The 453,558-nt window shown below is 44.5% G+C and carries 391 protein-coding genes, 1 tRNA gene, 1 other RNA gene and 2 pseudogenes (1 of these 395 cut by a window edge); 201 read left to right on the top strand and 194 right to left on the bottom strand.

The genetic code is table 11. The annotated features are described in order from the left end of the window. Positions 1-44 precede the first annotated feature (44 nt). The gene (locus tag RJ41_RS08105) at positions 45-1,637 is read right to left on the bottom strand and encodes an ABC-F family ATPase (protein WP_039219113.1); all 1,593 of its coding nucleotides are present in this window, start codon (positions 1,635-1,637) and stop codon (positions 45-47) included. Positions 1,638-2,293: 656 nt separating this feature from the next. On the opposite strand from RJ41_RS08105, the gene RJ41_RS08100 reads away from it, so the two are divergent. The 5 genes from RJ41_RS08100 (at position 2,294) to RJ41_RS08080 (ending at position 9,182) form a co-directional block, all read left to right on the top strand. Beyond that, entirely contained in the window at positions 2,294-2,674 is a 381-nt protein-coding gene (locus RJ41_RS08100) for a PA2779 family protein (protein ID WP_039219111.1), read from the top strand. Positions 2,675-2,678: 4 nt separating this feature from the next. Further along, positions 2,679-3,608, top strand: a complete 930-nt coding sequence (locus RJ41_RS08095) for a PA2778 family cysteine peptidase (protein ID WP_039219109.1) — start codon at positions 2,679-2,681, stop codon at positions 3,606-3,608. 79 nt (positions 3,609-3,687) lie between these two features. Next, positions 3,688-4,098, top strand: coding sequence for a hypothetical protein (locus RJ41_RS08090; RefSeq protein WP_039219107.1), 411 nt, complete (start codon positions 3,688-3,690; stop codon positions 4,096-4,098). 193 nt (positions 4,099-4,291) lie between these two features. Continuing rightward, the gene (locus RJ41_RS08085) at positions 4,292-7,720 is read left to right on the top strand and encodes a M36 family metallopeptidase (RefSeq protein ID WP_039219105.1); all 3,429 of its coding nucleotides are present in this window, start codon (positions 4,292-4,294) and stop codon (positions 7,718-7,720) included. Between the two features lie 331 nt (positions 7,721-8,051). Next, complete coding sequence (locus RJ41_RS08080; protein WP_052235428.1) at positions 8,052-9,182, top strand: mechanosensitive ion channel family protein; 1,131 nt, start codon at positions 8,052-8,054, stop codon at positions 9,180-9,182. Positions 9,183-9,304: 122 nt separating this feature from the next. On the opposite strand, the gene RJ41_RS08075 is transcribed toward RJ41_RS08080, so the two are convergent. Both RJ41_RS08075 and RJ41_RS08070 read right to left on the bottom strand, forming a co-directional pair. After that, the gene (locus tag RJ41_RS08075) at positions 9,305-9,883 is read right to left on the bottom strand and encodes an outer membrane beta-barrel protein (RefSeq protein ID WP_039219103.1); all 579 of its coding nucleotides are present in this window, start codon (positions 9,881-9,883) and stop codon (positions 9,305-9,307) included. 159 nt (positions 9,884-10,042) lie between these two features. Next, positions 10,043-11,230, bottom strand: a complete 1,188-nt coding sequence (locus tag RJ41_RS08070) for an MFS transporter (RefSeq protein ID WP_039219101.1) — start codon at positions 11,228-11,230, stop codon at positions 10,043-10,045. A 616-nt stretch (positions 11,231-11,846) separates the two neighbouring features. On the opposite strand from RJ41_RS08070, the gene RJ41_RS08065 reads away from it, so the two are divergent. The 7 genes from RJ41_RS08065 to RJ41_RS08035 all read left to right on the top strand — a co-directional run bounded on the left by RJ41_RS08065 (position 11,847) and on the right by RJ41_RS08035 (position 19,010). Next, positions 11,847-12,185 carry a hypothetical protein gene (locus tag RJ41_RS08065; protein WP_039219099.1) on the top strand — a complete coding sequence of 113 codons (339 nt, stop codon included), beginning with the start codon at positions 11,847-11,849 and terminating at the stop codon, positions 12,183-12,185. Continuing rightward, complete coding sequence (locus tag RJ41_RS08060) at positions 12,178-13,161, top strand: hypothetical protein (RefSeq protein WP_052235427.1); 984 nt, start codon at positions 12,178-12,180, stop codon at positions 13,159-13,161. Before RJ41_RS08065 ends, RJ41_RS08060 begins: the two co-directional genes overlap by 8 nt. Then, the gene (locus RJ41_RS19045) at positions 13,158-13,328 is read left to right on the top strand and encodes a hypothetical protein (protein WP_156964767.1); all 171 of its coding nucleotides are present in this window, start codon (positions 13,158-13,160) and stop codon (positions 13,326-13,328) included. The genes RJ41_RS08060 and RJ41_RS19045 overlap by 4 nt, the downstream gene beginning before the upstream one ends. Before the next feature lie 287 nt (positions 13,329-13,615). Beyond that, complete coding sequence (locus tag RJ41_RS08055) at positions 13,616-14,536, top strand: hypothetical protein (protein ID WP_039219097.1); 921 nt, start codon at positions 13,616-13,618, stop codon at positions 14,534-14,536. A 331-nt stretch (positions 14,537-14,867) separates the two neighbouring features. Continuing rightward, positions 14,868-15,644 (top strand): hypothetical protein, encoded by a 777-nt coding sequence (locus tag RJ41_RS18695; RefSeq protein WP_156964766.1) that lies wholly within the window; start codon positions 14,868-14,870, stop codon positions 15,642-15,644. Positions 15,645-15,914: 270 nt separating this feature from the next. After that, positions 15,915-17,201: a tyrosine-type recombinase/integrase gene (locus tag RJ41_RS08045; protein WP_039219095.1), complete on the top strand. Its 1,287-nt coding sequence runs from the start codon at positions 15,915-15,917 to the stop codon at positions 17,199-17,201. 252 nt (positions 17,202-17,453) lie between these two features. Then, complete coding sequence (locus RJ41_RS08035; RefSeq protein WP_039219092.1) at positions 17,454-19,010, top strand: hypothetical protein; 1,557 nt, start codon at positions 17,454-17,456, stop codon at positions 19,008-19,010. Between the two features lie 20 nt (positions 19,011-19,030). On the opposite strand, the gene RJ41_RS18690 is transcribed toward RJ41_RS08035, so the two are convergent. From RJ41_RS18690 to RJ41_RS07995, 8 genes are all read right to left on the bottom strand, one after another. Further along, positions 19,031-19,876: a DUF6998 domain-containing protein gene (locus tag RJ41_RS18690; protein WP_052235425.1), complete on the bottom strand. Its 846-nt coding sequence runs from the start codon at positions 19,874-19,876 to the stop codon at positions 19,031-19,033. Positions 19,877-19,887: 11 nt separating this feature from the next. Next, positions 19,888-20,559, bottom strand: a complete 672-nt coding sequence (locus tag RJ41_RS08025) for a DUF6998 domain-containing protein (protein ID WP_039219090.1) — start codon at positions 20,557-20,559, stop codon at positions 19,888-19,890. Between the two features lie 77 nt (positions 20,560-20,636). Beyond that, entirely contained in the window at positions 20,637-21,359 is a 723-nt protein-coding gene (locus RJ41_RS08020) for a hypothetical protein (RefSeq protein ID WP_039219075.1), read from the bottom strand. Positions 21,360-21,376: 17 nt separating this feature from the next. Continuing rightward, positions 21,377-22,306, bottom strand: a complete 930-nt coding sequence (locus tag RJ41_RS08015; RefSeq protein ID WP_039219073.1) for a hypothetical protein — start codon at positions 22,304-22,306, stop codon at positions 21,377-21,379. A gap of 228 nt (positions 22,307-22,534) precedes the next feature. After that, positions 22,535-23,167 carry a retron system putative HNH endonuclease gene (locus RJ41_RS08010; protein WP_039219069.1) on the bottom strand — a complete coding sequence of 211 codons (633 nt, stop codon included), beginning with the start codon at positions 23,165-23,167 and terminating at the stop codon, positions 22,535-22,537. A gap of 2 nt (positions 23,168-23,169) precedes the next feature. Further along, positions 23,170-24,528: an AAA family ATPase gene (locus RJ41_RS08005; RefSeq protein ID WP_167334066.1), complete on the bottom strand. Its 1,359-nt coding sequence runs from the start codon at positions 24,526-24,528 to the stop codon at positions 23,170-23,172. A gap of 207 nt (positions 24,529-24,735) precedes the next feature. Then, positions 24,736-25,758 (bottom strand): hypothetical protein, encoded by a 1,023-nt coding sequence (locus RJ41_RS08000; RefSeq protein WP_039219067.1) that lies wholly within the window; start codon positions 25,756-25,758, stop codon positions 24,736-24,738. Positions 25,759-25,828: 70 nt separating this feature from the next. Further along, positions 25,829-26,233 (bottom strand): hypothetical protein, encoded by a 405-nt coding sequence (locus tag RJ41_RS07995; protein ID WP_039219065.1) that lies wholly within the window; start codon positions 26,231-26,233, stop codon positions 25,829-25,831. A 200-nt stretch (positions 26,234-26,433) separates the two neighbouring features. Here RJ41_RS07995 and RJ41_RS07990 point away from each other — a divergent pair, with 200 nt between their 5' ends. The 5 genes from RJ41_RS07990 to RJ41_RS07970 all read left to right on the top strand — a co-directional run bounded on the left by RJ41_RS07990 (position 26,434) and on the right by RJ41_RS07970 (position 31,694). Continuing rightward, positions 26,434-27,177: a hypothetical protein gene (locus tag RJ41_RS07990; protein WP_039219063.1), complete on the top strand. Its 744-nt coding sequence runs from the start codon at positions 26,434-26,436 to the stop codon at positions 27,175-27,177. Beyond that, a complete protein-coding gene (locus tag RJ41_RS07985; protein ID WP_039219060.1) occupies positions 27,167-28,120 on the top strand; it encodes a hypothetical protein in 954 nt (317 codons plus the stop codon). The genes RJ41_RS07990 and RJ41_RS07985 overlap by 11 nt, the downstream gene beginning before the upstream one ends. 159 nt (positions 28,121-28,279) lie before the next feature. Continuing rightward, on the top strand, positions 28,280-29,182 hold the full coding sequence (locus tag RJ41_RS07980) for a tyrosine-type recombinase/integrase (protein WP_039219059.1): 903 nt from the start codon (positions 28,280-28,282) through the stop codon (positions 29,180-29,182). Positions 29,183-29,190: 8 nt separating this feature from the next. Next, complete coding sequence (locus tag RJ41_RS07975) at positions 29,191-31,215, top strand: AAA family ATPase (protein WP_039219210.1); 2,025 nt, start codon at positions 29,191-29,193, stop codon at positions 31,213-31,215. Positions 31,216-31,232: 17 nt separating this feature from the next. Continuing rightward, positions 31,233-31,694: a DUF6641 family protein gene (locus RJ41_RS07970; RefSeq protein ID WP_039219058.1), complete on the top strand. Its 462-nt coding sequence runs from the start codon at positions 31,233-31,235 to the stop codon at positions 31,692-31,694. Between the two features lie 68 nt (positions 31,695-31,762). Here the strand turns inward: RJ41_RS07970 and RJ41_RS07965 are convergent, their stop codons facing one another. Then, complete coding sequence (locus tag RJ41_RS07965; protein ID WP_039219057.1) at positions 31,763-32,212, bottom strand: hypothetical protein; 450 nt, start codon at positions 32,210-32,212, stop codon at positions 31,763-31,765. 98 nt (positions 32,213-32,310) lie between these two features. Here RJ41_RS07965 and RJ41_RS07960 point away from each other — a divergent pair, with 98 nt between their 5' ends. Both RJ41_RS07960 and RJ41_RS07955 read left to right on the top strand, forming a co-directional pair. Next, positions 32,311-32,721 (top strand): DUF2787 family protein, encoded by a 411-nt coding sequence (locus RJ41_RS07960; RefSeq protein ID WP_039219055.1) that lies wholly within the window; start codon positions 32,311-32,313, stop codon positions 32,719-32,721. Positions 32,722-32,786: 65 nt separating this feature from the next. Beyond that, positions 32,787-33,059: an RNase H1/viroplasmin domain-containing protein gene (locus tag RJ41_RS07955; RefSeq protein ID WP_039219053.1), complete on the top strand. Its 273-nt coding sequence runs from the start codon at positions 32,787-32,789 to the stop codon at positions 33,057-33,059. On the opposite strand, the gene RJ41_RS07950 is transcribed toward RJ41_RS07955, so the two are convergent. From RJ41_RS07950 to RJ41_RS07895, 12 genes are all read right to left on the bottom strand, one after another. Continuing rightward, positions 33,056-33,805: an NYN domain-containing protein gene (locus tag RJ41_RS07950; RefSeq protein ID WP_039219050.1), complete on the bottom strand. Its 750-nt coding sequence runs from the start codon at positions 33,803-33,805 to the stop codon at positions 33,056-33,058. The genes RJ41_RS07955 and RJ41_RS07950 overlap by 4 nt on opposite strands. 12 nt (positions 33,806-33,817) lie before the next feature. Beyond that, positions 33,818-34,576, bottom strand: coding sequence for a DUF2034 domain-containing protein (locus RJ41_RS07945; protein WP_039219046.1), 759 nt, complete (start codon positions 34,574-34,576; stop codon positions 33,818-33,820). A gap of 261 nt (positions 34,577-34,837) precedes the next feature. Further along, complete coding sequence (locus tag RJ41_RS07940) at positions 34,838-35,905, bottom strand: DNA cytosine methyltransferase (protein ID WP_084081788.1); 1,068 nt, start codon at positions 35,903-35,905, stop codon at positions 34,838-34,840. Next, positions 35,895-40,001: an AAA domain-containing protein gene (locus RJ41_RS07935; protein WP_039219043.1), complete on the bottom strand. Its 4,107-nt coding sequence runs from the start codon at positions 39,999-40,001 to the stop codon at positions 35,895-35,897. Before RJ41_RS07935 ends, RJ41_RS07940 begins: the two co-directional genes overlap by 11 nt. A gap of 224 nt (positions 40,002-40,225) precedes the next feature. After that, positions 40,226-40,312: transfer RNA gene (locus RJ41_RS07930), tRNA-Leu, on the bottom strand. Between the two features lie 355 nt (positions 40,313-40,667). After that, positions 40,668-41,765, bottom strand: a complete 1,098-nt coding sequence (locus RJ41_RS07925; RefSeq protein ID WP_240485760.1) for a HupE/UreJ family protein — start codon at positions 41,763-41,765, stop codon at positions 40,668-40,670. A gap of 28 nt (positions 41,766-41,793) precedes the next feature. Then, a complete protein-coding gene (locus tag RJ41_RS07920) occupies positions 41,794-42,864 on the bottom strand; it encodes a hypothetical protein (protein ID WP_039219041.1) in 1,071 nt (356 codons plus the stop codon). Between the two features lie 83 nt (positions 42,865-42,947). After that, positions 42,948-43,526, bottom strand: a complete 579-nt coding sequence (locus RJ41_RS07915; RefSeq protein ID WP_039219038.1) for an Ig-like domain-containing protein — start codon at positions 43,524-43,526, stop codon at positions 42,948-42,950. Between the two features lie 11 nt (positions 43,527-43,537). Beyond that, complete coding sequence (locus RJ41_RS07910) at positions 43,538-45,130, bottom strand: DUF4331 domain-containing protein (RefSeq protein ID WP_039219036.1); 1,593 nt, start codon at positions 45,128-45,130, stop codon at positions 43,538-43,540. A 207-nt stretch (positions 45,131-45,337) separates the two neighbouring features. Continuing rightward, complete coding sequence (locus RJ41_RS07905; protein ID WP_039219033.1) at positions 45,338-46,072, bottom strand: anti-sigma factor; 735 nt, start codon at positions 46,070-46,072, stop codon at positions 45,338-45,340. Then, the gene (locus RJ41_RS07900) at positions 46,069-46,602 is read right to left on the bottom strand and encodes an RNA polymerase sigma factor (RefSeq protein WP_039219032.1); all 534 of its coding nucleotides are present in this window, start codon (positions 46,600-46,602) and stop codon (positions 46,069-46,071) included. Before RJ41_RS07900 ends, RJ41_RS07905 begins: the two co-directional genes overlap by 4 nt. Before the next feature lie 166 nt (positions 46,603-46,768). Further along, entirely contained in the window at positions 46,769-48,844 is a 2,076-nt protein-coding gene (locus RJ41_RS07895) for a TonB-dependent receptor (RefSeq protein WP_039219031.1), read from the bottom strand. Between the two features lie 175 nt (positions 48,845-49,019). Between RJ41_RS07895 and RJ41_RS07890 the strand changes: the two genes are divergently transcribed. Continuing rightward, on the top strand, positions 49,020-49,604 hold the full coding sequence (locus RJ41_RS07890; RefSeq protein WP_084081786.1) for an RDD family protein: 585 nt from the start codon (positions 49,020-49,022) through the stop codon (positions 49,602-49,604). Between the two features lie 94 nt (positions 49,605-49,698). Here the strand turns inward: RJ41_RS07890 and lptG are convergent, their stop codons facing one another. Both lptG and lptF read right to left on the bottom strand, forming a co-directional pair. After that, a complete protein-coding gene (gene lptG, locus RJ41_RS07885; protein ID WP_039219029.1) occupies positions 49,699-50,760 on the bottom strand; it encodes an LPS export ABC transporter permease LptG in 1,062 nt (353 codons plus the stop codon). Further along, entirely contained in the window at positions 50,761-51,861 is a 1,101-nt protein-coding gene (gene lptF, locus RJ41_RS07880) for an LPS export ABC transporter permease LptF (protein ID WP_039219027.1), read from the bottom strand. 263 nt (positions 51,862-52,124) lie between these two features. Between lptF and pepA the strand changes: the two genes are divergently transcribed. From pepA to RJ41_RS07865, 3 genes are read left to right on the top strand one after another with little or no spacing between them, the layout of a single operon-like run. Next, positions 52,125-53,630, top strand: coding sequence for a leucyl aminopeptidase (gene pepA / locus RJ41_RS07875; RefSeq protein WP_039219202.1), 1,506 nt, complete (start codon positions 52,125-52,127; stop codon positions 53,628-53,630). Between the two features lie 6 nt (positions 53,631-53,636). Further along, a complete protein-coding gene (locus tag RJ41_RS07870) occupies positions 53,637-54,059 on the top strand; it encodes a DNA polymerase III subunit chi (protein ID WP_039219026.1) in 423 nt (140 codons plus the stop codon). 35 nt (positions 54,060-54,094) lie between these two features. Beyond that, complete coding sequence (locus RJ41_RS07865; RefSeq protein ID WP_039219025.1) at positions 54,095-56,869, top strand: valine--tRNA ligase; 2,775 nt, start codon at positions 54,095-54,097, stop codon at positions 56,867-56,869. Positions 56,870-57,043: 174 nt separating this feature from the next. On the opposite strand, the gene RJ41_RS07860 is transcribed toward RJ41_RS07865, so the two are convergent. Both RJ41_RS07860 and RJ41_RS07855 read right to left on the bottom strand, forming a co-directional pair. Next, a complete protein-coding gene (locus tag RJ41_RS07860; protein WP_039219024.1) occupies positions 57,044-59,713 on the bottom strand; it encodes a hybrid sensor histidine kinase/response regulator in 2,670 nt (889 codons plus the stop codon). Positions 59,714-59,761: 48 nt separating this feature from the next. After that, positions 59,762-61,045 (bottom strand): ABC transporter substrate-binding protein, encoded by a 1,284-nt coding sequence (locus tag RJ41_RS07855; RefSeq protein WP_039219021.1) that lies wholly within the window; start codon positions 61,043-61,045, stop codon positions 59,762-59,764. A 187-nt stretch (positions 61,046-61,232) separates the two neighbouring features. On the opposite strand from RJ41_RS07855, the gene RJ41_RS07850 reads away from it, so the two are divergent. Together RJ41_RS07850 and RJ41_RS07845 are read left to right on the top strand one after the other, a co-directional pair. Beyond that, positions 61,233-62,081 (top strand): SPFH domain-containing protein, encoded by an 849-nt coding sequence (locus RJ41_RS07850; RefSeq protein WP_039219019.1) that lies wholly within the window; start codon positions 61,233-61,235, stop codon positions 62,079-62,081. A gap of 61 nt (positions 62,082-62,142) precedes the next feature. After that, positions 62,143-62,352 (top strand): type II toxin-antitoxin system antitoxin, encoded by a 210-nt coding sequence (locus RJ41_RS07845; RefSeq protein WP_039219018.1) that lies wholly within the window; start codon positions 62,143-62,145, stop codon positions 62,350-62,352. A 75-nt stretch (positions 62,353-62,427) separates the two neighbouring features. On the opposite strand, the gene RJ41_RS07840 is transcribed toward RJ41_RS07845, so the two are convergent. The 4 genes from RJ41_RS07840 to RJ41_RS07825 all read right to left on the bottom strand — a co-directional run bounded on the left by RJ41_RS07840 (position 62,428) and on the right by RJ41_RS07825 (position 66,135). Beyond that, the gene (locus RJ41_RS07840; protein ID WP_039219016.1) at positions 62,428-63,882 is read right to left on the bottom strand and encodes a sensor domain-containing diguanylate cyclase; all 1,455 of its coding nucleotides are present in this window, start codon (positions 63,880-63,882) and stop codon (positions 62,428-62,430) included. Positions 63,883-64,050: 168 nt separating this feature from the next. Next, on the bottom strand, positions 64,051-64,866 hold the full coding sequence (locus tag RJ41_RS07835; protein WP_039219011.1) for a choice-of-anchor H family protein: 816 nt from the start codon (positions 64,864-64,866) through the stop codon (positions 64,051-64,053). A gap of 112 nt (positions 64,867-64,978) precedes the next feature. Beyond that, positions 64,979-65,377 (bottom strand): ribonuclease E inhibitor RraB, encoded by a 399-nt coding sequence (rraB, locus tag RJ41_RS07830; protein ID WP_039219009.1) that lies wholly within the window; start codon positions 65,375-65,377, stop codon positions 64,979-64,981. A gap of 32 nt (positions 65,378-65,409) precedes the next feature. Next, complete coding sequence (locus RJ41_RS07825; RefSeq protein WP_039219006.1) at positions 65,410-66,135, bottom strand: 1-acylglycerol-3-phosphate O-acyltransferase; 726 nt, start codon at positions 66,133-66,135, stop codon at positions 65,410-65,412. 203 nt (positions 66,136-66,338) lie between these two features. On the opposite strand from RJ41_RS07825, the gene RJ41_RS07820 reads away from it, so the two are divergent. Further along, positions 66,339-67,478, top strand: a complete 1,140-nt coding sequence (locus tag RJ41_RS07820; protein ID WP_039219004.1) for an HD-GYP domain-containing protein — start codon at positions 66,339-66,341, stop codon at positions 67,476-67,478. Positions 67,479-67,577: 99 nt separating this feature from the next. Here the strand turns inward: RJ41_RS07820 and glnG are convergent, their stop codons facing one another. The 4 genes from glnG to glnA form a co-directional block, all read right to left on the bottom strand. Then, the gene (glnG, locus tag RJ41_RS07815; RefSeq protein WP_039219002.1) at positions 67,578-68,987 is read right to left on the bottom strand and encodes a nitrogen regulation protein NR(I); all 1,410 of its coding nucleotides are present in this window, start codon (positions 68,985-68,987) and stop codon (positions 67,578-67,580) included. Then, complete coding sequence (gene glnL / locus RJ41_RS07810; protein WP_039219001.1) at positions 68,977-70,062, bottom strand: nitrogen regulation protein NR(II); 1,086 nt, start codon at positions 70,060-70,062, stop codon at positions 68,977-68,979. The genes glnG and glnL overlap by 11 nt, the downstream gene beginning before the upstream one ends. Before the next feature lie 130 nt (positions 70,063-70,192). Next, the gene (locus RJ41_RS07805) at positions 70,193-70,819 is read right to left on the bottom strand and encodes a hypothetical protein (protein ID WP_039219000.1); all 627 of its coding nucleotides are present in this window, start codon (positions 70,817-70,819) and stop codon (positions 70,193-70,195) included. Positions 70,820-71,058: 239 nt separating this feature from the next. Then, entirely contained in the window at positions 71,059-72,468 is a 1,410-nt protein-coding gene (gene glnA / locus RJ41_RS07800) for a glutamate--ammonia ligase (protein WP_039218996.1), read from the bottom strand. A 457-nt stretch (positions 72,469-72,925) separates the two neighbouring features. Here glnA and typA point away from each other — a divergent pair, with 457 nt between their 5' ends. From typA to RJ41_RS07785, 3 genes are all read left to right on the top strand, one after another. Then, positions 72,926-74,758, top strand: a complete 1,833-nt coding sequence (gene typA / locus RJ41_RS07795; protein WP_039218995.1) for a translational GTPase TypA — start codon at positions 72,926-72,928, stop codon at positions 74,756-74,758. Between the two features lie 361 nt (positions 74,759-75,119). Further along, on the top strand, positions 75,120-75,497 hold the full coding sequence (locus tag RJ41_RS07790) for a response regulator (RefSeq protein WP_039218993.1): 378 nt from the start codon (positions 75,120-75,122) through the stop codon (positions 75,495-75,497). 262 nt (positions 75,498-75,759) lie between these two features. Further along, a complete protein-coding gene (locus RJ41_RS07785) occupies positions 75,760-76,935 on the top strand; it encodes a MalY/PatB family protein (protein WP_039218990.1) in 1,176 nt (391 codons plus the stop codon). Positions 76,936-76,983: 48 nt separating this feature from the next. On the opposite strand, the gene RJ41_RS07780 is transcribed toward RJ41_RS07785, so the two are convergent. Beyond that, the gene (locus RJ41_RS07780) at positions 76,984-78,180 is read right to left on the bottom strand and encodes an Nramp family divalent metal transporter (RefSeq protein WP_039218988.1); all 1,197 of its coding nucleotides are present in this window, start codon (positions 78,178-78,180) and stop codon (positions 76,984-76,986) included. A 253-nt stretch (positions 78,181-78,433) separates the two neighbouring features. Between RJ41_RS07780 and RJ41_RS07775 the strand changes: the two genes are divergently transcribed. After that, the gene (locus tag RJ41_RS07775; RefSeq protein ID WP_039219201.1) at positions 78,434-79,135 is read left to right on the top strand and encodes a UPF0149 family protein; all 702 of its coding nucleotides are present in this window, start codon (positions 78,434-78,436) and stop codon (positions 79,133-79,135) included. A gap of 61 nt (positions 79,136-79,196) precedes the next feature. Here RJ41_RS07775 and RJ41_RS07770 read toward each other — a convergent pair whose 3' ends face one another. From RJ41_RS07770 to RJ41_RS07760, 3 genes are all read right to left on the bottom strand, one after another. Next, on the bottom strand, positions 79,197-79,388 hold the full coding sequence (locus tag RJ41_RS07770; protein WP_039219200.1) for a hypothetical protein: 192 nt from the start codon (positions 79,386-79,388) through the stop codon (positions 79,197-79,199). 197 nt (positions 79,389-79,585) lie between these two features. Further along, positions 79,586-80,014: a CopD family protein gene (locus RJ41_RS07765; RefSeq protein ID WP_014950581.1), complete on the bottom strand. Its 429-nt coding sequence runs from the start codon at positions 80,012-80,014 to the stop codon at positions 79,586-79,588. A gap of 1 nt (position 80,015) precedes the next feature. Beyond that, positions 80,016-81,692 carry a chloride channel protein gene (locus RJ41_RS07760; protein WP_039218982.1) on the bottom strand — a complete coding sequence of 559 codons (1,677 nt, stop codon included), beginning with the start codon at positions 81,690-81,692 and terminating at the stop codon, positions 80,016-80,018. 106 nt (positions 81,693-81,798) lie between these two features. Here RJ41_RS07760 and RJ41_RS07755 point away from each other — a divergent pair, with 106 nt between their 5' ends. Next, complete coding sequence (locus RJ41_RS07755; protein WP_039219198.1) at positions 81,799-82,506, top strand: DUF6776 family protein; 708 nt, start codon at positions 81,799-81,801, stop codon at positions 82,504-82,506. Between the two features lie 58 nt (positions 82,507-82,564). On the opposite strand, the gene RJ41_RS07750 is transcribed toward RJ41_RS07755, so the two are convergent. Together RJ41_RS07750 and azu are read right to left on the bottom strand one after the other, a co-directional pair. Continuing rightward, entirely contained in the window at positions 82,565-83,800 is a 1,236-nt protein-coding gene (locus tag RJ41_RS07750; RefSeq protein WP_039218981.1) for a putative manganese transporter, read from the bottom strand. A gap of 76 nt (positions 83,801-83,876) precedes the next feature. Continuing rightward, complete coding sequence (azu, locus tag RJ41_RS07745; RefSeq protein WP_039218979.1) at positions 83,877-84,326, bottom strand: azurin; 450 nt, start codon at positions 84,324-84,326, stop codon at positions 83,877-83,879. A 190-nt stretch (positions 84,327-84,516) separates the two neighbouring features. On the opposite strand from azu, the gene RJ41_RS07740 reads away from it, so the two are divergent. From RJ41_RS07740 to minE, 5 genes are all read left to right on the top strand, one after another. Next, positions 84,517-84,855, top strand: coding sequence for a hypothetical protein (locus tag RJ41_RS07740; RefSeq protein ID WP_039218977.1), 339 nt, complete (start codon positions 84,517-84,519; stop codon positions 84,853-84,855). A 149-nt stretch (positions 84,856-85,004) separates the two neighbouring features. Beyond that, positions 85,005-86,378 carry a class II fumarate hydratase gene (locus RJ41_RS07735; RefSeq protein WP_039218972.1) on the top strand — a complete coding sequence of 458 codons (1,374 nt, stop codon included), beginning with the start codon at positions 85,005-85,007 and terminating at the stop codon, positions 86,376-86,378. Between the two features lie 352 nt (positions 86,379-86,730). Further along, positions 86,731-87,513, top strand: a complete 783-nt coding sequence (gene minC, locus RJ41_RS07730) for a septum site-determining protein MinC (protein ID WP_039218971.1) — start codon at positions 86,731-86,733, stop codon at positions 87,511-87,513. Positions 87,514-87,543: 30 nt separating this feature from the next. Beyond that, positions 87,544-88,353, top strand: coding sequence for a septum site-determining protein MinD (minD, locus tag RJ41_RS07725; RefSeq protein ID WP_039218970.1), 810 nt, complete (start codon positions 87,544-87,546; stop codon positions 88,351-88,353). Beyond that, positions 88,353-88,613: a cell division topological specificity factor MinE gene (gene minE, locus RJ41_RS07720; protein WP_014950572.1), complete on the top strand. Its 261-nt coding sequence runs from the start codon at positions 88,353-88,355 to the stop codon at positions 88,611-88,613. The genes minD and minE overlap by 1 nt, the downstream gene beginning before the upstream one ends. 48 nt (positions 88,614-88,661) lie before the next feature. Here minE and RJ41_RS07715 read toward each other — a convergent pair whose 3' ends face one another. Next, positions 88,662-89,495, bottom strand: coding sequence for a polyphosphate kinase 2 family protein (locus tag RJ41_RS07715; protein ID WP_039218967.1), 834 nt, complete (start codon positions 89,493-89,495; stop codon positions 88,662-88,664). A gap of 247 nt (positions 89,496-89,742) precedes the next feature. On the opposite strand from RJ41_RS07715, the gene erpA reads away from it, so the two are divergent. Beyond that, positions 89,743-90,087, top strand: a complete 345-nt coding sequence (gene erpA / locus RJ41_RS07710) for an iron-sulfur cluster insertion protein ErpA (RefSeq protein ID WP_014950570.1) — start codon at positions 89,743-89,745, stop codon at positions 90,085-90,087. A gap of 191 nt (positions 90,088-90,278) precedes the next feature. Next, the gene (locus RJ41_RS07705) at positions 90,279-90,851 is read left to right on the top strand and encodes a glutathione S-transferase family protein (RefSeq protein ID WP_039218964.1); all 573 of its coding nucleotides are present in this window, start codon (positions 90,279-90,281) and stop codon (positions 90,849-90,851) included. A 61-nt stretch (positions 90,852-90,912) separates the two neighbouring features. Here RJ41_RS07705 and RJ41_RS07700 read toward each other — a convergent pair whose 3' ends face one another. Then, positions 90,913-91,905, bottom strand: a complete 993-nt coding sequence (locus RJ41_RS07700) for a D-2-hydroxyacid dehydrogenase (RefSeq protein ID WP_039218962.1) — start codon at positions 91,903-91,905, stop codon at positions 90,913-90,915. Positions 91,906-92,060: 155 nt separating this feature from the next. Here RJ41_RS07700 and RJ41_RS07695 point away from each other — a divergent pair, with 155 nt between their 5' ends. Both RJ41_RS07695 and RJ41_RS07690 read left to right on the top strand, forming a co-directional pair. Then, positions 92,061-93,872 (top strand): trans-sulfuration enzyme family protein, encoded by a 1,812-nt coding sequence (locus tag RJ41_RS07695; protein WP_039219195.1) that lies wholly within the window; start codon positions 92,061-92,063, stop codon positions 93,870-93,872. Positions 93,873-94,072: 200 nt separating this feature from the next. Further along, positions 94,073-94,519 carry an SRPBCC family protein gene (locus tag RJ41_RS07690; RefSeq protein WP_014950566.1) on the top strand — a complete coding sequence of 149 codons (447 nt, stop codon included), beginning with the start codon at positions 94,073-94,075 and terminating at the stop codon, positions 94,517-94,519. A gap of 100 nt (positions 94,520-94,619) precedes the next feature. On the opposite strand, the gene RJ41_RS07685 is transcribed toward RJ41_RS07690, so the two are convergent. After that, on the bottom strand, positions 94,620-95,741 hold the full coding sequence (locus RJ41_RS07685; RefSeq protein WP_039218960.1) for an alkene reductase: 1,122 nt from the start codon (positions 95,739-95,741) through the stop codon (positions 94,620-94,622). Positions 95,742-95,952: 211 nt separating this feature from the next. Then, positions 95,953-97,272 (bottom strand): carbohydrate porin, encoded by a 1,320-nt coding sequence (locus RJ41_RS07680; protein ID WP_039218958.1) that lies wholly within the window; start codon positions 97,270-97,272, stop codon positions 95,953-95,955. 499 nt (positions 97,273-97,771) lie between these two features. Between RJ41_RS07680 and fucP the strand changes: the two genes are divergently transcribed. Together fucP and nhaD are read left to right on the top strand one after the other, a co-directional pair. Further along, positions 97,772-99,109, top strand: coding sequence for an L-fucose:H+ symporter permease (fucP, locus tag RJ41_RS07675; RefSeq protein WP_039218956.1), 1,338 nt, complete (start codon positions 97,772-97,774; stop codon positions 99,107-99,109). 247 nt (positions 99,110-99,356) lie between these two features. Next, positions 99,357-100,610 carry a sodium:proton antiporter NhaD gene (nhaD, locus tag RJ41_RS07670; RefSeq protein WP_039218954.1) on the top strand — a complete coding sequence of 418 codons (1,254 nt, stop codon included), beginning with the start codon at positions 99,357-99,359 and terminating at the stop codon, positions 100,608-100,610. Positions 100,611-100,673: 63 nt separating this feature from the next. Here nhaD and RJ41_RS07665 read toward each other — a convergent pair whose 3' ends face one another. Together RJ41_RS07665 and RJ41_RS07660 are read right to left on the bottom strand one after the other, a co-directional pair. Then, on the bottom strand, positions 100,674-101,876 hold the full coding sequence (locus tag RJ41_RS07665) for an anhydro-N-acetylmuramic acid kinase (protein WP_039218951.1): 1,203 nt from the start codon (positions 101,874-101,876) through the stop codon (positions 100,674-100,676). Positions 101,877-101,886: 10 nt separating this feature from the next. After that, a complete protein-coding gene (locus RJ41_RS07660) occupies positions 101,887-103,212 on the bottom strand; it encodes an OapA family protein (RefSeq protein WP_039218948.1) in 1,326 nt (441 codons plus the stop codon). 316 nt (positions 103,213-103,528) lie between these two features. On the opposite strand from RJ41_RS07660, the gene tyrS reads away from it, so the two are divergent. The 4 genes from tyrS to RJ41_RS07640 all read left to right on the top strand — a co-directional run bounded on the left by tyrS (position 103,529) and on the right by RJ41_RS07640 (position 107,072). After that, positions 103,529-104,728, top strand: a complete 1,200-nt coding sequence (gene tyrS / locus RJ41_RS07655) for a tyrosine--tRNA ligase (RefSeq protein WP_014950559.1) — start codon at positions 103,529-103,531, stop codon at positions 104,726-104,728. A gap of 373 nt (positions 104,729-105,101) precedes the next feature. After that, a complete protein-coding gene (locus tag RJ41_RS07650) occupies positions 105,102-105,809 on the top strand; it encodes a hypothetical protein (RefSeq protein ID WP_039218945.1) in 708 nt (235 codons plus the stop codon). 70 nt (positions 105,810-105,879) lie between these two features. Further along, positions 105,880-106,407 (top strand): RNA polymerase sigma factor, encoded by a 528-nt coding sequence (locus RJ41_RS07645; RefSeq protein WP_039219193.1) that lies wholly within the window; start codon positions 105,880-105,882, stop codon positions 106,405-106,407. Beyond that, positions 106,404-107,072, top strand: coding sequence for a hypothetical protein (locus RJ41_RS07640; RefSeq protein ID WP_240485756.1), 669 nt, complete (start codon positions 106,404-106,406; stop codon positions 107,070-107,072). The genes RJ41_RS07645 and RJ41_RS07640 overlap by 4 nt, the downstream gene beginning before the upstream one ends. A gap of 15 nt (positions 107,073-107,087) precedes the next feature. Here the strand turns inward: RJ41_RS07640 and RJ41_RS07635 are convergent, their stop codons facing one another. The 12 genes from RJ41_RS07635 to gltB all read right to left on the bottom strand — a co-directional run bounded on the left by RJ41_RS07635 (position 107,088) and on the right by gltB (position 120,672). Next, a complete protein-coding gene (locus RJ41_RS07635) occupies positions 107,088-107,441 on the bottom strand; it encodes a DUF1428 domain-containing protein (protein ID WP_039218942.1) in 354 nt (117 codons plus the stop codon). A 97-nt stretch (positions 107,442-107,538) separates the two neighbouring features. Continuing rightward, positions 107,539-108,897 (bottom strand): FAD-dependent oxidoreductase, encoded by a 1,359-nt coding sequence (locus RJ41_RS07630; protein ID WP_039218938.1) that lies wholly within the window; start codon positions 108,895-108,897, stop codon positions 107,539-107,541. 30 nt (positions 108,898-108,927) lie between these two features. After that, entirely contained in the window at positions 108,928-109,533 is a 606-nt protein-coding gene (locus RJ41_RS07625; RefSeq protein WP_039218936.1) for a GNAT family N-acetyltransferase, read from the bottom strand. Continuing rightward, entirely contained in the window at positions 109,530-109,931 is a 402-nt protein-coding gene (locus RJ41_RS07620) for a DUF2721 domain-containing protein (protein ID WP_039218934.1), read from the bottom strand. Before RJ41_RS07620 ends, RJ41_RS07625 begins: the two co-directional genes overlap by 4 nt. Positions 109,932-110,052: 121 nt before the next feature. Further along, on the bottom strand, positions 110,053-110,457 hold the full coding sequence (locus RJ41_RS07615; protein ID WP_039218931.1) for a rhodanese-like domain-containing protein: 405 nt from the start codon (positions 110,455-110,457) through the stop codon (positions 110,053-110,055). Between the two features lie 59 nt (positions 110,458-110,516). Continuing rightward, positions 110,517-111,413 (bottom strand): cobalamin-binding protein, encoded by an 897-nt coding sequence (locus RJ41_RS07610; RefSeq protein WP_039219190.1) that lies wholly within the window; start codon positions 111,411-111,413, stop codon positions 110,517-110,519. A gap of 14 nt (positions 111,414-111,427) precedes the next feature. Beyond that, positions 111,428-112,375, bottom strand: coding sequence for a cobalamin biosynthesis protein CobD/CbiB (locus RJ41_RS07605; RefSeq protein ID WP_039218927.1), 948 nt, complete (start codon positions 112,373-112,375; stop codon positions 111,428-111,430). Between the two features lies 1 nt (position 112,376). Further along, a complete protein-coding gene (locus RJ41_RS07600) occupies positions 112,377-113,078 on the bottom strand; it encodes a 5'-methylthioadenosine/adenosylhomocysteine nucleosidase (protein ID WP_039218924.1) in 702 nt (233 codons plus the stop codon). Positions 113,079-113,242: 164 nt separating this feature from the next. Then, positions 113,243-113,830, bottom strand: a complete 588-nt coding sequence (locus RJ41_RS07595) for a DUF2726 domain-containing protein (protein ID WP_039218922.1) — start codon at positions 113,828-113,830, stop codon at positions 113,243-113,245. A gap of 209 nt (positions 113,831-114,039) precedes the next feature. Then, positions 114,040-114,462 (bottom strand): hypothetical protein, encoded by a 423-nt coding sequence (locus RJ41_RS07590; RefSeq protein WP_039218919.1) that lies wholly within the window; start codon positions 114,460-114,462, stop codon positions 114,040-114,042. A 314-nt stretch (positions 114,463-114,776) separates the two neighbouring features. Further along, positions 114,777-116,192, bottom strand: a complete 1,416-nt coding sequence (locus tag RJ41_RS07585; protein ID WP_039218917.1) for an FAD-dependent oxidoreductase — start codon at positions 116,190-116,192, stop codon at positions 114,777-114,779. Positions 116,193-116,205: 13 nt separating this feature from the next. Next, positions 116,206-120,672: a glutamate synthase large subunit gene (gene gltB / locus RJ41_RS07580; RefSeq protein WP_039218914.1), complete on the bottom strand. Its 4,467-nt coding sequence runs from the start codon at positions 120,670-120,672 to the stop codon at positions 116,206-116,208. 662 nt (positions 120,673-121,334) lie between these two features. Here gltB and RJ41_RS07575 point away from each other — a divergent pair. The 5 genes from RJ41_RS07575 to RJ41_RS07555 all read left to right on the top strand — a co-directional run bounded on the left by RJ41_RS07575 (position 121,335) and on the right by RJ41_RS07555 (position 128,855). After that, a complete protein-coding gene (locus tag RJ41_RS07575; protein WP_039218911.1) occupies positions 121,335-122,270 on the top strand; it encodes an N-acetylmuramoyl-L-alanine amidase in 936 nt (311 codons plus the stop codon). 99 nt (positions 122,271-122,369) lie between these two features. Beyond that, positions 122,370-124,724: an aerobic respiration two-component sensor histidine kinase ArcB gene (gene arcB / locus RJ41_RS07570; RefSeq protein WP_039218908.1), complete on the top strand. Its 2,355-nt coding sequence runs from the start codon at positions 122,370-122,372 to the stop codon at positions 124,722-124,724. Positions 124,725-124,914: 190 nt separating this feature from the next. After that, on the top strand, positions 124,915-125,469 hold the full coding sequence (locus tag RJ41_RS07565) for a PH domain-containing protein (protein WP_039218905.1): 555 nt from the start codon (positions 124,915-124,917) through the stop codon (positions 125,467-125,469). After that, entirely contained in the window at positions 125,469-127,175 is a 1,707-nt protein-coding gene (locus RJ41_RS07560) for a PH domain-containing protein (protein ID WP_039218902.1), read from the top strand. Before RJ41_RS07565 ends, RJ41_RS07560 begins: the two co-directional genes overlap by 1 nt. A 102-nt stretch (positions 127,176-127,277) precedes the next feature. Next, entirely contained in the window at positions 127,278-128,855 is a 1,578-nt protein-coding gene (locus RJ41_RS07555; RefSeq protein WP_039218901.1) for a sodium:solute symporter family transporter, read from the top strand. Positions 128,856-128,865: 10 nt separating this feature from the next. On the opposite strand, the gene RJ41_RS07550 is transcribed toward RJ41_RS07555, so the two are convergent. From RJ41_RS07550 to RJ41_RS07525, 6 genes are all read right to left on the bottom strand, one after another. Beyond that, positions 128,866-130,122 (bottom strand): response regulator, encoded by a 1,257-nt coding sequence (locus RJ41_RS07550; protein ID WP_039218898.1) that lies wholly within the window; start codon positions 130,120-130,122, stop codon positions 128,866-128,868. Between the two features lie 121 nt (positions 130,123-130,243). Next, positions 130,244-131,425 (bottom strand): 2-methylaconitate cis-trans isomerase PrpF, encoded by a 1,182-nt coding sequence (gene prpF / locus RJ41_RS07545; protein WP_039218897.1) that lies wholly within the window; start codon positions 131,423-131,425, stop codon positions 130,244-130,246. Between the two features lie 546 nt (positions 131,426-131,971). Continuing rightward, positions 131,972-134,563 (bottom strand): Fe/S-dependent 2-methylisocitrate dehydratase AcnD, encoded by a 2,592-nt coding sequence (gene acnD / locus RJ41_RS07540; RefSeq protein ID WP_039218895.1) that lies wholly within the window; start codon positions 134,561-134,563, stop codon positions 131,972-131,974. Positions 134,564-134,581: 18 nt separating this feature from the next. Continuing rightward, on the bottom strand, positions 134,582-135,706 hold the full coding sequence (gene prpC, locus RJ41_RS07535) for a bifunctional 2-methylcitrate synthase/citrate synthase (protein WP_039218893.1): 1,125 nt from the start codon (positions 135,704-135,706) through the stop codon (positions 134,582-134,584). 233 nt (positions 135,707-135,939) lie between these two features. Beyond that, entirely contained in the window at positions 135,940-136,815 is an 876-nt protein-coding gene (prpB, locus tag RJ41_RS07530) for a methylisocitrate lyase (RefSeq protein WP_039218892.1), read from the bottom strand. A 65-nt stretch (positions 136,816-136,880) separates the two neighbouring features. Continuing rightward, entirely contained in the window at positions 136,881-137,543 is a 663-nt protein-coding gene (locus RJ41_RS07525; protein ID WP_039218890.1) for a GntR family transcriptional regulator, read from the bottom strand. Positions 137,544-138,339: 796 nt separating this feature from the next. Between RJ41_RS07525 and RJ41_RS07520 the strand changes: the two genes are divergently transcribed. The 3 genes from RJ41_RS07520 to RJ41_RS07510 all read left to right on the top strand — a co-directional run bounded on the left by RJ41_RS07520 (position 138,340) and on the right by RJ41_RS07510 (position 141,387). Next, complete coding sequence (locus RJ41_RS07520) at positions 138,340-140,604, top strand: TonB-dependent receptor (RefSeq protein WP_039218887.1); 2,265 nt, start codon at positions 138,340-138,342, stop codon at positions 140,602-140,604. A gap of 126 nt (positions 140,605-140,730) precedes the next feature. Next, the gene (locus RJ41_RS07515; protein ID WP_039218886.1) at positions 140,731-141,003 is read left to right on the top strand and encodes a hypothetical protein; all 273 of its coding nucleotides are present in this window, start codon (positions 140,731-140,733) and stop codon (positions 141,001-141,003) included. 51 nt (positions 141,004-141,054) lie between these two features. Continuing rightward, positions 141,055-141,387 carry a hypothetical protein gene (locus tag RJ41_RS07510; RefSeq protein WP_039218884.1) on the top strand — a complete coding sequence of 111 codons (333 nt, stop codon included), beginning with the start codon at positions 141,055-141,057 and terminating at the stop codon, positions 141,385-141,387. A gap of 7 nt (positions 141,388-141,394) precedes the next feature. Here RJ41_RS07510 and RJ41_RS07505 read toward each other — a convergent pair whose 3' ends face one another. The 10 genes from RJ41_RS07505 to RJ41_RS07460 all read right to left on the bottom strand — a co-directional run bounded on the left by RJ41_RS07505 (position 141,395) and on the right by RJ41_RS07460 (position 150,673). Beyond that, positions 141,395-142,015 carry a response regulator transcription factor gene (locus RJ41_RS07505; protein WP_039218881.1) on the bottom strand — a complete coding sequence of 207 codons (621 nt, stop codon included), beginning with the start codon at positions 142,013-142,015 and terminating at the stop codon, positions 141,395-141,397. Next, entirely contained in the window at positions 142,012-143,202 is a 1,191-nt protein-coding gene (locus RJ41_RS07500; RefSeq protein ID WP_039218878.1) for a sensor histidine kinase, read from the bottom strand. Before RJ41_RS07500 ends, RJ41_RS07505 begins: the two co-directional genes overlap by 4 nt. A gap of 16 nt (positions 143,203-143,218) precedes the next feature. Further along, positions 143,219-143,548 carry a DMT family transporter gene (locus tag RJ41_RS07495; RefSeq protein ID WP_039218875.1) on the bottom strand — a complete coding sequence of 110 codons (330 nt, stop codon included), beginning with the start codon at positions 143,546-143,548 and terminating at the stop codon, positions 143,219-143,221. A gap of 28 nt (positions 143,549-143,576) precedes the next feature. Beyond that, entirely contained in the window at positions 143,577-144,173 is a 597-nt protein-coding gene (locus tag RJ41_RS07490) for a DUF7010 family protein (protein WP_039218873.1), read from the bottom strand. Between the two features lie 131 nt (positions 144,174-144,304). Beyond that, the gene (locus RJ41_RS07485; RefSeq protein WP_039218870.1) at positions 144,305-145,660 is read right to left on the bottom strand and encodes an MFS transporter; all 1,356 of its coding nucleotides are present in this window, start codon (positions 145,658-145,660) and stop codon (positions 144,305-144,307) included. Positions 145,661-145,700: 40 nt separating this feature from the next. Beyond that, the gene (locus tag RJ41_RS07480; RefSeq protein WP_052235433.1) at positions 145,701-146,276 is read right to left on the bottom strand and encodes a BON domain-containing protein; all 576 of its coding nucleotides are present in this window, start codon (positions 146,274-146,276) and stop codon (positions 145,701-145,703) included. 23 nt (positions 146,277-146,299) lie between these two features. After that, on the bottom strand, positions 146,300-146,896 hold the full coding sequence (locus RJ41_RS07475) for a phosphoheptose isomerase (protein ID WP_039218864.1): 597 nt from the start codon (positions 146,894-146,896) through the stop codon (positions 146,300-146,302). A 167-nt stretch (positions 146,897-147,063) separates the two neighbouring features. Beyond that, positions 147,064-148,152 carry a glycosyltransferase family 4 protein gene (locus RJ41_RS07470; protein WP_039218861.1) on the bottom strand — a complete coding sequence of 363 codons (1,089 nt, stop codon included), beginning with the start codon at positions 148,150-148,152 and terminating at the stop codon, positions 147,064-147,066. A gap of 159 nt (positions 148,153-148,311) precedes the next feature. Next, entirely contained in the window at positions 148,312-148,653 is a 342-nt protein-coding gene (locus tag RJ41_RS07465; protein ID WP_039218858.1) for a YraN family protein, read from the bottom strand. A 4-nt stretch (positions 148,654-148,657) separates the two neighbouring features. Beyond that, the gene (locus RJ41_RS07460) at positions 148,658-150,673 is read right to left on the bottom strand and encodes a penicillin-binding protein activator (protein ID WP_039218856.1); all 2,016 of its coding nucleotides are present in this window, start codon (positions 150,671-150,673) and stop codon (positions 148,658-148,660) included. Between the two features lie 141 nt (positions 150,674-150,814). Here RJ41_RS07460 and rsmI point away from each other — a divergent pair, with 141 nt between their 5' ends. Beyond that, entirely contained in the window at positions 150,815-151,651 is an 837-nt protein-coding gene (rsmI, locus tag RJ41_RS07455) for a 16S rRNA (cytidine(1402)-2'-O)-methyltransferase (RefSeq protein WP_039218852.1), read from the top strand. Between the two features lie 100 nt (positions 151,652-151,751). Next, the gene (locus RJ41_RS07450; protein ID WP_039218849.1) at positions 151,752-152,015 is read left to right on the top strand and encodes a hypothetical protein; all 264 of its coding nucleotides are present in this window, start codon (positions 151,752-151,754) and stop codon (positions 152,013-152,015) included. Between the two features lie 98 nt (positions 152,016-152,113). Here RJ41_RS07450 and RJ41_RS19240 read toward each other — a convergent pair whose 3' ends face one another. The 3 genes from RJ41_RS19240 to RJ41_RS07435 all read right to left on the bottom strand — a co-directional run bounded on the left by RJ41_RS19240 (position 152,114) and on the right by RJ41_RS07435 (position 156,232). Continuing rightward, positions 152,114-153,469: a CsgG/HfaB family protein gene (locus RJ41_RS19240; RefSeq protein ID WP_205622707.1), complete on the bottom strand. Its 1,356-nt coding sequence runs from the start codon at positions 153,467-153,469 to the stop codon at positions 152,114-152,116. A gap of 253 nt (positions 153,470-153,722) precedes the next feature. Then, positions 153,723-154,853 (bottom strand): carboxynorspermidine decarboxylase, encoded by a 1,131-nt coding sequence (gene nspC / locus RJ41_RS07440; RefSeq protein ID WP_039219186.1) that lies wholly within the window; start codon positions 154,851-154,853, stop codon positions 153,723-153,725. Positions 154,854-155,029: 176 nt separating this feature from the next. Next, on the bottom strand, positions 155,030-156,232 hold the full coding sequence (locus RJ41_RS07435; RefSeq protein ID WP_014999349.1) for a saccharopine dehydrogenase family protein: 1,203 nt from the start codon (positions 156,230-156,232) through the stop codon (positions 155,030-155,032). A gap of 81 nt (positions 156,233-156,313) precedes the next feature. On the opposite strand from RJ41_RS07435, the gene RJ41_RS19475 reads away from it, so the two are divergent. Further along, a complete protein-coding gene (locus RJ41_RS19475; RefSeq protein WP_276203228.1) occupies positions 156,314-156,442 on the top strand; it encodes a hypothetical protein in 129 nt (42 codons plus the stop codon). Positions 156,443-156,532: 90 nt separating this feature from the next. On the opposite strand, the gene RJ41_RS07425 is transcribed toward RJ41_RS19475, so the two are convergent. Together RJ41_RS07425 and RJ41_RS07420 are read right to left on the bottom strand one after the other, a co-directional pair. Then, on the bottom strand, positions 156,533-156,943 hold the full coding sequence (locus tag RJ41_RS07425; protein ID WP_039218844.1) for a hypothetical protein: 411 nt from the start codon (positions 156,941-156,943) through the stop codon (positions 156,533-156,535). Positions 156,944-157,148: 205 nt separating this feature from the next. Beyond that, positions 157,149-158,186, bottom strand: coding sequence for an AraC family transcriptional regulator (locus tag RJ41_RS07420; protein WP_240485754.1), 1,038 nt, complete (start codon positions 158,184-158,186; stop codon positions 157,149-157,151). 366 nt (positions 158,187-158,552) lie between these two features. On the opposite strand from RJ41_RS07420, the gene RJ41_RS07415 reads away from it, so the two are divergent. Together RJ41_RS07415 and RJ41_RS07410 are read left to right on the top strand one after the other, a co-directional pair. Next, positions 158,553-158,981 (top strand): SRPBCC family protein, encoded by a 429-nt coding sequence (locus tag RJ41_RS07415; protein ID WP_039218838.1) that lies wholly within the window; start codon positions 158,553-158,555, stop codon positions 158,979-158,981. After that, entirely contained in the window at positions 158,968-159,780 is an 813-nt protein-coding gene (locus RJ41_RS07410) for a sterol desaturase family protein (protein ID WP_039218836.1), read from the top strand. Before RJ41_RS07415 ends, RJ41_RS07410 begins: the two co-directional genes overlap by 14 nt. On the opposite strand, the gene RJ41_RS07405 is transcribed toward RJ41_RS07410, so the two are convergent. After that, complete coding sequence (locus RJ41_RS07405; protein ID WP_039218831.1) at positions 159,762-160,715, bottom strand: 1-aminocyclopropane-1-carboxylate deaminase/D-cysteine desulfhydrase; 954 nt, start codon at positions 160,713-160,715, stop codon at positions 159,762-159,764. The two genes, RJ41_RS07410 and RJ41_RS07405, sit on opposite strands and share 19 nt — an antisense overlap. 107 nt (positions 160,716-160,822) lie before the next feature. On the opposite strand from RJ41_RS07405, the gene RJ41_RS07400 reads away from it, so the two are divergent. From RJ41_RS07400 to RJ41_RS07390, 3 genes are all read left to right on the top strand, one after another. Next, positions 160,823-161,479 carry a chalcone isomerase family protein gene (locus RJ41_RS07400; protein WP_039218830.1) on the top strand — a complete coding sequence of 219 codons (657 nt, stop codon included), beginning with the start codon at positions 160,823-160,825 and terminating at the stop codon, positions 161,477-161,479. Positions 161,480-161,539: 60 nt separating this feature from the next. Next, positions 161,540-162,100, top strand: coding sequence for a DUF3833 domain-containing protein (locus tag RJ41_RS07395; protein WP_039218828.1), 561 nt, complete (start codon positions 161,540-161,542; stop codon positions 162,098-162,100). Between the two features lie 213 nt (positions 162,101-162,313). Next, positions 162,314-162,952: an RpiB/LacA/LacB family sugar-phosphate isomerase gene (locus RJ41_RS07390; RefSeq protein ID WP_039218827.1), complete on the top strand. Its 639-nt coding sequence runs from the start codon at positions 162,314-162,316 to the stop codon at positions 162,950-162,952. A gap of 104 nt (positions 162,953-163,056) precedes the next feature. Here RJ41_RS07390 and RJ41_RS07385 read toward each other — a convergent pair whose 3' ends face one another. From RJ41_RS07385 to aceK, 3 genes are all read right to left on the bottom strand, one after another. After that, complete coding sequence (locus tag RJ41_RS07385; RefSeq protein WP_039218825.1) at positions 163,057-164,451, bottom strand: HAMP domain-containing sensor histidine kinase; 1,395 nt, start codon at positions 164,449-164,451, stop codon at positions 163,057-163,059. Continuing rightward, entirely contained in the window at positions 164,448-165,128 is a 681-nt protein-coding gene (locus tag RJ41_RS07380; RefSeq protein WP_039218823.1) for a response regulator transcription factor, read from the bottom strand. Before RJ41_RS07380 ends, RJ41_RS07385 begins: the two co-directional genes overlap by 4 nt. Positions 165,129-165,410: 282 nt before the next feature. After that, positions 165,411-167,141 carry a bifunctional isocitrate dehydrogenase kinase/phosphatase gene (aceK, locus tag RJ41_RS07375; RefSeq protein WP_039218819.1) on the bottom strand — a complete coding sequence of 577 codons (1,731 nt, stop codon included), beginning with the start codon at positions 167,139-167,141 and terminating at the stop codon, positions 165,411-165,413. A 179-nt stretch (positions 167,142-167,320) separates the two neighbouring features. Between aceK and RJ41_RS07370 the strand changes: the two genes are divergently transcribed. Beyond that, positions 167,321-167,719 carry a response regulator gene (locus RJ41_RS07370; RefSeq protein WP_039218816.1) on the top strand — a complete coding sequence of 133 codons (399 nt, stop codon included), beginning with the start codon at positions 167,321-167,323 and terminating at the stop codon, positions 167,717-167,719. Positions 167,720-167,805: 86 nt separating this feature from the next. Here RJ41_RS07370 and arsB read toward each other — a convergent pair whose 3' ends face one another. From arsB to RJ41_RS07340, 6 genes are all read right to left on the bottom strand, one after another. Next, a complete protein-coding gene (arsB, locus tag RJ41_RS07365; RefSeq protein ID WP_039218814.1) occupies positions 167,806-168,834 on the bottom strand; it encodes an ACR3 family arsenite efflux transporter in 1,029 nt (342 codons plus the stop codon). Positions 168,835-168,845: 11 nt separating this feature from the next. Beyond that, the gene (arsH, locus tag RJ41_RS07360) at positions 168,846-169,613 is read right to left on the bottom strand and encodes an arsenical resistance protein ArsH (protein ID WP_039218811.1); all 768 of its coding nucleotides are present in this window, start codon (positions 169,611-169,613) and stop codon (positions 168,846-168,848) included. Beyond that, positions 169,613-170,080, bottom strand: coding sequence for an arsenate reductase ArsC (locus RJ41_RS07355; RefSeq protein WP_039218808.1), 468 nt, complete (start codon positions 170,078-170,080; stop codon positions 169,613-169,615). The genes arsH and RJ41_RS07355 overlap by 1 nt, the downstream gene beginning before the upstream one ends. 130 nt (positions 170,081-170,210) lie before the next feature. Next, positions 170,211-170,564: a metalloregulator ArsR/SmtB family transcription factor gene (locus RJ41_RS07350; RefSeq protein WP_156964770.1), complete on the bottom strand. Its 354-nt coding sequence runs from the start codon at positions 170,562-170,564 to the stop codon at positions 170,211-170,213. Positions 170,565-170,697: 133 nt separating this feature from the next. Next, positions 170,698-171,315, bottom strand: coding sequence for a protein-tyrosine phosphatase family protein (locus RJ41_RS07345; RefSeq protein ID WP_039218806.1), 618 nt, complete (start codon positions 171,313-171,315; stop codon positions 170,698-170,700). Between the two features lie 193 nt (positions 171,316-171,508). Beyond that, positions 171,509-172,261 carry a hypothetical protein gene (locus tag RJ41_RS07340; protein WP_039218803.1) on the bottom strand — a complete coding sequence of 251 codons (753 nt, stop codon included), beginning with the start codon at positions 172,259-172,261 and terminating at the stop codon, positions 171,509-171,511. Positions 172,262-172,434: 173 nt separating this feature from the next. On the opposite strand from RJ41_RS07340, the gene RJ41_RS07335 reads away from it, so the two are divergent. Further along, positions 172,435-173,748, top strand: coding sequence for a sensor histidine kinase (locus RJ41_RS07335; RefSeq protein ID WP_039218800.1), 1,314 nt, complete (start codon positions 172,435-172,437; stop codon positions 173,746-173,748). Next, on the top strand, positions 173,745-174,389 hold the full coding sequence (locus RJ41_RS07330) for a response regulator (RefSeq protein WP_039218798.1): 645 nt from the start codon (positions 173,745-173,747) through the stop codon (positions 174,387-174,389). Before RJ41_RS07335 ends, RJ41_RS07330 begins: the two co-directional genes overlap by 4 nt. 54 nt (positions 174,390-174,443) lie before the next feature. Here the strand turns inward: RJ41_RS07330 and RJ41_RS07325 are convergent, their stop codons facing one another. Then, positions 174,444-175,601, bottom strand: a complete 1,158-nt coding sequence (locus tag RJ41_RS07325; protein ID WP_039218795.1) for an S-(hydroxymethyl)glutathione dehydrogenase/class III alcohol dehydrogenase — start codon at positions 175,599-175,601, stop codon at positions 174,444-174,446. A 189-nt stretch (positions 175,602-175,790) separates the two neighbouring features. On the opposite strand from RJ41_RS07325, the gene RJ41_RS07320 reads away from it, so the two are divergent. The 5 genes from RJ41_RS07320 (at position 175,791) to ung (ending at position 182,633) form a co-directional block, all read left to right on the top strand. Then, positions 175,791-176,669 carry a LysR substrate-binding domain-containing protein gene (locus RJ41_RS07320; RefSeq protein WP_039218791.1) on the top strand — a complete coding sequence of 293 codons (879 nt, stop codon included), beginning with the start codon at positions 175,791-175,793 and terminating at the stop codon, positions 176,667-176,669. Positions 176,670-176,962: 293 nt separating this feature from the next. After that, positions 176,963-179,428 carry a bifunctional aspartate kinase/homoserine dehydrogenase I gene (thrA, locus tag RJ41_RS07315; RefSeq protein WP_039218788.1) on the top strand — a complete coding sequence of 822 codons (2,466 nt, stop codon included), beginning with the start codon at positions 176,963-176,965 and terminating at the stop codon, positions 179,426-179,428. 170 nt (positions 179,429-179,598) lie between these two features. After that, a complete protein-coding gene (thrB, locus tag RJ41_RS07310) occupies positions 179,599-180,543 on the top strand; it encodes a homoserine kinase (RefSeq protein ID WP_039218785.1) in 945 nt (314 codons plus the stop codon). Between the two features lie 135 nt (positions 180,544-180,678). After that, entirely contained in the window at positions 180,679-181,962 is a 1,284-nt protein-coding gene (thrC, locus tag RJ41_RS07305) for a threonine synthase (RefSeq protein ID WP_039218782.1), read from the top strand. Beyond that, the gene (gene ung, locus RJ41_RS07300; RefSeq protein ID WP_039218780.1) at positions 181,962-182,633 is read left to right on the top strand and encodes a uracil-DNA glycosylase; all 672 of its coding nucleotides are present in this window, start codon (positions 181,962-181,964) and stop codon (positions 182,631-182,633) included. Before thrC ends, ung begins: the two co-directional genes overlap by 1 nt. Before the next feature lie 75 nt (positions 182,634-182,708). Here ung and RJ41_RS18865 read toward each other — a convergent pair whose 3' ends face one another. From RJ41_RS18865 to RJ41_RS19470, 4 genes are all read right to left on the bottom strand, one after another. Then, a complete protein-coding gene (locus tag RJ41_RS18865; RefSeq protein ID WP_012519516.1) occupies positions 182,709-182,885 on the bottom strand; it encodes a DUF3545 family protein in 177 nt (58 codons plus the stop codon). Between the two features lie 361 nt (positions 182,886-183,246). Continuing rightward, entirely contained in the window at positions 183,247-184,896 is a 1,650-nt protein-coding gene (gene pgi, locus RJ41_RS07295) for a glucose-6-phosphate isomerase (protein ID WP_039218778.1), read from the bottom strand. Between the two features lie 14 nt (positions 184,897-184,910). Beyond that, a complete protein-coding gene (gene tal / locus RJ41_RS07290) occupies positions 184,911-185,870 on the bottom strand; it encodes a transaldolase (protein WP_039218775.1) in 960 nt (319 codons plus the stop codon). A gap of 245 nt (positions 185,871-186,115) precedes the next feature. Continuing rightward, positions 186,116-186,247, bottom strand: a complete 132-nt coding sequence (locus tag RJ41_RS19470; RefSeq protein ID WP_276203227.1) for a hypothetical protein — start codon at positions 186,245-186,247, stop codon at positions 186,116-186,118. A 262-nt stretch (positions 186,248-186,509) separates the two neighbouring features. Between RJ41_RS19470 and yaaA the strand changes: the two genes are divergently transcribed. After that, a complete protein-coding gene (gene yaaA, locus RJ41_RS07280; RefSeq protein ID WP_039218774.1) occupies positions 186,510-187,286 on the top strand; it encodes a peroxide stress protein YaaA in 777 nt (258 codons plus the stop codon). 130 nt (positions 187,287-187,416) lie between these two features. Here yaaA and RJ41_RS07275 read toward each other — a convergent pair whose 3' ends face one another. From RJ41_RS07275 to RJ41_RS07240, 8 genes are read right to left on the bottom strand one after another with little or no spacing between them, the layout of a single operon-like run. Then, positions 187,417-189,003, bottom strand: a complete 1,587-nt coding sequence (locus RJ41_RS07275) for a class I adenylate-forming enzyme family protein (RefSeq protein ID WP_039218770.1) — start codon at positions 189,001-189,003, stop codon at positions 187,417-187,419. Positions 189,004-189,019: 16 nt separating this feature from the next. Then, positions 189,020-189,892 (bottom strand): SDR family oxidoreductase, encoded by an 873-nt coding sequence (locus RJ41_RS07270; RefSeq protein WP_039218768.1) that lies wholly within the window; start codon positions 189,890-189,892, stop codon positions 189,020-189,022. Continuing rightward, positions 189,893-191,713, bottom strand: a complete 1,821-nt coding sequence (locus tag RJ41_RS07265; RefSeq protein WP_052235422.1) for an acyclic terpene utilization AtuA family protein — start codon at positions 191,711-191,713, stop codon at positions 189,893-189,895. Further along, complete coding sequence (locus tag RJ41_RS07260) at positions 191,700-193,718, bottom strand: acetyl/propionyl/methylcrotonyl-CoA carboxylase subunit alpha (RefSeq protein ID WP_039219182.1); 2,019 nt, start codon at positions 193,716-193,718, stop codon at positions 191,700-191,702. The genes RJ41_RS07265 and RJ41_RS07260 overlap by 14 nt, the downstream gene beginning before the upstream one ends. A gap of 7 nt (positions 193,719-193,725) precedes the next feature. Continuing rightward, on the bottom strand, positions 193,726-194,535 hold the full coding sequence (locus tag RJ41_RS07255) for an enoyl-CoA hydratase/isomerase family protein (RefSeq protein ID WP_039218763.1): 810 nt from the start codon (positions 194,533-194,535) through the stop codon (positions 193,726-193,728). A 29-nt stretch (positions 194,536-194,564) separates the two neighbouring features. Then, positions 194,565-196,178, bottom strand: a complete 1,614-nt coding sequence (locus RJ41_RS07250; protein ID WP_039218761.1) for an acyl-CoA carboxylase subunit beta — start codon at positions 196,176-196,178, stop codon at positions 194,565-194,567. A gap of 3 nt (positions 196,179-196,181) precedes the next feature. After that, the gene (locus tag RJ41_RS07245) at positions 196,182-197,171 is read right to left on the bottom strand and encodes an NAD(P)H-dependent flavin oxidoreductase (RefSeq protein WP_039219180.1); all 990 of its coding nucleotides are present in this window, start codon (positions 197,169-197,171) and stop codon (positions 196,182-196,184) included. Positions 197,172-197,186: 15 nt separating this feature from the next. After that, a complete protein-coding gene (locus RJ41_RS07240; RefSeq protein WP_039218759.1) occupies positions 197,187-198,341 on the bottom strand; it encodes an acyl-CoA dehydrogenase family protein in 1,155 nt (384 codons plus the stop codon). Positions 198,342-198,480: 139 nt separating this feature from the next. On the opposite strand from RJ41_RS07240, the gene RJ41_RS07235 reads away from it, so the two are divergent. Continuing rightward, a complete protein-coding gene (locus tag RJ41_RS07235) occupies positions 198,481-199,461 on the top strand; it encodes a GlxA family transcriptional regulator (protein ID WP_039219177.1) in 981 nt (326 codons plus the stop codon). 116 nt (positions 199,462-199,577) lie between these two features. Then, complete coding sequence (locus RJ41_RS07230) at positions 199,578-199,931, top strand: RNA recognition motif domain-containing protein (protein ID WP_039218757.1); 354 nt, start codon at positions 199,578-199,580, stop codon at positions 199,929-199,931. Positions 199,932-199,991: 60 nt separating this feature from the next. Here the strand turns inward: RJ41_RS07230 and RJ41_RS07225 are convergent, their stop codons facing one another. Next, entirely contained in the window at positions 199,992-201,251 is a 1,260-nt protein-coding gene (locus tag RJ41_RS07225; protein WP_039218756.1) for an MFS transporter, read from the bottom strand. A 663-nt stretch (positions 201,252-201,914) separates the two neighbouring features. Here RJ41_RS07225 and RJ41_RS07220 point away from each other — a divergent pair. The 3 genes from RJ41_RS07220 to RJ41_RS07210 are packed head-to-tail and all read left to right on the top strand — an operon-like array spanning position 201,915 to position 203,456. After that, positions 201,915-202,406 (top strand): helix-turn-helix domain-containing protein, encoded by a 492-nt coding sequence (locus RJ41_RS07220; RefSeq protein WP_080589203.1) that lies wholly within the window; start codon positions 201,915-201,917, stop codon positions 202,404-202,406. Beyond that, complete coding sequence (locus RJ41_RS07215) at positions 202,403-203,125, top strand: AzlC family ABC transporter permease (RefSeq protein WP_039218755.1); 723 nt, start codon at positions 202,403-202,405, stop codon at positions 203,123-203,125. The genes RJ41_RS07220 and RJ41_RS07215 overlap by 4 nt, the downstream gene beginning before the upstream one ends. Continuing rightward, positions 203,115-203,456, top strand: a complete 342-nt coding sequence (locus tag RJ41_RS07210) for an AzlD domain-containing protein (protein WP_014950476.1) — start codon at positions 203,115-203,117, stop codon at positions 203,454-203,456. Before RJ41_RS07215 ends, RJ41_RS07210 begins: the two co-directional genes overlap by 11 nt. A gap of 28 nt (positions 203,457-203,484) precedes the next feature. On the opposite strand, the gene msrA is transcribed toward RJ41_RS07210, so the two are convergent. Continuing rightward, complete coding sequence (msrA, locus tag RJ41_RS07205) at positions 203,485-204,096, bottom strand: peptide-methionine (S)-S-oxide reductase MsrA (protein ID WP_014950475.1); 612 nt, start codon at positions 204,094-204,096, stop codon at positions 203,485-203,487. A 430-nt stretch (positions 204,097-204,526) separates the two neighbouring features. On the opposite strand from msrA, the gene RJ41_RS07200 reads away from it, so the two are divergent. Next, the gene (locus RJ41_RS07200; RefSeq protein ID WP_039218753.1) at positions 204,527-204,961 is read left to right on the top strand and encodes an OsmC family protein; all 435 of its coding nucleotides are present in this window, start codon (positions 204,527-204,529) and stop codon (positions 204,959-204,961) included. A 154-nt stretch (positions 204,962-205,115) separates the two neighbouring features. On the opposite strand, the gene sodC is transcribed toward RJ41_RS07200, so the two are convergent. Then, positions 205,116-205,661: a superoxide dismutase family protein gene (sodC, locus tag RJ41_RS07195; protein ID WP_039218751.1), complete on the bottom strand. Its 546-nt coding sequence runs from the start codon at positions 205,659-205,661 to the stop codon at positions 205,116-205,118. 419 nt (positions 205,662-206,080) lie between these two features. Here sodC and RJ41_RS07190 point away from each other — a divergent pair, with 419 nt between their 5' ends. The 3 genes from RJ41_RS07190 to RJ41_RS07180 all read left to right on the top strand — a co-directional run bounded on the left by RJ41_RS07190 (position 206,081) and on the right by RJ41_RS07180 (position 209,339). Beyond that, a complete protein-coding gene (locus RJ41_RS07190; protein WP_039218749.1) occupies positions 206,081-206,722 on the top strand; it encodes a glutathione S-transferase family protein in 642 nt (213 codons plus the stop codon). A gap of 235 nt (positions 206,723-206,957) precedes the next feature. Further along, positions 206,958-208,802 (top strand): DUF885 domain-containing protein, encoded by a 1,845-nt coding sequence (locus RJ41_RS07185; RefSeq protein ID WP_039218747.1) that lies wholly within the window; start codon positions 206,958-206,960, stop codon positions 208,800-208,802. A gap of 201 nt (positions 208,803-209,003) precedes the next feature. After that, positions 209,004-209,339, top strand: a complete 336-nt coding sequence (locus RJ41_RS07180; RefSeq protein ID WP_039218745.1) for a VOC family protein — start codon at positions 209,004-209,006, stop codon at positions 209,337-209,339. Here RJ41_RS07180 and RJ41_RS07175 read toward each other — a convergent pair. From RJ41_RS07175 to RJ41_RS07155, 5 genes are all read right to left on the bottom strand, one after another. Then, positions 209,336-211,426 carry an NADPH-dependent 2,4-dienoyl-CoA reductase gene (locus tag RJ41_RS07175; protein WP_039218744.1) on the bottom strand — a complete coding sequence of 697 codons (2,091 nt, stop codon included), beginning with the start codon at positions 211,424-211,426 and terminating at the stop codon, positions 209,336-209,338. The genes RJ41_RS07180 and RJ41_RS07175 overlap by 4 nt on opposite strands. Positions 211,427-211,757: 331 nt before the next feature. Further along, positions 211,758-212,231 carry a DUF4426 domain-containing protein gene (locus RJ41_RS07170; RefSeq protein ID WP_039218741.1) on the bottom strand — a complete coding sequence of 158 codons (474 nt, stop codon included), beginning with the start codon at positions 212,229-212,231 and terminating at the stop codon, positions 211,758-211,760. A gap of 96 nt (positions 212,232-212,327) precedes the next feature. After that, positions 212,328-212,864, bottom strand: coding sequence for a YggT family protein (locus RJ41_RS07165; protein ID WP_014950467.1), 537 nt, complete (start codon positions 212,862-212,864; stop codon positions 212,328-212,330). Between the two features lie 20 nt (positions 212,865-212,884). Beyond that, on the bottom strand, positions 212,885-213,706 hold the full coding sequence (gene proC / locus RJ41_RS07160; RefSeq protein WP_014950466.1) for a pyrroline-5-carboxylate reductase: 822 nt from the start codon (positions 213,704-213,706) through the stop codon (positions 212,885-212,887). A 70-nt stretch (positions 213,707-213,776) separates the two neighbouring features. Then, positions 213,777-214,463, bottom strand: coding sequence for a YggS family pyridoxal phosphate-dependent enzyme (locus RJ41_RS07155; protein ID WP_039218736.1), 687 nt, complete (start codon positions 214,461-214,463; stop codon positions 213,777-213,779). Positions 214,464-214,490: 27 nt separating this feature from the next. Between RJ41_RS07155 and RJ41_RS07150 the strand changes: the two genes are divergently transcribed. The 3 genes from RJ41_RS07150 to RJ41_RS07140 all read left to right on the top strand — a co-directional run bounded on the left by RJ41_RS07150 (position 214,491) and on the right by RJ41_RS07140 (position 217,113). Further along, the gene (locus RJ41_RS07150) at positions 214,491-215,534 is read left to right on the top strand and encodes a type IV pilus twitching motility protein PilT (RefSeq protein ID WP_039218733.1); all 1,044 of its coding nucleotides are present in this window, start codon (positions 214,491-214,493) and stop codon (positions 215,532-215,534) included. An 8-nt stretch (positions 215,535-215,542) separates the two neighbouring features. Further along, positions 215,543-216,655 carry a PilT/PilU family type 4a pilus ATPase gene (locus RJ41_RS07145; RefSeq protein WP_014977241.1) on the top strand — a complete coding sequence of 371 codons (1,113 nt, stop codon included), beginning with the start codon at positions 215,543-215,545 and terminating at the stop codon, positions 216,653-216,655. A gap of 140 nt (positions 216,656-216,795) precedes the next feature. After that, positions 216,796-217,113, top strand: a complete 318-nt coding sequence (locus RJ41_RS07140) for a putative signal transducing protein (RefSeq protein WP_039218730.1) — start codon at positions 216,796-216,798, stop codon at positions 217,111-217,113. Between the two features lie 46 nt (positions 217,114-217,159). On the opposite strand, the gene ruvX is transcribed toward RJ41_RS07140, so the two are convergent. From ruvX to RJ41_RS07120, 4 genes are all read right to left on the bottom strand, one after another. Continuing rightward, on the bottom strand, positions 217,160-217,591 hold the full coding sequence (gene ruvX, locus RJ41_RS07135; protein ID WP_014980071.1) for a Holliday junction resolvase RuvX: 432 nt from the start codon (positions 217,589-217,591) through the stop codon (positions 217,160-217,162). After that, complete coding sequence (locus RJ41_RS07130; protein WP_014950460.1) at positions 217,584-218,150, bottom strand: YqgE/AlgH family protein; 567 nt, start codon at positions 218,148-218,150, stop codon at positions 217,584-217,586. The genes ruvX and RJ41_RS07130 overlap by 8 nt, the downstream gene beginning before the upstream one ends. A 128-nt stretch (positions 218,151-218,278) precedes the next feature. Beyond that, positions 218,279-219,232 (bottom strand): glutathione synthase, encoded by a 954-nt coding sequence (gene gshB / locus RJ41_RS07125; protein WP_039218725.1) that lies wholly within the window; start codon positions 219,230-219,232, stop codon positions 218,279-218,281. A gap of 138 nt (positions 219,233-219,370) precedes the next feature. Continuing rightward, the gene (locus RJ41_RS07120) at positions 219,371-220,099 is read right to left on the bottom strand and encodes a 16S rRNA (uracil(1498)-N(3))-methyltransferase (RefSeq protein WP_039218722.1); all 729 of its coding nucleotides are present in this window, start codon (positions 220,097-220,099) and stop codon (positions 219,371-219,373) included. 783 nt (positions 220,100-220,882) lie between these two features. On the opposite strand from RJ41_RS07120, the gene RJ41_RS07115 reads away from it, so the two are divergent. Next, positions 220,883-221,725: a mechanosensitive ion channel family protein gene (locus tag RJ41_RS07115; protein ID WP_039218720.1), complete on the top strand. Its 843-nt coding sequence runs from the start codon at positions 220,883-220,885 to the stop codon at positions 221,723-221,725. Between the two features lie 110 nt (positions 221,726-221,835). On the opposite strand, the gene RJ41_RS07110 is transcribed toward RJ41_RS07115, so the two are convergent. Next, on the bottom strand, positions 221,836-222,633 hold the full coding sequence (locus RJ41_RS07110; protein WP_039218718.1) for a M48 family metallopeptidase: 798 nt from the start codon (positions 222,631-222,633) through the stop codon (positions 221,836-221,838). A gap of 401 nt (positions 222,634-223,034) precedes the next feature. On the opposite strand from RJ41_RS07110, the gene RJ41_RS07105 reads away from it, so the two are divergent. The 4 genes from RJ41_RS07105 (at position 223,035) to prsR (ending at position 230,093) form a co-directional block, all read left to right on the top strand. After that, positions 223,035-224,837, top strand: a complete 1,803-nt coding sequence (locus RJ41_RS07105) for a choice-of-anchor I family protein (protein WP_039218715.1) — start codon at positions 223,035-223,037, stop codon at positions 224,835-224,837. A gap of 407 nt (positions 224,838-225,244) precedes the next feature. Further along, a complete protein-coding gene (locus tag RJ41_RS07100) occupies positions 225,245-226,369 on the top strand; it encodes a beta-ketoacyl-ACP synthase III (RefSeq protein WP_039218712.1) in 1,125 nt (374 codons plus the stop codon). 214 nt (positions 226,370-226,583) lie between these two features. Next, positions 226,584-228,656, top strand: coding sequence for an XrtA/PEP-CTERM system histidine kinase PrsK (prsK, locus tag RJ41_RS07095; protein ID WP_039218709.1), 2,073 nt, complete (start codon positions 226,584-226,586; stop codon positions 228,654-228,656). Positions 228,657-228,731: 75 nt separating this feature from the next. Further along, complete coding sequence (gene prsR / locus RJ41_RS07090) at positions 228,732-230,093, top strand: PEP-CTERM-box response regulator transcription factor (RefSeq protein ID WP_039218707.1); 1,362 nt, start codon at positions 228,732-228,734, stop codon at positions 230,091-230,093. A gap of 121 nt (positions 230,094-230,214) precedes the next feature. Here the strand turns inward: prsR and RJ41_RS07085 are convergent, their stop codons facing one another. The 4 genes from RJ41_RS07085 to RJ41_RS07070 all read right to left on the bottom strand — a co-directional run bounded on the left by RJ41_RS07085 (position 230,215) and on the right by RJ41_RS07070 (position 233,790). Then, entirely contained in the window at positions 230,215-230,532 is a 318-nt protein-coding gene (locus RJ41_RS07085; RefSeq protein WP_039218703.1) for a GFA family protein, read from the bottom strand. A gap of 18 nt (positions 230,533-230,550) precedes the next feature. Then, positions 230,551-232,659 carry a GGDEF domain-containing protein gene (locus RJ41_RS07080; protein WP_240485753.1) on the bottom strand — a complete coding sequence of 703 codons (2,109 nt, stop codon included), beginning with the start codon at positions 232,657-232,659 and terminating at the stop codon, positions 230,551-230,553. A 152-nt stretch (positions 232,660-232,811) separates the two neighbouring features. Continuing rightward, positions 232,812-233,135: a hypothetical protein gene (locus RJ41_RS07075; RefSeq protein ID WP_039218695.1), complete on the bottom strand. Its 324-nt coding sequence runs from the start codon at positions 233,133-233,135 to the stop codon at positions 232,812-232,814. Next, positions 233,095-233,790, bottom strand: coding sequence for an AAA family ATPase (locus tag RJ41_RS07070; RefSeq protein WP_039218692.1), 696 nt, complete (start codon positions 233,788-233,790; stop codon positions 233,095-233,097). The genes RJ41_RS07075 and RJ41_RS07070 overlap by 41 nt, the downstream gene beginning before the upstream one ends. 225 nt (positions 233,791-234,015) lie before the next feature. Here RJ41_RS07070 and RJ41_RS07065 point away from each other — a divergent pair, with 225 nt between their 5' ends. From RJ41_RS07065 to RJ41_RS07040, 6 genes are all read left to right on the top strand, one after another. Next, positions 234,016-234,756, top strand: coding sequence for a glutathione peroxidase (locus RJ41_RS07065; protein ID WP_039218689.1), 741 nt, complete (start codon positions 234,016-234,018; stop codon positions 234,754-234,756). Between the two features lie 84 nt (positions 234,757-234,840). Then, a complete protein-coding gene (locus tag RJ41_RS07060) occupies positions 234,841-235,929 on the top strand; it encodes an alpha/beta hydrolase (protein WP_205622706.1) in 1,089 nt (362 codons plus the stop codon). A 111-nt stretch (positions 235,930-236,040) separates the two neighbouring features. Next, a complete protein-coding gene (locus tag RJ41_RS07055) occupies positions 236,041-236,589 on the top strand; it encodes a hypothetical protein (RefSeq protein ID WP_240485752.1) in 549 nt (182 codons plus the stop codon). A 192-nt stretch (positions 236,590-236,781) separates the two neighbouring features. Then, the gene (locus RJ41_RS07050) at positions 236,782-238,176 is read left to right on the top strand and encodes a TolC family protein (protein ID WP_039218688.1); all 1,395 of its coding nucleotides are present in this window, start codon (positions 236,782-236,784) and stop codon (positions 238,174-238,176) included. A gap of 5 nt (positions 238,177-238,181) precedes the next feature. Next, positions 238,182-239,897 carry an efflux RND transporter periplasmic adaptor subunit gene (locus RJ41_RS07045; protein WP_039218687.1) on the top strand — a complete coding sequence of 572 codons (1,716 nt, stop codon included), beginning with the start codon at positions 238,182-238,184 and terminating at the stop codon, positions 239,895-239,897. Next, a complete protein-coding gene (locus RJ41_RS07040; RefSeq protein WP_039218686.1) occupies positions 239,890-243,153 on the top strand; it encodes an efflux RND transporter permease subunit in 3,264 nt (1,087 codons plus the stop codon). The genes RJ41_RS07045 and RJ41_RS07040 overlap by 8 nt, the downstream gene beginning before the upstream one ends. 84 nt (positions 243,154-243,237) lie before the next feature. Here RJ41_RS07040 and RJ41_RS07035 read toward each other — a convergent pair whose 3' ends face one another. After that, positions 243,238-244,488 carry a dipeptidase gene (locus tag RJ41_RS07035; RefSeq protein ID WP_039218684.1) on the bottom strand — a complete coding sequence of 417 codons (1,251 nt, stop codon included), beginning with the start codon at positions 244,486-244,488 and terminating at the stop codon, positions 243,238-243,240. A gap of 393 nt (positions 244,489-244,881) precedes the next feature. Between RJ41_RS07035 and RJ41_RS07030 the strand changes: the two genes are divergently transcribed. From RJ41_RS07030 to RJ41_RS06875, 32 genes are all read left to right on the top strand, one after another. Further along, positions 244,882-245,652, top strand: a complete 771-nt coding sequence (locus RJ41_RS07030) for a SapC family protein (RefSeq protein WP_039218682.1) — start codon at positions 244,882-244,884, stop codon at positions 245,650-245,652. Positions 245,653-245,809: 157 nt separating this feature from the next. Further along, complete coding sequence (locus RJ41_RS07025; protein ID WP_039218680.1) at positions 245,810-246,634, top strand: putative porin; 825 nt, start codon at positions 245,810-245,812, stop codon at positions 246,632-246,634. A 424-nt stretch (positions 246,635-247,058) separates the two neighbouring features. Then, the gene (gene mraZ / locus RJ41_RS07020; protein ID WP_039218679.1) at positions 247,059-247,517 is read left to right on the top strand and encodes a division/cell wall cluster transcriptional repressor MraZ; all 459 of its coding nucleotides are present in this window, start codon (positions 247,059-247,061) and stop codon (positions 247,515-247,517) included. Continuing rightward, positions 247,514-248,455, top strand: coding sequence for a 16S rRNA (cytosine(1402)-N(4))-methyltransferase RsmH (rsmH, locus tag RJ41_RS07015; RefSeq protein WP_039218677.1), 942 nt, complete (start codon positions 247,514-247,516; stop codon positions 248,453-248,455). The genes mraZ and rsmH overlap by 4 nt, the downstream gene beginning before the upstream one ends. Further along, entirely contained in the window at positions 248,452-248,787 is a 336-nt protein-coding gene (gene ftsL, locus RJ41_RS07010) for a cell division protein FtsL (RefSeq protein ID WP_014999277.1), read from the top strand. The genes rsmH and ftsL overlap by 4 nt, the downstream gene beginning before the upstream one ends. Next, the gene (locus RJ41_RS07005) at positions 248,784-250,559 is read left to right on the top strand and encodes a penicillin-binding transpeptidase domain-containing protein (protein WP_039218675.1); all 1,776 of its coding nucleotides are present in this window, start codon (positions 248,784-248,786) and stop codon (positions 250,557-250,559) included. The genes ftsL and RJ41_RS07005 overlap by 4 nt, the downstream gene beginning before the upstream one ends. Further along, positions 250,549-252,114 (top strand): UDP-N-acetylmuramoyl-L-alanyl-D-glutamate--2,6-diaminopimelate ligase, encoded by a 1,566-nt coding sequence (locus tag RJ41_RS07000; RefSeq protein ID WP_039218673.1) that lies wholly within the window; start codon positions 250,549-250,551, stop codon positions 252,112-252,114. Before RJ41_RS07005 ends, RJ41_RS07000 begins: the two co-directional genes overlap by 11 nt. Further along, entirely contained in the window at positions 252,111-253,520 is a 1,410-nt protein-coding gene (locus RJ41_RS06995) for a UDP-N-acetylmuramoyl-tripeptide--D-alanyl-D-alanine ligase (RefSeq protein WP_039218671.1), read from the top strand. Before RJ41_RS07000 ends, RJ41_RS06995 begins: the two co-directional genes overlap by 4 nt. Then, positions 253,514-254,596: a phospho-N-acetylmuramoyl-pentapeptide-transferase gene (gene mraY, locus RJ41_RS06990; RefSeq protein WP_014950432.1), complete on the top strand. Its 1,083-nt coding sequence runs from the start codon at positions 253,514-253,516 to the stop codon at positions 254,594-254,596. The genes RJ41_RS06995 and mraY overlap by 7 nt, the downstream gene beginning before the upstream one ends. A gap of 21 nt (positions 254,597-254,617) precedes the next feature. Then, the gene (murD, locus tag RJ41_RS06985; protein ID WP_039218665.1) at positions 254,618-256,138 is read left to right on the top strand and encodes a UDP-N-acetylmuramoyl-L-alanine--D-glutamate ligase; all 1,521 of its coding nucleotides are present in this window, start codon (positions 254,618-254,620) and stop codon (positions 256,136-256,138) included. Further along, positions 256,135-257,559 (top strand): cell division protein FtsW, encoded by a 1,425-nt coding sequence (gene ftsW, locus RJ41_RS06980; protein WP_039218663.1) that lies wholly within the window; start codon positions 256,135-256,137, stop codon positions 257,557-257,559. The genes murD and ftsW overlap by 4 nt, the downstream gene beginning before the upstream one ends. Continuing rightward, positions 257,552-258,670: an undecaprenyldiphospho-muramoylpentapeptide beta-N-acetylglucosaminyltransferase gene (gene murG, locus RJ41_RS06975; RefSeq protein WP_039218661.1), complete on the top strand. Its 1,119-nt coding sequence runs from the start codon at positions 257,552-257,554 to the stop codon at positions 258,668-258,670. The genes ftsW and murG overlap by 8 nt, the downstream gene beginning before the upstream one ends. Then, complete coding sequence (murC, locus tag RJ41_RS06970; RefSeq protein ID WP_039218659.1) at positions 258,670-260,115, top strand: UDP-N-acetylmuramate--L-alanine ligase; 1,446 nt, start codon at positions 258,670-258,672, stop codon at positions 260,113-260,115. The genes murG and murC overlap by 1 nt, the downstream gene beginning before the upstream one ends. 1 nt (position 260,116) lies before the next feature. Then, positions 260,117-261,100: a D-alanine--D-alanine ligase gene (locus RJ41_RS06965; RefSeq protein ID WP_039218657.1), complete on the top strand. Its 984-nt coding sequence runs from the start codon at positions 260,117-260,119 to the stop codon at positions 261,098-261,100. Between the two features lie 2 nt (positions 261,101-261,102). Beyond that, positions 261,103-261,873, top strand: coding sequence for a cell division protein FtsQ/DivIB (locus RJ41_RS06960; RefSeq protein ID WP_014977223.1), 771 nt, complete (start codon positions 261,103-261,105; stop codon positions 261,871-261,873). 7 nt (positions 261,874-261,880) lie between these two features. Then, positions 261,881-263,110 carry a cell division protein FtsA gene (ftsA, locus tag RJ41_RS06955; RefSeq protein ID WP_014980043.1) on the top strand — a complete coding sequence of 410 codons (1,230 nt, stop codon included), beginning with the start codon at positions 261,881-261,883 and terminating at the stop codon, positions 263,108-263,110. Between the two features lie 109 nt (positions 263,111-263,219). Continuing rightward, positions 263,220-264,386, top strand: a complete 1,167-nt coding sequence (gene ftsZ / locus RJ41_RS06950) for a cell division protein FtsZ (RefSeq protein ID WP_039218654.1) — start codon at positions 263,220-263,222, stop codon at positions 264,384-264,386. 213 nt (positions 264,387-264,599) lie between these two features. Continuing rightward, positions 264,600-265,511: a UDP-3-O-acyl-N-acetylglucosamine deacetylase gene (gene lpxC, locus RJ41_RS06945; RefSeq protein ID WP_014950423.1), complete on the top strand. Its 912-nt coding sequence runs from the start codon at positions 264,600-264,602 to the stop codon at positions 265,509-265,511. Between the two features lie 208 nt (positions 265,512-265,719). Then, entirely contained in the window at positions 265,720-266,598 is an 879-nt protein-coding gene (locus tag RJ41_RS06940; protein WP_039218651.1) for a M23 family metallopeptidase, read from the top strand. 181 nt (positions 266,599-266,779) lie between these two features. Continuing rightward, positions 266,780-269,488, top strand: a complete 2,709-nt coding sequence (secA, locus tag RJ41_RS06935; protein WP_039218648.1) for a preprotein translocase subunit SecA — start codon at positions 266,780-266,782, stop codon at positions 269,486-269,488. After that, a complete protein-coding gene (mutT, locus tag RJ41_RS06930; protein ID WP_039218646.1) occupies positions 269,488-269,868 on the top strand; it encodes an 8-oxo-dGTP diphosphatase MutT in 381 nt (126 codons plus the stop codon). The genes secA and mutT overlap by 1 nt, the downstream gene beginning before the upstream one ends. 375 nt (positions 269,869-270,243) lie before the next feature. Beyond that, a complete protein-coding gene (locus RJ41_RS06925; RefSeq protein WP_039218641.1) occupies positions 270,244-272,151 on the top strand; it encodes a methyl-accepting chemotaxis protein in 1,908 nt (635 codons plus the stop codon). 29 nt (positions 272,152-272,180) lie between these two features. Further along, positions 272,181-273,728, top strand: a complete 1,548-nt coding sequence (locus RJ41_RS06920) for a chemotaxis protein CheW (protein WP_039218638.1) — start codon at positions 272,181-272,183, stop codon at positions 273,726-273,728. Positions 273,729-273,769: 41 nt separating this feature from the next. Next, on the top strand, positions 273,770-274,807 hold the full coding sequence (gene cheB / locus RJ41_RS06915) for a chemotaxis-specific protein-glutamate methyltransferase CheB (RefSeq protein ID WP_039218634.1): 1,038 nt from the start codon (positions 273,770-273,772) through the stop codon (positions 274,805-274,807). Between the two features lie 14 nt (positions 274,808-274,821). Further along, on the top strand, positions 274,822-275,457 hold the full coding sequence (locus tag RJ41_RS06910; protein WP_039218631.1) for a HEAT repeat domain-containing protein: 636 nt from the start codon (positions 274,822-274,824) through the stop codon (positions 275,455-275,457). Continuing rightward, positions 275,457-276,311: a CheR family methyltransferase gene (locus RJ41_RS06905; protein WP_039218629.1), complete on the top strand. Its 855-nt coding sequence runs from the start codon at positions 275,457-275,459 to the stop codon at positions 276,309-276,311. The genes RJ41_RS06910 and RJ41_RS06905 overlap by 1 nt, the downstream gene beginning before the upstream one ends. Before the next feature lies 1 nt (position 276,312). Further along, positions 276,313-276,681, top strand: a complete 369-nt coding sequence (locus RJ41_RS06900; RefSeq protein ID WP_039218627.1) for a response regulator — start codon at positions 276,313-276,315, stop codon at positions 276,679-276,681. After that, positions 276,681-279,224: a chemotaxis protein CheA gene (locus RJ41_RS06895; protein WP_039218623.1), complete on the top strand. Its 2,544-nt coding sequence runs from the start codon at positions 276,681-276,683 to the stop codon at positions 279,222-279,224. Before RJ41_RS06900 ends, RJ41_RS06895 begins: the two co-directional genes overlap by 1 nt. After that, positions 279,215-279,472, top strand: coding sequence for a hypothetical protein (locus tag RJ41_RS06890; RefSeq protein ID WP_039218621.1), 258 nt, complete (start codon positions 279,215-279,217; stop codon positions 279,470-279,472). The genes RJ41_RS06895 and RJ41_RS06890 overlap by 10 nt, the downstream gene beginning before the upstream one ends. Continuing rightward, the gene (locus RJ41_RS06885; protein ID WP_039218618.1) at positions 279,469-280,224 is read left to right on the top strand and encodes a ParA family protein; all 756 of its coding nucleotides are present in this window, start codon (positions 279,469-279,471) and stop codon (positions 280,222-280,224) included. The genes RJ41_RS06890 and RJ41_RS06885 overlap by 4 nt, the downstream gene beginning before the upstream one ends. Continuing rightward, positions 280,221-280,589, top strand: a complete 369-nt coding sequence (locus RJ41_RS06880; protein ID WP_014950410.1) for a response regulator — start codon at positions 280,221-280,223, stop codon at positions 280,587-280,589. The genes RJ41_RS06885 and RJ41_RS06880 overlap by 4 nt, the downstream gene beginning before the upstream one ends. A 9-nt stretch (positions 280,590-280,598) precedes the next feature. Beyond that, positions 280,599-281,888 (top strand): methyl-accepting chemotaxis protein, encoded by a 1,290-nt coding sequence (locus RJ41_RS06875; protein WP_039218614.1) that lies wholly within the window; start codon positions 280,599-280,601, stop codon positions 281,886-281,888. Positions 281,889-282,106: 218 nt separating this feature from the next. On the opposite strand, the gene RJ41_RS06870 is transcribed toward RJ41_RS06875, so the two are convergent. The 9 genes from RJ41_RS06870 to RJ41_RS06830 form a co-directional block, all read right to left on the bottom strand. Further along, positions 282,107-282,979, bottom strand: coding sequence for an aspartoacylase (locus RJ41_RS06870; protein WP_039218611.1), 873 nt, complete (start codon positions 282,977-282,979; stop codon positions 282,107-282,109). Positions 282,980-283,019: 40 nt separating this feature from the next. Continuing rightward, on the bottom strand, positions 283,020-283,247 hold the full coding sequence (gene yacG / locus RJ41_RS06865; RefSeq protein WP_014950407.1) for a DNA gyrase inhibitor YacG: 228 nt from the start codon (positions 283,245-283,247) through the stop codon (positions 283,020-283,022). A gap of 87 nt (positions 283,248-283,334) precedes the next feature. Then, complete coding sequence (gene zapD / locus RJ41_RS06860; protein ID WP_039218605.1) at positions 283,335-284,087, bottom strand: cell division protein ZapD; 753 nt, start codon at positions 284,085-284,087, stop codon at positions 283,335-283,337. Positions 284,088-284,413: 326 nt separating this feature from the next. After that, positions 284,414-285,031, bottom strand: a complete 618-nt coding sequence (gene coaE / locus RJ41_RS06855; protein ID WP_039218602.1) for a dephospho-CoA kinase — start codon at positions 285,029-285,031, stop codon at positions 284,414-284,416. An 18-nt stretch (positions 285,032-285,049) separates the two neighbouring features. Next, positions 285,050-285,967 carry a prepilin peptidase gene (locus RJ41_RS06850; protein WP_039218600.1) on the bottom strand — a complete coding sequence of 306 codons (918 nt, stop codon included), beginning with the start codon at positions 285,965-285,967 and terminating at the stop codon, positions 285,050-285,052. A gap of 137 nt (positions 285,968-286,104) precedes the next feature. Next, positions 286,105-287,313, bottom strand: coding sequence for a type II secretion system F family protein (locus RJ41_RS06845; protein ID WP_039218597.1), 1,209 nt, complete (start codon positions 287,311-287,313; stop codon positions 286,105-286,107). Between the two features lie 77 nt (positions 287,314-287,390). After that, a complete protein-coding gene (locus RJ41_RS06840; RefSeq protein WP_039218595.1) occupies positions 287,391-287,822 on the bottom strand; it encodes a pilin in 432 nt (143 codons plus the stop codon). Between the two features lie 402 nt (positions 287,823-288,224). Next, positions 288,225-289,079, bottom strand: coding sequence for a carboxylating nicotinate-nucleotide diphosphorylase (gene nadC, locus RJ41_RS06835; protein WP_039218593.1), 855 nt, complete (start codon positions 289,077-289,079; stop codon positions 288,225-288,227). 32 nt (positions 289,080-289,111) lie between these two features. After that, positions 289,112-289,630 (bottom strand): retropepsin-like aspartic protease family protein, encoded by a 519-nt coding sequence (locus RJ41_RS06830; protein ID WP_014950400.1) that lies wholly within the window; start codon positions 289,628-289,630, stop codon positions 289,112-289,114. Positions 289,631-289,813: 183 nt separating this feature from the next. Between RJ41_RS06830 and ampD the strand changes: the two genes are divergently transcribed. The 7 genes from ampD (at position 289,814) to RJ41_RS06795 (ending at position 299,215) form a co-directional block, all read left to right on the top strand. Beyond that, complete coding sequence (gene ampD, locus RJ41_RS06825; RefSeq protein WP_039218589.1) at positions 289,814-290,347, top strand: 1,6-anhydro-N-acetylmuramyl-L-alanine amidase AmpD; 534 nt, start codon at positions 289,814-289,816, stop codon at positions 290,345-290,347. 47 nt (positions 290,348-290,394) lie between these two features. Next, entirely contained in the window at positions 290,395-291,297 is a 903-nt protein-coding gene (gene ampE, locus RJ41_RS06820) for a beta-lactamase regulator AmpE (protein WP_039218586.1), read from the top strand. Between the two features lie 365 nt (positions 291,298-291,662). Next, the gene (gene pdhR / locus RJ41_RS06815) at positions 291,663-292,409 is read left to right on the top strand and encodes a pyruvate dehydrogenase complex transcriptional repressor PdhR (RefSeq protein WP_014950397.1); all 747 of its coding nucleotides are present in this window, start codon (positions 291,663-291,665) and stop codon (positions 292,407-292,409) included. 211 nt (positions 292,410-292,620) lie between these two features. After that, the gene (gene aceE / locus RJ41_RS06810) at positions 292,621-295,296 is read left to right on the top strand and encodes a pyruvate dehydrogenase (acetyl-transferring), homodimeric type (protein ID WP_039218582.1); all 2,676 of its coding nucleotides are present in this window, start codon (positions 292,621-292,623) and stop codon (positions 295,294-295,296) included. Positions 295,297-295,317: 21 nt separating this feature from the next. Further along, positions 295,318-297,342 (top strand): pyruvate dehydrogenase complex dihydrolipoyllysine-residue acetyltransferase, encoded by a 2,025-nt coding sequence (aceF, locus tag RJ41_RS06805; protein ID WP_039218580.1) that lies wholly within the window; start codon positions 295,318-295,320, stop codon positions 297,340-297,342. Positions 297,343-297,474: 132 nt separating this feature from the next. After that, positions 297,475-298,896 carry a dihydrolipoyl dehydrogenase gene (gene lpdA, locus RJ41_RS06800; RefSeq protein ID WP_039218578.1) on the top strand — a complete coding sequence of 474 codons (1,422 nt, stop codon included), beginning with the start codon at positions 297,475-297,477 and terminating at the stop codon, positions 298,894-298,896. A 73-nt stretch (positions 298,897-298,969) separates the two neighbouring features. Then, positions 298,970-299,215 carry a hypothetical protein gene (locus RJ41_RS06795; RefSeq protein ID WP_240485751.1) on the top strand — a complete coding sequence of 82 codons (246 nt, stop codon included), beginning with the start codon at positions 298,970-298,972 and terminating at the stop codon, positions 299,213-299,215. Between the two features lie 7 nt (positions 299,216-299,222). Here RJ41_RS06795 and RJ41_RS06790 read toward each other — a convergent pair whose 3' ends face one another. Then, on the bottom strand, positions 299,223-300,293 hold the full coding sequence (locus RJ41_RS06790; protein WP_039218573.1) for a LysR family transcriptional regulator: 1,071 nt from the start codon (positions 300,291-300,293) through the stop codon (positions 299,223-299,225). 384 nt (positions 300,294-300,677) lie between these two features. On the opposite strand from RJ41_RS06790, the gene RJ41_RS06785 reads away from it, so the two are divergent. The 7 genes from RJ41_RS06785 to RJ41_RS06755 all read left to right on the top strand — a co-directional run bounded on the left by RJ41_RS06785 (position 300,678) and on the right by RJ41_RS06755 (position 309,178). Beyond that, positions 300,678-301,955 (top strand): efflux RND transporter periplasmic adaptor subunit, encoded by a 1,278-nt coding sequence (locus RJ41_RS06785; protein ID WP_039218571.1) that lies wholly within the window; start codon positions 300,678-300,680, stop codon positions 301,953-301,955. Then, positions 301,955-305,077: an efflux RND transporter permease subunit gene (locus RJ41_RS06780; protein WP_039218569.1), complete on the top strand. Its 3,123-nt coding sequence runs from the start codon at positions 301,955-301,957 to the stop codon at positions 305,075-305,077. Before RJ41_RS06785 ends, RJ41_RS06780 begins: the two co-directional genes overlap by 1 nt. Positions 305,078-305,240: 163 nt before the next feature. Continuing rightward, positions 305,241-305,951, top strand: a complete 711-nt coding sequence (locus RJ41_RS06775; protein WP_039218567.1) for an SIMPL domain-containing protein — start codon at positions 305,241-305,243, stop codon at positions 305,949-305,951. A gap of 179 nt (positions 305,952-306,130) precedes the next feature. Then, positions 306,131-306,421 (top strand): DUF1289 domain-containing protein, encoded by a 291-nt coding sequence (locus RJ41_RS06770; protein ID WP_039219173.1) that lies wholly within the window; start codon positions 306,131-306,133, stop codon positions 306,419-306,421. A 21-nt stretch (positions 306,422-306,442) separates the two neighbouring features. Further along, complete coding sequence (locus RJ41_RS06765; protein ID WP_039218566.1) at positions 306,443-307,267, top strand: HDOD domain-containing protein; 825 nt, start codon at positions 306,443-306,445, stop codon at positions 307,265-307,267. Between the two features lie 135 nt (positions 307,268-307,402). Then, complete coding sequence (locus tag RJ41_RS06760; RefSeq protein ID WP_039218564.1) at positions 307,403-308,206, top strand: DUF481 domain-containing protein; 804 nt, start codon at positions 307,403-307,405, stop codon at positions 308,204-308,206. A 213-nt stretch (positions 308,207-308,419) separates the two neighbouring features. Next, positions 308,420-309,178: a DUF481 domain-containing protein gene (locus RJ41_RS06755; RefSeq protein ID WP_039218562.1), complete on the top strand. Its 759-nt coding sequence runs from the start codon at positions 308,420-308,422 to the stop codon at positions 309,176-309,178. Between the two features lie 118 nt (positions 309,179-309,296). On the opposite strand, the gene serA is transcribed toward RJ41_RS06755, so the two are convergent. The 7 genes from serA to ssrS all read right to left on the bottom strand — a co-directional run bounded on the left by serA (position 309,297) and on the right by ssrS (position 316,058). Then, positions 309,297-310,526, bottom strand: coding sequence for a phosphoglycerate dehydrogenase (serA, locus tag RJ41_RS06750; RefSeq protein ID WP_039219172.1), 1,230 nt, complete (start codon positions 310,524-310,526; stop codon positions 309,297-309,299). A 344-nt stretch (positions 310,527-310,870) separates the two neighbouring features. Then, positions 310,871-311,527: a ribose-5-phosphate isomerase RpiA gene (gene rpiA / locus RJ41_RS06745; protein ID WP_039218561.1), complete on the bottom strand. Its 657-nt coding sequence runs from the start codon at positions 311,525-311,527 to the stop codon at positions 310,871-310,873. A 90-nt stretch (positions 311,528-311,617) separates the two neighbouring features. Then, positions 311,618-312,265 carry a 5-formyltetrahydrofolate cyclo-ligase gene (locus RJ41_RS06740; protein ID WP_240485750.1) on the bottom strand — a complete coding sequence of 216 codons (648 nt, stop codon included), beginning with the start codon at positions 312,263-312,265 and terminating at the stop codon, positions 311,618-311,620. 33 nt (positions 312,266-312,298) lie between these two features. After that, positions 312,299-313,927: an ATP-binding protein gene (locus RJ41_RS06735; RefSeq protein ID WP_039218559.1), complete on the bottom strand. Its 1,629-nt coding sequence runs from the start codon at positions 313,925-313,927 to the stop codon at positions 312,299-312,301. A 66-nt stretch (positions 313,928-313,993) separates the two neighbouring features. Then, positions 313,994-314,935 (bottom strand): nucleoside hydrolase, encoded by a 942-nt coding sequence (locus RJ41_RS06730; protein ID WP_014980008.1) that lies wholly within the window; start codon positions 314,933-314,935, stop codon positions 313,994-313,996. A gap of 22 nt (positions 314,936-314,957) precedes the next feature. Next, positions 314,958-315,854 (bottom strand): ribokinase, encoded by an 897-nt coding sequence (locus RJ41_RS06725; protein ID WP_039218556.1) that lies wholly within the window; start codon positions 315,852-315,854, stop codon positions 314,958-314,960. 21 nt (positions 315,855-315,875) lie between these two features. Next, positions 315,876-316,058, bottom strand: a non-coding RNA gene (gene ssrS, locus RJ41_RS18860) — 6S RNA. 595 nt (positions 316,059-316,653) lie between these two features. Between ssrS and RJ41_RS06715 the strand changes: the two genes are divergently transcribed. The 8 genes from RJ41_RS06715 to RJ41_RS06680 all read left to right on the top strand — a co-directional run bounded on the left by RJ41_RS06715 (position 316,654) and on the right by RJ41_RS06680 (position 326,618). Further along, complete coding sequence (locus RJ41_RS06715) at positions 316,654-317,220, top strand: UPF0149 family protein (RefSeq protein WP_039218554.1); 567 nt, start codon at positions 316,654-316,656, stop codon at positions 317,218-317,220. Positions 317,221-317,292: 72 nt separating this feature from the next. Beyond that, positions 317,293-318,612 (top strand): Xaa-Pro aminopeptidase, encoded by a 1,320-nt coding sequence (gene pepP, locus RJ41_RS06710; RefSeq protein WP_039218551.1) that lies wholly within the window; start codon positions 317,293-317,295, stop codon positions 318,610-318,612. A gap of 192 nt (positions 318,613-318,804) precedes the next feature. Beyond that, positions 318,805-320,223: an FAD-dependent monooxygenase gene (locus tag RJ41_RS06705; RefSeq protein WP_039218548.1), complete on the top strand. Its 1,419-nt coding sequence runs from the start codon at positions 318,805-318,807 to the stop codon at positions 320,221-320,223. Continuing rightward, positions 320,210-321,382, top strand: a complete 1,173-nt coding sequence (locus tag RJ41_RS06700) for an FAD-dependent monooxygenase (protein WP_039218544.1) — start codon at positions 320,210-320,212, stop codon at positions 321,380-321,382. The genes RJ41_RS06705 and RJ41_RS06700 overlap by 14 nt, the downstream gene beginning before the upstream one ends. A 351-nt stretch (positions 321,383-321,733) precedes the next feature. Next, positions 321,734-323,278, top strand: a complete 1,545-nt coding sequence (locus RJ41_RS06695) for a M28 family metallopeptidase (RefSeq protein WP_039218541.1) — start codon at positions 321,734-321,736, stop codon at positions 323,276-323,278. A gap of 47 nt (positions 323,279-323,325) precedes the next feature. Next, on the top strand, positions 323,326-324,201 hold the full coding sequence (locus RJ41_RS06690; RefSeq protein ID WP_039218538.1) for an EamA family transporter: 876 nt from the start codon (positions 323,326-323,328) through the stop codon (positions 324,199-324,201). A gap of 110 nt (positions 324,202-324,311) precedes the next feature. After that, positions 324,312-325,601 carry a M24 family metallopeptidase gene (locus RJ41_RS06685; protein WP_039218535.1) on the top strand — a complete coding sequence of 430 codons (1,290 nt, stop codon included), beginning with the start codon at positions 324,312-324,314 and terminating at the stop codon, positions 325,599-325,601. An 84-nt stretch (positions 325,602-325,685) separates the two neighbouring features. After that, positions 325,686-326,618, top strand: coding sequence for a DHH family phosphoesterase (locus RJ41_RS06680; protein ID WP_039218533.1), 933 nt, complete (start codon positions 325,686-325,688; stop codon positions 326,616-326,618). A gap of 50 nt (positions 326,619-326,668) precedes the next feature. Here the strand turns inward: RJ41_RS06680 and RJ41_RS06675 are convergent, their stop codons facing one another. Then, positions 326,669-327,517: a LysR family transcriptional regulator gene (locus RJ41_RS06675; RefSeq protein WP_039218530.1), complete on the bottom strand. Its 849-nt coding sequence runs from the start codon at positions 327,515-327,517 to the stop codon at positions 326,669-326,671. Between the two features lie 426 nt (positions 327,518-327,943). Here RJ41_RS06675 and RJ41_RS06670 point away from each other — a divergent pair, with 426 nt between their 5' ends. The 7 genes from RJ41_RS06670 (at position 327,944) to RJ41_RS06640 (ending at position 338,244) form a co-directional block, all read left to right on the top strand. Continuing rightward, positions 327,944-328,858, top strand: a complete 915-nt coding sequence (locus RJ41_RS06670) for a glucosamine kinase nucleotide-binding domain-containing protein (protein WP_039218528.1) — start codon at positions 327,944-327,946, stop codon at positions 328,856-328,858. A 130-nt stretch (positions 328,859-328,988) separates the two neighbouring features. Further along, positions 328,989-330,128 (top strand): N-acetylglucosamine-6-phosphate deacetylase, encoded by a 1,140-nt coding sequence (gene nagA, locus RJ41_RS06665; protein ID WP_240485749.1) that lies wholly within the window; start codon positions 328,989-328,991, stop codon positions 330,126-330,128. A 366-nt stretch (positions 330,129-330,494) separates the two neighbouring features. Further along, on the top strand, positions 330,495-331,574 hold the full coding sequence (gene gcvT, locus RJ41_RS06660; RefSeq protein ID WP_039218525.1) for a glycine cleavage system aminomethyltransferase GcvT: 1,080 nt from the start codon (positions 330,495-330,497) through the stop codon (positions 331,572-331,574). A 26-nt stretch (positions 331,575-331,600) separates the two neighbouring features. Then, positions 331,601-331,990, top strand: a complete 390-nt coding sequence (gene gcvH / locus RJ41_RS06655; protein ID WP_014950360.1) for a glycine cleavage system protein GcvH — start codon at positions 331,601-331,603, stop codon at positions 331,988-331,990. 121 nt (positions 331,991-332,111) lie between these two features. Next, positions 332,112-335,009, top strand: coding sequence for an aminomethyl-transferring glycine dehydrogenase (gene gcvP, locus RJ41_RS06650; protein ID WP_039219168.1), 2,898 nt, complete (start codon positions 332,112-332,114; stop codon positions 335,007-335,009). A gap of 436 nt (positions 335,010-335,445) precedes the next feature. Beyond that, a complete protein-coding gene (locus tag RJ41_RS06645) occupies positions 335,446-337,767 on the top strand; it encodes a molybdopterin cofactor-binding domain-containing protein (protein ID WP_039218521.1) in 2,322 nt (773 codons plus the stop codon). A 3-nt stretch (positions 337,768-337,770) separates the two neighbouring features. Then, complete coding sequence (locus RJ41_RS06640; RefSeq protein WP_039218518.1) at positions 337,771-338,244, top strand: (2Fe-2S)-binding protein; 474 nt, start codon at positions 337,771-337,773, stop codon at positions 338,242-338,244. Positions 338,245-338,496: 252 nt separating this feature from the next. Here the strand turns inward: RJ41_RS06640 and RJ41_RS06635 are convergent, their stop codons facing one another. Continuing rightward, a complete protein-coding gene (locus RJ41_RS06635; protein WP_039218515.1) occupies positions 338,497-340,014 on the bottom strand; it encodes a serine hydrolase in 1,518 nt (505 codons plus the stop codon). A gap of 437 nt (positions 340,015-340,451) precedes the next feature. On the opposite strand from RJ41_RS06635, the gene RJ41_RS06630 reads away from it, so the two are divergent. After that, positions 340,452-343,052 carry an EAL domain-containing protein gene (locus RJ41_RS06630; protein WP_052235420.1) on the top strand — a complete coding sequence of 867 codons (2,601 nt, stop codon included), beginning with the start codon at positions 340,452-340,454 and terminating at the stop codon, positions 343,050-343,052. 110 nt (positions 343,053-343,162) lie between these two features. Here the strand turns inward: RJ41_RS06630 and RJ41_RS06625 are convergent, their stop codons facing one another. The 4 genes from RJ41_RS06625 to RJ41_RS06615 form a co-directional block, all read right to left on the bottom strand. Next, positions 343,163-344,359 (bottom strand): alpha/beta hydrolase-fold protein, encoded by a 1,197-nt coding sequence (locus tag RJ41_RS06625; protein WP_039218512.1) that lies wholly within the window; start codon positions 344,357-344,359, stop codon positions 343,163-343,165. 756 nt (positions 344,360-345,115) lie between these two features. Then, positions 345,116-345,250 carry a hypothetical protein gene (locus RJ41_RS19465; protein WP_276203222.1) on the bottom strand — a complete coding sequence of 45 codons (135 nt, stop codon included), beginning with the start codon at positions 345,248-345,250 and terminating at the stop codon, positions 345,116-345,118. A 385-nt stretch (positions 345,251-345,635) separates the two neighbouring features. Beyond that, positions 345,636-345,773, bottom strand: a complete 138-nt coding sequence (locus tag RJ41_RS19040; protein ID WP_156964765.1) for a hypothetical protein — start codon at positions 345,771-345,773, stop codon at positions 345,636-345,638. Between the two features lie 136 nt (positions 345,774-345,909). Next, positions 345,910-346,788 (bottom strand): hypothetical protein, encoded by an 879-nt coding sequence (locus tag RJ41_RS06615; protein ID WP_039218506.1) that lies wholly within the window; start codon positions 346,786-346,788, stop codon positions 345,910-345,912. Positions 346,789-347,360: 572 nt separating this feature from the next. Here RJ41_RS06615 and RJ41_RS06610 point away from each other — a divergent pair. Together RJ41_RS06610 and RJ41_RS06605 are read left to right on the top strand one after the other, a co-directional pair. After that, positions 347,361-348,551 (top strand): PQQ-dependent sugar dehydrogenase, encoded by a 1,191-nt coding sequence (locus tag RJ41_RS06610; protein WP_039218504.1) that lies wholly within the window; start codon positions 347,361-347,363, stop codon positions 348,549-348,551. Positions 348,552-348,681: 130 nt separating this feature from the next. Further along, positions 348,682-349,131 carry a DUF3010 family protein gene (locus RJ41_RS06605; RefSeq protein WP_039218501.1) on the top strand — a complete coding sequence of 150 codons (450 nt, stop codon included), beginning with the start codon at positions 348,682-348,684 and terminating at the stop codon, positions 349,129-349,131. Positions 349,132-349,255: 124 nt separating this feature from the next. Here the strand turns inward: RJ41_RS06605 and RJ41_RS06600 are convergent, their stop codons facing one another. The 4 genes from RJ41_RS06600 to RJ41_RS06585 all read right to left on the bottom strand — a co-directional run bounded on the left by RJ41_RS06600 (position 349,256) and on the right by RJ41_RS06585 (position 354,295). Further along, positions 349,256-349,846: a hypothetical protein gene (locus tag RJ41_RS06600; RefSeq protein ID WP_039218499.1), complete on the bottom strand. Its 591-nt coding sequence runs from the start codon at positions 349,844-349,846 to the stop codon at positions 349,256-349,258. A 180-nt stretch (positions 349,847-350,026) separates the two neighbouring features. After that, positions 350,027-353,191: a tetratricopeptide repeat-containing hybrid sensor histidine kinase/response regulator gene (locus RJ41_RS06595; protein ID WP_052235419.1), complete on the bottom strand. Its 3,165-nt coding sequence runs from the start codon at positions 353,189-353,191 to the stop codon at positions 350,027-350,029. Positions 353,192-353,251: 60 nt separating this feature from the next. Beyond that, positions 353,252-353,455, bottom strand: a complete 204-nt coding sequence (locus RJ41_RS06590; RefSeq protein WP_039218494.1) for a hypothetical protein — start codon at positions 353,453-353,455, stop codon at positions 353,252-353,254. Between the two features lie 12 nt (positions 353,456-353,467). Then, the gene (locus RJ41_RS06585; RefSeq protein WP_039218491.1) at positions 353,468-354,295 is read right to left on the bottom strand and encodes an SAM-dependent methyltransferase; all 828 of its coding nucleotides are present in this window, start codon (positions 354,293-354,295) and stop codon (positions 353,468-353,470) included. A 176-nt stretch (positions 354,296-354,471) separates the two neighbouring features. On the opposite strand from RJ41_RS06585, the gene RJ41_RS06580 reads away from it, so the two are divergent. Continuing rightward, positions 354,472-354,912 carry an SRPBCC family protein gene (locus RJ41_RS06580; RefSeq protein WP_039218488.1) on the top strand — a complete coding sequence of 147 codons (441 nt, stop codon included), beginning with the start codon at positions 354,472-354,474 and terminating at the stop codon, positions 354,910-354,912. Positions 354,913-355,084: 172 nt separating this feature from the next. Here the strand turns inward: RJ41_RS06580 and RJ41_RS06575 are convergent, their stop codons facing one another. Then, entirely contained in the window at positions 355,085-357,079 is a 1,995-nt protein-coding gene (locus tag RJ41_RS06575) for a RecQ family ATP-dependent DNA helicase (protein WP_039218486.1), read from the bottom strand. 146 nt (positions 357,080-357,225) lie between these two features. Continuing rightward, positions 357,226-357,822 (bottom strand): hypothetical protein, encoded by a 597-nt coding sequence (locus tag RJ41_RS06570; protein WP_039218483.1) that lies wholly within the window; start codon positions 357,820-357,822, stop codon positions 357,226-357,228. A 173-nt stretch (positions 357,823-357,995) separates the two neighbouring features. Here RJ41_RS06570 and RJ41_RS06565 point away from each other — a divergent pair, with 173 nt between their 5' ends. Both RJ41_RS06565 and nei read left to right on the top strand, forming a co-directional pair. After that, on the top strand, positions 357,996-359,117 hold the full coding sequence (locus tag RJ41_RS06565) for a zinc-binding dehydrogenase (RefSeq protein WP_039218481.1): 1,122 nt from the start codon (positions 357,996-357,998) through the stop codon (positions 359,115-359,117). A 198-nt stretch (positions 359,118-359,315) separates the two neighbouring features. Next, positions 359,316-360,137 carry an endonuclease VIII gene (nei, locus tag RJ41_RS06560; protein WP_039218478.1) on the top strand — a complete coding sequence of 274 codons (822 nt, stop codon included), beginning with the start codon at positions 359,316-359,318 and terminating at the stop codon, positions 360,135-360,137. 124 nt (positions 360,138-360,261) lie between these two features. Here nei and RJ41_RS06555 read toward each other — a convergent pair whose 3' ends face one another. From RJ41_RS06555 to RJ41_RS06545, 3 genes are all read right to left on the bottom strand, one after another. Beyond that, entirely contained in the window at positions 360,262-361,434 is a 1,173-nt protein-coding gene (locus RJ41_RS06555; RefSeq protein ID WP_039218476.1) for a sugar efflux transporter, read from the bottom strand. 190 nt (positions 361,435-361,624) lie between these two features. Next, positions 361,625-362,299, bottom strand: a complete 675-nt coding sequence (locus RJ41_RS06550) for a nitroreductase family protein (protein ID WP_039218472.1) — start codon at positions 362,297-362,299, stop codon at positions 361,625-361,627. A 195-nt stretch (positions 362,300-362,494) separates the two neighbouring features. Beyond that, positions 362,495-362,863, bottom strand: a complete 369-nt coding sequence (locus tag RJ41_RS06545) for a hypothetical protein (RefSeq protein ID WP_039218469.1) — start codon at positions 362,861-362,863, stop codon at positions 362,495-362,497. Positions 362,864-363,194: 331 nt separating this feature from the next. On the opposite strand from RJ41_RS06545, the gene RJ41_RS06540 reads away from it, so the two are divergent. Beyond that, on the top strand, positions 363,195-363,653 hold the full coding sequence (locus RJ41_RS06540; RefSeq protein ID WP_039218467.1) for a retropepsin-like aspartic protease family protein: 459 nt from the start codon (positions 363,195-363,197) through the stop codon (positions 363,651-363,653). A 91-nt stretch (positions 363,654-363,744) separates the two neighbouring features. Here RJ41_RS06540 and RJ41_RS06535 read toward each other — a convergent pair whose 3' ends face one another. The 3 genes from RJ41_RS06535 to RJ41_RS06525 form a co-directional block, all read right to left on the bottom strand. Then, complete coding sequence (locus tag RJ41_RS06535) at positions 363,745-364,155, bottom strand: hypothetical protein (protein ID WP_039218464.1); 411 nt, start codon at positions 364,153-364,155, stop codon at positions 363,745-363,747. Positions 364,156-364,422: 267 nt separating this feature from the next. Then, entirely contained in the window at positions 364,423-364,731 is a 309-nt protein-coding gene (locus tag RJ41_RS06530) for a hypothetical protein (RefSeq protein ID WP_039218461.1), read from the bottom strand. Next, positions 364,731-365,279, bottom strand: coding sequence for a YaeQ family protein (locus RJ41_RS06525; RefSeq protein WP_039218456.1), 549 nt, complete (start codon positions 365,277-365,279; stop codon positions 364,731-364,733). The genes RJ41_RS06530 and RJ41_RS06525 overlap by 1 nt, the downstream gene beginning before the upstream one ends. A 255-nt stretch (positions 365,280-365,534) precedes the next feature. Here RJ41_RS06525 and RJ41_RS06520 point away from each other — a divergent pair, with 255 nt between their 5' ends. Then, positions 365,535-366,176: a peroxiredoxin-like family protein gene (locus RJ41_RS06520; RefSeq protein WP_039218454.1), complete on the top strand. Its 642-nt coding sequence runs from the start codon at positions 365,535-365,537 to the stop codon at positions 366,174-366,176. 193 nt (positions 366,177-366,369) lie between these two features. Here RJ41_RS06520 and RJ41_RS06515 read toward each other — a convergent pair whose 3' ends face one another. After that, positions 366,370-367,278 (bottom strand): hypothetical protein, encoded by a 909-nt coding sequence (locus tag RJ41_RS06515; protein WP_039218449.1) that lies wholly within the window; start codon positions 367,276-367,278, stop codon positions 366,370-366,372. 305 nt (positions 367,279-367,583) lie between these two features. On the opposite strand from RJ41_RS06515, the gene add reads away from it, so the two are divergent. Both add and RJ41_RS06505 read left to right on the top strand, forming a co-directional pair. After that, positions 367,584-368,579, top strand: a complete 996-nt coding sequence (gene add, locus RJ41_RS06510; RefSeq protein ID WP_014977168.1) for an adenosine deaminase — start codon at positions 367,584-367,586, stop codon at positions 368,577-368,579. A gap of 141 nt (positions 368,580-368,720) precedes the next feature. Beyond that, on the top strand, positions 368,721-370,151 hold the full coding sequence (locus RJ41_RS06505; RefSeq protein WP_039218446.1) for a glycoside hydrolase family 28 protein: 1,431 nt from the start codon (positions 368,721-368,723) through the stop codon (positions 370,149-370,151). An 85-nt stretch (positions 370,152-370,236) separates the two neighbouring features. On the opposite strand, the gene RJ41_RS06500 is transcribed toward RJ41_RS06505, so the two are convergent. From RJ41_RS06500 to RJ41_RS06485, 4 genes are all read right to left on the bottom strand, one after another. Beyond that, complete coding sequence (locus RJ41_RS06500; protein WP_039218443.1) at positions 370,237-370,806, bottom strand: class GN sortase; 570 nt, start codon at positions 370,804-370,806, stop codon at positions 370,237-370,239. Positions 370,807-370,857: 51 nt separating this feature from the next. Continuing rightward, positions 370,858-373,032: a marine proteobacterial sortase target protein gene (locus RJ41_RS06495; protein ID WP_156964764.1), complete on the bottom strand. Its 2,175-nt coding sequence runs from the start codon at positions 373,030-373,032 to the stop codon at positions 370,858-370,860. A gap of 104 nt (positions 373,033-373,136) precedes the next feature. Beyond that, the gene (locus tag RJ41_RS06490) at positions 373,137-374,297 is read right to left on the bottom strand and encodes an MFS transporter (RefSeq protein ID WP_039218440.1); all 1,161 of its coding nucleotides are present in this window, start codon (positions 374,295-374,297) and stop codon (positions 373,137-373,139) included. A 162-nt stretch (positions 374,298-374,459) separates the two neighbouring features. Continuing rightward, on the bottom strand, positions 374,460-375,413 hold the full coding sequence (locus tag RJ41_RS06485) for a YihY/virulence factor BrkB family protein (protein ID WP_039218438.1): 954 nt from the start codon (positions 375,411-375,413) through the stop codon (positions 374,460-374,462). A 397-nt stretch (positions 375,414-375,810) separates the two neighbouring features. On the opposite strand from RJ41_RS06485, the gene RJ41_RS06480 reads away from it, so the two are divergent. From RJ41_RS06480 to RJ41_RS06460, 5 genes are all read left to right on the top strand, one after another. Beyond that, positions 375,811-376,365, top strand: coding sequence for a type 1 glutamine amidotransferase domain-containing protein (locus RJ41_RS06480; RefSeq protein ID WP_039218437.1), 555 nt, complete (start codon positions 375,811-375,813; stop codon positions 376,363-376,365). A gap of 14 nt (positions 376,366-376,379) precedes the next feature. Further along, positions 376,380-377,072, top strand: a complete 693-nt coding sequence (locus RJ41_RS06475) for an SDR family oxidoreductase (RefSeq protein ID WP_039218434.1) — start codon at positions 376,380-376,382, stop codon at positions 377,070-377,072. A gap of 272 nt (positions 377,073-377,344) precedes the next feature. Then, positions 377,345-378,232, top strand: coding sequence for an SDR family NAD(P)-dependent oxidoreductase (locus tag RJ41_RS06470; protein ID WP_039218431.1), 888 nt, complete (start codon positions 377,345-377,347; stop codon positions 378,230-378,232). A 167-nt stretch (positions 378,233-378,399) separates the two neighbouring features. After that, positions 378,400-381,654: a VPS10 domain-containing protein gene (locus RJ41_RS06465; protein ID WP_039218428.1), complete on the top strand. Its 3,255-nt coding sequence runs from the start codon at positions 378,400-378,402 to the stop codon at positions 381,652-381,654. A gap of 251 nt (positions 381,655-381,905) precedes the next feature. Beyond that, complete coding sequence (locus RJ41_RS06460) at positions 381,906-383,861, top strand: TonB-dependent receptor (protein WP_240485747.1); 1,956 nt, start codon at positions 381,906-381,908, stop codon at positions 383,859-383,861. On the opposite strand, the gene RJ41_RS06455 is transcribed toward RJ41_RS06460, so the two are convergent. The 3 genes from RJ41_RS06455 to RJ41_RS19335 all read right to left on the bottom strand — a co-directional run bounded on the left by RJ41_RS06455 (position 383,856) and on the right by RJ41_RS19335 (position 385,569). Continuing rightward, positions 383,856-384,413 carry a PepSY domain-containing protein gene (locus tag RJ41_RS06455; protein WP_039218424.1) on the bottom strand — a complete coding sequence of 186 codons (558 nt, stop codon included), beginning with the start codon at positions 384,411-384,413 and terminating at the stop codon, positions 383,856-383,858. The two genes, RJ41_RS06460 and RJ41_RS06455, sit on opposite strands and share 6 nt — an antisense overlap. A 113-nt stretch (positions 384,414-384,526) precedes the next feature. Further along, the gene (locus tag RJ41_RS19340; RefSeq protein ID WP_240485746.1) at positions 384,527-385,018 is read right to left on the bottom strand and encodes a hypothetical protein; all 492 of its coding nucleotides are present in this window, start codon (positions 385,016-385,018) and stop codon (positions 384,527-384,529) included. Further along, on the bottom strand, positions 385,018-385,569 hold the full coding sequence (locus RJ41_RS19335) for a hypothetical protein (protein WP_240485745.1): 552 nt from the start codon (positions 385,567-385,569) through the stop codon (positions 385,018-385,020). Before RJ41_RS19335 ends, RJ41_RS19340 begins: the two co-directional genes overlap by 1 nt. Here RJ41_RS19335 and RJ41_RS19330 point away from each other — a divergent pair. The 6 genes from RJ41_RS19330 (at position 385,568) to gloA (ending at position 389,455) form a co-directional block, all read left to right on the top strand. After that, a complete protein-coding gene (locus tag RJ41_RS19330) occupies positions 385,568-386,065 on the top strand; it encodes a radical SAM protein (protein ID WP_240485744.1) in 498 nt (165 codons plus the stop codon). The genes RJ41_RS19335 and RJ41_RS19330 overlap by 2 nt on opposite strands. 33 nt (positions 386,066-386,098) lie before the next feature. Further along, on the top strand, positions 386,099-386,926 hold the full coding sequence (locus RJ41_RS19325) for a hypothetical protein (RefSeq protein WP_240485743.1): 828 nt from the start codon (positions 386,099-386,101) through the stop codon (positions 386,924-386,926). Positions 386,927-386,936: 10 nt separating this feature from the next. Next, positions 386,937-387,179 carry a hypothetical protein gene (locus tag RJ41_RS19320; protein WP_240485742.1) on the top strand — a complete coding sequence of 81 codons (243 nt, stop codon included), beginning with the start codon at positions 386,937-386,939 and terminating at the stop codon, positions 387,177-387,179. 12 nt (positions 387,180-387,191) lie between these two features. Then, positions 387,192-387,839 carry a DUF547 domain-containing protein gene (locus RJ41_RS06440; RefSeq protein WP_240485741.1) on the top strand — a complete coding sequence of 216 codons (648 nt, stop codon included), beginning with the start codon at positions 387,192-387,194 and terminating at the stop codon, positions 387,837-387,839. A gap of 247 nt (positions 387,840-388,086) precedes the next feature. Further along, a complete protein-coding gene (locus RJ41_RS06435; RefSeq protein ID WP_039218421.1) occupies positions 388,087-388,737 on the top strand; it encodes a YehS family protein in 651 nt (216 codons plus the stop codon). Positions 388,738-388,906: 169 nt separating this feature from the next. Next, positions 388,907-389,455, top strand: a complete 549-nt coding sequence (gene gloA / locus RJ41_RS06430) for a lactoylglutathione lyase (protein ID WP_014950300.1) — start codon at positions 388,907-388,909, stop codon at positions 389,453-389,455. 170 nt (positions 389,456-389,625) lie between these two features. Here gloA and RJ41_RS06425 read toward each other — a convergent pair whose 3' ends face one another. The 7 genes from RJ41_RS06425 to RJ41_RS06395 form a co-directional block, all read right to left on the bottom strand. Next, positions 389,626-393,135 carry a DUF748 domain-containing protein gene (locus tag RJ41_RS06425; protein ID WP_039218417.1) on the bottom strand — a complete coding sequence of 1,170 codons (3,510 nt, stop codon included), beginning with the start codon at positions 393,133-393,135 and terminating at the stop codon, positions 389,626-389,628. 133 nt (positions 393,136-393,268) lie between these two features. Then, positions 393,269-393,859: a DUF2780 domain-containing protein gene (locus RJ41_RS06420; protein WP_039218415.1), complete on the bottom strand. Its 591-nt coding sequence runs from the start codon at positions 393,857-393,859 to the stop codon at positions 393,269-393,271. 306 nt (positions 393,860-394,165) lie between these two features. Continuing rightward, positions 394,166-395,407, bottom strand: a complete 1,242-nt coding sequence (locus RJ41_RS06415; RefSeq protein ID WP_039218413.1) for a M56 family metallopeptidase — start codon at positions 395,405-395,407, stop codon at positions 394,166-394,168. Then, complete coding sequence (locus tag RJ41_RS06410) at positions 395,400-395,792, bottom strand: BlaI/MecI/CopY family transcriptional regulator (protein ID WP_039218410.1); 393 nt, start codon at positions 395,790-395,792, stop codon at positions 395,400-395,402. The genes RJ41_RS06415 and RJ41_RS06410 overlap by 8 nt, the downstream gene beginning before the upstream one ends. A 251-nt stretch (positions 395,793-396,043) precedes the next feature. Further along, positions 396,044-398,029 carry a class I adenylate cyclase gene (locus tag RJ41_RS06405; RefSeq protein WP_039218406.1) on the bottom strand — a complete coding sequence of 662 codons (1,986 nt, stop codon included), beginning with the start codon at positions 398,027-398,029 and terminating at the stop codon, positions 396,044-396,046. Between the two features lie 180 nt (positions 398,030-398,209). Then, positions 398,210-399,577, bottom strand: a complete 1,368-nt coding sequence (locus RJ41_RS06400) for a HAMP domain-containing sensor histidine kinase (RefSeq protein ID WP_039218405.1) — start codon at positions 399,575-399,577, stop codon at positions 398,210-398,212. Between the two features lie 12 nt (positions 399,578-399,589). Continuing rightward, the gene (locus RJ41_RS06395; RefSeq protein WP_039218403.1) at positions 399,590-400,303 is read right to left on the bottom strand and encodes a response regulator transcription factor; all 714 of its coding nucleotides are present in this window, start codon (positions 400,301-400,303) and stop codon (positions 399,590-399,592) included. Between the two features lie 166 nt (positions 400,304-400,469). Between RJ41_RS06395 and RJ41_RS06390 the strand changes: the two genes are divergently transcribed. Continuing rightward, complete coding sequence (locus RJ41_RS06390; protein ID WP_039218401.1) at positions 400,470-400,919, top strand: Spy/CpxP family protein refolding chaperone; 450 nt, start codon at positions 400,470-400,472, stop codon at positions 400,917-400,919. A gap of 105 nt (positions 400,920-401,024) precedes the next feature. On the opposite strand, the gene RJ41_RS06385 is transcribed toward RJ41_RS06390, so the two are convergent. Beyond that, positions 401,025-401,498 carry a DUF4136 domain-containing protein gene (locus RJ41_RS06385; protein WP_240485740.1) on the bottom strand — a complete coding sequence of 158 codons (474 nt, stop codon included), beginning with the start codon at positions 401,496-401,498 and terminating at the stop codon, positions 401,025-401,027. A gap of 474 nt (positions 401,499-401,972) precedes the next feature. Here RJ41_RS06385 and RJ41_RS06380 point away from each other — a divergent pair, with 474 nt between their 5' ends. Both RJ41_RS06380 and RJ41_RS06375 read left to right on the top strand, forming a co-directional pair. Continuing rightward, the gene (locus RJ41_RS06380; protein WP_039218400.1) at positions 401,973-403,034 is read left to right on the top strand and encodes an L-dopachrome tautomerase-related protein; all 1,062 of its coding nucleotides are present in this window, start codon (positions 401,973-401,975) and stop codon (positions 403,032-403,034) included. Positions 403,035-403,068: 34 nt separating this feature from the next. Further along, positions 403,069-403,614: a DsrE family protein gene (locus RJ41_RS06375; protein ID WP_240485739.1), complete on the top strand. Its 546-nt coding sequence runs from the start codon at positions 403,069-403,071 to the stop codon at positions 403,612-403,614. A gap of 589 nt (positions 403,615-404,203) precedes the next feature. On the opposite strand, the gene RJ41_RS06370 is transcribed toward RJ41_RS06375, so the two are convergent. The 3 genes from RJ41_RS06370 to RJ41_RS06360 form a co-directional block, all read right to left on the bottom strand. Then, positions 404,204-404,680, bottom strand: coding sequence for an invasion associated locus B family protein (locus tag RJ41_RS06370; RefSeq protein ID WP_052235418.1), 477 nt, complete (start codon positions 404,678-404,680; stop codon positions 404,204-404,206). 35 nt (positions 404,681-404,715) lie between these two features. Beyond that, a complete protein-coding gene (locus RJ41_RS06365) occupies positions 404,716-406,002 on the bottom strand; it encodes a hypothetical protein (protein WP_039218396.1) in 1,287 nt (428 codons plus the stop codon). A gap of 299 nt (positions 406,003-406,301) precedes the next feature. Next, positions 406,302-407,978: an acyl-CoA dehydrogenase family protein gene (locus RJ41_RS06360; protein WP_039218394.1), complete on the bottom strand. Its 1,677-nt coding sequence runs from the start codon at positions 407,976-407,978 to the stop codon at positions 406,302-406,304. A 228-nt stretch (positions 407,979-408,206) separates the two neighbouring features. On the opposite strand from RJ41_RS06360, the gene RJ41_RS06355 reads away from it, so the two are divergent. From RJ41_RS06355 to RJ41_RS06345, 3 genes are all read left to right on the top strand, one after another. Then, the gene (locus tag RJ41_RS06355) at positions 408,207-409,007 is read left to right on the top strand and encodes a PaaX family transcriptional regulator (protein WP_039218391.1); all 801 of its coding nucleotides are present in this window, start codon (positions 408,207-408,209) and stop codon (positions 409,005-409,007) included. 48 nt (positions 409,008-409,055) lie between these two features. Further along, positions 409,056-410,168: a hypothetical protein gene (locus tag RJ41_RS06350; RefSeq protein WP_039219156.1), complete on the top strand. Its 1,113-nt coding sequence runs from the start codon at positions 409,056-409,058 to the stop codon at positions 410,166-410,168. A 319-nt stretch (positions 410,169-410,487) separates the two neighbouring features. Further along, a complete protein-coding gene (locus RJ41_RS06345) occupies positions 410,488-410,955 on the top strand; it encodes a hypothetical protein (RefSeq protein ID WP_014950289.1) in 468 nt (155 codons plus the stop codon). Positions 410,956-411,159: 204 nt separating this feature from the next. Here the strand turns inward: RJ41_RS06345 and RJ41_RS06340 are convergent, their stop codons facing one another. Together RJ41_RS06340 and RJ41_RS06335 are read right to left on the bottom strand one after the other, a co-directional pair. Further along, on the bottom strand, positions 411,160-412,503 hold the full coding sequence (locus tag RJ41_RS06340; protein ID WP_039218389.1) for a M24 family metallopeptidase: 1,344 nt from the start codon (positions 412,501-412,503) through the stop codon (positions 411,160-411,162). 132 nt (positions 412,504-412,635) lie between these two features. Then, positions 412,636-413,016, bottom strand: a complete 381-nt coding sequence (locus tag RJ41_RS06335; RefSeq protein ID WP_039218386.1) for a VOC family protein — start codon at positions 413,014-413,016, stop codon at positions 412,636-412,638. Positions 413,017-413,121: 105 nt separating this feature from the next. Here RJ41_RS06335 and soxR point away from each other — a divergent pair, with 105 nt between their 5' ends. Continuing rightward, positions 413,122-413,598, top strand: coding sequence for a redox-sensitive transcriptional activator SoxR (gene soxR, locus RJ41_RS06330; protein ID WP_039218383.1), 477 nt, complete (start codon positions 413,122-413,124; stop codon positions 413,596-413,598). A gap of 6 nt (positions 413,599-413,604) precedes the next feature. Then, complete coding sequence (gene rlmF, locus RJ41_RS06325) at positions 413,605-414,594, top strand: 23S rRNA (adenine(1618)-N(6))-methyltransferase RlmF (RefSeq protein ID WP_039218380.1); 990 nt, start codon at positions 413,605-413,607, stop codon at positions 414,592-414,594. A 117-nt stretch (positions 414,595-414,711) separates the two neighbouring features. Here the strand turns inward: rlmF and RJ41_RS06320 are convergent, their stop codons facing one another. The 5 genes from RJ41_RS06320 to RJ41_RS06300 all read right to left on the bottom strand — a co-directional run bounded on the left by RJ41_RS06320 (position 414,712) and on the right by RJ41_RS06300 (position 421,605). After that, positions 414,712-415,434 (bottom strand): TorF family putative porin, encoded by a 723-nt coding sequence (locus RJ41_RS06320; RefSeq protein WP_052235417.1) that lies wholly within the window; start codon positions 415,432-415,434, stop codon positions 414,712-414,714. A 138-nt stretch (positions 415,435-415,572) separates the two neighbouring features. After that, complete coding sequence (locus RJ41_RS06315; RefSeq protein WP_039218377.1) at positions 415,573-416,790, bottom strand: choline transporter; 1,218 nt, start codon at positions 416,788-416,790, stop codon at positions 415,573-415,575. 170 nt (positions 416,791-416,960) lie between these two features. Beyond that, complete coding sequence (gene betA, locus RJ41_RS06310) at positions 416,961-418,610, bottom strand: choline dehydrogenase (protein ID WP_039218375.1); 1,650 nt, start codon at positions 418,608-418,610, stop codon at positions 416,961-416,963. An 18-nt stretch (positions 418,611-418,628) separates the two neighbouring features. Next, positions 418,629-420,095: a betaine-aldehyde dehydrogenase gene (betB, locus tag RJ41_RS06305; protein ID WP_039218373.1), complete on the bottom strand. Its 1,467-nt coding sequence runs from the start codon at positions 420,093-420,095 to the stop codon at positions 418,629-418,631. Between the two features lie 646 nt (positions 420,096-420,741). Further along, the gene (locus tag RJ41_RS06300) at positions 420,742-421,605 is read right to left on the bottom strand and encodes an META domain-containing protein (RefSeq protein ID WP_039218370.1); all 864 of its coding nucleotides are present in this window, start codon (positions 421,603-421,605) and stop codon (positions 420,742-420,744) included. Positions 421,606-421,777: 172 nt separating this feature from the next. Here RJ41_RS06300 and RJ41_RS06295 point away from each other — a divergent pair, with 172 nt between their 5' ends. Then, positions 421,778-422,293, top strand: coding sequence for an Mpo1 family 2-hydroxy fatty acid dioxygenase (locus tag RJ41_RS06295; RefSeq protein ID WP_039218367.1), 516 nt, complete (start codon positions 421,778-421,780; stop codon positions 422,291-422,293). 58 nt (positions 422,294-422,351) lie between these two features. On the opposite strand, the gene RJ41_RS06290 is transcribed toward RJ41_RS06295, so the two are convergent. From RJ41_RS06290 to RJ41_RS06280, 3 genes are all read right to left on the bottom strand, one after another. Further along, positions 422,352-423,008 (bottom strand): crotonase/enoyl-CoA hydratase family protein, encoded by a 657-nt coding sequence (locus RJ41_RS06290; RefSeq protein WP_039218364.1) that lies wholly within the window; start codon positions 423,006-423,008, stop codon positions 422,352-422,354. 106 nt (positions 423,009-423,114) lie between these two features. Further along, complete coding sequence (locus RJ41_RS06285) at positions 423,115-423,321, bottom strand: hypothetical protein (protein ID WP_014977119.1); 207 nt, start codon at positions 423,319-423,321, stop codon at positions 423,115-423,117. A gap of 1 nt (position 423,322) precedes the next feature. Then, complete coding sequence (locus RJ41_RS06280) at positions 423,323-423,688, bottom strand: hypothetical protein (RefSeq protein ID WP_039218360.1); 366 nt, start codon at positions 423,686-423,688, stop codon at positions 423,323-423,325. A 199-nt stretch (positions 423,689-423,887) separates the two neighbouring features. Between RJ41_RS06280 and RJ41_RS06275 the strand changes: the two genes are divergently transcribed. From RJ41_RS06275 to RJ41_RS06240, 9 genes and pseudogenes are all read left to right on the top strand, one after another. Next, complete coding sequence (locus RJ41_RS06275; protein ID WP_039218357.1) at positions 423,888-425,918, top strand: aminotransferase class I/II-fold pyridoxal phosphate-dependent enzyme; 2,031 nt, start codon at positions 423,888-423,890, stop codon at positions 425,916-425,918. 57 nt (positions 425,919-425,975) lie between these two features. Beyond that, positions 425,976-427,214, top strand: a complete 1,239-nt coding sequence (locus RJ41_RS06270) for a hypothetical protein (RefSeq protein WP_039218355.1) — start codon at positions 425,976-425,978, stop codon at positions 427,212-427,214. A gap of 17 nt (positions 427,215-427,231) precedes the next feature. After that, on the top strand, positions 427,232-428,110 hold the full coding sequence (locus RJ41_RS06265) for a transglutaminase-like domain-containing protein (RefSeq protein WP_084081792.1): 879 nt from the start codon (positions 427,232-427,234) through the stop codon (positions 428,108-428,110). A gap of 95 nt (positions 428,111-428,205) precedes the next feature. Next, positions 428,206-428,988 (top strand): TrmH family RNA methyltransferase, encoded by a 783-nt coding sequence (locus tag RJ41_RS06260; protein ID WP_039218352.1) that lies wholly within the window; start codon positions 428,206-428,208, stop codon positions 428,986-428,988. 38 nt (positions 428,989-429,026) lie between these two features. Beyond that, a complete protein-coding gene (ylqF, locus tag RJ41_RS06255; protein ID WP_039218349.1) occupies positions 429,027-430,031 on the top strand; it encodes a ribosome biogenesis GTPase YlqF in 1,005 nt (334 codons plus the stop codon). 92 nt (positions 430,032-430,123) lie between these two features. Then, positions 430,124-430,333 (top strand): annotated as a pseudogene (locus RJ41_RS19580) (glycoside hydrolase family 97 protein); the annotation flags it as partial. A gap of 26 nt (positions 430,334-430,359) precedes the next feature. Further along, a pseudogene (locus RJ41_RS06250) lies at positions 430,360-430,782 on the top strand (glycoside hydrolase family 97 C-terminal domain-containing protein); the annotation flags it as partial. A 13-nt stretch (positions 430,783-430,795) separates the two neighbouring features. Beyond that, positions 430,796-431,290: a WbuC family cupin fold metalloprotein gene (locus RJ41_RS06245; protein WP_039218343.1), complete on the top strand. Its 495-nt coding sequence runs from the start codon at positions 430,796-430,798 to the stop codon at positions 431,288-431,290. Positions 431,291-431,672: 382 nt separating this feature from the next. Next, on the top strand, positions 431,673-431,894 hold the full coding sequence (locus RJ41_RS06240) for a helix-turn-helix domain-containing protein (protein ID WP_014950268.1): 222 nt from the start codon (positions 431,673-431,675) through the stop codon (positions 431,892-431,894). A 218-nt stretch (positions 431,895-432,112) separates the two neighbouring features. Here the strand turns inward: RJ41_RS06240 and RJ41_RS06235 are convergent, their stop codons facing one another. Further along, positions 432,113-433,396 carry a pectin acetylesterase-family hydrolase gene (locus RJ41_RS06235; protein ID WP_039218336.1) on the bottom strand — a complete coding sequence of 428 codons (1,284 nt, stop codon included), beginning with the start codon at positions 433,394-433,396 and terminating at the stop codon, positions 432,113-432,115. A gap of 328 nt (positions 433,397-433,724) precedes the next feature. Here RJ41_RS06235 and upp point away from each other — a divergent pair, with 328 nt between their 5' ends. Both upp and RJ41_RS06225 read left to right on the top strand, forming a co-directional pair. Next, positions 433,725-434,354: a uracil phosphoribosyltransferase gene (gene upp, locus RJ41_RS06230; protein ID WP_014950265.1), complete on the top strand. Its 630-nt coding sequence runs from the start codon at positions 433,725-433,727 to the stop codon at positions 434,352-434,354. A 183-nt stretch (positions 434,355-434,537) separates the two neighbouring features. Beyond that, positions 434,538-435,563, top strand: coding sequence for a LacI family DNA-binding transcriptional regulator (locus tag RJ41_RS06225; RefSeq protein ID WP_039218333.1), 1,026 nt, complete (start codon positions 434,538-434,540; stop codon positions 435,561-435,563). A gap of 15 nt (positions 435,564-435,578) precedes the next feature. Here the strand turns inward: RJ41_RS06225 and RJ41_RS06220 are convergent, their stop codons facing one another. The 4 genes from RJ41_RS06220 to RJ41_RS06205 form a co-directional block, all read right to left on the bottom strand. Beyond that, complete coding sequence (locus tag RJ41_RS06220) at positions 435,579-437,081, bottom strand: tryptophan halogenase family protein (protein WP_039218331.1); 1,503 nt, start codon at positions 437,079-437,081, stop codon at positions 435,579-435,581. A 151-nt stretch (positions 437,082-437,232) separates the two neighbouring features. Further along, positions 437,233-440,136, bottom strand: coding sequence for a TonB-dependent receptor (locus RJ41_RS06215; RefSeq protein WP_039218329.1), 2,904 nt, complete (start codon positions 440,134-440,136; stop codon positions 437,233-437,235). A gap of 364 nt (positions 440,137-440,500) precedes the next feature. Then, entirely contained in the window at positions 440,501-441,079 is a 579-nt protein-coding gene (locus RJ41_RS06210; RefSeq protein WP_039218326.1) for a thymidine kinase, read from the bottom strand. A gap of 5 nt (positions 441,080-441,084) precedes the next feature. Beyond that, positions 441,085-443,103 (bottom strand): putative bifunctional diguanylate cyclase/phosphodiesterase, encoded by a 2,019-nt coding sequence (locus RJ41_RS06205; RefSeq protein WP_039218324.1) that lies wholly within the window; start codon positions 443,101-443,103, stop codon positions 441,085-441,087. Between the two features lie 658 nt (positions 443,104-443,761). Between RJ41_RS06205 and RJ41_RS06200 the strand changes: the two genes are divergently transcribed. Further along, positions 443,762-446,272, top strand: a complete 2,511-nt coding sequence (locus RJ41_RS06200) for a TonB-dependent receptor (RefSeq protein WP_039218321.1) — start codon at positions 443,762-443,764, stop codon at positions 446,270-446,272. A gap of 177 nt (positions 446,273-446,449) precedes the next feature. Here RJ41_RS06200 and RJ41_RS06195 read toward each other — a convergent pair whose 3' ends face one another. Both RJ41_RS06195 and RJ41_RS06190 read right to left on the bottom strand, forming a co-directional pair. After that, positions 446,450-447,064 (bottom strand): hypothetical protein, encoded by a 615-nt coding sequence (locus tag RJ41_RS06195; protein ID WP_240485738.1) that lies wholly within the window; start codon positions 447,062-447,064, stop codon positions 446,450-446,452. A 138-nt stretch (positions 447,065-447,202) separates the two neighbouring features. Then, positions 447,203-449,452 (bottom strand): acyl-CoA dehydrogenase, encoded by a 2,250-nt coding sequence (locus RJ41_RS06190; protein ID WP_039218318.1) that lies wholly within the window; start codon positions 449,450-449,452, stop codon positions 447,203-447,205. 309 nt (positions 449,453-449,761) lie between these two features. Here RJ41_RS06190 and RJ41_RS06185 point away from each other — a divergent pair, with 309 nt between their 5' ends. From RJ41_RS06185 to RJ41_RS06170, 4 genes are all read left to right on the top strand, one after another. After that, positions 449,762-450,316 carry an outer membrane protein gene (locus RJ41_RS06185; RefSeq protein ID WP_039218315.1) on the top strand — a complete coding sequence of 185 codons (555 nt, stop codon included), beginning with the start codon at positions 449,762-449,764 and terminating at the stop codon, positions 450,314-450,316. 194 nt (positions 450,317-450,510) lie between these two features. After that, on the top strand, positions 450,511-450,768 hold the full coding sequence (locus tag RJ41_RS06180) for a DUF3081 family protein (RefSeq protein ID WP_039218312.1): 258 nt from the start codon (positions 450,511-450,513) through the stop codon (positions 450,766-450,768). 217 nt (positions 450,769-450,985) lie between these two features. Beyond that, positions 450,986-451,921 (top strand): LpxL/LpxP family Kdo(2)-lipid IV(A) lauroyl/palmitoleoyl acyltransferase, encoded by a 936-nt coding sequence (lpxL, locus tag RJ41_RS06175; RefSeq protein ID WP_039218309.1) that lies wholly within the window; start codon positions 450,986-450,988, stop codon positions 451,919-451,921. 290 nt (positions 451,922-452,211) lie between these two features. Then, positions 452,212-452,829 carry a TcpQ domain-containing protein gene (locus RJ41_RS06170; RefSeq protein ID WP_039218307.1) on the top strand — a complete coding sequence of 206 codons (618 nt, stop codon included), beginning with the start codon at positions 452,212-452,214 and terminating at the stop codon, positions 452,827-452,829. 13 nt (positions 452,830-452,842) lie between these two features. Here RJ41_RS06170 and glnE read toward each other — a convergent pair whose 3' ends face one another. After that, positions 452,843-453,558 carry the 3' portion of a bifunctional [glutamate--ammonia ligase]-adenylyl-L-tyrosine phosphorylase/[glutamate--ammonia-ligase] adenylyltransferase gene (gene glnE, locus RJ41_RS06165; RefSeq protein ID WP_039218304.1) on the bottom strand. Its footprint extends 2,197 nt past the window's final position, so only the last 716 of its 2,913 coding nucleotides appear in the window; its start codon lies beyond the right edge, outside the window; the stop codon is at positions 452,843-452,845.

Raw genomic sequence — 453,558 nt, 5'->3', positions numbered from 1 at the left:
CTTAACTGACTGGCATTAGCGTTGAACGCCCCTTTTGATATTACTTAAGCGTTTTCTTTATGCGCCAAAAACTCTTCGTAGTTTCCATCGAAGTGATTCAGTTTCTTGTCTTTAATTTCGATGATTTGCGTCGCCAGTGATGAAACAAATTCACGGTCGTGACTTACAAAAATAACTGTGCCATCAAATTTGTATAGCGCATTGTTCAAGGCTTCAATTGACTCCATGTCCATGTGGTTAGTTGGTTCATCCATTACCAATACGTTGATGTCTTGAAGCATTAGCTTTCCGAACAACAAACGGTTTTTCTCACCACCAGAACATACCTGCACGCGCTTGTTGAAATCGTCAGATGTAAATAGCAAGCGTCCTAACATACCTTTAATTTGCAGGTCATCGTGTTTAGGGCTGCGCCATTGGCTCATCCACTCAAACATAGTGATATCTTCGGAAAAGTATTTGGCGTTGTCCTGCGGAATGTAGCCAATCGCCGCATTTTCAGCCCATTTATAGCTACCTGCGGTAGGTTCAATATCATTAACCAAGCACTTCAAAAGCGTGGTTTTGCCAGCCCCGTTCTCACCAATAATCGCCAAGCGCTGACCTGCTTCTAGTAGCAAGTTAGCGTTGTCGAATAGCGGAAGATCTGGGTAGCTATGGCCTAAATCTTCAAGCGTAATAGCAAGGCGGTGAAGTTTCTTGTGCTGCTTAAATACAATATAGGGCTTACGACGGCTAGACGCTTTTACCTCAGCCAATTCAATTTTCTCAAGACGGCGGGCACGCGAGGTGGCTTGTTTCGCTTTCGATGCGTTGGCAGAGAATCGCGCTACAAAGCTCTGTAGCTCTTCAATTTCCGCTGACTTCTTAGCATTTTCTGCATGAAGCTGTTCTTGAACTAGCATGGCTGCTTGAATGTAGTCGTCGTAGTTACCCGGATAAACGCGCAGCTCACCGTAGTCGATATCGGCCATGTGCGTGCATACAGAATTTAGGAAGTGTCTGTCGTGCGAAATAATAAGCATGGTCGACTTACGCTTGTTAAGCTCTTCAGCAAGCCAACTGATGGTGTAGATATCCAAGTTGTTCGTTGGTTCGTCTAGAAGCAGAATGTCTGGCTCGGCAAATAACGCCTGCGCCAAAAGCACACGTACTTTTTTACCAGGTGCGACTTCTTTCATAAGACCAAAGTGATAGTCTTCGTCAATGCCGGCAGACGTTAGAATTTCACCAGCGCGTGCTTCTGCTGTGTAGCCATCCATCTCGGCGAATTGGGTTTCCAAGTCCGCCACGCGCATGCCATCTTCTTCGCTCATTTCAGTCTTGCTGTAAATAGCGTCGCGCTCTTGTTTCACTTCCCATAGTTCACGGTCACCCATGATAACGGTATCGACTACGCTAAACTCTTCAAACGCAAACTGATCCTGACTCAAGATACCTAGCTTTGTGCCTGGCGCCATAGAAACGTTGCCCGACGATGGTGTAAGTTTACCGCTTAGAATTTTCATAAAGGTAGACTTGCCACAACCGTTTGCGCCAATCAGGCCGTATCGGTTGCCGTTGCCGAACTTGGCGGAAATATTTTCAAATAATGGCTTAGAGCCAAACTGCATTGTGATGTTTGCGGTGGTAATCAAAACAGGTATCCAGGGGTAAAACAATAAGAAGAGATAGTAGTGAAAGCAGTTGTCACTTCACTAATATATAAAAGCGCGCGCACTATAAGGAATTGAGGGCTACATGTCGAGGGAATTTTGAACAGTTTTTGCGCTGATGTGCTTTTCACCCAAACGCTAAAGAAAGTAATAACCCCGATAATGTATTTTATAGCTTGTTTTTATCAGAAATTGCACCTGAAACTTAACTCCTTATAATATGAGGCGTGAAATAGGCGTTTCGAATCAACTGCTCATTCCACAGAGTGCCCTTTACTGTTTGTTGCTCTTTTTACATTAGCGGCAAGCAAATAATTCCAGCATAAAGAAAATATTACATAAAAGTCAGCGCGCGGTGATGCATCAATGCAGTATTAACGACTAAAGCTTTATTCACCACTTTTCGCATCAAGGTCACTTAAATCGTTATTTTAAAGAGAAAAAAATGAAACCTTGTCTATTATAAAGAAAGGTTTTTTTAGTTGGTCTTAATCTTGCTGTGCTTATCTACTGAAAATAAACTGCAGAACGCAAATGCGTCTGCTGAATCAGTGCGAAGTTTTATTTCACTCTAGTTTAACGTGAGTTAGGTAACGCAAAAGAAGAATAAAACTGGGCATTTTAAAGAGGGAAACATCATGAAATTTTTGAAAAAAATTGCGATTGGTTGCTTTTCGGCAACGATTTTAATGTCTGGCAGCGTGCATGCAGAAGCAATTAGCTCAGATTCCGTAATGCAAACTCAAGCTGCTCACTACAATAAGCAGCAGCTAATTGACATGGTTAATCGTGCCGACGTGCAGAGTAAATTGGTAAGCTTAGGTGTAGATAGCAACCAAGCTATCGCCAGAATCAACGGCATGACCGACAGCGAAATTGCCCAATTAAATGATGAAATTAATCAAGCGCCAGCGGGTGGCGTTGTGGGCGCAGTGCTTACCGTACTTGCTATTATCGCAATTTTGGACCTAATTGGTGTAACTGACGTTTACCCATTTATTCGTCCAGTGAACAGCTAATTGGATGATCAATTCAGTTAAAAAGGCCTGCGCGTTAGCAGGCCTTTCGCTTCTATTTTTGCTTTCAGGCTGTCAGTCCACACCTCAAGCTGACAAGCTTAGGCAAGAGGGACTTGCCTCTTTACCTGAATCTCACACTATTCAATCTGTTCCGTTTTTCCCCCAAGAGCAGTTTTATTGCGGGCCTACCACACTATCTGAAGTGTTTGGTTACTATGGTGAAAGCACCACTCCAAATGACATTGCGCCTAAGTTATTTATTCCCAACAAAGAAGGGAGTTTACAACTAGAAATGGTGAGCGCTACCCGACAATTTGGTTTTTTGCCATACTCTGACCGAGGGACTTTATCGTCAATTATGTCGTTAGTTAAAGACGATATCCCAGTGATTGTTTTTCAAAATTTGTCCATCCAGTTATTACCCCAATGGCACTACGCTGTTGTTATTGGTTTCGATAGTGATAAGGGGACGGTTACTTTACATACCGGCCTTACGCCTAATCACGAAATGTCGCTTGAGCTTTTTGAAAGAACGTGGGGAAGAGGAAATTACTGGTATTTGGCACCAGTTCCTCCTAATGTAACCTCGCCTGAGATGACACCGTTCACTTATGTAAGTGCGGCTTACGACATGCTTAAAGTGGGAGATAAAGGGCGTTCATTGGCGTTTTTGGAAACCGCGTCGCATACATGGCCAACGTACTGGTTAAGTTACTTCTTGATTGCCAATTATTACTTAGAGCGAAACGACATCCAAGCAGTGGATTGGTTTAAGAAAGGCTATGAAGTGGGGCAGAACCAACATGTTTATGTTCACAACTACGTATTAGCTTTGCGCGAAAACAACATGCCCGAGAAGGCAAATACAATTCTAAAACAGGGGCTTGAACGCTTTCCCGATAACGAAGCGCTTTTAAAATTAGCTGAAAAATAAACCTAAACTTTAAGAGTATTCGCATTTACGAAAACTTATCGTCTACTATTAACTTAGGAAGTAACTGTGAAAGTAGGCTATGCCAAAAATACTGAGTTCATCAACAATTTCGTACGAAAACGGAGTAGTCACCTCTCGACTCTATGGCGCGTTTAATGAAAAAAGTGCGGAAGACTACAGCGATCGTCTCTTTAAACTAGTCATAGGACTGAATCAACGACCCTTTTCCCTTCTGGCAGATATTAGCCAAGTTGAAGGTGCAACTCCTGAGGCCTTCGACATACTCAAGCGTATTATAAAACGGCTCCCCGATATGGGATTAATCGCGAAAGCTTATGTTTATAAAGGGCCTGTTATACGCGGAATAATGTTTCAGAGGATCCCCGAGCTCAAAAGTATGGATTATCTTTTTTTCACGGATATTGACGAAGCTTCTTCGTGGTTGTCTCGCGAATATGAACGCAAACTATCTCTGCTCTCTGATTCTTAATTAGCCTGTAATAAGTTAATAGCGCAATTAACTATCTCATTTCCCACATCTGGTTGGTGCAGTTAACTCTAGTGGTTAACCCCTATGGTGGATGGGCGTTTTTTGCTCGATCCTAATTTGGTTAACGCTATCCAGTCGTTGCTCAGTATTAACGCTGAACGCATTGATAGCTCCAAATTTTAAGGATTGAATAATGAAAAAAAGAACCCTTATATATGCTGCGGTAGCAGCGGCTCTACCTTTCGTAGCAAGCGCCTCCAAAGTACACGCACCCTTAGATACTTCATCGCACCGCATTGCTGAAATAAATCTGACTGACAATGTTGTTAACCCGCCAGCAAACAGCTTGTTTCAAATGGCGTTAGACCAACTGCAAACCACATTCCCATCATCTACATTACGAACAGCTAATGGCCATTTAGACAGTGTTTTTGGTATTGCCATTGATGTTTCAGGCACGTCGCCTGAACAGATGGGGTATGACTTTATTAGTCGACATTCAGCCCTTTTAGGTGGACTGAGTGACGGGGATTTTGTTTTTAACCCTCACCGTAGTAAAGCAGCATTGGGTGGTCATTTAGTGAGGTTTGACCAAGTCATTGATGGTGTAAAAATCAGAGATAGAGGTGTCGGCCTCTTAATAGATGAGTCTCAGGTAGTGAGAGCGCTGTTCGCCGATACCGCTATAAATACGCCTATTGCTAACTCTCAAGTTCTTTCTGCTAATAGCGCGATCAGCGTGGCAACCGCCGATTTAGCGTCTTACAAGCGAGCATTACCAATAGAAGCTCTTGATGTACTGAACCCTGCGTTTTCTCAAATAGAAAAAAGTCTTGGCATTTTTGCCAAGCCACTACCACAGAAAGTGGTTGTACAAGATGACAATAAACTGAAACTCGCATGGAAGTTCTTCTATTACTCTTCAAATCCTTTTGGTGTGTTTGAGTATGTAATAGATGCCCAGTCGGGAGACATTCTGGCGCGTAATGATCGGGTCAAAACCATTCTTCCTTCAGGTGAAAATGAAGTTACGCAAACGGGGCAGGTTGGCTTAGTTCAGCAGACTGCGGATTATTTCCCAACATTTCCACCCATTACGCCATCGATGCAAAGCGAATGTTTGATAGAGGACGATGCAGGTGGCTACACCGGCAAACCGAAAGGGATGGAACGCATTAACCTACGTAAGTTTGACGATTCTAACTTAGTGACGGGTGTTGAAGGTTTGCTTACAGGTAAGCACGCGCTTATTGAAAGCGCGATGCTGACAAAAGGGCCTTTTCCACAAGCGGTAACGGGCACGTATCACTTCAGTGAGGATGCTGCCATAGAGGCAAGACCTGTCGAAGATGACCATGTAACACCCTCTACGGCACATCACATTGACGGCATCAGCCAGTTTATTTACATCACCACATTGCTCGAATATTTAGATTACCTCCATAAGGACGGCGATGATGTGCATAGTCGTGGCGTGGGCGATGGCTCGTTTCCAAATAGTTACCCTAATGAAGCGGTACCGTTAACTGGTGTGGTACATATTCCGAATGTGCTCGACCCACCAGATAACCCAGCAGATCCTGAGTTTATGGCTAAGCTCTTGGGTTTGGACAACGCATTCGCAGTGCCGTTATCACAGGAAATTGCAGGTGAAGAGGTAGTGGTTAACCCGACAGCTTACGGCCATGGTTACTTATTCAACAACCTAGCAATGGATTTCTCGGTTCCCATTCATGAAGGCACCCATGCGACAATTACCCCTATCGCAGGCTTTGAAGGCGAGCCAGAAGGTGGTGCGCTTAACGAAGGGCAAGCCGACCTATGGGCATACACGGTAGGCGAAACACCTGATTTAGGTACTTACCCCGTTAATTCGTGCGATTTACGAAAATTCTTAAGAGAGCAGGGGGTTAATCCCGACTCATTTGAGTTTATTCGTTCTGCACAGAGCCAAATTCGTTATTCACAGTTAGGCACAAGAGACAACGCATTTGAAGTGCATCGTGATGGAGAAATTTACGCGGGTGCAATGTGGGACTTAAGAGAGCTCATGGTGGCGCTGCAGCCTAGACAAGACTTTGTTCGCCCCGATCCAGTTACCGGCGATCCTACCCAAGAAACTAGCTTGGGCAAAGAAACGTGGGAACGTATCTTCCTAGGCTCAATGTACGTGCTAGGAATATCTGCGCCAGACACCTTTGTGCGCGCACGGGATGCAGTGTTAATTGCAGATGCCGCCTTATATCCTACCGATCCTTTAGATTTAACTTCACCGGGTCGTCATCATGCATTAATAGAGCGTGTTTTTGCTGCCAGAGAGCTAGGTGCAAACGCGAAAGCACCGTTAGGCGGTCGGCAGACTATATCAACGGCAGTGAGCGAGTTTACGGCTACCCAGGCTAAGCCATCGACACCAGACGCTATAGACGCGCATATCATTTCTGATGACGCGATTGAAATTACGTGGGAAACCGTACCTGACGCTTTTGCTTATCAATTGCTAAAACGCAAAAAAGGGTCGAGTGCGCGTTTGTTTACGGGTGTACCAACCCGAGAATACTTTGACGGCGACCTCACATTCTCTGGCTTCACCCATGTTGAATTTATTGTGGGCGATAATCGCTACATAGACAAAGGGCAAGGTTTAGGGCGTGGTGCAGGTCAAGGCATAGACTCGTTTGACTATGAATACGTAGTGCGTGCAATCAGCCTTAACCCTAATCAGCAAGTTGGTTTTTCTAATATGTCAGGGATTGCTTCAACCGGCTTAAACACGGTGGATGTGAGTGACCAAGTTGACTACAAAGTGGGTAATGTAAACTACAATAACGGCATCTTTGCCTTTGATATTGCGTTGATAAATACTGGCGACGAGAGAATTTACGGTCCAGTTGATTTCGATATTACTCATATTAGCAATGGCAGTATTACCGTATTGAATGCAGATAATGGTGGCACTGGTAAAAACGGCGACATAGCAAGGTTCCGTTTCGATCAATCGCTAGATGTAGACAGAACATCTGCACTGCGTTATCTAAAGTTTGATAACCCTAATGGAAAACTCTTTACGTTCCAAGCGCGGATCAGCGGCTACGAAGCTGGCGCTTCGTCAACCGGTAGAGGAGAAACGCCTACCTTTGATACGTCTGAGCCAAAAGAACAGTCTGTGGTTTACCATAATATTGAGGAGCACTCGGGTGTTGTCTTAATTGGCGCAGCGGATGAAGCGTTGGTTGATGGCGTTGACTATGTTGATATCCCGTTTACAGCGCTGCCAAGTGCATCAAGTGTAGTTGCAACGCTGAGCGCTGATGTTGAGGTAGTAGCGGTGCCAGATCTTGACTTTGAACTGCTAGATGCCGAAGGCAATATTATGGCGAGCTCCGGCAACTTGGGCTCTAATGAGCAAGTTGGCGGTGGCATTGTCCCCGGAGAAACCTATCGGGTTCGCGTGAATGGTTGGGCTAACGGCCCGACGTCATACCGGGTTGTTATTGAGCAGTTTGTAAGTGATATTAACGACGCAAACGTTGATCAAAATGGTAATGCGACAACGGGAACAGTAACGTTTGAGTTTAATCCCGTAACAGGGAAAGTAATGCCTTTGAACTTACTTAATTAGTCGCCCGTGAAAACACGAAGAATCTAGGCTAACTAGAAGAAAGGTCACCTACCAACAACTGCCTTTCTATAGGCCTATAAAACAAACCAAAGCCCCATGTTGTGAAAATTGCATGGGGTTTTTTATTAAACTCGCCCTCCGGGAAGGTCTGGCAAGCTTCCTAGCTTCGTTCATTCCCACGCTTCGCTAGGAAACTTGCCTGCGCCTTCTGAGTGGGCAATTATCTATGCGGATTGGTATAACTGGTGCACCTTTTGCCTCTTCTTTCACGTACTAAGGTGTAGCTAAAAATAAAAAGTGCCTACTCATATATGCAGGAGCCCCGTCAGCCGTGGACAGCACTCAACTTCTTGAAAACCAGCAGGCAATAGCAATAGCCGGATTAGTAGGCGTTGTTATTGTGCTCTTCATTGTTAAACGACTTATTTTGGTGCGTTTGAAAGCTAAAGCGCGTTCAGAAAACAGCAGTATGTCTGATATCTATCGCGTGCTTGTGTTGTCGTTAAATGCCCCACTTAATTTGCTTATCTGGGTTATTTTCCTGCTGTTGGTTAAAAGTATTGTTTCAGTATTTCAGATAGAAGATGAAGGGGCGATTAAAGCGCTAACCATTGTTATAGAAGCTGGCCTCATCATTACTTTATTTCTCTTCTTCGAGCGTTTTGTCACTTACTCGTTGAGTCGTTATCGCGACCAGTCAACCATAGTTAAAAATACCAGCGCAATTGCCGGTGGAGCAGTTAGAGCGCTTTTCGCTGTATTAGCGATTTTGATTATATTAAGCACCATGGGGGTGTCGGTAACACCCATTGTTGCATCGTTAGGCATTACTTCGCTCGCAGTAGCACTAGCGCTACAGCCAACGCTTGAAAACTTCTTCTCGGGTATTCAGTTGGTAATGGATAAGCCCATTCGTATAGGCGACTTCATAGAGCTGGACTCGGGAGAACAAGGTTTTGTAGAGAAAATAGGATGGCGCTCCACGTGGGTTAGAATGCTACCTAACAACATCGTGATCATGCCTAACAGCAAACTTTCTAATTCCAAACTCATTAACTACTACTATCCCGAGCGAGAACTATCGGTGCCCGTAGAAGTTGGCGTGCACTATAACTCTGATTTAGAACACGTTGAAGAGGTCTGTTTGGACGTGGCCAATACTATTTTAAAAGAGCACGAGTACGGTGTTAAAACCTATCAACCCTTCGTCATTTTTCACACCTTTGATAATTCCAGCATTAACTTGACCATAATGCTGAGAACCAGAGAGTATTTTAATCGTTTTTTCATAAAAAGTGCGTTTATAAAAATGCTGAAAAAGCGGTTTGATGAAGAGGGGATCGTAATACCGTTCCCAATTACTGCGCTCAATGTGGCGCAAGAAGGCGCGGCAAGTGTGTTGTCGTCAGCGCAGTGCACGAAAGACAACAAAGCTGAACAAAAAGGAATAGCGTCAACGTAGCGCTTTGTGAATTGCAAACTCGCCCCGTGTCATTTATCGGTAAGGGGTAATAATCGCTGGGCATTAAAGCCACGTTCAAAAACGTGGCTTTAATGCGGTCATGCTTTCTTACTGCTAGGGTATTAGAAAGTGTAGCGCGCTGATATACCTAGTAGGTCTACATCATCAGCGATGACATAAGTAGCGCCGAATGAAAACTGTGGCGTAAAGAAGTAGTCTGCGCCAATTTCAAAGGCAGTATCATCTTCTTCGATATCGATGTAGCGAATAACACCGCGAAGCTCAAATTGTTCTGAAAGCATTGAACGAATACCGGCAGTAATGCCATAGCCGTTGTCGTCAGCCTCTGCAGAAGCGAAGCCTGCATCTACATCAATATCTACATATTCGTAGGTTAACTCACTAAAGAAATCAGTTGTTGCTGTTAAACCATAGCGGTATCCAACACCTGCTGAAATGTAGTCTAGTTCACCGTCAACGCCATATTCGTCTTCACTTAGCTGGCCATAGCGCCCTGTTAGGTACACATTTTCGTTAAGCGATTTAAAACCTTGAATCTGAAAACCTGTTGGCTCGAAGTCGCCTGCGTCTTCGATATCTGCTTGTACATATCCAGCTTTGATAAAGTCATAAGAAGGCGAAGCTGCGAAAGCATTTAAAGAAAGTGCGCCAAAGATACTGGCGAGAATCGTACGTTTCATTATTTCTAATATCCTTTTAACAACAATCACTTCCAACCACTTTGGAAGTTCCACCATTATGGGGATAGTTTTTAAAAATCAAATGGGAAAGGTGTTGGAGGTTGCGAAAAGAATATCATTTGGTCAATTAATGGTGACTAAATACTGCAGCATGCGTAACTAGTGCTTTTTAAACGTCACACAAATAATGATGCTCGCCAAACTCAGTATGCAAGTCGATAAGCTAAAGGCAACGGTAGGTTCTAACGTAAGTAGTGTTACCGCGTAAGCACCTATTGCCGCCCCTGTTAAATGGAAAAAACCAGTGAGGGCAGCTAAAAATCCCGCAGATGTTTTAGAGAAACCAAGCATAATTGTCACGCTGCAGGGCATGGCGATACCGATAAAAAAGAACATCGTGTAGCAATAAGCAAGGATAATGAGTAAATCATTGGCGAAACCACAGAAAACGGTTAATCCAAAAAGTACGGAGAGCAGGGCAATAAGCAAACTTGATCGCTTGAACTTTTGCAGAGGTGACAAAGACGCCAAACGAATATTAAGTAAGCTCCCAACAACAAATGACAAGGTGGCTATGAGAGAGTATAGGGAGAACAGCGTTTTTGTAAGCCCAAACTGCTGCATAATCATTGATGGCGCGCTAGTTATAAAACAAAAGACCATGCCATATAAAAGTCCGCTTGCCATGCCGGTAGAGACAATTTTCGTTATTGTGCTTTTAATAAGAGCTAACGTATCGCTTAAAACATTCTCTGTGGCTGGCAGCATGTATTGAGCTAGTTTATGAGAAACGGAAAAAAGCAAAATTAAAGCTAAAAGGCCCAACACTAAAACGAAATAAAAAATAGCGGAAATACCGAAGTACTCTCCAATTAACGTACCGACTAAAGGCGCGATTGCTGGCGCGATAGCAAAGGCAATGTTGATGAGGGAAAGTGAAGTGTTTAGCTGTTTTTCGTTAAAGATTTGACGCGATAAGCCTCGCGATACCGACACACCAACCCCACCTCCTAGGCCTTGAACGATTCTGCCTATTAGAAAAGTCGCTTGATCGCTTGCGAGCGCCACCATAAGCGTACCTGCAATAAATACCAATATTCCAAAGAACAAGAATGTTTGCTTATTTACATAGTCACACGCTATGCCCGACGCTAACTGTGAAAATGAGAACGCGACTAAAAACACCGCTACGCTTTGTTCGATTACGCTCACCGGACTGCCGTACACAATCGCTAAATCAAAAAAGAAGGGGCTATAAATGCTGGTAGAAACCTGACCTAGAATGGACAAAATAGCAAAGGTAACCGTTAGCGAGTAAAACGCATGGCGCGACATGGTGTGCTTCATCTAATAAGAAACCGCTAAATGGCTAGAGTAATAATAGCCAAAGACTACAGGTGAGGTATTACACTTTTAATAAAGGTGCTTTTTAGTTTGGGATGGTGTTATCAACAGAGTGAGATCAATGATGATCCCCCGTTTATGGGGTAGAGCCGTTTAATGTTGGTACCAGTGGGCGGACTTGAACCGCCACGCTATCGCTAGCAACGGATTTTGAAAAGTTAGCGCATAAAATAGTTATTTTAATTCAGATGGTTAAATTGTTTTATAAGCGCTTTGCAAATTCTTTGCAAGTCGACATTTCTAATCTAATAAGTAAAACAAATCAATCCATATACCTGCTTGTTTAATACCTGCATATTTGCATATAAATCTATTAATTTTTTGAGCAATTTAATTAGCTAATTGTAGGCTTACTACCTAAAGCACGTTAGCTCGAAGTAAATAGTTTTATTGGTTAGAAAATTCTTGTTTATATTACCAGTGTCAAATGCCTTGAGTGTTTTGATTGAATTTATGTGAGTGTAGGTATATTCGATATTTTAATTTGCGGTCAAATATTGTACAGTTTTGCCAGTCATAACTAAAATCAAGCTAGGATTGCGAGGAAATCACTTTAGGGATGAAAACTTTCAAACTCCCCTTTTTTCTACTTTTAATGGTATCCATGTTACTGCCTGGTTGCGCAGTGACGTACGTTGATGAAAATGGTCATAAAAACATAATTGGTTTCGTCAACGTTAAAACTGAATCTATTGAAGAACGAACTTTGTTTGCAGATGAGACTGTAGATGTCTCAGCTTTAGGGTTAATGTTTTTCAATTCATCGGAACAATCGTTTGTAGCATTTGGCTATGGGCGTGAAACAAATACATATCTTAAAAACAATGTATTGCTATTAAACGAGCTAGACTTGAAAAAGAAACAATGCCTTACCGACGAGAGAATGGAAGATGAATAAAATATTAAGGATTACAGTAGTTTGTTTTGCATTTATTAGTGGATGCTCAACTGTTGATAAAGCTGTTTTTGTAACCAAAACCTCAATAAGTGTTCTTGATGTAGACTCCACACCGTCAGAAGTATCATTTGCATACGATCGCACTGAAGGTTTTATTGGTCCAAACTATCAGAATGGAAGTGTTCCTTCTGTTGTGGGCTCATTCCGCTCGAGCGGTGAGATTTTCAATCCAAAAATTAAACAGGTCTATGCTACAGGAGAGGCCGCTAACTTGGTTGTTGACGGTAATGCCCAAAGATATCAAGAAGGTGACCAAGACAAACTCAAAACGAATAGTAAAGAAGACAAAAAAACTCTTTTTTTCGGTACGAGCACAAGCCTAGGTTTTAAAATTGGAGTGGAAAGTACAAACCCAACATTCTTACTTGGTTATCGAAGAAAGGAGGCTTCTTACATCCCATTGAGAAAGAATTCTGACGGTGAAGATATTTATTCATCAGTATTAGCTAGCATTGACACATCAATATCTAATTCCAGAGATGGAGCCAAATTTACGAATGGACAATATTTTGCCACAGGAGTAGCGGCCAAGAAATTGGCTTCTGATGATATTGTACAGGAAGCGTTTAGAGAAAGAGCTAAATCGGCACTGGAGCAATATGACGATGGTAATAGACGACAGTCAAGTTCGTTATCTAATCTAACGTCTTGTGCGTTAAGAATGACTAATGCAGCTAACTGGAAAAGTATTGTTGACTCAGCGTCTACGGCAGAACTATTTGTAGATGCAAGTGAGGTAGAGGATAAGTTAAATAACTATACTAGCACCAAAAACGCAGAAAACTTACTTGCCCTTATTGCAGTGTATTTAGATGAACTAAAAGTTGGAAAAAAACCTAATTCTAGCGAACACTCCTTACTAATGGAAAAACACAGTCAACATGCTTGTAAATTAGCAAATGAGGAGATGTCATGAGTGACAAAATATACACTGAAGAGGTGCCTTGCGAACGTTGTAAAGAGCGAACTGAAGAAATTAACTCAGGTGGTCGTTATATTGTCTTAAGCTGTAAGGAAAAACAGGGTGAACTAGGTATCTGCCAATTAAAGTATGAGCGAATAAAAAAGTCTAGAAATTCATGATGTTAGCTTCTTTATGTTGCTTTTTTGATTCAATTTGTCATGACTAGAAAAGTATGGTTTGAGAGGCAACTAATCTTATATGCTCGTTATCTTTTTTAGCCGGGCTTTGGTGAGTCAAAAATATACTTCCCGTCGAGCCTAAGGAAATGACAAAACAATTGAAAACATGAATCAATGAGAAGTCTTTGAAGGAAAATCTTTTATCTATAAATAATACCCTTAAAAAAAACAAGTTCGCCATTGACGTTGAACATGGTGACACAGATAGCTAAGGAAGGTTTCGAAAAATGCCCATTCAAACAAAATTTACTGCATTAACCGTCCCGACATTTTCTATTTTGTTACTGGTTTTTACATTTGTTACGCTATTAATTTGGTCAATATTTTCTGCATCTGACGTAGTATATGCTAGAACTGCATTAGCTGGAATATCAAAGTCAGTGGCAGAAAATTTTGAACATAGGGAAAAATTCAATGCCACTGAAAGGGAGTTTTTCGAAGCATTAAATAGACTAAATTTGCCAAGAAGTACTTCCGAAGATGCGGAACTTTGTAACTGGCCTTCAGTTGATATTGGCGAAATAGTATCTGTTGAGCCTGAGTGCATAGGGACACGAGAAGACCGAGAAAAGTTCGTAATAGCAGCGATAAATAGGCGAAACCAGCGTGATGCAACACTTTTCAGCGTTTACAATACTTTTAATTTATCTTGCTCGCTTGCTCTGCAGTATTTAACAAGCGAAGAGCGTCTGCCTTGTGAAAGCCTCACACACGGTTACCTTGAGCTTTCAGATAGAAATGCAGAGCAGGGGAAACAAAACTCAGAGACATATTTCTATGAGATATTGAGACTTGCCGTAGAAAAAGATGTCAGAGAAAAAAACAATTATTTTTTACCAATAGCGTTTGGCTTTTTTGGCGCTTGCATATTCGCACTATGGGAAATACTTAGTAAATATCAGCAAGATAATGGCGGCATTGTAAAAATAACTACAGCAGATGCTATTCAATATTGGTTACGTTCTTGCCTGGGGGCTATCTCTGGTTTAATTATCGGTTATGTTTCAGTCCCTATTTCACCAGATGTAACTGCCAGCCCTTTATTTCTGTCACTTGTAGCTGGTTTTTCAGTTGATGCGGTTATATCCATATTGAAGAGAATATCTTCTACTCTCACATACGAGAACAGCATAGAACCAAAGAAATAGGAGATCACCAATGAAATTTAAACTTTTAACTTTCATTGTAGTTGTTGGAACGTTGACAGCTTCTAATAGGTCATTAGCTACTCAGTTCCCTGAAAGAGTGGAATACAATGATTTAGTTTTTCAATGTGGCGATAACTACGACAAATTGCTCCTTGAAAATAGTCTGAAATATTACGATGTTGTGATAACAGCAAAGGACACTGGCAAGCCGTGGCCTACTTTAAGTGGCTACTTGAATCTTATCGGGTCGCAAAAGGAGGCTGGAATATCGTTGTTCGCAAAATGCATAGAACCAATATTACTGGGACAAACTCCTGATTCTTTGGTCATCATGAGACTGCGTAATGGAGAACCCATCTTAGCGCAAGACTTTTCAACTGGAACATTAATTGTCGATCCTGGTGCAGAAATTAAGTCGCGGAGTATGAGCAATAGCCTGGCAGAAGGTAAACCCGGGTCAATAGGTGCGAACGGAGCGAACGGGCAAATGGGCAAACCTGGAGAAAACGGTGGTAATGGTACAAACGGAGCTCCAGGCTTAAATGGGGCTGATGCAAATGCAATTAGGCTCGAAATCGGCTCTCTCAGCGGAAATTTGAAAATGTTTAATAACGGTGGGAGCGGAAGTGACGGTGGTAAAGGCGGTAAAGGCGGCAATGGAGGAAACGGAGGAAACGGTCATAGTGGCGTTTCTGGACTTTTTGATTGTAAGAGTGGCCCGGGAAATGGAGGAAATGGAGGAAATGGAGGGAATGGTGGGGATGGTGGCGATGGTGGCGATGGTGGCGATGGTGGCAACGTAACTATTGTCATCGATAGTTTAAATGAATCCTCAAGTATTGAAGTCTTTGCATTAGGTGGGAATGGCGGTCGAGGAGGCGACGCTGGACGTGCTGGGACACCTGGAAGAGGCGGTCCGAGGGGGGGCGCGCCAGGTCTATGTTCAGGAGGGGGGCGAGTTGCTGGTCAAAACGGCTCGCCAGGAAATCCAGGTATTGACGGCTCTTTAGGTAATTCAGGTAGAGCAGGTACTATAACATTAATAATAAACGGCGAAGAAATAATAAAAACCGGACACCTAAGGTTCCCTGAACTAGAAAATGAATAATTTATATTAAACCAAGCGATTTTATGCGACTTGACGGGAATATTTAAGTGGTTGTATCTATAATCAGCATAGGTGTTTGCCCCGAACTTGCACGTTTTTCTGTATAAAACTGGTGAGCGAGTGTTCTTATTTATAATAAAGTCAACGAATAGGTTTAGTTAATGTGTGTTAACGTGACTTAAATTATTCCTTTAAAAACAGGTAGATATTTGCTGTCAGCCGTTTATACTCCTCGTAAGCGCAATATTTTTCTTTGCAAGCAAGGCGTGCATGGCTACTCAAATTGATAGACACAATATCGACGATTCTCTTTACGTCTTCCTTCAAGACAACAGTAAGAAGTGGTATGCACGCTTCCAGTTATTCGGTAAGTGGCACTGCAAATCAACTAAACAAACCGACAAAGATGAAGCCATCGCTGCAGCCAGACTGCTGCGTATGGAATGGAAGATAAAGGCGGAAACAGGGACTTTAACCAAAAGTAAACGTTTCCGAGATGTTGCCAATAAGGCCATAACAAGTATGGAGCATGAACTGGCTCATGGCGGTGGTAAAGTTAGCTATAAAGACTATGTTGGCGCATTGAACAAGTACCATATCCCTTTCTTTGATAGAACCTTCATTACCTCTATCGATCAGCAAAAAATTAAAGAGTTTGAGATTTGGCGGATTAAAAAGGCCGGTAAAGTACTGAACAAGTCCACCATCTTGAACCATAACGCAGCGTTACAAATGGTCTTCAAAGAGGCTATTGAAAACCAATGGATGCTTCCAGTACAAGTTCCCGTTCTAACAGCCAAAGGAGAGCAGGGCTCAAGAAGAGCTGCATTTACTGAAGATGAATATGACAAAGTAATCGAAACTTTAGAATCTATGCGTGACAACAGTCGCAAGGATAAAACACGCCAGATCCGACAGCTACTATTAGATTATTCTGACGTTGCGATTAATACTGGTATTCGCCCTGGCACTGAGATGGAAGAGCTTACTTGGGGCGATATCTTAATGACTCGTCAAAATCACCAAGTGATATTTAAAATTAAGATTCGGAAAGGGAAGACGACCAAGCATACCGGGACACGAACAGTGGTATGTAAAGATGAGATTGTTTATCCCCTGATGGAGCTGAGAGACAGATTCCCTAATAGAAAACCTGCTGACAAGCTATTTCGATTGGCTGACGGAACTGAAACCAAAGAGCTAGGCAGAACATTTAGTGCAGCTTTGGATGAATGTAATCTCAAAAATAGTCCTGATGGCCCCAGAACGCTTTATTCCCTGAGACATACCTATATTACTTGGCAATTACTTAGCCGCCATCTTCGTATGGACGTTTTGGCAAGGCAGTGTGGTACAAGTACGGCAATGATTGAACAGCATTACAGCCATGTCGTTCCGAGTATGTTCGAAGAAGAGTTGTCAGGTGTTACTTTTGAAAATAGCGAAGAAAAACCAAAAAGTAAGCGTGCCTTAGCTAGAGAAAAGCGAACCAAAAAAGTTCTAGAACAACGCTTTAAAGAATGGGAACTCGAGTACAAAAAGCGCGGTTGTATTTAATGTCGCCAACTTTCAGGTAGTGACATTTTTCGGCTTTAGATATTTTTAATGCGACAGCAATACTGCTGCTTAATTTAAACTTTAAGGAAATGATATGTCTAAAGCTAAATCTGGTAATTCACGCCCCGCATCGACTCATCCTGGCCCTGGTGGAAACTGGCCATCTCAGAATCAAGGTAAGTCTTCTGGTAAAAATCGGGGAAATGCTAAAGGATAAGGAGAATCCCCGCCTTTTGGCGGGGATAATTAAATATGGATGCAGGCAAAGACATTAATTTCCCCACCCTCGGAGAAATCGTTAATGAGATATTTTCGGCATTTGGGGTATTTCCACAAAAAAACGACAAGGGCCACAGAATTGTTAATGAAAAGCAAAAGAAGACTTTTCAAAAGACTCTGCAGCGCTTAGCAAAAGAAGAGTCTTACATACAAGAAAGATTAGATGAACTTATTCAACTCTTAGCCGATATTGTCAATGAGGCGTGTGGGAGAAATCATATAGGAGCAGTTACGTTTCAGGTCGTACATGACTTCCTTGATGAGTACCGAGCTAGCACGACTTTTTTCACGACCTTTTTAAATAAAAAAGCGAATATCGAATGGTTGGCATTTTATCGGGTTCTTCCTTCATTACTCTCATCCTTGTTTTGTCATGCTGGCAGATTTAGGCTCTATCCATTGTCAGTCTGGCTGCCAGAACCTTCGGTATTTTTGCCAACTTATAACGCTGGAACCAAAAATACCGCATTGTCGAAAGTTTGGAACTGGATATATAAAGATATAAAAATATCTCAGCGTAGCTTTCATTGCTTAACGAAGAATAATTTTGAAGCTCCATATGCTCAAAATTTGGAAAATGTGCAAGGGTGGTGCTCGGGCCGCTCATTGCCATCCTTACATGCATTGTTCTCGAATTTAGACACTTCATTGAATCAACATGACTGGTTTAGTCTACCAGCCGATGGTATGCGTGCCTTAGGATACAAAACTGCATTATTGCTAGCCCGAATTTCTACATATACATTCAATGTTCTTGAAAAAAATTATGGGCAATCGAAAGTACAAGAACTTTCAGAATTTGCGAGGCAGCAAGTCATTGTTTCCGCGGCTATTGGAAAGTCTTCGTATGACCTTACTTGTCAGTGGCTTGACAGAGAAAGTGTTAAGTCAGCTGAGGCACAATTATATTATTCCTCTGATTTTCTTTTTTTCCTTTACGGTAAGAAAGATAAAATTCTAAACGATGTAAATCCTAATCTCCGTGGCCATTGGGAAAAATGCTGTTTAGAAATCGGCCTAAATTGGAATCGACTGATTACTGCACATAATTTGCGTGAGCAGGCTGCTGCGTTTGATAAACGAAAGCCCGATAACTATGAAAGAATGCATAAGTTGGGAGTATCCTTGAGAAAGGATAGTGACAGTACACTAGAGTCAATTGAAGACTACAGAAAACAGTTGCATAGTTTTGATTTAGAACCGCATTTACAATGGTTAGCTAATTGGTGTGAAGCTGTATATTACTACCGCAAGGGGGACGATGAATCAGCCTTTACCTTCTATAAAAAGGCTTTTGACAACTCAAAGTATAAGATCGGCGGTGATCACTATGGTTTGGTTAATCAATATGTCGAATCGGCAGCAAAGTGCCGCAGATGGAAAGAGTTTACAAAGGGGATCGCCTGGGCTCAGTATCTAGGGATAAAAATTCGTTGGCATAGGGGCCACGATAATCCTGAGTCACCTGAAGCACTAAAATTTACATATGAAACTTTGGGGATGGATAAAATGCGCTATTACCAGTTGTAGATTTTTTGGCTTCAGTTCAGTTATCGGGCAATTTGATTTTTGTGACTTTCTAATTTTCTCGCGCTGCCAATATCCAGTTCGAACTTCATTTTTTCTGGATAATGGCGGGCTGAGTCTAGGGCAAGCTCCATTGGACCATGATAGACGGTATTTAGTTTACCGGCTTTGTATTGAATAATCATTAGCTCGTCAGCTAGTCCTGCTGTAGAAGCTGAGATTGCAACGAACCCACTGGTCTGAGCCGTTGCCTTTACGCTGATCGTTTTACCCTGTTTTGATATCACGTCAAAACCGTGTTGATTAGCCCTGGAAGCTAATGAACCTTCAACTTGCAGTGCACAATAAAATTCTCCGAGTCGACCTATTAAGTGACGAACTTCAGTAGCTTTAACTCCAAATTCTTCAATCTCTAGCTTTATGAGATCGTTATATTGATCATACAGGTCCTTAATTTTATCAATACTAATCGCATTAAGTTGTTCATTAATATGAAATTTAGAGTCGTTTGAAGTGACACTAGCGTTTTCCGGTTCGTATATATCCTTAATCCAGTTATGGCGCATTGAGGCATCATCTTTAGACGTAATAAGTTTATAGATTCTTGAACTGAAATCAGGATGACTTTTTATGTGATGAAGCTTGTACCAATTCGGATATTGTTCGAGCAAGTCGCACGCTTTTTTCCATGTGCTTACCTTTACAAGGGAGTTGCTAGGGGGCGGCAAATCATCGCTTTCAGAAAGTAACTCTGTTAAGGCTGCTGAATTTGTTTGTATGTGATATTTCCTTAAACCATCACTGCCTCTAGTTCCTATAAGAGATAATGTTTCACCTTCGCCACCAAGTTTCAGAATAACTTCTTCCATTAGCTTATTGCTCAGCTATTAATTGTTTTGATAATTAGGCTACCAAGTTGCCTGGTATTCATTGGATTTCCGGCACTGTTAAGGATACTAATATTGAGCTGCTTCGCTAGTTCGCGCAATACCGGTTTGGCGGGAACTACCTGTTCGTTATCCTTTAGAACTTCAATCGTACCGTTTTCCAATTCTCTGACTGTGTACGGTGAGACTTGAACAGAGCTTAATACACTGATGTTGCTCTTTGGTTTTTCTGGGCTAATAAGTTTTGACAGTGAAATTGCCACCTTTCCGCTAGTACCGCTCATCTGACGCATTAAGTTTTCAGCGACTTTTATATCTTCATTAAGAAGAGTCTCAATCTGCATTTCGTCAGTGTTTATTCTTAAAATGATAATGCGGTCAACTGAGCTTAGTGTATTAGGGTTGAAAGCTATATGTCCGGTAGAGCCCATCATAGCTGTCGTTTTGACTGAGATTCTCTCGCCGTTCGCACTTACGACATCATAGCCTTGCTGATTTACTTCTGTTGCCATTTGACCGTTGGTTATAAGGGCAGCATATAGCTCGCCGATTCGACCTATAAGGTGACGAAGTTCAGTCGGTGGTACACCCCACGTTAACTCCCTTTCGAACCAAGACATGGCCTCCCCAAGGGATTGAATTATTTGCATTTGAGTTAAGGCCATAGCACTTCCTTATGAATTGGATAGCGGCCCGCCAACTTAAACTCGGGAGAGTGTTGATAGGGCCATCATTACTTTTGTTATTCTACAAATCCAGATAGAAGAGGGTACATCCGGTCTTTAAATTGAAGCATATAGCTATCCTTTACACCTCTCGATCCGCTGGGGTGGGGTAAACATACTACATGAGTGGAATCATTGTTCCCTGATACGAAATCTTGGAAGAAAATTTTAAACCGAGTGCCAGGTGGTGTGCCTTGTATAACCTCTGGGTAGCCATTTGCTTTACCAACAATGGCCTCAAATTGCGGTTTAACCTGATCGTTATTTAAGGCGGCAATAAGCTCTCTTCCCAGTAATAGTATTAATTTAGGTTTGAAATACTCGATGTGAAAGAGGAAGTTATTTACCTGATGTTCTGAGATCAGCCGTTGAGACAACTTCATGCCATTACCAGAGTCGGTGGTATTGTGCCCTTGAGTATCCATCCAGTTTGTTTGCACAATTTTCTTATCTAAAGGTTGGCCCAAGCCATTAGAGTCGAGAGGACAACCCCACATCTCGAACCATTTCTTTATCATCCTTTGATACTTCCATGACAAGGCTCTATCACCATAACGGGGGGCTTGATTTGAAAATGTACAGGTAGCGTACTCGTCAAAAAACAGGCCATTTCCTTCGCTAGCTTTCTCTATTTCTTGTTCTTCTTTTGTATGGCCCCACTCATATCCGCATAACATAATACCTCTATGAGTATTAAAGCCTGGAAATTCAGAATGTGCGATGTTAGGTTTTTTATCCATGTTTTAAAATCCTTTTCTTAAATTATAAACTCATAATTATGATTAATTAAATCAATTGGTTGTGATTCTAAATTAATATAGTGAGCATCTTTTAATTGGGCAAGGCGAGCATGTTTCAATGGGACACGCATATGTTCGGATATAACCCTTCCTCTAAGGTACAAGTATACATTGCTGCCAAGCCCAATAGCCTCTGAGTCACACCGTTCCTCTTTTTTACAAAACAACAATGCATCGGCAAACACCGGAATTTCCCAATCACGAGGAAGTTGCTGTTCAATTGATGAGATTGAACTATCACATACATAGTCATTGGAAATCGATACGATCATAGATACGCCTGTATCTAAAGCAATATTCTTTAGCCAGTCGCCCAAAGGCTCATTGAGTATATGCTGAGGAAGATCATTGGTATTGACCCCAGCAAGCAATATTACCTGTATATCAGGATATAACGACTTTGCTTCACGTATTTTGCGTTCCAAATATGCGGGCTCAAAGCTGGCTATGCTGGAGCAGTAAATTGGACTACTAAGCTTGAGTTCTTTAAATACTTCATCTAGCCTTGCCCATTCGAAGTCATTGAGTTTTGCGCTTTTTACCTGCAACGGATTAAAACCAGATTCTCTAGCCAATATTTCACACCAGAAGTCCCTAATGTAATGCGGAAAACCTATGACCAATAAGTCTTTGCCAGCTTTATAGCCCGATATTGCAAGAGCTCTTGCAATCGCATCCCCGTATATATCGGATTCAGAGATAGTGCAGATTAAATCGCCAGGGAATAGGCCGTGAATAGCCGAATCTACTAACCTCGAGCCTGTTATCTTCTGCTGACGTTCCGGGTTAACTATAAAGTCCCAGTAATCACACATTTGATGCAGACACGTAATCGTGTCGATTACGCTTGAAATGTGGACCTTAGGCCCAGTAAAAACTTTCTTCATCTAATTAAACCTCCACAGTAAAGTACTTAGGAGATTTCTTTTATAGATTATACAAGTTCGAAAATGAGAGTTTTCTTACTATGCTTTTGAATATAAAGCTTTTTTTCTGGTCAGTGATGTGAACAGCTATTCACGTTACTAATTTACTTAAATTTTTACTTTGCGGTGTTTACCTGTTCGAGGAGGTTGATTTACCAAATATTCTATATAAGGACTATATTACAGCCGTCACCTTATTTTATTCTCAAGGTAATAGATTAAATAGCCGTAATAAGGTGTGAAGCTGTGTTTATCGTTTCGTTTTTTTAGGTTTTGAATCAATGTTTGAATAGTACTTTTTTTACGGGTTCCTGAGTTTTTGTTTAGGAGTTGATTAACCACTTTTTTTGCAGATTGCCTATTTTTTACAAGGCGAGTTTCATTAAGGTTTAAAACAACATTTAGTTGTTTGTCAAAATCAACTTCAAGAGATTTTATCTGGCCCTGACCATCATAAGAAAGCCTAGTTAAAATAGAGTGACGTGGGTTGCTTGGGTTATATTTTAAATCAGAATCTGCCTTTCTTTTGTCACATATATAAAAACTCGGATTTTGTCCTTCATTTCCTTGGCAGCAGGCAAGCATATTAGAGTAGTCCAACTCCAAATTAGCGTTATTGGTTTGCGATGCCCAATGTTCTATTCTCATCGTATCAATTTTAATCGCCCCCATACAATATGCGCATAACTGGCCTTGTTCATCCAGTAAAGATTCTTTAATTTCTGTTTTTACATCGGCGGGAAGGTTGCTATAGGAAGCATTTGGATCATACTTGTATGTTGTTAATGAATTAGGTTGGGGACTTTTCTTGATTTCATACATCCTTAATCATCCCACTTAGAAAGATCTATAGATATAGTCGCTTCTATTAGCTCTGGAATATCACCGTTTAACTCTAACTTTAATGCTTCAATTTTTTTCTCTGCAGTCTCGTAGTTTTTTTCTTCTATAAGATTCTGTATTTCTTTGAGTTTTGTTTCGACGTGTTCATTTCGAGAAAGGCTCGTCTTTTGTAATGACTGAGACATTATTTCATCCAAAATATCATTACTGGAAAGACCGTATGCTTGTTTAGGGCTCTCTAAGAAGTAATCATTTCCTTGCTTTCTAATTAAACTTATATTTTCTGGTGGTACTCCACCGATCACTTGAGGGCTGTGGGTTGTAACGATGAATTGTATGTTTGGAAATGCGTTCCTTAAGCTGCTGACAACATTTAATTGCCATTGAGGATGTAAATGCATATCGACTTCGTCAATCAGAACAACTCCCTCAGTCTCTAAAATGGCCTCACTTTCTAACTGAGGATTCAATCTTATACACCGGTAAGCAATGTCCGAGACCAAGCCGATCATGTTTCTAACACCGTCACTTAGACTAGATACGGAAATATCACCTTGTTCATGGTGTGTTGCGACTATATCACCTTCAGTTGCACTGTAACGTATGTTCGTCCATCCACTGGGTTGTAGTACTGAATTTACTGCGTTCTCAAGTGCCTTTAGTAACCTGCCTCTAACAGTATTTCCTGAAATTACGGAGTTTGCATTGAAACCTGAGCGTTCAATGATACTAAGCCTTCTTTCAATATCAGCTAGAGTTTCGTCTTTCAACCATTTGGCGAAGGCAGTATAACTCGATTCAGGATCCATACAATTTCTGTACCCTTCAAGTCGACTAGAACTACTTAGTGATTCAACTTTTTTAGAGGAAAGAGATTTTTGTTTCCAAAGCCTACCAGTGCCGTAAAAACCAAAAACAGGCAAAGGGACATGCGAATTGTTTTGAACTTCGTTTTGTAATGCTTTACCTATATCTTTTAACTCTTTTACTTGAGTTGTTCTGCTTTTAAGAGATGTTCTCCTTCGCAGCCAGTGACTAGGAAATTCATACCTTGAAGAGCCGAAACACTCGCACTCAACTTCAACGGGGAATTGTAGCTCCATGGAATAAGTATCATCGTTTCTGAATCTCTTTAGGTGAATTTCACTGTCGTTAATTCCTCTGTCCACTGCCGTTCCTATAGCTGTGAAAAACTGTCCATATGCAATTGATATCGCATCTAAAAGTGAGGTTTTTCCGTGTCCGTTGAGGCCAATTAATACGTTGATATCTTCTTGAAACTCTCCATCGAATGAAGCGAATGCTCTGAAGTTCTTTAACTTTAATTTTTTTATCTTCATTTTGACCATTAACCTTTGATCATTGCAGTACTCAGAAAGACATCATCGAACTTGAAAATTGTTACGACTTTTAGAGATTAACATTAAGTGAAATAAACTTCAGCCTAGGAATGATAGGTTCCTTGTTCTAGCGCGATATACCCTAAAGTACATAAGTTACTCTAGGTGAGTGGGTCACGTTAATACAGATTAACGTTACTACTTTTACTAACTCTGGAAGTCGCGAATTCGCGACTTCACATTATCATGATCAGTGATAAACCTTTGAGGCTCTGTCAGAAGTAGCTTAAGGTGGTTCATTCTTTCCTGATAAGTATTCTCAAGTACGGACTTGAAACTTGCTCCGCGATCTAATCGGTATTTTTCCATTTTCTTTTTAAGTATTCGATGGTCAGAACCGTCGAGCAACGTTAAAGCTTTTCCGATACCAAACTGTTCTATAAGTGTATATACACGGTTTGGCATATTTACCAGAATGTTTGGATCGTAAAATATTAGGCCTTGAAAAGAGTATTTTTGCTTATCCATCTCAGCAACTTTGAACATTGACTTTGCCCCTCTAACCCTAGGCTTTTGTTGCTTTTCTATCCTGGTGTATTTTGTAAAACCGAGATATTGACCACCCTGTTCCTTCGCCTTGTCATACGCACTGATTGGACATCCAGTTTTATCACCATATCGATAGCCAGTTCTCGAATCATGCTCAAAAAATGGATAGTAGGAGGGAGAGTAGGCATAGTCAGTTATCACATGTCTAAATGGAACATTCGGGAGATCAAGCGCGTAATCAACTCGCGTTACATTGCCACTGAGCATCGAAAGTTGATAGCTGCAATGGCCTAGAAGATCCTGAATAAGCTGCAAGATCGTCGCAGCATTTCTGAGGCTGACTCTATTCGGATTAAAGAATATTTTTACTGGATTTTGAAGTTCATTCAATCCAAATAAGAATATACTCAGCGTAGAGCCATCAGAAAAGTTAGCATCCAATCTGCGCTTATACTTTTGCTGCCCAGCATCTTTACCATCTAAATGTTTTAACTTGAACCGGTAGTCTGCCGTCCTATACTTTTGCAAACTGTAAAACTTCCTTGCTTGCTCTTTTGATAATGGGATAGTTACAGAGATCATATCTATAGATAAAATCGCGTGTATCTCAGGTTTTTTAAATGCTTTAGACAATATAAACGAACTAGTTTCTATTATTTTATCATTAAAATTTTGATTCATAATAATCTCACTATTAAATTAGTACAGCGTTAATAATGAAATTATTATTAGTTGTTTTTTAATTGTGTTTTTATAGGTTTTTCAATGTTTTTTTATAATGATCCTTGTCAAATAATGTGATCTTTATCCCTCTTTTTTCCTTGTGTTTTTCTGGGTTGTTAGGTTTATCTTTTTTGTACTCTATTATATTATTTTTGTCCAAGGAGGTTAAAGACTCAGAAATTGCATTTGTACTAATTTTTTTTCTATTAGAAAATGTGGATACTTTATTAGCCAACACTTCTAAATTCGAATAAAAGTATTTTCCGCCTCTTCGTCTTGATTTTCCTCTTGTAGCTAAGTAAATGCCTACTTCCACATCGAGCTTTTTCAGTTTGAACACTGAATCATCTTTATTGTTACTAAAGTGCACTATGCATCTAAGCATTAGGCCTCTGCGCGTATTATGAAAATATAAACCTTTTGTCTTTGCCATGAACAATTTCCCTCCTATTTACTAGGAAAGTACCTAAAGCGATCGGGATATTCAACAGTTTATTCACGAATCATGTTCGTGATCCGCGAACGTTCGTGATTTGAGAATCTAGAAATAGAAAGGTTCGCAAAATGCGAAGCTCAAATAATTAATATTCAATTGCGCTATTATTAATAGCGTTGGAATTGTTTTGAGTGCCTATGTCTGATTTTGATTTTTTTAAAGATGAAAGTCCCATTAAAAATAATATGGTTATGGATTCGTCCCGTTTTTTTGAATGTAAAGAACAAATTAAGGAGTTGTCACCATTTGGAAGCAGGTCATGCCTGTATGAGATTTTTATATGTAAAGGCTACGAAATTGAAAGTTATAAAACTATGGTAGCTTTTTTAAAAGAATTGCATCCGAGTTGTTGGAGTGCTTATAACAAATCTTTAGAGTCGGCAAGAACTGAAGTTTTACTTTGGGGTGATTCCGGCATAGGTAAGTTGGATGATAAAACAGCTTCCTTATTAAAAAGTATTAGGCACGATACAACAATATTTAATCGACTTGATAAAATGATGAAAATTAATGGAGGGGAGTGGAGTTTTTATAATGTTTATCAAGCAATGTGCAAGGTATGTAACATAAGCGAAGCTAAAGAAAAGCAAAAGGCTTTAAGGAAAAAGAAAGAGGGGTTGAACAAAAAGGAAAGGGCGATTAAATATTTTGAAGCGTTATCTCCAGAAGATAAGCGAGAAGTTTTTAGGATTCTTATAAGAGATAAAACTCAACAAGAAATTTCAATTGGCCTTGATAAGTTAATTAGAACCAGAGCGAGAATGGTTGCGATAATGAATATTTGTCATGACGCTTTAGAACAGCATTATCAATATATTTTGGATCCAACTATCTGTAATGAAGATGTTTTTCGATTTTTTGGATATATAGATGACATATGATGAAATTTTTGAATATGAACGGGAAAAGTTAAAAACTCTCTGTGATGTGGATAGTGTTCCCGCTAAGTATATGAATTTGGATGGCGACGCGAAAAGAGCGAGATTTAGAGCTATCGATAAAGGAGCGGTTGAGGAACGAAAGACGCTTTATCTATCAGTTGCCTTTGGCTGGTATGCAGAGTTGGGCTTTGGTAGCAGCAAAGAGTTGTTTAATTCAGACTTGATAACCAGCAAGTGTACGGCAGAGTGTTACAAACAGGTAAACAGAGCAAAAGTAGAGCTTATTGTACACAATGGCAATTTTGAGGAAGTTGGCAAAATGCCATCGTCTCATTTAGATGCTTTCTTAAGAATATCTAGTGATAGCCGTACGGATGAAGAATACAGGGTAAGGGTTAAGGCCGTATATGATGACCTGTATATTAAAAAGGTAGAAGGAGATGACCTTACTGCTATTCGCATACTGGACTACATTCGTGAAAAGTATGAAGGTAACTCTCAAAAAGAGGCCAGAAAAAAGCGAACAATTGAGAGCAGTGCGTCAACCGCGCCAAAAGATGAGGATTTTAGTGATTTTAACTTCGATGAAGATGATGCGGGCTCTAAGTCTAATTCCGATGACAATGCAGAAAATGAATCTTCATGCAGCCATCAGCAATTGCCATCGTCAGGTACTTTAGTAAAGTTTCCATCAAATTCTAGTGATGATTTAACAGAAGAAGAAATGGACCTCTACTTGCGCAGTCTTGCAGAATGGTTGAATGATGAAGGAAAAATTTCACTTACCAGAAATTTGATTGCGGAAATTTTGGAAAGTAAGAAGCGATCACTAAGGTTTCTATTGCGTAATTACAAATCTAACGTTGGTGTTAGCCAATATAAAAAGTGTTTAAAAAGGGCGATGAAACCCAAGGTACGGAGGAGAGTAGGATCAGTATCATAAAAAACCTTTTTGCAGTCGCGAATTCGCGACTGCAATTATGTATATTAAGTCGGTACAAAACAGCCGTTTTCCTGCCTTAAATCCTCTGTTAGCTTGTAAATAGCTTATCCAAGCAAATCCCTAATTTTCATCAAAATCATATAAATTCGGAGCAATTCAATGGATGCAGCATGTCCTTACACGCTGTATATGGGGCGTCTTGCGCCTAATAGTCAGCGTTCCATTGCCTCACAGCTTAACAGTATTGCAGCCATGCTTGACTGGCCTGAACATGAACGGCAAGAAAGGTTTCATCATATTGACTATCAACAGGCCAGCCATATCAAGGCGATGCTGTTAACAAAAGGCTGGTCAGCTCGCTCAATTAACCGTGCGATGACAGCCATTCGCAATATCGTCAAAGTGGCGGTAATGACGGGTATTGCACCAGAAGCACAGGTAATACAACTGCAAGCTATCACAAAGGTTAAACACGGCAGCCACAAAGGCACACCGTTAACCGCTCAGCAGGTCAATAAACTACTAAAACATCTGAATGCTGATAAGTCCGCTACCGGCAAACGTAACGCGGCGATAGTGACTATTTTACTTGGTTCAGGATTGCGACGAAGTGAATTGGTGGCACTTAGATACAGTGACTTTTCAGTGGAGGCGAACACCTTACACATCGAAAAAGGCAAAGGGAATAAGAGCAGAACGGTGTACCTACCAGAATGGACAGCAATAGGTTTGCTGGATTGGCTTAAGGCTCGCGGGGATGGTGATGGCTATCTTTTTGTGCGTATTGTGCGTGGAGGTCATATTCAGCATGACAGCAAATTATCGTCGAGCTTTATCTATTCGCTAATCCGTAAATCACTTGCCGCCATTGGTGTAGAAGGTGTGTCACCTCATGATTTGCGCCGGACATTTATTACACGGTTACTGGAGCAGAATGTAGACTTAAATACCGTTCGCCAGATGGCAGGTCATGCCGATATTGCCACCACTATTATGTATGACAAGCGCGACCAACAAGTGATGCAAAAGGCGGCTTCTCAACTCAGCTATAAGCAGAAGTGAGGCATGGTATGTTGAAACGGCAATTAAACAATCCTCACCTGTTGCACTATCTGTCCTGTCAGTGGACTAAGCGGCTATTAAGTTATGCGGTGGGTATTGATGACGATTTTATCAATCCAGAGGTCTTAACCTATTTACGAGGACAACCAACGTCCAAATCGGTGTCGAAACATACTAAAAAGGCACTCGTTGCCTTGTTAAGCATTGACGACCGGCATCCAAAAATAACCAAGGTATTTTTAGATAACTGCACCTTTATCCGTAAGTTGCTCAACTTGCCGAGAGGTGCAGACAAACTGATTCAGTTTGCATTGCTGTGTCAGGCAAACCCGTGGTTTCAAAGTGTGGTGAACATGCTGGATATCCAAGACAGCTATACCGGATTAAACAGTATTTTGTTGGATATGACTGGCCTCAAGGTATCGGATTTCAATGCTATTGCTGAAAGTTTAATGCAGTTTGGTTTGCTGAATGACAAAGACTTCGGTGTTATCGATGGCAGTGAGTTACCGCAACCAATGTTGCTTAACCTGCTTACAAACAAATTGCATTCAAGAGAGCAGCTAATCGAACCATTATTGCAACCCAGTGAAAAGGCGCAGTTTGCACTCGGTAACTTTCCTCAGGTGAATACCGCACTACTAGGTGATTACCTGTCATCGGCAATGAGGAAAGCACAGGTCGGCACCAGCGTCTTGCTTCATGGTATATCAGGCTCTGGTAAAACCGAGCTGGCACGAAGCTTAGCCAAGTATTGTAACTGTACGCTCTATGAGGTCCGCTCGACAGGCATGGTAAAGCAAAATCCTGATGAAGCATTGGAATCACGCTATCCCTGTAAAGACAGGCTACGGCATTTATCGTTACTCAATGCCTTACTCAGCGCACCGAGTAATGCGGTGCTATTGATTGATGAATGTGAACATCTCTTTGAGTTAGCTGATAATCACTACAGCAAGGAGTACTTGCAGCGGTTTATCGAGCAAAATGCCATACCGTGTATCTGGATCACTAACCATGTGCAGTGCTTGGAGCCAAGTTTCATTCGCCGGTTTAAGTTGGTTGCTGAGGTGCCATCACCTAGGCCAGAAGATATTCAGCATGTATGCAAACGTCATTTCAAAGGCCTGGGTCTTTCAGAGCGTTTTAAGCGCAATATAACGCGTATCGACAATGTTTCACCGGCACTGATAGCGAATGCGACACATGTCGCGAAAACACTGAATATAGCGCGTACAGACGCTGAGAATACGATACATGACGTTATTGAAAGTACACTACACGCATCAGGATTGTGGGACAGCAAAGCTCAGTATCAAGGCGAGTTAGACTTTGATGCGTCACTGCTGAACTTAAAACAACCCGCAAGTTATCTGGATGAAGTCAGTTTCGCACTAAAACACAACAAACCTGCTCGCGTATTGTTATCAGGACCACCCGGCACCGGTAAGACCGCCTTTGCGCATTACCTCACCGAAACCAATCAGCGCGACCTTATTCGTGTGAAGTGTTCCGATGTACTCAGCAAATGGGTAGGCGAAAGCGAACAAAACGTAGCAGAACTCTTTCACCGCGCACACGTTGAAGAAAAGGTCATTTTGCTTGATGAGGTCGATAGCCTATTGGTCAGCCGAGAGACATTAACAGCACACCATGAACTGCAACTGGTTAACGAATTTCTGACGCAAATTGAGTGTTTTACGCAACCACTTTTTGCTGCCACCAACTTTGATAGCCGGTTAGACAAAGCAGTACTTAGGCGCTTCGATTTTAAGCTTGAATGCAATTACCTGAAACCGGAACAAGTCTGTGCCTTATACCGGCAGGTACTTGGTATCAAACGGTTAAGCCTAGCAGAGCAACAACGCTTATCCACACTCAAACAATTAACTCCAGGTGACTTCGCCATACTGGCAAGGCGCAAACAATTTAGGCCTAAACAGAACCACCGACTCTCTGCTATCACGCTGTTGGCAGAGGAAAACCAACGTAAACAACCACAAACCCCAATGGGCTTTATCCGCCCTCACTAACCTAAAAGGTAAACATTATGACTACATCTGTATTGAGTACGCTCAAGGTCATCGCTCGTCCTAAAATTGAGCCTAAACCTCCGGTCATCGGTAAACGCATGAAGCTCATTGAAAAGCTGGAACAGCAACAAGAGCTGGCTACCTGCATGATAGAAAAGCGTCCGTTTGAGGCGTACCGCGAAAAGATGGTGAAAGACCCTGTTACCGGCGAGCGCAAAAAACAACGCCGCCAAGTTACCGTTAGGCCGTGGTATTACGACAGCGACGGTCATTACTACCTCGAAATAAAGGTCAACAACAAATCCATTGAATTACAAAAGGATAAACATGCCATCGATGTTGGTGATAAAGCCAAGCTTCCTGAGCTCATCGACACCATCATCAAAGCTACCGAGAAAGGTGAGCTGGATACTTTTTTACTGGCACCACCGACAGCAAAGAAAGCTCCAACTAAACCAGATGCGAGCAAAAAGGCATAAGTAAACCAGGTCTGTGGCGTGACCTTATCCATGCCCCACAGACCTGCCGTTAGTAACCTGTAAGTACCTCAACCAGCGAGATGCAAAGCAACTTTATTCGTTTCTTCTATCGCCGCTAGGTTAACGTCGATATCAATGTTTTGATTGTTGATGTCAGCCAGCATCTTGTTTTGCCAATAGTGCAATACCTCATCCACAGACTTGGGCTCTTCGCAATGGTGCACAATGAGTGTTGAGCCTAGGCAACTACCGCTACCGACATAGGCCCAGACAAAACGCTCCTGCTTGGTTTCTCTAATGCAATAGAGTTTATCAATCAGGTGAGTTGAGCCTTCGGCTGCGCGGGTGTGGAGGAGGAAAATATCGCTAATGCCATCCTCAAGGTCTGGAAATTGAAAAACCAGTTCCATGTGTTCGGCATCATCCGCGCATTCTTGCCGGAATAGTGCAGACAGAAACTGCGTAAAGCGGCTATCAAGTGGCGTAGTGATATTTGAGAAGCTTAGTTGAAGTGACATACGAGAGTTCCTTATATGTGTATGTCATTAAATTAGTATTTTCAGCAGGATAAGTACTTACAGGTCTTTTCTCACAATCCATTAAAAAGACCAATATCATGAACATTCAATATAAAGAACTGGCACTGCCGGTATCCAAACGATTCAGCAATGCCATTGCCGAATTGTTAACTCAACACCAAATAACTGGCGATAGTATTACCATCAACTTTCGTGATCCGAACTACTCAGCTGAAAGCGGTGGATTTCATCCCGTCGAAATGCGACTAGAGAAGTACGGCGATACTTGGCAATTCTGCTATATCACCGACTTTACCTACGTAGGCATTGGTCCATTTGCAGAATTAGCAAAAGACCTCGATTTTGATTTTCAGGCTGGTGTATTTCAAAACCTGCATGGCCTGTTTCCAATAGAGGTTGCACTGGATATTTACCAGATATGGGAGGGGAACTTTCTGCACTACTGGCAAGCGTTAAACGTTTTTACCATTCAAATTTCCAGCGACTGAACCTGCCAATTCAAAAACTGTAAAGCGTAATTAAGAATTCACGCTACTACTTACAGGAGATTAATATGGCCAGAGACATGTTGTCCACTTCCCAACCAAAGGTACATTCTAAACGACGATACTACGTTGTTTTTGAAGGAACGAAACCTGGGGTTTACTACGAATGGGAAGATGTAGAGGCGCAAACTAAAAAATACTCTTGCCCTCTATTTTGCCGATACCGTACTGAAATTGAAGCACGGGAAGCGCTTGATGATTATCAACGGCGGCAATCAAAAACAAAAACAAAGCGGCGATCTAAAGCCGTAGACGAGCTACCGCCTTGGGATCTTGATTAAGCCGTCGCAATCTTGGGGCGATACAGGAATGTTTGTGTCGTTCCCTTACTTTTCTGTTTTGTTATTTCGAATATTGAGGATAAGCCTTCAACAACACCGGTAAATTTCGGTGAACCATAAGTTCTTGGATCAAAGTCCGGTTTAGCCCGCTTCAAAAAATTACCAGCGGAACTAGCGTTAACCCAACCATCATCATTTTGGTACAGCTCCCATGCTTTTAATAGGGCAGGGATAAGTTCTTCTGCACCATTGCTCAAGGCTGAACTTTCGGCTTTTTGAGTACTACTGTTAGATACCGGCTCTGCGCCTAAGTTTTCAGTGAAGATGAAATCATCACAGGCATTTCGAAACGATACCGGTGTTTTCTTTTCTCCCACACCAAACACAAACTTTTCCGACTCTCTTAACCGTGAGGCCAGTTTGGTAAAATCACTATCACTGGAAACCAGCGCAAAGGCATCAATACGGTCGGAATACAGTAAATCCATAGCATCAATAATCATTGATGCATCGGTGGAGTTCTTTCCGGTGGTATATGCAAATTGTTGAATAGGCTGGATTGCCAGTTCATTAAGCGGCTTCTTCCAGTTCTTTAAGGTGTCGGCAGACCAATCACCGTAAGCCCGTTTTATGAGTACATGGCCGTGTGCTGATATCTCATCCAAAATGGGCGATAGCTTGGCTAACTGCGCATTATCCGCATCAATCAGTACGGCCACTTTTTTATGAACATCCAGGTCTTTCATCTCTATCCTTATTTATTCGGTGTAACGGCATTTCGGGAAGTTGGAACACCCCAAGAACCTATTACCTGCATTAGGGCCGCGTTTCGCCGTTCTTTCTACTAACTCACCAGAACATTTTGGGCATACCTTGGGTTTTTCAATAGTCACCTGAGGTGAAACCTGCACATCGTTTACCAAAGCTAATAGTTTTGGACCATCAAGCAACTCGATAGGCTTTCCTGCCGCAAAGTCGATAGCCTGTTGGGTAAAGGTGCCAGAACTGATGATAATAAAATAGTTGGCCTGATGCGCAGTCAGCACACCAAACATTTCCCGTACCACATTTACGCCAACCTTTTGCGTTTTCCACTGTTTGCATTGCACCAAGGTAAGCTGACCATCTTTTCGAAGCTCTAAATCGATGCCACCGTCGGCACCATAACCGCCCTCAGTTACACGGTAACCCTGCCTGCGATAGGCTTCGGCCACCAACTCTTCAAAGTTACGCCAGTGCAAATCACGCACGGTTTGAATATTACGTTGGGTATCCAGTTGTTTGGCCTTACGTCGAGCATTCAAAAACGCAAAGGGGGCGGCAAGCAATATCACACCAGCGAGATAAGGGGCGGGGTTCACAAAGGCTTTAAACACCATAGCGGTGATTTGGTTATCGGTTTGAATGGTTGGCAACACATGCGCCATCATCACATAGACCGTGGCGGATACCAGTACCGATACCCACCATGGTAATTCTACCAGCAGGTCGATAAAGGTGGTTTTGTTTCTTGGCATTCACAAACATCCTTGTGTTAACTACCTAAAGTGTACTCTCTTGCTATAAAGAGTAGGGTATATATCTCTATCGTGTAGTATTAAGCTAAAGCATCCCACTGCAACGAAAAATAAAGCGTGTTTAACTAAGCCAGGAGGCGATATTTGTCATGCTTCATTAGTCTTTTGGTTTTAGCTCAAGTACTAAGTTTCAGCTTATAGCGTAGTGAATCCCGATATTATCTGACCTTGATTATCTTTTTCGTGTTAATCGACTCGCAGTTAGAGTGAATCAAGAACATGCTTAATTGAAAGGGCTAGGGCTTCTGACATTTTGGGCGGTACTGAATTACCTATTTGGGTATATTGGGAAATTGAGGTTCCTGTAAGTATAAAATCTTCAGGGAATGTTTGTGCCAGCTTACATTCATTAACCGTCATTCTTCTCAATCTACTTGGTGCCTCGCCGACATATGGTGTTCCTCCACTTTTGAGGCGATTGAAATACTTGCTAACAAAGCATCCCTCCGCCATGAAAAGGTTTGCTTCATCTATTATGGGAGTTCGATTTCCCCCCATAGAAGCAGCCAAAGTTGGAAAAAAATATGATGGGTTTACGGGTCTGCCTGAACCATTAAAAAGCATGCCTGAGAATGGACTATTTCGAAGAACTGGTTTTTTAGCAAATATAATTTTGGCCGAGCAGGTTATGGGATTTTTGTTTGTGCCAGCCTGTCCTAGTTTAGAAAGAATTTTATTTGCTGGTTCGGCTTTATTCTTGAAATTGTATAAACTTTCCTCAAAAGCAAGCCTTGCATCGTAAGCATTAGCAATTCTTTCTTTATTGAAACCAACAATAAATAATCTCTCACGTAATTGAGCAACCCCAAATTCTCTGACCTTTAAGACTTCGCAGAATAGCTCATACCCTGAATTATGGGCTCTATTTTTTAATTCTTGGAATACGTTTGACCAACGCTTATTCCTAGCGAGAGCCTTTACATTCTCGAAAACAAATACCTTGGGACGGATAACATTGAGAATGTTCATAAATTCGAATGAGAGTTTGCTTCTAGAGTCATCAGGATCCATTTTTCCGCCGACCGAGAATCCTTGGCATGGAGGGCCGCCAATAAATAAATCTAATCCATCGAGAGCTTCGAGTTTCTTCTGAATACTACTGAGAGGACCCAACTCAATATCACTGATATTTTTTTTAAAGGTTTCGCATGCGTCGATATTTTTATCATTAGCTAGAATATGCTCAAATCCTGCCTTGTGAAACCCATAATCAAGACCTCCTGCACCCGAAAAAACAGACGCCAATGAGTAATTGGTATTAGCCATCATTTCTACTCGTATATATTTCTACTGATATAGAGTCAACTTTCAATGTTTCTACCAAAGTGGAGCAATGAGTTCTCAAACTCTTCCATAATGAAGCAGATCTATAATTTTCAATATCAGCTGGAATATGATTAATTAAACTTTTAGAACAGACTACAATCAAACGCTCTTTTGAACGAGAGAATGCTACGTTTGATCGGTTAAGATTTAAAATGAATTCTGCATTAGATGTTATTGATGAAGGGTCGCTCTCAGTTCCTGAGTAAATAATTGTACTCTCTTCATTTCCCTGCAGTCGCTCCACAGTATCAATTAGAGAGATACATTTTTCATCTACCAGTTCTTCAGACAAAAGCGTTCGCTGCGCTCTGTGCGGAGTGATGATGGCAATACTTTTGGGCTTGTGAGTATCTATCGCACTGACGAGTTTATGAATCAACTTTGCTTCAAATTCATTAGATAGCCTTGATTCATTCTCTTCATGAACAACAAGGAATACTCCGACATTATCTTTCCATACAGTTGAAAAATCATTGTCGAAATTAAATGAACCAGACGTAGTATACTCTTTTCGACCGGTTAAGGTTATGTCATCTTGTTTGTATACCGTTTGGATTAACTCTCGAATCGGATCCGGTAATCTCCAGGTTTTATTCAGTCTGGCAATTGATATTTGGTTTTCTTGAACTGTATCAAAAGTCTCTAATTGCACGATGGCATCATAAGCACTCATATGTGGTTGGTATAGTTCGATGGGAGGTCTTTCTTCTTCTGCCCAATTGTGAGATAAAATTGGTGACAATTGTCTATTGTCGCCAGCAAGTGTCATTCTTCCGTCTTTGGCAACTAAGGAGGCTAAGGCTAGGAATGACGGAAATACCAACATTGATGCCTCGTCAATTATCAAAATATCGGCTGCAACACCGTTACGACTATTAAAGCTTGGTTTGTTATTCAGATCTTTTGCCCATTTCAGAACAGTACTAGTTGTACTCCCAATTATCAGTGGGCATTGAGTCAACATCTCATTCATTCTTTTGACGACGCTAGTAGCTTTTATCTTTTGTATGTTCTCGGACTCGTCAAGTAAAAGGTTATCTTCGTCATTTTTGGAAACGATTTTTCTAATAAAGGGAATATTGAAGGTAACACCCACCTCATCGCATGCAGAGGAAAAAGGCTTAATAATTTTCTCAATTCTACGAAGGAGAGTGTCGACAGCCGTATGAGTATTTGCTGCCACTATTACTAAACTATTTTCATTCGAACAATTTAGAATTTTTAAAAGCGTTTCTACTGCAGTTGTTTGAGTTTTTCCTGTGCCAGGAGGGCCTTGCAATTGGAAAATTTTAGTATTTAAGCTTTTGAATAGAGCCTCTTTTTGGTCATCAGATAACGAAAAACTGTTACCGTTGCCATCGTCAAACTTCATCGCATTTATTATTGAATAACTTCGTTGGCGTAATGCTTCCGATAGCTCATTCACTTTTGGTATATTCGGTTCTGTAGGGTCAAGCCACTCTAAAACATCCACATTTCCAGTACCGTTTCTAAGATCTTCAAGCCTGCCATCGACCCTAGAAAAAACAAAATCTGAAACGCTCTCATCTAAGGTTACCAGAACTGAGTTTTCAAAAACTGGAGCACAACCAAGAATATAGTTAGAGCCTCTGTTACTCCTGAGTTCTTCGAGAGATACCCGCCCAGATTCCCAACAGATGTCATTGATAACTACAGTAGTACCAAATTTTAGTAACATGTTAAAAGTTTGACTGCCTGATTCGGGCAGCTTTGTTACCCTTCCAAATCCACTTAGCGTAGATCTTTTCGATAGTTCTTTTAAAGTTAGCCCATATCTTTCGCATACAATCTCTGCGTTAACTGTATCCCCTGATCTAGAGAAGTTTTGCAGAACGAGAGTTTTACCTCTTGCCACTCTATTTTCAATATTATCTAATTGACTTGTTAGCCAATCATTAACTTTTACATGATGCTCTAAGCGAAGAAAATCTAAGGACGCTCTAGCGATATCATTAACGTTTAAACTGAAATCTGGCAAGTTCTCAACGTGAAGGACTGGTTTATCTATATCTGGGTTTTTGAATTTGACCTTTTCTTCCAACCATCTTAAGCAATGAGCCCGAGCTTTTAAAAATTCATCCATAACAAGTGGTCTAGCTGACTTTTTAAAGCGTTCAATATCTTGTTTGGCATTACCTTGCAGCTTTGTAAGATCTATATCAGAAAATTTTCTCCAAAGCGCATACCAATAAGGGACCGGGATACCATCATTAAAACGACTTCTTATTTCGAATTTATTTTTTAATGAATTAGTATTTTGTTTCAACTTTAGATTTTCAATTTCTTTTGCACTAAGCCATTCATTTTGTTCTGAAAGAAATAAATCCGTTTTAAAATCAAACAGACCTTGTGTAAATGTTTGGTCAAGAGGTTCTGGTTTGTTCCTGACGTTCCTAACCCAATGAAATCTGTCACCATACCAATTAAGAGAGGAGGCCACTGAGCGTCCATTTGAAGTCCATCCTAACGCAAATCTAGACTTTATTTCGTCCTGTACTGATGAGAATATTAATTGTTCAAGGCTTGCTCTGCATCCCATCAATTCTTGGAAATTGGATAAGGTTTTGCTACCAGCTCGCGTACAAGCATCAATCAAGTCAGACATTTCCTGCCTGGACCAAACATAAAAATGAACAGGAGCATATTCGTCATCAACAATACTTGCTATGGCATTAACGACTTTTCCAAAAAATTCAGCGAGCATACTTTGCTCTCTACCAGAATCTTGACCAAAATCTCCACTCCATGGCGAATGTTGATAAACAATGACATCAATACCGTTCAAGGGAGAAGCCTCTTTTGTATCAGGGTTTATCTCATGAACTTTGGGGTCTGGTTTTATTTTGCCATCGATAGTTTCAAAGAAGCCTGTGTGCAAATTGTTTTCAGAGTTAGTAACGTGTGCAGCGATACCAATTAATCTGTTTTCGGTATAATCAAATTCTACAGTCGTGTAAACACGTACTAATCTTTGTCCTTCGATTATATGAATAGGAAGTTGGCTTGTTTGGGAACCGCAATTTGGTAGTTGAACGACTTTAGGACTCGGCTCGAGTTGGTTCGGAAGTGTAGAGCATCGTGTTATTGCTTTGACAATAAGGTGTTCAGCATTAATATTAAAATCGGGATCTGATTGTACTTTTAACAGTAAGTTATGATCTATATTCGCAACATCATCTATAGTTTCTAAGCCATTTTTTCTTAGTACTCTAACGTTATTAGTACTGATTCCTAAAAGCTCTATTCGTCTCTCGCGTGCACTTTCTGTTAAGCAGTGAGTATTGAAAACACATTGATCACATTTTGAATTTAGTTGATATGGTAATTCTGAAAGTGAGGAATTAAGAATACGGTCTAATTCGCCACCTTTGATGGTCAAATAATGTAAATCCTGAAGTTCAATCTTTAGATCAAAGCCCTCTAAACTGAAGATATCCTGTAAGGTATTGTCATCTTCATTGATTCGCCCGACAACTGCTTCAAAATTAATTTTATTGATATTAAGTATTTTCTTAATAACATCAAGTTCTGTAGAAAATAACTGATAGTAAATTGCTAGTTGAAGTCTTTGATATGTTTTATCTTTTCGGCTGGCTTTAAGTTCTACGATTCTGAGAGTTGGAATACTATTTGTCCAATCTATTAAGATAAAATCGATCCTACCCTTGACTTCAAAATCTCCCAATTGCCCATAAATTTCTACTTCTCTAAAAAAGCTTTTCTTATCTTTCTCTATTGACTTTAGGCTGTTCAAGAATGTTGACCATTCTATAGGCGCCGAATTCCCTTCACAAACATTTACAAATTTATGATCTCGAACGAGAGCTCTTTCCCATTTAACCTCATTCTGCTCGCCTACATGTTGTAATACTGGATCAAGTGATTTAACAAGTTGGTCATAAAAAGGAATGTTTCTAGCCGCTTTTCTTCCATTGTGCGCCAATTTAAACCTGCGTTGGCAGCTACTGAACCTAATGAATTCACCGATTTCGGTTGCTGTGGTGAAGTTACTATCCATAGACCTTATTCCTTATTAAACAACTTATTATCATTAGGATAATATTCGTCACTATGCGTGCATTCAATGATTTTTTGATTGAAGGAATGGTAGACCGCAATAATATGGGCAAACTAAGATAATTAAAATTTACTTCAGATGCCAAGGAGTGAAAGTATTGTATTTGCAATACAAAAAAACCGACTCAAAGGTCGGTTTAATTCGCTAAATATTCTTGCAAAGAATGGTACCAGAGGCCGGACTTGAACCGGCACAGTATTGCTACCGGCGGATTTTGAATCCGCTGCGTCTACCAATTTCGCCACTCTGGCATCAAATTTTGATGTTTGCAAAGTATAGAAACTTTGCAAATCTTTGCAAGCGCCATCTGAAAATAAAAATTTTACTTAACAGTTGGTTAGCTTTATTTCGCACAACGCGCAGTGTATTTTGAATCCGTCATGTCTACCAATTCCATCACACTGGCATTGTGTATCGTTATCAACGTGGTGTTGATGCATGGCATTATAGCGATGCGGCGCGCCTATACAACTACTTTTTATGCTTTTTATGGCTAAGTGCTGAAAGATTGTCCAAAGGCGCGCGCCGTTTGTATCATTTCTTATTCGTTGTCACTCTATATAAGCTTACTCTGATTTTATCAATTAATAACTAGACGTGCCGCTGCTACCACCTCTGCAACGTCCAGTTAATCGCTATAACCGCAATAATTGAAGATGCGATTGGCATAATGGCTTTCGAATATAACCTTAAGTTTCTAAGTAAGATGAGTAAGGGTAATAGCAGTGCAACTATGGCAAGTTGTCCTATTTCTACGCCTAAATTAAATGCAAGCACGTTCATCACCAAACTGCCTGACTGGGCATTTAGGTCGCCAAACACGCTTGCGAATCCCATGCCGTGAAGTAGGCCGAATCCAAAAGTAACAAATCCCAAGCGCATGATGACGGGGTACACGTTGTTTAGTGCAGTAATGACCACAGAAATTGCAATGCCTAGCTCAACAATACGACTATTAAGCGTTATAAAATCAAGAGCTGCTAGGGTCAACGTAATTGAGTGCGCTAAAGTAAAGGTGCTTACCAAAATCACCGTGCTTTTTACAATCCGTTTAACACTTCTTTCTTTTACCCAACGTTTACTTTTTCTAAGTAAGTTAACGGTCAGCAATGTGGCGACTAAAAACAGTATGTGATCTAACCCAATAAAAATGTGCCAAATACCCTGATAAACCATTTCGCAAAACTGCGACCCCCAGTGAATATTTTTAGGGGATACAGATATAAAAGTTAGCTCACTATCAAGTACATGCACACTTGTTTGTTCATTAAGGGTGATGGAAGTAAGCAGTTTATGTGTAGGAAAATCGCTCACTAACCCTGTGTAACGTACAGACACTTCGTTTAATAAAGCGCAATTCACAGAAAGTGGATATACCAATAATGACTCCGCAGATATGTCACGTATGGACGGTGGTGCAACACTAACGGTACATCGTGTTTCGCTACCGCGAATTATCAGGTGATTTTGGATATAACTGTTCGCAAGATTATGGTTTTTTCTAACTTCACCCCATGTCAAATTGCCGTCATTATTGGTATCGAGTCTAGCAGCTTGCCCTATGTCTTTGGGTTTTAGCAAAAGCTCGCCTGAAAGTGTCTCACCAGAATCATTTTTAAGGGTTAAATAACCGTTGCTTAGCTCGTGAGAGAGGGTTGGAAAACTGAAAGACGCTATTATGAAAAATACAATAAATTTTATCATTGTTCGTTCGCTGAAATAGTTGGAAGACCTAAGCATTGGTTGATTCACCATTAGCTTTGCGGGCTCGCTCTAGAAGCTTTCTGTCACTTAACGCTTGGGCGTATTGCCAATTAATCTCAGCAAATTTGAGGGCCAGCGGGGAATTTTGTTCTATATCTAAAAAGTACATGGCAACTTGTGCCGCGTGCGAGCTATCCTCCCGCCACACTCGAATTTCCATATTTTTTGACAGTTGAGATTGCACCGTTGAAGACGTGATACCTTGTGCACGTTCTGCGATAGCCCATTTCAAAAGCAAGCCGTCATCTGCTTTTTTGATATCGGGGACGTTGCGGGCGAGCGTGGTGGTAACAGCCTCATAATTTTTTAATTGAAAATTAGCGTTTGACCATACTAACAACGCACTTATCGGAAGTTTTTCAAACTCTGTTTGTGATAGATACTCAAGCGCTGCTTCAGGGTAGCCAAGCTGCAGTGACATATCCGCAAGTACTTCGTAAAACCACTGGAGCTCAGAAGGCCGAGCATTACTGGTATAAGTTTCAAAGGCCTTGAGTTTTTGAAGCAACTTCACCTGAGGGTTCCGGGAAAACTCTGCGTTTACCATGCAAGTAAAGGCAATCAGAAAGCTCGTTTTCCCTACCAGTCTCTCGCAGTTTTCCTTTGCGTTTTTAACGTCGCCTTGTTGCTTGGCGATGTCAGCCATAAGTAAGTAAGCGGCCGGCGAGTGAAAGTGGGCGATTTGTTTTAAATGTTGCTTGGCTTCTTCGAACCTATGAGTGCCTTGTAATAAGCGAGCTTCTAAGATTACTAGGCGTTCTTGTTGCCCAGTATTTAACGATGTGAAGTTTGCTCGCATAGAGTTGGCGAAGCGAGCCACCCGCTCTCTTTCGTTTCCTTTTGCAGAAATATAGCGGCTTGATGACAGCACTTTTTCTGCTTCATTCAAGCTTGTTATTGATAACTGTTGAGGCTCCCAGCTTGCTATGACAGTATCGATATCAGGGATTCGTTGTTGAGCGTATATTGCAAAAGTCGAAAGGGTTAGTGATGTACTCGCAAAAATGAACTTCAGAGCAGAGTACTTTATAAACTTCATTGCTACTTCCTTAAAAAAAGCCGTCCTTGGCTTTACGGTTGACACTGGTTATGTGCTAACAAACTCCTGTTATTTGATGCGTGTTATTGGCCTATCAATAAGTCATCAAAAGTAGAGTCGTCAGCATCTTGAGTGAACTTGCGTCCATTTATTGGTAACGGCTCATCCGTTGGCGCTTGATTGAAAGCGTCGCGGGTATAGCTAGAAAACGATACCTGCTGCGCCTCAATAGTAACGCTAATGGTGGCCGTAACTTCTGGGTTAACACCGTCAGTAACGGTAAATGTGAAGCTATCGCTTCCTGTTACTTGGGCGTTTGGCGTGTAAGTAAAGGTGCCGTCAGCATTAACTTCAGCACTACCTAAGCTACCGTTTTCGCCAAGACCAAAAGTTAGCGCGTCGCCATCTTCATCGGTTGCTGTCAAAGTGCCATCAATCGTAATATCCGCTTGCGTTGTAAGCATTTGGTCAACGGCAACCGGCGCAGCATTTTCTTCTGGGGCTTGATAGTCGTTATCGTCGTCACTATCGAAACAACCTGAAAGTGCTAACACCAACCCTGAAGCAATCCACATACGGTGCTGTTGACGTTTCACTGACGTTTGCTTTTTAGGCGCAGTGGTATCACTGCGCTTATTTAATAACCTCATCTTCATAGACATGATGGGTCTCCTTATTCAGAGCCAGCAAGTGGTGTTTTTAGGTATGGAAACGACGTATCAATCATACTTGCATCTACGGGCGCGCCATCAGTAAATGGAACATTACCTACGCTCGCGTCCTCTGGCGCACAAAGGCCAAGGTCGGTATCTTCACCTGCTACTGGAATGGGGTAACACAAACGGCCCATTACTACGCGAAGGGCTATATCAACCACGTCATCACCAGGACGGCGTCCGTTCGGAAAGCCCGCTAAGTCATCGCCTGCCACACCAAAAGCTGACTGCGATTCTGCAGGTGTTGCTGGGATCCCAGTATTTAGGCGCAGCATTTCAGACGCTGTAACCGTTGCTTGCTGGTTAACGCCTGGGAAACCAGTAAGGAAGGCTGTCACCAAGTCCACGCGCGGGAAGTTAGTAGGTGCAAGGGTCTCAATATCCGTACCCAGTGTAGTATTCACAGCATCTTTGAACAGAATGTTTAGTAGCTCTGGCAACGATGGGTGAGTAACATAATCAGCAAACTGGCCATCTGCACTTGGATGAGAGCTAGAGAATTTGTCTTTATCGCCAATACCAATAACAAGCTCGTTGACTAGCGGGCTACCTAAACGAGACACTTGTGTCATTGCACCACCGTTGGTTTCAGGTTTCGCAAAAGTAGCATCTGGATTTAGGATACGGGCTTGCGGCAAACTTGCCGTGGTCCAGCTACCAATTACGCCATTGCCTTCACCCGTAACACACGCCTTGGGTACTTCGATAGATAATGCTGTCACGTTTTTATCGGCTAAGTCGTCATTCATGGCACTTTGCGTAATGCCGCCAGGGAAACCCTCGCCATCCCCTGCACCCGGTGCGCTGTCGCCTTCAACAGGTACATAGTTTACTAGGTCAAATGTTTTGCCTAGGTTAACAACGAAGGGGTCTTTTCGCTGGCCAACAAACACTTTGGCCATATCATCGCAGCCAGGGATGCTGAATGAGTAAATGAAGCTTTCAGCATAGCGCGCGTATTCAGTTTCACTGGTAAAAGTCTTGTTGCCGATGTAATCAAGGGGCTTTTTGAACATGTCACCCATTGCCGGGGTAAGCGCGGTGCGCGTGCCCGTTTGCATGTCGCCGCTTACCATAGTAAGGCTGTACATTTCAGAGAAGTTCGCTGCGCTTGAATCGTCTGCACTAATTCCGCCTACATTTTTAAGCGGCACTTTTACCATTTTTTGTTCGCCTTCTGGGCCAATTGGCAGAGCAATGCCTTCGTTATCAGCAGCGAGCATATTGTTAAACTTAAAAACAAAGCTTAAGTCTTCAATCGCGTCGCCGTCGCTATCGATATGGATGGCATAGTGCGCGTTCGGATCCATCGCAAAATAATTAGGGCCACCGTACGCATCCTGCAATGGGATGTAGTTTGCGATGAAAGTCACATAGTCTTCACGGCCTTCTTCATAGCTGTTAAAAGCGTAAAAGTCAGTGCTATCTAAGGCTGGGTGACGAGTGATATTAGGTGCCTCACGGTGGCTTGATGCGATTGCACCAGCTGTGACGGCGGCGCATGTCAGCGCAACGGCTACAGATAAAGTTTTGCGTTTGAATTGGAGCATGTTGGGTCTCTCTGTTTTTTATGAGTTCAAGAGACCAAACGACTGAGGTTTCACCTTGGATGCAAAAATGTTTAAAAAATTAGAATAAAGTTTTTATTAAAAGTAAAAGCGCACTGTCTGAAAGGATATTTTTAAAAAAGCGATAAGTATAAATCACAAAAAGGCCACGTAATGTGGCCTTTTGACTAAGTGCATAAGTGATTGAATTTATACGGAAACAATCGGTGCTATATAGAGTACCTCCGTTGGAGCCCCTGTAACTGAGCCACCAGGCGCTTCTAAGCTCACTGCTAACGCCGCGATGCTTTGATCTAGCAAAATATCTGGGGTCGCCCGCGTATCGCCATTGGCTTCAGGCATTAGACCAAGAGAGATCGGCGCCTCACCGTTTGCCGGCACCATCCAAAGCTCGTAATCCTTATCGGCCAAAGCCACGAAAGCATCGGTTACCTTTACATTCATGGTTGTGTCAGAAACTTCTATCACCCACAACGGCGTATTGTCAGCGTTGTTTACTACGGCAATATGAGAAACCTCAGGTGTAGGAACGGGTTGCATTACGAAAAGCAATACGGCCAATACCATTGCAGCTGCGGTGGATATGAACGATAAGTTCTTCCAGCGTTTCTGCTTCTCTTTCTCAAAGTCGATAACCTCGCTAGGCTTGCTGGAAGGTTTTGTATCGCTAGCTACATTTGCGTTGTTAGCGGCTTTATGTCCGAGTTTTACTTGGATGCTTTCCCACACGTCATCTGGTGGCGCCACAGGCGGAAGCGTCTCCGCAAAGCCGGTTAGATATTGTTCCCATTGGGCCGTTGCGTCGCTCACCGCTTGGTATTGCATCATCAATTTTTGATAGCGCGTTCGCGCTTTGCCACGTAGCGTTCCAACTACATATTCTGCAGCAAGGGCGTTAAGACGCTCTTCTTTTAAATAGTTCATAGTGATAGACACCTCTGCAAGCTTTGCAAGCCTCGTCTTATCCAGCTCTTAATGGTTCCCAGTGGTGATGCTAAGTGAGTAACCACCTCTTGATGTGACATGCCGTTAACGTAAGCTAAGTGAATAGCTTGCCGCTGAGGGCCGTCTAATTCATCCAAGCACGAGGCTAGTTTAGCTTGCTCTGCACCCAGTTTAACATTTTGTGAGCTCTCTACTCCCGATGGTGCATCATCGTTTAGTTCAACTTCGTTTCTTACATTGTGGTAGCGAATTAAATCCAGCGCTCGATAGCGTGCAATGCTTACCATCCAAGTCAACACCGTGCCTTTACCGCGCTGATAATTGCCTGCGTTATGCCATATTTTAATGTAAGCATCTTGTGTGGCTTCATCAGCAAGTTCCGGCCGCTTTAGTAGCTTTAAAGCAACGGCATAAAGCTGTGGGCTGGTAATTTTATAAAGCTCTGCGAAGGCTTTCTTGTCACCGTCTGCTGTTTTACACAACAAAGGGAACAAAGTTTCATGTTCCATCATTGCTCCTACCTTTTATTGTTATGGCGTCATTTTTATACTAAGACGTACTATCAAAAATGCTGCATCTAAGTATTTAAACTAGCACGCTTTTTAAACATTTACATAAAATATAGAGGCCCCAAAAGGGCCGGCGCCGCTATTACTATCAAAAGTTTCTGCGCGGTTAATATTTCAAGGAAACAGTCAGGCGGATGTTTCTTGGCTCAACCGGGTGATAATGCAAATCCTCAACCCCTTCCTCTGACTCACCAAGAAGTCTAGATGCGTAAAAGTAATCTATATCGTGATCGTCACTGTCTAAGGCGTTGAGCATTTCTAATGTTATGTCCCATGTTGGCTGGCGATAGGCAACTTGAGCATTCACTAAAAATGTTGACGGCGGTGAAATTTCATCGAAGCTTTCTACGGTGCGAGAACTTAAGTAGCGGCCTCGTAGGGTATAGCTGAACCCCAGTTGGTTACTTCTTTGATAGTAGGTTAGTCCTGCACTCACCACACCTGGCACGGTGCCATCAATGTGACGGCCTTCGCCTTCAACGCTGTCGCTAAATCGTGCCTTGGTCCACGCAGCTTCAATGTCTGTTGTTAGGTGATGGCTTATCCAGTAGTAGGCACTCACTTCAATGCCGTGTCGCTCGGAGGGACGACTAGCTTCAGTAAAGCCTGCATCACCAACATATACCAGCTCGCTATCAAGTTCTAAGCGCCACAGGGCAGCAGATAGGTTATAGGTTTTATTATCGGTATAGTTAACGCCCGCTTCATAGCCAAGGCTCTTTACCAATAATGGAGCTGCTTCGGTAGCATCACCACTTACCGGGTCTATATTAATGGTGGCTCCCCGTGCATCGTTGGAATGAAAGCCCTGCCCAACGTTGGCAAATGCGGTAAGTTGGTCTGATACACTGTACTTCAAGCCTGCTTTAAGGGTAAATAAATCGTCACTTTCGCTTCCTGAATTAGCACCAAGATTGCTGGTAACGTCTACATCTAAGTAATCGTATCTACCTCCTAATGAAAGGCTCAATGCGTCACTTAGCACAATGTTTGACTGGGCAAAAAGTGCATAGCTGTTACTGTCTATTTCGTCTTCTCGGATAGTGCCAAAGCGGGTTAAGTTTTGGGTGCGATACAACCCCACATTATCGATATCGTCGAAACGCCACTGGCCACCTAGGGTAATACTGCTCCCGTTTGTTATTGCCAAGGGCAGGGTAGTGAATATCTCGCCACCGTATATTTTTCTGTCGTCAGCTTGTTCGAACTGATCGCCACGCTCAGGATTATCAAGGAAATAGGTAAAATTAGAGAACAAACTAAGTTCGGTATCTATGACATAAAGCGAAGCATTCCATGTATCACTGGTGTAGTTTGCAGATAAACTATACCGAGAGGATTCACCGCCAACTTGGGTATCGATAGAGCCAAGGCGGTCTATTAAACCGCTTTTAATAGCGCGTTCTGGAACTTGATCAGCGCCATTCCAGCTGTTGTCGTAAGCCATTCCCGTTACAGTAAGTTGGCCGTCTAGCAAGGGCGTAATGTAACGGATATGTGTGTTCTTCTTTTTTACGTCTTCGTCTACTTCAGTCCACGGGCCGTCATAAGTCTGATATTCTAAGGCGGTAACGACACGGCTTTCTCCTGCCTCAAAATGATTTAGTGCAACAGCGCGCTTGAATCCATATTCACCTAGGCCTAGGAACAATTGGTTCTGTTCAAGGGAGTCTCGCAAGTTGAAGAACGCACCACCAGCACTCGAAAAATCGCCAATGTTGGCGTAATAAGTACCTTTAAAATAGCTAAGGTTGTCGATAAATTCGGGGATAATAAAGTTTAAGTCGCTGTAGCCTTGGCCATGTCCGTGGCTTCGCATGTTCACCGGCATACCGTCTACACTCACCGTAAAATCCGTGCCATGGTCGAGGTTAAAACCGCGCAGGAAGTACTGGTTGGCTTTTCCCGAACCACTGTGTTGGGTCACCATCATGCCCGGGATAAATTCAAGTATTTCACCGGCGCGCAACATTGGGCGTTCAATCAAGGTGTCACCAGACACCCATCCCTGCGAGGCAGAGATAAACTCTCCGTCTTTTACCGATGAGTCACCACGTACTCGAATATGCTCAATATCACCTTCGGGGTCGTCTAACGCCATTGCAGCGCCCATACCGAGCGAAAACGAGCTAGCGATAAGTGTTGTTACCAGAATTTTTGCTGTCACCGTATTTACGTCCATTATCCGTTTGTAATACCAATAACGATTAATAATGGTTAATGGATGCAAAAAGGTGGAAATCATTTTTCTTTGCTTATTGCACTATTAAATGCCGTTAACTAAGGCTTATGTTGTTTAAGCGATGTGGCGCTTATGTCAAAATAAACGCTGTTGTTAATGAAACGAAGAGATACCCGTGGCGAGACACGACAAAAAAGCCAAGAAGAAGTCCTCATCATCTAATCACTTAAAGGCGAAGGATGATAAAAACGCGCCTAACTCAGAATCAGACAGTTCATCACTTGAGCGAGCTGGATTTGTTAGACGTTTATTGGCAATGATTTACGATACGCTAGTGGCTACTGCTGTAGGCATGTGTGCGGCCATGGTGATGATAGTAACCCTGGTGGTTATGTTAAAAAACGGTACGCTCGATTTACAGGGTTATGCGGAGCCTGCTGATCTTATTCAGGCTTCTTTTGGTTATAAACTGCTTATTCAAACGTGGGTGGGTTTGTGGATAGCTGGGTTCTTCTTGTGGTTTTGGCGCAGGGGCGGGCAAACGCTTGGTATGCGAGCTTGGCGTTTACGTATTTATAGCACGGTTGAAGAGCCTATGACATGGCCGCGCTTGTTCATTCGCCTGATAGCATCGTTGGGTGGTCTAGGCACCTTACTTGTATTGTTTGATTTTAAAAATAAACAATCACTGCAAGACCGACTGGCAAAGACCGAAGTGTTGAAGTTGACCAAAGAAGCGAACGACCACAAGAGCTGGTAAAAACCTTGTAGGGCACTAAAAAAGCATAAAAAAGAGGCTGCAAGATGCCTCTTTTTTATGCTTTGACTTAACTAGCCGAGCGTAGATAGTTTTATCAGCGTTTAAGCATTACACCTGCGACAGCTGCGAAAAGTAGACTTGGTAGTAAAGCCCCTAAGAACGGAGGCAGCTGATAGACTAAACTCACTGGGCCAAATACTTCATTAAGAATAAAGAAGCCGAAGCCTGTCAGTACGCCCATGATCACGCGTGCGCCCATTGTAACGCTACGCAGCGGGCCAAAGATGAACGACAATGCCATTAACAGCATTACGCCTACCGAAATAGGTTGGAATACCTTGCGCCACAAGGCGAGTTGATAACGAGAAGGGTCTTGGTCGTTATTTTCTAGGTAGTTCACGTAATCCAGCAGCCCAGTAATAGATAAAGCCTCTGGCTTAACCGCAACAATGCCTAATTTGTCGGGTGTCAGTGTTGAATTCCAACGCATGCGGTTATTTTCATCTACCGTAACATTCGTTTCAGTAAACTTGGTTACTTCAACGTCGCTTAGCCACCAACCGTCGCCGTCGAAGGCCCCATTTTTAGCGTGAGTAATGCTCTCTAGCGACAAGTCAGGGTTAAAGCTAAATATGCTCACATCTTTGAGAGAGTCTTGGCTTAACACCTGACCTATGCTTACAAATCGGTCGCCATCTTTTGCCCACACCAGCTTATCGGAAGAAAATAAACTACCGCCTGAAATAGCTTCAGTTCTTATCTGTTTTGCCTTGGTTTCACTGTACGGGGTTACCCACTCGCCAACGGCCATTACCAATAAAATCATTACAAGGGTCGATTTCATGGCTGAGTTTATGATGTTCCAGCGGCTCATACCGGCGGCCTGCATTACTACCAGTTCGCTGTTACTCGCCAGTACGCCCATACCAATAAGGCCGCCTAACAATGTTGCCATAGGGAAGAACTGCTCTAAGTCGCGAGGCAAGCTTAGCAATACGTAGATAAAAGCGACCAGCATGTCATAGTCGCCTTCGCCAATTTTTCGCAGCTGTTCTACAAATTTAATGAGCGCGCTTAAGCCAATAAGTACGCTAAGCGTAACGGTAATTGTGCCTAACAGCGTACGGGCGATATATAAATCGAGGATCTTAAACATCTACTTTTTCCCCAATACCCAGGCGCGCAGCTCAGTGCCAGTTTTTCTGTCTCGCACAATTAGCATGACACCGATAATCAGCATGATGGTATGTACCCACCACAAGCCAAGCTGAGGTGGCATTTTGCCGTCTTCAAGCACTCGTCTACTTGCTAGTAGCAATAAGAAGTATCCCAAGTAAAGCAGGATGGCAGGGAACATTTTACCAAAGCGCCCCTGACGCGGGTCTACCGCGCTCAGCGGAACCGCAATCAGCACTAAAAATGGTATGGAAAGCGGTATGGCAATACGCCACTGAAGCTCGGCTCTGGCCTCAATACTGTCGTCTTCCCACAGTTCGTCAGTAGGCAGTACGCTTACCTTACGACGAGTTTCGTCGGCAGGTTTATCGGCAATCTGAATTTGGTATTCGTCAAATTCTACTTTGCGGAAAGCCTTTTCAGATTGCTTTCCTTCGTACTGTACCCCTTCTTTTAACACCAAGTTTCTAGTGCCGTCTGGGTTATTAGCGACTTCGCCGGTTTGTGCATACACAACGCGCACCTCGCCTTCGCTATCATCTGTTTGATTTTGCGATAAAAACACTCGTTGTAGTTTATCTTTATTGTCTACATCGTGAACAAAAATAACCGCTTTTTCGTTACCCGTTTGCTGGAATCTACCCGGCATTAGCGCCGAGATTCCGGCTTCGTTGCGGGCTTTTTCGCGTAGCTGATATTCGTTTTCAGCCGCTAATGGCGCGAAATAAAGGGTAATTGCGCCTGTGACTATCATGATAAGTACTGATAAAAACAGCATTACTCTAGTGACGTACCATTCACTAATACCGCAGGCACGCATTACGGTCATTTCACTGTCTACATACAGCCTGCCGTGTGCCAGCATAATACCCAGATAAGCACTGATGGGCAGCACCAATGAAGAGAGGATAGGGGCATATAAACCTAGGAAGCCAAGCACTAGCCCAGCGGGGATATCACCGTCTGACGCATCGCCCAACACGCGCACAAATCGCAAGGTGACAAAAATTGCCATTAGGATAAAGAAAATCGCTAACTGAGATTTCAGCGTTTCCTTAAGTAAATAGCGGAATATCAGCATCTCAGCCCTTCCGGAAAATTAGGAATTTTAGTGAAAGAAAGCACAATTTTGTTTAAACTTACCGTTTTTACAAGTTTTGCCTGCAATCATAAACCGTTTGCATGGTGTTTTGACGCAAATTTAACCTATATTCAATAGGTCTTTAAGCGTGAATTGCAGCGAACTAAAAAGTTATGCTGCGTATTAAAACATAAAGCAGCGCGAAACGTTACGTGATTTTAGTCATCGTGCAAACCATAAACGACGAAAAGCGAGGTGATATCGTGGAGTTTAGTGTAAAAAGTGGCAGTCCTGAAAAACAACGCAGCGCATGTATTGTTGTGGGTGTCTTCGAGCCGCGCCGCCTAACGGCAGTGGCTGAACAGCTAGACGAAATCAGTGAAGGTTATATCAGCAACTTGTTACGCCGTGGCGACCTTGAAGGTAAAGCGGGCCAAATGTTGTTGCTACACAACGTGCCAAATGTACTAAGCGAGCGCGTGCTTTTAGTCGGTTGTGGTAAAGAGCGCGAATTAGACGAGCGTCAGTACAAAAACATTATTGCCAAAACCATTCAAACATTGAATGAAACAGGCTCGATGGAAGCGGTATGTTTCCTTACCGAACTTCACGTTAAAGGTCGCGATACCTACTGGAAAGTACGTCAGGCAGTAGAAGCAACTGAAGACACGCTTTACACCTTTATGCAGCTTAAAACCAAGAAAGGCGAACCACGTCGCCCACTGCGTAAAATTGTATTTAACGTACCTACACGCCGTGAATTAACGGTTGGCGAACGTGCAGTTGAGCATGGTTTAGCCGTAGCCCGTGGTGCGAAAGTAACCAAAGACGTCGCTAACATGCCGCCAAACATCTGTAACCCAGCGTACCTGTGGCAGCAGGCGCAAGAATTGGCGAGTCAGTATGACAGCGTAACTGCTGAAGTGGTAGATGAAACCCAAATGGCAGAGCTGGGCATGCAGTCTTATCTTGCCGTTGGCCGTGGCTCTGCAAATGAAAGCATGATGAGCATTATGCATCACCGCGGTGGCCCTGCTGATCAAGCGCCAATTGTGCTTGTAGGTAAAGGTCTTACCTTCGATTCAGGTGGTATTTCAATTAAGCCTGGCGAAGCCATGGATGAAATGAAGTACGACATGGGTGGTGCTGCAGGCGTACTGGGTACTATGCACACTATCGCGGCGCTGAATCTGCCAATTAACGTTATTGGCGTATTGGCAGGCTGTGAAAACATGCCAGATGGCAAGGCGTACCGTCCGGGTGACATACTAACGACTATGTCGGGTCAAACCGTTGAAGTACTAAATACTGATGCCGAAGGCCGTTTGGTATTGTGCGATGCGTTAACCTATGTAGAGCGCTTCGACCCAGAGCTAGTGATTGACGTAGCCACGCTAACTGGCGCAGCGATTATCGCACTTGGTCACCATGCAACAGCGGTAATGAGCACGCACAACCCGCTTGCTCACGAACTACTTAATGCATCAGAGCAAAGTTCTGATCGCGCATGGCGTTTACCGCTATGGGACGATTATCAAGAGCAGCTTGAAAGCCCATTTGCCGACATGACAAACCTTGGTGGTCGCCCAGCAGGGTCAATTACCGCAGGTTGTTTCTTGTCGCGCTTCACTAAGAAGTACAACTGGGCTCACCTTGATATTGCCGGTACGGCATGGCGCAGTGGTAAGAACAAAGGCGCAACAGGCCGTCCAGTGCCTATGCTGTCTCAGTTCCTAATGAACCGCGCTGATATCAAGTTAGAGGACTAATCATTCATGCCACAAGTGATATTTTATCAACTTACCAGCAGTGATAACGGCGTGGCAGGCCGCGCCAGCGAAGTTATTGCCTCAGCGTTTGCTAACAAGCAAAAAATTAGCGTGCTGTGCGATACACAGGCGCAGGCTGAAGAAGTTGATGAATTGTTGTGGCAGCTGCCGGCTGACCGCTTTGTTCCCCATAACCTTTATGGTGAAGGGCCGCAATCGGGAACGCCGGTGGAAATTTGTTGGCGGCCAGAGCAGGTAGCCAGACGACAAATGGTGGTGAATGTGGGGTCCGGTATGGTGCCCTCACCCAACCTGCATCGTCAAATCATCGATTTTGTACCCGTGGACGAGAACGCCAAACAGGCCGCGCGGGTAAGATACAAAAACTATCAGCAAGCTGGATGCAACATGCAGTTTAAATCTGCATAAGTCATTCGCGTTTAGCTTCAATTTGAGAGTGTGTAATGGATAAAACCTTCGAACCGCAGTCCATCGAGCAGCAATGCTACAAGTCATGGGAAGAGGCGGGTTTATTTAAAGCTTCAGGTAGCGGCGACCCTTATTGTATTTTGCTCCCGCCACCAAACGTTACCGGTAGCCTTCACATGGGCCATGGTTTCCAACAAACCATTATGGACGCCTTAACCCGTTATCACCGCATGAAGGGCGACAATACGCTATGGCAAGTGGGTACTGACCACGCCGGTATTGCTACACAAATGGTGGTAGAACGCCAACTTAACGCTGAAGGCAAGACGCGCCACGATTTAGGTCGCGAAGACTTCATCAAAAAAGTGTGGGAATGGAAAGAGCACAGTGGCGGTACGATCACCGGTCAAATGCGCCGTTTAGGTACGTCACCTGACTGGTCTCGCGAAGTGTTCACCATGGACGAAGACCTGTCTAAAGCCGTAACTGAAGTGTTCGTTAAGCTACACGAAGAAGGCCTTATTTACCGCGGTAAGCGTTTGGTTAACTGGGATCCAGTGCTTCACACTGCAGTATCTGATCTTGAAGTACTGAACGAAGAAGAAGACGGCCACATGTGGCACATGCGCTACCCACTTGCAGATGGTAGCGGTGAACTAGTAGTTGCGACAACGCGCCCAGAAACCATGCTTGGTGACACTGCCGTTGCGGTACACCCAGATGACGAGCGTTATCAAGGCTTTATCGGCAAAGAAATTAAGCTACCGATTACTGGCCGTTTAATTCCGGTTATCGCCGATGACTATGTAGACCAAGAATTCGGTACAGGCTGCGTTAAAATTACCCCTGCTCACGACTTCAACGACTACGATATGGGTAAGCGTCATAACTTGCCTATGATCAACATTCTTACCGACGATGCGAAAATTAATGATGATGCTCCAGAAGCGTATCGCGGTTTAGATCGCTTCGATGCCCGTAAGCAAATTGTTGCTGACCTAGAAGCCCAAGGTTCTTTGGTTAAAATTGAGCCGCACAAGCTTAAAGTGCCGCGCGGCGACAGAACGGGGGCGGTAATTGAACCATACCTAACTGACCAGTGGTATGTAGCCGTTGAGTCTCTTGCTAAACCTGCAATTGAAGCGGTTGAAAGCGGCGAAATTCGCTTTGTGCCAGAGAACTGGAACAAGACTTACTATCAGTGGATGCACAACATTCAAGACTGGTGTATTTCGCGTCAGCTGTGGTGGGGACACCGCATTCCAGCGTGGTACGACGAAAACGGCAAGGTTTTTGTTGGTCGCACTGAAGAAGAAGTGCGCGAGAAGCACGGTCTTGGCAGTGACGTAACCCTTTCACAAGACGATGATGTACTAGATACCTGGTTCTCAAGCGCACTATGGCCGTTCGCGACTATGGGCTGGCCAGAAGAAACGCCAGATCTAGAAACCTTTGTACCGTCTTCAGTGCTAGTAACCGGCTTTGACATCATCTTTTTCTGGGTTGCCAGAATGATCATGATGACCAAGAAGTTCACGGGCAAAATTCCGTTTAAAGACATCTACATTACTGGTCTTATCCGCGATGAGAACGGCGATAAAATGTCAAAGTCGAAGGGCAATGTGCTTGACCCCATCGATTTGATTGACGGTATTGATATTGAGTCGCTAGTCACTAAACGCACTGCTGGCATGATGCAGCCTCAGCTCGCTGAGAAGATTGCTAAGCGCACTCGCAAGCAATTCCCTGATGGTATTCAGGCCTACGGTACAGACGCACTGCGCTTTACTTTTGCAGCTATGGCGTCAACCAGCCGTGATATCAACTTTGATATGGCCCGTGTTGAAGGCTATCGCAACTTCTGCAACAAGATTTGGAACGCATCGCGTTTCGTATTGATGAACGCAGAAGAGCACGATACAGGTCGTGACGGTGGCGAAATGGTGCTTAGCATGGCGGATCGCTGGATTTGGGCTAAGTTCCAACAAACGCTAGTTGAGTTTGAAAAAGCGCTTGAAGACTACCGTTTCGACATTGCTGCGCAAACCGTTTACGAGTTCACTTGGAACCAGTTCTGTGACTGGTATCTAGAGCTAACTAAGCCAGTGCTTAACAATGACGCCAGCACCGAAGCTGAAAAGCGCGGTACGCGTCATACGCTTATTAACGTACTTGAAAGCCTGCTTCGCTTATTGCACCCGTTAATGCCATTTATCACCGACACTATCTGGCAGCGCGTTGTGCCTCTGAGTGCACTTAAAGTGGAAGAGGGCGCAAGCATTATGGTTCAGGCATTCCCTGAAGTTGATGAAGCGAAACAAGACGACAAAGTACTTGCTGATATCGAGTGGGTGAAGAAGTTTATCGTGGGTATTCGTAATATCCGTGGTGAAATGGATATCTCGCCAAACAAACCGCTTAATGCGCTACTTAAAAACGTTAGCGACGAAGACGCACGTCGTCTTGATGCGGCTAAGGCATTCCTCGATAAGCTTTCTAAGCTTGAAACCGTTACTGTATTGAAAGACGGTGAAGAAGCGCCAGCCAGCGCAACAGCGCTTGTGGGTGAGATGGAAATTCTTATCCCAATGGCAGGGCTTATCGACAAAGACGCAGAGCTTGCTCGTATTACTAAAGCCATGGAGAAAATCGAGAAAGACGTATCTCGTACTCGTGGCAAGTTGGGTAACGAGAAGTTCGTAAGTAATGCGCCAGAAGCGGTAATTGAAAAAGAACGCGCTAAGTTGGAAGAGGGTGAAAAAGCCCTAGCCAAACTTAAAGAGCAGTTCGAGACCATTAAAGCGCTGTAAAGCTTAATGTAATTGCCCATTGATTGCCCGTACAAGGAGCAGTTAAGCGAGCGAATAGTAAAAGGGTTACCAATAGGTAACCCTTTTTTGTTGGCAGTTTAAATAAACGATAACAGCTTGCTCGGCTATCGCATATCCAAAAACTATGCGATCTAGAATACAGGTCGGTTATTATTACTTGCCTAAATATTCTCTGAGCATACTTATCAGCGACTTTTGCTTAATAGGTTTGGTCAAATAATCATTCATACCAGCGTCTATCGCGCTTTGTTTATCTTCTTTCATGGCATTGGCTGATAGTCCAATGATTGGCACGCCGGTAAAGCCTTTCTCGCGAAGTTGTTTGGTAGCTTCATATCCGTCCATCACCGGCATTTGCACGTCCATTAAAATTAAATCGTACTGAGGGGCGTTTTCTACTTTTTGTACTGCTTGCTTACCATCTTCAGCAATATCAAACGTAAGTCCTAGGTTTGTTAGAATTTCACCGGTAACGAGTTGGTTTATATTATTATCCTCTACGAGCAATATGTGCCCTTCAAGATTCGAGCTCTCGGGTTCCTCTTTATATTCTTGGCTTTGATAATTAGCATCTTTTGCGATTATTTGGTGTACAAAACGTTCAAATTGGGCGGGTGTGAAAGGGTGCATAATTAAGGGGCCTTTCCACAGCGAGTCATATTTAGACTGCAGGGCACTGCCAGCGCTCTCCATCACTAAGCCTACTGACTTTCCGCTTTCTAAAAGGCTGTTCAGCCAGCTAATATTTTTCCTAAACAAGCTAAATTCATGAACATCGACAACAATATGGTCGGGGAGAGTAGTAGCATCTTTAGCATCTTCAATTGACATACTTGATGCTGTCGACAGCTGAATTTGAGTGCAATAGGCTTCTGGGAGTAACGGCGATTCAGTTACGTAAAGGCTATTAGTAGGCAACTGTGGGGAGTTTTGTAACACCCCTGGCTGATTCTTAAATGCTTTAAGAGGAAGCTCAACCTCGAATCTACTGCCTTTCCCCATAGTAGAGGTTGCATGAATGCGTCCATCCATAAGCTCAGTAAGCTGGCTGACAATGGCAAGGCCTAATCCAGTACCGCCGTATTTGCGGTTAGTTGAGCCATCAGCCTGTGTAAAAGGCTTAAATATTTTATCGAGCTGCGCTGGGCTCATGCCTATACCTGAGTCGGTAATTCGCATAATGAGGTTTAGTAGGTTACCTTTTTCATTCAAGTTACCGTCAAACTCTATATCTATACGCCCTTGTTCGGTAAATTTCACGGCGTTGTTGCCAATGTTCATAATAATTTGAGCAATGCGCAACGGATCGCCTATAACCTGAGGTGGTATGCTAGGGTTAACTGTAAAATGAACAGATAGATTTTTTTCTTTTGCGCGTAGCGCTATTACCGCGATGAGGTTGTCAAATAGCGAGTGCAGTGAAAAGCTAACCTCTTCTATCTTCAATTCGCCTGCTTCAATCTTTGAAAAGTCCAGAATGTCGTTAATTACGCTCAGTAATATTTGCCCAGAGTACGAAGCTTTATCAAGATAGCCTCGTACTGTTGGTGATATTTCTTGCTGTTGGGCTAGTTCTATCAGGCCAATGATACCATTCATGGGGGTACGAATTTCATGGCTCATATTCGCTAAAAACATGCTTTTAGATGCGGTAGCCTGCTCGGCTTTTACTTTAGATTCGGTGATGACCTTGTTTAAGTTTTCCAGCTGAGAGTTCATCGATCTCGCTTCGTTTAATAGCTTTTCCGTTTCTCGGTTTTTATCACTGAATACAAGAGCGGCTCTGGCTAGCTTTCCTATTTCGTCTTTGCGACTACTGCCCGGAATATTGGAGATTTGCACGCCTTCCGCGAGCTTGTTGAAAACTTCGGTAATAGAGCGGATTGGGCCAAGGATACGAAATGTTGAAAACAGTGCAGCGGCTAAAGCAAGCAAAATCGCAAATAGAGAAAAGAGCTCACCATTACGCTGTGTTTTCTCTGCTATTTGGTAAGTACGCTGTGTAACAACCTCTGAGTGAGTACTAACTTTTTTTGCTAATTCGCCGCTTAAATAGAGAAACTCATTAGCAGAGCCTGCCATCACTACATTAACCAGAAAAAGATTGCCTTGTGTTATTTGAGTCAGTTTAAAAAAGTCGTTTTTTATTCTGCCTATAATTCGCTCCACGCGCTGCTGCAGTCCAGCATTGGCAGAGAAGGATATGTGCATTAAAGCGTCAACAGAGTCATTGAATGTCTTGATGAATCTCATATCAGGCTTCATCAAGTATTTTAACATTGCATTTTCTGTTTGAATTAGAATGATCTTTGCATCTTCTACAGAAGTCGCTGAAACCTCTCCTTTCGCTAGTGCCTTATCGAGTTCACTTTCAAGCAAGGTAATATCAGACATAGTCCCTTGATCGACGAGATTGTCTCTTTCTGAGCGCGCTTCAACAACCTGAGAGAAGTTCTCTTGATAAGCGTTTAGGTGCTCTCTCATTCTACTGAGAATTTGATTGCTGTCGTCTTTTTGATTGGAATGCTCGTTAACCTCTGCAAGTTTATCGAGCTTGCTGTTAATGGTAACCATCAGGCGGCTAAAACGGGTTATAGCCGACTTACTTGCATTTTCTTTGAAGATTAAAACATTACGCTGAAGGTCGACAACGTCCCGTTCAAGCTCTTTTACAATGCCTACATCAATGACGGCTTTAGCCGCGGATGCCACGCCTTTATTTAAAACCTCTTGGTTTTTTCGCGCTACGAAGCCTTGAGCAAGTATTAGTGCAACTAAGGCAAGTAATACTGTTATAAGCTGTACTCGGATTGACGATAACATATGAGCTCGGGGAACCTTATTCCATTTAAGAAGCGGTATTACACTGCGTCATGCAGTGATAAATTCGTACCATTTTTGTAAGCTATATTCATAGCTTGGCATAACCGTATTCCAAACTGCAACATTACTGAATCGTTCTTCGTAACTGCCACCAGTTCGTTGTGCGCCTTTTTGTACACTCACTTTGCCATCAGTGCCTTTTAGTGGTTCAGAAGCAACTTTGCCCTTATACCAGTAGTCCCACTCAGCCTGCGATAAATATTCTGCAGAACGTTGGGGGTTCGAAATGTAATACCCCTGCCTTGCTATGAATGCACCCGGCCAACCCGACAGCCACCAGTTCATATATTCATAGGCTACATCTTTCACTCTGCCTTGGGTAGCAGAAGAAAGGCACATTACCCCGTGCCACCCTCGGTATCCCTCTTTTGGAGCCGCGAAAGTGACGGGAATATTTTGACCATTCAGTGCGGAGACCGCGGGTGAGAACATGCTTTCAACTGCGACACGACCACTTTTCATAAATTCAACGGATTCAGGAACCGATGTCCAAAAACCGCTAAAGTGACTCAACTGATTTAACTCTATAAGCAGGTTAAACAAGTCGTCTAGCTCGTATTCGGTGATAGCACCAATATCTTTGAAAGTGATAAAACCTTTCGCCTGCGCGGCTAATGCTAAATCGAATAATCCGATGGTAGGGTCATTTACGATGCCGACTTTTCCAGAAAAGTGACGATCTAGCAGCCAGCCCCAACTTTCTTCTTGCCCCTGCAGTTCAGTCGGGAGCTTTGACCTGTCATAACCAAATGAATCCACGTTATGTACGTAAGGCAAAAAGCTGATGGCATCGGTGTGCTTTTCACCTAAAGAGGCGTCTTCTTGCACATTAATAATCTTGTGCGGCGCGTCGCCGGCGCCCATACGCGCATTTTCAGTAAGCTTACCGGTTTTGCTTAAGTCGTTTATTTCTTCCCAATAGCGAAGGCGCTTTTTTTGTATCGGTTGAATAGCCTTTGCGCGCCACAGAACATTAATACTATTTGACCATTGCTCGTATAAGTCGAACGACTGAGGGTTCATAGATGCCTTTTGCAGCACAGTGGCACTGCCGCCAGGTTCAAACGCTATGTTAATACCTAAGTCTTCGATAGCGCGCTGTCGGATAGCTTCCTGTAATGTTACGTGAGTACCCATAACACGCAGCGTGGGCTTTGTTTTACCGATAGCGAAGGGAGTAATGCCTGCAGTCAACCCTAATGCTAGCCCGCCTTTGAGTAAGGTGCGACGTGCCGCAGAAGAATTATTGGTCTTACAAGGCTTAGTAGGCATTATGAAAGTCCGTATAAGAAGTATCCTAAATAACATTCTGGCATCTATTTTATAGACTTACCAAGGAATGTTTAAAAATAGCTTAATACAGCAGTGGGTTTGACATATCTGGTAACACTTCATTGGTGGCAAAATATGACTTTGCTTCTATTGTTAAGATATCAAAATGATATCAAAGGTGATCGATATGCAAGAAAAGAAGGGTTTCTCAGTCAACGGATATTTGATGATCTGTGTTTTATTAGTTGCCCAGGCTGCGGCTTTTTTCTATGCCGTTGGGGGAAGCCCCGAAGGCGGAATTATTTTAAGTCTTCTGGTTGGTGCACTCTGGATGGGGTATTTTATGGTGCAGCCGAATCAAGCCAAGGTGATGACTTTTTTTGGTAGCTATGTTGGTACCGTGTCCAATGTAGGTTTGCGCTGGACCATTCCATTGTTTCGCCGAACCAATATCTCACTTCGCATAAGAAACTTCGAAAGCGCCAAAATTAAAGTGAATGACAACCAAGGGAACCCTATTGAAATTGCGTCAATTGTGGTGTGGAAAGTCACGGATACTGCAGAAGCCGTATTTGACGTAGACGATTATGAAAGCTTTGTTCGCATTCAGAGTGAATCTGCTATTCGTAATATGGCAAGTAGTTTTCCTTATGACCCTCGCGATGATGAGCAAGCTGAAGTGGCCCTTCGCAGCCACCCGATAGAGATCTCAGAACGGTTACAAGAAGAAATTCAGGCGCGTTTAGCGAAAGCAGGGATCACTATATTAGAGTCTCGTATTAGCCATCTTGCCTATGCGCAGGAAATCGCAAGCGCGATGTTACAACGCCAACAAGCCTCAGCTATTGTCGCAGCACGCAAACAGATTGTGGATGGCGCAGTAGGAACGGTTGAAATGGCGCTTCAACGACTAAATGAAAAAGGTGTCGTAGAGTTAGATGAAGAGCGCAAAGCGACCATGATCAGCAATCTCCTCGTTGTACTGTGCGGTGATAAGTCAACGCAGCCTGTTATTAATACAGGTACAATTTACTAATAAAGTTTAGTTTCTAATTATGGTGTCGTAGCAACTTAAAGCGGCACATAAGGTTTTTATTTTGGCAAAGAAAAAAGCGTATCCTCTCCGGATAAATGAAAATGTACTTGCCGCTATGGAAAGGTGGGCCGCTGATGATTTACGTAGTGTTAATGCACAAATTGAGTATGTATTAAGACAAGCGCTTGTTAAGCAAGGTAGAGTCAAGCTTGTAGAAAAGGTGGTGGTGGAAGTTGAAGAAATACAACCGTCGAAGAATGATGGTTTATAAGGGCCATTAAGGGATCGTTGGGTTTAGCGGCGCGAGAATGTTTAGAGTAAGCGGTAGGCGCTTTTTTAATGTCGATTAAAGCACTTTTCTTGATTTATCGTCTAAAGGCTTTGGCGCTGATATTGGTGAAATATTCTCACCTTCTTGAATGCACTCCACTGTATTTCTTCCACTATTTTTTGCTTTGTAGAGCGCTTTATCGGCATAGGTGAGAAGTTGTTTGGGGCTTTTGTGCTGGAGTTCATTTGTTTGCACTGCACCAATGCTCACCGTGATTTTATGGCTTTTTAGAAGCGGCTGGGTCTCGTGTAATTTGCTGACTTTTTGTCTAAGTCTATCCAGTATTTGGTGGGGCGAAACTTGGCTTAGAAGCACAATGCAAAAAGCAAATTCTTCTCCTCCAATCCTGCCTATTGCGTCTTCGGAGCGAAAAAAACTCTGCATTGTTTGCGCTACGATGGTTAATACTTCATCACCAAACCCATGCCCTAAGTTATCGTTTATTGATTTAAAGTGATCAACATCAGCAATACCTACCAGTACTTCATAGCTGTTGCGCTTGGCAAACATTAACGACTTAGAGAAAGCATCCATAAAGGCACGCCTGTTGGGAATATTTGTTAGGGCATCAAAATATGCCAGCTTTTCTAATTTGAGATTAGCGTCGCGTAGTTCACTTGTGCGTTCATGCACTAAACTTTCTAAATCGTGTTTTATTCGTTTCAACTCTGAGTTTCTTTTATCAAGCTGTTCAGACTGAAACTTCATCTCGCTTACATTGCGCTGAACAGCAGCAAAGTGTGTAACTTCACCAAAATCGTTAGTCAGCGGGAATATGTTCATTTGCACCCAGAACGGTGTGCCTGTTTTTGTATAGTTCAACAGTGTTTCCGTACACGGATGTTGTTCGATAAGGGCTTGGCGAATGCGATCAGTGGACGCTTTGTCTGTTAAAGTTCCTTGAAAAATTCTGGGCGTTTCGCCTATTAATTCTTCTAAGGAATACTCAGTATGTTTACAGAGAGCTTCATTAGCGTAAATGATCTTGGGAGAGAGTGGGGCGTTGATGTTTTTCGCTTCTGTCACCAAGATCATGTCTTGTGAATTTTGCACAATGTCTTTATAGGAAAAGTCGTTTATTTTTGTGGTAATGTTCGTAAAGTAAACGACGACAAAGGGAGGTGTAATTCCGTTTCCGCTATGTTTCTCTGGGTAGGCATTTACATTAAACCAAGCGGTCTTTTCTATTGTTTTGTCGATAATGCCTAATATTTGATTATCTACAGGTTTGCCCGTAGATAGCACTCGTACTACGGGTAATTCATCGTAGGAAAGCCGTCGGTTTTGCCTATCAATGAATTCCCACGCCTCTACATCCATGCTTTTGTCTTTTAGTTCTTCAAGGCTTAAACTAAGCATCGACGCAGCAGCAGGGTTGGCATACTCCACAGCGCCAGAAGCATTGTGAATAACCACGCCAATTTGCGTGTTTTCTAATAGATTAAACAAGTTAACATTGTTGAAACTCATTGCACTACACCACTTGAAAGCGTCAGTTTGTACGGTTTTTCTATGTACATTGGCGAATCAACGTCAATTAGAGAGAGGGGTTAACTTATATATTAGACTTTAGTTTAAGAAATAGCCAAAAGCTGTGTTTCAAACAGCTTTTGGCGAGAGCGAACTTAGAAGGGAAAATTAATGGCGAGAGGGTTTGTTTAACCGTCTTTTGAGTACAATCCCCCCTAGAAAAAACAATGAAAGTACTGACCAGGCTCCGCCGTGTTCTTCTACTATCACAACCGAATCTTCTACAATATATTCGTTGTTTTCACTCTCAAGAGCGAGGTAGGCCAATGCACTGTCGTCATAGGCATCGGTAAATGCCACCAATACTTCAGTATCTGCATCGTAAAGTTCCAACAAGATGTCGTATTCGCTAGGTGGAAAGCCAGATATTAACGAACTTTCGATGGTGAAGGTATCGGTTGAATCTTCTGAATAAATATAAAACTCAGACGACACGTGGATGGCTTCGTAAATACCGTCTTTACCTAAATACAATACCGCGTATACCGGTGCCCGAGTAAAAATAGTGTCGGCATCAAATTCAATCGAAAACGCAGAGTGGTAACCATCGTAATCAATATCTTGTTCGAGCGTTACCCAGCTTTCATAGATCCAGAACTCATTAACGCTGCTTACTACAATGTCGCTGGATGATTTGTTTACACCCAAATGTTGCTGATGCTTATCGGTTTTACTAAGTGTATTTTGTTGTGTGCCAGTGTCATCGGTAGATTGCTTAACCACACTGTTATTAGACAGAACGTCTGTTGTTTTAGGCAAAAGTGATTCAGCGGCTACAAAGGGGTGGTCGTAGCGGAATTCGGTAGAGATAACCTGTTTATCTTCTGATTTACTGTCAGGACTTGCATGTGCAGGTGATACAAGCGCAAGCTGTAATGTGGCGATAGCAGAGTATGCAGTAAGTGTTAATACTAAGTTTTTCATCTGTCCATCCTTTTCCAATCGATAATGACAGGGTCATTGTTAATCAAAAAAGATGAACAAAAGCTGAAGAGTAACTTAATGGCTCCTCAGCTTGTGAAATAGGCGGTTAGGTTTAGTCGTCGAAGAAATGGTCCTCTTCTTCGTATTCACCTTCCTCGCGCGGTTCAAAGTACGTACCCCATCCATCGTAGGTCACGTCGTGCTTGTCGGCAATTTTTAGCAAAGTGTCTGAATCAGCATTAAGCTTTTCAATATTAAGCTTTCTTTCTACCACGGCGTCGAAGCAAAAAATGGTCTCGCCATCATCTAGCATGAGCTCTTCAGCATCTGTCACTTCAAAACCGGCTTTGAACGCATCAACGGCTGCCTTTTCTAACACGTCGAAGTCGGTGCTGGCGAAGTGGTGCTCAATGGTGTAGTCGGCATCGGCTTGACTGCCATCTTCTAGAAGGGCATCAATAGTTTCTTGGTTAAACTCGTACCACTCTTCTCTTTCATCGAACTGGGTCATAATAAACACTCGTTAGCAATTTAGGCGCAAGTTTACCTGCTTTTTTCCAGTTCATCGACCTGTGTATTAAGCGCATCAAACTTTTGTTTCATTTCATCGTTAAAGTGCGCCATCCACTCTTTGATCGAACGCTCTTCCGTTAGCGGTTCAGGCGAAGAAATATCAATAAGCACAATCCCGTTGTCCCAACGATTCCACTTTACTTTATTGTGTAGGTTACTGGCCGTTACCATAACAATCGGCTCATTGGTGGTTTTGGCTAACCGAAATGCGCCTTGCTTAAAAGGCAGTATACCTCTTCCGTAACTTCTGGTGCCTTCAGGAAATAGCCAAACAGATGTTCTCTTCTTAGCGATACGGTTGGCGGCAATATCCAAGGTATTGCGCGCTTTTCCTGAATTTTTTCTATCGATCATGATGTTCCCAGACAGCCAATAAATTTGGCCGAAGATAGGGATCCACTTCAAACTTTTTTTGCCAATAGTGACCACGCCGGGAAGGGCAGCTTTACAAATTGTAATTACATCAAAGCTGTTTTGATGATTAGCGATAAAAACATAGGGCTCGTTCGTTTTTACAGCGGGGTCTCTTTGTATAACAATTTTGAGGCCCACTATTTTAGCCATAAGCGAATACAAACTACCGGCGGCATGCACGTTATCTTTATGAAAAGGGCGCACAATACAAATGATCAGCAAAATAATGTTGATTAATAAAAAGGCGATAAACAGTGCCGGTATGCGAAATAAAGCGATCAAAACAACTCCTAGATACAATTGACGCGCGCAGTATAGATGAAGTTTCAGCGTACACTTGTCCGATGAGTTTTTACAGCATTAAGGCTTACAAGGTACATCACTCGTAAAAGTTCCTCTTTTATCACCTTTAGTATGAGGAAATTTTGCCGATACCGAATTACAATAAGCAATAGTTTAATTGAACCTGACTCGGTAACCAGTACATGCAGACATTTACTCCAGATGACCTAGAAGAGGATATTCTTGCTGACCTTATGGAGGAAATAAATGAACTCTACGAATCAAGCGAGCAAACCTTGATTGAGCTAGAGCTTCGCCCTGAAGATAACGAACTGCAGCGTGCTCTGTTTCGCTCAATCCACACCATTAAAGGCGACTTGGGCTTGGTTAATTTCTCTCCCATGATCCCGCTCTTGCAGCATGTCGAAGACTTGCTCGATTACTTGCGCAAGGGACAGGTAGCGTATACCAGTACTATGAGCGACTTGGTGCTGCTTACTATGGACAGGGTTAAAGCCTTTGTTGAGGCTGTGATGGCTGACGGTAAAGCTGAGTATGACGATAACCTCCATAATCAACTGGTATTGGCAATTGGTCGTGTAACACCAGAAAATACAGCGGAACACGAGAAGCGCCTTACTGAAGCGGTTTTACTGTTAAATCCGGCGTTAGATATTGTTGCCGATGATGATGACCCGCAAAGTGTTCAGATAAAACCACCTACATTAGCAGCAACGGGTATACCAAAAGACATTAGCAGTGAAAAGAAACAAGATATTTTGTTTTTTCGTGACCTAATGCAAACCATTGAACGTCGCTCTAATTATTGGGGGGGAAGGGGCGATCGTATTGCTAAGTTAGCTATGTATATCAACGACGTTGCGGAAAAGCCGATTGACGAAGACCAACTGGCGGTAGCCAGTTATGTTCATGATTTCGGCATGGCGTTTATGCCATTAAAGTTATTGCACAAAGGCGATGAATTAAGTGACATCGAGTTCAACCTAATGCGCTCGCATGTTTACAAAAGTGCGCGTCTTTTAGAGCACCTAGACCAATGGGATATGGCCCGTAAAATAGTGATGCAGCATCACGAGCGCACCGATGGAACCGGTTATCCGCTAGGCATAAAAGAAGACGATATCTGTGAAGGCGCTAAGCTGCTTGCTATTGTTGATACCTACGACGCAATGACGCACCCAAGGGCGCACAATGAAGATAATGTGCTTTCTAAAAAAGAAGCGGTAATTGAGATCAATCGTAGTGCCAAAGGGCAGTTTAGTATGAAATGGGTGCGACTGTTTAATCAGGCTATGACAGCGCTTTTAACTAAAGGGCAGTAATTAATCACTGGAGCTATCACATCATGGCTGCGGGCTTGGAATTACAGGTGGCTATGAGATAGCAGAAGGTTCCCTCTGCTATCTGAAAAGCGTTAAGGTCTAGTTAACCCCTAACTCTTTAAGCTTACGGGTAAGCGTATTTCGCCCCCAACCTAAACGCTTAGCCGCATCTTGCTTGTGACCATGCGTGTGTTGAAGTGCACGCTCAAGCATAACACGCTCGAAAGTCAGCATAGCGTCGTTAAGGATATTATGATGGCCATCCCGAAGCTGTTTGTCGGTCCAGCTAGCGAGTAAATCTGGCCAATCACCCGATTCGGCACTAGGTTTTTCAATACTGCTATCACCATGAATTTCCGGTGGCAGATCGCTGGGTAAGACCTCTTGCCCACTTGCCATTACGGTTAACCATCTGCATACGTTTTCAAGCTGCCTAACGTTACCAGGCCAGGGTAGTTGAGACATTACGCGCTCAGCTTCTTTAGAAATGCTTTTAGCTTCTACATCAAGCTCTTTGGCAGCTCGGCGAAGGAAGTGGCGCGTTAACAGCGGAATATCTTCGCGGCGTTCGTTCAGCGATGGAAGGTGTACACGAATAACATTTAAACGATGAAATAAATCTTCCCTAAATTTACCTTCAGCAACCCTTTGTTCTAGGTTTTGGTGTGTAGCGGCAATGATGCGCACGTCCACACTTACTGACTGGTGACCACCTACGCGATAAAACTGGCCATCGGCAAGCACACGTAAAAGGCGGGTTTGCACGTCTAACGGCATATCACCGATTTCATCCAAGAACAGTGTTCCACCATCAGCCTGTTCAAAGCGGCCTTGACGAGCAGCTTGGGCTCCCGTGAAGGCGCCTTTTTCATGACCAAACAGCTCAGACTCGACCAAGTCAGCCGGAATTGCCGCCATATTAAGCGCTATGAAAGGTTTGCTCGCTCTTGGGCTGTGTCTGTGAAGCGCATGCGCCACCAGTTCTTTACCCGTACCCGATTGGCCGTTGATAAGCACGCTAATTGAAGAACGTGAAAGTCTACCTATGGCACGGAAAACTTCCTGCATAGCAGGCGCTTCGCCGATAATTTCTGTTACCACATCTTCAACTTGCGTTTTTGAAACGGTTGACTGCTCTCTTGCGTGAGCAAGCGCGCGCTGCGTTAAGGTTACCGCTTCGTCAATATCAAAAGGTTTTGGCAGGTATTCAAATGCCCCTTTTTGATAAGCATTCACAGCACTGTCTAAATCCGAATGCGCTGTCATAATGATGACAGGCAGCAGTGGGTGCGATGCATGTACTTCGTTCAGTAACGTCATGCCGTCCATTTGTGGCATTCTTATATCTGAAATGATGACTTCAGGGGCTTGACCGCTTTGAAGTTGAAGCAATAAATCTTCAGGGTTTTCAAAACTCAAACAGCTGATGTCAGCTGCTTGTAAGGCCTTTTGCAGCACCCAACGAATAGAACTGTCATCATCGACAATCCACACAGACTCATTCGTCATCGTCTGTCTCCTTACGATCTATTGGTATGTAAATTACGAACTCAGTGTGACCAGGGTAGCTGTCTACATCTATTTTGCCGCCGTGGTGGTTTATTAGGGTTTGTGATATGGACAAACCCAGCCCAGAGCCATTTTGCTTACTCGTGACCATGGGATAGAAAAGTGTATCTTTAATTTCAGCTGGAATGCCTGGACCGTTATCAATGATCTTAATTTTTGCTACCAGTGCATGACGCTTTGTTTGAATTGTCATTTGACGTTCTATTCGCGTCACCAGCCTAATTTCGGGATTAGGTGTTTGACTTTCGGTTAGTGCCTGAACGCTATTGCGCACAATGTTGAGTACCGCTTGCTGAATCATGTCAGGGTCGAGCATGAGAGGTGGAATACTTGGATCATAGTCGCGCACTATAGTTATGGGGTTGTCCGAGTCAAAACGCATTAAGCTACGTATTTTTTCAAGTGCTTGATGCACGTTACTCTCTTCGAACCGAGGTAATGAATTCGGCCCTAGCAAGCGGTCAACTAAGTTTCTCAGGCGATCAGATTGCTCAATGATCATGCGCGTGAATTCTTTATGCTCTTCCGTCAGCTCTTTTTCTAATAACTGTGCTGCGCCCCTAATACCGCCCAGCGGGTTTTTTATCTCGTGAGCCAGACCTCTCACTAACTCTCGTGCCGCGTAGTGCTGCGCGTTTTGTAAATTCTCTCGAGAAATACGCTTTTGCTGGTCAATTTTTTTTACTTCAAATAGCAGTCGTGGGCCGTCTTCGAAGTGCAAGTTGGTAACGGTTAAGTCGGCAGATACATAGCGGTTATCTCGAAAAGCCAACTTAATTTCGTTTTCGGTGAAATCTTCACCTTTTCTGATGGCAGCTTTAAGTCGGGTGGTTTCTATTGTGCCCGGCAAGAAAAAATCTTGGAGGGGGTGTCCGATAAGTTGTTTCAACCCAGTTTCAAACAATGCTTCTCCCGCATGGTTGGCGTAAACAATTGAAAGTTTGTTGTCTACCATTACCAATGCGGTATTAAGGCTATTGATAAGCTGTTGTGTTTCTAACTCGGTGGAATGCATCCGAGCTCGTCTCCTTTGCACCATAATTGTGCATTGTAGCTTGCAATGAAGCGTTGCGCGAATAAAGAGACCAAGATGAAATATTCACTGAACCTCTATGGTGCGCATACACAACAGTGGTTGCACGCTATTAGTTATTAATTAACGCCGATGCCTGATGAAGGTAAAGGGTTTGTAATGGAGACGATGCAAGAGTCTTGCCCGTATTGTTCGTGAGTTCAACTTTATAAGTATGTGCCCCACGATGGATACCAGAAAGCTTAAAAACGCCTGAACTATTGCTAGCTAATGGGGCGTCGTCAAAGATTAATCGGTAGATTGGCGCTTTGGTTGCACCAGGTTGTGCCGCAGAGATGGTTAACTCTCCTAAGTTATTTCGGATTGTCGCTTCCGGTGCAGGTGACTTAATGACTACGCGATATTTGAGCTTGGGGGCAGCCGGCTTCGCAGGGGGAGGTGGGGTAACCTTTGCCGCGGTTACTACGTTTTGCGTTTTTACATCGAACGCTAAGGGTTCTGCGTTTTGCTGCGGCTTGTCGGTGTAAGTCACAGAGCCGTCTTTACCTACCACCTTGTATATGGTCATTGGAGAGGTAGCTGCAGCTGACGTTGTATTGTCGCTTTGTTCGGTTTTGCTTTCTTGTGCTTCTTGTTGGGTACTTTCTTGGCTCAGCATTTCCGCTTGCACAGGCAGTAAGCCGTTGCCGCTACTTAGTAATAGCGAAAGTAAGCAAATGTGTCGCGTCATGTTGTGCACGTGTCGTTACCTGATTAATCTGGTTTTGGCTAGCTGGCTAATTCACATAGCTTGCTACGTTTGGCTTATTGATAACCTCTTTAGATGTATGCAAATGCAAGCGGGCAAAGCCCTGTGCGCAGTTGATGCAGCATGAAAGAGTGTTCGTTAGCATAGCTATAAAAACATAGTAGATAAATCGTACGCATAAAAAAAGCCCGCAGAGCGGGCTTTAGTATAAATTGCTATACAGTGCGGATTTACACGCTGTAGTACATGTCGAACTCAACTGGGTGAGTAGTCATGTTAAGTTTGGTTACTTCTTCAGACTTAAGGTCGATGTATGCATCAATCATGTCGTCAGTCATAACGCCACCTGCTTTAAGGAAGTCGCGGTCGTTATCAAGAGCTTCAAGCGCCATTTCTAGCGAGCTTGCAACTGTTGGAATTTCAGCAGCTTCTTCTGGCGGTAGGTCGTACAAGTCTTTATCCATTGAATCACCAGGATGGATCTTGTTCTTAATACCGTCGATACCCGCCATAAGCATAGCGGTGAACGCTAGGTATGGGTTGGCTGTTGGATCAGGGAAACGTACTTCGATACGACGCGCTTTATCGCTAGTTACGTGAGGAATACGAATAGACGCAGAACGGTTACGTGCAGAGTATGCAAGCATTACCGGTGCTTCGAATCCAGGAACTAGACGCTTGTATGAGTTAGTAGAAGCGTTAGCAAACGCGTTGATTGCGCGCGCGTGCTTGATAATACCACCGATGTAGTAAAGTGCTTCTTCAGAAAGGCCTGCGTACTTGTCACCCGCGAAGATGTTTACGCCGTCTTTAGAAATAGACTGGTGGCAGTGCATACCAGAACCGTTATCGCCAACTAGAGGCTTAGGCATAAAGGTAGCAGTTTGGCCGTATGCGTGTGCAACGTTGTGAACAACATACTTATAAACTTGGATTTCGTCAGCTTTCTTAACTAGCGTGTTGAATTGGCAAGCAATTTCGTTTTGGCCAGCAGTTGCTACTTCGTGGTGGTGCGCTTCGATAACAAGGCCCATTTCTTCCATAACTAGACACATTGCTGCACGGATATCGTGCGCAGAGTCCACTGGTGGTACTGGGAAGTAACCGCCTTTAACGCCAGGGCGGTGTGCCATGTTGCCGCCTTCAAACTCTTCGCCAGAGTTCCACTTTGCTTCAGAAGAGTCAATCTTGTAAAAAGAACCCGCCATGTCAGTGTGGAAGCGTACGTCATCAAAAAGGAAAAACTCTGGCTCTGGGCCGAAGAAACATGTGTCACCGATGCCAGTTGATTTTAGGAATTCTTCTGCACGACGAGCAACTGAACGTGGGTCACGCTCATAACCTTCCATTGTAGAAGGCTCAACCACGTCACAACGGATATTTACTTGTGTCTCTTCAGCGAAAGGGTCAACTACGCAGCTGTCAGCATCTGGAAGAAGAACCATGTCTGATTCGTTGATGCCTTTCCAGCCAGCGATTGAAGAACCGTCGAACATTTTACCTTCTTCGAAAAACTCTTCATCAACAACGCTCGCAGGAATAGATACGTGTTGTTCTTTACCCTTTGTATCGGTAAAACGTAAATCTACAAACTTCGCTTCACTTTCTTTAATCAGCTCTAATGCCTTTTCTACTGACATCGTGTCCTCCAGGTTTAATGTAAAAATGCGGAATGATCAGCTTCACTCCAACAGTGGCAAAAGTGAAAGCGATTATCATGCCATTTATATGTATACCGATTTCTGTGGCATAGACGGGCATCTATCACTTCCGTTTGAATTAAATTGCATCATATTGGTGCAGTGTTGCACCAATATGGCATATTGTGCTCATTTATACGTCAATCAGCCTAGATTACTTTGTAGCGTATAGCCACCAAATATGATCAATTAGGTGTAATGGGGCTGGTTGTTTATTGAACAAGTGTTTGAAAACCAATAAAACTCGTTTCCATCAAAAAAAAGATGCGCAAACGTCGTGGTTTTTCTGTACAATCCGCGCAAATTTTTCTATCTGCATTTTTTTGCAACAAATCTAACGCATACTCCTTTCCACTGAATTGAAGTAGACGTTGATTTACACAGGCTCTATATAAGCATGAATACCACTGATATTAATAAATTGCGTAACATCGCAATCATCGCCCACGTTGACCACGGTAAGACCACCCTGGTAGACAAACTGTTACAGCAGTCTGGCACCCTTGAATCTCGAGGCGAGCAAGAAGAGCGCGTAATGGACTCGAACGACATCGAGAAAGAACGTGGCATTACCATCCTAGCTAAGAATACAGCGATTAACTGGAACGACTACCGTATCAACATCGTAGACACTCCAGGACACGCTGACTTCGGTGGTGAAGTAGAGCGTGTAATGTCGATGGCTGACTCTGTACTTCTACTTGTAGATGCGCAAGAAGGCCCGATGCCACAAACCCGTTTCGTTACGCAAAAGGCATTTGCTCAAGGTCTTAAGCCAATTGTTGTAATCAACAAAATCGACAAGCCTGGTGCGCGTCCTGACTGGGTTATGGATCAAGTTTTCGACCTATTCGACAACCTAGGTGCAACTGACGAACAGCTAGATTTCCAAGTTGTTTATGCGTCTGCACTTAACGGTTGGGCATCACTAGATGCAGATACTAAAGAAGACGATATGACGGCATTGTTCCAAACTATCGTTGATCAGGTTTCTCCTCCTGATGCAGATATCGACGGCGCATTCCAAATGCAGATCTCTCAGCTTGACTACAACTCATACGTGGGTGTAATCGGCGTAGGTCGTGTTAAGCGTGGTTCTGTTAAGCCAAACCAACAAGTAACGGTTGTTACTGCTGATGGCAAAAAGCGCAACGGTAAAGTTGGCCTAGTTTACGGCTACCTTGGCCTTGCTCGTCACGAAGTTGAATCTGCTCACGCGGGCGACATCATTGCAATCACAGGTCTTGGCGAACTTAAGATCTCTGACACCATTTGTGACATCAACACTGTAGAAGCACTTCCTCCGCTTACGGTTGACGAGCCTACAGTAACCATGACGTTCCAGGTAAACACCTCGCCGTTTGCAGGTAAAGAAGGTAAGTATGTAACGTCTCGCAACATTCTAGAGCGTCTTAACGACGAACTAGTACACAACGTTGCGCTTCGCGTTGAAGAAACTCAAGACCCTGATAAGTTCCGCGTATCAGGTCGTGGTGAACTTCACTTAGGCATTCTTATTGAAAACATGCGTCGTGAAGGTTACGAGCTTGCTGTATCTCGTCCAGAAGTAATTCTGAAAGAAGTAGATGGCGAAACACAAGAACCTTACGAAACGCTGACTATTGACTGTGAAGAGCAACACCAAGGCTCTATTATGGAACAGCTTGGTCTGCGTAAAGCAGAAATGACTGACATGTCTCCAGATGGTAAAGGTCGTGTACGTATTGACTTTATCATTCCAAGCCGTGGCCTAATTGGTTTCCAAACAGACTTCATGACGATGACGTCAGGTTCTGGTTTGCTGTATCACACGTTCGATCACTACGGTCCGTACAAAGGCGGTATCATTGGTAAGCGTAAAAACGGTGTTCTTATTGCCAACGCAAATGGTAAAGCACTAACTAACGCCCTGTTTAACCTACAAGAGCGTGGCCGCCTATTTATCGGTCACGGTGTTGAAGTTTACGAAGGTATGGTTATTGGTATTCATAGCCGTGACAACGACCTAACAGTAAACGCGCTTAAAGGTAAGCAGCTTACAAACGTACGTGCCTCTGGTACTGACGAAGCGCAAACTCTAGTTCCACCAATCAAAATGTCTCTTGAGCAAGCGCTTGAGTTTATCGATGATGATGAACTAGTAGAAGTAACGCCAGAGTCTATCCGTATTCGTAAGAAGCTTCTTACTGAAAACGAGCGTAAGCGCGCATCACGTGCACCTAAGTCTTAATAGCTTCTAAGACTTACATTGATTTTAAAAATGCCAGCGTCAGCTGGCATTTTTTTTCCATTTTGCCGATGAGTTTAGCCTGTAACTTTTCAAATCGTGTGTCAACTTACACACCGTCACTTCCCATCAATAAAACGGCTTTCTAGCGTTATCACTAAAACGTTAGAAAAAGTTTAAATATCGACCAAAGGTTAGTGGTTAAATACATTCAGAGATTCTATGCTTGAAAAAAGCAGTCCGCATAGTTCAATACCCAGCGAGCACTTATCTATGCGGATTGGTACAATAGGCAAACGCCTTAACACATCAGCTAAGTCGTTGTAATATTTACGTCAAATGACCTAATGAAAGGGGAAGGGTAGTGTTTTCTGTAGCAGTAGTTGAAGATGATCCTATCACGCTTGATCTTATAACCGACGCGTTGGAAACGCGGTTAGATGCTACCGTATATCCGTTCACGCGTAGTAAGTTTGCAAGGGATTTTTTGCTGCAACAAAGCTCTGAATCTATAAGTTTGATTATTAGTGATCAAATAATGCCAGATTATGACGGACTTAGTCTCCTAAAAACCTGTCAGTCATCTGGCTTGAATGTTCCATTTTTACTCATTACTGCCGACCCTAGCAAAGAATTAGTAATAGAAGCACGTAAACTGCAAGTCACCGGGTTTTTGGCTAAGCCACTTAACATGGAAGAGCTTGTACAAAAGTCGAAAGAAGTGGTGTCTAAGGCTAGCTAAGTCTATCGATGTTTTTACACTTTATTGCTTACACGCTAAACGTTTCTGTGTGAACAGTAAATCCATACCGGACTTAATGACGGCTTCCGTAAAACTGACGTATTCGGCAATGCTCATCTTTTTTGCTTTTGGAACTATTTATTTATCTCTAATAAAGCACATTTCGATATAGCAAATTCGGGTTAATTCGTCTCACCCTCTAGTTTATGAGGCGCTAAGATTCTACACTGTTGACATAAGTTTTTATGCAACAGGATGTAATGTGAGCGCCTTATTCGATAATACCCCTCCTAGAAAAGACACGTTTTCGTTTAAATGGCAAAAGTACAAAGGGAAAGACATCATTCCTGCGTGGGTTGCCGATACTGAGTTTCGTTGCGCGCAGCCAATTCTAGACGCCATTTCGGGTCAGGTTGAGCATGGCAACATGGGTTACATACTGCCTGCACATCACGAAGGCGCTATTCAGGCTGTAGTGAGATGGCTTAAAGATAAGCATAATTGGGAAATTCAACCCGAGTGGCTAGTGTGGACACCAGGCGTTGTGCCAGCTTTTAACGTAGCGTGTAAAGCCTATTGTGAACCCGGTGATAAAGTACTTATTCAAACACCTAATTATCCGCCCCTACTGGCTGCCCCAAAGCTAAATGGTCTCGAACGGGTAGATATAGGCACGGTAGTGCAAAATGACGACGGCACGAGTTCTGAAACTATCTCAAGCGTTGAAGGTGCGCGCTATACGTTAGATTTTGAAGCATTAGAAAGAGAAGCGGCTGATCCTAAATGTAAGCTGTTTATTCTTTGTAACCCAATGAACCCGGTAGGTTCGGTGCTTACTAAAGCTGAGTTAGATCGCATTGCTGAGATCTGTAACGCGAACAACGTTAAGCTATGTTCTGATGAAATCCACTGCGACCTTATTCTAGAAGAAGGCAAGCAGCACATACCGGCGGGCCGCGAGTCGAACCTTGCTGAAAATAGCGTTACGCTAATGGCTGCCAGTAAAACATTTAATATTGCTGGTTTGGGAACGTCTTTTGCCATCATCCCTAATCGCCAACTGCATCAGGCATTTACCAATGCCGCAGCGGGCATCGTACCTTGGGTTACTGTATTGGGCTTGGCGGCTACAGAAGCAGCATTTACTCAATGTGACGAGTGGCATCAGCAGCAACTTACCTACTTGCGTGAAAATAGAGATATGGTGTTTAACACAGTAAACAGTATTGACGGGCTTAAAATGCTCAAAGCCGATGCGACTTTCCTTGCGTGGGTAGACGCCAGTGGACTAGGTGTAGAGAACGTCCAGCAGTGGGCCGAAGAGAAAGGCGTAGGCCCGTCACCAGGCATCGATTTTCACAAGGCCGATCATTTCAGAATTAACTTTGGCTGCAGCAAAGCGATGCTCCAAGATATTCTGCAACGCCTTGCCAGCTAGAAATTTAGGGGGGCAGAGTCATGACTCTGACCCCCTAATTTGGGGCTGTTAGCTAAATACACCGACTAGTTTATACAGACCTAAACCAATTACAGTACCCACTACTAGAAAGCCTGCCAGGTTACTTTTCCATGTGTTTCTAAACTCTCCCAGTGCGGTGCTTTTATTCATAACGACCAATAGAAATATGGCAATAATTGGCAGTAAAAGAGCATTAGTCGCTTGAGCAAACAAGATGGCGGGTAGGGGCTTAAAGCCAAGTGCTGCAACGCTGACACCCACTACAATGATGATAAACCATACCGCTTTAAAGCTCTTGCTTTGCATATCGTCAGAAAGCCCCAGAGCTCCTGTTACCGCATAAGCGGCTGCTAGCGGCGCAGTGATAGCACTGGTTAAGCCTGCGGCGAATAACCCTAGTGCAAAGAACCACTGAGCTTTGTCACCTAAAACCGGTTTAAGCTGTTCGCCCATGTTTGAAGCGTCCATAGTGGCAGCTTGATTGAAGAACGCCATCATTGCTGTTGCCATTACGATAAGCGTGATAAGCCCACCCATACTAATAGCTCTAGCAGACTGGTTTCGGCACGCGACGACCGCTTCTTGTTTATCTTGGCCTTTCGATGATTTTGCAACTAGGCTCGCGTGAAGAAACAAGTTATAAGGCACGATGGTGGTACCAATAAGCGCCAGCACCGTGGTAATGGCGTCAGCGTCCAGCCGCGGAGACATTAACTGACTAAACATCGCGGCGATATCAGGTTTGGCTACCAACAGCGTGATAAGAAATACGCCAGCCATAATAAAGACGAGATAAACCAGTACTGTCTCTATCCACTTGTAGCTGCCCGACCAGAGTAAAACTATAGCGATCGTGCCCAAAATACTGGCCCAGGGGCCAATGCCTATACTGATAAATGCGTCTAGCCCGATTGCAGCGCCGGTTAGGTTGCCCGATTCATAGGCTGCGTTGCCAATGCCGATAGCACTGACAATAAGCACGATAAAAAGATTCTTTAGCCATGGCTTGTAAGCCATGTTTTTCATTGCACTGGCTAGGCCTTGGCCGCTGGCCACACCTAAACGCGCAGCCATGTCTTGCAATACTATGGTTGCGAATATGGAGAAAAGGAGCGCCCATACTAGGTGAAAGCCAAAGTTTGCTCCTGCCAGACTTGCCGTAGTTACTGTTCCAGGGCCAATAAAGGCGGCCGCGATGATGTATCCTGATTTATCTTTTGCCATTGCAACGACTCTTAGTTAAGTTTTGCTATCATGACAATAGGTAGGCGAGCACGCAACAGTACCGCTAAACCAATACAGTAACAGATTGGTTTTAAACCTATTGTCGCGTGCCCAGTGTAGAAGTTTGTTGTTTACTCTTTACCTTATTCCCCATTATTTTGGGTAGATAAAAGGTTACAAAACATGCCCTCTACAAAGTGGCCGCGCAGACTACCGTTTCATAAAAGAGAACGCAAATTAAAATAGGATGGTAATGGTGAAAGATGGGTTTCCAATAAACACAATCAGCGGTATTGTTTCGCTTCCCAGTTTCGAGAATGTGCTTCCGGATGCTTATTATGTAGATGGAATGATCTTTGCCGTTGCCTCCGCACCAGAAATTCCCATGCCCGAACAGTGGATGCCGTGGCTCATACAGTCTAGTGACAGCCACCTTGTAGACAAAGATGTAGATAAGCTTGCCGATACATTAATGAATGGCCTGCGGGCGCATTTAGATTTTATGCGTCAAGAAAAGTCGCCCATGCCTAATGAATTAATCGTTGCGATAGAGGTGCGAGGAGCGACGAGGCCTTCGAAAGAGCTCGAAAGCTGGCTAAATGGACTTTTACACGTGCACAAGCAATTAGAACCTGTGTGGCAAAATGCGTGGAACCATTGGGAGAAGCATCTAGAAAAAAGTAAGGCGAACAAGAAAGACTGTGACAGTAAAGAGCCTGAGGAAAAAGAACCCGCAGAAGCTCGTCTGTCTCGATGTTTAAAGCTTTTCTCAACGCTTGCTAATATTGAATTAGCCTTGTCTTACAGAAACGACAAACAAGCTGCTCAGCTTGAAAGTAATATCAACATGCTCGTTAAACAGCTTCCTTCGGTGCTGGCAGATTACACTAAGTTGTCAGGGGAGCTAGCAGGCGCGTTACCCAATCAATTTGAAACTTTTAACAAAGTAACCTAGGGGGAAATTTGCTAGCTGGGAGCTACAGGAGAAGCAGAAAACAAAAAGCGCTAATTCAAAACTAGCGCTGTCTTTGTTGTTGATGTCGTTGATTCAACGTGTGTTTAAGCGAAGCGGTATAACTGTCTAGTTCAAGCTTTGCCTTTTCGTATTGCTCGTTAAGAAGCAGTGATGCAGGCTCCCTCATGAGCGCCTTAAAGGCAATATCTGTCTGCTTGAGCAAATGCTTGAGGTGTTGATTACTGTCATCCATGTATAGCATTCCGATAAAAACAATTCGTTTAAACCCGAGAAACAGCAGGTTCTGGGCGACTATGTGCAATGCTTACAACACTCTCAACAACAAGCTTAAAATTACTTCTCACACTACACAGCAGTACTGGTTCCTTGAGTACTGACTTTTCAATAGCTTTGTACGTGCGCCTTTACTATTTAGTTTGGCTTAAACTTTTATAAAGGTTTTACCACAGCCAGGCAAACGATGGCGAGAATAATAAGCACCGGCGCTTCATTTAAAAAGCGATAAAAGCGCGGAGAGTGTCTATTTTCGTCGCGTGCAAATTGCTTCATTAACTTAAACAAATAGAAGTGATAGCCGTAAATAGCAAGCAGCAGCAGCAACTTTATGTGAAGCCACCCCGACATTTTAAACCACGTTCCACCATAGCTAACAATAAGCGCAACGCCGAATGCCAGAGTTAACAAGGCGAATGGAGTAACAAAGAACCACAGGCGACGTTCCATTACCTTAAATTCGTCTTTTACCACTTGAGATTTCGTCGTCGCGTGATAAACGAAAAGTCGCGGTAAATAGAAAAGTCCTGCCATCCAAGCCAGCATGAAAAAGATGTGCAGCGCTTTAAACCATAAAATGTACATACTAATAATGAGCCTTTTGTAAGAAGCTTTGTAAGATATTCCACGTTACTACGCCAATAATATCGTTTAGCTCCTGATCGTAAATATAAACTGCGCCAGAGCGCGAATTTTTAAGATGTTCGTATACTTCGTGCAGTGTAGACTGCGCGCTAATACCTTCCATTTCGTAATAGTTTAACGCTGTTGCATCGTGTTCCAAACTTACATTGTATTGGACCAGCTTATACTGCACATCTATTTCAAATTTTAACTTCTGAATGACAATTTTTGTTGGATCGCTTTCTAAGTAGTTAATTAACGCTTGCTCTGGCGCATCGTGAAATAGCTTGTACTCGGTATTCATCGCTGCAAGTACGCCCGTTTTCTCAAGTGCTTCACGAATAGACGAGATAGCGTAAGGGAGATTTTGATAATCAAGCTGGCGTATGAAAATAGAGCGGTTGCCAAAGAACTGCGTAGAAGTCACGTAAGCAGGCACAATTACCAACATGGCTGGTAGGATAATTTGCGGGCTGTACGATAGTTCCATAACCGCGGAAAGCGCTGCAAGAGGCGCGTGCAATACTGCGGTCAACATGCCTGCTATGCCTAACAGGGCGAAACTATTGGTAAATTCGGGTACGTCAATAAAGTACGACAGTGGCAATAAAAGTACGGCGCCAGCGAGCATGCCAATAACCATCACTGGGCCAATGATCCCTCCTGGAATACCGAGGCCAATAGCAAATACCGCCAAGATAACTTTAAACACCAAAGTAGAAACCAACAGCAGCGCGCCGGGGGAGCTATCAAATAAGTGCTCAACATCGATAAAGTTGGCGCCAAGGGCTTCAGGTATAAACATACCAATAGTACCGGTAATTAGCGCAGCAAGTATTAAACGCCACACCATGGAAACCGGCCTGAACCACGTCATCACTCGCATAAGCTGGCTATTGAATAAAACGGCCAGCATGCCTAACAGAATGCCTAGCAGCACCAAGTAAAAATACATCCACTGGCTAAATGCATTAAACGATAAAAACGAAAGCTCGTTTACTTCCCCAAAAACAATGCGAGTGAGCACCGAACCACAGGCAGCAGCCAGCATGACAGGAACAAAAATATGTATTTTGTATTCCCTAAGTACCACTTCCATCACGAATATTACGGCAGCAAACGGGGTGTTGAATGATGCCGAGATCCCTGCCGCAATGCCGCAGCCTGCAAGTATTCGAATACTGTTATAAGGCAAGCGAAGCCATTGCCCTAAGAAACTACTGCCTGACGCGCCTAAATGAACGGAAGGGCCTTCTCGACCAACAACGAAACCGCCGGCCAGGGCTAGCATGCCCCCAAAGAACTGGTTAATGGTGGTTCTAAATGGAATATGACCGTAATAGTACTTCACTCGATGAATAACAAAGGGAATACCTAAACGGTAGTGCTTGAAGCCCGTAAGAAAGGCAATAAATAGAATTAACCCTACACTGGTAAATGGCATGATAAGCCAAACAAACCAGTCATAGGTAAGCACCGACTGAAGCGACGAAACGCCTGTTTCTTGTAGCCATTCTACGCACAGCCGAAACAGTATAATGATAAGCGCCGCGCAGGTTCCCCCTACAATGCCCAGCATGCACAACTGAATGGATGTGCGTGGATGAGCTACTTCCTCTCTTAAAGCCTGCAAGCGCATGTTGTGGTACAGTAGATTAACGTAAAAAGAAGCTTACCATAAACACCTAAAATTCATAATGTTTAGAGCGCCTTAGCGCACGGTGTTTTTTGTTGATGTAGATATCATGACGACAGATCAGTTAAAAGAAGTTTTAGGCAACTACAAGTGGACACTGTTAGTGGCGCTTATTATGTTTGCCATGGTTGGGTTCGGCTATAAGCTAGCGCGAATTATTGACGAAGGCGACAGCAAGAAAGTACAGGCTCAGCAAGAAACTATTGCTATTTTGTCTGAAGAAAATCATGCGCTTACTACCAAAGTGAATCAGCTGGAAGTCGCCATGGAGCTTGCCACGCTCGAGACGGAGAGCATTACCAATACGTTAGGCGAACAGAAAAAAGAACTTGAGGCGCAACAAGAGTTACTGAGTTTCTATGAACGCGTCGTGGCGCCTGAGAAAACCGACGAAGGTTTTGCCATTGAAGGGGTAGAAGTTTTTAAGTTAAGTGACAATACCTATCAACTTAGGTTGGTTCTGCTGCAGTCTAAACAGCAAAAAGCAGTGATAAATGGCAGTTTAGATATTTCCGTAGTCGGTCAGCGAAACGGTCAAGCAATCACGCTAAGATCGGGCGAATCGAGCCTGCTGGCAGAAGATATCAAATATCGCTTTCGCTTTTTCCAAGCCGTTAACGTAACTCTCACTATCGATGAAGATATAAATCCCGAATCCATTGCTTTTTCTACAACGGTCTATCAATACAAAACCCGTAAAGGCAACTATGAGATAAGCGTGCCGTGGAATGAAGCGCTATCTGTCGAAATAGAGTAATCGCTGTGAGGCAGCGCTATCCTATCCGTTAATTCAACCTTTTAACGCATCGAAAGCTTTATTCAAACAAATACCAGTAGCCATAACCCACAAGAAACGCAGGAATAGCAGAGTACACTGTGGCAATAAGCGCTGCTTTGGGTGAGAGCGCAATGGCGGGAAACAACGCGTCGCCGTCATTACTTATTGCATTGCCAAGTTTTGCTGAAAATGGAACTGCGCCATTAAGGTATAAGCTGGTTACCAATATCTGCGGACCGCAGCCAGGTAAGAACCCGATGGTGATCGCCAAACCAACTAAGCCGGGGCCCATGGATTGAAGCAGCCCTGCAATGTCTAGCCCAAACCAGACAACAGACAGCTCGAACATAAGAAACGCGAGTACTACCCATGCCAATACAAATTGCGTGTCTAGTGCGGCTTTCTCTTGCCATTTAGGCGGAGGCGGAATTAAATCCTCTTTCGTAATCGAAGCGTATCCGCTTCCCGAACCACACAAAGACCATAGTCCAAGGCTCGAAATACATAACGCGGCACCAATCAGCGTTAGTGTACTTTCACTGATAGCAAGGTAACTGTGTACGGGAAGTTGAAAGGCCAAACCAAGCGCAATCGCCAACGAGGGTAAGCTCGCAATCATCCAGAATACTTTAGAAAGTGATATAGCTTTGTGGCTTACTGTTTTGGGTTTATCACAGTTTTGCGATTGTTGGAGCGCACCATCGGCTTCAGGAGCCTGGTAATTATGAAATTTATTGACCACTAGCCCCGTCATTGCACCCACCGTGACGCTGACGGCCATTACGGTTAAGGCATCTAACGGTGCTTGGGCGAGTAACAGAAATGCGGCATCGCCCATAGTGCTGGTTAGCACTGCTACCACGGCTCCAAAGCTTGTCACACCTCGCGTGTACTGAGTGACAACGATGATAGCACCACCGCAGCCTGGCAGAGCACCAAGTAGAGCAGATAATCCTACCTCATGCACAGGGTGCGCTTTCATATAATTACCAATGGCTTCGGCCGAAACGCGCAACGTGGCGACGTAATAAAGCGCAAGCGATGCATATACAAACGCTGCCACTTGAAAAAATGCATCTGACAACACCGATAAAGTAACCGCACGGGTGCTGTTATAAGTAAGAAGAATGGCTATAAACAGCGGCATCAACAGCCGTTTATTGGTTAAGTGAGGAAAAAAAACGTTTTTTAATAGGGCGCTAGTAAAAGAAGGTAAGTGTTCATACCGGACCACCGCCTTAGCGCTTTTTGATGTGTGAGACGCCGTATCCATTACAACTACACCCTCGACCTATTGTTATCCATGTTTAAGGCGTGCCTAGTTAAGCACGCCTAGTTTTCGCAACGCCTTAGCTCGAAAGCGTAACTGTGCCTTTCATGATGCCGATGTGACCAGGGAATGAGCAGAAAAACATGTATTCTTCATCTTTGCTTAACCCTTCAACAGAAAAGGTCGTTGAAGTTTGTTCACCGCCGCCAATAATGTCAGTCGCGCCAATTACGCGCTCATCGTCTGGCTTAACGTAATTGTTGTCTAAACCCGCACTCATACCGTCTGTTGCCACTGCTTGTCCGTTGGCTTTTGTTGTCATCACCCAGTTATGGCCCATGGCTTGTTTAGGTAACTGACCTGTGTGTTTTAGAGTCACGGTGAATTCACTACAGCTTGCAGGAATAACCACATTTGACGTGTTGAATTGCATGGCATCGTTTGATTCCACAGTCACTTCGCATTCGTTAGCAAATGCACTTGAGGCCATAAGGAAAAGGGTTGCGCTACCAAGTAACTTCTTGATCATAAAAAATGTCCTTTGAATGTTGATTAACTTTACCTGCGGGAGGTATTAGATGATTCAATTTTCATTACGAAAAAGAATAGCACCGGATCATTATAAATGCTAACGATTATCATTTATATTAAATTATTGTGTAGAACAAGCTCTTCTGTATTTATCGAGCTTTTTATTTTTAGATGCATAAGGAATGTATATGTCTTCGATACGACATACAGCTCAACGCGTTCGAATTGGATACAAGGACGATGTGCTGAACACTGTGTTTTTAAAAAATTATCTAGATGGCGTGACTTGTGTTGCCAATTTATTGCTACGCGATAGAGACAAATTTTCAGTCTATAAAAATGCGGTTGAGGTGCTTTATGAAACCCTGTGTGCTCCGCTGGTCAGTCAGCAATGGCGGCATAGTTGTTTAGATCATTTGTACAAGCCGTTACTTAAAGCTGAGCGCTACGCGTGTGACGAGAGTGATCGAATTGCGCTTGCGAGAATAAAAATAGACATGAACACCAGAGAGTCTGTTGATCTTTGATGTTCAGTAAAGATCAACAGGCTCTCGTACTCATTTTTTAATTCAGTGTCTAGGGGCCAGTGCTTTAATGCCACCAGCCTTAACAGGGCTCTGATGAAAGCGTGTTAATCACGCTGAAAATTAGTAATACCAATACAAGGATACGAGTCATGACAGCAACACGCGCAGAACGCGACAGTATGGGCGAGCTACAGGTCCCCGAAAATGCACTCTACGGCGCGCAAACTCAGCGTGCCATTCAAAACTTTCCTGTAAGCGGGCAGCGCATGCCCGAAGCCTTCGTACGCGCGTTGATAACAGTAAAAAAAGCCGCAGCACAAGCCAACATGAAACTCAAAGTGTTGGATAAAGATCGCGGCCAAGCGATAGTTAAAGCCTGTGATGAGCTGTTGGCACTTGATGATGTGATGCAGCATTTTCCCGTTGATATATTTCAGACTGGTTCAGGCACCAGCACAAACATGAACGCCAACGAGGTCATTGCTCGCTTAGCCTCTCGTTATTCTAGCGAAGAGGTTCACCCGAATGATCATGTAAATTACGGGCAAAGTTCAAATGATGTGATCCCTACCACCATTCATGTTAGCGCGGCCATTGTATTGTCAAACGAGCTTATACCGGCCGTTGAACGTTTAGTTCGTACCATCGAAGTCAAAGCAAAGTCGGTAGCGCAATACTGCAAGACCGGACGCACTCACCTCATGGATGCGATGCCTGTAGGCATGGATCAAAGCTTACTGGCTTGGGCTTCTCAGCTTAAGCAGCAGGTTAAAACCCTGCGCGCTGTGCAGCCAGCTATTCAAACCCTTGCCCAAGGAGGCACTGCCGTGGGAACAGGTGTAAACGCCCATGCGGATTTTGCTACGACATTTTCAGATGCGCTAGGGGAGCTGACCGACATTGCGTTTAAGCCCGCTGAAAATTTCTTTGCATTGATTGGCTCTCAAGACACAGCAGTGACGCTTTCCGGTGCGACAAAAAGTCTGGCTGTCACCCTTATGAAAATTGCTAATGACTTGCGCTGGATGAATTCTGGGCCTTTGGCTGGTTTAGGTGAGATTGCGCTGCCTGCGCTACAGCCAGGTTCATCAATTATGCCCGGCAAGGTAAACCCGGTTATTCCAGAAGCAGTAGCGATGGCTTCAGCGCAGGTAATAGGTAACGATACGGCGATTACTGTAGGCGGGCAGTCTGGTAACTTTGAACTAAACGTAATGCTACCGATGATTGCCAGCAATTTGCTTTCAAGTCTGTCGCTTATGACCAACAGTGCGACGCTTATCGGCGAGCAGGCGATCGAGGGCTTTACTGTAAATCAAAATAACATTGAAGCGGCGCTTTACAGAAACCCCGTGCTCGTCACCGCGCTCAACCCTGTTATTGGCTATGCTAAAGCCGCAGAAATAGCAAAAACAGCCTACAAAGAAAACAAGCCTGTTATTGATGTGGCTGAAGCGATGACAGATATCCCCAGAGGCGAGCTAGAATCACTGCTAGACCCGAAAAAGCTTACCACACCTTAAGCGATGAGAGAAAACGAAGATGATAAAAAGTGCGATCTATGAGCGCACTTTTTTTGTGGTTAAAGAGACGTTTGTATACAAACAGGACGCACTAAAAAGTCGCATAATTTACGCTTGATTAAAAACTGCTCAGCGATTGGCACGTTCTTGGCTTATTCGAGGGTTATTATCAGGGTAAAACGTGTTTTAACCGGTATACAGTTGCTGTATGCGAACGGGATTTTTGATACAGTGACGCAATAAATAAATTGTATAGCTGCGTAAGACAGCAACAGACACTAGCGCTAATAGGTTTTGCTTATTGTCATGGCTAATTGCTATGAGGAAAGTGACGCCTTTTCGGGAATAAAAAATGACAGAAACTTGCTTTCGCATGAAGGGCACTACGCTCACCAGTATTGTGTTAGAAGTAATAGATTTTGAGCCAGATAATTTTGAAGCTCAGTTATCTCAGAAGGTCGCGAGCGCGCCGCAGTTCTTTACCCGTTCCTCACTGATTTTACATTTAATAAAGCCTTTATCTGCTACAGAGTTCGAGCTGCTGGTGGCGCTATGTCGTCGACTGCAATTGCAGCCTATGGCCGTGAAAGGTGAAGTGGCAGAGTTGAAGCCCACTATCAATGATTTGGGGTTAGCTGATGTAAGCCAAAGCAAATTTACAGACAGCGCCCTTCGTTCGAACAAAGCGAGCGGAAGTGAAAACAATAATGGTAGCGGCGAAAACGCGTCTCAAACCGCACAACAAGATCAAACCGTTTCTGCGCCGCCAAAAAGTGAACCGGCTCCTGCAGCCGCAACCACGCTCAAACCTGCCAAAGTGATTAACCGCCCAGTACGTTCTGGTCAGCAAGTCTATGCTGAAGGCGGTGATTTGGTGGTAACGGCTTCTGTAAGTGAAGGCGCTGAACTGCTTGCCGATGGTAATATTCATGTTTACGGCACACTGCGTGGCCGCGCGTTAGCTGGCGTAAAAGGCAATACGGGAGCCCGTGTATTTTGCCAGTCGTTAGACGCGGAACTTATTTCAATTGCAGGGCAATTCATTATGCATGAAACCGTGAAGGGTGAATGCTGGAAGAAACCTGCACAAGTATATTTAGAAGAAGAAACATTACGTATAGAGCCGTTGGCTTAATGCTTTGTACGCACTAATAGGAAAGAATAGATGGCAAAGATTATCGTAGTAACCTCAGGAAAAGGTGGTGTAGGCAAAACTACATCGAGTGCAGCAATAAGTACGGGACTTGCGTTAGCAGGCCATAAAACGGTAGTGATAGACTTCGATGTGGGCTTGCGAAACCTAGACCTTATCATGGGGTGTGAACGCCGCGTTGTTTACGATTTCGTAAACGTCATTAATAAAGAGGCCTCACTTAAACAGGCACTAATTAAAGACAAAAGAACAGAGAACCTTTTCATTCTTCCGGCATCACAAACTCGCGATAAAGACGCGCTTACCGTTGATGGTGTGCAGGCCGTATTAGACGAGCTTAAGAAAGACTTTGAGTTTATTATCTGTGATTCGCCAGCGGGGATTGAGCAAGGCGCACAGATGGCGTTGTATTTTGCTGATGAAGCCATTGTGGTTACTAACCCTGAAGTGTCGTCTGTACGTGATTCAGATCGTATTTTGGGTATTCTTCAAAGTAAATCTATGCGTGCAGAAAAAGGCGAAGCGGTTAAAGAACACCTTTTACTAACCCGCTATAACCCAAGTCGTGTTGAAAGCGCTGAAATGCTTAGCGTTGCAGACGTTGAAGAAATTTTGGCGATTCCACTATTGGGCGTTATTCCAGAATCTGAAGCTGTGCTTAAAGCATCGAACCAAGGTCAGCCGGTTATTCTTGACGAAGAAGCTAATGCAGGACAAGCTTATGCTGATGCTGTAAAACGTCTGCTAGGCGAAACTGTTCCTCATCGTTTCCTAGAAGCAGAGAAGAAAGGGTTCTTTAAGCGTCTGCTAGGAGGGAAGTAATGGGAATTTTCGACCTGCTCAAAAAGAAGCAAAAGCCAAGCACCGCAGCGGTCGCCAAAGAGCGCTTACAAATTATTGTTGCGCACGAACGTAAAAAGCGGACAGAGCCTGATTACTTGCCAATGATGCAGCAGGAAATTATTCAGGTAATTCGCAAATACGTGACGATTGCCGACGATCAAGTATCAGTACAGCTAGACAATAACGATGATTGCAGCGTACTTGAATTGAACGTGACTTTGCCAGACAGCAATAACTAGGGCTTAATCGCTTAAGTAGTTATGGCTGCCTGCTAGCGTTATTTTACCTTAGTCGTTCAGTAGGTCTTCATCAACATCAAGTTGTTTGGAGGCCAGCGCGATTAAACGCTCGTCAAGTGGAGGCGGAGAGATATCTACGCCTTCACTGAGTTTGGCGATAACGGCGTCAAGCACGTTTACCCTTGCTTGCCACTTAAACTCTCCGTTAATTACATGCCACGGCGAGTAGCTGGTGTGAGTATGCTTGAACATGTCATTCGTTGCTTCGATATAGGCTTTACGCATCTTACGGTTATGCAAGTCTTCTTCGGTTAACTTCCAGCGCTTGAAGGGGTTATGAAGACGCTCTTCAAATCGCTCTCGCTGTTCGCGAGAAGATATATGCATAAAGAGTTTGATAATGCGAACCCCGCTGTCACTGAGCGTTTTTTCAAATGCGTTTATTTCGTCATAACCGCGCTGCCATACCTCTTCATCAACCAACTTATCTACTCTTTCTACAAGCACTCTTCCGTAGTGTGAGCGGTCAAATATTTTAAGTGTGCCAGGGGAGGGGATGTGTTGCCAAAAGCGATAGAGAAAGTGTTTGTCTTGGTCTTCTTTTGCGGGCTTTGCCACAGGAAATACACTCACGCCACGAGGGTCTAATTTCTCAGTAATACGCCTTATAGCGCCGCCTTTCCCTGACGCATCCCATCCTTCAAACACAATAAGTGCTCGTTTTTTCTGATGAAAGTAAGATTGCTGCACGTGAAAGAGCTTTTCTTGTTGTTGCACTAACGCATCTTTGTACTCTTCTTTGCTAGCAAAACGAGACTGTCCGAAATCTTCAAACAGAACAGGGCTAGAAGAAAGTATCTGTGTGTTATTGGGTTTGCTCATATTCGCCCCTTTATTCTTGTATCGTCAATATATTAGATACGTTGACCACACTGCTATTTTCTATCTGTTAGTGTTAACTAGTTTACTTAACTTTTCTATCTCAACGTGTCACTTAACAGAAATGCCGTTAACTTGCAGTAACTTGAATCGTTAAGTTTTGCCCCAATAATTGCTAACTATCCGCAAGTATTAGATAATTGCGGCCAAGCACAAAGTGCGAAAGCACGAGGTTAATGTAGAGGTGGGTATGTCTGTAGAAACGGCGTTGCCAATTGAGTTTTCAGACGCTGCAGCAGCGAAAGTGAAAGCCCTTGTTTCAGAAGAAGAAAATCCTGATTTAAAATTACGTGTATACGTAACAGGTGGTGGTTGTTCTGGCTTCCAATATGGTTTCACGTTCGATGAGAAGGTGAACGAAGGCGATATGACCATTGAAAAAGACAGCGTAACTATGGTTGTCGACCCGATGAGCTTACAATACTTGGTCGGTGGCATTGTCGATTATGTAGATGGTCTGGAAGGTTCACGGTTTTTAGTTCAAAACCCAAATGCCACGACGACCTGTGGCTGTGGTGCAAGCTTTAGCGTTTAAGGGCTTGAGCTAAGCACTACTGCGCTTTTTAAGCATTGAACGTTCAGCTTTGAGCGCTTGATGTTAATACGATAGGCATACATCGCATCATTTTGTATGCCTATCCGTTGTCTTGTTCTCAACACTTCCTTTTATTTTCAAATTCCGGCTACACTGATTTCATAGAACGACTACGGTTAAGGACAGCGTTTATGAAATTATATGGCTCCACCACTTCTCCCTACGTGCGCCGCATTCGCATCGTACTTGCTTCTACCGAGCACGAGTTTTTGAATCTTCAAATCTTTTCAGGCGAAGACCGCGAACTTCTAGCTTCTCGTAACCCCACGCTCAAAGTGCCCTGTCTTGAAGATGACGGCCAAATGATTTTCGATTCTCGGATTATCTACAATTATCTTGCTGACAAGCTTGATCACGATGGCTTGAGTTGGGAAGAAGAGAATCAACTAACCCTGATTGATGCAGCTAACGATTCCTTTGTTCAGCTTATGCTGCTGAAGCGTTCAGATTTTGATATTGGCGAGGACAAAATGTATTACCGTCTTCAAAACGAGCGAATTGAAGCGGTATTAGGTGCACTGTCAAACCAGCTTGATGCGGGTGGATTTAGCGGTTGGACTTATCCAGAAATCTGTTTGTACAGCATGATTGACTGGGTGCTTTTCCGCGAGCTTCACAGCATGAAGGAATATCCTCAGTTGCTAACGTTCCATGAAAAGCACCATGATCGAATTGAAGTGACAGCAACCGACCCGCGTAGTTAATTTTCGCATTATCAGGGCTCTACTGAGTTTGAAACCCGTTCAAATAAGGACTGTTATATGATTAATAACCCTTATCAAAATCAAACTGGTAATTAAGCGGTCCACCGTTGATGTAACGCAGCGCATTCTCTAAAAACACGTCGGCTACGTCGCTTGGCTGTGATTCCGCTGCAGTGTGAGCGGTCACTGAAATACGAGGGTGCTGCCAAAATGGATGAGCGGAGTCTAGGGGCTCGTTACGAAAGACGTCCAATACAGCATGGGCCAATGCGCCCTTGTCTAAAGCTTGCAAGAGCGCATCGTCGTCAACCGCACTGCCTCGCCCTGCGTTAACAAATACACTGTGGGGTTTCAGCGCACTAAAAAATTCGTGAGAAAGCATGTTTTGCGTAGATGGCGTGTCGGGCATTAAATTCACCACGTGGTCACATGCTCTGGCAAACGCTTCGATAGTGTCGGGTGTATAGACAGCATCGGCACCTTCCACTGCTTGCCCACTTCGGGTTAAACCCACAACGCTCATACCCAATGCGTGAGCAACGGGGATCAATGCTTGCCCAATACTGCCCAGTCCAGCAATGCCAAGCGTTTGTCCATTTAGCGGCATTCGCTTTGATGCTTCCCAAATTGGCTGAGCGGCACGCTGGTTTTGCTCAAAAGCCTTTACGTTTCTGGCATGCCCAAGCAAGTAAGCAAAAACATATTCCCGCATTAGCTTACCAAAAATTCCCTTTAGTCCGGTAAGTATGTAGTTCTTCTTATCGGCATTTAGAAGGGGAGCATTGCCTGCCCAGGTAGACTGGCACCAGGTGAGTGCTGAACATTTATCAATAATCCGAGACGCAAGGTCGGGGTCTGCAAGCAGTACCGTAACGGTTTCTGGATTTATATCTTCGGGACATTGAGCAATTTGTTTAAGCGCCAAAAGCGGGTGGCCATCAGCGTCTTTGAAGTCGTTGTTATCTGCTATTTTTTGGCGAATCGCTTCGGCAATATCATTCGCCTCATCGCTTAAAATAGTCAGTTCAATCCTCTTTGAACTCCTTGCTGTCATTCGCTTAACACTCCTAAAGTAAACTTTTCTTTCCTCTGTCTGACTGCACAATCGTAATGCTGATTGTTCTAAAAATGTGATTTAAGTTTTACATTTTTGTAAAAGGTGTTGGTGTCATGTACATGCACCTGAAGTCAATTTGCAACGGAATCGCTATGCAGTCAGAAAACAAATTCCAAAACTCAACAGATGTTGATGTAACGCACGCTAAGGTGCTTTCACCTAAGCGTAACACGACCCAAGCCGAAACAACGCAGGCTTTAGTTGAGGAACAATTATCTCATTTCGGTATAAATGCTGAGAGCGACTACGGTAGGGCACTCGCCAACACCGCTCATCACCTATATTGTGCTCAAGCAAGCGTTATGCAGCTATGGGATATTACGAGTAATACGCTACAAGGGCTTGATAAAGAAGACAGACTGGCTTATTTCAACGCTAAAAAGTTTCTGTCTTTTCAAATTGCGAAGATACTGGATACGCTGCAAAACCCATTTCGTGCCACGTACCAAAGTTTGTCGAGTGGCAATGGCTCGCAAGGGCACTATCCACTGTTCGACAATGTCACGGCACTTTTTTCTGCAACACCCGTGGTGGTAAGAACAGCGACTTATGTGTATGCCTGTACTGAATGGGTCGACGACGCATTTCAAGGCAAAGAATTTACTCACCAAATTTATTCACGTCTGTTAAACCCAACGAATATTTCCCTTGCTAACGCCATTGTGGATATGGAAGCGGGTCCTTACGCTGCCGAATATCTAGCTTGGAACTTTAACTCGGGCATGGCTGCCATTGATGCGTGTTTATCAAATGTTCTTAGTCATGGCGATGTACTGATTGTTTCGAGGAACGTGTACGGCGGAGTGTACCAACTACTTCATGATTATTTCGCCCGCAGCAACCGAATGGACATACAGATTGCGTGGTTTGACGGTTATGACGCACAGAGCTTTGCAGCTTTCATGCAGAAAACTAAAGCCGAGCATGCATCACGTTTAAGCAATGGTGCGAAAATGCACGTGTATTTGGAGTCGCCTTGTAACCCACATGGTTACGTATTGGATGTGCCTGGGATCTGTGAATTAGCGCATGCACAAGATGCGTTAGTAATGTTGGACTCCACCCTTGCGACACCTGTACTGCACCAGCCACTTCAGCATAAAAACAAAGCTGCACGACCTGACTATGTGATCCACAGCTACACCAAAGATTTGTGTGGCAGTGGTGCTACGACAGCAGGCGTAGTTATTGGCGAAGGGCACCGCATGTTCCAGCCAAAAGGCAGTTCAGCAAATGGTGTTGATTGGTCACAGACCATGTTTTGGGATGTGTACTACATCAAAGGCGCGTTCTTAGATTCTGAAAAGGCCTTTGACGTATTAAACGGCATGAAAACCTTAGAGCAGCGCATGATGACCAAGGTCATCAATACGCAAGTGTTTACTGCATTTTTGAATGCCCACGATCAAATTCGCGTTAACTGTCACGCACTGCCTGAACACAGTAATGCCGGTTTGCGTGAAAAGCAGCATACACACGGCTGGCCGTGTACTTTATTCACGGTTGATATGGCGCCGGCAAACCTGCCTCGCGATGTATTTGTGCGGTTCTTCGATGCCCTAGAGCCTGCATTCAGCCACCAAGTGAGTATTGGCCAGAATAATACGATAATTTTATGCCCGGCACTGACCTCTCACTCTGAGCTCAGCTCAGACGAGCAGAAGAAAGCAGGGATAGAACTGACGACTATGCGTATCGCCATGGGTACCGACAACGTTAAACAGCTCATTGCCCACTTTATGCTAGCCGCCAAACATTTTATCGAGCCTCATGTTCCAGGATTTTGTGAGAAGTTTATGGCAAATGCCGACATCGACAATCTGTATTTGTCGGTAAGTGAAAGAGTAAGTTCACAGCACTTTGGCAGCAAGGCCAGTATGGATTCACTGATGAAAGGCGCATAGGTTCATTTTTTAGCTCAAGAAGTTGCTTTGAGCTGTCGATAAAAAATATTGAGGATGTTCTCCTTCTCCCGGGCCTTTCCTTACGCGGGCTCGGGATTTTTTATTTATAGCAAAGGTAAATGACGCTAGAGCGCCTAACCCTTGTTATAAGGTAAGATAAACACGGATCTTTAATGTCAAAGAATATCTAAGGCAGCCTTATGCACGAGTTTAAAATTGATGTAACGCTAGATGCATCATTGCCCTTTGTTTTTGCAGCATTTCACGAGCCTGAATATCTTAGTGAGTGGTTCGCACCGGGCGATTGTTCGGTCACACAAATCATGAGTGATTTCAAGGAAGGCGGTCGCTATCGCATAAAGATGATGGATCCCAGCGGTATTGAAATGTCATTGACTGGTGAGTACGTGACTATTTTAGCGAACGAGCAGCTGTCGTTCTCTTGGGCGTGGGAAGATGATATGGAAGAGTCGGTGATGACATCAGTGGACATTCACTTCGAAAAGACTGAAGAGGGGAATGTAAGGTTGGTGCTTATTCAGCAGGGCTTTCTCAACAAGCAAGAGTGCGATCAGCACAACTACGCGTGGATGTCGTGTCTAGAAAAACTTGCCGTATTAGCCGCTAAGAAAAAGTCGTTTAACTAAGGCCATACTAAAATAGTGAGAACGCGTTAGCATTACGCATTGAATTAATTCAAATAACGCTTTTGAAAAGGGCAGAGCGCTAGGCTCTGCCCTAAGAAAATCAGGTCAGCGAAGTCATCGCGTCTTTCCCACTTTTCTCACGGTAGGTTTCAAAATCGTTGTAGTCTTCTACACCACCTCCGTACCATGACGACGGATCGTCAAAGGATTCGAGAGGGTAATTATGTTTAAATCGTGTCGGAAGGTCTGGGTTCGTGATCCAAGGTCTTCCAAACGCAATCATGTCACCATCGCCATCAGATAAACGTTTCTCGGCTTCTTCTTTGGTGTAGCCACAGTTTCCAATGATCATACCGTCGAAAAGCGCTCTAAATTCAGCAAGGGTCATGGCTTCGCCTCGTTCATGGAAACCAAAGGCCAAGCCATCCATTACGTGTAAATAACCTATCTCCAATTTGTTTAGCTGTTGGGCAACAAAGGTAAAGGTTTCACGAAAATCATCGGCCCCCATATCGTTAAATACACCGTTTGGCGATAATCTCACGCCAACGTGCTCCTTATCCCACACGCTCAATACTGCGTCCATCACCTCGGCCAAAAAGCGGTAGCGGTTATCGACACTACCACCATAATTATCGGTGCGCTGATTGCTGCGGCTATCCAAAAATTGATTGATGAGATAGCCATTTGCAGCATGAACTTCCACACCGTCGAATCCGGCTGCCTTGGCGTTAACGGCCGCTTTTTTGTAGTCTTGTACTGTGCGTTTTATATCGTCAAAGGTCATCGCCTTCGGCACTTCGTAGGGCTTCTTGCCTTTAGGCGTGTGAATTTCGTCCCCTTCGATTTTTATTGCTGATGCAGACAGGGGTAAATTTCCATCGTGGAAGTCGCTGTGTGATGCGCGTCCAGTATGCCAGAGCTGCAAAACGATTTTTCCCCCTGCCTCGTGCACTCTATTGACCACCGAGCGCCAGCCCTCGACCATTTTGTCGGTATAAATTCCAGGGGTATCAACCCAGCCTATGCCTTCTTCTGAAATGGCCGTTGCTTCAGTAATAATGAGCCCTGCATCTGCGCGTTGTACATAGTGATCGCCCATAATTTTATTGGGTATGCGATCAGCACCTGCTCTGCCTCTCGTCATAGGGGCTAATACCATGCGGTTTTGCAATGTATTCTCTGCCCAATCAAACGAGCTAAAAAGTACTGAGTCTGTCATTCTTATTCCTTATTCAACGTAGAATAGATTGATGTTGAAGCGCTAAGCGTATTGGTGCTCAAAACGCTATAAGATAGTAGTGAATACAGAGATAGCGAGAAGTTGGATTGGTAGAAAGTTGCCCTTGAAACTAATTAAACTCAACGGCAGGGAATGGCATCGGTTTGAAAAAAAGCGCCCGAAGGCGCTGTAAAGTGTATTGCAGGGAGATTTAAAGTATCAAAGCCGCTAGGTTTACGTCGAACCTTAGGCCCAGAACAATCGCATCATCAAGTGCCATGACTCTGTCGCGCTGTGCGAATTGGTCGGGGTTGATAATGTAGTGAACGTTCGGCTGAATTCTTACGTGGTCGTTGAGTTGATAACCATAACTTAGCTCTAACATGGTTTGGCTGCTTGCTGGTGTACCAACCCCGCCGTTTATGCTTCTTAATATACGTTGATCCTCTAGCGCTTCGTCACTGTACTGTTGGCGGGTAAATACGAAGCCAATGGTATCGTCAGAGCGTGAGGCCAGTGTGCCTCGTAATACGAAGCCCGCTTTTATATAGTAGTCTTCAATCAGCTCGCCCGATGTACCGGTTAGCACTGCACCGAATAGTGTTAACCCTTCTTTCGTTAGCGGGTTAGGACGAGTAACAGTTTGTTCAAAACGTGCGAATATACCCGAGCGACCGTTTCTAACAGCGTAATCATTGCCTGATTGCGCCGCATAATTGCCCTCCTCATCAAAGACAGGGTCGGTGTAGTCTGCGCCATCGTACCAACCGCCAATTTCGTAGCGTCTTGGAAGTTCGTCATTGTCCCACGTAGTTTGATAGCCCAAAGTGAAGGGCACAACAACACCAGTCGCCTCATTAGTTGCCCAATCGAAGCCGTGATCGCCTAAGTCTTGATGACTGGTGTTATCTTCATAGACGCCGGTATGAAAGTATGTTTTTTGCGAAAGCCAGTATTTCGCATGGCCACCCCAACTCGAAACCGGCCACCAAGTAAAGTTACTGGTTCTAAATACAAAGGTTGGGTTCCCACAAGCAGCATTGGTTTGAAAGTACTGACAAAGTTCAGAGCCTAAAAAACTGATATTCGCTACTGTGCGGCCACCTTCCAGTTCTAAATCGCCATCTAAAAACGAGGAAGAAATCGTAAACCGTGCAAGACGGGTATTTTGGCCGCCAAAGATTTCTTGTACGGACGTACTGTTCCCAATGTAGTGCTCGGCTAAGTTTTTGCCGTGACGGTTTGTCATGGCAATATGGATTTTGGTGTCTTTCCAGCCCGCTAGCGTATTTAAATCTAATTCCCCACCTACAAAGAGCTGACCCGCATAGGCACTGCCTCTGCGTTCACCACCGTCAATATTGGTGGCTGACTCACCCGTATAACTTGCTTGAAAGTCAAACGCGTCTTGAAACTTACTTTGTGATGCTGACGCAGTGGCGGCAACAATGGCGGTGCTTGCGAGGAGCGCTGTTTGCAAGCCTGTCTTACATCCAGAAAAGCGACGGGTAATTGTAGGTGTTTTCATCATTATTCTCTCAATTAAAAATGTTTATCAACCGCAGCTTGTTATGAGCGTGTGACTGATGACATCTACGCATTTGTTGCTAACTCCTTGTTGACGCGAGATAAATCAGAGGTAGCTAACGTTACAACGCGTTAACATATGCTTGTTTTGAACGAAATCTAACTAACCTTTGTTATTAAATCAACCTTGTTTATTTATTTAATTTTCAAAATTTGTGTGTTTTTCGTTAACGGAAGGGAGATGGAATAACGATATTTCCAAGTGGGCAGTATTCTTTCGTTAGTATTTCGTGTTTACTTTAATATATTGAATTTTATATTATTTTAATCTCGCTTGTAATCGGTTTGAATATAGTTCGGTGGTTTTTGTTAACGGTTTTCTACATATAAAGTCTAATTTCCAGTGCAATTCGTAATAAATAAATCAAATTGATTTATTGACAGGGGTAAAGAGCAATGCTTAAATTGGTTAACTAATTTTTTACAAGCGAAAGGCCGTTCTTATGAAAAACAACGCCCCTTTGGTTTCCAAAGACACATTGATTCCCTTTGTATTGTTAACGATTTGCTTTGCTGCATGGGGTGTGGCTGCGAACATGACAGACCCTTTGGTAAAGGTATTTAGTAAAATATTTACCATGTCGTCTTTGCAATCGGCATTGGTTCAATTTGCCTATTATGGCGCGTATTTTTGCTTAGCCATTCCTGCTGCTTTTATCAACAAGCGCTTTTCTTATAAAACAGGTGTATTGACCGGACTGGGCTGCGCGGCCGCGGGGGCATTTCTGTTTTATCCAGCCAGTCAAACCATGACTTACGGTTTTTTCCTTGCTGCACTTTTTGTATTGGCTGGTGGATTATCCATTCTGGAAACGTCGGCGAACCCTTACGTCATGGCGATGGGAAATCAAAAAAGTGCGACACGCCGTTTAAATCTAGCTCAAGCATTTAATCCCGTTGGTACTAATTTAGGTGTGTTTTTGGCTGCAACGCTTATATTGCCAAACCTGAATCAGGCATCTGCACAAGAGCGTGCCGCCATGTCGGTAAGCGAGCTTAAAAACGTGATAGGGGCTGAGCTTGATGCGGTAATGCTTCCTTATGTAGGTATGGCATGTGTACTCGTTTTGGTTTGGGTTGCAATCTTCCTGATCAAAGCGCCAATTCAAGAATCGGTTGAGTCTAGTGTGGAAGACGTTAAGTTGGGCGCTTCGCTTAAGCGGTTAGTAGCCAACAAGCATTATCGGTTTGGCGTATTGGCTCAGTTTTTTAATGTCGGAGCACAAACGTGCGTGTGGACCTTCACCATCCAATATGCAATGAAAGCGACAGGTGGCAATGAAGTGAGTGGTGGTGAAATTTTACAATACAGCATGATTGTATTTCTAATTTCTCGTTTCGTGATGACGTGGGTTATGCAGTACCTCTATCCAGCTAGACTGCTAATGATCATGTCACTGATTGCCATGGCGCTATGTATCTTCATGACACAGTCTCCTAATTTAGCAGGCGTAATCGCATTGGTATCTATCTCTGCCTGTTTGTCACTCATGTTTCCAACGATTTACGGCATTGCGCTTGAAGGTCTGGGGGAAGACACTAAGCTAGGCGCAGCAGGCCTTGTAATGGCCATTCTTGGTGGAGCTATTATGCCGCTGTTCCAAGCCGCCATTATTGATAGCGCAGGTGTTATTGTGTCATATATTGTTCCAGCTATTTGCTTCTTGCTAGTAGGTGGCTATGGCTACTTCGACATGCGCGCCAAAAAGAGCAGCGCTAAGCCTCAGTCCGAAATAGACGCAGATGCCCTTAAAAAGATGGAAATGGGAATAGCTAAATAGTATTTCTTAAGTAACGTGTACGGGGCCAGTGATTTTATCACTGGCCTTTTTTGTATATTGAATACGTTATGTATTCCACTTTTTTGAGGAATGTACTCAATTAGTTAACAGCATTTTTTCACCGTATTTTCATCAGTTTAGTGCATGTTGAATATAACTGATTTTTCCCCTTGTATAGCGCAGAACACCTGCTAAAGCATGAGCAGCAATCGTATAATTCACCCCTGACAATTTGGGAGTAAAACGTATGCTGGACTATGTGCTCATTGGCATAGCGGTAATGGCATTATTGGGTGTGGTATTTGAAGAAGTGCTACACGTGAATAAAGCCAAAACCACATTATTTTTCGGAACATTCGCATGGATCCTTCTTTTCATAGATGCGAATAGGGGCCCTCACCTAGCAGAGCTCAATGAACACCTCATAGAAAACATAAGCGAAATATCCACCCTCTGGTTATTCCTTTTAGCGGCAATGACTTTCGTTGCTTACCTTAACCGCAAAGGCATGATTGAAAACATGTTAAACATTATCATGCCGCAAAAAATAACCCTCAAAAAACTCATATTCTTTACCGCTATTTTTAGTTTTTGCTTCTCCTCGCTAGCTGACAACATCACAGCGACCTTGGTGTCTATTGCCATGGTTTTATCCTTGGGTTTGCCCTTTAACCAAACCATGCGATTTGCCGTGCTAGTGGTATTTGCGGTGAACTCTGGGGGCGTGTCGCTAATAACCGGGGATGTCACCACTCTTATGATTTTCTTGGATGATAAGGTCACTATAACTCAGCTGCTCTTACTTATTATTCCTTCACTCACAGCAGTACTATTTCTAGCGTTACTGTTGAGTATAGGTATGAAGGGGGAGGTTAAAATAAAAAAAACACGTCATGAACTTAGGCCGGTTGATTACGTAATTGCGGGAATATTCCTGTCCACTATTGTACTGACGTTAATTGCCAATGTGCTTTTTGCTATTCCACCTATGCTTTCGTTTTTAGCGGGTATGGCGGTTATGTTTTTAGTGGCAACCTTTATGGGAGAAGAAAAATATGATGATCCTATCTTGGACTATATTCGCCTAATAGAATTCGACACGCTTCTGTTTTTCCTTGGGGTGTTGCTGCTTGTCGGTATGCTCGATCACATTGACGCATTGGGCGCACTTTTACATGTATATAGCGTAATGCCTTCAACAGGGGCCAACTTTGTGATGGGGGTGTTGTCTTCCATGATAGATAATGTGCCATTAACTGCTGCGTTGTTAAAAGCGGACATTGCCATGTCGACAGCTGAGTGGATGGCGTTCACGTATGCAGTAGGCGTGGGGGGCTCGTTACTTATTATTGGCTCATCAGCAGGTATTGTTACCATGAGTAAGGTTAAGGGCCTGACGTTCGCCAAATACGGCAAGTTCGTGTTGCTTCTTCTTGCAGCGTATAGCGTGGGTTACGCGCTAGTATTGGTAATGGCGAATTTATTTGTTACGGCAAGTTAAGGTGGTGACGTTGCTTTTATAAAAAGAACCAATAAAGCGTTTGAGGGCGATAGCCTGTCGCCCTTACGCTTTTTTATATAACGCTCCGAGTACCGTGGCTTTCGAAGCCCCTGTGACTGCAGGCACATTGCCTGGAATATCATTCACATACGCATGTGCAAACCACGCAAATGCTGCGCCTTCAACGTGCTGTGGATGGATGCCCAGAGCATGGCTGTCTGTTACTACATAATCGCTCAACGCATTGCTCAGGTTATGCATTAATGCTTTATTGAAAGCGCCACCGCCACACACTATAACTTCGCTTTTTGCGCCTTCTCTATTTGTTTTAGGAAAATGCTTCACAATTTCCTGAGCGATAGTGCTACCTGTTAGCGAAAGTAGGGTAGCTTGCACGTCTTTAGGGGCTAAATTATTGTTCTTTTCTTCGCTTTGCAGCTCTGCCCTAGAAGGGAAGTAATTGGCAAGCGCATTACTTAACCAATTGATATTGAAATACTCTCTGCCAGTGCTTTTGGGTGCAGGCAAAGCGAAGTAATCATCCAGTAAGAGCCTGTCTAACAGGCCTGAGTGACAATGCCCTGACGCAGCCCATGCTCCGTCTTTATCAAAGCTTTTATTTAAATGAAGACTTATCCACTGATCCATCAAGGTGTTACCGGGTCCGGTATCAAACCCTTTAGGTGGCGAAGCATCTTGTTTTGGCGCAAGCATTGAAACGTTTGCTATACCGCCAATGTTAACGAGTGCCCGGTGTTTATCATCACTGGCAAATACTGCATTATGAAAAGCGGGCACTAAGGGAGCACCCTGACCACCAAGGGCTATATCTTTGCGCCTAAAGTCGGCAATAACATCAATGCCGGTAAGAACAGCGATGGTATTAGGATCGCCTATCTGACAGGTGAAGCCGCGTATGGATGATCCTGCAAAGTGTGCTGACAATACATCGGAATTTGGGTGGTGACGTATGGTTTGGCCGTGCGAGCCAATAGCCGTAATATCCGAAGGATGTAGGTTGTTTTTCTCAAGCAGCGCTAAGGTGACCTGTGCAAAGGTTTCAGCAACCAGCCTATCAGCGATGGCCAAACTGTTAAGTTCATCAGGACCTTCACTACAAAGTGCATTGAGTGCAGTAAGTAATTCGGCAGAATAAGGAATTGAATGGGCGGCGAGGGTAGTACAAGACGTATGTGAAATATCGCATAGGACGGCGTCGACGCCGTCCATGCTAGTACCTGACATCAGGCCAATATATTTTGCCATCTAGTCGTCGCTATTGCATCGCAAGCATAATGCGCTTGTTATTATCTAGCTGCTCTTGGCGCATTGCGGCAATTTCCATAAATCTTTCTTTCTCTTCCTTAGCAATAGGAAGCGCCTTCGGTAGTTCTACCGTACGTGGGTTTCTGTGAACACCATCCACTAAGAACTCATAGTGCAGATGGGCGCCAGTAACCATACCTGAACTACCTAAATAGCCCACGGTTTGGCCTTGCTTAACCGTATCTCCCACTTTCACTGCACGCTTCTTAAAGTGAAGATATTTGGTCGTGTATTTCTCGCCATGCTGAATGAAAACATGGTGACCGTTATATTTATCGTATCCCGCTTTAATTACTTTACCGTCACCCGCAGCCATAACTGGCGTACCAACCGCAGCAACGTAATCTGTACCGCGGTGCGCTTTCCAACGCTTTTGCACTGGGTGGAAGCGAGCTTTTGTGAAGTTAGAGCTTACATATCTAAAATTCACTGGCGCACGCAGGAAGCTCTTACGCATACTGCGCCCTTCTGGCGTGTAGTATGTGCCATCTTCGTGAAGAATAGCGCTAAAATGCTCGCCTTGGTTGGTAAACTCTGCTGCTACGATGTCGCCGTAACCGACAAATTCACCATCAATGTACTGCTCTTCAAATACTACGTTAAACGTATCGCCAGATCGGATCTCAATAGCGAAGTCGATATCCCAGCCGAAAATGCCAGCCAAATTCATAATTTGATTGCTGGTTAAACCTGCTTCACTGGCGGCATTCCAAAAACTTGAGTGAATTTCACCTTGGGCGAAGTTGTAGCGAATGTCTACATCTCGCTTTTCAAGCTCAGCGGTTAAGGCGCTGTTCTCATCCGACGATTCTGGGCGTACAAACAGGGTTTCAGTCGAAGACAATTTGTACTTTAACTCGCCGAAGCTGCCGTCTTTATTCGCCTTAAACGATAGTTCATCGCCGGGCAATAAAGTAACCAGCGTTTTTGTTAGCTCTCCTGCCTGCGTTACGTTATATACGTCACGCGACGTGAAGCCAGCACGCTTAAATAGTTTTGCTAATGTATCGCCACTGCGCACCTTGTACGTCTGCCATGAAGATTCTTCTTCACCAGAAAATACGTTGGTTGACGGCGCAATATGAAGCTCCACCGGATAGCGGACACCCGCATCCAGAATGTGTGCTTCTTGATGGCGACTGGCTTCTACTGGTTCACTTGGAAAAAGAATAAGCCCACCCAGAAATAAGCTAGCCACTGCTAACCCAGTTCTGTGCTGTTTCGGTAACTTTTTAAATAAATTGAGCGCTTTAGAAGCGTCTAGTTTCTTTCTCATACTACTGCCCACCTGAGAAATGTTATGTGCACAACACTATTTCACATACGTTGCTTAAAAATGCAACTTTTCTCATTATATTGTTAGCGCAAATTGTTACACCCAATAGCTCTTATCATGAAGACTATTTCTTGAGTTTACTGAATACAGTCCCCGTTAATTCAGCACTCTATTTCCACGTTAAAAACTGTTGGGTTTAACAACATGACTGTTTGTAATCCGTTTTTTGACGCGCAAACCTTTTAATGGTTCCGTTGTACGCGTAAAATGCCCGCCAATATTGAATATACAGTTTTTTTAAGAGTGTGACGTACAAATGAAAGATTGGCAAACAGCGCTAGCTGAGATTAAACGGGGCGTTGATGAAATACTCCCCGAAGAGGATTTAATTGAAAAACTAAAATCCGGCAAAACCCTTACTATCAAAGCGGGTTTTGATCCAACTGCGCCTGATCTGCATCTTGGTCACACTGTGTTGATCAACAAGTTGCGTACATTTCAGCAACTAGGCCACAAAGTTGTTTTTCTTATTGGCGATTTTACTGGCCTAATTGGCGATCCTACAGGTAAAAATGTAACACGCAAGCCTTTAAGTAAAGAACAGGTATTAGAGAACGCAAAAACGTATCAGGAACAGGTGTTCAAGATCCTTGATGAAGATAAAACGGAAATTCGTTTTAACTCAGAGTGGATGGATGGCCTTGGCGCGGCAGGTATGATTAAACTTGCGGCTAGTCAGACCGTTGCACGTATGCTTGAGCGTGACGACTTTAAAAAGCGTTATAACAACGGTCAGCCAATTGCTATTCACGAGTTTCTGTATCCGTTAGTGCAAGGTTGGGATTCAGTTGCGCTAGAGTCAGACGTTGAATTAGGTGGTACTGATCAGCGCTTTAACTTGCTAATGGGTCGTGAGCTTCAAAAAGAGCAAGGCCAAAAGCAGCAATCTATTGTAATGGTTCCGCTTTTAGAAGGTCTAGACGGCGTTCAGAAGATGTCTAAGTCTTTGAACAACTACATCGGTATCACTGACGCGCCAAACGATATGTTTGGTAAAGTGATGTCTATTTCTGATGATTTGATGTGGCGTTACTATGACCTTCTAAGCTTCCGACCGCTAGAAGAGATTGCTGAGCTTAAAACTCGCGTTGCTAACGGTGAAAACCCACGTGATATTAAAATCATGCTGGCGAAAGAAATTATTGCACGCTTCCATGACGACGCAGCGGCAGAAGGCGCGCATCAGGACTTTATTCAACGTTTCCAGAAAAACGCTATTCCTGACGACATGCCCGAGCTTGAAATTGCATTAAGTGATGAAGGTATTGCCATTGGTAATTTGTTGAAAGAAGCTAACCTTGTAGGTTCGACTTCAGATGCTATGCGCATGATTAAGCAAGGCGCAGTTAAAATTAACGGCGATAAAGTGGAAGACACCCGCTTAGTAATCACCGAAAAAGGTGAAAATGTGTATCAGGTGGGTAAACGCAAGTTTGCGCGTATTACGCTAGCCTAATGTTTTTCTGATAGTTTTTGAAAGCCCGCTTAGTTAAGCGGGCTTTTTTTTGCCTGAAATATAAGTACTAGTGGATAGTAGGGCGATTATTTTTTTAGAAGGCCCTAACTACTCATACAAAGTTAAGCATCAAGCCAAATTTGAAAGTTGGGGATATTGGCTTTAACGTTTATAAGTAATTGTCGTTAAACGTTTTTTATTTTTCTTACTTTTTTTTGAAAAAGTTTGTCAGGATTTTGCAATCGCTATCGTCTATAGGGGAAAAATCAATCAATGAACCCAACCGTACGATAAGCAGTTAACGCGTAGCAGGCTGGGATGAAACAACAGTGAAACTCAATACTAACGCTTACGCAATGCAAAGGATAAAAACATGACAACGGTAACTTCAACTCGTGCAACATACCATCAGGCTAACAAGAGCCTTCCTGCGAAGGAAGCGTTCATATGGCTGAAAGAGGGGTGGCAGCTTTTTATAAAAGCACCTTTCAAATTATTGGGGCTTTCTTTTGTTACTTTATTTGCCGCGGGGCTCATTCAAGCGCTAGCAGGGCCAATTGGCTTAGGCATATCGAAATGGGTAGGTCCGCTTCTGGCTACCGTAATGTGGTTGGCCATTGCCAACTTAGCAGAGAACAACAAGCTGAGATTGTCGGGCGGTACCCTGCGCTCATGGACAAATGTTGCTTTGTGGAGTTTGACCGGGCCAGTAATCGCGTGGATCCAATTTCAAATTGGCGCTATGTTAATGGGCGCAGATTCAGTGGCGGCGTTAGCAAATGGTGTTGTAGTAGATGTACCCGCTTGGAAGGTCGGGCTAATGATGGGCTCGGCAACACCAATAAATTTACTGCTTTTATTTGTACCTATGTTGCTTATTTTAAAACATCGCTCAATCCCAGCATCTTTTACAAATAGTATTGCTGTAGTAGTGGGCGCTTATAAGCCGATGTTGATAATAGGTGCCATGATTTTCTTAACAGTTGCACTTGCGCCCTATACTTTCGCATTGTCGGGATTGGTGTTTGGCCCTATTGTTTCATGTATGTGCTTTGTTGCTTACCAGCGCTTATTTCGCTAATCAGCTAGGAAGCGTAATTAAACTGCTCACTTAAAGCGTGGAATTAAAAAATAATAAAAATGGAAATGCAGTGAAAGAAACCATTCAAATAGAAAAACTGCTTAGTGAATACGCGCCGCTCATGGCGCGTATTGCGGCAACATTTGAGGCTAATAAATCACTTCAAGATGAGCTGATACAAGAAATGTCACTGGCGGTTTGGCGCGCTTTTGAAGGAGCCTCAAAAGACAGTGATAGTGGCTTTCGCGGTGAGGCAAGTGTGAAAACGTTTGTTGCTAAAGTCGCGCATAACAAGGCGGTTGATCACGTGATTAAAGAGCAGCGGCGTCAAGAGTTTACCCATGACGGCGAGTTTGATTCTTCTCACACAACCAGCGCCAGCTCATCTCGGGATGCCACGTTACAAGAGAATGCGATGGATCTCATGACAGGCTTACGTCAGCTAGAAATAAAGTACAGACAGGTACTGGCATTGCTTTTAGAAGGTTTCAGTCAGCTGGAAATAGCCAATATGTTAGGTATCAAAGAGAGTGCCGTTGCTAAGCGAGTAAGCCGCGCCCGCCAACAGCTAACGCAGATAATGGAGCAACAGCCTTGAGCGATAACAAAAAAGCCTTGAGCGAAGATAAAAAAGCCCTGAGCGATAATAAAAAAGCCTTGAGCGAAGAAAAATTAAGTATGGCCGAGAGCAGCACGCAAATGAACGAACTAGATAAGCAACTCGCTCAGTGGCAAAGTGCCTACAAGGATGCAACCCCTTCAGTAGATACAGATGCACTGATTAAAGAAACCAAGAGCGCAAGATTTAAACTTAAACTAAAAGGTGCCGTTGATTTGGTGCTCGGGCTAGCGGTTTCTATGTGGTGTTTAACTTTGGTGTTGTTCGAGCCACTTAGCACGTATCAATTTTTGCTTTTCATAGTACTTACACCTATTCCCGCCGCTTTCGGGGCATGGGGATATTGGGTAAGGCAAAAACAGTGGAAGGTCCAGACGTTAGACGTTCAGTCAATGTTGGCGTTTAAACAAAACCAATTAAAACAGCAATTACATTACTGGAAAATTAGCCTCTATGGATGCTTGGCTTTGTGGTGTGGACTGCTGGCACTCGCCGTTTTTAATGTACTGATGTTTAACGCCTTCACGCTGTGGGGAACACAGCTTTTGATAAACAGTGTGGTCGTTTTTATCGTATACCGCCGGTACAAAAAGTTAGCCGCCGACTTGCCGTCGGCGTTAGCGAAAATAGACGATATGAAATAGCTGAAACTAATAGTCTTATAATTCCAGCATTGGTACGAAGCCCCCATAAATAAGGGGCTTACCGTCGAAAGGCATGGGGTTTTCGTTTTCCTGCATTCTTGGATCTTCCATCACCTTTTTCCAAGCAGTATCACGTACTTCTTTTGAAGGCCAAAATGCAATGGAAAACACCACGGTTTCATTTTCTTTGGCTTTAACAGCCATCGGGAAAGACGTGACTTCCCCTTCAGGGACATCGTCACCCCAAGCTTCAAGTATTTTAGTCGCACCATACTCTTTAAAAATATCGCCAGCGAGTTTGGCGTGCTCAATGTATAACGCTTTATTTTCAGTGGGAACGGCTACAGCAAAGGCATCGATATATGACATGAGGTGACTCCGTCAAAGAATAGATACCTAAAATAGCCTAATTTATAGACAGCATGCAATGCTTAACTTTAAGGTGAATCGTAATTTATAACCATTACTAGCGTTCTGCTATTTTCGCCCATTGGTACAAGCCATGCAGTGCTAGCCTTCTTGCTTTTGCAAAGGGGTAGGTTTTCAAAGGAGAGTGATAAAGGGGAAGCGATAAATCGACGTCATTGCTACCCATCATACGTTGAGCAAGTCGTTGCCCTGCAAACGCGGCAAATGAAACGCCCGAACCGCAATACCCCATGGCATAACCGATATTACCGCTAGAGCGGCTTGCATTGTTGCCGCTCACCTTATTGTCGATGAAAATCCGCGGCATACTGTCTAACGATACACTTACCCAACCACTCCAAAAATAATCCATGGCGATACCGCTAAGTGAAGGGAAACTTTTTACCATAGCGCGGTACAAGCGCTCTTTCTCTGAAGTTTTATCTGCATCTTTACCTTTTACTGCCCCACGACCGCCAAACAATAACCGGCCATCTGGCAGTACACGGTAATAATATTTCATCATCCGAGTATCCATAAAACTCATCGGCGAGGTTAGGCCCGACTGCACACGCTGTTCTTGGCTCATAGGAGCAGTGACAAAAATACTTGATTGCACCGGAAATTGCTTGTTATCCACACTGTCGTGAAAACGTTTAGGGGTATAGGCGTTAGTCGTAATGAGTATATGCTTGGTCGAAACAGATCCGCTTGGCGTTTTGACCAGGTAACCGGTTTTGTGCTTTTCAATGCTAATGGCGGGAGAGTCGTAGAAAAGCGTAGCGCCAAGCTCCTTTGCTACTCTTGCATATTCGCTTACTAATTTTAATGGGTGTAAGCATGCACCCTTTAGCTCAACGCCACCATACGCCCCTTCAATACCAAAGCGCGCAATAAGGTCTTTTTCACTAAGTGGAGAGCTCGGCACATTGAAGTGTGACTCAAGATGCTTAGCACTGGCACAGAGTAGTTCGGCTTGCTTTGAGTTATGCGCCAGTTTTAAATAGGGTCCTTCTACCAAATCGACCTGCATATCAAAGTCTGCAATACGTTGTTTAAGCAGGTGTACCGCGCCATCAAACTCGCCCTGCATAGCTTTGGCGGTGTCACGACCCCACTTGTCCTCTATGGCGCTTAAGCTCAATCGGCCGCTACCCGAGAGGATAAAGCCGCCGTTGCGTCCTGCACATCCAAATCCAAGTGAGTTTGCATCAAGCAACGTCACGTTCTGCTTAGCTTGAGCAAGCGTGATCGCAGCTGAAAGACCGGTATAACCACCACCAATGACGAGGTACTCAGTGTTTACCTTCTTGTTTAAAGGCGGCAGTGTTGGTGGTTTGTGTGTGGCATGCCAGTAGCTGTTTGCCGCGGGTAACATTGATGAAACGCCGCGTGAAATAAGAGGATCGTAGGTCATAGAATAAAAACGTTTTTACCTTTGGCGTACTTATGGGGCTTGAAATTGAAGTAGCATTTCCGCACCTTCACACTCGCAATAACCCTCGCATACAGGGCAATCGTAGCCTTCGTGAATAGATGCGTAGCGCCATTTATTGGGGTGCTTCTTTATAAGCTGCCCCCCATTTTTAGTGAAGTACTTAAATGCGCTGTTGCCCGGACTTGCCAACCAAATATGTGCTAAACCCGCTTCTGCGCCTTGATTTCGTGCACAGTCTATAGATTTGCTCAATAATGTGCTGCCAATACCATACCCCTGCATTGCAGGGTCGACCGTGTTGCATTTGAAATAACATACGGTATTTGGATCTACTGGCCAAAGGGAAGGGCTGCACCACTCATCTGCTTTCCATTGTGTGTGCGCAAAGGTTAGCCTGAAACCCACCACTTTGTTTGCATACAGTGCTACCCAGCTAGCATTAGTAGTGCCAATGAAACTTTTAGCATAGTAATCAGCGATCAGGTCATCGGTCAGGTAGTTGTCTCCGTGAACACGATTACCAAGAGAAATGACGCCTGCAAAAAACGCTGGGGCTAACTGCTCGTAATTTATTTCGCTTTGAACTATGCGGTTCATATGAATTGAAGGCGTCATACTTTTTCTTTATTCGGTATGCTTTTCATTCCGTCAAGGTGAACATCTAATGCTTCTACAGAAATCAATATCTCTCTTACCGACATCCAAAGTGAATACAAAAGTGACACTAGACTTGCAGCGAACACCCAATTGCCCACCTGTTGGTAGGTAAGATAAATCGCTAACATGGACACTACACATAGAAAAAAGCTGCCCACTCCTGCTATTTGCATGCGCTTAATAAGCTGGATACGTAAACGAAGGTTTTTGATTTGTGCCTGTGTATTGTCATCTTTCTCTTCTTTTGAAAAGTTTCTGATGATAGTCGCAAGCGTCAAAAAACGATTGGTATAGGCTAAAAGCAATAAAGAAATTGCTGGAAATAACATGGCTGGAGTAGCTATATCTATTTTCATAGGTGTGTCATGCAATCGTCGAATGAAAAAAGTGTACCACAGGGGAATAATTACACACAGTCATCAGCTAAGAGGTGGGTTTATAAAAATATCGCGTAGTTTTATGGAAAAATATGCTTGTCTACATCCTATCTATTGTCATACCTGCCGCGCTCCAGCCTAACATGTCGCCCTCTAAATGCATGACTTCAGAAAAGTCGAGTTCTTCTAACACTTTCATAGCCAGTTTGGCTCGTCTACCAGAGCGGCAGTAGATGATAATAGGCTTGTTCTTGTGACCTTCTAATTCGCTTAGATAGTCATTAATGTTTTCATGAGGCATATTCACTGCACCGGGAATATGACCGTCAGCAAATTCTTCGGGAGAGCGAACGTCGATAAGAAGCCAGTCATTGTTTGCGACGCGCTCAATAAGATAAGGAGAAGCAGCAACTGAGGCTTGGGCAGTGGCTTTTGCAGTGCACTGAAGCGACACAAATAATGCAATACTGACAACAACTAGAAAACCCGCAACAACAATCCGCATGAAATGGTGCTCTTACCTTCTTACTGATATTTTAGACTTAAGTATAACGCTTATGCGTTTTATTTAATACCTTCACAGAGCGATTTTAGTTCATTTATTAATCGTAGCGAAAACCGGCTTGTAACGTCAGGATCTACAACAATAAGTGGCGCATTTAGAAAACGCCGGTGTTTCTGCCAGAATACTTCTAGTTCTTGGCGCGAGTTTTTAGACGCAGCGATAAGAGCATGCGGCTGACGGATCAATACGTCCCTAACTGTCACTTGCGGGTAGTCTACAGGACTATCTGCAAATAGAGTTTGTGCACCACAAATATTTAATAGCTTATTACCCCATGCATTGGGGCCGATTGTCATTAGTGGCGTTGTCCATGAATAGTAAAATACTGGTTGACGTGGCTCAGTATCGTATTTATGCCTTAGATTTTTTAAATCGTTGAGAAAGGTATTGCTGAGTTTGTTTGCTTTTTTTTGCGTGTTGGTAAGTGCGCCAAGCCTTTTTATTTCATTCGCAATATCTGTAATGTTTTCAATCTTACTACTAAATACATTAAGCCCCATTGAAGAAAGCTTATGGATATCTTGAGGTTTGTTGCCACCCTCCCAAGCCAAAACTAAATCAGGCTTTAAAGCCACTATTGCAGCAATATCTGCCCCCTGAAAATCAGCTATACGTTGAATGTTTTTGGCTGCTTCTGGATAGTCACTATAGTCGCTGACGCCTAAAAGATTAGGACCTAAACCTAAACTGAACGCCCATTCTGTTAGGTGTGGCGCAAGACTGACTATTTTTAGCTCGGCGGGATTTGATAAAGCGCTTGATTCTGAGTTTGGTGCAACATTGGCTGAAGCAAATTGATTGGCGTTTGCAAGGTGCATTGAGCTGTTATCTGACGATGAATCAGCAAGCGCGATAAGAGGCAGATAGCATAGAACTACAAAAAAAATGGTTTTCATTGGACCTGCTGCTTTCATGATGAGGCCGCTATCGCTAGCATTACTAATGAGGCGAAAGCGCTAATTGCTATCATCGCATGATTAATGGTGCTTTTGGCTGATAGCATGTGAGAGTATTTTACCTCGTTAGCCCCACCTACACGGGGATATCGAATTTTCTTATTTGCGTAAATTGCAGGGCCACCCAGTTTTACATCTAGTACACCACCCATAAGTGCAAGCAGCAGTGACGTTTTATCTTTCACTGGGGAGCGCTTTATGGCGCGAAACCCTTTAATAGGATGGCTCACCAGTAGTGCTGCTAGACCACCAATGACCGCTGGCGGCATATTAAGCAAGTAGACAAGGTTGCGTACGGGTTTGGCAAAAAAAGTCATTGTTGGGGTTCGGTAATGCCATTGCCAAGATGTGAGCAAAAGTAATCGATAAATGAGTGCGCCTATGGGGCCTACCACTACAAAGTAGAAAATAACGCCGCAATAAAGATAGAGAAACTTGAGCCATAGCGATTCTATAGCGGCTTTGGCAATTCCTATATCGGTAAGTGAATTGCATTGACGTGCTGTTATGGTTTGTACCATTTCACGGGCAAGAGATTTCTTGTTTCTTCCCACACTTCCTAGCACCTTCTTATACTGCTGACGCTGGTAGCCGAAATCGAGGAGTGCAACAAGAATAATGGCTTCGAAGAAAACAGGGTACTGCGCCATATACACTAAAATGGCTACGCAGATTATCAGAGGCGCGAGAAGTACCAACGCAGCTAATGTGCCTGAAATGTAGTGCTGAGACGGGCCATAGTTGGAAGATGGCACCACTTTGCGCCCCATTTGTAAAACAAGGTAGCGCATTAGCGTTAATGGGTGAGTACTTTGGGGCCAGCGCCACAGAGCGTCGATGGCGATAGCCAACCAAAGTACGAATAGCGACTGATAATTCGGGTCGCTAATAACTTCTGTCATCTTATTTAGCGAGGGCTTTAATCATTGCCATAACAAGTTGTGCCGAATGCTTAGCGGCAGTCTCTAGATACTCTTTAAAGCTTACGGATGATGTTTTGCCTGCAATATCAGATAACGAACGAATTACGAGAAATGGCGTGTCGAGCATATGGCAGGTTTGGCCAATGGCTGCACCTTCCATCTCAACAGCTTTCATATCCGGAAAGTTTTCTCGTAATTCCGCTACTGCTTCATCGCTACCAATAAATGCATCACCCGTACAAATTAAACCTGTTGTAGACTGAAGCGACGTAATACCTGCAGCTGCGGTTCGGGCCGTTTCCATTAATGTTGTATCGCAACGGAAGTCTTCTGGCATACCGGCACATTGACCGAGTTTGTAGCCAAAGTGGGTTAGATTAGCATCGTGATGGATAACGTGACTGGCAATCACTAAATCACCAATGTTCAGGTTCTTGTCGAAGCCACCTGCAGAGCCGGTGTTAACCACTGCATCGGGTGCATATTGCTCAATAAGTACGGTAGTGGCGATAGCGGCTGCCACTTTTCCAATGCCGCATTTAACTAACACCACTTCTATGTCGTCAAGCGTGCCTTCATAAAATGTAAGGTGCTTCCACTGAGTTTCTTTAACATTCCAAAGTGACGCTTTGAGTAGCGCAACTTCTTCATCCATTGCACCTAAAATACCAATTTTTTTCATAACTATACCGACGGTGTTAAGGGAATTTAACGCGTGAATACGCTGTTGAATGTAGTAATTGTATAAGGAAAACAAAGAAACTGACAGAAAAATGCCTTTGTTGCACTATTTGAGAGTAAGAAAACAGTTAAGCAACAAAGGCTAGGGGAAATGTGAGTTAACTATCAGGCGGCAGCTGGTCTGCTTGAGCGCACCGGGCGAGTAGGGCGCTTAGGTGGCTCTGGGTTGTGTGTTGGCAATTGAGCCATTTTATTTTGTAATCGACGATACGGAATAAGTTTGTTTTCCAAACATTCGCGAATGTCATCGACGGTGTAGCCAGATTTTACTTTTATTCGTGCATGAGGAAGGCCGGCTGCATCTAATGCGCCTGTTACAAACCAATCCTTTTGCGCTTTGTAACCCTCTTTACCTTGGCTATGGACTAAGTCGATGGCCATTACCGGGCTCATATCTTGTTTATCAACCAGTACAAAGTCGAGTTGCCTGCTTGATGCACGGCTAAGCGCTTGGCTTGCTGTCTTCTTGTTGGCAGATTGACGAACTGATACAAGGTCATTAAGACGTACGCGGCATACTATTCTAAACTCACGCCCCATGGCCTGTTCGATAAGGTTTAAAAAGGTATGTTCTACCGGCGTGAATAACTGTGGTTTTCGCCTGAAAGGAAAAGCGACTCCACCGTCTGACAATTTTATGGCACCTAGTGCAACGACAATAAGTAACATCATTAGAATAATTGCCAATTCCATCGTAACCCTCGCAAATTTCAAGAATAAAAGCCAATGACAGTAGAGTTTCTAGGCCGTGCCAGCTTATATTTGGCAAACTAGTCTGTTACCTCTAGTTTCTCTGGTGTCATAAAAATGACGCCAGACACTGTCATCGTGTTGTTTACGATGGAATTGCAAGCCAGATGCCAACATGAGTATGTTTTACACTGGCTTTGAAAAAGTAGAGCTTAATTAGCGTTTGACGTAACCAAAATATCGACTTGAGAACCTGTCTTATCGGGGCTTACGATAACCCTCACTGTTTTGTCTTGAGAGGACAGTAGTGTACGCCCGTTGACCGGTGTGTGGGTTTTTAACGCGGGGTGTGCCGCTTGATAGAGATTGACCATAGCTTCTGGCGCCGCCGGTGAATGATACACCATGACAGATGTTAATGGTTCGTCAAAGGCCTGGCATTGACGAGCATCTTGTGCAATTTTCACCTGCTGAAACTCTGAAGGACAAGACACTATGCTGGGTTTATCAGCAAAAGCTCTTTTAGTCGCTTCTTCTACCGAAATGCTATTAGCATAACTAGCAAAAGATAAGCCGCTCATGCCTGACAATAGGGGCAAATATATGGCAAGTCTTTTAATATCCCAGTTCTTCATATATGGGCTCTTGTGTAATTATTTTTTATTTGAATATCAGATACTAGAGCGGATGTTCTTGTACATCAACTAAACCTTGGTTTATTAACGTATGCTTTCAACGTTTCTAGTATGTTGCTTGCGCTTTTGTGCTACCTGCATGTAATCGGGGTAAGGCTTGGCAGCTGATACGATACCTGTGTGCTGCGCGGATGATTTCCAATTCCCACCTCCATAGCGCAGCCTAATGTAAATCGTATCCCTTAATTATTTCAAACAAAAAAGCTCGATAGCAGAACTATCGAGCTTTTTATAAAGCGACTTGAGAGCGACGGTTAAACGCCTATGTAATCCATAATCCCTTCTGCGGCTTTACGGCCCTCGTCGATAGCCGTAACTACCAAGTCACTACCGCGCACCATATCGCCACCTGCGAATACTTGTGGGTGTGATGTTTGGAACGCAAATTTACCTGCAGACGGTGCACGTACTCGACCTTTTTCATCAAGCATAATGCCAAAGTCAGCAAACCATGGCGCAGGGCTTGGCTGGAAACCAAAGGCGATAATTACCGCGTCAGCTTCTAGTACGTGCTCTGAACCCTCTACTTCAACAGGGCGGCGGCGTCCATTGGCGTCAGGCGGCCCCATTTCAGTTTTAACCAGCTTAACGCCACAGGCTTTGCCGTTTTCATTTACTGCAATGTCTAGCGGCTGAAGATTGAATTTAAACTCAACCCCTTCTTCTTTCGCATTAACAACTTCGCGGCGAGATCCTGGCATGCTTTCTTCGTCACGGCGGTATGCACAGGTAACTTGGGCAGCGCCTTGGCGGATTGACGTACGAACACAGTCCATGGTGGTATCACCACCACCTAATACAACGACGCGCTTGCCTTTCATATCAATGTAATCAGCTGGATCTTTCTCAAGGCCCATCACGCGATTGGTGTTGGCGATAAGGAAAGGTAAGGCTTCGTGAACGCCTTCAACTTCTTCGTTATCGAAACCACCTTGCATCGACTTGTACGTACCCATACCAAGAAAAACAGCATCGTATTTATCAAGCAATTCCTGGAACTGGACGTCTTTACCAATTTCAGTGTTAAGTACGAACTCAACACCCATCTCGGTAAAGATTTGGCGGCGTAGCTTGATTACGTCTTTCTCTAGTTTGAAAGACGGGATGCCAAATGTAAGTAGGCCACCAATTTCTTCGTATTTGTCGTAAACAACAGGTTTAACGCCGTTACGAACCAGAATATCAGCACATGCAAGACCCGCTGGGCCTGCACCTACAATCGCCACTTTCTTGTCAGTCCATACCACGTCAGACATATCTGGGCGCCAGCCCATTTTGAATGCTGTATCGGTAATGTACTTTTCAATACTACCGATAGTTACTGCACCAAAATCGTCATTCAGTGTACATGCACCTTCGCACAGTCTGTCCTGTGGACATACGCGGCCGCATACTTCCGGCAAACTGTTGGTTTTATGAGAGAGTTCCGCAGCTTCCAAAATACGGCCTTCGTTCGCCAAGCTTAACCATTGTGGAATATAATTGTGTACAGGACACTTCCATTCACAGTATGGGTTACCGCAGTCCAAGCAGCGATCTGCTTGGCCTTCGGTCTGAGATTGGCTCAGCGGTTGATAAATTTCCGCGAACTCTTGTTTACGTACCATGATCGGCTTTTTCGGCGGATCGATACGTTCAACATCGACAAATTGGTATACGTTCTTTGCCATAAACTAAATCCTCCTACTGAGCCTGAATGCGTAATTCAGCACTTGAACGACTGATGTGACCAAGCAAGTTTTTCACATCACTGGTTTTTGGCTTAATAAGCTTGAAGCGTTTCAGCGTTGCGGCGAAATCAGTAAGCAACGACAACGAGTGCTCGCTTCCTGTTTCTTCGTAATGCTGATTAATTAAGCCACGTAAGTGCTCAGCAAGAATTGCTTTATCTTCAATTGGCATTATATCGACCAGTTCCGCATTCACGCGGTTATCAAGGTCGTCGCCATCATCCATAAGATAAGCAAAACCACCAGTCATACCTGCACCGAAGTTAACACCAACCGGACCAAGTACAGCTACAATACCGCCTGTCATATATTCACAGCCGTTATCGCCAATGCCTTCAACTACCGCAATAGCACCAGAGTTACGCACGCCAAAGCGCTCGCCAGCACGGCCAGCAGCAAACAGCTTACCGCCTGTTGCACCGTAAAGGCAGGTGTTACCCATAATGGCGCTGTCGTGGGCGTCGTAAGAGATATTGCGAGGTGGGTGAATAACAAGCTTACCGCCGGTCATCCCTTTACCTACATAATCGTTGGCATCACCTTCAAGGTGCATATGCAGGCCGCCAGCGTTCCACACACCGAAGCTCTGACCCGCTGTACCGGTAAGTTCAACTTTGATAGGTGTATCTTCAAAGTCGTGGTTACCGTGGTGTTTAGCGATTTCACCTGATAGCAGCGCACCGACAGAACGATCCGTATTGCGGATTGGGTATTTAAGGGTAATAGATTTACCGTCAATAACCGCTTGCTGGCCGTCTTTAAGCATCTGCGCGTTCAATTCACCTTTATCGATAGGTGCGTTGGTGGTTTGCGAGCAGAATAAGCGCGTATGGTCGCCTGCTTTAGGCTGCGCTAGCAACGGCGACAAATCTAAACGGTTTTGCTTAGCGGTAATGCCATCTAGAACTTTAAGTAGCTCTGTGCGACCAACAAGGTCGTCGAACTTAGCAATACCCATAGACGCCATGATTTCACGCACTTCTTGAGCAATAAACTTGAAGTAGTTCATTACCATATCAGGTAAGCCAATGAAGTGATCGTCACGCAGTTTTTGATCCTGCGTTGCAACACCTGTCGCACAGTTGTTCAAGTGGCAAATACGTAGATATTTACAGCCTAAAGCCACCATTGGACCTGTACCAAAACCAAAGCTCTCAGCACCTAAAATACCGGCTTTTACTACATCTAAGCCTGTTTTCAAACCCCCGTCGGTTTGAACGCGTACTTTGTGACGTAAGCCGTTTTCAATAAGCGCTTGTTGCGTTTCAGATAAACCAAGCTCGAACGGACTACCCGCATACTTAACTGATGTTAGCGGGCTTGCACCTGTACCGCCGTCGTAACCTGAAACGGTGATAAGGTCGGCATAGGCTTTCGCTACACCCGTTGCAATGGTTCCAACACCCGGCTCAGATACTAGCTTAACGGATATAAGTGCCGTTGGATTAACCTGTTTCAAATCGAAAATTAGCTGTGCTAAATCTTCAATTGAGTAGATATCGTGGTGTGGAGGTGGTGAAATAAGGGTTACACCCGGCACAGAGAAACGTAGCTGTGCGATGTATTTATTTACCTTATCGCCTGGAAGCTGACCACCTTCACCAGGCTTTGCACCCTGCGCCACTTTAATTTGAATAACGTTTGCGTTAACCAAATAGTGAGGCGTTACACCAAAGCGACCTGAAGCCACCTGCTTAATTTTAGAGTTCTTTTCAGTCCCAAAGCGAGAAGGGTGTTCGCCACCTTCCCCAGAGTTAGACTGACCGCCCAGGCGGTTCATGGCAATCGCTAGTGCTTCGTGCGCTTCAGGGCTTAGTGCACCAATTGACATTGCCGCAGTATCAAAGCGTGGGAATAAGTTTTCCGGTGCTTCTACTTCACTAATATCAATAGGGTCACAATCAGGGTTTATAGCTAGCAAGTCGCGAATGTGCGCAGGCGCACGCTCGTTAACAAGCTTTGCATATTGCTGGTAGTCGTCGTAGTTACCAGACACCACAGCCTTTTGAAGCGTACTGACTACGTCTGGGTTATAGGCGTGATATTCGCCACCGTGCACGTATTTAAGCAAGCCGCCGTGATCGACAGATTTACGCTTAAGCCAAGCAATACGGTTTAGGTTGATAAGATCTTGCTGGAAATCATCGAAGCCCGCACCTTGAATGCGTGAGGTCACACCTTTAAAGCATAACTTCATCACTTCGTTGTTAATACCTACTGCTTCAAACAGTTTAGAGCTACGGTAGCTAGCAATAGTGCTAATACCCATTTTCGACATGATCTTGTACAAGCCTTTGTTGATACCCTTACGGTAGTTCAACGTGGCCTGCATAGGAGAAATATCTAGCTCGCCTTTTTCACAAAGCTGCTCAATAGTTTCATATGCAAGGAATGGGTAAACCGCAGTGGCACCTAAGCCAATCAACACCGCGAAATGGTGTGGATCGCGGGCACTTGCTGTCTCAACAACAACGTTAGCATCGCAGCGTAATGACTTTTCAACTAAGCGACGTTGTACCGCACCAACTGCCATTGCTGCAGGGATAACCAAGCGATTTTGTTTAATGTTTCTGTCAGACAGAATAACGAACGCAGCACGCTTGTTTTTAACCAGCATCTCGACTTCGTTACACACGCGCTCGATGGCTTTCTTCAAACCTTCTTGCGGCGCATACTGAAGCTCCACGATTTCTGAGTAGTAGTTGTCTGGGTTAAATTCGCGCAGTTGCTTAAGGTCGGTATACATTAGCACTGGCGAGTCAAACAATACGCGGTCAGCGTAACCTGAGGTTTCGCTAAATACGTTTTGCTCGCGGCCAATACAGGTTGCCAACGACATAACGTGGTTTTCACGTAGCGGGTCAATAGGCGGGTTAGTAACCTGTGCGAATTGCTGACGGAAATAGTCGTAAACCGTACGCTGACGCGAGGACATAACCGCCATTGGCGTGTCATCACCCATTGAACCAACGGCTTCTTGACCGTCTTTCGCGAGTACTTTTACGACTTGTTGAATTTCTTCATAGCTGTAGGCGTGTAGCTTGTGGTACACCGCCATGGCGTCGTCGTCAAACACGCGTTTACCAATCAATGACGCGTCAAGCTTTTCAATTGGCGTTAATCGACGAATATGCTTGTCTAGCCACTCTTTATAAGGATGGCGTGCTTTTAAGTCTTCATCAATTTCAGTAGAGCGCCAGATTTTGCCTGTGTACGTGTCTACAGCAAGCATTTCACCTGGGCCTACGCGGCCTTTTTCAACTACGTCAGCTTGCTCGTAATCCCAGATACCTACTTCTGAGGCTAGGGTAATGAAACCATTCTTAGTAATAACGTAACGAGCAGGACGTAGACCATTTCTATCAAGGTTACAGGCAACGTGGCGACCGTTAGTTAAAACGATACCCGCTGGGCCGTCCCATGGTTCCATGTGCATAGAGTTAAACTCGTAAAATGCACGAAGATCATCGTCCATGGTCTTGTTGTTTTGATAGGCGGGTGGAACAAGTAACCGCATAGCACGGAATAAATCCATACCGCCGGCTAAGAATAGCTCCAGCATGTTATCCAGCGAGGATGAGTCTGAACCTTCAGTATTAACAAAAGGTGCTGCATCTTTAAGATCTGGAATAAGTGGCGTTGCGAATTTAGCAGCACGTGCCATGGCCCAGTCGCGGTTTCCTTTAATGGTGTTAATCTCACCGTTGTGCGCAAGGAAGCGGAAAGGCTGAGCAAGCGGCCAGCGTGGTAGCGTATTTGTTGAAAAGCGTTGGTGGAAAACGCAAATTGCGCTTTGCATACGCTCATCGGCAAGATCGTGATAAAAGGCAGGTAAGTCCTTTGGCATTACCAAGCCTTTGTAGATCGTAACCAAGCCCGACAAACAAGCCACGTAAAAATCGGGATCTTTCTCAAGACGTTTTTCAGCGCGGCGGCGGATCATATACAAACGACGCTCAAGGTCGCGTTTTCTCCAACCTGCTGGCGCGTTCACAAATACCTGTTCAATTTGTGGAACACCCGTTAGCGCTAATTCACCCAGTACTGAGTGGTCGACAGGCACTTCGCGCCAACCCACTACTGAAAGTGTTTCTTTTTCTAGTTCTTCATTAAGTACTTCACGCGCGGCTTGCGCAAGTACCGGGTCCTGACTTAAGAAAATCATGCCCACGCCGTATTTTTTGCTGAGTTTCCAGCCATTTTCTTCGGCGATTGCATGGAAGAACGCATCCGGTTTCTGCAGTAATAAACCACAGCCGTCACCGGTTTTCCCGTCGGCAGCGATGCCGCCACGATGCTGCATACGGTCAAGACCGTGTATTGCAGTCGTTACCAATTCATGACTGGCTTCCCCATGAGTGTGAGCGATTAAGCCAAACCCACAGTTGTCCCGGGAATCATTGGGATTATATAAACTCATCTCTTAACTCCTTCAACCTTTTGACTGGGCAAGGTATGCGTTGCGTGTAGATGCGCCTAGGTTTGCGTATCACAACATTATTAGACGTCTTTTATGCCTGCGAGCGGTATTGCTTGCGGCGTGCGCCTTTCTTGTCGTTATTTTATTATTAGAGGATTCCAGTCGTTTCCGCATTTTTATGCATTATTGCGATGCGGGCCGTACAAAATACCCACATTAAAAACTAAAATCAAACGCTAAAAGTATAAGCTTTATAGTGAATTAGTATAAATATAATTAAGTCGATATTAATCAGTTATTTACGCATCATCATTTATGTTTGTAACAAAAATGTTATCAGTGTTGCAAAGTGAATAACTCACCCCTCATAAATGATATTATTTCTCATTTGCGTTTTGTTAATGAATAAATATGCTTTGAAATTGATGTTTTATGTTGTCAATAGCGGTTTGTGGTGTATTTTTATTAATTTGTAAAGCTCTGGTTCCACTAATATAAGTAGTTTGCTATATTGGTTGAAAATTGACCACAGGTAAGGCTCGTGGTGCGCTGAAGGATGTTGATAAAGAGCCCTGTGTGTGAATTGAGTGTACGCTTATGTGGAAGGCGAAGAATAAAAATTCACTGTGGTGGCGTGCTGTTAAGACAATAAGGATTATTGTATGAATACACTACATGCTTCACCACTGCCTATATTTAGTATAGATGATCATATTCTAACTGGCGACAATATCACCTTCAGGCTTTCTCCTAATACATCTGGGCGTTTTCAATCTGGATCTCCCGATACTATTGTTATTCATTTTACCGCCGGCAGTAGCCTTTCATCTTCGGTGAATGTCTTGACCAATGCCGATAGCGGTGTGTCAGCTCACTTTGCCGTTGGACGCAATGGTGACATTGTTCAAATGCTTCCGACTAATAAAATAGCGTGGCACGCAGGAGAAAGTTATTACGAGGGGCGTAGTGGCTTGAACCAGTACTCTATCGGCATTGAATTAGACAATGCTGGCCAGCTTAAGGCAAGGGGAGACGGCACCTTTGAAAGTTGGTTTGGCGAAATTTTTGGCGAGAATGAAGTATTAGCTGCCCAGCACATTAACCAACAGTCTATGGGTTATTGGCACAAGTACACCGACGTACAAATTGTCAGGACGTTATCGCTCTGTAAAGCATTGTGTAGCCACTACAACATCTCTACTATCGTCGGGCACGAAGAAATAGCGCCGTCACGAAAGGTCGATCCTGGCCCCGCTTTTCCCCTTCAAAGACTCAAAGCCGCTGTTTTGCAAAGTGATAGTGAAACGTGGGCAACTGAGTCAAGTGATTCGAATTCACAGCGAGAGGCGCATGATCAAATTCAGCGGGATCTTGATAGTGCTGTAAAGCGGGTGGCTAATGTAAGTGCTAATTCACTGAATGTGAGAAGAGGCCCCGATGTTTCATTCCCAACGATCGAGAATGGATTGCACAAGGGCGAGGTATTAAAAATACTGGAAAAGCGAGGGGAGTGGGCGAAAGTGTCTTACACGAAGGTGGGGTGGGTGAATACCAAATACATTAATGAAATTACTGAAAAGTCGCCTTTCAAATCCTAATTCTGGGTAGGGCCACAGAGTTATGCTTTGACAAACCGCATTCCCGAAGAGGGGAAAGCCTGATAGGATAAAGGCAAAATAAGTTTAGATTAGACGTACATGCATTCAGATTCACCAAACGATTCTTGGGCAATCCGCTTTGCTCAATTTGTTCAGCGTTTTGGCACTCTAAAGCTCAGCATCTTATTTGTTGTTCTTTCGCTTGTGTTCACGCTAGGCGGTTCTTACGTGATACGCGTAAGTATGGGAAGCCAAGTCCAACCCGACGATTTTATAAGTGCCGTTATTCTTACCATGTTGTCTGCGCCATGGGTTCTCTACTTTTTCAGTGAACTAATTAAGCAGCTAGAGAATTCGCGTACTAATCTTAAAGAAGTCGTTAGTCAGCTAGAAAGTTTACGTGAAGAAGACGTTTTTCTTAACCGAGAATTACAGAGCAATATTCGCCAGCTAAATCACGAAATAGAGCAACGTAAGCAGGCTCAAGAAGAGCGTGAAGCACTATTTAAAGATTTAGAAAAAGAAATTCAGGATAAATCTGAACAAGAGGCCCAAGCGCGCCGCTTATCTACGCTACTTCGCTCCATTATCGATGCTTCGCCAGACTTAATTTATTATCGCAATGAAGAAGGTCGATTTGCGGGCTGCAACCGCATTGCCGAGTTGATGACGGGCAAAACCGAGCAAGAGCTGCTTGGCTTAACGCCAAAAGACGTATATGAGGAAGAGCTTGCCCGCCAAATTGTAGCGAGTGATCACGAAGTTCTAGAAACCAACGCCAGTATCACAGAAGAGCTGTGGCTTCGCTTTGCTGATGGACGTCGTCGTTACTTCGAAATGAAGCGTGTACCTTTCTTCGATAAAGAAGGCAACCGCTTGGGGCTACTTTCATTCGGTCGCGACATGACTGAGCGTAAACAGGCTGAAAATGCTGCGGCGAAAGCTAGCACAGATAAAACGCGCTTTATCGCGACCATCAGCCATGAGCTTCGTACACCATTGAACGGTATTGTTGGCTTAAGTCGCATGCTGCGTGATACCGAGTTAAGCGACGAGCAATTCAGCTGGGTTAGTACAATTTACGCAAGTGCCATTACGCTAGGTAATATCTTTAACGACATTATTGACCTAGATAAATTAGATAGAGACAAACTTGAACTAAGTCTAAAAACTATATCGTTGAAGGACTTTACCGAGGAACTCAGCAGCATTATTCGCCTGTTGGCCGCTGACAAACAGCTAGAGCTTAAAACAACAATCAACGAGCCACTTCCCCGTCTTGTTGAAATAGATGGCACGCGCCTTCGTCAAATTTTGTGGAACATCTTGTTTAATGCAGTGAAATTTACGCAAAAAGGGCACGTAAGCTTATCGGTTTCATCAACGAAACCCGATGGCGATAAGGCGTATGTTACCTTTGTCATTGAAGATACTGGAGTGGGTATTCCAGAAAGCGAAATTGAAAAGATTTTTGCCATGTACTATCAGGTTGATCACCCTGACCACCAATCGGCCACAGGTACCGGTATTGGATTGGCAATCTGTAAGCAAATGGTCGACTTGATGAAAGGTGAAATTCACGTTTCTAGCATAGTGGGTATAGGCACCCGCTTTGAAATCGTGTTGCCAGTTCAAATTTCTAACAGCCCAATGAAAGTGGCGCAGCTTCAAGTGACAGGGCTTAATATCTTGTTAGTTGAAGATATTGAGTTGAATGTAATGGTCGCCAAAGCCTTGCTTGAGAAGCTTGGCCAGAAAGTCGATGTAGCAATGACCGGTCAAGAAGCCATAGACAAAGTCAGGGAAAACCAATACGACCTTATCTTGCTTGATATTCAATTGCCTGACATGACCGGATTCGATGTGGCAAGTACGATTATTGAAGAAGATCTGGTTATGCAAACGCCCATCGTGGCGCTAACGGCAAACGTCATTAAAAAGCGTGATGAATACTTAGAAAACGGTATGGATGACGTTATTGCTAAGCCGATTAAAAAATCTCGCGTTATCGAGGTGTTTAACGAGTTGTTCCATGCACCACCTGCACCGCTTGAAATTGATGGCGAAGTAGAGCGCCCTGAACCTAACAAAACATTAAGTAACATTTTAGATATGGACTTGTTACAGATGTTAGTTGATACCATAGGGGATGAAATGGTGCGCGCTAGCGTTAAAGTATTCCAAGAAAAAATGCCTGAATACATGGAAATACTGCAGCTAAGCTTAAGTGCGGACGAAAAGTCAGAAGTGTGCTCACAGGCTCACAAAATTAAAGGCGCCGCTGGCTCTGTTGGTTTGGCTCGTGTACAGCGTATTGCTAATCAAATTCAACAGGGCGATCACCCTACATGGTGGGAGAACGTGCATGATTGGGTGGAAGAGCTACAAATGGCCGTTCAGCACGACATGAAGGCACTACACGATTGGCTGAATGAACAGCAGGTTGATGACTAGTTAGCATAACGCGCTCTTTAATAGGTAACGTGAAAAAGAGGGCTTGCCCTCTTTTTTGTTATAAAAACTGCGCTAGAGAAAGCGGTCAGAGCAGCTTTGCAAAGTAGCTATGTAGCTAAGTAGCTAAGCCTCTCCTTAAAAAAAGCAGCAGGCTGAACTTATTTATACAGTGGTAAAAGGAATTAATGCGATGACAATTAGCGCACAACAAGAAACCGTGTTTTCAAATAATCAGCTCAGTGTTGAGGAAATTCCCTCACTTCAAACGCTCGCATTACTTCCTATATCCAAAAAGTACCGGACACTAAATATCCTCTCCATTGGATTGATAGCCTCAGTGCTAATAGGTATTGCTTCTGCGTTACGATTCCAACGCTTTTGGTCATTGCCAGAAGGACTGCTGCAAGCCTACCCGTATGTTGTTGCTGGTATCGTCGCTGTAGGCTCTCTATGGGCGCTGTACCACTTTTTTGCTGATGTACGCATATTTTATGCGATTCGAGAGCAAGACATCAGTAAGCAGTCAGGGCTAATTTTTAGAAAACTTTCGTGCCAACCTATTTTGCGTGTTCAGCATGTAGAGGTAAATCGCGGTCCATTGGACAGGTGGGCGGGTCTTGCCTCACTTCAGGTGTTTTCGGCTGGTGGTGAAATGCACACGTTTGAAATACCTGGGTTAAGCATTGAAAGGGCAGAGCAGTTGCGTGAGTTCATTCTTGCTCATAAAGACATAGGTGCACGCTAATGACGGTATCAGAAAGGCCCTCACACCAAGCGCCTACACTTAATCAGTCAAAAGAGCTGAAAGAAGATGCTGCGCTCAAGTCCCATGGGCAAGATGCTAATATGGAAGAACCGAAACTTAAAGTTGAGACGGGTGATGAGTGGCAGCGCCTCTCTCTAATTTCTATTTTGTATTTTACTATTCGCAATTTTACCAACTCGGCTCAAGTGCTTATTTATACCCTTCCCGCCTTAGCCATATCGTTCAATATTTGGGATAACCTGCTGTCGCCTGAAGTACTAATCGGTGCTGGAATCCTCTTTCTATCTACCAGTGTCAGCGGCATAATTAGCTTTTTAATGTACAAGTTTCGCGTGCACAACCAGCACGTTGAGATTCATCATGGCGTGTTTCAACGCCGCTATACCAACTTGCCCTTGTGGCGTATTCAAAACGTAAAGATAGAACGCCCTTTTTACTACCGACCTTTTGGGTACGCGCTAGTGGTGCTTGATACCGCAGGAAGTGGGAAAGAAGAAGCTAAAATTGTAGCGGTTCCTGAAGATTATGCTGAAGCGCTAAAAAAGCAGGTGTTGTATGAAAAAGCGCTGCACGATGAGGGTGACCTGGATTGTTTGCCAAATGAATATTTATCCGACGAGCAGAGTTCATCTTTTCCCACGCCACGAACGCGCACTAAAGCGATAGATTCTTCCCATTCAAATGAAGAAGTATTAAATCGACGGTCCGTGAAAGACATCATTATTCACGGTATCACCAACAATCGCGTGTGGATCATACTGGGTGCTGCGGCACCTTTCTATGACGATGTGTTCGGTCTAGTTTCAGAGTGGTTAGCCGATAAAGGCTTGCAGCTAAATCAGCTGGTTGGTGAACAAACGGTTGCGTGGTGGCAATTTGGATTGTATGCCTTTGTCATTCTCATGATGCTTATGGCGTTAGTGGCACTGCTGAGTGTTGGTGGCGCGCTTTTCACTTTTTACGGCTATACACTCTCACGAACAGGTGATCGCTATATCCGTCGCAGCGGCTTACTTAATAAACTGGAAGTCAGTATGCGAGCTTCACGCATCCAAATGATTACGGCGAAGCAAGACTGGCTGGATAAAATACTAAAGCGTGTGAATTTGTATTTTGAGCAGAACTCAACGGCTGGGCAGCAAATGCAAGAACTGATGTCGCCAAATAAGCTTATTGTGCCATCGGTAACCGAAGATGAAGCTTTTGCGCTTAGCCAAGAAGTAATGCCTGAATGCGACTTGCGAGGCCAAGATTATCATCCCATTAGCAAGCGATTCATTACTTTTTGGTTGTTTGCGGGTTGGACATTGCCTTTTATTACCTTTTTCACTATTGGCGCTTTGTCGTCCCATCTTGATATTATGCTAGGTTCACTCGTTGTCTTTAGTGCGGTATCGCTGTTACTCACGCTTAGGTGGTGGCGATGGGGTATAGCCTACGACAGTAAGTACGTTTATATAAGGCGAGGTAGAATAGGCATCGACTATCAATGCTTTGAGCCCTATAAAGCGCAGCAAGTTATCGTTAAGCAAAGCGTGTTTATGAAGCGAAGAAAACAGGCCACCGTTAAGTTTGTACTGGCTTCGGGGGCGGTGACTGTGCCGTTTCTACCAGAAGACTACGCTAATAAACTAGCAGATAGTGTGCTATTCGAGGTGGAGTCAACTAGAAGGTCTTGGATGTAACGTACACTGTTTCTTTGAGCGCTGCTTTTTTATACGTTTTTTTATGCAAATAGACCGAGTTTATGTAATGGTAGGTATTTAGTTGCTTAACCTTGCGTCTATATGGATATTCTTGATTACAGTGTCATCGCGATTTACCTCATCACGTTACTCGTTATCGGCTTTAGCTTGCGTGGACAGCAGTCAAAGAAAGATTATTTTCTCGCTGGAAGAAGCTTAAGTTGGAAACCGCTGTTACTTTCAGTGATGGCGACGCAACTCTCGGCGGTCAGTTTCATTTCCGCTCCTGCATTTGTCGGCTTCCGTGAGGGGGGAGGACTGATTTGGCTCTCTTATGAACTGGCAGTTCCGTTAGCTATGCTTTTACTCATTACCACCGTGTTGCCTACATTATACCGAAGCGGTGTGGTGAGTATTTATGACTATCTTGAGCGACGTTTCTCTACCTCTACCCGTATTTGTATCAGTGTTGTATTTCAATTTAGCAGGGCCTTCGCTACCGGCATAATGGTTTACGCGCTATCCATTATATTGCAAGGAACCATGCAGGTTTCATCCACGCAGGCAATATTACTCATTGGTGTGATTACCGTTTTGTACTCCTTACAAGGAGGCATGAAAGCAGTTGTATATGGTGACGCGGTACAAATGGTTGTCATCGTTTTGGGCACAGCTATCTGCATTGCTTTTGGTCTAAACGCATTAGGCGGTTGGGAGCACTTTTTACAGCTACTTCCAAGCGAGCGGGTCTCTACCCTTAATTTTTCATCTCTGGGTTTTGATGGTGACGGCTTCGGCTTCTTTCCTATGGTGCTAGGTGGCGTGATCCTCTACGCCTCATACTACGGTTGTGATCAATCAGAAGCACAGAGGGCATTGTCAGCGAAATCGGAAAGCGATCTTAAAAAGATGATGTTAGCAAATGGCATTTTCAGGTTCCCTATAACACTTCTATATTGTTTAGCAGGCTTGGTGATCGGCACACTAGCGTTGAACGACGCCAACTTGCTATCGCAAATTCCTAAAGATAATCCGGACTGGCTTATGCCGGTCTTTATTCTTAATTATTTACCTCATGGGCTTATCGGCTTGCTTGTGGTCGCTATTCTTGCTGCAGCCATGTCATCACTGAGCTCAGCAATAAACTCTCTTGCCGCTGTTTCACTGGAAGATTATTTCAAACTCACTCGGAAACGCGCAAAACCTGAAGGCTACCTGAGTCATGCTAAGTTTGCGGGCTTGCTTTGGGGAGGGATTATTTTGCTGCTTTCGCTCAATGCTGGCGATATAGCGCCTACCGTTATAGAAGCGGTGAACAAAGTGGGCTCTGTTTTTTTTGGCCCCGTCTTGGCTGTGTTTCTACTTGGCATGCTAACGAAGAAGATAAAGGCCACACAGGTCAATACCGGCCTGATGTGTGGCGTGCTGACTAATTTGTCGTTCGCATTTTTTGTCGAGGACATGTTTTGGTTTTGGTGGAATGTAACGGGGTTCGCGAGCACAGTGATACCCGCTATTATCTTGTCTGTTTTGTCAGCTAATGATGAAAACGATACAGCGACGATCACCACCTCTGGTCAACGACGCTTACTGATTGATAAGCCGATTGCCACCCTATTGCTTGGCTATTTTTGCTTATTGGTCGTTGTTTGCTACTTAATGCCGCGTTGGCTGCAGTAGACTAAGTGATTTACGCCTCTACTGTTTTGGCAACTGAGTCTCTCAAAATAATCTGATCTTTGCCCGCGTGCTTAGCTTCGTATAAGCGCGCATCAGCCACTTCTAACTGCGACGCCAAGCACTTGTGTTCCTCGGTACATACGCCGATACTGCACGTGATATTGAACTTGTGATTGGTAAAAATAGTAGAGCGCACTGCATCCATAAACGCTGAAAGCGCAGATAGATACACTTTAGGTGGCCTTACCGATACCACTGTAAATTCTTCACCCCCATAGCGCACAATAAGATCGTCGGGGAAGTAATCTTTTAACAATGCTGCAAATTCCTGCAATAACATGTCACCCGTTTTATGGCCGTAGGTATCGTTTACACTTTTGAAGTTGTCAGCATCGATCATAGACACAATGACATCCTTTCTCGACGCTTTATTGGCAAATAACTCTTCTGCTTTTTCGTAGAGAAAACGGCGATTGTATACCTTGGTTAGCGGGTCTAAGTTTGCTGAATTTCTAATGGTTTGAATCATTTCTTGTGATTCAAGGTTTTGCATAATTCTGCAGTAGAATTCTTCGTGATAAAAAGGTTTGGACAGGAAGTCATTGGCGCCGCTTTTAATGAATTTCGAGGTCAACACGCTGTCGCCGTTTGCCGATAAACCGATAAATACCAAGTCTTGCATGCGTTTTTCGTGGCGTATTGCTTTAACCAGTTCATAACCGTCCATATTGGGCATACGGTGATCAGCAATAACCATTTTAATATCGCGGTGATTATCAAGCTCTTCCAACGCTTCTAAGCCATCGTTCGCTTCATGCACCTGAAATTGGAATTTGCGAAGTAATGAGCAAATGTGATTTCGGCTCGTTCTAGAATCTTCCACCACCAACACTTTGGTAGTGAGATTCTTTCTTAAACGGTCTACAAGTTTAGACACTTGAAGGTATGAATAGCGAGACTCTTTTGTGATGTAATCCAGTACGCCCTGATCGAGTAACTGAGCACGGGTAAATTCGTCGAAGTTCCCAGTAAGTACGATGGTTGGAACGTTGTAGGAAAGTGCAAGCTCAACGCTCTCGCCGTTGGGCGCGTCGGGAAGGTTTAAGTCGACGATGGCTGCCAAGTATTCGGTGTCACTCTCGAGGGCACTTTTAGCTTCCGCAAGATCTTCGCACAGATCACACGTAAAGTGAGGATTATCCTCAATAAGTTTGTTTACAATCTTTCGGACAGTGAGACTGTCTTCTACTACAAGAACTTTATACATGTGATCTACTCTCGGCACTTAGGCTTCGATAATAACCAATTTAAGACAAAAAAGCCCTCAAAGAGAGGGCGTTTTATACTTATGTCTAAATGATTTTATTCTTATATAACATTGCGTTGTACTAACTTTGTTCAGCGGGAACACGCACGGAGCCTTCCATCAAAATACGTGCGCTTCTGCTCATTACAGCTTGCTTAATTTGCCACTTGTCGTCTTCAAACGTAGCTCTTGCTCCTACTCTAAGCGTTCCAGATGGATGCCCAAAAGTAACCGAGTCTCTTTCGTCGCCGCCAGCTGCGATATTTACAAGAGTGCCGGGTATCGCCGCAGCTGCTGCAATAGCGACCGCAGCCGTCCCCATCATAGCATGATGAAGTTTCCCCATAGACAGTGCGCGAACCAATACATCAATGTCTGAACCCAAAATATCTTTGCCACTGGATGCTTGGTAACCTCTTGGAGGAGCAACGAACGCGACTTTTGGTGTGTGCTGCCTGTTTGCAGCTTCACCCACATCATTGATGAGCCCCATCTGAACCGCGCCGTGTGCACGAATTGCTTCGAACTTGGACAGCGCCTCGGAGTCGCTGTTTATATCATCCTGCAGTTCAGTGCCTGTGTAGCCAATATCTTCTGCGTTGATGAAAATAGTAGGAATACCCGCGTTTATCATGGTCGCCTGAAGTGAGCCTACGCCTGGAACTTCAAGTGTGTCGACTAATCGTCCTGTCGGGAAGATTGCCCCTTCACCGTCAGCTGGGTCAACAAAGGCTACTTCTACTTCTGCGGCAGGGAAGGTGACACCGTCTAGTTCAAAATCGCCAGTTTCCTGTACTTCCCCGTTAGTCATTGGCACCTTAGCGATAATGGCTTTGTTGATATTGGCTTGCCAAATATTGACGGTGGCAATGCCGTTTTCTGGTATTTTACTTCTATCTACCAGCCCATTGGTTATCGCAAATGCGCCTACGGCTGCCGTTAGGTTTCCGCAGTTACCACTCCAGTCTACGAATGGCTTATCTATGGCTACTTGACCAAATAGGTAGTCGACATCGTAACCTTCACGTTCACTTTTGCTTAAGATAACGGTTTTGCTGGTACTTGATGTAGCACCGCCCATACCGTCGGTTTGTTTACCGTAAGGATCGGGGCTGCCAATTACGCGCAGAAGCAGGGCATCGCGCGCCGGACCTGGCTTTTGCGCGGCTTCTGGCAAATCGGTTAAATTGAAAAACACACCCTTACTGGTACCGCCACGCATGTAGGTAGCCGGTACTCGAAGTTGTGGCGCATACTTTGTCATGTTTTTTCCTTTCGTCGGTATGAGTGCGTTGAGGCACAGTTGAAACACGCCGTAAATACATCCTTGTAGGCTCTAGGGGCGCGTCCATGCGCCCCGAAGGTTTCAACCGTGCCTCAACGCACTCTTAAACTAAAAACCATTTTATCTGGAGAGAAGTAAGGTTGTTCGTGATTTGAAACACGCTGTGAACACATCCATGTGCGCTCCCCAGCCGCATCCTTGCGGCTGGAGGGTTTCAAATCACAAACAGCTTCCAACCAAACTAGCTGATACTAGCTACGGAGGAGGTGGATTAGTTTCAGGGCCTTCAACTCGCAAGTATGCGAGTTGGGAGCCTATAGAGACGTATTTAGGGCGTGCCCTATGACTAACTTATCCCCCAGCTAAGTAAACTGATGCAATATTGGCCGAACTTAAGTGGGGGAGGTGGGTCAGTTTCAGGGCCCTCAACTCGCAAGGATGCGAGTTGGGAGCCTACAAGGACGTATTCACGGCGTGCCCTGTAACTGATTCACCTCCTCCCACTGAAAGGTCTTCCTATCACAATCAGCTAGCTTCAGCTTCCAAGAAGTCTTTAGCGAAGCGCTGTAATACGCCGCCCGCGCTGTAAATAGAGACTTCTTCTGCAGTGTCTAAACGGCAGGTTACTGGCACTTCTAGCTGCTCACCGTTTTGACGGTTTACTACTAGCGTAAGCGTTGCACCTGGTGAAGGTTCGCCGCTTACGTCGTACGTTTCTGTGCCATCAAGCTCAAGGGTTTTACGCGTTGTGCCTGGTTTAAACTCAAGCGGTAGCACGCCCATACCAATAAGGTTAGTGCGGTGAATACGCTCAAAACCTTCTGCCACAATGACTTCAACACCAGCAAGACGCACGCCTTTAGCTGCCCAGTCACGTGACGAGCCCTGACCGTAGTCGGCGCCTGCAACAATGATAAGCGGTTGTCTGCGGTTCATGTAGGTTTCAATGGCTTCCCACATGCGCATAACTTTGCCTTCGGGCTCAACGCGCGCCAGAGAACCTTGTTTTACTTCACCGTTTTCAAGCACCATCTCGTTGAATACTTTCGGGTTCGCTAGGGTAGCGCGCTGTGCGGTTAAGTGGTCACCACGGTGCGTGGCGTACGAGTTAAAGTCTTCTTCAGGCAAGCCCATTTTATGAAGGTATTCACCGGCTGCACTGCTGGCCAGAATAGCGTTTGAAGGCGACAAGTGATCGGTGGTGATATTGTCACCTAAAATAGCCAGCGGACGCATGCCTTTCATGGTGCGCTCGGCATCCATCGCGCCTTCCCAATAGGGTGGGCGGCGAATGTAGGTGCTCATTTCACGCCAGTCATAAAGTGGGTTAATGTCTTTGCCATAATCAACGCTAAGGTCGAACATTGGCTCGTACACTTTTCTGAAGTGCTCGGGCTTCACCGACTTCGCTACAATAGCGTCAATTTCTTCATCGCTTGGCCAAATATCTTTAAGCGTTACCGGGTTGCCGTCTTTGTCGGTGCCCAATACGTCCTTTTCAATATCAAAGCGAATGGTGCCGGCGATAGCGTACGCTACTACTAGTGGCGGCGATGCTAAGAATGCTTGCTTAGCATAAGGATGGATACGGCCGTCGAAGTTACGGTTACCCGACAATACCGCTGTAGAGTAGAGGTCGCGGTCGATGATTTCTTGCTGAATTTTAGGGTCTAGTGCGCCGCTCATGCCGTTACAGGTAGTACAAGCAAAAGCTACTACGCCAAAGCCCAAATCTTCCAACTCGCTCATTAGGTTAGCTTCTTCAAGGTAAAGCTTCACCGCTTTAGAACCAGGTGCTAGTGAGCTCTTTACCCACGGCTTGCGAGTTAATCCGCGCTGGTTGGCGTTGCGCGCAAGCAGGCCTGCCGCAATAACATTGCGCGGGTTCGATGTATTAGTACAGCTGGTGATAGCCGCTATAATAACCGCGCCATCAGGCATTTTGCCTTCTTCCTCAGTCAACTTCGCTGCTATACCGCGACTTTCTAAATCGCTGGTAGGTAAGCGAGCGTGAGGGTTAGAAGGGCCAGCCATGTTACGTCCAACAGCAGAAAGGTCGAACGTAAGCACCCGCTCATACTCGGCAGTTTCTAAATCATCAGCCCATAAACCGGTATGCTTAGCGTATTGCTCTACCAATGCAATTTGCTTTTCTTCACGCCCTGTTAGGCGCAAGTAATCAATGGTTTGCTGGTCAATGTAGAACATGGCTGCAGTGGCGCCGTATTCCGGTGTCATGTTCGAAATGGTTGCGCGGTCGCCCAGCGTCAGGTGCGATGCACCTTCACCATAGAATTCCAAATATGCAGATACCACACGCTCTTTACGCAAGAACTCTGTTAACGCTAATACGATGTCGGTTGCAGTAATGCCTGGCTGTGGTTTGCCCGTTAGCTCAACACCTACAATGTCTGGCAGACGCATGTAAGACGCACGGCCCAGCATAACGCTTTCCGCTTCAAGGCCGCCAACGCCCACAGCAATTACACCAAGTGCATCAACATGCGGCGTATGGCTGTCTGTACCCACTAGCGTATCAGGGAAGGCAACACCGTCACGGGCTTGAATAACCGGTGACATACGCTCCAAGTTAATTTGGTGCATAATGCCGTTACCCGGAGGGATAACATCTACGTTTTTAAATGCCGTTTTTGTCCAGTTGATAAAGTGGAAACGGTCGTCGTTACGTCTGTCTTCAATTGCACGGTTTTTTTCAAACGCGTCTTTCTCAAAACCGGCATGCTCTACAGCTAATGAGTGATCCACAATCAACTGTGTTGGAACTACTGGGTTAACCTTGGCCGGATCGCCGCCTTTTGCCGCAATAGCATCGCGAAGCCCGGCTAAGTCTACCAGTGCCGTTTGACCCAAGATATCGTGACACACTACGCGAGCCGGAAACCACGGGAAGTCCAAGTCGCGCTTGCGATAAATCAGCTGTTTAAGTGAGTCGGTAAGCATTTCAGGGGCGCATTTACGCACCAAGTTCTCAGCCAGTACACGTGAGGTGTAAGGTAGCTTGGCGTAGGCGCCAGGCTCAATAGCATCTACCGCTTCACGGGTATCGAAAAAATCGATACCCGCGTTTGGAAGCGGTTTACGGTAATCAATATTCATAAAACCCCAACCTTAATCTTAAGCGCGTTCGCTAATAGCTGGCACTGGGCGTAGTTCTTCGCCTGTGTATTCTGCTGACGGGCGAATAATACGGTTGTCAGCGCGCTGTTCCATAACGTGTGCCGCCCAACCGGTTAGGCGTGACATTACGAAGATTGGTGTGAACAACGGTGTAGGAATGCCCATAAAGTTGTACGCAGACGCGTGGAAGAAATCGGCGTTACAGAAAAGCTTTTTCTCGCGCCACATCACTTCTTCACAGCGAACAGACACAGGATAAAGCACGTCGTCACCCACATCAGCAGCCAGTTTTTCAGACCATTGTTTGATAATTTCGTTACGCGGATCAGACTCAGAGTAGATAGCGTGGCCAAAGCCCATGATCTTCTCTTTACGCTCAAGCATGCCCATCATCTTCTCTTCAGCATCATCAGGAGAAGTGAAGCCTTCAATCATTTCCATGGCGGCTTCATTAGCACCACCGTGAAGTGGACCACGCAGAGAACCGATAGCACCGGTTACACAAGAATGCATATCAGATAAGGTTGAAGCACAAACACGTGCAGTGAAGGTAGACGCGTTAAATTCATGCTCTGCATAAAGAATGAGTGATACATGCATGACCTGTTCATGAAGTTCACTTGGCTTTTCGCCGTGAAGCATGTGAAGGAAGTGACCACCAATTGAATCGTCATCGGTTTCAACATCTACGCGCACGCCGTCGTGCGAGAAGCGATACCAGTAACAAATGATGCTTGGGAAACATGCCAACATACGGTCCGTCACGTCTTGCTGCTCATCGAAGCTGGTTTCCATTTCTAGGTTACCTAGCATTGAGCAACCCGTGCGAAGTACGTCCATTGGGTGGGCATTTTTTGGAATGCGCTCTAGCACTTCTTTCAGTGCTGTTGGAAGACCGCGCATGCCGCGAAGTTTAGTTTTATAAGCGTCTAACTCAGACTGGTTAGGTAGCTTGCCCTTTAAAATAAGGTACGCTACTTCTTCAAATTGACAGTTTTGCGCTAAGTCTTTTACGTCATAACCACGATACGTTAAACCAGAACCTGATTTACCTACGGTTGATAATGCTGTTTTGCCTGCAACTTGGCCGCGTAAACCCGCGCCACTTAACTGTTTAGCCATCTTGTTGTCTCCGGTCTTGTAAAATTTGTAAGGTACTTTTAATTGACAATAGTGAGTAAGTTAGACGCTTGAAGTTGGCGGGCACATTGGCTGCAGGGGCAAAGCACAGCCCCCTGCCACGCCGTGAACCCATCCATGGGGGCTCCGTCTCGGCATCCATGCCTCAAAGGGGCAGGGAGCTGTACTTCACCCCTACATCTTCGCGCCCGCCAACTTCAAGCTGAATTTATTTACTAATTTTTGCCTTCTGCGAATAGGGCATCTAGCTTTTGCTCGTACTCGTGGTAGCCAAGATAATCGTACAGTTCCATGCGTGTCTGCATGCTGTCCACAACGGCTTTTTGGTCGCCGTTTTCAAGTATAGATTTGTACACCATTTCTGCTGCTTTATTCATCGCACGGAATGCACTTAGTGGGTAAAGCACCATGTCGGCACCCCATTCACCAAGCTCTTCTTTGTTCCATAGTTCGGTTTTGCCGAACTCAGTGATATTGGCCAGGATCGGAACGTCTAACGCTTCAGCAAATGCACGGTAGTGCTCTTCGGTTTGTATTGCTTCGGCAAAAATACCGTCTGCGCCCGCTGCGACGTAGGCCTTAGCTCGTTCAATAGCTTTCTCTAATCCTTCCTGAGCAAACGCGTCGGTGCGCGCCATAATGAAAAAGTCTGGGTCAGTTCTGGCATCTACCGCTGCTTTGATGCGATCGACCATTTCTTCTGTGCTTACAATTTCTTTGTTAGGGCGGTGGCCGCAGCGCTTTTGTGCAACCTGGTCTTCCATGTGCACAGCCGCCGCGCCTGCTTTTTCCATGTCGCGAATAGTTTTGGCAATGTTAAATGCGCCGCCCCAACCGGTGTCGATGTCTACCATGAGCGGAAGATCGCATGCGCTGGTAATGCGCTGAACGTCTGCAATCACATCATTAAGTGACGTCATGCCTAAGTCCGGTAGGCCGTAAGACGCATTCGCTACGCCGCCACCTGAAAGGTAAATGGCTTGGTGCCCAATGGTCTTTGCCATCATGGCAGTATAGGCGTTAATGGTGCCGACAATTTGTAGCGGTTTGTTGTTCTCTAATGCGGTTCTGAATTTCTTTCCTGCACTCATGATAATCACTCGCTTATTTGAAAGTAGGGTAGAGGTGAATTAGGTATGGAGAAGACTGAGTGGTGTTAACCATGATTAAGCTTCTTCTCAATATTATTTTTTGAATAAAGAATATGGCGACGCATTAGCATTTCAGCCAGTTCCTCGTCGCGATTGGCAATAGCGTTAACGATGTGTCTGTGTTCATCAAACGCAGTGCTTACGCGAGGGCCAGCCATACCGAGCTGTACGCGATACATACGAACAAGATGGTAAAGCCCGTCTACAAGTACGCTGATAAGATGATCGTTTTTACTGCCGGTTACAATTCTGTAGTGAAAGTCTACATCGCCGGCTTCTTGATAATAGCTTTGACCGTCTTTAACTTTATCGAAGTGGCTATCAAGCAACGCCTGCATGTCGGCAATTTCTTCGTCAGTCATATACCTGGCGGCTAATCGCGCGGCCATACCTTCTAACGCTTCGCGCACTTGATATAGCTGAATTAGACCTTCGGGAGACAGGGCCACTACGCGTGCACCCACGTTAGCTTTACGTTCCACCAAGTGACAGGTAGCGAGACGATTGATGGCTTCACGAATAACGGCGCGACTGACTTCATACTTTGTCGACAATTCCATTTCACTCAGCTTACTGCCTGCTGGAATGATGCCCTCAACAATATCCTTCCTTAACTGAAAGAAAGTACGGTCGGCGTTGGTTATGGCTTGTTCGCTTTTTGCTAACACTGTATAGAATCTTAAAATGACTAATGTCGACAATATATGCCCATTTTGGCGTTTTTTCAACCTTAAAAGGTTAGGGTTGTCGACAACGAGAGTAAGATATTAGTCTGATAGTCTTGTTTAGCGGCCTGTGTTGACAACTGTGCAATGGTGTAACGCCATATGCAAACAGAGCCATGCGTCAATTTACGCCCATTAGGCGAACCTTGCGCAATCATATTGATAGCTACTGCCTAAACGGAGGAGGTAAATTGGTAACGATAGTTACATGCAGAGGCTCTGAGCTAAAGAATGATTCAAGTAAGTGGTGATTTGTTTAAAGTTTGTCCATTTGGTCTAGGTGTTCTTTACTTTATTCGGTTAGGTGTTGTGAAGAGATAGAGTAAATTATCTTTATGGTATCTAATTGATTTTATGAAACTTATAAACAATTTTTGTTTGATGCTCAACCTAACCAATTAGTCTAATTTTGAAGTCTTATTTTAGTGAAAGTGTAATATTTTACTTTGCAAGATCGTAATCTAACGGTAACATATCATTCCAGTCTTCAAGCCTAAATTCTTCTACTGAATTTTAGAGGGCTGGAAAAGTAAGTTCTACTTTTAAAGCAGAGTTTCATTGAAAGTAAGTTTGTAATGTTTTATTGCGACTTACTTTTTTATTGCCTGTAATCCAGTATAAGCACAAGGTTATGTGCGCCTCTTAAATTAGTGAGTTTAGTCTTTCAAAGTTCCAAAGAAGAACTTGAAGCGGCCTAAAAATATTATTACACCTAACACTCACGCAAAGGGGTTATACCATGAAAACCAATACTGACGTGTCTAAGGCACTCGCCAGTAAGCTTTCACCTGTCGCACTAGCAGTAGCGATGACCGTTCCAGCAATTTCAAATATTGCCGTTGCTCAAGAAGTAGAAGCAACTGAAGAGCAACAATTTGAAGCCATTACCGTTACCGCAACAAAACGCCCTCAAGTTATCTATGAAGTTCCAATTGCTATTAGCGCCTTCGATGGCGACAAGTTAGCTGACCAAGGTATTACTGACCTGACTGACGTTGGTAAATTCGTGCCAAACCTAAATGTTACTGGTTTCTCTGCTGGCCACACGTCGTCTGTAAACCCATTTATTCGTGGTATTGGTCTTCAAGATCACCTAATCACAACCGATCCGGGTGTGAGTGTTTATGTAGACGGTGTTTATCTGGGCCGTCAGGTTGGTCAAAACTGGAGCCTAAATAATATTGAGCGTATTGAGGTACTTCGTGGCCCTCAAGGAACGCTATATGGTCGTAACTCAATTGGTGGTGCAATTAACATCATCACAAAAGAGCCAGACCAAGGTGATGTAACCAAAATCAACACTGAATTTGGTACTCGTGGTCGCGTTAAAGCTGATCTTTTTGTTAACCACGGCCTATCAGAAACCGTTGCGTTTAACATGAACCTGTCATTTAACAAGCGTGATGGTCTTGGTGAGTTCATCAACGTGCCTAACGCCGAGTACGATGTTGGTGAGACTGAAGATGTTTCTGGCCGCGTTTCTCTTAAGTGGGAGCCATCAAATGACTTCCGCATGGTATTAACTGCAGATGCTAACAATGGTGACGGCGGTCTGCGTCCTTACACTGTGCTAATTGATGAAGTGGGTTCAGATCGCTACTTCGGTGGTCAAAATGGTGTTGGCGTACCGTTACGTAACACAGATGTGACACCTGAAGGCGCTGATATCTACGACAATGCAACAGGTACTGAAGCAGTAACTGGCGTGTCGAACGAAGCGCGTGGTCTTTCACTTACTACTGAGTGGGATATTAACGAAGACTACACTGCAAAGGTTGTTGCAAGTCAGCGTACATCAAAGTACAAGGCTGGTCTTGATGATGATGGAACAATTTACTCGCTAGATCAGTTCCCAGAGCGCGGTGAAGCAGATCAAACATCAATCGAGCTTCAGCTTAACGGCTACATCAACGAATACACTGACTTCGTAGCCGGTCTTTACTATTTCAACGAAGAAGGTAGCAACCGCCAAGGTGATGACTCTAACTTCGATGGTGGTCCTAACCTACTTGCGCTAGACCAAGAAACTACTTCAAAAGCAGCATACGTAAATGTACGTCATGATTTGACTGACGAACTTAGTGTGTCTGGTGGCCTTCGTTACACCAAAGACGAAAAAGATGCGTCTGCGAACGTATTCTCTGCACTTGGTACTATTTATGATTCAAATGATTGGGACGAAGTAACCTGGGAGGTTGCTACAAACTATACGTTTGAAAATGGCATGACAGGCTATGCAACTATTCAGTCTGGTTATCAGTCTGGTCAGTTCCCTGCACGCCCTTACTGCCTAATCGGCCAGTTCTTTGGTGCTGGTGGCTTCGATGATATCGAAGGTGCACAAGCAGCAGTTCGAGCAAACAACTGTTTCACAGCGTCAGACAATATTACCGCGACTAACTATGAAGTAGGTATTAAAGGTCGTGTGAACGATTACTTCGACATTAGCGTTGCAGTATTTAACACTGAATTTGAAGATCTGCCTTACCAAGTAAGTCGCGTGAGCGAAGGTGGCTTCGACACCGCGAACCTTGTGGTAGAGCAAACATCTCGTGGTGTTGAAGCTGATGCTACATTTACCTATGGCAACTTCAGCATGATGACCAGCGTTGGTTATATGGATGTTGATGTTGAAGAGCAAGATGGATTCAATCCCGTAGCGCCACTTACTCCAGACCTAACCCTTGCAATTGGTCCGCAGTATACCTTTGAGCTTGATGGTGGTGATTCAATTCGCGTACGTGCAGATTACTCATATCGTGCAGAAATGTATGGTGAGCCTACTTCAGCACCTGAGCGGATGACTAAACTTGATAGCCGTGAGCTTGTTAACTTCGACATCGCTTATACGCCAGCGAATGATGCGTATACTGTTGCACTTTACGGTCGCAATATTTTTGATGAGCGTTACGACAATGCACGCTTGAATACAGGTGACTACATCCTGCAAATTCTAAGCAACGACGCAAGCGAGTTTGGTGTTAGATTCTCAACTGAATTCTAATAGCTACAACGAGTTACAATTATAAAGCCAGTCTAAAGACTGGCTTTTTTTTGCTTATTTTTTCTTGTTTTATCCTCATTATTAGCATAGTTTTAAAACTGTTCTAAAAATGCTCAGCAACTATTTATGAAAGTGAAAGCACTTTACGGTATTGGTTTTCTTGTTGTTAATATGCTTTTTTCAGGGTGTACTTACACGGTGTATTTACCCGACGATAAAGATATAAACGCTAAGAAAAACGGCAAGGTTGCAGTTGCTAAACCTGAATTTGGTAACCAATGTCGTTATAGCGGAAACGGTGAGTATGGCGCGTGCCCAACGTCAAATAGCGAAATGGTTGGAACATCTTGTTCTTGTCCAACACCTTCAGGTCAGATTATGGGAACGGTGTCGAAATAGTAGACGTGCTTTTGTAGTAAGTAGGGCCTTTCAATCATACGGAGATGGAGCGTGGGTTTGTTTACCAGTTTTAAAAAATCGCGGTTAGAAAAAAAGTTTAAGAAAAACGAATGGGTTATCATTCAGCCTGTTCCGTTTACTCAATTCGAACAAGTCATCGTAGAGCATGTTGATGCAGGTTGGGAAATTGAAGATGATTACGAGCGGTTAGCGGAAACAACCGCGAAGTGGCAGTGTGAACTGCGTAAAGGTACAAGTATAGTAACTTGTGTATGGACTGAAAAACATCAGGGTATCATTTACGGGCCCGAACGCGTACTTACCGGTTTGTCTGAAAAGTTAACTATACCCACGTCTACAACAATCGCTACCACGTGGTTTTAACCCTCTATCAAAGCCACCCCTTTTGTTTTGCAATACGCGCTGCATCCACGCGATTAGTTGCGTCTAGTTTTGAGATAGCTTCCGATAAATAATTACGTACCGTGCCTTCAGAAAGAAATAGCTGCTGTGCGATTGCCCGCGTTTTTAGGCCATCTGAGGCAAGTTTAAGGGCTGACATTTCTTTTTGCGTCAATGGATTTTTATCGTCAAGGGCCATGATAGCAAGTTCAGGTGAAATTACCTTGTCGCCGGCTGATACCTTGTGAATGGCATCTATCAGGTAGTCGCTGTCAGACTCTTTCAATATAAAACCCTTAACCCCTAAACTTAATGCACGCTTGATGTAGCCCGGTTTAGAAAAGGTAGTCATTAATACCACCTTGGTATTGAGATTTTGCTTTGCAATGTGAGCAGCTAGATCTAGCCCTGAAACCAGCGGCATTTCAATATCGCTCAAAATAATGTGTGGTGCAGGGGTATCATTTAAATAATCAATGGCTTCCTTTCCATTACTGCACTTTTCAACAATGGTTAAGTCGTCTTCTAATGACAGAAGCATGGCAATGGCATCGCGAACCAGCGACTGATCTTCAACAATCAAAATGGTAGTTGGCGCTTTTGAGTTCATAGGGAAGCCTTTTGTGACAAAGCTTGCTCGGCAGTAAGCTGAACCCTGACAATAGGGTGGGGAAGGAAAGAAATGTCCACATCCGCATGAATAGACGCCGCGCGTTCTCTAATTCCCATTAATCCGTTTCCTTCTTTAATTGATGCGGTGTTCTCAACTACGCCATGATCTTTATAGGTCATTTTCACGGTTTGCTCATTGACTTCAAGGCCAAGGGATACCGCGTTACCGTTTGAATAGCGTAAGGTATTGGTTGTCAGCTCTTTGATAATAAGCGCAAGCTGGCTTTCTTGTTTAGCGCTTAAACGTGCTTCAGCGCCGTCTTCAATATCGGTTGTAACATTAAAGCCGTTTTCTTCTAACAGTGATTTGTCTTTTGCTATTTCATCGCTAAGAGAAAGCTGCTTGATATCTGACACCGCTTGGCGAATATCACTCAGTAGCGCTTGAGAAAGCTGTGCCAGTGCTTTCACCTCGCGATGCGCGTCTTCAATCTTATCTTTGCTTATAAGTTTATCGGCCAGCTGTGCTTTTAATGAAATAGAGCTTAGCGCGTGACCTGCAACATCGTGTAAATCTCTGCCAATTCGTTCACGTTCAGCGATCGCAGACAATACGCGTAATGCTTTGGCCTGCTGGCTCTCTTTCAGACTATGGAGCGTTTCTTTGCGCTCCATAACACCAAACCCGAATAGCACTAAGCTGTTGAGCAACGAAGCACTTAAAAGAAAATGTGCGTTATTAAATACGGTAATGTGCAGAGACACGAGTACCAGCATCATCACGCCTATGCTCACTATGCCTGTCTTGAGCGAATTATAATAACCTACGATAAAAGCAATAAAGCCGATAATGGTTGCGCCACCAGGGTTTTGAAAGCTGCATGCTACTGAAAGTAGAAACATGAGTAGCAAATAAGTGGGCAGTGTTTTAACAGGCTGGTTTATGGCTTTAATGTAAAGAATGACAAAGCTAAGGTATCCTAGGGTTTGAAGTACCCATGTTTCGATGGGAAGAGGACGGGAAATAATGAGTGGAACAAAGAAGAACAATGAAAAAAACAAGCTTCCGTGAGACCAGCGCTTTTTCCGTCCACTTGCCAAAAGGGGCATGTCAGGCGCGGCGCTCTCGTTTCTGACGGCAGGCACCGCGCTGTTACTATCTTGTATGCTTTTATTGCTGAGCATTGTGAGTACTTCGTCCCTACTGAAATACAACGGCAGACTTGCTAGTGATGAGCAATGTGCCTGAGATGATTAACATAATACCCAGCACGGCATAAATGTCGAAAGTTTGTTTCCAAAATACCACCGAAGCAGCGGTGATAAGTGCGATACCCATACCTGACCAAATCGCATAGGCAACGCCTATTCCCATGTTTTTTAAGACCATGGCAAACAGCATTCCAGACACGGTGTAGAAAAATATTGCGCCGTATCCGAACGCCCATTTTTCCCATCCGTTCGACATTTTAAGCAGCATGGTAGCGGTAACTTCGGTGATAACTGCAACTGCTAAAAGTAAATAAGTCATAGTGCATTCCTTCTTAATTAAAGTGAAATTAGTTAGATTTGATTGATTGAAAACGACGTTCAAGGGTGATTAATGACACAATGTAGACAGCGACAATCACAGCCGATATTGCCTCTACCCGTGCATCGGGAAACAAGTACCAGGCGGCGACAATGCCGAAGGTTCTGGTTAGCGTGTGAAAGTAGCCTATCCAGTGTTCGATAGCCCATGATAAAGGCATCCACATCAGGCCTGCGAGAATGCCAATACTCAATGGAACGGTGGTGTGGTCGATGGCTGCAACGGGAAGCGCAATGGCAAATACCATTAGGCTCATGATCATGCCAACGAAAAAAAGGCGGTCGAAGCTGTTTTTTGCAACGCTTTTCGCAAAGAACCTTTCACCAGTAAGGTAAGACAAACCTGCGCCCAGATAGAAAATTGCCCCTGTGCCTATATAAAGCATCCAAGTTATGGTGAGTTCAGATACAAAGGGGGCACTAATTCCCAATAAGGCCCAAACAATTGTGCCTGCAAGCGGCATAGCAATGAACCTGTTCTTTTTAAAGTCTTCACGCTGTTCTTCCAATGAAAGAGGGGAACTCTGAACATTGGTTCCAGGAGTGTGATGTAGGAGGTGTTCCATTTGCTTTACCTAGTGTTGTAGTGTCGATAGGTAAAGTATGCAAAAACGCACTAGTTTGCGTTAGTCACAAACGTCACCAATCGCATGTGACATTTGTCATCAGATCTATTCACCAAACCTGTAGGTTTGGTTTAGTGGGCTTTTTTCGCCTTGCGCTTGTTTAACACTGAGTCACCGTCTTCTTTCGACAGCATTAAACTATCGTAAATACTTACGAGTGCTAAAGTGCCCATAAACAGCATGGATAGGGTAAATGTTTGTAAGTTAGGCGTATCGGCGCTTTGACCTAAAATTAATGCTGCTGTGGCAATAGCAAGTGCTGATAGGGTTATCCCAAGGCCGCGATTCATCTGCATTAAAATAGCGCCTAGCGTGTTTGCATCTCGCATTTTATTTGGCGGTACGTCGGCAAAGGCTATGGTGTTTAACAAGGTTAAATGCATAGAGCGGGTGACGCCATTGGCAAACAAAATAGCGGCAATAGTGAATGACGATGTAGAGTGATTTACCAGCGCAAGCGCAACAAAACCAAGAGCGATGAGCACGCCGTTTACCACGAGTACACGTTTAAACCCGAAGGTGTTCATGATCCACGTTGTTGCGGGCTTTATCGCCAAGTTTCCGGCAAAAAGCCATAGCAAGAGGGAGCCCGCCTTTACAGGTGAGTAGCCTAGGCCAAGCTGCAGCATAAGCGGTACAAGAAACGGTGCGCTACCAAGTGCCACCCGCACAACAGAACCACCGTATACGGAAAGTCTGAAGGTTTTATGCTGCATGGCATCAAAGGAAAAAAGTGGATCTTTGGCTTTTTTGACATGACGGATAGCGAATATCATGAGTACTAGGCCAATGGCGATAATACTAAGTGCCTGAAGAAGCTTGTTGCTGGTACTGGCAAGAAATTCAATACCAGCCATAAAAAGCGCAAAGCCTACGCCGGTAAGCAAAAAGCCTTTAATATCAAACTTGCCTACATCACCTTTGGTGTTTCGCAATAGGTAAAGAGAGGCGAGGATCGCGATAATACCCAGTGGAATATTCATATAAAAAATCCACTGCCAGCTAAAATGTGTGGCTATGTAGCCGCCAAGTACTGGGCCTAATAACGGTGCACTTAAGGCGGGCCATGTAATAATCGCTACGGTTTTTACTAGTCTTTCTTTTGGCAAATCCCGCAATACTACTAATCTTCCAACCGGTACCATCATAGCACCGCCTAAACCTTGAATAATGCGAGATAACGTAAATTCAAATAAACTGGTACTTAAGCCACAAAGAACCGAAGCGAAAGTGAAAACCGCAATCGCCGCTATAAATATGGTGCGAGCGCCAAATCTGTCAGCGGCATAACCGCTTAAAGGAATAAAAAGCGTGACGGCCACTAGGTAGGCTGACACCCCAATAGATAGGTGAGCTGCCGGTACATTGAAGTCGGCAGCAATAACAGGCAATGCCGTGGTAATTACCGTGGCGTCTAAAATTTCCATAAAGAGTGCCCCTGCAACCAACAGGGCAGTGGCGAACTCTCTATTGAACAATTTCAAAGGCTCTCACTACGCGCGCGACACCCGTAATATTGCGAGCAATATCTACAGCGGCTGTGGCTTCTAAATTGGTTAACCGACCCATCAGGAATACTTCTGAATCTTGAACCACCACCTTAACTTGTAAAGCAGGCACGCGCTCATCTGCGACAATTTTTGTGCGTACTTTCGATGCTAGCCAGAGGTCATTTGCTTGTGTGCCAGCACCTATAGGCTCATCAATGCGTATTTGATTATGGATTTTCTTAATGTAGCTGACTTCCTGAGCACGGCTAACGGCTTCGTTAACAAGTTCTTGATTGGGGGCTTGACCGGTAAGCAGCGCAACACCGTTATAAACATCAGCTTGAAGGTTAGTCTGCGCTTTAAGCGCATCGCTTTTCGACCATTGATACGATATCGCTGCGTCGGCATTCTGATCGTCAAGTTGCGTACCTACCGTGCGTCTGTCGTTTGCGACCTTTGCTGCCATAACACCGGCTGCGCCAACGGCCACTACGCAGCCTTGTAATGTAAGAATTAAGGCTAGTAGTGAAGCCAATAGTCCTAGGTTTTTCACGTGTTTACTCATAGTTAAATTAATTACTCATCGCCGTGATCTGAGGGGAACAAGCTATCGTCAATACATTCACATAAATTGTGAATGACCAGCAAGTGCACTTCTTGAATGCGCGCGGTTCGATTGGACGGTACGCGAATCTCTACGTCATGTTCGCTCAAGAAGCCCGCCATCTCACCCCCGTCTTTGCCGGTAAGTGCGACTATGGTCATATCGCGAGAAAGTGCCGCTTCCATTGCTGCAATAACATTGCGGGAATTACCGCTAGTAGAGATGGCTAGAAGTATGTCGCCGGGCTGACCTAAAGCTCTCACTTGTTTAGCAAATATTTCGTCGTAGCTGTAGTCGTTAGCAATAGACGTAATGGTTGACGTGTCTGTACTTAACGCTATTGCAGGTAGGCTAGGGCGGTCGCGCTCGTAGCGGTTCAACATTTCAGATGAAAAGTGCTGAGCGTCGCCCGCAGAGCCGCCATTGCCGCAACTCAACACTTTATTGCCTCTTATTAATGCTTCAACCATCATATATGCAGCTTTTTCAATGTGCTCTGGTAGTGTTTCCGACGCTGCTATTTTTGTCTGAATACTCTCGGTAAAATTCGCTTTTATTTGTTCAATCATCTGACGTCTCTTTGTCTTCAGCTATCTACAGGTCGATTTCTAATAGCTGTACTATCGTGGTTACAAGCACGATTTAACCTTTCGACCAGTATTTGTGAAATATTTGCCCAAGCCTCGCTATCTTACTTTGTAAACACAGCTTGGCATGAAAGGGCCCTTGTCGTTATTTATTGAAGCGAGCGAAAAAACTCAACTAAGTTTCTTGCTTCATCTTCAACCTTGAAATTTTTTACAACGTGTTCGCGACCAGCTTTGCCCATTTCTGCAAGTTTATCCATATCTGAAAGCAGTAAATCCATATGTTCAGTAACAGATTGCTGATCTTGGGTAGGCACTATGTAACCGTCTATGCCGGGTCTTACAATATCTTCCCATGCACCAGCCTGTGTCGCTAGTACAGCCGCACCAGCACTCATGGCCTCAGGAACAGTTAAACCAAATCCTTCGTTATCGCTAAGAGCACTAACTAACGACAAAGCACTAAATATTTTCGGAATTTGTTCAAACGGCAACTCACCTGTGAAAATAATTCGGTCAGTTAAACCTGCTTCGAGAACTTTCTCTTTAAGTTGATTAACAAACTCTTTGTTGCTAGAAGAGATGGCGCCCACCACTACCGCATTTACTTCAGGGTATTTAGGTAGAATTTTAATGCATGCTTCCACAAAAAGATGAACACCTTTTTGCTCTCTAACTCTGCCCAAAATGCCTATACCGTATTTCCCGCCGTAGCCTAATGATTGCCATGCTTTTTCTTTGTTTTCGGCTGGCGCGTAGTTGTCTATTTGTACACCGTGAAGATTTATCTTGGCAGGTGGTTTGTTTAAATACTTGGCGGAGCGGTTACTCATCGCAATAACAGCGTCCATTTTATTGCTTAACCATACCGTTGAAGGTGAACGCTCACGTTGAGCGGCTGAACTAAATACAAGCTTTATTTTGGCTCGAAAAACATATTTAAGGATTACGCCTTGAATCATCTCGTCAACGCGACGTGCATGAAAAATTCGCCATTTACCATTACTAAGCGGACGTCGACACATTTTGGCAACCTCCCAAAACGTAATCGTCATCGCTGGATCTGAAACGAAGTGCTTGCCCATGATACGTAAATTGATCATGTGCTTTTGAAACGACGTCACTTGCAGCATTGTGGATGTTACACCAGAAAAGTTGGCACTTGAGTTACCAACTATTAACTCTATTTCTTGGTCATCAACACTGCTAGGCGATATCTTTCTATTGGGGTGACTCATTATATGTAGGAACCTAAGAAACTCTCATCAAATAAATGAAAGCTTGTAAAACTAAGATAAAACAAACGTAATGCCTTATTTTTAAAGACGTTGCCATTTATTCTCGAACGCGTTTACACCCAGCACACTTATATAATCCTCTTAAAGCAACGTTAGCTTTCAGCCTACGTTCTTTAACCATTGAAGATTGCTACCGTCGATCGCAATAACATCTATTCGTAAGGGAGTAGATGCTGGATTAATCCCATTATCTAACAAATAAAAACCAAACGCAGCCTGAATTCGTTGTAGCTTTTTGGCTGTAACAAACTCTAAAGCACTGCCAAACTGATTTCGTTTTCGGTATTTTACTTCAACGCACACTATGGTGCTGCCGTCTTGCATTACAATGTCGAGCTCGCCACGCCGCGTGTGGTAGTTTCGGCACCGAAGAGTAAGGCCTTGTTCCATAAGATATTTACAAGCCTTGTCTTCTGCTGCATTCCCTTGCAGTGTTGACATCGTTTTACTCCGAAAGCATTTGAACTTTTTCGTTACGAATAATGGCTTGTGGCTGTTTGCGTATTACTTCACCTTGCTGGTTAAGGGACAGCGTACCCGTTAATCCTTCGTGTGAGAGATATTTCAGCGTGTTGAGCATTCCTAGCTGTGGTAGCAATTGGTAAGCGTCAAAACCAAATGCAAACAAACGTTTCTGCATGGTATTTTGATTTTGCCATGCCTGTTCCACTTCTTGTTGAAGAGATTGCCAACTATGCGAAGGCATTAACCAGGGCATGTCGATAAAATGTACGTTCTGAAGGTCACGCCATTGGTTTTTACCGCTGTCGTAATCCATTGAACGCGATGTAGCATATACAGGAACTTGTTTTCCATCGTATGGGTTTAAACTCGCTTCAATAATTGGATTAAGTAGCTCTGTGTCTTGCGGAGATGCAAATGCGACAATGGCATCAATATCTCGTCTACTTCGAGGCATGTTATATACCTCGTCGTTGGTCATATACTCAATTTGATTAATGCGGTCATTGCTTTGAGCTACGTCTAGGGCTTGAGTAATACCTTCGCGAAGCGAATTGCTATCGTTAAATGTGACCGAAGTAATGTTGGTACGACGTTTGTTCTCTTGATCGTTAAGCGACTTCCAGTGTTTTTTAAAGGTGGTGTGCATTCGCTGATACAAACTGCTTTGAGCGGCGATAACGATGGGCGCGCGATAGCCTTTGCTAAAAATATGTTCAGCCAACTGCTTAGCTTCATCTTCTGGCGCTAACCCGAAATAGTTCATTGAATTCGCTAGATCTATTGTATCTAACTCACCTTGTTCCTCGGCAGCAGTTAGTTCACTCCCAGAACTTTGCAAGTCGTCATCTAGCAATGACTTCGGCGATGCAGCCACTGAGTTGTTTGGTGACGTACCGTTTGCAATTGCAGGAGCGGCGAGTTCTTCTGGACGGTTTAAGGCCAGTACGTTAACGCCAACGGGTAAATTAGGAATTAAACTTTCTACGGTATCTTTCAGAAGTGGACCGACAATGAATTTAGTGTCGCCAATTTCATTAAGCAAATGCTGAGTGTCGACCCCGTTCGTGTCGATAAAGCGAAGACGCGGAAGCAAGTGTTCATCCTGGCGTTTTTCTACATCAGTGTAGTAGGCGGACATTATCCCGTTTTTAACCGCTTGTCCTGTACGCGCTAACCGCCCAGAAAGAGGCAGTAACACTGCAATGTCATTCGCACCAGCGTCGGTAAGTTGTGTCGCCTTGAGTACATTGTCAGGTAATGTGTTTTCTAAAACGTGGCCCCGATAAACTTGTTGAAAGTTTTGAAGCTCTCTTGCCAATGATGCGGGGGACGACGCATTCTTTTCAGTTAACTCTCTAAGTGTGATAAACGGGGCGAGGGCAGGGTATGCTCGACCTACTTCATGAAGCCTGTCTTTTGGTATTGTAGTTAACCATTGCCAAACCTGATGTACTTTCTCTTCGTCTGACAGATTGGTTTGCAGAACGCTATTTGCTGCTGCGGCATAGTTGCCCTGTTGCGTGAATAGCTGAGTTTGAAGCTCTGCTTTTTGGAATGCGGTTTCACCTGTAGCCTTTACGTCATCCAACATGGCCAATAGTTCTTCTACCGAGGCGTTAGGCATTCCCGCATAGGCCTTCGTAACCAACAGAGAATAATATGAATGATTACCCCCTGAAATACCGTCTTCTTTAACCTCATACAGCACTTGCTGGGCTAATACGGGTTGTTGATTTTGAAGATATAGATCGGCTGCTTGCAGCAAAAGTGCATCGCGCTGTTCTTTGTTGCGGGTACGTTCCCATATTTTTTTTGCTTCAAGGAGTTTGTGCTCGGGCGTAACCTTCTCTTCAACCTTTGAGGTTTCAACAGGGGTAGGTTTCACAACCACAGGCTTTGACTGAGTTTTGGGTGTGCTTCCACAGCCCGATAACAGTAATACCGAAGTAACAGCTGTTAGCGTAAAAAATTTTCCAGCTTGTCCAATATGACGCACAGTTTCATTCCTTTTACATCGTTATAGGCCAAGTTTATCTTAACCAGTATGAAAATCTACGCTTGCCAGCATAATCTGGACTAATGGCGTGATACACTTATCGCATAACCTTCCAATTCAACGTAAGACTTAACTACTGTTATGACAGACACCGCCACTCTATATATTGTTCCTACACCTATTGGCAACCTAGATGACATCAGCGCTAGAGCAATTCGCGTATTAAGTGAAGTTAACTGGATTGCTGCTGAGGACACCCGTCATAGCGCGCGACTTTTACAGCATTTTAGTATTGGAACTAAAACCCTTTCACTTCACGAGCATAATGAAGATAAGCGTACTGCCATGCTGTGCGAGCGTTTGAAAGGTGGTGAATCAGTCGCTTTGATAAGTGATGCGGGCACGCCACTTATCAGCGACCCTGGTTTTGTTTTAGTGCGTAAATGCCGTGAGCAAGGCATTCCAGTCAGTGCTTTGCCCGGACCATGCGCCGCAATTACTGCATTAAGCGCGTCAGGGCTGCCTACAGATAAATTCGCATTTGAAGGCTTTTTGCCAGTTAAAACCCAAGCGCGGGAAGGCGTATTATCAGCGCTATTAGATAGAACTTTTACCACGGTTTACTATGAAGCGCCTCGTCGAATTCTAGACACAGTTACCGACATTCAGCGTGTATTAGGCGAACGCCACATTGTCGTGGCTAAAGAGTTGACTAAAACCTTTGAAACCTATGTAAGTGGTAACGCGCAAGATGTGATTGATTATCTTAATGCCGATGCTGCACACCAAAAAGGTGAGTTCGTTGTGATGATAGGCCCTGCCAAGGTAAATGAACAGGCGATACCTAGTGAAGCAATGTCCTTACTGCAAACATTGTGCGAGTACATGCCGCTTAAAAAAGCCGCGGCTGTAGTAGCAAGTCATTACGATTTGAAAAAGAATGCGCTGTATCAAGCTGGGCTTGATGCAAAAGCCTAATTTGCGTTAAGAAAGATTGATCTTAAGCGTCATCGGCGAAATACAAAGTATTTTGTATGGCAGTCCAAGATAAAGAGACTGGTTACTAAAGGAGACGCAGATGACAAAGACTCTCAAGATCACCATGTCTGATGGCAAATGGCTGGTAGATATATTCTCTCAAGCGAATGACTCTGGCGTTTACGATTTAATTCATCCAAATGATGTTACAGAAGTCTCACTAAACAAAGGCGAGATGTACGGGTTTCGCTATAGCTTACAGGGTAAACCAGGTACTTCTTTTAAAATTGCATTAGACAATGACGTACTAGCTGAAGGTGAGATCGACAGGTCTGAAGTGGCGTCGGGTAGTGGAGTGCTATAGTCCTCAATACTCAAAGTGTACCCCTAAATTAAAAAAACTTCTTGATGGAAATAGAAAAGCCGCAAAATTTTGGCGGCTTTTCTGAATTATCACATGCGCTAAATACCTTCTGGGAACAGACTTTCTTTCGTTACGACCTGTATGCTTTCAATAACGTGACGTACATCGTCGTCGAGTTTTTCATTTCGAAGGGCTAATGCTCGATTTCGCTCAAACAGCTCAGTATGGCTTTCCAACCTTCTTCCCATTTTTCTCCAAGCTTGAACTCTGGCTTCATATGGCCATGCTTCAAGTTCAATGCGATGAGAATCCAACTGAGTCAGAAGCATGGTAGCGGCGGCCGCCATAGACATGCCGCCTGGCCAGTTAGGATTATTATTTTCTGGGTCGAAAGAAACAAACGCAGTCATTAACGGGCCATAGTTTTTCAGCCACTCGTAATACCTATTGAAGGCTTTCTCATCGTACTCATCTACATCAAAGTTGTAAGACCTGCGATCTGAGACGGTGACCCTAGAGGGGGTGTTGTCTACATAAACGGCAGTGGTTGTTGTTGAGGTGGTTATCGCCGGTGCGTCGGTAGCTTCTGGCATGGCATCATCTGCACCACCCACAGTTAACTTTCCACCTTTACCTAAACCACCTTCAACTTCTTGGGCTTTGTAAGAGCGAAGTGCGATCACCATCTGATTAAAAGAATCAGCAAATGCAGTTACTAGCATTTTTCCTTCAGGAGTCTTGGAGAAGCCGCCTGCGCCCCCCGCAGCTGGGCCTGCAAACATGCCGCCAAATAAGCTAAAGTCGTGATTTGCGGCACTGCCCGTTGCAGCAGAAACCTGAACACCCGAGCGGTTATCTATAAGCAGCAACGAGGTAGCCGCTTCATTCTTGCTAAAACCTCCACCAACGATAGAGCCTAATGTGCCAAATAGTGCACCTGCTATGGCTTTACCACCTTGCGTTTTTTCAGCAAAAAGAACTGATGGGCTAAGCGTGTAATCCGCCGCTACCATTTGACCGCCCCCAATGTTAGAGCCTGAACGAAGTTGCCCTGACTGCATAAGTTGGCGCTCGGTGTTCATTGCATTCATAGCACGACCACGCTCAACAATAACAAAACAGTTAGACTGTTGAATCATTAATCTGATAACAGGAATGGTACTGCCGAGTTTTGGGTAAGTTCTGCGATACTCTGACCACCAGGGCAAACTTGTATCTTCAAAAACACTTAATGTACCGAGTGTTTCGTCACAATTCTCCAATTGCGCATTGTTATTGGAAGCCGTAGCGCCGCCGGCACCACCACTTACTGCGCCTGAACTTCCGCCTCCCATAGAAGGAGTTGTCGACATACAAGCCGTGGTTAAAAGTAGCGCACTAAGCGCAGATACAATAGGTTTGGCAAATGTGTGTACTTGAGTTGCACAGTTTGAGCCTAGATTATTCCTTCTCACGATCAATTCCTCTGATAAAGATAAGATATAACCGAGACAGGCAATTATTGATGGTTTGATACAACACCTGAATTCGGTGTTGAACAAAAGACGACGGAGATTAGAGACTCACCTTGAATAGGGCTGGTATGTCGAAATTCCCTTTTGACTACTCAACAAACCCAAAATAGCACTTCAGGGAAAACGGAACAAGCAAATTGATCAATATTTGATCAGTTTGCTTGTTACATGCATTTCAAATGAAGTCCACGTTTTAAGACAAACGACCTTTAAAGTCTTCGTAGCTGAATTCGCGAACCAGCTCAAAGTCGCCGTTAGCTCGCAGAATACCAATAGCAGGGTGCTCTACACCGTTAAAGAAGGTAGTTTTTACCATGGTATAGTGCATCATATCTTCGAACTGCAAACGAGCGCCTGCTTTTAACGGTGTGTCGAAGGAATAGACATCTATGACGTCACCGGCAAGGCAAGAGTTACCACCAAGCTTCACACTATGTGCTTTTTCATTTGGCATCCCAGCACCCAAAATTGCCGGGCGATAGGGCATTTCTAATACATCAGGCATATGAGCAGTGGCTGAGATATCTAAAATAGCGATATCACCGTCATTTTCTACCATATCAACCACTTCGCAAATTAATGGCCCTGTCTGCCATGCTACCGCAGACCCTGGCTCAAGAATTACGTCTAGGTGTGGGTAACGGGCTTTAAAGTCTTTTAGTGTGTTGATGAGGTGCTCAACGTCATACCCTTCACGGGTCATCAGGTGTCCGCCACCTAGGTTTAACCACTTTAATTGACTAAGCCATTTGCCAAAACGCTTTTCAATGGCTTCAAGGGTGCGTGCAGTAGCAAAAGAATCACACTCACAAAGGTTGTGGCAGTGAAAACCTTCAATACCCGATAAGTCTACGCCTTCTAGCTCACTAGCGCGTATGCCTAAGCGCGAACCTGGTGCAGCTGGGTCGTACAGTGGTGTATCTGCTTCTTGATGCTCAGGGTTTATGCGAAGGCCTAACGACACGCCTGCTAGCACGTCTTTATGCGCGTTCCACTGGGTCAAACTATTAAAAGACAGGTGATTAACAAGACCCGCCAATTCCTTTGCGTCATTAACCTTGTACGCAGGAGAATATGCGTGAACTTCTTTACCCATCTCTGCAGCAAGTTTCGCTTCCCAAACCGAACTGGCCGTTGCTCCGTGTAAGTACTGTTTGATGATGTCGAAGCAAGACCACATAGAAAAGCCTTTAAGCGCCAAGATAATACGCGCGCCAGATTCGTCTTGAACCCGTTTCATCAGCTCAAGGTTTTTAATTAATTTTGCTTCTTCCAGCACGTAGCAAGGAGAGGGAATATCAGGACGTTGAGTTAAATCGGTCAATGGGATAAAGCTCCAAAAAATAAAACGGCTTTCAACATTTATCAAACGCCTAATGTATTACATTACAGGTCGTAGCTCAAAACTACTCTGTATCCTACATTCCAGTAATCTGATCTAGATTTAAATAGTGGCGTTAATAAAAAAGGGCGCTTGAATTAAGCGCCCCGATATTTCAATTATTTAGTGAAAGGGCTGCTTTCACATTCAAGTACGTGCCATGGTAGGCCATGCTCGTTAAGCATTTCCATGAATGGGTCTGGATCGAATTGTTCCATGTTCCATACACCCGCTTCTTTCCACGTGCCGTTTAGCATAAGCGCAGCGCCAATCATAGCAGGAACACCTGTGGTGTAAGATACTGCTTGCGCGCCTACTTCTTCGTTACATTTCGCGTGGTCACAGTTGTTATAGATAAAGATAGTTTTTTCTTTGCCATCTTTAATACCTGTGATGTAAGTGCCAATGCACGTCATACCGCTGTAACCTTCGGCAAGTGAGCCTGGGTTTGGAAGCACTGCTTTTAAGAACTCTAGAGGTACAATCTTCTGGCCTTGGAATTCAACCGGCTCAATGCTAGTCATACCAATTCCTTCGAGTACACGCAGGTGGTTAAGGTAAGCATCACCAAAGGTCATCCAGAAACGTGCACGCTTAAGGGTAGGGAAGTGCTTAACGATAGACTCTAGCTCTTCGTGGAACATCAGGTAAGATGCGCGAACACCAATGTTTTGATAGTCCAGATCCTCACGTACGCTTAACGGATCGGTTTCTTTCCACTCGCCGTTTTCCCAATAGCGACCGCGTTGGGTAATCTCACGAATGTTGATTTCAGGGTTGAAGTTAGTCGCGAAAGCCTGGCCGTGATCGCCGCCATTACAGTCTACGATATCAAGATAGTGGATTTCGTCGAAGTAATGCTTAGCTGCATATGCTGTATAAACGTTAGTTACACCTGGATCAAAGCCACTGCCAAGAAGGGCCATAATGCCCGCGTCTTTAAACTTATCCTGGTAAGCCCACTGCCACGAGTATTCGAATTTAGCTTCGTCTTTAGGCTCGTAATTGGCGGTGTCTAGGTAATCAGTATTAGTTGCAAGACATGCATCCATAATCGGAAGGTCTTGATAAGGCAACGCTAGGTTGATTACTAGGTCTGGTTTTACTTCGTTGATAAGTGCTTCAACTTCTTTTGCGTTGTCAGCATCAACAGCGAAAACACCCTTAACGCGATCTGCACCTACTTCTTGTTGTAGCGCTTCACACTTAGATACCGTGCGGCTTGCTAAGTAAATTTCGTCGAAATGTTGCGGTAAACGTGCACATTTTTTCACAGTTACCGACGCAACACCGCCAGCACCAATAATTAAAACGCGAGACATAATAACTAATCCCTAATTTTGCTAATGAATTTTGGGCTGAATGCTAGCAGACCAATGGGATTTGGCAAGCAAAGACAGCCTATGACAGTACAAAAAATTTTAATCGTAACAACGAATGTAAAAGGTATTGCACACCAGCCAGAAGCCTACCTTCCTAAGGCCTCATTATTTACCATTTACGGTCCACGCCGAGGTACGTCGTTTCATTGATGTTTGAGCTGATACGAAAACAGACACGCTTTTGATATCACTTACGTGTCTGCAATTCTGCTCAACTAAAAGTCTAAAACCGCTAGAATACTAGCGAGTAACCGTGTCTATTGGCGGTGAAATTACAATTTTGCCATCAACTTTATAATAAGGGTAAAGAATCAAACGCTCTTCATGATTTGGTGTAGCAGTGGCAATAGCAATGGCGTCGAGGGTTTTGCTGTCTTGCGTATTAACTGCCGCAGCATAAACTAATACGCTATAGCTGTTAGTGTCGGTAGTGGTATCAATAATTCGCCACTGAAGCTGCTCGATAAGCTGCGACTCGCGCTTCTTATCTTGCGTTTCATCGTTGAAAATACAACCTACTCGGCCGTTTTCATAGATGGCGGCAAAAGGGTAAAACACATCGCATACAGGTAACATAAGCTCACATAAGCTTAGTGACTTCGACACGAGTACGTTTAATGGCGTTGGCAATGTAACTGGACGGTCGATCATAGCGCATCTCCTGTGAGTTAGCGTTGCTAGACACTTGCTAATACCTACGCTTACAACGTCACATTAGTTTAATATTCTTTATTGCGAAAGGTGAACATTGTTTTTTCATACTAAAAGGTTAATAGACTTGGTTAAGCGATTACAGTGTGTTTGTTCTTTCTGATAAGGCGCGTTGAAGGTTTGATGAAAGCATAGTTGACCCCTTTTATCCGCGGGCTAAAAGTTGTTTTTGGTACTTCAACGGTGTTGTTGAGTACCATTTCTTAAAGGCGTGGGTGAATGATGATTGTTCCTGAAATCCCAATAGGTCTGCGGTATCAGCGATGGAGTGATGTTTCAGTAATTCGTTTAAGCGAGCTTTGCGCTCATTGTTGAGAATTTGTTGAAAGCTGGTGCCACTTTGCTTCAATTTTCGCTGTAAAGTTCGGGGGCTGATAAATAGTGCATTGGCTACACGTTGCTGATCGCAGCCTTTGAGTGTTGGGTTTGCCTTTAAAAGCGCAACAACTTTATGACTTATATCTTCATGCCGATTGGCGTTGAATTGACTATTGGAAAATTGAACACGGTCACCGCCTTTGCTCGCCATTAGTTCTTCTTCGGACACTTTCACCAGCGCACTAAACATCGCTTTGTTCTCGCTGGTAAATGGAATATGTAAAAGGTGCTGAGGAAAAATAATGGCGTTAGTGTTGGCGTTATCAACTACCTCACAATTGAACCACATGGCTAGCATGTTTTTTTCCGAATCGTCCAAAGGAAACGTAAAGTTGACGGCATTCAATTGGCAGGCAGAGCCTAATATCTTGTAGACGGTCGCTACCCAAGCTGTGGTGTTACGCAATACCATCTGCTTGCAATCGGCGCTTTTGGGTAACCACTCAACGCGGGTATTATCAGGTTCGAAAAACACGCTAGTGGTGCCGATGTCAGCGACTAAAGCGTCAAAGCGGGTAAGCGCATTTATGGCTTGAGCTAAGTTTTCGCAGCTTTCAACAAGGTAACCCAGCACCCCGTAATCTTTCGCCTGAATATGTTTACCCAACTCAAAACCAAATAGTGAATTGTTGCTTAATGCTACTCCTTGGTTTAACAGCTCAACGTATACATCCATATCAACACGTGAAGAGCCAGAAAGTGAGTCATGCTTCTGGGTAGTTAATGAAACATTGTCGGCATTAACGCCTAAGCTAACTAAATAGCTCACCATACTTTGGATATAGGCTGAGGAAACTGATGGCATATGTTTGTCGCAAAATAACAAAAACACTGTCGCATTAACGCAAGATAAAATAGAAATGTCAATTTATGCTAGGGCCTGTTGATCTTTGGTGTACGAATTTTGGTCTAAATGGAAGCCTTTTAATCGCGAAACAGTCCTGCAAGCCTAGCGGGCTAAGTTAAAGGACTGTGACAAAGAGTAAAAGGCTTCCATAACGACCCCTTCGGGCAGCGCCTTTGTGCCATCTATACTGCGTTGAATGTTCTCGATTTAGAACCACTAAACCGTCAAACATGCGCCTTGTCTAGATGGCACACAGACCGCTGCAAAAATGTACAACAAAGGTCAACAGGCCCTAGGAGCCATCAAGAAAAGGAAATAACGTAGATGGTTAACGTTTACTACCAAAAAAATATTGCTGCAACGCCCAAAGAACTGCGCGATACGCTGCTTGATCACCAGAATCTAAGCGATTTTTTTAACGCCTCGTTCAAGGTGTTGAAATCAGAAAATGATAATGAGGTAAGCGGCGGAAAGGGCTGCGTAAGAGAAGTCACTATTCTGGGAGTACGCTTTAAAGAAGAAATTGTTCGTGCAGATACCAACGGCATTGAGTATAGAGTGGTTGATGACTTCCCAGTGAAGGCGCACAGGGGCGTTATTGCGTTCATGCTGCAAGAAAATGCAACAAAGGTTTCTTATCGCATAACTTGTCGCGCCCCTTGGTACATACCTAGCTGGTTACTGTCGCGCCTGTTGCAAAACGATATTGAGCAATGTCTAGATAAGTTAGGAGCACGCTTTGATCCCCATTGAACTTATTTTGCTAGGGTTAAGCCCTGTTTTTCTACTGTGTGTTTTTGTTGAATTTAAAAAAGCACGACAGTTTTACAATGTAAAAGACAGTGTGAACAATGCCTTACTTGCACTACTTCATCAAGGCTCTGATGCCTTAGTATTGCTTCTACTAATGCCTTTTTTTATTTGGTTGCACCAGTTTTCACTATTTAAAATAGAACTTAGTGCACTGTCACTTTTTGCAGGTTTTATCCTTCAAGACTTTTTGTATTACTGGTTCCATCGTGCTTCACACAACATACACTGGTTTTGGCTAGCGCATGTGGTACATCACAGCTCGACAAAAATGAATTTCACAACGGCCTTCAGGCAAAGCGTTTTGTACCCTTTTGTCGGCATGTGGCTGTTCTGGGTACCAATGATTCTTATTGGTTTTTCGCCAAGTCTGGTCTTTGCCATTGTCGCTATCAATCTGGCGTATCAGTTTTTTGTACATACTCAAACGATTGGAAACCTAGGCTGGGTAGAGCGTATCTTCAATACGCCTACGCATCACCGTATTCATCACGCAACGAATAAACCATACATCGATAAGAATTACGGTGGCGTACTTATTATATGGGATAAATTATTCGGCACTTTCGCTAAAGAAGACAAAACGATAACAATAAAGTACGGCATTGTAGGAAAAATGCCTAAGGACAATCCTCTTAGCGCCAACTTCAGTCAAATAGGTGTGCTTCGTGAACAGCTTCAGCACGCAAAAGGGATAAAAGCAAAGTTAAAGAGGTTGTTTGGCTATCCTGTCGCAGATTGATGAAATGCTCTTGCACCCTGCAAGCCGCCTGTGTGCAGTACAACAATGCGTGCCCCGTCTTCAAACTTACCTTTAGCCAGCATATCTTTAACCGCCCAAAAGGCTTTGCCTGAATAAACAGGCTCGATATCAAACTCGAAAGCATGATTAAAATCGTTGCAGAAGGTTCGAAGCTCATTAGGCGCTTTGGCATAGCCACCGAAGTGGTAGCTGTGGTCAATATGCCAATTTGATCGCCCAAGCGAGGTTGGAAGAAATTGTTCGACTAATCCTTCTAAGTAATTTTCACCCTTCAGCACACCAACACCGACAACGTTGCGAGTTGTTTGATGGAGAGTGTCTGTCGCATTATTTTCATTACGTTTATTTAATGCACTGACTATTCCCGCCAAAGTGGCTCCACTAGCGACAGGAGCGACAATAAAATCAAAGTCTATGTTGATTTCATCAACCATGTCCTTTATCCCTTGAAGCGCTTGTGCTTGGCTTCCGCCCTCAGGAATGATCATCGCGTCAGGTTGCTGCTGCTTAAGACGAAGTAGATATGCGTTATCGTTACGCTTTTTGTAAGTGACTCGGTCTACATAGTCGATGCGGGTGCCCCAACTTTTCAAATCCTCGATCATGGGGGTAGGTGCAGCACTGTAGTCACCGCGAATAATGGCGTTAAAAGGAATGCCCAATTTATGACAAACAAATCCTAGTGCATGCAGGTGGTTAGAAAAGCCGCCACCGAAACTCACTATCGTTTTTGGCAACGGATTGGTGAGCGCATGACTGAGCTTTCGCCATTTATTGCCTGACATCACAGGATGGATAGCATCATCACGTTTAACAAATAGCGATACCTTGCTGGCACCTTCCCAATTTGGCTTAAATGGGATTAGCGGTGAGGGCAGGGTTAATGACGATTTAAATGCATCAAGGGGAAGCACAACGAGAGCCTAGTGTCAGTTGATCAAATGTGTGAAGGCAAGAGTATAACCAGATAGAAATTCAATAAAAGACCTGTAATGTTTATTACGCTAATAAGAGCATAGTTATGGTTATCAAAATGTATGGCCTATTTCGCCAGTTGAGAGCTAAATCCTTACCAATGCGCCCAGAAAGTGCCAGTGGTGTGTGGGGATATTCGATGTATAGCGCTAGCGTGGCTGCGAAGATGTTTTCCATCATTCTTTTTGTTTCGATATCAACAAGCGGGCTAATCATGTCAAAGAATGCGGTTGCGCAAGAGCCAGATGTTAAGCACATCAGAAATTATGTTCCCAATGCAAAGCTCGTTGGGAAAGGGATGTTTTCTTACTACTTCTGGGATGTGTATACCGGTGAGCTTTATGCGCCTGAAGGTGAATACGCCAACCAGCCCCCCTTTGCACTAAAGTTAACGTACCAGCGAGACTTGGAAGGCAAGAAAATTGCCCAGCGTTCTATTGATGAAATGAAAAAGCAAGGAGACCTATCGGCTGATGATTCAGACAAGTGGCTTTCCCTAATGAATAGTATCTTTCCTGACGTCAGCGAGGGCGACGTCATTACCGGTATCGCTACGAAAGATGGCACGAGTGTGTTTTACGTGAACGGTGAAAAGGCTGATGAAATTGAAGATAAAGCGTTCACACAGCGTTTTTTTGATATCTGGCTAAGCGATAAAACGTCTGAGCCAAAATTTAGAAAGAAGTTATTGGGAAACGGATAAGGGCAACGCTTTATTAGCAATACGCCAAGTCTATCTCGTCAATTGATTAAGGTTACGAAAGTGATGAAGAATACGGTGAAGTTTGTTTTAGGAATCGGAATTGCCGCTTTAACGGTGGCAGGGCTATCCGGATGCTCTGTTTCAGTCGATGGTGAAGACTACAGGTCTCTATCGCCTGTTTTCGATATTGAGCAATTTTTTGATGGGAACGTTAAAGCCTGGGGCATTGTTCAGAACCGCTCGGGCGAGGTAGTGCAAAGGTTCGTAGTAGACATCGATGGTTCAGTAGATGGCGATACATTAACCCTTGATGAATCCTTTAATTACGGTGTGGGCGACGGTCCAACGTCCCGTACTTGGACCATCGTAAAGCAGAGTGATAATAGCTATGTGGGTCGCGCGAGTGACATTGATGGTCCAGCCAAGGGCACAAGCTTTGGCAACGCATTTAACTTTCATTACGAGATGGATTTGCCGGTGGATGACACTACCTATTCAGTGACGTTTGACGATTGGTTTTGGGCATTTGACGACAGTACTATGATGAACCGTTCGTATATTCGTAAGTTTGGCATTGTGATGGCAGAAGTCACCATATTTATGCAAAAACAAACAGACTAATACGCCATTAACCTCGTTTTTTGAAAAATGCTGGCCAGTAGATTTACTGGTCAGTGAGTTGTTACTCGTCGGCCCTCCATCTTCATATATTTCCGTTTTCGTTTCACATTTGAAACTAATCGACATTTACTTTGGCATTACCCGTGAGGTGGCATTTCGTTCCATGCTAATGTAAGCGTTTAATTCGTTATTTTTCTTTGCTTAGGAGCGTTCATGAAAGTTGCATTGATGATGGAGAACAGTCAGGCGGCTAAGAATCCGGTAATATTAAATGAGCTCACAAGCGTGGCGGACTCACTGGGACACGCTGTATTCAATGTGGGTATGAACAGCGAAACTGATCACCATCTTACCTATGTGCACTTAGGCATAATGGGAGCTATTCTACTCAACTCGAAAGCTGTCGATTTTGTGATTTCAGGCTGTGGTACGGGTCAAGGGGCTATGATGTCGTTGAATGCTCATCCAGGCGTATTTTGCGGTTATTGTATCGACCCTTCAGATGCATTTTTGTTTAACCAAGTTAACAATGGAAATGCGTTAGCGTTACCTTTTGCAAAAGGCTTTGGATGGGGCGCTGAACTTAATGCGCGCTATATCTTTGAGAAAGCGTTAACAGGCGAGCGTAGCGCGGGCTATCCCGTTGAACGCAAAGAACCTCAAGTACGAAACGCTGGTATTCTCGCAGATTTGAAACGTGCATTGGCTCCAAAGAGCTACGTCGATTCACTGAAAAAAATGGACGTTGAACTGGTTAAAACAGCCGTATCTGGCGAGCGTTTCCAGCAATGTCTATTTGACCACGGTCAAGATGAAGAGATTAAAGCGTACGTGAAGTCGCTGTTAGCGTAAGCGACTGGCACAAAGCACAACGTTAAAATGTCGGATAAAAGCGCTGATGCTCAGATAAAAGCTTCAGCGTTTTTTATTTGTCGGCAAATGCAATAGTTCAAAGCTTAACGCTTAAACGTAAATATCACACCTAACCCGTGACCTTTTATAAGCGGGTCGTGGACGAACCAAATATGGCCATCGTGTAGTTTTACGATGGCAGATACGAGCGATAAGCCCAACCCATTTCCCTTACTGGTTCTACTGCCGTCTGCCCGATAAAACCGGCGCTCCAGATTCACAATTTCATGTTCACCCACGCCAATTCCCGCATCGTTCACGGCAATCACGACATGACTTGCTGTGGTAGAGAGCTGCACAGTGACCACACTTTTTTCGTTGGAGTATTTTATGGCGTTGTCTAACACGTTAGCTACAGCTTGAAATAGTAGGTTAGGATCGGCAAACATTGTAACAGCATTGAGCTCGCTCGATAGGGTAATGTCGCGCTCTTCTGCAAGGGGGTGATACAGGTCAACCACGTCCTCTACAATGGCGCGTACGTCAGTGGAACAAAAGCCTTCTTTCTTATTGGTGGTTTCAAGCCCACTTATGCGTAATAAGCTGTTAAACATGTTTAGCAGATTGTCCGCTTCTTGGGTTGTATCTTCCCTTAGTTGATTGTCTTCAATTTTTTCTAGCGTGTTGCGAAGTCGAGATAATGGAGTGCGAAGGTCATGGGCGATGCTATCGGTCACTGATTTTATATTGTTGACTGAACTCTCGATAGTATCGAGCATTTGATTGAACACAAATGACAAACTGCTCAGGTCGTCCCAATTACTGTCAATTTCTAAACGCTCTTGAAGGTTTCCCGTTTTGATAATCTTATCCGCCGTTTGCGACATGCGGTTAATTCGATTAACCACGTAAACAGCTATGGCGAAGCTCAGCACACTCAAGGTACAAAGCAATACCACAATGATCCAGCTGAACGTTTTACCAAACCATTGTGCGCTGTATAAGTCGTCGATGCCACGACCAACATAAAGTACGTGCTCACCAAGCGTCACTTCTCTCACTAACGCCTGACGTAACGTTTTTCTCGTTGTGCTATTCGGGCGTGTGATCACTATTTCGGCGGTGTCAAAACTGACGCCTTTGTGGCGCTCAAGAACAAGGGGTATTGACGACAAATTGCCAGCCACTACCTGTTCGTCTTTACTCAGAGCAACAAATGAACGTAGGTAGTCGGAGGTGATTGTTGAACCATCTAGCGAATGTTTGCCATTGTCTTTGGCTATCGCTAGCTTAACTGCGTCAATACCGAGGTTTTCATAGAGAGTGATAAGCGCGTTTGTTTTGGCATTAACGGCAGCGTTCGATTCCGAAATAAACAAGTCGCTGCTCGTTAATCGCCAAAAATAAACAATTAAAACAATGGCAATACAAGCTAGAGTGGTGAGCAATACGCCTACGCGAAAACTTGAACTACGCGTAAAGTCGCGTATTGCTATCATGCAAGCCCATCCGCTATTCGATACCCTGTGCCTCTTACGGTTTCGATAAGCGGGACATTAAACGCCTTATCCACTTTTTGTCGCAAACGACTAATGTGAACGTCAATCACGTTAGTTTGCGGGTCAAAATGATAATTCCAAACTTGTTCAAGCAGCATGCTTCGTGTGACTACTTTGCCTTTATGACGCAGTAAGCACTCAAGTAATTGAAATTCTTTAGACTGCAGGTCAATCTCCTGATCGCCACGTAATACTTTGCGGTTAACTAAATCGAGCGTGAGATCACCAACCTTAATAAGCGTTTTGTCTTCGCTCTCTTTGTTGCGGCCAGCAAGACCCTCAACGCGTGCAAGCAACTCTTCAAAGGCAAAAGGCTTAGTTAGGTAATCGTTAGCGCCTGTTCTAAGGCCTTTCACTTTGTCTTCAACTTGGCTTTTTGCACTCAATAACAAAACAGGGGTTGTGTTTCCTTCTTCGCGAAGTTTTTCTAAAACAGAAAAACCGTCGAGTTCAGGCAACATCACATCTAAAATTACAGCGTCTAAATCGTTACTGGACGCTTGCTGGTAGCCGGATGTTCCATCACCTACAGTAATACATTCATGCCCTTCACCCAATAGTCCATTTGCAATGTGCGAGGCAACCTTTGGATCATCTTCTACAAGTAGCACTTTCATTATTACGCTTCTTTTGTTTATCTACATTCATACACTTATTTGGCGTTGCTGTCACCAAGGTGTGGCGATTGATTATCAGCAAGCGAAAACAAGCAAACGCAAAGCAAAATCGCTTTCAGATACTTTTACGAGTGTTAAGTAATGAAACGATCACTTTTAAGCTTTTTCGCATGTAGCAACAATTTGGGTAAATATCACAGCCATGTAAGCAGCTTACTAATATTTTGAATTGGACCATGTCAAACTATTGTGGCGACAAGTTGATAACCAAACGCTTTTTCCCTAACCTCTCTCAAAACGCATGCTTGGATTATAGGGGGTAAAGTGCTGAACGTCCCCGCGCGCGCACTTCTTTTGTACTTCATGCCAATACTCTGGTGTCATCAAATCTCCATGCAGCGACTTAAGAATATCTTTGAACTTACGCTTACCTACAATGAAGTGCTCGAACTGTTCGGGGAATACGTCATTAGGCGCTACCGAGAGCGTATCAATAGCATAGGGGTCATCAGATTTTGGCAATGCCCTGAAATTACGTTCGTTCATTAAACAAATTTCATCGTAGTCATAAAATATAACCCGCCCATGACGGGTAATACCGAAATTTTTGTGCAGCATGTCGCCAGGAAATATGTTTGCCATAGCAATTTGCTTAATGCAAAGCCCAAGCTCGTCCAATGCACGCCTGATTTTTTCTTCGTCTGTTTCTTCTTGAAGATACAAGTTAAGCGGCGTCATTTTTCGCTCAATATACATATGTTTGATGATGAGTTCAGATTCTGTGAATTCTAGGCTCGACGCACACGTTTCCTTAAGCTCTTCAATTAGCTCCGCCTCAATTCTATCTAACGGGAATTTGAAGTTTACGTATTCGTGGGTATCAGCCATTCGACCCACACGGTCTGACATTTTTACGAGCTTGTAGCATTCTTTTACATGCTCTCGGGTGATCTTCTTACTTTCAGCAAACTCGTCTTTTATTATCTTAAAAACCACACCATAAGAGGGAAGATGGAAAACCATCATAACTAAGCCACGAATACCGGGCGCTGCTTCGAATTTGTCTTCCGATTCTTCCATGTGCTGTAAGAAATTGCGATAGAAGACCGTTTTACCATGCTTATAGTGTCCCATTGCCATATACAGCTCGAAGTGCTTTTTATTGGGCAATAGCTCTTGAAGGAATGCGGCAACTTCTGCAGGGTTTTGGGTATCAGCCATAAAATAGCTGCGCGCAAATCCGAAAATAACGCTTAAGTCTTTGCGATCGGTCAGCAGTGCATCCACAAACATATGGGGCTCGTTGTACCTGCGCATTGCAATAACAAACGGCAGCGTTTCATCGGGCATGCAAATTCGGCCAATCAAATAAGCGGCTTTGCCTCGGAAAAAAGTAGGTTTTAGTATTTCTACTGCTTGAACACTGGCTAACTGCTCTTTATTCAGTCGTGCGCGAAGCGCTGTTTCAAGGTTTTGTAAGTCTCGTTCAAAGTTTTCAAAGGGAATATTGTAACGATAAATTTTGAATATCGACTCATACATTTCACGCACTGTGGTAGTGGTGTCGAAGCTGTTGACTACTTTGTCTCGGTCTTGGCCCGGTAGAAAGCACCGACTGGGCAGCACGAACATCATGTCGTTGTCGATTTTTCTATGCTTAAACAAGCGGCCAATCACAGAATTATAGAATGTTTCAGCCAGCTCAAACTGCGGGTGGCCCTCAAGCTGTAAAGCAAATACTTTTTTTAGCTCTTGCCAAAACGCATCATCTTTTTGATGCACCTGAGTGAGATGGTAAATTTCAGCGACAGCATCTGATAGGCTTTGTTCATAGATAGTAATCCGCTCTTTGGAAGCTAACTGGGTTTCTTTCCAATCACCCTTTTCGAATCTTTCTTGAGCGCCTCGTGTAATTCGGGTGAACCACCGGTAACTCTTATCGAAATGAGACAAAATCTGATAGGCAACTTTTTTCACCAAGTTTTTGTCTTGGGTCGCAGCTAACTCTTGCATAGGGATGTTTTCCTTTTTTGTTACGCCTTATATCTACCACAAAACATGCTAATAGGAGAGGAGAGTTTGGTGTCGTTATCGAGTAAGTAGCCAATAATCTGATGTTTTTATTATTTTCTTATACTTTCGTTTAATGTATTCTGAAAATGGATTAGTAACCAATTATAAGATTGTGGTTGATGGGTTTTAATATTCTAATTTGTGATGATTCAGCGCTGGCACGTAAAATGGCCAGACGCAGCTTACCTAAAGGGCTTGCTGAGGCTATCTATGAAGTGTCCAATGGTATGGACGCGCTAGAAGTGTTGGGGCATCATACCATCGACCTAGTATTGTTGGATTTAACAATGCCAGTGTTAGGTGGTCTTAGCGTATTAAGTGAAATTAAACGCCGCCAGCTTGAGACGTTTGTTATTGTTATTTCAGGCGACATTCAGCCCATAATGCAAGAAAAAGTGATGTCATTGGGCGCACTGGGTTTTATTGAAAAACCGATTAAAAGCGAAGAGTTAACCTTGGTGTTACAGCGCTTTGGTTTTATTCTTCCTGATACTTATAAAGTACCAATTGCAATTTAGAAAGTGAATTCATAACAAAGGGCGAACCATAGGTTCGCCCTTTGTTGTTTTCCACTATTATCGCTGCTGATTTCTTTCATCATTACTTAGTCAAACCAGTGGCGCGTTTTGTTCGCAAACCACACTAGCGAAAGCATAACGGGCACTTCAACTAATACACCCACCACAGTGGCAAGTGCTGCGCCGCTGTGTAAACCAAATAGTGAAATTGCTACGGCTACCGCCAATTCAAAAAAGTTAGACGTACCAATCATACATGCCGGTGCTGCAACATCATGCGGCAGTTTCATACGTTTTGCCGCAAAGTAAGCAATGGCAAAAATACCGTAAGTTTGTATTAGTAGCGGTATTGCGATAAGCACGATATCTTGCGGCTGCGATAAAATAGTTTCGGCCTGAAGACCAAACAAAATAACAATAGTGAGTAGCAGGCCGATAACTGAAAAGGGTTTGAACTTGCTAACCAATGCATCAACAGCGCCATTTCCTGGCGTGTTATTACTTTTATTTTCCAAGCAACGGCGCGTGATATAACCCGCTACCAGTGGCAATACAACATACAGTGCAACAGAAAGCAGCAGGGTATCCCACGGTACGGCTATATCTGTTACGCCCAGCAGCATGGCGGTAAGCGGTGCAAAGGCAACGACCATAATCAAGTCGTTAATTGATACCTGGACTAACGTGTAGTTAGCATCCCCTTTGGTAAGGTGACTCCACACAAATACCATCGCTGTGCATGGAGCGACGCCCAGTAGGATCATGCCGGCAATGTACTCAGTGGCAGTTTGCGGATCTACCCAGTCGGCAAAAATGCCCTTAAAAAATAGCCAACCCAATAATGCCATCGTGAACGGCTTTATCAGCCAGTTAATCACCAAGGTGAGTACAAGGCCTTTCGGCTTTTTACCCACGTCTTTAATTGAGCCAAAGTCTATTTGTACCATCATTGGGTAAATCATTAGCCAAATAAGTACTGCCACTATTAGGTTTACGTGCGCATATTCCAATGCAGCAATCGAGGCGAATACGCCTGGCATTGTATAGCCCAAGCCCACTCCAGCAACAATACAAAGGCCAACCCACACTGATAAATAACGTTCAAAGAATCCCATTTTTCTTCGCCCTATATGGATTTTTGATTAACACGCTTACTCACTTCTTCTGCGCTTTCAACGCGCTCAGAATAGCGGTCAACGAGAAAGTCTTTGTTGTCGCGGGTGAGCAAAGTAAATTTCACCAACTCTTCAACTACGTCCACAATGCGGTTGTAGTAAGGAGATGGCTTCATGCGACCATCATCTTCAAATTCTAGAAACGCTTTTGCCACAGAAGACTGATTAGGGATGGTTAGCATGCGCATCCAGCGGCCTAAAATGCGCATTTGGTTTACCGCATTAAACGATTGTGAGCCGCCGGAAACCTGCATGATTGCTAGCGTTTTCCCTTGTGTAGGACGCACGCCGCCAAGGCTAAGCGGTACCCAGTCAATCATGCTTTTCATGATGCCAGTCATGCTGCCGTGACGCTCTGGTGAACACCAAATTTGCCCTTCAGACCACATCATAAGCTCACGCAGTTCCTTCACTTTTGGATGTGAGTCATCTGCAGTATCGGGTTGTGGCAATCCACGAGGGTCAAAGATTTTGGCTTCTGCACCAAAATACTCAAGTAATCTTGCCGACTCTTCAATGACCAAACGGCTGTAAGAGCGTTCTCTAAGCGACCCGTAAAGTAACAAAATGCGAGGCTTATGCGCGGAAAACGTCGAGGCAAAATTGGCGATAATGGGCTTGTGCATTTGCTCCATAACCGCGTTATCTGACGGGCTTTGTACCGTTGAGCTTTCTTGGCTACTTGATATATCTTGGTTCATTGATTTACTGTTACCCATTACTGGGCTCCTAACTTTGATAGTGCCTCTTTAAGCGCTGCTTTATCTAAGTTTTTCTCAGCAAGTTCTGCTAATGCCGCTACACGCTTTTCAATAATATCTATGGTGTTGTTGAATGCCTCGGCTTTCTCTTGCTCGCTACCTTCTAACTTTGACGGGTCTTCTAAGCCCCAGTGCACTTTAAGCGATTTACCGAAATAAACAGGGCATGACTCACCCGCCGCTGAATCACAAACGGTGACGACAAGATCAGCGTCAAAATCTTCAAATTCATCCCACGACTGACTTTGAAGCCCGTTTGTATCAAATCCTCGCTCTGCAAGGTATTTAAGAGAAAGAGGGTGTACTTCACCGACAGGCTGGCTGCCCGCACTGCGCGCTTCTACATTACCGTTAGAGGCATTAGTGATGGCTTCGCAAAGAATACTGCGGCAACGGTTGTGCGTACAAATGTATAAAATCTTCATATAAAAACCTTATTTAAATGGCTGATGCTACTTTGAATAGCTATCAAAAAATCAGAAAAGTTAAAAAGTAAGCAGCTTGCAATGTGCTAAGGACAAGGACCTTAGTGATGTACATCAAAGTATGTGAGCGTTAGCAATTCTCGCAGGACAAGTTCGCTAATGGCTCTTCGATGTATGCACTATTATTGGACGCAGTGTTTTTGATAACCTCTAGTGCCCAAGCGGGTAGGTCAGGATGGAGCTGGTAATACACCCATTTGCCCTTACGAGTATCGAGAACTAAACCGCACTTTCGTAAGTCAGCGAGATGGCGTGAAATTTTGGGCTGGCTTAATTGAAGCGCATCAGTAAGGTCGCACACGCATAGCTCACCTTTTAAGCTGAGCATAAGCAGCGTCTTTAAGCGGGTGTCTTCCGACAAGCATTTGAAAAATGTTAAAGGCTTTAACTGCGCAGGTTCACAACAATTAGACATAAAAATCATCACATATGAAATTTCGTATATGATTTATCATATGTGAAATTCCGTATGTGTCAATAACAAATCTGAAATTTCATATGTGTTTGGTAGGGATGAGTGGGGCTTAGACCGCCATTATTCTCGGTAAGCCAGACATTTAGTGGCTTTCAGGAGCGGCAGCCTCGAACGACATCGCTACTTGTTTACCGTTTACCTCATTGTAGTGGGCAATTACCTCGTTCATGAAGGCGAACCATGTTGGATTCGGATGCCAAATAGCCATAAGGTCTTTTTTGGCGGCTTGTTCACCTTCTCCAAGTACGTTAATTCTATATAGATACGTAAACGCAGCGTAATTTAAAAAGTTGGCTAATGTGGGGCCTTCCCAATCCACGGGCACGTTAAAGTAGTCGAGTCCTAATTTTGAGGTAGTTAAGATTTCACTGGTTCTATCCCCTGGGATCAAATCTACAACGTGCGTCACCCCTTTTTCTTTCAGTAAAGAAAGGTGAGAGGCATCGGGTAAGCCCGAAGAGAACATATATGGCGCGTTTTCTTGGTAGTTGGTGAGCGTTGTAAGTGTCGGTTTGGTATTCATTTGCGCTTGGTCACTGGTTTGCGGTGTTGAATTGTCTTCATGATATACGTTCGCATGTGCACTTAAACCTAGCCCTAAACCAATACAGGCCGCACTGACAGCGAGACTACGCTTAGACGTTTGAAATGATAGTGTATCTTTCAATATTTTACGTGCTGCTGAATGGTGCTTTTTCATAATTTAGCGCTCAATGTTTACACTGGTTAATGGTGGCGTTGTTGCCATTTCTTACGTTACACATTTGATGGCTTGTTGTCCAAGTGGCAATGCCACCGTTATGTAAACAGGCCCTAACCGTGGCATTGATAACAACTGCTGAATTGAATTTTTATATATCACTTTTAAGTTTAACTTTTCACTACCTTAGGTTTTAAAGAAGGAGTCCTATACCAGTGCGCACAGATGACTTTGGTTTGTATTTACAGCTAAGCCAGATTGAAAAAGGAACGCCTATAAGAGCAGGTAGAACCCAACTGACAAGTTGCAGTGACGGCGAGCCTTCAAATAATGCGCGTCCTCCAAAGGCAAAAAATGCGGTATATGCACCAATACCAGAGCCAATGATATGCCCAATGTGCTCAGTTACCCACGAACCTGCAACGATGTTTTTTTGATAAACATAGCGCACAATACCAATGGTATTTAACAGTGCAATAGGGGCAAAGATACAAGTTAGCGTGATGCCGTACGTAATACCCTGATACAACGCAATGGAAGCGACGACAAAAAGCAGTACGGGTAGCCATAAATATTCAATTGTGCGCAGCTGCTCAAGATTTTGCTTCACCTTAAGCACCGCTACAGAATGCCTCACGTTGTTCCACACCAACAGGCTTAACATCAGCAAAAAGAGATATTGCCCTCTAAGGTATGCAGTGAAATAAGCAACAGACTCAAAGTGCTCGGGCATTGCCGGGTAGATGACTAGCGGAATAAACAACACCATTGTAGAGCTGATAACGCCACTAATAGACGTAAATAGCATCGCTTTTATATAGTAACCACCAAATTGCTTGTGGGCTTTTCCGCCCTTTCTCGTAAGACTAGGCACCCAAAACAGTAAAAGTGACAGTGCACCCGTTAAAATATGAAGCGTTACTATAAAGCCATGAATCGTTTGCATCTTGCTTTCCTTTGGCAATGAACAAAATTGTAGGCTTATAGTGATAACTTCACGAGATTGACAACAGTGCCAGAAGTCATGAAATAAAAAGTGACTTATGGCCTATGCATTGAACCGTGTTTTTTGTCAAAGTAGCGCTATAAGAACGAAAAGATACAGGTAGTCAAAAACGAATGAAAATCTCAATCCCTGCTCACTGGCGGGTGAACATCGAAGTTGAGCGCGCGTCTGCATGCATTACGTGGTTGTTTGTAAGCGGCTCTGCACTTTACTTCTTGTATCTTCAATACTCATTCATGCATTGGCGAACCCTCTCCGCCATTGCTATTTTTGGCATGCTAGCTGTGACTTTTGTGATTGTCAGTAGGCATGATCACAGTATGCCTTCGTTAAGGCTACCAACGTTATGGACGATGTTTCTATTAGCGGTGCTGTGCCAATTTTTGCTTCCCTATGCCTACCTTGCCATCTTCATTGTTATATGGTCCGCGATTCTTCCTTACTATGTTAATTGGAGAAAGTGCGTCGTGCTTTCAATACCATTGGCTTTGCCAACCATCCTCATCCAAGGGTGGGTGTGGCAAGAGCAGCAAGCTGTCTTAACCGGCGCGCTTTTTTGGACATTTAATTTATTTGCCATGATCATGTCGAACACGGCCATTAAAGAATCGAAAGCGCGTGAAGAAGCCGATGCGCTCAATAGACAATTATTAAGTACTCAGCAATTAATGAAGCAGGCGCTTACTCAAGATGAACGACTGCGTATAGCGCGAAACATTCACGATGTTTTAGGGCATCATTTGACGGCGCTTACCATCAATCTTCAAGTCGCGTCGAGAAAGGCGGATTTATTAGAGAGCACCGAATCGCAAGCCATAAAGCAACACGTTGAGCAGTCCCACAGTATCGCAAAGCTTTTACTCTCTGATGTTAGAGAAGCGATTTCTGATATTCGGGAAAATGCGGCTATCGATTTTTCACTAGCGGTAAACGCACTGATTAAAGACTTGCCTAGGCCGATGGTAAATCTACACATTGACGATGATTTAATGTTAACCAACGTGCGAATTGCCGACTGCCTGTTGCGAAGTATGCAGGAGGCGCTAACTAACGTGATTCGCCATACACACGCGCATTATTTCTCCATCTCACTGACGCATTGCAACGGCGCTTATAACCTACTTATGCAAGACAGTATGGTGCCGCATGCTGCTGATAAGACACTAAGTGGCGAACAACCAAGTAGCATACCGCTTTTCGACAAAGCACCATGTAGCTATTCAGAAGGTGCTTATTCAGAAGGCGCTTATTCAGAAGGCGTTCGAAAGGAAGCAGGGCCAAGCGAATCGGCCACTTCAAGTCTTGTGGTGGCTGGCAATGGCCTTAAAGGAATGCAGGAACGGGTTCATGAGCTAAGTGGAACTATCAGCTGGCAGCAAAACGAACAGGGTTTTCGCATCGCAATTCACATACCGGAGGGCGAATGAAAACACGCCTTATTTTAGTTGAAGATCAAATGCTGGTAAGGGAAGGCATCAAATCACTTTTAGGGCTTGATGATAGCGTTGAAGTTGTTGGCGAATACGAAAATGGTCAGCAGCTTATTGATAGTGAAAACGCTTTAAACTGTGATGTGATATTAATGGATATTCGCATGCCCAAATTATCGGGTATCGATACTTTGCTTGCACTGAGTGATAAAGGGATTAGTACGCCAGTGCTAATGCTCACTACGTTTGACGATCACGAGCTGGTAAACGGTGCTATGCGCGCCGGTGCAAAAGGGTACCTGCTTAAAGATGTATCGCTAGAAACCCTGGTAGACACTATTACACAAATAAAAAATGGCAAAACGCTGATTCAGCCCGCGGTAACCGAAAAAGTATTGCAAGGCTTGAAAGGACTGAACGTAGAATTTGAGTCGTTTGAAAATCCAGAGCCACTTACTGAGAAAGAAGTCGAAATTCTCCATTTGATCGCTGCGGGTTACAGTAATAAAGAAATTGCAGATGCGATGTTCAAATCAACAGGCACCATTAAGAACCAAGTTTCTTCAGTCATGGCAAAGCTTGGTGTACGAGATAGAACGAGGGCAGTGCTCAAGGCGTTAGAGCAGGGGGTATTGTGATCAAAAAAAGGAGAAGCAGAGCTTCTCCTAACGTGTTTCGAGCTAAGGCTTAAACTATTTATTCATATGCACAACAGAGCGTATGCTTTCACCTTTATGCATTAAATCAAACGCGTTGTTGATGTCATCAAGACCCATGGTGTGAGTAATAAATTCTTGAAGCCCGAATTCCCCGTTTAGGTATTGCTCTACAATTCCTGGTAGTTCTGAGCGACCTTTAACGCCACCAAATGCTGTACCGCGCCAAACACGACCAGTCACTAACTGGAAAGGACGCGTTGATATTTCCTGACCGGCGCCAGCAACACCAATAATGACTGATTCGCCCCAGCCTTTATGGCAGCATTCAAGCGCAGAGCGCATAACGTTCACGTTACCAATACACTCAAACGAGTAGTCAACGCCACCGTCTGTCATTTCAACAATTACTTCCTGAATAGGCTTGTCGAAATTCTTCGGATTAACCACGTCGGTCGCACCAAGCTGTTTGGCCAAGTCGAACTTACTTTCGTTGATATCAATACCAATAATGCGACCGGCGCCAGCCATGCGTGCACCGATAATAGCGGATAAACCAATACCGCCTAAGCCAAAGATAGCAACCGTGTCGCCCTCTTGTACTTTCGCGGTTTTAAGTACTGCGCCCATACCGGTGGTTACGCCACAGCCAAGCAAGCATACTTCTTCTAACGGGGCGGTTTTGTTAACTTTCGCTAGCGAAATTTCTGGCAAAACCGTGTACTCAGAAAATGTTGAGCAGCCCATGTAATGATAAATTGGCTCACCATCTTTTGAGAAGCGGCTTGTGCCGTCTGGCATTAGGCCTTTACCTTGGGTTGCACGTACCGCTTGGCAAAGATTGGTTTTGCCCGATGTGCAAAACTTACACTCGCCACATTCTGCGGTGTAAAGTGGAATAACGTGATCGCCAACTTCTACGCTGGTCACGCCTTCACCCACCATTTCAACAATACCGCCACCTTCGTGACCTAAAATTGAAGGGAATACGCCTTCTGGATCTTCACCTGATAATGTAAATGCGTCAGTGTGGCACACACCAGTTGCAACAATGCGTACAAGCACTTCGCCCTTTTTAGGAAGCTCTACATCAACTTCTTCCATCTTTAACGGCTCACCTGGGCCCCAAGCCACCGCAGCTTTTGATTTAATGTGGGTTTGACCTTCCTGCAATGAATCTTTGAATGACGCCATGTAATGACTCCTTAATCATAAATAAATGATGATGTTTTATAGGCCAAAGTATAGGAGACGGATTACTATTGATAAATACAGTTTTAGTAAATCACTTTTTCATATTTGTAATAATTGATTTGGACAAATAGAATGTACTTAAATAAACCAGCGCTGTGTTGAACAACGCTAGACCAACGAGTGGCGATTATGAAATATCTAGAAGGTATAGCCGAGTTTTGTGCTGTAGCTGACGTTGGCAATTTTACCGGGGCTGCAAATAAGCTCGATACATCAGTTGCGCAGATAAGCCGTAAAGTCGCATCACTTGAAAAGCTGCTAGGCGTTAAATTGTTACAGCGTACAACGCGCAGCGTATCGCTTACTGAAGCGGGTACGCAGTATTTTCAGCAGGCAATGCCTGCGTTAAAGGCGCTCGAAGATGCCCAGCTAGCGGTGAGCGCACTACAAGCATCGCCGCAAGGTCTCATTAAACTTACCGCTCCCGTAGCGTTTGGCGAAGCCTTCATCGCGCCTTTGCTCAATACCTTTATGCAAAAGTATGCTGGCATTAGCGTGCAATGCACGTTCTCAAACGAAAAGCTCGATATTGTCGAGCAAGGCCTCGACCTTGCCATACGCATTGGCAAACTAGAAGACTCGACGCTGGTTGCCAAAAAGCTGGCTACACGTCATTTGTTTGTATGCGGAAGTAGGGATTATTTTTCTCAACACTCGATGCCAAAATCTCTACAAGAGCTAAAGGAACATACTTTGTTGGTAGGCTCCCAACCCAACTGGAGGTTCGTTGTAAATAAAGAAGTGCAAACGTTGCCAGTGCAAGGACGTGTGCGATACAACAGTGGCAACGCACTCTGTAGCGCTGCTTTGGCAGGATTGGGGCTTACCCAGCTACCTGGGTTTTATGTGCGTGAAGCATTGGCACGCGGCGAATTGATAGAGGTATTACCAGAATATAAAGACAAGCAAGAAGCTATTTGGGCAGTATTTCCTTCCAATAGAAATGTTGCACCAAAGATTCGTTTACTGGTTGATTTCCTTGCCCAAAATATCATGGATGATCGCTAGGAAAATAAACAAAGTAAGCCTTGTGTGCCTTAATAAGCAATATTCCGTGTAGCGTGTTGCACTTTTTGCAACACAGTGTAGTGAAAACTGCGGTTGACATATAGACGTCTATACGGCAAATTGCTCGTATGAAAAAGATTCTACTTACTCGCACCACCATTATGTTAATTACCACCTTAAAAAGGGCGGTCGCTGACTAGTGCAAGTAAGCAAAAGACAACGAAAGCCCGCCTAACACAGAGCGGGCTTTTTTTTACACACGTTTTAGCATGCGTAACCTTAAGGAGCAGCATATGAAAGTCTTAAAGTTTGGGGGTTCTTCTTTAGCCGATGCACCGCGATACATGCGCGTTATGGAGATTAGCACGGCAACCCACCAAACCGACGGTGCTGCGGTTGTACTCTCTGCCCCAAAGGGGGTAACGAACGCGCTTTCACTGCTATGTGAACAAGCAGCCGCGAATGAAGATTTCCAGCCGTTATTCAATAAGTTGAACGACACGGTTACCGGCATCGCCAACAACCTAAACGAAGAACTCGACGGGTTTGCACATGCAAGCGTGGTAGAATTCATTAATAGTCACCTTTCAGTATTAAAACAGCACCTTGAAGGTATTAAGCTGCTTGGTGTTGCACCTGATAATGTCGCTGCCGGTATTCTAAGTATTGGTGAGTACATCTCGGTGACGCTTTTTAGCGCTATGCTATCTGCTAAAGGTATCGCTAATCGCGTTATCGACCCGGTTAAGTATGTGCTGGCCGAAGGCGATTACCTAGACAGCATTGCCGATGTGTCGCTTAGTAAAGCGCGCTTTTCAGATGTGCCTACGGATGGCAGTGAATTTCTTGTCATGCCGGGGTTTGTTGCTGCTAACGAAGCGGGCGAGAAAGTCACGCTTGGGCGTAACGGCTCAGACTATTCAGCGGCCATTTTAGCGGCGTGTATAGACGCAAACTGCTGTGAAATTTGGACAGACGTAGACGGTGTTTATAACGCTGACCCGAATCAAGTTGAAGGGGCAGTGCTGTTAGACAAGCTTACCTATCAAGAAGCGATGGAGCTGTCTTATTTCGGTGCCAAGGTACTTCATCCGAAAACTATCGGTCCTATTGCCCAACACCACATCCCTTGTTTGATCAGAAACACACTAAACCCAGCTGCGCCAGGTACGCTAATCAGCAATGAAAAAAGCGAAGTGTGGACGTCAGTTAAAGGTATTTCACAGCTTGATAATGTCACCATGTTTAACGTTGCAGGCCCTGGCCTTAAAGGCATGGTGGGTATGGCAAGCCGTGTGTTTGAGGTGATGTCGAATGCCAATATTTCAATAAGCCTTATTACCCAGTCTTCTTCAGAATACTCAATCAGTTTCTGTATCCAAAGCAAAGACGCCAGCCGAGCGTTAACGCTTCTAGAAGATGCGTTCGCGCTAGAGCTTCAAAATCAATTGCTAGACCCCATTGAAGTGCGTCATGACCTAGCCATTGTCACTTTGGTGGGTGACGGTATGCGTCAAACCAAAGGCTTGGCAGCGCGTTTCTTTAACTCGCTTGCCCAAGCGCGGGTGAACAACGTTGCTATTGCTCAGGGCTCTTCAGAACGCTCTATTTCAACGGTAATTGAAAGCAAGCGTGCTAAGAAAGCGGTAAAGGTTATTCACCAGAATTTTTTCTCTGACCGCCATACCATTGACGTATTCCTAGTAGGGTGTGGCAATGTGGGAACCGAACTGCTAGGTCAAATTGAAAAACAACAGCCTGCGTTGTTAAAACGCAATGTTCAACTGCGTGTTTACGGCATTGCGAACAGCCGGAAACTGCTGTTAAACAGCCAAGGTATTGATTTAAGCGGTGACTGGAAAGCGGCACTTGAATCGGCAAGCGAAGGATTAAGCGTTGAACGCCTGCATCAGTTTGCCAACGACAATAGTCTGGTGAACCCGGTGATTGTTGACTGTACTAGTCACGAAGCGATTGCACAGCAATATGTAGACATGATGGAAAGCGGTTTTCACGTGGTAACGCCAAATAAAAAGGCGAACACGAGCGCAATGTCTTACTACCGTAAGCTTCGCAAGACCGCGCTATCGACAAATCGTCAGTACCTTTACGAAACCACTGTCGGCGCAGGGCTACCGGTTATTGATAACTTGCAAAAGCTATTCAGCGCCGGCGACACCTTACACCGCTTTGAAGGAATTCTATCGGGCAGTTTGTCTTATGTATTTGGCAAACTTGAAGAGGGCATGAGCCTGTCGCAAGCGACACAAACAGCCAAAGACAACGGTTTCACAGAGCCTGATCCGCGCGATGACTTAAGCGGCATGGACGTAGCGCGCAAGCTGCTTATCATGGCTCGTGAAGCTGATTTAGCGTTAGAACTATCTGACATTGAAATTGAGTCTGTACTGCCAAAAGGTTTTGCCGAAGATTGTTCAATTGACGAGTTTATGCAGCAGCTGCCAGAGTTAGATGCGTCGTTTGGTGAAAAGGTTGAAGCGGCTAAAGCAGAAGGTAAAGTACTTCGTTATATCGGCAGCATTGAAGACGGAAAATGCAGAGTAAGTATTCAGGCTGTACCGGCAAGTAACCCGCTTTCGCAGGTAAAAGACGGTGAAAACGCGCTGGCGATTAACAGTGACTACTATAGCCCAATCCCTTATGTAATTAGAGGATATGGAGCAGGTGGTACGGTCACAGCAGCTGGGGTGTTTGCTGACATTCTGCGTACTATGCCGTGGAAGCAAATGGCACACTAAGGGCTAAATAACGCTTAGCTTGCTTAGCGTAGATAGGCGGCTAAAGTAAGATATTCGAAGGTGTGACTTAGGCCAGTAATGTTGTGGCATCGATTTAAAGCGCTAATTTATTGAGCTAATTTGAAGCGCTAATATAAAGAGCACGCCACAAGCGAAGTAAGAGTAATAATATGAAAGCATTCACGGCCTTCGCGCCGGCATCAATTGGAAATGTGAGCTTAGGCTTTGACGTACTGGGCGCAGCGCTTGCGCCCGTTGATGGCACTAAGCTAGGTGATGAAGTTGAAATAAAGGCGGCTGAGTCATTTTCATTAGAAACGGTGGGGCGCTTTGCTCACAAACTCCCGGGCGATGCAGACAGTAATATTGTAACCAAGTGCTATCACTATTTCTGTGAGCAAATGGAAAAGGCTGGAAAAACAACCTCTCCTGTTGCGCTTACGCTTCATAAAAACCTTCCAATAGGCAGCGGGTTGGGTTCAAGCGCAAGCTCTATTGTGGCAGCGTTTGCAGCGCTAAATGCTTACTTCGACACCCCGTTCGATGAAGATACTCTGCTTATAATGATGGGCGAATTAGAAGGCCAAATAAGCGGTAGTATTCACTATGATAATGTTGCTCCCTGTTACTTAGGTGGTATGACGTTAATGACAGGTAGCGATGCGCCTGTCACGCTGTCGTTGCCGTTAAACGACGAATGGTACTATGCCGTTTGTTATTCAGGCATTAGCGTATCAACGGCGGCTGCTCGCGATATCTTACCTAAGCAGGTGGATATGGCGACGGCGCTAACCTTTGGTCGACAGTTAGGCGTGTTTGTTCACGCTTTACATGCGGGTAACTTTGATTTGGCGGCGTCGGTAATGAACGATGTTATAGCCGAACCTTACAGAAAATCGCTACTGCCTGGCTTTGATGAGGCGCGTGCTTTTAGTGAGCAAGCGGGTGCGCTTGCTTTTGGTATTTCAGGCTCGGGACCTACGGTGTTTGCCGTGTGTCCAAGTAAAGCGCAGGCGGAAAAAGTCGCCGCCTATTTAACAGCGAACTACATTCAAAATGAAGATGGCTTTAGCCATGTGTGCCAAATACCAAGCCAAGGCACCATTGTTTCTTAAGGTACATAGCTTTTTAAGGTATATAGTTTCTTAAAGTACATGGTTTCTTAAAGGCAGATGATTTCCTAAAAGCACAATAATTTTTTAAAAGATTAAAAGGGCAGAGTATTTGCCCACATAAAAAGGTAACAGCAAGTGGAATTGGTAAATTTAAAAGATTCATCGGACACAGCAAATTTTGCTGAAGCCGTTAAGCGGGGCTTAGGTAAAAACCAAGGGCTTTATTTTCCAGAGAATATTCCTACCCTAGACAATATTGACGAATTGTTGGAAAAGCCATTTGTAGAGCGCAGTATAGAAGTACTTCGCGCGCTTATTGGCGATGAGCTGAATAATGGCGAGCTAGAAGAAATTGTTCAGACCGCCTTTGCTTTTGGTGCACCAGTCGAGCAGGTCAACGATAATGTATACTGCTTAGAGCTTTTCCACGGGCCAACGCTTGCGTTTAAAGATTTTGGCGGCCGCTTTATGGCGCAAACTCTGTCGCGTATTAGTGAAGGGAAGCCAGTAACCATTCTAACAGCGACTTCAGGTGATACCGGCGCAGCGGTTGCACATGCATTTCACGGCATTGACAATATCAACGTGGTTATTTTGTTTCCAAAGGGCAAGATTAGCGCGCTGCAGGAAAAGCTATTCACTACGCTAGGCGGTAACATTCATACCGTTGCTGTTGAGTCAGACTTTGACGCATGCCAATCACTTGTAAAAACCGCGTTTGACGACCCTGACGTACGTGAAGGCCTTCATCTGAACTCAGCAAACTCAATCAACATCAGCCGTTTACTAGCGCAGGTTTGCTATTACTTTGAAGCAGTAAGTCAGCTGCCGAAAGAGAAACGAGACCAGCTTGTTATTTCAGTACCTAGTGGTAACTTTGGTAACCTTACGGCTGGCATGATTGCTAAATCACTAGGCTTGCCAATTAAGCGTTTTATCGCTGCAACTAACCTAAACGATACCGTACCTCGCTACCTTAAAACCGGCGAGTGGGACCCTAAAGCGACGGTTGCGACCATGTCTAACGCAATGGATGTGAGTCAGCCAAATAACTGGCCTCGTATTGAGGCGCTTATCGAGCGTGGCTATATAGACAAAGCGTGTCTTAAAGGTGAGATGGTTGACGAAGAATATACGCAGCTTGCTATGCGTCAATTAGCGCAACAAGGCTATACTAGCGAGCCTCATGCCGCTATTGCCTATCGCGCGGTAAGTCACGACTTAGAAGACGGCGAAATTGGTTTGTTCTTAGGAACAGCGCACCCGGCTAAGTTCAGAGAAACCGTTGAAAACGTGCTAGGTAATCCAATCAGCTTACCGAAAGCGTTGGCCGATGTAGCAGGCGAAGACAGCTTAGCGGTAGACTTGCCAGCGTCTTACGATGCACTTAAGCAGCATATGATGGATTTGCTTAAGTAATGACACCCTCGGCTACAACATGGCAAAGCGCGCTTGGTGATGAAAAGCAAAAAGACTATTTTGTTACGTTGCTTGAGCGCGTGAAGCACGCTCGTGAAGCGGGAAGCGTTATCTACCCGCCTCAGTCTGACGTATTCAATGCGCTTAAATACACGCCGCTAGGCGAAGTAAAAGTCGTGATCCTAGGTCAAGATCCGTACCATGGTCCTAATCAAGCCCATGGACTTTGTTTTTCAGTAAAAGCTGGCATTAAAACACCGCCATCGCTTAAAAATATGTACAAAGAGCTGTTGTCTGACATTGATGGTTTCACCGAGCCTAATCACGGCACGCTGACGTCGTGGGCGGAGCAAGGGGTATTGCTACTTAATACTGTTCTTACGGTAGAGCAGGGCAAAGCACATAGCCACGCGAAATGGGGGTGGGAAACCTTCACTGATAAGGTTATCGATGTGGTCAATGAGCACTGCCAAAACGTTGTGTTTCTTCTGTGGGGTAGCCATGCGCAAAAGAAAGGTAAGCACATTAACCGTGAAAAACATCACGTTTTACATGCGCCTCATCCGTCGCCACTCTCAGCACACAGAGGCTTCTTAGGTTGTAAACATTTCAGTCAAACTAACGAATACCTTATTGCCAAGGGTAAACAACCCATCGATTGGCAGGTATAGCATTAGCTTTTAGACTAAGCATTTACAGCACGCTAGAAAGTAAAAAGGCCGCCTGTGTAGCAGGCGGCCTTCGTTTTATCTTTCCAGTGTTTCTAGCTCGTACTCGAAACCACAGTCGAGTTCGGCCAGTTCTTTTTCTAATTTGTAGCGATCTTGTAGCGCTTCGATTTCTCTCCACTTACGTTTTTTGCTTTTGGTTTTTGCTGGGCTTGCTTCGATGTCTAGCATGGCAAATAGATCTGATTTATCCACTGGGATCTCCTTTTTATACCACTACAACTAATACAGAGTTTTTGTTTTTAATTCCCTCTGTACAATTTTGTATCACAGCCGCCACTAAAATAAAATAGTTTAATTTACCTTTTATTAACAAATTGTGACGATATGATGACAAGGGTAAGGAAAGTCCAGTGTGTGTGAAGCGTAAACAATAACTGTATGTAATTGATCCTATTTGTTTTATTAGTAACCAATTGTACAGTGCTACGGCTATCAAAAGTGTCTGTCGTGTAGTCGATGAATACCGCAACAAAAAACGGCTAGCTTCCGAAAAAGCTAGCCGTTCAGTTTGTTATTTGCACCAAGTGGGTGATTTTAAATCACCTCGCATTCCTTATTTTGGTGCATTCGCTGCTCTGAATTTGGCAATCAATTGTTGTGTTGAAGCGTCGAAATTATCTTTGTCTGCCTCGCCTTGAATGCCTGCAAGCACTTGGTTTCCTAGTACTTTACCTAACTCTACGCCCCATTGGTCGAATGAGTTAAGGTTCCAGATAACACCCTGAACGAATACCTTATGTTCATACATTGCAACCAGCGCGCCAAGTGTTTTAGGCGTAAGGCTATCAAACAAGAAAGTATTGCTGGGCTTGTTGCCAGGCATGGTTTTATGAGCGGCCAAGCGTTTACGTTCAGCATCGTCTAGGCCTGTACCGTCAAGGTCTGCATAACACTCTTCAAAGGTTTTACCCTGCATTAGTGCTTGTGTTTGACCAAAACAGTTAGACGCAAGCATAGCGTGATGCGTGTCGTCCTGGTTAGGAACGTTAAGCGGCAACATGAAGTCTGCCGGGATAACGCCAGAACCTTGGTGAATAAGCTGATGGAAGCTGTGCTGGCCGTTTGTACCTTCACTACCCCAAATAATTGGGCCAGTAGGGTAGTCTACGCTTTCACCTTCTTGCGTTACTTCTTTACCATTACTTTCCATATCTAACTGCTGTACGTAAGCTGGTAAGCCGCGAAGATAGTGATAGTAAGGTAATAAAACGTGTGATTGCGCGTCGAAGAAGTTTCTATACCACACACCTAACAGTGCAAGTAGAACAGGCATGTTTTCTTCTAGCGGTGCGGTTGTGAAATGGGTATCCATCTCAAACGCACCTTCAAGTAAGCCTTTGAAGTTTTCAAACCCAAGGGCTAGCGAGATAGGCAGGCCAATGGCAGACCACAGTGAGTAACGACCGCCAACCCAATCCCACATAGGGAAAATATTGTCGGCGCTAATACCAAACTCGGTGGCTGCTTTAACGTTTGAAGACACAGCTACAAAGTGTTTAGCAATATCTTCTTGTGTACCGCCAGACTTTAAGAACCAGTCTTTAGCCGTAAGTGTATTTTGAAGCGTCTCTTGGGTAGAGAACGACTTTGATGACATGACCACCAAAGTTTCTTCAAAATCTACGCTAGATAGCACATCGTGAATGTGGCAACCGTCAACGTTGGCAACAAAGTGAACCTTCACTGCATCAACGGTATGCGGCTTGAGTGCCTCAGTCATAATCTTAGGACCAAGGAACGAACCACCAATACCAATTGCCACAATGTGCTTGATAGGCTTGCCGGTGTAACCTTTGTGTTCACCGCTGTGAACCGATGCAGTAAACGCTTCAATTTTTGCAAGCGTAGCATGCACTTCAGGCATTACGTCTTCGCCATCTACCAGTACTTTACGGTCTGAGAAATTACGAAGTGCGGTGTGAAGCACAGCGCGACCTTCCGTTGAGTTAATCTGCTCACCAGAAAACATCGCGTCGCGAAGGGTTTCTAGTTTGCACGCTCGGGCAAGGTCGAAAAGTCCTTTAAGCGCGTCATCATTTACACGGTTTTTCGAGTAATCAAGAAAAATACCGCAGGCTTCAAGCCGCATTTTATCCGCTCGATTTGCATCCTGTGCAAACCAGTCGCGCATATGCGCATCTTTTACCGCTGAAGCAAGTTCAGACAGTTTTTTCCATTCGGGAAGAGAAGTTAAAGCACTCATGGTTTCTATGGCCCTTACGCGCTTAGCTTTTCGCGAAGCATGGTTTCAAGTTTCTCTTGATCAGCGGCAAAGTTACGAATGCCTTCAGACAGCTTTTCGGTTGCCATAGCATCTTCGTTCATGGCCCAGCGGAATTCGCTTTCTGTTAAGCGGTCACCTGGTGTTTTTGTTGCGCCATTGTCTTTCAGTTTAACTTCTAGTTCGCCAGGCTCGTTTGCCAGTTCTTCTAGCAGAGCAGGGCTAATAGTTAGACGATCACAACCTGCCAACGCTTGAATTTCACCAATGTTACGGAAGCTTGCACCCATTACTACGGTATTGTAGCCGTGGTCCTTGTAGTAGTTATAAATTTTAGTTACAGATACTACGCCTGGATCTTCATCTGGTGCGTAAGACTCAGTACCGGTCGCTTTTTTGTACCAATCTAAAATGCGCCCTACAAATGGAGAGATAAGATAAACACCGGCCTCTGCACAAGCTTGTGCTTGGGCGAAGCTAAATAGAAGCGTTAAGTTACACTGAATGCCTTTCTTCTCTAACTCTTCTGCTGCCTGGATACCTTCCCAAGTAGATGCAATTTTAATAAGAATGTGTGACTTATCGATACCCGCGTCTTCATATAGCTGAACCAAACGTTCCGCTTTTTCGATAGTGGCGGCAGTGTCGAACGATAGGCGTGCGTCTACTTCAGTTGAGATTCGACCTGGAATCGTTGCAGAGATTTCTTTACCAATCGCTACCGCTAGTTTGTCTGCTGCATCAGTAAGCTGCTGGTCAGCGTCGTTTGACTGAAGTTTTGCCCATGCTACAGCATCATCAATCAGGCTTGCATATTGAGGAAGACCAGCCGCTTTTAAAAGTAGCGACGGGTTAGTTGTGGCATCGACTGGTTGATACTTTTTAATGGCATCGATGTCGCCCGTGTCGGCAACAACGGTAGTGATATCACGTAATGAAGCTAACTGATTGCTCATAATTCTCTCTGTTCTTTATCAAAATAAATTTGGACAACTCGCTGGAAAAGCCAGTTGAATAAAACGGTTCGCTTGCGCGTGTGTAGGGCTTCGCGCTTACGTTCTTTTTTACCAGTTCTTAGTTCTTTAATAAGTACTGGTACATGCAGCGCTTTGGTAATTGAGGTACGTTCACGGAGGGTGTATCTCAATTATTGTTTGAATAATTATTTGTAACGCTATTTATATCAAACCCGTGTGACAATTCATACATTGAATAGCGACAAAATGGCTAATCGGATTTCTCTGTTAAGCCAATTTACGTCTTTCTTATGCCATTTTGCTTTTTGAAGCGTATCAGGTGGTACAATACTGTAATACCAATCCGCATAGATCATTACCCACTCAGCGAGAGTTAAAATGCTCGTAATCGCGGCGTGTCACCGCAGGTATAGTGGTTCTACATTAAGGTGGCACAACAAAGAGTACGGGCATTTTAAACTCGCCCTTCGGGAAGGTCTGGCAAGCTTCCTAGCTTCATTCTGGGAATTTGAAAGGGAACAGCCATTCCTGCATTCCCACGCTTTGCTAGGAAACTTGCCAGAGCCTTCTGAGTCGGCAATGATCTATGCGGATTGGTATTGAACCTAAGGAGTCGAAATGTTAGTTGTAGTATCCCCAGCAAAAAATTTAGATTTTGAAAGCGAAATTCCTGTGAGCCAGTTCACTCAGCCTGCCATGCTTGAAGACACTGAACGTTTGATGGAAGTTTGCCGCACCTTATCGCCTGCTGACTTATCATCGCTGATGAAGATAAGCGACAAGTTAGCAACGTTGAACGCCAACCGTTTTGCTGAGTTCTCTACACCGTTTACTCCCGATAATGCACGCCAAGCAATGTATGCGTTCAATGGCGACGTGTACACAGGGTTAGATGCCTACTCGCTTGATAGCGAAACGGTCGAATATGCGCAACAACACCTTCGTATTTTGTCTGGCCTATATGGACTACTTCGTCCACTAGACTTAATGCAGGCCTATCGTTTAGAAATGGGCACAAAATTAGCAAACCCAGAAGGCAAAGACCTGTATGCGTTTTGGGACGATCGCATTACCTATATGCTTAATAAGGCATTAGAAGCGCAGGGTGATAACGTGTTGATTAACCTTGCTTCGAATGAGTACTTTAAAGCGGTGAAGAAGAAGTCGTTAGACGGCATGATCATTACGCCAACGTTTAAAGACTGCAAGAATGGTCAGTATAAAATTATCAGTTTCTTTGCGAAGAAAGCCCGTGGTTTAATGGCGCGTTATATTATTGAAAACCGTGTAGAAGACGTAGAAGGTCTGAAAAACTTCGACGTAGATGGCTATGTGTTTAGCGAAGAACAAAGCTCATCAACGGAACTTGTGTTTCTGCGTAACCAAGAAAGTTAAGAGAAAACCCAGAAATAGGGGGTGTAAGCAAGCTTGCCTATTGTCTCTTAAAGCAATGGCCTCTCTTTTTTTCTTGTGAGCGTGCTGAAGTGGGTAAACCATCATTATGGAATACCCACTTTTAGTTTACTCACTGCATAAAAAAGTTCTTGTATTGTTCTCTTAGCTCTACTTTGCGAATTTTCCCTGTACTTGTCATAGGTAGTGCGTCGCAAATAAATATATGTTTGGGTACTTCAAACTTGCCAAGCTTCTCCTTACAAAATGCATTGATGGCTGGCAACATCTCTTGTGTTAAGTCATTACCCACTATGCATGCGCAAACCGCTTCACCCCAGTGAGGATGAGGCACTCCTATAGCAGCTGCAGCTTCTATTTCTTTCATTAAGCAAAGCGTTTGCTCTACTTTTTGAGATGACACATTTTCTCCTCCAGACTTAATGGTATCTTTTACCCTATCGATAAACATTAGTTGGCCTTTACTATCGATAAATCCTAAGTCACCCGTGTGGTGCCAACCAAATTTATATGCGGCTTTGCTGGCGTCTTTATTTTTATAATATCCATTCATAACTTGCGGGCCTCGCCACACTATTTCACCTGTTTCGCCCTGTTCCACTTCTACACCTTCCTCATTTATTACGGCTTGCTCGTTAAAACACAGGGGAACACCCCAGTAGTTACCCTCTGCAAATTCAGTTTCACATCCGTCTTTGAACAAACTAGAAACAGGGTTAAATTCTGTTTGCCCACTGCCTAAGTGGACTTTGCAGCCAAAAGCATCGCGAATTTGCTGACGATTCTGCTCACTCATTGGCGCCATACCGTAAATGGCTAATTTAAAGTCGCTAAGATTTCGTTCGTGAAAGTTATCTGTTGCCATTAATGCATTCCACATCATAGGTAAAAGCACAGACGTTTCTATTTTCTCACTTTCTAAGCTGTTCGCTATTTGGATGGGATCGAATGTAGCGTGAAGCGTACAGCATCCACTTCTTAAAAACGTAGGGTAGAGTATTGAAAGGGCGGTACAGTGAAATAGCGGAAGAACGAGTAACATTTTGCACTGTGCGCTTAGTTCTAGTTCTATTGCCGCAGTAAGTGCTGCAATGGTTAGTGAAAGGTGAGATGTTTCAACCGCTTTGGGTTTTGAGGTGGTCCCAGACGTGTAAATCATGTGGGCTGTGTCTCTGTCGTTTATTATCCTGTCTTCAATTTCTGTGTCGCTATGCTCTTTGATAAAGGGCTCAAATGCGAACGTTGCCTTGCCCTTATCTTGGCCTAACTGAATGGTGAAATGTATGTCGTCATTATTATTAGTGCTTGCAAACACAAGATCTGAGAGTAGAGGGTCGAAAACGACTACTTTGGAACCGCTGTGTTCAATATTAAAGGTCACGTCGGCAACGCTTTGCATAAAGTTAATAGGCACCGCAATAACGCCCAGTTTGTAGCAGGCGAAGTAAGTAACAACAACATCTATCTGGTTTACCGCTAATATCGCCAGCTTGTCGCCTTGTTTAATGCCTTCACGCATCAGCGAATTGGCTAATTTATTAACTTTTTTATTGAGCTCGTTATAGGTTACGGTGCGGCGTTCATTGTGATAAAAGTCGACTAGTGCAGGCAAACTGCCGCTATCTCGTGCGCGCCTGCGCAATAAATCTCCCATGGCTACGCGTTCTACCAGGTTTCTCTCTAATTGTTGTGTTCTCATGCTTGTGTCCTTGTCGTTAACGCAAAACCTCAGGTGTAATGCTTCTGTGGAAGCCATCCCACGTTTCGCTGGCAGGCTGGTGAAGGTTCTGCAAAGGGAAGAGTGCTGGAACCGACCCCATGCTGGCACCACCGTCTACAAATAGTGTTTGCCCAGTGATGAAGTTCGCTCCCTTGCTTAGTAGAAAGCACACCGTAGAAGCGATTTCAGCTTCGCTGGCAATTCGTCCTAGCGGAACCGCGTGCTTTAGGTTTTGAATAGCGTGTTTCATATCTTCGGGGTAGGTGTCTAGCCCTGACGATGCTACCCACCCAGGCGCAATAGCATTGACCCTAACGCCAAATGAACCCCATTCCCACGCCGCCGTTTTAGTGAGGTTTTCAACGCCTGCTCGAGCGGCACCAGAATGCCCCATACCCGGCATGCCATTTTTGTTGTCAGCGGTAATGTTGACAATATTGCCGCCATGATTTTTAAAGTGCTTATTGAATAGGGCTTTCGCCATTAGAAAGCCACCAATTAAATTAGTTTGAATAACGCGTTCAAAACCGTTTTGGGATATGTGCGAGAGTGGGGCGCGAAACTGACCGCCCGCCATGTTTACCAACCCGTGCACGCGTTTATGCTTCTCAAGCAATGCGTTTACGGTGTGTGATACGTCTTCTTCATTACGTATATCGAGCGTGTAATAACAGGCTGTGCCTCCATCGCTTTTGATTTCTGCAGTGGTGTTTACAAGCTTATCTTCACTTCGGCCAATCAAAATAACGGTTGCACCTAATGAGGCAAGTTCATGGGCAGTACATCGTCCTATACCGCTGCCTCCTCCGGTTATAACAATCGTTTGCTTTAAAAAGCTTCCTGCTGCTAACGTTGATTGATATGGCATTCACTCACCTTTGTGTTTGGTAAAAGGGATCAATGACACTGGCACGTTAATAGGCATGGTTAATAACGTTTGCGCTGCTGATTTGCCCTGGCTATCAGTGCGAAGAGATGCGGTGCCGCCGCCTCCTAATGCATCAGTGAGTAAAAAATTGAAGCTGTTAATGCCAGGTAGGGCATACCGAGACACACTTCCTTTTACTGAATAAGCAAAAAATTGCTTCACCATATCTGCAGTTAGAGCCCGATTTAAGAAGGGAAATAGCTTTGGATGTCGCGCGATCACCCCAATGTTTAAGTTGTTACCTTTGTCGCCGCTTCGGGCACACACCAACTCAACTAATGGAAGAGAGACTGAGTGCTCATTTTCAAGCTGTACTTCTTGAGTCGGTTCAGAACGACATGCTTCTTTCTGAGATTGAATGGGAGCAGCGTCAGTTTGGTAAGTAGTGTGCGCCACAATGACGTCATTTTTTTGAATACTAACCGAAACCTTATTTTTGTTGATTAAAAACGAGTGCACCCGAATAAGAGGTTGTGGCTTTGGGCGACCAGCGCCAAATCCCGCCATACCAGGCGCAGCCGATGTAGCCAAATACGCCATTTCACTGGCACAAAAATAAAGGGCTTTGGTATCACTGTGATGAAGTGTGAATTTGGCTATTACCTCTCGTGTATGTTCTGCATTAGCATGGGGGCCAAAGGTTGCTTCGCTGCCTAGTATCTCAATACAGGTGTCTTTAAAGGGCGGCATACCTCTTTCTTTGAGCGCGCGTCCGGTTCGGGCCACTAGCGCATGAATATTGGTAAGCGCTTTTTGTTTTGCGTTAAAACCTGCAATAAAAAAAGCGCCAGTAAGTTTATAGCCGTCTATGTAGGTTGCACATACCTTGTAGTCGTTACCAGGCGCTTTGCCTTTTGCACCACACACACGCACGGCGTTGCTATGCGTTTGCTCTAAAGATACGTGGGTAAAGTCGCAACAAACATCGGGTAGAAGATAATTCGCAGGGTCGCCAATTTCATAGAGCAGTTGCTCGGCCACTGTGAAGTTTGTTACCAGACCACCTGTGTTTGGTGGGATCACAATAGTAAACTCGCCGCTTGGTTCAACCTCGGCAATGGGGTAGCTCATGTTTGAAAAGTCAGGCACTTGCTCCCAATCGGTAAAATTTCCCCCAGTGCACTGAGCACCGCATTCGAGCAAATGTCCTGCAAGCGAACCTTGCGCGAGCGCGTTGTAATCGTCATAGCTCCATGAAAACTCATGCATTAAGGGCCCAAGCACGAGCGCGCTGTCTACCACTCTACCTGTAATCACAATATCGGCACCGGCGGCTAACGCATCGGCAATTGGCTGTGCGCCTAAATACGCATTCATCGATGCAAGTGTATTGGGTAATTCATTGCCATTATCAAGGTCATGGGTGTTAGTTTCAGCCACGATTTCATTGCGCATATCGTTAAGCAAGTTATCACCGTACACGCCTACAATATTCAAATTTAGGTTGAGCTGTGCACACAGCGCATTAAGCGATTCTATACAGGCCGGCACGTTTACTCCCCCCGCATTTGCAATCACTTTTATGCCTTTTTGTGCACAGTCTTGCAGTACGTCTCTCATGGCCACAGTTACAAAGTCGACGGCATAGCCTAGCTTTTCATTCTTTGCTTTGGCTTGCGATAAAATGGCCATTGTTACTTCGGCTAGGTAATCAAAAACAAGGTAATCTATGTCACCTTTTTCAACTAGCTGCCTTGCAGAAAGCTGGCTGTCACCATAAAACGCAGAAGCACCGCCTATACGAACCTTATTTTTGTTCATGGATGACCTCATCGGCTTGAAGTATGGTGGCTATGGTTTGTTTAGATTTAACCTGATCGCCAGCTGTAATTGGAGAGAGGTGAACCGTACCTTTTATGGCTGCTTTAAGGGGGTGTTCCATTTTCATCGCTTCCATAATGGCCACCGTATCGCCTGCATTAACGGTATCACCTTGCTCTACAAGTAAAGCAACGATGACACCATCCATCACGGCATTCACTTGCGCTGTGCCCTGTGTTTTTTTGCTATCAACTTTGCTGTGCGTCACGCAGCTAAACATGAAGTGACCTGTGCCATCGTCAATAAATAACGTGTTACCGTTCGCAGCGTATGAGGCCGTGCTTCGCAACTTATCTGCTTCTACCACCAGACTTTGCGGCGTTAAGTCTAATAAGGTAAGTGTTACTTCTGTTTTAGTACCTGTATCGCAGATTCGATAGTGATCAGTGAAAGGCGTAACAGTCATTGATACGGTGACATCGTTGCAAGTAATAATGATGGGGTAAGCAAAGCCCATGGAGTGTTGCCAAGTGGGTGTGAGCTTATTCAATGCATTATCATGAACCAATGTACTGGCATGTTTGTTTTGCGTTAACGCAAACAGCAGTGCAGCTTTCGCTAATATTGAAAACGATGGCGAGAGGCTGCCTTTCATGTCCTCGTGTTGTGCGTGTTGCTCAATAAATGCCGTTGTTACATCGTTTCCCAAGAACGCTGGGCTTTGCACAAGATTTTGTAAAAAGTGTTTATTGGTATTTATTCCAATTATCTGTGTTTCGCGAAGCGCTCTTGCCATTTTTCTAACTGCGCTCGCTCTGCTTTCAGCTTTAACAATTATCTTGGCAAGCATTGGATCGTAATGACTGCTTACTTCCAAGTTCTGATAAACGCCGTGGTCGGTTCTAGCGTTCGTGGCAGGTTTCCATACTTTTACCTTCCCGGTTTGCGGCATGAAGTTTTGGCGCGGCTCTTCAGCGTAAAGGCGCACTTCAATGGCGTGACCGCTTATTTGAATGTCTTCTTGTGTGAAGGGAAGCGATTCTTCACAGGCTACTCGCAGTTGCCATTCAACTAAATCTAGTCCCGTCACTAACTCTGTAACCGGGTGTTCTACCTGCAAGCGCGTGTTCATTTCTAAAAAGTAAAATTGCTTGTCGCTATCAACTAGAAATTCTACCGTGCCTGCACCACAGTAGTTACAAGCCTTTGCAGCAGCCACAGCCGCCTCTCCCATGCGTTTGCGTAATTGCTCATCCACAAATGGCGACGGGGCTTCTTCAATCACCTTTTGATGCCGGCGTTGAATTGAGCAGTCTCTCTCTCCTAAATAAAGCGTGTTGCCGCAGCCGTCTGCAAAAATTTGAATTTCTATATGCCGAGGCCCAATTAACGCACGCTCTAAAATAAGTTCGTCATTTCCAAATCCGTTTAAGGCCTCAGATCGAGCCGTAGAAATATGAGCTGCCAAATCACTGGCTTCATGCACTAAACGCATACCTTTGCCGCCACCACCAGCGCTGGCTTTCACCATTAAAGGAAAGCCAATGTTTTTGGCACTTTCTATGAGTGCAGCATCACTTTGGTCGCCGCCTTCATAGCCTGGAATACAGGGAACATTAGCCTGAAGCATGGCTATTTTTGATAAGCGCTTGCTACCCATCAAGGCTATGGCGTCTGCGTTTGGGCCAATAAAGGTTAAGCCAGCGTCTTCACATGCACGTGCGAAGTCAGCGTTTTCTGATAAAAAGCCATACCCAGGGTGGATAGCGTCTGCCTGTGTTTGAATTGCAGCGTTTATCACTTTTTCACTGTGAAGATACGACGATGTAGGATCGGCGGGGCCAACGAAAACAGCTTCATCAGCCTGCTGTACGTGCAGCGCGTTGCGGTCAGCCTCGCTATAAATAGCAACGGTAAAAAAGCCCAGTTTGTGTGCGGTTCGAATAATGCGACAGGCTATTTCGCCGCGATTAGCAATAAGTATTTTTTGAATGCTTTTCGTCATAATGTGTTCACTCACACCAAGAAGGTTTGCGTTTTTGAATGAAGGCTTGGGTTCCTTCTACCCCTTCTTCAGACGTCAGTGACTTAACAAACGCCGTAGCAGCGCCGTCAAGAATCTGTTCAAGCGGCGTGTTATTTAATCCTAATAACAAACGCTTGGTATTTGAGTTTGCTTGCGGTGCGCATTGTTTTATTCGGGCAATCTCTTTGTTCACTTGTTCGGAAATGGCGTTTGTTTGACAAATTCCGTGCACTAAACCCAAGCGCAATGCTTGTTCGGCATTTAGCTTTTCACCAGTAAGTGCCAATCTTTTTGTTTGATCGATCCCAATGCGGCTAGCCACAAATGGCGCTATTTGCGCGGGAATAACACCTAACCCTGTTTCAGGAAGTGCGAAAAAGGCGCTGTCGCAGGCAATGGTTATATCTGCTACACAAGCTAAGCCAAAACCGCCGCCAAGTACCGCGCCTTCAACCACAGCAATGACTGGCGTGGCAGAGTGTTTTACTTGAGTAATCATGCGGCCGAAACTACGATTGAAGTGCCAAATAGTGTCTTCTCGTTCCGATTCACTTAACGACGATAAATGCATGTCAGAAATATCGCCGCCAGCGCAAAAGTTGCCATGGCTTCCCTGTATTACGACGACCCGTAAATTATTCATATATTCAACGCGTTCAAAACACTGCATAACCTCTTCAACCAATGTTAAATTCATGGCATTTTTCTTATGCGGGCGGTTAAATTGAATGTGCAATACGTTGTCAGTAAGCCGTGCGGTAATTTCTTTGAATACCATTGATTCTAAGTGGGGCATCCTGATGTCCTCTTTAGTCAAATTGAGGCTTATAGCCTGCCTACGCCAAAGCTAGTAGGGTGAAGTTGCTTCGTTTTAGCGTGCTGGCAAATAGAAAGCACGAAAGCAACAATAGAGCGGGTATCTCTTGGATCTATAATGCCGTCATCCCACAAGCGAGCAGAATTAGCGAGGGCACGTGATTTAGCATCCATCACAGAGACGGTATGTTGTTCCAGTGCGGTGAGCTTTTCCTCATCTACGCTGCCACTTCGCATCATTTTGGCGTGAGCAACAGTGCGCAGCACGCTACCAGCTTGGGCGGGGCCCATCACGGCGACCACTGAGCGGGGCCATGAAAACATAAAGTCAGGCTCAATACCCCGTCCAGCCATGGCGTAGTTCCCTGCGCCAAATGAACCTGCCAGTACGATGCTTATCTTAGGAACAGTAGCATTGGTAACTGCTTGAATGAGTTTGGCGCCGTGCTTAATGATGCCTGCGCGTTCAGACTCTGTGCCCACCAAGAAGCCGGTGGTGTTGTGTAAAAACAACAAAGGAGTGCCAGCTTGTTCACACAACTGGATAAATTGTGCTGCTTTCGCTGCGCCTTTCGCGGTAATAGGCGCATTATTGCCTATAACGCCACAGGGCTGCCCTTCAATGGCAATGTATCCGCACACGGTGCCCATATCAAACTCGGGTTTAACGTCAACAAAATCCGATTTATCAGCGATACGGGCAATGACTTCGCGCACATCAAATGGAGTCTTGGCGTCTTTAGGAACGATGCCAAGTAACTCATCTGAAGTATAAACAGGGGCAACATCGCTAGGTGTAGTAGCTTCGGAAAAATCTTTATTCCAGCTCAGCATTTGCGTAACTTCACGGGCAATGCGAATACCATCGGCATCGCTTTGAGCAATGAAATCTGCTACGCCAGAAACCTCACTGTGCATCTCTGCGCCACCTATTTCTTCGTCAGTGGCTATTTCCCCTGTTGCGGCTTTTAATAAAGGCGGGCCTGCAAGGTACACCGTAGATTGATTGCGTATCATGATTACATAGTCTGACAGTCCTGGCTGATACGCACCGCCTGCTGTGGCACTGCCATGCACAACCGTTATTTGCGGAATACCTGCGGCCGACAAGCGAGCCTGCATAGCGAAACCTGCAGCAGAGAACCCAAACCAATCACCTAGCGAAGTAAGGTCGCCGCCACCGCTTTGTGATAACGCTATTACTGGTAATTTTTGCTGAAGGGCAATGTGATACAAGCGCAGCCGCTTTTTGCTACCAAGTTCGGTTATGCTGCCACCTTTAGTGAGATAGTCGTCAACCATAACGATACAGCGAGTGTTAGCGACATAACCAATGCCAGCTATTACTCCGCCACCGGCAGCACTGCCGTCTTTGTCGCCTTCTTGCAGATAACCACATAATGTCGAAAGGGGAAGAAACGGCATGTTGGGGTCAAGCAATAAGGCGAGTCGATTGCGTGGTGACAGTAGCCCTTTTTCTTCGTAACGCGGTGCTTTTTCTTGCGCGTTTTGAATGACGTTTTGCTCGATAGTGCGAAATTCGGCAACGGCGTCTTCCATTGCGGCGTAATTGTTACTAAACGATGTACTTTTAACATCGACATTAGAGTGAAGAATGGCCATGTCTTAGCTTCCTGCATGCGCGGTTTGATGTTCCGCAGTGTGATTAAACAATGGCGTTGTGGCCGCTTTATTGTATTCCCCTTCAAGTTGTTCTATCAGGCTATGTACTGATATCACTGAGCGAATTCCGCTTACGCCGTGTCCTGCGCTCCACATGTATTTCCAAGCGTTACTGCCGCCTAAGTCTAAGTCGACATTTTCTTTACCCTCAATCGACGCTAAGTCTACGCCAGCTCGAGTTATAGAGGGCTTTAAGAAGTGACATTTGACGCCAGTGAAGGTGTCAGTAAACACAAGATCGTTTACGTTGGCGTTAACCAACATGGTTTTGTAATCAGGGTCTACTTCGGCTTCGTTCGTTGCTATAAAGCGTGTGCCCATATAGCTGTAATTAGCGCCTAAAATCTCTGCGGCTCTAATACCGTAACCATCATTAATAGCGCCAGCAAGTACCAGTGGGCCTTGCCAAAACTCTCTCACTTCACGCAGAAGCGCGAAAGGGTTTACCTCTCCTGCGTGCCCGCCGGCACCTGCGGCAACTAAGATTAGGCCGTCTGCACCTGCTTCAATGGCTTTTCTCGCGTGGGCCACAGTTATTACGTCGTGAAAAACAATGCCCCCCCACTGATGGACTGCATCAATAACAGGTTTAGGATTACCTTGGCTGGTGATAACAAACGGAACTTTATGCTTTTTGACTATTTCGAAGTCGGCATGAAGGCGCTTGTTCGAGGCGTGCACCACCAGATTCACAGCGTATGGAGCCACTTTAGCTGCTGGGTTAGCCTGTTTTTCTTCATCTAAGGCTGCGGTGATGGTGGTCAACCATTCATCTAACGCTGCTTGAGTGCGAGTATTAAAGGCGGGAAAACTACCTACCACGCCATTTTTACATGCGTTAATCACTAAGTTTGGGCTAGAAACTAAAAACATGGGGGCGCAAATTACGGGTAGCCGCATATTTTTGTTCAGCATATCTTGAACTGTTTTCATCATAAAAATACGTCGCTATCTACGTTTCGGGAAAATGTCCATGTACTTTGCAATAATGCCGAGCATCATTTCGTCGCTTCCGCCAGCGATGGATAATATTCGGGTATCGCGATATGCACGCGCAACAGGGTTGTCCCACATAAAACCCATACCGCCCCAATACTGAAGGCAGCCATCGGTAACTTGTCGCCACAATCGGCCGCTTTTCAGTTTTGCAATTGACGCCAAGTAAGTAGCATCTTTTCCTTCAATATGATCCTGACAAGCCTGCCAAGTTAAAGCGCGCAGGGCCTCAATTTCACTTTGCAGTTCAGCTATTTTGAAATGGACGGCTTGGTTGTTGATAACAGGCTGACCAAATGTGTGTCGGTCTTTTGCCCACTCGATGGTGTCGCTTATAATGCGTTCCATTCCTTTCAGCGCACTAGCTGCTGCATACATGCGCTCTTCTTGGAATTGCATCATTTGCATAGTGAAGCCTTTGTTTTCATCTCCGATTAAAAAGCGCTTTGGAACGCGCACATCATCGAAGAAAATTTGGCCAGTGTCGCTGGCGCGCATCCCCAGTTTGTTTAACGGCTTTGAAATGGTTATGCCTGGGGTGTTAAGGGGGACGATAATTAATGATTTATTAGCATGCACTTGCCCGTCGCTTGTGTTTGCTAGCAGGCAAACCCAGTCTGCTTGGGTGGCATTCGTTATCCACATTTTCGTGCCGTTAATAATAAAGTCGTCACCATCTGTACGGGCTGTGGTTTTTAACCCTGCAACATCTGACCCCGCCCCTGGTTCACTCACTCCAATACATGCCACCATGTCGCCGGTAATAGCGGGCGCTAAAAATTCACGCTTTAGTTCATCACTGCCAAATCGGGCTAGGGCAGGGGTGGCCATATCGGTTTGAACGCCGATAGCCATAGGAATAGAGCCGCCATACGCTCGACCTATTTCTTCAGCAAATACCAGGTTATAACTGTAATCTAAGCCAGCGCCGCCGTAGGCCTCAGGCTTTTGAATACCTAAAAGGCCCAAATTCCCCATCTTTTTAAACAAGCTATGAAGGGGAGCAATGCCTTCGTGCTCCCATTCGTCAATGAACGGGTCCATCTCTTGATTTACAAAATCGTGAACGGTTTTTCTAAGCGCGTTGTGCTCTTCAGTAAATTGCATTTTTCTATCTCTACGAAATTGTGACTGACTTCATAGTAATTTTGTGAAAATAATGTTAACAGTGTGGGTTGGGACATTTGATTGGCCAATCGGGCCAAAGTGGCGAAATCAAAATAGCGAGCTTGAAAAGGGAAAGACCATGCTTAAACACGTAACCTTATATGCCAGCGAAAACACCATGGGGCTTAGCATGGGCTTAACCCATGACGTGCTAAAATTTGCGTCAGACCTTCAGCATAAACTGCTGGGAAACGCGATAACGGTAAAGCTAGTGACAATAGACGGTAATCCAACGACAACGTTTAGTGGCCTTGCGATTACCCCAGACTGCGCGTTGGCGGATATTGATGAGACTGATTTGGTAATACTGCACAGTGTGTGGGGTGACATGGAACCATTACTGGTACAGCAAGCCGCTCTATACCCAAAGCTAAGGCAGTGGCATGGCAAAGGTATTCCAATAATGGCGGCAGCCACCGGCGCTTTTTTTCTCGCACAGGCAGGGCTGCTAAACGAGAGAATGGGCACCACTCACTGGCATAAACAATCACACTTTGCGCGAGCTTTTCCCAAAGTGAACCTTAGATCTGATAGATTCATTACTGCCACGGGCGAACTGTATTGTTCTGCAGGGCTAAATGCTGCTTTAGAAATAATTGTTTTTCTAATATCGCGTTTGTCGTGCAAAGCTGTGGGGGAGGCTATAGAGCAGGCGTTTCTGGTCGACTTTCGCCGTGGTGTAACGTCAGAAGCAACGTCGCTCAACCACCAAACCTATCATCAAGACGACGATATTTTAAATATTCAGCAGTGGTTAGAGATACACTTTGCGGAAAAAGTGACTATTGGTGAAATGGCGGCGCGCATCAATATGACCGAACGCACCTTTAAACGCAGGTTTAAAGAGGCTACGGGGGAAACTCCCCTTGGTTACATTCAACAACTTAGAATAGAACAGGGTAAAGAGTTTCTTAAACACAGCGATAAGAGTGCAGAAGAAATTGCATGGGCAGTGGGCTATCAAGATCCCGGGCATTTCAATAGGCTTTTTAAACGAACTTTTGGAATGAATGTTTCATGCTGGCGAGATACTTATCAGCAAACAACAAATAGGCGTTAACGAAGTTTAGGGCGCTTGTTCAGTAATAAGCGTTAAGCGGTTAATACCCCTATTCAACATGCTGCTGCGTGCTACAATAGGTGTAGTGCAAACCACCTTAAAGCAGAGCCATTACCTTGAGTATATTAGTTCGAAACTTACCAAAGACGTTTACAAAAGAAGACCTTGAAGACTTGTTTTTCGAGTTTGGCACCATAGCGTCGTGCGACTTGGTGATGGATGAGGCTTCTGGCTTATCCAAAGGCTTTGGTTTCGTTGAAATGAGTACACAAGACGAAACCGACAACGCGATTGAAGCGCTCAATGCGAAAGTCATAAACGGTAAGAAAATTCGTGTTAAGTGGTCAAATCAAGAGAAGAAGCAGGCTGAAGCGATAGCCAGTGCGCCAGCGCCTAAAAGAGACATTCCCGAAGATGTATGGGGAAGTGCTTCTCGCAATAGCTCTGAGCGTGAAAACGACGCCGAGTAATACCGAGGGTACATAATTAACAAGCGCTGACAACGAAAGTTGTCAGCGCTAGACCTTCATTTAACCAGATACGGTTGCTGTTTGTACTTGAGTATTGCGAGCAGTCATAACAATGGCCAGCCACACCAGTACACCACCACCGGCAAGCGCTAGGCCTACCCAACCCGTTGATGTATAGCCATAACCCGCTGACAGTGTCATTCCTGCCAACCAGGGGCCAAGCGCATTAGCGGTGTTAAAAGCCGCATGGTTCATTGCGCCAGCTAGAGTCTGAGCCTCGCCAGCGACGTCCATAAGCCTTGTTTGCAGCGGCACCACCATGCCACCACCGATACCAATGAAAAACAGTGATACTGCCATTAAGTATGGATTCCCCATCGACGCGGCGTAAGCTGCAGCTGATAGACCCAGTAAAATCTGAAATGTAATCGCTGAAGTCAGTAGCCTGCCTTCAGAATAGCGGCCTGCAATAATGTTGCCCAAGGTTACACCTATGCCATAGATAAGCAATGTGACCGAGATCCCCCACTCAGGTGAAGAGGTTGTATTGAGGTAAGAGGCACTAAAGTAAGAATACACCGAGAACATGCCACCAAAGCCAATCGCGCCCATAAGTAGTACCAGCAGCACGTCTTTGTTTTTCAGAGCTTTAAGCTCGGTTAGCGGTTTGGCATCTGGATTAGGGCCGCGGTACGGTGCGGTTTTCCAAACCATTAACGCAGTCACTAACGCAAAGGCTGAAATAATAAAGAAGCCAGTTCGCCATCCGAACATTTGCCCAATACCGCTAATTGACGGCACACCAATAATATTGGCAATAGCCAAGCCTAAAATGACGTTACTGACCGCTTGCGCCCGTTTATTCTTACCGGCGATGTCTGCAGCAAAGAGCATGGCAATGCCGAAGTAAGCGCCATGAGGTAGGCCAGCAATAAAGCGCGCTATGTTCATTGTCCATTCTGACCACGCTAGTGCTGTTAGCAAGTTTCCGCCAGCATAGAATACCATCATTGAAATAAGCATGGTGCGTCTTGCAAGCCTGGAAAAAAAGACAGTGATAAGCGGCGCGCCCACTACAACACCAATGGCATAAGCACTAATTGCGTGACCAGCGACATTTTCAGTAATGCCAAAGTCTTCTGCAAAGTAAGGTAATAAACCCATTGCCGCAAATTCACTGCAACCAATCACAAAGGTTCCGAAAGCCAGCCAAAAGGTTATAGTGGCCAGTGAGTATTCACCCAACGCTGAGTGCTGCTCTGAATAGGCCTGCTTTGAAGAGGCTTGGTCAGAAAGAATCTTGTCAGTTTGATTCGTCATAAACGTCCTTTTGTTCATTGAGTTCAATCACGTACTTAGTGGCTGTTTTAGCGAGGGTCTGTTGAGCTTTGCTGTGCATTTTTACAATGTCTGTGTGTCATCAAAGATAAAAGACACTCAGCAGACTAGCGCTTTGATGAAACGCAAAAACCGGCTCAACGGAATGTTTGCCGGTTCTCTTCGAATAGTCGCCCTTATCATCGATAATATTTAGCAACCGTCGGTAATATTTAACAATGATCAACAGCCCACAGGTTCGTGCTTTTCGTATTCGTTTAATGCAAGAGATCGTAGCATCGCTCAGATAGCAAGTAACGGTAACTGATAAGGTTTCTTAATCAATTCAGCGATTTAAATGTAGTGCTTTTGTTAATAAATTACGTCGGACCTTTTGCGTTAGAAAGTCGAATGGGCGTTTAAGAAAATCGAAGATGACTGTTTTCTGTGCACAAATATTGGTTACCTTTTAGTTCATCCCTTTGTCATCTTTTAACATTTGTCACGTATTCCAGTCGTGGCGTGAGCACAACGCCGTATCCATACCCCCATTGAAAACAAACTTCTTGACTTTGAGGTGTTCTATATATAGAACGTTCTTTAAATGGAACAACATTGAGTTGGTAAGGTGTGAATCAATCAACGCTCAACATCCTCGGAAGGCATTTGCAGAAACTCAGGCAAGACAAAGGTGTCTCGCTGTCGCAATTGGCAGCAGGGGCAGGTATCGCTAAATCTAACCTTTCAAGATTAGAGCAGGGCAACGGCAACCCGACGCTAGACACCATTTGGCGGTTAGCTAAACAACTAGACGTTCCGTTCGGTCAGCTAGTTCAGCCTCTTAGCGCAAGCGTTGGAGAAAAGGGCGTAGAAGTTCGTTTAATTGAGCAAGGACAAGGTATCCCGAACGTTGATGCTTATTGGATGTCGGTTGCACCCAATACTTTTCGAGAGGCAGAAGCTCACGCCACAGGAACAGAAGAAACGATTACCGTTGTTAGCGGCTCTCTGGAAGCTGGGAATAGTGGAAATACTCAATGGCTGCATCCGGGTCAAAGTCTAGCATTTAACGCTGATTTGCCCCACGTATACAAAACGGGAGACGAGTGGGCGACATGTCTTATCACAATCGTTTATCACAAAGAGGCAAAGGAATGAGCCAACTTTCATCAAAAAGTGGACTTAAGCAAGGGGTTATTGACGGGTTACCTTTGTTAGGTGGTTACATTCCTGTAGCCATTTCATTTGGCGTGATCGCAGTTCAAGCCGGTTTTTCTACGCTGGAAGCCACGCTAATTTCCGTATTCATTTACGCAGGCGCGTCGCAGTTTCTTTTGGTAGCCATGGTGGCATCAGGTGCGCCACTTTGGCTAGCGGTTTGTATGACGTTATTAGTTAATGTGCGTCATGTGGTTTATGCGCCCAACTTGGTGCCTTATTTACCGCAAAGTAAAGCTTGGCCCTATTTAATGCACGGCCTTACTGACCAGATTTTTGCGCTAGCCCATACTCGCTTGCCGTTAATGGACGATGCTAAAAAGGTAGATTGGTTTAAAGGTGTATCGATGGTGGCGTGGCTTAGTTGGATCGTAGGGACGGTGCTTGGCGGTATCGCAGGAGACTCCCTTACCCAACAATGGCCAATATTAGACAGCGTGATGCCCTTTGCCTTACCCGCACTTTTCCTTGTGCTACTCGCGCCTAAATTCTCAAGTAAATTATGGAGCGCGACCTTGTTCGTTACAATGACGGCGGCTCTCTTCTTGGCTCTCAGCGCCTTTAAAAACGCTGCAATTCCACTGGCAGCACTATGCGGTGCGATAACCTTTTATCTTCTCACCTCGCACGTTGAAAGGAAGCAATCTCATGCACGTTGATATTTGGATAGCTATTGTTGTAGCGGCCATCGGAACATATGCATTGCGCGTAGTACCGTTGCTGTGGACTCAGCGTCACTTTAATAAACACAAGGCCAATAACACTGAGGCGCGTTTACCTACGTGGCTAAGCGTGTTAGGGCCGTTAATGATTGCCGCTATGCTAGGAGCGTCACTTATTCCAAAAGCACCGTCAGCGGCGAGTTGGATTGCAACCGCAATAGGCACTGTTGTCACTGTGCTTGTTTGGCGCAAATTCAAAAGCTTAGGGCTGCCAGTGTTTTGCGGCGTGCTTTCTTTTGGTGTGGCTTTTGGTATCGCTTTGGTTTAGCGTTGGGCGTAGATGTTAAGTTGCTGGGCTAAGACTTATTCTTACCCAAGGCTTTCTCGCCCCAAATTTCTTCCAAGCGCTGGTCACGCCCACAGTTCCATCGGTAGAACTTATAGCGAACGGGACTTTTTTTATAAAAATCTTGATGGCCAATTTCGTCGCCTTTTATCGGATAAAAGGTAGAAGCATCGAGTATGGGCGTTACCACCTTTTTATTGGGAAATTGGGCTACCACGTCAGCTTTTGTTTTTTCTGCTATAGCACGTTCTTTATCGTTTGCTACAAAGATGGCGCTTAAGTAACTGGGTCCCTTATCACAAAACTGACCTCGGTCATCGAAAGGGTCAATGTTCACCCAAAAATGATCGAGAATATCATTATAAGAAAGCATATCGCCGTCGTAGGTGATCTTTACCGCCTCAAAGTGTCCCTTGTGATTGCCATTATAAGTCGGATTTGGCGCGCTTCCGCCAGTGAACCCCGACACCACATCAGTAACCCCGTCTAGCTTTTCAAAATCAGACTCCATGCACCAAAAGCAGCCCCCAGCTAGTATGGCCTCGTCGGCACTTGTTGATGGCGTAAAAACCGAAGCGCTCAACGCTGTGCTAATAAAAACTGCAGAAAGTGTTAATTTCATCATTCACCTTTTATGTGTTGGTTTGACGTTGTAGCGACCTTCGCGTTTAATTCGTCAGACCCCAGCCTGCGAAGATATACGGTTAACAAATAAAGAACGGTTTAAGCTGAAATTAATTTCATCGCGGTGCAGCGAGTTAATTCCATTTTTGTTTTACAAGCGTACATTTTTTCTAAGCGCACATTGCGAAGCTTGAGGCTTGGCGCGAAAGCATAGGTACTGAAAAAGACTAAAAGGATGTAAGTAAAATTTTCATCTCACTCTGTAGTCTTCATTCAAAAAGGGAACTGTCTCTGATTCCATCATTTACAAGATGAGGCTGTAAAGCCGCTATGACAAGGGATAGAGCGATTTCTTATGATCGGCAGAGCACTTGCATCTTATCCAACTACATGAAAATCAGTTTAGTTAAAATGAAAGGAAAGATGATATGTCGATAGTCAAATCAGGTAGTGCAGTTTACAAGCCGCTAGGTAAAAAGGGAAAGGGGAGCATTTCTACACAAACCGGTGCTTTATCGAACCAGCCTTATGGTTTTAACACGCGGTTTGAAGATGAAAAGGGAACCAACCCCGAGGAATTAATTGGTGCGGCGCATGCGAGTTGCTTCACCATGGCACTTTCTTTTGCGCTTTCAGACGCGGGATACGATGACGGCGAGTTAAATACCACAGCAAAAATCAGTTTAGAGAAAAACGATGACGGCTTTGAAATAACTCAATCGGCACTAAGCTTAGATGCTGAAGTTGAAGGGATTACCGAAGATGAGTTTGAGAAAATTGCACAGGAAGCAAAAGAAAATTGCCCAGTATCTCAACTTCTTAATGCCAACATCACATTGGAATACCGATTGAATATCGAATAAGGGATAAAGGCTATTACTATCCTTATCGAAAGATAGGACTCGCTTTGTTAGACAACAGCAGGCAGGTTGTTTTTATCAGTGTGCATAAAAAAGCGGCTTTTGAAGCCGCTTTTTTGTATAAAATGTTGATTGCATAACATGAGGTGGCGTTAGTTTATTTCCCAATTACGCCACATGCTACGCGGTCACCACCGCCACCTAACTTTTTAGGTGAATCAGAGTAATTGTCGCCACCTGCGTGAATCATTAAGGCGCGGCCTTCAATATCATCTAACTCAAGCTCTGGTGCAAAGATAGGCTGGGTTGCGTTTCCATTTTCATCAACATAAAGCACGGGTAGATCGCCCTCGTGACCCTTTTCAGACCAAGGAGCACGGTGTTTACCGGTATCTTCTGGATCGAAATGGCCGCCCGCTGCGCCGCCCAACACTTTTTTTCCATCTGTCACTGCTGGTGAACAATCACCATTTTGATGAACATGAAAACCATGAATGCCCGAGGTTAACCCTGACAGGTTTGGCGTAAATACTACACCGTCATCATCATAACTGCTCACCATTACTGAGCCCATGCTCATCCCTGTTTCCAGGTTATTCATTATCACTTCTTTTCCATCGCTATCATGATGGCCTGCGAAACTGCTCGCACTTAACATTAATGTCAGTGAGCCTGCTAAGGTAGATAATAAACGTTTCTTCATCGTGTTCTCCTTCACTCAATTATTAACGAATTTGTTAAAAGCATTGAAGTGAGATGAGCATAAAGTGAACCATTGTGGCGCATAACTCAGGGATACTACGCAAGACTAGGAATACTAGGGCGTTGAAGCGACAACCGAGTTGTGTGTTAGCGCATAGTTACTGGCATTTACGGAAATCATTATATTGGTTACGTGAAAAAGTTACCGACCATTACCTTATCTTTTTGGCTTTTCCTTATGATTTTCACTCTTTTTGAAGGTAGCCTCTTTATATGGTCTTTGGATATGCAGCCTCTCCATAAGTAGGCGGTACTGTCATACAGAAGTTACAGTGTTAAAACTCAGTAACAATATGGCAGTAGCACTTTTTTCCTATTCGACTTACAGTTAGCTCACATTACATAAGCAAGGGCATAGGTATGTATACACTTTACGGATATCCGAAAACTCGCTCGGTTCGCGTGGCATGGGCACTGGAAGAGCTAGGTTTACCTTTTGAGTACAGCTTAGTTGACTTAAAACAGGGGCAACACCTGTCAGAAGAATTTAAAGCCATCAGTCCTGCCTCTAAAATCCCAGCGCTTTCGACGCCAGAAGGTACCTTGACGGAATCGGCGGCTATCGTCACTTTTTTAGCTGAACGTCACGGCATGCATGAATTCATTCCAGAGCCTGGTAGCTTCGAGCGAGCCAAATATGAAGAAATGATGTTGTTTCTTACCAATGAGTTAGAGCAACCGATTTGGAATTTAGCAAAGCACACCTTTGCGTTGCCTAAAGAGCAAAGACTTGAACAAATGCGTGATGTAGCGGTGTGGGAGTTTAAGCGCGTGTTGCCCGTATTTTCTTCTATGCTGGGCGATAAAGAATTTGTATGCGGCACCATGTTTACCATGGCCGACATAATAGCCGGTCATATTTTGGCGTGGGCAAAGGGCAGTAAATTAGATATTACTTTGAACGGTAAAATAGACAATGTAGCCGCGTACGCTCAACGTGTGTTAGGCCGTGAAGCGTATGAAAGGGCGTGGCAAAAAGAGATGGCTCATTTGCCTGAATAAACAGTGCATCCTGAAAAACCTTAAATGAATAGATACCGTGTAAAGATGTGGCTAATTAAGTAAACGTTGAATTGCATTGTACAGCCGGTATGCCTGATATCTGGCGTCAGGTACGCATTATTAGGTTTAAATGCGCTTGTCACGCGGTATATAGAATCAAGAAAACACATAACGACAGCGCTTTTTTTTGCGAAATATAAGCAAAAACAGCGAAGAAATAACAAGGGAACAAAAAATGAAAGCATTCAAAACACTACTTGTAAGTAGTGCAGTAACCATGGCACTGGGCCTTAGCTCAGCAGTGGCACATGAACACGGCAACGCAAATGTGCAGAGTTCATCAAAAAGTACTTCAGTGTCAAAAGAAGCGTCTGAGCACGAAAAACTTTTTGCGTTATTTGCAGCCGCTGACCAGCGTGATATTGAGCTAAACCCAATTATGGCTATATTCCGTGGCGACATGCGTTACGCGGACAGAATGGGCGACTTTTTAACAGACTCTCACGCTCTAGCGGGAAAAACAGCGACACTGCTGAATTTGTCTGAACTTAAACAAATCGACCGCAGTAAGTTAAGCGACACCGACAAGCTTGCCTACGATGTATTTAAATACAACGAAGAGCGCTCGCTAAAAATGTCCACCGACGAGATTGAAGCATTAACGGAAGTGCGTCCTATCAATCACTTCAGTGGGTTCCACACCTTCTACCCGACCTTCGCAAGCGGAAAGGGCGCAGCGCCATTTAAAACAGTAGAAGATTACGAAAATAACTTATCTCGCCATAAGGATTACATTGCTATTTCTGACCGCGCTATCGGAAAGTTCCGCGAGGGCATGGAAAGCGGTGTTCTGGAAACTAAATTGACTATCGATCGCGTGATCAAGCAGTTTGATACTCAGCTGGCTATTCCCATTAAAGAGTCACAGTTTTGGGGGCCAATTACCATGTTCCCAGAAAGTTTCTCTGACGAAGAAAAAGCCCGTTTAACCGCTGACTACGAGAAAGCGACGCAAGAGATTTACGATGCAACCACGCGTATACGCGACTTCCTTCGCGATGAGTATTTGCCTGTTGCCCGTGAAAGCATTGGCCTTAGCGATATGAAAGGTGGTGCAAAGCTTTATCAATTGATGGTGGAAGGTTCAACCACACTGCCAATGACCCCTGATGAACTGCATAATCTTGGTTTAAAAGAAGTTAAGCGTATTAAAAATGACATGCTTGAAATTAAGGACGAAGTGAAGTTTGAAGGGACATTAAACGAATTCTTCGACTATGTGCGCACCGATCCTAAGTTTAAGCCTGAAAGCCGTGAGGCGTTAACGCAGAGCTATTATGATATTGGCCGTGAGGTCGATGAGAAAATTGATCAATACTTCTCACTATTGCCTAAGTCTGAGTTAGAAATTAAGCCGTACGACCCTGCTATCGAGCAATTCAGTGCGGGTGGTTCTTATCAGCCGGGCACGCCAGACGGCTCTCGTCCAGGTACTTTCTACTTTAATGCCTACGATTTGCCTAGCCGCTTAACTACCGGTAACGTTACCTTGTACCTACACGAAGGCGCTCCAGGTCACCATTTCCAAGTGAGTCTAGCGCAAGAAAATGAAGCGCTACCGTCTTTTATGCGCTTTAGCTTCCTACCAGCCTTCGGCGAAGGTTGGGCGCTATATTCAGAAACTTTGGGTTATGAAATGGGTTTCTTTGACGATCCATGGAACCGTTATGGCACGCTTCAAGATGAACAGCTGCGCGCCATGCGTTTAGTGGTAGATACAGGGATTCACGCGAAAGGTTGGACCCGCGAACAAGCTATCGACTTTATGCTTGATAACTCAGGCATGACCCGCACAGAAGTTGTGGCCGAGGTAGAGCGTTATATTGCGATCCCGTCGCAAGCGCTATCTTACAAAGTGGGCGCGCTTAAAATTCAAGAATTGCGTGCGCGTGCAGAGAAGGCATTAGGTGATAATTTCGATATCCGTGAGTTTCACGCACAAGTGTTAAACACGGGCGGCATTCCACTTGCTATTCTTGAGCAGAAAATAGATCGCTGGATCGCTAGTCAAAAAAGTTAAGGACTAAAACCTCTTACTTAAACTTTTTAAAGTGCAAACTGCGTTAAGTTAAGAACAGTAAAAAGCCGATATTTGACGTAAAGCCAGTAATATTCAGTATTACTGGCTTTTTTCTTTTTGCGACTAATGGCAGTGATATTGTTCAAAAGCTTCACTAGAGTAGTTAGTTAACAATTTTCAAAAATTATCAGGGAGCATGCAGTGGAGTTAGGGTTATTTTCGCTAAGTTTAGCGGTAAAGGACATTAGCAAGTCGAAAGCGTTTTATGAAGCATTGGGCTTTGATGCTATGCCGTCCTGTGGGTCGGTGGAAGATAAATGGCTGATGATGAAAAATGGCACCACCATGATTGGCTTATTCGAAGGAATGTTTGAAGAAAATATTATGACCTTTAACCCTGGCGATGTTAGAGCACTTCAGGCGAGCTTAGTTGAACAGGGTATTGCATTGGACGTGCCTGTGAAAGGCGATAGCGGCCCCGGGCATCTCATTGTTAAAGACCCGGATGGCAACGCTATCATGTTCGATCAGTTTTAAATTCGCGCTGCTAGCTCAGCGCCTTGCCGGATAGCGCGTTTAGCATCAAGTTCAGCAGCAACGTCAGCACCGCCGATAATGTGCACGGTAAATCCGGCCTCTTCTAGAGGTTTTTGGAGTGGCTTAAACGGCTCCTGACCAGCACATACAATGACGTTATCGACCGGCAATACTTTGGGCGTGTCGTTAATCAGCACGTGCAGGCCTTCATCGTCTACTTTCTCGTAGCTTACACCATTTATCATTTGAACATTGTGGTGTTTCAATGATTGCCTGTGGATCCAGCCCGTTGTTTTGCCTAGCCCTTTGCCCACTTTAGACGTTTTACGTTGCAATAGATACACCTCGCGATCTGAAGGCTCTATGGCTTTTTCCTTGAGTGCACCCGGTGCCGCATAGTCTTTATCTATACCCCAATGCGCCAGCCATTTTTCTTTATCTTTGGCTAAATGTTCGTGTTCAACTAAGAACTCAGCTACATCAAAACCAATGCCACCGGCGCCAACAATAGCCACTTTCTTGCCTACTGGCTTGTGGTCGCGCAATACGTCTAAATAACTCATCACTTTAGGGTGGTCGTGCCCTTCAATTGTAAGCGTACGAGGATTAATACCGGTGCCTAGCACTACTTCATCAAAACTCTTGTTTGAAAGGCTCTCTACGTTTACTTGGGTGTTAAGGTGAACCGTAACGCCCAGGCGAGCTAATTGATTGTCAAAGTAGCGTAGGGTTTCGTAAAACTCTTCTTTACCCGGCACTTGCTTGGCGTAATTAAATTGACCGCCAATTTCACTGGCTTTATCAAATAGATGTACCTCGTGACCGCGCTCTGCGGCATACATAGAAAACGCCAAACCCGCAGGCCCTGCACCTACTACCGCTAGTTTTTTCTTATTTTGAGTAGGGGTAAAGGTAAGTTCGGTCTCGTAGCACGCTTGTGGGTTTACCAAGCAACTTGCACGCTTTTGTTCGAATGCATGGTCTAGGCAAGCCTGGTTACAGGCAATACACGTGTTGATTAGCTTAGACTCATTGCGCATGGCCTTCGCTACAAAGTGAGCGTCAGCCAAGAAAGGTCGCGCCATCGATACCATATCAGCATGGCCTTGTGCGAGTACCGATTCTGCAACTTCAGGCGTATTGATACGGTTAGTCGTAATAAGAGGGATAGACACCTCTTTTTTCATGCGTTCGGTTATCCAGGTAAACGCCGCGCGAGGTACGGATGTGGAGATAGTGGGTACCCGTGCTTCGTGCCATCCAATGCCAGTATTAATTAGCGTAGCGCCTGCTTTTTCGATTTCTTTGGCTAAATACACGACTTCTTCCCACTTAGCGCCGCCTTCGACTAAGTCCAGCATAGACAGGCGATAAATAATGATGAAGTTAGCGCCCACTTTCTCGCGCACACCTTTTACTATCTCAATCGCTAAGCGAGCGCGGTTTTCTAAGCTACCACCCCATTCATCATTTCTGTTGTTGGTGCGCTCACAGAAAAACTGATTTATGAGGTAGCCTTCAGAACCCATAATTTCCACGCCGTCATAGCCCGCTTTTTGAGCTAGGCTAGCGCATTTTACGTAGTCTTTAATTGTGCTTCTTACGCCGCGAGAGGATAATTCGCGGGGCTTAAAAGGGGTAATGGGCGACTTCATCGGTGAAGCCGAAACAGCAAGTGGATGATAACCGTAACGGCCTGAATGCAAAATTTGCATGCAAATTTTGCCATCTTCTTTATGCACAGCGTCGGTAATAACACGGTGCTTTTTCGCGTGGCGAGAGCGGGTCATTCTGCCAGCAAAGGGCGCTACCCAACCTGAAATATTAGGGCTAATGCCGCCCGTTACGATAAGCCCCGCACCGCCTTTTGCACGCTCGGCATAAAATGCAGCTAGTTTGTCAAAACCGCCTTTTTCTTCTTCCAAGCCTAAGTGCATAGACCCCATTAGGGTGCGGTTGCGAAGTGTGGTAAAGCCCAAATCTAAAGGAGCTAACAGGTTAGGGAAGTAAGGTGAGAGTTGTTCCGAATTGTTGGCAGACTGCGGTGTAGCTGTCTGAGATACGGTCTGAGACGAGGGCGTATTCATAATTTTTCTCTTTTTATTTGCTATGAAGGCAGTTAGTGCATGTCGCTCTTTGCTGCGGCGCAGTGTTCAACTGTCTTTCGTGATTTAAGTGCTAATGGTTACTCATACTCCGATCACACTAACTTGCCCGACCAGTTGCTTTGATTATTTACCACCGCATTCGATTGGTAAAGTGCAGTTCCCATATTTTTAACATAATAAAAAAGCGAGATACCGGGTTAACGGATATCTCGCTTCGTTAATCACTGCTTTTCATCACAAGCATGAATGCGTTACAGGTAAGCGCTTACTTACGATATTGGCATTATTAAAGCAGTGCTCGCCTTATAAATTACTCGTCAACGTACATTTTTTGCTGAAACTTCAGCGTTTGTTTGCTGCTACCTTTTTGAACGTCAATCTCAAACCTAAAGGTTTCCTGATCGCGAAATGGCAGCACGGCAAGGTAGTAGATAGCATCACCTTCTTCCACCTTCTTGAAAGTCAGCTTACGCGAGTTACCTAACAGATTCTTGGCCGTACCTGTTACATCTGCCCGTTGCGCTTCACCGGAAACTTTGTCTAACACCGAAATGTTAACTAACGCATTAAACTTACTTCTTACAATGCCATAGCTAGCCGCCACTTCAGGTGTCAGAAATGGCGTACTCACCACCATATAGTGAACATCCCATTCACCAAGCGTTTGCTTCTGCTCGGCAAATGTGGAAAAACTCAAGCATGACATCGCCATCGCAAGAAGTGCTACGTAAGCTTTTTTGATTTGTTTTGTCCTACCCATGATAGAAACTACCTCTGCCTTCATCTTATTTTCAATTCTTACCTATTACAGCTTGTTTTGCTCTATGAACCAAACTGCGAGACCAGTACTTTCCCTAATAGTGTCTTCAATTGACATTATTTACATGGGGAAAGTGTCTTGGATCAGAAGCTGTAAAAACTGTAATGCGATGATGGCAATAAGCACTGATAAGTCCAATCCACCCAATGGTGGAATGACTTTGCGGATTGGCGCTAAAAACGGCTCGGTTAGCTGATACAGAACATAGTCAACCGGAGACTGACCTTGTGACACCCAGCTCAAAATAGCGCGTAGTAGCAACACCCAAAACATTAACGACAGGGTTTCTTTTATCACGCCAATTACTGACAAAATTGCAATGCCGACTGGGTTTAGACTACCGCCAAACATTAACCCTAGGGTTATTAGCTTAAGCGCGCATACCGCTACCGCTAACACAAAGGTAGCGGTGTCGAACCTGCCGATTGACGGAATGATACGGCGCAACGGCCCCACGATAGGGTGGGTTGCTTTTACTACAAATTGACTGAGTGGATTATAAAAATCTGCCTGTACCATTTGTAACCAAAGGCGCAGAATAACCACCATCAAATAAAGGCTAAATAAGGTATCAACCAAAAATACCGTTGCGTTCATGTTGTGTTTTTCCTAAAACGTTATAGCTGTTTTGCCATTTCTTCAGCACGTGCTACGGCGGCGCGCATCGACTTGCTGACAATATCTTTTAAACCTTCATTAATGAAAGTGTTCACGGCTTCTGCGGTTGTGCCGCCCTTAGACGTAACTTGGGCACGAAGTTCACTTAATTCAAGGTCTGGGTTGTTGCAAACCATTTCGGCTGCGCCTAACATGGCTTGTTGAACCATTAACCGAGATTGCGCTTTGTCAAAGCCCATGTTCATGGCTTCTTCCTGCATATTTTGTAAGAACAAGAAGAAATAAGCAGGGCTGCTGCCCGCTGCGGCGATAACGCCGTTAATACCCTCTTCTTTGTCTACCCAAACGGTTTCGCCAACGCTGTTCATCACATCGTCAACGTATTGCCTGTCTGACTCAGAAACCGTGTCGTCGGCATACATCCCTGACATGCCTTTACCTAACAAGCTCGGGGTGTTTGGCATAATGCGAACAACAGGGTATTCACCGCCTAGCATTTCTTGCAATCTGGCTACCGGCAGACCAGCTGCGATGCTCATAAACAACTTGCCCGAAAGGTCATTGTTTTTCTGAAGCTCGCCGCACATATCGCCCATTATTTGCGGTTTTACTGCAAGCACTATGGCATCAGCGAATTGGCAGGCTTCATCGTTAGATTGTGTGGTGTGAATACCAAACTCGGCCTTCAGGCCGTCTAACTTTGGTGTGGAAGGGTTTGCCGCAAGGATGTTTTCTTTCGCGTACCCAGATTTGATAAGACCACTGATGATGCTGCGGCTCATGTTACCCGCGCCAATAAATGCTAATTTTTTCTGTTGCATGTAAATCCTATTTGTTGGTTGCGTTTAAGTCTGTGTAGCGAGGCGAAGCGCTACCCGTTGGGTTATCGCGCTAGTTTCGTTTACCGAAAATAGCGGTGCCGATGCGCACCATAGTCGACCCGTGTTGAATCGCTTCTGCCATATCACTACTCATTCCTACGGATAGGGTATCAAAATTGCTCAATGATGTATGGTAATGGTCGAATATTTCTTTTAGCTTAGACAGTGTGGCGCGCTGCTGCTCTTCACTAGGATCAGCTTTGGGAATCGCCATTAGTCCACGTAAGGTCAGGTGCTTTTGAGAGTTAATAAACTCCACTAGCGCATCTAATTCACTAAGGGCTACCCCTGACTTACTCTCTTCGTCATCAATATTAACCTGAATACATACGTTTAACGGCGGCATTGAGTCAGGCCGCTGTTCGTTTAAGCGGCGGGCAATTTTTTCTCTATCTACCGACTGAACCCAATCAAAGTGTTCGGCTACTACCTTGGTTTTATTCGACTGAACTGGACCAATCATGTGCCACTCTATATCGCTTAAGTGAGAAAGTTCCTGAACCTTTTCAACACCTTCCTGCACGTAATTTTCGCCGAACATACGTTGTCCGCCTTCATACGCTTCCATGATATCTGATACGGGTTTTGTTTTGCTAACCGCTAGCAATTTAACGGAATTTGGTGGACGATGTGCACTGGTAGCGGCTTGGTCTATTCCTTTTCGTGCGGAATCTAATCTTTCTGCTATTGTTTGCATTATTCACCTTGTTTTGGAGAAGTGGTTGTGGATATTACCGAACTTTTGGCTTTCAGTGTTAAGAATAACGCCTCAGATTTGCACTTATCAGCGGGCCTACCACCAATAATTCGTGTAGATGGCGAAATGCGTAAGCTGAACGTGCCTGCCCTCGATCACAAACAAGTTCATGGTCTCGTTTATGAGATTATGAATGACATGCAGCGCAAAGAGTACGAAGAAAACCTAGAAACCGATTTTTCTTTCGAAGTAAATGGCTTGTCGCGCTTTCGTGTTAACGCGTTTGTGCAAAACCGAGGCGCAGCGGCCGTATTACGTACTATCCCCAGTAAAGTGCTAACGTTGGACGACTTAGGCGCGCCTGAAATATTTAAAGACATCATTAATCAGCCTACCGGCATTGTACTTGTGACAGGTGCCACCGGCTCGGGTAAAAGTACCACGCTTGCGGCCATGGTTGACCATATCAACACCCACAAGCGTGAACATATTCTTACCATTGAAGACCCTATCGAATTCGTGCACGACAACAAGCTTAGCTTGGTAAACCAGCGGGAAGTACACCGCGATACGCACTCGTTTAATAACGCACTGCGCTCGGCGCTTCGTGAAGACCCAGACGTAATTCTAGTCGGTGAGCTACGTGACTTAGAAACCATACGCCTTGCCATTTCAGCTGCCGAAACCGGCCATTTAGTATTTGGCACTCTTCACACCAACTCTGCACCAAAAACCATTGACCGTATTATCGATGTTTTCCCGGCAGAAGAAAAAGCCATGGTGCGTTCTATGTTGTCGGAATCATTGCGTGCGGTTATTTCACAAACCCTGCTTAAGAAAGTAGGCGGGGGCCGAGTTGCGGCTCATGAAATCATGGTGGGGATCCCCGCTATTCGTAACCTTATTCGAGAAGATAAAGTGCCGCAAATGTACTCGGTTATTCAAACGGGTCAGGCTCACGGTATGCAAACCATGGATCAGTGTCTTCAGCGCTTAGTGGCGATGGGGGTTATCACCAAACAAGACGCCGCAGCAAAGTCAGTTGATAAACAGTCGATGAACAGTTTCTAGAGGCCAATATGTTAGATTCACTACTACAAAAAATGGTCGATACCAACGCATCGGATTTATTCGTAACGGCGGGGTTTCCGGTAAGTGCCAAAATTAACGGCAAACTTACGCCAGTGACGGAAAGCGCGACCTCGGAAGAGGCATCGCTGGCGCTGGTTCACGAAGCGATGACTGAAAAACAGCAGAATGAGTTTCACACGACCAAAGAATGTAATTTCGCCATAGTACGAGAGGGCATTGGTCGTTTCCGCTGCTCAGCATTTTGGCAGCGTGACCAAGCGGGCATGGTGATTCGCCGCATCGTTACTCAAATTCCGAAAGCTGATGATTTGGGTCTGCCGCGAGTATTAAAAGAAATTATTATGGCTAAACGCGGTCTTGTTCTATTTGTAGGTGGAACAGGCACGGGTAAGTCCACGTCACTGGCTGCGCTTATTGGACATAGAAATGAAAATTCGCACGGGCATATACTGACTATTGAAGACCCCATTGAGTTTGTTCATGAGCATAAAAACTGTGTTATTACCCAGCGCGAGGTGGGCATAGATACTCAGTCTTTCGACGACGCCCTTAAAAGTTCGCTACGTCAGGCGCCTGACGTCATTCTTATTGGTGAAATTCGCTCAATGGAAACCATGGAATATGCCATGTCGTTTGCTGATACCGGGCATTTGTGTGTGGCTACGCTACACGCTAACAACGCAAACCAAGCGATTGAGCGCATTATGCATTTAGCGCCGAAAGATCAGCACGATAAGTTGCGCTTTGACTTAAGCTTGAATATTCGCGCCATCGTGGCGCAGCAGTTAGTACCAACGCCAGACGGCAAGGGTAGGGTTGCGGCAATAGAAATATTGCTAAACTCGCCGCTAGTACGCGACCTAATACAGCGCAATGAAATAGGCGCGTTAAAAGAAGCAATGAAAAAAGGCAAAGAGCAGGGCATGCAGAGCTTTGATATGGCGCTGTATGATTTGTACAAAGCGGGTAAGATTGATATGGACCAAGCGCTGCACCACGCCGACTCGCCTAATGACCTGCGCTTAATGATCAAGCTTGATACCAGCGACGGTTCTAGCTTAGGTACACTGTCAAATGTATCTATTGATATGGATGACTAATTGCTTTCGCTTTATGCTGAAATCCCTTTAGGGGGAGCTGCATTTGAAACGCTTACTGAAATAAAGCAGTAGAGAGACACGTTTTTCTCGCACGATGAGCAGCCCAAGGGCTGCTTTTGTGTTTAACAAGAGGATAGCCATTGAAAAAACTCTTCACTTCACAAGACGCTTTTGAACTTCAAGCGGTTCGCAGTGAGCTTGACGCTTTATCTATTCCTTATATGGTAAAAAATGAGTTTGCCAGTGGCGCAATCGGAGAGCTGCCTTGGCAAGATTCTCAGCAGGAAGTGTGGCTTGTTGACGATAGCTGGTATGCAAGAGCGTCAAGAGTTATTGAGCCCTTCATTCAGAAACCAAACGATAAGGCATTATCTAGTGAAGACTGGATTTGTGGTGAGTGCAGTGAACAAAATGGCGCTGCTTTTGATGTCTGCTGGCAGTGTGGGGCAGAAAATTAATAACAGCAAGGGCCAGCAGCATACAACGATCAACAGGCCCTAACAACTATTCGTACTGACTCTCGCTCCAGCTAGCGAATATGACGCAGGCCGACACACTATCAACTTTGTCCTTAGTCAGTTTTTTATAGCCACCTAACTCAAACAGCATGGCTTTAGCGTCTGTGGTAGTCAGTCGCTCATCACAGGTGTCAACGGCCACTTTAAAACGCCCGTGCAGGCGGTTTGCAAATTTGCGGGCGCGTTGAGTCATCTCCTGCTCAGTACCATCCATATTAAGCGGTAAACCCACCACCACGATATGCGGTTGCCATTCTTCGTAAAGCTTTTCTATTAACGTCCAGTCAGGAATACCGTCTCGTGCTTTCAGCGCTGCAAGAGGGGAAGCCGTACCGGTAATTTCCTGACCTACCGCCACGCCAATGCTTTTGGTACCAAAATCAAACGCAAGTACCGTACGGTTTCCTATATCAGGCATGTCCCGCTCCCGGTGCTAGCTGCCATACATCCACACCGAGTTTATTTACTGTTGCTTGCCATTTCTTGTGCATAGGCGTGTTAAACAGAATTTCTTCGTCAGCTTCGATGGTGAGCCATGCGTTTTCCTGCATTTCCTTCTCAAGCTGACCGGCTGTCCAGCCCGCGTACCCCAAAGCAATCAAAACGTCTTCAGGGCCTTCATCATTGGCAATAGCAGTCAAAATGTCCTTGGAGGTGGTCACCATAACCCCTGGAGCAAGCTTTAAGCTAGATGCCCACTCTCTTTGCGACGAGTGCAGCACAAATCCTCGCTCTTGGCTTACAGGACCGCCAGCCAGCACGATTTGCTCTGCTTTGTCGTCAGACACAGTGAGTTCTTTGTCAGTCTGTTCAAGAAGCTGCTTCACGTTCATGGTGGAGGGTTGATTTACTACAATACCCATAGCTCCTTCAGCATTGTGTTCACAAATATAAATGAGCGAGCGAGAAAAATACGGATCGTCCAAACTAGGCATCGCGACCAGAAAATGATTTTGTAGGCTTTTTAATTCCGTCATAGTTTGTCTTTTATCTACTATCTTTTATTTTTTCAGGGCCTTTACACTATTGAAGCTAAAGGCGCTCTATCCACTCATATTTGCTTTTTACGATACGAACTGCACTGTGTTTGAAATGCAACCTTACTTTATTTATTGGCTAAGCGCTTTTCAATGGCGTCAAACAGCGCACCCATTATATTAACATCGTAAGCTGCTTCTATTTCTCTTACGCAAGTTGGGCTAGTAATGTTTATTTCAGTAATTTTGCTGCCTATAACATCAAGTCCTACAAATAAAATGTTATTTTCCTTGAGCGTTGGCGCGATGGCTTCGGCTAGGGCGCGGTCAGAATCTGAGATTGGCTGAGGGCGTCCAGTACCGCCAGCGGCTAGGTTACCTCTGGTTTCCCCTTTTGTAGGCAGTCGCGCTAAGCAGTACGGCATGACTTCACCATCAACGATGAGTACGCGCTTGTCGCCGTCTTTAATCTCTGGAAGGTACTCTTGTACCATCATGTAGCGCGTGCCTAACTTGGTTAGGGTTTCAATAATAACGCCTAAGTTATTGCCATCAGGCTTCACTCTAAAAATAGATGCGCCACCCATACCGTCTAAGGGTTTGCAAATAATGTCTTGGTGCTTGGCGTGAAATTCACGGATAAGCGCTTGGTTGTTCGTGACTAACGTGTTTGGAATGTGTTCTGGGAAGTACGACGTAAACAGCTTCTCGTTGTAGTCGCGAAGCGCTTGAGGGTTATTCACAACTAGCGCTCCCGCGTCTTGCGCAAGCGACAGCACCTGAGTCGCATACAAAAACTCGCTGTCAAATGGCGGATCTTTGCGCATGAGTAGCACATCAATGTCGCCTAAATACAGAGTAGACTCGTCTTCAATGGAGTAGAAATCTGTCGCTTGATCTTTGACCGACACGATTTTACCCAAGCCCATAGGCTTACCATTGTCTAAATACAGGTCTTTTAATTCAAAATATACAATCTTTGCACCGCGGCGCTGAGCTTCAAGCATCATCGCAAAGCTTGTATCTTTGTGTGGCTTAATACTTGCGATGGGGTCCATAATTACGCCAACGGTATATTGCATAATGTTTTCACCTTGAATGTTGATAAAATGCCGGCTCAGATGGCCCGGCTGATTGTAAATATATATGGGGGCACACCTGAATTCTTCAAGTTACTGAGCTAGCACTATGCTTGCTATATAGCTGCCTAAAATACTGACTTAGAAGTCGCCGTGCTGAGCTTGAAGAATACTTAGGCTTGTAATCGCCGCTGTCTCGGTGCGCAAAATACGCGGGCCCAAACTTACCGACTGATAACCGTTTTCGTTTGCCTGATGAATTTCTGTTTCAGATAACCCACCTTCAGGGCCAATAAGCAAACGAAAGCCTTGAGCATTATAAGGTTGTCTTGCCAAGCTTTGCTCTGCGCCAGGTGCGAGAACTAATCTTGTGGTATTGGTTGAAGACGACAACCATTGATTAAGACTAACCGGAGCGTTGAGCACGGGAATAATGTTGCGACCGCTTTGTTCACAGGCGCCAATAATAATCTTCTGCCATTGCTGAATTTTCTTTTCCCAGCGCGACTCGTCGAGTTTAACCGTACAGCGTTCAGTGATCACGGGGGTTATTTCCGATACGCCAAGTTCCACGCTTTTTTGTAGCACGGTATCCATTCTATCGCCTTTAGATACACCTTGACCTAAGTGCAAATGAAGCGGGGACTCTTTCGCTAGCGATAAACAAGCGTCGGCTTCAACCGTCACTTTTTTTCTTTGGACGCTAATAATTTGCGCACTGTACTCGTTCCCGTCGCCATTAAAAAGCACAATAGGGCGATTGGGCTTTATGCGCAGTACCGTAGCGATGTGATGACCGGCGTCTTCAGTTAACTCAAACTCTTGCTCTAACGGAATTGGATTGGGGTAATAAACTCTTGGTATACGCATAATAAATCGTGTGTTTGGTTTTGATGCGTATGATACGTGTGTGCAGGTACAGGTTGCAATGCTGTCGACAGCAGCATGTAAATAATTGAGCAAATACTTACATAAACAACAGCATGCGGCCTATATTTAAATCACCTGACTCGTAAATTAACTCTACGCTGCAGAAGGCGAAGAGTTGTTCGAAGTTGATTTCAACACGGTGGAAGAAGACTTCGATGTTGGTTCTGGGCGGTAGTCCGCTCTTGCATACTTGGTGTGTTTTCCTTTATCAGTGCGTAGTGAATATAAAAATAAACACAAGACGACTGAAAATAGGGTTAATAGAAGCAACATGCGTTAATCCTTTAATTGACATAGTTTGCTAAAGCCCGTTCAGAAGAAACTAAAAGCAAGCGTATCGAAGTAGATAGCATGCTTTAATTCTTATGAGACTTTAGTATAAAACTTTATGGCTAAAAAATCATCAAAAAAAACATCTTAAAACTCGGTAACTTCCGTTAAATTGGAAAAAGCGCATCAAGGCTTCGGTATGAAATAGTAAAAATATTGGGTGACATGCGTGTGACAATTACTGAAAAATATACTCAAACTTTAGTCTATGAAGTGGCAATAAATGACGTCATATATCGCTACTTTAGGATAATACTAACACTATCAATAGCCTATGTGGCTTAGACTTTAGGGCGAATTTACGCTATTAGGACCTATTAAGTATTGGTGATAATACGATTAGCTGCTAACGTAGTTGCGTTAATTACAACAAACCATGACAAGGACCATATTATGGAAGAGAAACTCTCGCTTTTTTCAGCAAGCGATGTTGAAAGGTACATAAACGACTACGCCATTCCATGGGGTATTAATATTTTAATGGCGATTGCGATTTATGTTGTCGGTAAGATCGTAGTTGGATTTATTTTGTCTGTATTTAGACGTTTAATGTCTAAGTCTAAATATGATGACATGTTGGTAGATTTCCTAGAGGCGATACTTAGCGCTATTTTGATGCTGTTCGTCATTGTTGCGTCACTTGACCAACTAGGTGTGGATACTACTTCTCTTGTAGCTATTTTAGGTGCGGCTGGTTTAGCGATTGGTCTTTCACTGCAAGATTCACTCAAAAACTTTGCAGCAGGCGTAATGCTGCTTGTATTTAAGCCGTTTAAATCAGGAGACTTTGTTGAGGCTGCTGGTACTGCGGGTTCTATTGTTAAGATCGGAATCTTTACCACTACGATGAATACGCCAGACAATAAAGAAATTATTGTTCCAAACGGCAACATCTATGGCGGTAATATTACTAACTACTCAGCGAGAGATACTCGTCGTGTAGATATGGTTGTGGGTATTGGTTACGACGCAGACCTTCTCAAAGCGAAGAAGATCCTTGAAGAAATGGTTGCAGCAGACGACAGAATTCTTGCTGAACCTGCGCCGAAAATCGCGGTATCTGAACTGGCTGACAGCAGCGTAAACTTCATTGTTCGTCCATGGGTAAATTCTGCTGATTTCTGGGGTGTTAAATTCGACTTCACTGAAAACGTTAAACTGCGTTTTGATGAAGAAGGCATTTCAATTCCATTCCCACAAATGGATGTGCACCTACACAAAACAGACAGCGAGTAATCGCTATCTTAAAAACGAAAAAACGCTGCTATATGCAGCGTTTTTTTTGCCTCAATAACGAGTCAGCTATTTAGACGCTAAAAAATGTATACTCCTATAAGGTTGTACCTTTATTTACAATTAGGTCTATAAGCGGTGGCCTGATAGTCCGCATAGGCTGCAGGCATATTTGCTTGTAAGTTATCAATTCTTGTCTGAGGGGCAGGGTGAGTAGACAGAAGCTCCATCGGGCGGTTACCTCCACTTGCAGCATCCATGTTTTGCCATAAGTTCACAGATTGCCTTGGATCAAACCCAGACTTTGCCATAAGTTGAAGACCGATGACGTCAGCTTCTGACTCGTGCGTTCTGCTAAACGGAAGCTGAACACCTACTTGAACGCCTAAACCAATTGCAGCCATTATAGGACCTGATTGAGGGACTTCGTTCGCAGCCAGTATTTGACCTACCGCTTGACTACCTACATTAATCAGTGTTGATTGAGACATACGCTCGTTACCGTGCTCTGCAATGACATGACCTACTTCATGGCCAATAACAGCTGCAAGTTGATGCTGATTTTCAGCAACATTGAGCAAGCCTGTATAAACTCCAATTTTTCCACCAGGTAGCGCAAATGCATTAACCTGTTCATCGTCAAACACTACCACTTCCCACTGACCGCCAAAAACACTTTCGGGCACTTGGGCAGTAATGGCGTTTGCAACACATTCCACATAGGAGTTCTGTACTGCTTTGTTAGAAATTTTAAGTTCTTCTTTCATGCCCGAAAAAGCTTGGTCGCCCATCTGCGCTAATTGAGTTTCCGAGTACAGCAGTACTTGGTTTCTGCCTGTAGGTGAGGTCGCACAGGCGGTTAGTGTAAGTGCAGCAGCAATGACCGCTGATGCAGTGAATTTCAATTTCATGGTTAATCCTTTTGTTTACTGAAAACACCATTTTTGTATATCAGTTACTAAAAAATGCCAGTCAGCTTGTACGTCTATTTAGCAGTATTGGTATCAGATACTACTAATAAAGAAAACTAGACGTTCGCGCTAAAGCGCCTATGTGCCGCTTTCGAGCAGACCTATCGAATCAATTTGACTACAAAGTAGGTTGAAATATCTCCTTACAATTGGCATTTAAATACGTAAATAGTTGCTTTTTTATAGAAAAGTTACACGCTTTTGCCTTCTTAATATTTGTGTCATAAACTGATTCTAATTTATACATAGAAGTTACATAAATTTTCTGGTGTACTAGGCTTAGGAACTTCAGATTTATCGGATCTCCGACGTACAACAAAAACAAATAAAAAGGAAAGCAAATGGCAGTGCGTAATAAGTTTAAATATGGATTACTCGCATTTTTAGTTTCAGCTGCGCTTACAGGATGCGGCCTTGATGGTGACGATGGTGCTCAGGGCGAGACTGGGGCACAGGGGCCGCAGGGCGAACAAGGTGAACCAGGTACTGATGGCAGCGATGGCACCGATGCTTCCATTGGTATTGCGATGGATATCGTTGGGCGCGCCTTTTTAGGCAATCAAACAGCGGCTGAAATTGTTCAGTACCATGCTGGTACCAGTACCATTTATGCTACAAACGGTGAAACTAACACAATTGCGGTTATTGATGCTTCTAGCGTCAATACTGCAACAATGTCAGATCCAATCAATACAACCACACTTACGCCAACCACTATCGCATTGCCTGCCGATATTAACGGTGTAACGCTAGGTAGCCTAACAAGTATTGCAATAAGCGGCGATCTCATGGCTGTTTCCGTACCTGCAGACGTTAAAACTGATAACGGTTATGTGTTGTTCTATAATGGGCTAGACAGTTCTGCTCCTGCGTTTTTGGATTCTGTCGAGGTCGGCGCACTACCTGATATGGTCACTTTTACCCCCGACGGTGGTAAGGTGTTAGTGGCGAATGAAGGTGAGCCTTCGGATGACTACACTATCGATCCAGAGGGCTCAATTACTGTTATTAATATTCTAGCCAGCGGAGAGCCTGAAGAAACTGGTACTACGATAGGCTTCACAGCGTTCAATGGTACTGAAGCCGATTTGATGGCACAGGGGATGATGTTCCCAAATCCGGCGGGCCAGACTATTAACGGCACTGTAATTACCTCTACGGTTGCGAAAGATCTTGAACCTGAATATATAACGGCTACCAACGACGTTGCTTATGTGAGCCTTCAGGAAAACAATGGCCTAGCAATCTTAGATTTAGAAGAATTAACCGTTGATGTTGTTGGTCTAGGCACGAAATCTTGGGCTGGGCTTAACATTGATATTCAAGAGAACGATGCGGTTAGTTTTGGACAATATACCGGCCTTTACGGGGTATATCAGCCTGACACTATTGCTAACTTTACGTGGAAAGATGCAATATTTATCGTAACCGCGAACGAAGGTGATGCCCGAGAGTATTTCTTTGAAGCTGCCGATGCAGCGGCATGTACTGCTGCAGGTGGTGTAGACTTTGACGAAGACGATGGTTGCCTTGCTTATACCGATGAAGTGAAAGTAGAAGACCTTACCGCTGCTGCCAACTCTGAATTAGCTATGTTACAGGCGACAGGTGAAGCGGACGACTTACGTGTAACTTCAGCTATGGGTGATGCTGATGGAAACGGAGAGTACGATGCAGCGTACGCTTACGGTGCACGTTCATTCACCATCTGGGATCAAAATGGTTTAGTGGTCTATGACTCAGGTGATGATTTTGAACGCATTACTGCTTCAGTTCATGGCGCACAGTTCAACAACGGTGACGATGAAAACGCAGGCGACTCGCGCTCTGAAAATAAAGGTCCTGAGCCAGAAGCGTTAACCGTGGGTCAAGTTGGCGATCGCACTTACGCGTTTATCGGCACAGAGCGTATGGGCGGTATTTTCGTATACGACGTTACTAACCCTTATGACGTTCAATTCGCAGAATATGTAATTAACCGTGACTTAACCGAAGGTTTGACAAGCGATGATGTCATTGGTGACCTTGCGCCTGAAAGTCTGGTTTTTGTTAGCGCTGAAGACAGCCCTAGTGGCGTCCCTCTTCTTGTTGTAGGCAACGAAGTGAGCGGCACAGTAACGGTGTGGCAAATCAACCAGCTGTAAGCTTCCGCTTTGATTACACGAAACCCCGCTTTGAAGCGGGGTTTTTTATTGGTAGCTTGCCAAGTTTTCCCGAAGGACGAATTTAAGGTGGCCGTCATCTTTGTTGAGTCACCTTGATGAAAAAACATTATACCTGCGGTAATACGCCGCGATTACTAACATTGTAAGTCTCGCTGATTAGGTAATTATCTATGCGGACTGGTATTAAACAGAGGAAATGAGCTTTCCTTGTGTTCACTATGGTTACACCGATTAAGGATTAAGGTAAGCTATACCCCATAAAACACAGTCGTATTTTTAAAGGCAAATACGATAAGGCTCAATTGCACTGGTATAGATGCGTTTAGGACACAGAGTAACGCAATGCTCAATACTACCGTAGTGCTATCAAATAATAGAGAATGCCTATGTCTCAGCAAGTTGTGATTAGTGGTGTGGGTGTATGGCACCCTAAAGACAGTATAACTAACGAAGAGCTCGTAGATAGCTACAATGCTTACGTAGATGCGTTTAACGAAGAAAATAAAGCGCAAATCGAATCAGGTGATGTAGCAGCAAAGCCTTATTCAAGTGCAGAGTTCATCGAAAAAGCATCAGGAATTAAAAGTCGCTACATCTATCAAAAAGAGGGTGCGCTAGACATCACTCGAATGAAGCCTAAGATTGCCCCTCGATCAGATGACGAACTTTCTCACCAAGCCGAAATTGCCGTCGAAGCAGCCAAGTTAGCTCTGGCATCCGCCAATGTTTCTGCCAATGAGATTGATGCTGTGATTGTGTCGTGTGCTTACACCCAGCGTGCTTATCCTGCGATTGCAATTGAAGTACAAGAAGCGCTTAACATTGAAGGGTTTGGTTTCGATATGCTAGTTGCTTGTTCTGCAGCAACGTTCGGCATGCATCGCGCCTATGAAATACTGAGCGCGAAAAATGCGACTCGCGTGTTGGTTATTAACCCTGAGTTGGTCTCACCGCAAATTAACTACGCTGATCGCGACAGTCACTTTATTTTTGGCGATGTGGCTACGGCGACTGTGCTTGAGCTTGCTGAAACCGCCAAAAGTGAGCACGTGTACGACGTGCTAAGCACCAAGGCATTGACGAAATTCTCAAACAATATTCGGTCTAATTTTGGCTATATGACACGTGCCGAAGACGTTGATCCGTATGGACCTGATAAACTATTCCATCAAGCAGGGCGCAAAGTTTTCAAGGAAGTGTGCCCGTTGGCAGCCGCGCATATTGAAGCGCATTTAGCGAGTCACGACATTACGCCAGAGGGTGTCAAGCGTTGGTGGCTTCACCAAGCTAATATCAATATGAACACTTTGATTTGTAAACGTCTGTTAGGTCGCGATGCCGACCGTACCGAAGCGCCAATTGTGCTAGACGAGTTTGCCAACACTGCTTCTGCGGGTTCTGTGATTGCGTTTGGTTTAAACCATGAAGACCTGGTAGCTGGTGACGTGGGAGTACTTTGCTCTTTTGGTGCAGGGTATTCAATTGGCTCATTAGTGATCCGTAAACGGTAGTTTTTCTCATAGCGCGGGCGATGCCTGCGCACCGTACCTAGCTGAAAATGCTAAGTGCTGTTGAAGGTAAGATATAGTTAACATTGTCGCCAGTGCCAGCGCGGCCGATCAAGTGGCCTGTTTTGACACTGTCTCGCTAAAGCAGGGACGTTGCATCAATGCGCACCCCTGTATTTCATCTCCTAAATAATGATAATAAGGGTGAGATAAAAGGATGATTTCAGATGTAGGCTATGGGTTAAATAGTCTGGCGCACTTAGCCCTTTTATTGCTGTTGTTAACGGTACGCAAACCCGGCGCTGCCAAGCATTTATTGGTATTGGCAACCACAGCCACCTTTTTATGGTCCACAACCTTAATCACTTCGCTATTTGGGCCTATCTCACTAAGCTGGTTACTCAGCGCTGACGTGCTTAAGCAGCTCGCATGGCTACTCTTTTTGGCTGGCTGTATACAGACCAGTTTTAGCAATATCTCCGACGTTCTGAAACGCCCTGTAACGTTAATTATTATTGCCCCCGCACTAGCAGCATTGCTAACCCCTTATCTATTGGTAGTAAATCCCGCGTGGAGCTTTCTTGTACTGATTGTGCTGTCATTAGAAGTGCTTGTACTTCTGGAAGTTGTGTATCGACAGGCTGGGCGTGAGCAGTGGGCGTTTAAGCCCATCATTATTTATCTGGGAGCAACCAACCTGTTTGAGTTCGTTACCTATGCAAACGCTACCATGGTAAACCAGGTTGAAATTGGCTACATAGCGGCACGAGGCTATATTTACTTCTTGTTAATGCCCTTACTCGTCATATCGATTCGACGAATTCATCACTGGGGCATTGATATCTTTATCTCGCGGGACGTGGTATTGCACAGCTCTCTACTCTTAGTGGCGGGCGGTTATCTTTTTGTGATGGCTGTTGTCGGCTACGCCATAAATTATATGGGAGGCAACTGGGGAGCGACGGTTCAAATCATATTGGTTGTGATGTCATTCGCATTGCTCGCCACTGTATTCTTGTCCAACGGCTTTCGCACTAAGATAAAAGTATTTATCACTAAACATTTCTTTGCGAATCAGTTCGACTACCGCGTTGAATGGGTGAAATTAACGCAGTGGTTAACACGTGCAGGGGATACCTCATCAGATGTTTACTACGCTGGCCTAACAGGAATGCTTAACGCCATTCAATATGAGTCAGGTCTGCTGTTTAAAGTAACGCAGAATGGCTATGAATGCGTGGCTAAGGCATCACCTATTACAAACACTGCGTCAACAGATAACAATGAATCGTTAACTGATTCGAAAGAAAACAACGCTACCTGTACAACGTTAGAAACGCTTGCAAGTTATAGCGACAAAAATGGCTGGATTATTGATACTGATGCCTACCTCGTCAAACCATTCGATTACGAGGGGTTAAAGCTAGATAGAGATGCACTAAAAGCATGGGGCTACCAACTCTTCGTGCCTTTCTTAAAAGATGGGAAGCTGTGGGGATTTGCTGTTCTCGCGTCAGGAGACAATGAAAAAATCAGTTTAAATTGGGAAGTGAAAGACTATCTAACCGCCGTATCTGAGCAAGTAGGCACGTACATGCAGCACCACGAGGCGGCTCAAGTGGTAGCAGAAAACGCCCAGTTTGCGGCGTTCAATCGAATGTCTGCGTTCGTTTTACATGACTTAAAAAATGTACTTGCTCAAGTCGACCTTATTCTTGCCAATGCTCAACAGCATAAACACAACCCTGAATTTATCGAAGACACCTTCGAAACCTTGGAGCATACTAAGGCAAGAATGGAAAAAATGCTCAAACAGCTGACTGATAAAAAGGCCGTTGAAGAAGGTGTAAACTCAGAATTTTTGATTTCGGAGCTGGCCAAAGATGTGGTCAACAACCGCTGTTCAGGTTTACGTCCGCTACCAACAGTTCATGTGCTAAAAGAAACGGCCGTGACGGTTGATAAGGATAAGGTGGCAAACGTGCTTTATCACCTAATCAGCAACGCTCAGCAGGCAACCGCAGATGACGGAGAAGTCGACGTGGTGATTACTGGAAATTCTGACAACAAATCGCAGCTAGTTTTGATAGAAGATACAGGGTCAGGTATGGATAAAGCGTTTATTGAAGAGCGACTATTCAAGCCATTTGATACCACGAAAGGCAATGCTGGTATGGGGATTGGTGCATATGATGCAAAAACATATATCGAGTCTATCGGTGGCAAACTAACTGTTCAAAGCGAACCTGGACGCGGTAGCTGTTTTACGCTGTATTTTCCGATAGGATAGGGTGTATAACTAAAAAGTGGATATTATCAAATCCACTCCCTTTCGATGGATGAAGTAGAATAATAGGATGATGAAATGACCGATACCATTTTGGTAGTAGATGATGATTTAGGTATCCAAAAGCAACTTAAATGGAGTCTTACCGATTACAACGTTGTTTTTGCGGACGATCACACATCTGCCATAGCCCAGCTCCGTCGTTTTGAACCTAAGGTTGTTACCCTAGATTTAGGGCTTCCGCCAGATCCAGCGAATGCGTCGGAAGGTTTGCGTATTCTTCACGACATCATTGCGCTAGCGCCGAGAACTAAGGTGATCGTGGTGACTGGCAACAGTGATAAGCAAAATGCGCTTAAAGCCATTGATTTTGGTGCCTATGATTTTTATCAAAAGCCTATCGATTCAGATACCATTAAACTGTTGGTCAATCGTGCTTTAAATTTGTCGAAGCTGGAGCATGAGAACAGCATTTTATCGCGCACCCGTTCAGGCATGTCTAGGATCGTCGGCAATAGCGAGGCTATTCAAAAAGTAGTGCGCCGAGCCGAGAAAATTGCTAATACCGATATCAGCACTTTACTGCTTGGTGAAAGTGGTACTGGTAAAGAAGTATTTGCGCGCAGTATTCATGAACACAGCCCAAGAAAAGATAAACCATTTGTGGCGATTAACTGTGCATCAATACCCGAGAACTTGTTAGAAAGTGAGTTGTTTGGTTATGAGAAAGGGGCGTTCACTGGCGCGAATAAAACCACCATAGGTAAAATTGAAACCGCGCAAGGCGGTACCTTGTTTCTCGATGAAATAGGGGACATGCCAATAGGTTTACAAGCTAAGATGCTCCGCTTCTTGCAGGAGCGAGTGATAGAACGCGTGGGCGGGCGCAATGAAATTCCTGTTGATATAAGGGTTATCTGTGCGACTCACAGAGATTTGCAGGCCATGGTAGCGCAGGAAACTTTTAGGGAAGATTTGTATTACCGAGTAGGTGAAATGCCCATTGTAATCCCGCCGTTGCGTGAACGAGATCAAGATATCATTCTGCTGGCCCGTACCTTCTTGAACATTTACCGCGAAGAGTTTAAAGCTAAGGCTAAAAGCTTCTCTGAAACCGCTGTTAATGCCATGTTAGCTCACAAATGGCCGGGTAACATTCGTGAAATGCAAAACAAACTCAAGTCAGCGGTGATTATGGCGGAGGGGAGCGTGATACAGCCGGATGACCTAGGATTAATGCCAGTAGATGCCCATGATGAGCCTGAAACATTAAACTTACGTGAAGTGAGAGAAATAGCTGAAAGCCGCGCCATACGTAGGGCTTACCAAAAAGCAGATAAAAACATGTCTAAAACGGCAGAACTGCTTGGCGTTACGCGACCAACATTATATTCGCTTATTGATAAATATCACATGGAAGATATTAAAAGTAGCGATTAAAGGCAGAGCATGGCACCAGCCACTGCGAGTGCTTAATAACTGGGACGAATGACTTTTCACCCCACTTATTAAGCCGTTAAAAACACGCATTATGCAGGCTAAACATCATATGCAAAAGTTTTTAAAGCATAAACTGGCGATGTGGTTCCGCTAGTGCGTCGTGACCCGTAAATGTCACTTCAAGTCGTACTTTATTTGGATTAAGTTCTACAAAAATGACGCTTGCACACACATTACATACGTGATGCGTTTCACCGTTAGCCTCATGCAATTTGGCTAACGAGAAAGGAGCACAGTCGATAACAAGCCTTTCTTTTTCAACTGTCATACTCAGTTGACTGGTATCTGTTTGAGTCAGAGTTTCATTGTCGGCTTCTAATTCATCCAGATGTTCAATTTCATATTGAATGGCTTGGCAGTGACAGCTTCCTCTATACATATTTCACTTCCTCTACTGCTATTTATCAAGGGTATCTGGCCACTTGATACTCGCCACATTGTTAAATGATGTGGCAATTCTTGAACCAGGAAAATTGAATTTAGTATCTAACAATGTTGGATGCGCTCTATGGCTTGATAGTGTTTCTATAACACCTACCCATCCGTTACGGCCAGAAAGTTTAGTGGCGTAAAGCGCATAATCTACTACAGCAAACGTTCGCTTCCATGCAGCATCAAAATCATCCTCTTTGTCAGGAGGAAGTAATGAGAAGCCTATACTACAGGTAATATTGATGGGAGCTTCTTGGCCAATATCAAAAGACGTGCGAGCCACCATCTCTCGACAGCGCTCAGCCAATTCAGGCAGTTCTTCTCTATTAGATTGGCGACATACGACTAAGAATTCTTCACCGCCCCATCGAATTATGAGATCGGTCTGTCGGAATACTTCTTTTAATACGTTAGCGAATGCTGATAACACCTTGTCACCCGCCATATGGCCGTAATCGTCGTTAATACGTTTAAAGTGGTCGATATCAATAAGCAGGCAGAGTAAGTCTTGTTTCGCTTTATTAGCATTTGTATTTTGTTTTACTGAAAATTGACTGCGCCTTATTTCACCCGGTAGTTGTGACTCAAGGTAGTGCCTGTTGTACAAACCCGTTAACGGATCGCGCAGGCTTACCTCTTCTAGCGTCTTGTAGGCTCTTTCTAGCTCTTGATTTTTTTCTTGGAGGGTCAACGTTTGCTGTCTAACTTCTCGGCGCAGAATAATGGTTTGCTGGCGCTGTTTGTATCGACTCCAGACTAAAAATGTCAGCAACAAAGCAGCTAACGACACACTCCAAAACAAGGTGGTTTGTAAGTTTTCACGCTCAGCTTGTGCAAGCACAAGTTGCTTCGATTCTTCTAACTTTTCTAGCGTGCGAGACTGGCGCACAAGTTCGATTTCAGCCTGAAGCCCTTCTATGGCGGACCTGTTTTCTGAGTCCAGCAATCTTTCACGCAACTGTTGAATGACTGATTGAATGTCCAGCGCTTTTTTAAACTCCCCAAGCGAAACAAAAGCACTAAGCTGTATTGATAGAAAACTCAACTGCCCCCGAATATCCCTATTTTTTCGCGCATCAATAGTACCCGTTCGTGCTTCTGCTAAAGCCAGTTCAAAGCTCTGTTCTTTCATGTACGCTTGCGAAAGGGCCAGCCGTCCCTCTTTCATTAATTTGGCTTGCCCTGATGAACGTGCGAACTGCATGGCTTCTTTTAACAGCTCCCTGCCTTTTGCGACATCGCCACTTTCTACAAGTGCGTTGCCCAATAGCATTTTTGCTTGTGCGATTGCACCAACGTCATCGGTAGAAAGCAGTAGGGTCAGAGCGTCGTCGATAGTCCCTATGGCTTGGTTAATATCACCGACTTTCAGTGCTAATGCACCCATACGTGCTTTTATGATACCAAGTAGCCTAGGCGTACCCGTGTTTTCAATGCTATCAAATGCATCTTGGTAATAGGTATGGGCCAGAGCCGCTTGGTTGAGTAAACTATAAATGTCGCCAATACGGAGAAGCGAGAGGCTCATTTCATTAGCCATTTTATTTTCACGGAAGTAACGCAGGGCTTGTTTTAACGGCTCAAGCGCGGTTTCTATTTCCCCTTGGTCCTGGTGAATTATGCCAAGTTCAAGGTTTAATCGTGCTTTTAAGAGGTCATCTTGTTCAATCTGTGCAATAGACATAGCGCGTCTTACATAAGTCATTGCGGTAGAGTAGTTAGATAAATTCCTCTCCGAAGTAGCAAGTTGAAGAAGGGTTGACGCTATTTTGTCGAGATTGCCCTCGGCGGTATAACGCTCGAGCGCAGCGTTAAAAATAGCTTTTGATACTTCAAAACGAGATGCGTTTTGAAGTAGTTGACCGAGTGTTGAAAAAGCATCGGCGGACAAGTGCTGTTGTTGCAAGGCTTGCTCTAATAACAAAAGTGCCTTGCTGTCAGCATCAGTGTATTTTTTAGCCTTCAGAAGGTTTTCAACGTTTGTAATTTCGCTATTATTTAAATTGATAGCTATTGCCGGTCTAATCGGCACAAGATACATCGCAAATAGTAGGGCACACAATAGCACGCGCACTGTGCTCAATCCTTCACTGCCCATTCTGTTGTATCTCCCATACGCTGTCAGAATATACTGTTACTGAGTATCTCAAGGGCCTTTCGCCCTAGCAACATTATTATTGTGAAGAATAAAACGTTTTTAATATGTATTCGGATTTATACTTTAGTCTAGTTTTTGCTGTTTTTTTCAATCCACTCCCGAATTAGTGCGGACTTTGCTTTACCTGTTTGCTGGGCAATATTTGCAAGTTTCTCAATGCATTGCGGTGTTAATGTAAAAGTAGCATGTCGCATACCCTCTGGTTTAGCTGGTTTTCTTATCGGTACAACGCAATCTGTGCGCATGCTTTTTAATTCGTTTTTAGCCGCCGATGATTGCTTTTTCCCTACTTTACCCTGCGCATAAAGCAATGCATCATCGATAAAATCTTCTACAGATCGAAGGTTGGGCTTAGCTAACGGCTTCGACTTTTTGAGGTTGAGTAAACTCATAAGCGTCCTCCACTTTGCCAGCTAATAACTCCTCAAACAGGGTTCTTATTTCTGTAGCCGCCTTGCCCTCTGGCTCACTTTCAATAACAGACTGCCCCGACTCTTCCGAGTCGTCATACATGTTTCGACTAAAAGTGACAGAGTTCAGGACAGGTATACCAAATGAACGACACACTTCTTTTGCCTCAAGAATACGATTTGCCAGGCTGGGAAGAGAAGGGCATTGTGTGATAACAAAGGCAGCGTTCATTTTGGGGTTAACCATCTTACAGGTAGACAATATATCTTCCATGTGAGGCACTGTTTTTAGGTCACGACGCTTAGGTCTAACTGGAATAAGTATATGGTCAGCGACCGCCATTGAAGAACGTAAAGCAAGGTTGTCTTGGCCACCACAGTCGATCACAACGTAATCGTAATACTGACGGAGACTAAGTAATTCGTTACGTATTTTTCCGTATAACTGAACGCAATTTATTTCGGCCAGACGTGGGTTAGCTTTGCGTTCTTGGATCCAGTCTGATGTCGTTCGCTGCGGGTCACAGTCAACCATTAACACTTTGGCACCTTTTTCAGTGCGAAGATAAACCGCAATGTTTTGTGCTAGGCAGCTCTTTCCGCTACCGCCTTTTTCTCCACCAACCAAAATAATCATGGTGATAACCCTCGAATATCGCTTATGTTAAAGTACTGAGCGTTACGGAGGAACGTGAATAATGTCACGACCGAACCTAACCTCGACTAAAAGCATAGGCAGCCTATGAACTAGGTTCAGCATCAAAATCGATATTAACGAATGTAAGACAATACCTATTGATTTGTGCAAAAACTCGTTCTAGTCTTCTTACTTCATCAATAAGATTACCGATAAGAGGTTGTTATGTCAGAAAGTCGCTTTACTTCCAAAGAAGGTCAAAAAGTACCTAGCGTGTCATTTCCATGCCGAGAGGGGGATGCATGGGTAACGAAAACGACAGATGAATTATTTTCTGGCAAAAATGTCGTGGTGTTTTCACTTCCTGGTGCTTTTACGCCAACCTGTTCCTCTACCCACTTACCTCGCTATAACGCTTTAGCGAAAAAGTTCGCGAAACACGGCATTGATGACATTGTTTGTGTATCGGTAAACGATACTTTCGTTATGAATGCATGGGCCGCAGATCAGGAAGCCGCTAACATTACTGTTATTCCAGACGGCAACGGTGAATTCACTGATGGCATGGGTATGCTTGTAGATAAAGCGGACTTGGGCTTTGGCAAAAGAAGCTGGCGTTATTCAATGCTAGTAAAAGACGGCGTGGTAGACAAAATGTTTATTGAACCTGATGTTGCCGGCGACCCGTTTGAAGTGTCAGATGCAGATACCATGCTGGCTTACATTGCGCCAGAAGAGCAAACCAACGCACCTGTTTCTATTATCACAAAACCGGGTTGTCCTTTCTGTGCTAAAGCGAAAAAACTGCTTGATGAAAAAGGCTACGAGTACGAAGAAATTGTGTTGGGCAAAGATGCTTCACTAACCAGCTTAACTGCGATTAGTGGTCGGGAAACCGTGCCGCAAGTTTTTATTGGCGGTAAGCATATTGGTGGTTCTGATGATCTAGAGGTGTACTTTAGCTAACGTAATATACGTATTAATCGTCACAAGAAACGGGAGCATGGTAAACTGCTCCCGTTTTTTATTAATTATCCGTAGCGGAGAATAATGGTGTCATCGAAGTTTTTTGTAAAATTGCTCATAGGTATTGTTGCGCTTTTAGGTGTAAATATGGCTATGGCCGCAAATGTGTCGATACCCGATACTAGCGAAATGAAAAGCAGAAGTTTTTCAGATCTTCAAAGTCAGTTCAAAGCATTTTACGAAAAAGAATGGGGCCATACCCAGCCGTGTAGAGAAACGGCACTTAATCGTTTTTCGGTATGCAGCAACGTATTGCGAAATGAAGGCAATTCGCCTTTCATGCTGACCAACAAATCAAGCAGCAAGGTGGCAGTGCTTATCCACGGCTTAAGCGACTCACCTTTCTTTATGCGTGAAATCGCTAACATCTTATTTGAACAGGGTTTTACCGTAGTTGTGCCCCTTTTACCTGGTCATGGTAAACGAGATGCCGATGATGACATGTCTGACTGGGATTTAGCAGAGCGCTGGCAGTCACACGTTGATGAAGTCATTAAATTGGCTGATAGCATGGGTGATACTTTGCTAGTAGGTGGATTCTCTACAGGTGGTGCACTGGCTGTTGAACATTATTTAGATAATGCCAATAACGAAGTAAATCATATTGATGGTCTTATGTTATTTTCTGGCGCGCTGGCGCTGTCTGATAACGCTGAAAGTATGTCTCGAATTTGGGGCATTAAACTTTTAGCACGAGTGATTGATGGAAGCTATCAAACCCACGGCCCCAACCCTTATAAATATCCAAATGTTGCAGGTTTAGCAGGGTTGGAATTGATGGATTTAATTAACATCATTCGGAACAAAGTCGAGGAAGGACAGCAAATTGAAGTGCCACTATTTGCCGCTCATTCTCAAGCTGATGTAACTACGCCTATTCATGGCATAGAGCAGTTAATGGAAGCAAGTAAAGGGCCGAATACCTTTTTTGTTATCGATGAATCGTACGGGTTGTGCCATGCAGATTTAGTTGTGGATACAAACTTGCTCAATAAAATGAATTTCAACGCAAGCATGGTAAATCAGCAAGAAGAATGCGCTGTACCTAAGGCAAACCCACTGTTCTCAACCATGGGCTTGATGTTGAAAGATTATTTGTCGCAGTTTGAATAAATTTTTAAGCGTGATGAAACATTCCCTTGCCTTTACTGCTCGGTGACATCACGCTATCATTTGAGCGAATATTAAGTCGATACAGCAATATTCTGAGTACAGTATTTGAAAATGTTTCGGATTATCTTAACGCCTAATGGGTATAAGTCGACGAATGCAAGTTCGTGGGTTCTTACCTTGTTTCTAATGATGGCTCTCGTGTCGTCAGGTAGCGCTGTATCTATTGAACATTCATACGAGCATGCCCATTCAATGTCGGTGATGACACCGCAGTCGGATGCAGCTAATGCTAACCATCAGGTTCAACCCCCTGAGTCTGCTAATTCACATTGTCAGCACCAAGAGTTGTCATCACATCATGCGGATTTAAATGCTAAAAACAGCATGAGCAAACCCGCTCAGTTCTACGGCATCCAAGACAGCGATGCAGGCGTGAATAGCGCGAAAGCAGCGCAGATGAGCGACATGTCTTGCTGCAAGGATGAGTGCAATTGCCCAACCGATCATTGCTTTAACCTTAGCGCGAGTGCGCTTATCCAGCCTACAGTTGAGACCGAAATATCGGTAGCCAGAATGGCTGCCACTGCACCTATTCTAGGGCAGTGTACATCGCCTCACTTCGGGCAGTTTCGCCCACCTAAGTCACTTTTCACAGCATAGATCTATCTCGCGGATTTGTTTTTTCGCGGCAGAGACAATTTTGATTCAACGAGGTGTCTTTTCTTTTTGAGATGTCTCTAATCTTTTATCTATGTAACGCGTGGTAAGCCTTTTTTGCTAATTCCCTTTGTGTAATTTAGCGAAGAACGGTGCAACGTCATCACGCCTTACACCTGAAAAGTGATGTTATACATGAGCAACTACTCCGTACCTGAAAAAGTGGGCACTGCTAGGCTTAGTAAAATAAGGGACTTGTTCGCCTTATGTTTTGTGCTTTCTTTTTGTTTGATGTCTATTAAGCCTGTCGAGGCCCAGACTTTAAGCCTAGAACAAGCGCTGCAGCTAGCTATTCAGCATGACCCTTTACTCAAAGGGAATGCGCATCGAAAGGATCGCTTTAATGCAGAAGCAGAAGCGTCATCATATTGGGCAAACCCTCAGGTTTCAGCGTCTGTGCAAAACTTGCCTACAGACGGCTTCGCATTTGACCAAGAGCCTATGACGCAATTTAAAGTTGGTTTGAAGCAGCAGTTACCGCGAGGCGATGAAAACCTTTACAGCCAGCAAAAGTATCAGGTTATGGCTGATCAAATGTCGGTAGAGAGCCAAGCGAGAAAGGCGTGGCTTAAACGTGAGGTTACCCTTACCTGGTTAGATTGGGTCTATGCAACACGTCGCATTGGATTATTGGACAAAGAGAAATCATTGCTTACACAGCTGCTTGATTTTACTGACTCCAGATACAGCCAAGGCGTTGGTGCAGCGGCGCAGCAAGACATATTGCAAGTGCGCTTGGCATTGTTGTCTTTAGACGATAAATACGTGCAGGCTTATCAGCAAAAAAATGAAGCGAGATCTGCACTTTCAAAATGGTTTGGTGCGCCGCTAGATGACTCTGTTAGCGCGCCCCTGACTCAATCAACACAAGACGCCATTGAAGTCGATGCCATTTTAAATGACAGCAACCTTAGTTTATCTTCATTCTTGACGGTTGTTGAGAGTATTGAGCCTTTTTCAATATTACAGCATCACCCCGAGGCAACATTACTTAAGATTCAAACCCAGATAGAGGCGCAAAATTTAAATATAGCGCGAGAGCAAACTAAATCTCAGTGGGCATTTGAAGCAAGTTATGGATACAGACAAGACGCGCAAAATGGCGCAAGCCGAGCTGACTTTGTGTCATTGGGTGTTCAAGTAGACCTTCCGTTTTTCAATAAATCTCGTCAAGACGCTTCAATAGCCGCGGCGGCTTCCAAAATGAGTGCATCTGAAACGGACTTCCGATTGAAAGTGAACGAGCTTGCCGCAAATGCAGAGGTGCTTAAATCACGCTTGTCAGCGCTAACTGAGCGCAAAGCGCTTTATGAAACGGCGTTAATTGGTGAAACACAGCAACTTTCTGAGGCTGAACTGACAGCTTATACCACAGACACCGGTGATATCGGTGATGTTGTCAATGCCAATCTCAAGCAAGTACAGGTACAGGATGATTTACTCAAAATCGACATCGAGCGCGCCAGAACATTGGCGTCACTTGCTTATTTGTACCTGCCCACTCACGCCCATTTTTCGAATAAAGAGTAGTTAATATGACATCTTCAACTAACCCTGCTCCAGATACAAAAAGCACGCTAATAAAGGGCTTACTCATAGGTCTGCTATTTGGCGGCCTGATAGCGTTCGGCTTGGCATCACTATTGTTGCCTGATTCATCAAAACACGGAAATGGTGAAAGTGCCCACAGCGGAGTAAACAACCACAGCGACGAAGCTGACAATAAAACCCCTTTATATTGGGTAGCGCCTATGGATGACAGCTATCGCCGTGACAAACCGGGAAAGTCACCAATGGGAATGGACTTGGTGCCAGTATACGCCAATGACGAAGCAACATCTGCGAAAAGTAATGAGCGTACGCCTGGTACCGTAATGATTGCGCCAAATGTACAGCACAATATAGGTGTTAAAATCGCGCCCGTTACCATTGGAACACTTCAACAGACCGTAACGGCGGTGGGCAACGTTGCCTACGATGAAGATAGCATTGTGCACATCCACCCTAGAGTATCAGGTTGGGTCGACAGGCTTTTCATTAAATCTCAAGGTGAGCAAGTAGAAAAAGGACAGGCACTTTATACCCTGTATTCGCCAGAATTAGTTAGCGCACAAGAAGAATACGTTTTAGCTCTTAAGCGAGGAGATTCACGTTTAATTCAGGGCGCAGCCGAGCGCCTAAAAACTCTAGGGCTATCAAAGGGCGTTATCGAAGAATTGCAGAAAAGTAGACGGGTAGCACAAACCGTCACATTTAATGCGCCGCAAAGCGGTGTAGTAGAAGCGCTGAATATTCGGGAGGGGTTTTACGTTCAGCCCGGGACAACCTTGATGAGCATCGCACAGCTAGATACGGTGTGGGTGATTGCAGAAGTACCTGAAAAGTACGCGCAAGTCATAGCGCCTCATAATGGCGCTGTGGTTACCCTCGACGAAATGGACCATGCGACTGATGCTAAATGGCAAAGCCACGTAGAGTATATTTATCCGTCTTTGTCAGAAACTACCCGAACCTTGAAAGTGCGCATACCGCTAAACAATAACAATCACACGTTAAAGCCCAATATGTTTGCTCACGTTGCAATTACGCCTACTCAACGCAAAGCGGCGTTACTGGTTCCTCGCAGTGCCGTTATTCGCACGGCTGAGGGCGCAAAAGTGGTACTCAGTGATGGCGATGGCAATTTTAAGTCGGTACGCGTAACACTGGGGCAAAGCGATAGTACACATTTTGAAGTAGTTGAAGGCTTGCTCCCAGAGGATGATGTTGTGGTATCAGCACAATTTTTGATTGATTCAGAGTCGTCGAAAAGCAGTGACTTTGAACGAATGAAAGCGCCCGATCACCAGGCCACGACAACAGGTACTATAGAGGCAATTGATTTGCCGACTGAAAACGAAACGAATGGCGCTTCGAATAACGCAAAATTAGTGATCGCTCGCGGACCGATAGAAAAGTGGGGACGGGGACCTGCGACAATGTCATTTGCAGTATCAAAGCATATTGATTTATCTCAGTTTAGTGAAGGTGACAACATCATGTTCACCTTTGTGACTGGCGAAGAATTCACGGTTATTGATATGCGAAAGCGTAGTGAAAATGCGGTGGACAAGGGCATGGTGCATGACTCAGGTCACAGCAATCATAAACATGATGCAGGCAACCTGAAGGGCAATGGAGAGCAAAGCGATGCTCACGAGTCGGCAGAACAAAAATCGATAAATCATAAGGAGCATATGCACCATGATTGAATCGGTAATTCGCTGGTCGGTAAACAATAGAATAATGGTATTGCTGAGCGCTATTATGCTCAGTATTGCTGGTGTCTGGGCGGTGAAAAACACCCCCGTTGATGCTATCCCTGATTTATCTGATGTCCAAGTTATAGTGAAAGTAAGCTATCCCGGTCAGTCGCCGCAAGTGGTGGAAGATCAGGTGACGTTTCCTCTCACCTCTGCGCTAATGTCAGTGCCTGGCGCACAGACGGTGCGAGGGTATTCATTCTTCGGCGATGCCTACGTATATATAATCTTTGATGACGATACAGACATGTACTGGGCTCGAAGCCGTGTTCTGGAATACCTAAGCCAAGCGTCTTCGCAACTTCCAGAAGGCGTGACACCTCAGTTAGGTCCAGATGCGACAGGGGTAGGTTGGGTTTACATTTATGCGTTGGAGAACGATGCTAGTCAGCCAAATGCGCTAGATGCTGGTGAGTTAAGGGCGTTGCAAGACTGGTTCTTGAAGTTTGAGCTTCAGTCAGTTGAAGGCGTATCTGAAGTTGCGTCTGTTGGAGGGATGGTCAAACAATACCAAGTTATTGTCGACCCTGAAAAATTACGTGCCTACAACATTCAGCCATCCATGATAGAAATTGCCCTTAAACGGGGTAACCGCGCGTCAGGCGCTTCGGTTATTGAAATGGCCGAGGCAGAGTACATGGTTAGTGCGCAAAGCTACATTCAGGGCATTGACGACATACTGGCGTTGCCCACAGGTGTTATTAAGGACGGCGTTAGCATAACGATTAACGATGTAGCACAAGTGGTAGAAAGCCCGTTGATGCGCCGCGGTATTGCTGAACTAAACGGGAATGGCGAAACCGTGGGTGGCATTATAGTTATGCGCTATGGCGAAAACGCAAAAGCCACTATCGATGCGGTTAAAGCTAAGCTGGATTCATTAAAAGCGAGCTTGCCGGAAGGGGTGAATATCGTTCCCGTGTACGATCGCTCCACCCTTATTGATAAGTCCGTCGATACCCTCACCAATAAGTTGGTGGAGGAATTGCTGGTTGTTGGTTTGGTATGCGCTATCTTCTTGTTTCACATACGTTCATCTATGGTTGCGCTAATCAGTTTGCCTATTGGTATTCTCGCCGCCTTTATCGTAATGAAGCTGCAGGGACTTAATGCCAACATCATGTCTTTAGGTGGCATTGCTATCGCTATCGGTGCAATGGTGGATGGCGCTATTGTTGTGGTTGAAAATTTACACAAGCACATTCATCAGCATGCTGTTTCATCAAGTCAGGGAGCCTCAGCGAGTCAAAGGGATTCAGCGAGTCAAAGGGATTCAGCAAGTCAGGTTGGGTCAGGGAGTGCCCAGTCGCAAACATCTATACCAACTTCTGCAAAGCTTTCGGCAGCCAAACGTTGGGAACTGGTGATTAAGTCGACCACCGAAGTTGGTCCAGCTTTATTCTTTGCGCTCCTAATTATAACCGTATCCTTTATTCCTGTTTTTGCATTGGAAGCGCAAGAAGGTCGTCTTTTTGCGCCTCTTGCCTTTACCAAAACCTATGCCATGGCAGCAGCTGCGGCGCTGGCAATTACTTTAGTTCCTGTGCTGGCGGGTTATTTCGTACGCGGAAAAATACGATCTGAAGCCCAGAACCCGGTAAATCGAGCTTTAGAACGTGTGTATCAGCCATTGCTAACGCGGCTGCTCAACTACCCACTGCTCACCTTGGCGGGGGCATTTTGCTTATTGCTTTCCATGTACTGGCCGTTAAACCAACTAGGTAGCGAATTTATGCCCGAACTGGACGAAGGCGATTTGATGTATATGCCTACTACCTATCCGGGTATTTCAGTGGGTAAAGCCAGAGAGCTTTTACAGCAGACGGACAAGCTTATTGCAACCTTGCCCGAGGTTGAAACGGTATTCGGGAAAATTGGACGCGCAGATACGGCCACAGACCCTGCACCATTGACGATGATTGAAACCTTCATTCAGCTTAAACCGAAAGCCCAGTGGAGGGCGGGCATGACCACTGAAAAGCTCAAAGAAGAGCTTAACGCTCTGGTGCAATTTCCAGGGCTGACCAATGCGTGGGTAATGCCAATTAAAACCCGTATCGACATGTTGGCAACCGGGATAAAAACCCCTGTTGGGATCAAGATTGCGGGGCCTGACCTAGCAGGCATTGAAGCCATAGGAAAGGATATTGAGATACTGCTTAAAGACCTGCCCAATACAGCATCAGTATACGCTGAGCGTGTGGTGGGTGGCCGTTACGTTTATATCGATATCGACAGGCAGTTGGCGGCGCGCTACGGCATGACGATAGACGATGTTCACAGTATTGTAGGCTCGGCAGTGGGCGGCAAAGTGGTTACACAATCAGTGGAAGGGCGTGAGCGTTTTCCTATCGCCATGCGTTTTTTACAGCACTACCGCGGTACGCCTGAATCTTTAGCATCCATGCCTTTCGTCACACCAAGCGGTGTTCACATTACCCTTGGCGATGTGTCAACTGTGCGTATTGACGACGGGCCGGCGGGGATTAAAAGCGAAAATGCCCGATTAAATGGGTGGGTATACATTGATATCTCGTCAGACTCGGCCACAGGTATTGACTTGGGGGGCTATGTAGATAGCGCGAAACGTCATTTGTCACAGCACCTTGATTTACCCACTGGATACTCTATTACGTGGGCGGGGCAGTTTGCTTACCTTGAGCGCGCGAAAGCAAAACTGTCGGTAGTTATACCGCTAACGTTGGCCATTATCTGCCTTTTGCTTTATCTGGCATTTAAACGCCTTCGCGATGTGGCACTCATACTCGCTACCTTACCGTTGGCGCTGGTGGGCAGCGTATGGTTGCTTTATCTTCTTAACTTCAATCTGTCGGTGGCGGTAGGTGTTGGGTTTATTGCCTTAGCAGGTGTAGCGGTAGAAATAGGCGTTATCATGCTGGTCTATCTAAACCAATATGTATCAGAAGCACTCACTAGCCACGCAACAGAAAATGGCAACACTAAAAAAGATGAGCTTGTGAAAAAGGCTATTGTCCATGCCGCCTCGGCAAGACTTCGCCCAGTCATGATGACATCGCTTTCTATTATTGTGGGCTTGTTGCCTGTGCTTTATGCCACTGGAACCGGTAGTGAGGTGATGCAGCGAATTGCAGCGCCTATGGTAGGCGGTATGGCGAGTGCACTGGTATTAACGCTGTTGGTATTGCCAAGCGCGTTTTACTTAATTGTGTCACGCAAAAAATAATAGAAGTGAACGTGTGATACAGTAATAAAGAATAGGGAAGCGATAACACGCTTCCCTAAGCTTCGTTTTTAAGGCGTTGCGCGACTAGTGCGATGCCACATGATTTTCCGTATAACCTTCCGCATGCTCTTTCGCATAATCCTCAACTTGTTGCCAAACGCGCAAAAGGTTTCCGCTCAATATCTTTTCAATGTCGGTACGGCTATAACCTCTATCCAGCAATCCTTGTACTAGGTTTGGAAAACTCGCCACATCTTTAAGCCCAATGGGGAGTGAGTCACCTACACCATCATAGTCTGAACCAATACCTACATGATCAACACCAATAAGTTTTACCACGTGATCGATATGGTCAAGCACTTCATCAAGGGTTGAATAAGGGTAAGGTACTTCTTTGCGATAATTCTCTTCAAAGTTCTCTAGCTTAGGGCTGTCTTCGCCTTCTTTTTCAACCAAGGCTTTGCGCGCAGCAGTGAGGCCACTACGCCATTTGCCAGCTTCTTTAGAAACAAAACTAGAACCAAAGTTAATCATAATAACACCGCCATTTTCGCCGAGTTTTTTAATCATCTCGTCGTCCATGTTGCGCTCAAAACCTGGAGTAAAGCGGCGCAGTGAAGAATGTGATGCTATGACTGGTACCTTTGTTAACTCAATAACTTGGTAGAAGGCGTCGTCAGACACATGAGAAATATCCAGCATGATGCCGATGTTGTTCATTTCGCCCACTAAGGTTTTGCCAAACGGGCTAAGGCCTTTCCATTTTCTGCGCAGGTCATACGAAGAGTCAGAAATATGGTTGGCTTGACTGTGGGCGAGGGTGATGTAGCGAATGCCACGCTCGTAAAAAGCCGTTAAATTAGCTAAATCACCTTGAATAGGAGAACCATTTTCCATGCCCATTGGCATTGAAATTAACCCTTTTTCAAATTGGGATTTTACGTCCGAAGGGCTTTTAGCAATGGCAAATTTATCAGGTGCACGGGCAACAATGGCTTCTACTGAATCGATGAGCTCATGGGCAAGCTGCGTAGATTCTGGAGAGTTGTCTAAACTAGCAGGTACGTAAATACTCATAAAAGGAGCGTTCAAGCCGCCAGATACTGCGCGAGGGTAATCGAAGTCACCGCCCTCGGTGGCTTTAGTCACATCAACCCACTTTTCCTTTACGCGATAAGGTACATCGATGTGACCATCAACAATAATAGTTTCTTGTGCGATCTTAATAGCTTTTTCAGATGCTGAATAAATTGAGGTCTCAGCAAATGCAGAGTGTGAAGCAAAAAGCGCAGAGATAAATAATGCGCAAGATGAGAGTGGGAAGCGCCCCTTCATAGAAAATCCTTATTTTGTTTTTTTATCGCTTAGGTCAACAACCGCTAACTTAATAGCAATACGAGACTAAAGGATAATGCTCACTGCGACAATAGGCTTTTACTTGCTACGCATTTACCTCAGTTCGCTCTTGTTAACCCCTAAATTAGTCGATATTGCTCATTTTTAGAGCGCTTGTGCTTGTTTACTTCAAGTTTACATTGCAATAAAAATTTAAAACTTGTTATGGTGAAGACTGCGTGACTTCATTGCGCGAATACGGGATACTCCCAAGCGCTCCGCCAATTATCGATGACTACTATGCATCAGCGCGGCCGACGTAATTTTTTAGTGGCACCCGCTCTTCTCACAAAATCAAGCCGGGGCCACAGCTAACAAGTATGAGAAATAAATATGGCTATTAATTTTGTACCGCTAGATAAAGAAAAGCATAAAGACCTAAAGGTTGCGGTAAACACATCTTTCAGCTTTGCGAAAAATACACACCTTGCAGCAGCAACTATCCGTGAGTTTGCACAACTAGCTGCAACAATGCCGCTAGTGTTCATTGAAGACACTACGTCTAAGCGTCACCACGTCGTGACTATGCTTGGTATGGAACAAGGTCAAAACCTTTTTCTAACTGGCGACAGCTGGAGAGGCCCACACGTTCCAATGAACATCCTTCGCTATCCGTTTGATGTGCGTCCAGACGGCGACAAGCTTGGCGTTTACATAGATGAAAACTCTGACCTTATTTCTGACGAAGGCCAAGCGCTATTCACTGAAGCGGGTGAAGCAAGCGAGTTCCTAGATAGCCGTCAGAAATTCCTAGCAGACCTAGCGAATAGCGAAATGCTAACTCAGCGTTTTGTTGCTAAAGTGGTTGAACTAGACCTGCTTGATCAAATTCAAATTCGCCTTACCTACAAAGATGGTAAACAGCGCAATGTTACTGGCATGATGAGCATCAACGAGAAGAAGCTTCTTGAACTACCAGAAGATCAGGTGCTTGAGCTACACAAGCAAGGCTTCCTAGGTGCTATCTACGCAGTCATGATGTCTGTTGGGCAGCTAAACCGCCTTGTTGAGCTTTCCAACGACACAGAAAACCCAATTCGCAGCATGCAGCTTTCTGCGGTTAAAGCAGAAGAAGCAGCACCTGAAGCGGCGCCAAACGCGTAATCGCTCCCTCATTTTTAAGTTTAAAAACCCGCAAAGTTGCGGGTTTTTTTGTACCTAAAATTCACGTTCAGACTTCGTCATGTTTCGTTCAGAAACCGTTAAGTTTTAATGTCTTATCTTACATCTCGTTCCCAACACATTTTTAAGGACAAAAGACATGAACACTAACACTAATAAGCTAAAAACTACGCTAACTTCACTTTCAATTATCACCGCATCAGTATTCGCAATGACGGCTGCTCATGCAGCTACGCAAAACGAAGTACAAGTAACTGCCGTTGATTTTGAGGGGCTGAATGACAAACTCTACGGTGCAAGATATGTGCGCTACCTTGATGAAGTGAGCGGAAACAGCGGCGCTTACCTTATTAACCCTTATCTACAGCGCGTATCTAGTCTGTCTGGCGGCTACGCCACACTCGATGGTATTGATGTATTTAACCTAGGAAGTACTTTTTACCTAGACGATACTTGGATGCTTGCTATAGAAGGGGCTCACAGTAAATTTGACGAAGACTTTGGTGATGAGGATTACACCAATATCGATGTAAAAGTAGGGTTTAATTTGTCACGTCAATGGCAGATAGGCGCAGGTTTAATTTATCAGCGCGCCAATTATGAAATTAATGACGGTACAAATAGCTATAGCGAAAGTGAGAATGAAACTTCACCACTTGTATTTACACGCTATACTACGGTAGGTAACGGGGGAACGGGTTGGGACTTGACCGCCCAATATATTGCCGACGATGTTGATGTATTATCTGGAAGTGCGCGTTACTTCTTTAGCCCAGCTTTGAGTGTTCAAGGTAGCTATAGCTATACCAACGCGCCAGATGGCTTTGACAACTTAAAAACAGCAGGGGTGGCTTTAGATTACTGGGTAAATGAGCAGTTCTCAGTATCAGCAAGCTATGAAACCGATATCGACAGTGATATTGAAAGCGATGTCGCGTCACTTACGGCTTCTTACCGCTTTTAAAGCAAGTCAGCCACCAGATATTCATAGCTAGCAATTACTAACAATGAACTATCAGCTTCGGTTGGTAGTTCATTTTTTGCGTTTGTACCTATAAATCATTTTTAAGTTAACAAGCATCTTTAACGTAGTTAAAAACAGCCGTTCATCGATAAATTTGAAGTTTAATTTTCCCTGCCTGAATATTTTTTAATCTTTTTTACACGCCTAATCATACACTTCCTAAAACAACTGTATATAAAGACAGTTTAAACCCAGTGTTTATGCGGCTTTCACGCCTTTTTTCTACTTGACAGTGGGGATCATTGGTACCTAAACTGTAACTCAGTGGGTAAATGTGGCGAATTGTGGATCAAATCATCATCACTTTGCAGATTAGTACTCAAAAAACAAGAAAACCAAGAGCAAATAATAAAAGGCTAGGGGAATGTTCCGCGGCGCTAACGCAATCAATCTGGATACAAAAGGCAGACTGGCTATACCGACGAAGTATCGTCAGTCGCTGCTGGATGATTGTCAGGGACAACTAGTCTGCACAGTCGATACACAACAAAGTTGTTTGCTGCTTTACCCACTTCCCGAATGGGAAGAGATTGAGCTTAAACTCTCTAAACTTTCAAGCATGATCCCAGCCGAGCGTCGCCTTCAGCGATTGCTCCTTGGGTATGCCTCTGAAGGCGAGATGGACAAAAGCGGTCGTATTCTTGTTCCCACACCACTGCGAAAATTCGCAAAACTCTCAAAAGAAGTCATGTTAGTTGGTCAGTTAAACAAATTCGAAATTTGGGATGCCGATATTTGGGCACAACAAGTTGAAGCTGATATAGACACCGAACGCAAAGGCGAATTTGAACTTACCGAACGATTACAGGACTTTTCTCTATGACGCAGCCTAGCGAATTTAAACATATTTCAGTATTGCTTGATGAGTGCATTGAAGCCCTGGCGATTAAGCCAAGCGGTATTTATATTGATGCTACGTTTGGCCGTGGTGGGCATTCTGCACATATTTTGGATGCATTGGGCGAAAACGGGCGTCTTATCGCGTTTGACCGTGACCCACAAGCAATCAAAGCGGCAGAACGCTTTGCCGATGACAAGCGTTTTAGCATTATCCATTCACCGTTTGGTGATATGGCAGAAGAAATCGAAGCGCTAGGGTTAACCGGTAAGATTGACGGTGTGCTTATGGATTTGGGCGTGTCTTCACCTCAACTTGACGATGCCGAGCGTGGCTTTAGCTTTTTACGTGACGGCCCGCTGGATATGCGTATGGACACCTCTCGTGGACAAAGTGCTGCAGACTGGCTGGCTAGCGCCGAAGAACAAGACATTACGCAGGTTATTAAAGAGTTTGGCGAAGAGAAGTTCGGCAAACGCATAGCCCATGCCATCGTAAATACGCGCAAAGAAACGCCTATCACACGCACTGCTCAGCTAGCCAAGATCATCGACGAAGCGGTTCCTGTAAAGGATAAGTTTAAACATCCGGCTACCCGTGCATTCCAAGGCATTCGCATTTATATCAATGCGGAGCTGGAGCAACTTCGCGTGGGCCTTAAAGCGGCGACACAGGTGTTGGCGAAAGAAGGTCGTCTTGCCGTTATTTCGTTTCACTCGCTTGAAGACCGTTTAGTAAAACGCTTCATTAAGGATCAAAGTAAAGGGAAATCAGTACCACACAACTTACCGATTACTCAGGCTGAAATAGATGCAGATAAAGTGCTAAAAGCCTTGGGCAAAGCGATAAAACCTTCAGAACAGGAGATTGCGAACAACGTTCGCTCTCGCAGTTCGGTATTACGTGTGGCAGAAAAGTTATGACCAAAGCCGCGCCAGACAAGGCCAGCACTAATTTTAAATTACTGCTAATAATTGTTTCAGATTTGACCCGCAACAAGTTGCGGGTTTTGTTGTATTTAATGGTTATCGTAAGTGCAATGGCGGTAACGCTTAGCAGCCATCACAACAGACAGCAGGTCATTGCCCTTGAAGACCTCATGCAAGAGAAAGATGAGCTTGATGTTGAGTGGCGTAACCTTGTGCTTGAGCAACGTGCGTTAACCGAGCACAACCGCATAGAAAACCTGGTTGAAAAACAATTAGAAATGTACCGTCCAACCGCAGATGATGAAGTAGTGGTGAGGTTAAAATGAGTACAACCGCGCTTTCTCGCCAACGTAAAAAGACCGGTGCAAAACAAAATGTAACGCCAAGCTTAGTGCACTGGCGTTTTGTGGTTGTGCTTGTCGTAATCATGCTGGTTTTCGGCGTGTTGGCTGCCCGCGCGGCCTACATCCAAGTTATTGAACCAGACGAGTTAATTCAACAGGGTGACAACCGCACGCTTAGAACCCGAGATATGCCGACCTATCGCGGGCTTATTACCGACAGAAATGGCGTTGAACTAGCGGTGAGTGTTCCTGTCCGCGCAATTTACGCAGATCCAAAAATTATTCATGAAAATAACGGCTTTGAGGAAGAGCGCCGCTGGGAAGCGCTGGCGGATGTACTGCGCCAAGACGTGAATGAACTCAAAGAAAAAGTGGCAAACCCCAAACGCCGCTTCGTCTATTTACAGCGTCAGGTGTCGCCTGCCATGGCCGAGTACGTAGATAAACTGGACATTCCGGGCATCTATCTTCGCCGCGAAAGTCGCCGCTACTATCCTACAGGCGAAGTTTCAGCGCAGTTAATCGGCGTAACCGATGTTGATGACACAGGGGTTGAAGGCTTAGAGCGCATGTACAACGAGTGGCTAACGGGGACGCCAGGCTCTCGCAAAATTCGCCGTGACGCGAAAGGTCGTCAAGTTGAGATTTTAGAAACTACTTCAGGCGAAAAGGCCGGCGATTTACAGCTGACTATTGACCAACGTATTCAAGCTCTTGCTTACAAAGAGATAAAAGAAGCCATGATTTATTATCAATCAAGCTCGGCTTCTGCCATTGTTATCGATGTAAAAAGTGGTGATGTATTAGCCATGGTGAATGCACCGTCATTCAACCCTAACGATAGAAGCGATATTTCTGCGCACAGAATGCGTAACAGGGTTATTACCGATGCGTTCGAACCAGGCTCGGCGCTAAAACCGCTGGCCGTCCTTACTGCATTAGAGTTCGGTGAAGTGGAGCCTGAAGACTCAGTAAACACTCATCCAGGATGGATGCGATTAGGCGGCAGCCTAGTAAAAGATTCGCGTAACTACGGCGAACTTACGCTGGAAGAAATTATTCAGCATTCCTCAAATATGGGGACGTCGAAGCTGGCGCTTTCTGTGCCTAAACAGTTCCTGCTGGATACCTATTACAATATGGGCTTAATGAGCGATACCGGGCTTAACATGGCGGGTGAGAGTAGCGGTATCTTTCATGAGCGCAGTCGCTGGTCTGAATTTGAGCTAGCCACGCTGTCATTTGGATACGGCATCTCTGTAACTACAGCACAGTTGGGGCGTCTTTACGCAACGTTGGCAAATGGCGGTATAAAAACACCACTTAATATCATCAAGTCACCGGAACAACCGTCGTGGCAAGCTCAATCAGAACGGGTGATCAGCGAAGAAAACGCAAAAGCCATTGTTCAAATGATGGAAAGCGTCACTCAGCGTGGCGGCACGGCAACAAAAGCAGCGGTTCCGGGCTATCGCGTAGCAGGTAAAACAGGAACAAGTAGAAAAGCGGTAGCCGGCGGGTACGGTGAAGAGTACGTCAATATTTTCGCCGGTATTGCACCAGTATCTGACCCAAGATTAGTGACAATTGTATTGATCAACGAACCCGGCGGTGATTTGTATCACGCGGGGGATACCGCTGCACCTGTCTTTTCATCAATTATGGGTGGCGCATTGCACATGTTAAACGTTACGCCCGATGACAAGCAGGTTACATCTAGCCGCTTATTGAAAGGAGGTCAAAGTGGTAGTTAGTGCCTTTATTCAAAGTATAAAAGCTTTATTGGCGAAATTTGGTGTAGACGCCCCAGATATCCGCATTGAAGGTTTAACGCTAGACAGCCGAGAAGTGAATACACGCTTAGCGTTCTTAGCAATTAAGGGCCACGAACGTGATGGACGAGATTTCATACCCCAAGCAATAAGTTTAGGGGCCCGTGTAATTCTGGCGCAAACTGAAGACAGTAGTGCCCATGGTCAGATGGAAATGCGTGACCACAGCGTCATTATCTCGCTGTATGAATTACCACAAATGCTCTCTGCGTTAGCTGCTGCATTTTACGACTACCCTGCTCAGAAAATGACGACGGTGGCAGTGACAGGGACAAACGGAAAAACCTCAACAGTTCAATTGCTTACCCAGCTTAAGGATGCGTTAGGTACACGTAGTGCAAGCATCGGAACTCTAGGGAGCAGTGTGTTTGAAGGCGATGAAACCCAGTGGTCGAACACGCCGGCAGCAAACACTACGCCCGATGCCATACGTATGCAATATTTGTTGGCAGACTTTGTGCAAAGTGAAGTGCGCCATACGGCTTTCGAAGCAAGTTCTCACGCATTGGTTCAAGGTCGGCTTGGTACAGTAAAAACCGATATCGCTGTTTTCACTAACCTTACTCGAGACCATCTCGATTATCACGGCACCATGGAAGAGTACGGTAAAGCCAAGCGCTTGCTGCTTCAGCAGCCAGGTTTAAAGGCTGTGGTATTAAACGCTAATGATGATGAAAGTAAGAAGTGGGATGGTGCAGCAGATAAGTCGATCACACGCGTCTGGTCAGGTATAGACGAAAGTGGTCTGGATGGAAGCGGCGATAGTGAGTGCTTGCGAGCGCATAACAATCCTCAAAGTCGCCATTGTTTCGCCACAAATGCTTCTTATCATGCCGGTGGATGTAGTTTTGAGCTGGTGAGCTCGTGGGGAAGCGCTGCTATTTCGCTGCCGCTATTCGGGAAGTTCAATATCAGCAATGTACTTAGTGCTATAGGTACGTTACTCGCTGAAGGAGAGCGTTTTGATGACGTGGTTAACGCGGTAAATGCAATCACGCCCGTTCCCGGGCGAATGGAAGTTTTCCCTGTAACGGGTGCGGCTAACTTAGTGGTGGACTACGCGCATACGCCAGACGCTCTGGAGAAAGTGCTGTTAAGCGCCAAATTCCATACAACGGGCAAAGTGTGGTGTGTGTTTGGCTGTGGCGGAGACAGAGACAAAGGCAAGCGACCGTTAATGGGGCAGGCTGCCGAGGTTGGTGCTGACGCTATTGTGATCACCACAGATAACAGTCGCAGTGAAAGCCCTGAATCTATCGCCGAGGATATCATTGCGGGTTTGAAGAACCGTGAGCTGGCAGTGTCAATTCCCGATCGCGAGCAAGCTATTCGTCATTGCCTTGAGCATGCGCACGAAAGCGACATCATCATTGTGGCCGGAAAAGGCCATGAAGATTACCAAATTATCGGTGACAAAAAGACTAACTATAACGAACGTGCAGTTGTGGCGCGACTGCAACAGGAGTACAGCAAATGATAACAACAACGCTGTCATGGATAGCCGAAAAGGTTAATGGAAAATTATTGAACGATGCTGCTGACGTTGAAGTGTCAGCGGTAAGTACCGATACCCGCACCCTTGAAGATGGCGCAGTTTACTTAGCCTTGAAAGGTCCGAATTTTAATGGCCATGATTTTATTCCAACGGCAGAGAAAGCGGGAGCAAGTGCGGTTATTGCCAGTGAAAGCGTAGCGACCTCGTTACCTGTCATCATGGTTGAAGATACCAAAGAAGCACTTGGTCTATTAGGTGCGGCAGTAAAAGCTTATGTGGCGCCCAAAACGATTGCGATTACCGGAAGCAGTGGCAAAACCACCGTAAAGGAAATGTGTGCCGCTATTTTGGCGCGAAGAGGCAATGTATTAGCCACAAACGGTAACTTCAATAACGATATCGGCGTGCCGCTAACCCTTTTACGCCTAGAGCCTCAGCATGAATACGCGGTTATGGAGCTAGGCGCAAATCACATGGGTGAAATCACCTATACCACGAACCTCGTAAAGCCGGACGTAGCGACTATCGTAAACGCCGCCGCTTCTCATCTAGAAGGTTTTGGAAGTTTGCTAGGTGTGGCGCGCGCCAAAAGTGAAATTTTTAAAGGCTTAGGCAGTGATGGCGTGGCGATAGTTAACGTTGATAGTCAGTTTTCTGAATTTTGGCAAGGCAAACTTAAACAGACCAAAACGCTTACGTTTTCCCCGCAGCAGAAAAACGACGCTGACTTTAGAGCAGAAGATATCACTATTGGATTAGATGGCTGCGCCGCATTCCATTTGGTTTGCCCGCAGGGTGATATGTCTATTCAACTGACTATTCCTGGCGTTCATAACGTGGGTAATGCCCTTGTTGCTGCAGCGCTAACACTACAAGTTGGCGCCACATTGGAAAATGTGCGAGACGGTCTACTTGCTATGAAGCAAGTTAGCGGTCGCTTGAATGTGAAACAGCTTACCGAACAAGTTCGCCTATTAGATGACACCTACAACGCCAACGTAGCGTCTGTTAATGCAGCAATTGATACATTAAGCAGCTTTTCAGGCATCCGCGTTCTCGTGCTAGGCGACATGAAAGAGTTGGGTGAAAAAGCGCGTTTCTACCACGAGCAGGTAGGGGAATACGCTAAACAAAAAGGAATTAATTACCTGTATACCATGGGTGTTTTGAGTCAATCAGCCAGTGCTGTGTTTAATGAAAACGGTGGTCATTTCAGCGATGTTGAAAGTTTGTTGGCCGCAATGGAGAGTGATTTGTTAGTGCAGCAGCGCGATATTTCAATTTTAGTTAAAGGTTCACGCAGTTCCAAAATGGAACGTGTGGTAGAGGCGGTCGAGGCCTCTACGCTGGGAAAGCACGATAGCCGTCGGGAGCGAATAGCATGTTAATTTGGCTAGCCGACTGGCTGACACAATTCGATTCAGGGTTTAACGTATTTTCATACCTTACCCTTCGCGCAATTTTAAGCACGCTGACCGCATTGCTTATTGCCATTTTAATTGGCCCTAAGATGATTCGTTATTTGCAGCGCATGCAAATTGGTCAAACTGTACGAGACGATGGCCCACAAAGCCATTTATCAAAATCAGGCACGCCCACTATGGGCGGGTTACTTATACTCGCAGCAATTGTAGTAAGCGGCCTGCTTTGGGCTGACCTTACTAATCGTTATGTATTGGTAACCCTAACCGTGGTTGTGGCCTACGGTATTATTGGGTTTGTTGACGACTACAGAAAAGTGATCCGTAAAGATTCGAAGGGGCTTATCGCCCGTTGGAAATATTTCTGGCAATCTGTGGTTGCGTTAGGCGTTGCATTCTATCTATACAGCAGTGCAACAATAAGCGCTGAAACCTCACTACTGGTGCCTTTCTTCAAAGAAGTGTTCCCGCAGTTAGGTGCGTTCTTCATCATTATTACCTACTTTGCCATTGTAGGCACAAGTAACGCGGTAAATCTTACCGATGGATTGGATGGACTTGCCATTGTTCCCACTATATTGGTGGCAGGCGCATTTGCCATTTTTGCCTATGTGACAGGTAATGCGAACTTTGCTGAATACCTGAATATTCCTCATATTCCGCTCACCAGCGAACTGGTGATTGTGTGTACCGCTATGGTCGGTGCAGGATTAGGCTTTTTATGGTTTAACACGTATCCGGCACAAGTATTTATGGGTGACGTTGGCTCACTAGCGCTAGGCGGCACACTAGGTGTGTTAGCTGTATTAGTGCGCCAAGAACTCGTGTTAATCATCATGGGTGGTGTTTTTGTTATGGAAACCCTGTCGGTCATCCTTCAGGTAGGTTCTTACAAATTGCGTGGCCAGCGTATTTTTCGTATGGCGCCCATTCACCATCACTATGAATTGAAGGGCTGGCCAGAGCCGCGTGTAATAGTGCGTTTTTGGATCATTTCAATCATTTTGGTGTTGGTGGGTTTAGCTACCCTTAAACTTAGATAAGCGGTAAAGAGATAAATCGTAATGTCGTATAACGTACGTGAGCATAGTTATGTAGTCGGTGGCCTAGGTGTTACAGGTCAGGCTTGCGTGCGCTTTTTGTTGCAAAAGCAGGCAACGGTTAAAGCATTTGATACACGTGCTAATTTTTCTGCACCTGGTGATCTTGATACTGACATGCAAGCGTTTATGGCAGAGAAGGTCACTTGCACTGCCCTAAGCGAAGATTACTTTGATTGTGTAGACACCTTGGTATTAAGCCCGGGGCTTGCTCTGAATATTGAACAAGTGGCTTTAGCGCAAAAGTGTGGTGTTGAAGTGATCGGCGACGTGGAATTGTTCGCCCGTTTAAATGCCTCCACGAGTGGTGCTACGCCAGCTAAGCGCGTAGTAGGTATAACCGGCTCTAACGGTAAAACCACGGTTACTTTACTAGTGAACCATCTGCTCAAAAGCTGCGGCGTAAAAAGTATTGAAGCGGGTAACGTAGGCCGCCCTGTGCTTGAAGCGCTTCAAAGTGATGCAGATGTAGTGGTGATGGAGTTATCAAGTTTTCAACTTGAAACAACGTCTAGCTTGGTGCTCGAAGCTGCTACTGTCCTTAATATTTCCGATGATCACCTAGACCGTCACGGCACCCTTGAAGCCTATATCGATGCCAAGCATCGCATTTTTGATAACGCGAAATCTGCGATTGTATGGCGAGATGGTGAGCTTGTAGCGCCAGACGAGCAGATTATTGCTGACGCTAAGGGTAATGCTGCATCAAATGCAGTATCTGATGGCGAATCTAATGCCGCGTCTAATGAAGAGTCGCTAGCGTCAAAAAATATCGTTGAATATGGACTGGGAGAGTCGACCACAGGGTTTGCGATTGCGTCTTTTGACGGTGACGATAGTGCTCGTGACGATGAACAAAGTCTATATATAACGTTTAAAGGCGAAAAGCTTATAGCCCTTAGCGATATTCATTTTGCGGGCATGCACAACGTACTAAACATCATGGCTGCATTGGGTATCTGCCTTCAGCTAGGTGTTTCGCCAGCGCTCGCGGTTAAACACTTGTACAGTTTTAAATCTGCACCACATCGCTGTGTGGAAATAGCTCGTGTAAACGACATCCGTTATATCGACGATTCTAAAGCAACCAACATTGGCGCCACCGTCGCGGCCCTTGAAGGGTTAGCTCCGACTATACAAGGAAAGCTGATTCTTATTGCAGGTGGTGACGCTAAAGGTGCTGATATAGCCAGCCTCTCGCCTTATCTGACTAAATATGTCTCGCACGTGTTTGCATTGGGCAAAGATGCACACTTGTTTGAAAAGAGTTTTGCGCATACTACTCGTGTGGCAACCATGAAAGACGCCGTAAAAGCAGCAACAAGACTTGCTGCCCCTGGTGATGTTGTGCTGCTTTCGCCTGCGTGTGCAAGTTTAGATATGTTTAAGAACTATATGCATCGCGGTGATGTGTTTAAACAAGATGTACACGACCTACATAATTTACACAGTAAGGGCAAGGGCGCTGTGGGGGTTACATCATGATGACTGCCTCTACTAAACTTAGCGCGTTATTTGCCGCGAAGCACGACGGGCAGCCCTCGGCAACGCAACCCTATGATGTGACGCTGATATTAATTGCGCTTGCACTGATGAGCATTGGAGTTGTTATTGTTACCTCGGCGTCTATGCCGGTGGCCGATAGGCTGCACGACAATCCCTTCTATTTTGCTATTCGCCACGGTATTTACATTGTTGGGGCGATCGTTGCCGCTATGGTAGTGCTCAATTTGCCCATGCAGTTTTGGCGCATGACCAACCCTTATCTTCTGCTCGCGGCTATAGCGCTATTACTAGCAGTACTGGTAGTGGGAAGAACTGTAAACGGGAGCACCCGTTGGCTGGCTATTGGGCCTATCACTATTCAAGCTGCCGAGCCAGCTAAGCTCTTTTTCTTTGCATATTTGGCGGGTTATCTGGTTCGCCGCTACGAAGAAGTTACCGAAAATCTAAAAGGATTTATTAAACCCCTTGTCGTGTTCTTTGCGTTAGCGATGCTATTACTGCTACAGCCAGACTTAGGTACCGTCGTTGTGATGTTTGCAACCACAATCGGCCTGTTGTTTTTAGCGGGTGCACGACTTTGGCAGTTCTTCGCACTAGTGTTTGCAGGCATATTGGCAGTTGTAGCGCTTATCGTGTTTGAAGAATACCGAATGAAACGGGTTACCTCCTTTTTAGACCCTTGGGCTGATCCGTTTGGCGCTGGTTATCAGCTCACCCAGTCTTTAATGGCCTATGGCCGCGGTAACTGGTTCGGACAAGGCCTAGGCAATAGTTTGCAAAAACTGGAGTTCTTACCCGAAGCACACACTGACTTTGTTATGGCGATCTTAGCGGAAGAGCTGGGCTTCGTTGGTGTGCTTGCCGTACTCGGCCTAATTTTGTGGATGGTGTTGCGTGCGCTGAGCATTGGAAATAAGGCACTTGAAAAAGGGCGAGCGTTTGATGGTTACATGGCTTACAGCATAGGCATTTGGTTTAGTTTCCAAACGGCGGTAAATATTGGTGCAAGCGCCGGTATCCTGCCAACCAAAGGGCTAACACTGCCGTTAGTTAGTTACGGCGGTTCATCACTTATCATTATGTCAGTAGCGGTAGCCATATTACTTCGTATCGATTTTGAATTGAGGGTTGATGGCGTACAGGCGATTGGCCGAGGCGATAGCAAGTCCGGTAAAAGCAAAGCCCGCCGTAAAAAGCCTATTCCTACTAACGCGTCGCAATCTAAAGCGGCACATGCTGAAAGTTGGGCGAGTGCAGAGCACAAGAGCGACGAAGCTGACTTTTCTACAGTGACGGTTGAAGCTAAACCTAGCGCCAAAAGATCAAGCGCAGAAGATGAAGGAAAAGCTGGCATTAAAGCTATACTCGCGCGGATAGCGCAGGAGGCAGATAATGGCTAAGCGTTGCTTAATTATGGCTGGCGGTACAGGCGGACATGTTTTTCCAGGACTTGCAGTGGCAAACGCGCTTCGAAATGAAGGTTGGGACATTCATTGGCTAGGCACCGCCGAGCGGATGGAAGCGCAAGTTGTGCCTAAGCACGACATACCTATTCACTTTATTCCGGTAAAAGGGCTTCGTGGCAAAGGTGTTACGGCACGTCTTCAAGGTGCTGTTGCATTAGTTAAAAGCTTATTTTCTGCAAGACGAATTATAAAGCGCCTTCAACCTGATATCGTTGTCGGATTTGGTGGTTACGCTAGCGGCCCAGGCGGCGTTGCCGCAAAAAGCTTAGGTATTCCTGTGATAGTACATGAGCAAAATGCTGCTGCGGGCATGACCAATAAGCTGCTTAGTAAAATCGCAAGCCGCGTATTGCTTGGCTTTAACGATGCTAAAGAACAATTTTCAGGTGTAGGGGCTAAGGTGCATACTGTTGGCAATCCTGTCCGTGATGAAATTTGGCAGGTGAAGCCCAAATCTGTAGACATTGACACAGACGCTCGTGAAAACACCACAGAACATAAACAAGGCCTTAATTTACTTGTTGTAGGCGGCAGTTTAGGCGCGCAAATTCTCAATGAAACCGTCCCAGAAACATGCGGTGTACTCGATGGGTTATCGATAAAGCACCAGTGCGGTAAAGGTAACAGTGAAGGTGTTTCGCAGGCATATATGTCGGTGGGCGCAGATATGTCGAAAATCGATGTCAGTGATTTTATTGATGACATGGCCGCAGCTTATGAATGGGCAGACTTTGTTGTCTGTAGAGCCGGTGCGCTTACGGTAAGTGAAGTTGCAGCTGCCGGACGCGCGGCGATTTTCGTACCGCTACCTTTTGCGGTTGACGATCATCAAACAAAAAATGCGCAGTCGTTAGTAAAGCAAAATGCGGCATTAATGATCGCTCAATCAGTTTTAAAAGAAAATTTAGGGCAGGCGGTGCGTCAGTGGTTACAACACCCTGAAGACTGCTTAAAGATGGGCGCTGTAGCAAAAACATGTGCAAGCACTCATGCCACGGAACATGTAGTAAGCCACGTTAAAAGCGTGGTAGGAGTAGGGGACTAATGGTTTTTAAAACCCCATTTGAAAGCCCGCAAATGCGCAGGGTGAAAAATATATTCTTTATTGGTATCGGCGGTGCCGGTATGGGTGGTATTGCCGAAGTATTACTGAACGAAGGTTATGCTATTGCTGGCTCTGACATTCAAGAAGGGCCAATGACACAGCGCTTAAGCGAATTAGGTGCTGATGTGAAAATAGGCCACCGTGCGGAAAATGTCGAAGGCATGGACGTTATTGTGGTGTCTAGCGCTATCAATGAGCAAAATCCAGAGATTATTGTTGCTCGTGAAAAGCGCATTCCAATTATTCGCCGTGCAGAAATGCTGGCAGAATTGATGCGATTCCGCCACGGTATTGCGGTGGCGGGTACCCACGGCAAAACTACCACAACCAGTTTAATTTCAACGATTTTCGCAGAAGCGGAGTATGACCCTACGTTTGTTATCGGCGGTTTGCTTAACAGTGCTGGTACGAATGCGCGTTTGGGTAAAAGCCGTTATCTAATCGCAGAGGCTGACGAGAGCGATGCGTCGTTTCTTCATTTGCAGCCAATGGTTTCTGTGGTGACCAACATTGAAGCTGACCATATGGATACTTATGGTGGCGACTTCTCAAAGGTGAAAGATACCTTTGTTGATTTCTTGTCGAACCTACCGTTTTATGGTCAAGCCATCGTGTGCGGTGACGATGCAAATATCCAAGAAATTCGCCCTCGTATAGGTCGAAGCATTCTTACCTATGGTTTTGAATCACATAATGACTATCGCGCAGAAAATGTTTCTCTGTCATTCGGTAAAGCGAATTTTACGGTCATTCGCCCAGAACGCGAACCGCTAGATATAACGTTGAACCTCACCGGTAACCACAATGTGCTAAATGCCCTTGCTGCTATCGCTGTCGCAACAGATGAAGGTGTAGATGACGACGCTATCATTCGCGCATTAGCCAGCTTTGGTGGAATAGGTCGTCGTTTCGAGCAGTTAGGTACGTTTAATACCAGCAAAGGTGAGGTGTGTTTGGTGGATGATTATGGTCACCACCCGACGGAAGTAAGGGCGACTATCGCTGCGGCTCGTGCAAACTGGCCTGATAAGCGCTTAGTAATGGTTTATCAACCACATCGCTTTACGCGAACCCGCGACCTTTACGAGGACTTTGTTGAAGTACTGTCGAGTGTTGATGCCTTGTTGCTTCTGGATGTATATGCTGCCAGTGAACAACCTATTGAAGGCGCTGACAGTAAAGCGCTATGCCGTTCCATTCGTCAGCGCGGTCAAATAGAGCCTGTATACGTAGGTGACAAAGACGCCTTACCAGCTATTTTGGCGAATATCATGCAAGATGGCGACATCGTTATGACCCAAGGGGCGGGTAACATCGGACAAATTGCTAAGCTCTTAGCTCGTCACGCGCTAGAGCCGATCACACTTGCAAAGGAAGGGGAATAAGATGTTTACACCTTCAGTAAGTATTCACTCACAGAAAACCCACTCGCCGAACGAGTATGGCAAAGTAGCTGTGCTGCTCGGCGGTGACTCTGCTGAACGGGAAGTATCGCTTAATTCGGGCAATGCGGTGTTAAATGCATTGTTACGACAAGGCGTAGATGCGTTTGCGTTTGACCCAGCAGAGCGACCTCTGACCGACCTTATCGACCTCAACGTTGATAGAGCACTAATTATGCTGCACGGTCGCGGTGGTGAAGATGGCTCTATGCAAGGAGCCCTTCAGTTCCTAAAAATCCCCTACACGGGAAGCCGAGTTTTAGGTTCTGCGCTGGCAATGGACAAAATTCATACTAAGCAAGTGTGGCAAAGTTTAGGCTTACCCACTGCAAAATATGAAATTGCTGATAAAAGGCACTTTGAAGCTGGTAAGTGCAGCGCTATAATGGATAAATTGGGGAATGAAGTCATGGTAAAACCGGCCAGAGAAGGGTCGAGTATTGGCATGGCGAGAGTGACAAGCGCTAAACAGCTCGAAACTGCCATTCAGGACGCCTTTAAATACGATAATCAAGTCCTGTTGGAGCAGTATATAGATGGCCCCGAATTCACTGTTTCTGTATTGCAGGGACAGGCGTTGCCGTCTATTCGCATGTCTACTCCACATACATTCTATGATTATGCTGCGAAATATCAGGATAATACAACAGAATACTATTGCCCAAGCGGCTTGTCTGAAGAGCAAGAAGCACAGCTATCAAAACTAGCATCCCGTGCTTTTGATGCTATTTCTGGCAGCGGCTGGGGTAGAATTGACGTTATGCAGGACAACCAAAGGCAATTTTATTTGCTAGAGGCGAACACAGTGCCTGGCATGACAGAAAAAAGTTTGGTGCCGAAGGCAGCCAAAGTTGCAGGACTAACTTTTGATGAACTGGTATTAAGTATTCTTTCTACCAGTTTTGATGACGTTGCAAACAAGGCGTAAACGTGGCTGATACCAACACTAATCAAGGTAAGCCCGCTTCTGCAAAGAGTGGCAAAAGTAAAACGGCAGTCTGGGGCGGCGTCGCTTTCTTACTGTTTGTTATTGCTGGATTAGTGTTTGGTGGGCTTAAAGCAAACCAGTATTTGCAGGATGAACAGCAAATGCCGGTACAGGTTATCGATTTTTCTGGTGATTATCAGCACATCGATATTACCAAGCTAGAGCGGTTAATACGCAAGGCGCAGCCTGGAAGCTTTTTCGCGCTTGATGTCAACGAAGTATTTGAGCTTGTTGAAGCGCAGCCTTGGGTTTATCGCGCGTCAGTAAGAAAAAAGTGGCCAAATACGTTAAAAATTTATTTGGTTGAGCAGCAGCCGGTTGCGCAATGGAATGAAGATTTGTTGTTAAACCCTTATGGCGATACGTTTAACGACGAAGGCGTGAAGTTAGACTTACCGCGCCTTTACGGCCCGGGTGGTAGCGAAAAAACCGCCCTTGAAGGCTACAACGCCATGCACGCGTTGATTGCGACGACGGATATGACGTTAGACGAGCTGTCCTTAAGCGAGCGATTTGCATGGCAAGTGCAGTTGAAAAACGGCATTAAATTGAATTTAGGACGTCAGGAGTTTATCGATAGGCTACAACGCTTTATTGATGTTTATCCACTTCTGGCGCAACAAGAGAAGGCGGTGAAATACGTCGACCTTCGCTATGACACGGGCGTAGCAGTCGGATGGAAAGACGACAGCGCCACAGATGAAGAGAGTTAAGGAAACCATGTCAAAACCTGCTGAACGCAATTTGATTGTAGGACTAGATATCGGCACCAGCCAAGTAAAGGCCGTGGTGGGTGAATTACTAGAAGATGATCAAATCAGTATTGTTGGCGTGGGCACCCATGCATCGAAAGGCATGGATAAGGGCGGCGTTAACGATTTGAACCTGGTGGTTAAATCAGTCCAGCGTGCTGTAAACGAGATGGAGTTAATGGCAGATTGCCGTGTGTCTTCAGTTTTTATGTCTATCTCGGGACGACACGTTAAGTGCCAAAATGAAAATGGCATGGTACCGATTAACAATCAGGAAGTAACACAAGAAGACGTAGATAACGTTATTCATGCAGCGCGTAGTGTGCCAATTGCAGCGGAACGTCGTTTACTACACGTGTTACCACAAGAATTTACTATTGATGTGCAGGAAGGGATTAAGAACCCTATCGGTATGTCAGGAGTAAGAATGGAAGCGGATGCTCACATTATTACCTGTGCCGACGATATGGCGAAAAACATGGTGAAATGTGTTGAGCGTTGTGAACTTAATGCCGATCAGCTGATCTTTTCAGCGTTGGCATCAAGTTATGCGGTACTGACTGACGACGAGCGCGAGCTTGGCGTATGCGTGGTTGATATCGGTGGTGGTACTATGGATATGGTTATCTACACTGATGGCGCTATTCGCCACACGGCGGTAATACCGGTTGCGGGTAATCAAATTACCAGCGACATCGCTAAAATATTTAGAACGCCTATTAGCAATGCAGAAGAAATTAAGGTGAATTACGCCTGTGCATTGAAAGATATGGTGAGTATGGAAGACAGCATTGAAGTACCTAGCGTAGGTGGACGCCCAGCTAGAGTGATGTCTCGCCATACGTTAGCTGAGGTTATAGAACCTCGCTATCAAGAGCTTTTTGAGCTGGTACATGATGAAATTCGTGCCAGCGGTCTGGAAGAGCAAATCGCAGCAGGTCTTGTACTTACTGGCGGTACCGCTAAGATGGAAGGAGCTGTGGAATTTGCCGAAGAACTTTTCCAGATGCCCGTGCGCGTGGGCAAACCCATCAACGTAAAAGGCTTGTCCGAATATGTTGATGATGCTGGCTTTGCGACAGTCGTAGGACTGCTGCAATATGGCAAAGTACAATCTGATAATAAGAAGTCCAGTACGCAGAAGACCGGTGAAAGTTTATTTCATCGAGTGCAAAGCTGGTTTAAAGGTGAATTTTAATTTTATTTTGGGGGCGCTATAGCTACGGCATCAAGGCTAGCAGGAAGCAATTAGCCTAAGGGAATGACCTGGCGTAGTGTTTAAAAAGACGTACAACCGGAGAGTAAGTATGTTCGAATTAATGGATAGTCACGGCGAAGAAGCCGTAATCAAAGTCATCGGTGTCGGTGGCGGCGGCGGCAATGCCGTTGAGCACATGGTGTCTCAAAGCATTGAAGGCGTGGAATTTATTGCAGTTAACACCGATGCACAGGTGCTTCGTAGCTCAAGTGCCGACGTTACACTTCAAATTGGCTCAAGTGTAACGAAAGGGTTAGGTGCGGGTGCTGATCCGAACATTGGTCGAGAAGCAGCACAAGAAGACAGAGAAACCATTCGTCAGGCGCTAGACGGTGCAGATATGGTTTTCATCACTGCCGGTATGGGTGGTGGTACAGGTACGGGTGCAGCGCCAGAAGTGGCGAAGATTGCACGTGAAATGGGTATTCTTACGGTAGCTGTGGTAACTAAGCCATTCCCATTTGAAGGTAAAAAGCGTACTTCGTTTGCGGAACAGGGCATTGTCGAACTGTCTAACAACGTTGACTCGCTAATTACCATTCCAAACGAAAAACTACTTAAAGTAATGGGTCCGGGCACGCCGCTTCTTCAAGCGTTTAGCGCAGCAAATGACGTATTACGCGGTGCAGTTCAAGGTATTGCCGAGCTTATCACCCGCCCTGGCCTTATCAACGTTGACTTTGCAGACGTACGTACTGTTATGTCTGAAATGGGTAAAGCCATGATGGGTAGTGGTGCTGCAAGCGGTCCTGATCGTGCAGAAGAAGCTGCTGAAGCAGCGATTGCTAGCCCGCTTCTTGAAGATATCGATTTGTCAGGTGCGCGCGGTATTCTTGTGAATATTACGGCAGGTCCAGATTTCGCTATTGACGAGTTCGAGACTGTAGGTAACGCCGTTAAAGCGTTTGCTTCAGAGAACGCCACAGTGGTTGTTGGTACGGTTATCGATATGGAAATGACAGACGAGCTTCGCGTAACGGTTGTTGCAACCGGTATTGGCGCAGAGCGCAAGCCTGACATTTCGCTAGTTAGCTCTGAAGGTTCTCGTCTAACTCAGCCTGCAAAAGAATACGGTAACACGCAATCAAGTGAGCCACGTTCTGCAGTAGGCGGTACAGAGGGCAACCAGGCGCTAAAAGCTGATGATAGTGCGCAGCCAGACAACGATTTGGAATATTTAGATATTCCTGCGTTTCTTCGTAAGCAGGCAGACTAATTTAGCTGCCTGAAACGGAAGGGAATTATTTTGCGTTTGTGATGTCTTACCTAGTAAGGTGTATTTACACAACGTGAAAAATTTCGCGTGGATAGGTTGATTAAATACGTAATCTGACAGAGTTAAATCCGTCAGATCGGGTGTTTTTTGACATGTGAGTAATAACTCACTATAATTCGCGCCCGCTTTTTTAATAGGTAAAAGCTTAAGCAGATGATTAGACAACGTACAATCAAGCAATCGGTACAAGAGACCGGAATTGGGCTTCATAAAGGGGAAAAGGTCACAATGACTCTCCGACCTGCGCCAGCAAACACGGGTATCGTGTTTAGGCGTGTTGACCTTGAACCACATGTTGACATACCTTCGCGTGCGAACGCGGTAGGTAATACCATGCTGTGTACGTGCCTGAACAACGAAGACGGTGTAACTATCCAAACGGTAGAGCACTTAGCGTCTGCACTTGCAGGTTTAGGTATCGATAACATTATTGTTGAAGTAGACAGTAACGAGCTGCCAATTATGGACGGAAGTGCTAGCCCGTTCGTATTCTTACTTCAATCTGCCGGTATCGAAGAGCTAAACGCGCCTAAGCAATTTATTCGTATTAAAAAGCCAGTTCGTGTAGAAGATGGCGATAAGTGGGCCGAATTAGTGCCTTATGATGGTTTCCGCGTTGATTTCCAAATTGACTTTGATCATCCTGTGATCAGTCAAACTCGTCAGCATATGGTGATGGATTTTGATTCATGCTCATATGTGAACGAAGTAAGTCGTGCCCGTACCTTCGGCTTTATGCGTGACTTAGAGTATATGAACGCTAACAACCTAGCGTTAGGTGGCAGCATGGAAAATGCTGTAGCGCTAGACGAATTCCGCGTGCTTAATCCTGAAGGGTTACGTTACGACGATGAATTCTTAAAGCACAAGATTTTGGATGCTATTGGTGACTTGTACCTTGGCGGCCACAGTCTAATTGGTGAATTGCGTGCGTACAAAACAGGCCATGGTCTGAACAATAAGCTATTAAACGCAGTACTTGCGCAAAAGGAGTGTTGGGAGTTCGTGACCTACGACTCGCAGGAAACGGCACCAATTCGTTATGCTCAACCCGCGTTAGCGTAAAAATTTGAAAAGCCGCCTAACGGGCGGCTTTTTTTCATATGGCAATTACTGAAATAAATGATACAGTAGCCGAATAATTAATATAAATTTCACCCATGTGACATAAAAACTATAGGTCGAAGGTTGTCGCCTTTGGCTAAAAACACATTCATCGTGGTATGAAGTGGTATGAAAAAAAGTGGCGTGAAAAAGCAACATTCTTCGTGGTATGAAACTAACAATTACACTTGCAGGTAAAAATAAACGCTACAGACACAGTATTAGTGTCCGTACGCTCGTGAGCGCAACCGTGCTCTCGTCTATTTTTATGCTAGTGTCGAGCCGGTCAACAGAATCGGTCTCTGAAGATGTTGCTCGTGTTCGTTTAGCGCAAACTGAAGTCAGCGAAAAACAGAAAGACGTTGAAGCGCTAAAACAGCAAACCACAATAAAATTAAAAGCTTTGCTTTCTCACGTTGCAGAGCTATCTGCGCAAGCTACCCTGCTGGACGAGAAAGGTAAGCAAATTGCAACAGAATTAGGTATGTCAGCGACTGACCTGGACGCTTTCGTACCGGTATCGATACCGGATAACCTTCAAGACGATCCCATCCTTCACGAAATAGCCAAACTAGAGCAATCACTCGATTTAAAGTCTCAACAGTTGTCTATGCTTGAAAGTTTGGTCAGGGGTCACCATATCAACGAACAGAGCCAATTATCTGGTCGTCCGATAAAGTCAGGGTGGTTGTCTTCTTATTATGGTATGCGGGCCGACCCGTTTACCGGCGAACCAACCATGCATAAAGGGTTGGACTTCGCAGGTAAAGCTGGGGAAAACGTGGTGGCAACTGCTGCAGGTATTGTTACCTGGGCAGGAGAGCGCTACGGCTATGGCCAACTAGTAGAAATTGATCACGGTGATGGCTATGTTACCCGCTATGGGCATAACGACACCCTTACTGTTTCAATAGGCGATGTGGTAACTAAAGGGGAACCTATCGCGAAAATGGGCAATACGGGGCGCTCTACGGGCGTTCATGTTCACTACGAAGTAATAAGAAACGGAAAACAAGTCGATCCTCTGCCTTTTGTCTACAAAAAGTAGCATAGGTAGCAGCCAGGTAATTCTCGTAGACGGTGCCTTTATTTATTAAAAGTCACCTAAAACGAAGAAGCATAATTTTAGAACATCGCAAAACACAACGTGGTTACCGTTGTGTTTTATACGTTTAATTTAGCTGTGCACATTGTGCGGCGCCTCGACAAGTAGTGGAATAATAAAGCTAATGTTTTCAAGCATCCTTCGAAAAGTATTCGGTAGCAGAAACGACCGACTATTAAAAAAATTACGCAAAAACGTAGATGCCATCAATGCACTGGAAGCAGAATTTGAAAAGCTTTCCGATGAGGCGCTAAAGGCTAAGACAGACGAATTTAAAGCGCGCATTGAAAAGGGTGAAACCCTTGACGATATTCTTGTAGAAGCCTTCGCTACCGTGCGTGAAGCAAGTAAACGGGTTTACGGTATGCGTCACTTCGACGTGCAGATGCTAGGCGGTCAAGTACTTCACCAAGGTAAAATTTCAGAAATGCGCACGGGTGAAGGTAAGACGCTTACTGCTACCTTGCCAACTTACCTTAATGCTTTGTCTGGCAAAGGAGTTCACGTTGTTACTGTGAACGATTACCTTGCACGTCGTGATGCTGAGTGGAGTAACCAGTTATTTACATACCTAGGTATGCGCGTTGGCTGTAACGTGCCTGGTATGTCGCCGCAGCAAAAGCGTGAAGCTTATCAAGCTGACGTAACCTATGGTACGAACAACGAATTTGGTTTTGACTACCTTCGTGACAATATGGCATTTAGCCCACAAGATCGCGTACAGCGCCCGCTTAACTATGCGGTAGTGGATGAAGTTGACTCAATTCTTATCGACGAAGCCCGTACACCACTTATTATTTCTGGTCAGGCTGAAGATAGCTCAGAGCTGTATCGCCGTATCAACACCATTATTCCTAAACTTGTTCAGCAAGAAAAAGAAGATGAAGAAGGTCAAGAGGGCGATGGTGACTACACGATTGACCTTAAGGCAAAACAAATTCATCTTACCGAGCGCGGTCAAATTCACGTTGAGGAAATTCTTCAACAAGAGGGCATGCTACCTGAAGGCGAGTCGCTGTTTGCTGCAGGTAATATTTCACTACTTCATCATATTAACGCTGCGCTTCGTGCACACAAGTTGTTTGCTAAAGACGTAGACTACATCGTTAAAGAAGATCAAATCGTTATTGTTGACGAGCATACGGGTCGTACGATGGAAGGCCGTCGCTGGTCTGAAGGTCTGCACCAAGCTGTAGAAGCGAAAGAAGGGGTTCGTATTCAAAACGAAAACCAAACCCTTGCGTCAATTACCTTCCAGAATTACTTCCGCTTGTATAACAAGCTTGCGGGTATGACAGGTACAGCAGATACAGAAGCCTTCGAATTTAACCATATTTACGGCTTAGAAACGGTAGTTATTCCGACAAACCGTCCTATGCAGCGTAAAGATATGGCTGACCTCATCTACCTAACGGCAGAAGAAAAATACGAAGCCATTGTTGAAGACATTAAAGAGTGCGTTAAACGCGGTCAACCTACGCTTGTAGGTACAGTATCTATCGAGAATTCAGAACTCATTTCTCGCATTCTTAAGAAGTCGAAAATTCCTCACAAGGTACTAAACGCTAAGTTCCACGAACACGAAGCAGATATCGTTGCTCAGGCTGGTAAGCCAGGCGCTGTTACGATTGCGACTAACATGGCAGGTCGTGGTACCGATATCGTGTTAGGTGGTAACTGGCAGGCAGAAGTAGAGAAGATTGAAAATCCAACTGACGCGCAAATCGAGAAGATCAAAGCTGAATGGAAAGAAAGCCATGACGCTGTGCTTGCCTCAGGTGGTTTACACATTATTGGTACAGAGCGTCACGAGTCTCGCCGTATTGATAACCAGCTTCGCGGTCGTTCGGGCCGTCAGGGTGACCCGGGTTCAAGCCGTTTCTACCTTTCATTAGACGACGCACTTATGCGTATCTTTGCCTCTGAAAAAATGGGCAACATGATGAAGCGTTTGGGCATGGAGCGCGGTGAAGCCATTGAGCATCCGTGGGTAACTCGCGCCATTGAAAATGCACAGCGAAAAGTAGAAGGTCGTAACTTCGACATTCGTAAGCAGTTGCTTGAATACGATGATGTGGCTAACGACCAGCGTAAAGTTATTTACGAACAGCGTAATGAACTTCTTGATGAAGGTGATATTAGCGAGACTATCGCAGCTATTCGTGAAGATGTTATTTCAAGTGTTGTCGATGAGTACATTCCGCCACAGTCTCTTGAAGAAATGTGGGATGTAAGCGGACTTGAAGAGCGCATGCGTGCCGATTTCGCCGTAGACTTACCAATCAAGACCTGGCTTGAAAATGACGACAAACTTTACGAAGAGAAGCTTCGAGAGCGCATTCTTGGTGAAGTCGTTGATGCCTACAAGCAGAAAGAAGCGGTAGTGGGTGAGCAGGTACTGCGCCAGTTTGAAAAAGCGGTAATGCTACAAAACCTAGACAGCCATTGGAAAGAGCATTTGGCGGCAATGGATCACCTGCGCCAAGGTATTCATTTACGCGGCTATGCGCAGAAAAATCCTAAGCAAGAATACAAGCGTGAGTCGTTTGCCTTGTTCTCACAAATGTTAGAAGCGCTTAAAGTTGAAGTGATCACTATTCTTGCGCGTGTAAAAGTACAAGCTGAAGAAGACGTGCAAAAAGTAGAAGAACAGCGTCGTCAAGCTGACGATGTGCCTAAGAACTTCGAGCATGAAGAAGCGAACGCAACGCCAGAAGAGGCAAGTGACAAAGTACGTACACAAGTTCGCGAAGGTGCGAAAGTAGGCCGTAACGACCCATGTCCTTGTGGCTCGGGTAAAAAGTATAAGCAGTGTCACGGCAAGCTTAAGTAATGAAAGTGGTACACGTTGCCGTGGGCGTTATCGCCCGCGGCGATGAAATATTCATTACTCTTCGCCCTGACAATGTTCATCAGGGCGGAAAATGGGAATTTCCTGGCGGCAAAGTAGAAGAGGGTGAGACCGTTCTACAGGCGCTGAAGCGAGAGCTTGCTGAAGAAGTTGGGATTATTGTGAACCGCAGCGAGCCGGTAATAGTGATAACCCATGATTACGGCGACAAGCAAGTTAAACTAGATGTTCATCGTGTCTATGACTTTGCTGGAGAACCTCATGGTAAAGAGGGACAGCAGTCTCAATGGGTGAACGTGCAGGCGCTTAACGCAGCAGACTTTCCGGCAGCTAACGTTCCTATCATTAGTGCACTGCAGTGAATGCGATCTAAATAGCAACAAACCAAAGCGGCCAATGGCCGCTTTTTTATTATACCTAAGTATAAACTACTCATTTTCAAACATTTTCTTTTCGAAAAAAAATCATGCCTCTTACCAGGTTCTTAGACTTTTGTACTTTGACAAAATTGCCATTCTCGCCTTGCACACCTTCTGTTATATAAGCTTTTGTTTTTATACAGTAATAGTTATTAGTGTCATTTATGACATTGGTGACATTTTGTGGTTGGCAGGTGTAAGCGGTTGCGTTGGGTACTTATATTCATATAAACGTATTCGAGTTTATACTTAAAGGGGGCGAACTTTAACCGATATTTAATTCGTGCATTACCAGCCGTTTACATATCGAGGTTAATTATGGCGCTCAAAAAAACATCAGACCCAGTCGCTGCACCCACCGTTCAAGTGGATGCGAAAATGAGAAAAGAAGCTGAAGAGCAGCGCCGAAAAGCTCGAACGCTGGCAAGGCAACAGCAAGCCGCGGAGCGCGTAGCGTCGGCTACGACTGAACTAGTCAGCGGTGTAAATCAAGCTTCCAGTGCTACCGACCAATTGTCAACCGCGGTAAACGAGATAGCGGCGGGGGCTGAGGAATCAAGCAGTGCCAGCCAAGAAAGTTTAGCGGCTGTAACGCAAATATCGGGCGGCCTAGTTGCGCAGCTTGAGTTAGCGGGCGCAACCATGGATAAAACTAATGAGCTTCAAACGTATTTGGAACGCGTGGTCGGAGATCTAGGCACCATGATGACCAGTGTTAAGACTGCTTCAGAACACCAATCGCGTTCGGTCGTGATGATGAGCGAGTTAGAACAACAAGCATCTAACATTGGCGAGGCTGTTAAACAAGTCACTCGTATTGCTGATCAAACCAATCTTCTCGCCCTTAATGCTGCTATCGAAGCCGGCCGAGCCGGTAAACATGGTAAAGGTTTTGCTGTAGTGGCTGACACGGTTCGTGCTCTTGCGGAAGTGTCTGACAAAAGCGCCGCTGACATTGCCAAGCAAATCGAAAAAATTCAGGAACAATCAAACCGAGTATCCGATGCAGTTAAGTCGTCTTCCGAAGCCGCACTCGAGGAAGTAACAAAAGGTGAGGCTGTCACCGAGCAGTTAGTCACTATCAAAGATGATATGAAGTCGATTGCAGATGGCGCGGATGAGCTACAAGCGCAAGTTAAATCCATGGATGCCGCAGCCAAAGAAATTCAGCAAGGTTCAGAAGCCATCTCTTGCGCAGCAGATGAACAATCTACGGCAGCGCAAGAAGTATCTTCCAACGTATCTGAGCAGAGCGTTGCATTATCGCAGGCGGAACAAGCTGCGCAGTCGCTCGAACTTATAACCGAAGAGCTTAAAAACAGTACTGATATTAATAAAAGTGCAGAAGAGGTCGCGTCCTCTGCAGAAGAATTATCAGCGACACTAGAAGAGATTAATCGCTCATCTGGCGAAATAATGACTGCTCTTACACAGGTCAACAACGGGTCGCAACAAGCAGCGAGTTCGGTAGACCAAGCTGTTGGTAATATTGACTTATTGCGTGAGGGCGTTGATAAGGCGTCGTCTCAGTGCGATGTAGCTCTAGAGAAAGGTAATGCAATAAAGGAACTCTTGAAAGAGAACCGCGCGCTTATCGAAGGCATGGTAAGTGGCATTAACTTGGCTCTTGAAACGAGTAAAGAGAACGTAAGCGCCATTAATGAAATGGAAACCATGACACGTCAAATCGACAAGGTCATTGACACCATCACAACCGTTTCGGTTAAAACCAGCATGCTGGCGGTGAATGGCGCAGTCGAAGCGGCAAGAGCGGGTGAATACGGTAAAGGATTTGCGGTTGTTTCAGCTGACATTCAAAGTTTAGCCGACGAAGCAGCTGAAAATGTGGAACAAATAAAAGACCTCATCAAAGCCATTCAAGATCAAACAGTGAGTGTAAAAACCGACCTTACCAACGTAGCCGAGAGTGCATCACGAGAAGTGATGAAGGCAGTACAAACAACCAAAGACGTAGAAAAGATAGCAGTCGATATCTCTGAGGTGGTGGAGTACAACCAAGCCATGAAAGACCGGGGTGAGGAAATTGCCGCAGGTGTTACACAAGCGCAAAAAGGCCTTGAGCAGATTGCAGCCGCCAACGAGCAGGCAAGCAGCAACTGTCAGCAAGCACTCAATGCAGCTGAGCAACAGAGTAAAGGCATGGAGATCCTTGCAAAATCTATCGAAGAAATTGCCTCGGTAGCAGATGAAATGCAAAACGGCTAACGGTTCACCTTGTCAGAGGAGTCTTTCTTATGACTGATGTTTCAAATGTAGAAAGTCCTGAAAATTTTCAGGACGACAAGAGTGACGGTGAACAGCAATTCGTTTCCTTTCTTGTGAATGAAGAGCGTTTTACCTTTCCTATGCACTCTGTAGGCGAAATAATACGTGTTCCTACCGTAGTGTCAGTGCCACTTGGACCTGCTCAAATGATTGGGTTAGCCAACCTAAGAGGTAATGTTTTACCTGTATACGATCTAAGCATGATTCTGTTGGGTGTAAGCTCACAAATTACCGATGTGACTCGCGTGGTAGTTGTAGAATCGGAACTCGGTAGCGTCGGATTTATGGTTGACAGGGTACTGAAAGTCTTTGGGGTGCCCAATGACACGGTAATTGATAAAAAATCGATGACCGAATCTATCGCCTATGAATACATGCAGGGCATTATCAAGCAAGATGACCAGCCGGTAGAACAAATACTCGATGTATCGTCTTTGGCTAGAGCACAAGCGGTAACAAAGCAGGATGGCAATACGATGCAGCTGTCGGGAATGCATCATATTGACAGCGACGACGAGATTGTTGAATCAGATGACCACAGCCTTCAGCAACTGGTTTGCTTTTCTCTTGAAGATCAAGAGTTCGCATTTCATTTACAAGATGTAGAAGAAATTGTTCGTGTACCCAATGAAATTTCCCAGCTTCCAGAAAGTGCACCATCAGTGCTAGGGCTAGTGAATTTGCGAGGTCGAATAATTCCCATCGTTGATTTAGCAAACTGCATTGGCATGGTCCATACGGAAATTAATGAGGCCTCACGTATTGTTATCGCTCAGAACAGCGAGTTCGGCAGCGTAGGGTTTGTTGTTGCCAAAGTGAGCAATGTGGTTTCCATTTCTGAAAGCGAGCTAGAGGCCGTGCCTTCTGTCTGCAATGACGGCGCTGAGTCAGGGATTCTTGAGTCAGTGTACAGAAGCGATGGCGGCAAGCGACTTGTCTCGATAATTAATTTAACCAATGTCTACAGCCGAGCGCTTATGACAGCGTTGAGTTCGCTGGATGAAGATATAAAGCAGGAGTCGCAGATGAGCGAGAATAACGATGCCGCCATCAATGAAGATGATTGCGAGCAATACGTCATATTCTGGATTAATGGTCAGGAATATGGCGTAAGCATTGATGATACCCAAGAAATAACCCGAGTACCTGAAAAGCTAGAGAGCATTCCAAGTACCCCTGATTATTTAAAAGGGATTGTAAATCTGCGCGGTACGGTGCTGCCTGTCATCGACTTAAGAAGTCGTCTAGGCATTCCAAGCAGTGAATCATCTGAACGTCAGCGAATTGTTGTGTTAACGAAGGATAAACAGCGCACTGGCTTCATTGTTGATGGCGTAGCAGAGGTAAAAACTGTGGTCAAGCAAACCATTGAAACAGCGCCTTCTTTGTCAGAAATGCAGTCTGAATTTTTAAGTCGATTAATAAAATTAAACGATGAAAAGCGCATTATTCAAATTATAGAGCCGAATGTTTTATTAAATGACAACGCTGTGGCTCAAGCGCAAACGCAGTGCTAGCTGCCTAGGCTATCTTACTTGGTTAATTAATAGGAGATGCTATGTCGGTAAAGGTCCTTGCGGTGGACGACTCTGCGTTAATGCGCAAACTCTTTACTCAATTGTTTGAAAAAGAGGGGTTTACAGTCCAGGTTGCAAGAAACGGTGAAGAAGCGCTTTCTAAAGCGGTAGAGTTTAAGCCCGATTGTATTACGCTTGATATTAACATGCCTGTGATGGACGGTATGACATGTTTGGCTTTATTAAGAAAACTATATCCATGTCCTACTATTATGGTTTCTTCGCTAACGCAAAAAGGTGCGGCTATTACTCTTGAAGCATTAGCATTAGGCGCCAGTGACTTTGTACTGAAAACAGGGGGCACTGTTAGCCGAGACATTTCTGACATAGAAACGCCGTTAATCAACAAAATAAATGCGTTAGCAAAGACGGGAAGGGCACAGCGCCCCACTATCAAAGCGCCCCCCGTCGTGAAGCAGCGTGTAGTAAGAAATAATAAAAGTACGCCCTTTGAAATTGTAATGATAGGGGTCTCGACCGGAGGACCGAGGAAACTGGAGCACCTGGTAACCAATATTTCACCCACATTTCCAGTACCCATTGTGATATCACAGCATATGCCTGCTTCGTTTACCCAAGCATTGGCCAAGCGACTCGATGGATTAAGCCCACTAAATGTTGTCGAAGTTGACTCAAGAATGGTTCTTGAAGCGGGCAAAATCTACTTAGCGAAGGGCGATGCTGATTTAGCTTTTGCTAAAGCGGGTGCGGATATTCACGTTCGACCCGTACCAGCGAGCCCTAGCTTTTTGTGGCATCCCAGTGTCGATCGTATGGTTGATAGTGCACTTAATTGTTATGAGCCACTCGCCATGCTGTGTGTACAGCTAACTGGAATGGGCAGCGATGGTGTCGCTGCAATGAGCAAAGCATACAAAGGTGGTGCTACAACGATTGCTGAGAGTGAAGCAACATCTGTTGTATTTGGTATGCCAAAAGAACTAATAGAGGCCGGCTGCGCCAGTCATGTATTAGACAGTCCTAAAATAGTGTCAAAGTTGAATGCACTTTGTCGATAACAGGAGCAATTGTTATGGGTTTAAAAAAGAAATCAAATGCCAGTGACGACACAGTAATTCAACAAGAAGAAAAGCGCAGTGCTGAGCGAACGCCAGAGCAGCTAGTAGCCGATTTAGCTTCACCAGACAGCAGCGTAAGACGTTGGGCAGTCCGGGATTTGCGTGATGAAGAGAATGCGCACAAGGTCTTTTTAGAACGACTACCCACAGAAAATGATCCTACAGTTATCGAAGCATTATTTAGTGCTCTTGAGCACAATATGACGGATGTCGATGCATCTCAGCTGATAGGCATGTTGAAAAGTGAACAAGTACAGTTGCGTAACGGCGCAATTGAACTTATGCAGCAAAACCCTGATTTGTTCGCACACAACGTGCATAAACTTATGCAGGACGATGACCCTGATACGCGTATTTTTTGTGTTGACATTATTGGCGCGGTAGCACACCCCGATGCGTTAAATTGGCTGCATCACATTGCACTTAATGACGACAATGAAAATGTTGTGGGTACCGCTTTAGACAAGCTTGCAGAGGTGTCGGATAGCTCTACCTATGACATTTTGCAAACTGTAGAAAGCCGTTTTCCTGATCATGCCTACATTTCTTTTGTCATTAGCCTAATTCGAAATCAATTAGGGAGTGCGTAATGACTACAGCAACGTTGGAAAAAATAGCCGCTGCTGATTTCGAGCGCTTTCGGTCGATGTTTTACCGAAAAACCGGGATCCATTTTGAAAACTCTAAACGTTATTTTGTTGATAAACGTCTACACGAGCGAATGAAAGCTACGGGGCACACTAACTTCAAAAGCTATTTTACCTTTATGCGGTTCCAAGCGTCGGGTGAAGAGTTTCAGAACCTAGTCAACGCAATGACAGTGAATGAAACCTACTTTTTCCGCGAAGAATACCAATTTGATGCAATGACACGCTACATCATGGATGAACTCGATAGTTATCGCCCTTCTGGAGAAGACTTACGGATTTGGTCGGTGCCTTCAAGCACGGGCGAAGAGCCCTACTCGATTGCTATTCACCTTATAGAAAACTGGAAAGGGCTAGCGCATCGAGATGTAGAGATTACGTCCTCAGATATTGACAGCAATGTTCTAGCGTCTGCTAAAAAAGGGCTTTATTCAAAGCGCTCGGTGCAGAACATTCCTACCGCGTTGGTAAAAAAGTACTTCATAGAGACCAACGGCCAATTTCAGCTATGCGACGACATAAGAGAATCGGTGTCATTTTCGCTAGCCAACATTCTATCAGGTACAAACATGAAGGGGTTTCGACATTTCGACTTGGTCTTTTGCCGAAATCTGCTCATTTATTTTGACGATGAATCGCGCAAAAAAGCAGCACATGTATTATTTGATGCGATGAAACCAGGTGGCTACATCTTTCTAGGGCATAGTGAGTCGATGAGCCGAATATCGTCTATGTTTAAAGTGCGTAAGTTCGGTGATGTTATTGCCTACCAAAAGCCACTTGCAGGAGGGGCGTAACATGAAAACAGTAATGATAGTTGACGATGCGTCTACAGTCAGAATGTTTCATAAAATGTTGGTATCTTCTGACGACCGTGTCGTAGAAGAAGCTGAAAATGGTGTGGAAGCGCTGGAGAAAGCCATTGGCACACCCATCGATTTGTTTTTGGTCGATGTAAACATGCCGAAAATGGACGGTTACCGACTCTGTAAAGAAATACGGCAAAACGAGCTTTTGCGCGCTGTTCCCATCATCATGATAAGTACAGAGTCTGCGACTCAAGACGCGCAGCGAGCCTATCAATGCGGTGCAAATTTCTACATGACAAAGCCTGTGGACGCAGACTCACTTAAGTCTGTGGTTAGCGCGGTTTTGGGAGGTAGCTAATGAGTGAACTACTCGACGTATTTATCGGTGAGTCTCGCGAGAACCTCGAGTCTGCAAGCCAAGAGCTTATTGAGATCCAGGCTTCTGGCCCATCATCGGACAAAGTGGACAAAATCTTCAGAGATTTACACACGATCAAGGGTTCGTCAGACTTATTTGATATAAAACCACTAACCCGTTTGGCTCATGCTGCGGAAGACTTGCTAGACAGCGTGCGAGCGAAAGAGGTTGATTACAACGACGAGATTGGTGATCTGCTTCTTGAGGCATTAGATCAAATATCTATGTGGTTTGATGAGCTGGAAAACGGAACTCAAAATCTTGCTGAATGGCAACCCATCTCTACCGATTTAGGTGCGCAGCTTAGAGCCTTCATTGACCCGTCTCAAGCTGGTGCCAATACCACTGAACAAACACCTGCCGCTCAGGCTAATAGCAGCACCAACGAAATCGTTGATTCAGTAGCTTCTGCGCTTGATGCGTTCGATGTCAATGCGGATATTGCGTTATTGTCTAAAAGCGCGTCATCGGATCTGTATGTGATTGAATATACGCCTGATGAAGGTTGCTTTTTTCGCGGTGAGGACCCGGTGAATGTTGCACTGGCGCTGCCGGGTTTACGCGCTTTCGAAATTAACGCGCCCGCGATGGCCGCCGATGCAGATGTTTATCAATGTGTCTTAAAAATAACGGCCCTTGGCGAGGCGAGCGAAGACGCCGTTGTGACGCATATGGCCTACTATGAAGGCCAGTATACACTACATAAGCTTACTCAGCAGGCGCTTAAATATCGCTGTAAAGACAAGATCCTCGACAGCGTAGCGCAGCTTAATGATGAAGCGCTAAATGACGCTTTAAAAACGGCTCGTGAGACTGGTGATACCAATACGCTGCAGTCGACCGCTGGGCTTTTGGTAGCGTCGCAAACACACGCTATGCCAATAAAAGCGGTGTTGTCATTTTTATCATCTGATATCGATCTTACGTTTTTGGATGACCACAAACAGGTCGGCGGCCCAGATGACTCTGCGGACGCTCCAGCCAGCGGTGCTGATGAGCATAGTAAAGAGGGCTTGTTACCACATGAAAAAGAGTTATTAACGCAACAATTAGCACTGATGAGCTCTGAAGGCTATAGCGCAGAGTTTATGTTTCCCTCAATTTCCATACTTGTTGGCAATGTATTAAAGCAAACATTCAGTAATGAAGCAGAACTAATAAGTGCAATTAATGCGGCGTTAGAAGACGTGCAAAACGACATACCTGAAATACAGGATGTTGTTGAAACCACCAACGCAACAAACGAATCAGAGACGCAGACAGCAGAAGAAGAGGCTTCTCAACCGGCTAAAGCTGAACGACAAGCCGTCAAGATGCTCAAAGTCGATCAAAGCAAAATTGACTATTTAATGGACATAGTAGGCGAGCTAACGGTTGCAAAAAATTCACTTCCTTACTTGGCAAAGCAAGCTGAGGAAGAAGGTGGAAGTAAAAGGCTGAGCAAACAGATAAAAGCGCATTTTTCAATTGTTAACCGTTTAACGGAATCATTACAAAGCGCAGTACTGCAGATACGAATGGTGCCGGTTTCTCATGTTTTTCAGCGCTATCCAAGGTTGGTCAGAGATTTATCGAGAAAACTCGACAAGAAAATCGAACTTTGTATGCAGGGTGAAGACACCGAGTTCGATAAAAATTTAATTGAGTCGTTATCTGAGCCTCTCATTCATCTACTGCGCAATAGCATTGATCATGGTATTGAATCGCCCGAAGACAGAATAGAGGCGGGCAAGCCAGAAACTGGGCGTATTGATTTAATCGCTACTCCCCTTGATGACAGTGTCATTATTGAAATACGTGACGATGGCAAGGGCATTGACCCCCATAAAATTAAGCTTCTCGCTTTTCAGAAAGGCGTAATAACAGAGTCTCAGCTTGAGAGCATAGACGATAACGAGGCACTTCAGCTGATTTTCGCCGCAGGGTTTTCTACCAGTGAACAAGTGTCGGATTTGTCCGGCCGTGGGGTGGGCATGGATGCAGTAAAAACCATGGTAAGTCAAGCTGGCGGTACTATAGAAATGCAGAGTGAGGTTGGCGTAGGCTCTACGTTCAAGCTGCTTCTTCCTCAGACAATGTCAGTGAATCGCGTCATGATGTTTGAAGTAAACGACCAAATGTTTGGCGTAAGTATGGATGCGGTAGTAGAGACAGTGAAAGTTCCTACACAGGACATTCAGCGAATTCGCAATGAAAACGTGCTGGTGATACGGGATAAATTAATACCGCTTTGTAATTTGCGAGATGCGCTCGGGTTCGAGCCTGACGGCGGTAAAGAGGAACACTCGATATTAGTGGTGTCAACGCCGCAGGGCGAGTTTGGGCTTATTATTGATAAGTTTCATGAAGGTATTGACGTTATTCAGAAACCACTTGAAGGCGTCCTTGCTGGCTACTCCCATTTCTCTGGTACAGCATTGCTTGGAGATGGAAGGGTATTACTCATAATTAATGTGCAGGAGGTTTTATCCACATGCCTGTAACGTACAAGAAAAAAGTAGCAGTGCTTACCGGGCATTGTGAAATTGAAGAGGCTGAAACCTTATTTAGTTGGCTGACAGAGGATGCCTCGCGACAGTTGAACTTGAAGACGTTAACAACGGCACATACTGCGGTTTTCCAAGTGCTACTGTGCTTACGACCAAAGGTTAGTGTACAGCCTGAATCGTCAGAACTATATTGGATAGTAGAAATGCTTCAATCAGACAACAATAAAGTGTGGTGTGAATGAGAGTGATCACGGTTGCAAATCGCAAAGGCGGGACCGCAAAGACTACTACAGTGGTCAACCTTGCTTTTGGTTTGGCGCAACATGGCAACCGTGTTTTAGTTCTGGATTTAGATAATCAAGGTCACGTAATGCAAGGCTTGACGGCCCTTGGCACTGAGTCGCAAAACGTCATTACTACCATGCCACTCAAAGGCTTTTTCACGTCAATTGTTAAATGTAGTGAAAAAATATATGCCACCAATGTCGACACTACACGCGCAAACACCAACGACGATATTGCGTTAGACGCTATCCGTCTGTGGTGCGATAGCGACCAAGTATCAACGTATTTTGATATCGTTATTATCGACACACCGCCAACGTTAAGCTCACAGCTAATGGCAGCACTGTCCGCCGCTACGGATATCATAATACCTGCTACGCCAATGCCACTTGCAAGCGACGGTGTTCAAAAACTGTTAAATGCTTGTCGTAAGGCCATGGTAGAGCGCAAGTTTAGAGCGACAAGCTTAACCATTTTGCCGGTAATGGTAGAGCAAAACTTAAAGTTACACCGCCAAGAATTAAGCAACTGGTATGGCCGCTATGGCCGAAACAAAGTGCTTAACCCAATACATAAAAACATAACATTAGCCGAAGCATTCGCAAAAAATAAGCCAGTATTTGCCTATGCGCCTCACAGTCGAGGAGCGCGGGACTATACTGAATTGTGTAAACAGTTAATTGGCTATAAACAAGAGGTAATGCAATGAGCGCAATACACTTAGTAGATGATTCAGCAACAATGCTGATGAGCATGGAAATGCTATTAAAGCGGGCAGGCTATACGGTAACAAAGTCAGAGAGTGCTGAAGCGGCTATGACCGCGCTTGAATCAATATCGCCCAAGTTGATTATTACTGACCTAAATATGCCAGGTATGAATGGTATCGAGCTAATAAAAACATTAAAGCAGCAATCCAAATTTAGGTTTACCCCCATGTTGATGTTAACTACGGAATCGCAGCAAAGTCGCCGAGAAGAAGCGAAAGCTGCAGGTGCTACAGGCTGGCTTGTTAAACCCGTCGAGCCAGAGCAATTGTTAGGTGTAGTAAAGCAGTTGGTCCCAACTGCATAAGGTAAAAACATGAAAGTACTTGAAAAAGCAAAGCAGTATTATGAGTTGATACTCGCTGAGAAGTTTAAAGTGCTTAAGGATAAGATGAAAAACGTTCAGGAATCACTTTTACTTTGGAGCGGTTTGATTAGTGTGTCTACATTGGGAATGGTAGTTTCCCTGAACGTATCGCCACAACTATTAAATGGGCAAGCAGGTACTGTTGCCACAATTCTGGGTTTCTTGAGTTTTATTACGTGGTATTCGCATAGGCAAACAAACGTATTCAACGTTAGCCTGAGTAAACAGGAGAGTTATTTACAGGAAACGTCTGAGCAGCTCAACGAAACACATACTCAAGTCAGTGAATACGTAGCCATCCTCAAAGGGCAAATGGACGGCATAAGCGCTATTACCGAAGACGCTTCAATGGAGCTTATGAAAGCGCTGTATGAAATTGAAAGCAGCATTCAAGACAGTATAGATAATGTTGAATTAGGTCAGAAAAACGCCATAAGCTGCAAAGAAAAAAGTGCTGATGAATTTGAAATTGCAGCTCAACGCCTCTCCAATATAAAAGAAATGATCAGCACGCAGCGAGCGCAACAAATTTCAGATACTGAAGCCATTCAAGGGGTAATGCGTGAGGTTGAGAATCTTAAAGAGCTTACCGAACTGGTGAAAAATATTGCGTCCCAAACTAACTTGTTAGCGCTCAATGCGGCAATTGAAGCAGCGCGTGCTGGCGAATACGGTCGTGGGTTTGCTGTAGTAGCTGAACAGGTACGTATTTTATCGTCACAGTCTTCAGAAGCGGCTGAAAAAATAGAGTCGGGCATTAAATCAGCGCTGGACGCTGCGCATGTTCAAGGTGAAAAAATGCTGAATTCAACACGTGCGAACGACACGTGTGAATTGTTAACTGGGTTTTCTGAGTCGTTAGAAAACATAACGAAACACTATCGTGTACTAGAAGAACTTAACCCCGAGATGCTGGCATGCTTCTCGCAAAGTGCAACAGAGGTCGCATTTAAAGTAAGCGGAGCTATCGCGAAAATTCAGTTCCAAGATATTATTCGCCAGCGCACCGAACATGTGAAATTAGAGCAAGACGCTATTGTAAGTTTATTTGGGCAGTTTTCGTCATACATTAATAATAGAGAGCATTTTGATGAGTCGTTTAACTTGAGCACCAAAGAAATGTTTGAAAAGTATGTAATGGAAGACCAGCGTAAAATTCATTTCGATATTAATGAATCATCGCCGGAAGAAAGAAATGAGTTTGAAGAGGCGCGAGAGCCCAAGATAGAGCTTTTTTAACATACTCTGACTCAGGCGCTGCCTATGTTCATTACTTTAAGTGAGCGGGCCGTGAAACTCAGGCAGGCCTGCGAGAGAGCCTACCTGCAACAAAAATGCCGCTTGGTTTCTGACCGGCATTTACTATTAAACGCTTTAAGCGGTTGAGCGTTTTTGTGTTATCGTCAGTTGGTTTCGGCATTAACGTTTGAAAGTTGCAGGAAACCAACTTGTATTGCCTAAAGGGTAATACGCTCAGACGTAGCAAACGCAACGTCCAGCTTAAAGTACGCCGCTTCATTTATAAAATGCGGGTAGGTTTCCTTTTCCCCATCCCACGGGATATCTTTTCCATCAAAGGTTCTAAACATGGGAGAACCTGGTAGCAACGGCTTAAAATCATTGTCTTGCAATGAGTGGTGAATCATTGCGGTACGTGCGCCATCTCTATTTAAAGGAAAGCCGACGTTTTCACCCAAGCGAAACGCTTCACACGCTGGCAATGCGCCTGTTTTTATCTCTTGATTATTATAAGCAACACAAAAATCTAAAATGGCCTCGGCCATGGTTTGCGTTAAAAGGTAAACATCTTCTCTTAACACTCCCTGTGGCTGACCACCCACTTCAATCATTACGCCTCTCTTACCTGTGGTACACAAATAACCATGCTCAAGATAAGGCTTTTCATCTTCCACCAAAATATTTGCCTCAGGCATTTGTTGCTTAACGAACCGTGCTAGCTGAATGTGAAACTCATCCGCTTCTAAAATAATTAGCGTAGCGCCCATTTCGCTGGTGGTATTGTGAATATCAATAACAAAATCGGTATTTGAGTTGCCCTTTGGGCCAAATTTTTCATTCAACGTTTTGGCAAGTACTGCCTCTTTGGCCAGGTTATTACTGGCTAAACGATCAAAAGTAAACTGCCTGTTCAAGTCTTCTTCTACAAAGCGCACGTTCGCATTAAGGGCCGCTTCATTGGCAATGTTCAACGAAATATTTAGCTCATTAAATCGCGAAGGTAGCCCAAATTGCTGCCAGTTTCGAATAAGCTGAATACCACTAGTTTCATTGCCATGAGTGCCACCAACAAGCGCGATAGAGTTAAACATTACTATTCCTTTTTACTATTATGAAAATGCGACTACAAATTTAGTGTTTAAAAAAGTCATCAGACTGCTGTGCCAACATAGCCTCGATTTCTTCTACATCTATATGTTTTGGCGTGGCGTCCTCTGCAGGCTTGCCGGCAATTTTTCTGTCTTCTGCAGCCCATTCACCTAAATCGATAAGCTGACATTTCTTGCTGCAAAAAGGGCGATACTCGCTAGTAGGTGCCCAAACAACCTGTTTGGCACAAATCGGGCATTTCACTTCCATAATAGACTCCAGTGAAATACGTCTTAACGGCACCAATTAGGAAAGTTAACTGTACCTAAGACGAGAAATAATGAATAGAATTGAAGTTTAACAGGCTGCTAAACGAAACTGAATATCGTTTTCTACTGCGCTATTTTGGCCTTCTTGTGGGGAAAACAACATAAAGCGCAGTGCGTAACGATATTTGTTGCCACTTAAGGTTGGGTAGTAGCCATCATCTACACTACAATTTATGCGTATCAGTTCGTTTTTATCTTCCGCTGCGCCTTGGTAAAAGCCGTTCTCGGCCACCACATTTACAAACTGACCTCGCTCGCGGATAAACGACAGGCTAACCGCAATTGCATCGTCAAGAAGCCCTAAAGTCTCTAACCACTGTTCAATTTCAGATTGACGCTGTTCAAGCGGCTGTTGTAACCAAAAGTGCAAATTAGGAAGGTCAAAGCTGCATGCGCCGCCGGGTATGGCAAACCGTTGTCTTATGGCGCTTAAAAGTTTGTCCTCTTTTAGCGTGCTACCAAAGCGGCGGTCTGTTTTTAGCTTTTGCTTTAGGGTAAGCACCGTTTTTAGCGCTTGCTCTAGCGCCGTACTGTCTATTTTAGGATGTTTTGACCAGTACACGAGATTCTTTTCGTGGGCTTCGAGGTCTTTGGTTAAATCTGAACGAAGATCCAGTCTTTCAATGAGATCGAGTAGTTCAAAAAGTTGTTCAAAGAAAACCAGCTGAAGATGAGTATGTTCTGATTTAGCCGTAATTTTAAGTTGCCCAAGCAGCTGCTCAACACGTAAATAGTTACGTACTTTTTCCTTTAGTGGAAACTCGAATACAGCGCTACCCATGGAACCTCTTAAAACACATAGACTTAGAGAAACTGCACTACGAAGTTGTAATGCGGCGAATAACAGCAAGCCTAAAGCATCAAGGCATTTAAGCCAAGTCTACTTGTTCGACAAATGCTTAGTTTGACGCTAATTGGTCAAAAAAGTTTCAAAAAGTAGCTCTGTTTACTGAAAGCACCTTGTTATAAGAAAAGAGAGTCTAAGAAAAGGAAGGTAAGGACCCAAAGGGACACAGAAGGGACACAGAAGAGTGAAGTAGAAAAGACAGACAGTAACGGTAGATATGAGAAGTAGAGGTAGAAGCGGTTTGCTATTCTGCAAACCGTCTATGATTGTGTTGAAGCAAGGCTTAGCAGTTTCTGGTGTAGCGTTGACACTTGACTGGCAAGCGCGTCTAGCGTTGTGCTGTTATCCAGTACGTCATTTGCCGCATCAATACGTTCTTTACGTGAAGCCTGTGAAGCCATGATACTTTTTATGGTTTGCTCTGTGCTGCCGTCCCGTTTTAACGCTCGTTCAAGCTGCATTGCTTCTGGGCAATCCACCACCACCACATGGTTACACATTTCGGTCAGTTTATTTTCAACAAGTAAGGGCACAGACAAGATGCAATAGGATGAGGTAGACTCACTAATAAGCTGCTGCATACGAGAGCGAATAAGCGGGTGCAGCAGGCTGTTCAACCAAATTTTTTCTTCTTCGGCGGCAAATACCTTTTCGCGAAGAGCTGCTCGATTAAGGCTTCCATCTTCAAGCAAAATTGTTTCACCAAAATGCGCGGCTATTTGCTGTAAGCCTTCTGAACCTACCTTAACCACATCCCGTGCGACTTCGTCAGCATCAACAATATCAATACCGTGTTTTTCAAAAATGGCCGTAGCAGCCGATTTACCACTGCCTATACCGCCTGTAAGGCCCACTACGAACGTCTGTTGTTTATCCATAATCGTTACGCCTTTTAGTTAGAGCACTGCATTAAGATAGGCAGTAATGATTTCTTTTTTGTAAAGCAGCGTCAGCCAACCCGCCACTGCCAAATAGGGCCCAAAAGGAATAGCTAACGACTTGCCCTTATTTTGAATAACCATAATAAGTATGCCTGCAATAGCACCCACAAATGAAGACAACAAAATAATGACAGGTAGCCCTTGCCATCCAGTAAATGCGCCAAGCGCGGCGAGCAGTTTAAAATCGCCATAGCCCATGCCTTCCTTGCCTGTTACTAACTTAAATAGCCAGTAAACAGACCATAAACTTAAATAGCCGGCCGCTGCACCGACAATGGCATCTGTCGTGCCAACAAATATGTCTTGTGTACTTAGCAGTAAGCCTAGCCACAGCAGAGGCAGTGTTAACTGGTCGGGGAGCAGCATTTTATCTAAGTCGATAAACAGCAGCGCAACAAGTACATAGGTGAAAACTACGGCCCACAGTGCTTGAGACGTAACGCCAAACTGATACGCGGCGAAGGTACAGGCTATGGCCGTAAACAGCTCAACAAGCGGATAACGCACTGATATTCCAACTTTGCAATTAGCGCATTTACCCTTAAGAAACAGGTAGCTAATTACAGGAATATTTTCCCATGCGCGAATTTTGTGGCCGCAGCTAGGGCATGTACTGTCTGGCTTTACAAGGTTGAATGTTTCGACGGGTGCGGTTGGATTGTTATCAGTAGAGATAGTGGCGCCGTCATTTTCACCGCCACTTGCGCCATCATTAAAATAGCTTTCATACTCATGTTGCCAACTGCGCTCCATCATAATAGGCAGGCGGTAAATCACTACGTTTAGGAAGCTGCCCACCATTAAGCTTACAAAGAAAACAAGAGAATAAAATACAGCAGGGTAGAGCTGACTAAGTGTTATTATGGCGTCCATGAAGTGCAGGTCTTTTAGTTTTATTAGTGGTTGGAAAAGTTGGGTTTTAAACCTTGTTAATGCGCGCCACTAAAAGCGTCGCCCAAATTGCTAACCATTTTTTTAGTTAGTAACCCTAAAGCTAGAATTATGACAAGTTATACCACGTTACCCATTTGGAATATAGGCAGGTACATAGCCACAATTAGGCCACCGATAACCACACCCAATACGGCCATGATCATAGGTTCAAGCAAGCTGGTTAACCCGTCTACCATGTCATCAACTTCTGCTTCGTAAATAGTGGCAATTTTACTCAGCATTTCATCAACAGCGCCCGACTCCTCACCAATGGCAATCATTTGGGTTACCATGTCAGGGAACACTTGAGTCGCACGCATGGCTACATGCATAGGCATACCGCCCGCCACTTCTTTTCGTATATATAAAATGGCTTCTCGGTAGACCGCGTTACCGGAGGCTCCCGCCGCAGATTCTAGCGCGCCGATAAGCGGAACACCTGCTGCAAAGGTGGTTGCAAGGGTACGGGTAAAGCGGGCAATACTGGCTTTTTTAAGTATTTCGCCAATAACGGGAATTTTTAAAATGTTGCGGTCTACTGTATCACGCAGCTTTTGGCTCCGCTTATAGGTACGCATAAACATAAAGCCTGCACCGCCAATACCTATAGCGATAAAAATGCCGTAGTCTTGCACGAAACGGGAAATAGCCAGTACGAACTGGGTGAAGGCGGGGAGTTCAGCCCCAAAGCTACTAAAAATCTCCTCGAACTGAGGCACAACGAAAATAAGGAGGATAGTCGTAACAATAAAAGCAACAACCAAAACCGCAATAGGATAGAACATTGCTTTTTTGATTTTTGATTTTAGTGCTTCGGCCTTTTCTTTATAAGTCGCAATTCTGTCGTAAATGGTTTCAAGTGCACCCGACTGCTCACCGGTGTAAACCAAGTCGCAATATAAATCGTCAAAATATAGGGAGTGTTTTCTAAGCGCCGATGAGAGCGGGTTACCTGATTTAACCTCATCGGTAATTTCGGCTAAAAGTTTCCGCATGGATTGCTTTGAGTGACCTTGTGCAATCATTTCTAACGATTGGATAAGTGTAACACCCGCGGCAAGCATGGTGGCGATTTGACGCGATATGACAGAAATGTCTGCCGGGGTTATTTTTTGGCCACCACCGAAAAGTGGCTTAGCAAGCTTTTTAACTTTGTTCGCAGAGATACCTTGGCGACGAAGAAGGTTCTTAGCCTCAGATAAAGAGGTTGCAGAGATTTCGCCCTTACGAGCTTGGCCGTGTCGGTCTTTCCCTTGCCAAGTAAATACTGTAGCAGCCTTTGCCATACTTTAATTCCGCCTCAAGTCTTCTACATAAGCACAAAAGCCCAGGCTAAGCTGGGCTTTTACCGCAATTTACTGATTTAGCAAAGTGTTGCTGGCTTACAAGTAGCTGACCAAGTCACTTTACCACCGTTAACTGTCGGAGCTAGTTCGTATGTTGCTGCAGCATTTCCATCTTTAACACCAGAGTCTGTAGAAGCTGTAGCTGTAATTTTTCCGTTCAATGTTGTTAAACCAACTAAAGATGAATCTGTTGAGCTATCGATATCGGTAGGAATACCATTCTTACCGCCGTCACACTCAGCTAAAGTCGCGTCAACAGTCTGCGCACAAATCTCAACTGCAGTCTTCGCAGCAGCCGTAGCATTGGTCACTTCAGTAAACTTCGCTTTCTGCGTGTAGTTTTGGTAAGCAGGCAATGCGATTGCAGCAAGGATACCGATGATTGCAACAACAATCATTAGTTCGATTAGGGTGAAACCTTTTTGGTTTTTAGTATTCATGTTCATCATGGTTTTTCTCCGGGACGTGTATAACACGTAAAGTTTAAAATCTAATTCAAATTGACGTTTATACCCGAGTCGTCCTTGTTAACGCCCCTGGTACTTGATACTCAGTATAGAATTTTATTTGTCACTGACAAGTATAGGCAAATATACGTATGTCTAGCTTTTGCAGTATGCCATGGTTCGCTAGGCCATGGCAGGCCTGTTAACTTAAACTTTCGTATAAATCTTAATGACTTAGCTATGTATGTCTATCTATACACAAAGAAACATAAGGTGAAATAACTGAGGATATGCGCGAGTTGTCGTATCTATGGTTATACTACAACTCACGTTTTCTGTGCTCACGATTAACTAAGACATTGACACTCAATTAGCGTATGAGTACTTGTTTTTGTACTCATTTTGTTATGACAAGTTAATACGCAGCGACAAATCAATCGCCTGAACATGTTTAGTCAGCGCGCCAGATGAGATGTAATCAACGCCTAATTGTGCAAGTGACGCCAGTCGTTCATCAGTAATGTTTCCTGATACTTCCAGTTTACATTGACCTTTGTTGAGGGCTACTGCCTGTTGGATCTGTTCGTTAGAAAAATTATCCAGCATGACAATGTCGGCACCTGCACTAAGGGCTTGTTCAAGCTCGTTTAAGTTCTCTACCTCTACTTCAACAGGCTTGCCCGGCATCATTGTTTTCGCTCGGCTTACGGCTTTTTCGATGCTGCCACAAGAAAATATGTGGTTTTCCTTAATTAAGAATGCATCGAACAAACCCACACGATGGTTTTGACCACCACCACAACGCACCGCGTATTTCTGTGCGTGCCGCAAACCTGGCAAGGTTTTGCGGGTATCGAGAATTTTGGTGTTGGAGCCATCTAAAAACTTAGCGTAAAAGGCAGTAACAGTGGCGGTTGCTGACAGGGTTTGTAGGAAGTTAAGGGCTGTACGCTCAGCAGTTAATATAGCGCGAGCAGAGCCTTCCAAACTAACCAGTACGGTGTTGGCATCAACCTTGTCGCCATCTTCTACATGCCAGGTTAGCGACACCGACTCGTCGATGAGTGCAAACGCTTGGTTTGCCCATGCGATTCCACAAACCACGCAAGGCTCTCTCGTAATAATAGTGGCTTTTGCATTAACGCTTTCATCTATCAGGTTCGCGGTAATATCGTTTGCAGCATTTAATTCGCCGCCAAGATCTTCAATAAGCGCGTTTGATACTTGCTCTCGAATCGCTTGCATGTCTGGTGATGTCATCTTCATCGCTATGATCTATGCTATCTGTGTATTTAAAGGGTACGCAATATTAACCATTCTCCGCGCTGAGTAAACTCTAATTGGCGAAGAACACTCATTCCCAGCAATATATGGTCATCTTGCATACCGGGGTTTAAGTTTGCTTTTACATCGCGCACCACAATTTCACCAATGCGCAAGGTTTCAATGGTCGACTCGGCGACTCTTACAACGCCGTTAGCTGTGCTGGCTAACCCTTCTCGACCCGCTTTGAGTTGAAGCTTGTTAGCCAAATGAGCGGGAACGGCCACGTCAGTGGCACCCGTATCAACAAGAAATACGACTTCCTCACCATTAATATAACCTGTTGTCACATAGTGACCTTGGCGATTTTGCTTAAGTCGGACTTCGGTTTGTGAACCAATACGCTCTGATGTTGGTTCGCTATTTGGGTTAATTTGTTTTTCTAAAAGATCTGAGAAAACAAAAACCAGTAGACCAAAACCGCAAATCCAAGCAAGCGCAACCATCCATTTACCCGTTGACGCTGTCGGGTCTTGTTGTTCATTCATGCTTCTACCTTTCTTATAATAGTGGTGCACCGCTTTTCGTATCGCTAAATACTCGGCGTAATCTCTTAAGCAAAGGACTAACGTGCTGATTAGCTTGTTAGAATGCAATGTATAGCCCTATACACTTATATCCATATACAATGTAGGCTATTACCCAGAAAATCAATTATCGAAGCAAATACTATGGTGCTTTACAACGAAGCAAAGTACACAGCAAGTCCGCATTATGATGCTCGTCCTGACAGCACAGACGTTAGCCTGTTAGTGATACACAATATTTCACTACCTCCTTCACAGTTTGGTACGCCGGGCATTCGCCAATTGTTTACCGGAACCCTCAATCCTGATGAACATCCCTTTTATAAAGAAATTGCCGGGTTACGGGTCTCCGCTCATTGTGTAATTTATCGAACCGGTGAAGTAGAGCAGTTTGTGCCTTTTGATCAGCGGGCATGGCACGCGGGCCTGTCTTCATTTCAAGGCCGCAGCCGCTGTAACGACTATGCTATAGGCATTGAACTCGAAGGCACTGATACGTTGCCTTACACCGATGCACAGTACCAAGCCCTTGGCGAACTCACTAGTTTTATTACGAGATACTATCCTCGGATCACTTTAGGGCGTATCGTAGGCCATAATGATATTGCACCAGGGCGAAAAACTGACCCTGGTGCAGCTTTTGATTGGGCGAGATACAGAACGCGCATGCTGGATTGAAGTTTTCTGGTCAATCTAGGTCGCTGGAAAAGGGAAACACAATATCTATGATGTTAATGAGCTTGCTATTAGTTCTCAGCCTTGAGCGGTTGATAATAAAAACACCTAATTGGCATATTGAAAAGTATGCCGCTCAATATCGTGCTTTTCTTCAAGATAAAGGGTTGATTAAGTTTCAAGAAGAAAATGAAGGTGAGGAGGAGGGTAAAAAGGTCTCATCCACAGCATTTTATTTCTATCTTTTACTTCCCGCAGTAGTGCTGGGAGCAATTGAATACTGGGTACTTGGCGCATTTCTTACGTTTATAGAGCAAAGCATAATATTGTTCATTTGTATTGGCTGCCCCGCATTGCGAGCCGTCTACAAGAGCTTTCTAAATGCTGCTGACCGAGGTGACCTTCAGGCGTGCAGTATGTACACCGACCAATTAGGGCATTGTGCAAGTCAATCAGACAGTGACGGAAGTGCGGGTACAGAAGGCAAAACTTTTGGCCAGCACCTTACCTGGCTTAACTATCAACACTATGCCGCTGTGATGCTGTGGTTTATTGCTTTTGGCGCACCTGGCGCGCTGTTTTATAGCTTGAGCCGAAGCACAACCGAGGCATTGTGTGATGCAAATCACCCTTCAAAAGCCGCTGCGGGAAGATTGATGTTTGCGCTCGATTATGTTCCTGTTCGCGTTACCGCTTTTGGCATGTTGATGATGGGACATTTCTCACGAGCGTTGCCTGAGTGGATTAAGTATGCACTTCAGTTCGATGTACCTGCGTACGATGTGCTTACACAAATTTCTTCGAAAGCTGAGATTCTAACGCCTCATGAACAGCAGTTGCAGGCTGAAAATGCAGCAATAGAACCGAAGGTGCTTGTAAAGTTAGCAAAACGTAATGTTATTTTTCTTCTTGTAATAACATCAGCGCTCACGCTTGTAGGCAGTCTTGCATAGTCATTATTGTTAACATTTACTAGCCTACTTGGCTTAGCAAGGTGTTTGGTCTATTAATTAATTGTATGTAGATCAGGCGCTTTGCCCCTATTACTGCATTCTCCCTTCCTCATCAGACCAGTTTGCGGTTACTGATTTTTCTTAACAAATTCAACAATAAAGCTTAACACCCAGCAAAAGGTAAATGCTTTGCTATGCTTGTGAGTATTTACCTCGAAATCGATCTGCCTTAAACTAGATAGGTAAAATGGTATTACCAATTGTGTTTGTGATTAAATATCCCACGATTATTTTTTACATTCACCGCTCTTATAACGTCGCTATTGTTATAGAGCACGGTTCAAATAAAAGGATACGTAGCGCGCATGCGGCAGCAGCGAAAAAAACTCTCTGATGTGATTACCGAGCAACTCGAGTCAATGATACTCGACGGTACGTTATTGGCTGGTCAGAAATTACCGCCAGAGAGAGAGCTTGCGCTTGAATTTGATGTATCGCGACCTTCGCTTAGGGAAGCCATTGGTAATTTACAGGCACGTGGGTTGGTAGAACGTAAGCAAGGCGGCGGTACGTTTGTTAACCGCAACCTTAACTCAGCCATGACAGACCCCCTAATGGACTTAGTTAGCCAGCGTCCTGAAACTCAATTTGATTTGCTTGAATTTCGTCATGCGCTTGAAGGGATGGCGGCGTACTACGCGGCACTTCGTGGTCAACCTGAAGATTACAACGCATTGAAGCAAGCATTGAACGACGTACCTACGCCTAAAGCACACGAAAGCAAGCGTGCCCAAGCTGAGGCGCTAGGACAGTTTTATATCATTATGGCAAGAGCATCACACAATATGGTGTTGTTGCACGTAATGAGCACCATGCAAAGCATGCTGGTGGACAATATTGAACGAAACTTTGACATGCTGGCAGCGCACCCTGAAGCGGTGGAAGACATTGCTAAGCAGCGTCGTGAAATTGTAGAAGCCATTGCTTCTCGCGACCCTGAAGCTGCGCGTCAGGCATGTAATACGCATTTGGCGTTTATTGAAAAAACGCTATTAACCATTAATCAACGCGATACCCGCGTACAGCGCGCATTGCGACGATTAGAGATTTAGTTACTAGTCTGACTTTTTATAAGATAAGGGCTAGATAGCTATTCATTCGCAGAGGCCGGTCAGGTTTTTCCTGTGCCACTGCAAAAGCAGGTGAGCCAGATTGGGTCACTGTGAGTACAACGTAATTTAGTTTTCCTTCTTTTAGCGCCTTTAAGAGTAGAGGCAATGCTAAGGGAGGATTTTCTATATAAGCAAAAAATAGGATGGCACCATGTCTGATATGATGCACCAAGATGTAGATCCTCAAGAAACTAAAGAGTGGATTGATGCGCTTGAGTCGGTTTTAGAAGAGGAAGGCGTAGAACGCGCCCACTATTTACTCGAAAAACTTATTGATAAAGCTCGTCGCAGCGGAGCGCATCTACCGTATGACGCAACTACTGCCTACATCAATACTATCCCAGCAGCGCAAGAGCCAAAAATGCCTGGCGACTTGACCATCGAAGCGCGCATCCGTGCGGCAATTCGTTGGAACGCATTGATGATTGTATTGCGTGCATCTAAAAAAGACCTAGAGCTTGGTGGCCACATTGGTAGCTTCGCATCATCGGCTATGCTTTACGATGTTGGCTTTAACCATTTCTTCAAAGCGCCTAACGAGAGTCAAGGCGGCGACTTTATTTTCGCACAGGGCCATATTTCTCCAGGTATTTATGCGCGCTCATATATGGAAGGCAACTTAACTGAAGAACAATTAAACAACTTCCGTCAAGAGTGTGCTGGCGATGGTCTGTCGTCTTACCCACACCCTCACTTGATGAAAGACTACTGGCAGTTCCCAACCGTATCTATGGGCCTTGGTCCACTTCAAGCTATCTACACAGCGCGCTTCCTTAAATACCTAACTAACCGTGGTATCAAAGACTGTTCAGGTCAGCGCGTTTACTGCTACATGGGTGACGGTGAGTGTGATGAGCCAGAGAGCTTGGGTGCAATTGGTCTTGCTTCTCGTGAAGGCCTAGACAACCTAACGTTTGTTATCAACTGTAACCTTCAGCGTCTAGACGGACCTGTACGTGGTAACGGCAAAATTATCCAAGAACTTGAAGGTACGTTCCGCGGCGCTGGCTGGGAAGTAGTGAAAGTGATTTGGGGTAGCTACTGGGATGAGCTATTAGCTCGTGATAAATCTGGCAAGCTAATTCAGCTTATGGGTGAAACGGTAGACGGCGAATACCAGAACTGTAAAGCCAAAGGCGGCAAGTACACCCGTGAAAACTTCTTCAACAAGTATCCTGAAACAGCGGCACTTGTAGCGAACATGTCTGACGACGACATCTGGCGCTTGAACCGTGGTGGTCACGACCCAGTAAAAGTATTCGCGGCTTACCAAAAAGCCATTGATACAAAAGGTCGTCCAACGGTAATTCTTGCTAAAACGGTTAAAGGTTTCGGTCTTGGTGCTTCAGGCGAAGCGCAAAACGTAGCGCACAACGTTAAGAAAATGGACGTTGAATCAATTAAGGCGTTCCGTGACCGTTTCAATATTCCTGTAGCAGACGAGAAAATTGCTGACCTGCCATACTTCAAGTTCGACGAAGACAGCGAAGAAATGAAGTACCTTCGTGCACGTCGTGAAGCGCTAGGCGGTTATTTACCTTCTCGCCGTGAACAGGCTGAAGAACAGCTTGAAATTCCTGAGCTAAGTGCATTCGACGCTATCTTAAAAGGTTCAGGTGACCGTCAAGTATCGTCAACTATGACGTTTGTACGTGTACTAAACGCGCTATTGAAAGATAAGAAAATTGGTAAGCGTATTGTGCCAATTATTCCTGATGAAGCCCGTACATTCGGTATGGAAGGCTTGTTCCGTCAGGTAGGTATTTACGCCAATGAAGGCCAGAAATACGTACCGCAAGATGCCGACCAAGTCGCTTACTATCGCGAAGATAAGAAAGGTCAGGTATTACAAGAAGGTATTAACGAGCTAGGTGCAATGGCATCGTGGGTAGCGTCGGGTACGTCTTACTCAACGTGTAACGCTACCACTATTCCGTTCTACATTTACTACTCAATGTTTGGTTTCCAACGTGTTGGTGACCTTGCATGGGCAGCGGGTGATAGCCAAGCTCGTGGTTTCCTTTTAGGCGCAACAGCAGGTAGAACTACGCTTAACGGTGAAGGTCTACAGCACCAAGACGGTCATTCACACGTTCAGGCGAACCTAATTCCTAACTGTATTACTTACGACCCAACGTATGGTTACGAAGTAGCAGTTATCGTTCAAGACGGTCTGCGTCGCATGTACGGTAACAATGAAAATATCTTCTATTACCTAACACTAATGAACGAGAACTATCAGCACCCTGCAATGCCAGAAGGTGATGATGTTGCTGAGCAAATCATTAAAGGCATTTACAAGCTTGAGCGTGTTGAAAACGACAAGTCTAAGCTTAACGTACAGCTAATGGGTTCAGGTACTATCTTGAACGAAGTGCGTAAAGCAGCTCAGATACTATGTGAAGACTACAACGTTTCTTCTGACGTTTACTCAGTGACCTCGTTCAACGAGCTAGCCCGTGAAGGTCAAGACGTTGCGCGTTGGAACATGCTAAATCCAGAAGCTGAGCAAAAAGTACCTTACATTGGTCAGGTAATTACGAAAGACGCAGGTCCTGCGATTTCTGCCACTGACTATGTGAAGAACTACTCAGACCAAGTACGTGCGTTTATCGACACTGAATACCGTTGTCTAGGTACAGACGGTTTCGGTCGAAGCGACAGCCGTGAAAACTTGCGTACTCACTTTGAAGTTAATGCGTCATACATTGTGGTGGCATCACTATACGAATTAGCTCAGCGCGGCGACGTTGAGAAGAAAGTGGTAGCAGAAGCCATTAAGCGTTTTGATATTAACGCTGAAAAACTTAACCCACTTTACGCGTAAGCCAGATAAGGTATTTTACATATGTCAGATATTCAAAAGATTATCGTACCCGACGTAGGCGGTGACGAAGTTGAAGTTATCGAGCTATGTGTTGCCGTAGGCGACAACATTGAGGCTGATGAAGGCGTTGTTACTGTTGAAAGTGACAAGGCGTCAATGGACATCCCAGCACCGTTTGAAGGTGAGATTGTAAGCCTGTCTGTATCAGTAGGCGATAAAATCAAAGAAGGCGATGTGATTGGTGAAATGAAAGTTGCAGGTGGCGATAGCGCTGCTGAAGAATCATCTTCAGACAACGCTTCACAAGAAGAAGCGCCTAAGCAAGAAGAAGCACCTAAAGCAGAAAGCAAGTCAGAGGCAGCACCCGCTGCGTCTGGCAGCAGCGAAGTGATTGAAGTTGCAGTTCCAGATATTGGCTCTGACGACGAAGTAGACGTAATTGACGTATTGGTTTCAGTGGGCGACACCATTGAAAAAGAAGATGGGCTAATTACCCTTGAAACCGACAAAGCAACCATGGACGTTCCTTCAACGCACGCAGGTACGGTGAAGGAAGTATTCATCAGCACTGGCGATAAAGTGAAAGAAGGCACAGTTGTTATTAAGCTTGAAGTAGCGGGCTCAGGCTCATCTTCAAGTGAATCGGCCTCAAGTGAGTCTTCAGAGGCATCTGCTCCGGCTGCACAAGAGAGTGAAAAGCAAGAACCAGCGCCAGCGGCGTCTGCAGGTAGCGAAACCATTGAAGTTGCTGTACCAGACATTGGTGAAGACGGTGAAGTTGACGTTATCGATGTACTTGTATCGGTAGGCGATACCGTTGAAAAAGAAGACGGCCTAATTACGCTAGAAACTGATAAAGCCACCATGGATGTACCTTCAACGCACGCAGGTACCATTAAAGAAGTCTTTATCAAAACAGGCGATAAAGTTAAGCAAGGCACATTAGTTGTTAAGCTAGAAACTAGCGGTGGCTCATCTGAACAGGCAGCATCTGCAACTAAAGCAGAAAAGCCTGCTGAAGCGCCTAAGCAAGAAGCACCTAAACAAGCGTCACAGCAAGAAGCCTCTCAAGGCCGTTCTCCTGTGCCGCCAGCGCCAGAAGCTAAGAATATAGGTAAAGCACATGCTTCACCTTCGGTTCGCCGTATTGCTCGCGAGTTCGGTGTAGACCTGACTCAAGTTAGCGGCTCTGGCCCTAAAAACCGTATCTTGAAAGAAGACGTTCAAGCTTACGTGAAAGCTGAGCTTGCGAAACCTCGCACGGCAGCCGCTTCTGGCAGCGCACCAGTAGGCGACAACGTACTGCAAATCGTGCCAGTCAAACCTGTTGATCACAGCAAGTTTGGTGAAATTGAAGAGCAGCCGTTATCTCGTATTCAGAAAATTTCTGGTCCGTTCTTACACCGTAACTGGGCGACTATCCCGCACGTTACGCAGTTCGACGAAGCAGATATCACTGAAGTTGAAGAATTCCGTAAAGAGCAAAACGCTTATCACGCGAAAATTAAGTCTGGTCTTAAGATCACGCCACTCGTATTCGTCATGAAAGCGGTAGCGAAAGCCCTTGAGAAATACGAAGTATTTAACTCATCACTGTCTGACGATGGCGAGAGCTTAATCATTAAGAAATTTATCAACATTGGTATTGCGGTTGAAACACCGGGAGGCCTTGTTGTACCTGTTATTCGTGACGTGAATAAGAAAGGTATTGAGCAGCTGTCTCAAGAGCTTATCGAAACATCTAAGAAAGCCCGTGAAGGCAAGCTAAAAGCGGCTGACATGCAGGGTGGAACGTTCACCATCTCTAGTTTAGGTGGTATTGGTGGCACGGCGTTTACGCCTATTGTAAATGCACCAGAAGTCGCCATATTAGGTGTGTCTAAGTCTGAGATGAAGCCTAAGTGGAATGGTAAAGAGTTTGAGCCACGCTTAATGGTGCCGCTAAGCTTGTCGTACGACCACCGAGTAATCGATGGTGCGGTAGGGGCAAGATTCTCTACTGAGGTTGCTGCAAACCTAACTGACTTACGCAGAATCATACTTTAAATAAAAGGTCGAAAAAGTTTACAATATCAGTAACATTTTCGACGATTTTATAAGCCCATTTGGTGGCATTTAGGTTATGCTATTACACAAAAGTAATAGCATGACCCTACAAGAACAGGATTGAGGTTCACAATGAGCGAAATTAAAACGCAATTGGTGGTACTGGGCGGCGGCCCTGGCGGTTATTCAGCAGCATTCCGTGCGGCTGACTTAGGTATTGAAACAGTTATCGTAGACTCACGCGACACGCTTGGTGGTGTTTGTCTTAACGTTGGCTGTATCCCTTCAAAAGCCCTTCTTCACGTTGCTAAAGTGATGAAAGAAGCGAAGCACCTTGCTAGCCACGGTGTATCGTTTGGCGAGCCTACCATCGATTTAGATAAAATCCGCGAATACAAAGACGGCGTTGTTAAGCAATTAACAAACGGTCTTAGCGGTATGTCTAAAATGCGTAAAACCAAGCATGTACAAGGCTTCGGTAAATTCACAGGCGCAAACACCCTAGAAGTAAAAAATGGTGACGACGTTACTACTATTACTTTCGAAAAAGCAATTATTGCTGCGGGTTCTGAGCCAGTAAGCCTACCGTTCATTCCAGAAGATGATCGTGTAATCGACTCAACTGGCGCACTGGAAATGAAAGATATTCCAGAGAAAATGCTAGTACTGGGCGGTGGTATCATCGGTCTAGAAATGGGTACAGTATACGAAGCGCTTGGCTCGAAAATCGATGTAGTTGAATTCTTAGACCAGCTAATTCCTGCAGCTGATAAAGACATCATGAAAGTGTTCATGAAAGACTACAAAGACAAGTTTAACATTATGCTTGAAACCAAAGTGACTGCGGTTGAAGCAAAAGACGACGGCTTGTACGTAACATTTGAAGGTAAGAATGCACCTGCTGAGCCAGTGCGCTACGACAAAGTACTTGTTGCTGTTGGTCGTAAGCCAAATGGCAAGCTAGTAGGCGCTGAAGCTGCTGGCGTAAACGTTGACGAGCGTGGCTTCATCAACGTTGATAAGCAAATGCGTACTAACGTTGACCACATCTTCGCAATCGGTGACCTTGTAGGTCAGCCAATGCTTGCTCACAAAGCGGTTCACGAAGGTCACGTTGCAGCAGAAGTTATTGCTGGGCAGAAGCACTACTTCGACCCACGTGCTATTCCTTCAGTAGCGTACACTGAGCCAGAAGTTGCTTGGGTTGGTCTAACTGAAAAAGAAGCGAAAGAGCAGGGCGTAAGCTACGAAACTGCAACCTTCCCGTGGGCAGCTTCAGGCCGTGCAATTGCATCTGATGCTACTAACGGTATGACCAAGATGATCTTCGATAAAGACACGGGCCGTGTTATCGGTGGTGCAATGGTTGGTACAAACGCCGGCGAAATGCTTGGCGAAATTGGCCTAGCTATTGAGATGGGTGCTGACGCTGAAGACGTAGCATTAACTATCCACGCTCACCCAACGCTTAACGAGTCAATTGGTCTTGCGTCTGAAATCTTCGAAGGAAGTATTACTGACCTGCCAAACCCAAAAGCGAAGAAAAAGAAGTAAGTTAGCTTCTTTTAAAATTACGTTAAAAACCCGCTTATAAGCGGGTTTTTTTGTACTACACTTTTTAATTTTTGTGCAGGGCGTCGGAATTTTAACGCCAGATGCGGAACAAGCGTTAATTGAATCTGTGCGTCTTAGAAAGCAATACGGTATGCAAGCTTGTGCTTTTGTTACCAAAAAAGCGGATATACCTGCTCTAGTTAAAAGTCAGTTTGAACGCATATATGCGGCCGCCAAGCTAGAATGCTATTTTAGCGATTCTGAAAATGATGCGCTTGCATGGCTAGCCGCACTTGGTTGCTCTTTAGATAAAGAGTAATAACGACTTAAGCGGTTTGTTTGCCAGCTATGATTTTTGTTTCTTCATCGTTACTTGGTGTTTGTAAGTGCGCGGGCGTGAACGCTTCACAATCCATATTACGCTGATCCATAAAACGTTTAACGGTTTCTGCACAGTATGCTTTCCTACAGCATTGAGAAAGCAGCATTTCGTGGCGCTGTACGCGCTCGCGAATAAATTTAACAACCAACCCTCTAAGCCACTGCAATCCAGCATCTTGGTCTTGCCGCTTATGCCACATAACCGACAGTGGCGAGCTTATAATCTCCACTGGTGTCTCAAATACCGCTAGTTCGCCGGAAAATATTTCTTTTTCCATTACCAAAGAAGGGGCAACACAAATCAGATTACTCTCTTTTAATAACGGTGTGGCGTTATAAAATTGGTTTACTGACATCGCCACGCGGCGCTTAAGGCCTAAATTCGCTAGCACCTGATCTGTAGGGCCAGTCACGTCGCCGGTAACGGAAACCAGAAGGTGATCTGCCGCGATGAAGTCTTCCAGCGTTAACTGAGACTTTGCTAATGGATGATCGGGGCGCATTACCACCACCCAACTGGGATCTAATACATGTTCTGCGCGAATAACAGAGCCTGGCTCCTGATATTTAGAGAAAGTGAGTTCTGCTTCAGCATCTTTGAGTATTTTATCGGTTTCCATGTCGTAATTAGGAATGGCATGGATATTAATTCCTGGCGCTTCATTTTCAATAACTTTGCGAAGCGGTCCCCACACCATGGAGACAATGCTGTCAGTTGCTGCTATACGAAAGGTACGTTTAGCCGTTGCAGGGTTAAAGTCAGTTGGGTTAACGGCAACTTCGAGCTCACCTAATGGCCCCTGAATTTGGCTCCATAAGTTTTTAGCAAATGAGGTAGGCTGAATACCACGTCCATCTTTAACAAATAGTTCGTCATTCCAAGCGGTGCGCATGCGTGAAAGCGCATTAGAGACCGCCGGCTGCGTCATTGATAACCTATCAGCTGCGCGGGTAATGGCACCCTCTGTCATGATGGCATCAAAAATCATCAACAAATTTAAATCATGTGGGCGCATTGTTTTCTCTACTGTCTATTAGGTACGTTCATCTACCGATTTATCAATCAATAGTAATTTTGTATGTAATTCAACTGACATAGTTTAGTTATAGGTTATAGCGAAAAGTATTTACTTTCCATATGAATGAGACGAGCGACACTGATACATTTCAACGCCGCAGCCCACTATTTACTTAAGTTTCGGCTTTTCCTATAGATTTTTTGGTTTGCTCTGTAGCAAAACGCTTCTTAATTTAAAAAAAAGCCCTTTCCTTCGGGAGCTATTCTCAATATATAACATCATGTGATGTGTTTCATATAAAAAGATAATTATTTTTATTGTTTGGGGATGTGCATAATGCGCGGCATCAAACTTTAGTTTAATTTTTAAGAGAATCTTGCAATGAAAACTTTTACCCGTTTATTGGCAATAGTAAGCCTAACTGCGCTTGTCGCTGCATGCGGTGGTGACGAGCAGGATCCAAGTCAATCAATGAGCGCTAGCGCAAATGCTGGTGTTCCTGTTGATGTGGCAACGGTAGTGTCTCAGCGTTTAACCGAGTGGGATAATTTTACAGGCCGTTTAGAGTCTCCGCAAATTGTAGCGCTTCGTCCTCGCGTGTCGGGCTACATTGACTTTGTTGCGTTTGACGAAGGCGAATATGTCGAACAAGGGCAAACTCTATTCTTAATTGATAACCGCACGTTTAAAGCAGAAGTTGATCGACTGACTGCACAACTTGAAGAAGCCAAAAGTCGCGTTCAGTTGGCTGAGCAAAACTATAGCCGTGCTTTCAAACTTCGTAAAACTCAGGCGGTTTCTGAAGAAGTTCTTGACGCTCGTTTAGCTGAGAAAAACCAAGCGCTTGCTAGCTTAAATCAAACGCAAGCCGCACTTGAAGTAGCGCGCCTAAATCGTGGCTTTGCTCGTGTTGAAGCACCTATTTCTGGGCGTATTTCTCGCGCAAACATCACTGAAGGTAACTTTGTTACCGCAGGACAAACTGAACTCACCCGCATCGTTTCCACCGACCGATTGTATGCGTATTTCGATATTGATGAGCAGACGTATCTGAACTACGTAGGTAGCGATAACAATGCGTCTACCGCAGTCAATGAACAGCCAGTAGCGATGCGCCTTGCTAACGAGTCTGATTATAACCACTGGGGTCAAATTGATTTCATCGACAACCAGGTTAACGGTAGCACCGGCACACTTCGCGTTCGCGCCGTATTTAATAACGAAGAAGGTCGTTTAATTCCGGGATTATTTGCACACTTAAAATTGGCAGGTGACACCGATGAACAGGGCATTCTTATTAAAGAAAAAGCTATCGGCACAGATCTTAATAATAAGTTTGTACTGGTTGTAAACGACGAAAGTAAAGTGGAATACCGTGCGGTTAAGCTAGGCGACAAAGTGGGCAGCATGCGCATCATCACAAGCGGCTTGAATGTAAACGACACCATTGTGGTTGATGGCTTACAGCGCGTTCGCCCTGGTGCCCAAGTTGCCGCTAACGAAGTGCCTATGGGTGATGAAGATGCTCTGGCAAACTTATCTAGCTGGCAGTCACGTGTTGATAACGCAACACAAGTAACCCAAAACATGGCGCAGGTTGAGGATGTTTTATCTGGTGGTTCATTTGCCACAGGTACAGCAACAGCAGGTCTTAAGTAATGAACATTTCGCAGTTTTTCATTAGCCGCCCAATTTTTGCGGGCGTGCTTTCCCTACTTATTTTTATAGGTGGTGCAATTGCTGTCTGGCAACTGCCTATCACTGAATACCCAGAAGTAGTGCCGCCTACCGTGGTGGTAACTGCGAATTATCCTGGTGCAAATCCAGAAGTTATCGCGGAAACAGTTGCAACGCCGCTAGAGCAAGAGATAAACGGTGTTGAAAACATGCTGTATATGTCATCACAGGCAACCAGTGATGGCCGTATGACGCTAACAATTACGTTTGCCATTGGCACTGATCCAGATGAAGCTACAACGTTGGTACAAAACCGTGTAAATCGCGCTACGCCACGTTTACCTCAAGAAGTGCAGCGCCTAGGTGTGGTAACTGAAAAATCGTCACCAGATTTAACCATGGTTGTGCACCTGACGTCGCCTGATAATCGTTATGACATGCTTTATCTTTCAAACTATGCCGATCAGTTTGTTAAAGACGAGCTAGCGCGAATCAATGGCGTTGGGCAAGTGCGCCTGTTCGGTGCTGGTGAGTTCAGCATGAGAGTGTGGTTAGACCCCAACAAACTGGCTGCGCTCCAGTTAAACCCTGGCGATGTGGCAGCAGCTATAGCCGATCAAAACCAGCAAGCGGCGGCAGGTAGCCTAGGCGCACAGCCTACGGGCACCAGCGAATTTCAGCTGCTTATAAATGTGCGCGGCCGTTTAAAAGATGAAGCAGAATTTGAAAATATTATTGTTAAGTCGGGTGAGAATGGTGAAATAACGCGTCTTAAAGATGTTGCGCGTATCGAACTAGGTTCAGAGTTTTATGCACTTCGTTCACTTATTAACAATAACCCTGCTGCAGCGGTGCCGGTTTTCCAAGCACCAGGCTCTAACGCAATTCAAATTTCAGATGACGTTCGCGCTCGTATGGCGGAACTGTCAAAGGCGTTCCCTGAAGGCCTTGAATACGAAATAGCCTACGACCCTACCGTATTTGTTCGCGGTTCGATTGAAGCGGTAATTAGTACACTTCTTGAAGCCGTATTGTTAGTTGTACTTGTTGTTGTACTGTTCTTACAAACATGGCGTGCGTCTATTATCCCACTCGTTGCAGTACCTATTTCACTTGTGGGAACGTTCGCCTTTATGCAGTTAATGGGCTTCTCGCTTAATGCACTGTCGCTGTTTGGTCTTGTGTTGGCAATCGGTATTGTTGTGGACGATGCTATCGTTGTTGTCGAAAACGTAGAGCGTAATATCTCTGAAGGCAAAGCGCCGTTTGAAGCCACCGTACAGGCAATGAAAGAAGTAACCGGTCCTATTATTGCCACAACACTGGTGCTTGCGGCGGTATTCGTACCTACTGCTTTCATGAGCGGGCTTACCGGGCAGTTCTATAAGCAGTTTGCGCTAACAATTACTATCTCTACGGTAATTTCTGCAATTAACTCGTTAACGCTTAGCCCTGCATTATCTGCATTGCTGTTGAAACCTCACGGTAAGGCGAATGATTGGTTAACCCGTTTAATGGATAAAGTGTTTGGCCGCTTTGTATTTTCACCGTTTAACCGTTTCTTTGACCGCAACTCAAAGCGTTACACCGGTGCGGTGGGTGGGCTTATCCGCAAGAGCAGTGTCATCATGGTGCTTTACGCGGGTCTGCTAGGGCTCACTTACTTCCAGTTTGCCAATACACCAACAGGCTATGTTCCGCCGCAGGATAAGCAGTATTTGGTGGCCTTTGCTCAACTGCCTAATGCAGCAAGCTTAGACAGAACTGAAGAAGTGATCCGTGAAATGTCTCGTATTGCTATGGAACACCCTGGTGTTGAAGATGCGATTGCATTCCCTGGCTTGAATATTAACGGGTTTACCAATAGCCCAAGCTCAGGCGTGTTGTTTGCAACGCTGACTGACTTTGATAAAAGAACGACGCCTGATCTATCTGGTGGCGCCATTGCCGCCCAGCTTAACCAGAACTTTGGGTCTATAAAAGGTGCCTTTGTGGCGATATTCCCGCCGCCACCAGTAATGGGGTTAGGCACGATTGGTGGTTTCCGTTTACAGGTCGAAGACAGAGGAAACCTAGGCTTTGAAGAACTTGAGCGCGTAACGCAAGAAGTGATTGGCAAAGCGTGGGCACACCCAGCCCTTACCGATGCATTTACCAGCTTCACTGTTGCTGTACCTCAGCTCGATGTAGATGTAGACCGTGAAAAAGCGGTAAGCCAAGGTGTAAACATCGATACCTTGTTTACCACCATGCAGGGCTACTTAGGTTCGTTATACGTGAACGACTTCAACTTGTTCGGTAGAACTTACCAAGTAAATGTACAAGCTGATGCCCAATACCGTCAGGATATTGAGAACATTACGCAGTTTAAAGTGCGTAATGCACAAGGTGAGATGATCCCGCTTGGCTCATTCTTGAACATTGAGCACAGTGCAGGCCCTGACCGTGTTATGCACTATAACGGATACGTCACCGCTGAAATAAGCGGTGCAGCAGCGCCAGGTTATTCTTCTGACCAAGCGAAGGCGGCTATTGAAGAAATTCTGGCTGAAACGTTACCACTTGGCATGACTTACGAGTGGACTGAGATCACCTATCAGCAAATATTAGCGGGTAATGCATCAGCGTTTGTATTCCCATTAGTTGTGCTTTTGGTGTTCTTAGTACTGGCTGCGCAATACGAAAGCCTGCGTTTGCCACTGGCAATCATATTGATTGTTCCCATGACCTTGCTGAGCGCACTTATTGGTGTGCAAGTTTATGGGGGCGACAACAATATTTTTACCCAAATAGGTCTGATTGTACTGGTTGGCCTTGCAACGAAGAACGCCATTCTTATTGTCGAGTTTGCAAAAGAGCTACAAGACAAGGGGATGGACGCGCTTTCAGCCATTAAAGAAGCAAGTCGCTTACGTCTTCGTCCAATACTAATGACGTCCATTGCTTTCATCATGGGTGTACTGCCAATGGCGGTATCAACCGGTGCCGGCTCTGAAATGCGTCAGGCCATGGGTGTGGCAGTATTCTCAGGCATGATTGGTGTTACCGTATTTGGACTTATCTTAACTCCGGTATTTTATTACCTGATACAGCGTAAAGGTTAACTCTCCCGTCTACCCAAGCGTTGCCCTCTTAAGGGGCTCTTTAGGCCACTCATTTGAGTGGCCTTTTTTTTGCCACCATTGGTCAGCTTTTATCTCGTTTTGTGAAACCGAAAAGCTTATATTCGCTCGTATCCTGTTGAAAACAGAAAGAATGGAGATTCGAATGAAAATAGGTGCGGCGATAGTAATGGCGATGGGCATGGTGGTTGCTGTGTCTTTGCTTGGTGTTCAGGTGTCTTCTGCCATGAACGATATGCAAACGTGGGATAGAGTAGTAACCGTAAAAGGATTGTCAGAGCGAGAATACATTGCTGATCAGGTTATTTGGCCTATTCAATTTGTCGACGCGGGCAACGACTTACCTCAACTGTATGAACATATCGAAAAGAATAGCCTTCAGGTGGCTAACTTTTTAGAAGATAAGGGCATATCAGCAGAAAGCATTACTATTGGAAAGCCTGAAATAAATGACAAATTGGCGCAACAATACGGAAGTAGTGAAAAAGCGCCATTTCGCTACAGTGCCATTCAAACCGTTACTGTCTTTTCAAATGATGTTGAAAAGGTGCGAGCGCTTATGCAGCAAATTGGGGAGTTAATTAAAACGGGTATCGTATTATCAGACCAAAGCTACCGCGCTCAGCCCGATTATGTATTTACCCGCTTAAACGAAGTAAAGCCGGAAATGATTGAAGAAGCTACGCTCAATGCGAGAGAGGTGGCGGAAAAATTTGCCAAAGATTCAAAAAGTACGTTGGGCAAAATTAAGCGCGCTAACCAAGGGCAGTTCAGTATTTCTAGTCGCGATAGTCATCATCCACATATAAAGAAAGTGCGCGTGGTGTCTACCATCGAATATACCCTTATTGACTAATATTCATGCTATGCTAATACGCTCACGCAATATTGAGTAGAACGCGCATTTGTGCACTTTATGTATTAGATTACTGCTAATGTCTACTGGCTAGATTCGCCTATATGCGTTTTAATTTAGGATAGTGCCGAGTATTCTCAAGCACTTAAAGCTCATTGACTAAGGGTGGTAAGCCTGAAATGACGGATCTCAAAGCGCAATCTAAGCAGCTTGAATTTTTTGAAATCCCAAGTCCTTGTGTAGGTGTCTGCGAGTCTGGTCCAAGAGGGTACTGCAAAGGCTGCTATAGAAGTCGTGATGAGCGCCTTTATTGGCTTAAAGTTGATGATGCAACAAAAAGAAAGATAATTAGTGCGTGTGTACGACGTAAAAATGCAGTTTTATCAAAATTACGCAAAACGCAAGCACTGAAGGGCGAGGAGGCGGCACAACAGTTTTCTCTTTTCGATGAGCCGCCTGAAAGTCGTTAAAAAAGAGTTTGAGATTTATTAATGCCGTTAGAAAAGTATGTTTCGTATGCTGCGAAATCATTTACGCTACCCGAAATTTGCGTGCGCTTACGCTCAACGCTAGACAATCCTCGTTCGAGTATTGAAGACATCGCTGTACTAATCAGTGCCGACCCCTCTCTCACTGCTAAGGTGTTACGCCTGGCCAATAGTTCGCTTTTTCGTTTCCCCTCTCAAATCGAATCTGTAACAAAAGCCATAAATGTAATCGGTGGCGAAGCCCTTTATAATTTGGTTATTGCTGAAACTGCAACCACTGCGTTTAAGCATTTTGATACATTGCTAATTGATTTAGACAAGCACTGGCATGCTTCTGTTTATTGCGGGATGGTGGCGAAGAGTCTAGCCATGCGGCTGAATGTTCGTGGCGCCGAACGCTTTTTCGTGATGGGTATTTTGCAAAACCTTAGCGAGCTCATTGTTGCGAAGAAAGAGCCTAAGCTTTATGACAATTACCGAAATGGGAAAAAGAGTGACTTGCCACATATTGAGCAACTGACCCATTTCGGTTTTACCTTTGCACATTGCAGCGGTATCATACTTGAAAAATGGCACTTACCGATTGGTCTTTTTTATCCCGTATCATTTATGAACGATGCAGCAAAATATACTTCTGACGTTGATGTATGTGTTCTTGCAATTGCAAGTCGTATAACACTTAGTCAACTTGATAAAGAAAACTATGCTGACATTGAACTTTTTACGCCAGAAATAGCCAATACAGTAAGTCTCGACATGGAAGTGATAAGTAATTCAATTGAATATGCTGAGCAAGAAACAGCAAAAATTGTGTCGCTTATTCACTGAGCTTTCAGTGCATCAATTCTGTCACCGCACTTTTATATTGTAAATCAGAGTAAAGCTCTCCCAGAGGATTGGTATTACGTGCGTCTCGAATAGACGTAATCTAATAACTATAATAGCTCGACGTAAAATCAGATTATGTTTAGAAAAATCTTCCGGCCACGTGTTGTTGTAGGTGCCATTTGTATTGGCGTGTGTTTATCTGCAAACGCGAGGGATCTTATTGAAACGCTTTATCATGCAGATTTTACTCCCGACGCCGATGATGAAATACCGCGTTTTACATTAGACGGAGAGCTCGGTGTTTTAATTAATACAGGCAACACGTCTGCAGCAAGCGTTAAAGCGGCGGTCAACGCTGACCACGAAACCGAAAACTGGAGCAGTATTTATTTTGCTGAACTGCTTTATAAAGAAAGTGGTACGCCGACCACAGAGCGCGATATCAGCGCACAGCGCTTTTTCACGAGCGCACAATTCGACTATAAACTTCTTACGCCGGGACGACGCCTCTTCATGTATGGCGATTACGAAGACGATCAGTTTACCGGTTATGAACACCGTGCTTCACTTGCTGCGGGTTGGTCACAGCGCGTGTGGCGAAATGAAGATAGCGAATTTCGTTATAGTGTCGGGCCAGGGTATACCTTTATTGAAGCGGAAGAAGACAACGAGAGCCTTGTGAATGACGGCATTATAGTGCGAGCGTCTGCCGAGTATAAATATCATTGGAGCTCGGGTGCAAAATTAAGACAATTCGTTAGTACAGAGGCCGGCGAAGAAAATACAAAATCTCGCTCAGAAACCTCGCTTTCTGCCAATGTGTTTGGATCATTGGCAATGAAATTATCATTCATATTAAATCACGAAACAGACACTCCTGAAGATGTCGCGGCGTTAAGCACAGAAACATCGGTAGCGCTGGTCTATCAATTCTTTTAGTCAATTAGTGTAAATTAATAGTCGAATATAGGCTTTTTGCCGCGTTCTCATTGACTGAGAGGTTTGAAAATGTACACTGCGCACCATTGTTTGTGATACCAGTTCCTCTGGTGCATTACTAAATAGACTTCTTTTTAAACTCGTGTTGTACCGCCTTGCAGTTCAAAAGGTATCGCGTACAACGAATGGACCGATAATCAATAGGATTGTTCAATGAAAAAGCAAGTGCTTGCATCTCTAGTTGCAATTTCTCTTTCTCCGGCTGTTTTCGCTCAAGACGATGAAGTGAAGCCTTTTACAATGGAAGGTGAGCTAGGTTTTATCTCTACATCAGGTAACACTGAAACAACATCTATCAGCGCAGGTATTCAAGCGCATCAAGAACTTGAGAAGTGGAGTAACGACTACATTTTAAAAGGTCTGTACAAACAGGAAACTGTTCAACAAGAAAATGATGCAGGCGAGCAAGAAGATATCGAATTTACTTCTGCACAGAAGTTCTTCGGTTCAGCGCAGGGTAACTACAAACTCGCCAACCCAGATAACCGTTTATTCGGATTCGCATCTTATGAAGATGACCGGTTCAGCAACTTTAACTACCAGGCTACTGTAGCTGCGGGTTGGAACCAAAAGGTTCTTCAAAACAAACGCCATACCTTAGAATATTCAATCGGTCCGGGTTATTCTTTTATTGAAACTCAAGACGGTGAAAACCTTGATAGCATGATTGTTCGTGCATCATCAGCATATTCTTGGAAGATTTCTGATACTGCTAAATTCACTCAAACAGTGAGTACGGAAGTGGGGGCTGACAACACTAAGTCACGTGCCGAATCTGCGCTTACGGCTACCATTAGCGGTAACCTTTCTATGCGCCTTTCATTTAAATTAGACCACAACACCAACGTTGATGAAGATGTAGAAAAGCTTGATACTGAAACTGCTGTAAGCCTAGTTTACAACTTCTTCTAAGCCGAACTAATTTGTTTAAAGGTCAATAGGCCCTTCAAAATATCGAAGTAAAATGATAAGCATAAAAAAACGCTGCACACAGTGCAGCGTTTTTTGTTTAGGCTACAAACAAGGCTTCTTAGTGAAGAATGCGAGTCTTAATTGTGCCATCAATTTGTTGAAGCTCTGCCAATGCTTCATAGCCACGGTCTTCTTTAACATCCACAACCACGTAACCAATTTCCGCGTTGGTCTGTAGATACTGGGCTTCAATGTTAATACCTTTTTCTGCAAACGCTTGGTTAATTTGGGTAAGAATACCCGGTTGGTTTCTATGTACGTGAAGCAGTCGTGAACGACCGGTGTGCTCAGGCAGCGATACTTCAGGGAAGTTAACCGCTGATAGCGTAGAGCCGTTGTCGCTGTATTTCGCTAGTTTTCCTGCCACTTCAATTCCGATGTTCTCTTGCGCTTCTTGTGTGCTTCCGCCCACGTGTGGCGTAAGAATAACGTTGTCGAACGCACGAAGCGGTGACTCAAACTCTTCAGTATTAGACTTAGGCTCTACTGGGAATACATCAATTGCTGCGCCATTAAGGTGGCCGCTTTCCAATGCCTTTGCAAGCGCGTCAATATCAACGACGGTACCGCGAGAAGCGTTAATTAAAATGCTACCTTTTTTCATTTGAGACAGTTCTTTCTCGCCAATCATGTCTTGTGTTTGAGGCGTTTCAGGCACGTGTAGCGATACCACATCAGAGGTATTAAGCAGTTTTTCCAGTGACTTCACCTGGGCAGAGTTACCCAACACAAGTTTGTCTTCGATATCGAAGAATTGAACGCGCATACCTAAATGTTCAGCAAGAATACTTAGCTGAGTACCAATGTGACCATAGCCAATAATGCCAAGGGTTTTTCCACGAGCCTCGTAAGAGCCAACCGCAGTTTTTTCCCATTCACCACGATGGGCTTTGGCGTTTTTGCTTGGTACTTGACGAAGTAGAAGAATAATTTGCCCAAGAACCAGTTCAGCAACCGAACGAGTATTAGAAAACGGGGCGTTAAATACCGGGATGCCGCGACGTTGTGTGGCGTCAAGATCAACTTGGTTAGTGCCAATGCAGAAACAGCCAATAGCCACAAGCTTTTGCGCCGCATCAACCACTTTTTCGGTAATTTGGGTACGCGAGCGAATACCAACAAAGTGGGCGTCTTTTATCTTCTCAATTAACTCATCTTCAGGAAGTGAGGTTTTGAGAAATTCAATGTTGCTATACCCATTGCTTTTTAGTGTCTCCAAAGCACTTTGGTGAACACCTTCCAACAACAAAATTCGGATTTTATCCTTCTCTAATGAAACTTTGCTCATGAACTCGCTATCTCTCACTGATGTAATTTGGTTTGCTTGCATCGCCAATCCAAGACTAACTGAACGTACAAGTATTAAAAGCGTAGCTTTGTATAACCTGTGCGGTAATGTGCATCACTACGCTGCTCTGAAGCCTTGCTTTAGCAAAACTGCTACCAAGCTTTTATAATCGCGTTGATTGCTTTCGCTACTAATGACGCGAACCTTAGTTAGCGTAAGCGTTAAAACGCCTCGCACCTCACTAAAGACATCTAGACGTCTAAACGGAAATTAACAGAAAACGCATTAAGTTGAAAGCAGTATTTTGTATAGCTTTTCACCGTACTATACGCCGTGCCAAGCTATCACTTAAAGGTTTCAACACCACTTTCTGTGGCACTTAGTACAATATCTGCGCCTCTTAGCGCAAAGATACCGTTAGTCACTACGCCCGGAATATTATTTATTTTTTGTTCCAGTTCGCGTGGATTAAGAATCTCAAGGTTGTGTACATCTAAAATAACGTTACCGTTATCTGTCACTACTCCCTGTCGGTATTCAGGATCGCCACCAAGTTTTACCAGTTCACGGGCTACAAAAGAGCGAGCCATGGGAATAACCTCGACCGGTAGTGGAAATGAGCCCAATACAGGCACACGCTTGCTTTCATCAACAATACACACAAAAGTAGTTGCGGCGCCGGCTACAATTTTCTCGCGAGTGAGTGCTGCGCCTCCACCTTTAATCATATGTTTGTGTTCAGTAACCTCATCAGCCCCATCGATGTAAACTGAAAGGTTGCTGACTTCGTTTAACTCGAACACTTCAATGCCTAGGGCTTTTAAACGCTCGGTAGATGCTTCTGAGCTTGATACTGCGCCTTCGATTTTATGTTTAATGTTACCGAGTTCTTCAATAAAGAAATTCACGGTAGAGCCTGTACCCACACCGACAATGCTATCTGCTTCAACATATTCGATGGCTGCTTTGGCTACGGCTTGTTTTTTTGCGTTCTGATCCATGGTCATTCTCCGACTTATTGTGTTCGCAAGTGTATCGTATAAGCGTACATGAACCCACAAGTTCGTATATTCAATTTGTTATAATGACTATCACGAGTTAGTAAAATGCAGGGTGCGCGTGGGTGTTACGATAGCATCAAGCGGCACATCCCACGGTGCAATAGGTAGAGCATCTACTTCTTGAATGTCGTGGGCAATGCCTACCAACTTTGGCCTCCGTTTTTTGGGAGGCGAATGAGAACCTATTTGGCGCTGAGTGAAGCTTAATGTACGATCGTAATACCCCCCCCCCATGCCTAAGCGATTACCTTTATTATCAAAGCCTACAAGCGGCATAAGAATAACATCACATTGCGTAACAGGAACAACGTTTTTACAAGCCAACACGGGTTCTTCAATGTTGTATTTGTTCCAAATAAGCTGGGTGTTTGGTTTGTAAGATAAGAAAAGTAGATGCCCTTTGCATACAGGGTGTAGTACAGGAAGTGTGAATCTTTTTTTGCTTGAAGCCTGCCAAACAGAATTGATGTAGTACTTTAAATTAACTTCGCCGTCGTTAACTAAATACCCCGCTATTGTTGTGCCCTCGTTGAGAAAAGGCAGGGCATTGAGTTGTAATACTATGCGTTTTGCAGCATCCTCATGTTGTTCACTAGATAACTCACGGCGCGCTACGCGAAGCTTTTTCCGCAGCTGTGCGCGAGCTTGCATGCTTTCTTGTGAAACGTTTATCTGCATGATTGAAGGCCTTACTCGCTTTAAACCAAAAAGTTAACGATCAGATTCACCTAAATAGTGATTAAGTACACGAACCAATTCACTACTCTCAATGGGTTTGGTCAAGACATCATCAAGGCCTTGCTCACGCAAATGTTCTGGCTGAGTTATCACATCCGCCGTTAATGCGACAATAGGCAAATTTGGCTTGAACCCCTTTATTTGGGCTGTTGCTTCATCGCCTTGAATACCAGGAAGGTTAAGATCCATAAGAACTAAATCCACAGGATTAGACTTGGCGTACTCAACGCCTTCTTCGCCAGTGCTCACTACAGAGAGAGACACGCCGAGTTTTTCGAATAAGGTTTGAATAACTACTTGGTTTATATAGTGGTCTTCAACCATTAAAACATTCGCGGAGTGGCTAACGTTGACTTGCGCCACGAAACTGCGTGGTTCAGATTCAACGAACTGATTTGCACTCAACGCGTCGGCCGGTAAAGTAACGCTTATGCGAGTGCCATAGTTCAACTTACTGCTGACTTTAATAGACCCGTCCATGAGCTCTACAAGGCGCTTAGATATATTTAAGCCTAAGCCGGTCCCACTAATCTGATGCGCATTTTCCATACGCTCGAAAGGTGTGAAAAGCCGCTTTTGGTCTTCATCGCTAATACCAATGCCTTGATCAATGACATTAAATATTACCTTGCCGCTTTTGTATTTTACCTGCGCTTTTACTGACTTGCCGTGATTAGTGAACTTAATCGCATTCGACAGCAAGTTAAGCGCAACTTGACCAAATTTGGTGTCATCGAAAAACAACGAGTCGGGCATAGCGTTATCAATACTGGTGCTAAATACGATACCGCTGTCTTCAGCGCGGATCTTAGTAAGCGAAAATAAGTGGGTGAAAAAGTCTTTGGTATTCACCGCGCGTGGCATCACACGCATTTTCCCCGCTTCTATCTGCTTTATATCTAAAACAGAATTTACTATTTCTAAAAGCCTTTCACCGCTTTGGCTTACATGAGAAAGCGGGGTGGTAAATGACGAGGGTAAATTTAACTTTTGGGTTTCGCCTTCAAGCAACTGACTAAACGTATTTATGGCATTAAGCGGTGTTCTAATTTCGTGGCTTACGTAAGAAAGAAAGTCTGATTTAAATTGACTAGTGCGCTCTAGTTCTCGGTTCTTACGCTTCAGTTCCAAATGCGCAACTACCGACTTACTTAGGGTTTGAAGTGATGCTTTCTGCGCTTCTGTCAGTGTTTTAGGTTTACGGTCAATGGCGCAAAGTGTACCGATTGCGTGTCCCGATGGGGTGATGAGTGGTGCACCAGCATAGAAGCGAATATCAGGCGCGCCAGTTACCAAAGGGTTATCATGAAATCGAGGGTCTAATGTGGCGTTAGAAATTTCGAACACTTCTTCTTGCAAAATCGCATGAGAGCAAAAAGCAATTTCCCGGGACGTCTCTTCAGCATCCAACCCCACTCGTGATTTGAACCACTGGCGATCAGGGTCTATTAAGCTAATAAGTGCTATAGGGGTTTCGCAAATTTGCGAAGCGAGCGCTGTCAGGTCATCAAAGAGTTGTTCAGCTTCGGTATCAAGCACGTCATAGCTGAGTAGTTCGGCAAGACGTTCGTCTTCATTTTGAGGGAGGGGCGCCGCTTTCATAACCGTTGAGTTTAAACCTAGCTGTAAATAAAAAAGGGATTGTGTATTAACAATCCCTTAAACATATCATAGAGCGTAGGTGTCTATGAATAGTTGTTCCAGCTTTTTGTGGTCAACTTTAGTCGCTACCTTTATGGTATTTGCTTCATTCCATAGCGGGCTAGGTGTTGTACCTTTAGGTGCAACTACAGTTTGCCCTCTATCTAGTGTCCCTGTTCCAACACGAACGTGACCTTCAGTCAGTTCAAATAGCTCAGGGTGGCGAAGGTGGGCAATCGGGAATGCATCGTGGAAGAAACACACGCGATCTTCACGGTTTTGCGAGTAGAAATCCATGTAGAACTGGGCGCTTTCTTTCACAAAACCACCAAGGGTATTGTTTTTCTCTTCAAGCTTTTCAACAAAGGCTGGCGAGAAAGGCGTGAAGTTTGTCACGTCCAAACCAAACATGGTCAGTTCCCAGTCTGCTGCGAAAACGATTTCTGCTGCATGTGCATCGTTCCAAATGTTCGCTTCAGCCACTGGCGTAACATTACCTGGTACAAACGCTGCGCCACCCATAATGCTAACGCCTTTTACCAACTTAGGCAGTTCTGGCTCAAGACGAAGTGCAAGTGCCAAGTTACCTAGTGGACCAATAGCAACAATGGTGATTTCGCCAGGGTATTTACGCGCCATATCAACGATAAACTGCGCAGAGCTGCGTGGGTCAAGCTCGGTTTTAGGCGCTTCAGGCTTAATATGACCAAAGCCGTGCTCGCCGTGTACGAAGTGTGCGTACGTTGACTCTGGGCCAACCCACGGCATACCAACACCTTTAGTTACAGGGATATCTTTACCTGCAATTTCACAAAGTGTTAGTGCGTTTTGCGCAGCCATTGTTACTGGAACGTTACCGTAAACGGTAGTTAAGCCAAGTACTTCAATATCTGGAGATTGAAAGGCGAAAAAGATCGCCATTGCATCATCAATCCCCGGATCCGTATCTAATATGATCTTATGTGCCATCAATTTATCTCAGTGCGTCTTGCTAGTTGGCGTGTTTCGCTAAGAAACGATCCACTTCTTTTTGTGTTGGAATACTCTGCGCTGCGCCCTCGCGGGTTACCGCAATGGCTGAAGCTGCACACCCGCGACGCAATGCTTGTTTAGCATCGGTGTGGTTGCTGTATGCAGACAGGAAATAACCGATAAAGGTGTCACCGGCTGCGGTGGTATCTACCGCGTCTACAGAGAATGCTTTTACTTCTACAACTTCATGTTTGCGCAGCATCATTACACCCGCTTTACCTAGTGTAATAATAACTTCGCTGTGTGACCATTGCTCTTTGAACACTGTCACAATATCTTCAAGTTCTTCTTTACCGGTAATCGCAGCAGCTTCGGTTTCATTTACGATAAGTAAATCTACACAGTCTAACGGAAGCTGCTTAACCGACTCGCTCATAGGCGCCGGGTTAAAAGCTACTTTAAGCTGCTTTTCTTTCGCTTGGCGAAGTACTTCTTCAATGCTGCTTGTTTCATTTTGGGTTAATACCCAATCTGAAGGACGCGTATCGTCTAACGCTTGCATTACGGTTTTTGCGGTAATGGTTTGGTTAGCACCACCAAATAATACAATGGCGTTTTCACCGCTAGGCGTGACTTGGATAATCGCGTGACCTGAAGGAACTTCTGAGCACTTTACGCCACGACAATCAACGCCCTTCTTAATAAGAGCTTGTTTAAATGAGGCGTCGTTTTCGTGAATGCTGCCGACGTGTCTTACGTCTGCACCTGCTTGCGCTAGAGCAATAGACTGGTTTGCACCCTTACCACCTAATAAGGTTTGATAATGGGTAGAGGCCAACGTCTCACCAGGCTGCACAAAGTGTTCTACTTGGTAAACGTGGTCAATATTGATAGAGCCAAAATTTATTATTGCCATTTCTTCTTCCGTCGAAAGAGGGCGCTTCCCAGAATGCCGCTGTCCATGTTTCGCCCGTGAACCGAAAAGTTCAGGGCGGAAGTATCACAATTGCCGTAGGCTTCTCGATACGCGTCGAGCTTGCACAATAGCAGCTGTTTCAACTTCCTTGGTTTAAAGCATCGGCCAGGGACATGAATGAACTAGCAAACATCCCAGGAAACATTGTTGTTGTATTAACGCAACAGGGTATAACAAACGCGAGATCCAGTGAAGAGGATCACCTAAAGCGCTTTATAACTATTTTGCGTGGTGATTATAAAAGCGGTAAAAAAATATTACTTTTCTTGACCAATTGGTCAGCAATTATACACGCATATAAGAGAAGCTCAATAATAACCAACAAGCAAATGCTGGTATTAAACGCTAATGAACACTGTCATGCTGTTGCGAGAGGAATTCCATATCCAACAACCACGATCTTAGATGAAATCTGACGATGTTGCTAGCGGTCCGGCAACGAATTTAGCTAAATCGCCGCGAATTAAACACTGTTTGAACAGTGAGTAAACAACGATTAAGCACCATCGTTTAAAGTGTATACGACACAGTGTTATTAGACCCTAAATGTACCTTTGCCGTTTGTTCAAAGTTAGAGCAGTGGCAGGGCAAAAGGAGGCGTTACACATTGATATTTGCTAGTATTAACTCCATCAAGAGATGACAGTGACGTAAGTCTCCGCCAAAATAGACGGTAATTAACCGCTATACAAGAGTGGCGCTTGTATCTCAAACTATTCAAAACAAAAGAGAACAATTCGTGGAAAAACAGCTCGATTACGATAGCGTAAGTAATAAATTGTCTCAGCAAGGTGTAATTGTTGACGCTGCAGAAGTGCATGGCATTCTTTGCGGTATGCTTTGTGGTGGCATGTCGCTGACCGACCAAAAGTGGCTAGAAGCGTTAAGTGAAACCATTAATCAGGGTGATGCGTTTAGCGACCCTACTAAGCACCTTTTGAATAACCTTTTCAATCAAACCTGTCAGCAGCTTCTTGAGCCAGAATTTGCGCTAAATTTGTTACTTCCTGACGACCAAGCTCCGATAAATGACCGCGGAGCTGCACTGATTAATTGGGTGCAAGGTTTTATGCTTGGGTTTGGTCTACACCAACAAGATCTTATGCAATGTTCTGACGATGTAAAAGAAGCACTTGAAGATTTTTCAGATATTTCACGCATGGAAGAGCCGATGGATGCAGATGAAGAGTCAGAGAAGGCGCTATTTGAAGTTGAAGAATACGTGAAAATTTCAGCAATTTTATGCTTCAGCGAACTTGGTCAATCGCTGCTAGATGATCAACAAGACACGCCATCCGTACACTAATAATTTAAGGTAATAGAAGCGGCGGTAAGTCGCCATTTGCTTTAACGAGAGTTTTTTAGGGTTTTCTTTTTTATGATTAGTGCGCAAGAGTTTATCGCTAGGCAAGACCGACTACTTGCTCAGTGCAAGCCAAACAGTGTGTGTATTGTGCCAGCAGCAGGTATGGTAACCCGAAGTCGCGATACCGAATATACGTTCAGGCAAGATAGCGACTTTTGGTATCTGACAGGATTTGAAGAGCCTAATGCTTGGTTGATATTGTCTAACCACCCTCGTTATGGTGAAAGTTATCGTGCAATGGTGGTACAAGAGAAAGACAAAAGTGCAGAGATTTGGCACGGCAAACGCTTGGGAGCCGAAGCTGCACTTGCCCGATTTAGTCTAGATGAAGCGTTTGAGTTGCAAGAACTTGAAGAAGCGCTGTTAGCGTCAATTCAGGGTCAAGACAATGTGTACTTTTCGTTGGGGCACAAGAAAGACAATGACCTGTTATTTACTGAGGCACTAAACACCTTGCGCGATGCGCCTAAAGAATCATTGGCGCCAAGGGCGATTCACGACTTACAGCCTATTTTACACGAAATGCGTTTATTCAAGTCAGCGTGTGAAGTGGCCATGATGAAAGCGGCGGGTGAGATAAGCGCACGTGCGCACAAGCGAGCTATGCAGTTCGCTGCGCCTGGTTGTTACGAGTACCAGCTAGAAGCTGAAATTCACCATGAATTTGCCATGGCGGGAGCCCGTTCACCCGCTTATAGTACTATTGTTGGAAGCGGCGATAATGCGTGTATTTTGCATTACACGCAAAATAACGCGCAGGTAAATGACGGTGACTTGATCTTGATCGACGCAGGTGCTGAATATCAAGGTTATGCTGCGGATATCACGCGAACGTTTCCTGCAAATGGAAAGTTCAGCCACGCTCAGCGCGAAATTTACACCGTTGTATTAAAAGCGCAAAAAAGCGTGTTAGACATGTTAGCGCCTGGCGTCACCTTGTCACAAGCCATGTTACATAGCGTAGAAATTATTACTCAAGGTTTAGTTGACCTTGGCGTTCTTGAAGGTAGTGTGGCAGAAAACCTTGAAAATGAAACGTGGCGTCAGTTTTACATGCATGGTTTAGGGCACTATTTAGGTCTAGATGTGCATGATGTAGGCAACTACAAAATTGACGGTGAAGACCGTCCGTTAAAGCCTGGCATGGTGATCACTGTTGAGCCCGGCATTTACATTAGCCAAGACAGCAACGTGCCGGAAAAATACAAAGGCATTGGTGTAAGAATTGAAGATGATGTGGTGATTACTGCGACGGGTGTCGATATTCTTACTGCAGATGTGCCAAAAGACATTGATGAGATTGAAGCACTTATGGCTGAAAGCAGAGCCTAGTTGTCAAAATTTGCTAAGTCTACCAAGGTTTGAAAAACTGCGATAAGTGTGAAATACGGAATTTTGGTTTAAGTTACCGGTTTAAACTAGCAGTTTAAATTACGCTAAAAACTAGCCTTTAATATAAAGAAAAAATCTCAGAATTAACGCTTTTAATAATTATAGCCTCTGGGCAACAGGAAAATAAAAACAGTGGAATCGGCAGCAGCGGTTGACGTAGTAATTATTGGTGGTGGTATTGTCGGTACTGTATTAGCCAAAGCACTCGCAGAGAAAGTATCTCCTGCAAACAGCTCTGGCTTATCTGTCACCCTAATTGATGCGGCTGACCCAGAGCAAACCAGCAAAAGCTTTGTCGACTTTAACCCTTTTACCGACACCCGTGTTATTGCCTTGGCAAGGCGTACCGTTGAAGAACTGTCTCACATGGGGCTAAACCTTGATGATGTAGCTAAGCAGCACAACGGTGAGTTACCTCCTCAAATTAAGCATATTGAGGTTAGCGACAAGGGGCACTTGGGGCTATTAAACCTTCAAAGCAGTGACTACCACATTGACGCGTTTGGCCAGGTGGTGAGCTTAAGCGCACTAACGCGATTGGCGGCAGGTGCAACCTCAAGCTACCAATATATCGCACCTGCCAAGGTAACGAACGTAAAGCAGCAGTCTAATTTTGTAGAGGTGCAGCTAGATAGTGGGCAATCGCTTACCACAAAGTTGCTGGTACTAGCCGATGGCGGTCGTTCAGGATTAGCTGACCAGGTTGGCATTTTAAAAACAGTCGATGATTATCATCAAACGGCCATTGTTTTTAACGTGCACACTCAGCTCCCCCATGAAAACAGAGCTTACGAGCGTTTCACTGAGAACGGGCCACTGGCATTCCTTCCTTTTGATAGTGAAATCGATGATATCAAGGCTAGTGGAAACGGCTTTTCTGTTGTATGGACAGTAGATACCGACGCCTCAAAGACCTTAATGGCGTTAAGCCAAAGTGCATTCATCCAAGCCTTACAGGAAGCGTTTGGCTATCGACAAGGCAAAGTACTTAGAGTTAGTGATTTAGCAAGTTACCCCTTAGCGCTTACGAAGGCGCAGCAAGTTGCTAGTCATCGCACCGTGGTGGTAGGCAATGCGGCACAGGCGCTACATCCTATTGCAGGGCAAGGATTCAATCTAGGCTTACGCGACTTAAGTACTTTAGTGTCTGTGCTGCAAGCGTCAGCGGAAAAATACGCAGAGCAATCAGAAGTGGGGAATTCGGAAAATGCTTTGCCAAATGAAGGGTTAACGTCATCGTCAAATTATGCTCAGGATGACACAAACAATGAGCAAAGCGATACAATCGCATCCGCTAATTTCGATGCAGGTGCTTTTAGTATTACTCAGCATTACGCCAATTCGCGTAAGAATGACAGGGATAACACGATAGCCCTGACAGATACGCTAGTTCGCACCTTTTCAAACCAGTATTTTCCAACGGTAATTGGGCGCAATGTGTCGTTATTGGCATTAAGCATGATGCCCCAGGCGAAAAAAGCGTTTGTTAAACACACGACGGGCTATGGCGAAACACCACTAAGAAAAAGAGATAACAATGCAGCATGTTGATATAGCGATAGTGGGCGGCGGAATTGTAGGGTTAACCCTTGCAGCGGCGCTTAAACACAGTGAATTGAGCATAGCAATAGTCGATAAAGCGGCGTGTTATCAGACTCTGGACGAGAAGCCTACGGCAAGAGTGAGTGCCATAAACCAGGCTAATATTAAAGCGCTGCAACAGTTTGATGTGTGGTCGCATTTGCAGCAAGACCGCGCCAACCCTTACACCGACATGCATGTATGGGACAAAGATAGTTTTGGCGACATTCACTTTTCATGCGATGAAATGGGCAGTGATGCGCTTGGCGTGATTGTAGAGAATCAGGCTTTAGTCAATGCACTGTCTAAATCTGTGGAAGCGCAGCCTAATGTGGAGTTGATCACCGCGGGTATTGATAGAGTATTAGCTGGCCCAAACCAAACCATGCTGATGCTTGATAATGATGACGTGCTAAGCTGCAGGTTGTTAGTAGGCGCCGATGGCGCAAATTCGTTTGTCAGAAAGCAGGCTGGCTTGCCAATTACATTTAAAGACTACGAGCATACGGCGATTGTCGCTAATATCAAAACGGTAGAGCCGCATAATAATGTGGCGAGACAAGCGTTCACACCAACAGGACCGCTCGCGCTACTGCCTATGTCTGAGCCAAATGTATGTTCCATTGTATGGTCGCAAACGCCAGAGCAAGCAAACTCATTAATGGCATTGGATGACGCTGCGTTCTGCAATGCGTTAACTGCGGCTAGTAATAGCGTTCTTGGCACTATTTCGCTTGAAACCAAACGCGCGGCTTTCCCGTTGACCATGCGTTATGCACGCCAGTGGGCGAAAGACGGTGTGGTGCTGGTAGGCGACGCAGCGCATACCATTCACCCGCTTGCAGGGCAGGGCGCTAACTTGGGAATGCAAGATGCGCTCGCACTGGCGGAAACCCTAAACAACTTAAAGGCGTCGGGCAAAGACATTGGTTTGTACAAGCACTTACGCAGCTACGAACGAAGCCGTAAAACAGAAGCCACGAAAATGATTGCCGCAATGGACGGCTTTAAATTCTTATTCGACGGCGACGACCCCCTCAAAAAGTTGCTCAGAGGAATCGGTCTTTCAGCCACAGACAAACTCAGCACCATTAAAAACGCCTTCGTCAGCCATGCCATGGGCCTATAAATCCAAAAAATGGGGTCAGAGTACTTTTTTCGCCACCCGCGAATAGTGGGGTCAGAGTACATTATTGGCTTTCCCTATTACAAAACCGAATAAATGTACTCTGACCCCATTCTTGTGGTTTAGTCGTTTCGGCATTGAGATAGTCAGCGGTACAGGATACTCTTCGGTATCCTTTTTTATTTGTACCAATGGCTTATGTTTACTTATCTTTGCAAACCTTATCGCGCCTTTTCCTTTGTCTGCGCCGCTTCCGTACTTACTTCTACTTTAATGACTGGTTCGGCGAATGCCGAAGTACCTGCTTCCACTTTAGCCTCGGTTGAATCGTCGGCGACAACAAAAAGCAAAAAGATGACGCTGAGTAATGCCTCTATCGATTTGGATGTTTATCGTCAGCACGTTAAAACACTGGCAAGCGATGAGTTTGAAGGGCGAGGGCCTTTGTCGAAAGGTGAAGAGAAAACAGTCGATTACTTGGTAACCCAATACAAAAAGCTAGGGCTGAAGCCAGCCTTTGGCGATAGCTATACCCAAGCTGTGCCGTTAGCCAAAATAACGCCGAAGAACATTTCATCGTTAAAAATAGGCGGGCTTGATTTTAGCGCAGGCAGCGACTTTACCGCCCGAACTCAGCGCATTGTTAATGACTACTCACTTACAAATAGTGACGTAGTTTTTGTGGGTTATGGCATTAATGCCCCAGAGTACAATTGGAATGATTACGCCGGCCTCGATGTAAAAGGAAAAACCGTTGTCATGCTGGTAAACGATCCGGGTTTCGCTTCTAAAGATCCAGAGCTTTTTCAGGGCAATGCAATGACTTATTACGGTCGCTGGACATATAAGTACGAAGAAGCAGCCAGGCAGGGGGCAGAAGCGGTTTTCATTATTCATGAAACCATGCCAGCGGGTTACGGGTGGGGCGTAGTCGAAAACTCTAACTCCAATACCAAATTCAGTTTAGTCGACGACAACAACAATGCTTCACAAGTCGGTGTAATGGGTTGGCTTCATTTAAATGCCGCAAGACAGCTATTTGAAAAAGTGGGTATGGACTATGGCGAGCTTAAAGACAAAGCTTCAAAGCCAGGATTTATGCCCATCGCGCTAAACACAAAAGCATCATTGGGCTTTACCAATACTATTGAGCGTGCCGAGTCGCAAAATGTTGCGGGTATTTTAGAAGGAACAGATAAGCCAGAAGAATGGGTAATGCTTCACGCTCACTGGGACCACCTAGGCAAAGTTGAAAAGAACGGCCAAACCACTATTTACAATGGTGCGGTAGACAACGCGTCTGGCGTAGCAGGTGTGCTTACATTGGCAGATGCGCTTTCAAAACGCGAAGAGGGCTTTGCGCGTACACTAATGTTTAGCGCGTTTACCGCCGAGGAAACAGGGCTACTCGGTGCCGATTATTTTGCAAATAACCCGCCGGTACCAACATCGAACATGGTGGCTTTTTTAAATATCGACGGCATGAATGTAAACGATGACGTCGATTACATCTTGCAGTACGGAGAAGGCTATTTATCTATTGAAGATGATTTAGCAACAGCTGCCGCGTTACAAGGGCGAACGGTCAAAATGGATCCGCGACCTCAAAACGGGTTGTTCTTTCGCTCAGATCACTTCGCGCTTGCTAAGCAGGGCGTGCCTTCAATTTTGTTCATGAGCTTAGGCGATACCGACCCTAGCTTTATCGCCAAGCGCTACCATAAAGCAGATGATGACTACCTTCCAAGCTGGACATTAGGTGGTGTGCAACAAGACCTCTCACTTATCGGCTCTATGCTGAACTATTACGCCCAAGGCAATGTATGGCCATACTGGAAACGCGACTCTGATTTTAAAGACAAGCGCACACTGGCAATGGAAGCGAAAGAGGCAAAGTAATTCACGCTTAACTGTAGGTAGCGATATAACAAGGTAAAGCGACGCTAATGAGTTGGATTTTATTTACGTTGGGCGCGGTTGTTATGCAAACCGTGCGCAATGCACTGCAGAGCAAGCTGAGCGGTGCAGTTAACACCTCTGGGGTGACGCTCTCTCGCTTTATCTTGGCTCCGCCAATAGCCCTCGTCTATTTAATCATTCTCTACAGCAGTAGCGCCAGTCAAGTGCCTGAGTTCTCAGGCTCTTTTATTACAGTGATACTGTGTGCTTCGCTACTTCAAATAGCGGCCACTTCTTTAATGGTGATTTTGTTCAAGCAGAAGAATTTTGCCATTGGCGCAGGTCTAGCGAAGAGTGAGGCCTTGGTGGCCGGCGTTGTAGGCATGCTCTTTTTCGGAAGTTATTTAACGCCCCTTGGGTGGGCGGGCATAGTAATAGGCGCAATAGCAGTATTTGTGTTAAGCAGCGGCAATCGGCTCCATGGCATTAGTGTGAAAACCATGGTAATAGGTCTTGCTTGCGGTACCTGTTTTGCGCTGACATCACTGTTGGTGCGCGAGGCTAGCCATATGCTAAATGTTCAGCATACAGTGGCTGCTGCTTGGGTGTTGTTATGGGTGCTATGTGTACAAACGATAAGTTTAAGTGGTTATATTGCGCTAACTAAACCCTTCGTGTTCAGACAGCTAACCAACGCTAAAAAGCAGGTGCTAGCGATTAGCACGGTAAGCTGTTTGGGCTCAATTTGTTGGTTCACCGCTATGGCATTGCAACATGTGGCGCTAGTAAAAACGCTTGGGCAGTTAGAGGTGTTACTTACCTTGATACTCTCACATTACTGGCTAAAAAATGCAGTCACAAAACGCGAAATTGCTGGCTTACTTCTTATTGGGCTTGCCGCCATCTTTGTTATGTGGGCATAAAGTAATGACAATATTAAACACTGAAGTTTTTAGTACAAAATCAATTGAATGTTATTTTCATAGAACAAAAAAGTGCTAAACAACCTTAATTAAAACGACAGGAAGGGAACATGGATAAGCGACATTTCTTGAAATTAGCGGGCGCTAGCTTTGCGCTTGCGCCTGTGGCTGCTATGGCTGCAATTAATCAAACTAATGCAACAGACATTAACAGTTTAAGCGGGCTAAGTAATATCACCGCAGATGCAAAGCCGATTACCACAGAAGAACGCAAAGCGCGTATCGAAAAAGCGCAGTCGCTTATGAAAGCCCAAAATATTGCGGCAATTTTGGTCGAGCCTGGCGCTGCTATGGATTATTTTTCAGGGATTAAATGGTGGCGTAGTGAGCGCTTGACCGCGCTGGTTATCCCTCAAAAAGGTGATATGGCGGTGGTTACGCCATTTTTCGAAAAGCCAAGTGTGCTTGAGTCATTAGCTATAGGCGATGATGTAAGAGTGTGGCAAGAGCATGAAAGCCCGTTTGATGTCGTAGCCAATATTTTAAAATCGCGCGGTATAACAAGCGGCAATATCGGGTTTGAAAGCAGCGTACGCTACTTTGTAGTTACCGGAGTCAGCCGAGCGCTGCCAAACATTAATATTGTTCCCGCAGAGCCAATTACCCTTGGCTGTCGCATGTACAAAACGCCCAGTGAGTTGGCTCTTATGCACAAAGCGAATGAAGTGACCTTAGAAGCCTACGAGTTTGTTTTCGATAATCTAAAGCTTGGTATGAGTCAGCAGGACGTTAAAAGCTTGATGAACACTGCACAGCAGCGCTTGGGTGGCAGCGGTACATGGTGTTTGGCACTGTTTAACGATGCAAGTGCTTATCCTCATGGCACAAATGCAGCACAAACTATCAAAGAAGGCTCGGTGATCTTGCTAGACAGCGGTTGCAGCGTGCACGGTTACCAAAGCGACATAAGTCGTACTTTGGTATTTGGCAAGGCGCCTCAGAAAGTTCAGGACGTATGGCACACAGTAAGGGAAGGGCAGAACGTAGCATTTGCCGCAGCTAAAATTGGTGAGCCAGCAGGCAAAGTGGATGATGCAGTGCGCCAATTCTACGCCAGCAAAGGGTACAGCAAAGACTATGCATTGCCTGGGCTAAGTCACAGAACAGGTCACGGTATCGGCATGGAAGGACACGAGAGCGTTAACTTTGTGCGTGGTGAAAATACGCCACTTAAAAAAGGCATGTGCTTTTCCAATGAGCCAGGTATCTATATTCCGGGTGAATTTGGTGTTCGCTTAGAAGACTGTTTGTACATGACTGAAACAGGTCCCGCTTACTTTACCGAACCGCCAGAAAGTTTGGCCAAGCCGCTGGGTAAATTGCTGAATTTAAAAAGCTAAATAAGAAGTTAATAAACCTGTCTCTCAAAATTTTTATTAGCTGTTACACTTAAAATAATTACCTAAGTGAATGATGGATAAACTATGCCTGAAAGAAAATTTAGATTGGTTACGCGAAGTGATTTCGATGGACTGGTATGTGCAGTTTTATTGAAAGATTTAGACTTAATTGACGATATTCTGTTTGTTCATCCGAAAGACATGCAAGACGGTAAAATTGATATTACCGAGAATGATATCACGACCAACTTGCCTTACGTTGCGGGTTGCCATATTGCCTTCGACCATCACTTAAGTGAAACAGTCCGTAATTCAGGTGACATTGAGAATCACATTATTGATCCGAAAGCGCCGTCGGCGGCGCGCGTTGTTTACGACTATTACGGTGGTGCAGATAAATTTCCCAATATCTCAGTAGATATGATGGAAGCGGTAGATAAAGGCGACTCTGCGCAATTTTCAAAAGAAGAAATTTTGGAGCCTACCGACTGGGTGCTAATGAATTTCATCATGGATGCGCGAACTGGGCTTGGTCGTTTCAGAGATTTCAAGATCTCTAACTATCAGCTAATGATGAAGCTCATAGATGCGTGCAAAGACCACAGCATTGACGAAATACTGCAAATGGAAGACGTGGCTGAGCGCGTGAGTTTGTACCACGAGCACAATGAAATGGCGAAGGCGCAAATTGCCAAGTGTTCTACCGTACACGATAACCTCGTGGTACTCGATTTAACCGAAGAGGAGACCATTTACGCCACGAACCGCTTCGTTATTTATGCCATGTATCCAGACTGCAATATTTCTATTCATAAAATGTGGGGGCTTAAAAAGCAGAACGTGGTGTTTGCGATTGGTAAGTCCATTACAAATCGTAGCTCTAACACCAATGTGGGGGAGCTGTGTTTGAAGTATGGTGGCGGCGGTCACATGAATGCGGGTACCTGCCAGGTTGAAACCAGCAAAGCCGAAACTGTACTCGGCGAGCTTATCGACACCATCACAAGCGACGGCTAACACTAACTAGCATACGGGGGAGGGGCAGAAAAAGTACTCTGACCCCTTTTTTACTGGGTTAGCCTCACTTTAAAGAATTCTGCGAGGGTTTTGCTGATAACGGGGTGTTGGGTGTCTTGGTTAAATAGGCAAATGTTGACCTTGCCTAGCTTGGGCAGGTGCGGGTGATTTAGCACGGCTAAATTGGCCGGTAGGCTCGATTTTGCTAGTGCTGTTACACCAAGCCCTTGCTGAATGGCAGCAACCAAACCACCCAAATCGGCGTTGGTGTAGCTAATTTTCCAAGCGAAGGTTTGCTGTTTTAGTTGTTCAATTACCCGGCTTCTGTACATACAGCCATCTGGCGCTAGCACTAGTGGAATGTTGTTTCCCACTAATGGGTGAGCGGTGTCGCCTACCCATACCACATCGTCTTCTAAAACAACTTCACCTTCGGTTTGCTCCCCTGGGTTTACCAATGCCAGTATTAAATCGAAGTGATCTCGTTGAGACGGGTGAAGCAGATCGCGACTTAGCGCAGACGTTACTTCTAACGATACGTCTGGGTAACGCTTTGAGAATTCACCAATTAAGCCCGGCAGCAGGGTAGAGGCAAATTCGTTGGGAATGCCCAAGCGTAATCTACCGCTTAGTGGCGCAGGAGTAAGGCTTCTAAAAATGTTGTCGTTAAGTTCTAGTAGCTCTTTCGCTTTTGGGTATAACCAGTTTCCATCGGCGCTAGGTACATGGCGTTGACCTACTTTGGTGAACAGCTTTCGGTCTAGTTGCGATTCAAGCTTTTTGATTTGCAAACTAATAGCTGGCTGAGAACGACCTAAAAAGTCGCCTGCCTTTGCATAGCCACCAAGCTCAATAACGCTAACAAAGGTGCGTAAAGTATCTAGAGAAAGCTGCTTCATATTTATCAGGTTTATTAATGTAAGTGCTTTTTGTTATTGTATTTGCAAATGTATGGCACTGAAAGCCCATATTATCAACTTAGATAAGATTTACGTTGCTAGTTGTATAAAGCACCCACGAATACGCCCCTCAAGTATCGCAAGACAACGCAGAGTCAGTGTAATCACGTTTATGAATTCACGAATTCAAGCTATTAAACGTAGCAAACTACGTTAAGCTAAGCGCAATTGTGATAGGCTTTAGTAATTAAATATCGATAATATAATTAACCAATAGCAGCAAACAGTTACGCTCTAGTAGCGCTTATCAAAAAAATTAAATCAGCGTGTCGATCTAAGAAGTGTTGCGCGTTTAAAGTGAGTTACCGCGCATAGCGATGTGCTGACTAAGTATGTAATGAGTGATGTTAACTACGAGAACATGTAATGAACTCTGATTTGTATTTTATCGGCATAGATGGCGGCGGTACTAAGTGCAGAGTCATACTACAAGATAAGAACGGCACGCATCTAGGTGAAGGCATTAGCGGTCCAGCTAATATAATGCGAGACGCAGAACTTGCTAAAACCTCTATATTGGATGGGGTAGATAAGGCTATTGAGTCTGCTAATATCTTATTGGCTTCACAGAATAGCGAAATCCCAGTCACACCCATTACGCTATCACAGTGTGTAGTTGCAGCCGGGCTGGCTGGCGCTAATATAAGCACCGCAAAAGCTCACTTTGAAAACTGGCAGCACCCCTTTCATTCGCTTCACATACTAAGTGATTTACACGCTGCCTGCGTAGGTGCTCATAATGGAAAGCCGGGCGCGGTGATCATTGTGGGGACGGGGTCGGCTGGCACCGTATTTAACGAGGGTAAGTTTACAGATTTAGGCGGACACGGCTTTCCAATAGGTGATTTTGCAAGTGGCGCTTGGCTAGGTCTAAAAGCTATTCAGCACACCTTACTGTGCTTAGACAATATTCGAAGCCCTGATGACCTTGCCAAAAAAGTATGTGCAGAGCTCGGGACCTCAAATGCCGATGAGATGGTGGCTAAATGTGCTGGGTTTAGTACTTATCATTACGCGAACTTAGTGCCGTGTATGCTGCCACTTTTAAGTGAAGGTGAGCCTCAAGTTGTTCGCATTTTTAACGAAGGTGGCGAATATTTAGAAAGTATGGCTCAGCGACTTCTAGGTGATAACACGTATAATCTTGCTTTAATTGGTGGGTTAAGCAATGTGTATGTACCTTACTTTTCTAAGAAAATCCGTACGCGCCTGCAAGCATGTGAATTATCGCCAGAGCAGGGCGCTATCAAGTACGCTAAGGCAATACATGATGACCAATAACGGCAAGTAAGCCATAAGGTCACATGACAAATTTCGATGCAAGTAATGAGATAAGCGACGAAAAATCAACGTTATAAGCAGCAAACAAAACACTGCTACAACCGTACGTAATTAGGAAAATGAAAGCGCAATGATGAAGACAATTTTAGCCGAAAACGTTTTGATAAAAGGTAACTGGGAAAAAGACCAAGTACTCACGATCAAAGAGGGCGTAATTACTCACATCGAAGCACTTTCTAATTCACAAAAGCAGCGTGAAGAAATTTCTGAGCGCGTGTCTAACAGGCTTATTCCTGGGTATGTAGATACACAGGTGAACGGCGGCGGTGGCGTAATGTTTAATCACGCCCCAACGTTTAAAAGCATAAGCACAATGTCCAAAGCCCATCGAAAGTTTGGTACCACCACATTATTCCCCACGCTTATTACCGATAACATAGCAACTATCGAAAGCGCCGCCAATGCGGTAAGTGAAGCAATAGAGAGCCGGCACCCAAGCGTTGAAGGAATTCATTTTGAAGGGCCACACTTAAGCGTTGAGAAAAAAGGCGTACACCTTTCAAAATATATACGGCCATTAACCGACAGAGAACTTGCCACCTATACCCGAAAAGATCTTGGCAAGGTAATGATTACCGTAGCACCAGAAAATACCTCGTGTGATGTTATACGGGACTTAGTAAACCAAGGCGTTATTGTAGCGCTAGGGCACTCTAATGCACCGTTTGATATTGTGCAGCTTGCGATTGAAGCGGGAGCTTCTGGATTTACACATTTATACAACGCCATGTCGCCGTTTACCTCTCGTGAACCTGGTATGGTTGGCGCAGCGCTTCTAAGCAATAACACCTGCGGCATCATTGTTGACCATCAGCATTTGCACCGTAAAGCGGTTGAGCTGGCTTTCAAAACCAAAGGGCCTTCGCAATTAATGCTGGTTACCGATGCCATGGCCCACGTAGGAGCTGACGAAGAGGTTATAGATTTTTTCGATACCCATATTACTCGTGTGGGAAACAAACTTACTACACCTGATGGCACACTCGCAGGAAGTTGTTTAGACATGCATGGCGCGGTTATTAACTGCGTTAACGACATAGGAATTTCGCTAGAAGACGCGAGCTATATGGCAAGTGCAACACCGTCTATGTTTATGGGTATTAACGAGACACTAGGCAGCATTGCAGTAGGGCAGCGGGCGAACTTTGTAGAGCTAAGCGAAGACCACGCAATTGCAAACGTTTGGCAAAATGGTGAAGTGTGCGTTTAGCACACTTGCTATTGAACAACTTTTAACAGGCTACTAATCAGTATTTAAACATTCCTTCCACCGTCCTCAACAATTGCGTAGCAAGCATTCAGCAACGTTTCAAAAGAGCTGAGTATTGAATTGTCACTGCCCGTTCCAAACACCATCTGATATTTAGCTGTTTCAGGTTCAATAGTCTCGGCTGCGATCTTCGTTAAACAATCTGAATGCATCAGTAAGCGGTTAAATATTTGCTTTCCTCATGTTTTCTTAAAAATACATTTGCTTTTTAAATGTATTGATAAAAATTTCCAATTTGTTGCATAAACGTTAGCTCACTATACTCAGTTTCGTTTTCTACCTTTCAAATTAAAAAGAGTAAGTGGAATGTCTAGTACCACCGCCCTACACGCAAAGCACCTAGAAGCCGGTGCGAAAATGGTCGATTTCTTCGGCTGGGATATGCCAATTAACTATGGTTCACAAATTGAAGAGCATCACGCTGTGCGTCAAGACGCCGGTATGTTCGATGTGTCTCACATGACCATTGTTGACGTAAAAGGCGCGCAAGCCAAAGCTTATCTTCAGTACCTTTTAGCCAACGACGTGGCAAAACTAAAAGACAAAGGCAAAGCGCTATACAGCGGCATGCTTAACGAAGAAGGCGGTGTTGTAGACGACCTTATCGTTTATCACTTCGACGAAACTAACTATCGCCTAGTAGTTAACTCAGCAACGCGCGAAAAAGACATGAACTGGTTAATGAGCAAAGCAGAAGGCTTTGACGTAACCATCACCGAGCGCCCTGAATTTGCCATGATTGCCGTACAAGGCCCTAACGCAAAAGAAAAAGCCGCTAACCTGTTCAGCGCAGCGCAAAAAGAAGCGGTAGCGGGCATGAAGCCATTCTTTGGTGTACAAGCAGAAGACTTATTCATTGCTACCACAGGTTATACCGGTGAAGCAGGCTATGAAATTATGGTGCCAGCTGAGCAAGCGGAAAACTTTTGGCAAGCACTACTAGACGCGGGCGTTAAGCCATGCGGCCTGGGTGCTCGCGACACCCTTCGCCTAGAAGCAGGCATGAACCTATACGGCCAAGATATGGATGAAACTGTATCACCACTAGCCGCCAACATGGGCTGGACAATTACATGGGAACCGGCTGATCGTGACTTCGTAGGGCGTAAAGCACTAGAAGCGCAGCGCGAAGCGGGTACCGACAAGCTAGTAGGCTTGGTGATGACTGAAAAAGGCGTGCTGCGTCACGGTCTTAAAGTGAAAACAGAAAGCGGCGAAGGCGTTATCACTTCAGGTACGTTCTCTCCAACTCTAGGTCACTCAATTGCGATGGCACGAGTACCAAGTGATGTTGGAGAAACAGTAGAAGTGGAAATGCGCAAAAAGTGGGTTACAGTAAAAGTGGTTAAGCCCTCCTTTGTTCGCAATGGAAAAAGTGTTTTATAAGTTAACAGAGAATAACAGGAACGATTATGAGCAACATCCCAACTGATTTACGCTATGCCGCTACGCACGAATGGGTTCGCCCTGAAGGTGACGGTGTTTTCACTGTAGGTATATCTGAGCACGCACAAGGCTTACTTGGCGACATGGTTTTCGTTGATTTGCCAGATGTTGGCGACGCAGTAAGCACTGGCGACGACGTATGTGTTGCTGAATCGGTAAAAGCAGCGTCTGACGTTTACGCGCCAATTTCAGGTGAAATTGTAGCAATTAACGAAGACCTAGAAGATTCACCAGAACTAGTTAACTCTGACCCATACGGCGACGGTTGGCTATTCAAAATTAAAGCTGACGATGCGGCTGAAGTAGAAGGTCTACTTGACGCAGAAGGCTACGAAAACAGCATCGACGAAGAGTAATTCGTTACGCAGTTTTAAAAGAACCATAATTTGAAAAGGGGCATGAAGATAATTCAGCCCCTTTTTAACTTAAAGATTTAACGCGCCCTTGCGGCAACCATTACGAGTGCTTAACAACGTTATGTCGAATACTTCCCCTACATTGGCTCAACTAGAGCAAAAAGATACATTTATCCGCCGTCACATTGGTCCGGGTAAAGGCGAAATTGAAGAAATGCTGTCTGCTATTGGTGCAAGCTCACTAGACGATTTAATTGAGCAAACTGTACCGGCAGGTATTGCGCTACCAGAGCCACTAAAATGTGGTGAAGGGGCGACAGAAGTTGAAGCATTAAGTGAACTTAAAGCCGTTGCACAAAAGAACAAAATTAACCGTTCTTTCATTGGTATGGGTTACTACGATACTCACGTACCAAACGTTATTCTTCGCAACGTGCTAGAAAACCCAGGTTGGTACACAGCGTACACGCCTTACCAGCCAGAAATTGCTCAAGGTCGTTTAGAAGCTATTCTTAACTTCCAACAAGTAACCATTGACCTAACTGGCTTAGAGCTAGCATCGGCATCATTACTTGATGAAGGTACAGCGGCAGCAGAAGCCATGGGCCTTGCTAAGCGCGTATCTAAGAATAAAAAATCAAACGCTTTCTTCATTGCTAACGACGTTCACCCGCAAACGGTTGACGTGGTTGAAACTCGCGCTGAAATGTTTGGTTTTGAAATCATCAAAGGTGCGGCAGAAGAAGCGGCAGAACACGACGTATTCGGTGCGCTACTTCAATATCCAACCTCTACCGGTGAAGTAAAAGACATCAGCGACATCATTGCTGCAGTACAAGCGAAAAAAGGTATTGTGGCAGTAGCCGCTGACCTAATGAGCTTAGTAATGCTTAAGTCGCCTGGCGAGCTAGGTGCAGACGTTGCACTTGGTAGTGCACAGCGCTTTGGTGTACCTATGGGTTATGGTGGCCCACATGCGGCATTCTTTGCTACACGCGACAGCTACAAGCGTTCACTACCTGGCCGTATTATTGGTGTAAGTAAAGACACCCGTGGTCGCCCAGCACTTCGTATGGCGCTACAAACTCGTGAACAACACATTCGCCGCGAAAAAGCGAACTCGAACATTTGTACAGCGCAGGTGCTGCTAGCCAACATGGCAAGCTTCTACGCGGTATACCACGGCCCACAAGGCCTTAAAACCATTGCTGAACGCATTCACCGCTTCGCCGACATTCTTGCTACTGGTTTAAACCAGAAAGGTGTAGCGCTAAAGCACAGCACGTACTTCGACACGCTAACCGTAATGGTAAGCAACAAAGAAGACGTACTAGCAAAAGCCTACGCAAAAGGCATGAACCTACGTGCTGACCTTGAAGGTGCGGTAGGTGTGTCGCTAGACGAAACTACCACACGCGAAGACATTATTGCGCTATTCGACGTACTGCTTGGTGAAGAGCACGGCTTAACAGTGGAAGGTCTGGATGCAGAAGTAACCACGCAAGACGTAAAATCTATTCCTGAAGGTTTAGTACGTACTAGCGACTTCCTAACCCACGAAGTGTTTAACAAGTATCACTCTGAAACAGAGATGCTTCGTTACATCAAGAGCCTTGAAAACAAAGATTTGGCGCTTAACCACTCAATGATTTCATTGGGTTCGTGCACCATGAAGCTAAACGCAACGGCTGAAATGATCCCAGTAACATGGGCTGAATTCGGCCAGCTTCACCCGTTTGCACCACTAGACCAAGCAGCGGGCTATCAAGAAATGATTGCCGAGCTTAGCAAGTGGCTAATTAACGTAACAGGCTACGACGCGCTTTCAATGCAGCCGAACTCAGGTGCACAAGGTGAATACGCGGGCCTATTGGCTATTCAGCGTTACCATGAAAGCCGTGGCGAAGGTCACAGAAACGTGTGCCTAATACCAAGCTCTGCCCACGGTACTAACCCAGCGTCTGCGCAAATGGTTAGCCTTAAAGTGGTAGTAGTAGCGTGTGATAGCAAAGGTAACGTAGACCTTAACGACCTTCGCAAAAAAGCGGAAGAAGTGGGTGACAACCTATCGTGCGCCATGATCACGTATCCGTCTACCCACGGGGTGTATGAAGAAACCGTACGCGAGATTTGTGACATTGTTCACCAATACGGCGGTCAGGTTTACATGGACGGCGCGAACATGAACGCGCAGGTGGGCATTACGTCACCTGGTTTCATTGGTTCAGATGTATCGCACCTTAACCTACACAAGACCTTCTGTATTCCACACGGTGGCGGTGGCCCAGGCATGGGACCAATTGGTGTTAAGTCGCACCTTGCGCCATTCCTACCTAACCACACGGTTGTTAACGTAGAAACCGCAGGCAAAGATTGTGGTGCGGTATCGGCAGCGCCATGGGGCAGTGCATCAATTCTGCCTATTAGCTACATGTACATCAAAATGATGGGTAGCGCAGGCCTACGCCGTGCAACCGAAGTAGCTATTCTTAACGCTAACTATGTGGCTAAGAAGCTAGAAGGGCACTTCCCTGTGCTTTATAAAGGCAACAATGGCCGCGTAGCGCACGAATGTATTATTGACCTTCGCCCGCTTAAAGAAGCAAGCGGTGTAACCGAGCTAGATATTGCGAAGCGCCTGAACGACTACGGTTTCCATGCGCCAACCATGAGCTTCCCAGTAGCGGGTACGCTTATGATTGAGCCAACCGAGTCGGAGGCGAAGTACGAATTAGACCGTTTTATCAACGCCATGGTTAGCATTCGCCAAGAAATTGCAAAAGTAGAAAGCGGTGAGTGGGATGCCACTGACAACCCGCTTCATAACGCACCACACACGCTAGCGGATATCTGTGATAGCGACTGGAATCGCAGCTACGACCGCATGTTAGCGGCGTACCCAGTACCAGAAGTACACAGAAACAAGTTCTGGCCAACGGTTAACCGTATTGATGACGTTTACGGCGACCGTAACCTGATCTGCTCTTGCCCTAGCATTGAGAGCTATGTTGAGGAGTAGGTTGGTTCAGCAGCGTTGCTGATAAAGCTTGATTGATTTGGAAGGCGAACCGGATGGTTCGCCTTTTTTGTTTTCAAAGCTCTAGGAATTAAACGGTTGCTTTTAGAGCGGAGTGGTTCTCCTTCTGTTGAATCTTGGGGGCCGCTTTAGACAAGGAGCGGATATTCGGAAAACTTCCTTACACTTCGGTCCTGATCTCAGATTTCTATATTGTTGATTTAGCAAAGAAAATCGCTTTCGCAGTGAGTAAAGTCGCTATTACAATAGGGGGATCCCCCTACTTTAGTATTAATTATTATTAATGCTTAATAAAGTGTACGTAATGTTAGCATCTCGTTAACATTTATTTAGCAAGCTGCAAATACCTACGTTAAATAAACGAATTTTCTTAAGCTTAAGTTAACGATTGAAGGTCTTGATCTGAAACGGAGAAATTATGACAAAAAGCAACCATGCAAAACAAATAGAGACGCTTACCTCCTCACAGAATCATGGTCAATCCGGTAGTGATGACGAACACATTGTCGAGTTAGAAAACACCGGACGAAGAAAGTTTATTGGTTACATGCTTAAGGGTTCGAGTTTTGCTGTTGCGTTACACATAACCAGCGGAGCTATACGTCCTCAGGATGCCAACGCCCGGTTGTTAGGAATACCGGAACTTGCAGATGAACTGGATTTAACAGATCTGTTGCTTATCTCCGGTGACCCTTTCTACTACGATTATTTAATTAAGATAACGAGCGATAACCGTGTCCGTTTTGAGCTTCCAAGAATGGAAGTAGGACAAGGTATATTAACTGCTGCAATGATGATTCTTGCCGAAGAGCTGGACGTTGAAATGTCCTCAATTGATGCGACTTTATCTCCAGCAGAAATCAGACGAGCGACTGGTCAAATTACAGGAGGCTCTCACGCGGTAACCTCTCTTTGGGATCCGTTGCGCAAGGTCGCGGCAGCGCTGTTACATAAGATAAAATTGTCAGCTGCAGTGCATTTCGGGATTTCTGTGAACGAAATTAGTACAGAAAATGGCTTTGCAATTGATAACAATGGCAGCCGCATTGCTTACTCTGAGCTCACCGCAGGTGTTGAGGGACGCAACGATGCAGCTCGACTGGCAAAGCCTAAAGATCCGTCACAATACAAAATTATCGGTACGCCGCAAAAGCGGGCTGACGCGCGCGATATTGTTACCGGCAAACTCGATTTCGCGATGGATCTCGACATACCAGACGCGATGCCCACTGTGGTCGCTAGGCCACCCAGCTTAGGTGGTTGCGTGATCACGTATGACGATTCTGAGGCAATAGGCCTGCCCGGTGTCCTTGCCATCAAAGAAGTTCCGTTGGATGTTGATGCAAATTCCTCTGGCGTGGCTGTTGTTGCGCGTTCCTTTGGCGAAGCATTTCGGGCGCGTGATGCACTTAATATTACATGGAGTGAGGGTGCTGCCGAACATCTATCTGACGCCGAGGTCATTGAGCAGTTACGCGCGATAAACCTGCCAACCTTACCTAAAATCCCTCTGGCTACAGATTCGGTTGGCGGCGAGTTCATTTTTCCTTATTTGGCGCATGCCCCTATGGAAACCATGACAGCAGTTGCCGATGCAACCGGCTCAAAGATCAGGGTATGGACTGGCGCCAAGACGCCACTTGCAGCACAAGCCAAAATTGCGCGTGAACTTGGAGTCTTACCCACTGACGTTGAGGTGAATGTAATTCAGAGCGGTGGCTCATTTGGTCGTCGCTTATTTTTTGATGCAGCAGTTGAAGGCGCGCGTATTTCACAAATTGTAAACCGCCCCATCAAACTTATGTTTACCCGACAGGACGACACAAAGTTTGGCCGCGCACGACCGCTCAGCTTGCACAACGTAAAAGCGACTTACACTAGAGGTTTTTTAATAGGCAAAAAAGTGTTGTCGTTTGACCATCGCGCTGCGACCGCTGAATTGGATCTCGAACATGGCTTTGGCGACGGTATTACTGCATTGGGAGGAGAATTAGCTCCCGCTGCTTTCAGCCAGACAGTCTGGCACTCAACGCAACTAGTGCAATATAAGTTTGGTGCAACTTCCTTGCTGCTAAACGAAAAAAAATTCGTTGTGCCAACCTCCTCTTGGCGCGGCATCTACTCCGGCACAGCTGCCGTCGCAAACGAGATAGTTGTTGACGAATTGGCACGCGCAATGAACGAAGACGAATGCCAGTTCAGATTACAAATGCTTGATGATGAGCGCTCCAAAGCTGTTCTGCGAAAAGTTTCTCGAGAGGGCAAGTGGGGAAGGAGAATGAAAAAAGGACGTGCCCAGGGCCTCGGGTTACATAAAGAGTATAAGTCTCGAGCCGCAGTGCTTGTTGAATTACAAACGTTCAAAAATCCGGAGAAAGAATGTAAAGTCACCAAGATTGTTGTTGCTCTGGATGTGAACCGAGTATTGAATCCAACCGGCCTTGAGGCGCAAGTTATCGGTGCGGCAACCGACGCCATTACCTACATGATTCGCACCAGTCTACACCTCGACAATGGCGCAATACGCGAGAGCAGTTACGGCGATTTTGAAATTGCTCGAATGCGCAACACGCCACCAAAGATTGAAGTGCATTTTATGCCGCCTAACGGAGAAACACCGGGAGGTGCAGGCGAGTTAGTAGTTCCTGCGGCGGCAGCGGCGATAGCCAACGCATTTGCCAGGGCGACGGGTATTGCACCACGTCGTTTTCCACTTCGTGACTTCTATCCAGAGGGTTAATTCATGCCACAAATTACATTTAACGTTAACAATAACCCGGTTTCTATCGACGCTGAAAACGATGACGAGCTTCTGTATCTCTTGCGTGATCGACTTGGTATTACTGGCCCAAAATATGGTTGCGGTGTTGGCGTGTGTGGTGCTTGCACTATCTTTAAAGACGGTGAGCTAGTTCGTCCATGCATTGTTCCGATGGAAGAAGTAGAAGGTGCATCGCTAACCACTATTGAAGGGCTTGCGGTCGATGATATTCTGCATCCAGTGCAAGAAGCATGGATAAACGAAGATGTCGCTCAGTGTGGGTTTTGTCAAGCGGGACAAATTTTAACCGCCGTCAAACTCTTGGAGTCTAATCCCAATCCCAACGATCGTGACATTGATGAAGCTATGAGCGACAATATCTGCCGCTGTGGTACCTATCATAGAATACGAAAAGCCATTAAACATGCTGCAGCTTTGATTCAGCAGACGACATAAGAGGCTAGTTTTTGGGAAAACGGTCGGGGCTGAGAAGAACACTTTAATTTGTATAAGCTCAGAACTAATCTGAGTATCTCGCCTATAGGGTTGGTAGTATTGTAGACTGCTTAAAGCGAATTGCAGGAATTTCACCTGCTTTTAACTGGAGGGCTGCTTTATGTAAATAGTAGCCGTCTAGCTTAGAATATACTAAGGGTGGTAACTAGAACAAAAAGGATTAGGGGCATGTATCAGCTCACACCCTAGAATCTATTTTTCCCTAACACCCCGAATCTTCCCATCCATCACAAGCGCCTTAACCAATCCGTCATCACTTTCAGCATCCACCTCAAAACGAACGCTACTTCCATTCCTAGCAAAGAATCGACCGCCACCCTCATGAAAATATTCTTCGTTTTCAACATAGGGTAACGCGTTAAGCACAAAGCCATCGGCTGTTTTTTCTAGCACTACATCAACATTCACGGGGTTGGTCACCACATAGGTTCCAATATATTTACTTAGCTCCTTTTGGCTTATGGGTACTAACTTCCTAGTTTCAGCTTCGGAGTAGCCAACGTCCAACGCTTCTTTTAAGCGTATTTCTAGTTCAGTAATCAACTGCCTACCGTTGTTGCCGTTCGTCATAATGGCGTAGCCGTTGCCGGTATCTAGCTCAATATAAAGCTGCGACATAAATCCAGCATCTGCGCCTCCGTGGCCAAAACCAAGAATGTCTCCATCTTCACTCATGTTGATAAAAAAGCCGATACCAACATTGGGCGGCTGAATACTCGGCGTATTGTTGGTTAACATCTCCTGCGCGGTGGCTTGCGATATCCAGTCGGTTTTCTGCCCTAAGTACGCGCTACGAACGCCGCTTGCTAGTTTCAATATGTCTGAGGGCGTGCTCCACATACCTGCTGCTGCAAGCGTGGCGTAGGTATGCGCGCCACCTTTAATTGGCGAGCCGTCACCGTCGTACGGCGTAGCCATATTATTTGATAAGTTGGTCGATATGGGCTGTTCGAAGCCAGAACGTGTCATGCCTAAAGGTTTAAATAAAAGCCGTTGCGACATAGATGGCAGAGGCTCGTTAGCTACGTCCTGTAAGGTAAGTTGAGCGAGCGTAGTGCCGCCACCTGAATAACGCATTTGCGTGCCAGGTTGAATATCAACAATAACAGCGTCGGTGTTGGTGGGAAATGCCCCTTCTAGCACCTGCTGCAAAGTAGGCACGGGTTCGCCCGCCGCGTAACCAGGAAAGCCATGTACTGTGGTACCCGCCGTGTGGCTTAACAACCTGCGTAAAGAAACAACGTCTTGCCCTGACCATTCATGTTCAGGTAACTGCCAGCTGGTGAGTAAGGTATTAACATCTGCGTCTAAATCTAGCGGTTTATCTTCGCGATATTTCATCAATACTGCTGCAAATGCAGGTTTAGAAATACTTCCTGCTTGAAACACCGTGTTTTCATCAACAGCCAATTCAGTGGTTAAATCTTTAACGCCGCTTTGCATGGTCCAAGCAAGTTGTCCTTTTCGCATAAAGGCGACAGACACCCCTGGCACCTTGTAATGCGCCTGTCGTTGTTCTAACGACTGGAAATCAACCGCTTGTCCTTCAATGCGAATACGCCCTGCTAACCCAGCTTTTAAAAGATTGGCTTCTTGTGTTTCTTCGGCAGGTGAGGGAGAGGCCGATGAGGTTTCAGGTTTCGCCCAGCCTAAAAGTGATGCTAGGCAAAAAGAGAGTGTTAAGGCAGTGAGTGTCTTGGCTGATTTCATCAGAAGTATTCCGTTACGCGTTTTCATTCCGCTGTAGTCACAGAGTACGTTGCTGGCATTACGGCGTCAATCAATCTGCTACGCGACAAAAATTGCAGCGCACCATAAGTTGCTAGGCTTGCTGTTGTAGTGTCCTTGTCCCGTTTATAAAGTAGCTACTAATTGAATTTAGTGAGTAAACATTTGACATCTCGTTTGCAAATGTCGAACGCAGCGCTATCTTTAGTTAAGAAGTAATGTTGAAAAAATAAGGCAAACACGTTTTTCTTAACAGAGATCAAAAGACGTTTCATTATTTTTCAAAATGTCGAAGATTCTGTGTACGTGGTACTTTAAATGGGGTGTTATATAAAATTGGAATTAGCGCAATAACTTGAGTAGTCTCAAGGCGCTAAAAGTAAAATATAGATTCGAAGTCATTTTAGAGAAGGTTCCAAATGCCTCAACAGCCCGCCGATGCTTCAATCCATCGCCTGCACGAAGAGTTATTGATTAAAATCAAGCATGATCCTCGTATTTTTGATTTTATCGAAAAGTCATCGCTTGATGGGTTGTGGTACTGGGATTTAGAACACCCAGAACAAGAGTGGATGAGCGAATCATTTTGGACTACCTTGGGCTACGATCCCGCAACAAAAAAGCACCTCGCGTCTGAATGGCAAGATATTATTAACCAGGACGATTTAAAAGTAGCTATAAAGAACTTCCAACGGCACTGTGAAAACCCCTCACATGCTTACGACCAATTAGTGCGTTATCGACATAAAGATGGTCACACTGTGTGGATTCGTTGCCGAGGGATGGCTATTCGGGATGAGCATGGCAACCCGATCCGCATGCTGGGTGCACATACGGATGTCACTGTATTAAAGCAGCATGAACGGCAGCAAGTGGAGTATGAACAGCAACAGAAACGCGTGTTTGAAAAACAAGCTGGTTTGCTGAACGAGTTAGAGAAAACTGCCGACATAGGCACATGGGAATTTGATGTGCGAACACAGGATATTAAGTGGAGTGAGCAGACTAAGCGAATCCACGAAGTACCGCTGGATTATGAACCTAGCTTGGATTCAGGCATCGAGTTTTATAAGGAAGGGGCAAGCCGAAAAGCAATCACTGAAGCGGTCACACGCGGCATTGAGCACGGTGAACCTTGGGATGTAGAACTTGAGCTGATTACTGCGAAGGGACGGGCAATTTGGGTGCGGGCCCTAGGCAAACCTGATTTTGTAGATGGCCAGTGTGTACGACTTTTTGGCGTGTTTCAAGACATTACCAATACCAAGCTACTTAAATCTCAGCTGGCCAAGCAGCATGAACTCATGCGCGTTACACTCAAATCAATTGGCGATGCGGTCATCACCACCGACGCCTATGGCTTGGTCACATGGATGAACCCTATAGCCCAACAGATGACAGGATGGATGGTTGATGAAGCTATGGGTAGGCAGCTTAGTGACGTTTTCAACATCGTTAACGAAAAAACGCGAATAACCGTTGAAAACCCAGTCGATAGCTGTTTGAGAGAGAAGCGCAAAAAGGGATTGGCAAACCACACTTTGCTGATTTCTCGCGAAGGCACTGAATACGGCATTGCAGACTCCGCTGCGCCCATTATTTCTGAAGATGGTCAGATGATGGGGGCGGTCATGGTATTTCACGATGTTACAGAGCAACGGCGGATTGGCGATGAAATGAGCTATCGAGCCACGCATGATCCGCTTACAGGGCTCTTCAACCGAACAGAGTTTGAAGTGAGAATAAATCGGTTGGTGTCTGATATTTCCTCAGAAACGAGCCTTCACGGTGTACTCTTTGTCGATTTAGACCAGTTTAAAATTGTTAATGATACCTGCGGTCACTCGGCTGGTGACGAATTATTGCAGCAGATAAGTCATCTACTCACTCAACATATCCGCGCCAGTGACTTTATCGCGCGGCTAGGTGGTGATGAGTTCGCAATAATACTCGCTGGCTGTGATGAAAAGAAAGCCACTCATATTGCCAAGTCGCTCTGTCACGCGGTGAATGAATACCGATACATACACGGTGGCAAAAGCTTTCGCATTGGTGCCAGTATAGGCTTGGTGCCCGTAAAGGGACAATGGCAGAGCACCACTGAATTGATGCAGGCGGCTGACAGGGCATGTTATGCCGCAAAAGATGCTGGTAGAAACCGCGTACATGTGTGGAGAGAGAGCGACCAAGATATCCAACAACGCCATACTGAAATGGGTTGGGCAACGCGTATCGAGTATGCGATAGATCTTAACCAATTTGTTTTGTTTGCTCAGAGAATTGTGCCTGTTCACTCATCGGATAAAAAGTTGTGCATAGAAGTATTATTGCGGTTACCCGATGGCAAATCCGGTTGGGTGTCGCCTGGCACTTTTTTGCCTGTTGCAGAACGTTACTATCTCGCCAGTCGGATTGATATTCATGTGGTCGAACGGGTAATTGCAACACTAGAAAATCACGCCAACTTGAGCTCTATTTCCCAGGTACATGTTAACTTGTCAGGTCAATCAGTAGGAGACCGAAAATTCCATAAAAAATTGCTTGAGCTTCTCCGCCAAACGAATGCTGATATCCTGAAAAGGTTGTGCTTTGAGATAACCGAAACAGTCGCAATTCGCTCTATTGCTGATGCAGCGAGTTTTGTTGATAGCCTCCGCAGCATTGGTATAAAAATATCCTTAGACGATTTTGGGGTGGGTTCATCTTCATTTGGTTATCTTAAAAATCTAGACGTCGAGCAGTTAAAAATAGACGGTCAATTTGTTCGAGATATTTTGACTGACCCTATGGACGAGGTTGCGGTAAAAGCATTTGTAGAAATAGCAAAGCTACGACAATTAGATACCGTTGCAGAGTTTGTTGACAGTGCAGAAGTGCTCAATCGTGTTACAGAGTTAGATGTTGATTACGCACAAGGGTACTATTTACACAAACCCGAACCGATAGAAAACGTATTGGCAATAACAACAATAGAATTAAAAAAAGCGCATATACCATTATTCAGTGGTGATAGCGCTTGAGACTTTTGTAAACAAGAGTGCATACGTTTGATTTAAAGGGGAAGTACTTCGTTTCTCAGCTTCGTTAGAGCAGTCGATACTAACAATTACCCTCAATATATACGACGTTATTAATAAGGAACTAAAGGCCTATTTGTCTGCGCCTTTATTAATTTTTTGCGTAAATTAACTAGCCGCGTTTTATAAGCACCATTCTCAACATTTTCTTCATAGCTCATTGCTAGCGCTTTCTCTCGCATTTCAAGCGCCCTGGCTAAATCGCCGTTAGCTTCATACCCGTCAGCTAGGCTGTCGTAGGCGTCAGACTTATTAGGGAAGCGTGTTACATTTTTCTTGAAAATTGCAATGGCAGAGTCAAAGTCTTGTTTGTTTAGCGCCGCATAACCCGCGTGGTTTACTGCTTTATATTCTGGCTTTGCTTCAAAAGCGTATTTTGCAGAAAGGTCTTTATAGTGTTGCTCTACCGCAGGAATGCCTTCCTGTATTATCGTACCGGTTGGGCGTAACGAATTAAGCTGCTTTTGAAGCGCTAAGCTCATACCTGCAAGCGCAGTCGTATTGTGGCTTTCAGATGTATCTAGTTCGGAATCAAAGGTAAACCCTTTTCGTTTGCTGCAATTTAGTAGTTCAGTGTAACGTTCGTATGCGCTTAACATATTGCCATCTTCGTTACCCATATTGATGTAAAGGTATTTGTTAAGTTCGTTATCTGACGCAAAGAACGCTTTTGCCTCTGGAAATATCACTTCTTCGTGCCACCACAAACTTGGGCTGAATGCGAAGTAAGCTTGAAACAGTTCAGGCCGCTCTTGCAGTGCGTATAAGGTAAAAAGGGCGCTTAATGAATGCCCGGAAATAATCGTGTAGTTATTGGTGCGATAGTTTGCCTTTACGAAAGGCTTTAGTTCTTTTTCTAGAAAATCTAAAAAGTTGTCGGCACCACCAGATATTCCCCACTGGTTGTAGCCTTCATCATAGGTAGGTGTGAAGTCTCGGGTGCGCTCGGTGTTGGTAATGCCGATAACAATCATTTCCTGCGCCATTCCAGACTGATTTAACAGGTCAAGCGTTCCAACGGTATGTGCAAAATTGCGCTGACCATCTAGCAAATATAAAACAGGGTAGGTGGTGTTTTTATAGCGGGAATAGTTATTAGGTAAGTGAATAAGTAGTTCTCGCGTCTCACTCAAAACTTCTGACTTTATTGTAGTAACTACGGCCTCGCCACGCACTTTAGCGTTTACGGGAAAGCTAAGGCTAAGGATAAATAAGGCACCGATAAAAACACAGGCAAGCTTTTGATACATTTGAAATTCCCTTTCTCGCTATCACGCGCGAGCTTTTTATAGTTTCTTTATCCTACGCTGTCATAGTCATTCTTGCTTGTCAAAAAATAGTCAAATAAAAGCCAGTTAAAAACGCATTTGTCAATTTGCGACGGCGAACCGGGTCTGCGTGCACCAATGCTGTTTTATAGTGCTTTTGTACGCGATTTATGCGGCAACAAGATTTGTTTTAACTTCTTCGATTGGGTTCTAGTTATAGCGGGAAAAGCAGTATTCACGTTTTGCCAACGGCACATAAATACCGCTAATTCTTATTAAGAATTTTAGGTACTAAATGCCAGTAAATATATTAATCATTAAATAAACGACAATTGATAAACATACCAAGCCTAGCGCCACCATTGGCACCATCATAATGGCTACCATTTTAGCGGCTTCTTTGCTCACTTCTTCTCAGTTTTCTCTAAAAAACTTGAGCATTTTTTCAGCACAAAATAACCAAGAGCAAAGCTAATAAAATCAAGTAGGATAAGAGAGACTTTAACTGAAGATGTAAATTCATCTGACTGAGTGATAGACAAGGGATTTACGAAAAACGGTTGGTTTAGGAAATAGAGAGTGATTACTTGAAGCAATTTGCTGCATAGGTACGTGCCTAGCAGAAGAAGCCCAAAATAAACGACTTTGTTCAAGATAGGCACGTTTTTCATTTAGTTAACACTATCTGTCTGTTTAAAGTAGTGGATCATCGTAACCTGTGCCGTTGTACTCAACTTTTCAACCACCGGCGCCACCCTGTACCCAATCAACATAACTATCCATTGCCTTTGACACTAAGTAGCCGAACATAAAATTTCTAAATCCGCCCGAGACATATTCAAGTTCAATCTGTGTGAGTTCTTCGCATTTCATTTTAAATTCCTTTTATGTAATCCAGCCTCATTGCAGGTCACTGTATTATCAACCAAAATATTGTTTAGTAAACTGTACTTTGTGTTGTTTATGATGGTTAATAATTGCTACAAAAAACATGGTTAACGAACAGTCTCCTATCGCACATTTGTACATAGTTTGTGAAAGAGTGTTCTCGGTTATTTTGAAGTTAAAAAAACATATTCAACTACAAGCGACAGCGAACCGGGCTAGCGAGTAGCAAAGTTATTTTATGGCAAATATGTCTGCAATTTGGATGGCGGTAAGATTTGTTTAAACTTCTTGGGGGAGAGCGAGCAAAGCAGCATTCGTTTTACTAGTGGTGGCCGAATACTGCTTATTACTTGATAAGGGTGTTTTAGTGCTAAATGCCAGTAAAGACATTATCCATCAAATATGCACCTATTGATAAACAAACTAGTCCCAATGCCACCATAGGCACCATCATTGTAGCTACCACTTTTGCTGTTTCTTTACTCACTTCTTTTCTGTGTTTGTTCATGTCTAATACCTCATTAATTAATCGCTAAATTATACTGCTCTTTAAATAACAGTTTTTAGGGGTATCTGGCTGATTTTAGTGCAATATTTTTTAATGTTTGTTTGTGGTTTGTTAATGAAGTAAGCAGCATAATTTATTATTCGCCCAGCATTAACTCTCGAACCTTTTGCTTAATAAAAGCCTTCAAATTTTGCCTGTCCTGCGCAGGTAAATATCGGGTATGTGCATCAATAAATTCAGCTTTTGAATAGATGTGTTTTATTGCAGCGTTTATACGCGCTATGTGCTTTGCGCCCTGAGGCGTATTGGGGCATATAACGTGGCCTGATACATAGTCAGGGTTGTCTGCAATAGAGTAACTGCGCACTTTTATAGGCATGTTCTCTCCAAAACTTCTGTACAAAGTTGCTGGAAAAATGAGTGCAAAATCAGACTTTCCCTTTGCAAACATGTCCATAAACCGAGAGTAATAAACATCATTTGGTACTCGTAGGATTTGCTCTCGACTAACTTGCTTTAAATCTTCATCAATCCTTTCACCGAATGAATACTCTTCTGGCATAACGATAAAAGCGTCGGGATAGGCTTTCATTACCTTAGATACACTTAAAAGCTGACCTTTCTTATTTAAAAGGTGTTTATCTATTGGTGGCAGTGAAGCTAGTTGATAAAAACGTTGGGTTTGAAAAAAGCTGAGTGGTAGCGAATAAAGGTGATTTTTTTCACGTTCGGGTGCTTTTATTTTGTTGAGTACACAAATGTTTTCGCCATGTTGCATATACGCAAACGAACGGACAAGGGGAACATGAAGAACAGGATCTTTATACCCTAGCTCATCGACTAGCATTTGTACTGTATCGACCGAGGTTGAATAGGGTTTGACTGACAGGTTTACCCGTTCAGTTAGAAACGCATTGTCAGCGTGGAAAGCGAATGCGGTTTTCTGATCGCCGATGTCGGCTGCATTTGCATTAGCGAACATCAATAATGATATAAATAGTCTAACCCTGACCAACTTCTTGCTCCTTGGCAAAACCTTAATGCAACTAACTCTGTGGCGAGCTAAACCTATTTTAGACTCTATGACTTTTCAACAGATATACATAGTTTGGAATGAAACGAACTGAAAATATAGGTTTTTGTTGTATACCTTTTTGAAAGAAGTAAAAAAGCCGCATTCAGCAACGTGATGCGGCTTTCCGAGCTGGGCTGAATAGACAGCCTTCTAGAGTAATTACGTTAAAGGGGTTAGCTAGAACGACCCTCACTCATAGCTGCCTGTCCAAATACCTTAACTCTCGACATATGATCACCTCCTTACATTCGTTGCTAAAACTCAGTCGAAAATAACATAGGTGGCGTTTTAGTAAAGCACGGCTGCATTAAAGAAAATTTAGAGGCATGTGAACAAATGCACGCTACAAGTTCATTAACGAATAGTAAAACGAAGGCAACAATATAAACCCGTTTAATTAAATCTACGTAACCAATACTAACTAAAATCCTTTGCGCCACCCGTTGATGTGTAATAAGCGCTTCACCGTGTAACCAGCAGTACGCAAACTCTCTAACAAGGCTATAACTACAATGCAAATAACAAACACGCATAAAACCAGCAAGAGTGGGAAAGCCGCACTATTGGTTGCGCTTTTTGCCACCTCTTTTTTTACCTTTGCTCAGTCAAACTCACCTGAACAAATTGAAATGAAGGGCAGTGAGGGTACTACTGTAATGGGGAGTGTTCAGTCGACCTTCGATAACCCGTGGGCCATGGTCTTTTTGCCAGATGGGCATAGTTTGGTAACGGAAAAAGCCGGTAAATTATGGCTGCTTGATGAAAACCAGCAAAAGCGTTTTGAGGTTAGCAATGTGCCAAGCGTTACCGCACGCGGGCAGGGCGGGCTAGGTGATGTCATCATTCACCCTGGCTTTGCTTCAAACAACACTATTTATATTTCCTACATAGAGCGAGATGAGAAAGACGATGCGTTTAGCGGTGCGGTAATAGAGCGCGCAACGCTTACCATTTCTGAAAGTGGTGCGAAGTTGTCTGATAGAGAGCTAATTTGGCGTCAGTCGCCGAAAGTGACGGGGAACGGGCACTATTCTCACCGCATGGCGTTTTCACCGGACGGCTATTTGTTTATCACCTCGGGCGAGCGCCAGAAATTTACCCCGGCACAAAACATGGCAATGAATTTAGGTAAGGTGCTGCGCTTAAGCGACGACGGTAGCGTGCCTGAAGATAATCCGTTTTATGGCCAAGGCAGCGTAACCGAACAGATATGGACGTTAGGTCACCGCAATCCGCTAGGCATCGATTTTGATGAGAAAGGGAATTTATGGGTACATGAAATGGGGCCGCGCCATGGTGACGAACTCAATTTGATTGAACGTGGTCGCAATTATGGTTACCCAACGGTGTCGCAGGGTGAGCATTACTCAGGCGTAAAAATTCCGAATCACGAAGATATTCCTATTTTTAAATCGCCTGAGCTAGCTTGGGTGCCGGCTATTAGCCCTGCCGGGTTTATCATTTATAAAGGCGATAAGTTCAGCGACTGGAAAGGTAATGGATTTATTGGCGGCTTGTCTTCAAAGGCATTGGTTCGTGTTGCCTTTGATAAAGACGACAAGGGTAACTGGAAGGTTGGAGAAGCGGAACGCTACGAATGGGACAAGCGAGTGCGTGAAGTCGAGCAAGACAGCAAGGGCAATATCTTTGTGCTTGAGGATAAGGAAGGCGCGCGCTTAATTAAATTAGTTTCAGTGAAGTAGTGCTAGCTTCACCCGTGCGTTCAGTGAAGCGCTTAATAAGTGCAGTCAAATAGGAAAAGAAAAACACGCTTCGATAAATATTAGCGCCGAATCACGTTATAATAACAGGCAAACGTAATTAGGAATTAATATGAAAGTCTGTGGTGTAGATTTAAAAGGTAATGAGGCGATTGTTAGTTTGGTGTCGCTTGCTGATGGTTTGTTTCATTTACCAGACTGTCGAACGCGTCGCTTAACCCTTGCCGATACCAGTACAAAAGGCTTAAAAAGCTTTCAAAGCACTTTTGCAAAGCTTGTCGAAGACTACAAAATTGATGCTGTAATAATTCGTCAGCGCCAAAGCAAAGGCAAGTTCGCAGGCAGTGCTATTGGCTTTAAGCTAGAGGCCGCTATCGAGTTAATTGATGGGTTAGAAGTTATTGTATTTGGTCCAACAGATATTAAAGAATCGCTTCGCAGAAACCCGTTAGCGGTTTCGTTCTCTGAAACTGGTTTGAAACAGTTCCAAGAGGCCGCGTTTACTACAGCATATGCATGGCTTATGAAAAATGAGTATGCGTCGCAAGAGTCTAGTGAATAGCAAGCAATGCTCACTTAATTTGACTTAAAAGTAGGTTAGAGATTGAGTTTTACGTGCGAGTGGTGATTTGTATAAAGAAAATAGAAGATGCTTTTGAGTGAAAAAGCATCTTCTAGCTCAAGCTTTATTTAAGTAAAGCCGGAAAATCTGGGTGAGAGAAAATCTCAGTATTTAGCTTCTGTACAGCAGGTACAAAAGAACGCTGCATTTCAGAGCAGGCAGACGTCGCTAGATAGCTCGACTCGTAATCATAACGTGATTTAATGTTTAGGTTTTTACCGTTGCTTGAAGCTAAAGATAAGTCGAATTCCCAAAATGCATTACCGATTACGGTGCTGCCATAAATATCGTTAAGGTTAGCGGTTAAAACTGTTGAAGATTGGTCTTCATATAGGTCTGCTACAACCATTTCAGCTAAAATTGCATCTCTGATGTACGTTGCAAAAGTTCTACCTTCTGGCGTTCCCACTGGAGAAGACAGGCGGCACATTACCTTCGACTCGTTTTTACCTGAGTCGGTAAACTCACCAATATTGGCTTGAACGTCTTGCTTCGACAAGGCTCTTAAAGCAATTGTGTTTTCAGTAGAGGTGGCATAGGTATGTACTTTGTTTGCGCAGCCAGTGGCTAAAAGTGAAACACCAAGCAGTAGTATAGTATTTATTTTATTTATTTTTTTTCCTTGCCCATTTGAAAAACTCTCTTTATTGGGCATTTCTGTAAAGAGAGCGGTTAAAAGCGCTTAATTGTTAAAAAAAGCTAAACAATAATACATTAAATCCTAAAATGTAGAAGGCTAAAGTTAGCCCAAAAGTCTCCTATAATCAGACGTATGGCGCGTGTTATGAAGCACTTGTTAATTGAGCGGTTGTAAAGAGTATGAAGTTGGAGTGCGCTATTGTGCTGCGTTTAGCTGTACTCTCACTTTTTTTAGCGACTCATAAAAAAGTTCTAATTTCGCACTGAAATCTTGCTCATTTGCTTGCTCACCACGCTTTACGCTTAACTCAATCGAGCTCGCTAATTCTGCTAGTGTGAACGCACCAATATACCGAAGCGCCGTTGTGAAAATATGTGCTATGCGCGCGATGGATGGATAGTCTTGGGTATCAATAGCCTTGTGTAGCGCGTTGAATTCATCTTCTAAAGCGATAAAGTCGTTAACTAGGTTTATATAAAGCGCCTCATCGCCAAGCAATGTTTGAAGTGCTTTGGGTTTGTCGATAAATGTAAGTGATGAACTTGTTACCGTTGTTTCACTGGCCACTTCTAAAGTGGCCGAAGACCCTCTTTTACCTAAAACCTCAACCAGTACATCAAAAAAGCGGTTTGGGTCGACAGGTTTATTAATATGGCCATCCATGCCCGCAGCTAAGCTTTTATCTATGTCTTGCTGCATTGCATGGGCGGTAGTGGCAATGATAGGTAAGGTTAACTGTAGCTCTTGTCGAATGCGCTTAGCTGCGGTTAATCCATCCATTACTGGCATCTGAATATCCATCAGGACTACGTCAAACGCGCTGTCTTCACGCAGTTTGTTTATAGCTTCTAAACCATTGTTGGCAACTTCAATAGTGGCTTGAGTGTCGTTTAAAAGTCCAAGTGTTACTTTTTGATTGAGCGCATTATCTTCTGCAAAAAGAATGCGTGTGCCTTTTAAATTGGGTACGGCTGGTATGTCTTTGAGTACTGTTTTGGCTTTTACGTTAAGACACAACTCCTGCAGTGTATCTACCAATTCACTGGTACTAAACGGTTTCTTGATGAAATTCCGTATGCCAAGCTGAATGGCCTGTTCGCGCATTCGTGGCGACTCAAATGCGTAAAGCATAACCACTTTTGGCTGCTTAATTGAAAATTCTTGATTCATTATGGCAGCCACTTCAAGGCCATCAATATCGGGCATGTTCCAGTCTAAAATAAGCAAGTCATAAGGAGATGATGTCGCTATAGCTGCACGCATTTTAGCAAAGGCGTCTTTTCCGCCTGTGGCAATATCGGCTTGAATATTAGCCATAGACAGGGCTTCTAAAATAGCGTTCCTAGATGCTTCAATGTCGTCGGCAACAAGTACTTTTAGCGCAGAAAGCTGGTTAGATGGTGAAACAATTTGCTGCGAAGTATCGTGTTTTACTTTTACCGTAAAGTGGAAAACAGACCCTTTCCCCAACTGGCTTTCTACCCAAATTTCACCACCTAATAATGTGGTAAGCTGCTTACAAATGGCTAACCCTAAACCTGTACCACCGTAGCGTCGCGATATCGACTCATCACCCTGATTAAATGGCTGAAACAGTTGAGCTTGATGTGCAGTAGTCAGGCCTACTCCTGAGTCCTTCACTTCAAATTCAAGCTGAATATCGTCAGCGGCCTGTTTGCATCTAACGCTTACTGAGATAAGCCCATCTTCGGTGAACTTAAGGGCGTTGCTCAGCAGGTTATTCAGTATTTGCTGTATGCGCAACGGATCACCAATTAAGTTCAGCGGCACATCTCGGGAGATATGTTGAATTAGCTCAATATGCTTTTCTTGCGCACGGGCAAGGTGCAACCTGATGGTTTGATTAACGAGCGTATCTAAATTAAATGGGGTAGACTCTATATCAAGCTTACCAGCTTCAATTTTAGAGAAGTCCAGTATGTCATTAATGATGCTTAGCAGCGTTTGAGATGCGCCTTCAATTTGTATCAAATTTGTTTGCTGCTCTTTGTCTTCAGCGGCCCGTTGAGAAAGCTTAGTAAGACCAATAATGGCATTCAGCGGCGTACGAATTTCATGGCTCATACGGGCTAGAAAATCGGACTTTGCTTTAGTGGCTTTGCGCAAATCTTGCGTTAAGATATCGAGCGACTTTCTCTGTTTCCAAGTTCGAAGCCATAACCCAGCCATCAAGCCCAATGAAAGGATGACAAAACCTATAAAATAAAGTTGCTGGGTATTCTTTTTCTTTTGAATAAGGTTACGCTGTTCTTTTAACTGATTGTCTTTTTCTAGCAGCTTTATCGTTTCTTCTTTTTCTGAAATGGCTAAACGTACGCGGTGCAGGGCCACTAGCCTTGATTGCTGTTCATTAAAGCTCTGTTTAAATGCCTGTCTATATTGCTTCGAGTAGTTAAGTGCAGTTTCCAAGTTTCCGTTTGTTTCGTGAAGTGAGATAAGTTGATTGAGAACATCTAAGATCAACACTTTGTCATTTTTTATGATTTCTTTTTCCAGCCCAGCTTCTAGTTCAGCAATTGCAAGTTCCAGTTCGCCTTGTTGTTTATAGATGTCTACTAAATGAAGAAGATGTGACCCTTCGTTGTACTTAAAACCAACTTGCCGGTCAGCTTCCGAAGCCTGGTTTAATTTCTTCAGCGCTTCACTTAAGTTACCTTGCGCAATATAAAGCTCTGCCATAGCGCTGTGCACAATGCCAATAAAAGGGTAATTTGCTTCGCGAAGCTGACTTTCAGCTAATAGCAGGCTCACTTTTGCGTCTTGATACTGACCAAGCGCTCGCTGGGCATATCCTTGAAAGAAATAAGCTGTACCTTCGCCTTCCTTGCTATTAAAGCGTTGTGCGGCAGATAAATACTGATGTGCAAAAGTCAGCATTAACTCATAGTCTTTAAGCGACATGTACACGTTACCCATGGCGCTATATACCAAAAGAACTTTGTCACTTTCAGCTTTGTTGAAAAGGTCTAGCGCTTGATGCATGGCTTCTAGCGCGCTGGCATGTTCGCCAGATAAATCGAGGATTAAGCCCTCTAAGCGATGTGATTCAGCAAGGCTCAGTACATTTTTTGCTGAGGTTGCGTATTTACGGGCTTCGAGTAACGCCTCGTACGCAAATACATAGTCTTGTTTTAAAATATAAAAGTAGGATTTTATATTCAAAAAGCGTGCGTGTTCATAATCATTAGGGTGGGCCGCAAAAAATGCGTGTAATTCCGAGAAGGCGCTTTGAACAGTCGGATCGTTTTCTTGAATACGTGTTTTAAGCCCGTCTAATTGAACTATGGGTGATGGAGTGTTGTCTTGCGGCGCGCCAAAAGCGCGAGCGGATAGCGTCATTAAGACAATGACACTAATCACACACAAGACAAAGCGCTTCATAATATTGATTAATATTAGTTAGTAGCTAATAACGCGAATGGTTTTACTGGTATCGTCAAAGCGCTTAGATAGCTCGTCCCAGTTTTGATCTGCAATTATTTTTACCTCTTCGGCAGATAACCCGTATTTTTTAGCGGTTGCAACTGGGTCGCTTTTATAGGCTTCCATAAGCTTGCTGTTGGTATCCAACTCAATCAAGAAATCTTGAATAGATATTGCCATTTTTTATCCTTTTTAATTTATGGTTGGGTTTCTATATTTAATAACTTGCTGTTCGGTCAGCCCTAGCTTTGCTAATCGGTCTTGTCGATATGCTGGCATACCTATCGAGGGAACGACGAGGGTCGAAACCAATGTGGGTTTGGCGAATTCAAGTTCACAAAGTCGCACGCTTTCTATTTTGGGTTCGCAAAGAGGCAGTGTCGCGGCTTCATAAATAATGAGTTCATGGTCCGTAGGATAATGCTCTGCTAAAATATCGGCCAGCATGGCAAGGCCTGACTGGCTTTGATTAGCGTCTAACACACTCAATGTTGCTTCCCCAGCTAACCCAATTTGCCAGATAATTTGTGTCATGTGTGGATCAATACGGTAGTCGCGAAACAGAAACTGAGTTGCTTCGTATGACTGGCAACCAAAGCGTGAGGGATCTATGCCTAAATCGGCAATTAAGCAATCTTCCGCCGAAACCCCGGGCAGCATTTTCGCTTCTAAGCCCATTCCTTGAACACGGCGGATGGCTTCATGAGAGGGAGTAACAAAAACTCCGGGATGGCCATAAAAAGCAACGCATACTTTATTGCCTGCCATCACCGACGCTACAATTCTATCGGCCATTTGAGAATAGGTTAACGCGCGTGACTTACCTTCTTCGTAAAGGTCGTCTAGCGAAACGCTATTGGGATTAAGAGTGGTCACCACGTGTTCGCCAATTTTGTTCATGATCCCCATAAACACGATGTCGGCATTTTCAATGTAGCTTCTAGCAGCAATGGTCATTTGCCCAGCAACACTTATACCTGTGCCGACCACAACTAGCGATCCTTTTTTAGTGGTGTCCATTACATCCTAAACCGTCTACGACACTATTATTTTGCCACTATAAATTAGAATTAAGGCTTTTGCTATATTCACAGTTTTGCCGATTAACGATAAGTTTTATTAAGTAAAGGTTTTATAGTGTTTAGGCTATTATCGAAAAATATCGCTAATTAAAAATATATAAAAAGGAACAAAGCGTGTTTTCAATACATGTAGAGCGAACCATTAATCAACCTATTGAAAAGGTATTTGCAATATTAAGTGATCACGCTAATTATGCGCAGTTTAAAGCTATTGAGCAGTCGAATTTACTGGTAAAGGGTAGTGATGAACCAAATGGGCTAGGTGCAGTGCGCGAGATTATTTCAGGGGGCTCGAACCTTCACGAAGAGATAGTGGCCTACGAGCCGCCTTATAAATTGGGTTATAAAGTGGTTAAGTCTAAGCCATTACCTTATGATCATCAGTTGGGTGAAATAACCCTTAAAGATGAAGGTGGAAAAACCCACGTGACGTGGCGCTCGAAAGGGCATATCACTATTTTTCTTTTGGGAAGCCTGTACTTCGATAAACAGATTCAAAGTGTTGGTAGCCGCGCATTTGGCAGTATATTAAAGCAGATTGATAGTATGGCGTGAATCGCCGTTAAATTAAGAAAACAATTCGCTAAACGCGTAATAAACATAGTTCATACAACTGGCGCGTAGTGAGCCAGATAGTTAGCACAGTCGGCCCTTTTTTAGCAATAAGGGGCTGGCTCAATTTAATACCGGCTCTTATCGAGAAGACAAAACAGTCAGTACCAATAAGTCACCTGCACGAATTTGCGTTCACTTGTTTTAGAACGTCTGCATATCGGCAGTGTTCAAAGCTGCCAAAACCTTTCACTTGTCTTATTTTCAAACGACTAAATAAAGGCATGGTCATGCCAGTTAAAAAACGGCAATAAATAGAAGGCGTGATGGTGGCTTCAAACTTTCCGCTTAAATGCATCTTTAGCGCCGTCATAGCTTCTAATACCTTCTCACTATCTGGTTTTGATATTGGTGATGAATAGCTAAGCGTTGCCACATCGCCTTCACAAACACTGCAATGTCCACAAGCCTTCGGTGCTTGAGTATCATCAAAATACGCTGACAAGTTATGACTTAAGCAGGTGCCTTGTTCGAAGAAGCTTACAAGTGCTGCGATGCGCCTGATCTCTTTACGCTCGGTTTCAGCAAAATAGTGGGCGAGTTGGTTTGAAAGATTGCCATCCTGTAGCAGTTCGTCATTAACTCGGTAAACATCGGTTATTAAGCGCGATGCGAGCTCGATATCATTGTGTTCGTGCAAATATTCTAATGCTGCAACCACTCTTGAACGTTCGGCACCATAATGCTGATAGATGCTGTCAAAATCGACGACACCCCATACTTTCTTCATGTTTGAGTGCGTGAATACAGCATCTAAAAAGCGCGCTCTCTCTTCTGAAAACATGCTAAGAATGGCGGCTTTATCAGAAATAAAACGGAATTTGTATTCAGCAAAGTAAGCGTACAAAGGGCGTATAACGTTCGCGAGTTCTAGCTGAACAAGTAGGGTTTTAAGAGGAAGCTGACGAATATTACTTGCACCCGATAGGCTGTTTATTTGTGTTTCCCACTGGAAAAGGTTGCTGTCGCCATGAATAGAGCGGTCATTTTGTACCGCTGAATTTTTCTCATCAGGGGCTTGCGACTTAATATCATCAATTACCCGTTGAATGGCGCTTTCATCTGGCGTGTCGCCGTAAACGAAGTTCTCTATGGTGACCAATCCGTCAAGATTCGCAAGCACGGTACAGTTTGCTGGTTTACCGTCTCTTCCACCCCTTCCAATCTCTTGGCTGTAGTTTTCAATAGACTTCGGCAAGTCGTAGTGAATAACAAAGCGAATATCCGACTTATCAATGCCCATCCCAAAGGCAATAGTGGCTACAACCACTTGAAGCTTATTATGCATGAAGTCTTGCTGAATACATTGCCTTACATCACTGTCGAGACCAGCGTGATATGCCTTTGCAGCAAACCCTTGTTGCTGTAAGAACTGGGCTACCTCCTCGGCGCTTTTTTGCAAAGTAACGTAAACAATACCCGCACCTTGTTGCTTGCGAATCTCTTCCAGTAGGGCGTGGTTTTTGTTTGGTTCAAGTACGGGGCGAACACGTAGATCTAAATTAGGGCGATAAAACCCAGTTTGGATAATGTTGGCTGGCGCAATATCAAAGCGAGCCGACATATCATCTTTTACTTTTTTAGTGGCAGTAGCAGTGAGCAGCAGCACCAAAGGAATATTTAGCTCTTTCTGATATGCGGGAAGCTTTAAATAGTCTGGGCGGAAGTTGTGGCCCCACTCAGAAATACAATGCGCTTCATCAACTACCAACATACTTACCTGAACAGATTCAATAAACTGTCTAAAACGCTCGTTCTTAAAACGCTCCACTGACACCATTAAAATTTTACACTGCCCAGAACGCACGTCGTTCATCACCTGCTTGTTTTGCTCAGGTGTTAAGGTGGAATCGATGCTAGCTGCTGCAATACCTTTGCTATGCAAAAATTCCAGCTGATCTTTCATTAGCGCCAGTAATGGAGAAACCACCAAAGTTAAATGTGGCAGCTGCGTAGCAACGAACTGGTAACACAACGATTTACCCGAGCCAGTCGGAAAGATTGCTAACGTTGAATGCCCACTAAGTAGAGAATCCACAGCCTCTTTTTGTCCCTCACGAAACGCTGAGAAACCAAAAAGCTGCTGTAAAAGATTGTGGTTAGAAGGCATTTTTATATCCAAGTGGTTGATAATTCAGGTCTTACTAGATTCTATCTAGTCGTAGGTGGGAACAAGATATATTTTGCAATTTAAAACTTGTTATAAGGTGTGGTGGTAATAAATGCAACGATACCCAAGTCCAGTTTCAGCTTAAATCAATCTGCGTAGCCCCAAGGCGCACTGGGAACCGAAACTGTACTATCTAAATCGAAATCAACCTGTACTTCGCGCGCAGGGCGAATCAATCGGTAGCTAAAGCGGTTGGGGTAAATCATCATTTGCCAAACGTTATCTGTCGATGCTGCAATCCCAGATTCTATAAATAATGCTTTTGAATAGGCATCTGCGGGGAATGACTGAACTTGGACATATCCATCATCTACAGTGTGCCCGCCGTACATGGTTGAAGAATGAAAGCTGCCATCTTTGTTTCTGTGGTCGTGCTTCAGCATAAGACCCGCGCCGGTTTTCGTTAGAATCCAAGTGCGAGATGCGTCGTTACCCACATGAAAAGGTATTTGGATTTCTGAGTCTGTGCACTTTCGTATGTGCATAACAAGTTCTGCATCACCGAAGGTATTGCCTACATTATCTTTACTCACCTTCCCTTGAAACGCTTTACCGCAGAGCGCTTTTATCGAATTAAAAAACGCGTCGTGGGTAGGAATTGAGACCAAAGGTGCAGCCTTACCAAACGCCACATCGCTCATTCCGATTAGTCCTAGAAAGAGGTAGGTACAATGTCTTTTCATTTTTTATTCGCTATTACAAGTCGATATACGCATTGCAGTGTAACTCATCTAGATTATCGGGTGTATAAACCATCGAAACGCATATGTATTCGAAATATAAATACTGCTGATAGTGGTGGCGTGTTAGCTTAACAACACATACAGCGTTTAATTTTTAGGGCACGAGAGTCAATATGAATAAATCTAAACAACTATTTACGCTAATTACATCAGAAGGTGAGCTTCAGGTATCGCTAAAAGAAGTAGACGTTCCAGAGCCGAAGGCTCATGAAGTGATTGTACGCATGGAAGCCTCTCCAATAAATCCGTCAGATATGTGGCCTATGTTTGGGCCAGCAAGCCTTGATAAGGCGTCTTTCGATGCTGATAAGAGCGCGTTGGTTGCGCCGGTACACAAGCCTTTGCTAAGCCGTATTAAGTCTCGTCTTGACCAAACTTTGCCTATCGGGAACGAAGGCGCAGGTACAGTGGTTGCTGCGGGCGACAGCCCTGAAGCGCAGGCATTAATGGGCAAAACAGTATCTATTCTTACCGGCGCAGCTTATACAGAGTATGCGTGTGTGCCCGTACAGGCATGTTTACCTCACATGGATAGCACTACGCCGCAACAAGCTGCGTCTTCATTTGTTAACCCACTTACTGCTCTTGGTATGGTTGAAACCATGCGTATGGAAGGGCATAAAGCCTTGGTTCACACTGCCGCGGCGTCTAACCTTGGGCAAATGCTAAACAAAATTTGTCTAGAACAGGGCGTAGAGCTAGTTAATATTGTACGTAGCCAAGAGCAGGTAGACCTACTTAAAGGTATTGGCGCGAAAATTGTGCTTGATTCCAGCAGCGAGAATTTCAAAGCTGAACTTTACCAGGCCATAGATAGCACTGGCGCTACACTTGCGTTCGACGCCATTGGTGGCGGTGAGCTAGTTAGCGATATCCTTACCATGATGGAAGCCTCGGGCAGTAAAGATGCAAAAGGTTTCAACACCTATGGTTCTGACAGCAATAAACAAGTTTATATCTATGGCGGCTTAGACTTCTCTCCGACAATTCTAAACCGCGCTTATGGTATGACGTGGAGCATTGGTGGTTGGTTGCTAATGCGCTTCTTAGGCAAGCTTGATAAGAAGCGTGTAGGTGAGCTTTACCAAAAAGTGGCAACGGAAATTAACACAACTTTTGCGTCGTCTTATAGTAAAGAGCTAAGTCTTGAAGAAGCCCTTCAGCCGGAAAATGTGGCGTTGTACAACGCGAAAAAGACCGGCACTAAGTACCTGATTGTGCCAAACAAGGGCTAATCAGCGCAGCGTTTAAATACGGCATTTTCAGCTAAACTTTGATTAATAAAAGGGTCTGTTGATCTTTGATGTACAAACTTAGGTTTAAAGTACACCAAAGGCTACAGGCCTTTTTTGTATTCGTTATCATCTAGCTGCAAAGAAGCTGAAAATGATGCGAAGTAACCCGTAACCGAGATAAAAGGTATTTGAGACAACATGCCTGAAGGCCCAGAAATTCGTCGAGCTGCAGATAAAGTCGAAGCGGTGATAAAAGATATCCCCCTAGAAAAAGTAGAGTTTGGATTAGCTCAGCTAAAACCCTATGTTAAACAGCTAGAAGGCGAAGTCGTCTTGCGCATGGAAACCCGTGGCAAAGCGCTAATTACCCATTTTAGCAATGGGCTCTCTATGTATTCACACAACCAACTTTATGGCGTGTGGCATACCTGTAAACGCAACGAAATGCCCGATACTACTCGTCAGCTAAGGGTAGGGCTTCATATCGAAACACACAGTGCTATTTTATATAGTGCGTCTGACATTAGCATTTGGCCAACACAAACTATTCATGAACACCCTTTTTTACAAAGAGTTGGGCCCGACGTACTCAACGATTCAGTCACAGAAGAGTTGGTATTAGAACGCTTACGTTCAAAAGCATTCTATAACCGCGCGCTAAGCGGTTTATATTTGGATCAGCGCTTTATGGCTGGGCTGGGCAACTACCTTCGCAGCGAAATATTGTTTACAGCAGGTGTGCATCCTTCACTCAAACCTTCTCAGTTAGATGATGAGCAGCTGCGTAGCTTGGCACATGACACCTTAGCAATATGCAAACGCAGCTATGAAACCGGCGGCTATACCGTGTACACAGAACTACGCCAAGTGCTTGAAGCAAAAGGCGTTAACTTTGAAGGTACGCGATTTATGGTGTTCGACAGGGAAGAGCAGCCTTGTAGAGTCTGCGCCACTCCAATAAAACGCCAAACGTATAATGGGCGACGTCTTTATTGGTGTGGTCAATGTCAGGCAAAGTGATCTCGAACGCTTTCTTTTAGCCTACAGATAGCCTGCTATCGACTTAAGCAACATTGCTTATTAACCGGTATCGCATTTTGATTGAGTTTTGCGTGTAACCCAATCAATGAGGTTTGGTAGCCCTTCAGCGATGTACTCGACGCTTAACAAACATGAATACTAACATCACGTTTAACCCAAATGTTGCGATGGATAGCGATCCAATAGTGGCATCTCTGAAACTAAAGAATTGGGCCACGGTACCCGCGCCAATAGTGCCCAACATCATTCCCACGCGGGTGGCGTTTGAATAAAACGCTGAAGTAAAACCTGTCAAATCAGGCGCTTGTTGTTGCAGTAAGGTCAATCCAATACCGGCATATAAACCGTAGAACAGCGCGTTTAATATTTGAAGGGTCAATAACTCCCAACTCGACTGAGAAAAGTACACGCCAACGTAGAAGCAACAGCCGAAAATAAATGCTACTGCCATGATACCCGCAGGAGGGAAGCGTCGCGCTAATTTGGCTGCTAGCAGCATAGTAGGTATCTCAAGTGCAGCCACAACACCCATCATCAGCCCTGGCAAATTTTCCGGCAACCCCAGTTCATTCATTACGTACAAAGGCATAGATGATAAATACATAACATTGCCCGCCATTCCGGCAAGTATGGCCAACCCAACCAGCCAAAAAGGCAGCGATAACGAGCCCTTTAGAGTAGTGTTGAGTGAGTGTTGATTGGCTTTTTGCCCAGGCACAACCTTAACCACAAAAAGCGTCGCAACAACCACGCACGCGATAGCCACCGAAAAGGACGCTGCGAAGCCAAAATTGGCAACCAGCGTAAATGCCAGCGGCGGGCCTACCACCCAAGCAAGAGAGATGGCCGCGCGAACTTTTGAGTTAAATGCGGCTAAATCGATATCTTGGTTTTTTGCCCATAGCCCCGAAACGGTCAGCATTTGAGACACTGCCCCAGCGCCCACCGACATAAACAAGACGCCAGCAAGGAACACATGCCAAAACTGCTTGCTAAAGATAAAGGCGACCATGGCGATGCCCACGCAAATCATGGTTAGCCCGTAAAGACGATTTGCGTTAAAACCTTTGTCTGCCAAGTGCCCGAGGTACTGACTGATCACCAACCCTGATAGCGTAACGGACACCATATAAATACTTATATAAATAGGCTCAACGTTGATCTCATCAATGAGGAAATAGCTCATCAGTGGCGTAACAAACGACGATGTTAGGCCAGTTAATAGACTTAACAGTAAAAAAGGAAGCTGTGGAGAAAATGCGTGACGCGATGACATGAGGATACGAGCTCCGAGGGACTGTTAAACGTGGTTGACCGAATTTCGTAAAGAAAAGATCGCAGCCCTTAATAACGAGGGCGCATTATAAGTGCTGCGTATCTAATGTCTATGACAAAGCTTTTATTAGTTATGCCGTTTTAAATACTTGGTTTACTTCATATGCTCAAGCACTGCGCGCTTTTTAAATTTAAAGAAAGCTCGCAATTTCGCTAAGCGACTTTTTCTGCATGGCGTGTGCAGGAATTGTGGCGTTTTCCGTCGGATAGCCCGCAATAATGAGCATATAAGCACGATCGTTATCAGGCCGTTGGCAGACCTCGGTTAAAAAGTTCAATGGCTTTGGTGTGTGGGTCAAGGTTGCCAAACCTGCATTGTGAAGCGAAGTAATAAGCATACCCACCGCGATACCCACCGATTCGTGCACATAGTAGTTTTGGCTTTTTTCGCCCGTTTCTGTTTCACCAAATTTTTGACTGAATACGGCAATAAGCCAAGGCGCGGTTTCCAGATAGGGTTTACTTGCGTCAGTGCCTAACGGCTTTAGGTCATCTAGCCACTGTTGCCCCGCACGCCCATTATAAAAACCGCGCTCATGCGCTTCAGCCTGTTCGCGTATTTGTTGTTTTACTTCAGGCGACTGTATCGCGGCGAAATGCCAAGGCTGATGATTCGCTCCACTAGGTGCAGTGCCAGCGGTCAAAATACAGTTTTCAATTACCGCTTTATCAACGGGTCTGTCGCTAAAATGGCGAATGCTGTGGCGACGCTGCATGGTTTTCAAAAACTCCTCGCTGCGAGTAAGCATTTGCTCTTCAGGGTATTCAATAAAATCAGTTAGCGGAGAATGGTCATGAGGTTGCATTTATTATCTCTTTTTTATTGCTTTTAATTACTCTAACGTTTGTGGCACGTTAATAAAAATAAAAACGCGCTAAATCGACTTTGTTGAACACCGCGAAATAAAAAATAGCGTAAACGAGTATGCACAATAAAAAAGCGACTCACTCAGGCAAAAGTGAATCGCTTTGGTGCAATATGTTGATAGTAAGAAATATTGTTAGTGGCGTTTGAACGGCGGGCGAGTGCCGCGTTTCTGAGTATCAGTTTGCTCTTCTAGCATTTCAAGTTGGGCAACATCATACACAGGCATCATGGTTGTCACTCTGCGATACGGTGGTTTACCGCGCATGATGACTTCTTTCACTTCTACGTATTCAATTGCTTCTTGCCCTACTGATTCTAATTGCGCTACATCGTTAACCGATAAGCTTACTATTTTGCGTTTAAATGGCGGCTTTCCTGAATAATCAACTACTTGTACATCAACGGTTTCATCAGTTGATGACGTCATAGCTTGCGATGCGTTTGCAGAAAAACCAAGCGAAACAGCTGTAATTAATGAACCCAATAGATAGCGTAATTTCATGTCGTGTCCTCTCGTTGAATTGCTACTTTAGTCTATTGTATGACCAAAAATGTTCTAAACAATGGGTATTGGTGATAGATGATTGCTATCACCTAACTGGATATAGAGAATTTGAGTAATCAAGGGAATGGAGAGCGATTGAAAGAGAAGCTGCTGCGTTGAAAACGGAGTGTTTAACGATGGTGCGGAATGGATGGTTATGTGCACTATTATGGTGCTATAGCACCGTCTGGTATTGTAGAGTTTCGGTAAAATCAATCATTTACCCTTTGGTCTTTATCTTGCTGTCAATCAACACCTATGTAAAGAGTCGACAAAGGGTGCATGTGCGGTGAGTGTAAAATATAAAATCCCCATATTTGTTCTGCTAACTTTCTGGTTAGCATGTACATCTGCCGTGTCAGCGATAGAGCAAAATATTCCTCTTTCGCAAAGCAAAGGCGGAACACTGTATCTAGAAGCGACCCTAGAATCGAACATAAAGGCTTCGTTTCTATTGGATACGGGTTCAAGCTTATTAACCCTCAATCAAGCTACGTTCGATGCGCTAACAAGAAATCAAAAGCTTCTTGCCACCAGAACCTCTGCTGCCAGAATGGCAAATGGAAAGATCGTTAAAATATCTCAGTATCAATTAAACTCGGTTCGTATAGGAAATACGTGCGAAGTGGGGCCAGTGGAAGTGGCCGTGCTTCCCAAAGGGAACAATATTTTAGGTATTAATACGTTGCTTAGGGTCGCGCCTTTAACTATAACACCAGACGCTGTGATTCTAGCCGGGTGTGAATAGCCTGAATGACTCACTTTTGTTTAATTAAACACCAACAAAAAAGCGAACCCGAAGGTTCGCTTTCAAATTTGTTTTTCGCTGGAAGATTAAATTAATCGTCGCACTCGCTAACGTCGCCGCCCATTTGCTCTTTCATTTTTACGCAAGCTTCATAAGCTTTCTTCGCTGCGGCGTCTTTAAATTCGCCTGCTTTTTCAGCCGTTGCGTCGTATGCGTCAGAGGCCATTTTCTTGCTATCTTCGTATGCGTCTGAAGCCATCTCTTTGCCGTCTTCATAGGCATCAGAAGCCATTTTTTTACCGTCTTCATACGCCTCAGAGGTCGCGTCTTTGGTTTTATCCCAAGAATCTGCAGCACTTTCTTTTGCGCTGTCATAGGCGTCTGCTGTCGCTTCGCCCGCTTTTTCCATCTCTTTTTTTACTTCGCTTTTCGTCTCTTCGCTAGACTCAGTACAGCCCATTAAAGACAGTAACAGTGCTAACGCCATTGCTTTAGTTTTCATTTTGAAGCTCCTTTTGCTGGGATAGTGGCTTATTTCTAAGCCTGTCAACATGGTGTGGCCGAATAGGCATTGTGAAACCACTTGCTACGTGCCATTTTTTGATCATATTCGGCAAGCTGCATATTCGACGAATCCAGTCTAGCCTACTTACCAGATAAAGTGTAAGTAGACTTTATACCGAAAAATGAAAGGTTTATAACCAAAAACAAACCTAGCTAAGATTGAACAAAGAATTTGGATATCCTGTTCTGCAAAGCGTGATGTGGGTTACTCTTCTGGGCCTTGTGTGGTGAATATAAGATGTCGACGCATATCCTTCAACACGACGCCTTTTTTAAGCAGCGCTGCGCTTAATTTTCGCTGCCACTTCTTTAGCTCGGGTTCAGCGTTTGACACCGCTTCTTCATTTTCGAATTGAAAGCGAAGCAGTAAAGAACCCGGGAATTGATGATACTGAACGTCAAACCAACACTGTTGCATACCTTTTAACTCTTCAAGCGCTTGTGCTTCAAGGCTATCGGCTACACTAAAAACCAGTGCTTGCTGTTTGAGTTGAACGGCAGAAAGTTTTTTCATTACAACTGCTTCTCTATAGACACTTCAACGCTCTCGGTGACATCCGCACCTTCAATAGTTAGCCACATTTGTCCATCTTGAACAGTAACCTGTATTTGCATAGAGCGATGAACAGCATTGGCCAAAGTAGCGGCAAGCGACTCTGGCAAAGTGAAAACTGATAAGTTCTTTTTGGTTTGTAGCTTGTTATGTTCTTTCTTCCACCACGCGTCGAAGCTGTTGTCGGCGTAGGAATAAATCATCATTTGTTGGCTTTGATTGCAGCCCTTTTTGATGCGCTGTTCAGAGGGTTGGCCTAACTCAATCCACAGTTCTATTTCATCGCTAAAACTCTTTTGCCATAAATCTGGAACGTCGTCGTCAGACAGTCCTTTGGTAAACTGTAGGCGTTCATGAGCATTAACAATAAACGCAACCACGCGCAGCATCATTCGTTCGTCATTTTCAGAAGGGTGACGGGCAATAGTAAGGTTGTGGTCGTTGTAGTAATTGCGATCCATATCCGTTATGGATATGTCAGCTTTAAAAATGGTCGCTTTAAGAGCCATGGTGTCCCTGCTTTGTTCTTAGGAGGCTTGAAGTTAACCCCGTGTGCTATGTAAAAAATGGCATAGCAAGTTTTGGCGCTATAGTAGCAGTAAAAAGCAAATTTCGCTGTAGGTGAGTAGCGCCCAATACAAGTATTTGTCGGTTTATTTATTGGAGCGCGAAATTTCTAGTGAAGCTTCTCGGTCATATTGGACATCGCGCAAAGCGCGGATAACCAAAAACTAAAGAAACAAAAATGAAAACGGAGAGGGTTGATGAAGAGACTAGTGGCTATGGCGATGTTAATGTTCGCCTGTATAGCAGGCGCATCAAATGCGTATGCTTTGGATCGTGGTACTATTGCAGAAGATGCAGATTCAGTAACGCCGTTGCTTAATGGTCAAGTGGCGCCTAAAGCAACGCTTAAAATGGCAGATGGCTCGCCAGTAAGCTTACAAGCGCTTACCATGCAAAAGCCCAGCATTGTACTTTTTTATCGCGGCGGGTGGTGCCCGTATTGTAATGAGCAGCTTGCCCAGCTTAAAGATATTGAAAAAGACTTGGTGGATATGGGCTATCAGATTTTGGCCATTTCACCTGAATCACCAGAGCGCTTGCAAGAGCAAAAGCTTGAAACAGAATTCTTGGTTACGCTTTTATCCGACGACAAACTAGACACTATTCGTGAGTTCGGCGTTGGATTCTACCTAGATACTGTGACTGAGTTAAAGTACAAAACCTATGGCATTAACTTAACAAAAGATGAAAGTGGTAATAGTGTTTTACCAGCACCCAGCATCTTCATGCTCAATAAAAAAGGGCAGGTTTTGTTTAGCTATGTTAACCCAGACTTCAAAGTTCGCCCGTCGGCAGATTTAGTTTTAGCGGTTGCGGAAACCCTTAAAAAAGAAATGTAATGCGAATAGCCTTACCAAGTAGTTGTTCTTGGTAAGGCATGCCATAAGTACTCTATGATATCGAGCACTGCATTTCATCGCGTCTTATAATGATTAAGTTAGATTCGCACGTATTTGACTGTCATAACGAGCTGTACTTAACCATTCACCGAGTCACCGTATCTCAAAATATCAAAGTGTAAGGAGTAAGCATTTACACTGAGATCAATGAAGTGATGTGCGCGGCTAGACGTTTAGGTTCAATATAAGTGTCGCCTTTACAGTTGTTTACGACGCTTAATAGCTGAGTAAGTAAGTGTTTATTCGCTACGTTCCGCTGACATATAGCGTGAACGGTATTGAGTTCAAGTGTACTTGCTAACGCGTACACACCTTTCAAATTGCGATTTATTAGAAGCGCGTTTAACACGCGGTTAGCGGTGTATCGACGCCACGCCATATGAAAGCTGTCGAAATCGCACGTTAAGTCAACAGTTAACGCCACACGAAGCGCCCAAGACAATGGGCGAAAGTGTAAAAGATGTTCGGTTAGTAAGAATATTTCAAGTGCGTGGTCAACAAACAGTGACGGCTTTGCAGTTTCACTTAGCTCAATAATGGGGAATAGCCCTTCAGCAGCGAACATAGACTCTACGAATTCAAAGGTGTAATACCCGTTACCATGAAGAGCAAGAAGGCATGTCTCAATTTCATCGAGAAGCGTTTCATCGAGGGTATTAGCAATGTCTTGAAGCGTTAGGTTATCTAAAAACTTCGCAATGTTCGGGTAGAGGGCACTAATCTCAGCCCATTTACTTTCTTTTGAATGACGCAAGCCCCTCTGATATTTGAGAACGTCGTCATGCCGTGTTAAATCGATTTGGGTGTGCAATTCGTTTCTCGAATAAATCCACGCTGCCCAAGCTATCATTGGCGAGTCCGCTAATCCAAGTGTGTGGAGCTCACTGAGCGAAGAACCTAATGAGCATACCACTTCCACCAAGCCATGGGCTGCCTTTACATCTTTCCCCATAAAATCGGGGTCTTCTTGCATATATTCGAATGAATACACGCCATTACGCCAGCCTGCTAAATAGCAGCCTTCTATACATTTTCCGCACATGACTGTGCTCCTGTTAGTGTTTTTTGGTGATAATGAAGAGGCCTGTTGCTCTTTGGTGGTATTTAGCCTGTGTGACAAGGCGCACGCCAACGAGCAACTGGCTCGTTGCTATTGAAAGTTATGAAAAGTAATCAAGAAAAGCATCGATAGAGTGAAGTTAGATGCCTAGAACGAACTTAAAACAAATTTTGATTCAAAAAAAGTACTGTTTTGTCCCGCTATAAAAAAGTTATTTTCTGCAAGAGTGCGAGGTTTACAGCGCCAAGTGGTATAGTAGGGCTTACGCCTTAACTCATCGTATTTCCATGATAAATAAAAACTTTCCATTACTTGATTTACATCGTCATTTAGATGGCAATGTGCGTCTGCAAACCATTCTGGAGCTTGGTCAGCAATTTAACATTTGTTTGCCTGCTTATTCGTTAGAGGGCTTGCGACCGCATGTTCAAGTAATGGAGATCGCCCCCGATTTGGTATCATTTTTAGATAAGCTTACTTGGGGCGTTAAGGTGTTAGGCAGTCTCGACGCCTGCAAAAGGGTAGCGATAGAGAATGTAGAAGATGCAGCTAAGCAGGGTATTGACTACACAGAGCTGCGTTTTAGTCCTTATTTTATGGCTGAAAGTCACGGGCTACCAACTCAAGGTGTGGTTGAGGCCGTGATAGACGGTGTAAAAAGCGCAACTAAAGATCACGATATTAAAGTTAATCTCATCGGTATTTTGTCGCGTTCTTATGGCGCAGAAGTATGTCAGCATGAGCTAGATTCAATCTTGGCCTGTAAAGCGCATATAACTGCAATTGATTTGGCGGGGGATGAAAAAGGCTTTCCTGGCAATATGTTCATAGATCACTTTACAAAAGTGCGCCACGAAGGGCTGCCTATCACAATTCATGCAGGTGAAGCTGTAGGCCCACAGAGTATTTGGCAAGCCATTAACGACTTAGGTGCTGTGCGTATAGGGCACGGCGTTAATGCTATTAATGATACTAAGTTAATGGACTATTTGCGCGACAACCGTATTGGTATTGAAAGCTGTTTAACCAGCAACGTATTGACGAACACGGTCACATCATTAGCTGAGCACCCGTTAACAACGTTTTTGGATCACGGCATACTCGCCTGTCTGAATACCGACGACCCGGCAGTTCAAGGTGTAGAGCTAGATCACGAATTCTCCGTTGCAGCTAAGCAAGCTGGCCTTATGCCTTCTCATATTAAACAAGCGCAAGAGAATGCGCTGGCAATTGCTTTTTTAAGTGAAAGCGAAAAAGCCGCACTTAAACGCAAAGTAAACTAATCCCAAAGATAAAAATCGTGCCGTGGTTAAGCGGACAGTAACATTATTTTGATTAATAATGCCACCGGTGGCATTATTGTCGTGATGTGAATATTTTGTTTCTTAAACGTAATAAGTTACGACTTGAATAATGGAGCTTTTATGCTGCGCTTTATACCTGATGTTGACCGTTCTATGAGTAGTTACCCCAGCCGTTTCACACACCGCCGGGCTTTGGGATGGGGGGCGTTTATTGTGACCCTTCTAACTTGTTCCTATGTGTCGGCATCTACTGACGAAGACTGGAAAATTGCTGAACAGATTGTAAATCAGATCCAGCTGCCCACTATTCCAAACGAAAAATTTGTGGTTGATGTGAGTGATACTTCACTAAGCGCAGCGCGAGCGCCAATTCAACGTGTAATTGACATGGCTTCTGCCAGCGGCGGCGGTATTGTAGTTGTGCCCAAAGGAACATGGCAAGTAGACGGTCCTATTCGTCTTAAAAGCAAAGTGAACTTGCACCTAGAGGAGGGCGCTACTCTGCTATTTTCCGGCGACCCTTCGCACTACCTACCCGTGGTTAAAACCCGTTGGGAGGGGACTGAGGTATTTACCTATTCACCGCTAATTTATGCGCTAAATGTGGAAGATGTGGCAATTACAGGTAAAGGTACTATCGACGGAAATGCCCAATCGGCGTTCATTGGCTGGTATGAGAAACAAAATACAGATATGCATGCGCTTCGTAAAATGGGGTTTGATGGCGTTCCAGTAGAGAAGCGTCAGTTCGGCGAAGGGCATTACTTGCGCCCTCCGCTTATTCAGTTTTTCCACGCCAAGCGAGTGCTGCTCGAAGATTATACGGCCCTGAATTCCCCGTTTTGGGTTAATCATCTGGTTTATACGTCTCATGCTACGGTAAGACGAGTGAAGGTAGAAAGTCACCTGTACAACAACGACGGGTTAGATATTGAGTCGAGCCAGTTTGTGCTTGCTGAAGATAATCACTTTAGAACCGGTGATGACGGTATCGTTATTAAGTCTGGCAGAGACGCAGACGGTCGAAATTTAGGTATACCTAGCACAGACATTGTTGCACGAAACAATGATTTAGGCGGGGAAGACGGCATTGGTCTTGGTTCGGAAATGTCTGGCGGCATTAAGCGCGTATTTTTCGAGAACAATGTCTTGCATGAGGGAGACTCAGCATATCGTTTTAAAAGCAACTTAGACAGAGGCGGGCGCGTAGAAATGGTTCGAATTAGAGGCAGTAAAGTGGCTTCGTTTAAGCACTTATTCTGGTTCCAGCTAAACTACCCCAGTAATTTACATGGTAATTTTCCAGCTACCTATACCGACATTATTATTGAAGATTTAACGGTAGAAAATGTAGGAACGGTTTTAGAAATTCACGCTCCAGACGCAGTTCCTGTGCTTAACGTTAAGTTCAAAGACATTAAAATCAAGGAAGCAGAAGAAATTCTTATCCTAGAAAATGCCGACGATATTAGTTTTGAAAATGTCACCATAGGTGAGCAAGTCTGGAACGGCACGTTTTCTTCGCTGCACATTGAATCTGTTACTCGCTAGAAAACAGGTTAAATGCGATAGGTTGTTCGCATTGGTCCTTTATTTTCGCCCAAACAAGCGGCTAATTAATTGAGGGCGAACCTATTTAGGTTCGCTGGCTTTCAGTTTCGACCAGCTCAACAACAAGGCGTAAATTACTTTGTGTTGATACCGCATTAAATGGGTAGCAGGTAACTAAATAGAGCTGCTGCCCATTTACATCTACTTTCATTGCCGAGGCGGCATCGACTATCGTCTTCGATACAACCCGGTAGGTTACCCACTGTGAATTCGGCAACTGTAATTGCATAATATCTCGGGCTCTCACCTTCTTTAAGAACGTGAAGTGCGTATCTCTATGCCCGCCAATCACACTACCACCCTGTCCGAGTGGGGGCGAGTCGGTGTGGTGTCCAGGGCCAAATGCAAGGGCATTTCCCTGCGCGCCTTCTAGTACATACAACTGTGTGTCGCTTTTGGCATGAACCAGCTTGCCCACTGGCCAAGTATCAGACCAACGCCAAGGCTTCTGGTTAGCGCCAGTGGCTAGCGTTTCTTCCCACGAAGATTGAATTAAATATTGCGCCAGCTCAGCTTTCAGTAATATCCAGCCAGCTTTGCCAAAGCTGGCTGCGGCGATCAAGACTAAGATGATGGTAAAAGAGTATTTAATCATTGTTTGTCCAAGCAATATTCAGTCAAAAAATAAAGAAATGAGCTTAAGGTGCTAATCTCGTCCCCCTTTGTTTCGCAAGAAGGCGACGCTGTGAAAAAGCGACAATAAAAGCATGGCAATCATGCCTAATACGACATGTTCAGATACACCCGCTGCGGTTTGGGGGTAACTGATTTGTCTGAATTGCGTTCCCTGTGGCATTAAGTTTCTTACGTTTTCGGTGGAAGACGGTATGCCCTGTGTATTTGCTATTTTTTCTTCAATAGCAACGAAGCTGGTGAACTCTGTTATCAGTTTATGGGGCAGGGCTACAGCAAGTATGTCCTGTCTTACTTCATCTACATTTCGCCCTAACGCTTTTTCATCCATTAACGCCGCCACTTTCTTTCTTGCCCAAGCAGTCGCTACGCCAAGGTGTTGAGTAGAACCTGTCGACGTTGGCGATATTGCTACCGAACGGGTCCACTCGCGAGTAGTGCCCTGCTTGTCTACAAGTGCGCCCTGAAGAGTTATTTTTCCGCTTGTACCGGCGTTATGAGGCAGTTTCACATTCAAAAGCAAAGGAACACCCGCGTATAAATCAGGGATCTTAGAAGGGTAAATCTCTGCTGACTGTGCATAGCCAGCCGGAAGAGTGAGGCTCAAATCACTCAACACAGGGCTTTCTAATTTATAAAGCAAGCTATCCATTTGCTGTTTAATATCTGCCGTATTGCTAACAAAAACATAGCTTCCGCGACCAAACTGAGCGGCTCGGGTCATAAAATAACTATTAGGCGCGCTGCCTATGCCTACTGTAAAAAGTCGCGCATCACCGAGTTCGTTCTTTATTTGCGAGAACAATGCAGCTTCATTGCCTACCGCACCATCGGTAATAAAGACAACTTGTTTTATATAGTTTTCAGCTGTCGTGCGTTTAAGTGCGGAATTAAGCGCTGGCGCCATTTCAGTGCCGCCCCCTGCATTGAGGTGCTTTACAAAGTCCCTCGCATATTGCTTGTTTCGTGTTGTTCCCTCTACCGAGGTTTCAAACAAACGCGTGGTGTCATTGTTAAATGCTACAACATTAAATCGGTCTTTCTCACTCAAGCGGTCTATCGCTAATTGTAAACTCTCTTTTGCGTCGACAATTGGGCGACCTCCCATAGAGCCTGACGTGTCGATAACGAAGGTGATATCGCGATCAAAATCCTGTAAATCTTGGCTCTTCACTTGTGGCGGCATTAGCATAACAAGGGCGTAGTCATGCTGACCTTTCGATTCAGTGAAAATAGCTGCTTGTGGCGCACTAGAGGGCGAAGGCTGCCACTCTAGCCAAATGTCTCGGTCCATTTTGATATTGCTTTGGTTAAAGGTGACAAGATAATCACCTGTGGATTCTGACCAATTCACACGGTGATTTCTGCTAGTGACGCTATTAAGCGTTAAACCGGTATTGAGTGTTGCGTTGAACGTAAGTTGCGGGCCTTCATTACCTTCTCTCATATAAGGCGTGATAGCTCTAGCATCGGGTACCTTATCTGTGGGTTCTCCCCAACCTGTACCTGATATTTCAGCTTCTATATTCTCGTTAAACTGATTTAGCGGAATGCCGGGCGAATAGCGAGGAGTGAGCGTAGTAGGCAAGTGAAAAGTAAATTTACCATCGCGGTAGTCTACTTGTTGTACATACTGAAGTGTCACCGTTATTTCCTCACCCGGCGCTATATTCGCGACCTGCTGGGTGAATAAATTTGGGCGTTGTTGCTCTGTTAAACTGGCTTTCTTTCCCGCTTTTTTGGCTGCTTCAAATGCTTCTTTCGCTTCTGCCTTCGGCTTAATTTGCCCCCGGATTATTCTGTCTCCTATACGCATTTCCATACTGTTAATCGCCGCGTTTTCATTAAGCGGAAAGGTGTAAACGGCATGCTTCCATTCATTACTGGCGTTAGTGAATTTTTGAGAATAGGTAACGTGCGCAATCATGCCATTCACCTGCAAATCCACGTCAGTTGAATGCAATAGGGCGGGGGAAGACTCACCGTCTTCGCTTTGCAGCATCAATTCGCCAGACTCAGCGCGACTTAGCGGGCTAACTACTACACCAAGCAAAAAACAGAGGAAGGAAGTAAGGATAAGCAACCTGTGATTACTCGGCTTAGTTGCATGTTGCCGTTCTCTAAACCAAGGTTTGTGAGTATTGGAAGGTGTTAAATAATCCCGTTTGGGTGTTTTGGAAAATAGCATCAGGTAAGCTCGCTTTAGTATCGATACTTACCATTAAACGCCCTGAATAGGGCGAATTGTGAACAGAGATTATGGCAATCTAATGGGCAATGGTGGCGAGAGTGTTACTCGCCTGCCATAGCACGACCTTTGGTTTTAACACTGGCTATCAGCATATAAATACTGGTAGCAAGTAGGCACGCAAATAAGTAGCCCATCAATCCTTGAGGGCCTACTAAAAAGTTATCGGCAATAAGTGGGCCTACTACTGAACCCACGCTGTAGCTGAAAAGCATGACCTGTGTGGCGCATACAATGAAGCTAGCATCGAGTTTGTCGCAGGCGAGATTTATTGCCACTGGGTATAGGGCAAATATTGCCATCCCTAATAGAAACAGACCTGCTCCCAAAGCGTATATACCACTAACCGCTGCGGTTAATGTTATGGCGGCGACACCTAGCAAACAAAATAGCGCCATGAGTAACGTGCGGCCTAAGTACTTGGATAGCGCAGGAATTAAAGGTTGAACTGCCATAGCGCCTAAAATAATTAAGGCCATTAAGCTACCCAAATCGTCATGAGCAATGCCGCGGTTTAATAGTTCAAGAGGCATTAAGCCGTAAATGGCACCTAGGGTTAAGCCTGACACTATGCAACCAATAATTGCGGCATGATTTAGTTTCGATATTTGCTTTAGCGACAGTGGCGTACTGTGGGAAGCTTCAGGCTGTTCGCTCTTTGCAAACAAAAGTAGGCCAATGGCTAAAATCAACATGGTGAAAATGGCAGCAAAAGGAAGCATGCCGCCTACGCCAATAGCGCCAATACCTAACTGACCTAAAGAGCTTCCCCCGTACAGTGCGCCCATGTACAAGCCTAAACGTTTGGCTCTATCGGCTTCGTCGCCGTGTAAAAGCCACGACTCTACGATAACAAATACACCCGCTACAGCAACGCCAGCCACTAACCGAGCCACAAGCCAAACTGCGGTGTGAGCAAACAAAGGCATTACTACAATAGTTAGCAATAATACGCCTAAACACAGTGCAAAACCGTGCTTGTACCCAATGCGGGTGACCAGCGGTTCAATGCTAAGGGCACCTACAAGTAATCCTGCGTAAAAGCTACTGGCAAGCCAACTGGCGATAGCCGTGTCTAGGTTGTAATGGCTGAGCATTAGTGGGATCAGACTCATCAAATATCCAGACGCAACTGCGTACATACCCAGCGCAATAACGGGAACAGAAACCCGCGCTTTGGCGGGCGGAATTAAGGTGTTGTCCAAGGTAATGCCTTACATCAGAGGAAAGAGAAGATAATTTCGCGGCGCGAATATGAGGCAAATTCTGATATAGGTAAAATGAAAAGAAATGCTCGTAAAGATGCTAAAAATTGATGGTGAGGAAGGCGCTGCTAGATAGTGCATGCGCCTCAGATAGTTTAAGCATTAGTGCCTTAAATCATCCGGTGTATGATCTGCCACAAATGCATTTCTTTCGCCCATTGGTCTGTCTTCCCCCACCGTACTGTCTGCAGTAGTTTGGAGCTCTATCGACGAGTTCACCTCTGCACCAATTAGAATGATATACGCGGTTAAATACAACCACATGAGCAAGATAATAATTCCCCCAACGGAGCCGTAGGTTTTGTTGTAACTTCCAAATTCATTGAGGTATATCGAAAAGCCATATGAGGCTACTACCCATAATAACGTGGCAAAAACTGAACCCGGCGTCACCCAGCGCCACTGAGCTTCTCGTCGGTGTGGCGCATATCGATATAGGGCTGAAAGCGCAATATTAAATAGGGCCAGCATCACCGGCCAAGTCACCCACATGGCTTGCTCGGTACTAAGGGCATTTGACGTCATCCAGTTTATTGCTTCGGGTAAAATGGTGATGCAGGCGAGGGACACAATTACGGTAAGGATCATAAATATGGTGCACGTAATGCGCGCTAGAATACCTTTGAAAAAGCCTCTTCCTTCCGCCTCGCTATAGGTAATGTTGCATGCTTTTATCAGTGCGTTGGCGCCTTTGCTACTGCTCCACAGTGACAAGAGCAGAGTAAATAAAAAACTCCAGCCTAATGCAGTATTCGACTTCTCGGTCAAATTTTTAAGCTGTTCTTCAATGATGTAGCGACTGTCATTTGGTACTACATTTACCAGCAATGCCATATGACTTTGCAGTTCATCGGGAGAGACAATAAGCCCATACAAGGCAATAGTTGCCCCTAATAGTGGGAAGATAGCCAGCAAGCAGTAAAAGGCAACGCCAGCAGAGATAAGAGGAATGTTATCTTTTTGCAGGCTAGTGAAAATACGCTTTGAAATACTCCACCAACTTTTCAAAGAAAGCTCGAATGCAGATTTAGCGTGGTTGAAACGTTCCTTGCTCATGTGTCCTCATGTTTTGCCTAAACGATAAAACTCTTAAAGCTTGATACATGAAAACTTCGCTGTCGGCTTACATCAACTTAAAAAAGGAACGAGAAAGAAGCTCTGTAAATCGTTCACAAAATCTGAATATGTGCGTGGCTATCAATGTTGATGAAAATGTTGGTTTTTATTTATTGTAATTTAATCAATGGTTTACGCTTGTTGGTTTGGATGGTTTGTAATTTGCACCTTCAATACCACCTTAGCTAGATAGTAAGAGCTAGGTTATGCCATGCGCAAACTAACGCGTTCACCTGATGGGATTTGCTAAAGGTGGTAGGCGGACAGTTATTCCTGTCGTGTGGCGACCCCTGTTTTTTCTAGCTTTACATTTCGTCTTTCAAAAGGAGTGAACATTATGAGCAATATCCAAAACCTAAAGGGCAAGAAAATCGCTATTTTGGCAACCAATGGTTTTGAGCAAAGCGAGTTGATTCAACCAAGAGACAAGTTTATTGAGCAAGGTGCTGACGTTGAAGTGCTATCTATTGATGATCAGTCGACGATCAAAGCATGGGACGAAGACAACTGGGGAAAAGAAATTAACGTTGATAAACAAGTTACGTCTGTAAACCCTGAAGATTACGATGCCCTTGTGCTACCCGGCGGTCAAATCAATCCCGATGTGCTGCGTACCAATGAAGATGCTGTTGCCTTCATCAAAAGTGCAAACAGCGCGGCAAGTATTAAAGCTATAGGTGCTATCTGTCATGGACCATGGTTGCTGGTGGAATCTGGATTAGCGAAAGGTGCAGCACTCACTTCGTTTCCTAGTATCCAAACAGATCTGAAAAATGCTGGTGCGACGTGGGTTGATGAGGAAGTGGTGACCCATGCAAAGCTGGTGACCAGTAGAAACCCAGATGATATTCCAGCTTTCGTAGACAAAATTAGTGAAATGGTTGCCCAATAAAAAGGAGGAAGTGTATGTCCACCGCAGCTACAGATAAAAAGGTTATCGCGATAACGGGGGCTTCCAGCGGCATTGGCGAAGAAACGGCAAAGCAACTGGTAAATAACGGTTTTAACGTTGCCCTCTTAGCGAGAAGTGAGGACAAACTGCGTGCCTTGGTTGAAGAGCTTGGCAATGATAATGCATTTGCTGTCAAAGCTGACGTAAGCGACTTTAAAGATGTCGATACGGCGTTTAAAAAGGCGAGCGAACATTTCGGTCGCATTGACGGCATTTTCGCTAATGCCGGGCGTGGCGCGAAAGCCGCCGGCATTGAAAAGGGGGACGTAGATGACTGGGATGGCATGCTGGGCGCAAACGTAAATGGACTGCTTTATACTGCAAAAGCTGGATTGCCGTACCTGCGAGATACGCAAGGCCACTTCATTATTACGTCTTCGGTCGCCGGTCGAATAGCCCTGAAAGGCTCTGTATATGGGGCAAGTAAGTGGTTTGCTTATGGTTTCGGTCAGAACCTCGCCGAAGAAATGCGCGAGTGGGGCGGCCGCTGTACCACTATCTGTCCTGGTATGGTGAATACGCCATTTTTCGATGAACCTAAGGAAGATAAGCTTCAGCCAGGGGATATCGCAAAATCGGTATTGTTTGCCCTAAGCGCAGAAGAGTCAGCCTGCGTTCGCGAGGTTTATGTTATGCCGGCGAAGTAAACGAACTAACCACGGGTAAGAGGTAATTTATTCAAGCAAAGGGCAAGGTTAGTCACTGCCCTTTTTTGTTTGCCCCGCCCTTACTTTTAACCTGCCTTATTAATTTCATGAAGCTATTCAAATTAGCCAAATAAAGTATTTTCCCCATCCTGTTACCCCTAATCTAGGTGTGTAGATAAGCGCTAGTTGAGTGAGATAGGCGATTGCAAACTCCTCATCGAAATGGCTTTCCCAAAGGGCCCGCGGCGCAATAACAATAACAGGAGAGTAAGATGTCGAACGAATTTACGGGTAAGACCGCTATTATTTCTGGCGCCGCTGGCGGCATAGGGTTAGCGCTGGCTGAGGCATTGGCACGGCAGGGTATGAATATCGTCATGGGCGATATTGATAATGCTGTATTAACCGAATCGGGTAACGACTTACGTGAGAAAGGTTTCGATGTATTGACTTGCGCCCTTGATGTTACCGATTACGCTCAGTGGGAAGATATTGTAGCTAACGCCAAAGAGAAGTTTGGCAAGGTTCATATGGTCATCAATAATGCTGGCGTTGGCGGTACGCCGGGGAAAGTTGAAGATTCGGAGCATGAGACCTGGCGCTGGGTAATGGACGTCAACGTTATGGGCGTACTTTATGGCGCACAAGCATGCGTGCCAGCTATTAAAGAGCACGGCGAAGGAGGCTGGGTGCTAAACGTGGCGTCGATGGCAGGAATGATGGGCATGCCATATGCGGCGGCCTACTGCGCATCAAAGGCTGCGGTTGTCTCTATGACAGAAAGCTGGGTACCAGAATTAAAACCTTTTGGAATCCATACTTCTGTATTGTGTCCAGCATTCGTGAAAACCCGCATTCACGAGTCGTATAGAAATAGGCAGCAAAAATACGCAGTAGCAGCTGAAAAACGCATTGATAAAGAAAAGCTTAAAGCAGGAGCTCAAGCAGCCACTAAGGCAGTAGAGTCGGGTATTGCTGCAACAGTACTCGCGGAGCGTGTGGTAGAAGCGCTAAAGGCCAAGCAAACCTATATTTATACTCACCCTAATTATCGCAAGGTTACCACGGCGCGTTTTGATGCTATCGACAGCGCTTTTGTGGATGCCGAGCAGAGTCCGGTTGTTGGTCACCTTATCAATGACGAAATTGTTACTTTTTAGAACTACGCACACTGAGGAACAAGATTTTCGTTTTCAACTTTTGTAATGGGTCGTTGGTCGTGTACTACATTGTAACTTTAAGCATTTGTTAGTAATGCTATAAAGTGGTAATGCTACAAATTCATAAAGGGGCTTGAGCCTCTATAAAAACACACTGGATAACAATAATGAAAAAGCTTCTTAAAGCGGCAGTTGCTGTATCAGTTGCACTTTCGTGCACGCCCGCCTTTGCAGACAAAAACGACAAAAATGAAGTTTTCACCAGTTCAACGTTCAAAGCTATGGAGCTTAGAAACATTGGACCTGCATATATGTCTGGACGTATCGCTGATATCGCAATCGATCAGAATAATCCCTCAACATGGTATACCGCGGTTGGCTCAGGTGGCGTATGGAAAACCACCAATGCGGGCACGACCTGGACGCCAATCTTCGACGACCAGCCTGTTTACTCTATCGGTGATGTAACCATTGCGCCAAGTAACTCAAATATCATTTGGGTGGGAACGGGCGAAAATAATGGTGGCCGTCACATTAGCTTTGGCGACGGTGTTTATAAGTCACTAGATGGCGGCCAAACTTGGAAGAACATGGGGCTTAAGAAGTCAGAGCATGTTTCAGACATTATTATCCATCCTACTAACCCAGATATCGTATGGGTTTCAGCGCAAGGGCCACTGTGGAGCGGTGGCGGCGAGCGCGGTCTATACAAAACCACCGATGGTGGCGAAACTTGGAAGCAGGTACTAAAGCCAGCTGATAAATGGACCGGCGTAACGTCATTACTTATTGACCCGCGTAACCCCGACAAACTATATGCTGCGACGTGGGCGCGCCAGCGTTCCATTGGTGCTTATGTGGGCACTAACGAAGGCGCTGGTATTCATACTTCTAACGATGGCGGCGAAACTTGGACTGAGCTTAAAACAGGCTTGCCACAAGGCAACATGGGTAAAATTGGAATGGCCATATCGCCCATGAACCCAGATGTTATTTACGCAACTATTGAAACCGACAATCGCGGCGGTGGCTTCTATCGCTCAGCCGACCAAGGCGCTAGCTGGACTAAAATGTCAGACGAAGTAGGCGGTGGAACAGGCCCTCATTACTATCAGGAAATCTTCGCTGACCAGCATCAGTTTGACCGTGTTTATATTGCCAGTAACTACAGTAAAGTGTCGGATGATGGTGGTAAGACGTGGACGCCCATTAATACAAAACGCAAGCACGTAGACGATCACGCCATGGCATTCCACCCAACCGATCCGGATTTTGTTTTAATGGGATCTGATGGTGGTATTTACATGTCTCACGACAGAATGGCTAACTGGCGCTTTATGGCGAACTTACCGTTGACCCAGTTCTACAAAGTTGCGCCAGATGATTCAAAGCCATTTTACAAAATTTACGCAGGTGCACAGGATAACTCTACCCAAGGCGGTCCTTCGCGCACTATGCGAGAAGAAGGGATTAAGAATAAAGATTGGTTCTTGACGTTAGGTGGAGACGGACACGGCCCGGCAACAGAGCCTGGTAACCCAGATATTATGTATTCGCAATGGCAGCAGGGAAATTTGACCCGCGTGGATATGAAAACCCGTGAAGGGGTTTATATTAAGCCTCAGCCATTGCCTGGAGACCCGGCAGAACGATACAACTGGGATGCACCAATTAATGTGTCGGCACACGACCCTGCACGTATTTACTTTGCTTCGCAGCGCGTTTGGCGAAGCGATGATCGCGGCGATAGCTGGACGCCGGTATCGGGCGATTTAACGAAAAACGGCAATCGTATGCACTCGCCATTGATGGGGCGCACATGGTCGGTAGAAGCCGGTTGGGATCTGTACGCCATGACCGAATTTCACACCATTGCCAATTTCGCTGAAAGTCCGGTAGATGAAAACATTCTGTGGGCGGGTACCGACGACGGTATTATTCAAGTAACCACAAACGGTGGTAAATCTTGGAAAAAGATTGAGCTAGATGACATTAAGGGCATTCCAGCCAATTCTTACGTGAACGATATTCGCGCAGATTTGTTTGACCCTAATACTGTATACGTTGCGCTTGATAATCATAAATACGGCGACTACAAGCCTTATTTAATTAAGTCGACTAACTTAGGCAAAAGTTGGACTTCACTGGCCGATGACTTACCTGAAAAGCACCTGGTGTGGCGCATTGTGCAAGACCATGTAAACAAAGACTTGCTTTTTATCGGTACAGAGTTTGGATTATTTTTCTCGGTAAATGGCGGTAAAGACTGGGTTGAGTTAGAAGGCGGTATACCGACCATTTCAACCCGAGATGTGAAAATTCAGCGTCGTGAAAACGATTTAGTTGCAGGTACGTTTGGTCGTGGGATTTACATTCTTGATGACTACGCGCCACTGCGTTCGTTAACTGAAAAGTCGATGCAGCAAGAGGCTATTTTGTTTGCCCCAAGCCGTCCGGTTAAGTGGTTCCAATTAGATGACAATCATACAGACTCCGACGGTGACGATCGCTTTGTGGCCGAGAACCCTGAGCACGGTGCAACGTTTACTTATTATCTGAAAGACAGCTTGCTTACGGCAAAAGAAAAACGCCAGGAAGCAGAGAAAAAGCTAATTGAAGATAAGAAGTACCCTAAATATCCAAGTTGGGAGGCCGTTGAGGCAGAAAATCAAGAAGCGGCACCCGCTATTTACGTTGAAATAAAAGATAGCGAAGGCGACGTTATAAAGCGTGTAGAGGGTAAAGTGAAGAAAGGCTTACATCGCATCACCTGGGATATGAAGCATACGTCAACTGCGCCGCTTACTGATAAAGAAAGTAAGGATAGAGGTTTAATGGCACTGCCTGGCACCTATACCGCTACTTTATTTAAGCGCGTTGATGCTAAGGTAACGCCACTTTCTGAAGCTGTTTCGTTTGAACTACAGCCAATTTATCAGGGCGCGCTTGAGGGTGCGACTTATGAGGAAATAGCTGCTTATTCAAATGACGTAAGCCGTGCTCAAAAACGCGCACTGTCTTCTACTACCGTGCTAACGCAGCTTAAAGATACAATGGCACTATTGCGAACGGCTATCGACCGCACACCCAGTGATGTGGCTAAACTTGAAGCGCAGTTTGCTGCTATTCAAGATGAAATAAACGAAGTGAACAGAGCGTTTTATGGTCTTAAATCTCGCGACAAAATGGGAATTAAACCGGCGAACATTATGAGTCGCTTGCGCTACGCGCGTTCTGCGTTGGGCTCTTCTTACGGCCCCACACAGCAGCACAAAGATCAGCTTGGCTATGCGCAAAATAGCTTAGATAGCGTGGTAACGCGCATCAGTACGTTGCAAAACACCGCTGTACCGAAGCTGCAGCAGGCAGTGCTTGATGCGGGTGGTCCATGGACTGCTGGTCTGCCTGTAATCGCGAAATAGCGGTCACTGGGGCTCATTGGACCTAACACGCGGCAGTAGATTTACTGCCGCGCCTTTCATCTTTTTACCAAATTTATCGGTACATACTTATTTTTTCTTTTGTGTATCGCTTAGTGAGACCGTCATTGTTTTCTTTTTTGTTTGCATCAAAATCTTCAGCTTTTGTTAAACGCCCATCAGGCAAACCTGTATCTACTACTTTACTAATATTTTCTTTGTCGCCGGTTTGGTCGACGCTTTCGTTATCCCTTTTGTCTGTACCAAGTTTTGCACAAGGTGAACCCTATAGCGAACTTGAGCGCTACACGGTAACGGCCATACGCCCCAACTATGACGAAACGCTCTCGCTCATTTTCCCACAATATGAGTTTGATAAGAGCAGTTTAGTAGCGCCTTTGAATACCAATGACGTTCTGCTTCAGTCCCCTTCTGTGTCGTTAAATGGGCAGGGAGGGCAAATACAAAGTATCAGTATTCGAGGGTATTCCCGGTGGCGAATTCAAACCCTATTAGATGGTGTACCGATTGTGAGCGACAGGCGGGCAGGCTCAAGTATTGGCTTTGTTCCACCTGATTTTATTGCGTCAGCAACCGTATTACCGGGCGCCGCTTCCACTTACCTAGGCTCGGGAGCGATAGGTGGCGCGGTGAACTTGCATTTTGGGGAAATTCAAACGCCTCACCTTCGCGTTGGCTACAGCAGCAATCAACAAATGAAGGCGCTGAGCTATGCTGGCAGCACACGCCATGCAGACAATAGCAACAGCCTAACTGAAGAGAGCAAGACAGACTGGAACATTTCATACAGAAGCGCCGACAATGGAGAAGATGCGAATGGCAATTCGTTGCTTGACCAATTTGAACAAACAGGCCTGTTTCTTAGGCACAGACCTGAAGACAGCGTCATAAAAGAAGCGTGGACGCTTTATTCTGATAATAACGACATTGGTAAGTCGAGCAGTGACTTCCCAGAAAGTAGAATAACCACCTACCCAGACAACACGCACTGGCTTGGCAAAATAGCGTTTGAAAGTCATCTATTTACTGGAAATGTCTGGTGGCATAAATCTAGCCTAGACACCTCGGTGTTGCGACCAGAAAGCCGCATCAACGACAGTGAAAACAAGGCGTTTGACTATGGGTTTAACATAAGTACAGATACGCACTTGAAAGACTGGGATTTGAACTGGCAGCTGCAAGTTACTGGTCGAGACGGCGTAGTGGCAGATGAGAGAGAATTTACATTAACACTAAAGGAAAGCGCGTTACCTGACACCACACCGCCCAGTTTCATAATAAACGCATTTGAACCAGAGCTTGCCTATGAAGTGCGCACTCTCGATGCAAGTGAGATTACTAGTGCAGCGGTTGCTGATGCCTCACGTCAGTGGCAAAGCTTGTCGCTCGCCCTTGGCGCACGGGTCGACTGGCAGCGCCAGTCTGATGATTCAGGTGCCAATACATTCCAATCTAGCACTGCTAAGACTAACATTAATCTAAGCGGGTATTTAGGCGCAAATTATCAGCTTTCTGAGCATTGGGCGGCCGGTATGTATGTGTCTAGCGCGTTTCGAAATCCGTCTTTAACTGAACGTTTCTTCGCTGGCGAAACGCCTCGCGGTACTGTGTTGGGCAGCCTCAAACTTGAAACAGAGCAAGCGTTAAATATGCAAGCCAGTGTTGCTTACAGCAGTGAGCAACTGCAAGGCTCGATAGAGGTGTTTAATCAGAAAATTGATAACTATATTGAACGCATTATGGTTGCTGAAGATGTGCTTCAATATTCTAATTTAGACAGTGCAACGATAGAGGGGGTGAGCTATCAACTTAGTTGGCAATCGCACAATGACGCATTAGACGCTCGACTTAGCGGAATGTGGATCAGCGGTGAAGACAACTTGGGTAACAGCATTGCAGACATACCTGCAAATAGTCAGAGGCTCGATTTAGGTGTTCAATGGCAAGCTGTGCGGTTTTTTACGGTATTTGCCTATCGCGCAAGTAAGACGGATATTGCTGACGGAGAACGAGCGCTCGATGAGGTTTTTACACTGGATATGGGCGCTGATTGGCAGTTAAACGAGCGTATTCAGCTTCAAGCTAGCTGGCGCAACTTAACCAATCAACAGTATTACACCAGTGCCGATGACAAAGCGGCATTTGCGCAGGGCGAAAGTGTTCAACTGGCAATAACTTATCTGTTATGAGTTGTTTAAGGGCTGACGAAATTTGTTCTTTCGATATTTGCTTTTCATGGTGGTGTACAGCATAACAAGGCCCGTTACCCACAGCACAAAAAGTAAAAGGGCGGCTGGCAAAAACAGCCATAGCTTGGCACCTTCAAAGAACCAACTACCGTCATGAATTGCTTCAATGGTGTCTGTGCGTCGGTACGCAACCTGAAGTACATCACCATTTTGTGCATTCAGTTGAACTTCCCAATGGTTCTTCCCTCGCACTTTAATGATGCCTTTTGTGGGGCGCACGTCTAATCGGTCTATATCGTCCCAGCTGTTTAAACTAACCTCAGGCACTTGTTTTACGGCTTGTAGCACGTCGTCGAAGGAAATCGTAGGCCCGTTGGTTTGGGTATTCTGCACTTTTTGAGTTGGTGGTTGGATCCAGTCGAATTCTTTTTTAACCTGCAATAATAAACCGCTCGCAATAACAATGATCACAGGAATGAAAATAACCAGCGACAGCCACAAGTGAATACTGCGGCTGTATTTGCGACTGTTCTTGCGAAAGGAACCGGACATGAAACAACACTAATACCAAAACAATGAAAACATTGCTCACTATACGGTAATCTCAATAGGCAGTAAAAACACTCTAACGCGAGGTTTACCCGTTTAAACGGAATTGCTTAGCGTCATTTGATTGCAGGGTGATTAAAGTGAAGTTTCGTGTCGCAGGTAAGGGAGACCACAGATTCAGTCAATGTAATTTCACCTATCTCTTGCCATTGGGCTTTATCTATCCCTGCATCGTTAAAATTGGCAGCAGATAAAACCCAAGGTAGCGTCTTATTTGGGTAATGCTGCAACGATAATTCATCCCTAAAGTCATCTCTATTCACTAGCGGTGTATCAGGTTTTAACGACGCTTTTAGCCAGTAAGGGCCTTGCGTTACATTCTTCGCTTTTTCGTCGTTAGGGAGCAGAACTTCTGCTAAATGTGAAACAGGTCTGAAACGCGCATTCGCTTTTTCACCGCTAAACCCCTTATCGGCTTCTTCAAGATCGCTTTCCAAGCGATATGCGGTTAGCAATTGACTAAAAGGCGGCAATTCGCCCAGTGCGGGCTCGTTAGTTAAAGGTAAGTTGGCGACATGCTGGGTTTTAGTGCCACCCAGCGAGTGCATTAAAAATATGTTTTCAGTAACCGTACTTTGAGTATTGGGGAAAGCTTGATTGCCATACCAAAAGCACGCTTATCTCGCTGCTTTGTACCGCTCAAGCTGACTGACGCTCTTACAATAACCGGCACGTTTGTGCGTGCTTGAAAAAGCCCCGAATAAGGGCTGCTGTGATTAATTTTCCATGTGCCAGCGAAGCAAATACCATTAGCTTGAAGTAGCTTATGCTTGGTACCTAATTCGATAAAATTTGCGTTAGAAGAAAGGGTTCTTTTAGCGTGACTTAACAGCAGGTTTTTACCGTCAACATCGAAGTGTTTGCGTGAAACTTTGTATTGCGGAAGCGTTGAATAGGGATCTGAAAAAACACGGCTTTTTACTTCTTCGAACGAGCTCGATGATGCGCTAGATGACGGTGGGTTTTCAGTTGTTTCTGAAAAAGCGAGTGCGTTGCATGACAATAAAACTAGTGCAAAAAAACGGCACGCCGTGAAAGTATCTTTACGTCTAATAGGTCTTTGTTGATACTGTGTAGTTCGAAAAAGGCGCATTGACATGGCGTGCTCCCCTGGTATCACTAGAAATCAACAACTTCTTCATACCCAAAAACGCATGGGTGAACATTTCACCCCAAATCAGTTGCTGGGCCGCACGCACACCATAGGTTGTGTTGCTGTTGAAATCACGCAAAAGTGTAATCTTGATTGCACCTTATGCTATTTATCTGAGCATTCGCAAGCGGTTCGCGACATTCCCATTCAAGAAGTGTTTAAGCGATTGGACAATGTCCTTCGTCACTATGGCCCTGGTACCAGTGTACAAATAACCGGTGGTGACCCTACGTTAAGAAAGCGCAGTCAGCTAATTGAAATCGTTGAATATGCCAATAAGCTAGGCTTACACACCGCACTTTTCACCAACGGTATTGCTGCCTCCCGTGACCTGCTTGCAGCTTTAGCTAAAGTCGGCTTAAACGATGTCGCTTTTCACGTTGATACCACCCAAGAACGTAAAGGTTTCACTGATGAAGCATCGCTACATGCTATTCGTTAAGAATACATAGAACGGGCCAAAGGCTTGGGGCTCATGATCATTTTTAACACCACAGTGCACACCGATAATTTCAAAGAACTGCCCATGCTGGTGGATTTTTTTGTGCAGCATGCAGACGCTATAAGTTTCGCCTCGTTTCAATTACAGGCAGAAACAGGCAGAGGGGAATGGGGAGCAAGAGCTGATGTAATTGACCCCGTAACGGTGAAAGCCGCTATAGAAAAAACAATTAGCAAAGTGCTGCAGTGGGAGAAAGTACGTATTGGTCATAGCGACTGTCACAGCTACATGCCAACGTTAGTGGCTGGTAAGCAGGTCTATTCTGTCGTTGATGACGCCCAATTGTTTGCGCAATTTATTGAAGACTTTAAGCACATACAAACAACCCGGCAACACGGCACGACACAGATTATATGGGATTACAGTAAAGCACTGCTTGCTAGGCCAACGTGGATTTGGAAGCTGGCTAAAGCGACCTCATTGAAACTGTTTGAAATGCGTAGCAGCCTTTTCAAAAGCAAAGGACGTGTGCACAAATTGTCGTTTTTTGTTCAGAACTTTATGGATGCCAACGCCCTTCAGCAAGACAGAATTGATGCGTGTTCATTTATGGTAATGACCGCAGATGGTTCCATCTCTATGTGCAAGCACAACGCCGAGCGCGATGAGCATATATTAAAACCACTGACATATACCGACCGCCGCGGGCAGGTAAAGCAATACCAGCCGTTAGGAGAGCGCTACAAACAAAACAATATTATCCCTATTCGCCAAATCTCGGATACAACAACACCTAGTTCGCTGTCAGCAAAAGCGCTAACTGCAAGTGACAAGCGTCACCATCCAGCCAAAAGCGTGTAAGGAGAAGCTCATGAAGCCTCGCCGATTTCCTCAATTGGGGAGTGTGTTAGCCATTATCTTGTCCATGCTGCTGTTGTATATTTTACCAGCTGCCAACAGTAGCCAGGCGTCTGAGGGCGGGTTAAATATTAACAGCGCTCAACCAATAGAACTAGCGCAACTTAAGCAAGGCTATTTCAAAGCGACACAAGATTGGGAATATGTACTTGAAAACTACGTAGATGAAGCGGGACGAACCGATTTTAGGGGGTAATCTAAAGATATAGTGCCCCTTGAAAACGTCATTAATTTTATTAGTTTTGCTAGTCCTGACGTCACGCCTGAATTGTTTGACTCACCACAATACACAATGGCCTATTACATCAATAGCTATAACGCGTTAGCCATGTACGGGGTTATAGAAAAAGGTATTCCAGATGGCTTTACCAGTTTCTTTTCACGAGCAGCTTTTTTCAAGTTTCGCGATGTGGTGATTGGCGGTAAAGTCACAAATTTATATGATTTTGAAAACGATGTAATTAGACCGCTTAACGAGCCCAGAGCCGACTTTGCGCTTAACTGCATGGTAAAAGATTGCCCAAGGCTACCGCAAACGCCGTTTTCTGCAAAAACCTTAGACGACACCCTTGAACAAGCCATCCATGAGTTCTTCGGGAATAAGAAACACTTTTACTTTGATGACAAACGCAAGCGCGTGTATGTTTCGGAAATCCTCGATTTTTATACTGAAGGCTTTGTCGCTTCAGGTAAAGCAAAGGACTTGCCTCAATATATTAACCAGTTTCTAGCCGAACCTATTCCTAATAATTATAAGCTGCGGTTTATTGATTATGACTGGCGTATCAATGCACAACCGGAACAACCGAAGGTTTCAACATCTACAAATGGCGACAATACTAATGCTCAGCAATAGGTGGCTACTCTGCCTTGGCCCAGTAATACTCATATAAAAGCCAAAAAACACGCTCTCGTTGTTTGGGTCTCTGATACCAACGACCCCTCGCCACTTCAAGTTGCAGCGTCTTGGTGGCTCTCTTAAGTAAGGGAACACTCTCGATAGATGCGAATGGCCAAGTAGTGTAAAATATGCGAAAGCGTGCATTGCGCTACACTTTAATCCATACCAATTACTGGCTACTCCACTTTTCAGGCCCATTTTCATGATCCACAACGATGTTCTACGTCGCCTTCGTTATGCATTAGCGATAAACGATACCGCCGCCATAAGTATTTTTAAATTAGTTAACTACGACATGGAAATTGATTATTTACATGCCGTGATGAAGCGGGAAGGCGAAGACGGCTATCTGCCGTGTCGCGATAAGATTATTGCGCTGTTTCTAGATGGACTGATTATTAAAAACCGTGGTCGTCAAGAAGGGCAAACGCCTCAAGAACTGGGGCCAAAAGAGCGATTAAGCAATAACGAAGTGCTGCGCAAAATCCGTATTGCGATGAGTTATAAAGATGACGATATGATAGCGGTGCTCAAATTAGCAGACTTTAGAATAAGTAAAGGTGAGCTGTCAGCATTTTTTAGAAAGCCAGACCATCGCAATTACAAACCCGCAGGCGATCAAGTGGTTCGTAATTTACTGCAGGGTATGGTGAAAAAATATCGACCGGAGTCAACGCGACAAACTTCGCCTAAAAAATCAGATAGCCCAAGTACTTCTGGTACTAAGCCAAGCTCATTTAATAAAGGCGCTAGCAAACAAAAAGAAGCGGCTGGCAAAAACACCAATACTAAAGTGTCGCCAGTGAAAAAAAGTGATGCAGGTTCGGTTTGGGGAAAGCTCCCTAAAAAATAAAAGCGCTGTAAAAATAGACGTTGAATAAAACGCATCTGAGGTAAAGCGCGTAAGAGGATAGACTAAGTGCTGTTGTGAAAAGAAAATTACCCCTCACTTCTATGCACTCGTTTTTAGGCAAAGCAAGATTGCCTTGCCTTAATTATCTATATCGCTAAGGACGACTATTATGAGCCGACATTTCGATAAGGCCGAAGGCCTGTATGAAGAGAAAGATGCCGCGACACAAGGTTTTGTGTTCAACCAAACTATGCTGCGCATTGCCGACCCCAAGCGTTCGCTAGATTTCTATACGCGAGTTATGGGAATGACGCTAATTAAGCGTCTAGATTTTGAAGAAATGAAGTTCAGCCTTTATTTTTTGGCGGCAGGTGATGATTTCTCTGATATTTCTGACGATGTAGACGAACGTACTCAGCAAACTTTTGGTCGCCCGGCTATGTTGGAGTTAACCCATAATTGGGGCGATACACCAGAAACAGTTGATTATCACAACGGAAATACAGAGCCAAAAGGTTTTGGGCACATTGGTTTTCATGTGCCTGATGCTGAAGCTGCATGTGCACGATTTGCATCACTAGACGTTCCTTTTCAGAAAGGGCTTAATGATGGTTCTATGAAAGGGATAGCATTTATCAAAGACCCAGACGGCTATTGGATTGAAATTTTCAACGCGTCTAATGTATCCGCAACTTGCGCGCCCCATTTGAAGAAGTAGGCGAGGCACGCACTACGGTACCATTTGCTAGCTGGGTTTTAAGTAGCAAGTAGTATCAGAAGTCACTGTTTACAAAAAAGGGTAGCTTAACTGAATAAGCTACCCTTTTTTGTTTAGTGACCTTATGGAACCCTAAATTATAGGGTTTTATTTTCAAGCCAACCCGTTCATTACTTCGCTTCTAACGTTAATTCCACACCGCTAAATTCGGTATGTAAGTCGTGCTGAGTATTTAGCAAGAATAAGCGATTCGCTTCAACTTCAGCTTCATTTGCCAAATAACCTTTCACCGCTTTACTGCGCGCGTCAGCCAGTTGAACTAAGTCACTTTCAGGAATAACAATGTTGTTACGTAGTTTGTTGTATCGGGCAATGCTTAATGCTCGGTTTACACTTTCTTCGTTAACGACTTCCTTATTGTTATCAGCACTCTTTTGGCTTTGTTCATTGCCTGAATTTGCGAGTTCAGGGTAAAGCTGCGCCACCATGTTTTCGTATTCTTGATTAAGGTCAGGTGTAAACACCTCAACATAGTAGGATAAAAGCGCGTCGGCTAACGGGCCTTCCAGTGGGATGCTACTGCCACTTATTGAGTCGCGCTGTACGCCGCCAAGGGTGTTGGAATTTTCATTTTCACCGCCAGCAAGAGATTTTTCGTTAGTACTAACGTTGCCGGAAGTAGCAGATGAATCAGCATAGCCGCCTCTTGTTAAAAGTGTGGTGTTCAACTGACGTTGCGCTAGGGCACTTGCATCAGACATGGCGTTGACAGTACCTTCGATATTAACCCTAAGTCCTGGACGTTTTTTAAGTGCTTTGGCAAGGGTATTCAGTTTTTCTTGAGCGTCGGCATTTAGCGAATGCTCTCCAAACCCAAACTCAACGTTGTCGAGTTCGTCGTCACTGCCAACTAGGTTCGCAAGTAGCGAAAACGGTGCAGTTACTGCTTTGGTAATAATGTTACCAATGGCATTGAGAATAATAGAGCCAAAGCTAAAGTCTGGGCTGTCGATATCGCCAGATACATCCAAGCCCAAATCAATAACGCCGTTTCTGTCTTCTAATAACGCAATGGCAAGCCCAAGCGGTAAGCTTAATGCCTGATCAGAGTTCGACTTCTTGCCCAACGTTAATTGGTCAATAACAACATGATTCTTACCTTCCAGCGCCTTACCGTTTAGTTTGTATTGCACAGCTAATGACAGCAAGCCTTTGTCAATGTAGTAGCCCATGTAGGTGCCTGAGTAGGGGTTAACTGAAGTCAGTTCGGCGCCTTTGACTGAAAAATTTAAATCAAGGTCTATATCATCTTTTAATGGGTGAATAGTGCCTGCTAGTTTTACCGGAGCATAGTTCTCTATCTTTCCGGTGATATCCACATTGGCAGGGGAAGTTGAGCGAGAGTCAATTCCCAATACTTTGCCATTTAAACTTTCTATAGCAGACGCAAATTTGGGCGTTAATGAATGGTCAGCAAAGTACGCTTTGCCGTTTTCTATTGATATGGTGTTAACGGCAATGGCCAATTCGTTGGCTTGTGAAGGCTCAGCTGTAGTGCTTGCATGCACGTTTGCGTTTGATGCTTTCGACGTGGTTGCGCTGCCAGTTTCGCTGGCACTTTCACTGTTAGCGGACTTGTCTGATGAAGCGACAATCAGCTTACTCACATTGGTCTGTTTAGCTTCATCAATAATAAGTCGTGCAAATGGCGCTTGTAGGTGAATGTTGTCTACGCTTAGCTGGTTCGATGTGTGGTCAAATTCGATGTTGTCTACATCTAAGGACTGCCACTGTAGTAGGGGAGAGCTGTCGTCATCCAGTACGCTTAAATTATTAATGCTAGTACTCGCCTTAACGTTCAGTGAGTCGATATTGTCTTTATCAGCGGCGTTCATAAATGCCCCATCAAACTCAACGTTTAAATTAAATAGCCCATCTTCAAGGGTCACATTTGCGTGAGGTGAAACGTACTGCTGGAACTGACTTAGCACCAGTTGCTCAATCGCTGCTTTACCCTGCACAGTTTGTTCTGCAATAACTACGCTGCCGCTACTGCTTAGTGCACCTTTGGATGTGTCGCTAAACGTCTGTGGGTCGGCAGAGACATGTAAACTGGTGGTGTAGGAAATAGGTTTAGAGAAGTCAGTAGTGACTTTTCCGCTTTTAATATTGAGGTTGCTGATGCGGTAGTAAGTACCGTCACTTATGCTACGCTCTAAAAGGTCAATGCTACCGTCATTAAATGCAAATTGGTGAAGCTCAACATACCACGAAGTGTCATGTGCGAGTTCTTCTGTGCTGTCGGTTGCTACGTTAGAAACATCCTCATCTTCTGTTTCACTATTTCCCTTTTGCGCTGTGCTATTACTTGTATGCGCTGTGCTATTACCTATATGCGCTGCGCTATTTCCTTCTTGCGCTGCGCTGGGGTTAGCGTTAGCTGATGTAGCATCTGCCGCAGGGCTTTTGGGGGTAAACAGACGCTGTAAATCAAGCCCTGACTTGTCAAATAGGCCCGACACTCGAACGTTGTCAAAAGCAACTTCAGCAATGCTAACTTGCTGTTCTAATGCGTTTACGTTTATATCGTGTATGGCAAACGCGGGTATGGCAATGATCTCTTGCGAACTCTTGGCGGTGCCTGTTGTAGCAGGCGAAGAACCAGCGTTAAACACAAGGTTGTTAACAGCAAATTCGCCACGCTCTAGAATAAACTGGAAGGCTGTATCTTGTTCAAAAACTTCAGCATGCAGGCTTAAACTCACCTTGCCGTCTACTAAATTTGCTTCTATCAAATCTTTCGAAAGTGACCAAAGCGGCGTAAGCGCTACATCGTTTATCGTGATGTCTGTCGTAACTTTCAGTGGAGATAATTGAAACTCGCCATCAATGGCGATGTTACCTTTCTCTGCGGTGAGCAAGTTAAATTGATATTGATTGAACGCTAACTTACCTTTTGATTGATCACTCTCACTTTTATCGCTTTTAGGGTTAGCGTTTTTGTTGCCAACACTACTTGAACTGATCAAAGCGTGAGTATCCAAATCTTGCAAGTCAACGCTCAATTCTGGGTAATCAAGTAGGGTGTTGGTCACCTTGTCTTCAATAACCACTCGCCCTTCGTTAAGTGCAAAATCACGTAACGTAATTCGGGGAATTTGCCCTTCGCTAGTGTCATTAGGCTCTTCAGGTGCTTTTGTACTGCGTTTCTCTACGTGGGTAAGAATGTCAGAGAAGTTGAAGATTTGTGTGTCTTCACTTTCGCTTAAACGTGCAATGGAAACAAAAGGTTCGTCTATGGTTAGCGATTCAACGGCAGGAGTGAAGGTGAAAAGTGATTGCCAGAATCCAAGGTCCAGCGAAACACTGCCTACGCTAAAAAAATGATTTTCTTGGTTCTGGATTACGGCGTTATCTTCGCTTTCATTTGAAGAGTGTATATTTGGATAGATAACAAGATTAGTCACTTCTATCTTTAGCAAGAAAGGATTGATTGCAATATCTTCAACAGCAGCATCTCTTCCAATGTTTTCTTTCACTATGTTGGGTAACTTTGCCTTTAACACCGCAGGCGTAACTACGCCGATAAGAAGCGCGTAAGTAAGGTAAATGAGAACAAGATAAGTGGATAGTCGAAACCATTTGGGCTTCGTAGAAAACCGAGATATGGCATTTTGCATAGGCGATTAGGCTGTGTATTTGAGTGTAAAAAGATAAACAGGAGTTGCTATTTCACCAAGCTAAAAGCCCCTGCGAGAAAGTTAAAGCGTATTAATTTGGATTGTAGAAGAGAATTAATACGCCTTAGACAGGTTACAGAGCGGTTAGCAAATTATCTAGGCCAGATTTAAACAACGCCTGTGTTTCTTCATCTGCATTTACATTTAAATACGAGCTGATTTGAGTGACAAAGCTGGCAATTATATCGGTTGAAAGGCCTAGCGCTTCAAATTGTTGCTTTAAGTCGTTTACCGATTTAAGTGTAGAGCTGTACTCAGAGGCCTTGTTGAGTAAGCCTGATAGTGAAGAGCTTGAGCTTGCTGCTGAGTTACCACTAAGAGAGGGAACATCTTCAAGCAGGCTATCAATACCTGGAATGCTGCTTGCCAACTGGGCGTAATCAGCGCCTGAAAGGTTGCCTTGTACATAGTTCATAATAGAGGCGATGCCGCCTTCTGATTGAGTTTCAGAAACACTCAGATTGTCAGAGACTGTGCTTATTAAGCTGGCTAAATCAATACCTGATGCTGCATTGGTTGCCATCTCAGTGAGGCTGGTCGAAGTTACTGTCGATTCCGCTTTTTTGTCGCCTAATAGGCCTTTAAGCTGATCAATATTGGCATTTGCGTTGGTCGTAAATAACGTAAGAGCGACTACTGCAGGTGCTAAAACGATACGGTTCATATTTGGCTTCCTTTTAGTACGCCAGGAGCGCCAGCTCATCTGGAGTAACATGATTGAAAATAACCGTAGCAAGTGTGCTATCGACTATTTAAACCTTCCATAAATTAGAAGTTTTCAGGTGTGTAAATACTCACATTCTAACGTAGTGAGGTCGTAAATTCTCTATAGAAATTGTAAAGGCACTTTACATTTTATAAGAGACTTGGGTGATCGAGTGGTAGTGTGCAGTAGGCAGGAACTAAGTCAATTAGACAAAACACTAAAAGGAGCGATACGCTCCTTTTAGTATTCTGATAATTTTGGGGCTTACTTGCTCTGTTTGGGTGGAACGATTATACGCTCTACATCAGGTGAAGCATTTTTTTCAACACTCGCCGTATCAAGAGAGGTACCAAGTTGATAGTCTAGCTGCACCAGAAGACCGGTCTGCCTCACGCCTTTGCCACCTTGAATACGAGGCTTGTATTCCCATTGTTTCAGGGCAACTTTTGCGCTTTTATCAAACACGCCAGCAGGTACCGATTTTACTACTTTTACATTATCTGTAGCGCCCGTTTCAGTAATATCGAAAGAGAGCACAACGAAGCCTTCTACATTTTCTTGCGCTGCTTTCTCTGGGTAAGTTGGTGGAACGCGTTTAACCGGTGATGCCTCGTTAATTTTAGCTTCAGATTTTGTCTCTGCGACTGGAGCATTTGCTAAGGCGGTGTTAATAGTGAGCAGGGCGGCAACTGAAAGTACGCCTGCAGCCAGTACTTTATTGTTACGCATAGGTTGCTTTATCGCGTTTAAACGTTTGATCATAGTCCTTTTTTCTCCAAAGGTTGGGTAAAGCCCGCGTGTAAAGTGTAGGGCGTTTGAACCATGCTCGGCACACTGCACGAGTGCTTTTGCATAGATAAGTTTTTCGTTGTCGGTCTTGTCTTTCAATACGGCGTGATCACAAGCCAGTTCTTGATTGATTCGAAAGGATTTTAGCGCTAGCCAAACCAGTGGGTTGAACCAAAATACAATTGCTATAATCAGCGCTGACATATTCCACAGGTGGTCGTGATGTTTGCGATGAATGTTCTCATGTTCTAATACCAGCGCTTGTTGCTTAGTTGAAAACACACTTTTAAACGAGAAAGGAATAAGCACCTTAGGTGAGATAAAGCCAAACAGCATGGGTGTGGTAGTTTTGTTGGAATAGTAGGCATTAGTATGGATAGCGCGTTGTTTTCCTATCGATGCCCAAATCTTAATGTGATGCATTAGTACGTAGGCTGTGATCACGCTTGCACCAGTTAGCCAAATAAATAAAACGGTTTCGAATTCAGCGGTCTCTATTGTTGGCTTAACGCCAACCACGTAGCGAGTAAAGCTATTCGATGGCATGTTAACCAGCGACATAGGAAGGTTATTGACTATTAGGCACCCTGGAATTAATGCCCATAACTTATAGGTAAGTGAAGCCCCAATTTTATGGGTGAAAAAATGCTCGCACACCATCAACAAGACAAGCACTACCGACAAAATACCTTGCTGAGCAACAATCCAATCAATCATTGTTTTGTTCCCATTCCTTTATAAGCGCTTTCAGCTCGCTTATGTCTTGTTTAGACAATGAATTCTGATTGGCAAAGCCAGCGATCATAGGCGTTATTTTTCCTTTAAATAAACGACTAACAAAGCTAGCTGTTTCTTTTTTTGTATAGTCTTCTCGCGCAATCAGCGGGTAATAAAGGTACTGCCGTTGCTGTTTTTCAAACCCCAATACTTCTTTTTTCACCAAGCGGCCTAATAATGTTTTTACGGTTTTTTCATGCCAGTCTTTTTTGTCATTAAGCCGTGAAATAACTTCATTCGACGTGGCTGGGTGGCTGTCCCACAGTACATCTAGCACCTCAAACTCGGCGTTAGAAATTTCGGGTTTGTCAGACATTTTGCTCATAGGAACGAAACCTATCTTTGTTGATTACAGTTGTAGTCCATGTGTTTAGATTACACTTGTAATTCTACAGTGCAAGCATTTTTTGTGTATTTTTAATCCAAAAGGCTTTTTTATAACTTTAGTGAGGAAGGGAATGGTTTAATAAATTCAGCGATTAAGGTCGCCCAAAAGCGCAAATTAAAAATGTGAAAATGAAAGCGTGGTTCACACTTTTTCAATTGAAAGAAAGAGTAAGAGCGGTGCCGGTCCTTTTAATAAAGGACATTGAAGTTAAGGTCGGTTGATTCCAAGAACTCGCCCAAAATGCGAGATTGTTGATTCCCCCTTGGCACCATGACATAGCACGCTGGCAGGGGGATGACCTCTTGTAATTCGTACCACAAGGTATCCAGTATTTCGTTACCGAATTTTAAAAACGTTTCGCCCCAAGATGTTTTGTAGATAATAGCGACATCTTCAACCGTGGCTTTTTGGCGTAAGGTAGGAAAATTCACGATCGCAAAACATGCGGTTATGCGTTCCGGTGCAAGTAAATCGTTACGAGGTAGCGACGAGACTTTAACTGGTGGAAAGTACTTGCACAAGTGTTTAAGAAGGTCGTTAAGGTCTAGCTCGCTTACTTCACCATAGTTGTAATCTAGATAAACTTTGCTGTTGGTATCAATTATCTTACTTGAAACCAACCATACCATTAACGCAATCGCGCTAGAAGCTTGGGATATTTTCTGAGCTTCATCAATGATGCCTGATTTACTTAATAAGTCACCCGCATAGGCCGACCATACCTCGGTGCCGTTTTTTAGCTGGCGCATGGCAATGGTGATTTTCTCGCAGTACAGACTCTCGTCGAATGCACGACGTAGAAACTCAATTTTAGCTTCTTTTTTAGCGTAGTAGGTACTTAAGCGCCTACCCAAAACCGTCATGTCTTTCTCATCCATCACTTGTTGGTAGTGGCCAAGTTCTTTAGAAATGCGTCGGTAGCATTTTAAGAGGAAACTGTGAACCCGACGACTAAGTTGTACGCGTTCGCTAAATGTCCAATCTTGTTGATTATCTAAATGGAGGATCTGCTTTCGGCTCCACCCCCAGTGCCTGGCGTAAGAGGCTAAAATTCTACGTTTAAAGTTTGGCTTTTCTCCTTCGAAAAGGGATTGGCTTAATGGGCAAGCACATTTTAAGTACAAACATTGCTGAAGGACTTCTATGTCTTCAGCCTGACCGTTAACTTTGTAGTGGGTGATAAGTTCGTCGAACATTAATGCGTAAGGGTCGATGTCTGCCACATGGCCCGGCGCTTCAGCGCCGCGATGTACATGCTTTTTAAGCAAGTTACATAGCGGTTGTCCATTAGATATATTGGCTAAATACACTTCAAGCTTTGCCATTTTTAAAACCGACTTGAAGGGGGAGTCCATGGCTTTACCCAATTGCCAAATAGCAGCGCCGAACAGTTCACTGGCATCAAGCTTCTCTAAGTGGCCTAAGTCCATAAACCAATCAAGATCTGGTGAGCCACCTCTTTCAAGACTGTTGTAGATGGCCTGATATTGTTTTTCGCTGGCTTTTTCCGGTGTAAGCCACCAAAAAGGGGCCTTGCCTGCCACCACAATATTGGTGTTGTAAAACTCAGCTTTTAAAAACAGGGCTTGCGCTGAACCCGCACTTTCACCTTCAGCAACACCGAAATCGTTTTGCTTAACTTTGTCTATTTCAGATAGAAAGAAATGTACTTCAATGCCAAAAGTGTTGTCGGCCCACTTTTCAATGGCGGTAAGTTTTTGCTGAAGTAAGGAAAGTTCTACGTCTGAAAATTGATTGCCATCAATACACACCCAATAATCAAAATCTGATTCATCGGTTTGCGCAATTGTGCCCACGCTGCCCATGAGGACCAGTGATTCTATGGCTCGTTGCCTTGGCCAGATTTGTTTAACATCCGCAAAAAGGTGACTCTCAGCGGGAAAACACCGTAAAAGCGCCTTTTCTATATCAGACCTAAAAGAGTAGTTATTGATGCCGAATGGAACAGTTTCGCCCGAAGAAAGTGGGCCTATATAACCTGGAAGTGCTTCGTGATTAACGTGTACAAGGAAAGGGAGCACGTGAAAAAGTGGCTTGTGCTTTTCAGGCATGAGCGTAAGCGCTCGTTCGATACGGGCTTTGTTATACCTTAATACACGCAATAACCTAATGGTAAGGTTTTGCTGAACGGAGAGAGGCTGCTGCGCTGCCATTATGTCAATCTACACTTCTTCATGCCGCCAAGCATAACGCTAATTCGCATCGACTTCCTCTATTTTCGGCAACAACACAAGCTATGTCGTTTTAGTAAAGTTTTATATAAAAGCGATGTTTAGTGTACGAACGACTACTTTTCTTTATTAATGCCAGCAATATGCGTCTGTAAACAACATTTACAAATGTGTCGGCGCGTTTTTAGGCAGCGTAATTTTGACACGAAGACCACCTTCTGCAGGGCTTTGCATTACAAGCGTTCCAGCGTGCTTTTCTACTGCTTTTAGCGCAATAGTTAAGCCTAGACCAAAGCCTTCAGTATGCATTTGGTTTCCGGCTCGGTAAAAAGGCTGCATTAACTTTTCAATCTCAGCGTCGTCTACGCCAATACCATTATCCTTAACAACAATAACAACGCTATTAGTACTAAAAGCAACGTCTATAGCAACAGGTTGGCCTTTATTCGAGTACTTGCAAGCGTTACCCACTATATTGTCTAACGCTTGATGCAAAGCTTCAGGGAAGCCATTAATAATGGCGTCTTCTTCACGTGATTGATTGAACGTTAATGTGGTCGGAATACCCGGGTAGTTTACCGCCATGTCGTCTAATACACGGTTACATAACGCAATAATGTCACATGGCTCAGCTTTCTGAGGCGTCTGTTCCAATGTCGAAAAGTTTAAAATTTGCTGAATGAGCTGATCCATTCGTTGGCAGTCATTATGTATTTGCAGTACGTGTTTGTTTTTAGGTTGATGCTGTTCGATGATTGCAGCAGATGCCTGAAGCCGTGCAAGAGGGGCTCGCAACTCATGAGATACGTCATGTAATAATCTTTGTTGGGCACCTATCGCATCAGCGGTTTTGCTAACCATAAAGTTAATATCGGCTGCGAGGTCGCTCAACTCGTCGCCACGAGTAAGAAGTTGAGAGGGGACTGGTGTCGCGGTTTGGTCGTTGGCGTATTTTCGGCTAAAAGCCCCTAAATATTTAATAGGTTTAACGATGCTCCAGCTAAGCAGAGCACTCACCAGTGCCGAGGCTAAAAATATAAAAACAAACTGTATTGACTGAAAGCGACTAAGCACTTGTTTGTAAATTCGAGGCGTTTGCGGTTGCCTAAATTGAGCGACATAGCGGTTGTTTGATGGCCCGTATATTTCACGTGTGATCCTGTGCTCTTCAGGCACTTTGTTCAGTCGATAGTGGTAAACGACTTCGTTATCAGGCGTTGAAATAAGCATGGGGATTAGCTGGTTTTCTCGCCCATTTCGCCTTTTGACCCATTCTTTAATCTCACTTCTAGCTCTACCGTTTGTGAACGCTTCGTGCTCGTATCGCCATACAATCCTTTCAGCCTGATTCGTCGCATCATCAAGAAAACGCTTGTTGTAGCTACTTGCAGTATACTCGTTAACTAATACGTAACCGGTAGCCGCCATTACCGCTAGGCTGGCTACCCAAAAAGCAACAAAAATTCGCCAGAATAAGCGCTTGAAACCCAAGTTAGTTTTTATATCTGTCCATTTAACCTTACTGACCATTGCCTTTGTCTTTTATTCCGATTGCTGAGGAGCGGTTAGCATTTGATACCCCACGCCGCGAACAGACTTAATGACGTTCTTAACGCCGGCAGCTGCGAGTTTTTGACGAATTCGGCTTACGTGGACATCCATCGCTCTGTCATAAGCTTCCAATGGACGTTTTAATACTTCCTGTGTCATTTCTTGCTTCGATATAGTTTGGCCTACACGCTCCATAAGATAGCTAAGTGCATTGAATTCAGCGCCAGTTAGCGCAAGAGATTTGCCATTAACCGTGGCTTGCCGTGCACCTAGATCCAGGTATATACCGTGCAATTCACTTAGCGAAGCGGAGGGCGTGGCCTTCAGATATTGCGTTCTTCGAATTATGGCGCGAATACGGGCACCAAGTTCCCTGGGGTTACAAGGCTTTGGCAAGTAGTCGTCAGCACCTAACTCAAGCCCTACTATTCGGTCTATGTCATCGCCACGACCTGTTAGCATAAGAATTGGGGTTTGTTTTTCGGCTCTTACCGATTTCAGTACATCAAGCCCGGATATGCCAGGCATCATGATGTCTAGCACAACAGTGTCGTACTTCTCGGTGTTTAGTAGTGTTTTTATTGCTTCATCGCCGCTGTGAATGGCATCTACACTGAAGCCGTCCCCTTCTAAAAACTCTTGGAGTAGGGCGCATAGGTCTTTGTCATCATCGACGAGCAACACATTGATTTTTTCATTTTTCATGCCCGAATATTACCCCTATTCACTGCGGTATTTTTTAACTTTACCCAACTTTACACTAGCTTAACCCTACTTATCGATTGATTCATGCATACTTAATTCCGTTGATGAGACAACATTATTTTTAAACGTCATGCATAACCATGACAAAACAAGTAGGAAGATTAAGATGAAAAAATTAATTACCGGTGTTTTATTAAGTGCATGTATCGCAACCACTGCTTATGCAGGCGGTAAAAATTCTGATGAGCGCAGAGGTGGTGATTTCTTGCCTTTGCATAAAATGGAAAGAGTACTCGACTTAACTGAAGAGCAAAAAGTGCAATTTCAAGCGCTAAAAGAAGAGCTTAAGGCTGAGCGTGAGGCCAAGCGAACTGAAATGGGAGAAGAAGGAAAGCGCAGAAAAGTTAATGCGTTAGCGGGTCTAAATCCTGACGACCCTGACTATCAAGCGAAAGTGGAAGCTATTGCGGATCAAAAAGCTGAAAAAGCAAAAGCTCGCTTTCTTAAACGTGCAGAACTTCGCATGAAAGTAGCGGAAATCCTAACCGATGAACAGCTTGAAAAGTTTGATAATATGAAAAAGAAACGTGGGAAAAAACAGCGTCAACATAGCTAATTCTTACCACGTTTAATCAGTAAAAAGCGCCTTTATGGCGCTTTTTTGCTAACGGCCATTGGCAAGCCGCGTTTGTAAATGATGGCCCGTGTGAAATGTATTTAGCTAGTTTTGAATAGCACTTGATGGATACTGTTCTAGCAATGCTGTAACTAATTCATCGAGTTTCTTTTGAATGCTTATGCTGTCTTTAGATTCAAGCTCAACACTACCTGAAGCGCTATAGATAAACCTACCATCTTTCACCATATCTATTTGAAGCCCCTGCTGTAGAGACGTTTGCTCTCCCACAGGTATGCTAAAGATACTGCCGAGTGAAATGCCGCCGGAGCGCCCAAATGTTCCTGTACCTAATCCCAAATTTAATGTGGTTCCATCTTCTTTTGTGGTCGTTGAAGGAAGATAACCAACTGAAACATCAGCCTCGTCTTCTGCCGTTGGCGTTAAACCTTTGGTAATTAATCGCTGTGTGATGGTTGAAGACAAATGGTTGGCGAGAGTTTCGTTGATAGGTTTTAACGGCGCTTGAATGTAAAAGGTTTTAATGTCAGCAAAGTTTTGCGAGTCGTCAACGCTCACTTGGGGTTTGCTGCTGCACCCAGCGACGAGTATTGCGCAAAATAAAAAGAATAATCCTGATTTCAAACGAGATATACCCTTAACAAAGCGGGTATCGAAATTCCTTGAAGTACGTATTCGCATAAGTAAGTTCACTGTAAATTGTTGCTATCAAGAGAATACTCTGTCAGCAAAAAGGTTCAACTAATCTTATCTTAAACGAGAACACAGCCTTCTTTAGATCTACTTATATCGTTATTTACAAAGTTGAAAGCAGAAAGGTCGCTGAAACGTTACAACTAGCGCATTAATCGTTCACTTGTATAGATGCGACGTCAAACGGTGTTCCCCCTGAAGGGGGATATTGTATGCATTTAATAATGCAGTGCTGTCTGTTTTATCTCAATAATCGTAGTGGCACCCAAAGCTCTGTAATTTGGGTAACAGAAAACACGTTCGGGAATGTTTATGTTAAACATTTAAGGGAAAAAGAATATGAATAGTAAGCGAGTTAAATCCACGGTAACGGCAGCTGTTCTAACAGCGTTTTTTTCGGTCAACGCATTCGCACAGTCCGCTCTGGGCTCTAAGGTCGAATTAATTGGCGAAATAAAAGGCACACAAATTACCGGTGTAACTGTCAGTAATGATGGGCGAGTATTTGTAAATGCGCCCAACTGGCGTGACGGTGTAGGTTTTTCTGTCGCTCAAATAACCAATACCGGTGAGTTTGTTGCCTACCCCAATAGCAAAACAAATGAGTGTGTAGCGCAAAGTAAAGTAAGAAAAGATTGCTTTTTAGCCGTGCAGTCAGTGGTTGCCCATAATGATAAACTGTATGTGTTGGATACTCGCAACCCTAAGTTTCAAGGTGTGGTGGATGCACCTCGCTTGTTTGTGGTTGATTTGGCCTCAAATGAAATCGAAGGTATCTTGCTCCTTAGCGAAGACGCTTACCACACTGATTCGTACATTAATGACTTGCGAGTAGATGAAAAAACGAATCGCATATATATGACCGACTCGGCTCATGCGGGTTTAGTGATATATAACCTAGATGACAATACTAGCTATCGCATTTTAGATAATCATGAAACTACAAAAGCGGAAGTAGAGTTGTTAAGTATTCAAGGTAAGCCCTTCAGCATGACCGTTCAATCAGACGGCATCGCGTTAGATACGTTGAACGAAACATTATATTTCCATGCTTTGTCAGGTTATTCACTGTATGCCATCAATACCTCTGATATAAAGAAAGCATCGAATGAGGAAGTGGCTAAAAAAGTGCGAAAAGTCGCTACAACAGGTGCGCCAGATGGCATGATTTATCACGAAGGCAATGTCTATTTAGCTGACCTGGAAAAGCAAGAGGTGCAGTACCTTACACCGAGTCTCGACCTTCGCACACTTGTAAAAGGCGATGTGGTGAGCTGGGCTGATACCTTTAGTATTTATAACAATGCGCTTTACTATACGAACAGCAAAATCCAAGATGCGGGCAGCAATGTAAGTGATATGACGTTCGAAGTATATAAAACAGCGCTACCTGCACGTTAAAGCACGAGAAATAATTGAGGGAAAGGAAATGGTCATGACAAAAGGGATCGGAAGCGCGTCACTTTGTTTGGTAGCAGCATTGTTAATAATAGGGCAGGCTTCTGCTAAATCAGATTTTGAGTATGGGCCAGTGTTCAGCGCCTTCGGAAAACATGCGCCAGTGGATGGCGTTAGTTTTACTGAAAATCAAGTATTCAAAGTAGCGTTTGACGTAGCTAAAGCAGCAAACCCGGGTGAGGTTAACCGCAAGTTTGAGTCGCTGGCTCGTTTTATAAATATGCACGTTGCCAACGGCGTTAAACAGCAAAACCTTTCCCTTGCTCTCGTGGTTCATGGCTCTGCCACAGAAGAGATGCTTAAGGGGGAATTCTTCAAACAGCGCAAAGGGCAACGTAACGGTAATGAAGTTCTGCTTACTGCACTTATGGAACAAGGCGTTGAAGTGATACTTTGCGGGCAGTCTGCTACGGCTCATGGCATTGAAAAAAGTGCCTTGATAGACGGAGTGAAAATGGATTTGTCAGCCATGACAGCCCACGCGCGCTTGGCGCAAAAAGGTTACTCGGTTAACCCTTTTTAACGAATTTAACACACTCGAAGAGTGCGTCTATGTAACGCAATAGACATCATGCGTAGCTCAGTGAGGGTAGTCTGGTTAAGACCAAGAGCGGACCTTATGGGAATAGGCTGTAAACTTCCGAGTTGTGCCAAACGTGGCCGTTTACGAGCAGGTATCATAACGGCACATTCGTACGTGATATGGTCATTTAACCTACTTTATTTGCCAAAGCAAAATTAACTATAAACGGCCGTAATTTGGTTGAAAATTGAATCCATTAACGGACTGTTGAGCTAAAACTTGGCCTATGGCCTGTTTTTTCATTCAAACAACGCTCAGTAATTAACGTTTTGTCATGGCAATGATGCCTGTCATTTTTAGCAAGTCCGTCTAATACATACATCACGCCACGACACGACACGAAAACCACTCCTTGTCATTTCGGCGTCTACGCGACCCAACCAACCAGAATCTGTAAAACAACAAGGGCACGTGGACATCAAGTCAAGCCCGGTGTGACAAACAAAGTGATTCATAGTTTTGAGCAAACCATCAGATAAAAAAGGAGGTAAACACCTCCTTATTGAATAAATACAATGTTTTTGCAATTTCAGATAGTGCTCAAAGCGTCGGCAAATCCCTGCAAATAAACCGGCAGGGTAATTTGCTTATCGTTAATATCAAAATACGCGACAGCCATCACCTGCCCCTGCTGCATCTGCGCCAATAATATGGAGTCAACAGCAATGTTAGACTCACACACGTTGCTATCACATTGCTTCAGAGGCACCCGAATTGCAGAATGATCATCAATTTTCATCCCCAATCCATGTTTGGCATTGGCCATCGGCGGCACCCGCAAAGTTAGGATGATGCCCATACGCGTTTTACTCACTGTCGCGCCGGCCACAACGTGGGACGTGCCCTCATGTGAATACGTCACCTTTTGTGTCAGCATACACTGGTTGGCATCGTTACAGCTGCGTTGCCACAAACCAAAGTCCGAAGTGTTACTTTGCTTAGCTATACCCGAATCTGTGACCAGCAACAGGCTAACTAAACCCAATATTATGTAAATTCTTTGCATGATTATAAAACAAGGGACTTACGTCCCTTTGTCCATTACGCTGCTTGACGCAATGCGCGTTGACGGCGCACAAACATCAGACCCAAACTGCACATGAAAAGGCCAATGCTGGCTGGTGCCGGCACACTGGCCACATTATCCGAAACAAACTCAACCAGCGCTGTTTGCGACATATCCACTTGACCACTACCGTCAAATGCGATGTTGGCTACAAAGGCTGTAGGGCTATTCGGATCCACCATGTTTGAGGTATCAATGCCGGTAATACGGACGCGATCCACCGGGTTAATAAAAGTAAATAAATCGCCTGCCTGCCAATCTGCTTCCGCGAGTTCCCAGTCACCCATTGCTGTATCCCATAAGAAGATATCAAACAGGTCATCATCAAAACCGGTTGGCAACTGAATTGCTGAGAATAGTGGTCCTGAATTTACCTGATAATCGTAACCCACCGCGACATCCGGATCTATGGCGTATAGAAAGCCGTCTTGCACGTCGAAGTTAAAGCTCCACGAGCTGGTTTCTTCGCTTACCGAGCTAGGCAAAATTGGGTTATCGGCACTGCCTGGGCCTTCGGTAACTAATTCAGGGGTAGTTGGCGCAGGGTCATCATAACTAAACGAAGATACAAGACTAAGTTCGTTTCCTCTCATCTCCAACAAATGTACACCGCCACCCTCTGCCGGTGAAAAACCTGTTGGAATATATGGATTGTCCTCGCGATACCACTCTAACTGGTCATAACGAAACTCAATGTCATAATTTTTACCCGAATCTTCCCAACTGGTATTTAAGTCTTCCCGCTCAATGATCACGACCTGGTACTCATTCTCATATACCTGAGAATAAGGACTCCTATTGTCTCTTTCCTGCAAAACAAAACCTGGCTGATAGTAGGGCACGTTAATTTCATTTGAGAAGTAAAGTGAGACCGCGTCTCGGCCACCTACGCTTCCCTCAGCGACCCGTGCCGAACCGGAATGTGGCGCGAACCCAATATTTTCTTGACGTACCAGGTCAATGTATAATTCTGGCCCGTTGCCGAATACTGGATCCAATTGGTAAGCATCCCGCGGCAATATATCACCGTTGATATGGACCAAAACGTCAGAGGTATAGTCAGGCGGCGTTACCACAAAAAAGCCATCGGCAAATGAATCATTGTAATCGACAGAATGAATTAAGTGTGAATATTGAATGCCCAAACCATCAGAACCACCAAAGTCGTAACGTAAATTGGAAGTTTGAATGGGTTCTGCTAGGCTCCCTGCAGAGAATATAAAAGCCGATGCTAAAAGCGCTGAAGAAATATTTTTATACATTTTTGGTCCTTAACTTATTGTATTTCCCTTACTTTTAAAACTGTTTTAGCAAAAATGGTGCCATTCCACTTAATCCTAGAAGATATATAGCGTTCAGCCTATATGTGGCCGTGTTATAAAAGCGTGTTTGTAAATTTAGCTGACATTAGGTTGGTTAAATAATATGCATGCCAATAAGTTCAATGTCGGCAAGACGCTCTAGCGATACTTTAAACCCAATATTTTCGTTGAATTTAAAGCGAGATTGAACAACATTGGTTTCAACCATTACCATCTGCACCGAAATCCTATGGTACTGCTCAAGCACGTGAAACCTGACCAAGCGCAATAATGCGCTCAAATGGGGTTGTGTCGGGCAGTGTACCAAGAGCGAAACCACTTCCGTTGCCTAGCCTCGACTCACAGAAGGTGTGGGCAATATCTAAAAGGGCGTTGTCGTTATCGACTGACGTTGCAAGAAGAGAGCATGCTTGCAGTGCTAATGCCATTTGTTCGGTTAAATAGCGGCTACGCGTTTCCATATTTTGTGTTTTAGATAGCTCATCGAACAGCTTACTAAGATGGATATCGTAATCCTTATTTTTGCCTACTTGTGTTTTAAGTTCGTTGAACAGGGCCTCTTTAACATTAGGCTCTTTGGCAAATGCGCGCAGTACATCTAGGCATTGCACGTTTCCACTACCTTCCCAGATAGAATTAAGTGGGGCTTGGCGGTAATAACGGGGCATAGGATTTTCTTCAACGTAACCAATACCACCTAAACACTCTTGCGCTTCGTTTACAAACATAGGCGTGCGCTTACAAATCCAGTATTTCCCAATTGCGGTGGCCAGCCTTGCCAGTGCAGCTTCATGATTATCATTTTGTGCACTATCTACCGCTTTTGCCACGCGCATAGTAAGCGCGGTTGCAGCAGCACACTCAATGGTGAGGTCTGCCAGAACATTTTGCATTAGTTGCTGATTGACTAAGGTTTTGCCGAAGGCGTCGCGGTGGCTTACATGGTATAAAGCGTGAATCAGTGATTGCCGCATAAGTGCTGATGATCCTATCATGCAGTCAAGTCGTGTAAGCGAAACCATATCGATGATCACCGGCACGCCGCGGCCTTCTTCGCCAATCAAGTATGCCGTGGCTTCTTGGAATTCAACTTCAGATGATGCATTGCTCCAGTCGCCCAGCTTGTCTTTCAAACGCTGAATGCGCACGTTATTAAGTTCACCGTTTTCAAGCACTCTTGGTAGTAAAAAACAGCTTAGCCCGCCTTCGGCTTGCGCGAGAATAAGATGAGCGTCGCACATGGGGGCAGAGAAAAAGAACTTATGCCCTACAATGTGGTAACTGCCATCCGCTTGTTTCACTGCTGTACTAGTGTTTCGCCTAACATCCGACCCGCCTTGTTTTTCGGTCATGCCCATGCCAATAGTCAGCCCGTGTTTCTGACTCGCGGGTAAGGTGCGAGGGTCGTACACGCCATTGGTGGTTTTATCCAAGTAGTAAGGCGGTAAGCTTTTTCCATATCGCATGGCGGGGATCGCTGCGTGTGTCATTGTCAGTGGGCAAGATGTACCAGACTCTGCTTGGTAATGCATATACATCAGGGCTGCTCGGATGGTGTGTGCGCCTTCGATACCTTCATGCTTCCACGAATAGTTATGTACATTATGCTGCATAGCACTTTCCATAAGCGCGTGATAGCTTGGGTGAAATTCAACATCGTCAATGCGGCGGCCATAGCGGTCAAATGTATGGAGGACGGGCTTGTTTTTGTTTGCGAGTTCTCCATGGCTCATAAGGGTATCACCCGCAATTTGGCCATACTTTTCTAACAGGCCCTCATCGTGCTGATGTGAGGAGGGGAGGTGCTCATTCACAAATATACGTAGCAACGCATCATCACGCCACACATTGTAAGGGGCGGCAATAGTGGGCTGGTTGTCTACAATGTGCGTTACAAATCGATTTGATAAAGTCATGGCATTTCCACTTAGTGGTTACACAAAAAATGTGTCTTTGTCTTTGCTCTCTATATTGAACATTACATCATTAGTTTAAAATTAACAAATAATGTAATGTTTGTGCCTTGCGTGTGTTTATATAATGATGGAAGTCGCGTGGTTGGCCTCAAGTGGTTTATGTAGTCAACTGAGTCGAGGCTTGATTAAGTATTTAGGCTCTATCTAAAACAAAGAAGTAAATAGAACTTGCAGCTAGAAAAAGAGAAAAAGCCCGTCGCACGAAAGCTTCTGCTAAAGCTATTGGGTTCCCGAGACAATATTAAAATGAATGCCAGTGCAGCTGTTCGCGTGGGAGCATTGTTTGGTATTTCTGAAAACAACATTCGAGTAACGCTAACCCGCTTACAGTCTGCACACCTAATCACCTTGGTTGAACGCGGTTATTACAAACTAGGCGACGAAGGTATTCGTTTTGCTAAAGAAATACACCAGTGGCGAGAAGATGAAAATGGGCTTGTACCTTGGCAAAACGATTGGGTTGTCGCTCAAACTAGCCCCATTGCCAAAAGTGATCAAAAGCAGAACAGAAATAACGAGCGTGCACTTAAGCTTGCGGGAATGAAAAAGCTGGCAAACGACTTTTACATTAGGCCGAATAATTTTTCAGGCGGAGCAGGCGAAGTAAGAGACAAACTTTATTCACTTGGTCTGTCGAGGAAGGCCCTATTGTTTAGCGCCTGCGATTTTGACAGTAAGACACAAACCAAGGCGATGGGACTATGGCGCCACTTAAACCTAGAGTCGCTGTATAGAAACGGATGTAATGAAATAGAAGAATCTCTCGCTCGTTTGACTTCTTTACCCCTTGAAGAAGCCACAAAAGAATCTTATGTGATAGGAGATAGAGCGTTATATCACTTGGTCTTTGACCCTTTGCTGCCAACACCACTTGTAGATGTAGCAATGCGCGAGCGTTACCGTAACCTTGTAAAAAAATACGATGATATAGGCGCACAGATATGGTTACGCTTTTTAAACCAAAATTGAGTGAGTAAACGTTGAATTAGAACGGAAGTAGCTGAAATGGAAGTAAATATGACCGCATCAAGACCATTATTTAAACATATTCGTAATCATACCGCGCTTTTCAGTGAGCTTTCTCAATATAGAAACGCCGCGGTAGAAACATTAGGGTTTTCAGGCTTTGAATTTCATAAAACCCCAAAGTTCGTAACCGAAGATGGTAGCAGGCTTACTATAGAGCCTGAAAGAAGTATTGTTCTCCCAAAAGTGAAAGCACTGGCAGGGCTTAAAAATAAGTTAACGCAAGCCATCTCTACGTTGCACATGGTTGAACATAGTGAAATAGGCTATCGCTATCCAACAGCAGCGTTAGCAGGTCTAGATGCTCCGTTTATAAAGCGCATGCGCTCTGAGTATTTTCATAAAGTGGATGAAGACAGAAGCATTTGTCGTCCTGTGAATTTGTCCTACGGAATAAAAAGTCGGGGAAAAGCTGATAACCGTCAAGAATACGAAGTCTGGATGCCAGAAGAAGCGCCAGATCAAAATCCGCTGCCTTTGCTCATAAACGCGTACGGCGAAGACTTACCCGATGATGTAAGGCACTTTGTTGAACAACCTTCAAAAGTGCATGGTTGGATGGGCGTTAAGCGTGCGGCTTTCGAGGCGCTTTATACTAACAAACAACACTGTGGTGACTTAATCATTTGCATCGCCATGAGCGTAGACGCCTACAACATTGGTGCTAAACCAGATTTGGCCTATTCTCCTGAAGCGGAAAGTTCTATTGCTGTAAGTAACGCTGAGTTTGAGTGGGAAATAGAGGGGTACTATGCTCCGCGAGGCTGGGCGTTTGATCACGATGGAGTGTGGGCAGCAATAAATCACACGTTAGAAGCTATTAGTGAGCCGCTCGATGATTTATACGGCAACGAAATTATTCCTATTGCCGAAAGTAAAACAGAGCGAATTTTGTCAACATTACAATCACTGGGCGTCACGCAACAAGAAGTAGACGAACTCAATCTTCAGCCTTGGGAGTTCATGCTTACTGAAAGCGAGCATAGGGTGAAAGCGCACGATCCCAGTCGTTCTGTTAATTTATTGGGTAGACTCAATAGACTCTTTTACCAACCAGAACAGCAGTTGCCTTCACTAAATTGGATGCACGATCTCATTCTATAGGTTTAAACTTTAAAGGTTACTCTACTGTCCGATTTTATTTAATATCGTTCACAAGGCTAGGCGCGCTGAAAGCAATTTCATGCGCGCTTTTTTATATTCCTTCTGAAGTCATTCTGTAACTAAAAAGACTTATATGTAAAATTTTATATAAAATATGCCTGTTTTTGTAAATAACTTTCAGTTTTGTCGTGATCTGTCTGTTTATTTTGCTATTTCTGTAATTAAATTACGTAAAATGCTTTATTTTTTGAAAGTATTGTTCATAATGTATTCATCACTCAGGTGATATCTAATTTAGTTACAAAATAGGAATTCAAAAATGAAACTGTCTACTTTCGCAATTGCTCTAACACTATCTGTTGCTGCCACTCAATCTTTCGCAAAAGATGTCGTACTAAAGCCAATTAACGACAACATCGAAACACAAGCATGTTTAACTGCTGCTGAAGATGGTTTTGGTCCTGCATTGCGTCTTATCCGTTCAAAAGGTTTTAATGCAGAAGAGTTCAGTGCATCTGTACGCTGCAACGGCGAATCACTTCGCACTTTTGCTTACATGTACAAAAACAACAAGGCGACTGAAAACGCGAAAACTGTAGCACTTGTTGCTAAGAACCAAGATGTTGCGTCACAGGCTTGTCTAGAAGCGCTTTCAGTAGGTAAAGAAGCGGCACTAGCGAAGTTTGGTTTGGAAGGTGAGAACATTATTTGTAACCACAAAACAATGTCTGATTTTGTTCGCGAATACAGTGCAGAGAACGTAGTTGTTCGCACTGCTGCTGAGTAAGACTGCGTTTTAGGATAGCAACCTACTGCTAATATTTAGTACAGTTTCATGGCCTTTCGCTTGAAAGGGCGAAAGGCCTGACACTTTACGCTTCGCTTCATTTAATTCTACGTAAGTCTCCACGCATCGGCCAACCTTTAGCCGCACCGTTCAGTTTTTTCATTACGTATAGGCCTTAAAATAGGCGTAACGCTCCACCTATAGTTATTGTTTTTTGTCTGAATGAATCAAATGAAACTCAGTTTGTCTACCATCTAAATAGGTTACTGACTTACCGTCAAAAAATGCATCTTCTTCCAGCATAATTCTAATTTCTTTGTTCCACTCTTTAATAAAGCTTGCTGCATTGAGTTCTATCGAATAGGCCGTTTGTGCAAACACTGGATAGTCACCTTGAACTGGTACTCCTTCCTGTGCATCCCACATTCCTATCGTTGGACCTGCCGCGTGCCCATGAAAACCAAGCGGGTGGGTGTAAATAGCGGGCGTAATGCCTTGTTCGATAGCCTGCTGTCGCGACATACTCAAAATAGTGTTACCTGTTCTGCCTACCTTAAAATTACCGGTCAGAATGTCCTGCAACTGATTTCCGGATTTGAGTGCGTTTTTAAGTGAAGCTGGCGCGTCTTTTTCACCAGGCTTTAACACGTAAGCATGCTGCTGTTGATCAGTATTAAGTCGAAGGTAAGTAATGCCGAAATCAACATGAATGAGATCGCCTGGACGTACGATGTTTTCGCCAGGGCGTTTACTGAACGCGCTGATTTGATCGAACACATCATTGTCTTGGCGTTGAATAGAGACGGTGGGATGAAACCAATTAGTAAGCCCTAGTGCACGGGTTTGGTCGCGAAGCCACCATACAACATCGTCTGTAGTTGTTACGTTAGGTGTAATGACTTCATTTGAGAATGCCGTTGCTATAAGAGAATGACCAATTTGGGCCAGAACAGGATAATACTGCATTTCCAGTTCACTTCGTGTTTCTAACCAACCAATTGAAAGCTTCTCACCACTCACTACACGGCTTTTTAGTTCTTTAGGAAGCACAGCCATAAATTTTTCGTGCTCAGTAGCGGTCATGCCATCGGCAAGTGCGAAAGCTTCAGACTTATTTATGGCTATTTTTGAGGGACTGCGGGTCTTGATAATATTTTTCAATGCTTCCCACTGGTCGGGTTGCGCCTCCTTATCCCACGCTTTTTTAAATAATGAGCCTACTGCGTACCTTGCTACAGCCAAACGTTCTAGCGGTTGTCCATTGCCTGGGTCATAAATGACCAACATGGTATGACGTCGTGCGGAAATCCAAGTAGAAGGTAGCATGGTTTTTAAAACGGGATCTTCATTGTATTCCCGGGACATTAGCACCCACATGTCGATGCCTTCACGCTCCATTATTTTTGGCAATACGGTTTCAAAGCGTTCAACGGTGATCTTATCTATAAGTTCACTGCGTTGTTTCATACTGAGTATGTCGTTAGCCCATGCGTGTACTGGTAGGGTTAACATCACAAAACTTAGTGTTACTGCGAGTGCCTTTCTCATCCTTGCTTCCTGTCTTGTATTGATGCAATTACCCGTGATCTTGTATTAAAGAACAAACTGTTAACTAACAGCTAACACGGGCCTTTAGCATTCAATCTAGCATCATTTTCATCTACTCAGCTAGGCTGAAATTCACGCGTAGCTCACTACTTCTATTTCAATATTCTTCTGAGCCATAAAATAAAAGCGTCTACCTGGTTCATAATCGCCATGGCTAAAAGTATTGAAATTTAGTGCCAGAACCCGCTGCTCTGTTTCGTCTAAATTAGGCACAATAATACCGATGTGGTTGATATTGGCGAGGGTTTTATAATCGCTTTCTATATCATTGATAATTTTAGGTCTGTAAAGGGCTAGGTAGTCTTTATCGTTTCCTACGTGCACCGTGTAGCCGTCATTTTTGGCGCCGCCGCTCCACCGTACTTTCCAACCAAATAGCGTACAAAGTAAGCTGGCTAGCTCATCTGGGTTTTCAACGGTGATATTCGCGTGCTCTAAGTATGCAGTTGTCATGTGTTTTTCCTTGTGTAGATAATCAACGAAAAACAGCTTAATATCTAAAGCTAACTTTAGATCAAGCGTTTTTTACCGCTATTTCGAAATTGGAAAAGGGGCGTTATGGCACCAGAACCTATGGTAAGCATTGGCTTTATTGCCAAACGTACTGGCAATGCTGTTTCATTAATTCGCTATTATGCCAACGAAGGGCTAATTCCTTCTGTGCGCACAAATGGTGGAAATAGAGCATTTCCTCGCTCTGTCATTCGCAGAGTTTCCTTTATTTTGATTGCGCAAAATATGGGTTATTCCCTTGCTGAGATAAAGAGTCTATTGTCTACACTTCCAGACAACAGAACGCCAACACAAGCTGATTGGGCAAAATTAAGCACGGTGTTTAACCAGCATATCGAAGCAAAAATTGCGGCGCTGACCAGTTTGAAGACGTCGTTAGAAGGCTGTATTGGCTGTGGGTGTTTGTCATTAGACCGATGTAGGCTTTACAATACCGACGATAAAGTGGCAGCCCGAGGTAGCGGTGCCCAGTTGCTCGATGAAAACGTGCAATCCCAGTTTTTAGTTTCACATAAAAAGTAGCGCTTCATGCATCCAAAAAATCTCCACAGAAACGGCTATCCTATGGATGCGCTGTGCCAGACATACCCGGCGCTTAAGCCTTTTCTCGTTCGTGCTAAAAGCGGCAATACCAGTATAGATTTTACTAGCCCACAAGCGGTGAAATTGCTTAATGCGGCCTTACTTCATCACTATTATCGTCTTGAATATTGGGATATTCCTGATGGCTACTTATGTCCCCCTGTACCTGGAAGAGCAGATTATATCCACGGTATTGCTGATTTATTAAAATCAACAAGCAGCAGTGCGCAGGGCGGGCAGAGTCAAAACGAAAAAGATCAAAGCGTTCGTGGGCTTGATATAGGCGTAGGCGCAAATGCTATCTATCCTATTATCGGCGTTTCATCCTATGACTGGTCGTTCGTAGGGAGTGATGTTGACGACGTCGCAGTAAAAAGTGCTAGAGCTATTGCTAGTAAAAATAGTGTGTTAGCCCATAAATTCCAAGTGCGTAAACAAGCGAATAGAGCAAGTATTTTCAACGGCGTGATTGAAGCAAATGAACGGTTTACGTTTACTATGTGCAATCCTCCGTTTCACAAGTCTGCGCAAGATGCACTGTCTGGCACGCAAAGGAAGACATCTAATTTAACCCGTAACAAAAAGAAACGAAGTGGTGCAAAGTTCACTGATAATCGGGATCAAGGTTTTGGGCGTCGTACATCTAAGCTAAAAGATCAAAATGCTTCTTACCAAGGTAATTACGCGAACTTGAATTTTGCGGGTCAAGCTAATGAACTGTGGTGCGAAGGTGGTGAACTTGCCTTCATTCAGCGCATGGTTCAAGAGAGTGTCTCTGTAAAAGACAATGTAGAATGGTTCACCTGCTTGGTGTCGAAGAGTGCCCACTTGAAACCAATTAAAACCAGTATTGATTATTACGGTGCTACGCAGTGTAAAGTGGTTGATATGGGACAGGGCAGTAAATTGAGTCGTTTTGTTGCGTGGACTTTTTAACCGTCGTATCGCTAAGTTAAATTGACCGAGTACAGTTGAAACAGCGTAGTGCGAGCACGCATAGCATTTACTAAGGGAAGTGGTTCTTATTCTGAAGAACCACTTTCCAATTCAAGTTTAGAAGCTGAAGGTTTTTGATACACCAAATACAATGCGCTCATCGGCGGTATCAAAATCAAGATTGGTGTTTTCAGCAGCAATTTCGAAATCAAACCCTTCATAACTCGTTTGGTAAGCCAAACGGTAGTGGTAGAAAGAGGTGTCATCACCATTCCACAGCCACTTGTCACTGTCTAGTGAGTTAGATACGTCAAAGCTTGCACGTAAATGATGGTTGGGTGCGAGTTCAAAGGTATGAGCTACCATTGCGATAGCGTGTTTTGCGCCTGTTCCAAAGTAATCCCACGTGTACCAAAAGTTTAGTTCTGAGCTACCGTAGTCACTGGCATAACCAAACTTGGTATACACCTCTGGGTAATTGCCATCACTTGAATCATCGCCACCGTGATAAGAATAATAAGCGATGCCGTAGTCCAAACTCACCGTTTCGGTTAGCATTTGGTAACGACCCACGTAAAAATCCCACTCAAGGTTTGTATCGCCACCAAAATCTACATTAGATGCCCACGTGCCTGCATAAGTGCCGTTATCAAATGCTTTATCAACACCGCCTTGTAGTGCAGGGTCGTTTTGCGTTTGGCTAACGCCGTTGAAGGTATAATCTGAAACCGCAGAGATGTTGGCGCTCCAATCAGCGAATGAAGCTGAAGAATACAACGCTGCGACAATAGCCACTGTGAAAATATGCGCGGATGTAAAAAAAGAATTCAATTTTTTCATTGTTAAACACCTGTTTTTATCGTTGTTTTATTTGGCCCGCTTCCTAGTTAATGCGCTTTTACGCCGGTTTCGGGCAACACTTACCCCCATTGGCTCAAAGTGAGCCAATGTTAATGAGGTAAGAGGTGATTGATTTAATTAGTTGAGATTTTCTATCTTGGTAAAGTCGATTTTATTTTCTTTCGGCGATGTTTTGATGGCCGTCACCGATTTAAACTTCTGACTTAGGATGAAAGCAAAGCAGCTAAAGAAGATAGCGATAACTAACGCACCCACCCACTGAATTTGCAAGAAGTCTAGTTTGAACAGCAGCGTGAGTAGCGAAAGTGCCACGATATTGAGAGCAATGTAATTGCCTTTACCGATGCGTTCAACGGTCATGTTTAGATTATCTGTGTACAGTCTAATCAGTGAATCAAGTGAGTTGATTACAAAAACGATACCTACAAATACCATTGCCATATTTGTAATCCCTTCCGTTGGAATACCTGCGCTGTGGTAGTGATACAGCACAGAGAACCATGCAGCGATAGGGATAGATGGAATAACCATCATAGCCAGCATAACTTGATAAGTTTTAAGACCGCCCACGAAACGAGACGTAAACTGACCAATCATGATGCTCCAGCTGAACCACCAGAATAGATAGAACTCGTGATACTCATTAATGGGCAATACGAAGTTATCGATGTTCGCAAAGTACCCGCCAATAAGACCTAGGTTGGTAAAATAAGCCGTTATCTCACTTTCGCCAAATACAAATGCTGCCGCCCACATGCCAACAATGAGGGCGATGAATACCCATGTTGTTGTTAGGCTTAAAATACGCACGTATTTAATGCTAGTGCTCGAATATACGGCAAAAGCAATGGCTGCAAACACAATCAGGTAGAACGCAGGCACGACAGATTCTCCGTCGCCTATAGACGGTAAATACCACGGAAGGTTAGACAGTAATAGAAACGCCGTGAAAGCACAGGTTCCGATGATTACAACGTTGTTTACGAACTTAACAACCGGAAGCTCGAAGAACTTTACTTTCGGTTCGATTACGCAGAAATAAAAACAAGTAAGAAAGTAGAATCCCCAAATTAAGAATCCCCAGAACCCAAACTCAATGGCGAGCGGATTGGTGAAGGCATATTCAGGACTTGCGCTTATGTCAGCATAACCAGCAAATTCAGTGAGCGGGAACATAATAAGGCCCACGTCCAAACCTGAGGTAAAGAGAATGGCAATAAAGGTAAAGGTTCTAACTGGCGTTACGCCGACCACTTTCATGTTGCCCCATTTAAACAAAATATAGGCTACAGAAAGTAGGGTGAAAATAATGCCTGCACTAAGCCATACTGTCATTATCACCCTCCCAATATTGATAAAAATGAAACATGTTTTTTCCTTTTTTTCGTTATTAAACAGTCCACCCAACTACACATTAAATCCTTATATTGAAGGCGGCATGTAGGCACTGTGGAAGGTGCGCTTGCTTTAACAACAAGCACACTGGTGCGAGATAGTTCAGAAATTTAGCGTTGCTCTGTTTGCCAATGCGGATGAATATCCACGGGCACATTTTGTGGTGGCAAAGCGGGTTTACCCAGAATGATGTCTGCCGCCTTTTCCGCCACCATGATGGTTGGCGCATTTAGGTTTCCGTTTGGAATTGTGGGGAAGATAGAAGAATCCACCACTCGCAATCCTTCTATGCCATGAACATTGGTTTGAGAATCTACCACTGCCATCTCATCTTCACCCATTTTGCAAGAGCATGATGGATGGTAAGCGCTCTCAACGGCTTCACGCACAAAAGCGTCTATTTCTTCATCCGTCTGAATGTGCTCGCCAGGCTGAATTTCGCCGTCTCTGAAGTCGTCGAATGCTGACTGTGCGATGATTTCTCGTGTAAGTCTTACGCATGCTCTAAACCCTTCGATATCATCTGGATGCTGCAAATAGTTAAACAAAATTTTAGGTGGAACCGTCGGGTTAGCCGACTGAAGGGTTACGCTACCTCTACTTTTAGGTTTGTTGTGACCTACGTGCACTTGAAAACCATCGCCATCAAACGCTGACTTTCCGTCGTATCGAATAGCGGCAGGCAAGAAGTGATACTGAATGTCTGGCCACTCCACATCTGCTTTCGAGCGAATGAACGCGCAAGATTCAAAGTGATTCGTAGCGCCTAACCCAGAACGGTTAAGCAACCAGCGAGCACCGATCAACCCTTTTGAAATTAAGCCCAGTTTGCGATTTAACGTAATTGGCTGTTTGCACTTGTACTGGAAATAAAATTCCAAATGATCTTGCAGGTTTTGACCCACACCCGGCAGGTGGTGCTTAACATCGACACCTGCTTTTTCAAGAATATCTTTGTCGCCAATTCCAGAAAGTTGCAGGATGTGTGGCGAGCCAATAGAGCCGGCACTTAAAATCACTTCGTTAGAGGCGGCAGTTTCGGTTTTACCGTTCACCAGATATTCAACGCCTTTTGCGACTTTATCTTCCAGCACGACTTTAGTAACCAGCGCGCCAGTCACTATAGTTAAATTCTTACGCGATTTTACCGGGTCAAGATATTCACGGCTTGCCGAACTGCGTACACCGTCTTTCACGGTCATATGCATAGGGCCGAAGCCTTCTTGCTGCTTGCCATTGTAATCGCTAGTGATGTCGTAGCCCGCCTGTTCGCCGGCTTTAATGAAGGCCGTATAGAGCGGGTTCTTCATTTCGTTACCGTTGTTAACGCCGAGTTCACCATTGCCACCTCGGTACGCGTCGTTACCTTTGTACCAGGTTTCAGCTTTTTGGAAATAGGGGAGGCATGCTTGATAATTCCAGCCCTCTGCGCCGTGAGCTTCCCATTCGTCAAAGTCTTTAGCGTGGCCGCGTACATACACCATACCGTTAATGGATGACGAGCCGCCCAACACTTTGCCGCGTGGACAGTGCATTTCACGGTTGTTTAAATAGGGCTCTTTTTCAGTGTTGAATTGCCACGCATACTTGTCGGTATTCATAGGAATAGACAGCGCCGTTGGCATCTTGATGAAAATGCTTTTATCTGAGCCACCGGTTTCCAGTAGCAACACCTTGTGCTTTGGGTTTTCTGATAAGCGGTTCGCTAGCACGCAGCCGGCAGAACCAGCTCCAACAATAATGTAATCAAATGTCTGCATATGTACTCCTACTGCGGCTTAAAACGGGCTCTCAATTTGGCTCATACCTACATAAACCGACTTGGTTTGTGTGTAGCTATTAAGCGTTTCAACGCCGTTTTCACGTCCAATGCCAGACTGTTTGTAGCCGCCTACAGGCATTTCAGCCGGAGAGTTACCATATGCATTTATCCAGCAAATACCGGCTTGAAGCTGGTGGATAACGCGGTGCGCGCGCTGGATATCCTTACTAAATACACCGGCAGCTAAACCTAGCTCAGTGTCATTCGCGCGTGCGATCACTTCGTCTTCATCATCGAAAACTAACACGCTCATTACTGGCCCGAAGATTTCTTCTTTAACGATAGTCATATCGTCAGTGCAGTCGGTGAAAATTGTTGGTTCGACAAAATAGCCATTAGGTGCGGATGCCGGAGAGGCAGCGTTACCACCGGTTAACAGCGTTGCACCTTCTGCTTTTCCTTTAGCAATATAGCCAAGTACCAGCTCTTGGTGCTTTTTAGAAATAAGTGCGCCCAGGTTTACGTTGGGGTCGAGCGGATCGCCCATAACAATGTTGTTTTCGGTACGGGCTTTAAGCTCATCAATAAAGGCTTGATAAACAGAACGTTGAACGTAAACACGGGTGCAGTTAGTGCAGATTTCACCTTGGGTATAAAAATTACCAAGCATAGCGGCGCTGATAGCTTGGCTAATGTCGGCATCTTCGAATACTACAAGCGGTGACTTCCCGCCAAGCTCCATTGTTACGTCTTTTAAGTTTGACGCAGCGGCGCTTTGCATCACTTTTTTACCTGTGCCTACCTCACCAGTAAACGACACTTTCTCAATGTCAGGGCTGTTTGTAAGCCACTGACCTACTTGCGCTGCGCCTTGAACCACATTGAATACGCCGTCAGGTACGCCGGCTTCGGTGAAAATTTCAGCCAGTTTAAGCGCACCCATAGGGGTTTCTTCTGACGGCTTAAATATAAACGCATTACCTGCGGCAAGAGCAGGGCCTGATTTCCAGCAAGCGATTTGAATAGGGTAGTTCCATGCGCCAATACCGGCACAGATACCTAACGCCTCTTTGCGCGTATAAAAGAAGTCGCCACCCACAGGCTGCTGGGTACCTAGTTGAGTAGGAGCAAGGCCGGCATAGTACTCGATGACATCAGCGCCAGTTTCAATATCAACACAGTCGGCTTCTTGAATAGGCTTACCGGTATCGAGTACTTCAAGCTTAGCGAGTTCGTCATTACGCTCACGAAGCAATGCAACCGCTTTATTAAGAATGCGGGTTCTTTCAATTGGCATCATTACTGACCACACTGAAAAACCTTCTTTAGCGCTTTTAATTGCTTCTTGTTGAATAAACTCATCAGCCACTTCTACGTGGTAAATTACCTCACCGGTTGCGGGGTTGGTTACTGCAAAGGTTTCTTTGCTTTTGTTTGCCATCGGCTTGCCGTGAATGAAATTCTGATAAGTCGGTAATGACATGCATAAACTCCTACTTTTAAAAGGACTAAAACTTTCGCCAATTTGCGGGTACTGCGCGTTAACTTCTTTTACGAATATCTAATACGTAGGAATAGTTTCAAAACGATGAATAGTGTTGAAACTAATTTCGCTTTTTAAAAAGCACCCTGTAAAAAAAACATCATTACCTACTGCGTCAATCATGCATGATTGAAGGCTTTCAAACGCAATTTAATACGCCTTTTTAATGATGATTTTATTTTAATTGGTCGTTCAATAAAAATAAATTGTATAGTGTTCTAACTATTGTTTCAACTTGTGAACTTTGTTTAAGGTTACATTTCTAAAGGGTTTATGTATTTGGGGTGAGGTTAAGTTGATGATTCTAATAGTTAATATTTTCAACATTAATTATATAAATAATCGGTTAACTAATTACCTAATTCGCTTTTTATTGGCTGATTAAAGGTGTGAAAATGTTTAACTGAAACTAATTGAGTTGAACGTACAGGACTAAATGCAACTGCTTTATATAACTTTGATGCACAGTTTGATAGGACTGGAAAGAGTCGCTTAATGGGTAGCTATGAAGTGACCCCCGATAAGTAGACTATCCAATTACTAGGGGTCTTTTTTATTGTGTTTGGTATACGCTAAAAGCTTCGCTTTAGGTGCTTAAATTACAGTGGTAATAACCTGAGTTGATCGAAAGGGTGGCAACATCACCTTTGTTCCAAAACACCACGTTCTTGTTGTTGGTGTATTTGGCCCCCGATGCTGAACGCGATAGCTGAACGATCTGATGGGTATTATTTAATAATAAGGCCAATGTGTCTGGCCCGAGCGTATTTACACGTAATGTAGTCAGATTGGCATTAGGCGTTTCGCATTTATATGTTTGGGTCGACTCTTGTTCATTGGCGCTAATAACATCTTGTTTTCGCGATGATGCCTGGTTAAGTAACTTAGTGTTTACACTGTTTTTTGTTGCACTAGCCGGTTGACTGGTCGTCGATTGAGAGATCTGTGCAACTATCGCCTTAATCGTTTCATTGCCATTACCGTCATAAAGCACCAACCAAGTGTTTTCCACTATCGAATAACTTTTCGATGCGGCTAGCATGTCGATAAAGCGTTGCTCTTGTTTCATCAGTGCAGGCGCACATGCCTTTTTGGTGAGAATGAGCTTATCAGTGGAAAAGGGTTCAGTTGAGTTTTCATTACTAAATACTGTTTCTGCTTCTTCTACATTAAGCGCTCCAGTAAACTGATTACAACCTGTACTGCCGCTGATTCTGCTTGTGTCGCCTCTTGTATTTACGTTAAGCGTAACATGACTGAAATCAATAATTCCTGCCTGACCTATACTTTCAACTTGCCAATGACTGGCAGCCAACGTAAGCGGTTTGCCTTCGGTATGCTTTTCACTGCCCTCGCTATTATTCGAATAGAGTGAGGGAGCCGAGCTGCACGCTGTTAAAAAAAGAAGCGCTGAACCTGCCAAAGCACAAAGGTACTTCCTGTAAGTCATGAAAACTCCAATTGTTTTAATCAATTTTACTATGATTCGTGATTGCCTACGAAGTTCACCCTAAGTTTCCTGTCCTAAATAGACGTTGGTTTACTTTGTCGTCAAGACGACAGTTTGTGACTGCGGGAGCAGAGTAAACTTAAACATCGATTTAACTTGTGGTTGAAGCAGCATGAAAAATTTAGAACAGCACTTAAGTGAGTACGCCAAGTACCACCGAGATCAAAGAAACATATATACCCATTACATCGGAATTCCACTCATCGTTTTCTCGGTATTCTGTTTGTTGAGTAAGCCTGCATTTCTCGTCAATGCCCCAATTTTTGGAGACATGGTTGTAAGTCCTGCGCTGTTTGTTTGGGCGATAGGTAATGCGTTCTATATAAAGTTAGATATAAAGCTTGGCGCAGTGATGACGCTAATAACAGGCGCTATGGTCTATTTCGCCCAACCTATCGCGCAAAATGGTATAGGAGTATGGCTTGCAGTCTCACTAGGTATCTTTATTGGTGGTTGGGTGCTTCAGTTTATCGGTCATCATTTTGAGGGCAAAAAGCCAGCTTTTGTTGACGACATTATGGGGTTGGCGATAGGGCCACTATTTGTGCTTGCGGAATTAAGCTTTGAGCTAGGCCTAAGAGGTGCCCTTAAAGAAGAAATAGAACGCCGTTCTGGCCCTGTAAAGTAATTACTTCTAAACAACGCGTTGAAATATCAAGCCTCAACGCGTTGTTACAAACTAGGGCCTAGGCTTGCATCTTGGCTATTGTCTCTTTACGCATCTGAATTTTAGACTCAGCAAAAGACTGTCTAGGCAACATTTTCAGTTTTTCTGCATAACCCATAGCCGTTGCTAAAACCTGCTCTTGAGGTACTGCAGCATCTAAAAAGCCCGCTTTAACCGCTTCGCTGCCTTGGTAGATACGCGAGAAAAGTAAGGCTTCGGTTTGGCTGGTGTTGGCAAGTCTAGCTTTAGCTAGCTCCATTCCGAATGGCGGAAGCACCATGCCAATGGCGGTTTCATTAAGACCATACTTAGTATCTGCGTCTTTACCAATGCGCAGGTCAGCAGCCATAAGCATAATTGCGCCCATTGCAATGCTGTGACCTTCTGCAGCAACGACTACAGGTAGTGGGAAGCTATATAGGCGTACGATTAGCTCAGCGCCTTTTGATACCAACTCGTGTTGTTTTGCTTTGTCGTCGGCTTTCATTACCGATAAATCAAACCCGCCGCAAAACTTGCCTTCACCGCCGTGTAATACAACCGCTTTTGCGTTTTGCTCTGCTTCATCTAAGGCATCGTTAAACTGCTGAATAAGCTCAAAGCCAACGGCGTTAACTTTTCCGTCGTCAAAGGTGATTACTGCAATATCGTTATTAATAGCTAAATTAAACGCCATGGTATGTCCTGTCACTTTCTTAGTAGGAATTAATTTACGTTACACTCTGTTAAGCGCAACTTTCTAGCAGTGATTGTAGGTAATTGATTTCTTTTATGATAGTGCTTTAGGCTTCATCTTCGGGATATGTGCTATGAATATCGGTAATAATTCGCGGAAGTTCTGCAATAAGCTTCTTTTTATATCGGCGTTGCCTGCGACGCGCTTTCGCGTTATTAGCCCGCCATTGCGCACGTTTATCTTTCACAATTCGCTCTAGGTCTTGGCCATCTTCTATTAAAATTGCGTCGTTAATGGTTGTTCGTTTTGTCATACTAAAACTCCAGCTTTAGCTGCTTATTGCGCCATTGTTTCGAGCGTTGGTTGAGTACGTGAAGCGAGACACTGTCAGTGGCTATTTGTTTGGCAAGGTTTAATGCAGCGCTGGCTTGCTTGTCGGTCAGGTTTTTATAGGCCGGAGACGCAATGACCTCATACCAAGCACAGCCGACAATATTGTCTAAAATCACCCGCATAAAACAGTGGTCATGATGTATTGGCCAGGTGCTTTTCTTCGTTGAAGCAATAGAAGGGAGCACATTTTTCGCGTAGTGTAAGAATTCTCGTAGGTTACTTTTGTGCTCTGTTAAGTTTGAAAGATAAGCGTGTGGGAATTGGTTTTGAAGGGAAGGTGTGTGCATGAGTGGTTTAGCCCCGGTTCAATTCGTTTACGCACTTTTATTACGGCATAGCAAGAGTTTACACGACACCAGTGAAATTCAGAGTTACACTATTTTTAGTTTTACTGTGTTTAGTTTATAGATTCTTAGTTTATTTATTCTTGGTTTTATGAGTTTTAGCCTAGTGCTAAATGCTCACTATTAATTACATGGTTGGTTAATGCGCCCTCATTTAAAAATTCTTGTTATAGAAGATGCTGTTGATCTGTTGGAACAAATTACATCAAGTATAGGTAACACCATTGCCTACTTTGACCGAAGCGATGTGGAAATAAGTCTGCTAGAGGCAAATTCCGTTGCAAAGGCACTACAATTTGTTCGTGAAGACGGTGACATTCAGGCTGTGGTATTTAGCTGGGATGTGGTAGCGAAGGTTAAAGAGCTGACAGACCTAGTGCCTTTAAATGGCGCAATTAGTGAAAGTGCGAGCCCCGTAGCCGAAAGTATCAGTTCACAAAACGCGAACGAGAAAACCACAAGCGAAAAGTCGTCTGCACGCAACGCGGTAATTGATAATAACGCCAGAGTTATCGACGCCATTAAACGAATTCGCCCTGAGCTCCCCGTGTATGTCTTAGGCGATGCAGTAAAAGGGCTGGATATTGTAAACCAAGCCAATGGCATTGAATCATTCTTCTATCGTAACGACATTATTTCAGACCCAGAGTCCATTTTGGGTTATATCATCAATGACTTTGATGATAGAAACGAAACGCCGTTTTGGACTGAATACAAAGACTATGTAGTAGAGTCTAATGACTCGTGGCATACGCCAGGTCACAGCGGTGGCGCAAGCTTTAGAAATTCACCCTATATCAGTGATTTTTATCGTTTCTTTGGCCGTAACGTGTTTGTTAGTGACTTATCGGTAAGCGTAGACTCGCTGGGTTCACTATCAGATGGCACTCACGCTATTGGTAAAGCGCAAGCCGCTGTCGCGAATACATTTGAAGTTCGCCATTCCTATTTCGTCACGAACGGATCTTCTACATCAAACAAAATTATTTTGCAGACGCTGTTGCGTGAGGGCGACAAAGTTATTGCCGACAGAAACTGCCACAAGTCAGTGCACTACGGCATTATTCAGGCGCGAGCCATGCCAGTGTATTTAGACAGCGTATTCAACCCTGAATACGGTATATTTTCACCGCCTAAAATGGCGCAAATTAAGCAGCTTATTGAAGAGAATTCTGACGCTAAACTTATCGTGCTGACGGGCTGTACCTATGACGGGTTATTGACTGACCTTAAGCAAGTCGTAAATTTAGCCCATGAGCATGGCATTAAAGTGTTCATTGACGAAGCATGGTTTGCGTATTCATTGTTCCACCCTGCATTACGTGACTACTCTGCTATCGCAGCTGGGGCAGACTATATTACTCACTCTGCGCACAAAGTGGTGTCGGCCTTCTCGCAAGCATCCTTTATTCACGTAAACGACCCAGAATTCGATAAAGACTTCTTTAAAGAGGTCTTTGCTATTCACACCAGCACCTCGCCCAAGTATCAACTTATTGCTTCGCTTGATGTTTGTCGTCAACAGTTGGAAATGGAAGGCTACAAAATCCTTAATGAGCTATTAAGTAATGTGGCCGAGCTCAAGTCGCAAATGGCCAAGTTCAAGCGACTTAAGATACTTTCGCCCAGTGACTTTGCGAATATGTTTTCTCACTTTGAAAGTGACAACATTGGGCACGACCCGCTTAAAATCTTAATTGACGTATCGGCGCTTGATTATTCAAATCAAGAAATACATCGTTTCTTGATGGACGAAGTCGGTTTAGAAATAGAGAAGTTTACCCATAGCACTATTTTAGTACTGCTTACGCTAGGCGGAATGCGCTCTAAAATTGTAAGGCTGTACAATGCATTGAAACGTCTTGATGACGGTGCTGTTAACCTTAGTAAGCGCAAGAGCAAGAGCCCGTTACCGGCAGACATTCCGCCCATTCATTTAGACGACCTTCCGTCGAAAGCGTTTTTCAGCCCTAGAGAAGCCATTCCATGGCAAAGCAGCGTTGGTCGCACAGCAGCAGGTTTAATTACACCGTACCCTCCAGGTATTCCGCTTATTGTTCCGGGGCAAAAAGTGGAGCAAGCGCATATTGATTATCTTCAGGCACTGGCAAGCCAAAAGCTAACCGTGCAAGGTATTTACGACGGTGACATTTATGTGGTTGCTGAAGGTTGAGACGCGTTTTTAGACAAAACTAGTAGTCAAAATATACTAATAAAAAAGGATTGAAAAATGATGAAACGAACCTCTGTGGCCTGTTTGCTAACAGGGCTATTATCAACAGCACCAGCGACTGCTAAAGATTATATAACCAGCGAACAGTTGCCTGATTGGTTCAGTAAGTCATTAGTAAAAGAGGCAAAGGATCTGCCTCGAACTCGCTTATCTCTTCCTGCGTTCCCTATCAATGCAACTGGCCTTGGTACATGGTCAGAGGCACAGTCTGAAGATAATTACTGGTACTTTACGGTAGATATCGGCTCTGAATCTCCTGTTGAGTGTTGGGCTTTTCAAGAGTATGACGGCTTAGCTAATTCACTCGTCAACATGATGAAATACGCGGTAAACAACGTATCAGCAAACTTAAATAAAGCGTTAGAGAGTCAATATAACTTCAGCCTTGATGTTTCAAACTTAGGCAATGTTCCCGTTTTCAGTTACGACATTCTCTACAATTTAGGTGAGACCGACGAACGGGTTTCTGGTTTGATGAAAGGCATGTCTGCGGAGTCTGCAAATGGTTTGCAGGTTTGCTTGCACAATGAGATTGGCTATAGAGAAACCTTTAAAGACGTATTCACCTCATTTGTTAATGCAGTAGATAGAACGGCAAATGTAAAGCCCTTCTTTTTTGCCATTAATGGAATGAAGATGCAGGGTGAACTAGTAGGTATAGTGTCTGAAAAATTCTCTGTTGATGCTGATGGCGATGTGGAAATTGTAGAAGCAACTTCACTTATTCTTCCTGTTGATGCTAATACTGTCTCATCTACCGATTCTTTGGCGCGTTCATGGAGCCGAGTTGACGGTACCTTGATCAATACTTACGAATACACCGTGGAAAACGGCGAGGTAATGTCATCAATGGGGCTGTCTAGAACAGAAGGAACATGGGTTATCGAGGGTGAAATACAAGGAAAGAAGGTAAACTCTGAACTTTCTTATGATGATGTGTTTACTTCAAACTTTGGCGCCTATCTTGAGACAAAAAAGTTAGCCAATTCAGACCAAGACTCTTTGAGCTATAACACGTGGAGCCTAGAAGGAGACCCAACTCAGCCGACACCAACAGTCATGTATAAAAAGAGTCAAAAAAATGGGTTATTGGAGCTAGTGGCTGAAATTGAAAGTTTTAAGATTGAATATACAGTCGATGAAGATTTCATTATGCAAAGAGCCAAAGTGGAAATGGGGCCTATAGATTACGGTGTTATGCCGATGTACGTATCTGGCAAGCCGATAAAGCTGTGACGGTGAAATTGTTCATAATGAAATATAAAGTTTTGAAAGCAAGTAAGACGTTATGGGCTTTCTTCACAATACTTAGCGGACTCCTTTTAAGTCATGTTAGCTACGCGCAAAGCTCCCCTACTTTTGCGCTAATTCCTTTGACTATGGATGAAGATGTGTCGCTGCCACTTGATGAAAAGATATGGGTTGATGTGAAGGTGTATGCCCCCAACGCTGCTGGCGCTGTCTTATCGCACTGGCGTGGCGTAGCACTCTCTCAACACCAACAGTTGCAAAATAGTGTGCTCTCGATAACGCTTAACGAAACGTTAGAAAGTGCATCTGAACCTACGTCAGACATGCTAGCGAACTATAAAGCGAACACATTTGTTATCGATTTTGAAGAAAAGGCGGTACAAACGGTTGTGGAAGCGTTTTTAAACGAATATAGCAACGAACAAGGTAATGAGAATGGAAATACAAGGGTAGGGGACAATATTGAAACCTTCATTGCCAGCTACATTTCAGAGCCTTCGTATGTTCATAATTTCTCTTTTGCTTCTACTGTAGCTAAATCTAGAAGCGGCGACTGTACCGAGTACTCGGTACTTGCGGCTGCACTTGCGCGGGCACTGGCGATACCTGCGAGAGTGATTGTGGGTACTGTGATTGTAGAGTACGAAAGCGGCGTCGAAGCATATGGACATGCTTGGAATGAAATGTGGCTTGATGGAAGGTGGTATCGAGTTGATGCGGCAATGCATGATGCAAAAGTGCTTAAGAAGTTTTACCTTCCTGCTCACATAATGGATAACGAAGGAATAGGATATTCTGTTGATTTGACCAAAGCTATTCTCAATATGCCCGAGCAGATCACCGTTCGTTCTGAGCGTGAGCAAATAGACGCCGACAATTAAATCTAGGTTCTCTCCACCCACATCATAGATGTCGCTTTGCGTTTTGTGCTGGATACCTTACACTTGCGCCGCAAGTAACAAAAAGGGCAGTGCAAATGAAACTAAGTGACGTGAAAAAGCTTCATCAAAAGAAATTTAGAACACAGTTCGGATTCTATTTGGTGGAAGGAGAGCACTTAGTTTTAGAATTATTCAGTGTTATTAAGCATAACAGCAGTACTTTAGGTGATATCACTCTTTATATAACGGCTGAGTATGGGGCATGGGTGAAAGAAAGGCTTTCTGCCTCTAAAGCTGCGGTGAAGATTGAGACGATATCGTCGCAACAAATGCAGCAACTAAGCGATACTAAGTCACCTCAAGGTATTATTGCTCGCGTTCCACTTCCTAACGCTTCGTTAAGTTCAGACCGGTCACAAACCAACATTTCTGAAAACAACTCTAGTACCGAAAAGTACATCTATCTTCATGAAGTACAAGATCCTGGTAACTTAGGAACGATATTAAGAACATTAGCGTGGTTTGGTAATTTCACACTTTTGCTAAGTCCAAATAGCGTGGATCCGTACAACTCAAAAGTTGTACGTTCAAGTATGGGGGCCATTTTCCACGTAAACATGGAATTGAATGTAGCACTTGAAAGTTTGAGCGAGCGGTTTGAACGATTTGCGTTCTTGGACATGAATGGTGAAAGCATCACCTCAGAAACCTTCGGTGAATTCCAGTGCTATCTTTTTGGCAATGAAGCTCGTGGGGTGCCTGTTGACGCACTATCGCAGCTAAACGCAACAGCATATACCATTGCAGGAAGTGGTAAGATTGACTCGTTAAACTTGGCCAGCGCTGTGAATATCTGCGCTTATGAATTAACCCGTTAAGCACACTCTCCTCAACTCGATAACGATAGGAAACAACCATGGCATTACAATGGTTCCCAGGGCACATGCACAAAGCTCTGAAAGAAATTAAAGAGTCGCTTAATCAAGTAGACATTCTTATTGAGGTGCTTGACGCGCGTATTCCATATTCCAGTGAAAACCCCGAAATTGCAAAAATACGCGGCGATAAGCCCTGTATTAAAATTCTTAATAAGTATGATTTGGCAGACCCAGAAATTACTGCGCGCTGGCAGGAGAGCTTAGAGAAAGAGCGCGGCGTGAAGACGATCACGACCTCTAGCGATAACCCGGGCAACAGCAAGCAAATTATGCAGCTGGTTAAAAGCATTTGTTCGTATAAAGAAGGTCAGCCAAAAGCAATTAAAGCTATGATCACGGGTATACCTAACGTGGGTAAATCGACGCTAATTAATATTTTAGCCGACCGAATCATTGCTAAAACAGGTAACGAACCCGCTGTAACGAAAAGCCAGCAGCGCATAAACTTAGGCAGCGGTATTATTTTGTTTGATACGCCGGGAGTACTGTGGCCCAAGCTTGAAAACCCACATTCCATCTATCGGCTGGCTTCATCAGGTGCTGTTAAAAACACCGCGATGGAATACGATGATGTCGGTTTTTTTGCGGCAGATTACCTTATTAAAGCGTATCCAGAGGTAATGAAGGAGCGCTACAAGCTGGACGAGTTGCCCGACACTGAAATAGAATTTCTGGAAGCGGCCGCCAAAACGCGCGGAGCAATTCAAGCGGGTGGTCGCGTAAATCTTCATAAAATATGCGAGATCCTGCTTAAAGAACTGCAGTCGGGTAAGTTGGGGCGAATAACGCTAGAGACCCCAGAAATGCTGGAAGTCGAAAAAGAAGAAATGGCACTTGAGGCGGCGAAGAAAGCTGAAGCGAAAGCCAAGCGTAAAGCAAAATTCAAAACAGGCTCGTTAACGCCTGATAAGAAAGATAGAAAAGAAAAACGAGAAGAGAAGCGTCAAGAACAAAGCCGTAGAATGAAGAAAAAGAAGCGCTAACCAAAAAATAGACTTAATCGATTAAGGGGGGGTGCAAAAATTCGCCATTACTTGACACTAACATTAGGTTAACAACTTTTGTTGGATATTTTATGCGCGTATTTTTACTCCTTCTATTGGCCTTCTCCTTGCCTTCAATAGCTAATGAGTTGTCGGTTCTCTCCCGAGATAAAAAAGTAAAGTTATCGTTCACAGATGATGGCGAATTGGCGCAATATCGGGTGTCATTTAACGGAGAACCCGTTTTAGGGCTCGGTAAGCTTGGTTTTACTTTTGCAAAAGCCGCCCCTTTATATCGCGACTTTAAAGTAGAAGAGATAAGCAGGAATACGGTGGATCAAACATGGCAGCAGACTTGCCTCGTAATTATGAGAATAATTTACCGGCGTTTCAGTTTATTAAAGACGTCCCTACAGATTGGTCTCATAGTAAAGCGCTTCAAGGGGAAGTGGGCGAATATATTGTAATGGCGCGTAAAGCTAGCAAGCACAAATCCTACTCTGGAAACGATTGGTTTGTTGGTGCGATTACGAATGAAGAAGCCAGAGAGATATCATTACCACTAACCTTTCTAGAGAAAGGTCAACAGTATGAAGCGCAGCTCTATCTGGATGGAAAGAAAGCGCATTGGAAAACAAACCCCTCCGCAATAAACATCGAGAAAAAGGTAGTGACGTCTGCTGATGTTTTGTCATTAAAGCTTGCGCCATCGGGGGGAGGAGCGATACGCTTTAAATTACTATCGCAATAATAGACAGGGTGTGATGTTGGATAAGATTCAGTATTTTGATAAAGCGTTGTTTGAAACGCTTAAACAGTCGGCTGAGGAAAGTCCTCGCCGACGGGCTAATTTGAACGTACATAAATCTTATACCGACATGGTGCAGCGTTTGTTTATTGCAATGATGCCTGATTCCTACGTGCGGCCTCATCGACATGTACAGTCTCATAAGTGGGAGTTCTTCATGGTGGTAGAGGGCGAATTAGACATTCTATTTTTCAGCGACGATGGCGACGTTGAAAACAGAGTAACGCTAACGGCCAGTGGAGAGACCAGCGGAATTGAGATTCCTCCTAACACCTGGCACGCAACGGTGTGCCATAGCCCAGTAGTTTTCATGGAAGTTAAACAGGGCCCTTACGAAGTCACCGATGATAAAGGCTTTGCAAGCTGGTCTCCTGAAGAAGGAAACGATCAGGCCCCCAATTTTCTAGCATCACTCAAGCAAGCGGCGGTGGGTGATAGCGTAGCCTTTTAAAGGCACTTCTTGTCTAATCACGCACTCAAAGCATGCTTTAGGCACTTTCCTTTTTGGAAAGTCATTGCTATTGCTTATCTACATGGTATGGTTAAGGATAAGTGACAGAAGGCCGCTGCTTAATTTTGAAAAGCACCGAAGCCTCAACATTTAGCTTAGTCGCGGCACAGGGTCGTTTGTACAAGCACATTGTGAAAAGAGAATTATCATGCAAAACGTTTCAACTGGTTATTTTTATAATTTTAATTACTGATTGCACCTGACCGTCGGTGTTCAGGGGCAAGTATTGGCTTCTGGGCACTGCAGGTAGAACGTTTTGCAAAAGCCCAGAAGGTATCACCATCTGGGCTTTTTTAATGCCCGAAATTCTCGGTAAAAAACAATGAAAGAAATCACACTAGGTGACATTAGAAAACAGCACAGAGTTAAACAGGAAGTCGTAGCAATGGCGTTATCAGTGACGGCTTCAGGCGTAAGCAAGTTGGAATCAAAGCGTATCCAGGACGTTTCTCTTCAACGTGCAGCTGCTTATCTAGCTGCGGTTGGCGGGAACATGAAAATTGAAGTGACTATGCCAGATGGTGCTACTTTACAAGTAGGGTAGTAGGGCGTGTTAATTTGTTGCTGCATAAATGCACGGCAAGGAACGACAAATCCTAGTTTTAATACCAGTCAATATAGATAATTACCCACTCAGCGAGACTTAAAATGTTCGTAATCGCGGCGTATTACCGCAGGTATAAATATGGCTAATCCAACCACTTCCGGGTTGGACTTGCCATGTTTTTCATTACTTCTTAATACAAGTTCGCACTTCGTATTTTATTGGTAGTAAGCAGCGCTATTTTCTCTAAAGCGGCGTGATGTAGCAAACGTGTGTAGCCATTCGTTAAAGGAAATCCCTCTAGCACTTTGTTCATTATAAAATGGACTGGCCGATGATACTGGAAAGGCATTATCTTCGCAGAAGTCGTTTAGTACCATGTGACAGGTGCCTTCACCAATATAAAATTGATAGTTCCATGTGAACGCTGACAGCGCATGAACTGACGCATTAGCCTGAAGCTGCCAGCCAAGTACGTAGCCTAAATCAGATTCTGTTACACCCCATGTCGTTGGGTCTAAATTACCTTTAGAGACCTGATCAGAGATTTTAGAAAACTGAATTTGAACAATGTCGGTTCCTGTTGAATATTGCGCAAAACGGTTCCAAGGGTACTGATAAGCTAATCGCAGCATCACCTGCTTATTGAGCGTTAGATGGTTAAAATTGCCAATCAGTGATTGAAAATTACGTGGTAGTGTATCTTCTATCCCCCATGGCCCTTGATAGTTTAGTACTGTTTGCGTAAAGCCGCGGGATATAACACCAAGCGACGCATCGGCGAAGAGGGCAACCTTTGTGCGACCAAACAGCGATTGGAAGTAGGGGAAGTTGAACGTTGCACCATAACCGCCCGCACTGCTTCCACTGAGTAGCACTTTGTTGGGTGATAAATCATCGTTGTTCAGTTTTTCTTTAATCCACTGCATAACAACTAGTGCGTTGTCGTGACCACGGTGCTTTAAAGTAACTTCGGCACCAGGTAGACCTGTAACGATACCAAGCTCGTCAACGTATTGCGTGTCTTTTGAGCCTAAGTGTAGGTCGCCAGTACAGTAGGGAATGAAAACTTTTGACCAAGTTTGAAAAGGGTTCTCTTGTGTATCTTCAAATATTCCGCCTGAAATAAATGGCGTATTTTCGATTACGGCTGATGGGTTATAAGCGGCTCGCGACATCGGGTTATCGTCAAATTCGAGCTGCATTGACGCTAAGCAAGTGGCACTGTCCCAGCAGGCGCCGCCACCATTAAAGTAGATAAGTAGGTTATCACTTTCTCCTTGTTCGAAATAAAACGAGAATGGATTGGGTGCTAACCCCTCTGGTCCCGGTAAAGCAGGAAGAGAACATGATGGGTAAACGGTTTTTTCAACGCCGCCAGGTACTGATACCACCACCTCATTTTCAGGAGTGATTTGCTCCCATTGTGCAAAGGCATTATGGGCACAGAAACTCAGTGCCATTACAGCAAAGTAGCGAAAACGTTTAGCGTAAGAATGCATAAACAATTCCTTTTGACATAGATAAACATGGTTTGAATAGTAAGTTTGATTCGGCTGTTATGAGAAAATTGAACTTCCTGAAACTTTCTCAATCGATCTCATTAGCGCGTAACTAAGACAATTCATAGCGAGCGCTATACATTCATGATCGTGAATTGCGCCACGAACTGTGGCTATAGCCTACGCACTAGGTTATAGCATTTATCCACTCTGTCTAGCGTTGATGTAGCGTTTTAAAGCATTGAATAAACATATTTTTACGACTAATCGCTTTAACTAAAATACTTCTGGGTTAAAATATAGCTAAATCGATTACAAGGAGTCTTACATGGCCGTTCACGAAATTACCCACCCGCTTATTGCGCACAAACTAGGGCTTATGCGATACGCTAAAATTAGCAGCAAAGACTTTCGCGAGCTTGCCTCTGAAGTAGGGAACCTTCTGACTTATGAAGCAACGCGAACACTGCCTACGGAAAGAGCGACGATTAAAAGCTGGTCGGGGGATGAGGTAGAAGTAAGACAAATTAAAGGTAAGAAAATAACTGTTGTCCCTATTCTTCGTGCTGGCTTAGGTATGCTTGAAGGCGTATTGGAACTTATTCCAAATGCGAAGATAAGTGTAGTAGGTCTATACCGTGATGAAGATACACTACAGCCAGTTGCCTATTTTGACAAGGTAGTAAAAAACATTGATGAACGTACCGCACTGATTGTTGACCCAATGCTGGCAACAGGCGGTACCTTGATTGCAACAATCGACCTTCTGAAAAAGAAAGGCTGTCGAAGAATAATGGGACTATTCCTTGTTGCTGCGCCTGAAGGCATTAAAGCTGTTGTTGAAGCCCATCCGGATGTTGATATCTTTACCGCCGCAATCGATGATAGATTGAATGAAAAGGGTTATATATTGCCAGGATTAGGCGATGCTGGGGACAAGATCTTCGGAACGCGGTAACAGAAAAAGCGACTTAACATTAAGTCGTGTTGTATTTTTTAAATAAAACTCACATCAAACGTTAATATTTTTAAGTTAAACGTTTAAGAAGGTGTTACAATCGAAGGGTAGTAACAACGAATGTTTATGGCCCTTCGACACGCAATATGGGGTAACAAGCTTCGTTAAATGAGTTAATTATTAATGAACAAAACAAAACTTACCCTTAAAGACGTTGCGGAACAGCTGGGCGTTTCAACTGCAACTATTTCAAATGCATTTAACCGCCCAGACCAATTATCAAAAACAAAACGCGAAGAGATTTTAGCGCAGTGTAAGAAGATTGGTTATAGCGGCCCTAATAAAGCTGCGCAGATTCTAAGAAAAGGCACGTCAAACATTGTAGCTTTGGTGTTGGCCGACAGCATTTCATATATGGTAAGTGATCCCGTCGCCAGTACTTTTATCAAAGGCGTTTCTTCTACCCTCCAAGAGAATGGTAAGCACTTGTTACTTTACGCAGGAGACTCTGACAGCATTCTTGACGTTGTTGATTTTGTTGATGGATTCATTTGTTACGGGCAGCCTCGTAATAGCAATCTGGTAAGTGAGTTAGCGGTATCGCCTAAACCCGTAGTTACGGTTGATTTTGACATTGAAGATAAGCCGTCTATTAATATTGATAATGAGGAAGCAGCGTATCGCGTCGCATCTCATGCACTAAACGAAGGTGATAACGTGGCAATTTTTGGCCTTCGTCTTATAGATTCGCCTTCGACATGTCGTATTTATGATAACCCATTGATAGATGTAGATAGCTCAATTGCCCACCGTAGGCTTGACGGTTATTTGAGGGCTGCAACAGAAAAGAGTATATCAGTCAGCAATGAGCGTATTTGGCACCTTCCAGAAAGTGATCGACACTTCGCGAGGCAGGCGGCTAAAGAGGTATTGACTAGCTCGCCCAGACCTAATGTTGTTTTATGTATGAGTGATATTATAGCGTTGGAGTTATTACACTTGGCATTAGAAATGGGAATAAAGGTGCCAGAAGAACTCAAAATAACAGGTTTTGATGGTATTGAAGAAGCTGAGCGGACCCGACCGCGCCTTACTACCGTTTGCCAATCGAGCAGTGAGAAAGGAGTAGAGGCAACAAAAGCACTACTTAATCAAGTAACAGCAAAGAGTACGCTGCCTTTTGAATTGCAAGTTGGAGATACTGTATAGACTGAGCCTTAGGGCTCAGCCCGCTCTAAATAAGGTTGATTGCTTATCAAAGTTTAACGAACAGCGATTAAAAAATGCGGCAAGTTTCTTTTCTTCGAAAAGATCGCCGCTTTCCTTCAAAGAAGCGGGCTGATTGAGTGCCGGTGGCGGGTAAATACCATATCCAGACAACAAACAATGCCATGACGTAGTGCTGAAATGTTGACCGATACCCTGACGTTTTATTTCCTCGACAATATCCCCTTTTCTGTACCACACATCAAGTAAACTAAGCAGTGACTCGGATAGCTTCATATTAGCTCTGTTGTCTCTCCAATAGTCACTGTCGTTGCGCCCATTTAGCTTGTAATGACACACGATATAGTCTCTGACGCGTTCAAAGCGTTCTGAAACTTCCTGATTAAATATCTGTCTCTGTTGAGCACTTGTCGCGCCAAAGGAATAGTTGTCCGCGAAAAGCTCGATGCTCGTTTGAACTAGGTGTAGTGCCGTAGCTTCTAAAGGTTCAATAAAACCTTGCGACAAACCCAGAGCAAGACAATTTTTCTCCCAGTGCCTTTCACATTGACCTACGCGCATAGACAAGTGCTTTGCTTCAACATTGGTATTTTCCATCCCCAATGCGCGTCGCAATTCACATTCTGCAGCGTCTTTCTCTTGGTACTGCTTGCTATACACATACCCGTTTCCCGTGCGGTTGCGAAGCGGTATCTGCCAACGCCAACCGTTCGACATGGCTACCGATTCAGTTTCAACTGGTAAATTAGCGCATGCAGGAGTAGGCAAAACAACGGCCGAGTCATTAAACAGGTTATCACTAAAGTCCCTAAACGGTACGCCTAGCGTCTTTTGTAAAAGGAGCCCTGAAAACCCCGTGCAATCTATGAACAGGTCTCCTGCAAATTTTTGTCCGTCTTGACAAACGAGATGTGAAATGTCGCCAGATGATGTGGTATGCACCGATTCAATATTACCAATAACGTGAGATACGCCTTTTGATTTAGCGCGCTCACGTAAGAATCGCCCAAGTTTGAGAGAGTCAAAGTGGTAGCCGTATTCTATGTCGAAGGGAAAATTATGTGAGGGGAGAGGAGCAAGCTTTTTCTTTGCTAAATAACCCGCCAGGAGAAACTTATCGGGCTGAGTTTCAACATCAAGCCCCAGTCTTCTGGTTAAGGCGTTAACGTGAAATGCCCGTTCGCTAAAAATATCTAGCTGGCTAATAAAAGGGTGAGAGTAGCTGTGTGAATTATTGCCACTCCATCCCGTGAATTTGATATTGACTTTATACGTGGCTTGGCACTCTTCCATCCAGTCATACTCAGGAATATTAAGGGTCTGAAAGAATCGCTTGAGAGTTGGCGTTGAGCCCTCGCCTACGCCTATTGTGCCAATGTCTTCCGATTCTATGAGTGTAATGGTGACAGCTTGATTAGCCCAGCGATGCGCTAAGAGGTTGGCAGCCATCCAACCTGCTGTGCCGCCCCCAGCAATCACAATGCGGTGTGGTGTTGTCATTAAAGGCTCTGTAATAAACGAAGGATGAAAATAAAACAATGTCAGAGATGCGCATTACTGCCACACTTTACATGGCAGTAATGCAAGGCACGTATCCACTGTCTAAAGATGCGTGCCATTATTTGCGTACGTTCAACAGGGATGAACCCTTTTAATAGAACGAATAGTTAAGGTTTAACATATAAGAAGGACCAAACTCGCGGCGAAGCGTAACAATGCCCGCATCATCAATGGTTTCTTCTTTCTCATCAGTAAGGTTGACGCCTTGTAACGACACTCTTAGCCCTTCTAAATACTCAATTCCACTATCTGCAAAATCGTAGCTGATTTGAGCATCTACTTGGGTAACGGCGTTACGAGTTGCTGGCTCAATTTTGTTTGAACCACCACGCTGATATGTAAGGAACTCAGAACGATCGGTTGCCGCAACCCTAATCTCGAAGCCGTTCATCTCATAGTACGCTGTAACGCTGTACGTATTGTCTGATTGGCCTGGAATGGCTGTGCCATCTTCAAGCTCTGCATCTAGGATTGTTGCAGAAGCGGCAATACCGAATCCATCCAGAGAGTCAGTAAGCATTCTCAAAGGAACATTGGCCGTTAGCTCAACCCCTTTCATTTCACCTTTTAGGCCATCCTCGAAGAACGAATAGAAGCCTTGGTCTGGTGGTGTAACTAAATCGCCCACTTCGTAAGGCGTGTCTTGCGGGCCGTAGTTACCAGCAACGTCTACGATTCTGTCATGGAATCCAGGAATGAAGTAATTAGCACCGTCATTGGTTGCGTCATTCGTGAAATCAATAAGCTGGTTACCGTCGCGGGTCCAATTAACCAAATCTTTATAGAAAAGCGCAATCGAAACATAGCCTTCTTCATCGAAGTAATTTTCAAATGAAATGTCAAAGTTGTTGGCTTCTAACGGACGAAGCGTTGGGTTACCTGTAAATTTAGACCAAGGGGAGCCAAACTCTCTCACCGCTGCCTCAGAATTTTCTGTGGCAATCAGCTCAATATTTTGATCAAACTTAACAAAGCCTGATGCTTTCATTTGATCGATACGCGCTCGACTAATGGTTTTCGATGCCGCCAAACGCAAGTAACGATTCTCATTAAGTTCGACACTTACGTTCAGGCTAGGTAGGAAGTGAGAGTAATCATCGCCATCCGTAATAATACAGTCCGCATCAACCACTTGGTTGCCATCGTCGTCACAAACGGCAAAGTTCGGGCCTACAATACCAATGAAACCCGTTGAGCTTTGGTCCGTTTGTACATATTGTGCACCCACGTTGCCTTTTACATTGAAACCTTGGACTTCAGTCTCAAAGTCTAGCTGGGCGTATAATGTAGTTACTTCTTCATCAATGGTGTAGGTATCGCCTAAACGATCGGGCTCTAGAAGCCCTGCATCATTGAGCGTATATTCGCCATCGTTGTAAGGGGCAAAGCCGTCGTAGGCTACAACGTAACCCATGCCAGCCCAGGTTAAGTCAGCTAAGCCGTTGTACAGATACTGCTCAGGGATCGCTTCAGAAAATGGATAAGATGATGCGGTTGCGAAGAAACCTTTGTTATCTTTTGCTTTGTATCGGTCGCTATAGTTTACGCCGGCCGTAAAAGTGTTAAATATTCCCCAGTCTACATAGCCTATAGCCTCGAAGCGAATTGTGGTCAGTTCTTCTTCAAAATCGGCAAAGTTCAGGAAGCCATCTTGAGCGTTGAAATAGCTGTAGGGTTGGCCATTAGCCTGTAAAGCATCGGTGGTGAACTGATCAGCAATGTTAGCCATACCGCCACCCCAAACTTGAGGGCCAGCCAACTGAAGCAAGTCTGGGTCAGAAAAAGCGTCAAGACCGCTGCTGTCGGTAAAGAAAATACCGTCCGTACTCATTTGGAACTGACGTGAACCCAGCTGCCCCTCACCAAGCGCACCAGACCGAGCTAAACCAGCGTATGATTCACCACGCAAGTCGCGTTTGTTCGATTCACTGTCTGCCACGTCTAGTGTGAGTGACCACTCATCGGTTATGTCGTATTTGATATTTAAACCGAAGGTTTGAAGCTCGCCATCTTTTTGCGCGGGATCTGTACGCAGTACTGGATTCACGTTAACTTGCGTGCCCGAGTTGTTAATGCCTGTACCGCTTACATTTGCCGCAGCGAAGGGTTCGATGAAACCGCGAATCACACCTGAGTCGGAATAATCAATATCTAGCGCATCAAAAACAATGTCTAGTCTATCGGTGGGACGCCATTGAAGAATGGCTGAAATCGTGTCGCGTTCTAGCACGCGGCTAATGGCCTGAGTGTCTAAACCAAATGGAAGCACCTTACCATCGTCATTCTCACCATATCCCCAAACACCGTATTTTCTCTCGTTTCTGGGGGATTCCGTTGATGCAATGGCAAGCGCGAGACCTACCGTGTCATCTGCAAACTTTTCTACGAAGGATAGGGCAAAACGATTGCCGCTATTATCAAACTCGGGGTTATCCGAATCATTGCCACCCAACTCATAAACACCAGTGACGGTAAGCGTTTCTTGAGCTGCGAGCGGGCGTACTGTTTGAAGGTCAACGGTACCGCCAATACCTTGGACAATCAGCGAAGCGTCAGAGGTTTTGTAAATTGTGGCACCAGTCATGATTTCAGCAGGGTATAAGTCGTACTCTACGCCACGGTTATCACCAATGCCGATCAGCTCTCGTCCGTTCAACGAGGTGCCGGTGAAGTCTTCTTTAAAACCACGTACAGAAATACCAGACGTTCTTCCACCCACACGCTCACCTGAAAGACCGGGCAAGCGGGCGAGTGATTCTGCGATTGATGAGTCTGGAAGTTTACCGATGTCTTCCGCGGAAATGGCCTCAACGATAGAATCGTTGTCCATTTTAACCGCTTGTGCCCGCATTAAAGAGCCTCGGATACCGGAAACTTGAATAACTTCTACTTTTTCGTCATCAGGTGTGTCTTGTGCTACAACTGTTCCGCTGTTAAGTGCAGCAGCAATCGAAATAGCAATTAAAGCCGGTTTAAACGTACTGGTGTGTTTCATGGGTGATACCTTGCTGAGTGCGTTAAAAAAAGGTTTATTATTTACATCCTCTTAACAGTAGTATCAGTTTTAAAAAGGCGCAAGTGCTTTTCTTAATTGTTTAAGTAAAATTTTTTAAGAAAAACTCTATAGTTATGATGTAAATTAATTTATTCTCAGCCTTAATGCTTTTTGTTGATGTTGGAATGTGCTGAACGAGCTTGGGTGACACTGATTAGTCGAAAGTGGAGAAGAGAGCGAGAGAAATTTGATTGTCGTGTTTAACTCCTTTTTGGAAGGAAAGCGGGCAATAAATGTTAGAGCCCGCAACATTTAAAATACTCAGTGACCACTGACCTTTTTATGGGTTACTTAATGTTGGGATTCAGTCCCAAACCAGTTCTTTAAAATGCTTTCTACACATTGACTCATAGGTGTCGTTGCCGCCAATTTGAACTTGGTCACCATTTTTTACAGCGTTTCCGTTTTCATCTAAGCGGACGACGAAACTTGCTTTTTTACCGCAATGGCAAACAGTTTTTAGTTCGGATAGCTTATCTGCCCAAGCCAGCAAATAGTGACTGCCTTCAAAGGTTTCACCCAAAAAGTCGGTACGTAAGCCATAAGCAAGTACCGGCACATCGAGTTCATCAACTACATCTACTAGCTGCTTTACTTGTGCTTTCGTTAAGAATTGTGCTTCGTCAATAAATATGCAGTCGGGCTTCAACGCTTCACAGTCTCTGCAAATTGAGGCAAATAGATCATCGCCTTTTGCATATAGCTTGGCATCGGCTTGCAAGCCGATACGAGACGTGACTTTTCCTACGCCGTATCGATCATCAAGCGCTGCAGTATAAATGACGGAATGCATGCCGCGTTCACGGTAGTTATAAGCCGATTGAAGTAATGAGGTAGACTTCCCTGCATTCATTGCAGAGTAATAAAAATAAAGTTGAGCCATGGTGATTAATAGTTTTCGTTATACCAAGAGATAAGGTCGCTGGCATTCATAGGCTTAGCAAAATAAAAACCTTGCAGGTAATCGGTTCCCAGTGAAGCAAGGTGTTGTTTTTGCTCCTCTGTCTCGATCCCTTCTGCAATAGTTTTACAGCCAAACTCTTTTGCCATTAAAAGTGTTGCTCTTATTATGGTATCACTCTCTTCAGAGCTATTCTGTACAAAAGAGCGGTCAATTTTAATAAAATCGCAGGGCATAGATTGTAGGCGGCTTAACGATGAGTAACCAGTGCCAAAATCATCAATAGAGACCTTAATGCCTCGAGCCACGAGTTCATTGACTTTTACGCTCACCACTTCTTTATTGCTCGCGAAAACACTCTCGGTAATCTCTAGATGTAATCGCTCAGATGAAATCTGAGTAGATTTAAGTGTATTGTCTAGCGTTTTTAAAAAACTATCATCAAGAAGTTGAGAAACTGACACGTTAATAGATATTGCAAGGCCTTGTTTAAACTGCCAGTGGGATAGGTCTATGAGTGCGCGATTCAATACCCATGCTCCTATTTCAGGCATGAGCCCGCCGCGCTCGGCTAAGGGAATAAACACAGCAGGTGAAATATGCTCGTCATCTAACTTCCATCTAAGTAAGGCTTCCACAGAAGAGAGAGTATTTGAATTGACGTCGATTATTGGTTGATAAAATACGGTAAACTCGCCATTGTCTATTGCACCGCGAAGTCGCTCGCAAAGTTGCTGCTCTCGCTTTATATCCTTGTGAAGTGCTTCGCTGAAAACGCCTACAGAGCCACGCTGCTGGCGTTTTTGATCGTACATGGTCAAATCCGCCTGCTGAATCAGATCAACAGCCGTTTCGCCATGTTCAGGAAACATAGCGATGCCAATCGTAGCATCAAGGGTGATTTGGTTATCGTTAGCAATTATCGGAATGGTGATACCGCTGCGCATTGCATGGGCCACCGCTTTAGCCGTGTCGATGTTAGCGTAGGGAATAACTGAGACAAATTCATCGCCGCCCCACCTTCCAAGATGGTTTTCCTCTGTGTAGTTACGTAACCTGTTTGCAATTTCGGCTAGTACAATGTCACCGATCTTATGGCCTAAACTATCGTTTACCTGCTTAAACCCATCTAAGTCGATGAATAAGAGTGCCAATGAGTTATCAAGCGCGCGGGTAGTGTCGAGTAAGTTATTCAGGTATTTTAAAAATCCATTTCGATTGAGTAAATTAGTTAACGGGTCTCTATTGGATAGTCGGTAAAGTTCAGCGGTTCGTCGTTCAACTTCGGCTTCAAGATTTGCATTTGACGCATCAAGTTTTTCGTTAGACGCTACAAGCAGTTGATTTACTTTTTCTGTTTCACTACGTTCAACCTTCATTTGTTCCACTAAGCTATTGTTTTTTGCTTTAAGGTGAAGCGTACTTATAAAAAAACTGTTGTAACGAAACGCACTCATAAAGATACCAAACCAAAAAACTAGGCCCAGAATACCTAAAATAAAAAAATCGCCTTGCTCGTCGAATATTGCGCACAATGACATGGGCACTAAAAGCGCTGTTGAATAAAACCCTGCAAGGTTTTTATCTGGTGATAGCACTGTTCCTGCGCCTCCAGCCATGGCTGCAAGTACCACCATAGTTGCCGCAAGCTCAATGGTGGCCATGGTCTGATAAAAAAGGACAGAATAAAGCGCCCAAATCGTTCCAGTAACATAGAGACCAACGGAAAATCGTATTAACGCGGGGCGAGGATTATAGGGCTTTCCGGCTAACTTGACGCGCCAGTAAAGAGAGTCCATCAGGCGGGCTACACAAACGCTAACCATAGCAGCCCACACTTGTAGCTTGTGTGTGAACGTCGATGGGTCAACGTTATCAAAGAAGAAAACGAGCCCCGAAAAGGCGAAAACAGTCATTAAAAAGCCGATAAAGCTGTTGCCTATCAGCATGTCAGTTGTGTCTCTCTCTATTTCAATCTTCGAGATAAAGTCGTTTTGTATACTCAACCTGTTGAAACCTATAAGTAATGCGTATGGTGCACATAATGCGGGTCAGAGAATGTAGATACCCCTTCAGTACAATTATTAACTATCTTCTATTTGGGCCTAATGATATTTAGCCTACAAACTTGGCTCCTTTATGGAACACTAGCGTGCCTTTTTTACAGCGTTAAAAATTTAACTTTAGAAACAATGGGTTATAATTTCTCTTTTTTTTAAACTGCATGTGGACAGCCTAAAAAATGTACATCAAAGACCAAAAGGTCTCAACACCACAGTAGTTAACCATAGCAATATAGTATGCCTTTCGTCATATAGCTTTAAATAAAACTAAAGTTCATACGATAAACGTTGCCGGTAAATTAATAGCTAATTTTGCACTTTATAAATTATATTTCACTACGATTAAATTAACTTAATCGATATTTTTTACTCAGCCAAATCATCGAAAAAAGTCCTTGGCTCTTCATTCCCTTAAAATTGTTAACATCTGGAGTATTCGCACTAAAGTCTATAAAAAATTATTTCACAGGATGTTTACAATGTTGTTTTTTTGTTATAGATTCTTAATCGATTAAGCTTGTTGTGTTGTCATCCACCCTAGTAGTCTAGGGAAATAGGTTACTTAGGATTTAACAACTCCAACACATTGCCGGAGAAAAACATGAAAAAACATCACACACTCAACGCACTGACTCTTGCCGTTTGCACTGCGCTTTCTGGAGCGGCTGTCGCTCAAGAAGCTGCGACATCGGACGCTGACAAAAAGTCGAAAGAAAAGTTTGAACAAATCGTTGTGACTGCTGCACCTGGTGGCGCAACTATGCAAGAAGCAAGTGTTTCTGTAAGCGCGTTTGACGAGGAAGACATTGTTAAACTTGCACCACGTTCTACCGCTGAGGTTTTCCGTGCGCTGCCTGGTATTCGTGCTGAATCATCTGGTGGTGGCGGTAATGCAAACATAACTATTCGCGGTATTCCACTTGCTACAGGTGGCTCAAAGTTCCTGCAACTACATGAAGATGGCCTACCTGTGTTGGAATACGGTGACATCAACTTCGGTAATGCAGACAACTTCTTACGCTACGACTGGTCTGTAGCTAATGTAGAAGCTGTACGTGGTGGTTCAGCGTCAACGTTTGCAAGTAACTCGCCTGGCGGCGTAATCAACATGATTAGCAACACTGGTGAAGTAGCTGGTGGTGCTATCGGTACATCGTTCGGTGTTGACTATGAAGAGTTTCGTTTAGATTTCCGCTACGGTGGCGAAATCACTGATGACCTATATTACCATATTGCAGGTTTCGCTCGTGGCGGTGAAGGTCCTCGTGAAACTGGTTACAATGGTGACCAAGGCGGTCAGGTTAAATTTAATATCACGAAGATGCTAGACAACGGTCACATTCGCTTCTTCTACAAGAACTTAGATGACAAAGTGTCGACGTACCTACCTTCACCAGTACTAGTTAAAGGTGATGGCGAATATGGCCCAGTTCCAGGCTACGATGCAAGCTCGCAAGCATTGAATTCAGCGTACAATACGAATATTTCTACTTTCGACAGCTTCGGCAATCCGGAAAACCGTGACGTTCGCGACGGCATCGAGTCAAAAGTAAACTCATTTGGTGTAGAAGTAGACTTGGAAGTGGCTGAGAACTTGTTCTTATTAAACAAATTCCGTATTTCAGACATTTCTGGTGGCTTCATCGCACCGTTCACTGATGGTTTCCCTGCAGGCCCAGGTGATGTTTCAAACTTTGCTTCAGCACTTTGCGCTGGTGCAACCGACGGTGATGGCAATGCGCTAAATTGTGACAGCACAAGCGTAGTATTAGCCAACGGCCCTGGCGCAGGTGAAGTGTATACGGGTCAAGCATTTACAAATCTTCAGTTTGACACGCGAATTAACGACCTTGGCAACATGATCAACGATTTCAGCTTGCGTAAAGAGTTTGATAACGGTATCGACCTAACAGTAGGTTACTACTACTCAAATCAAGACATCGCTACAAGCTGGTCAAGCTGGCAGACGTTTATTCAAACACTTGATGGTGACAACTCTCAGTTGCTTACTATTACAGATGCAGACGGTGTTGAGCTAGTGTCTGATGGTCTTCTATCAGCAAGCTTCCTTTCTTGGGAATGGGACCTTAACTACGTGACCAAAGCACCTTATATGAACGTTGGCTTTGAGTTATCGGACAACATTTTAATTGATGCGTCGGTACGTCACGATACCACAGAAGCTTCTGGCGAGCTTATTAGCTCTTGCTGTGGTGGTAATGCTGACTTCGACCTAAACGGTAACGGTGTAATTGAGCAAATTGAAGATGCTTCTGCAACTAATAGCGGCTTTATCCGCGGTGGTGTAATCAACCTAAACCGTGCTGGTGCGGCGTCTCAAATCGTAGATTACAGTGCAAACAACACGTCTTACTCAATTGGTGGCTCATACCTACTGAGCGATAGCCAAACGTTCTTCGCTCGTTACTCTAAAGGTGGCCGTGCCATTGCTGACCGCCTACTTCAAATTGGCGGTACGTTGAACGCGGATGGTAGCCTAACAAGCACAACTTCAGGTTACGACACTACCAAGCAGTTCGAAATTGGTTATAAGTACGGTACTAAAGACCTAATGGTTAACGCTACTTTGTTTGATACTGTTACTGAAGATACGCAAGCAGAAGTAACAAGTGGTCTAACTTTCATGCGTGAATACGAAGCAACTGGTCTTGAGCTAGAAGGTCGTTGGAATGCAACTGACAACTTTGTGATGTCAGGTAACTTAACATGGACTGACGCTGAGATTAGTGACGACGTTAATAACCCTGCATTGGTTGGTAACACGCCTCGCCGTCAAGCGGATTGGATTTGGACAATTACGCCTGAGTACGTAACTGACACTTGGTCTGTTGGCGCTTCACTACAAGGCTCTACTGAGTACTTCGTGCAAGACAATAATGACCTGAAGCAAGATGGCTACACGCTTGTAAACTTATTTGCTACCTACTGGGTTAACGATCAGTTCTCAGTGTCACTTAACATGAACAATGCAACTGATGAGTTCATAATTACTGAGTCAGAAGAAGGTTCTGCGGCAGTGGGTAGTTATGTTCGAGCGCGTCCTCTTAACGGTCGTACAACAGTGCTTTCTCTAAAGTATATGTTTGACTAATAACACGTGTTTTAACGGGAAAGCACGTTAGCGTATACACAATAGTGAAACGCCCACTTCTCGAAGTGGGCGTTTTTTTAGTTTTGTTGTTGGCTTGAAAGTGCGAGCTCCCTTGCAATAGCTTCTGATAAATCGCCAATTAAGTGACTATGTTTTTTGTGTATTACATGCACAATCTTATGTTCGACGAGGGGGAATAAACTCTATTCCTGACCGTCTAAAAATGTCTTCTTCAGCGTAATCACTTGGCATTATCGCGTAATCAAAGCGCCCGCTGAGCAGCAGATCGATAACATGATGGAAGTCATCAAATTCAAATATATTGGCTTTTAACGCACGGGATTGCTTACCCATATTAACGAAAAAACGTGTGGTAGCTGCTATGGCGTTGTCAGGGTTTTCAATTACATCCTTACTACATTTCGCTCCCCTGATACAAAGCAGAAAAGATGCGCCATGAGAAAGCGCGGGAGGAACAATCACGATATTGTTATCATGCTGAGCAACAACATCAAAACGAACGACGTCTGCATCCGTCATACCTTGAGCTAGAAGCCGCAGGCCGCGCTCCCCTCCAACTTTTTCGAAAGTTACTTCGATTCCAATACTGCGATAAGCCCGTTCAATCAGAGGTTTATAAAAATTATTTACGCGAGGATGATTTAACTCACCAATGACAAAATGCGAACCCTCGTGTTCCGCAACAACGTTGAGCGGTGAGACTAGAAGTGTAATGAAAAGAGGAAAAAGTTTCTTAGCGTTTAAAGCAGGAAACTTACACTTTCTTTTCACCGCGCGATCCCTTTAGCGATTATCCTATTAACTTAATGGTAGAGCACAAAACGAACAATGAAAAGAAATGGCAAGTAACATAAAAAAAGCCCCGTCTACTGACGGGGCTTTATATTCATTAAGCTTTCAGCTAAATGCTTATGCGGCGTTTTGACCGCCATCAATAGCTTTGAGCGTTTGTGACGCAGGAACAAGTTCCATATCAAATGTGTACTCGTCTACGCGAACTGCTAGCTTACGCTTCTCGTTGTAGTCGTGAAGCTTAGCGGCTTCATCAGCAGTTACAACGCCTTTCTCTTGTAGCTTGTTAAGTGCGTGCTCGAAAGAAATAAACGGTACAACAGGCTCTTTGCGAAGTGCTTTTTGCACTTTACCAAGAAGATGCGCTACCGCGTGCTTCGCTTTAAACGCTTGCTCGTTGATATCGTTACCATCTCCGGGCGTAACGCGAACAAGGTGAGTAAGCTGCTCTTTCACGCTGTTATCTTGCATAGACGCGATAGAAAGCTCACGCACTAGGTCATCGCTGATACCCGCAACACTGTTGGTGTAGGTATTTGTAAGAAGACGCATTAAGCCACGTGTCGCCGTGTTCGGGAAATTGTTGATAAAGTTAACAATTGCCTGGTCAGCTTGCTGTAAAGACCACTGCATTGCGTATTCAAAGTATGGAAGCGCAAGCTTTCTATCTTCGATACGCTGCTCGTAGAAACGAATTGCTGCCATCGCACCGTACAGGTAGCTCATTACGTCACCTAGACGCGCTGATAGAAGCTCAGCTTTCTTAAGGTCCCCGCCTAGTACCGCGAGAGAAAGGTCGGCCAGTGGCGCTAGTTTTGCTGAGATGCTGTTTACACGCTTCTCGTATTTACGAACTTCAGGTAATGCAGACTCGCTTTCACGTAAGAAAGGAAGATAGCCTTTACCTAAGCTGCGGAACGCATTTTTAACGCTGAAACCAACGGTCTTGCGAAGTACCTTGTTGAATTCTGCATCCGCAGAACTTTCGTTACTGTGGATTAGATCAACCATATCTTTCAGGTAAGGGTGACAACGCATTGCACCTTGGCCAAAAATCATTAGGTTACGAGTAAGAATATTCGCGCCCTCTACCGTGATTGCGATAGGAAGTGCAGCATAACCACCTGCTAATGTATTCTGAGGACCGCGCTGAATCGCTTTACCTGCCTGGATATCCATTGCAGAATTCATAACGTCACGACCAAGTTCGGTCATGTGATACTTCGCAATTGCCGTTACCACTGACGGCTTCACGCCAAGGCCTAGACCTTCAGTTGTTAGAACACGCATCGCTTCAAGTAAGAATGTCTTGCCTGCGATGTCTGCCATTTTCTCTTGAATACCTTCGAAGCGACCAATTGGTAGACCAAACTGCTCACGTACGAACGAATATTCAACTGTGCCTTTAAATGCAGATTGTGCTGTAGCCACACCCATCGCTGGAAGAGAAATACCGCGACCCGCGCCTAGGCAGCTAACTAGCATCTGCCAGCCACGACCAATGTTCTTTTGACCACCAATGATGAAGTCCATTGGGATGAATACGTCTTGACCACGAGTAGTACCGTTGTAGAAACGAACGCCCATTGGGTCATGACGATTACCAAGCTCAACACCTGGGTGCGACTTAGGAAGAAGGGCACAAGTGATGCCTAACTCTAGTTTGTCGCCAAGTAGTTGGTCTGGATCGAATACTTTAAATGCTAGACCAAGTACAGTTGCAATCGGCGCAAGCGTAATATAACGCTTGTCCCAGCTAACGCGTAAACCAAGAACTTCTTCGCCGTTATATTCGCCTTTAGTAACGATGGCCGCGTCAGGAATAGCACCTGCGTCTGAACCTGCTTCTGGGCTTGTTAGCGCGAAACAAGGGATGTCGCGACCGTCCGCTAGGCGAGGTAGCCAGTAGTCTTGCTGCTCGTTTGTACCATAGTGCATTAGAAGCTCACCTGGGCCTAACGAGTTAGGTACCATAACTGTTACCGCGATTGCACCACTTTTAGCTGCAATGGTTGCTACGATAGTTGAGTTTGCATACGGACTAAACTCAAGACCGCCAAATTTCTTTGGAATGATCATTGAGAAGAAACGATTCTTACCAAGGAAGTCTAACACTTCTTGAGGAATGTGTTTGCCGTTGCCAAGCTCGAAATCATCGATCATGTTCAGCAATTCAGTTACTGGACCATCCATGAATGCTTGCTCATCCGCGCTCAGTTTCGCCTGAGGGATGTCGCGTAGCGCTTGCATGTCAGGCTTACCCTGATAGATAGACGATTCAATCCACACGTCACCCGCATCTAGGGCTTCTTGTTCTGTGATTGAAATTGGGGGTAATACTTTCTTTAAGCTAGTTCTGATACTCATAATAACTCATCCGCTCATCTGACCAGTTGTTTTAGTTAATACTACACCTTATTTTGAAAAGATCAAATTTTCTGACAACATGCTGATTTATCTGTAATTAATATTTACTACTACGCCTTTTTTGTACGAAATTTTGAAACAAACGTTTAACATTACTCAAATTTAATGGTCGAAAAATGTACAAGGTTGGGCGTTCGGGACAGATAAACCGATAAGTGACCGTTATCGAACCTTAATTTTCGTGAAGCGCGTTTTATTTATCCTCATTGTCTTTTATAGTTAGCGCTCTTTAACAAGGAGAAGTAAAAAATGCGTAGTCTTTCACAATCTTTCGCTAAAGCTGTTATTGGTAGTGCGGCCATAGCGAGCTTAGTTTTCTCTGAGCTAGCCGTAGCAAATGGGTACGCGGTGGCGAATATTGGATATGGAAATGTAGATACTGAAGTAGATAGTGAAGCCGACGTCAGCTACTCCGCTGCGCTAGGGTACCAGTTCCATCGTCAGTGGTATGTGGAAGGGGGATACATCTCTCTAATTGATACGGACAATGATGAACAATCAATTTCATCGAAAGGCCCATATTTGGCGCTACTAGGAAAAGCAAGTAGTCAAAAGGGCGAACTTTATTACAAAGTAGGTGTAGCAAGCGTTGACATCGAACATGCGTCTATAGAAAGTTCTGCTTGTGGTAGTGATGCTGTCATTTGCGGTTATGATGACACTATTATCGCTGGACTTGCTGGTTTGGGTTTTGACTATTATCTTGGCCTGCAGTCAATGGTTCGTGTGGAATATACCTATTTTGGTGGTAAAGATGATTTCTCAGCTCACATCGTCAACCTTGGGTTTCGCTACCACTTCTAAATATGCAGTAAGCTTGAGAGCGGTAAGTAACGTTTAGGCTGTTCTTTGCCGCCCCTTAATACATGAAATGTTTTTCTATACAGCATGATTAATTGGATGTTTTTTCAACGGATAGAAAAGAACTAGAGATATATTTCAATCCAAAACCCGTTTGCAGATGTAAAAATAAGTAAATTCACAACTATGGATTTACAATGAAAAACGAATTAGACAGCAAGTTCTTACTTCAGGTTTTCGATAAGATTCGCCAACATGGCGCGAAAGAAAACGAGCAGTATAAGCTTAACGGGATAACTGCGTTTACTGACCACGACGGATACACGCTGTACATCGAAGACGTTAACGTGAAGCTTCAGTTTGGCTTTCATAACCAGTATCGCTTTGATTATGATTCTAAAGAACAGTATGAGTCTTTTGAAAAGAAACTAAAGCAAATCGATAAAGAATATTGAGTTACAGTTTCATTTATTCTTGCTTCATCAGTTGACAGGTGATGATAAAATAAATGTAAAGACCAAGTGGTGGTATTTAGCGAATAATATAACTCTGTCACCGCTTGCGTTATGCTTGGCGTCACTTCGTTTATTGTACACTCTGTAGTGATCAACTAGCCCAAGCCAAAAACCTTCTGATACAATGCCTTCCACTTCACTTCATAGGAAAGATACATTGGCGGCGGCAATTAAAGCTCCTAAGTTTAAATTGGCATTCCTCGGCCCTAAGTTCTGGCCCGTTTGGTTAGGCGTTTTCATTCTTTACACTATAACCTGGCTACCTTTGCCTGTTATTCGATTTATTGGTGGTGGTGCAGGCAAACTGATCGCGTTAGTGGTGCCAAAACGCGCGAAAGTTGCGAAGCGTAACCTAGAGCTTTGGAACCCGTCTTTGTCAGAAAGTGAAGTGAACGCACTTTACAAGGAAAACATTAGGCGAACGGGTATGGCACTGTTTGAAACCGCCATGGGGTGGTGGTGGCCTGATTGGCGAGTAAAGCGCGCTATTGAAATTGAAGGTACTGAGCACGTAGAAGCTGCCCTTGCTAAAGGCAAAGGTGTTTTTGGTATGGCGTTACACAATATGAACCTAGAGTTTGCGTGTCGCGGCATTGGCTTTTACCATCCAAGTATTGCCTTTTACAGAAAACACAACAATCCGCTGGTCGATTATCTTCAGTATCACGGGCGCAATCGCTCTAATAAGTACATGATTGATAAACGCAATGCTAAGGCACTTATCGCAGCACTTGATGATAAAGAGCTATGTTTGTACTTGCCCGACCAAGACTACGGCCCAAGACAAAGCATTTTCGTGCCATTTGGTGGCGTGGAAGAAACAGCAACCACCACAGCAACGCTAATGTTTATTAGGCGCACCAATTCTGAGCCAATGATTATCACCTCTCAATATACTAAGCGTGGATATAAGATAAAAATATATCCGCCGCTTTCTGAACTGGGCGCAATGGAAGATGTTGAGGCTTTAACACTTTTAAATCAGCACATTGACAGCGCCGTGAAAGAGCAGCCAGAGAGCTACTTATGGATGCATAAGCGTTTCAAGACGCGCCCTGAGACTAATCCAGAATCGCTTTATAAGTCATTGTAGCGTTTTTTCTAAGTTCCTCTTTATAAAACTGCGTTATTGCAGCGATTGGCTGTCATCGATAAGGAAGCCTTGTTAAAAAGGCGGGTGAAAATGCCTCAGTCATATAGGGCAAGCGTAAGTAAAAACATTATTTACGCTAAATCTCGCCGTAAGCAGTTGCTCCTGTAAAAATAGATAAATAGGATAAAGGCGTAATATAGCCGCTTCGGCTAAAATACGAATATTGGGACGAACTCGAGCAGAGATAGTAACTCCGCTCGACTTCTAGCGTGATTACAGATTGGTAGGTTATGGGACAGACGAGTTATTCAAGCTCTTCATTTTGGGCAAAGCAAATTGCTATCGCTGTGGTACTTGTTATTGCTGCGGGTGTTTTGATTTATATACTTCAGACACATGAAGAGTCACCCACACCCGCATCACAGAAAGAAGAGAAGTCTGTATCAAAAGGCCTTAGCGAGTTTTATCGTGATTTTCGTATGTCCTCAACGGATCCATTAGAAGATGAGCAGGGCGATTTTGTGCTGGATATTGCCGGTGTAGACCCTAACCTCGATAGTAAGTTAGCGAAAATGTCCAGTCAAACTCGTCCAGTTGAAAAAAACTGGACCGGTGAGCACAAATATCGCACCTTCGCAGAAGGTAATACGCTTCGCGAGGCAATTTCACAGTATGCACAGGCAGAAGGGATGCAGTTAATTTGGAACCTTGAACAGGACTTCGTCATTAAACATCAATTTCAACTGGATAACACGGTAGCGGGCTCATTAGCTAAAATTGCAAGCGCCATTGACAGCAGTTTTGAAGGTGAAGTCACAGCTTACCTGTGTGCTGAGCAGCGCTCTTTAGTTGTAACGGCAGAAGAAACAGATTTTCTTAAAAATCAATGTCGTCGAGTTCGCGGGTAGCGCGTTTATAGGCTCACTCATCGAACTTGCCAAATAATGCGTTCCAGTGTTGTGTTACTTGCTCGCGTATAACATCTAGCTCTTCACTTTGATCAGCATATTTTGTGTCTGCTAGCGTTAGGTGATGATATTGCTCTCGAAGCCGCAGGTACGCCTTTTGAAGTTTTTGTGCTGTGGGCGTATCAATAATGTTCGCGTTGGCAGCCACGTCAAAAATTCTCAGGTTATCTGGATATTCGGTCATTCCTTTTACTTTCCAGGCATAGGCTAATACAAGATATTGCGCCATAAACTCAATGTCTGTAATGCCTCCTTCACATTGTTTTAAGTCCACTTTTTCATTATCTTTAGCCAGCAGGTGTTCTCGCATTTTAATGCGCATTTTGCAGACATCTTGCGACAGTGTCTGGGGATCTCTAGATTGACTGAGAATGGAATGTCTTACCTGTGTAAAGTCTTCCAAAAGCGATGCGTCGCCGCAGATAGCTCTTGCTCTCACCAGCGCCTGGTGCTCCCATGTCCAGGCTTCCTCTACTTGGTATTTCTCGAAACCGTTTATATGACAGCACAATAGCCCAGCGTTGCCAGAAGGGCGCAAACGCAAGTCGGTTTCGTATAGCTGTCCAAACAGTGTTTTCGTATTAAGCAAGTGCATAATCCGTTGGGCCAACTTAATATAAAACTGTTGAGCCTCAATCGATTTTTTACCGTCTGTACTACTTGAACGGG

It is taken from the genome of Alteromonas marina (genome assembly GCF_000808575.1).
GTDB lineage: Bacteria > Pseudomonadota > Gammaproteobacteria > Enterobacterales > Alteromonadaceae > Alteromonas > Alteromonas marina_A.
The sequence above is the reverse complement of the archived record's forward strand: the minus strand, read 5'-3'. Positions and strand labels throughout refer to the sequence as shown.

Excerpts from the sequence above, each read along its gene's own strand:
- rraB (WP_039219009.1), bottom strand. The coding sequence starts at position 65,377 with ATGACCCAGTTCGATGAAAGAGAAGAGTGGTACGAGTTTAACCAAGAA.
- RJ41_RS07485 (WP_039218870.1), bottom strand. The coding sequence starts at position 145,660 with ATGGAAATTTTAGACGCCACGGTAATTACCACGGCATTGCCTGTTATT.
- ylqF (WP_039218349.1), top strand. The coding sequence starts at position 429,027 with ATGGCATTACAATGGTTCCCAGGGCACATGCACAAAGCTCTGAAAGAA.
- RJ41_RS06775 (WP_039218567.1), top strand. The coding sequence starts at position 305,241 with ATGAAAATAGGTGCGGCGATAGTAATGGCGATGGGCATGGTGGTTGCT.
- RJ41_RS07775 (WP_039219201.1), top strand. The coding sequence starts at position 78,434 with ATGGTGAAAGATGGGTTTCCAATAAACACAATCAGCGGTATTGTTTCG.
- RJ41_RS19325 (WP_240485743.1), top strand. The coding sequence starts at position 386,099 with ATGATCATTTTTAACACCACAGTGCACACCGATAATTTCAAAGAACTG.
- RJ41_RS06630 (WP_052235420.1), top strand. The coding sequence starts at position 340,452 with ATGCCTCAACAGCCCGCCGATGCTTCAATCCATCGCCTGCACGAAGAG.
- RJ41_RS06555 (WP_039218476.1), bottom strand. The coding sequence starts at position 361,434 with ATGTCATCGCGTCACGCATTTTCTCCACAGCTTCCTTTTTTACTGTTA.
- aceK (WP_039218819.1), bottom strand. The coding sequence starts at position 167,141 with ATGCAAGAGTTAGCTGCGACCCAAGACAAAAACTTGGTGAAAAAAGTT.
- RJ41_RS07970 (WP_039219058.1), top strand. The coding sequence starts at position 31,233 with ATGACTACATCTGTATTGAGTACGCTCAAGGTCATCGCTCGTCCTAAA.
- RJ41_RS06610 (WP_039218504.1), top strand. The coding sequence starts at position 347,361 with ATGCAAATAACAAACACGCATAAAACCAGCAAGAGTGGGAAAGCCGCA.
- RJ41_RS07130 (WP_014950460.1), bottom strand. The coding sequence starts at position 218,150 with ATGACGGAATTAAAAAGCCTACAAAATCATTTTCTGGTCGCGATGCCT.
- RJ41_RS19320 (WP_240485742.1), top strand. The coding sequence starts at position 386,937 with ATGAAGCCTCGCCGATTTCCTCAATTGGGGAGTGTGTTAGCCATTATC.
- RJ41_RS06625 (WP_039218512.1), bottom strand. The coding sequence starts at position 344,359 with ATGTATCAAAAGCTTGCCTGTGTTTTTATCGGTGCCTTATTTATCCTT.
- sodC (WP_039218751.1), bottom strand. The coding sequence starts at position 205,661 with ATGAAGAAACGTTTATTATCTACCTTAGCAGGCTCACTGACATTAATG.
- RJ41_RS06675 (WP_039218530.1), bottom strand. The coding sequence starts at position 327,517 with ATGAAGCAGCTTTCTCTAGATACTTTACGCACCTTTGTTAGCGTTATT.
- RJ41_RS07350 (WP_156964770.1), bottom strand. The coding sequence starts at position 170,564 with ATGATTTTTATGTCTAATTGTTGTGAACCTGCGCAGTTAAAGCCTTTA.
- RJ41_RS07835 (WP_039219011.1), bottom strand. The coding sequence starts at position 64,866 with ATGAAAAACTTAGTATTAACACTTACTGCATACTCTGCTATCGCCACA.
- RJ41_RS06455 (WP_039218424.1), bottom strand. The coding sequence starts at position 384,413 with ATGTCCGGTTCCTTTCGCAAGAACAGTCGCAAATACAGCCGCAGTATT.
- RJ41_RS07620 (WP_039218934.1), bottom strand. The coding sequence starts at position 109,931 with ATGAAAATAGATATAGCTACTCCAGCCATGTTATTTCCAGCAATTTCT.
- RJ41_RS06260 (WP_039218352.1), top strand. The coding sequence starts at position 428,206 with ATGAAACTAAGTGACGTGAAAAAGCTTCATCAAAAGAAATTTAGAACA.
- RJ41_RS08045 (WP_039219095.1), top strand. The coding sequence starts at position 15,915 with ATGGCTACTCAAATTGATAGACACAATATCGACGATTCTCTTTACGTC.
- RJ41_RS07435 (WP_014999349.1), bottom strand. The coding sequence starts at position 156,232 with ATGTCTCGCGTTTTAATTATTGGTGCTGGCGGTGTTGCGTCGGTAACT.
- RJ41_RS06270 (WP_039218355.1), top strand. The coding sequence starts at position 425,976 with ATGATGAAACGAACCTCTGTGGCCTGTTTGCTAACAGGGCTATTATCA.
- RJ41_RS07765 (WP_014950581.1), bottom strand. The coding sequence starts at position 80,014 with ATGTACATTTTATGGTTTAAAGCGCTGCACATCTTTTTCATGCTGGCT.
- RJ41_RS06525 (WP_039218456.1), bottom strand. The coding sequence starts at position 365,279 with ATGGCTCTTAAAGCGACCATTTTTAAAGCTGACATATCCATAACGGAT.
- RJ41_RS07595 (WP_039218922.1), bottom strand. The coding sequence starts at position 113,830 with ATGGAATTGGCAATTATTCTAATGATGTTACTTATTGTCGTTGCACTA.
- RJ41_RS06535 (WP_039218464.1), bottom strand. The coding sequence starts at position 364,155 with ATGAAAACTAAAGCAATGGCGTTAGCACTGTTACTGTCTTTAATGGGC.
- RJ41_RS07370 (WP_039218816.1), top strand. The coding sequence starts at position 167,321 with ATGGGTTTTAATATTCTAATTTGTGATGATTCAGCGCTGGCACGTAAA.
- tyrS (WP_014950559.1), top strand. The coding sequence starts at position 103,529 with ATGAAAGATTGGCAAACAGCGCTAGCTGAGATTAAACGGGGCGTTGAT.
- azu (WP_039218979.1), bottom strand. The coding sequence starts at position 84,326 with ATGATCAAGAAGTTACTTGGTAGCGCAACCCTTTTCCTTATGGCCTCA.
- RJ41_RS07415 (WP_039218838.1), top strand. The coding sequence starts at position 158,553 with ATGGTTAACGTTTACTACCAAAAAAATATTGCTGCAACGCCCAAAGAA.
- prsR (WP_039218707.1), top strand. The coding sequence starts at position 228,732 with ATGACCGATACCATTTTGGTAGTAGATGATGATTTAGGTATCCAAAAG.
- mraZ (WP_039218679.1), top strand. The coding sequence starts at position 247,059 with ATGTTCCGCGGCGCTAACGCAATCAATCTGGATACAAAAGGCAGACTG.
- RJ41_RS07250 (WP_039218761.1), bottom strand. The coding sequence starts at position 196,178 with ATGGCCATTCTTCACTCTAATGTCGATGTTAAAAGTACATCGTTTAGT.
- RJ41_RS07335 (WP_039218800.1), top strand. The coding sequence starts at position 172,435 with ATGAAAATCTCAATCCCTGCTCACTGGCGGGTGAACATCGAAGTTGAG.
- RJ41_RS07755 (WP_039219198.1), top strand. The coding sequence starts at position 81,799 with ATGACGACAGATCAGTTAAAAGAAGTTTTAGGCAACTACAAGTGGACA.
- RJ41_RS08100 (WP_039219111.1), top strand. The coding sequence starts at position 2,294 with ATGAAATTTTTGAAAAAAATTGCGATTGGTTGCTTTTCGGCAACGATT.
- RJ41_RS07780 (WP_039218988.1), bottom strand. The coding sequence starts at position 78,180 with ATGGCAAAAGATAAATCAGGATACATCATCGCGGCCGCCTTTATTGGC.
- secA (WP_039218648.1), top strand. The coding sequence starts at position 266,780 with ATGTTTTCAAGCATCCTTCGAAAAGTATTCGGTAGCAGAAACGACCGA.
- ftsA (WP_014980043.1), top strand. The coding sequence starts at position 261,881 with ATGTCAAAACCTGCTGAACGCAATTTGATTGTAGGACTAGATATCGGC.
- RJ41_RS07515 (WP_039218886.1), top strand. The coding sequence starts at position 140,731 with ATGAAAGTGAAAGCACTTTACGGTATTGGTTTTCTTGTTGTTAATATG.
- RJ41_RS06895 (WP_039218623.1), top strand. The coding sequence starts at position 276,681 with ATGAGTGAACTACTCGACGTATTTATCGGTGAGTCTCGCGAGAACCTC.
- RJ41_RS06565 (WP_039218481.1), top strand. The coding sequence starts at position 357,996 with ATGAATAAATCTAAACAACTATTTACGCTAATTACATCAGAAGGTGAG.
- RJ41_RS06480 (WP_039218437.1), top strand. The coding sequence starts at position 375,811 with ATGAGCAATATCCAAAACCTAAAGGGCAAGAAAATCGCTATTTTGGCA.
- RJ41_RS18690 (WP_052235425.1), bottom strand. The coding sequence starts at position 19,876 with ATGGAAGAAGTTATTCTGAAACTTGGTGGCGAAGGTGAAACATTATCT.
- RJ41_RS06890 (WP_039218621.1), top strand. The coding sequence starts at position 279,215 with ATGCCTGTAACGTACAAGAAAAAAGTAGCAGTGCTTACCGGGCATTGT.
- minC (WP_039218971.1), top strand. The coding sequence starts at position 86,731 with ATGACAGAAACTTGCTTTCGCATGAAGGGCACTACGCTCACCAGTATT.
- RJ41_RS07225 (WP_039218756.1), bottom strand. The coding sequence starts at position 201,251 with ATGACGAATCAAACTGACAAGATTCTTTCTGACCAAGCCTCTTCAAAG.
- prpC (WP_039218893.1), bottom strand. The coding sequence starts at position 135,706 with ATGGCTAAACAGTTAAGTGGCGCGGGTTTACGCGGCCAAGTTGCAGGC.
- RJ41_RS07330 (WP_039218798.1), top strand. The coding sequence starts at position 173,745 with ATGAAAACACGCCTTATTTTAGTTGAAGATCAAATGCTGGTAAGGGAA.
- RJ41_RS06640 (WP_039218518.1), top strand. The coding sequence starts at position 337,771 with ATGCCACAAATTACATTTAACGTTAACAATAACCCGGTTTCTATCGAC.
- RJ41_RS07650 (WP_039218945.1), top strand. The coding sequence starts at position 105,102 with ATGACAACGGTAACTTCAACTCGTGCAACATACCATCAGGCTAACAAG.
- pgi (WP_039218778.1), bottom strand. The coding sequence starts at position 184,896 with ATGAGTGCTTTAACTTCTCTTCCCGAATGGAAAAAACTGTCTGAACTT.
- RJ41_RS07400 (WP_039218830.1), top strand. The coding sequence starts at position 160,823 with ATGGTTATCAAAATGTATGGCCTATTTCGCCAGTTGAGAGCTAAATCC.
- RJ41_RS07705 (WP_039218964.1), top strand. The coding sequence starts at position 90,279 with ATGAAATTATATGGCTCCACCACTTCTCCCTACGTGCGCCGCATTCGC.
- RJ41_RS08075 (WP_039219103.1), bottom strand. The coding sequence starts at position 9,883 with ATGAAACGTACGATTCTCGCCAGTATCTTTGGCGCACTTTCTTTAAAT.
- RJ41_RS06340 (WP_039218389.1), bottom strand. The coding sequence starts at position 412,503 with ATGAGAAAGGCACTCGCAGTAACACTAAGTTTTGTGATGTTAACCCTA.
- RJ41_RS07985 (WP_039219060.1), top strand. The coding sequence starts at position 27,167 with ATGACATATGATGAAATTTTTGAATATGAACGGGAAAAGTTAAAAACT.
- nhaD (WP_039218954.1), top strand. The coding sequence starts at position 99,357 with ATGCTGGACTATGTGCTCATTGGCATAGCGGTAATGGCATTATTGGGT.
- RJ41_RS07960 (WP_039219055.1), top strand. The coding sequence starts at position 32,311 with ATGAACATTCAATATAAAGAACTGGCACTGCCGGTATCCAAACGATTC.
- RJ41_RS07965 (WP_039219057.1), bottom strand. The coding sequence starts at position 32,212 with ATGTCACTTCAACTAAGCTTCTCAAATATCACTACGCCACTTGATAGC.
- gcvH (WP_014950360.1), top strand. The coding sequence starts at position 331,601 with ATGAGCAACATCCCAACTGATTTACGCTATGCCGCTACGCACGAATGG.
- RJ41_RS07245 (WP_039219180.1), bottom strand. The coding sequence starts at position 197,171 with ATGAAAACAGTTCAAGATATGCTGAACAAAAATATGCGGCTACCCGTA.
- RJ41_RS07385 (WP_039218825.1), bottom strand. The coding sequence starts at position 164,451 with ATGATAGCAATACGCGACTTTACGCGTAGTTCAAGTTTTCGCGTAGGC.
- RJ41_RS06695 (WP_039218541.1), top strand. The coding sequence starts at position 321,734 with ATGACGCTGAGTAATGCCTCTATCGATTTGGATGTTTATCGTCAGCAC.
- RJ41_RS07450 (WP_039218849.1), top strand. The coding sequence starts at position 151,752 with ATGACAAAGACTCTCAAGATCACCATGTCTGATGGCAAATGGCTGGTA.
- RJ41_RS07475 (WP_039218864.1), bottom strand. The coding sequence starts at position 146,896 with ATGATTGAACAAATAAAAGCGAATTTTACCGAGAGTATTCAGACAAAA.
- RJ41_RS19470 (WP_276203227.1), bottom strand. The coding sequence starts at position 186,247 with ATGATCTATGCGGATTGGTATTACAGTATTGTACCACCTGATACGCTT.
- RJ41_RS06965 (WP_039218657.1), top strand. The coding sequence starts at position 260,117 with ATGTTTACACCTTCAGTAAGTATTCACTCACAGAAAACCCACTCGCCG.
- RJ41_RS06200 (WP_039218321.1), top strand. The coding sequence starts at position 443,762 with ATGAAAAAACATCACACACTCAACGCACTGACTCTTGCCGTTTGCACT.
- RJ41_RS07940 (WP_084081788.1), bottom strand. The coding sequence starts at position 35,905 with ATGATGGCTAATACCAATTACTCATTGGCGTCTGTTTTTTCGGGTGCA.
- RJ41_RS06845 (WP_039218597.1), bottom strand. The coding sequence starts at position 287,313 with ATGGCAAAGGCTGCTACAGTATTTACTTGGCAAGGGAAAGACCGACAC.
- RJ41_RS06505 (WP_039218446.1), top strand. The coding sequence starts at position 368,721 with ATGCTGCGCTTTATACCTGATGTTGACCGTTCTATGAGTAGTTACCCC.
- RJ41_RS06170 (WP_039218307.1), top strand. The coding sequence starts at position 452,212 with ATGGGACAGACGAGTTATTCAAGCTCTTCATTTTGGGCAAAGCAAATT.
- RJ41_RS06210 (WP_039218326.1), bottom strand. The coding sequence starts at position 441,079 with ATGGCTCAACTTTATTTTTATTACTCTGCAATGAATGCAGGGAAGTCT.
- RJ41_RS06515 (WP_039218449.1), bottom strand. The coding sequence starts at position 367,278 with ATGTGCGGAAAATGTATAGAAGGCTGCTATTTAGCAGGCTGGCGTAAT.
- RJ41_RS07855 (WP_039219021.1), bottom strand. The coding sequence starts at position 61,045 with ATGCCTACTAAGCCTTGTAAGACCAATAATTCTTCTGCGGCACGTCGC.
- RJ41_RS07185 (WP_039218747.1), top strand. The coding sequence starts at position 206,958 with ATGAAAGCATTCAAAACACTACTTGTAAGTAGTGCAGTAACCATGGCA.
- RJ41_RS07215 (WP_039218755.1), top strand. The coding sequence starts at position 202,403 with ATGAGCCAACTTTCATCAAAAAGTGGACTTAAGCAAGGGGTTATTGAC.
- glnG (WP_039219002.1), bottom strand. The coding sequence starts at position 68,987 with ATGACGAATGAGTCTGTGTGGATTGTCGATGATGACAGTTCTATTCGT.
- serA (WP_039219172.1), bottom strand. The coding sequence starts at position 310,526 with ATGAGCAAAGTTTCATTAGAGAAGGATAAAATCCGAATTTTGTTGTTG.
- RJ41_RS07055 (WP_240485752.1), top strand. The coding sequence starts at position 236,041 with ATGTTTCGGATTATCTTAACGCCTAATGGGTATAAGTCGACGAATGCA.
- RJ41_RS06395 (WP_039218403.1), bottom strand. The coding sequence starts at position 400,303 with ATGAAAAATGAAAAAATCAATGTGTTGCTCGTCGATGATGACAAAGAC.
- RJ41_RS06570 (WP_039218483.1), bottom strand. The coding sequence starts at position 357,822 with ATGAAAAGACATTGTACCTACCTCTTTCTAGGACTAATCGGAATGAGC.
- gltB (WP_039218914.1), bottom strand. The coding sequence starts at position 120,672 with ATGAGTTTATATAATCCCAATGATTCCCGGGACAACTGTGGGTTTGGC.
- cheB (WP_039218634.1), top strand. The coding sequence starts at position 273,770 with ATGTCGGTAAAGGTCCTTGCGGTGGACGACTCTGCGTTAATGCGCAAA.
- RJ41_RS07615 (WP_039218931.1), bottom strand. The coding sequence starts at position 110,457 with ATGCGGATTGTTGTTGCGGGTTTTCTAGTTGTTGTCAGTATTGCATTA.
- thrA (WP_039218788.1), top strand. The coding sequence starts at position 176,963 with ATGAAAGTCTTAAAGTTTGGGGGTTCTTCTTTAGCCGATGCACCGCGA.
- RJ41_RS19475 (WP_276203228.1), top strand. The coding sequence starts at position 156,314 with ATGACAGTACAAAAAATTTTAATCGTAACAACGAATGTAAAAGGTATT.
- RJ41_RS07980 (WP_039219059.1), top strand. The coding sequence starts at position 28,280 with ATGGATGCAGCATGTCCTTACACGCTGTATATGGGGCGTCTTGCGCCT.
- RJ41_RS07325 (WP_039218795.1), bottom strand. The coding sequence starts at position 175,601 with ATGGCGTCATTCAAAGATTCATTGCAGGAAGGTCAAACCCACATTAAA.
- RJ41_RS07695 (WP_039219195.1), top strand. The coding sequence starts at position 92,061 with ATGCAGTCAGAAAACAAATTCCAAAACTCAACAGATGTTGATGTAACG.
- RJ41_RS07925 (WP_240485760.1), bottom strand. The coding sequence starts at position 41,765 with ATGATAAAATTTATTGTATTTTTCATAATAGCGTCTTTCAGTTTTCCA.
- RJ41_RS07255 (WP_039218763.1), bottom strand. The coding sequence starts at position 194,535 with ATGCCCCACTTAGAATCAATGGTATTCAAAGAAATTACCGCACGGCTT.
- RJ41_RS06275 (WP_039218357.1), top strand. The coding sequence starts at position 423,888 with ATGCGCCCTCATTTAAAAATTCTTGTTATAGAAGATGCTGTTGATCTG.
- lptF (WP_039219027.1), bottom strand. The coding sequence starts at position 51,861 with ATGCTGATATTCCGCTATTTACTTAAGGAAACGCTGAAATCTCAGTTA.
- RJ41_RS06600 (WP_039218499.1), bottom strand. The coding sequence starts at position 349,846 with ATGCCCAATAAAGAGAGTTTTTCAAATGGGCAAGGAAAAAAAATAAAT.
- RJ41_RS07035 (WP_039218684.1), bottom strand. The coding sequence starts at position 244,488 with ATGAAGGGGCGCTTCCCACTCTCATCTTGCGCATTATTTATCTCTGCG.
- RJ41_RS19335 (WP_240485745.1), bottom strand. The coding sequence starts at position 385,569 with ATGTCAATGCGCCTTTTTCGAACTACACAGTATCAACAAAGACCTATT.
- RJ41_RS08070 (WP_039219101.1), bottom strand. The coding sequence starts at position 11,230 with ATGAAGCACACCATGTCGCGCCATGCGTTTTACTCGCTAACGGTTACC.
- RJ41_RS07850 (WP_039219019.1), top strand. The coding sequence starts at position 61,233 with ATGCAAGAAAAGAAGGGTTTCTCAGTCAACGGATATTTGATGATCTGT.
- RJ41_RS07715 (WP_039218967.1), bottom strand. The coding sequence starts at position 89,495 with ATGAGCAAACCCAATAACACACAGATACTTTCTTCTAGCCCTGTTCTG.
- upp (WP_014950265.1), top strand. The coding sequence starts at position 433,725 with ATGGCCGTTCACGAAATTACCCACCCGCTTATTGCGCACAAACTAGGG.
- msrA (WP_014950475.1), bottom strand. The coding sequence starts at position 204,096 with ATGAAATTAACACTTTCTGCAGTTTTTATTAGCACAGCGTTGAGCGCT.
- RJ41_RS06240 (WP_014950268.1), top strand. The coding sequence starts at position 431,673 with ATGAAAGAAATCACACTAGGTGACATTAGAAAACAGCACAGAGTTAAA.
- RJ41_RS08000 (WP_039219067.1), bottom strand. The coding sequence starts at position 25,758 with ATGAATCAAAATTTTAATGATAAAATAATAGAAACTAGTTCGTTTATA.
- minE (WP_014950572.1), top strand. The coding sequence starts at position 88,353 with ATGGGAATTTTCGACCTGCTCAAAAAGAAGCAAAAGCCAAGCACCGCA.
- rlmF (WP_039218380.1), top strand. The coding sequence starts at position 413,605 with ATGCATCCAAAAAATCTCCACAGAAACGGCTATCCTATGGATGCGCTG.
- RJ41_RS06785 (WP_039218571.1), top strand. The coding sequence starts at position 300,678 with ATGAAAACTTTTACCCGTTTATTGGCAATAGTAAGCCTAACTGCGCTT.
- RJ41_RS07240 (WP_039218759.1), bottom strand. The coding sequence starts at position 198,341 with ATGCAATTTACTGAAGAGCACAACGCGCTTAGAAAAACCGTTCACGAT.
- RJ41_RS07950 (WP_039219050.1), bottom strand. The coding sequence starts at position 33,805 with ATGAAAGACCTGGATGTTCATAAAAAAGTGGCCGTACTGATTGATGCG.
- RJ41_RS07495 (WP_039218875.1), bottom strand. The coding sequence starts at position 143,548 with ATGACTTATTTACTTTTAGCAGTTGCAGTTATCACCGAAGTTACCGCT.
- RJ41_RS07685 (WP_039218960.1), bottom strand. The coding sequence starts at position 95,741 with ATGACAGACTCAGTACTTTTTAGCTCGTTTGATTGGGCAGAGAATACA.
- RJ41_RS06700 (WP_039218544.1), top strand. The coding sequence starts at position 320,210 with ATGCAGCATGTTGATATAGCGATAGTGGGCGGCGGAATTGTAGGGTTA.
- RJ41_RS06550 (WP_039218472.1), bottom strand. The coding sequence starts at position 362,299 with ATGCAACCTCATGACCATTCTCCGCTAACTGATTTTATTGAATACCCT.
- RJ41_RS07260 (WP_039219182.1), bottom strand. The coding sequence starts at position 193,718 with ATGACGAAAAGCATTCAAAAAATACTTATTGCTAATCGCGGCGAAATA.
- RJ41_RS07040 (WP_039218686.1), top strand. The coding sequence starts at position 239,890 with ATGATTGAATCGGTAATTCGCTGGTCGGTAAACAATAGAATAATGGTA.
- RJ41_RS06360 (WP_039218394.1), bottom strand. The coding sequence starts at position 407,978 with ATGACTTTATCAAATCGATTTGTAACGCACATTGTAGACAACCAGCCC.
- RJ41_RS06940 (WP_039218651.1), top strand. The coding sequence starts at position 265,720 with ATGAAACTAACAATTACACTTGCAGGTAAAAATAAACGCTACAGACAC.
- RJ41_RS07200 (WP_039218753.1), top strand. The coding sequence starts at position 204,527 with ATGTCGATAGTCAAATCAGGTAGTGCAGTTTACAAGCCGCTAGGTAAA.
- RJ41_RS07690 (WP_014950566.1), top strand. The coding sequence starts at position 94,073 with ATGCACGAGTTTAAAATTGATGTAACGCTAGATGCATCATTGCCCTTT.
- RJ41_RS06545 (WP_039218469.1), bottom strand. The coding sequence starts at position 362,863 with ATGAAATTACGCTATCTATTGGGTTCATTAATTACAGCTGTTTCGCTT.
- RJ41_RS06315 (WP_039218377.1), bottom strand. The coding sequence starts at position 416,790 with ATGACAGTATGGCTTAGTGCAGGCATTATTTTCACCCTACTTTCTGTA.
- RJ41_RS06295 (WP_039218367.1), top strand. The coding sequence starts at position 421,778 with ATGAAAAATTTAGAACAGCACTTAAGTGAGTACGCCAAGTACCACCGA.
- lpxC (WP_014950423.1), top strand. The coding sequence starts at position 264,600 with ATGATTAGACAACGTACAATCAAGCAATCGGTACAAGAGACCGGAATT.
- RJ41_RS06350 (WP_039219156.1), top strand. The coding sequence starts at position 409,056 with ATGACCGCATCAAGACCATTATTTAAACATATTCGTAATCATACCGCG.
- RJ41_RS06495 (WP_156964764.1), bottom strand. The coding sequence starts at position 373,032 with ATGCTATTTTCCAAAACACCCAAACGGGATTATTTAACACCTTCCAAT.
- ampE (WP_039218586.1), top strand. The coding sequence starts at position 290,395 with ATGATGTTAATGAGCTTGCTATTAGTTCTCAGCCTTGAGCGGTTGATA.
- RJ41_RS07560 (WP_039218902.1), top strand. The coding sequence starts at position 125,469 with ATGACGGTATCAGAAAGGCCCTCACACCAAGCGCCTACACTTAATCAG.
- minD (WP_039218970.1), top strand. The coding sequence starts at position 87,544 with ATGGCAAAGATTATCGTAGTAACCTCAGGAAAAGGTGGTGTAGGCAAA.
- RJ41_RS07190 (WP_039218749.1), top strand. The coding sequence starts at position 206,081 with ATGTATACACTTTACGGATATCCGAAAACTCGCTCGGTTCGCGTGGCA.
- RJ41_RS06335 (WP_039218386.1), bottom strand. The coding sequence starts at position 413,016 with ATGACAACTGCATACTTAGAGCACGCGAATATCACCGTTGAAAACCCA.
- gcvT (WP_039218525.1), top strand. The coding sequence starts at position 330,495 with ATGTCTAGTACCACCGCCCTACACGCAAAGCACCTAGAAGCCGGTGCG.
- RJ41_RS06300 (WP_039218370.1), bottom strand. The coding sequence starts at position 421,605 with ATGACTTACAGGAAGTACCTTTGTGCTTTGGCAGGTTCAGCGCTTCTT.
- RJ41_RS07665 (WP_039218951.1), bottom strand. The coding sequence starts at position 101,876 with ATGGCAAAATATATTGGCCTGATGTCAGGTACTAGCATGGACGGCGTC.
- RJ41_RS06905 (WP_039218629.1), top strand. The coding sequence starts at position 275,457 with ATGACTACAGCAACGTTGGAAAAAATAGCCGCTGCTGATTTCGAGCGC.
- coaE (WP_039218602.1), bottom strand. The coding sequence starts at position 285,031 with ATGGATAAACAACAGACGTTCGTAGTGGGCCTTACAGGCGGTATAGGC.
- glnL (WP_039219001.1), bottom strand. The coding sequence starts at position 70,062 with ATGCATTCCACCGAGTTAGAAACACAACAGCTTATCAATAGCCTTAAT.
- RJ41_RS06470 (WP_039218431.1), top strand. The coding sequence starts at position 377,345 with ATGTCGAACGAATTTACGGGTAAGACCGCTATTATTTCTGGCGCCGCT.
- nagA (WP_240485749.1), top strand. The coding sequence starts at position 328,989 with ATGATGAAGACAATTTTAGCCGAAAACGTTTTGATAAAAGGTAACTGG.
- RJ41_RS06590 (WP_039218494.1), bottom strand. The coding sequence starts at position 353,455 with ATGGCAATATCTATTCAAGATTTCTTGATTGAGTTGGATACCAACAGC.
- prpB (WP_039218892.1), bottom strand. The coding sequence starts at position 136,815 with ATGAGTGCAGGAAAGAAATTCAGAACCGCATTAGAGAACAACAAACCG.
- RJ41_RS06910 (WP_039218631.1), top strand. The coding sequence starts at position 274,822 with ATGGGTTTAAAAAAGAAATCAAATGCCAGTGACGACACAGTAATTCAA.
- RJ41_RS08005 (WP_167334066.1), bottom strand. The coding sequence starts at position 24,528 with ATGAAGATAAAAAAATTAAAGTTAAAGAACTTCAGAGCATTCGCTTCA.
- RJ41_RS07425 (WP_039218844.1), bottom strand. The coding sequence starts at position 156,943 with ATGATCGACCGTCCAGTTACATTGCCAACGCCATTAAACGTACTCGTG.
- RJ41_RS07575 (WP_039218911.1), top strand. The coding sequence starts at position 121,335 with ATGAATACACTACATGCTTCACCACTGCCTATATTTAGTATAGATGAT.
- RJ41_RS06680 (WP_039218533.1), top strand. The coding sequence starts at position 325,686 with ATGCCTGAAAGAAAATTTAGATTGGTTACGCGAAGTGATTTCGATGGA.
- RJ41_RS07565 (WP_039218905.1), top strand. The coding sequence starts at position 124,915 with ATGACAATTAGCGCACAACAAGAAACCGTGTTTTCAAATAATCAGCTC.
- RJ41_RS06645 (WP_039218521.1), top strand. The coding sequence starts at position 335,446 with ATGACAAAAAGCAACCATGCAAAACAAATAGAGACGCTTACCTCCTCA.
- yacG (WP_014950407.1), bottom strand. The coding sequence starts at position 283,247 with ATGGAAGTGAAATGCCCGATTTGTGCCAAACAGGTTGTTTGGGCACCT.
- RJ41_RS07145 (WP_014977241.1), top strand. The coding sequence starts at position 215,543 with ATGTTAGATTCACTACTACAAAAAATGGTCGATACCAACGCATCGGAT.
- RJ41_RS06345 (WP_014950289.1), top strand. The coding sequence starts at position 410,488 with ATGAAACTGTCTACTTTCGCAATTGCTCTAACACTATCTGTTGCTGCC.
- proC (WP_014950466.1), bottom strand. The coding sequence starts at position 213,706 with ATGCAACAGAAAAAATTAGCATTTATTGGCGCGGGTAACATGAGCCGC.
- RJ41_RS07380 (WP_039218823.1), bottom strand. The coding sequence starts at position 165,128 with ATGAAAGTGCTACTTGTAGAAGATGATCCAAAGGTTGCCTCGCACATT.
- gloA (WP_014950300.1), top strand. The coding sequence starts at position 388,907 with ATGAGCCGACATTTCGATAAGGCCGAAGGCCTGTATGAAGAGAAAGAT.
- RJ41_RS07070 (WP_039218692.1), bottom strand. The coding sequence starts at position 233,790 with ATGATTATTTTGGTTGGTGGAGAAAAAGGCGGTAGCGGAAAGAGCTGC.
- RJ41_RS07870 (WP_039219026.1), top strand. The coding sequence starts at position 53,637 with ATGCCACAAGTGATATTTTATCAACTTACCAGCAGTGATAACGGCGTG.
- RJ41_RS06735 (WP_039218559.1), bottom strand. The coding sequence starts at position 313,927 with ATGAAAGCGGCGCCCCTCCCTCAAAATGAAGACGAACGTCTTGCCGAA.
- RJ41_RS19330 (WP_240485744.1), top strand. The coding sequence starts at position 385,568 with ATGGCGTGCTCCCCTGGTATCACTAGAAATCAACAACTTCTTCATACC.
- RJ41_RS07905 (WP_039219033.1), bottom strand. The coding sequence starts at position 46,072 with ATGAACTATTTAAAAGAAGAGCGTCTTAACGCCCTTGCTGCAGAATAT.
- RJ41_RS06995 (WP_039218671.1), top strand. The coding sequence starts at position 252,111 with ATGATAACAACAACGCTGTCATGGATAGCCGAAAAGGTTAATGGAAAA.
- RJ41_RS06780 (WP_039218569.1), top strand. The coding sequence starts at position 301,955 with ATGAACATTTCGCAGTTTTTCATTAGCCGCCCAATTTTTGCGGGCGTG.
- RJ41_RS06755 (WP_039218562.1), top strand. The coding sequence starts at position 308,420 with ATGAAAAAGCAAGTGCTTGCATCTCTAGTTGCAATTTCTCTTTCTCCG.
- RJ41_RS06595 (WP_052235419.1), bottom strand. The coding sequence starts at position 353,191 with ATGACGCTATCCGCTCGCGCTTTTGGCGCGCCGCAAGACAACACTCCA.
- RJ41_RS07520 (WP_039218887.1), top strand. The coding sequence starts at position 138,340 with ATGAAAACCAATACTGACGTGTCTAAGGCACTCGCCAGTAAGCTTTCA.
- RJ41_RS06635 (WP_039218515.1), bottom strand. The coding sequence starts at position 340,014 with ATGAAATCAGCCAAGACACTCACTGCCTTAACACTCTCTTTTTGCCTA.
- RJ41_RS07895 (WP_039219031.1), bottom strand. The coding sequence starts at position 48,844 with ATGGACGTAAATACGGTGACAGCAAAAATTCTGGTAACAACACTTATC.
- RJ41_RS06225 (WP_039218333.1), top strand. The coding sequence starts at position 434,538 with ATGAACAAAACAAAACTTACCCTTAAAGACGTTGCGGAACAGCTGGGC.
- RJ41_RS06840 (WP_039218595.1), bottom strand. The coding sequence starts at position 287,822 with ATGATGAACATGAATACTAAAAACCAAAAAGGTTTCACCCTAATCGAA.
- RJ41_RS07585 (WP_039218917.1), bottom strand. The coding sequence starts at position 116,192 with ATGGCAAAGAACGTATACCAATTTGTCGATGTTGAACGTATCGATCCG.
- RJ41_RS06285 (WP_014977119.1), bottom strand. The coding sequence starts at position 423,321 with ATGACAAAACGAACAACCATTAACGACGCAATTTTAATAGAAGATGGC.
- RJ41_RS19465 (WP_276203222.1), bottom strand. The coding sequence starts at position 345,250 with ATGAAATGCGAAGAACTCACACAGATTGAACTTGAATATGTCTCGGGC.
- RJ41_RS06790 (WP_039218573.1), bottom strand. The coding sequence starts at position 300,293 with ATGCGCCCACATGATTTAAATTTGTTGATGATTTTTGATGCCATCATG.
- RJ41_RS07500 (WP_039218878.1), bottom strand. The coding sequence starts at position 143,202 with ATGCTCAGCAATAAAAGCATACAAGATAGTAACAGCGCGGTGCCTGCC.
- RJ41_RS07345 (WP_039218806.1), bottom strand. The coding sequence starts at position 171,315 with ATGAAAAAGCACCATTCAGCAGCACGTAAAATATTGAAAGATACACTA.
- RJ41_RS08090 (WP_039219107.1), top strand. The coding sequence starts at position 3,688 with ATGCCAAAAATACTGAGTTCATCAACAATTTCGTACGAAAACGGAGTA.
- RJ41_RS07420 (WP_240485754.1), bottom strand. The coding sequence starts at position 158,186 with ATGCCATCAGTTTCCTCAGCCTATATCCAAAGTATGGTGAGCTATTTA.
- gcvP (WP_039219168.1), top strand. The coding sequence starts at position 332,112 with ATGTCGAATACTTCCCCTACATTGGCTCAACTAGAGCAAAAAGATACA.
- RJ41_RS08060 (WP_052235427.1), top strand. The coding sequence starts at position 12,178 with ATGAATAAAATATTAAGGATTACAGTAGTTTGTTTTGCATTTATTAGT.
- RJ41_RS07065 (WP_039218689.1), top strand. The coding sequence starts at position 234,016 with ATGTCAGAAAGTCGCTTTACTTCCAAAGAAGGTCAAAAAGTACCTAGC.
- RJ41_RS06670 (WP_039218528.1), top strand. The coding sequence starts at position 327,944 with ATGAACTCTGATTTGTATTTTATCGGCATAGATGGCGGCGGTACTAAG.
- RJ41_RS07050 (WP_039218688.1), top strand. The coding sequence starts at position 236,782 with ATGAGCAACTACTCCGTACCTGAAAAAGTGGGCACTGCTAGGCTTAGT.
- RJ41_RS06605 (WP_039218501.1), top strand. The coding sequence starts at position 348,682 with ATGAAAGTCTGTGGTGTAGATTTAAAAGGTAATGAGGCGATTGTTAGT.
- RJ41_RS08095 (WP_039219109.1), top strand. The coding sequence starts at position 2,679 with ATGATCAATTCAGTTAAAAAGGCCTGCGCGTTAGCAGGCCTTTCGCTT.
- RJ41_RS06390 (WP_039218401.1), top strand. The coding sequence starts at position 400,470 with ATGAAAAAATTAATTACCGGTGTTTTATTAAGTGCATGTATCGCAACC.
- RJ41_RS06575 (WP_039218486.1), bottom strand. The coding sequence starts at position 357,079 with ATGCCTTCTAACCACAATCTTTTACAGCAGCTTTTTGGTTTCTCAGCG.
- murC (WP_039218659.1), top strand. The coding sequence starts at position 258,670 with ATGGTTTTTAAAACCCCATTTGAAAGCCCGCAAATGCGCAGGGTGAAA.
- RJ41_RS07470 (WP_039218861.1), bottom strand. The coding sequence starts at position 148,152 with ATGAGTCACCCCAATAGAAAGATATCGCCTAGCAGTGTTGATGACCAA.
- RJ41_RS06235 (WP_039218336.1), bottom strand. The coding sequence starts at position 433,396 with ATGCATTCTTACGCTAAACGTTTTCGCTACTTTGCTGTAATGGCACTG.
- RJ41_RS06880 (WP_014950410.1), top strand. The coding sequence starts at position 280,221 with ATGAGCGCAATACACTTAGTAGATGATTCAGCAACAATGCTGATGAGC.
- RJ41_RS18695 (WP_156964766.1), top strand. The coding sequence starts at position 14,868 with ATGAGACTGCGTAATGGAGAACCCATCTTAGCGCAAGACTTTTCAACT.
- RJ41_RS06475 (WP_039218434.1), top strand. The coding sequence starts at position 376,380 with ATGTCCACCGCAGCTACAGATAAAAAGGTTATCGCGATAACGGGGGCT.
- RJ41_RS19045 (WP_156964767.1), top strand. The coding sequence starts at position 13,158 with ATGAGTGACAAAATATACACTGAAGAGGTGCCTTGCGAACGTTGTAAA.
- rsmH (WP_039218677.1), top strand. The coding sequence starts at position 247,514 with ATGACGCAGCCTAGCGAATTTAAACATATTTCAGTATTGCTTGATGAG.
- RJ41_RS06765 (WP_039218566.1), top strand. The coding sequence starts at position 306,443 with ATGCCGTTAGAAAAGTATGTTTCGTATGCTGCGAAATCATTTACGCTA.
- thrB (WP_039218785.1), top strand. The coding sequence starts at position 179,599 with ATGAAAGCATTCACGGCCTTCGCGCCGGCATCAATTGGAAATGTGAGC.
- ftsL (WP_014999277.1), top strand. The coding sequence starts at position 248,452 with ATGACCAAAGCCGCGCCAGACAAGGCCAGCACTAATTTTAAATTACTG.
- RJ41_RS06375 (WP_240485739.1), top strand. The coding sequence starts at position 403,069 with ATGACAAAAGGGATCGGAAGCGCGTCACTTTGTTTGGTAGCAGCATTG.
- RJ41_RS06500 (WP_039218443.1), bottom strand. The coding sequence starts at position 370,806 with ATGATTAAATACTCTTTTACCATCATCTTAGTCTTGATCGCCGCAGCC.
- zapD (WP_039218605.1), bottom strand. The coding sequence starts at position 284,087 with ATGGGTAGCGCTGTATTCGAGTTTCCACTAAAGGAAAAAGTACGTAAC.
- RJ41_RS08055 (WP_039219097.1), top strand. The coding sequence starts at position 13,616 with ATGCCCATTCAAACAAAATTTACTGCATTAACCGTCCCGACATTTTCT.
- RJ41_RS08010 (WP_039219069.1), bottom strand. The coding sequence starts at position 23,167 with ATGTATGAAATCAAGAAAAGTCCCCAACCTAATTCATTAACAACATAC.
- murG (WP_039218661.1), top strand. The coding sequence starts at position 257,552 with ATGGCTAAGCGTTGCTTAATTATGGCTGGCGGTACAGGCGGACATGTT.
- RJ41_RS06685 (WP_039218535.1), top strand. The coding sequence starts at position 324,312 with ATGGATAAGCGACATTTCTTGAAATTAGCGGGCGCTAGCTTTGCGCTT.
- RJ41_RS07085 (WP_039218703.1), bottom strand. The coding sequence starts at position 230,532 with ATGTATAGAGGAAGCTGTCACTGCCAAGCCATTCAATATGAAATTGAA.
- nadC (WP_039218593.1), bottom strand. The coding sequence starts at position 289,079 with ATGACATCACCAGACATGCAAGCGATTCGAGAGCAAGTATCAAACGCG.
- RJ41_RS06730 (WP_014980008.1), bottom strand. The coding sequence starts at position 314,935 with ATGGCACATAAGATCATATTAGATACGGATCCGGGGATTGATGATGCA.
- RJ41_RS06885 (WP_039218618.1), top strand. The coding sequence starts at position 279,469 with ATGAGAGTGATCACGGTTGCAAATCGCAAAGGCGGGACCGCAAAGACT.
- arcB (WP_039218908.1), top strand. The coding sequence starts at position 122,370 with ATGCATTCAGATTCACCAAACGATTCTTGGGCAATCCGCTTTGCTCAA.
- RJ41_RS07490 (WP_039218873.1), bottom strand. The coding sequence starts at position 144,173 with ATGGAACACCTCCTACATCACACTCCTGGAACCAATGTTCAGAGTTCC.
- RJ41_RS07635 (WP_039218942.1), bottom strand. The coding sequence starts at position 107,441 with ATGTCATATATCGATGCCTTTGCTGTAGCCGTTCCCACTGAAAATAAA.
- RJ41_RS07955 (WP_039219053.1), top strand. The coding sequence starts at position 32,787 with ATGGCCAGAGACATGTTGTCCACTTCCCAACCAAAGGTACATTCTAAA.
- RJ41_RS07840 (WP_039219016.1), bottom strand. The coding sequence starts at position 63,882 with ATGAGTTTCAACAATGTTAACTTGTTTAATCTATTAGAAAACACGCAA.
- RJ41_RS07680 (WP_039218958.1), bottom strand. The coding sequence starts at position 97,272 with ATGATGAAAACACCTACAATTACCCGTCGCTTTTCTGGATGTAAGACA.
- RJ41_RS07590 (WP_039218919.1), bottom strand. The coding sequence starts at position 114,462 with ATGAAGAACTGGGATATTAAAAGACTTGCCATATATTTGCCCCTATTG.
- soxR (WP_039218383.1), top strand. The coding sequence starts at position 413,122 with ATGGCACCAGAACCTATGGTAAGCATTGGCTTTATTGCCAAACGTACT.
- RJ41_RS06920 (WP_039218638.1), top strand. The coding sequence starts at position 272,181 with ATGACTGATGTTTCAAATGTAGAAAGTCCTGAAAATTTTCAGGACGAC.
- tal (WP_039218775.1), bottom strand. The coding sequence starts at position 185,870 with ATGAGCAATCAGTTAGCTTCATTACGTGATATCACTACCGTTGTTGCC.
- RJ41_RS07505 (WP_039218881.1), bottom strand. The coding sequence starts at position 142,015 with ATGAACTCAAAAGCGCCAACTACCATTTTGATTGTTGAAGATCAGTCG.
- RJ41_RS07920 (WP_039219041.1), bottom strand. The coding sequence starts at position 42,864 with ATGAAGTTTATAAAGTACTCTGCTCTGAAGTTCATTTTTGCGAGTACA.
- RJ41_RS07105 (WP_039218715.1), top strand. The coding sequence starts at position 223,035 with ATGGCAGTGCGTAATAAGTTTAAATATGGATTACTCGCATTTTTAGTT.
- RJ41_RS07610 (WP_039219190.1), bottom strand. The coding sequence starts at position 111,413 with ATGAAAACCATTTTTTTTGTAGTTCTATGCTATCTGCCTCTTATCGCG.
- RJ41_RS06925 (WP_039218641.1), top strand. The coding sequence starts at position 270,244 with ATGGCGCTCAAAAAAACATCAGACCCAGTCGCTGCACCCACCGTTCAA.
- RJ41_RS07075 (WP_039218695.1), bottom strand. The coding sequence starts at position 233,135 with ATGAGTTTACTCAACCTCAAAAAGTCGAAGCCGTTAGCTAAGCCCAAC.
- RJ41_RS08035 (WP_039219092.1), top strand. The coding sequence starts at position 17,454 with ATGGATGCAGGCAAAGACATTAATTTCCCCACCCTCGGAGAAATCGTT.
- RJ41_RS07975 (WP_039219210.1), top strand. The coding sequence starts at position 29,191 with ATGTTGAAACGGCAATTAAACAATCCTCACCTGTTGCACTATCTGTCC.
- RJ41_RS07030 (WP_039218682.1), top strand. The coding sequence starts at position 244,882 with ATGGCTATTAATTTTGTACCGCTAGATAAAGAAAAGCATAAAGACCTA.
- RJ41_RS07465 (WP_039218858.1), bottom strand. The coding sequence starts at position 148,653 with ATGTCAACACTGCAAGGGAATGCAGCAGAAGACAAGGCTTGTAAATAT.
- RJ41_RS07630 (WP_039218938.1), bottom strand. The coding sequence starts at position 108,897 with ATGACCTACGATCCTCTTATTTCACGCGGCGTTTCATCAATGTTACCC.
- RJ41_RS06370 (WP_052235418.1), bottom strand. The coding sequence starts at position 404,680 with ATGCAAAGAATTTACATAATATTGGGTTTAGTTAGCCTGTTGCTGGTC.
- mutT (WP_039218646.1), top strand. The coding sequence starts at position 269,488 with ATGAAAGTGGTACACGTTGCCGTGGGCGTTATCGCCCGCGGCGATGAA.
- yaaA (WP_039218774.1), top strand. The coding sequence starts at position 186,510 with ATGTTAGTTGTAGTATCCCCAGCAAAAAATTTAGATTTTGAAAGCGAA.
- RJ41_RS07155 (WP_039218736.1), bottom strand. The coding sequence starts at position 214,463 with ATGCAAACAATAGCAGAAAGATTAGATTCCGCACGAAAAGGAATAGAC.
- RJ41_RS07060 (WP_205622706.1), top strand. The coding sequence starts at position 234,841 with ATGGTGTCATCGAAGTTTTTTGTAAAATTGCTCATAGGTATTGTTGCG.
- RJ41_RS06220 (WP_039218331.1), bottom strand. The coding sequence starts at position 437,081 with ATGACAACACCACACCGCATTGTGATTGCTGGGGGCGGCACAGCAGGT.
- arsB (WP_039218814.1), bottom strand. The coding sequence starts at position 168,834 with ATGGGATTCTTTGAACGTTATTTATCAGTGTGGGTTGGCCTTTGTATT.
- RJ41_RS07945 (WP_039219046.1), bottom strand. The coding sequence starts at position 34,576 with ATGCCAAGAAACAAAACCACCTTTATCGACCTGCTGGTAGAATTACCA.
- RJ41_RS07265 (WP_052235422.1), bottom strand. The coding sequence starts at position 191,713 with ATGAACAAAAATAAGGTTCGTATAGGCGGTGCTTCTGCGTTTTATGGT.
- RJ41_RS06435 (WP_039218421.1), top strand. The coding sequence starts at position 388,087 with ATGATCCACAACGATGTTCTACGTCGCCTTCGTTATGCATTAGCGATA.
- RJ41_RS07120 (WP_039218722.1), bottom strand. The coding sequence starts at position 220,099 with ATGCGTATACCAAGAGTTTATTACCCCAATCCAATTCCGTTAGAGCAA.
- RJ41_RS07820 (WP_039219004.1), top strand. The coding sequence starts at position 66,339 with ATGCAGACATTTACTCCAGATGACCTAGAAGAGGATATTCTTGCTGAC.
- ung (WP_039218780.1), top strand. The coding sequence starts at position 181,962 with ATGACACCCTCGGCTACAACATGGCAAAGCGCGCTTGGTGATGAAAAG.
- RJ41_RS06585 (WP_039218491.1), bottom strand. The coding sequence starts at position 354,295 with ATGGACACCACTAAAAAAGGATCGCTAGTTGTGGTCGGCACAGGTATA.
- murD (WP_039218665.1), top strand. The coding sequence starts at position 254,618 with ATGTCGTATAACGTACGTGAGCATAGTTATGTAGTCGGTGGCCTAGGT.
- ftsW (WP_039218663.1), top strand. The coding sequence starts at position 256,135 with ATGATGACTGCCTCTACTAAACTTAGCGCGTTATTTGCCGCGAAGCAC.
- RJ41_RS07550 (WP_039218898.1), bottom strand. The coding sequence starts at position 130,122 with ATGTATAAAGTTCTTGTAGTAGAAGACAGTCTCACTGTCCGAAAGATT.
- RJ41_RS06690 (WP_039218538.1), top strand. The coding sequence starts at position 323,326 with ATGAGTTGGATTTTATTTACGTTGGGCGCGGTTGTTATGCAAACCGTG.
- RJ41_RS06290 (WP_039218364.1), bottom strand. The coding sequence starts at position 423,008 with ATGGCGTTTAATTTAGCTATTAATAACGATATTGCAGTAATCACCTTT.
- RJ41_RS06190 (WP_039218318.1), bottom strand. The coding sequence starts at position 449,452 with ATGAGTATCAGAACTAGCTTAAAGAAAGTATTACCCCCAATTTCAATC.
- RJ41_RS07005 (WP_039218675.1), top strand. The coding sequence starts at position 248,784 with ATGAGTACAACCGCGCTTTCTCGCCAACGTAAAAAGACCGGTGCAAAA.
- RJ41_RS06900 (WP_039218627.1), top strand. The coding sequence starts at position 276,313 with ATGAAAACAGTAATGATAGTTGACGATGCGTCTACAGTCAGAATGTTT.
- RJ41_RS19340 (WP_240485746.1), bottom strand. The coding sequence starts at position 385,018 with ATGCACTCGCTGGGTGGCACTAAAACCCAGCATGTCGCCAACTTACCT.
- RJ41_RS06280 (WP_039218360.1), bottom strand. The coding sequence starts at position 423,688 with ATGCACACACCTTCCCTTCAAAACCAATTCCCACACGCTTATCTTTCA.
- RJ41_RS07355 (WP_039218808.1), bottom strand. The coding sequence starts at position 170,080 with ATGAAGATTTTATACATTTGTACGCACAACCGTTGCCGCAGTATTCTT.
- RJ41_RS07910 (WP_039219036.1), bottom strand. The coding sequence starts at position 45,130 with ATGCTCCAATTCAAACGCAAAACTTTATCTGTAGCCGTTGCGCTGACA.
- RJ41_RS07025 (WP_039218680.1), top strand. The coding sequence starts at position 245,810 with ATGAACACTAACACTAATAAGCTAAAAACTACGCTAACTTCACTTTCA.
- RJ41_RS07750 (WP_039218981.1), bottom strand. The coding sequence starts at position 83,800 with ATGGATACGGCGTCTCACACATCAAAAAGCGCTAAGGCGGTGGTCCGG.
- nei (WP_039218478.1), top strand. The coding sequence starts at position 359,316 with ATGCCTGAAGGCCCAGAAATTCGTCGAGCTGCAGATAAAGTCGAAGCG.
- RJ41_RS06530 (WP_039218461.1), bottom strand. The coding sequence starts at position 364,731 with ATGAAAAAACTTTCTGCCGTTCAACTCAAACAGCAAGCACTGGTTTTT.
- RJ41_RS07045 (WP_039218687.1), top strand. The coding sequence starts at position 238,182 with ATGACATCTTCAACTAACCCTGCTCCAGATACAAAAAGCACGCTAATA.
- ruvX (WP_014980071.1), bottom strand. The coding sequence starts at position 217,591 with ATGCCTGATATAGGAAACCGTACGGTACTTGCGTTTGATTTTGGTACC.
- RJ41_RS07900 (WP_039219032.1), bottom strand. The coding sequence starts at position 46,602 with ATGGAACATGAAACTTTGTTCCCTTTGTTGTGTAAAACAGCAGACGGT.
- RJ41_RS07625 (WP_039218936.1), bottom strand. The coding sequence starts at position 109,533 with ATGACGCCTTCAATTCATATGAACCGCATAGTTCAAAGCGAAATAAAT.
- RJ41_RS07740 (WP_039218977.1), top strand. The coding sequence starts at position 84,517 with ATGTCTTCGATACGACATACAGCTCAACGCGTTCGAATTGGATACAAG.
- RJ41_RS06185 (WP_039218315.1), top strand. The coding sequence starts at position 449,762 with ATGCGTAGTCTTTCACAATCTTTCGCTAAAGCTGTTATTGGTAGTGCG.
- RJ41_RS07995 (WP_039219065.1), bottom strand. The coding sequence starts at position 26,233 with ATGGCAAAGACAAAAGGTTTATATTTTCATAATACGCGCAGAGGCCTA.
- RJ41_RS07175 (WP_039218744.1), bottom strand. The coding sequence starts at position 211,426 with ATGAATACGCCCTCGTCTCAGACCGTATCTCAGACAGCTACACCGCAG.
- ftsZ (WP_039218654.1), top strand. The coding sequence starts at position 263,220 with ATGTTCGAATTAATGGATAGTCACGGCGAAGAAGCCGTAATCAAAGTC.
- betA (WP_039218375.1), bottom strand. The coding sequence starts at position 418,610 with ATGCAGACATTTGATTACATTATTGTTGGAGCTGGTTCTGCCGGCTGC.
- RJ41_RS19040 (WP_156964765.1), bottom strand. The coding sequence starts at position 345,773 with ATGAACAAACACAGAAAAGAAGTGAGTAAAGAAACAGCAAAAGTGGTA.
- RJ41_RS06400 (WP_039218405.1), bottom strand. The coding sequence starts at position 399,577 with ATGGTCAGTAAGGTTAAATGGACAGATATAAAAACTAACTTGGGTTTC.
- lptG (WP_039219029.1), bottom strand. The coding sequence starts at position 50,760 with ATGTTTAAGATCCTCGATTTATATATCGCCCGTACGCTGTTAGGCACA.
- RJ41_RS07170 (WP_039218741.1), bottom strand. The coding sequence starts at position 212,231 with ATGAAGGCAGAGGTAGTTTCTATCATGGGTAGGACAAAACAAATCAAA.
- lpdA (WP_039218578.1), top strand. The coding sequence starts at position 297,475 with ATGAGCGAAATTAAAACGCAATTGGTGGTACTGGGCGGCGGCCCTGGC.
- arsH (WP_039218811.1), bottom strand. The coding sequence starts at position 169,613 with ATGGGTAACAGTAAATCAATGAACCAAGATATATCAAGTAGCCAAGAA.
- aceE (WP_039218582.1), top strand. The coding sequence starts at position 292,621 with ATGTCTGATATGATGCACCAAGATGTAGATCCTCAAGAAACTAAAGAG.
- gshB (WP_039218725.1), bottom strand. The coding sequence starts at position 219,232 with ATGCAATATACCGTTGGCGTAATTATGGACCCCATCGCAAGTATTAAG.
- betB (WP_039218373.1), bottom strand. The coding sequence starts at position 420,095 with ATGTCATTACCGACTTATCAGAATTTCATTCACGGCAAGCCGATGGCA.
- RJ41_RS06405 (WP_039218406.1), bottom strand. The coding sequence starts at position 398,029 with ATGGCAGCGCAGCAGCCTCTCTCCGTTCAGCAAAACCTTACCATTAGG.
- RJ41_RS08065 (WP_039219099.1), top strand. The coding sequence starts at position 11,847 with ATGAAAACTTTCAAACTCCCCTTTTTTCTACTTTTAATGGTATCCATG.
- RJ41_RS07275 (WP_039218770.1), bottom strand. The coding sequence starts at position 189,003 with ATGAGAACACAACAATTAGAGAGAAACCTGGTAGAACGCGTAGCCATG.
- RJ41_RS07340 (WP_039218803.1), bottom strand. The coding sequence starts at position 172,261 with ATGCAAACGATTCATGGCTTTATAGTAACGCTTCATATTTTAACGGGT.
- RJ41_RS06365 (WP_039218396.1), bottom strand. The coding sequence starts at position 406,002 with ATGTATAAAAATATTTCTTCAGCGCTTTTAGCATCGGCTTTTATATTC.
- RJ41_RS06320 (WP_052235417.1), bottom strand. The coding sequence starts at position 415,434 with ATGAAAAAATTGAATTCTTTTTTTACATCCGCGCATATTTTCACAGTG.
- RJ41_RS07660 (WP_039218948.1), bottom strand. The coding sequence starts at position 103,212 with ATGAGAAAGAAACTAGACGCTTCTAAAGCGCTCAATTTATTTAAAAAG.
- RJ41_RS06485 (WP_039218438.1), bottom strand. The coding sequence starts at position 375,413 with ATGAGCAAGGAACGTTTCAACCACGCTAAATCTGCATTCGAGCTTTCT.
- RJ41_RS07390 (WP_039218827.1), top strand. The coding sequence starts at position 162,314 with ATGAAAGTTGCATTGATGATGGAGAACAGTCAGGCGGCTAAGAATCCG.
- aceF (WP_039218580.1), top strand. The coding sequence starts at position 295,318 with ATGTCAGATATTCAAAAGATTATCGTACCCGACGTAGGCGGTGACGAA.
- pdhR (WP_014950397.1), top strand. The coding sequence starts at position 291,663 with ATGCGGCAGCAGCGAAAAAAACTCTCTGATGTGATTACCGAGCAACTC.
- RJ41_RS06830 (WP_014950400.1), bottom strand. The coding sequence starts at position 289,630 with ATGAATGAACAACAAGACCCGACAGCGTCAACGGGTAAATGGATGGTT.
- ampD (WP_039218589.1), top strand. The coding sequence starts at position 289,814 with ATGGTGCTTTACAACGAAGCAAAGTACACAGCAAGTCCGCATTATGAT.
- RJ41_RS07770 (WP_039219200.1), bottom strand. The coding sequence starts at position 79,388 with ATGGATGACAGTAATCAACACCTCAAGCATTTGCTCAAGCAGACAGAT.
- RJ41_RS06725 (WP_039218556.1), bottom strand. The coding sequence starts at position 315,854 with ATGGCAATAATAAATTTTGGCTCTATCAATATTGACCACGTTTACCAA.
- RJ41_RS06520 (WP_039218454.1), top strand. The coding sequence starts at position 365,535 with ATGAAGAGACTAGTGGCTATGGCGATGTTAATGTTCGCCTGTATAGCA.
- RJ41_RS07235 (WP_039219177.1), top strand. The coding sequence starts at position 198,481 with ATGCTTAAACACGTAACCTTATATGCCAGCGAAAACACCATGGGGCTT.
- erpA (WP_014950570.1), top strand. The coding sequence starts at position 89,743 with ATGTCTGTAGAAACGGCGTTGCCAATTGAGTTTTCAGACGCTGCAGCA.
- RJ41_RS08020 (WP_039219075.1), bottom strand. The coding sequence starts at position 21,359 with ATGGATAAAAAACCTAACATCGCACATTCTGAATTTCCAGGCTTTAAT.
- pepP (WP_039218551.1), top strand. The coding sequence starts at position 317,293 with ATGATTAGTGCGCAAGAGTTTATCGCTAGGCAAGACCGACTACTTGCT.
- RJ41_RS07100 (WP_039218712.1), top strand. The coding sequence starts at position 225,245 with ATGTCTCAGCAAGTTGTGATTAGTGGTGTGGGTGTATGGCACCCTAAA.
- RJ41_RS06425 (WP_039218417.1), bottom strand. The coding sequence starts at position 393,135 with ATGCAAAATGCCATATCTCGGTTTTCTACGAAGCCCAAATGGTTTCGA.
- RJ41_RS07605 (WP_039218927.1), bottom strand. The coding sequence starts at position 112,375 with ATGACAGAAGTTATTAGCGACCCGAATTATCAGTCGCTATTCGTACTT.
- RJ41_RS06740 (WP_240485750.1), bottom strand. The coding sequence starts at position 312,265 with ATGCAGATAAACGTTTCACAAGAAAGCATGCAAGCTCGCGCACAGCTG.
- RJ41_RS07860 (WP_039219024.1), bottom strand. The coding sequence starts at position 59,713 with ATGTTATCGTCAATCCGAGTACAGCTTATAACAGTATTACTTGCCTTA.
- RJ41_RS07760 (WP_039218982.1), bottom strand. The coding sequence starts at position 81,692 with ATGCGCTTGCAGGCTTTAAGAGAGGAAGTAGCTCATCCACGCACATCC.
- RJ41_RS07320 (WP_039218791.1), top strand. The coding sequence starts at position 175,791 with ATGAAATATCTAGAAGGTATAGCCGAGTTTTGTGCTGTAGCTGACGTT.
- RJ41_RS06410 (WP_039218410.1), bottom strand. The coding sequence starts at position 395,792 with ATGAGCAAAATGTCTGACAAACCCGAAATTTCTAACGCCGAGTTTGAG.
- RJ41_RS08015 (WP_039219073.1), bottom strand. The coding sequence starts at position 22,306 with ATGAAGAAAGTTTTTACTGGGCCTAAGGTCCACATTTCAAGCGTAATC.
- RJ41_RS07270 (WP_039218768.1), bottom strand. The coding sequence starts at position 189,892 with ATGCCATATCAATCAACGTTAGCAGCAGGAAGCTTTTTAAAGCAAACG.
- RJ41_RS07110 (WP_039218718.1), bottom strand. The coding sequence starts at position 222,633 with ATGAAATTGAAATTCACTGCATCAGCGGTCATTGCTGCTGCACTTACA.
- RJ41_RS07865 (WP_039219025.1), top strand. The coding sequence starts at position 54,095 with ATGGATAAAACCTTCGAACCGCAGTCCATCGAGCAGCAATGCTACAAG.
- prpF (WP_039218897.1), bottom strand. The coding sequence starts at position 131,425 with ATGACAAAGTATGCGCCACAACTTCGAGTACCGGCTACCTACATGCGT.
- RJ41_RS06875 (WP_039218614.1), top strand. The coding sequence starts at position 280,599 with ATGAAAGTACTTGAAAAAGCAAAGCAGTATTATGAGTTGATACTCGCT.
- RJ41_RS07915 (WP_039219038.1), bottom strand. The coding sequence starts at position 43,526 with ATGTCTATGAAGATGAGGTTATTAAATAAGCGCAGTGATACCACTGCG.
- rpiA (WP_039218561.1), bottom strand. The coding sequence starts at position 311,527 with ATGGATCAGAACGCAAAAAAACAAGCCGTAGCCAAAGCAGCCATCGAA.
- prsK (WP_039218709.1), top strand. The coding sequence starts at position 226,584 with ATGATTTCAGATGTAGGCTATGGGTTAAATAGTCTGGCGCACTTAGCC.
- RJ41_RS08025 (WP_039219090.1), bottom strand. The coding sequence starts at position 20,559 with ATGGCCTTAACTCAAATGCAAATAATTCAATCCCTTGGGGAGGCCATG.
- RJ41_RS07735 (WP_039218972.1), top strand. The coding sequence starts at position 85,005 with ATGACAGCAACACGCGCAGAACGCGACAGTATGGGCGAGCTACAGGTC.
- RJ41_RS06850 (WP_039218600.1), bottom strand. The coding sequence starts at position 285,967 with ATGGACGCCATAATAACACTTAGTCAGCTCTACCCTGCTGTATTTTAT.
- glnA (WP_039218996.1), bottom strand. The coding sequence starts at position 72,468 with ATGTCAGTAGAAAAGGCATTAGAGCTGATTAAAGAAAGTGAAGCGAAG.
- RJ41_RS06420 (WP_039218415.1), bottom strand. The coding sequence starts at position 393,859 with ATGAACCGTATCGTTTTAGCACCTGCAGTAGTCGCTCTTACGTTATTT.
- RJ41_RS07935 (WP_039219043.1), bottom strand. The coding sequence starts at position 40,001 with ATGGATAGTAACTTCACCACAGCAACCGAAATCGGTGAATTCATTAGG.
- RJ41_RS06265 (WP_084081792.1), top strand. The coding sequence starts at position 427,232 with ATGAAATATAAAGTTTTGAAAGCAAGTAAGACGTTATGGGCTTTCTTC.
- RJ41_RS06245 (WP_039218343.1), top strand. The coding sequence starts at position 430,796 with ATGTTGGATAAGATTCAGTATTTTGATAAAGCGTTGTTTGAAACGCTT.
- RJ41_RS08085 (WP_039219105.1), top strand. The coding sequence starts at position 4,292 with ATGAAAAAAAGAACCCTTATATATGCTGCGGTAGCAGCGGCTCTACCT.
- RJ41_RS06215 (WP_039218329.1), bottom strand. The coding sequence starts at position 440,136 with ATGAAACACACCAGTACGTTTAAACCGGCTTTAATTGCTATTTCGATT.
- add (WP_014977168.1), top strand. The coding sequence starts at position 367,584 with ATGATAAATAAAAACTTTCCATTACTTGATTTACATCGTCATTTAGAT.
- fucP (WP_039218956.1), top strand. The coding sequence starts at position 97,772 with ATGAAAAACAACGCCCCTTTGGTTTCCAAAGACACATTGATTCCCTTT.
- RJ41_RS06870 (WP_039218611.1), bottom strand. The coding sequence starts at position 282,979 with ATGTTTAACTCTATCGCGCTTGTTGGTGGCACTCATGGCAATGAAACT.
- mraY (WP_014950432.1), top strand. The coding sequence starts at position 253,514 with ATGTTAATTTGGCTAGCCGACTGGCTGACACAATTCGATTCAGGGTTT.
- RJ41_RS07115 (WP_039218720.1), top strand. The coding sequence starts at position 220,883 with ATGGAAGAGAAACTCTCGCTTTTTTCAGCAAGCGATGTTGAAAGGTAC.
- RJ41_RS07210 (WP_014950476.1), top strand. The coding sequence starts at position 203,115 with ATGCACGTTGATATTTGGATAGCTATTGTTGTAGCGGCCATCGGAACA.
- RJ41_RS07165 (WP_014950467.1), bottom strand. The coding sequence starts at position 212,864 with ATGAACGCAACGGTATTTTTGGTTGATACCTTATTTAGCCTTTATTTG.
- RJ41_RS07700 (WP_039218962.1), bottom strand. The coding sequence starts at position 91,905 with ATGACAGCAAGGAGTTCAAAGAGGATTGAACTGACTATTTTAAGCGAT.
- RJ41_RS07555 (WP_039218901.1), top strand. The coding sequence starts at position 127,278 with ATGGATATTCTTGATTACAGTGTCATCGCGATTTACCTCATCACGTTA.
- RJ41_RS07600 (WP_039218924.1), bottom strand. The coding sequence starts at position 113,078 with ATGAAAAAAATTGGTATTTTAGGTGCAATGGATGAAGAAGTTGCGCTA.
- acnD (WP_039218895.1), bottom strand. The coding sequence starts at position 134,563 with ATGAATATTGATTACCGTAAACCGCTTCCAAACGCGGGTATCGATTTT.
- typA (WP_039218995.1), top strand. The coding sequence starts at position 72,926 with ATGAATACCACTGATATTAATAAATTGCGTAACATCGCAATCATCGCC.
- RJ41_RS06465 (WP_039218428.1), top strand. The coding sequence starts at position 378,400 with ATGAAAAAGCTTCTTAAAGCGGCAGTTGCTGTATCAGTTGCACTTTCG.
- RJ41_RS06770 (WP_039219173.1), top strand. The coding sequence starts at position 306,131 with ATGACGGATCTCAAAGCGCAATCTAAGCAGCTTGAATTTTTTGAAATC.
- RJ41_RS06760 (WP_039218564.1), top strand. The coding sequence starts at position 307,403 with ATGTTTAGAAAAATCTTCCGGCCACGTGTTGTTGTAGGTGCCATTTGT.
- RJ41_RS06180 (WP_039218312.1), top strand. The coding sequence starts at position 450,511 with ATGAAAAACGAATTAGACAGCAAGTTCTTACTTCAGGTTTTCGATAAG.
- RJ41_RS06380 (WP_039218400.1), top strand. The coding sequence starts at position 401,973 with ATGAATAGTAAGCGAGTTAAATCCACGGTAACGGCAGCTGTTCTAACA.
- rsmI (WP_039218852.1), top strand. The coding sequence starts at position 150,815 with ATGACAGACACCGCCACTCTATATATTGTTCCTACACCTATTGGCAAC.
- RJ41_RS07990 (WP_039219063.1), top strand. The coding sequence starts at position 26,434 with ATGTCTGATTTTGATTTTTTTAAAGATGAAAGTCCCATTAAAAATAAT.
- RJ41_RS06415 (WP_039218413.1), bottom strand. The coding sequence starts at position 395,407 with ATGATTGATTGGATTGTTGCTCAGCAAGGTATTTTGTCGGTAGTGCTT.